Source organism: Modestobacter sp. VKM Ac-2985 (assembly GCF_026967925.1).
In the GTDB taxonomy this organism is placed as follows: domain Bacteria; phylum Actinomycetota; class Actinomycetes; order Mycobacteriales; family Geodermatophilaceae; genus Modestobacter.
Map to the genome: position 1 here is coordinate 127,070 of NZ_JAPVBI010000003.1, position 457,827 is coordinate 584,896.

Below are 457,827 nucleotides of genomic sequence, written 5' to 3' on the forward strand. Positions count from 1 at the left end.
GGGGAGGTCAGCCCTCCCCGCGCGACCCGGAGCCGGATCAGGCCTGCTCGGCCTGACGACGGCGGTAGGCGATCGCACCGGCACCGGCGGCACCGGCGGCGGCCAGGACGCCGACGCCGATCACGGCGGTGTTCTCGGTACCGGAGGTGCTGCCGGCACCGGTCTCGGCGCCACCGGCCGGCGTGGCACCCATCTGCGCCACCTCGAGCGCGCCACAGGCGGCGGGGGCGGTGGCCTCCATCGGCAGCGACGGGTCGAGGTCGCTCATGACGTCACCGTCGTAGGCACCCGAGCCGTCCTGGTCGATGCCGTGCACGACCAGGACGGCCGTGCCCGCCTCGAACGCCGCGTGGACGTCGTCGGTGACCTCGAAGGTCCGCTCGTAGCTGATCGTGCCGTCGTCCGCGGTCGGGAAGCGGTCGATGGCCAGGCCGCTGTCCGGGCTGGTGTCGCCGGTGGTGGTCAGCGAGGAACCGATGGCGCCGTAGTACTTGGCGGCCTCGGTGACGCTCACGAAGCCGTCGCCGTCCGCGTCGTCCTCGAGGTCGTTCGTGGGGCACTCGCCCAGGGCGCCGATGTGGAAGTGCTGGGCGTGCGGCGAACCAGCGAGCAGCCCGGACGCCTCGACCATGACCGTGGCCGTGTTGCCGTCCAGCGTGACCATGCCGGTGCCGCTGACGCCGGACTGGTTCACCGCGCCGAGGTCGGCCTGGTAGCTGTGGGCCCCGTCGTGGGCGAAGGCGGTGCTCATGGTGAGCAGCGGGAACGCTGCGGCGGCGATGGCGATGGCCGGGAGTGCGTGTGCCTTGCGCAAGGTGTGCTCCTCGTGATCGGAGTGCCGCACCCACCGTGAGGGGGGCGCAGCGGACGGCGGCTGACACCGCTCGTCCGGTCGGTCGGCGGGCGCACCTTTGCCCCCGCCGCGGAACAGGTCTGACGACCCCGGACAGCCGGCGGATCCCCCAGCGGGGATCTCCCCGCTGCCGCGCTGACCACCCGACATTCGGGAGGTGGTGCCGGATCGGTTCACCGGTCCCTCAGAAATTCCTGATCCCGGGCTGTGCAGCGGGTGGGAGTCCGGGCTTCTCACGCGCGAGGACAGGGCCGGACCAACCGGAAGAGCGGTCGCGGACGAAGAACGGGCATGACTGTTCTGCGTGCCCTCCCGATCGCCGGTCCGCGCCCCGGGCCGGTGCTGCTGGTCGGGTTGCTGACCGTGCTGCTGCTCGGCATCGGGGCGCCTCCCGCCCGGGCGCACGACGCGCTCCTGGGCAGCAGCCCGTCAGCCGGTGCCGCGGTGCCCACGGCCCCGTCCGCGGTGGAGCTGCAGTTCAGCGGGACGCCGCTGCCGCTGGGCACCGAGGTCCGGGTGCTCGGCCCGGACGGCGCCGTGGTCTCCACCGGCGCCGCCGAGATCCGGGACACGACCGTCACCCAGTCGCTGACCGCCGGGCTCGCCGCGGGGAGCTACACCGTGCAGTGGCGCAGCACCTCCTCCGACGGGCACCCGCTCACCGGGACCTGGGACTTCACCGTCGCCGCGGGGAGCACGCCGGCCCCGGAGGCAACGGCCACGGAGGCCGCAGGCACGGATGCAGCCGGCACGGACACAGCCGGCACGGACGCGGCGGCCCCGTCGGTGGCGGACGCGACGGCCGACCCGGCGCTCCCGGTCGGCTGGCTGGTCGGCGGCGTGCTGGCCCTCGGGGCGGCGGCGGCGCTGGTCCTCGGCCGGCTGCGCAGCCGGCGGTGACCAGCACCGTGGTCCGCCCGGACCAGGAGCTGAGCGGGCCGGAGCGGACCCGGTGGCGGGTGCCGGCGGCCACGGCCGCGGTGGTCGGCCTGCTCGCGGTCCTGGGCTGGGCGATCGCCGTGGGCAGCGGCCCGGCGGCTCCCGTCTCCTCCGGTCTCCGCGACGCCGGCCTGCTGGTGGAGTGGGGCGGGCCGGTGGCCACGCTGGCCGGCCGGATCGCCGCGATCGGCACGGTGGGCACCCTGTTGTTCGCCGCCGTCCTGCTGCCCGCACGCGCCGGGCAGCCGGCCCCACCGGCCGGGCGCGCCCTGGCGTCGGCGTCGGCATGGGCGCTGGCCTGGGCGGTGGCGACCCTGCTCGGCGGCCTGCTCACCGTCAGCCGGCTGGTGGGCGTGGCCCCGACCGCGCTGGACGGTTCCTCGGTCCGGGTGTTCCTCCTCGACACCGGCGCCGGCCGGGCCGTGCTCCTGGTCACCGCGATCACCGCAGGGCTCGCGGTGGCGGCCCGGACCGGCACCGGCCCCGGGGGTGCGCGGCTGCTGCTGGTCGGTGCGCTGACGGCACTGGTCGTCCCGGTGGTGCTCAGCGGGCACTCCTCCGCCGCCGAGGACCACCTGGTCGCGGTCACCACGCTCGCCGTGCACGTCGTCGCGGCGAGCCTGTGGGTGGGCGGGCTGGGCGCCCTGCTGCGGTACGGCCGGGCCACACCGGCGGCCGCCGGGCGGTACAGCGCGGTCGCGCTGGGGTGCTTCGGGGCCACCGCGGTCTCCGGGTTGCTGGCGGCCGGCGTGGTCCTGGGCGGTGCCGGAGCAGTGATCGCCGCCCTGGGCACCGGCTACGGCGTGCTGCTGCTCGGCAAGACGCTGGGGCTGACCGTCGTGGGCCTGCTGGGCTGGCAGCACCGGCGCCGCACCCTGCCGCAGCTGCGGGCCGGGCGGCCGGGCGCCTTCCGGCGGCTGGCCGTCGTGGAGACGGCCGTGCTGCTGGCGACGGTCGCTCTGGCGGTGGCGCTGGCCGCATCACCGCCCCCGGTGACGGCCGGAGTGGGGTCGGCCGCAGCCGCCCCGGCGGATCCCGCGGCGGCCGCGGACCCGATGGCCGGGCACGACCACGGCGAGCTCTCCGTCGGCGTCCTGGTCGACGAGGACCGCTTCCACGTGGCCGGCCCGGTCGCCGCCGGGTCGCGGGTGACCGTGCACAACGCCAGCGGTCAGCCCGTGACGATCACCGCGGACGACGGCTCGTTCGACGTCGACGTCCCCGCCGGCACGCTGCTGACCTTCCCGGCGCCCGACCAGCCGGGCGAGTACCGGTTCAGCAGCGCCCACTCAGCGACGTACGCCGACGTCCTCGTCGTCGAGTGACCCCGGCCCCGGCGTGAGCACCGGGGCCGGGGGTCCGTCACTCGTCCTCGGTGCGGTAGCCGAGGTTGGGTGAGAGCCAGCGCTCGGCCTCGGCCACGGTCCAGCCCTTGCGCCGGGCGTAGTCCTCGACCTGGTCGCGGCCGATCCGGCCCAGCACGAAGTACCGCGACTCCGGGTGGGCGAAGTACAGACCGCTGACCGCCGCCCCCGGCCACATCGCCATGCTCTCGGTGAGCTGGATGCCGGTGGCCGCCTCGACGTCGAGCAGCTCCCAGATCGTCTGCTTCTCGGTGTGCTCGGGACAGGCCGGGTAGCCCGGCGCGGGGCGGATCCCGGCGTACTTCTCCGCGAGCAGCCCGTCGGCGTCCAGGTGCTCGTCGGGGGCGTAGGCCCAGAACTCGGTGCGCACCCGTTCGTGCAGCCGCTCGGCGAACGCCTCGGCCAGCCGGTCGGCCAGCGACTCCAGCAGGATCGCGTTGTAGTCGTCGTTCGCCTTCTTGAACTCGGCCACCTTCTCCGCCGACCCCAGCCCGGCGGTGACGGCGAACGCGCCCACGTGGTCGCGCAGCCCGGTGGCCTTCGGCGCGACGAAGTCGGCCAGCGACTTGCGCGGCGACCCGTCCCGGCCCTCGGTCTGCTGCCGCAGCTGGTGCAGCGTCGCCCGGACGGCGGTCCGCGACTCGTCGGTGTAGACCTCGATGGAGTCGTCGTCCACCTGGCTGGCCGGGAACAGCCCGAACACGCCGCTGGCGCGCAGCCAGCGCTCGGCGATGACCTGGTCGAGCATCGCCTGCGCGTCCTCGTAGAGCCGGCGGGCCGCTTCACCGGTCGTCGGGTTGTGCAGGATGTCGGGGAACCGGCCGCGCATCTCCCAGGCGTTGAAGAACGGCTGCCAGTCGATGTACTCGCGCAGCTCGTCCAGCGGGTAGTCGGCAAAGCTCCGGACGAACTGGGTGGCCACCCCGTGCCGGTGGTCGCAGCTCGGCCCGGCGCAGACGTCCTTGGTCTGCTGCAGCAGCATCCGGGGGCGCGGCGGGTGGTGGGCGCTCCAGTCGATCGGGGTCGCCGCCGCGCGGGCGGTGGCCAGCGGGAGCAGCTTCCGGGTGTCGGTGCGGGCGGCGTGCCGTTCCCGCAGCGCGGCGTAGTCCGCGTCGGTCTGGGCGAGCAGGGCCGGGCGCTGCTCGTCCGACAGCAGGGCGGCGACCACCGGCACCGACCGGGAGGCGTCCTTCACCCAGATCACCGGGCCGGAGTACTTCTGCGCCACCTTCACCGCGGTGTGCGCGCGGGAGGTGGTGGCCCCGCCGATCAGCAGCGGGATGGTGAACCCCTGCCGCTCCATCTCGGTGGCCAGGTTGACCATCTCGTCCAGCGAGGGGGTGATCAGCCCGGAGAGCCCGATGACGTCGGCGCCCTCGGCCTTGGCGGCGTCGAGGATCCGCTGGCCCGGCACCATCACGCCCAGGTCGACGACGTCGTAGTTGTTGCACTGCAGGACGACGCCGACGATGTTCTTCCCGATGTCGTGGACGTCGCCCTTCACGGTGGCCATCACGACCTTGCCGTTGCTGCGCTCGACGTCGCCGGGCTGCTTCTCGGCCTCGATGAACGGGATCAGGTAGGCGACGGCCTTCTTCATCACCCGCGCCGACTTCACCACCTGGGGCAGGAACATCTTCCCCTGCCCGAACAGGTCGCCGACGACGTTCATGCCGGCCATCAGCGGCCCCTCGATCACCTCGATCGGCCGGCCGCCGCGGGCGCTGATCTCCGCGCGCAGCTCCTCGGTGTCGCCCTCGACGAACTCGTCCATCCCCTTCACCAGGGCGTGAGTGATCCGCTCCCCCACCGGCAGGGACCGCCACTCCTCGGTGGCGACCTCCTTGGCCGCCCCGTCGCCGGCGAAGTCGGCCGCGATCTCCAGCAGCCGCTCGGTCGAGTCCGGGCGGCGGTTGAGGACGACGTCCTCGATCCGCTCGCGCAGCAGCGCCGGCACCTCGTCGTAGACCTCCAGGGCACCGGCGTTGACGATCCCCATGTCCATGCCGGCGGCGATGGCGTGGAACAGGAAGACGGCGTGGATCGCCTCGCGCACCGGGTTGTTGCCGCGGAAGGAGAAGGAGACGTTCGAGACGCCGCCGGAGACCAGCGCGCCGGGCAGGCTCTGCTTGATCCACCGGGTCGCCTCGATGAAGTCGACCCCGTAGGTGGCGTGCTCCTCGATGCCGGTGGCCACGGCGAAGACGTTCGGGTCGAAGATGATGTCCTCGGCGGGGAACCCGACCTGCTCGGTGAGGACGTCGTAGGCCCGCCGGCAGATCTCCTTGCGGCGTTGCAGGCTGTCGGCCTGGCCGTCCTCGTCGAAGGCCATCACCACGACCGCGGCGCCGTACTTGCGGCACAGCCGGGCCTGGGTGACGAACTCCTCCTCGCCGTTCTTCAGCGAGATGGAGTTGACGATCGCCTTGCCCTGGACGCACTTGAGCCCGGCCTCGATGACCTCCCACTTCGAGGAGTCGATCATCGTGGGCACCCGGCAGATGTCGGGCTCGGTGGCGACCAGCTTGAGGAAGCGGTCCATCGCCGCGACCCCGTCGATCATGCCCTCGTCCATGTTGACGTCGATGACCTGCGCGCCGGCCTCGACCTGCTGGCGGGCGACGGCGAGGGCGGTCGGGTAGTCGCCGGCCTTGATCAGGTTGCGGAAGCGGGCCGAGCCGGTGATGTTGGTCCGCTCGCCGACGTTGACGAACAGGCTGTCCTCGGTGACGGTCAGCGGTTCCAGCCCGGACAGCCGCAGCGCCGGGGCGACCTCGACCGGCGTCCGCGGCGGCCGGCCGGCGACCGCGCCGGCGATGGCGGCGATGTGCGCGGGCGTGGTGCCGCAGCAGCCGCCGACCACGTTGACGAAGCCGCTCTCGGCGAACTCGCCGACGACCGCCGCGGTCTCCTCCGGCGACTCGTCGTACTCCCCGAAGGCGTTGGGCAGCCCGGCGTTGGGATAGCAGGAGACGAAGGTGTCCGCGATCCGGGAGATCTCGGCGATGTAGGGCCGCATCTCCGCGGCGCCCAGCGCGCAGTTCAGACCCACCAGCAGCGGCCTGACGTGCCGGACGGAGTGCCAGAAGGCCTCGGTCACCTGCCCGGAGAGGGTGCGCCCGGAGGCATCGGTGATCGTGCCGGAGATCATCACCGGCCAGCGGCGCCCGCGCTCCTCGAACAGCGTCTCCAGCGCGAACACCGCCGCCTTCGCGTTCAGCGTGTCGAAGATCGTCTCGATCAGCAGCACGTCCGAGCCGCCGTCGACCAGCCCGTTGGCCTGCTCCAGGTAGGCCTCGACGAGCTCGTCGTAGCTGACGTTGCGGGCGCCGGGGTCGTTGACGTCGGGTGAGATGGACGCCGTCCGGCTGGTGGGACCGAGCGCGCCGACGACGTACCGCGGCTTCTCCGGTGTGCTGACCGCGTCGCAGGCGGCGCGGGCCAGCCGGGCGGAGGCGACGTTGAGCTCGTACGCCAGGTCGGACATGCCGTAGTCGAGCAGCGAGATCCGGGTCGCGTTGAAGGTGTTCGTCTCGATGAGGTCGGCGCCGGCCTCGAGGTACTCCCGGTGGATGCCGCTGATGAGCTCCGGCGCGGTGATGCTGAGCAGGTCGTTGTTGCCCTGGACGTCGCTGGGCCAGTCGGCGAAGCGCTCACCCCGGTAGCCGGCCTCGTCCGGCCGGTCCCGCTGGATGGCCGTGCCCATCGCCCCGTCGAGCACCAGGATCCGCTGCGTGAGCAGGGCGGTCAGCGCGGACGTGGCGTCGGGGCGGACGTGCGGGGAGACAGGCACGGGCAGTCCTCGGTCGTCGATCGGGCACGGTCACGGAGGCGTCCGGCGCCAGGGCCCTGGCAACTCCGACGGGCGAGCGACCTCGTCGTCCTCGAACAGCGCTCCCATCGTCTCACTCCCCTCCCCTGCCCGCGTGCACCTCGGGGGCCCAGGCCGCCCCAGCCACCCCACGCGCGGCCGGGCCGGCTGGCGGGATCGACGTAGGCTCGAAGGGTGATCGATCCGAAGTCCGACGCTGACGACCTGCCCGAGCTGGACGACCCCGTGGTCGTGGTCGCGTTCGAGGGATGGAACGACGCCGGGGACGCCGCGACCGGCGCCGTGGAGCACCTGGAGCTGATCTGGGACGCCACCCCGCTCGCCGCGCTGGACCCCGAGGACTACTACGACTTCCAGGTCAACCGGCCGACCGTCTCCCTGGTCGACGGCGTCAGCCGCCGGGTCGAGTGGCCCACCACCCGCCTCTCGGTGGCCAAGCCGCCGGGCAGTGAGCGGCACGTCGTCCTCATCCGCGGCATCGAGCCGAACATGCGCTGGCGCAGCTTCTGCGACGAGCTGATCGAGCTGTGCCAGGAGCTGGGCGCCCAGACGGTGGTGGCGCTCGGGGCACTGCTGGCCGACACGCCGCACACCCGCCCCACCCCGGTGACCGGGTCGGCCTACGACGCCGAGTCGGCGCGCCAGTGGGGCGTGGAGACGTCCACCTACCAGGGGCCGACCGGCATCCTGGGCGTCTTCGCCGATGCCTGCGTGCAGGCCGGCCTGCCGGCGGTGAGCTTCTGGGCGGCCGTGCCGCACTACGTCTCCCAGCCGCCCGCCCCCCGGGCGACGATGGCGCTGCTGAACCGGGTCGAGGAGGTCCTCGAGGTCACCGTCCCGCTGGGCACCCTGCCCGAGCAGGCCGACGAGTGGGTGAAGACCGTCGACGAGATGGCCCAGGAGGACGAGGAGGTCGTGGAGTACGTGCGCTCGCTGGAGGAGCGGCAGACCGCGACCGACCTGTCCCAGGCCAACGGCGACCAGATCGCCCGCGAGTTCGAGCGGTACTTGCGCCGCCGCGGCGGCGCGAGCTGAGCTCGGCCCCGTCGCAGGGGCCCGCCGCGAGCCTGCGAGCGGTGGGGGGCGACGGGGTCCTTCAGCAGCCCGTTCTCGTGGTGGCCGTCCCGCTCAGGGGGTGACGAGCAGCGGGCGCATCCGGATGGTGGCCGTGTCGTCGAAGAGGCGGTCGTAGGTGGTGAGGGCGAACCGGTCGGTCATCCCGGTCACGTAGTCGACGACCTGGGTGAGCACGTCGGCCTCGGTGTCCCGGTAGCTGGCGGGGATCAGCTCCGGGTGGGCCAGGTGGTGGTCGACGAGCCGGCGGATCACCTCGATGGCCACGTGCTTCTGCCCGGCGGCCGTGTCGGACTCGTACACCCGGGCGAACATGAAGGCCCGCAGCTCCTGCATGGCCTCCAGCGCATCAGGGGCCATGACGACGGTGCCGGTGGTGTTGGCCGCAGAGAGGGTGCCCTCGACCACCGCCTCGATCATCGCCCCGACCATCGCGCTGCCCGGCGCGCCGAAGGTGCTGCGCGTGCGGGCCGGCAGGTCACCGGCCCGCAGGACACCGGCCCGCACGGCGTCCAGGGCGTCGTGGGACAGGTACCCGATCCGGTCGGCGTACCGCACGCACTCGGCCTCGCGGGTGGCCGGCGGCGGGCTGATCTTCCAGCTGTGCGCCCGGACGCCGTCCCGGACCTCCCAGGTGAGGTTGAGGTCCTCGAGCACCTCGACGATCCGCACCCCCTGTGCGGCGTGGTGCCAGCCGCCCGCCACGTAGGGCTCCAGCGCCTCCTCGCCGATGTGGCCGAAGGGCGAGTGGCCGACGTCGTGGGCCAGCGCGATCGCCTCGGCGAGGGGCTCGTTGAGCGACAGCGCCGCGGCCAGCGAGCGGGCGACCTGGGTGACCTGGAGGGTGTGGGTCAACCGGGTGACGAAGTGGTCGCCGTCGGGGTGCAGGAAGACCTGCGTCTTGTGCTTGAGCCGCCGGAACGCCTTGGCGTGCAGGATCCGGTCGCGGTCGCGCTCGTAGGCCGTCCGCAGCGCGTCCTCGGGCTCGGCCCGGGCCCGGCCGCGGGTCGCGACCGACCGGGCCGCGCCGGGGGCGAGCAGCTCCTCGGCACGTTCCCGGGTGTCCCGGTCGGCGAGCCGGAACCCGGGCGGCGGCCCGGTCACGGCGCCAGGGCCACGCCGAGCAGTGCGTCGACGAGGTCGCGGACGACGGCCGGGGACTGCTCGTCCCAGTCGTCGCTCGCCTGCGCGGCGGGCAGGCCCGGGCCGGAGGCGGCCTCGGCGAGGCTCGCGGCGGCCCAGCGGTCGACGGCGGCGATCGCGCCGGGGGTGTCGAGGTCGTCGGCCAGCCGCTCCCGGACGGCGGCCAGCACCGGCCCGGCCGGGGCGCCCACGGGCAGCTCGACGGCGCGCCGCCAGGTGACCAGCCGCCGCTGCGCCTGCGCCAGCAGGTCGGGGGTCCAGGCCCGGTCGGTGCGGTAGTGCCCGGACAGCAGGGCCAGCCGGATCGCCATCGGGTCGGTGCGGTCGCCGCGGAGCCGGGAGACGAAGACCAGGTTGCCCCGGCTCTTGCTCATCTTCTCCCCGTCCAGCCCGATCATCGCGGCGTGCACGTAGGCCCGGGCGAAGGGCTTGGTGCCGGTGAGCGCCTCGGCGTGGACGGCGGAGTACTCGTGGTGCGGGAAGACCAGGTCGCTGCCGCCGCCCTGGACGTCGAAGCCCATGCCGATCCTGTCGAGTGCGATGGCGGCGCACTCGACGTGCCAGCCCGGGCGGCCGGCGACGCCCCGCGGACCGGGCCAGGACGGCTCACCCTCGCGGGCGCCGCGCCACAGCAGCGGGTCAAGCGCCTGCCGCTTGCCCGCCCGGTCGGGGTCGCCGCCCCGCTCGGCGGACAGCCGGAGCATGGTCTCCTCGTCGTAGCCGGACTCGGAGCCGAACCCGGGCGCCTGCGCGATGTCGTGGTAGACGTCACCGGTGCCGTCGTCCAGCTGGTAGGCCAGGCCGGCGTCCCACAGGGTCTCCACGTGGGCGGCGATCCGCGGGATCGACTCGACGGCGCCGACGAAGTCCTCCGGCGGCAGGACCCGCAGCGCGGTCATGTCCTCGCGGAACAGCGCCGTCTCGCGCATGCCCAGGACGATCCAGTCCTCGCCGTCCCGGTCGGCCCGCTCGAACAGCGGGTCGTCGACGTCGGTGACGTTCTGCACGTAGTGCACGGCGTGCCGGGCATCGCGCCAGACCCGGTTGACCAGGTCGAAGGCCAGGTAGGTGGCGGCGTGGCCGAGGTGCGTGGCGTCGTAGGGCGTGATGCCGCAGACGTACATCCGGGCAGTGCGGCCCGGGGAGGTCTCGACCACCTCGCCGCGGGCGGTGTCGTACAGCCGCAGGGCGGGGCCGGACCCGGGCAGGGTGGGGAGCAGCGGGGCAGGCCAGGAGAGCACGGTGCGAGCCTAGATCCGGCCACCGACAGGGCGGCACGCCACCCGCCGTTCCCGGGCCGGCCGCCATGTCACGGCCAGGTGGTGGCGTGCCGCTCGAACTCCTCCCCGGTCTGGACGCCGACCACGCAGAACAGCAGCCCGGCCGGGTCCTTCATCTGCCAGAAGCCCCCCATGTCGACCATCCGGATCGCCCCGAGGGCCTCCAGCCGGGCCACCTCGGCGTGCACGTCGTCGGTCTCGATGTCCACGTGCCAGCGCGGCGGGGTGCCCACCCCGGTGCGCTGGACCTCCAGGTGGAAGCCGTCGGCGAAGGAACCGAGCGAGGACCAGGCGTCGTCGATGGTGTCGGGCTCGACCGGGTGCCCGGTGGCGGCCGACCAGAACCGCTGCCCCCGGTCGTGCAGGTGCGGCGGCAGGTCGATCAGCAGGATCGCGAGTCGGCTCCGATGAGGCACTCGCCCACCCTGGCACCCCGGTCCCGAGAAGTCAGCCGCTCAGCTGCCCGCGCAGCTCAGAACGGCGGCCAGGGCAGCGCGGGCCACTCCCCGCTGGGCTGGGGGTGCACACCGGTGCGGAGCAGCTCGGCCACCCGTTGCTGGGTGCGCCGCACCTCGCGCCGGGTGAGGTGCTCGTGCAGCTGGTCGCCCAGCTCGCCGCGCAGCTGGTCGTCCAGCTCGTGCAGGACGGTGACCGCCTCGGCGGTGAGCGGCTTGCCGGCCCAGCGCCACAGCAGGGTGCGCAGCTTGGGCTCGGCGGAGAAGCAGATGCCGTGGTCGACGCCGTACACGTGGCCACCGGGCATCGGGATGATGTGGCCGCCCTTGCGGTCGGCGTTGTTCACCACGGCGTCGAAGACGGCCATCCGGCGGAGCTCAGGGACGTCGAGCCGGACGAACTCGGTGAGCTCGACGGCGGGGTCGGCGTCCATCCACAGCTGGACCATGCCGGGGCCGAACGGGCCCTCGCGCAGCACGGTGGGCGGCACGATCGACCAGCCGGTCGCCTCCGACACCAGGTGCGCGCTGATCTCCCGGCCGGCGAGCGTGCCGTCGGGGAAGTCCCACAGCGGCCGCTCCCCCGCCACCGGCTTGTACACGCAGGTGGCGGCCAGCTCCTCGGTGCGGATCGCCCCGATGAGGGTGACGTTGCTGGCGTCGAGCAGCCGACCCTCCATGTCCAGCGCACCCTCACGGAGCAGGGTGGCGACCTCGTCGGTGCCGCTGGGTGGCCGGCGGTCGCCGTGGTCGAAGCCTGCGAGGTCCAGCTCGACGACGTCGCCGTCGTCCTCGTCGAACTCGTCGTCCAGCTCGTCGTCCAGCTCGAGGGGCTCGTCGGTCAGCGGGTGCTCCAGCCGGTCGTCGCGGGGATCAGGCGCCGTCATCGCTGCGCCGGTTCAGCGGCGGTAGCCGTTCTGCCGGGGGCAGACGTGACCGGCCGGGTCCAGCGGCAGCGAGCACAGCGGGCAGGAGGGCCGGCCGGCGGCGATGACCCGGCGGGCGCGGGCGACGAACGCCCGTGCCGCGACCGGGGTGATCGTCACGCGCAGGGCGTCGGGGCCCTCGTCGCTGTCGGAGAGGATCGCGTCCTCCTCGATCGGCTCCTCGCCGGCGGCGACGGCCTCGACGACGACGGCGTCCTCCTCGCCGTCCCAGGCCAGGCCCATCGCGGCGACGCGGAACTCCTCGTCGACGGGGGCGGTGAGCGGTTCGAGGTCGTCGACGTCGGCCTCGGGCGGGACGACGACGGCGGCACGGTTGGCCACCTCGTCGAGCAGCTCGCTCATGCGGTCGGCCAGCACCTGGACCTGCGACTTCTCCAGCGCCACGCTGATCGTGCGGCCGGCCTCGTCGGAGGCCTGCAGGTAGAAGGTGCGGTCGCCGGGCTGGCCCACCGTGCCGGCGACGAACCGGGAGGGACGGTCGAAGAGGAAGACCTGACGAGGCACGGAGATCAGGTTACGCGGCGCCGGAGCCCGCGCCGCCCCCGACGACCGCGTCGGAGGAGGGTTTGCGCCGGCCGCGCTTCTTCTTCGGCGGGATGAGGGCGGAGACGTCGCCGCCGGTGTCGTTCACCCGGACCAGGAAGGGCCGGGTGTCGGTGTACGTGACCACCGACAGGGACGCCGGGTCGACGACGATGCGCTGGAAGGAGTCCAGGTGCAGCCCGAGGGCGTCGGCCAGGATCGACTTGATCACGTCGCCGTGGCTGCAGACCAGCCAGACCGCGTCAGGGCCGAGCTTCGCGTTCCACTCCCGGACGGCGGCCACCGCCCGCGCCTGGGTCTGGGCGAGCCCCTCGCCCTCGGGGCCGGGGAAGACCGCAGCGGAGGGGTGCTGCTGCACGACCTTCCAGAGCGGGTCCTTGACCAGCTCCTTGATCGGGCGCCCGGTCCAGTCGCCGTACCGGGCCTCGCCGAACCGGTCGTCGGTCTGCACGTCCAGGGCGCGGCCCTCGGCGACCGTGCCGGCGGTCTGCTGGCAGCGCTCCAGCGGGCTGCTCACCACCGCGGCCAGCGGGACGGCGGACAGCCGCTGCGCGACCGCCTGCACCTGCGCCTGGCCGGCGTCGTCCAGCTGGACCCCGGGGGTCCAGCCGGCGAGCACGCCGGCGGTGTTGGCCGTCGTCCGGCCGTGTCGGAGCAGCACGACGGTGGTCACCGGACCGACTGTAGTGAGCTGCCCTTCATCAGGTCGGCTCGAGGACGCCGGTGCCGACCAGCGCCAGCACCAGCACGCCGAGTGCGATCCGGTAGACCACGAACGGGGCGAAGCTGCCGCGCTCCAGGTAGCGCAGCAGCCAGGCGATGACCGCGTACCCCATCCCGAAGGCGATGACCGTGGACAGGATCGTCGGGCCCCAGGAGAGCGCCTGGCCCTCGGTGTCGCCGGTCAGGGACTCGTAGGCCTGGAAGAACCCCGCGCCGAGCACGGCGGGGACGGCGAGCAGGAACGAGTACCGCGCGGCCGCGGCCCGGTTGTAGCCGAGGAACCGGCCTGCGGTGATGGTGCCGCCGGAGCGGGAGACGCCGGGGATGAGCGCCATCGCCTGGGCGAAGCCGAAGGTCAGGCCGTGCTTGACGGTCAGGTCGGGCAGGTCCCGCTCGGTGCTGCCCACCCGGTCGGCCCAGTAGAGGATGAGCGAGAAGACGATCAGGGCGACGGCGATGATCCGCAGGTCACGGAAGGTCGTCTCGATCGAGTCCTGGAACAGCAGCCCGAGGACGACGATCGGCAGGCTGCCGATGATGATCAGCCAGCCCATCCGGGCGTCGGGGTCGCTGCGGACCGAGCGGTCGAACAGCGCCCGGACCCAGGCGGTGATGATCCGCCCGATGTCGTGCCGGAAGTAGATGAGCACGGCGAGCTCCGTGCCGATCTGGGTGATCGCGGTGAACGCCGCCCCGGGGTCGCCCCAGCCGAACGCCTCGCCGACCACCCGCAGGTGGGCGCTGGAGGAGATCGGCAGGAACTCGGTGAGGCCCTGGACCACGCCGAGGACGAGAGCTTCGAACCAGCCCACGGTCAGCGCCTCCGCTGCTCGGCCGGGCGGTGGTCAGGGCAGGTCGAGGGCGCGCGCACGACAGGCACCCTAGGTGGCCGGGAGACCGGGGCCCGGCACCCCGGCACGAGACGTTCGTCGCTGCCGGGGACGTCGGTGGGCAACGGTAGGTTGACCCGTCGTGGAACAGCGGGCGCTCGGGCGCAGTGGGCTCGTCGTGTCCCGGCTGGGGCTGGGCACCCTCACGTGGGGCCGGGACACCGACGAGGACGAGGCCGCGATGCAGCTGACGGCGTTCGTCGACGCCGGCGGCACCCTGGTCGACACCGCCGACGTGTACGCCGACGGGGAGAGCGAGCGGACCCTCGGGCGCCTGCTGGCCGACGTCGTCCCGCGGGACGACGTGCTGGTCGCCACGAAGGCGGCGGGCCGCACCGGCCCCGGGCCGATGGGCCGCGGTGCCTCCCGCGGGCACCTGCTCTCGGCGCTGGACGCGTCCCTGGAGCGGCTGGGGATCGACCACGTCGACCTGTGGCAGCTGCACGCCTGGGACGACGCCACGCCCGTGGAGGAGACGCTGGCCGCCTGCGACCTGGCCGTCTCCTCCGGCCGCGCCCGCTACGTCGGGGTGAGCAACTTCTCCGGCTGGCAGACCGCCCAGGCGGCCACCTGGCAGCGCGCCTGGCCCGGACGCACCCCGATCGTGAGCACCCAGGTCGAGTACTCGCTGCTGCAGCGCGGCGTCGAGCGCGAGGTGCAGCCGGCCGCGGAGGCGCTGGGGCTGGGCATCCTCCCGTGGTCGCCGCTGGGCCGGGGGCTGCTCACCGGCAAGTACCGGCTCAGCACGCCCGCCGACTCCCGCGGCGCATCGGCGCAGTGGCAGGGGTTCATCGACGGGCTGCGCTCGGCGACCGCCGACCGGGTGGTGGAGGCGGTGATCACCGCGGCCGAGGGGCTGGGCACCACGCCGCTGGGCGTGGCGCTGGCCTGGCTGCGCGACCGGCCGTGCGTGGTGGCCCCGATCGTGGGCGCCCGGACCGCCCAGCAGCTGCAGGCCGCCCTCGACGCCGAGGGCGTCCGGCTGCCGCCGGCGATCACCACTGCCCTGGACGACGTGTCCGCACCGCACTTCTCCTATCCCGAACAGCGTCGGGAGCACTGACCGTGAGCACCCCTGCGCCCACCGGCGACCCCGTCTTCGCCGCCTTCTGCACCGCCGGCCTGTGGCCGGGCCTGGGGAAGCGGACGGCGGCGGACCTGCCGGCCGCCGGCATCACCGGCCCGGACGACGTCAGCGCCGACCGGCTGCTCAAGCTCCCCCGGGTGGGCCGGCAGCGCGCCGAGCGGCTGTTCAGCTCCTTCCTCGCCGCCCGGTCGACCTACGAGGTCGTCGAGCTGCTCGTCGGCGCCGGCCTGAACGCCCGGCTGGCCGTCAACTCCGCCGACGCGCTCGGCCCGGACGCCGCCCGCCGGCTCCGGGACGACCCCTGGGCGCTGCTCGGCCTGACCGGGGTGACGCTGGCCGAGGCCGACCGGCTGGCGATCGCCGTCCTCTCCGGCGCCGACCGGCAGGACACCCGCCGCGGCCGGGCCATCGTGGCGCTGACCTTGCGCACCGCCACCCGGGACGGGCACACCGTGCTCCCCGCGGACCTGGTGGTGGCGGCGCTGCGCGCCGAGGGCATCGCGGACCCGGCCGCCGCGGTGGTGGCCGCGGTGGAGTCCGGCGAGGTGCTGGAGCACGAACCGCCGCTGGTCGAGCCGGCCGACGACGCCGACGAGCTGCCCGAGCCGGACCCGGCACTGCGCACCCTGTCGCTGGCCCGGTACGGGATGGCGGAGGAGGCGGTGGCGGAGAACATCCACCGACTGGCGGCCACGAGCGGGCGGATCGCCGACCCGGCGTCGGTGCGGTCGGTGGCCACGGGCCTGGACCCGGCACAGCAGGCGGCCGTGGCCCAGGTGCTCGGCGCCGGCGTCTCGCTGCTGACCGGCGGGCCGGGCACCGGGAAGAGCCGGACGGTGGCCTCGCTGGTGAAGCTGCTGCAGGCCAAGGGCACCGAGGTCGCCCTGGCGGCGCCGACCGGACGGGCGGCGAAGCGGCTGGAGGAGCTGACCGACCACCCGGCGGTGACCGTGCACCGGCTGCTGGGCGCCCAGGGCATGACGGGCGGGTTCGCCCGCAACGAGGAGTGGCCGCTGGACGCCGACGTCGTCGTGGTCGACGAGGCCTCGATGCTGGACGTCGAGCTGACCGCAGCGCTGCTGGAGGCCTGCCCCGACGGCACCCACCTGCTGCTGGTCGGCGACCCGGCGCAGCTGCCGTCCATCGGACCGGGCCACGTCCTCGGCGACCTGATCGACTCCGGCGTGGTGCCGGTGACCGAGCTGACCACGCTGCACCGCCAGGCCGCCGGTGGGGCGATCGCCCGGCTGGCCACCGGCGTGCGCGGCGGCGAGCTGGTGCAGGTGGAGTCCCCGGACCGGGAGGTGGTCATCGTGCCGGCCACCGGCAGCGCGGAGGCGGCCAAGCGGGTGGTGCAGCTGGTCACCGACTCGATCCCCCGCGCGCTGGGCATCGACCCGTCGACGGTGCAGGTCGTCACCCCGGTGCACCGCGGGCCGGCCGGCACGATCGAGCTGAACAAGGCGCTGAAGGCGCAGCTCAACCCGGGCGAGGGCACGGTGTTCGGGTTCGACGTCGGCGACCGGGTGGTGGCCACCGCCAACCACCTGGAGCTGGAGCCGATCGGGTTCGCCAACGGCGAGGTCGGGGTGGTCACCGGCACCGGCGAGGGCTCGCTCACCGTCGACTTCAGCTCCGGCCCGGTCACGGTGATCGGCAAGGCGCTGGGCGACCTCCGGCACGGCTGGGCGATCACCGTGCACCGGGCCCAGGGCTCGGAGTGGCCCGGCGTCGTCGTGGTGCTGCCGCCGGAGGCCGGCGGGATGCTCTCCCGGCCGCTGGTCTACACCGCGCTCACCCGGGCCCAGCGGCACCTGTCGATCGTGCACGCCAGCGGCGCCGCCCTGGCCCGCGCGGTGCGAGAGGTCGACGTCCGGCCGCGCCGGACCCGGCTGGCGGCCCTGCTCGCCGAGCTGGCGGAGTGAGCCACCTGTCAGCCGGCGTGCGTTTGACGCGTTGATCTTGCGGGAAAACACGAGCCCATGGGCATCATCGGATTTCTCGTCTTCGGCCTGATCGTCGGTGCGCTGGCCCGGTTGATCAAGCCGGGCAAGCAGAACCTCAGCATCCTGGCCACCCTGGCCCTCGGTGTCGTCGGCTCCCTGATCGGTGGCGTCGTCGCCACCCTCCTCGGCACCGGTGACTTCATGGAGCTCAACATCATCGGCGCGATCGTCGCGATCATCGCGGCCGTGCTGCTGGTCGGTGTCGCCGAGGGCATGAGCGGCGGGCGGCGCAAGGTCCACTGACCTCGCTCGTCGGCATCACTCCCCCACCCCGGGCGCAGATCTGCGTGGTCAGCGCCCGGGGCAGCCGCGTCTCACGGCGCAGATCAGCCGGTGCACGGCCGGCCCGAGGTCGTCAGCGCCGGTGACCGGGTCGGCGAACGGGACGCGGACGTCCCGGTGGCCCGACCGCTGCTCGATCCGGAGCCGGAACCCGTACCGGTCGAGCCCGAGCGGGCGGACGACGTCGCCCTTCCCCACCCAGGCGGCCGGCACCCGGGAGCAGAGCAGGTCCAGCTCCTCGGGGTGCGCGACGTCCAGGTGCTGCAGCGCCTGCGCCTCCACCGCGACCAGCGGGTCGGGAACGGCGGCGAGGAAGTCGTCGGGGTCGATCTCGGTGACCGTGCCGCACTCCCCCAGCACGACCTCGGCCAGGTCCAGCCGCAGCAGGGTGGCGCTGCGCCCGACGTCCAGCAGCGCCCCCACCGGGGCGACGTCGGCGAAGGCCAGTGCGGCGTCCCGCTGGTCGGCCTCGAGCAACGGCGTGAGCCACCCCGACAGCCAGACCTGGGCGCGCACCGGTTCCCGCAGCGGCACCGGTGCGTGGTCGGTGACCATCAGCAGTGCTGCGAGGTCGCCGTCAGGGAAGGACTGCACCGCGCCGCACACCTCACCGTCGGTCGGCACCACCACGAGCACCTGGCCCGCGGCGGTGATCGCGTGCCCGAGCACGCGGCTCCCGTCGATGCCGGCGGCGCAGACCGCGGCGGACGGCCGGGCGGCCACCGTGCGCGCTCGTTCGGCTCCGGTGGGCCGGACGGCATCGGACGAGGGCCCCGGGGCGGCGGGGCGGGTCGATCGTGTCATGCGGCACTCCGGGTTCAGGACGACTCGACATCGCGGTAAGGTGAGCCTAACCGAACCCGGAGGACCGTGTGAACAGCTCTCGCCCCAAGGTCCGGCGCTCCCGCGCGCTGGGCATCCCGCTCACCCCCAAGGACGTCCGCTACTTCGAGCGGCGCCCCTACCCGCCCGGTGAGCACGGCCGCAAGCGCAAGAACACCAGCGACTACAAGACCCGGCTGCTGGAGAAGCAGCGGCTGCGCGCCCAGTACGACATCAGCGAGACCCAGCTGCGCTCGGCGTTCGACCGAGCCCGGCGCAGCGGCGGGAAGACCGGCGAGGAGCTGATCACCCACCAGCTCGAGGCCCGGCTGGACGCCACGGTGCTGCGCGCCGGCTTCGCGCGGACGATCTACCAGGCCCGGCAGACGGTCAGCCACCAGCACGTCACGGTGAACGGCAAGCGGGTCGACCGGCCCAGCTACCAGGTGCAGCCCTACGACGTCGTCGAGATCGCTGAGCGCAGCAAGGCCAAGCTCCCCTTCCAGGTCGCCGCCTCCGGCGCCCACGCCGCCGCCCCGGCCTACCTGCAGGTCCAGCTCTCCGAGCTCCGCTGCGTGGTCCTGCGCCGGCCGCAGCGCGCCGAGGTCCCGGTGGTCTGCGAGGAGCAGCTGGTCGTGGAGTACTACTCCCGCTGAGCCGGGCCGGGCCGGGGTCGTTCCGGCCCCGGCCGTCGGTCGGTGCCCACCGGAGGCGTTCGAGGTCAGTCGCGCTGCTCGTCCTCGTCGTCGGGGACGGCCGCCTGCTGCTCCAGGACGTCGTACTCATCGGCCTCGGGATCGGCGTCCCGCAGGCCCGTCGAGCTTCCCGGGGTTGCGCTGAGCTGCTGCTCGACGGCGTCGGCCTCCGGGACGTCGGCGCCCACCGGGGTCACCTCGTCGGCGAGTTCCGGGCCGGCCGGGGCGACGGTCCGCTGCTGCTCCAGGCGGTCGGCGTCGTTGGCTTCGGGGTCGGTCATGGGGGCTCCTCGCCGGTCGGGGGCCTGGCCGGGTGCCGGGCCGCGCCGTCCTCCCCTGCCCGCACTCCGCCGGTGCGACACCCGGTCCGGGTGGCGTCGTGGTGACCACCACATGACCCACCGGCGTCCGGCAGGCACAATCGACGAGGTGTCAGCACCCGGCGAGTACGAGTACGCCCCGCTGCGCATCCCGGCGGGCATCTCCCGCTCCGCGGCCGCGCAGCTGATGAGCATGCAGTCCGACACCGGCGGCTGGGAGCTCGCCCGGCTCCAGCTGCACGCCGACGGCACCCGCAAGGTGATCATGCGACGCCGGATGCGACTGTCCTACCTCCCCCGCCCCATGGTCTGAGGCCCCGTCAGGGGGTGAGGACGACCTTGCCGACGGTGCTGCGGTCGGCGATGGCGGCCATCGCCTGCGGGAGCTCGGTGAGCGGCAGCGACTGGCCGACCAGCGGGGCGATGGCGCCGTCGGCGAACAGGTCGCACAGCGCCTGGTGGACCATGCCGATCCGGGCCGGGTCGTGCTTGCGGTACAGGCCCCAGTGCAGCCCGACGATGCTGTAGTTCTTGACCAGCGCGTGGTTGACCGGGGCCTGCGGGATGGTGCCGCTGGTGAAGCCGACGACGACCAACCGCCCCTCGAAGGCGATGCACTTGCGCGACTTGTCGAACACCTCGCCGCCCACCGGGTCGTAGACCACGTCGGCCCCGTGCCCGCCGGTGATCTCCTTGACCAGCGGGACGAAGTCCTCGGCGGTGTAGTCGATGACGTGGTCGGCGCCGAGGGAACGGCAGACCTCGGTCTTGCGCTCCCCGCCGGCGGTGGCGATCACCTTCGCGCCGGCGGCCTTGCCGAGCTGGATCGCCGCCGTCCCCACGCCGCCGGCCCCGGCGTGCACCAGCAGCCACTCCCCCGCCTGCAGCGCCGCACGACGGTGCAGGCCGACGTAGCCGGTCTGGTAGGTGAGGTACAGCGAGGCGGCCTGCTCGTCCGACATCGCGTCGGGCACCGGCCAGGCGGCAGCGGCGTCCATCAGTGCGTACTCGGCGAAGGCTCCCGGCCCGCCGGACGGTGAGCCGAGCACCCGCTGGCCGGTCTCGACGATCTCCCCGCAGAGCTCGACGCCGGGGGTGAACGGCAGCGGCGGCCGCTCCTGGTACTGCCCCATCGCCATCAGCACGTCGGGGAAGTTCAGCCCCGCCGCCCGCACCTTGACCAGCACCTGGCCGTCGGCCGGCGTGGGCTGGTCGACCTCGTCGAGGGACATGACCTCGGCCGGGTTCCCGAGGGAGTGGACTCGCCATGCGCGCATGTCCGGCACCCTGCCAGAGCGGCGGTGACGCCGGTCACCCGGGGGCCGAGGACTGGTTGCACGAAACCGGGCGCCTCGTACTCTGGAACGGTTGGCGTCGAGAGGACGGCGTCGCCGGACACCGGAGGACGAACCACCGTGAGCTCGACCATCGACCCCGTCGCCGTGCGCACCCTGGGCCGGCTCGGCGCTGACCTGGCCGCAGGCAGCCCCTCCCACGACCTCGTCGAACGCCTCGTCGACGACCTGAACCGGCCGTTCGGGCTGGACTTCTCCATCCGGTACGAGCTCCCCCCGGCGGCCGACGAGCTTCGCCTGCACACCACCATCGGGGTGGCCGAGCAGCACCGACCGGACCTCGCGGTGGTCCCGCTCGGTGTCGCCGTCTGCGGGATGGTCGCCGAACACCGCCGTCCGGAGGCGCACGCCCGGGTGGACGCCGACCCCGACGAGCGGCTGGCCCTGGCCCGGGAGTTGGACGCCACCGCCTACGCCAGCTTCCCGCTGACCGCGGGACCGGCCGTGCTCGGCACCCTGTCGATGGGCTCCCGGACCCGCCCCGAGTTCGGCGCTGCGGAGCTGGCGGTCCTGGGAGCGGCCGCCGACCTGGTCACCGTGGCCGCGGCGCGCGAACTCGACCGCGCGGTCGTCGAGTCGGCCCTCGCCGCGCAGGCCGAGGCCGAGGAGCGCGTCGCCCACCTGGAGACGGCCCTGGTCACCAACCGCACCATCGCCACCGCCATCGGCGTGGTGATGACGCGCCATCGGGTGACCGAGCAGCAGGCCCACCGGTGGCTGGTCGAGGCCAGTCAGCGCACCAACCGCAAGCTCCGGGTGGTCGCCGAGCACATCGTGCACACCGGTTCGCTGGAGGTCTGACCCGGCTCAGCGCATCGAGGGCGGCCGCAGCGCGGTGGGGACGACGGCGGTCTCGCCGCTCGTGGTCCGGGCGGCCGGCACCCCCTTGAACCTGTACGGCACGGCCCCCACCCCCGGCTGGACGACGTAGGCCGCACCGGGCTCGGCGCCGGCCCAGGCTGCGACCATCGCCTCGGCGACCTCGCCGGCCGACAGCACCGGGAAGTCGGCGGCGGCGAACTCCTCACGCAGCGGGTCGATGATCGCGGTGTCGGCGAAGCCGGGGCAGATCGCGGAGATGGTGATGCCGTCGTCGACGAGACGGGAGGCCATCGACCGCACGAAAGCGACCGCCCCGCCCTTGGCGACGCTGTAGCCGGGGTCGGTGGCCATCGGCGACAGGCCGGCCAGCGAGGCGGTCACCACGATCGACCCGCCACCGGCACGACGCAGGGCCGGCAGCGCAGCCTCGGTGCCGTAGACGACGCCGAAGAGATCGACGTCGACCACCCTGAGGAACTCGTCGACGTCCAGGGCGTGCCGGGACTGCCCGGCGATGCCGGCGTTGAGGAAGACGGCGTCCAGCCGGCCGTGCTCTGCCTCCACCGCGGCGACCACGGCGGCGTTGGCCGCCCGGTCGGTGACGTCGAGGGCCGCGAAGTGCGCCCCCAGGCCCGCGGCGACCTCGCGGTTGGCCGGGCTGTCGAGGTCGGCGAGGACGACGGTCACCCCGCGCTCGCGGAGCAAGGTGGCGAGGGCGCGGCCGAAGCCGCCGGTCCCTCCGGTGACGAGGGCGACGTCGCCAGGGGCGGGAGAACCGGGCGTGGGAGTGGTGTCGGTCACGCCCGGCATCACATCACGCCTGGCGGAGGAACCGGTCGAGCACCCGGATGCCGAACTGCATCGAGTCGATGGAGATGCGCTCGTCGATGCCGTGGAACAGCGAGGCGAAGTCCAGCTCGGCGGGGAGCTTGAGCGGGGAGAACCCGAAACAGCGCATGCCCAGCGTCTCGAAGCTCTTGGCGTCGGTGCCGCCGCTCATGGTGAACGGGACGGCGCGGGCGCCCGGGTCCTCGGCCTGCAGCGCCTGGACCATCAGGTCGACCGAGGGGCCGTCGAACGTCGTCTCCACGGCCTGGTCGTAGGTGATCCACTCGCGGGTGACGCCCTCGCCGATCAGCTCGTCCAGCTGACCCTCGAACTCCGCCTCCTGGCCGTACAGGAAGCGGCCGTCGATGGTCGCGCTGGCGGTGCCGGGGATGACGTTGGTCTTGTAGCCGGCGTCGAGCATCGTGGGGTTGACCGTGTTGCGCAGGGCCGCGCCGATCATCCGGCTGATGCTGCCCAGCCGGGCCAGCGCCTCGTCGGGCTGGTCCGGGTCGATCTCCACCCCGTAGGCGTCGCTGACCGCGTCGAGGAACTCGCGCATCGGCGGGGTGAGCACGGTGGGGAGCCGGGTGGTGCCGATCCGGGCGACCGCCGCGGCCAGCCGGGTGACGGCGTTGTCGTCGTGCACGAAGGAGCCGTGCCCAGGGCGGCCCTGGGCCGTGAGCTTCATCCAGGCCAGGCCCTTCTCCGCGGTCTGCACGAGGTAGAGGCGCAGGTCGTCGCGGACGGTGATGCTGAAGCCGCCGACCTCGCTGATCGCCTCGGTGCAGCCCTCGAAGAGGTAGGCGTGGTGGTCGACCATGTAGTGGGCGCCCTTGCGGCCGCCGGCCTCCTCGTCGGCGACGAAGGCCAGCACGATGTCGCGGTCGGGCTTCACGCCGGTGCGGGCCCAGTCGCGCACCAGCGCCAGGGTCATCGCGTCCATGTCCTTCATGTCGACCGCGCCGCGGCCCCACACGTAGCCGTCACGCTGCTCACCGCTGAACGGGTGGACGCTCCACTCGGCCGGGTCGGCCGGGACGACGTCCAGGTGGCCGTGGACCAGCATCGCCGGGCGGTCCCGGTTCGTGCCCTCGATCCGGGCGACCAGGCTGGCGCGGCCCGGCTCGGACTCGTGGATGACGCTGTCGATCCCCACCTCGTCGAGCTTGGCGGCGACCCACTCGGCGGCCTTCCGCTCCCCCGCGCTGGTGGCGGAGTCGCCGGTGTTGGTGGTGTCGATGCGGATCAGGTCGGAGAGCAGGTCCGCGACCTCGGACTGGGCACCGGCCAGGGGCGTGGGCTGCGACATGCGGTCGATGGTGCCACCGGCCCCTGTCCCGACCCGGGAGCGGCCTCGGTTATGCTGGTCGAGGCGCTCCGCGGAGTGCCCACCTTGTCCGGGTGGCGGAATGGCAGACGCGCTAGCTTGAGGTGCTAGTGCCCTTTATCGGGCGTGGGGGTTCAAGTCCCCCCTCGGACACCGAGTTGAACCCCCACGGTCTTCAGGGCAGTGGGGGTTCTCCTGCTTCTGACGTCGGCACGTTGGCTCGACCCCTGAGGACTGGAGCCGGCCAGCTGGTCGACATCCTCAGCCGCCCGGCTGTTTCCGCATGGGTCTACGGTCCACCGAACCGGGGGCAGTCCCGGACACCGGTTTCGACCGCTGAAGTGCTTCCCGGTGCCCAGGGGTGCACCTCGCTGCTGACTAGTTGGCGTTGAGACCGAACCGCCGGGTGAGCAGCTTGGACTTCCAGTACGACTCGATCTGCTCGATGGTGTCGTCGGGGGTGTTGCCGTCGACGACCTCGAGCACCGACACCTGGTAGTGCCGGCGGCCGTGGCGGGCGACGGCCTTGAGCCGGACGTCGCCGCCGTCACCGCCGTTGGCGTACTCCAGCCAGCGGCCGAGCAGGCTGTCGGCACCCTTCGCCGAGCCGACGTACTGCTGTCCGGACTCGACGTCGACCAGCAGGTACACGCCCTTCACGGCGCGCAGGACCTGCTGCCAGCCGTGCGGGAGGGTGGGGATGTCGTCGACCCGTCGGACGAACTCGCGGAACCCGGGAAAACGGGGTTCGTACTGCTCGGCGATCTCGAGGACCGGCTTCGGCTGATTGGCGGCTCGCTGGACCCAGCTCCGAGTGCCGGCCCCCCAGTCGATGACGATCTTGTCGGTGTAGCCGCCGAGTTGCTCGAGCAGCCGCAGGTCGTAGCTCTGGTAGCCGGACACGTCGACGCCGGTCAGGGCCTCGACGCTGCCGGCCGGGCAAGTGTTGCTGCCGGCGACCTCGTAGAGGCCGACGAACACGGTTCTGCGGGCCTCGGTCACGATGAAGCTGGCGAGCAGGTCTCCCACGTCGAACAGGCTGCGCTGCTGGACGCTCTGGTACCGCTCGAACGTTGATCTGTCGTTGCGCCAGGCCTCGTAGAGCCGGCCGACCTTCACCCGGTTGTCCTGGTGTCGGACCAGACGGACCTTCGCCGGGTCGACACCCTCGAGGGACAGCAGGTCGTTGAACGTCAGCATCGGCATCCCCCGGGGTCAGCGCCTCGGCGACACGATCTCGAGACGCCCGGCCAGCTGCACGGTAGCTTCGATCCCCGGAGTGATCTCCGGGCAACCGCCGGGGTTCAGCCGCCTGGCACCAGCCTGATGACCGCTCCAGTCAGGCCGACGACGAATGGCCCGAGATCCTCGAAGTCGAACTCGAGGACCGGATTGAGGAGTCGTGGACCTTTCCCGTGGCCGCCGGCGGGCGTGTCACGGCGATGACAGAGCGCGCGAGCTGGAGCTTCGACGAGATCGTCGGCGCCTGTCCGGACGTTCCGCCCGGGTGATGGGTCGCTCCCGCCGTCGCCGGGTCGGTCGGGAGCGATCACCCGCAGCTCCTGCCGCCGATGCTGCTCGTGGTGCGCAACCACGCCGAGCCGGCCGCCCGGTGTGCCGTGCAGGAAGAGCAGCGGGACGCCGTCCCAGGCGCCGTACTCGGCTCAGCTGTAGCGGCGGCCGTCCCGGAGGGGCCGGACCGACAGCTCGTTCATGAGCGCAAGCTCACGCGGGCGTCGGCCAGCTCGCCGGTCATGGTCACTCCGAGCAGCTGCATGGTCCGCTCGTACTCGATGCGCAGGATCGTCAGTGCACGCTGCACGCCGGCCTCGCCGCCGGCCATCAGGCCGTAGAGGTAGCCGCGGCCGATGAATGCGGCCGTGGCCCCGAGGCCGACCGCGGCGGCGATGTCGGCTCCGCTGCGCACGCCGCCGTCGAGGAACACCGCCATCTCCTCGCCCACCGCGTCGCGCACGTGCGGCAGCAGGTCGAGCGGGGCCGGTGCGCGGTCGAGTTGCCGGCCACCGTGGTTGGAGACGACGAGGCCATCGACCCCGATGCCGGCCAGGCTCTGGGCGTCGACGACGTCCTGCACGCCCTTGACGAGGAGCTTGCCGCCCCAGGCGCTCCGGATCCACTCGATGTCGGCGAGCGTGACGCCCGGGTCGAACATCGTGTTGACGATGCCGGCCAGGTCGCCCGGAGCGCCTCCGACGGTGGCGAAGGCGAGAGGCTCGCTGGTGAGGAAGTCCGCCCACCACGCGGGACGGCCCACGGCCTGCAGGGCACTGCGCCACCGCAGCGACGGGGGCATGGTCAGGCCGTGCCGGACGTCGCGCAGCCGGGCGCCCGCGACCGGCACGTCCACGGTGAGCACGAGCACGTCCATGCCGGCGTCCCGGGCCAGCTGGAGACTGTCCCGGCTGCGGCCGCGGTCCCGGACGACGTAGAGCTGGAACCAGTTCCACCCCTCCGGGGCGGCTGCGGCCACGTCGGTGGCGGTCGTGGTCCCCATCGTCGACAGCGTGTAGGGGATCCCGGCCGCTGCAGCGGCGCGGGCGACGGCCGACTCGCCCCCGCGGTGCATCATCCGGGTGAAGCCCGTCGGGCCCAGCACGAGCGGGAGAGCGATGCTGCGCCCGAGCACGTCCGTGCTGGTGGACACGGTGCCGACGTCGCGGAGGACACGCGGTCGGAAGGTGACCCGGTCGAAGGCCTCGACGGACGCTCGAAGCGAGCGCTCGCTCTCGGCACCGCCATCGACGTAGTCGAAGACCATCCGGGGCGCGCGCCGGCGGGCGAGCAGCCGCAGATCGCCGATGTCGGCGGCCTGCGCGAGCCTCGTGGTGGTCGTCGGCAGGGTGGGGACGGGCGGGAGCATCGGGCGCAGCTCGCGCCACCGGGGGCGACGGCGCGGGCCGACTGTGCTGGTCATGAGAGGTCCTCGTGGTCCGGGCGCGGTGGGGACGGCGGTCGAGTGGGGGCAGCCTGCACGTGCTGGGACGACGGGCCGCCCGGCGTCAACCGCCGCTCTCTACCCCCAGGTACGCCTGCACGACGCGCTCGTCGGCGAGCAGCTCACCGGCCGGGCCGGAGTGCACGACCTCCCCGCTCTGCAGCACGTACCCGTGGTCGGCGGCGCGCAGCGCCCGGCGGGCGTTCTGTTCCACGAGCACGACCGTGGTCCCCGAGGCACGGATCTCCTCGATGACCCGGAAGACCTCGGCGACGATCTTGGGCGCCAGCCCCATCGACGGCTCGTCCATGAGCATCACCTTCGGCCCGGCGATCAGGGCGCGGGCGATGGCCAGCATCTGCTGTTCGCCACCGGACAGGGCACCGGCCGGGAGCGCTCGCCGTTCGGCCAGCACCGGGAACCGGTCGTACATGGCGTCGACGGAGCGCGCGCCGTCGCTCCCCGAGTGCCAGCCGCCCATCTGGAGGTTCTCCTCGACGGTGAGCGTGGCGAGGACCTGACGCCCCTCCGGCACCTGCACCAACCCGCGGCCCACCAGCTTGTGGGCCGGCGTCCGGGTGATGTCCTGGCCCTCGAAGGTGATCCGCCCGCCGGCCGGCCGCAGCATGCCGGAGACGGCGTTGATGACCGAGGACTTGCCCGCCCCGTTCGCCCCGACCAGCGTCACCAGCGAGCCCTGCTGCGCCTGGAACGAGACGTCCCGGACCGCCTCCACCCGTCCGTAGGTCACCCGCAGGTCCTCCACGGTGAGGATGGGGTCGCTCATGTCGCCTCCCTCGGGCCGGTGTCCGGTGTGTCCAGGGTGCCGGCGTCACCGGGCCGCAGGTTCACGACCGCATCCGGTGGCGCATCCTCGGCCGGGGTCGCATCCGCGCGGGTTCCCTCGGCGAGCAGGCCGCCGTCCACGTCGTCGTCGTCGGCCGAGCCCAGGTAGGCCTCGATGACCGCGGGATCGGCGGCGATCGCCTCCGGCGCGCCGCTGGCGATGACCTCGCCGAAGTTGAGGACGACGACCCGGCTGCAGGTCTGCAGGACCATGCCGACGTTGTGCTCGATGAACAGGATGGTCAGCCCGTCCTGCGCCAGCGACCGGATCAGCTCCGACAGCCGCGCCGCCTCGACGTGGTTCATCCCGGCGGCCGGCTCGTCCAGGATCAGCAGCGACGGATCGGAGGCCAGCGCGCGGGCGATCTCGAGCCTGCGCTGGTCGCCGTAGGACAGGGCCTCGGCGCGGGTGGCGGCGAGCGAGGTCAGCCCGACCCGCTCCAGGCAGCGGGACGCCTGCCGCAGCGCCGCCCGCTCGTCCCGGCGCGCCGACGGCAGCCAGAGCAGCCGCCGCAGGAAGGTCGGCCGGCTGACGAGGTGGGCGCCGACCAGCACGTTCTCCAGCGCCGACAGCCGGTTGAACAGCTTCGAGTGCTGGAACGTGCGGCTCACCCCCGCGGCGGCGATGCGGTGCACCGGCGTGCTGCCGATCGCCGTCCCGAGCACCGTCGCGCTGCCCGTGCTGGGCGGGACCAGGCCGCTGATCATGTTGACCAGCGTCGTCTTGCCGGCCCCGTTGGGGCCGATCAGGCCGACCACCTCACCGGCCCGGACGTCCAGGTCCACGTCACGGACGGCGTGCACCCCGCCGTACTCCTTGCCCAACCCGGCCAGGGTGACCACCGGTTCGCCGGCTGCCGGGTGACGACGACCGGCCAGGCCGGCGGCGTCGTCGTCGGCAGCGCCGGACGGCATGCGCGTCCGGCGCGGGATGAGGCTCGCCAGACCGCCCGGCAGGAACAGGATGACGGCCAGCAGCAGCAGGCCGGCGAGGAACGGCCGGATCCAGCCGGCCTCCACCCCGACCGCCCGCTGGACCTCCGGGACGATCGTCTGGAACCCGCTGCCCAGCAGCGGCCCCAGGAACATCGTGGAACCACCGACCACGGCGGTGACCAGACCCTCGACGGCCGCCAGGAAGTCGAAGTCGCTGGGAGCGATGAGCCGGACGTAGTAGGCGTAGAGGACGCCGTACAGCCCGGCGACCGCCCCTGCGGTGACGAAGGCGGCGAGCCGGTGGCGACCCACGTCGATGCCCATGGAGCGGGCGGCCAGCTCGTCCTCGCGGATGGCCTCCAGGGCGCGGCCGTACCGGGAACGGCCCATCCGCCAGAACCAGTAGGCCACCAGCGCGAGCGCGGTCCACGCCATGCCGACGGTGAGGACCCGGGGCACCCCGAGGCCCTGCGCGCCACCGGTCCACTCCTGGTTGAGCAGCACCACCCGCACCGCCTCGGCGAACCCGAGGGTGGCGATGGCCAGGAAGACCCCGCGCAGGTGCATGGTCGGCAGGCCGAGGACGACGGCGGCGAGCGCGCCGACCGACATGCCGATCACCACGGCGATCAGCAGCGCAGGGATCTCCCCGACGTCGGCCGCGCTGGGTGCCAGGTAGGCCCCGGAGAACGCCGCCAGCGAGGCGAAGCCGGCCTGGCCGAGGCTGAGCTGCCCGGCGATCAGGACGGCGTAGAAGGAGTAGGCGAAGATCGCGCCCAGCGCGATGAAGGTCAGGGTGGTGGCGTACTGGTCCAGCATCAGACCTCCCGGACCTTCCGCGCGCCGAGCAGCCCCTGCGGGCGCAGCAGCAGGATCACGAACAGCAGGCCGAAGGCGATGACGTCCCTCCAGGACGAGCCGATGTACTGGACGGCGAACACCTCGGCCAGGCCCAGCAGCAGCCCGCCGATGAGCGCGCCGGGCAGCGAGCCCATGCCGCCGACGATGATGACGGCCAGGCCCTTGAGCTCGATCGCCGAACCCATGCCCAGCTGGGCGGTGTTCACGTTGATGGCGAACAGCACTCCGGCGACCGCGCCGAGCGCCGAGGAGATCGCGAAGGTGATCGCCGTGACCCGATCGACGTCCACGCCGAGCACCCGCGCCGCCGTCGGGTTCTCCGCGACCGCGCGCATCCCCCGACCCAGCCGCGTCCGGGTGACCATGTACGTGAGGCCCACCATGAGGGCGAGGGAGATCGCGAGGATCACCACCTGCACGAGGGTCACCTGGGCGCCGGCGAGCTCGAACCGGGTGTCGGGGAACGAGCCCGGCGGGAAGCGGCGGGTGTCCGGACCGTAGCGCCACTGCAACAGCGCGACCAGCATGCCGGCGAGCGCGATGGAGGAGATCAGCCCGGCGAAGTGGGCGTCGGCCCGGCCCTTGAGCGGCCGGAACGCCACACGCTCGATGACCAGGCCCAGCACGGCGCCGAAGACGAACACGATCGGCAGGGCGGCCCAGAGCGACAGCCCACCCCGCTCGACCAGCTCGATGCCGACGAAGGCGGAAGCGGCGAAGACCGCGGGGTGCGCCAGGTTCAACCGGTCGAGGATGCCGAAGACCAGCGTGAAGCCGATGGCGAACAACGCGTAGATCGAACCGATGAAGATGCCGTTGAGGAGCTGCTGCACAGCGTTGCCTGTTCTCGTCGTGGGTGCCCGGGCACGGTAGCCGAGACGCGCGACCGGGGCCCCGGTCCGCGGACCGGGGCCCCGGCGGGGTCGCAGCGCGGCGCAGGCCGGTCAGCCGGCCGACGCCGCGTCCGGGTCATTCGAGGACGGCGAACTCGCCGTCCTGGACCACCTGCACGACGGCCGGGTGGTCGGCGTCCCGGTTCTCGTCGATGGAGAACTCACCGAGGACGGTGGGCAGGCCCTCGATCTGCCCCAGCGCCTCCTGGATGTCGTCCCGCTCCGCGGAGCAGTTGGCGCGCACGGCGTGGTCGACGAGCTTGAGCCCGGTGTAGGCCTGAGCGGCGAACTGGTCGGGCTGCGCGCCGTACTCGGCCTCGTAGGCCTCGAGGAACGCCTGGTTCTCGGGGTTGTCGGACGACGAGTTCCAGGCGGCGCCGACGACGACGCCCTCGGCCGCCTCGCCGGCGTCGGACATCAGCTGCGGGTTGTTGAACCCGTTGCCGCCGATGATCGGCACATCGATCCCGAGTTCACGGGCCTGGGTCACCAGCGGCACCGCGGCCTCGATCAGTGCGGAGACGACCAGCGCGTCCGGGTCGCTCTGCTGCGCCTGGGTGAGCAGGGCGCGGAAATCGGTGTCGGACTTGGAGAACGTGATCGTCTCGCTGACGTTCACGCCCTCCTCCTCGAGCGCGGCGGTGAACGCCTCGTACCCGGACTCGGTGAACGCGTCGTCGTTGCTGTACATGACGACGACGTCCTGGAGCCCGAACTGTTCGGTCGCCTGGGCGATCGTCTGCGGGATCACCGCTTGCTCGGTGAGGGAGTCGCGGAAGATGTAGTCACCGATCTCGGTGACGCCCGCGGCGGTGTTGGAGATGCCCAGCACCGGGACGCCGGCCTCCTGGGCGATCGGGTCGGCCTGGACGGCGGCGTTGGACAGCGTCGGCCCGATGATGAGACTCGCGCCGTCGGAGACGAACTGGTCGAACAGGGTGATGCCCTGCCGGGGATCGGTCTGGTCGTCCTCGATCGTGAGGTCGTAGGTGACGCCGTCCTGTTCGGCGAGCTCCGCGGCGGCCAGCTCCAGGCCACGCTGCTGGGACTCGCCGTAGCTGGCCGCTGCGCCGGTGAGGCTGAGCACCGCGCCGATGGGCACCTCGCCCTCGATGGTGCACGATTCGCCGCTGCCCTCGCCGGTCAGCCCCCCGGAGGCGGTGGAGTCCCCACCGCCGTCGCCGGAGGAGCAGGAGGCGAGGACGACGACCGCGGCGCCGGCCGCGGCAACGGTGTGAAGCTTGGTGCGCATGTCTCTCCCTTGTCGAGCACGACGACCACGTCGGCCCCGACGAGGCGACCGCGCGTCCCTCGGGGCGGCCGGGCATGCCCGTGCCGCCCGGACGTCGTGGGCCGACCGAGGCGGTCGGCCGGTTACCTGAGTCACAGTAGGCACTTGCTGCTCAGCCCTCGGCAGCGGCGGGCGAAGCGTGTGCAGAACGTGACCCACCAGGACCGTGGGACGTGGGCGCATCGCCGACTGCTGGTCCGCCCGCAGAGGTCGGTACCGCGTCGCCTGCTCCGTCCACGACGGTGGCGACGCTGACACGTTCAGATGCCCCGGGCGGGACGGCGATCCGCGTGATGCGCGAGGCCGCCCCACGACCTGCCGGAACGCTCTTGAGCTCGTGCACCCCTCGGTCACTCCCGACACCGAGGCCCACAGTTCCCGACCGTGATGCCTCGTCGCTTCCGGAGACGTCCACGAAGAGCACTCGTCCGCGGACGGACGAGCCTGTGGACAACGGTGCCAGGACGTCGGCGGCCGCTGCCACCGTGACGGCATGACACAGATCGTGCGCTCGACCGTGCCCACCGCCTCGGCTGCCGAACTGAGCCTCTGGTGGGCCGAGGTCATGTCCGAGGAACGACTCCCAGATCTCACGCTGGCCATGCTCTGGCTGGACTCCTCCGGCCACCGGCTCGGGCGCTGCCTGCGCCTCACCGGCGTGCGGAAGCCCGACGTGCAGGCCGCCGAAGCGGTGCTACGGGTCCACCGCGCCGTCACGGCGGACGGGGTCGCGGATGAGGGCCACCTGGCCTTCGCCCTCTGCCGGCCCGGTGGGGCCGACGTCACCGCGGCTGACGAGGAGTGGGCCGATGTCCTCGATGCGCTCTTCGCGGATCGCGATGAGGGCACCTGGAGCCTCCATCTGGCCGCGGGCGGCTGGATCACGCCGATCGTGCGCCCACCCGCCACGAGGTTCGACCCACATCGCGTGGCTCTGCGACCACCTGGCGAACTGCTTGACCGCGGCTGGCTGCTTGACCAGGATTCTGGTCATGACGACGCAGCCGCTCGCCACGGTCAAGGCCCGGTTCAGCCAGGTGATCGATGAGGTGGCCGGCACCCATGAGCGGGTCACCATCACCAGGAACGGCAGTCCGGTCGCCGTCATCCTCGCGGTCGAGGACTACGAGTCGTTGATGGAGACCCTCGAAGTGCTGTCCGACCCCCAGGCCCGGTCGGAGATCCGGCAGGCCGAGTCCGAGATGACGGCCGGCGAGGTCTACGACGAGGCCGAGGTGCGAGCCGCACTGGCAGCCCGCCGCCGGTGACCGGCCCCCGGGCCTACAGCGTCGTCCTCTCGGCCGCTGCGAAGCGGGCAGTCGAACGGGACCTCCCTGAACCGGTGGCCGTGGCGGTCGTCGACTTCCTGTACGGGTCGCTGGCCGCGGAGCCGTACCGCGTGGGCAAGCCGCTGCGCTTCGGACTGGAGGGGTACTGGTCTGCGCGCAGGGGCCAGTACCGGGTCATCTACTCCATCCACGACGAGGAGGTGCTGGTTCGAGTCGTGCGCATCTCGCACCGCGCCGACGCCTACGGCTGACTGGTTCCTCCTGCGGGGGCAAGCGTGTGCGGAAGCACCGTGTCGCCCCTCGGACACAGAGTCGAACTCCCACAGCGTGGCAGGCGTGTGGGGGTTCTGCTGCTCTCCCCAGCTGCACTCCCACCACGACCTCGACGCCCCCTGGCCGAGCCCTCGGCCTCGGAGAAGGCGGCGGCGCTCATGGGACGGGGGCATGCCGGCGGACCGCTGCCCGCGCGGCCACGCCGAACTGATCTCGACCCCCTCGGGTGCGCCGAGCCCACCGCCGGCGGTCTGCTGATCACAGGTGGGTCAAGGCCTCCGACAGGTCCACGACGTCGGCGTACTTGGCGTCCAGGTCAGCCAGGTTGTTCTCGTGAACCGCAGGCGTGCGGTCAGCGCACGCCTGCCGCACGACCTGGGGCCGGAAGCCGGAGTTGAGCGCGTCCATGGCGGTGGCCCGGACGCAGCCGGAGGTGGAGACGCCGGCGAGCACGACCGTGTCCACCCCGGCCGCGTACAGGGTCGGCGCCAGCGACGTCCCGAAGAAGGCAGACGCGTACTGCTTCACCACCACTGGTTCTCCCGGCACCGGGGCAAGGACCAGCTCGCCCCAGCCACCCGGGGCGCCCGCCGCGAAGACGGAGAGCGCGGGCACCTTGCGGACGAACAGCCCACCGTCGGCCAGGTCCGAGGCGTAGCGGACCACGGTCCAGACGACCGGGTGCCCGGCCGACCGGGCCGCGTCGACCAGGGACGTCACCGCTGCCACCGCCGACTCCGGCGACGGCAGCCCGAACGGTCCGTCCGGCTCGGTGTAGGCCCGCACCAGGTCGATGACGACGACGGCAGGCCTCGCCCCCCAGCCCACCCGGCCCGAGAACGAGCGGCCGTGCGGGCCGAGGGCTGGCTCCGGGACGCTCACGCCCACACGGGACGCTTCGGCGCGGGCAGCCCGGTCTCCTCCTGACATCGGGCGAGGAGCTCCTCGATCGGCGGGCCCATGTCGAAGACCGGGAGCTCGGCGGGCCGGTCGGCGCGCAGCTGGTCGCGGAGAGCCTCGGTCGCCTGGGCGTCCACCGTGCCGTCCTCGGCCACGCAGACGCCGTACCGCTCGGCCCCCTTCGGAGTCACCAGCCCGCGCCGCACCTCCAGGGCCACCAGCTCCTGATCGCGCTCGAGCGGGTCGCCCCACCCGCCGCCGCCCCAGGTGACGAAGTGGAGCACATCGCCGGGGCACACCGGGACGTCGTGGCACTTGCTGGGCAGCACCGAGCGGGTGCCGTCCGCGCGTTCGATCCACTTCGTGCCCCGGGCGCCGGGTCGCCCGCCGTTCACACCCCATGGATAGGTCAGCCAGCGGTCGTCGTGGATGGCGATCGTGCCCGGCTCCTCGAAGACGTAGGCGACGTCCACGCCGTTGCCGCCACGGTGCAGCCCGGGCCCGCCGGTGTCGGCGATCGTCTCCCACTTCTCGATCCGCAGCGGGTAGTAGGACTCCAGGTACTCGCACGGGATGTTGGTGAAGCTGGGCCACAGGGAGTGCCCGTCCGGCCCGTCGCCCATCGGCCGGCCGGGGATGCCGCCGAAGCCGATCGAGTACAGCTGGAACCACTCGCCCTTCCGCTCGCCGGCGGAGTAGTGGCCGGAGTACATGAAGTGCGGGGACGAGGAGAAGCCGGCCGCGTTCAGCAGCGCCGGGTTGGTCTGGCCGAGCAGCCCGCCGAAGAGGTCGAAGACCCGGCCGATGCCGTGGTTGCGCCCGTTGAGCGACGCCGGGTGCTCCGGCTTCCAGTACGAACCGTCGGGGATGGTGACGTCGACCAGCGGGTAGAAGCCGTCGTTCCAGAGGATCTGCGGATCCGCCACGGTGATCATGTAGATCCCGAAGAACATCCGGGTCAGGTTCTCGTTGATGTAGTAGTTGATCGGCCCGACCGCCTGCGGCGAGGAGCCGGTGAAGTCCAGGTGCACCTTGTCGCCGGTGCGGGTCAACGACAGCTTGAGCTCGTAGGGGCCGTTGCCGACGCCGTCGTCGCAGATGTAGTCGGTGAAGCTGAGCGTGCGCCCCTCCTCGAACACCATGGAGAGGAGCACCTTCATGGCGTCGTGGTTGCGCTGCAGCAGCGAGTCCAGCGCCGAGAGGTAGGAGTCGACGCCGAACCGTTCGCACATCTCGACGACACGGCGCGCGGCGGTGCGGCACGCGGCGACCAGCCCGTTGAGGTCGGCGCGGTTCCAGTCGGGCTTGCGGACCTGGTTGAGGATGATCCGCAGCGCGTCCTCGTTGCGCTCGCCCTTCTTGTAGAGCGCGAAGGGCGGGATGACGACGCCCTCCTCGTAGATGGTCAGCGCGTCGGTCGGCATGGACGACGGTGTCTTGCCGCCGACGTCGGACATGTGCCCGAACATCGCCGACCACCCGACGACCCGTCCCTGGTGGAAGATCGGGACGACGACCAGCCAGTCGTTGGCGTGGCTGATCGCGGCGCCGCAGGCGTACGGGTCCGACGTCAGCAGGACGTCGCCCTCCTCGATCGTGCCGTCGAAGCCGTCGAGGAAGTCGGGGATCGACAGGCCGAACTGGCCGACGACCATCTTCCCGTCGGGGTCGGCGATCAGCGGGAACTCGTCGTGCTGCTCGCGGATGCCCGGCGACAGCGCCGTCCGGAAGAGCACCTCGTCCATCTCGTAGCGGGCGTTGCGGAGACCGTTCTCGATGAGGTCGAGGGTGATCGGGTCGACGTCTCCCTTCTCGACGGTGCCGGTCGCGGTCTCGATGATCTGCGCCATGGGTCAGGCCTCCGGAGTGATCAGCAGGGAGCCCGAGGCGTGCACGGTCGCCACGTGGCCGGGCAGGACGAGAGTGGTGGAGTCCATCTCGGTGACGATCGCGGGACCCCGGACGATGTCGCCGGCCCGCAGCTTCGCGCGGTCGTAGACGCCGGCGGGCGCGTACTCCCCACCGACGTAGATCCGGTGGTCCTGCACGAGTGCGCCGGCCGGGTCGCCGTCCCCCTCGGGCAGCGTCATCGGGGCGACGTCGGGCTTCGGGCCCGTGACGGTGGCGCGAGCGTTGACGATCTCGTGGTCGACGGTGAGCAGGAAGCCGAACAGCCGGTCGTGCTCGGCGTCGAACCGCTCCCCCAGCGTCGCCAGGGCTGCGGCCGGCTCGGCGAGCCAGGACGGGTCGACGTCGACCGGGATCTCGAAGCCCTGGCCGTGGTAGCGGACGTCGACCTGGTAGCCGACGGTCTGCTCGTCGCGGGAGACCCCCTGCTCCTCCAGCCGCCGGCCGGCGTCGGCCGCCAGGTCACGGAGGATCGTGGCGAGGTCCTCGCCGGTCAGCTCGCCGACGCGGCGCAGCACGGTGCGCGCGGACTCGTCGCGGCGGCTGGTCGTGGCGTCGCCGAGGGCGCACAGCAGGCCGGGACCGGGCGGCACGATCACCGGCCAGGCGCCGGTCAGCCGGCCCAGCGCGTTGGCGTGCAGCGGGCCGGCGCCGCCGAAGGCGACCAGGGCGAAGTCGCGGGGGTCGAAGCCCTGCTGGACCGAGACCAGGCGCAGCCCCCCCAGCATGTTCTCGTTGACGATGTCGACGATCCCGGCGGCCGCGGCCTCCGGCGAGTCCAGCCCCATGGCCTCGGCGACCTTGCCGACGGCGGCCCGCGCGGCCTCGACGTCGAGGGTGATCTCGCCGCCGGCCAGGGTCGTGGGCAGGTGCCCGAGGACGACGTTGGCGTCGGTGACCGTGGGGTCGGTGCCGCCCGTGCCGTAGGCGGCCGGTCCCGGGTCGGCGCCGGCCGACTGCGGGCCGACGCGCAGCGCCCGGGTGAGCTCCGGCACGTGCGCGATGGAGCCCCCACCCGCGCCGACCGTGCGGACGTCGACGCTGGAGGACCGGACGACGAGGTCGCCGACCTTGGTCTCCCGGCCGATCCTCGGGCTCAGGCCCTGCACGAGCCCGACGTCGGTGGAGGTGCCGCCCATGTCGAAGGTGATCAGATCGCGGTAGCCGGCCTGCTCGGCCACCCAGACCGCGCCGGTGACGCCTCCGGCGGGCCCGGACAGCAGCAGGGTGACCGGGGAGTCGATGGCGTTCGCGGCCGAGGAGAGCCCGCCGTCGCTGCGCAGGATGGCCAGCTCCCCGGCGACGCCGCCTTCGGCCAGGTTGCCGGCCAGGCTCTGCACGTACCGCTTGACCTGTGGCTGGACGTAGCCGTTGGCGACCGTGGTGAGGGTGCGCTCGTACTCCCGCAGCTCGGGCAGCACGTCCGAGGACAGCGAGATCGGGATGCCGGGCAGCACCTCGGCGGCGATCTCGCCGATCCGCTTCTCGTGCGCCGGGTCGGCGAAGGAGTTGATCAGGGAGACGGCGAGGGCCTGCACGCCGTTGCCGCGCAGCTTCTCCAGCTGCGTGCGGACGTCGGCCTCGTCGAGCTCCCGCACGACGGCGCCGTCGCTGGCGATCCGCTCGTCGACCTCGACGGTGTTCTCCAGCGCCGCCAGCGGTTCGGGCTTGGGCCAGATGATCCAGCCGGCCAGCCCACCGGGGACGAAGGACCGGGCGATCTGCAGCACCTGCCGGAAGCCCTTGGTCGTCACCAGCCCGACGGTGGCGCCCTTGCCCTCGAGGATCGCGTTGGTGGCCACGGTCGTCCCGTGCAGGACCTGCGCCACCTCCGATAGCTCGATGCCCGCCTCCGCGCACACCTTGCCGATCCCGTGGAGGACGCCGACTGCCTGGTCGGCAGGGGTCGAGGCGGTCTTGGCCCGCCACGTGCTGCCGCTGCCCTCCTCCACCAACAGGACGTCGGTGAACGTGCCTCCGACGTCGACTCCGAGCCGGTAGCTCATGAGGCCTCCTCTTCGCTTCGGTCCTGCACGGTGGTGTGGGCGGACTGGGCGGTCTGGGCGGTGGCGGCACGGACCATGACGGCCCGGGCGTTGCAGATGTGTGCGGTCATCACCGCGCGGGCCCACCCGGCGTCGCCGGCCCGCAGCGCGGCGACGATCTCGACGTGGTGGGCGAGGCTGCGGCGCAGCGACTCGGCGTCGTAGGTGTGGAAGTTCCGGCGCACGATCGGCGGGTGGATGGCGGCGGCCAGCGCGGCGGCCAGGGTGGGGTGGCCGCCGAGTGCGACCAGCCGGTCGTGGAAGGCCCGGTTGAGCGGGACGAGGGCGTCGAGGTCCTGCCCCGGGCCGGGGCTGCCCACCTCGATCATCCGCTGTGCGAGCTCGGCCAGCTCGTCGATGTCGGCAGCCGTGGCGTTCGGCACGGCGAAGGCGGTGAGCTGGGGCTCCAGCGAGATGCGCAGGTCGAACACGCCCTCGAGCTCGGCAACGGTCCAGGTGGCCACCCGCGCCCCGCGGTTGGCGACCACCTCGACCAGCCCCTCGGCGGCGAGCCTGCTGAGTGCCTCGCGGACCGGTGTGCGGCTGACCCCCAGCCGATCGGCCAGCTCGACCTCCCCGAGCCGGGCGCCGGGGGTGAGATCGCCACCGAGGATGAGCTCGCGCAGCTCGGCGAGCGCCCGCTCGGCGGACGTGATCGATCGTGTCACCGGTCACATCCTCTCGACGATTGTGTGCAAACCTAGGGCCGCAGACTGCGGGGAGGCAACGCCTCCCCGTAAATTCCGTGTGACTGCATACAAGAGGGGGCCGACGTGGCGGAGCTGCTGGGAAACGGACGGACATCGCGGGCTCGCCTGCGCGAGCTCGTGGAGGGCCCGGAGCCGCTGCTCGCCCCCGGCGCCTACGACGCGCTGAGCGCCCGCCTGGTCGAGCAGGCCGGCTTCGACGTCGTGTACATGACCGGCTTCGGGACGACTGCGTCGCTGATCGGCCGCCCCGACGTGGGGCTGCTCAGCGGGGCGGAGATGGTCGACAACGCCCGGCGGATCGTGTCCGCCGTCGACGTGCCGGTGATCGCTGACGCCGACACCGGCTACGGCAACGCCCTCAACGTCGTCCGGACCGTGCAGCTCTACGAGCAGGCCGGCGTCGCGGGGATCCAGCTCGAGGACCAGGTGATGCCCAAGAAGTGCGGGCACATGAGCGGCAAGCTGCTGATCAGCACCGACGAGATGGCCGGCAAGATCCGGGCCGCCGTCGAGGCCCGGCGCGACCCCGACCTGCTGATCATCGCCCGCACCGACGCCGTCGCCGTCACCGGCACAGACGACGCCATCGCCCGGGCGCGGGCGTTCGCCGCGGCCGGCGCCGACGTGCTGTTCGTGGAGGCACCGACGTCGGAGGCCGACATCGAGCGGGTGGCCACCGAGCTGCGCGGCGTGGCCCCGCTGGTGTTCAACTGGGCCGAGGGCGGGAAGACGCCACCGCTGACGCTGGAGCGGATCACCGAGCTCGGGTTCTCCCTCGTGATCTACCCGATCGGCACCCTGCTGGCCGCCACCGCCGGCATCCGCTCGCTGCTGGCCAGCCTCAGGCGCGACGGGGTGCCGACGGCGGCCCTGGACGCGGTGCCGACCTTCGGCGAGTTCACCGACCTGATCGGCCTGCCCGAGGTGCAGCAGCTGGAGCAGCGCTTCTCCGGCCCCTGACCGTCGCCGGACAGGACCGGCCAGGGACATCGGTGACTTCCCGGCTGCTGATGAGCGGCGTCTGCGCCGCTGCACGAACGTGGGCTCGGCCGGTGTCGACGGTCCGTGAGCTCAGCCGGATCCGTCGAGATCCCGGTCCTCGAGAGTCACGGGAACGGTCCCGCCGCTTCCGCTCCACCACACCCGGTCGCCGACGACCACCGGTGCCCTCACGACGGGTACGTCGCTGATGACCGGTGCCTTCGCCTGGCTCACCACCGTGGTCACGTCGATGCCCCCAGGCTCGCCGAGCTCCTCGGGGAGCCGAACGGCGATGATGTCACCGTCGAGCGCCAGGTTCGTCCCGGCGGCGACGGCCACGTCGTGAGAGTCGAGATCGATCGGCGCGTCGGCCTGGTCCAGGGCCGGCACATGGCCGAGGACCTCGAGCGACTGTGGGTCGAACAGGGTGAGCCAGTCCTCGAGGAACTGGACAGTCCCGGTCTGCGACGAGGCGACCGTCGCCGGCCATGACATCAACCTGAAGGCGTCGGACGATCGGCCAACCGGTGCGTGACCGTCGTCCTCCGCCGGCTGACGACCGCATAGCCGACCACGAAGGCGATGACTGCGACGCCCATCCCCGCGAGCGTCCAGCGCAACCCGATGACGTCGGCGAGCAGGCCCAGCGGAAGTGCGGCGATGCCGAAGGCGCCGAAGCTGAGCATGACCAGGCCCTGCACCCGCCCGTGGTACTCCGTGTCCGACAGGGCGAGGAGCTGCGACTGGTTGGTGGTCTGGAAGGCGAGCATCGCCGCGCCGACGGCAAGGAGCACGGCCACCGCGACGTAGGCGTTGGGCGCGATCGCCAGCGAGCAGACGGCGATGCCGAAGACGGCGCCCGAGGCCACCAGGACCCGCGTCTGCCGGACCCATGAGCTGCGCCGCCCCAGGAGCAGACCGGCTGCGACCCCGCCGACCGCGGACGTCGCCGACAGGACCCCGTAGCCGACCGAGCCGAGGCCGAACAGATCGCTGGAGATGGTCGGCATGAAGGCCAGGTAGGGCATCCCCATCATCGTGACGCCGATGCCGCACCACACCAGGGCGCCGAGCTCGGGGTGCCGGCGGACGTAGTGCAGGCCATCGGCGAGTTCGCCCAGTGGGGACCGGCCGGAGGGCTCCCCGCGCCGCCCGACCGGGAGGGCGGCGGTGAGGAGCACCCCGACGATCGCCAGGACCGCGCTGAACAGGAAGACCGCCTCGACGCCCCAGGCCACCGAACCGATGACCACGCCGGCCAGCGCCGGACCGACCACCCGGTTCACCTCGGCATTGACCAGCAACAGCGAGACGGCCTGCGGCACCGACGCACGCGGGACCAGCTCGGCGAGGAAGGCCATCCGGGCGGGACCGAACAGGGCGAAACCCACGGCCTGCAGCACGCTCGCACCGAGCAGCATCCAGTAGGCGATGACGTCGAAGACGACGGCCAGCCCGATCCAGGCGCTCGACACCGCCAGCATGAGCACCGAGAGCTGCAGCACCAGCCGTTTGGGCAGCCGGTCGGCGGCCACGCCACCCCACGGGGTGGCCAGCAGCAGGGCCACGCCGAAGGCCAGCAGGATCCCGCCCAGCGCAGCGTTCGACCCGGTCAGCTCGTACGCCAGCCAGCCGCGGGCGATCGCCTGCGCCATGACGCCCAGGAAGACCGCGACGGCGTTGAGGTAGAGGACCAGGAAGCCGCCGATCCGCAGGATCGCCATCGCGCCGAGAGGCGAGGTCTCCGGTGGCACCGGGAGGGCTGTCTCCCCCGGGACCGGGACCGCCGGTACCGGTACCTCGGGTGGCGGGGCCGGCTCCGGTGCGGCCGGTGTCCGTCCCGGCTCATCGCAGCGTTCGTCGACGTGCCGGATGGCCTCTCCGCTCATGGTCCCCCTCGTCCGACGTCGAAGCGGGGAACCTGACCGTCCACCACCACGTCCCGAGCGAGCGGGCACCGTCACGACCCTGCCACATCAGGCGTCCGACGATGAGCAGGCACCGGGCACGGACGAGGGACGAGCACGAGGACCGTCCGCTCGATGCCTGGAGGGCCACGTCGCCTGGCATGCAGGCCAAGGCCTCGGACCCCACTGGCCCTCCCCATGGGCGATGGGTCAACTCAACGGGGAGGTGGCTCTCCGACCCCGCCTGCCTGGAACAGCGGGGAACGCTCGAACGGCTCGAGGACGAGCCCGATCCGGGCGGAGTGGTCCCGCGTCGTCAGCGACGGGCATGCGGGGAACTTCAGTGCGGACCGAGACCTCGAGATGACGTGGCTTTCGGATCCTCAAGGGGGAGAATGGGAGGGGTCCGAGCACCCCGGAGCGTCCCCTCCCACCGGAGCTCCCCATGGCACAGCGACTGCACCTCCCCCACCGCCAGAACACCACCTCCGCACAGTCCGAGGACCCGCCGCATCTCGGCGCCCGTGTGTACGCCGTGCAGCGCGCCGGCGCCGTTCTCGTGGCCCTGTTCCTCCTGCTCTTCGGCCTGCTGGGCTTCGCCAGCGACCAAGCGTTCTTCTCGACGCGTGGTCAATCGGTCCTGGGGATGTCCTCCAACGGCCTGCTGTCCACCCTCTCGGTGGTCGTCGCCGTCGTGCTCCTCGCCGCCGCCGTCCGCAGTGCACGCACCGCATCGACGGTGATGCTCATCCTCGGCCCGCTGTTCCTGCTGTCGGCATTGGTGAACGCGATCGTCATCGGGACCCGCTTCAACTGGCTGGCCTTCGAGATGAGCAACGTCGTCTTCTCCGTCGTCGTCGGACTGCCCATGCTGCTCTTCGGGGCCTACGGCCGGATCAGTGGCAACCTCCCGTCCGACAGCCCGTACGCCCACCCCTCGACCGACGATGCGGACGTCGTCGACGAACGCCCCAGGACCCCGGAGGAGGTCGCCGCCGAAGAGGCGATGCGCGAGGCCGAGATGGCCGTCGTCCAGCACGCCGCCACTCCGGAGCAGCACCGCCGCGTCGAAGCGATGGCCCGGGTGCACAACCGCCAGGATCGACGCCGGGTCTGGATGGAGCTCGACTCGGCGGGTCGGGACAGGGATCGCCGGGACGGGACGTCACCGGGTCCTGGGACGGCGCTCCCCCACCCGCGACCGGGCTGGCGCATGCCCTGGCGTCGAAGAGGTCCGGGCCCCGGCTGACGGATCCGTTCACTCGGGGGCAGGCGTGTGCGGAAGTGCCGAGTCCCCCTGGGACACCGCCGTGGTGACCATGCGTGCTGTCGAAGGCGCCGAGCACCAGGGTGGTGCCTCGGAGCAGGTCCAGCGCCACCGACCCGCGGACCCCGCGAGACCGCTCGTCCGATGCGTGAAGTCAGTGGCGGCGCACCTTTCCGCGGAGCAACCGGCACGCCTGACGGAAGATGTTGCGATGGAGGTGTTGAGCAGCCGCATCCTGCTGCGACCGACCGAGCCGGCGCGGTCACACGCGTTCTACGGCGACGTCCTCGGCCTGGCCGTGTACCGGGAGTTCGGCCCACCGGAGCATCGCGGCGTCGTCTACTTCCTCGGCAACGGCCTGCTGGAGGTCTCCGGTCACGCCGAGCAGCCACCTGCGGGACTGGGCCTCTGGTTGCAGGTACGGGACGTCGCCCGGGAACACGAGCGGCTGGCGGACGCCGGTGTCACGATCACGCGACCGCCTCGGACAGAGCCCTGGGGACTGGTCGAGATGTGGATCGAAGACCCCGACGGCGTCCGGATCGCCGTGGTCGAGGTCCCCGACGACCACCCGCTGCGCCGCGACCAGCGCTGAACCCAGATCAGGGCACACCGACCGGGCATGCCGGCCCACCACCGGCGGGATCGCCGAGGTGTCGCCCACCGAGCCAGCGTGGTCACCGGAGAGTTCGGCTCCACACGTCGGCTACTCGCCCAGCGTGTGCGCAGCCTCGGCGATGTCGCTCGCGGTGAGCGTCGACACGTCGGCACGGTCGAGCGCATCCACGCTCCGGCCCTTGTCCCGCGTCAGCCGCAGCGCCTGGCGGTTGAGGGCCTGCTCGAACAGCGTGCGAGCGAAGCGCGCGTTACCGGACTCCTGATCCGAGGTGAGGCCGCCGAGGGTGCGGCGGAGCGTCACCTCGGCGCCAGCCTCGAGCACGTACTCGTGCTGAGCCAGGACGTTGGTGAAGATCGCTTCGAGTTCCTCCGTCGAGTAGTCGGGGAACTCGATCTCGCGGGCGAACCGTGAGCGGAGGCCGGGGTTCGAGAGCAGGAACTGCTCCATCAGCCGGGGATAGCCGGCCACGATCACCACCAGGCGGTGGCGGTGGTCCTCCATGCGCTTGAGCAGGACCTCGATCGCCTCCGGCCCGAAGTCCAGCCGGCCGTCGCCCTCCGGGGACAGCGAGTACGCCTCGTCGATGAACAGGACGCCGTCGAGCGCCCGGCGGATCACGCGGTCGGTCTTGATCGCGGTCGCACCGACGTACTGCCCGACCAGGGCAGCCCGATCGACCTCCACCAGGTGGCCCTTCTGCAGCAAGCCGACCGCCCGGTACGTCTCGGCCAGGAGCCGCGCCACCGTGGTCTTGCCCGTACCTGGGTTCCCGAGGAAGACCAGGTGCTGGGACGTCGCCGCCTCGGGCAGGCCGTGCGCCTTGCGGCGCGCCTGCACCTGCAGGAAGGCGACGAGCGCCCGCACCTGCTCCTTCACCGCGTCGAGCCCGATGAGCCCATCGAGCTCCGCCTGGATCGCCACCAGCGGCCGAGCGGGTACGGGGCGGCCGCCGAAGAGGTCGCTCACCAGGCCGTCCACGCCCCGCAGACCGGACCGCGGGAGTTGATCTCCCAGCCGACCGACGGTCTCACGCAGGTCGTCGAGTGGCTTGCGGTTGGAAGCCATGCCGGCAGCCTATGGGCCGTGGAGGTAGCGAGCCCATCGCCAGTTCCCCGGACTGGGTCGTCGGTGGGGTCGGTCACGCGGGCCTGCGCGAACTCACGCCCCGCCGGCCGTCCTCACTCCACTGGGTCGCACCTCGGCTCGGTCACGCGTGCGTCGGGGTCGGCCGGGACCGGTCGGCGGCCAGGCGGACATGATCGACGACATCGCGCCGGACCACGTCGCGGCGGGCCTGCCGCGACGTGGCCCGTGCGATGTCGCGCCTGCTCAGCCGACCGGCACCGGCACCGGTGCGGGGCTCGCCGGAGCGGCCTCGACCTCACCCTCCACCCGCACCACGGGGAGCAGCCGGTCGAGCCACCCCGGCAGCCACCAGTTGGCCGTGCCCAGCAGCGCCATCGTCGCCGGCACGAGCACCATGCGCACCAGCGTCGCGTCGAGCGCGATCGCGACGGCGAGCCCCAGGCCGATCATCTTCACGAACGGTTCCGGGGTCGCGACGAACGACAGGAACACCGCCGTCATGATCAGCGCTCCGCAGGTGATGACGCGGGCGCTCGACGCCAGCCCGCGTGCGACCGCCTCGACGTTGTCCCCGGTGGCGTCGTAGGCCTCGCGGATGCGCGAGACGAGGAAGACCTCGTAGTCCATCGACAGGCCGAACAGCACGGCGAAGAAGATGGCCGGCAGCGGCGAGGCGATGAGGTAGGTGCCCTCGAGCCCGATCAGGCCGCCGAGCCAGCCCCACTGGAAGACCGCGACGACGACGCCGTAGGCCGCGCCGATCGACAGCAGGTTCATGACCACGGCCTTCAGGGCGACCGTGACGGACCGGAACACCACGACCAGCAGCAGGAACGACGCGGCCAGGACCGACCCCAGGAGCAGCGGCAGGGTCGAGCTGAGCGAGGTGTCCAGGTCGATCGCGAGGGCGGCCTGGCCGGTCACGTGCACGCCGTCGGGCGCGCCGGACCGGATCCGCTCCAGCGTCTGCGCGGTGGCCGGGTCCGCCGGCGCGGTGGTCGGCAGCGCCGTCAGCACCGCGGTGTCGCCGTCCGTGGAGAGCCTCGCCTCGGCGACCGAGCCGATGCCGGGATCGGCCCCGATGCGCTCGGCGAGCAGCGGGACGTCGTCCACGCCCAGGCCGGAGCCGGAGAGGTCGGCGACGACGAGCAGCGGCGTGTTCATGCCGGGCCCGAAGCCCTCGGCGAGCAGGTCGTGCGCCTGCCGGTGCGTGGCGCCCACCGGCGCGTCGCCGGCGTCGGGGAAGCCGGTCCTCATCGACAGCGCGGGCGCGGCCAGCGTCAGGAGCAGCACCGACGCCACGACCAGGTACGGCCAGGGCCGCGCGGAGATGCGGTGGGACAGCCGCCACCAGACGGTCGCCTCGACGGGGAGCGCAGGACGCCGCCGACCGACCACCCGACCGGCGTCGACGCGGTCGCCGAGCAGCGACAGCAGCGCGGGGAGCAGGGTGAGCGCCGTCGCCACGGCGAACAGCACGACGAGCGACGTCGCGAGCCCGATCGATGCGAGCACGCCCATGCCGGTCAGCACGAGGGCAGCCATGGCGAGCACCACGGTGACGCCGGCGAAGAACACCGCGGTGCCGGAGGTGCCCATCGCGGCGGACAGGGCCGTCGCGTTGTCCTGGCCGGCGATCCGGTTCTCGCGGTAGCGGGACACCAGGAACAGCGCGTAGTCGATGCCGACGCCGAGCCCGACCATCGCGGCGATCACGGGCCCGGAGGTGGAGACGTCCATCGCGCCGGCGAGCAGCGTGATGCCGCTGAGCCCGACCGCCACCGCGACCAGCGCCAGCGCGATCGGCACGAGCGCGGCCACCACCGTGCCGAAGGCGACGACGAGGACGACCAGCGCGACGAGGACGCCGACCGCCTCGGCGCCCGACGGCTCGGGCTCGCTGTTGAGGAACACCGCCTCACCGCCGACCTCAGCGGTGAGCCCGGCGTCGCGCGCCGAGGCGAGGGCCGCGGCGAGCGCCTCGGCCGGCTCTGGCCCGACCTCTCCGGACGGCGCGTCCAGCACGATGTCGGCGAAGCCGATCCGCCCGTCGGGCGAGACGGCGCCGCTCGCGAAGGGATCGGTCACCGCGGTGACGCGCTCCACCGCGCGCAGCTGGACGAGCGTCGCCTCGACGTCGTCCCGGAAGCCGGTGAGGAGCTCGCCCTCGGGCGCCGCGAACACCGCGACGGCGGAGCCGACGGCCGCCTCGGGGAAGCCCTGCTCGAGCAGCTCGGTGGCGGCGGCGCTGTCGCTGCCACGCACGGTCAGGTCGTCGAGGTAGGCGCCGCCGAGCGTGCCCGAGAGCGCGACGACGAGTGCGGCGAGCAGGGCCCAGGCGCCGATCGTCCGCTTCGGGCGGCGGGCGCTCGCGGTGCCGATCCGTCGGATCCAGCCGTTCATGGTCGCTCCAGGGAGTCGGGAGGAGTCGGTCACCTCGGACTGTCCGCGCGCGCCGCGCTGCCGTCGCCCGGCGCGGGACGGGTTCAACGCGGCGCTGTCTCCCCCTGGAGGAGGAGACCGGTGCCCGCCTCCGGACCGGCGACAGCAGCGCCGGGCGCGCCTACGTTCAGCGCATGCGACCCGGCCCGTTCATGCGCTGGCCGCGGGCGGCCGACGCCGTCCTCGCCGGGGTGCTGTTCGGGCTCACGCTGTTCTTCACGACCGGGCCGGACGACTCGTGGGTGCTGCGCGACCTCGGCGACGTCCCGCTCTGGGTCGTGCTGCTGTTCGCCGTCGGCAGCGGCGCGCTGTACTGGCGCCGCCACGCACCTGTCGTCGTCCTCGCCGTCGTCCTCGCCGCGTGGGCGCTGACCCTCGGCAGCGGCCACGCCGACCTCGGCGGCCATGCGCTCTTCGCGCTCTACGCCCTCGGGCGCTACGGGTCCGTCGAGCGGTGGGGCCACGTCGGGGTCGACGTCGCGCTCGTCGTGCTCGTGCTCGACGGGGTCACCGGCGACGTCCCGTGGAGCGGGGTCGGGTTCGGCGTCGTCATCTTCTTCGCCGTCTGGTACGTCGGACGTCGGCTGCGGCTCCGCGCCGAGCGCGCCCTGCTGGAGGAGCGCGAGCTGCGGGAGCGGGAGCGTCGCATCGTGACCGAGGAGCGGTCCCGCATCGCTCGCGAGCTGCACGACGTCGTCGCGCACCGGGTGAGCCTGATGACGGTCCAGGCCGGCGCGGCGAAGACCGTCGCGTCCGCCGACCCGGAGGCGGCGGCGCGCGCCATGGGCGCGGTCGAGGAGGCCGGCCGACAGGCGCTGGACGAGCTGCGTCACCTGCTCGGCGTGCTGCGTCCTTCGGCCGCACCCGGCGACACCGAGCCGCAACCGGGTCTGGCCGACCTCCCTGCGCTGGTGGCGCGGATGCGCGAAGCGGGTCTGGACGTCGACCTGGACATCGACGGCGTGACCCCCGGGCTGCCCGCGCGGGTGGAGCTGTCGGCGTACCGCATCGTGCAGGAGTCCCTGACGAACGTGGTGAAGCACGCGGGTCCCGGCGCGCGCACCGGCGTCCGGCTCACGACCGAGGGACGGGACCTCGTCGTCGAGGTGCGCGACGACGGCAGCGGGGCGACGTCGCTGCCCGGCGCCGGGCACGGCATCGTCGGCATGCGCGAGCGGGCGCAGCTGCTCGGCGGCTCCCTCGACGTCGGCCCGCGTCCGGACGGCGGGTTCGCCGCGCGGGCCCGCCTGCCGCTCGACGGTGGGGCGGCATGACGATCCGGGTGGCCGTCGTCGACGACCAGGCGCTCGTGCGTGGCGCGTTCGCGATGGTGCTGAACCACCAGCCGGACATCGACGTCGTCGCGGAGGCCGGGACCGGCGTCGAGGCGATCGACGTCGCCCGCCGGCACCGGCCCGACGTCGTGCTGATGGACATCCGCATGCCGGAGATGGACGGCCTGGAGGCCACGGCGCGGATCGTCGCCGAGCTCGGCGACGCGGTGCGGGTGCTCATCCTCACGACCTTCGAGCCGGACGAGTACGTCTACCGGGCGCTGCGCGCGGGAGCGAGCGGCTTCGTCCTCAAGGACCTGCCGCCCGACCAGCTCGTCGTCGCCGTCCGCACGGTCGCCGACGGCGGCGCGCTGCTCGCGCCGTCGATCACCCGGCGGCTGATCGAGCGGTTCGCGGCGCAGCGCGCGCCCGACACCGCCCTCGCCGGACGGCTGGAGAGCCTGACCGCCCGCGAGCGCGACGTCGTGACCGCCGTCGCGAGGGGGCGGAGCAACGCCGAGATCGCGCGCGAGCTGTACATCGGCGCGGCGACGGTGAAGTCGCACGTGTCGAGCGTGCTCACCAAGCTCGGCCTGCGCGACCGCGCCCAGGTGGTGGTGTTCGCCTACGAGGCGGGGCTCGTCGAGCCGGGCGCCTGAACGCCAGCACGGACAGTGCACGTGGAAGGGTCCTCATCGCGCCAGCGATGGGAGACGGATTCAGTGAGATCACCGGTGCCCGACTATCTGACGGAGATCCTGCACGCCTGCGGCGACGACGCGGGCGCCCTCGCGGACTACATCCCCGAGCTGGCGTCGGCCGACCCGGACCGGCTCGCCGTCTGCCTGTCCACGATCGACGGGACTCTCTACCGCGCCGGCGACAGCGACACCGAGTTCTCCATCCAGTCGATCTCGAAGCCGTTCGTCTACGCCCTGGCCTTGGCCGAGCACGGGCTGGACCACGTCCTGGACCGGATCGGCGTGGAACCCAGCGGCGAGGCGTTCAACGAGCTCTCGCTGGAGCGGGACTCGAGGCGGCCTCGCAATCCCATGATCAACGCCGGGGCGCTCGCGGCACACGCCCTGGTCGGCGACCCCGGGGACGACGTCGACACCCGAGTGGAGCGGGTCCGGCGACTGATGTCGGACTTCGCAGGCCGGGAACTGCACGTGGACCGCACGATCTACGAGTCGGAGATGTCGCAGGCCTACCGCAACCTGGCCATCGCCAACATGCTGCGCAGCTACGGCGTGATCTCCCAGCACCCGCGGGACGTGGTCCACGGGTACACCCAGCAGTGCGCCATCTCGGTGACCACGAGTGATCTGGCGACCATGGGGGCCACGCTGGCCGCGGGTGGTGTGCAGCCCACCACCGGCAAGCAGGTCGTGCCGGAGCAGGTGGCCCGACAGGTGCTGAGCGTGATGATGAGCTGCGGCATGTACGACGCTGCCGGGGACTGGATGACCACGGTCGGGTTCCCGGCGAAGAGCGGCGTCTCCGGCGGCATCCTGGGGGCGCTGCCCGGGCAGCTCGGGATGGCCGTCTTCTCGCCGAGGCTGGACTCCCACGGCACCAGCACGCGGGGCGTCCGGATCTGCACCCGCATGTCCGCCGACATGGGGCTGCACATCATGCAGGCCCCGGAGCCGGCACGGTCGACGGTTCGGCGGGACCGCACGCTCCGTGGGCCGGACGGCTCCCTCGCCCGCGTCTGCAGCCTGCAGGGCTCGCTGCAGTTCGGCAGCGTGGAACGGGTGCTGCGGACGGTGACCGACGGCATGCCCATCGCGGTGTTCGTCCTGGATCTCCGGCGGGTGTCGTCGGTGAACGACGTCGCTCGGCGGATGCTCGCGGAGATGCTCCGCCGTCTGCAGCTGGACGGTGCCGACGTGGCACTGCTCGATCCGGACCACGTCCTGCACCTGTCCGAGCAGGCGGTCGTGCGGCTCCCGGAACGATGGACATCACTGGCGGCGCTGGAGGGCTACGAACGGGTCTGACCCCGCCACCTCCTCCCCCGCCGCCTCCTCCTCCCCCCTGGCTGTCTTCCCCGGTGAGCCGTGTGCGTCACCACGCGCCGGATCCGCTGCCACGCGCGTCCGGCTCGCGATTTCCCTGACCGGCCCGGGAGCCGGCCCCCGACCGCTGGAACATCGGCATCGTCGACCGGTTGAGACAGGTGAACGCTCAACTTCATGCTGTCAGGAGAGGACCACCCATGACCACGGAACCGATCCGCACGCTGGGCATCCTCGGCGCCGGGAAGGTGGGCACCGTGCTGGCCCGGCTCGCGGTCGCGGCCGGGTACGACGTGCTCATCGCCGGCTCGGGCGACCCGGCGAAGATCGCCTTGACCGTCGAGGTGCTCGTGCCGGGAGCGACCGCCACCACGGCAGCTGCCGCCGCGCTCGAGGCCGATGTCGTCGTCCTGGCCCTGCCCCTGGGCAAGCACCGCACGCTGCCGGTCGATGCCCTGGACGGGAAGCTCGTCATCGACGCGATGAACTACTGGTGGGAGGTCGACGGGATCCGCGACGACCTCACCGATCCGCGGACCTCCACCAGCGAGGTCGTGCAGGCGTTCCTGCCGGGCGCCCGGGTGGTGAAGGCGTTCAACCACATGGGCTACCACGACCTCGAGGGCGGAGCCCTCCCGGTCGGCGCTCCAGGCCGGAAGGCGATCGCCATCGCCGGAGACGAGGCGACCGACCTCGATGTGGTCGCCCGGATCGTGTCCGACCTGGGCTTCGACCCGGTCGTCGCCGGCCCTCTCGCGCACGGCGTGCGCCTCGAACCGGGTACCGAGCCCTTCGGCGCCGACGTCGACGCCGAGGAACTGCGCGCGATGATCGACCGATTCGCCACCTCAGACCGCGGCCGGGAGGTCATCGCCGCCCGGAGGTGACGGCCTTCACCGAGCAGGGCCGGGAGTCCGACGGCGGGTCCCGGTGCCGGTCCGCTCCTGCGCCCAGACACCTCGACAGGCTGCCGCGCAGCGAGGCGCCCGGTCGGTGCCAGATGAACGGGGGCAGGTGCCGGGAGCCGGGGATGAGCTCGGGGTTGGACGTCGCGCACCCGGGTCGCTGGGGTGAGCGCGCGATCGATGCCCTGGACCCTGGAAAGGGTGGGGATCCTCCGCGACGATGGGGGCACGCCGGCCGCGGGCGGGACTCGATTGCGGAGGGGACGGGCGAGGGACCATGGACGAACTGGTACGCAGCGGGGTCCGCTGGGGCGCCACCCACGGAGCGATGCGGCTGGCGCTCCGGGCCCGGGCCCGGGGAGGCAACTCCGACGCCCAGGTGCTCGTCGCCCCGGCCCTGCGCACGGACCCGTACCCGCACTACGAACGGCTGCGGACGGCGACCCCGTTCACCGACGGCGCCCTGGCCCGGATCAGCGTCCACCACGACGTCTGCACCGACGTGCTGCGCAGCGAGGACTTCGGGCAGATCGGCGGGTTCCAGACCGAGAGGCTGCCGTCGGTGTTCCGGCTGGCGCTCCGGCTGGCCGGAGCACGACCGGGGGTGAGCCCCATCGACCCGCCGTCGATGGTCGCCGTCGACCCGCCCGCGCACACCCGCTACCGGCGGCTGGTCAGCCGGGCGTTCAGCGCCCGGGCCGTCGCGGGGTTGCGCGAGCGCACCCGGGAGATCGCCGACGAACTCCTCGACGGCCTCGAGGACGAGGCCGCGGCGCACGGCGGGCAGGTGGACCTCGTGGCCCGCTACGCCAGCCTCCTCCCGGTCACCGTCATCTCCGAGATGCTCGGCGTCCCGGTGGCGATGCGGGAGCAGTTCCTCGCCTGGGGCGACCGCGCCGCACCGGTCCTGGACCTGGGCCTGGACTGGTCGACCCACCGCGAGGTCGAGCGCAGCATCGTCGAGCTCGATGCCTGGTGGCGGGGGCACCTGCAGTCACTGCGCCGGGACCCAGGCACGGACATGCTCTCCAGCCTGGTCACCATGGTCGACGAGGACGGTGGCGGCCTCACCGAGACAGAGCTGCGGGCCACCGCCGCGTTGGTCGTCGGCGCCGGCTTCGAGACCACCGTCAACCTCATCGGCAACGGGGTCGCCCTCCTGTTCGCCCATCCCGACCAGCGCCGACGGCTCGCCGAGGACCCGTCGCTGTGGCCCAACGCGGTCGACGAGGTGCTCCGCTTCGATCCCCCCGTGCAGCGGACCGGCCGTCGGGCCAGGAGGCACACCACCGTCCACGGGGTCCCCGTCGCCGAGGGCGAGTGGCTGATCCTCCTGCTCGCCGCGGCCAACCGGGACCCGCGGGTGTTCCCCGACCCGCACGTCTTCGACGTCGCGCGCGCGAACGCCCGCGATCACCTCGCCTTCGCCAGCGGCATCCACTTCTGCCTCGGCGCCGCGCTCGCCCGGATGGAGGGCGAGGTCGCGCTGCAGGCACTGTTCGAGCGCTTCCCCAGCCTGCGGCCCGCGGGCTCCGGGCACCGCCGCGGCACCGTCGTCCTGCGTGGCCACGAGTCCCTGCCGGCGATCCTCGGCGGGCAGGCCTGAGGACGCCGGACCTTCAGGACCCGGTCCACCGCGCCGCTTCGTGTACCGGCCGACAGCGGATCGTGCTGGCCACGCCGAGCAGGCCCTCGTAGCCGTACGCCAAGACGGCGTCCTGTCCGACACCGCCCCCGGGTTCGGCCACTGTCGCCGCCATGCGTCATCGGGCACCGAGGCCGGGAAGCGATGATCCGGTGAGGACAGGGCTGCGCCGACTGCCGGCCCGGGCTCGACCGGCGACGTACCTGCTGGTCGCGCTGGCCACCTGTGCGGCCACCGCCTGTTCGGCCGGTGCCGCCGCGGACCCAGCCACCGGGCAAGAACCGCCCGCCCGTTCCCCGGCAGAGTCCGCGGCCACGCCCGCGACGGGCAGGACGAGCGTGGAGATCACCGCCGTGGGGGACATCGTCATGGGCTCGGCGCCCGAGTCGCTGCCGCCCGACGACGGTCGCCACCTGTTCGACGCGGTGGCCGACCGGCTCACCGGGGACGTCGTGCTGGCGAACCTGGACCAGGCGCTCACCGACCGGACGACGTCGACCAAGTGCGGTGCAGACAGCGCGCGCTGCTACGCCTTCCGGACCCCGCCGTCGTACGCGGAGACGTTGGGTGCCGCCGGGTTCACCGTCATCAACCTGGCCAACAACCACTCGCGGGACTTCGGTGAGGCAGGTCTGCGGGACACCCGAGCGGCGCTGACCGACGCGGGCCTGGAGCACACGGGCATGCCCGGGCAGATCACGATGCAGCAGGTGGGCGAGCTGCGCGTGGCCATCGTCGGCTTCGCCCCCTACGGCTGGACGCAGAGCCTGCTCGACATCCCCGCCGCCCGGCAGCTCGTCAGCCGGGCCGCCCAGGACGCCGACCTCGTCCTGGTCACGATCCACGCCGGCGGGGAGGGCCGGGACCAGAGCCACGTCCGCCCAGGCACCGAGATGTTCCTCGGCGAGGACCGCGGAGATCCCATGGCCTTCTCCCGCGCGGTCATCGACGCCGGGGCGGACGCGGTGCTGGGTGCCGGTCCCCACGTGCTGCGGGGGATGGAGTGGTACCGCGGTCGGCTGATCGCCTACAGCTTGGGCAACTTCACCGGCTACGAGACCCTCTCGAACAACGGCCCGGCGGGCATCGGCGGGGTGCTCACGCTGCGCCTGGCCCCGGACGGGACCTGGGACGCCGGGAACCTGGTCGGCACCGTGATGGTCGACCCGGGGGTGCCGGAGGTGGATCCCGCCCAGCAGGCGCTGGACCTGGTCCGCAGTCTCTCCCGCACCGACTTCGGCGAGTGTGGTGTCCGGCTCAGCCCGGCCGGTGAGCTCGGCGAGCCGACCTGCTGATGCTCCCGCCGTCGCGGACGGGAGGGTCGTCGGCATGCGCGGAGAAGGGGCTTCCGTCTCCCCTGCACAGCGGACCGCGGCTCAGCTGGACCAGGCACCGAGCTGACCTGGAGCGTGTGCACATGTGGCGGGTCGCCCCCTCGGACCCCGAGTGGCGAGTGGTCAGGTGGGGATCTGGTCGGCGTCGGTCGCCGTGAGGTAGGTCTGCAGGGTCACGTCGTCGAAGTGCAGGAGCTCCGGGGCAGGCCTGCGGTCGGCGCGGCGCGGGGTCAGGGAGACCGGCACCAGGGTGATCGTCTGCAACGCGTCGCCGGCGGCGAGGAGGCGCTGCAGGGCTCCGGTGATGGTGACGTAGGTGTCGAAGGACGTCAGCGGTGGCGCGAGCCGGAGGTCCTCGCCGGGGGCCGGGGCGTCGCAGTGCCCGTCGCCGCCGTAGCACCCGCCGTGGCCGAAGACGGTGTAGCGGCCGGCGTAGCGCTGCTCGGCCGTGCGCGGTGTGCTGGCCGTGGCGTCGGGGTCGTTGAGGAAGACCCGGACCTCGTAGGACGTGCTCGAGTGGTCGACGCCGGTGACGACCAGGTCGGCGCGGCTGAACGGCGCCGGGGGGACGTCGCCGGGGAAGACGAGGTCGACGACGCGGGTCTGGTCGTCCCGTCCGGTGCGTGCCTGCTCGAGGGTCGCCATCGCAGCCTCCTCAGCCGATGACCTGGGCGGCGTACTCGTAACCCAGGCTGGAGATGTCCAGGGTCTCGCGCACCGTCGTCGGGAACGGTGGCAGCGCGCGGTCGAGCACCCTGGCCGGTGGATCGCCGTTGCGCGGGGAGAGCTGCCAGAGGTACCACAGCCGGTCGATCATCGAGTGGTGCGCCCAGAAGACCGGGTCGAAGGCCGCAGTGGGCGCTGCGGACATCGCTCCCCCGACCCAGCCGTGGACGCCGTTGTGGATGCTCTCCAGGATCCGGCTGAAGTCGGTGAAGGTCGTGGCGCGCAGCGCCCGCTGCACGGTCGGGTCCCGCGGCAGTTCGTCGGGCTCCTCCGGGTCGCGCACCGTGACGGGGTCCGGGCCCTCGCTGATCGCACCGGGCAGGTTCTCCCGCACGAGTTCGAGATCGTCGGAGCCGAGCACGACCGGACCGGCGCTCAACGGGTTGGTCGAGCCGTCCGCGGTGGGTCGGAACGCGGTGGGCAGGCCCCGGTCGTGCGAGACCGCCGACGACCAGTCCCACCACGGGAGCGCCACCTCGACCGTGTCGTCACCACGTGCTCGGCGCAGGGCCGCGGTGAGCGCCCGTTCGACGTGGTATAGGTACGCCCGGTGCCACGGCAGGAAGAGCGCGGTCCCGTGTTCGCAGTAGACCGGGAGCGGCAGGCCGTGGATCCCGGCGAAGAAGCCGTGGCCGCGGTCGTCGTCGATCTCGTAGAACGCCTGGAACGCCTCGCGCAGGTCGGTCAGCTCGGCCGGCGTCAGGTTCTCCGCGTTCTTCCGCAGCCCCACGTGCACCCCTCCGCCGCGTCGCTCCCGCCCTGTGGTCATCGTGGCTGCTGGCGACCGGGGTGTCCATCACCTGCTGGGTTCCGACGGCACGGTCCTTGACCTTGCCCCAGGGGCCGGGCCCACGCTGTGCTGGTGACAGTCCCTACCCAGGCCAGGAGAACCGTGCACACCCATCTGAGCGCCGGTGAGTTCACCGCGCTGACCGGCTTGTCGGCCAAGGCGCTCCGGCTGTACGGGGAGCGAGGGGTCCTGTCCCCCGACGCCGTCGACCCGCAGACCAACTACCGCAGCTACTCCCCCGCGCAGTTGCGCCAGGGCATCACGGTGGACCTCCTCCGCCGCGCGGGCGTGCCGGTGACCGAGTTGATGCGCTGGGCCGACTACCCCTACGCCGAACGACGGCAGGAGCTGGTCCTGCGCCGAGCCATGGAGGACTTCTTCCTCGACGTCGCCGAGGAGATCAGCCGCTCCGATCCCGCACGCCTGTCTGCGCAGAGCACGTCGGCCGACCCCCTGCCCTGGGCGGGTGTCTCGTACGGGTTCCCGGTCCCCGGCCATTCCCAGGAGCGCATCGAGGTGTTCGGTGCACAAGCCGTCGTCCTGCCCGCGGTCGACGCCGCGTTCGAGGAAGCCCTGACCGACCTCGACCTGGACCCAGCGACGCACCGGTGGACCGCTGTCCCCGAGACGACCGGCCCGGCAGCTGCCCAGCAGACCGCCATGGTGATCGCCCGCCCGTGCTCCACCGACCTGTCGGCTGCCGGACGGCGGCACATCGCCGCGCACGTCCAGCAGCACGCCGGGGTCGAGGTCGCCGTCGTCACCGGCACCCTCCCCCGTCGGCTGGAGATCACCTTCCCAGTCGACGGCCTCGGCGAGCGCACCCCGGTCCAGGAGGTCGCTCACGACCATCAGCAGCTGCTCGCCTTCGCGCACCACTGCGCTCGCGAGGGACTGACCATGATCGGGAAGTCGGCACGTCAGGTCGTCGTCGGTACCTCGCTCTTCGCAACGGCTGCGCCACCGATCACCGTCTTCGACGCCCAGCCGAACGCCTGACGGCCGTCGGCAGCTGCCTACGAGGCGGGCGCGGCCGGCACCGTGGGAGCAGGCTCGTCGAACTGTTCGGCGGCCGGTGGTTCGTGCGTCGGCATCATCGGACCGTCACCGGCCGGGTCGAGCACGTCCTCCTCGAACCACGCGTACCGACCGGAGAGCAGCTGCTGGGCGGCCCGGTACTGGTCGTGGTCGTCGTTGTCCCACAGTTCCCCGAACAGCCGATCGGCCCGACGCCGGGCCTGACGGCAGAACAGGTCGGCCAGTTCCGCTGCCTCCTGCCGGCGGGCCGGCTGCTCGCTGCCGATGGTGTCCGCGTACGCGCAGGCGCACGAGATCGCGTACAGCTCGGCGCCGATGTCGACGATCCGGCCGAGCAGGTGGCCCTTCTGCTCGAGACGCGCCCGGTGGCGGCCCATCGCGTAGAAGGTCGAGCGGGCGAGCTTGCGAGAGTGCCGTTCGACGTAGCGCAGGTGCTCGGCCAGCGCGCCGAACTCGGCGTAGGAGCCGCGACGCTGACCGGCGCCCGTGGCCAGCGTCGGGAGCCACCGGGCGTAGAAGGCGCCCGCCTTCACCGCAGCCTTCGCTCGATCGGCCGGGCGGGACTCCCCGAGCACCAGGTCCCCCGCCACCTTCAGGTGCTCGTCCACGGCCTCGCGGGCGATCAGCAGGTGCATGATCTCCGTGGACCCCTCGAAGACCCGGTTGATGCGCATGTCCCGCAGCAGCTGCTCGGCCGGGACCGGTTTCTCGCCGCGCCGCGCGAGCGACTCGGCGGTCTCGTAGGCGCGACCGCCGCGGATCTGGACCATCTCGTCGACGGCGGTCCAGCCGAGCTCGGACGAGTACAGCTTGGCCAGAGCAGCTTCGATGCGGATGTCGTTGCGCTTGTCGTCGGCCAGGCGACTGGACACGTCGAGCACCGCCTCGAGGCCGAACGCCGTCCCCGCCAGCCAGGCGAGCTTCTGCGCGACCGGGTCGTGCTCACCGATCGGCCGCCCCCACTGCCTCCGCTCGGCCGACCACTCGCGGGCGATCTTCAGCGAGTACTTCACCGCCGAGGAACAGAACGCCGGCAGCGACAGGCGGCCGGTGTTGAGCGTGGTGAGGGCGATCCGCAGGCCCCTGCCCTCGCCGCCGATGACGTCCTCGGTGGGGACGAAGACGTCGTCGAAGCGGGTCACCGAGTTCTCGATGCCCCTGAGCCCCATGAACTCGTTGCGGTGCTCGACCGTGATGCCCGCGCGGTCACACGGGCAGAGGAACGCGGTGATGCCGCCCCGATGGCCGTTCGACCCCGGGACGACGGCCATGACCACGACCACGTCGGCGATGGCGCCGTTGGTCGCCCACAGCTTCGTGCCGTTGATCCGGTAGCCGGTGCCGTCGTCGGTCGGGACGGCAGTCGTGCTCATCCTCGCCGGGTCCGAGCCGACGTCCGGCTCGGTGAGCAGGAACGCCGAGATCTGGTCCCTGGCCAGCCTGGGTAGCCAGTGGCACTTCTGTTCCTCGGAGCCGAACAGCCGTAGCGGCTCGGGCAGGCCGATCGACTGGTGCGCCGACAGCAGCGTCGAGATCGACGAGTGCCATGTGCCGGCCATGGCCAGCGCCCGGTTGTAGTACACCTGGCTCAGCCCGAGGCCTCCATACTCCTCGGGGATCTTCATGCCGAGCGCACCCAGCTCCCCGAGGCCCCGGAGGACGTCGTCGGGGATCTTCGCCTCGCTCTCGATCCGCTGCCGTTCGACGCGCTCGGTGAGGAACGTGCGGAGGCGTTCGAGGAACGCCTCCCCCTTCTCCACCGCGGCCACGTCGAGCTCCGGTTGGGGGTGGACGAGGTCGAGCCGGAAGTCGCCGAGGAACAACTGCTTGCCGAACGACGGCTGGGTCCACTCGGTCTCGCGGCTGGACTCGGCGACCTGCTTTGACTGCTCGTACGACGGTTGCGACGCCATGCACCAGCATCACCCCTGCGCCGCCGTGAGACAACGCTTCTCGACGCCGTCGGTGACGGCAGCAGGGTGGCGGTGGCCGTGCCGCCGCACGGGCCCGAGCGGCGGGCTTAAGGTCGCTCGTGGACTTCGCCGACCTGAGCCGGCCGTTCGTCATCGCGCACCGCGGCGGGTCCCTGCAGGTGCCCGAGCACACGATGGAGGGCTACCGGGTCGCGGTGGGCCAGGGCTCGGCGGTCATCGAGCAGGACGTGTCGAGACTGGCCGACGGCGGTCTCGGTGTCATGCACGACGGCACCGTGGACCGGATGACCACCTCACGTGGCAACGTCGCCGACCACACCTCGGTGTCGTGGGGGCAGCTCGAGATCGACGCCTCGGTCATCCTCGGCGGAGGCTGGCCCGACGGGCTCCGCCCGCCGCTGTTCGAGGAGGTGCTCACCGAGTTCGGCAACCGCGTCCTCCTCTGCGCCGAGGCCAAGAGCAGCGATGCGATGGGGCCGATGATCGACGCGCTCGAGCGACACGGGGTCAGCCCGGGGTCCGTGCTGCTCCAGTCCTTCGCCCTCGACGACTGCCGGCTGGCGCGCTCGCGGGGGTGGGGCGTCATCTGGCTGGGCAGCACCGACGTCGCCCGGGCCGCCGCCGAGGGCATCGGCTGGATCGGTCCGTCCGCGGGTCGCACCACCGCGGCGGTCTGCAGGGCGGCACATGCGGCCGGGGTCGAGGTGGCGACCTACACGGTGAACCGCCGACACCAGCGGGACGCCGTCATCGCCGCCGGCGTGGACGCGATCTTCTCCGACGATCCCGTCTACATCGCCGGGGACGGACGCCGCCGCACCACGGATCTGTTCACGCATCAGACCTGGCTGCCCGGGATGCTCCCGGACACCAGCCGCGGCCGCTTCCACCCGGACGACTCGTCCTGGGGCTTCGACGTCTCCGACACCCTCCACTCCACGCTCATGGGCTTCCTCGCCCCGCCGGACCCCGAGACCTTCACGCTGAACCTCGACGTGCGGGTGGACCGGACGTGTCGCAGCAGCGGTGGGTTCGTCTTCCTGAGCACCGACGACCACCGGTACCGACCGTCCTCCGGCTCGTCGCCCGGCGCCGACGGCTACCGCGTCCTGCTGCGGGGAGACGGCGGCCTGGACGTCCATCGGGTCGTGGACGGCGCCGCCACCACGCTGGCGTCCTCGCCGGGAGCAACGGCGCCCACGCCGGGCGCGTACGTCCAGCTGCGGATCACCGTCACCGCCTCGGAGCTCACCTTCACCCGCGCGGACACCGTCGGCGAGATGGTGACGGTGGCGGACGCCACCTGCCGACCCGTGCCCGTCGTCCACCTCGGCAGCGCGTTCGCCGGGGTCCGGTTCAGGAACGTGGTGGTCACATGAGCGACCCGCAGGAACGCCCGGGCCACGGCCCCGCCGACCCGGACGGCTACCTCATCGAGCAGACGCCGGACGGCCACCGGTGGACCTGCCGCGCGGACGGCCGCACCGCAGGGCCGTTCCGCAGTCGCGAGGAAGCCGTCGTCTCCGCCGAGGCGGACGAGGGCGCCTGAGGCACCGGGAGGTCCGGGGCACCAACCCGTCACCCCGTGCTCAGCCCTTGCGGTGGGCGCCACGGCGTCTCGTCGTCGGCGCGGCCAGGACCTTCCTGCGGACGGCGCCGGCAGCCTCGGCGACGAGCTCCTCGAACGGGCCCCGGGCATGGGCGCGGCTCCAGAGGAGCGCGAAGGCCACCACGACCGCGACCTGCACCAGGAAGCCGGTCGGCCCACCGGGGACGGCGGGCGCGCTGAGCATCACCAGGTGCATGCAGTAGAGGGTCAGCGTCATGCTCCCTGCTGCGGCCAGGGGTCGCAGCAGCGTGGTCGTCATCCGCCCGAGCAGGATGCACGCCCCGAGCACCACCAGCGCGACGCCGATCGTGGACGCGAGGTCCAGGGACGTGCCGGAGTGCGGCGCTCTCGTGGCCAGCCACCAGCCGGTGTCCGTCGGGGTCGTCCCGTTCCACCCGGACGTCGTGACGTCGGCGTACTCCTGCGGCGTCCTCGACTGCAGGGCCACCTGCTCGAGCCGCGCGCGACCGCCGAAGGCATCGAGCAGCAGCCAGGACACGGCGACCGAGGCGGCGACCAGTGCGCCACCGACCAGGATCACCGCCCCCACGACCGCCCGGCTGGAGAGCGCGACGCGGCCGACGGCGAGCCCGACACACAGGTAGGCCAGCCACGCCAACGCCGGGTACTGGCCGGTGACGGTGAGCTCGACCAGCACCTGCAGTGGGTGGTCGAGCAGGTCGGTGACGGTCATGTTGGGGACGATCACCGGTTCCGTGCCGGCTCGGAGCAGATGGCTGAGGACGGGCACGGCGAGCACGATCACCGTCGCCAGCGCCACCAGGGCACGGTTGGACAGGGACAGCAGCGGGATGGCCAGCACGAACAGGACGGCGTAGTACGGGAGGATCACCGCGGCGTCGTCCGTCGGGACCAGGTGGCCGAGGGCCAGCCCCACCGCGCCGATGAGCAGGGCGCGGACCAGCAGCGCCGCCGCCTGGGCCCGCCACGTCCGTCCGGTCGGCCGACGCCGACGGCCACCGCTGGTGAAGGCGATGCCCACCCCGGCCAGCAGGGCGAACAGCGCCGCCGCCTTGCCGGCCGACAGGGTCCAGGCGAGGGACGCCGTCCCGTCCGCGTCGGTCGCGTCGAACTGGTGCACCGCGATCATCCCGACCAGGGCGAGGCCACGGGCAGCGTCGATGCCGACCAGCCGGGGCGTCGACCGCAGCGGCTCCGCGGTGCTCGACGGCGTCCCGGAGACATCGCCCGCCGGAACCGGGTCGCAGGCGTGCGGGAGCCCCGGGACGGCGCCGAGGGGCACCATCCCCACCGGCGCTGCGGTCACCGTCGCTCCCGGTCCCCGCGGCTGGGACGGCGCGGTCTCCCGATCGACGCTCATCGGGCTGGTCCCGCTGTCACGTGACGATGACATCCGCTCACTCTCCGTACGTGGCTGGGCCTCCCCGACCCGGTGCCCTGACCGAGTCGTCGTCCCGCACGAAGGGCGTTCGCAGCGCGGTCACCCGCCGGATGTCGGATCTCGCCGATTCACGTTCTGTCACCGCGCACCATCTCGACGTAGCGAGCATGCGCCGGGGCCGTCCAGTGCGGGCGACGACCCATCCGGAAGCGGCGGCCACGCCGAACCCCGCACGGTCGACCGATCCGAGGTCGGCCCGCACGCGCACACCGTGCCGCTCCGACCGGAGCTCGGCCGCGATGGACCTGGGAGATGGTGGGATGCGCAGGACATGGACGGTCCTCGGTGCACTGGTGCTCGTCCTCCTCGCGGCCGGGCCGGCGGCGGCCGGACCGCCGAGGCAGGTGTCGGGGCAGCTCACCGACGACAGCGTCGTGATCGGCGCTGCCGGTCGACAGGTCGTCCAGCAGGCGGTGGACCGGCTGGCGGCCGAACGCGACATCAGGCTGCACACCGTCCTCGTCTCCGACTTCGACGCCGTGCCGGCCGGTGAGTGGGCTCGACGGACCGCCGAGCTGTCCGGGCTCGGTGACTCGGACCTCCTCCTCGCGGTGGCCGTCGGAGGGGGCGCGTACGACTACGGGTGGTGGGTGGCCGAGGGGTCCCCGCTGCCCGTGGCCGACGTCGACGCCGTGCTGACCAGTGCGGTGGTCCCGGACCTGGCGGCGCGGGACTGGACCGCCGCGGTCGTCACGCTGGCCGAGCAGCTCCGGTCCCTCCCCGAGACGGTGGCGGGCCCGGAGACGCCGGCGGCCGGTTCCGAGACGGCGGCCGGTTCCGGGACCGCGACTGACTCCGGGACCGCGACCGATTCCGGGACCGCGACCGACTCCGACGCTGAGGCCGACTCCGACACGGCGACGGACACCACCATGGCGATGAGCGACGAGGCGCCGGGGAGCACCCTGCCGTGGTCGGGGACGACCACGCTGGTCGTGCTGGGCATCTTCGCGGTCGTGCTCGTGAGCGGTCACCTCCTCTCCCGTCGCAACGACTCGAGCAGTTCGACGCGCTAGCCGCGCGCACGCCTGGCGCTGCGCCTGGCGTGGCGGTGCAGGCGCAGGCGCAGGCGCAGGGCAAGTGGGCCATCAAGGTCAACCGCAGGACCGCCACGGACAAGGTCCCCCGCGGGCCGGTGTGCTGCCATGTGTGCAGGTGAACGGGCAGGCCGGGGAGCCGGCCACCGAACCGGCCCGGACGGCGTCAGCACCCGGACATCCGCCGAGGTCCGGGAGACGCCGGGAGACGGGGTGTCCGTGGAGCAGCTGAGGGGACCGCGCGGCACCGTCGTCCAGGGCTACCTGGGCGAGGCAACCGGGTCGGTGGCGCCGGACGCGGTCCTCCTGCACGGCCCGGCGCGGTGGGCGGGGCTGAGCGCACGCTCCTGGCTCCTGGGCCAGATCCCGGCCTGCGAGTTCCGGGACCGCGCCGACGTGGTGGTGACCCCGGTCCCCGCCACCCGCCGCCTCCCCGGCCACTGCCTGGGCGTGCTGCTGGAGGGCGCGGGGACGCTGCAGCAGTGCGGGCCGGACGGCGTGGACCGGACGGTGCTGCTGGGCCCGGACCGGGTGGTGCTCTACTCCCGCAGCCGGCCGTTCCGGCTGCGGGTCCGCGGCCCCTACCGCTACCTCGTCCTCGAGGTGACCCCCGCGGTGCTGGGCGTCAGCCAGGAGGTGCTGCGCACGGCCGCCGCCGCCGACGAACTGTCCGCCGCCCCCTCGGCCCGGGTGCTGGCCGGGCTGCTGGCCCAGCTCCCCGACCAGTTCGCCGGGCTGTCGGCCCAGCAGCGTCTGGTGACCGCGGACGCGGTGACCGGACTGCTGGCGGGGCACGTCCGGGCGGCCGCGGGAGCCGGCGGCCACCGCGACGAGCTGTTCGAGGCCCTCCTGCGGTGGATCGACGACCGGCTCGGCGACCCGGACCTCTCCCCCGGCACGATCGCCGCCGCACACCACATCTCCACCCGGCAGCTGCACAAGGTCTTCAGCCGGCACGCGCTCACCGTCGCCGGCCACGTGCGCGCCCGGCGGCTGGCCCTGGTGCGCCGTGACCTCGGGGACCCCGCCCGGCGGGGCGAGCCGGTCGCCGCGATCGCCCGCCGCTGGGGGATCGTCGACGCGTCCCACCTCAGCAAGGCGTTCCGGACCCGCTACGGCCTGAGCCCTCGGGAGCACCGCGAGCGGGCCGCCTGTGCCGTCGGTGACCTGAGCACGACGTCCGCTCGCTGAACCGGGCGCCGGTCCGGGGTCAGGGCCGCGCGTCCCCCGTCGGCAGGGGTGCCTGGCCGTGCTGCAGCGCCGTCCTGCGGAACGTCTGCGGAGCCTGCCCGAACGACCGGGCGAACGCCCGCGAGAACACGCTCGGGTCCCGGATGCCCCACCGGGCCGCGATGGCGGACACCGGGACGTCGACGTTCCGCGGGTGCAGCAGCTCCTCGCGGATCCGTTCGAGCCGCTTCGTCCGGACGTACCCGGTGACCGTCGTCCCGTGGTCGGCGAAGAGCTTCCGGATGTAGCGCGTCGACAGGAAGTGGGCGGCTGCCAGGGCCTCGGTCGTCAGCAGGTGGTCGGCCAGCCGGAGGTCCAGCCAGTCCGTGAGCTCACCGAACAGCATCGTGGACCGCTCCCCGACCGCCGCGCCCCGGGACTCGGCGACGATCGCGGACAGACACGCGAGCACGGCGTCACCCAGGTGCTGTCCGGCCGCCGGCGGTGGCGGCCGGTCCGCATCGACCATCGTCGCGAGCAGGGCGCCCAGTGCCGCAGCGCCGGCGAAGGCCGACAGGTCGCGGGCCACGAGCGCGTCGCGGTCGTCCCGGCGGATGCGCAGCGCCTGGTCGCGGACGTGCGCCACCAGGTAGCGGTGCGGCGTCTCGGAGTGCAGGGCGAACGGGGTCACCCCGTCGTACAGGGCGACCTGCCCGCTGACCAGCTCCACCGCCCGACGGTCCTGGGTGACCCGCATCGCGCCGGCGACGACGTAGCCGAAGACGAACCCGGGGTGCTCGACGACGACCGCCTCGACGGGTTCGGGCCGGTACGGCGCCACGTCGACGACGCTGCCCTCGAGCAGACAGCAGTCGACGTCCCGCATCCGCCACTGCCGCGCGACCCGGACGTCGGTGTCGCACTGCACGACGACGGCGTCGCGCCCTCGGTGGTCTCCGCGGCCGGTGTCGAGGTAGCCCTCGAGCACCCGCACCGGTCGTCGTCCTCGGCCCATGCTGTCGATGACCTCCAGCGGTCTTGACCCCGGCGGCACTGCCCTCGTCCGGGGCGGCACGGTCTGACCCCGGGGACGCTCCTCCCCCGTATGAACGTGGACACCTCGCAGCGCGAACCTAGCCGTTCGATCGGGATCGCAGTGGGCGCACGAGGCACATCGGCCAACTCGACGGATGAGAGCGATCCATGGACGAACACCAGATCACCCGCCGCAACGCGCTGAAGGTCGCCGCCAGCGTCGCCGCGGCAACGGGCTTCGCCGTCGCGAGCCCCACCGCGGCACACGCCGGTCCCCGGTCCCGCCGGGGAGCCGACACCGTGGTCCTGAACGGGAAGGTGCTGACCATGCACCGCCGGCGCGACTGCGCCGAGGCGGTGGCGATGAAGGACGGGCTCGTCGTCGCGGTCGGCAGCAACCGGGAGATCGGCAGGCTCGTGCGCCGCGGCACGAACGTGGTCGACGCCGGCGGGGGCACCGTCCTGCCGGGCATCAACGACGGCCACCTGCACTTCAACGGGTTCGGCTTCGAGGCCAGCAACTTCGGTTTCGCGGGCCCGAAGATCTACAGCTACGACGTCGCCAAGCCCACGGTCGCGGAGATCGCGGCGGTCATCGCCCAGGCCGTCGCCGAGGCCCCGACGCCGGACTCGTGGATCCGGGCCAGCGGCTGGGACGGCACCCGGCTGGACCGGCTCCCGACCCGCGACGTCCTCGATGCCGTGTCCGGCGACCACCCGGTCTCCATGTCCGACATCTCCCACCACGCGCTGGCCGCCAACTCCAAGGCCATGCAGCTGGCGGGCATCACCCGGGACACCCCCACGCCCTCCGGCGGCACCATCGAGAAGGACGCCGCCGGCGAGCCCACCGGCATCTTCCGCGAGTCCGCCAGCGGTCTCGTGGCCGCCGCCGTCCCCCCGTACACGCCGGCCGAGATCTCCGAGGCGATGGACTTCGCCGCCTCGGTCCTGCACTCGCTGGGCATCACCAGCCTCACGGACCCGGGCGTCAGCCTCGACCAGGTCGAGCTCTACCGCGGCAAGATCGAGGACGGCTCGCTGAAGCTGCGCTTCAACCTCATGCTCCGGGCGGGCCAGACGGCCGCCGCGCTCCAGGAGACGCTGAGCGGCCTCACGTCGACGCGCGACGTCGACCCGCGCATGCTGCGCGTCCGCGAGGTCAAGGTGATAGCCGACGGCGTGCCCACCGACGCCGCGACCTCGTGGCTGTACGAACCGTTCCTCGACGGGCGCAACGGCCACCTGCTCAGCGCCGGGGAGGACGACGCCGAGCGCCTGGAGTCCCTGCGGGCCATCATCGCGGTCGCCGCGGCGAACGGCTTCCAGGTCGGCACCCACGCCACCGGGGACGCGGCCATCGACGCGGTCGTCGCGGGGTACCTGGCCACGAGGACCAACGCGCTGCGCCACTACGTCATCCACGGCGACCTCACGCCGCTGGAGACGCTGGAGCTGATGGCCGCGAACGACATCGGGGTCAGCTTCAACCCGACGATCAAGCAGGTCTACAGCCGCTTCTTCGACTCCACGATCGGCCCTGAGCGCGTCGACTACCAGTGGCCCTTCCGGTCGGCTCTCGACGCCGGCGTGAAGGCGTCGAGTGCATCCGACGCTGCCGTGGTGACCCCCGACTGGCTCATCGGTGTCGCCGGCGCGGTCACCCGTCTCGGCTTCGACGGCAAGGTGGGCGGCATCGACCAGGCCATCACGATCGAGGAGGCGTTGCGCTCCTACACCTGCACCCCGGCCTGGCAGGACCACGCCGAGCGCTGGAAGGGGCAGCTGCGGCCCGGCTTCGCCGGCGACGTGACGGTCCTGGACGGCGACCTCCTCCAGGCGAGGACCGCCGAGGAGATCACCGGGCACCAGGTCATCGGCACGGTCCTCGGCGGCCAGGTGGTGTACGACGCCACCACGTCGACGGCGCCGGCCGCGCAGGCCGCCGCCGCGAAGGTCGCCGCCTACCGGCACCAGTCCTCGGTGGCGTGCAGCACGACGGGCGCCGGGTGCTGCTGCCGCGCCCACGAGCAGCTGATGTCGGGGCAGCACAGCGACCGCGCGTGATTTCCAGCCTCTCGTAGGGGCCGGCGGCGCCGCGCTCGGCACGGCGCCGCCTGCCCCTACCGCTGCTCCCGGGCGGCCACGCCCTCCGCCGGCGGCACGGACGGGTCCAACCGCTCGAGATCGGTCTCCAGCAGCTGGTAGACCTCCGGGCGACGGCTGCGCAGGACCGGCGCGTAGAGCAGGCCACCGACCACTGCGAGGACCAGCAGCCAGGGCAGGAGCCGCACGTAGAGCGCGTCGGAGCCGGCCAGCAGCGGGAAGTTGCCGAGCGCCAGGACGCACATCGCCAGCAGTCCCAGCATCCCCAGCCCGGGAGCCACGAACGTCGTCCACCAGCGCCCGTCCCGGCGACGGCGGAAGTGCACGACGATGGAGAAGGCGGCCAGCAGCTGCAGCACGAGGACGCACAGCGTGCCGAAACCGATCATGACGGGCACCAGGCTCGTGATCGGGTCGAGCCCCAGGACCGCGAAGAAGCCGGCCACCAGCAGGGCGAACACCAGGTCGGTCACCAGCGCGGTCTGCGGCACGCCGTTGGCCCGTGTCCTGGCCAGCCCACCCGGGAGGATGCCCACCCTGCCCAGGGAGTAGAGGTACCGAGCGGCCATGTTGTGGAAGGCCAGCAGGGCGGCGAACAGGCTCACGATCAGCAGGACCTGTGCCACCACGAGCATCGTGGCACCGAGGTGCTCCTCGAAGAGCACGAAGAGGAGGTCGCCGGTCTCGAGCCGGTCCAGCGCGACCTGTTGCGCGTCGCTCACCCCGGCGGCGCTCACGATGGCCCAGACCGTCAGGGCGTGGATGAGGCCGATGAGGACGATCGCGGTGTACGTCGCCCGCGGCACGGTCCGCTCCGGATCGCGTGACTCCTCGCTGAACAACGAGGTCGCCTCGAAGCCCAGGAACGCCGTCGCGGCCAGGAGCAGGGCGATGCCGACGGACCCGCCGAACATCACGTCGACGGTGAACACCTCCATGCTCAACCCGGTCTGCACCAGCACCGAGACGCAGAAGGCCAGCAGGGTGAGGGTCTCCAGCACGAGCGCGACGCCGAGCACCTTGGCGCTGATGTCGATGCCGCCCCGGGCCAGGAGGAAGGAGAGGACCATCAGGACGGCGCCGGCCAGGAACCAGTTGAGCTCCACGCCGACCAGGTCGGCGACGATGATCGAGGTGAAGAACCCGGTGGTGCCCACGGCGCCGGCGACGAAGAAGTTGTAGCCCATGGTGGCGATGAAGCCCGCGACCAGACCACCGGGCCTGCCGATGCCCTTGACGACGAAGGCGTAGAAGCCGCCGGCGTTGACCAGCTCGCGGGACATCTGTGCGTACCCGACGGCGAAGAGCAGCAGGATCGCCGCGACGGCGACCACGGCGAAGACGAGGCCGCTCCCGTTGCCGAGCGCGATCGCCAGCGCCATGACCACGATCGCCCCGGTGAGGGGCGCGACCGCGGCGAGCACGAGGAACACGACCCCGGGCACGCCGAGCTGGTCGGGAGCGAGCCGTGAGGTGGAGCCGGAGGTGGACGTGGCCATTCCGCTTCCCTTCTCCCCGGACCTCGACCTCGAGGTCCGGGGATGGTGTGGAGTGAGCGCCGCGGTGCGGGGACGTGCTCCCCAGCACCCGAGCGGGGACATCGGTCGAGCGTGCTGGTCCGCGCGGGGACGGACCTGGAGATGCGCGCACAGCTCTTGGCCGGCCGCGCCCGATCCCGGCCGCGCGAGGGCGCGGGCGGCGGCGCCGCGCTGCTCGAGGCTCCCCGGAGACGACCTGACCGACGGGGACGGGCGACCGGTCTCCCGGCTACTCCCGCCGGGCCGTGCCGATGACGTGCGGCGCCATGGGCAGGGGCACCCGGGTGTCGGGCATGCGGGAGCGCTCCATGCGCTCCACGGTGAAGCCGGCCGCGGTGATCTCCGCGGCGGTGTCGCGTCCGACGTGGCACCCGCCGGCGAGCAGCGGCCACACGGTGCGGTCGAGGGCGTCCTGCACCGCCGTGAACGGCGGCCGCTCGGCCCGGACGTGCTCCCAGAAGACCAGCCGCCCGCCGGGGCGCAGCACCCGGTGCAGCTCCGACAGCGCGCGCGACTGGTCGGCCACGCTGCAGAGGACCAGCGTGACGACGGCGGTGTCGAACTCGCCGTCGCCGGCAGGCAGCGCCTCCGCCATGCCGTCCACCACACGGACCGGCACCGGTGCTCGTCGGGCGGCCTGCTCTGCCAGTCCGCGCAGGTGGGGCTCCGGCTCGACGGCGACCACCTCGGTGACCGCGGGTGGGTAGTGGGTGAAGTTGGTGCCGGATCCCGCTCCCACTTCCAGCACCCGGCCGGCCGCGTCGGCGAGCACCCTCCTCCGGACCTCGGCCAGGCCGGACCGCTCCCCCACCGCGGCGAGCCGGCCGAAGACACGCGCGAAGACGGGGTGGTGGACGGCAGCGGGAACGGACGGCACGCCCCCAGGATCACCGGCCGCCCGGCGGTTGGGTGCGCCGGTCGTGACCGCGGCGCCCCGGGGGTCCGCCGACAGCCGCACGAACAGCACGCCGTCGGCTGACGGTTAGCGTGCGGCTGCGGTCCGCTCATCCTCTCCGGTCCCCCGCTCCCGGCACCCTGCCGACCGCAGCGAGCCGGCAGGCCGCCGCAGAGGGCCTCGGGACGATGGTCCGCGCTGGCCGGGTCCCTCCGACCCTCCTCGCGCGGACGCTGAGGTGGACGGTTCGGTGCCGAGGACACGGCGGCGCTGTGGTCCCGCCGCCTGATCCATGAGGGCGCAGCGCGGATGCCGGTGGACCGGCACGGGTGGGAAACAGCGTGGTGACCCGCCTCGGAGGGAGGTCGCCTCAACGCCGCTGCACCGCCGCATCCGCATCCTCGCCGCATCACCGGAAGCGGGGTCGCGATGTCCGGCTGGGGCGGGGACGTCGGTCAGCCGGACGTCTGGAGGACGGCGAACACCGCGCCCAAGGGGTCGGTCAGCACGGCGAAGCTCATGTCCTGGAGCGTCATCGGCGGCAACCGCACCGGTACCGCCCCACGCCATCGAGGCACCGGCGTCGGACTCGACGAGCCCGACGACCGCACCGGCCGGGTCGGTGACCACGGCGATCCGGTCACCGCCGGGACCCCGGATCATCGGCGTCTGCAGCCCGGTGGCGCCCAGCCGACGGGCACGGTCGCACACCTCGTCGACGTCGGTCACGCCGAAGGAGACCGCCCAGGCCGGCACGGTGTCGGTCGACTCGGGAGGGAGCGTCATCAGGCGTGCGACGGGACCTGGATCGATCGATCCGTCACGTAGCGGCCCAGGGCGAAAGGGAGGGTCGTTGGTCCCAGGACACGCGACCCTCCGACCGCGGCGGAGAGCGCGCGGCGACCGCAGTGTCGGGGAGGCACACCCTGAGCGAGGAGACCGACGTGGACGCGACCAAGACCTGGACCCTCCGGATCGACGTCGGTGAGCACGACGGACGCACCCGTGCCGTGGCCCACCTGCGGACCCGGGACACCGAGGACCTGGTCGGCGTGGGCTTCGCCCGCCTGGACCCCGCGGACCCCGACGTCCCGGAGATCGGCGACCAGATCGCCGTCGCCCGTGCTCTCAGCGACCTGGGCCACCGGGTGCTGCAGGTGGCCACCGACGACCTCGAGCAGGTCACGGGGCAGTCGGCGCACCTGGTGATGTGAGCGACGGACGAGTCGGTCCGTCCCGGACGACCTGACTGGAGGAAGGGCATGACCATGACCTCAGGCGTGGAGCGCAGCGGATGGGCGGAACTGACCAACCGGCTCAGCGCGGACCACGCGGGCCACGCGGGCCACGACGTGACCATCGAGGTGGTGGATGCCGAGGGCGGGGACAACCCGGTGGTGGTCCACCTGCCCTTCCACGGCATCACCTACGACCACCAGGACGACGTGCTGGTCATCTCGGTCGGGGGGCGACCGCCGCACCACCCGGTGGTGCTGCGTCACCTCGTCCACTCCCCGCAGGAGGTCCTCTTCGACCTCATCCCCCGGGGTGCTGCGCTGAAGATCACCGATGCGGCCGGGGCGACGACGCTGGTGAGCCTGCTGCGCAGCCCGGAGGGCCAGGGCGGTCGAGGCAGCTGACCCCCGTGGTGCTGGGGCCGGACGGGCGCGACAGGACCACCCGGCCGTCGGCTCACCCGTCGACCGGCCTACCGGCCCGCGAGGTCGAGGAGGTCGTCGAGGACCCGGTCCATCTGCACGACCAGGGAGAGGACCCGGTCCATCTGCACGACCAGGGACACGTGACCTTCGCCCTCCAGCAGGTGAGCACGGGCCCCGGCCACGTGCTCGGCCAGCCAGACGGCGTGCGCGAAGGGCACCATGCGGTCCTCCGTGCCCTGCCAGACGGACACCGGCACGGTGATCCGGCCGAGGTCGAAGCCCCACGGCCGGCTGTGGGTGAGGTCGTCGTCGCGCCAGCCGACGATGCCCTGGAGCCCGGCGCGCCGCGCCGAGGCGGCGAGGTACTCGGCGAGCTCTCCGGTCAGCGCCGCCTTGTCCACCTCCGGCAGCAGGTCGCCGAGGCCCAGGACGATCAGGTCGGCGGTCACCGAGAACACCGGTGTGCCGTGCTCCTCCAGGAAGGCCGTGAGGGCCGCACTGCCCTGACGGACGGCGGTGTACTCGGCGACGTTCTCCGGGGCCATCCCCGCGAGCAGGTCGAGCCCCGCGGCGTCCGGAGGTGCGATGCCCACCCCGCAGGTCGCCGCGCGACACCGGTCGGGGAGCACCGCTGCGCACGCCAGTGCCCGCGGTCCCCCGCCGGACCAGCCCAGCGTGATGAACGCGTCGTAGCCGAAGTGGTCCAGGACCGCCGCCGTGTCCAGGGCGTCGTCGGCGACGGTCGCGGTGGTCCCCGCGTCGCCCCGAGGTGTCGAGCGTCCGTAGCCCGGACGGGAACAGGCGATGGTCCGGAGACCGCGTGCGGCTGCCGGCCGCTCCAGGATCCCGTACGGGACGGCCGCCTGCGGCGTCCCGTGGTGGAACACCAGGGGGAACCCGTCGTCCGGCCCGGCGGTCAGGACCTCGAGCACCCGGCCGTCGGCCGTGGCCACCTGGTGGTTCTCGGAGCTGCTCATCAGTGCGGTCCTCTCTCGGATGCGGTGTCGCGAGGTGCGGGTCCGGACCGCCAGGTCACGGTGGACGCGGGCAGGAGGCGGTGGACGACCTCGACCAGCAGCGCACCACTCGCCCCGATCCCCACGCCGACGCCCACCGACGGCACCGTCACCTCCAGCAGGACGATCGACTGCGCGATCACCGGGACGGCGATGCACAGGAACGCGAGGCCGGTCATCGTGAGGAGCAGGCCGGCCTTCACGGTGGTGAGTGGGCGCGCCAGGATGCCCAGCGTCCACAGCGCCATCAGCAGGACCACGATCGTCGCCGTCGTCCGTGCGGCGGCCGTGTCGGCGTCAGGCTGCAGCCAGCGGGTGACCGCGTGGCCCGCGTAGGCAGCACACCCGATGAGGGCACCGGTGGGCAGGGAGAAGGTCAGCACCCGGCGAAGGAACCCGGGCAGGTAGCGCCGCCGGTTCGGGGCCAGCGCCAGGAAGAAGCCGGGTACCCCGATGGTGAGGGTCGAGATCAGGGTCAGCTGGATCGGGGCGAGCGGGTAGGCGCCCAGGGTCACGACGGTGATCAGCGCCAGCACCAGCGAGTACACGTTCTTGACCAGGAACAGGTTCGCGGCCCGCTCGATGTTGGCGATCACCCGCCGCCCCTCGGCCACCGCCTCCGGCAGGTGCGCGAACCGGCCGTCCAGGAGCACCAACTGCGCCACGGCCCGGGTGGCCGGCGATCCGTTGCCCATCGCCACGCCGATGTCGGCGTCCTTGAGGGCCAGCGCGTCATTGACGCCGTCCCCGGTCATCGCGACGACGTGCCCGCGCCGCTGCAGAGCCGCCACCATCGCCCGCTTCTGGTGCGGGGTCACCCGGCCGAAGACGCTGCAGTCCTCCACCACCTGGGCCAGCGCGTCGGCGTCCTCGGGGAGGGTGCGGGCGTCAACGGCATCGGTCGCGCCGGTCACACCGGGGACACCGACCGCGGCCGCCACGGCCCCCACGGTCCGTGGGTTGTCCCCGGAGATGACCTTGAGCGCCACGCCCTGGTCGGTGAAGTACCTGAGGACCTTGGCGGCGTCCTCCCGCAGGTGCTCGGCCAGCACCACCAGCGCAACCGGCACCAGGTCCGCCGGCAGCCGGACGTCATCGGCTGCTCCCGTCCAGGGCGCGGTCGACCGGGCGAGCAGCAGCACCCGGCGCCCCAGGGCCGCCAGGTCGTCGGCCCGGGTCCTCGCCACTGACTGGGCGACCGAGGCCGGGCTGGGCAGCACCATCTCCGGCGCCCCCAGCGCCCATGTCACCGCGTCCTCGGTTCGCACGGCGGACCACTTCCGCGCCGAGGAGAACGGCACGACGTCCAGCGGTCCGGGCCCCGACGACGGAAAGGCGGCCGCGAGTGCAGCGGCAGTCGCGTTGGCCGGGTCCGCGGCGGCCAGCATCGCCACCGCCGCGGGTGCCGCATAGGCAGCCGGGGTCAGCAGGACCAGCTCATCGAAACGCACGTCACCGTGGGTGAGCGTGCCAGTCTTGTCCAGGCAGACGACGTCCACGCGGGCCAGCCCCTCGACGGCGGGCAGCTCCTGCACCAGGGTCGAGCGGCGGGCCAGGGACACGGTGGCGACCATGAAGGCCAGCGTGGTGAGCAGCACCAGGCCCTCGGGGATCATCCCGACCAGCGCGGCGACCGTGCCGGTGACGGCGTCCTGCCAGCTCTCGTTGTCCGGCGTGCGGAACTGACTCCATAGCACGGCCGGCCCGATCACGAGCAGCATGAGCGAGATCCAGCGAAGCAGCCGGTTGGTCGCGGCGATGAGCTCCGAGTGCGTGGTGGTGAAGCGGCGCGCCTCGGTCGCGAGCCGAGCGGCGTAGGAGTCGTCCCCCACCGCTGTGGTCTGCACGAGTCCGCGTCCGGCGACGACGATCGACCCGGACAACACCGGGTCACCGCTCCCCTTGACCACCGGCTCGGACTCTCCGGTGAGCAGCGACTCGTCGACGGTCAGCCCCGTGCAGTCGCGCACGACGCCGTCGGCCGGCACCTGGTCACCGGCGACCAGGCAGAGCAGGTCGTCGAGCACCACCTCGGCCACCGCGAGATCGCGCTCGGTGGACTCGCGCACCACCCGCGCCCGCGGGGCGTTGAGCACGGCCAGCCGGTCCAGCGTCCGCTTCGCCCGCAACTCCTGGACGATGCCGATCGCCGAGTTGGCGATCACGACCCCGCCGAACAGCGCGTTCTGCCAGCGCCCGGTCAGGGCGACGAGAACGAACAACGCGACGAGCAGACCGTTGAAGAACGTGAACACGTTCGCCCGGACGATCTCGCCGATCGTGCGGCTCGTCCGCACGGTCGTGGCGTTCGTCTGCCCGGCCGCCACCCGGGCTGCGACGTCGTCGGCGCACAGGCCGGTCCGTGGCGTCCGCGGTCGTCCGGCCGGGTCGTCCGGCCCGCTGCGCTCCGAGGTGGCGACCGCACCCCCGCTCGTCGACCGCACCACCTTCACGTGCCTCAAGCTCCCAGCGGCCTGCCGCCCCAACCAGGGTCGGACGTCCCACGGAATCATGTTGCAGATACCCCCCGGGGTATCTACCATCGACTCGTGGACATCCCCCAGGGCGAGCTCGCGGACGTGGTCAAGCGCTTGCGGCGCATCGAGGGGCAGATCGGCGGCATCGTCCGGATGATCGAGGACGGGCGGGACTGCTCGGCCGTCGTGACCCAGCTGGCCGCGGCGTCGAAGGCCCTGAACAAAGCCGGCTTCGCCGTCGTCTCGACCGGGATGCGGCACTGCTCCACCACCGAGGACGGAGAGAAGCGCGAGCTCGACCTGCGCGAGCTCGAGCGCCTCTTCCTGTCACTGGCCTGACGTCGGCCAACCCCAGAGCCACCGTCGCCGACCCATCGATACCCCTACCCCGTACCGTAGGAGGACCACAGTGCAGATCGACGTGATCGAGACCTCGAGCCTCGGTGACCGCAGCTACCTGGTCACCGCGCAGGGAACCGCGGTGGTCATCGACCCACAGCGCGACATCGACCGGGTCGAAAGACTCGCCGCCGACCGGGGTGCACAGATCGCCCTGGTGCTGGAGACCCACCTGCACAACGACTACGTCACCGGGGGCCTGGAGCTGGCCCGCACCACGGGCGCTGAGTACGTGGTCCCGGCCGGGGACACCGTCTCCTACGAGCGGGTCCCGGCTGCCGACGGCGACGTGCTGACCGCCGGGCCCCTCCGCCTGCGGGTGCTGCACACCCCTGGCCACACCCACCACCACGTGAGCTACGTGCTGGCCGATTCCGGAGGGGCCGTCCAGGCGGTGTTCACCGGCGGCTCGCTGCTCTACGGTGCGACCGGCCGGACCGACCTGCTCGGGGACGCACACACCAGTGCGCTCACCCACGCCCAGTACCACTCGGTCCGCCGGCTGGCCGCCGAGCTGCCGGCCGGCACCCCGGTGTTCCCGACCCATGGCTTCGGCAGCTTCTGCTCCGCCACCCCGACCAGCGGGACCAGCTCCACCATCGGCGAGCAGGCCCGGGTGAACCCTGCGCTGACCCAGGACGAGCAGACCTTCGTCGACGAGCTCATCGCCGGCCTCGGCGCGTACCCGGCCTACTACGCACACATGGGACCGACGAACGCCGCGGGCCCCGCGCCGGTGGACCTCTCCGTACCCCGCACCATCGAGCCGGCCGAGCTGGCCCGGCGGCTCGCCGCCGGGGAATGGGTGGTCGACCTGCGGAACCGCACGGCGTTCGCGGCCGGCCACCTGCCCGGTGCGTTGTCCTTCGAGCTGTCCACGAACTTCCTCACGTACCTCGGCTGGCTCTACGACTGGGGGGCGCCGCTGACCCTGCTCGGCGAGTCCGTCGAGCAGATCACCGAAGCCCGCCGGGAACTGGTGCGGATCGGCATCGACCGCCTCGCCGGCGCCGCCACCGGCACCCCGGCGGAGCTGTCCGCAGGCGGCGCGCTCGAGTCCTACCCGGTCAGTGACTTCCCGGGACTGGCCGCAGCCCTGGCCGCCGGACCGGTGACCGTGCTGGACGCACGCCGAGACGACGAGCGGGCGAGCGGCGGGGTGCGCGGCTCGCTGCACGTGCCGGTCCACGAGCTGCTGAGCCGACTCGCCGAGGTGCCGGACGGCGAGGTGTGGGTCTACTGCGGGTCCGGCTACCGGGCGTCCATCGCCGCCTCCCTGCTGGCTCGCGCGGGTCGCCGGCCAGTGCTGGTCGACGGCGGCTACGCCGACCCCGAGACCGGTGCGGCCGCCGTCGGCCTGCACGCCGAGCCGGTCTCGACCTGAGCCCGGCTGCCGCCGGTGAGGACCCCCTGCCTCCCGGTGGCAGCCGGCCCGATCACCCACACCCCGACGAAGGAGAACTCCATGTGTCGAGCGACCACGTGCAGCACCTGTGGCAAGACCACCTGGGCCGGTTGCGGCCAGCACGTCGACCAGGTCATGGCCGGCGTGCCATCGGTCCAGCGGTGCCCGGGGCACCCACGGCCCGAACGGTCCGCCGGACGGCTCAGCCGGATCTTCGGCCGCCGGTGACCTGCCGCCCGGCGGACCGATGATCGCGGCCATCGGCCTGGGTCTGGTCATCGGGGCCCTCATCGGTCTGCTCGGCGGTGGCGGCTCGGTGCTGGCCGTCCCCGGCCTCGTCTACGCCGTCGGGCAACCGCTGCAGCAGGCGGTGGCCACCTCTCTGCTGGTCGTGGGCGTGACCGCGCTGGTGGCCCTGGCACCCCGGCTGCGGGCCGGGCAGATTGCCTGGCGGATCGGGGCGCTGTTCGGTGCGGCGGGCGCGGCGACCGCCTTCGCCGGTGCGGCGGTGAACCGGCTGCTGCCCGACGACGTCGTCCTGGCCCTGTTCGCGGCACTGATGGCGGCCGCCGGCGTACGCATGCTGCAGAACCGGCCGGACACCGGGTCGGCCTGCTCCACCGTCGGCGGCACGGTGAACTGGCGGCGGTGCCTGCCCCGGACGCTGGCCGGGGGCCTGGCCGTCGGCTTCCTCACCGGCCTGCTCGGGGTGGGCGGCGGCTTCCTGGTCATCCCGGTGCTCGTGATCGCCCTGGGGCTCCCGATGACCACGGCCATCGGTACGTCGCTGCTGATCGTGGCGGTCAACTCCGCCGCGGGTTTCGCCGCCCACGCCGGCGAGGTCGACCTCGACCTGCCGGTCACCCTCACCTTCACCGCGGTGGCCGTCGCCGCCACACTGCTGACGGCCCGGCTCGGCAGCCGGCTCGACACCGCGCGGCTCCGCCGCTGGTTCGCCGGGCTGGTCCTCCTGTTCGCCGGCGGGATCACCGTCCAGCTGGCCGCCGGGCTGATGGCCGGCTGAGCGGCCGGTTCAGCGTCCGGAGAGCTGGCGCATCCGCAGCAGGGAGACCAGCAGCGCGAGGACACCCAGACAGGCACCGATGATGCCGAGGACGAACACCACCCGCAGCACCGTCTCCCAGGTGTCGGATACGTCGAACGGGAAGACCTGCCAGATCCGCACCATCGCCGCCAGGCTGACCAGGGTGGTGACCAGGGATCCCGCCGCGGTCGGCCATGCCGGGCTGCGGAGCAGCAGGACGACGTTCACCACGATGCCCACGATGAGCGCGGCGTCCACGATGCCGAGCACCGACCGGGTGTCATCGGTGAGGAAGGTGAACTCCTGCCAGCCCGGCCAGAGGTGCAGCACCACCAGCCCCGCAGCGTTGACCAGCACGGCGACGAGGTAGCCGATCCGGTTCGTCCTCTCCTGCGCCAGCTGCGCCCGCCCTGCCTGTGTCACGGTGCCCCCTCGATGCAGCTGTCCAGGTCCTCCGCTGCAGACGCTAGGTGCGGCGCGGCGTGCACGACCGGGCCGGAGGTCGTTCGGGGCAGGGCCGAAGGTGCCCGAGCTGCTGGTCCGGTCAGCCGTGTGTCAGGAGGCTGATCGTCGGTCCGCCCCGCCGAGAGCGGGCAGCTCGTGCACCGGCGCCGCCGGGACGACGGCGAGCACCGCGGGGGGCTCCAGCGCCTCCAGTGCCGCCTCCAGCTCCGACTCCGTCCAGGACAGGTGGTTGTCCACTTGGAGGCGGTCCTAGCCGGTGAGCCGACGGCGGGAGCACGGCGTCGTGGAGAGGAGCTGGCCGAGGTCGCCGGCGAGATCGGGCCGACGCCGGCCGCGGTGCAGGACGACGGGCAGCTGCACGGACCTTGCCATGGCTCCTCCTGCCTGGGAGCGGGCTCGCGTGCCGGCCCCTCGGTCACCGTGGTCAGGGAGGCACACCGTGCCGTACCCGGGGGCCACTCCACCGGGGTCGAAGGACCCCGTTCCGGAACAGCAGCGGCCGACGAGCGTCAGGCGCCGACCGCGGCCAGCCACCAGCTGAGCTCGGCGTCGACGGCGCCGCTGGTGAACCCGGCGTGGCCGTCGGGCCGGACGGCGACGACCCCCCGGCCCGGGCTGCTGGCCAGCCGGTGCACGTGCACCAGCCGACCGACCACCGACGGGACGTGGTCGGGGGCATCGCGGTCGAGGAGCAGGTGGACCCCGGGCCGGGCGAGCAGTTCGTGCAGGCGCATGTCCCTGCCCTGGCACCTCACCGACGCGTCCGGCACCCGGTCCCCCGGGCGCAGCCGGCCGGACCGCGGGGTGCTCCCTGTCCGGGCCAGCGGGCTCCCCCGGTACCCGGTGTCCAGCTGGGCCAGCACGCGGAAGCCCCGTGCCACGAGCCGGCGCCGGGCGAGCACCCACGGCGCCAGCGGCGCGGCCAGTGGGGCCAGCGAGCCCCGCAGTGTCGCGGCCACCGGGTCGGTCGCCGACTCACCCCAGAAGAGCAGTCGGGTGAGCGCCAGCATCGCGGCGGCGACCGGACGGCGTTCGGCCTCGTAGGAGTCCAGCAGCACCTCCGGTGCGGTGCTGGTGGCGACCGCCGCGAGCCGCCAGCCCAGCGCGGTGGCGTCCTGGATGCCGGTGTTCATCCCCTGCCCGCCGGCCGGGGACCAGGCGTGCGCGGCGTCACCGGCGAGGAACAGCCGGCCGGCCCGGTAGGCCGTGGCCAACCGGTGCTGCAGGGCGATGCGGCTGGACCAGGCCACGTCGGTGACCCGGGCCGACAGCCCGGCCCCGTCGAGCAGATCCTGCAGTTCGCGGGTGGGCAGCGGCGGTCCACCGGTCCCCGGCGGGAGCCGGTCCGACGCAGCCCGGGTGGCGATCATCCGCCACGGCGCGCCCTCCCCCAGGGCGACGACCATCATCAGGCCGCCCCGGCCGACGACGACGTGCGCGGTTCCCGCGGCCAGGTCCCCCGCCAGGTCCACGTCCGCCAGCACGACTTCGGGGCGGGCGCGGGCGCCGGGCCAACCGATGCCGGCCACGGCCCGCACCGTGCTGTCGACCCCGTCGCACCCGGCGAGGGCCGCGCAGTGCACGACCTCGCTCCCGCCGTCCCGCCGCAGCACCGCGGCGACGCCGTCCGGCCCGTCCGCGACGGTCCCCAGCGGCGTCCCCCACTCCACCTGGACGCCGCGGTCGGCCAGGGCGGCGGCCAGCACCCGCTCGACCTGCTGCTGGCCCAGGAGGGTCAGGTGCGGGAAGGCGGTGTCCGGGACGGCGAGGTCACCCAGCCGGACCGGCACCGTCGACCGGCCCAGATGCAGCTCGACCGCAGGGCTGGTGTCGGCCCGGGCGAGCAGGTCGGCGGTGACCCCCAGCGGCCGGAGCACCTCCAGGGTCCGTGCGTGCACGATCATCGCCCGGGACGGGCGGCGCGGCTGGAGCCGGGCGTCCACCACCCGGACCCGGGCACCGTGGGCCGCGGCCTGCAGCGCGAGGGCCAGGCCGGTGGGCCCGGCGCCGACCACCAGCACGTCCACCGGCGGGCTCATCCCGCATCGACCAGTCGCCACCAGTCGGCGCGGCCACCCGGCGTGCCGGCCCCGAGCAGACCCGGGTCGGCCAGCACCTGGGCCCGGCGCAGTCCGGGGACGACACAGTGGTGGATCGAGCCCGGCACGCTCACCAGCGCCAGCACCCGCCACAGTGCGCGGGCGTAGGCCTCGGCCCGGTCGGGTCCGTCCCACTCGTACACCCCCCGGTAGACGTCGTGCTCGTCGGCGGCGACCCAGAACTTGGACACCAGACCGGGGAACCCGGCGAACAACGGGGTGTTCAGCAGGCTCTCGGCCCGGAACAGCGCGTGCGCCCGGGGCCCGTGGACGCCACGCAGCCGGAACTCCACGACCAGCAGGCACGGGTCGACCGGGGCGAGCCGGTCGACCCGCGTCTCCCGGTACACGGTGCCGGTCGTGCCGTCGGCGAACCGCAGGCGGAGGCCCACGTGCCGGCGGGGCAACCGGAGCCGGCGCTGGGCCAGCAGGACCCCGCAACGCAGCACGCAGCGGGCGACCGCGCGCCAGGCCTCAGCGGGTGGCAACGGCGGCCGTTCCTCCATGGCGTCCTCCTCCGGTGCGTGGGCCCTCTCCCCCACCGTGACCGGAGGGCGCGCCCTGGGCCGGTGCCGTGCGGCACCTCGTCCCGGGACCTCCGGCCCGGATGCGCCGGGTCAGAGCAGGCCACCGGCCCGCAGGTTGAGCGCGACCAGCGCCGTCAGCACCAGCAGCCCACCCGCGGTCGACAGGGCCAGCAGCACCCGGCTCAGGCTCCAGCGCTGGACGCTGATCCGTGGCCGTGGGAGCAGCAACGCGCGGAACTCCCCGACCAGGTCCCGGCCGCTCTCCCGGATCAGCCGCTGCAGCTGGCGCGGCACGGTCACCGAACCGGTCACCGCGAACGCCTCGGCGAGCTCGTCGGGTGAGAACAGGGCGGCGGCCCGGTCCAGGACGCGGTGCGGCCCGGCGACCACCCCGAGCGTGAGCAGCATGTTGGCCAGGTCGACCGACTGCCGCCAGCGCGAGGGACGCAGCTCCCCGAAGGAGACGTCGACCAGGAAGACCCGGGTGCCCTGTGCCAGCACGTTGGAGGGCTTGACGTCCCGATGTGCCGCGCCGACCGCCCACATCTGCCGGACCTGGCGCAGCGCATCGTCCACGACCGCGTCCGGGACGCCGGACTCGAGCACCTCGACGGCGTCCGGGACGAGTTCGGTGACCAGCAGGTACTCCTGGCCCGGCCGGACCTCCACGACACCGACCGGCTCGGGCACCTGCACCCCGCCGTCGCGCAGCAGCCGGCCCATGTAGTCCTCGTGCTCGACCAGCCTCCGCACCGAGGTGAACGGTGCCTCGTCCTCCAGCCGGCCGTAGAGCAGCACCCGGGCGAACTTGTACCAGCGGTCCGACCGCAGGTGGGTGGTCGAGTAGAGCTTGCCGAACAGGTACCGCGGCGGCCCGTGCACCAGCCGCAGCCGGCACGGGGTGGAGCCGGCCGACCCGTCCAGCCGGTAGGGGGTCAGCTCGTCGACGGCCACGCCCAGCTGGTCGCGGACTGCGGTGAGCACCCGGCGGGTGCGGTCGGCGTCCAGCGTGAGGTGTGCCTTCACCTCACGCCGGTAGGTGATCGGGAAGGCGTGCTCGGGCGCCAGCACCCGGGAGGCGAGCCCGGCAGCGCTGCCGCCCGCCACGGTGCTGAGCGCCGCGGCGGTGGCGGTGTCCAGCCCCAGCGCCACCCGGCCGGCCGCCATGAGCACCACGAGCCCGGCGGCCCCGGTCCACGCCCAGCGCCGGGCCCGGCCGGGCGGTACCAGGGCGGTGACGGTGGCGACCGAGACGGCGGCCAGCACCAGCAGCGGCCAGGCCGGGAGGACCAGGTCCTGCGGTGAACCGGTGAGGCCGGCGCGCACCGCCCTCGCCCACCGGGTGTCCTGGCCGGCCACGACGGCGATCGCCGAGACGACGCTGATGGTGCCCAGGTAGACGAGGAGGTGCCGCCACCGCTGGGCCCACACCAGCACGAGGGCGGCGGGCACCCAGATCACCCGGGGGCCGGCGGCCAGGACGACGTGGTCCACCGCCAGCCACGGCTGCCCGGGCCGACGCCCTTCGGGGGTCAGCAGGTCGCGGACCGTCCGGTCGAACGCCTGCACGGCCGGGAACCGGTCTGCCAGGGCGGTCAGCACCCACAGCGCGGCGACCGAGACCACCAGGACCGCCAGCCAGGACCACACCGCCCGGGGGATCCGTACCCGGTCCAGCCGGTCGGCTCCCGAGGGGCGTCGTGCGCCAGCACCCACGGGCCAGCCGGGGCGTCGCGCGTCGGCCGGCTCGACCAGCGCCCGCCACTCCACCGCCGCCACGCCCCCTCCTCCACCGTCCGGGCCGTCCCGCCGGGGCTCCGGTCGCCATCCTGCGGTCGGGCGCCCCGGAAGAGACGTGTCCCGGGCCCCCAGGCACCGGGACCTTCGTCCCGTCCTGGCTGGTCGTCCCGGACCGCCCCGCCCCGCCGTCCGTCCGGCCGGCCACCCCGGTCCGCAGGACCACGGGCCCGGTAACCGGGCCGGAAGACCCTGCTGACAATCGTCCGGGCGCGGTGGACTGGGGGCATGGACGTCCGCGTGCTCACCCGCCGCCGGCCGTCTTCCCTGGACACCCCACCTGCCACCACCCCGCCACCTGCACCTGCTCCTCTGCGGGCGCACCGGCACGCCGGGGACCTGGTGCGGGTCGGGCTCGGGCTCGCGGTGCTGGGGATCGGCTTCCTGATCGCCCGGCGGGGTGAGATCTCGCTGGTCGAACGCGACCTCTTCCGGCTCGTCAACGACCTGCCCACGCTCTTGATGCCGGTGGTCTGGCTGGTCATGCAGCTGGGCAACGTCGTCGCGGTGCCGACCCTGGCGGCGGTCGCCGCACTGGCCCGGCGGTTCCGGCTGGCCCGCGACCTGGCCGTCTCCGGCGCCCTGGCCTACCTGGTCGCGGACCAAGTGAAGGGCATCGTGCAACGCGAGCGGCCGATCGGGCTGCCGGTGGGCGACGTGCTCAACGAGCAGGTGACCGGCCTGGGCTTCATCTCCGGGCACTCCGCCGTGGCGGCCGCCCTGGCCACCGCGGCCGCTCCGCACCTCTCCCGGCGCTCCCGACGGGTGGTGTGGGTGCTGGCCTGGACGGTGGGGCTGGCCCGCATCCACGTCGGCGCGCACCTGCCGCTGGACGTCCTGGGTGGGCTCGCCGCCGGCTGGGCCATCGGCTCGCTGGTGCACTGGCTGTTCGGGGTTCCCCGCTGGGAGCCGCAGGTGGACCGGGTGGTGGCGCTGCTGTCCCGCTTCGGGCGCCCGGTGGACGACCTGCGTCCCGCCGGTGTGCGCGCGATGAGCTCCCATCCCTTCACCGGCCGGTCCGAGGGCCGCCCGGTCTTCGTGAAGGTGCTGGACCCCGACCGCTACGAACGGGACTGGCTGTACCGGGTGGCGCGCTGGGTGGCGGTCCGGGACGTCAAGGACGCCGATGCGCTGGCCCCGCTCGGGCAGCAGGCCGAGCACGAGGCGGTGGCCGCACTGACCGCTCGGCAGCGGGGCGTCCAGGTGCCGGCCGTGCTGCTGGCCCGCGGCGACGAGCGGGGGGCGGTGGTGGTGCAGGACCTGCTCCCCGGCCGGCCGCTGGACGAGCTCCCGCCCACCGAGCTGACCCCGGAGCTGCTACGCCGGGTGTGGGAGCAGGTGGCGCTGCTGCACCGGGCCCGGATCGCCCACCACGACCTGGTCGCCGCCAGCGTCCTGGTCGACCCGGACGGGCAGCCGTGGCTGCTGGACTTCGGCAACGCCCAGGTCGGTGCCGACGCCGACGCGCTGGCCGGTGACGTCGCCGAGCTGCTCGCCTCGCTGGCGGGCACCACGGACGTCGCGGTGCTGGTCCACGCCGCGGTGTCCGGCCTCGGCGCCGACGCGGTGGCCGGTGCACTGCCCGGTCTGACCTGGCTGTCCCTGTCGGCCGCGACCCGGGACCGGCTGCACCGGCAGGGCACCGGGCTGGCCGAGCTGCGGGCAGCCGTGCGCTCCCATCTCGGCCTGCCGGACCCCGACCGTCCCGGCGCCCTGCGGGTGAGCGCCCCGGCGCGGCTCGCGGCGGTCGGCTCGGCGGTCGTGGTCTTCGTCGGGTTGACCGCCATCGCGGGCCCGACGGGGGTGTTCGAGTCCGTCGAGCGCGGCGGGTGGCGGTGGCTGGGCGGGGCGCTGGCGTTCGCCCTGCTGGGCCGGGTCGCGGGGGCGGCCGCGGTGCTGGTCAGCGTGGAACGGCGGATCGCCCTCGGCCGGGCCTTCGGCGCCACCATGTCGACCGACTGCGCCAGCGTGCTGCGCGGCCGCCCCGGTGGCCGGCAGGTCGCCGCCCGTTTCCTCGAGGACGCCGGCGTGCTGACCGCGACTGCCGAGCAGGCGACCGTGCGGGTGGCCCGGGGTGCGGTGCTCGGGTCGGTGCTGGTCGCCGGCACCGCCCTGGTGCTCGGCCTGGTCCAGGGCCGGATGCCGGACTGGCGGGCGCCGGAGTCCTCGCTCCCGGTGGTGCTGGTCGGCGCCGGGGCGTTGCTGCTGGTGGCCGTCGGGCAGCTGCTGACCCGGCACGGCGTCCGGTCGGCGCCCGGGCCGCGCCTGCTGGCCAGCGGGGTGCCCCACCCATCCGACCGCGCCGCCGACGCGGTCCGCTGGGCCGCCCTGACGGGCTGGTCGGCGGCCGGCATCGCCTGGGAGGGAGCTGCGCTGGCCGCCGCGCTGCACGCGGTCGGCGCCGACGTGCCGCTGCTGGCCAGCACCATGCTGTACGCCGTGGTGCGGCTGCTCTGGGTCCTGGTCCCCGAGCTGTCCCTGCCGGGCGCCGGGGAGGTGCTCCTCCTCCTCCTCGCGCTCACCGCGCTCGGCGCCCCGCTGGCCGATGCCTGCGCCGCCGTCCTCCTCTACCGGCTGCTCACGTTCTGGTTGCCGGTCGGCGGCGGGGCGCTGCTGATCGGCGCCGTCCAACGGCACGGCCTCCGGTGACCAGCGGCCTCCGGCGGGCCCTCACCGGCCCGGCGGCGCGGGTGACGCTGAGCCTGCTGGTGGTCGTCGTCGTCTTCGCCGGCGTGCTCCCCCGCATCGGGGACTACTCGGCGGCCTGGTCCCTCGTGCAGGACCTGACCTGGCGGGAGACGACGCTGCTGCTGGCGGTGGCCCTGGTCAACCTGGTCTCCTACGCGCCGCTGTGGGCGATCGCGCTGCCCGGCCTCGGCTGGTGGCGGGCGGTCCTCACCGACCAGGCGTCCACCGCCATCAGCAACACGGTGCCGGCCGGGTTCGCCTTCGGCGTGGGGACGACGGCGGCGATGCACCACTCCTTCGGCCACCCACCCGCGGCCATCACCCGGGCCGTGGTCGTGACCGGCATCTGGAACAACTTCGTCAAGCTCGGGACGCCGGTCGTGGCGCTGGTGGCCCTGGCGCTCACCGGCGACGCGAACCGTGGGCTGGCGGTCGCCGCGGTGCTGGGCAGCGTCGTGCTGGTGCTGGCCATCGGCCTGTTGTCGGCCGTCCTGGTGCACCGCGGTGCCGCGATCAGGCTGTCCCGTGCTGCCGAACGGGTGGCCCAGCGGTGCTCGGGCCGGCTCCGGTACCCGGCGCCCCGCGGCTGGGTCGAACGGGTCGACCGGTTCCGGGCCGAGTCCAGGACGCTGCTGCAGCGGCGCTGGGCGGCCCTCACCCTCGCTGCGGTCGGCAGCCACGCCGCGCTGTTCCTGGTGCTGCTGACCACGCTGCGCTGTGTCGGCGGCACCGGCGCAGACGTCTCATGGGCCCGGGTGCTGGCCGTCTTCGCGCTGACCCGGCTGGTCACCCTGGTGCCGGTGACCCCGGGAGCGCTGGGGGTGGCCGAGCTCAGCTACGTCGCCGGCCTCACCGCGGTGGGCGTGGGCGCCGCCGCGGCGACCGGTGCCGTGCTGCTGTTCCGGTTCCTCACCTGGTTCCTGCCGATCCCCTCCGGCGTGGTCGCCTGGGCGCTGTGGCGGCAGGGGGTCGGCCTGCCGCACGGCCCCGCGAGCGAGCCGGCGTTGTCGACCCGGTGACGCCGCGCGTCCGCCGCCGGCGACGGGACGCCGCGACCGCCGCCGTGTCCCTGGCCGTGACCGCGGTGTGCTGCGGGGCGGTGGCGTCCGGTCGGGTCGGCGGGACCGAGCTGGCGGTGTTCCGGTTCGTCAACGGCTGGCCGGACGCCTGGCAGGCCCCGCTGTACGGCTTCCAGCTGCTGGGCGTGCTCGGCATGCCGCTGCTGGTCGCCGTGCCGGCAGCGGTGCTGCGCCGCTGGCGGCTGGTGCTCGCGCTGGCCGCCCTGGTGCCGGTGAAGCTGCTGGTCGAGCACGGCGTGCTCAAGGCCCTGGTCCAGCGGGAACGTCCGGGCACCACCATCCCGGGCGCAGTGCTGCGGGACGTGCCCTCGGCGGGGCTGTCGTTCCCCTCCGGGCACGCGGTCGTCGCCTTCGGCGTCGTCGTGCTGCTCGCGCCGTACCTGCGCCGGCGCTGGCAGGCCGTCGTCCTGGCGCTCGCGGTGCTCAACGGCGTCGCCCGGGTGTACCTGGGTGGTCACGCGCCGCTGGACGTCGTCGGTGGGGCGGCCGCCGGCGTGACGATCGGCGCCCTGCTCCAACTGGTGGTCGGCGTACCGGACACCGCCGGGGCGAGGTCAGGATCAGCCCGCGGCGATCGTGTGCAGGGCTGCCCGGAGCCGGTCCCGGGCCTCCGCGGCCATCGGCTGCAGCTCCGCCTGCCCGGTGACCCCCACCATCACCGCCGGCTCCAGCGTGGACACCAGCGTCCCGCCGTCCGGGAGTGACCGGACGACGACGTTGCAGGGCAGCAGCAGGCCGAGGTCTGGCTCGATCTGCAGCCCTTGGTGCGCCAGCCCCGGGTTGCAGGCACCCAGGACCAGCTGCGGCGGCAGCTCCACCCCCAGTTTGGCCTGCAGCGTGGCCGCGATGTCGATCTCGGTCAGCACCCCGAACCCCTGATCGGCGAGCGCGGCGCGGGTGCGCTCGACGGCGTCCGCGAACGGGACGTCCACCCGGACGCCCATCCCGAAACCCGTGGTGCGCATCGCACCGGCGTCCTCGGTCACCACTGCACCTCTGCCGAGCCGTCCTCCGCGGCAGCGGGGCGGACCAGCTCCCCGATCTCCAGCCGGGCCACCCGCAGGTCGCGGATGTCGGCACGCCGCACCGTCAGCCGACCGACGCGGACCAGGCCGATCGTCAGGGCACCCACGGTCAGCGCCCCCAGCGCGAACGAGCCGGCCGCCAACGCGCCCGCCGCCGCGGCGCCGGTGGCCACCCGCTGGGCCGCCACCCCCTGCACGGACGCCGATCCCGGGCACGGTGCACTCCTCGCCGTTCTCCTGGTCCTCATCGGTCCTCCTCCGTCGCCGTCGGACGCGAGGGCCCGCGCCCGGTTCGACCCTCCTGCGGATCCGGCCCTCCGCACACGGCCCTTGGTCCCTGCCCCGGCCGCCGATGGGCACGCCGGGGCGTCGGCCGGTGGCCGGACCCGGCCCCGCCGCTCAAGCGTGCAGGACGGCGGCGCCGCTGAACCGGCCGTCGGCCAGGTCCGCCAGCACGACCTGCGCCTGCGCCATCGGGTAGCCCACGGTCGTGGCGTGCACGCCGAGCCGCACCGCCAGCTGCAGGAACTCCTCGCCGTCCCGGCGGGTGTTCGCGGTGGCGCTGCGCAGCCGGCGCTCCTGGAACAGCGCGGTCGCGTAGTCGAGCGCCGGGACGGCCGACAGCCAGATCCCGGCCACCGCGAGGGTCCCGCCGCGGTCCAGCGCGCGCAGCGCGACCCGGACCAGCTCACTGGCCGGGGTGAAGAGCACGGCGCCGTCCAGCGGCTCCGGTGGCGCGTCCGCCGGGCGCTGCGCAGCGCCCGGTACCCGATGGTCCCCGCACAGAGCAGTGGCGCGGCCTGCTCGTCGGTCAGCGCCTCGGGCAGCCGGTAGGCGAACCGCTCGTCGACGAGGCAGCTGTCGGCGAACCCGCCGTCCAGGTCCCACCCGGTGAACTCCGGGTGCACGCAGAGGTTCGCCGCGCCGCGACGGCAGAACCGGCAGGTCGCTCGCGGCCGGGGCCGGGCTCGGCCCGCTCGACCCGGCGCAGCGGCCCGGCCTCCATCGGCCCGGGACGGTCGACCACCCATGCCTGCATGCCGGCTCCTCCTCCTGCGACGGACCGGGGCGATCAGTGCGCGGCGGCCAGCGTCGCCGTCCCCGGGTCCCGACGCGCCTCCGCGGGCGGGTGGACGACCATGACCGGGCACCGGGCGTGGACGACGCAGTGCAGCGCGGCGGACCCGAGCACCATCCCGGGCAGGCGGCTGCGGCTCCGGCTGCCCACCACGAGCAGCCCCGCGCCTGCCGCCCGCTGGACGAGTGCGTCCCCCGCCGGCCCCTCGACCGTGACCACGTGGGCGGAGACGGCCGGCTGGTCACCCAGCACCTCGGCGACCTCCTCCTCGGCCCTGCGCCGTGTCGCGTCCCGGAGTCCCTGGAACGACTGGGCCAGGACGACGTACATCTCGCTCCAGTGGTCCGGCAGCTGGAAGGCCGCCACGACCTCGACCTCGGCACCGGTCTGCGCAGCCGTCGCGACCGCCTCCACCAGCGCTGCCCGCGACGCCACGGAGCCGTCCACCCCGACCACCACCCGCGGACGGGTCTCCACCGCCTCCGGCCGGTGCACCACGACGACCGGGCAGCTGGCGTGCGTCGAGCAGTGCAGCGCGACCGACCCGAGCAGGGTGCTGCGCACGCCGCCCCGGCCCCGGCTGCCGACCACCAGCTGCCGGGCACCGTCGGCGATCTGGACGAGGTGCTCGGCAGCCGCGCCCGGGACGACGACGACCTCGACGGCGACCGAGGAGGTGCCGGGCACCGCCGCCACGGCCGGCTCACGCCGGACCGTGTCCACCAGTTCCCGCGTGCGTGCCTCGGTGTCGGACCGGAGCGCCTCGATCCGCCCCCGGTCCAGCAGGTACGGATCGGTCCAGTAGAAGTCGACGGGGAACGCCGAGACCACCTCCAGCGTCGCGCCGGTCCTCGCCGCGGACGCCAGCGCCCAGGCCAGCGCGGCCGTCGAGCCGGCCGACCCGTCGACGCCGACGACCACCCGCGGGTGCACCCCGGCTGCCGGGTCGGGTCCCGGTCGGTCGGTCAGCTCGGTCCCGTCGTCCACGACGGCCTCCTCCTGGTCGATGCCGGGCTGCGCCCGCCGGGTCGGGTGCCAGGGTGGCCGGGAGCCCGGCCCGGCGTGGACGTCCACAGGTCCCCGGCGACGGGGACGTAGGTCCCCCCGGGCCGGCTCACCTCGGCCCGCCGGACGGCGTCAGGCTCGGGTCGCCGCTCGGGGTGGGCCGGGTGCCGGCCGGGGCCGGCCCCGGTCCGGCCGGCGGTGCCGGAGGGCCACCGGGAGCCGGGGGCGCCGGCCGTGCCTGCGCCCGGTGCACCGCCAGCGCGATCAGCAGGACACCACCGGCCAGCAGCACCACCCCGGTCGCCAGCAGACCACCGGCCACCCAGGGCAGCGCCGGCGCTGTCGCCGCCAGGGCCAGGTCGACCGACATCCCGGCCGAGCCGTCGGTGGGCATGACGACCACGGTCCAGTCGCCGTCCGAGGGCACCCACTCCAGCACCTGGGTGCCGGTCCCCGCGGCCGACGCCGCCCAGATGCCGACCTCGCCCGGATCGCCGGCCGGTGGCCCGCCCGGCAGGTCACGCAACGCCGCTGGGTCCATCCGGTCGCCGGTCACCGGGTCGTCGTCCCAACCCCATCCCCAGCCCCAGCGGTCCGGCCCGGCGCCCAGTTCCTGCACCTGGGTCCGCCCGACCCCACCGAGGTACTCGGCGACCGCGGCACTCGGCGCGACGCCCACGAAGACCTCCTCGCCGTCCAGCGGCGTCGCCTCGAGCCGGACGCGCCCCAGCACCTCGTCGAGCACCCAGTCGGCGCCCTCGGTGTGCAGCTGGAGGTCCTCGCTCACCAGGGCGTGCCGGGCAGTGGACGCCTCGACCGTCGGGCTGGTCAGCCAGCCGCCGTCCCGCTGGGTGCGGTCGGCCCACAGCAGGGCCGCACCGGCCGTCAGCGGCCCGGTGGAGGCCAGGACCAGGACCGCACCGAGGACGAGCGCCACCACCTTCCCGCCGGTCCACCGGCTGTGCGCGGAGTCGTCCCCCATGCCGTGGGTGACCGGATCGGTCGCGGTCGAGCCGGTCGCGGCCGGCACCGGGCCGGACGGCACGGCGGTCGTCCCGACGTCTTGTCCCGTCCTGGCAGGGCCGGGCGGCGGGCCGAGGACCGGCGAGCCCGGGTCGGTGCCGCCCATGTCCAGCCGGAACGGCGGGTAGCGGTCGGTCATCAACGCGGCGTAGGCCGCCACCCGCAGGACCCAGCGGTCCATGCCCAGGACGAAGTCCCAGACCTGCCGCGGGTAGCGCCCGGTGAACAGCAGCACGACGGCGGCGACCAGCACCAGCAGACCGATCAGCCCGCCGAACGCCCAGCCGTCGTCGTTCCCGCCGTCGCGGGGCCAGGTGCTCAGCCACAGGCCGCCGCCGGCGAACACCGCGACGACCAGGTAGTGCGGCAGCGCCAGCAGCCACCACTTGACCAGCACCAGTCCCCGGGAGAGCCGCTCGGGGTGGGGCACGTGCAGCCGGGCCGGGTAGTCGGGGACGTCGGCGAGCGTGAACGGCGGGTACCGGTCGGTACCCAGCGCCGCGTAGCCGTAGTACTGCACCCGCCAGCTCCACCGCAGGACGCCGACGTTGAAGTCGAACAGCGCCCGCGGGTAGCGGCCGGTGACCAGGATGGCGACGAAGGCGATCACCGACACGACGAGGAACGCGGCCCACAGGAACACCAGGACGACGGCGTGCGGGATGAGCAGCAGCCACTTGACCAGCCACAGCCAGCGACTCACCGGTGTGTCCAGCGCTGCGTCGACGCGCACGGGGTACGGCGTGTGCTCTTCGGTCACCGCGGGCCTCCTCGGCCGCCCGCCTCGTCCGTGCGGTCGCGACGGCCGCCGGCGGGGTCGGGTCGAGCGTGTCGCCGGCCCCCGGCCGTGCGACACGGACCTTGGTCGCTGCCCAGCGGGGTCACAGGTCGACCGGTGACCAGTACCCGGAGGACCTTCCGCGCCGCGCCCGGGACGTCGGCCTCCTGCCTCCGGGACACGCCGCGGGCAGGCTCCTGCTCCAGGCACTGCACCGGGAGCGAGGAGCCCGAGATGCCCGATCAGCCGGGTGCCCCCCGTCGCGCGCCGCGCCCTGCCGCCCGGAGGTCCGGGCCGCTGGTGCGGCCGTCGGACCGGATCGAGTCGGCCTCCCGCTTCCTCGCCGCCGTCGTCCTCCTGCTGGCCCTGCCGGTCGCCCTGGCCGTCGGCACGGCCTTCGGGGCGGAGACCGCCGCCCGGGCACGGGAGCAAGCCGCGGTGCTGCACCAGCAGGAGGCGCGGCTCCTCGAGGACGCGCCGAGGACTGCGTCCAGGAGCGAGGTGCTCACGGTCCCCCTCCCCGCGACCTGGGCGGCACCGGACGGCACCGCCCGCGAGGGCGTGGTGCTCGCCCCACGCGATGCCCGGGCCGGCGACGTGGTCGGCATCTGGACGGACCGGGACGGGCTGCAGGCCCACGCGCCGCTCGGTGCCACCGACGTGGGCACCGTCGCGGCGATCACCGGCCTGTTCACCCTGCTGGGTGTGGCGCTGACCGCGGTCGGCGGCCACCTCCTGGTGTGCCGGTCGCTGTGGCGCCGCAGCGCCCGGGAGTGGGAGGAGGAGTGGCGCACGGTCGAGCCGCGGTGGTCCGGCCGCCGCTGAGCACCGTGCGCCGTGGAGCCGAGGGACAGAGGTCCCCGGACCGTGCAACCGCAGGTCCCTGGCGTCCCCCGGGGCCGTCGAGCACGGTCGGATCGACCCGGAGGTGCCGGGAGCACCGGAGGCCGGCCGGGCGACGCGCGGGCTCCCGCGGCCGGACGCGTTCATCCCGATCGAGGAGGCAGTCATGAGCAACCCCACCACCGGTCAGCCCGTCGTCGCAGGCGTGGACGGTTCCGACCGGTCCCTGCATGGCGTGCGGCTCGCCGCCGAGGAGGCCCGGCTCCGCGACGCGCCCCTGCGCCTGGTCCACGCCATGCCCTGGCCGCTGCGCGGCATCGTCACCCCGCCGCCGCCGGGCACGGACCTGCACGCGCTGCTCCGCGGCAGCGCGGAGGCCGTGCTGCAGGGCCCGGCGGCCGAGGCCGAGGCCGTCCTCGGCGCCGAGCGGGTCACCCGGTCCGTCGTGGAGGGGCCTCCGGCGGAGGCGCTCTGTGCTGCCTCCGCCGATGCCCAGCTGCTGGTCGTCGGCAGCCGGGGCGGCGGGGGCGTCACTGGTCTGGCCGTCGGTTCGACGGCCACCGGCGTGGTCGCCGCGGCCCAGTGCCCGGTGCTCGTGCTGCCCGACGACACCGGGGTGACGGTGAGCCGGCGCCGGTCGGTGGTGGTCGGGGTCGAGGGGCGTCCAGGGGACGACGAGGTGCTCGCGTTCGCGGTGACGGAGGCCGCCGTCCGGGACACCGACCTGATCGCCGTGCACGTCTGGCAGGACGTCCGCCTCGAGGCCGCCCACGAGGCGCTGAGCCCGCCGGTGGACTGGGGCGGGGTCCGGGCCGCCGAGGAACGGGTGCTCGCCGAGACGCTCGCCGGGTGGCGGGCCGAGGAACCGGACCTGGAGATCCGCGAGGTGGTGCTCCGCGACCGCACGGCGCGCGGTCTCCTCATGGTGGCGCTGACCGCGGAGCTGTTGGTCGTCGGGCACCGCCGCCGGCACCGGCTGGCGGCCTTCGGGTCCACGACGCACGGGGTGCTGCACCGGGCCGGGTGTCCGCTCGCGGTGGTCCCGGTGACCGCGGGACCGGAGCGCTGACCGTGTACGCCGAGGTGGGCAACTGGCTCGTCGTCCAGAACCGGCTGCTGGACCACCCCGTGCGAGCTGGACAGATCGTCGCGGTCCCGCACCCGGACGGGTCGCCGCCCTACGTGGTGCACTGGCTGGACGACGAGCGGACCAGTGTGGTGTTCCCGGGGGCGGACGCCGTCGTGACCAGCGCCCCGCCCCGCCGGGCGCCCGTGCCGACCGACACGTGACCGACGTCCCGTGACCATGGACACCACCGGTGCACTGGTCGGCTACGCCACGGCCGCCGGGTCGACCCGGGGCGTGGCCGAACGGATCGCTGCCCGGCTCCGCCGGTCCGCCGTGCCGGTGACCTGCCTGCCACTCGGTCCCGACGTGGCACCGGAGGACTTCGGTGCCTGGGTGCTGGGCAGCGCGGTGCACGGCATGGCGTGGCTGCCGTCGGCGCTCGACTTCCTCCAGCGCGCGGCCGAGGTCCCCGCACGGCCGTGCTGGGCGTTCAGCGTGGGAGGCATGGCGCCCGCGGGACCGCTCCGCCGGCGGATGGTCGCGCAGGAGCTGCGCCGGGTGCAGCGGGGGTTCCCGCCGCACCTCGTCGTCCGGGACCACCAGCTCTTCGTGGGCGTCGTGGACACCAGCCAGGTGAACGCGGCCGGCCGGGCCTGCTGGCGCGCGGTCGGGGGCCGCCCGGGTGACCAGCGCGACTGGCCGGCGATCGACCGCTGGGCGGCGGAGGTGGCCGCCGGTCTGCAGGCTCACCAGCGGACGGGCCCGGGCACGACCTGACGTCCCCGGGCCACGGGACCTCCGGCTCTCCCCCGGCGCCTCCCGGCGGACCAGGCTCGGCGGGGCCCAGCCGCCCAGGGCACTGATCGCGCACGCCGGTGTCGAGCAGGCCCTGGACCCGGCGCTCGCCGGAGAGACGGCTGGGTGGTCCGGGCGAGGGCGGGCAGCTCCGGAGGGCGTCCCCGGTGCCAACGTGGCCGGGTACCCGGACGGCGTCGTGCCCGTGCGGCACTTCGCCGGCCGGGAGCAGGCCCAGGTCACCCTCGGCCGGGAGGAGACCGACGGCACCGTGCTCGCCCTGCTCGCCACCGCCGGAGCCTCCCCGTTGGAGGACCTGGCCTGCGGCGAGGCGCTGAGCGCCGTGCTGCTCACCGCGACGCGCTGGGGCGTGGCCAGTGACCCGATCAGCCAGCCCCTGGAGGTGCCCGCGACCCGGGCGGAACTGCGCCGGGCGATCCTCGGTGGCGAGGGAGAGCCGCAGCTGCTGCTGCGGCTGGGGTGGGCCTCGATCAGCGCCGACCCCGTCCCGCGCACCGGACGCCGCCCGGTGGACGAGACCATCCGGTCACTCGACGCGCCGTGGGAGCCGCCCGCCCACCGCTGACCGTCCTCGACCGGGCCGGCGGGAGGGTCGACCGGGGAGGTGGTGCGGACGGTCCCGTCCCGCTGCGCCGCCTCGTGCAGCGCTCAGAACAGACGCCCGGCCCGGGACCCGACCAGGGCCACTGGTCCCGGGGCTCGACGTCCGGAGGACCTTCCGTCCGACCCGACATCGGCGCAGCCTCCCTCGGTGTGACCGCAGTGATCTCGGTGTCCGGTCTGGTGAAGACGTTCGGCCGCGCCCGCGCCCTCGACGGGTTGGACCTGGAGGTGCGGGCCGGAGAGGTGCACGGTTTCCTCGGTCCGAACGGGTCGGGGAAGTCCACGACCATCCGGGTCCTGCTGGGGATGCTGAGACCTGACGCCGGCCACGTCCAGCTGCTGGGCGGGGACCCCTGGCGGGACGCCGTCGCGCTGCACCGGCGGCTGGCCTACGTGCCCGGCGACGTCACGCTGTGGCCGACGATCAGCGGCGGTGAGGTCATCGACCTGCTCAGCCGGCTGCGCGGCGGCACCGACGCCCGACGGAGGGCCGAGCTGCTGGAGCGCTTCGACCTCGACCCACGGAAGAAGGCGCGGACCTACTCGAAGGGGAACCGGCAGAAGGTGGCCCTGGTCGCCGCTCTCGCCAGCGACGTGGAGCTCCTGGTCCTCGACGAACCCACCTCGGGCCTGGACCCGATCATGGAGGCCACCTTCCAGGCCTGCATCCACGAGGCCCGAGCCGAGGGGCGCACCGTGTTGCTGTCCAGCCACGTCCTGGCCGAGGCGGAGGCGCTGTGCGACCGGTTGTCGATCATCCGACTCGGCCGCACCGTGCAGAGCGGCACGCTCGGCGAGCTCCGCACGCTGACCCGCACGTCGGTCACCGCCGAGACCGTGCGCCCGGTGGACGGGCTGGCCGGCCTCCCCGGGGTGCACGGTCTCGTCCGGAGCGACGGCCGGGTGAGCTTCGACGTCGACGGTGAGCACCTCGACCTGGCGGTCCGGCGGCTGACCGAGGCCGGGTTGCGCAGCCTGGTCAGCGCCCCGCCGACGCTGGAGGAGCTGTTCCTGCGGCAGTACGGCGACGAGCTGACCGCCGACGACGGCGGTCGGGCGGGGAGCGGGCCGGCATGACCGGCACACTGGTCGGTGCTGGCGTCCTGTTCCGGTTCGCCCTGCGGAGGGACCGGCTCCGGCTGCCTGTCTGGCTGCTGGCCGGCGGAGCCCTGGTGGCCACCCAGTCCACGTCCAACCAGACCTTCTACCGCACGCCGGAGTCGCTGGCGGCCTACCGCGCGTCGGCCGGCAGCAACGCGGCGAGCATCGCCTTCTCCGGGCCGCCGGTGGGGCTGGACACCGTGGCCGGGACCGTCGCCTTCGAGATCTCCAGCACGCTGGTGCTGCTGACCGTCCTGATGGCCATGTTCACCACCGTGCGGCACACCCGCGCCGACGAGGAGAGCGGCCGGACCGAGCTCCTGAGGTCGACGCAGGTCGGGCGGCACGCACCCCTGGCGGCAGCCACGCTGCTCTCGGTGCTGGCCTGTGGCGCGATGGCGGTCGCGATCGCAGCCGGAGCCGCCCTGACCGGTCTGGCCGTCCCCGGATCGGTGCTGCTCGGCGCCGGCACGGCCTCGGTCGGGCTGGTCTTCGTCGGCGTCACCGCGGTCTGCGCCCAGCTGACCGGCGTCACCCGCGGCGTGTACGGCCTGGTGGGCGGGCTGCTCGGGGTCGCGTTCGTGGTCCGGGCGGTCGGGGACGTCACCGGCAACGGGCTGTCCTGGGCCTCACCGATCGGCTGGGCGCAGGCCACCCATCCGTGGTCGGCCGACCGCTGGTGGCCGCTGTTGCTGACGCTGGCCGCCACACCGCTCCTGCTGCTGACCGCACGCCGACTGCTCGACCGGCGCGACCTGGGCGCCGGTCTGCTGCAGCCACGACCCGGCGCGGCCACCGCCCCGCGGGCGCTGTCCAGCCCGCTCGGGCTGGCCTGGCGGCTGCACCGCGCCGCACTGCTGGCCTGGGCCATGGGGGTCGCCCTGCTCGGGTTCGTCTACGGCGGACTCGCTGAGTCGGTGGAGACCCTGATCGGCGACAACCCCGATGCCCAGGTCTTCCTCGGCGCCAGCTCCACCGCCGACCTGGTCGATGCCTACCTCGGCGTCACGTTCCGGGTGACCGCCCTGCTGGTGGCCGGCTACGCCGTCTCGGCGACCTGTCGGGCACGCGCCGAGGAGACCTCCGGGCGGGCAGAGCCGGTGCTCACCGCCGGGGTCAGCCGGACCCGCTGGCTGGGCAGCCACCTCACGGTGGCCCTCGCCGGTGCCACGACGCTGCTCGCGCTGGGCGGGCTGGCCACCGGGATCAGCCGTGCTCTGGTCACCGGGGACGCCGCGGACGTGCTCCGCCTGACCGGCGCTGCGCTGGCCCACGCCCCCGGGGTCTGGGTGGTGGCAGGGCTGGCCGCAGCGCTGATCGGCGCAGCGCCCTCCGCGGCAGTGCCGGCCGCCTGGTCCGTCTTCGGACTCCTGCTGGTGGTCACGATGTTCGCGGAGCCCTTCGACTGGCCGGGCTGGATCAGCGACCTGTCACCGTTCGCCCAGACTCCCGCCGTGCCGGCCGAGGCCTGGGCGGTGGCCCCGCTCCTCGTGCTGGGCACGCTGGCCGGGGTCCTGGTCGCCGTGGGCCTCGCCGCGTTCCGGCGGCGCGACATCGAGACGGCGTGAGGGTCACCGGCGCCGGCTGAACGGCCACCAGCGGCGCCGGGGGGCCGTTCCTGGGGCCGTCGCCCGACGACCTCCGGCGGGAGCCGCGGGCGGCGCCTCGCTCGGGGGCACTGCAGACGCGGTGTGGCCCCCGGAGTGGTGGGCCCCGGAGTGGTGGGCCTCGCGGGTACGGGACTCGGCGAGGTAGTGCTGCACCGCGCCGGGCGTCCCCCGGTGGCCGCGAGCCGCGACGTCGTGCCGGGCCTCCCACTCGGCGGCCACCTTCTCCGCCGGCGACATGGCCAGCGGATCGGGAGCCGGGTGCCGTCGCGGGTCCTGTGGGCCGGAGCCCTCCGATGCGGTCACGGTGTCCCCTCCTCGAGGGATGCGGGTGGCTGTGCCGTCCACGGTCGGCCGAGGACCGCCCCCGGGGCGAGGGCGGTACGGCTCGGGGATCGAGGACCAAAGCCCTCGCCCGGGAGGCGGCCCCCGCCCGCACGATCGACGTCAGGGCCGGTCCCGGCCACGTCTGCACCCAGGAGCACCGATGCGCACGCACTCCCCTTCCGTCGTGGCCGGGGTGGACGGCTCGGAGCCGGCTGCCGCCGCCGCCCGCGCCGCAGCTCTCGAGGCCGACCGCCGCAGGCTCCCCCTGCGCCTGGTCCGCGCGTTCCACTGGCCGGCCGGTGACCTGCCCGGACTGCCCGATGCCCACCAGGCGTGCGCCGCCGCCCGGCGCTCGGCGAACGCGGACCTGGAACGGCTGCGGCGCGGCCTCGTCTCCCACCTGCCCGAGTGGGCGATCAGCGTCGAGCTGCTCGACGGTCGACCGGAGACGGCGCTGTGCCGGACCACGCAGCCGGGCGACCTGCTCGTGGTCGGCGCGAGCGGCCTGACCTGGGGCGCCGGCGACGTGCTCGGGTCCGTGGCCGAGGCGGTCGCGGCCACGGCCAGCTGCCCGGTGCTGGTGCACCGCAGCCCGGACCCCCTCGGCCGCCGTCGCGCCGGTGTGGTGGTCGGCGTCGACGGGGCGGCCGGCACCCGCGAGGTGCTCGACGCGGCGGCGACCGAGGCGCAACTGCGCGGGGAACCGCTGCACGTCGTGCACGCCTGGCGCCAGCTGACGGAGGACGCCGTCCACCCGCTGCGCTGGAGGCTCGACGCCCAGGCCGGCACCGATGCCGGGTCCGCGGCGGTGGCGCCCCACGTGGCCGAGCTCCGGCGGCGTCACCCGGATCTCACGGTCGACACGGAGGTCCGGCGCGGGCGCGTCGGTCAGGTCCTCGTCGAGGCCACCGCGAGCACCTCGTTGCTCGTCGTGGGCCGCCGGGACATCGCCGACGGTGGCCCCGGCGCCACCGTCCACTCCGTCCTGCACCGGGTCGAGGTGCCCGTCCTCACCGTGCCGGTGCCGGCCCCCGCAGGTCGCCCGGCGGGGTCACCCGGCCGCTCGGTGGCGTCCGTGGCCGGCCCGCTCGGGGGCTGAGGCGATCCGGTGCGCGGACGTCGGTCGGGTCCTTCGTCCCCGGCCGGGAGGACCGGTGGCCCGCGCGGACGGGCGGCGTGGTGCGGAGGCTCGGGTCACGAGGAACCCACGGAGGCAGCGATGAACGGCTGGACGACACCCGGTCCGACGGCGGCGCTCGACGAGCGCATGCAGGCGCTGGAGGACGCTGCCGACGCCGCGATGCTCGCGCCCTCGGTGCACGGCAGTCAGCCCTGGACCCTCGTGCTGCACCGGGACCGGATCGAGCTCCGGGCCGACCGGTCCCGCCAGCTGCGCAGCCTGGACGCGCCCGGCCGTGAGCTCACGCTGAGCCTGGGGGCCGCGCTGCTCAACATCCGGGTGGCGCTCGCGGCCCGGGGCTGGGCCGTGGACGTGGCTCGCTTTCCCGAGCCGGCCGACCCGGACCGAGCTGCCGTGGTGCGGCCGGGTCCCGGAGCTCCCGAGACCGGCCTCCCGCAGCTGGCCGGTGCCGTGGAGGAGCGGCGGACCAACCGCCGCGGCTTCCTCGACGAGGAGGTCCCGGACGAACTGCTCGCCCACCTCGGCGCCGTCGCCGCGGCGGAGGACGCCGTCCTGGTGCCCGTGCTCTCCGACGAGCACCGCCGGCTCGTCGCCCGGCTCACCCGCGAGGCCGACGCCCTGCAGGCCGACGACCCCACCTGCATCGCCGACCGGGCACGCTGGCGGGCCACGCACAGCGCGCCCGGCAACCGCACGTCGGAGCCCGATCGGTTCACGGTCGACAGCGAGAGCGGGCAGGATCGGACCTTCGTGGTCCTGGCCACGAGGGCCGACGACCCGCTCGCCTGGCTGCGCGCCGGCGAGGCGCTGGAGCGGGTGCTGCTCACCGTGCACCGGCTGGGCTGGCGGGCCAGTCCGATGAGCCAGGTGATCGAGGTGCCGACCACCCGAGCCGCCCTCCGCTCGGCGCTGAGCTGGGAGGACCACCCCCAGGTGCTGGTGCGCCTCGGGTACGCCGCGGGCGCGATTGCGCCCCGGCGGCTGCGGCACGACGTCGTCCGCAACAGCCTCCGGCCGCCCGGGGCCGCCGTCCGGGACGGGGGACGGAGCCTAGCCCGGACGCCGGGCGGCGCCGGACCCCGACCGGTCTCCGACGGACGAGGAGGGACGACGTGGACATGACCAGCCGCTTCCCACCGATCGTCGTGGGCGTGGACGGGTCCGGCCCGGCCGCCGCCGCCGCCGGCGCCGCCGCCGAGGAGGCCCGCCGGCGGCTGCTCCCCCTGCGCCTGGTGCGGGTGCTCCCCGGCTCCCAGGCCAGCGAGCCAGGCCCCTCGCCCCGGCAACCGGTCCAGCTGGGTCCACGTCGCGCCGCCGTCACCGAGCTCACGGCGCTGCGCCGCTCCCTCGCCCACCACCTCCCGGGCGGCCGGATCGGTGCCGCGATCGCCACGGGCCCTCCGGTGTGGGTGCTCCTGCGCGAGGCGGCGTCAGCCGAGCTGCTCGTCCTGGGTGCCTCCGGTGCCGACCATCCCGGACCGCACGTCGGGGCGGTGACCAGCGCGGTGGCCCAGCGGTCCCCCTGCCCGGTGCTCGTGGTCCCCCCCGGGCCACCCGCGCCGGCTGCCGCGCCGGTGGTGGTCGTGGTGGACGGCGGGCCGGGTACCCAGCGGCTGCTGTCCGCAGCGGTCCTCCAGGCGTCCACCCGCAGCACCTGCCTCGACGTCGTCCCCTGGTCATGCGCCGCGGACGACGCGCCCCCGGACCTGACGACGCTGCTCCGGGACGTGGCCCGGACACACCCGGCCGTCTCTGTCCGGCTGCGCGATCCGGTGGGCCCGGACCCTGCGGCGCTGACCGGGGCCGCCCGCGGTGCCGCACTGCTCGTCGTGGGCCGCCGTGACCAGGAGGGGACGCCGGACTCCCCTGCCGTGCGGCCGGTGCTGGCGGCGGCACCGACGTCGGTGCTGGTCGTCCCCCTCGCCCCGACGACCGTGACCGGACCCGCGCCGATCCGCGCCCTGCACGTGCCGGTGGTGCAGTCCTGACCGCCGAGCCCGGACGGCGGGGCGACATGCCGAGGGGGAGCGCCGGACCCACGGGAGCGCGGGCCGGCAGGGCTGTTGCCCGGCGACCGGTGCTGCGATGCTCGCGGTCATGGACCCGCCACCCGGACCAGCGCGCGCGGCCGGCGACGACCGGGCCGACTCACCGCTGGCCGGCATGCGGTTGACCGAGCTGCTCGGCGAGGTCCAGGAACGGCTGCAGACGGTCGCCCGCACCCAGGAGCGCGTCCAAGACCTGCTGGACGCCTTCCTCAGCGTCTCCGCCGGCCTGGACCTGGACACCACGCTCCGCCAGATCGTCGACGCCGCGACCCGGCTGGTCGACGCCCAGTACGGCGCGCTCGGGGTCCTCGCCCCGGCGGGCGGGCTGGGCGCGTTCATCACGGTCGGCATCGACGACGAGCAGCGCGCCCGGATGGGCCACCTGCCCGAGGGGAAGGGGGTGCTGGGCCAGCTGATCACCGACCCGCACCCACTGCGCATCGCAGAGCTGAGCGGGCATCCCGCATCGGTCGGCTTCCCCCCGGGGCACCCCCCGATGCGAACCTTCCTCGGCGTGCCCGTGCTGGTCCGCGGCACGGTGTACGGCAACCTCTACATGACCGAGAAGCGCGGCGGCGGCCAGTTCACCGCCGAGGACGACGCCGTGCTGGTCGCCCTGGCCGGAGCCGCCGGCATCGCGATCGACAACGCCCGGCTCTACGAGGAGGGCGAGCTCCGGCGCCGGTGGCTGGCCGCGGTCGGGGACGTCCGGTCGATGCTGTTGAGCGGCATGGCCCCCGACGACGCTCTGGAACTCGTGGTGCGGCGCGTCGCCGACCTCACCGAGGCCGACGGCGCGTGGCTGGTGCGGGGTCCGCACCCGGCGGACGGCACCTACGAGGTCCGGGCCCAGACCGGGGACGGGCTGGTCGACATCACCGGCCGGCACTTGCACCCGAACGACGCACCGGCGCTGCTGGCCGTCGTCTCCTCCGGGACCGTGGCGACCCTCGACATGGCCGGCCTCCCCTACGACGGGCCGAACGGGCACGTGCCCTGGGGGCACACGATCGGGGTGCCATTGCGCGCGACCGACTCCCAGGCGGCTGTGGTGATCGCCGCCCGACGCGGCGGCGAGCCGCCCTTCGAGCCGGCGGTGGGCCCGCTGATCAGCGAGTTCGCCGACCAGGTGGCGCTCGCCCTGGACATGGCGGCCCGCCAGCAGGTCGCCCGGCGGCTGGACGTCTACGAGGACCGGGACCGGATCGCCCGCGACCTGCACGACCACGTCATCCAGCGGCTGTTCGCCGCCGGCCTCAGCCTGCAGGCCGCAGCCACCCGGGTGCCGGACGACCTCGTCGGGCAACGGCTGCGTCAGGTGGTCGACCAGCTCGACGAGACCGTCCGCGACATCCGCACCACCATCTTCGACCTGCACACCACCGACGGCGCCGACCACTCCGAGAGCCTGCGCCGGCAGGTGCTGGACGTCGTGACCGAGACCGCCGGCGAGCACCTGCGGTCGACCGTGCGGATGTCCGGCGCCGTCGACAGCCTCGTCACCGGTGACCTGGCCCTCGACGTCACCGCGGTCGTCCGCGAGGGGGTCAGCAACGCCGCCCGGCACGCCGGCGCCGGCACGTCACGGTCACCGTGGACGTCGCCGACGCCGTCATCGTCGAGGTCCGCGACGACGGCCGCGGCATCGACCCCACCGTGGCCCGCAGCGGCCTGCGCAACCTGGCCGAACGAGCCCGGCGGCGGGGCGGGGACTCGGTCGCCCAGCCGCTGCCTGAGGGCGGCACGCTGCTGCGCTGGCACGCCCCCCTGCCGATACGCGACGACTGACGAGGGGGCCGGAGCCCCGGGTGTCAGGCGCTGGTGGGGGACGGACCCGAGCCCCTCTGCTCGGTGGCCAGAATCGCCGCCTGGGTCCGCCGCTCCAGCCCCAGCTTCGCCAGCAGGTGGGACACGTAGTTCTTGATCGTCTTCTCGGCCAGGAACATCCGCTCGCCGATCTGCCGGTTGGTCAGCCCCTCCCCGATCAACTCCAGCACCGTGCGCTCCTGGTCACTGAGGGAGGCCAGCGGGCCTGCCGGCTCGGCCGCTCGGCGCATCCGTCTCAGCACCGCGGCGGTGGCCATGGGGTCGAGGAGGGAACCGCCGGCTGCCACGGTGCGCACCGCGCTGACCAGGTCCTGGCCCAGGATCTGCTTCAGCAGGTAGCCCGAGGCGCCGGCCATGATGGCGTCGAAGAGGGCCTCGTCGTCGCTGTAGCTGGTCAGCATGAGGACCTTGAGGTCCGGCATCTTGGAGCGGAGCTCCCGGCAGACGTCGACCCCGCTGCCATCGGGCAGCCGCACGTCCAGGACGGCGACGTCCGGCCGGAGGGCGGGCACCCGGGCCAGCGCGCCGGACGCGTCCTTCGCCTCGCCCACGACCGTGATGCCCGGGTCGGTCTCCAGCACGTCGGCGACACCGCGCCGGACGATCTCGTGGTCGTCGAGCAGGAACACCCGGATCGCCGGTCCGGCATCGTCGGTGGTGGTCACAGGCGCACCCGTCCTCCTGGCCGCGTGCGCGGCCGCGACGTCGCCCAGAGCCTGCTGGGCGTCCAGGACCGACAGTAGGTGCCGACCGGCACCACCGGATCGGGGTCGAAGGTCCCGACCCGGTGGTGCCACCGTCCCGCGGCCCCGGCACGGGACCTGGGTCCCGCGGCGAGAGGACGAGTGACCGCGGTGGAGCGGTGGTGCGCGACCGACGCTGGGACCGATGCCCGCGACTGGTGCCGGTGCCGCGTGCAGCCGGTGGAGGAGGACCGATGACGCACTCACCCGAGGGCTGGTGGCTGGACGAGGACGAGCACGGGGTGACCGCGCGGAGGGAGCACCGAGCGGTGGCGCACGTGGAGGTGGCGGACGAGGGGGCCACCGTCCAGCTGGTCTTCTGGCTCGACGAGGGGCTCCCCCGGCAGCTGGGGACCGCTCTCGCCCGGCGGGCCTTCGCGCGGCCCGCGCTGGGCACCCGACGGCCGGTGGCAGTGGCGCTCCCGCACCGGGAGACGGACCTGCTGCAGGAGGTGCGGGCCCACGTCGCCGAGGCGCACACGCACGTCGCGGGCACCACCTGCCTGGTCGACGGCCGGATGCGCTGAGTCCACCCGGGCGACCGGCGTAGACCGCTTGACCGCGGGGACGCAGCTCCGGTCAGCCGCGGCCCGAAGGGCGCCCGAGATGGCGACCAAGGTCCCTGCCCCGAACCGGCCCCCCGCGCGACGGTGGAGCCGCGCACACCCACCAGGAGGAGGAACGATGAGCACGCTGCAGCACCGCGACGAGGAGCCCACCGCCGTCATGTCCCCGTTCGCACGGCTCGACCGGGTCTTCGAGGAGTGGATGCGGACGATGCCGATGCGCCGCGCGTTCGGCATGACCTGGGAGCCGCAGGGCGAGGACGTGATCAGCGTCGACGAGTACCGCGCCAAGGGCTGAACCGATCCGCTGCGGTCCGGTCGGGCGACCGGGCGGACCGCGGCACACCGTGCACGCATCTCCCAGGAGTCCGCCATGACCAGCTCCCCTGCCTCCCGCCCGAGGATCGTCGTCGGTGTCGACGGGTCCCCCTCCTCCACCCAGGCGCTGCGCTGGGCGCTCAGCCAGGCGGCGCTCGCCGGCGGTGAGGTGCACGCCGTCAGCGTCTGGCACCTGCCCACGACGGCCGGGTGGGAGACCGTGCTGGACGCTGTCGACTGGGCGGGCAACGCCCGCCTCGCGCTGGACACCGCCCTGGCGGCCGCCGCGCCCGACGGCGCACCGCAGGTGAACCGGCACGTCGTCGAGGGTCATCCCGCCAGGGCGCTGGTCGAGGCGGCCGCCGACGCCGACCTGTTGGTGGTCGGCAACCGGGGGCGCGGCGCCTTTTCCGGGATGCTGCTGGGCTCGGTCGGGCTCCACGTGCTGGCCCACGCCCCGTGCCCGGTCGTCGTGGTGCACGGCGATCGGCTGCCCAGCGGGCACGAGACGGCCGCCGCGACCACGGCCGCCCGGTGAACGGGCGCTCGCGCCTGGGCCAGATCGGGCGTCGCCGTGGCGGGCACGCGCGACGATGGCAGGACCTGACCGCCGGCCAGCAGACCGCCGTCCTCGTGCTCGGCTCCGTGCAGCTCTCCCTCGCGGCGTCGGCGTGGGCGGACCTCGCCACCAGCCCCGCCGAGCAGGTCACCGGCAGCAAGCTGCGCTGGGCGCTGCTGATCGCCGTGAACTGGGTCGGTCCGCTCTCCTGGTTCCGCTGGGGTCGCCGCGACCGCCGGGCGGCCACCAGGTGAGGGACGCCCGGCAGGTGCCGGCCGCCGCCCGGCGCGTCCGGGAGGAGTGGGACCGGCTGTCCATCGGGAGGACGGCGACAGAGGGCTTCGACCCTGGGATGCTCGCCGGGCTCCCGGAACCGGCCCGCCGCTGGCTCGGTCATGCCATCGCTCCGGGCACGCCGCTGTGGGAGACCGTCGAGCTGCGCATGGAGGGGCAGATCCGGCTGGGCAGCTGGCGGCCGTTCAGCGCCCGGCAGGTGCTCACCCCGCCATCGGGGTTCATCTGGGCGGCGCGGGCGCGGGTCGCCGGCCTGCCGGTGACCGGCTACGACCGGTACAGCGGGGCCACCGGGGAGATGCGGTGGCGGTTGCTCGGTGTGCTCCCGGTGCTGTCCGCCAGCGGCCCGGACGTGTCCCGGAGCGCCGCCGGCCGGCTGGCGGGGGAAGCCGTCCTCCTGCCGACGGTCTTCCGGCACGCCGACTGGACAGCGGGTGACGAGCCCGACACGACGGTCATGTGCTGGCGACTGGCCGGATCGGACGAGCGCACCACGCTGCGCATCGGCGCCGACGGACGCCTGCTGGACGCCGTGCTGCAGCGCTGGGGCAACCCGGGCGGCGCCCCGTACGGCCGCCACCCCTTCGGCGTCGCCGTCGAGGCCGAGGCGACCTTCGGTGGCATCACCCTCCCGTCGGTGCTGCGCGCCGGCTGGTGGTGGGGCACCGACCGGGCCGCCGAGGGGGAGTTCTTCCGGGCCCGCATCACCTCCGCCACCTTCTCCTGACCTGTCGTGCGACCACTCCCCGGGGATCAAGGGCCCGACGGGTCCGCCCGCACCGGGGAGTCCGAGGCGGTGGCGAAGGACCCGGTTGCGCCGGCTCGGCCGGCCAGGCGTCGGGCAGCCCTACGTGACCAAGGGCTCTCCTCGGCACGGTCGTCGGTCCGGTCGTCCCGGGGTCGTTGTGCAGCATCGCCGGCAGCGCCCCCCGGCGAGGCTGGACGCGTCCCTTCCCGACCTCTCGTGAGGTGAGATCCGTGCACACCACCACTCGCAACATCGTCGCGACCGTGCTCGTCGCGTTGATCCTGGTGCCCTACATCGGCTACCTCGTCGCTGATGAGATGCCGTTCATCAAGGACCCCCGCGGCATGGCGGCCACCGGCCTGGTCCTCGGCATCGCCGCCGTGCTCGTCGCCGGCCGCGACGTGTTCGCGGCCGGACCACGTCACCGCGCGGCCCTGGCCAGCGGCGTGGTCGCCCTGGCGCTCGGCATCGCCGCGCTGTGGGCCGAGACCAACGAGACCCTCCTCGCGGCGTTCATGGCCGCCATCGTGGTGACCTGGGCCCTGGGCGAGCTCGCGGCCGGGCAGGCGGAGCACCGCGACCAGCAGGTCGTGGGCCGGTACAGCTGACGGGCCGGCCCACCTCCATCCACGCCGCCGGACGGCGGACCCGCGTGGCGGGCCACCGTCCGGCGGACACGGGCACCCGGGCCGCCGGAACCGCCGCCCGGGCTGTCGTCGCCCCCTCCGGAGCCTCGGGGCGACGCCTCCCCCGCCCCACCTCGAAACGGAGATCGCCATGGACGCCGCCGTCGTGCTCCCCGGACACGTCCCCGCCCGGATCGTCACCCGGTTCAGGGGCGACCGGCGATGAGGAGGACAGCGCTGCGCCGGTTGCCCGGCCTGGTGGCCGCCGTCGGCGCAGCCGTGGCGGCGACCGGCGTGCTCCGCCGTCCGACGGGAGAGCCCTTGCAGGTCGTGACGCCGCGGGGGCAGACCGTCCAGCTGGCCGGGGACGGGCTGTACCGCTTCGACACCGTCTTCACCGCGGCCGGCAACACCGGCGTCGACGCCGTCGTCCTCACCCTGGGTGTCCCGCTGCTGCTGGCCTCCTGGCTGCACCACCTGCGGGGCTCACCGCGCGGCAGCCTGCTGCTGACCGGTGCGCTGGGCCACCTGGCCTACGTCTCGGCCAACCAGGCGCTCGGGGTCGCCTACAACCCGCTGTACCTGGCCTATGTCGCACTGCTCTCCGCGAGCCTCGTCGGCTTCGCCGCCGCACTGGCCGCGACCGACCGGGCCGCCCTGCAGGCAGTTGCCGATGACGCCGGCCTGCCCCACCGGACCCTGTCCCGGTTCCTGATCACCTCGGCTGCCGTCACCGCCCTGGTGTGGCTGCAGCCCCTCGTCAGCGCGCTGCTCCAGGGAACGGCCCCAGCGCTGTTGGACGTCTACACGACGCCGGTGACGTACTCCCTGGACCTCGCGATCGTCGTCCCGGCTGCCGCCCTCGCGGGTCTCCTCGTCCGCCGTCGCGATCCGTTCGGGTACCTGATCGCAGCACCGTTGCTGGTCACCATCGTGATGCTGCTGCCCACGATCGCGCTCAGCACCCTGTTCCAGGCGCAGGCCGGGATCACCTTCACCGCCGCCGAGGTCATCGGGCCGATCGCCGGCTTCACCCTCCTCGGAGGCATCGGCGCCTGGCTGCTCGTCCGCCTCCTCCGCGCCGTCCCCGACGCGCCCGCCGGCCAGGAGGTGGCCGACCGTGTCCAGACGCCGGCCTGACGGACGGATCACCCCGGCGCTGCAGGGGGCCCTCGTCGCCGCCGTCGGGACCGGGTTCCTCGGCACGCGACTCCTGCACCTGCGGCGGAACTGGGGAGCCACGGCCGACGAGGTCCGCTCGACGCTGCCCGGCGACGACTTCGTCCCAGAGCCGGCGGAGCAGACCACGCTGGCGGTGTCGGTCGATGCCCCCGCCGAGCGCATCTGGGCGTGGTTGGTCCAGATCGGCCAGGACCGCGGCGGCATGTACAGCTACGACGTGCTGGAGAACCTGGTCGGCCTGGACATCCACAGCGCCCAGGAGATCCGGGACGAGTGGCAGCACCTGGCCGTCGGGGACCACGTCGTCGTGGTCCCCGAGGGCTTCGGCCCGATGCCGGACGGCTACTCGTTCACCGTCGCCCTGGCAGATCCCGGCCATGCACTGGTGCTCCGTCAGTCTCCGCCGGAGCACCCCTGGAACGGTGTCTGGTCCTTCCACGTCGCCCCTCGCCGTGACGGCGGATGCCGGCTCCTGTCCCGCATGCGCACCGAGGTCCAGCCGCAGTGGGGACGGCGGATCGCCACCCGGGTGCTGGAGCCGGTGACCCTGGTGATGACCCGCCGCATGCTCCAGGGGATCAAGGAGCGGGCCGAGCGCCCAGCTGCTGCACCCACTGCGTCGAGGGAGATGGCCCCGTGACCGGACTGACCCGGCACTCCCCGCCGCTGGCCGTCCAGGTGCGCGCCGAGGCGGCAGTGGCCGGCCAGCCGCTGACGGTCCGCCTCGCCGTCAGCCCCGCAGGACGGCGACCTTGAGCGCCCCCGAGGGCACTGGGTCGTCGAACAGGTCGTAGGCCCGCGGCACCTCGTCGCAGCCGAAGCGATGGGTGACCATGCGGCTCACGTCCAGCCGCCCGGCCCGCAGCATCGACAGCAGCAGCGGCGTCGACGTGGTGTCCACCAGGCCGGTCGTGATGGTGCTGTCCTTGATCCACAGCTCTTCCAGGTGCAGCGTCGTCGGCTTGCCGTGCACGCCGACGTTCGCGACCCGCCCGCCCGGCCGGACGACAGCGACCGCCATGTCGAACGTGGCCGGGATGCCCACCGCCTCGATCGTGACGTCGGCGCCCAGCCCACCGGTCCGTTCCCGGACCACCCCGGCCACGTCGTCGTCCGGTGGACCGCGGAGATCGGGGTCCTAGGTCCCGCGTCGCGTCGACGTTCGGGGCACTACGTCCCGGCACCGGACGACCGACTGCCTGGCCACGGCCACCCGGCGCAGGGCACGCTGGGGCCGGTCGACGGAGACGGGGGCCACGATGTGCGTCGGGCCGAACAGGGGTGCGCGGTGCTGCGCCCAGGGCGAAGGCCCCGGGTGACCGGCTGGCTGCTCCGGTACGAGGGGTGGGACCCCGAGGCGGAGGCGCTCCGCGAGACGCTCTGCGCACTGGGCAACGGCCGGTTCGCCACCCGCGCAGCGGCTCCCGAGCGACGGGCGGGGGGCGGCTGCTACCCCGGGACGTACGCCGCCGGGGTCTTCGACCGGCTGACCGACGTGATCGACGGGCACGAGGTGTCGAACGAGAGCATCGTCAACCTGCCGGACTGGCAGTCGCTGACCTTCCGCGCGGAGGACGGCCCGTGGCTGGACCTCTCCGCCGTGGCGGTGGAGGACTACGTGCAGGAGCTCGACCTCCGCCGCGGCGTGCTGACCCGCCGCTTCCTGATCGAGGACGACGAGGGGCGCCGCACCCGGATCGCCCAGCGGCGGCTGGTCTCCATGGCCGATCCCCGCCTCGCGGCACTGGACTGCACCCTCCTCGCCGAGAACTGGGCGGGCCGGCTCACCGTCCGCTCGGGCCTGGACGGTCGGGTGACCAACGACGGGGTGGCGCGCTACCGGGGGCTGGACGGCAGGCACCTGTCCGCGGTCGAGCCCGACGTCTGCGAGGAGACCGCCACGCTGACGGCGGAGACCCGGCAGTCGAGGACCCGGATCGGGATGGCCGCGCGGCACCGGGTGCTGGTGGAGGGGACGGTGCGGCCGACGGTCGCCGATCCGGTCCTGGAGAACGGCGTCGCCGCGGTCGACCTGGAGCTCGAGATGGAGCCCGGCCGTCCCGTCACGGTCGAGAAGCTCGCCGCTCTCTGTACGTCGCGCGACCCCGGCATCGGCGAGCCCGGCGAGGCAGCGGTCGACGAGATCGCCCGCGCCGGCACCTTCGGCGGCGTGCTGGCCCGGCACGAGCTCGCCTGGGACCACCTGTGGTTCCGCTGCGACGTGGAGATCGCCGGCTCCGCGCGCGCGTCGCTCGTCCTGCGGCTGCACGTGTTCCACCTCTTGCAGACCGTCTCCCCGCACAGCGTCGACCTCGACGTCGGCATCCCGGCTCGCGGGCTGCACGGTGAGGCCTATCGCGGACACGTCTTCTGGGACGAGATGTTCGTCCTGCCCTTCCTGAACCTGCGGCTGCCCGAGGTCGCCCGCGCCATGCTGCTGTACCGGTGGCGGCGGCTCCCTCAGGCCCGGGCCGCGGCACGGGCGGCCGGCCACCGCGGCGCGATGTTCCCGTGGCAGAGCGGATCGACCGGACGGGAGGAGTCACAGGCATGGCACCTGAACCCGCGGTCCGGCCGCTGGCTGCCCGACCACTCCCACCTGCAGCGGCACATCGGCCTGGCGATCGCCCACAACACCTGGCGCTACTACGAGGCCACCGGCGACGCCGACTTCCTCACCGAGCACGGCGCCGAGCTGCTCCTGTCGATCGCGGCGTTCTGGGGCGACCTGGCCACCTACGACCCGGTCGACGACCGGTTCGACATCTGTGGCGTGATGGGGCCCGATGAGTACCACGACGCCCTGCCGAGCCGCGACGAGCCGGGCCTGGACGACAACGCCTACACCAACGTCATGGCGGCCTGGACGCTCACGCGGGCGCTCGAGTGCCTCGACGAGCTCCCGCCGGGACGGCGGCACGAGCTGCTCGACACCCTCGACATCCGCCGCGCGGACCTCGAGCGCTGGCAGCACGTCAGCCGCAAGCTCCGGCTCTGCTGGACCGAGGACGGCGTCCTGCTGCAGTTCCGCGGCTACGAGTCGCTGGAGGAGTTCGACTGGGCCGGCTACCGCGACCGGTACGGGGACATCAGCCGACTCGACCGCATCCTGGAGGCCGAAGGCGACTCGACCAACCGCTACAAGCTCTCCAAGCAGGCCGACGTCCTCATGCTCTTCCAGCTGCTGACCGCCGACGAGCTGTACGACCTCCTCGACCGGCTGGGCTATCCGCACGACCGGCAGACGATCCCTCGCACGATCGCCTACCACCTCGAACGCACCAGCCACGGCTCGACGCTGTCGAAGGTCGTGCACGCCTGGGTGATGGCCCGGTCGGACCGGCGGAAGGCGTGGGTCTACTTCCTCGAGGCGCTCGAGAGCGACATCGCGGACGTGCAGGGAGGCACCACGGGCGAGGGCATCCACCTGGGTGCCATGGCCGGCACCGTCGACCTGCTGGAACGCGGGTTCACCGGCCTGGAGACGCGCGAGGACGTCCTCGGGTTCGACCCCTACCTGCCCGATGCGCTGCACCGCATGCGGTTCCGGCTGCGCTACCGGCGGCACACCGAGATCGAGGTCGTGATCGACCACCGGACGCTGACGGTCGGCGGAACGGCCAGCAGGGCCACCGTGCTGCCCGTCCGGGTCCGCGACAAGGAGTTCCGGCTCGACCCCCGGGGCAGCCTGGAGATCCCGCTCCGCCGGCGCCGCACGGACTGAGCCTGGCAGCGTCTCGACCACCTCCCCACCCACTCGACGCCCGCCACTCGCCCCAGGTCACCAGGACGAAGGCCACTGTCCCGTCCCCGGGCCGATGCCGAAGCTGGAGCGATGACCCGCTCCGACCAGGTCGTTCCCTCTGCCCCGGCGCATCACCAGATGCCCGTCCACGAGGTCGTCGTGCGGCTGGGCACCCACCCGGAGACCGGTCTCACCGACGCGGAGGCCGCCCGCCGGCTGGACACCACCGGTCCGAACCTGCTGCCTCGCACGGACCGACGCGGTCCCTGGCGGCGGGTGCTGGAGCAGTTCCGTCACCCGCTGATCTACGTCCTGCTCGTCGCTGCCGTGGCGACCCTGCTGCTCGGCGAGTACGTGGACGGCGCGGTGATCATCGCCGTGGTGCTGGTCAACGCGGCCATCGGGTTCGTGCAGGAGAGCCGCGCAGAGGTGGCGCTGGAGGCACTGACGTCGATGGTGCGCACGGAGTCGACGGTGGTGCGGGAGGGGCGCCGGCACCGTGTCCCGTCGGCGGACCTGGTGCCCGGGGACCACGTCCTGCTGGAGGCCGGCGACCGGGTGCCGGCCGACCTGCGGCTCGTCGTCTCGCAGGAGCTGCAGGTCGACGAGTCCGCACTGACCGGGGAGTCCTCACCAGCGGACAAGGCGCCGGCGGAGCTGCCGCCGGACACCGACCTCGGGGATCGCGCCAACATGGGGTACTCGACCGGCCTGGTGACCAGAGGCCAGGGACGTGGGGTCGTCGTCGCGACCGGTGGTGACACCGAGATCGGGCGCATCCACCGGCTCGTCGGCGAGGCGAACGTCCTGCAGACGCCGCTCACTCGGAAGATCGACCGGTTCAGCCGGATCCTGACGGTGGCCATCCTCGCGCTGGCCGGGCTGACCTTCCTGCTGGGCACCATCCGCGGCGAGCCGGTCGCGGACATGCTCACCGCTGCGGTCGCCCTGGCCGTCGGGGCGATCCCCGAGGGCCTGCCGGCCGTGGTGACCATCACCCTGGCCATCGGCGTGGCCAGGATGGCGCGTCGGCGCGCGGTCATCCGGCGACTGCCCGCGGTGGAGACGCTGGGCAGCACCACGGTGATCTGCACGGACAAGACCGGCACCCTCACCGCCAATGCGATGACGGTGACGACGGTCGTCGCCGGGGGCCGGGAGTGGTCGGTGAGCGGCACCGGCTACTCCCCTCAGGGTGCGCTGGACCCGGCGCCGGACAGTCCCGCGCTGCGCGAGTGCCTGGTGGCCGGGGTGTTGTGCAACGACACCCGGCTGACCGGACCGGCGGACGCACGAACGGTCGTCGGGGACCCGACCGAGGCGGCGCTCCTGGTCGTGGCGGAGAAGGCCGGCCTGGACGCCGGCGACCTGCACGAGCAGCTCCCGCGGTGCGACGCCGTCCCGTTCGACTCCGACCGCCGGTACATGGCCACCCGGCACCGGCACCCCGACGGCCGGGAGGTCGCCTACGTCAAGGGGGCCGTCGAGCGCATCCTGGCCATGAGCTCGGCCCAGCTGCAGGCCGACGGTTCGACCGTTCCCCTGGACCCTGCGGCCGTGCACGCGCGGACCGAGGAGATGACCGCCGATGCGCTGCGGGTGCTGGCGTTCGGCCGCGTCGACCTGCCGCCCGGCACCGCGTCGTTGACCCCGGAGCTGCTGGAGGACGTCGTCCTCCTGGGGCTCCAGGGCATGGTGGACCCGCCGCGGCCGGAGGCCATCGACGCCGTCGCCGCCTGCCGGTCGGCCGGCATCCAGGTCAAGATGATCACCGGCGACCACGCCGGCACGGCCCGCGCCATCGCAGAGCGCTTCGGCCTCGGAGAGGACGGGCACCCCGACGTCGTCACCGGTCGGGAACTCGCCGCGCTCCCGCCCGGGGACCTGCCTGCCCTGGCCCTGCGGACGGCGGTGTTCGCCCGCGTCGACCCGGAGCAGAAGCTGCGGCTGGTGGAGGTCCTGCAGGCGCAGGGGCACGTCGTGGCGATGACCGGGGACGGGGTCAACGACGCCCCCGCGCTGCGCCGGGCCGACATCGGTGTGGCCATGGGGCTCGGCGGCACCGAGGTGGCGAAGGAGGCCGCCGACATGGTTCTCACCGACGACGACTTCGCCACGATCGAGGCAGCCGTCGAAGAAGGTCGCGGGGTCTTCGACAACCTGCGGAAGTTCATCACCTTCATCCTGCCGACCAGCTTCGGCCAGGGCCTGGTGATCCTGGCCGCGGTCGCGCTGGGCACCACGCTGCCGATCCTGCCGGTGCAGATCCTGTGGGTGAACATGACGACCGCCGTGGCGCTCGGCCTCGCCCTGGCCTTCGAGCCGCTGGAGGAGGGGATCATGCGACGCCCGCCGGTCCCGCCGTCCCGGCCGTTGCTCACCGGGGAGCTGGCCGGCCGGATCGTGCTCGTCTCGACGCTCATGCTGGTCGGAGCGTTCACCCTCTTCGAGTGGACCCTCGCCCAGGGCGCAGAGCTCCCCGCCGCCCGCACCGTGGCGGTGAACGTCTTCGTCGTCGTCCAGGTCGCCTACCTGCTCACCTGCCGCTCGCTCGACCGTTCCGTGCTCTCCATCGGCCCGTTGCGCAACCGCTGGGTGCTGGCCGGGATGACCGCGATGCTGGGGCTCCAGCTGCTGTTCACCTACGCCCCCTGGATGAACACGCTGTTCCACAGCGCTCCGATCGACCCGGTGTGGTGGCTGTGGACCACCGGCGTCGGGGTCGTCGTGTTCCTGGTGATCGAGACGGAGAAGTGGGCCCGCCGGCGCGTCGGGACCCGGTAGTGCGACCGGTAGCGGGACGTCGCCGGAGCCGCCGCGGCACGACGGGAGGCCCGCCGGTGCAGCCAGGGTCCCGATCCGCACGACGACCGCTCCCGCGGCACGGCGGCCACCGGCACCCGGTACGGACGGCGCAGCCACCGCCACCGGCGGCCAGAGGTCCTCGGCCGGCGAGGTCCCTCGCCCCTGCCGTCTCCGGGGCGGCGAGCCGACCGTGGTGGCTGTGCCGGGTGCAGGGGGCGTCATGACCGACCGCCGGGGACGGCCGCGTCCGACGTGGCACCTCGGTGGCCACCGGAGGCACCCCTGCCTCGGGACCGGAGGCGTGGGCCTGGGGAGGTGCCGATGACCGCCGTCGAGGTGGAGCTGCTGCGCAAGGAGTACGGCCAGGTGGTGGCGGTGGACGACCTGTCGTTCACCATCGAGGAGGGCGAGGTCTTCGCACTGCTGGGTCCCAACGGTGCGGGGAAGACCACGACCGTCGAGATCCTGGAGGGCCACCGCCGGCGGACTGCCGGTCGGGTCCGCGTGCTGGGGCAGGACCCGCAGACCGGGGGACGGGAGTTCCGCGAGCGGATCGGGATCGTGCTCCAGGAAGCGGGGTTCGACGAGGAGTTCTCCGTCCGCGAGCTGATCAGGCTGCACCGTGGTCTCTACCCTCGCCGCCTCGGGGTCGACGAGGTGATCGACCAGGTCGGCCTCGCCGACAAGCGGGAGGCCCGCATCAAGACGCTGTCGGGCGGTCAACGCCGTCGGCTGGACCTCGCGCTCGGTCTGGTGGGGGCACCCGAGCTGCTGTTCCTCGACGAACCCACCACGGGCTTCGACCCCGCCGCTCGTCGTCGCGCCTGGGAGCTGCTGGAAGGGCTGCGCACCCTGGGCACGACCGTGCTGCTCACCACCCATTACATGGACGAGGCCGAACACCTCGCCGATCGGGTGGCGATCGTCGTCGCCGGCCGGCTGGTCGCCCTCGGCACGCCTGCCGAACTCGCTGCCGGGCAGCAGGCCGCCGTGGTCAGCTTCCGCCTGCCGGCGCAGGTGGCCGTCTCCGACCTGCCGCCGTTGGACGGCATCCCGGTCGCCGATGGTCTCGCCTGGGAACTGACCACGGCGCGACCCACCGCGGCACTGCACACGTTGACCGGTTGGGCGCTCGAGCGGGGACTGGAGGTGCCAGCGCTCTCGGTGCGCCACCCCTCCCTGGAGGACGTGTACCTGCACCTGGTGGGTGGACCGACGGGAGACGGCGAGTCGGCCGCCGTCGCTGCGTCGGCGGACGACTCGGTCCGTGACGGGCGATGAGCCGGCCCGCAGCCACCGGCAGCCGCGCCACGGGGCGACCGGGGACCGGCACGCTCCTGCTGGCCCAGCTCCGCTACACGGTGACCGACCTGTGGCGTTCGCGGGTGGTGCTCGTCTTCAGTCTCGTCCTGCCGCTGGTGTGGTTGCTCGTCATCGGCGCTGCCGCCGGCAACGACGTCCTGGACGAGGCGACCGGACTGCGCGTCATGCAGTTGGCGACGCCGAGCGCGATCGCCATGGGGGTGCTGTTCGCCTCCTACCCGCCGGTGGCCATCGGGCTGGCCGAGGCGCGCGAGCGCGGCGTCGCGAAGCGGTTCCGCGGCACACCTCTGCCTCCGTGGCTCTACGTGGCCGGCCGGATCGGCGGCGCAGTGGTGTTCGCATCTGCGGCGACCTCCCTCGCCGTCGCGGTCGGCGTCCTCGGCTTCGACGTGCAGATCATCGGCCGCACGGCACCGGCCACCGTCGTCACCGTGCTGCTGGGCATCGCCTGCTTCGCCGCTCTCGGGCTGGCGGTGGCAGCCCTCTCCCCCACGACGGCCGCTGCCCAGGCTGCTTCGGTCAGCACCGCCGTCGTCCTGGCGTTCGTCTCCGGCGTGTTCACCATCGGCGGTGAGCTGCCCTGGATGGCCACCGTGGGCAGGGTCTTCCCCCTCCGGCCCTTCGCCGAGGCCCTCCAGGACCAGTTCGACCCCTCCTCCCCCAGCGCCGGGTGGGACGTGGCCGGCTCTGCCGTCCTGCTCGTCTGGGGACTGATCGGGGCCCTGGTCGCCGCTCGTTTCCTCGCACCCGGCGAGCGGCGCAGCTCCTCCACCCGCCGGTCTGCCGCCCCGGGCAGCCCACCGGCCCCCGGCGCGACGGTCCCGCATCGGAGCGCAGGTCCCACGGCCGGGCGACGGCCGGGTGCAGTCCGCATGGTGCTCGACCAGGCGCTGGCCGCCGACCGGTCCACCTGGCGCGACGGTGGCTCCCTGTTCTTCGCCCTGGCCATGCCGGTCGGGCTGTACGCGCTGTTCGTCGCGATGGCGGGCGCCGACACCGTGGTCGACGGCGTGCCCTTCCCCACGCTGTTCGCCGCCAGCATGGCCGTCTGGGGCAGCGGGGTCACCGCCTTCCTCAACCTGCCCGAGTCGGTGGCCGCGGCCCGCGACCGCGGCGTCCTCAAACGGCTCCGGGGCACGCCGCTGGCCCCGTGGCAGTACCTGGCCGGCCGCACCGCGGCCGCGCTCTGGCTGTCCGTCGTCGTCGCGGCGCTGGTGCTCGTCATCGGCGCGGTCTCCTTCGACGTGCGCGTCCCGACGGCCGGCCTGCTCCTGGGCCTGCCGGTCCTGGCGGTCGGGACCCTCACCCTCGCCGCGTGCGGCTTCGTGCTGGCCGCGCTCCTCCCCGACGCCCGGTCGGTGGGTGCCGTCGGGCTGGTCGTGCTCCTGCCGCTGGCCTTCTTCTCCGACGTCTTCTTCCTCGGCGGACCGGAGTGGATGCGCAACGTGGGCGAGCTCTTCCCGCTGCTGCACTTCCAGAACGCGCTGACCCGGGCATGGGACCCGGCCGGCGCTGAGCTCGCGTGGAGCGATCTGGCGGTGCTCGTCGGCTGGGGCGTGGTGGCCGCCGCGGTCGCGATCCGGTCGTTCCGCTGGCAGCCACGGTCCGACGGGCGGTCATGACCGTCAGCTCGGATGGCTGCGCGGCGGCTGGGCGGTCTGAGCCCCGTCCCACGCGCGGCCCATCACGATCGGGGATGCGCGGAACGAGTACTCGTGGCGCACCGGGTGTCACGGTTCGGTGCTGCTGACGATCCCCCGTCCGGAGGACCCGTGCAGCATCAACGCCACCCCGCTGAGCAGTGACAGCGCGCCGGTGAGGACGAGCAGCGTCCCCAGCCCCAGGCTGGGGATGACCGCACCGGCGACGGCGGGTGCTGCGACCGAGATGACGGCTCCCACGACCAGACACCCGGTGAACGCCGTGCCTGCCCGGTCGGGCACCAGCTCGGCGGTCCAGACCGCGAGCACCGCCGACCCGGTCATGTACCCCACGCCGAAGACGCATGCCGAGACCGCCGTCGCGACCAGGGAGTCGCCGGCCAGCCCGAGCAGGGCCAGCGCAGCAGCCACCGCCACCAGGCACAGCGCCGCCACCCTGCTGCTGCCCAGTCGCTGCGCGACGGCCCCGGTCGCCACAGCGACCACGCCGGTGAGGCCGATGGCCGCGTAGAGGGCAGGGACGGCTGCCGCGGGGAGGCCGTCCCGCTGGAGGACGTCCGCGGCGTAGGTGAAGTAGATGACGATGGCCGCGAAGTAGACGAGGGAGTAGGCGGCCGGGACCCGCAGCTCTCTCACCAGGGACGAGGCGCCGCGCCGCCCGTCCGGGCGTGGCGCCGGCCTGGTGCTCGGGACCAGCCGGAGGTTCAGCACGGCCGCAGCCACGGCGGCGAGGGCGATGCCGCCCCAGACCAGGCGCCACGAGCCCAGTGCGGCGAGGGCGGCCAGACCCCCCAACGCGACCAGTCCGCCGCTGGTGCCGGTCGTGATGATCGCCAACGCCCGCGACTGCTGCCGCTGGCCCACCGTCCGCGTCACGATGTCGGAGTAGGGCGCCCAGACCCAGCCGCCCGCGCTGCCGGCCAGGACGGCACCGACGGCGAGCAACCAAGGGGACTGCGCGACCGTGACGATCACCGCCCCGAGCGCGCCGCAGACCCCGCCCACGGTCGTCGGGGCGCGGGCGCCGCGGCGAGTGGCGAGCGGCCCGGTGAGCAGCAGGCCCGCCAGGTAGCCGGCGAACGTGGCGCTGGCGACCAGGCCGAGCACCAGCTCGGACAACCCCAGCTCCCGCCGGATGTCGGGCAGTGTCAGGCCGTAGGCGTACCGGGCCATGCCGAAGGCGACCCCGACCACGGCCGCGCCGGCCAGGCCCACCCGAGCAGCTGGGGACAACGTCATGGACCCTCCTCGGATGCGGGATGCACGGGCGCCGCTTCCTGGCTCAGCGAGGTCGGCGTCGCACTGCGCTCAGCCTGACCGCTGCGGCGCGCTGCGGCCGTGGGCCTCCGGGGGGCACGTCACCTCTCCTCCGTGGCATCCGGCGTCCGGTCAGCTGCCCGGCTCGCTGGGCAGGGCCCCGCGGGCGACCGCCTGGACCAGCGTCTCGTGGTCCCGCTCCGTCTGGTCGGCGTACGCCCGGGCGAACCGGCACAGCGCCACGTCGACCTTGTCGGCCTTCCCCAGGTAACCGGCGATCATCGACGCGCCGCTGGTCCGGGCGTGCCCCTTGGCCAGCAGCCGGCCGCACACCCCCGCGTAGTCGCTCAGCGCGGCCGCGTCCAGGGAGTCGATCGCGATGGTGCCCTTCATGTTCCTGAACTGGCGGACGTAGTACTGCCGGGACCCGATCGTCGTCCAGCCCAGCAGCGGGTCGCTGACCGTCTGCAACGCCTGCTGGTACTCCACCACCCGCTGCCCCTGATGGGCGTGCCAGGCCGACTCGCCGTGCACGTGCTCGGCCACCACCGACCGGCGGGCCTGCTTCAGCTGCAGGAAGACCACGTCGTCGGGGCTGCTCCCCTCGCACAGCGCCACGTAGGCGCGCAGCCCCACGCTGCCCACCCCGACCACCTTGTGCGCGACGTCGACGAGCGTGTAGCCGCTGAGGACCCGTCGCCAGTGGGACGGCAGCGTCTCGACGTAGCCGTCCAGCCCGTCGGCCACCGCGGCGGTCTCGTCCGGGTCGAGCCGGGTGATCAGCGGGGGCTCCTCGACGATCCGCCGTCCCTCCTCCCGCTCCTCGGTGAACCGGGGCAGCGCCCGGTCGCTCACCCGTTTGCGGGCCCGCCGTGCGGCGCGCTCGATCTCCTTCTGCAGCGACTCCTCCCCCACCGTGGTGTGCAGCCCGGTGACGTCCAGCCGCTCGAACGACCGCGCCAGCAGCGGCTCCCCGGCCAGCCGGCGCACGTGCTCCCGGTAGCGGCGTCCCATGGACGCGACCGCGTCCTCGCACTGCTCCTCGGTGGCCGAGTTCTGCCGGCCGGCCACCCAGACGCTCGCCGCCAGCCGGCGGAGGTCCCACTCCCAGCCGCCCGGGTGCGCTTCGTCGAAGTCGTTGAGGTCGATGACCAGGTCGCGCTCCGGAGAGGCGTAGAAGCCGAAGTTGCCCAGGTGGGCGTCCCCGCAGATGACCGGCCGGATCCCGGTGGCCGGGAGACCGGCGAGGTCGGCGGCCATCACCACCGCCGTCCCGCGCAGGAAGCCGTAGGGGGAGGCGGCCATCCGGGCCACCCGCACGGGGACGAGCCGCTCCACGCGCCCGACGTGGGACGCCCGGATCTGGTCGACGACGTCGGGCCGGTCGACCGGCGCAGCCCACTGCCCGAGCGCGGACCGGGGCACCTGCTTGCGCAACGACCGCCCGAGGGCGTACCGCTCCGCGCGGGGTGTGGCGCGACGACGCAGCGAGCCGTAGCCCTCGCCGTCGGCTGCCGTGAGCACGACGTGCCCGTTCTCTCGTTCACCCGCCACGGGGCACCCCAGACAGTCGACGGACGGTTCTCGGCCTCGGTGCATCCTGCCTCCTGCACCCTGCGACCGCGCGGCCGTCCGGGCCCGGGGACCGCACGACCGGGCGGCCGATGGGAGCGCGATCGGACGAGCCGCTGCCATCATCGGCTGCGCGCCACGGCTCCGGCCGTGGGACCGAGGGGAGGCGCCGGTGGACGACGCCGTGTCGATCGACACGCTCGCCGCCGTGGCCGCCGTCGCCCTGCTCGCGGCGCTGCTGGTGGGGCTGCTGCCCCGGCTGCCCGTTCCGCAGGTGGTGCTGCTGCTGGCCGGCGGCGTCGTCCTCGGCCCGGACGTCCTGGGCCTCGGGTCGGCCGCGGACGTGCGGGTGCTCGCCGACGTCGGCCTGGGGTTCGTCTTCCTGCTGGCCGGCTACGAGATCGACCTGCGCCTGTTCCGCGAGGACGCCGGCCGACGTGCGCTCGCCTCGTGGGCGGTCTCCTTCGGTCTGGCCGCCGGCGTGGTGGCGGTGCTCCGTGCGGCGGGGCTCGTCGAGGCGCTCCTCCCGGTGGCGCTGGGGCTGACCACCACGGCGCTGGGGACGCTGCTGCCCGTGCTCCGGGAGGCCGGGCTGCTCCGCGGCCGCCTGGGCCGGCACCTGCTGGCGACCGGTGGCGTCGGTGAACTGCTGCCGGTGCTGGTCATCGCGGTCTTCCTGGGCAGCCAGGGACGGGGCGCAGCGCTCGTCTCCCTCCTCGGCGTCGCCGTCCTCGCGGTCGCGCTCGGGTTGCTGCGGCACGGGGTCCGGGAGGGCAGCCGGCTGGCCGACGTCATCCGGGCCGGTCAGCACGAGACCGCCCAGATCACCCTGCGCGCCACGCTGCTGCTGCTGCTCGTGCTGGTCGCGGTCACCGACCGGTTCCACCTGGACGCGGTCCTCGGTGCGTTCCTCGCCGGCCTGGTGCTCCGGCAGTGGGTGGGCACCGCCGCACCCGTCCTGGAGTCGAAGCTGGACGCCGTCGGCTACGGGTTCTTCGTGCCGCTGTTCTTCGTCTACTCGGGGATGGGCCTGGACCTGGCCGCGATCGCCCAGGCGCCGCTGCAGCTGCTGCTGTTCCTCGTCCTGATGCTGGTCGTCCGCGGGGGGCCGGTCCTGCTGGTCTACCGCGGGGTGCTCCCCCGCCGCGAGCGGTGGCAGACGGCCCTGGTCAGCGCCACCGCGCTGCCGGTCCTGGTCGCGCTCACCGAGATCGCCGTGCGCAGCGGCACGATGACCACCGAGGACGCCGCCGCCCTCGTCGGGGCCGGGGTGGTCACCGTGCTGGTGCTGCCGGCCCTGGCCGTGGTGCTGGGCCGCCGCCCGGTCGAGCCGGCCGGCGATCCGGTCAGCCCGGCCCGGTGACCCGCCCGTGACCTGGGAACCGGAGCTGCTGCCGGCGCTCACCGGGCGGCGCGAGCTCGTCGGGTGGCTGCTGCTCGGGTTCCTGGTGACCTTCCTGCTGGCCCGGTTCGTCACGCACGCGATCCGCAGCGGCCGGGGCCCCTTCCGCGACGCGGGCGTGGGCGGCGTGCACGTCCACCACGTGGTGTACGGGATCTTCCTGCTGCTGCTCACCGGGACGGTGGAGTTCGCCTATCGCCCGGACGGTGCGTGGGGCGACCTGCTCGCCGTCCTCTTCGGAGCCGGGGCGGCGCTCACCCTCGACGAGTTCGCGCTGTGGCTGCACCTGCAGGACGTGTACTGGTCGCGGGAGGGCCGCAGTTCGGTCGACGCCGTGCTGATCGCTGCCGTCGTCGGGGTGCTGCTCCTCATCGGCGCCAACCCGTTCGACGCCGACGAGTCGCGGGGTGAAGGCGTCCTGACGCTGACCGTCCTGGTCAACCTCTGTTTCGCCGTCGTCGCGATCCTGAAGGGCCGGGTGGTGCTGGGCGTCGTGGGCGTGTTCGTGCCGCTCGTCGCTGCCGTCGCGTCCGTGCGCCTGGCGCGACCGGCCAGCCCCTGGGCGCGCCGTCGGTACCGCCCGGGCAGCCGCCGCGCGGCCCGCGCGCGGCGCCGCTTCCCGCCCGGCCGGCGCAACCACTGGGACGCGCTGGTCGACCTCTTCGCCGCGGTGCCGCCCGTCCCGCCGTCCCCGGCCCGGGAAGGCAGGGCGCTCTGAGCCGAACGCCTGGGGCGCGACCCCAGGAACGGCGCCCACCGGGTGCGCGACCCGATCGGATCGGGCAACGCCGCCCGGTCAGCGCCAGACGGTCAGCGTCACGCCGAGACTGCCGTCGACGTCGGGGGGTGCGAAGCTCGCGAGGACGAGGGCACCGGCGTCGGTCGTCAGGCAGACGACCGCCCCGCGCGAGAGCTGGTCGGCGGTCACCAGGCGGTCGGACCTGGTCTGCAGCGCCGCCGTGCAGCCGGCCTCGTCGGTCTCCGCCGGGACGATCGCGTTCCGGACCCCGTTGAGGCTCACCACGCCGTTCCACACCAGGTCCGACCCGGTGAGCCCGCTGTCGCCCTGGATCCCGGCGTCGACGTCGAGGTGGTCCCCGGCCAGCAGCCGGACCGACGAGCTGTCCGCCGGGCGGCCGTCGGCCGGGCCGCCTGGTCCGGGCCGGAGGAGCTCTCGCCGGAGGACGCAGGTGCCGGGTCCGGGTCGCCGTCCCCGGCTCGGTCGGCCGCCGCGGTACCGCTGTCGGCCACCGCCTCGTCGCTGCCGTCCCGGTCCTGGCCGAGGAACAGCGCACCGGCCGCGACCAGCGCCGTGACGAGCGCCGCGAGGCCGGTCAGGACCCCCGGCAGCGTGGTCCAGAACGACGGCCGCCCCTCGGACATCCCGACCTCCCCGGACTGCCTCGGGCCGACCCGGCGTCACCGTCGCGGCGAGACTCGCAGCGGCAGCGTCACCGGAGCGTCACCGGAGCCCGGTGCGCCGTTCACGACGAGAGGTACCGGATCACCGCCAGCACCCGGCGGTGGTCGTCGTCGCTGAGCGCCAGGTCGAGCTGGTCGTAGATGTGCGACGTGTGCTGGACGACCGCCCGCTCGCTGATCGACAGGGTGCGGGCGATCGACGCGTTGGTCCGACCCTCCGACATCAGGGCCAGCACCTGCTGCTGGCGGGGGGTCAGCCGGTCGAGCGCATCGTGCTGCCCCCGGGCGCGGGCGACCATGAGGCTGATGACCTCGGGGTCGAGGACGGTGCCGCCGGCGGCGATGCGGTGCAGGTCGTCGGTGAACGTGTCGACGTCGGCGATCCGCTGCTTCAGCAAGTACCCGACGCCCGATGCGCGATCGCCCAGCAGCTCGACGGCGTAGGCCCGCTGGAGGTGCTGCGACAGCACGAGGACGGCGACCCCGGGGTGCGCCCGGCGGATCTCCAGCGCCGCCCGCAACCCCGCGTCCTGGTGGTCGGGAGGCATCCGGATGTCGGTGACGACGAGGTCGGGCACGTGCTCCCCTGTGGTGCGGACCAGCTCGTGGGCGTCACCGACCGCAGCGACGACGTCGAACCCGGCTGCCTGGAGCACGTGTGTGAGCCCGGTCCGCAGCAGCGCCTCGTCCTCACCGATCACGACCCGCACGGCAGCTCCACCCGCAGCTGGGTGCCTCCGCCGGCCGGGCTGTGGATGCTGAACCGGCCGCCGAGGGCGTCGACCCGATCGGCGAGCCCGTGCAGCCCGGCACCGGCCTGCTGGGTGGCACCGCCGACCCCGTCGTCGGTCACGCCGATGACCAGCCGCCGCGGCACGTGCTCGAGCGTCACGGTCAACGTCTCGGCCGCGGCGTGCTTGACCGCGTTGGTCAGCGCCTCGGCGACCACGAAGTAGGCCGTCCGCTCGACCGTCGCCGGCAGGCGCCCGTCGACCTCGGCCACCGCCAGCCGGGTGGGCAGCGGCATCCGGTCGACCAGGTCCTCGATCGCCGCGGTCAGGCCCCGCTCGACGAGGGCAGCCGGCATCAGGGCGTGGACGATCCCCCGGAGTTCCCGGGCGGCACCGTCGATGCCGAGCCGGAGGTGCGTCGCCGCCTCGGGGAGACGGGCCGCCTGCTCGACGCGGGCCAGCTGTTGTGCCTCCAGCGCCAGCAGGACGAGCTCCACCTGCAGACCGTCGTGCAGGTCCTGGGCGATCCGCTGCCGCGCCCGGTCGCCGGCGTCCACGAGCCGGGCGCGCGACCGCTGCAGGTCGGCATGGCTGGCCCGCAGCTCGGCGGTCAGCCGGTCGTGGTCGATGGCGAGGGCCGCCACCTGCCCCACCCGGCGGACCGACTCGGCGTCGTCCACGACCGTCGCGTCGTAGACGATCGCGCCGATCCGTCGCGACCCGAGCTCGATGTCGACCAGGGCGCGGTGCTCGCCCAGCGCCGAGGCGTCGACGGCGGCGCCGTCGCCGTCCAGGAGGGCGCGCCCGTCGCGCGATGCGTAGACGACCTGCAGGGATGCGTCCCCGAGGGTGCGGCCGAGGGCATCGGCGAGCAGCGCCGGGGTGGCGGCGGACGACGCCAGCCAGGCGCTGAGCTCCTGGACGTCGGACGTCCGCGCGAACCCGCCGCGCAGCATCGCCGCCGCGAAGGCGACGGGCACCCCGGCCAGCAGGACGATCTGCACCCCGACCACCTGGACGACCGAGAGCCCCGCGGGCGGACCGAGCAGCGGACCGAGCGGGGTCGCCAGGACGGCCAGCGTCCCGTAGCCGTACAGCGGCAGCAGGACCCCGCGGTGGCCGGGCTCGGCGGTGCGCAGCCGGTCGACTAGCACTCCCGCGGTCACCAGCATGACGAGCATCCCCGCGCCGCGCTGGAGCCAGGTGCCGGCCTGGAGCAGGTCCGCCCGCTGGCCGACGGCGAGCACGCCGTCCGGGCTGGCGCCGGGGTCGAAGAGGTAGCGCGGGGCCTCGAGGACGAGCGAGACCACGAAGGCCCCCACCACCGTCAGGCGGGAGGTGCGCGAGCGGAGGCGGCCGGACGGGAAGGCGTGCAGCAGCCACACCGCCACGGCGAGCGGGGTGGTGGCCAGCACGACACCCACCGCGACCAGGACCGGCGCCGCGGTGTTGGCGAGCGCGGCCGCGAACCACGACAGCCCCCCGATGACCATGATCGGTCCGGTCCGGTTGCCCGGCCTGCGCCGCCACGCCACCAGGCCTGCGGCCAGGTGGACGAGCCCCCCGGCCGGGAACGACGCGAGCAGCCACCACGGGGCCGCCCGCTGGTCGGCGAAGAGCGCCAGCTCGACGCCGGCGACCAGGGCACCGGACGTGCCGATCAGCGCGAGGCTCAGCGTCAGCGGCGACCGCACCTCTCCCCCAGGCGGCATCGGGCCAGCATGGCACCGGCGGGGCAGCCTCGGTGCGGCGTCGCACCGGCCACGACACCTGCGGGCACCCTGTACCCAGGTCCACGTGGGCGGGGGGCACCCAGGTCCATTGCCCGGCGGTCACGGCGTCGCCAGGGTCGCCTGCATGAAGCGCCGGGCGGCTGCCCTCCCCCTGCTCGTGTCGGCCGCCGTGCTGGTCGCGTCCACCTCGTCGGCCGGGTCCGCCGCCCGGCCGGGCGGCGAGCCGGGCATCCAGGCGCAGGTCGGTGAGCTCCCCGCGGCCGCCGCCGCGATCATGTCCCGGCCGGAGTACGACACGGCCCGGTGGCTGTACTCCGTCGCCGAGGCGGACACGGGGCGAGTCGTCCTGGCCGGCCGCGCCGGGGAGCTCGTCTTCACCGCGTCGACGGCGAAGCAGTTCACCGTCGGCACGGCCTACGCGACGCTGGGCACCGACGCCACGCTCACCACGCCGGTGTACGCGACGGCCGAGCCGGTGGGTGGCGTCGTCGCCGGGGACCTGGTGCTGGTGGCGTCCGGCGACCTCACCCTGGGCGGTCGCGGCGCCATGAGCGGCCGGGTGGACCACACGTTCACCGCCGACACGATCGACCACGTCTACGGCGACATCGCCCCGAACGCGGCCCTCGTCCCCGACGACCCGCTGGCCGGCCTGGACGACCTCGCCCGGCAGGTCGCCGCCACCGGCGTCACCGAGGTCGCCGGTGACGTGGTCGTCGACACCCGGCTGTGGGAGACCTTCGACGGCCAGGAGGGACCGGCCCCGTCGATCTACGTCAACGACAACATCCTGGACATCACCGTGACGGCGGCCGGGATCGGTCAGCCCGCCGTCCTCGACCTCCGGCCGCAGACCCGGGCCGTCACCGTGGAGTCGACGGTGACCACCACCGACGCGGCGACGCCGACGTCGCTCACCGTCGCCGCCGACCCGGGCGACCCCACCTCGGTCACGGTCGGCGGCACCATCGCGGCCGGTGAGTCCCAGCTGACCATCCACCGGGTCCCCGACGCCGCCTCCTGGGCACGCACCCTGTTGGTCGAGGCGCTCGGTCGCGCCGGGGTCACGGTCACCTCCCCCGCCGTCGGACCCAACGACCAGGCCGGGTTGCCGCCCGCCGGCTCGTACCCGGCCGGGCAGCGGGTGGCCGCCCTGACCTCCCCGCCGCTGTCGGCGCTCGGCCGGATGATCCTGGAGACCAGCTACAACACCGGGGCCAACGCCCTGATGTGCCTGCTCGCGGTGCACGGCGGGTCGACGGACTGCATCGACGGGCTGGCCGCGGTGCACCACCAGCTGGGCCTGGCCGGCGTCGACACCGACGACGTGGTGCTGTTCGACGGGCAGGGCGCCGACCCGGCGTCGACGACCCCCGAGCAGATGGTCACCTGGCTGAGGTGGGCGCAGACCCAGCCCTGGGGCGAGGAGCTCGCCGCCGGCCAGCCCGTCCTCGGGGTGAGCGGGACGCTGGCCAGCACCGGTCAGGACGGTCCCGCTTCGGGCCGGGTCGCGGCCAAGACGGGGACCAGCGTCGACGTCGACCCCACCACCGGCCGGATCTACTACAAGGTGCAGAGCCTCGCCGGGTACCTCACGACCGAGCGGGGTGAGCGGCTGGTGTTCTCGCTGTCCATGAGCGGGGCCACCTACGCCGACCTGCCGACCGGTCTGTACCAGGCGAACGAGGACGTGGCGGCCGTCGCCGCCGCGTTCCAGCAGGCGCTGTGACCCCGACGGTGCACCCCGGCACGCCCCCCGACACACACCACAGCCACCCGTCCACCCCGGACCGGACACCCCTCGGAAGGTCGACCATGACAGCTGCAGAGCGCTCGTGCGGGTCGCGTCGCCACCGGTCACCCGGTGCACTGGCCACCTCGATCGCGACGGCGACGGCGGTCGCGCTGCTGGTCGTGGCTCCCGCCCAGGCCCAGGCGTCACCGCACTGGGCGTGGTGGCAGGCGGAGGACCCGGCCTACGCCGCGGCGGTCCAGCCCGAACTCCGCCAGCTGATGCGGGACCTGGCGGTCACCGGCGCCGCCGTCCTCGTGCGGTCCCCCGAGCTCGGTGACTGGACCACCACGATGGGCACCCGGACCTGGCACGGCACCGAGCCGGTCACCCTCGCCGACCACGTCCGGATCGGCAGCATCACCAAGACCTGGACCGGGACGGTGGTCCTGCAGCTGGTCGACGAGGGCCGGCTCAGCCTCGACGACCCGGTGTCGACGTACCGGCCGGACGTGCCCAACGGGGACCACATCACCATCGCCCAGTTGCTGGACATGAGCAGCGGGCTGGCCAACTACACCACCGACCTGACGCTGAACGAGCAGCTGGACAGCAACCCCGGCCGGGTGTGGGACCCGGAGGAGCTGCTCGCCATCGGCCTGGCCATGCCGCCGGCCTTCCCCCCGGGCGGGGGCTTCCTCTACTCCAACACCAACTACGTCCTGCTGGGCCTGATCATCGAACAGCTCACCGGGGTCCCGGTGGAGCAGGCCGTCCAGGACCGGGTCCTCGACCCGTTGCGGCTGGACGAGACCTCCTTCCCGGCCCTGACCGACGCATCGATCCCCGAGCCGCACCCGCAGATGTACACGTTCGGCACCAACGTGGAGACCATCGACAGTCTCGTGCTCCCGCCGGAGGTCCAGGCCGCAGCCCGCGCCGGCACCCTCGAGCCGATGGACGTCACCGACACCAACCCCTCCTGGGCGTGGACCGCCGGCGCCGGGATCTCCACCGCCCGCGACCTCGCCGACCACGTGGAGGAACTGGTCGACGGCTGCCTGCTCAGCCCGCAGCTCCAGCAGCAGCGGCTCGACAGCGTCCAGCCGGTGGACCCCGACGATCCGGCCAGCGCCGGCTACGGGCTCGCCCTCGCCCGCTTCGGGCCCCTGTACGGACACACCGGCGAACTCCCCGGCACCAACTCCTTCATGGGCCACGACCCCGTCCGCGACATCACCGTCGTCACCTGGACCTCCACCGCCCCCGCACCCGACGGCACCGACCCCGCCGTCGAACTCGCCAAGGCGGTGGTCGACGAGCTCTACGCCGACTGACCGCCCTGCAGGTGGCGGACGACCTCCTCGAGCTGGCTGGTCGGCGACACGTCGAGGTACTCGCAGTCCTCGAGCGCCTCCGGGGCGTGCCCGGGTGCCCAGTAGAAGGCCTGCCCTGCCTCGTAGGTCGAGTCGCCGTCCGCGGTGTGCATGACCAGCCGGCCGGAGATCATGTACCCCCAGTGCGGGCAGGGGCAGAGGTCGCCCGGGAGGCCGGCCAGGCCCGGCCGGAGGTCTGCTCCGGCCGGCAGCCGGACCCAGGCGACGTTGTTCTCCCCGGCCCGGTCGGTCCGGAACTCCACACCTCCGCCCTCGATGGCCATGGGCAGGTCCGTTCGGTCGATGACGCGCATCTCGTCTCCTCGGTCCGGGTGCCGCGGCGGCACCGGGTCAGGGCTGGATGTTCTGGTTGAGGTGGAACAGGTTGTCCGGGTCGTAGCGCCGCTTCACCTCCCGCAGGCGCGCGTGGTTGGCGCCGTAGTTGGCACCGGCGCGCGGCTGGTCGTCGGCCGAGGCGAAGTTGACGTAGCCGCCCTCCTCGGAGTGCGGCGCGATCGCCGCGTGGTAGTCGCGGACCCAGGCGGTGTTGCGCTCGTTGTCCGCGGGATCGGGCCACATGCCGGCGATCACCGGCGCGAACGAGGCGTCGCGGTGCCCGAACGCCGTGGCGTCGGCCGCCACGTCGTGGACGGCCCCGTTGATCGGGTAGAGGTGCACGGTCGAGTTCACGGTGGGCACCTTCGGCCCGTGCTCCATGTGCGCGGCGATCGCGTCGTCGGTCAGTTCGCGGACGAAGGCGGCCTTCCAGTGGTGCTGCAGCCCCGCAGGCACCAGGCCGTCGAAGGCACTGTTCAGCGCGGCGTAGGGCATCGGGCCGACGTGCTCAGCCACCGGACGGGCGACCTGCCGGAGACCGTCGAGGACCTGCTCCCCCTCCGCCGCGGAGCCGGTCCAGCAGGACACGACGGCGACGAACGGCTCCCCCACCCGGTCCTCCGGCACGAACGGCAACGGCGGCGCGATCTGGAAGGCCGGGAAGCCGCCGTACTCCCGCGGCGCCGTCCGGATGAAGTCCCGGAAGTGGGCAAGGACCGCCGGCCCGTCGGCCAGCTCGAAGAACATCGGCCCGCCGAGGACGGTGGTCACCGGGTGCAACCGGAAGGTGAACCGGGTGACCACGCCGAAGTTCCCGCCACCGCCCTGGAGCGCCCAGAACAGGTCGGGGTGCTCCGAGGCGCTCGCGGTCACGACCGTCCCGTCAGCCGTCACCACCTCCGCCGAGAGCAGGTTGTCGCAGGAGAGCCCGTATCCGCGTGCCAGGTAGCCGATGCCGCCGCCGAGGGTCAGGCCGCCGACGCCGGTGGTGGAGACGATCCCGCCGGTCGTCGCCAGGCCGTGCGCGGCGGTGACGTCGTTGAACCGGCCCCAGGTGGCGCCGCCCCCGACGGTGGCCGTGCGCCTCTCGTCGTCGACGTCCACCGCCTGCATGCCCGACAGGTCCGCCACGACGGCGTCGTCCGCGGTGCCGAAGCCGGGCACACTGTGGCCTCCGCCGCGCACGGCCAACGGACTGCCGCTCTCGGCCGCGCAACGCACGGTCGCCACCACGTCGGCGGTGCCCACGCAGCGGACCACCACCGCGGGGTGCGCGTCGATCATCGCGTTGTAGACGTGCCGGGCCTCCTCGTAGGCCTCGTCCCCCGGCCGGACGACGCGTCCGTCCACCTGTGTCGTCAGGCTGTCGAGTGCTGGCACGGCCATGGCTCCCCCTCGGGGCTGGATGCCGGTGCGCCGCGGGATCGCGGTGTGCACCCGACGCTAGGAGCGGCGGGACGAGGCGCACATGACCAGATGTGCGTGACTGTGTCCGCCGGCCGACCATGGTCAGTTCTGGTCATCGACGCCGGGACCGGGCAGGGCTAGCGTCGGCTCCGTGTCCGGCTGGGCGCCACCACCGCTCCCGGCGCGCTGGTCCGCACCCGCGCGCCCGCCCTTCGTCGGCCGATGGGCCGAGCTCAGCGCCTTCGAGGAGGTCTGGTCGGCGGTCCGGGCCGGGAGCCGGCAGGTGGTCTTCGTGGGTGGGGAGCCGGGTGCCGGGAAGTCCCGGCTGCTGGCCGAGGTGGCGACGACGCTGCACGGACACGGGGCGGCCGTGCTGGTCGGCACGTGCGCGGCGGAGTTCGGGCCGCCCTACCAGCCCTTCGGCGCACCGCTCGAGGCGCTGCTGGGCACCCGGACCGAGCCCCGCCACGCCGAGCGGCTGTCGACCCTGGCCGGACGGGGCCCGCCGGGCGACGCCGACGCGCCCTCCCACGAACACCGGCGGACGCTGTACGACGCGGCGGTGGACGCGGTCTGCGACGTCACCGCCCGCCAGCCGCTGGTCCTGGCGCTGGAGGACCTCCACCTCGCCGGCCCGTCCGCGCTGCAGCTGCTCACCCACCTCGTCGAGCAGACCGCGGACTGCCCGATGCTCGTGCTCGCCACCCACCGCACGACGGCGCCGGACCGTTCCGCCGGCCTGGTCCGCACCGTTGCGCAGCTGCACCGGCTCGACGGCGTCCGTCGACTGGACCTGGCCGGCCTGGCCGCCGAGGACATCGCCGAGTACCTGGTGGCGGAAGGCCGGCTCTCCCCGCGCGCCGCACGGCGGGCCGCGACGGTGCTGCGGGACCAGACCGGTGGGAACCCGTTCTTCCTCCGTGAGCTGGTGCGCGACCACTCCACGCGAGGCGGCCTCCTCCCCGGCACGGCGGCGAGGAAGGCGCCGGCCTCGGTCCGCGACACGATCCTCGACCGGCTGGAGCAGCTGACGGCGCCCGAGCGCCAGACCGTCGAGCTGGCCGCCGTCGTGGGCGAGGACGTCGACGTCGCGACGGTGCTCGCGGCAGCCGAGTGGGGCCGGGAGACCACGCTGGCGGCACTGGACCAGGCCGTCGCGTTCGGACTGCTCGAGCCCGTGCCCCCGACGGACGACGTGCTCAGGTTCCCGCACGCGCTGTCCCGCCAGGCCGTGCTGGACCTGATGCCGGCCTCCCGCCGGCTCAACCTGCACGCGGAGGTCGCGCGTGCAGTCGAGTGCACGGCGCCCGGTTCCGAGCGGCGGACCCAGCAGCTGGCCTTCCACTATGCGCAGTCGCAGGCCCTCGGCCACGCCGGGAAAGCGGTGCAGTACCTCACCGCGGCCGCCCGTGCCGCTGCGCGGAGCCTGGCCCACGAGGACGCCGCTGGTTGGTTCGAACAGGCCGCCGGCCTCGTCGCCGACGGCCCCGAGCGCAGTCGGCTGGTGCTGGCGGCCGCCGACAGCCACCTCCTGGCCGGTGACTTCGCCCGCGCCCGGGCTCTCGCCGAACAGGTGGCCGCCGGGGAGGTGGACGCCGACGCACGGCTGAACGGTGCCGTCCTCTTCGAGGACGCCTCCTGGCGGCCCGGCCTGCCCGGGCACCGGGCGGTGCAGCTGCTGGCCGACGCCCTGGCCGGGATCGAGCCGGACCCGGCCGATCCCGGGTACGTCCGGGGCCTGGCCAGTCTGGGCCGGGCCCTGGCGTTCACCGGCGCCACGGAACAGGCCGGTTCCCTCGGCCGGCGCGCGATCGCGCTGGCCCGGGCCCTCGGGGACGACGGGCTGCTCGCCGACGCGCTGCAGGCCAGCCTCTGGAACGGGCTGCGCCCGCAGGATGCACCGGACAAGTTCGACCGCGCCGGGGAGCTGTCCCGGCTGGCCCACCGGACCGGGGCGATGGGGCACCTGGGCCCGGCGGCCTACTACCGGGGGGTCATCTCCTATCTGCAGGGTGAGCCGGTGGCCCTCGCAGAGGCCCATGACGACCTGATCCGGATGGCCCGGGCCACGGGGCAGACCTTCTTCGACTACATGGCCGGGTGCATGAGCTACGCGCGGCAGTTCGTCGCCGGGGACTTCGCCGCGGCACAGCGCACCTGCGACGTCCTGCTGGACCTGGGCACCTCGTTCGGCAGCGATGACACCGAGGGCCCGTGTGCGGTGCAGAGCTACATGGTCCGCAGGGAGAGCGGGACCGTCGAGCGGGTGCGTGCGCTGATCACCGGCGACGAGCGCCCGGAGGACCACTGGGCGCCCGGCCTGCTGGCCCTCTACACGGAGCTGGAGCTGGCCAGGCCTGCGGCGCGCCTGCTCGCCTGGCTGCTCGACGGCCGCCTGGCCCGGCACCAGGACTCCGCCCAGTGGCCCTGCGTCCTGGTCTACGCGACCGAGGCGGCGCTGTTCCTGGAGGACGAGGGGGCCGCGCGGACGCTGCGGCCGCTGCTGGCCGAGTACACCGGCACGAACCTCGTCGCCGGGCAGTTCGTCGCCGTGTTCGGCAGCGCCGACCGCTACCTCGGTGCCCTGGACTCGTTGCTGGGCGAGGCGGGAGCGGCGGACCTGCTGGCCTCCGCCCTGGGGATGGACGTCCGGATGGACGCGACCCTGCACGAGGTGCACACCCTCGTGGCGCTGGTGGAGCACGCGCGCCGGACCGCCGCGGACCCCCAGCAGCTGGCGGAGCTCACCGGACGGGCCCGGCAGCTGGCCGTACCGCTCGGACTCCGCCGGGCGCTGCGGCTCCTCGGCGGACCGGGGTCACCGGGACCGACGCGATGTCCCGGTGACCTGACACCGCGGGAGACCGAGGTGCTGCGACTGCTCGGCGAGGGCCTGCTCAACCGGGAGATCGCCCAGCGGCTGGTGATCAGCGAGAACACCGCCGCCAACCACGTGCGCAGCATCCTGGCGAAGACCCACTCCGGGAACCGGACGCAGGCAGCCATGTTCGCCGCCGCCCACGGGCTGCTCGACCAGCGGTGAGTGAGGCAACCGGGGCGGTCACAGCGGCGCGGTCGTGCCGTCGGGCCGCACCGTCGCCGCCATCTCGACGATCACGTCGGCCGGGAGCCCGGCGCGGACGGCGGCGCGTCGGATCGCCTCGGCCGAGGGGGCCTCGTAGAGGCAGTACGTCTTGCGCTTGTCGGCGGACAGGAAGGAGTACAGCCACTCGACGCCCTCATCGGCGTTGATCCGGTTGACGCCGTCCACCTCGTCGACGCTGAGTTCCAGGTCGTCGGCGTACCGGCGCTCGATCATGAAGACGGGCATCGGCCGACCCTTCGACGGGGGTGCGACCGTACCCGCCGCAGAGGCGGTGGGACCAGCCTGCGCCCGCCGTTCGTCTGGGGGGGCACGGCGGCTCACCGGCGGTTGGTGCGGCCCGAGAGGGCCCGGGCTCAGACGTCCGCGCGACGCCGTTCGGTCAGCCGCCGCCAGGCCGACCAGATCAGGCCGAGGACCAGGAGCAGGTAGAGCACGATGGTGATCGGGCTGCTCACCAGCACGGCCGGGTCGTTCTGCGAGTTGGCCATCGCATCGCGCAGCGAGTACTCCGCCAGCGGGCCGAGGATCACCGCGATCAGCACCGGGGCGATCGGGATGTCGTAGAGCCGCATCGCCAGCCCGAGCACGCCGATCGCCAGCATGATGACCAGGTCGATGATGCTGGCCCCGGCCGCGTACACACCGAAGGACGCGAAGACCGCGATGCCGGCGTACAGGTAGGACTTCGGCACCCGCAGCAGCTGCGCCCACAGCGGGGCGAACGGCAGGTTCAGCACCAGCAGCACGAGCATCGCCAGGAAGAATCCGGCGAGCAGCGCCCAGACGATGTCGCCACTGCGCTCGAACAGCAGCGGGCCGGGCTGCAGCCCGTACTGCTGGAAGGCGGCCAGGAGCAGCGCGGCGGTGGCCGACGTCGGCAGGCCGAGCGCGAGCAGGGCGCCCATCGCGGTGCCGGCGGTGGCGTTGCCGGCGGCCTCCGGGCCGGCGACGCCCTGGATGGCGCCGCGGCCGAACATCGGCTTGGGGCGCCGGCGGTCCAGCCGGCGCTCGGTGCCGTAGGCCAGGAAGGTCGGCACCTCCGCGCCGCCGGCCGGGATGACGCCGAACGGCACGCCGTACGCCGTCCCGCGCAGCCACGCCGGCAGGGCCGAGCGGAACTCGGCCCGGGACAGCCAGGGCCGCCCGCTGGGGAGCACCGTGTCCTGGTCACCGGGCCCGCCCGCCCGGGCGGCCTGGTGGAACACCTCACCCAGCGCCAGGAGCGCGACGGTGATGACGACGATCGGGATGCCGTCCAGCAGCGCCGGGTAGCCGAAGGAGAACCGCGCCGTCCCGGTCGGCTGGTCGATGCCGACCATGGCCAGCACCAGGCCGATGGCCAGCGCCGCGAGACCGCGGACCGCCGAGTCGGCGACGACGGCGGAGATCGCGATGAAGGCGAGGACGGCGAGCGCGAAGAACTCCGCCGGCCCGAATCTCGTCGCCAGATCGGCGAGGGCCGGTGCGAAGAAGACGACGAGCACGGAGGCGACCACGCCCCCGAGGAAGGCACCGATCGCGGCGGTGGCGAGGGCCTGCGCGGCCCGGCCGTCCAGCGCCATCCGGTGGCCCTCGAAGGTGCTCGCGATCGCCGTCGAGTTCCCCGGGGTGTTCATCAGGATCCCGGAGATCGAGTCGCCGAAGAGGCCACCGAAGTAGATGCCGGTGAACATGATCAGCGCGTTCGTCGGCTCCAGCACGAAGGTCAGCGGCAGCAGGAGGGCGACCGCCATCGCCGAGCCCAGGCCGGGGAGCACCCCGACCGCCGTCCCGAGCAGTGCACCGATCACCACGAACAGCAGCGCGGAGGGGGTGAGGATCGCCGCGAACCCGTCGAACAGGTTGGACAGCTGGTCCACGGCTCAGAACCCCCCGACGAAGCCGGCGGGGAGCGAGATCCCGAGCAGGCCGCTGAACACGATCTGGATGACAGACGCCAGCCCGAGCCCGGCCAGCAGGATCGTCACGTAGCTGCGGTTGCCCAGCGCCATCGCGATGGCGGTGAACAGCAGCGTGGCCGACAGGATCCAGCCGAGCCATGGCAGCACCGCGATGAACACGATCACCCCGCCCACCGCGACCGCGACGGCCGTGGCGTTGACCGCGTCGGGCTCGGCCGCGTCCGCGGCGTCCGGGGATCCGGTGGCCGCCGGCGTCCGGGCCCCGAACACCGGCTCGTACTCCGGCCGGGGCCGGAGGATGTCGACGGCGAGCAGGGCCGCGATCACGAAGCAGATCACCGCGACCGCCCAGGGCATCACGGTCGGGCCGAAGAGCCCGGCGTCCCCGACGACGTCCATCGTGGAGGTGCCGACCACCAGGAAGACGCCGAGCACGACGAGGAACGCCGGGATGACCAGCGCCCCCGCGGACAGGTGGGCGGGCCGCGGGCGACGCCGCGTCGTGCTGCCGGCCGCGGGCTGCCCGGCCTCGCTCACGACAGCTCCAGCTCGTCGAGGAGGGCGTCGATCCGGTCCTGCTCCTGGACGAGGAACTCCTCGAACTCCTCGCCGTAGAGCTCGCTGCGCACCCAGCGGTTCCGGTCGACCGCCTCGGCCCAGGACTCGGTCTGCACCATCTCGCGCGTGATCTGCTCGAGCTCGTCGCGCTCCTCGTCGGTGATCCCGTCGGGGGCGACGAGACCGCGCCAGTTGACCAGGTCGACCTCCGGCAGCCCGAGCTCCTCCATGGTGGGCGCGTCGACCCCCTCCAGGCGCTCGGGGGCCACGACGGCCAGCACCCGCAGCTGGCCGCTCTCGATCAGGTCGCGGAAGTCGTTGTACCCGCTGATCCCGACGCCGACGGTGCCGGCCGCGGTCGACAGCAGGCTGAGGGTGAGCTCCCCGCCACCGGGGTGCGCCGTGTACTGCACCTGCTCGACCGGGATCCCGCTGGCCTGGGCGATCTGCGCGGCCACCATGTGGTCGATCCCGCCGGCCGAGCCGCCGCCGATGGGGAGCGCGGCCGGGTCGGCGGCCCACGCCTGCAGGAAGTCGTCGAAGGTCTCGAACGGCGAGTCCGCCGGGACGGCGATGACCTCGAAGTCCTCGGCCAGGCGGGCGATCGGCGTGGTGTCCTGCAGGTCGATGTCGCCGCCGGCCTGGCTGATCCCGCCGAGCATCACCGTGCCGGTCACCATCATCGTGGTGCCCTCGCCGTCGAGGCCGACCAGTTGGCTGAGCCCGATGGTGCCGCCCGCCCCGGGGATGTTGACCACCTGGACGGTGTTCACGATCGAGTCGGTGCGCATGGCCTGCTGGGCCTCGCGGGCGACGAGGTCCCACCCGCCGCCGGCTCCGGCCGGGGCCACCAGGGTCAGGCTGGAGCGAGCGGCCTGCCCCTCCCCTGACCGGGCGGCATCGGTGAAGGCCGTCAGGGCGAGCGCGGCGACGACCACGCCGCCCAGCGTCGAGAGGATCCGCCTGCGTGGCATGACCAGAGACGGTAGCCCCCGCGGCGCCACCCCGTCCGGGCACTCGGCGGGCGCGCGGGAGCCGTTGCTCCGCCGCTCGGTCCGCGCGCCTAGGGTGGACACCGTCCGTGTGCGGCCTGACCGGGAGCGACATGACGATCTGCGTGGCCTTCTCCTCCAGTCCCGAGGGTGTCGCCGCCCTGGCGCTGGCGGTCCGGGAGTCCCGTCTGCGCCGGGCGCCGCTGGTGGCCCTCGCCACCGCGAAGCAGGAGCGCTTCGACGACGACCACGACCACGAGGGCGACGAGCACGCGCTGCACCGGGAGATCGAGCGGCGGCTGGCCGAGCTCCGGCTCGACGACGACCCCGAGACCCAGGTGCGCGTCATCGACGACGGCGGGGACGCCGCCGAGGCGATCATCGACCTGGCCGCGAGCGTGGACGCCGAACTCCTCGTCCTCGGCGTGAAGCGGCGCAGCCCGATGGGGAAGCTGCTCACCGGCAGCACCGCCCAGCGGATCATCCTGGACTCGCCGATCCCGGTGCTCGTCGCGCACGCGGCCCGCCCGGCGTAGGAGGGGCTCCGCACGACTCCCCGGACCCGGTGACCCGGGCCCTTCCGGTCGCCGACGGGCGGTGAACGGAGGACCGTGGTGCCTCATCGTCGCCCCGGGGCCGGACGGAGGTCGCATGGGACAGGTGCACCTGCTGGCCACGGGCGGCACCATCGCCAGCCGCCAGGGGCCGGACGGGCTCGCGGCGGTCACCCCCGCCGCCGAGCTGCTCGCCTCCGCCGACGCCCCGGCGGGCGTGTCCGTGACGACCAGCGACCTCGGCACCGTCGCCAGCTTCGCCCTCACGACGTCGGACCTGCAGGGCCTGGTGGCCGCGGCCCGCCGCTGTCTCGCGGACGGCGTCGACGGCGTCGTGGTCACCCACGGCACGGACACGATGGAGGAGTCGGCGTACCTCGCCGACCTGGTCCACGACGATCCGCGCCCGATCGTCTTCACCGGAGCGCAACGCCCGTTCGACAGCCCCGCCCCCGACGGTCCGCAGAACCTCGCCGACGCGCTGCGGGTCGCGGGCTCCCCCGCCGCCCGGCACCTCGGGGTCCTGGTGTGCTTCGACGGCCTCGCCTTCGCCGCCCGCGGGGTGCGCAAGGTCGACACCCTGCGCAGCGGTGCCTTCGGGGCTCCCGGGCGAGGGCCGGCGCTCCGGCTGGCCGGGGACGCAGTCCGGCCGCTGGCCCGGCCCGCCCGGCCCGCGCCGCTCCCGCTGGACCTGCGGGCGGAGCTGCCCCGGGTCGACGTCGTCGCGTGTCACCTCGGCGCGGACGCGGCCCTGCTGCACGCCGCGGTCGCCGCCGGCGCCACCGGGCTGGTCCTGCAGGCGCTCGGCGCCGGCAACGTCCCACCGGCGATCGCCGAGGCGACCGAGGACCTGGTCGCCCGCGGGGTCCCCGTCCTCGTCTGCTCCCGGGTGCCGTCCGGTCCCGTCGCACCGCTGTACGCGGCCGGAGGGGCCCGGCTGGCCCGAGGCGGGGCCGTGTTCGCCGGCGACCTGAGCCCGTGGCAGGGGCGGCTGCTGCTGGCTGCGGCCCTCGCCGTCGCTCCCGACGACGCACGGCGGGTGCTGGCCCAGCACCTCGCCGTCTGAGAGCACCGCCCCGGTCCCCAGGGCGGCCTACCCGAAGGAGCGCGACGACGATGAGCAAGGAGATCTTCGTGGCCTTCGGCGTCGACATCGACGCCGTCGGCGGCTGGCTCGGCTCGTACGGCGGGGAGGACTCCCCCGACGACATCTCCCGCGGTGTGTTCGCCGGTGAGGTGGGTGTCCCGCGCATCCTGGAGCTGTTCCGGCGGTACGGCCTGACCCAGACGTTCTTCTGGCCGGGGCACTCGATCGAGACGTTCCCGGAGCAGTTCGACGCCTGCGTCGCCGCCGGGCACGAGATCGGTGTGCACGGCTACAGCCACGAGAACCCGATCGCGATGAGCCGGGAGCAGGAGCAGGCGGTGCTCGACCGCTGCATCGCGCTGATCGAGGAGCGGACCGGGCGGCGTCCCACCGGCTACGTCGCCCCCTGGTGGGAGTTCAGCGGCGTCACCAACGAACTGCTGCTCGAACGCGGCATCAAGTACGACCACTCGCTGATGCACCGGGACTTCGAGCCCTACCACGTCCGGGTGGGCGACACCTGGACGAAGATCGACTACTCGGCGTCGGCGGAGAGCTGGATGGAGCCGCTGGTCCGCGGCGAGGAGACCGACCTGGTCGAGATCCCGGCCAACTGGTACCTCGACGACCTGCCGCCGATGATGTTCGTCAAGTCCAGCCCGAACAGCCACGGCTTCGTGAACCCGCGGGACATCGAGCAGATGTGGCGGGACCAGTTCGACTGGGTGCACCGCGAGATGGACCGCGCGGCCTTCACCATGACCATCCACCCGGACGTCTCCGGACGCCCGCAGGTGCTGCTCATGCTGGAACGGCTCATCGAGCACATCAACGGGCACGAGGGCGTCCGCTGGGCGACCTTCGACCAGATCGCCGACGACTTCCTGAGCCGCTCACCCCGTGGCGGTGGCTCGGCCAGCTGATCGGGGGCGGACCGGTCGGTGAGCGGGTCTCCCTCGCGCACCGACCGGCCGAGCGCCCGTCGCGGCAGCCGGTCAGGCGGACGGCGCGACGAAGACGCAGCTCCCGGCGTGGTCCTGCGGCTCCTGGCAGACGCGACCGGTGTGCAGGTCCGTCATGCCGCAGTGGCCGGCGTCCGCGGCAGAGGAGTCGATGCTCGCGTTGTGCACGTCCAGGCGCTCGGTGTCGGCCGGTTGCGGTGCTGAGCTGGTCATGGGTCCCTCGGATCAGGTGGGGAGGAGGTGGTCCTGGTCACCGGAGGCGCGACTCGCGACGAGACGAGGGCGGAGCCGACCGCGCGAGCATCCCGCACGGCGGGGCGCAGCGACAGGGTCGCCGGACCCTGTTCGAGATCTCCGGCTCGGCGGGCCGGCGCGGTGGCCGAGCACCCGCGACAGGACGGTCACGCGCGCGGCAGGAGACCCCGCCGCAGCTCGTCCATGGCCTGCTCCAGGCTCACCCGAGGCGTCCAGCCCCACGCCCGTGCGCGGTCGGTGATCAGCTGTCCCGTCCAGACCGGTTCGTCGGTCCACTCCGGCGCGATCCCCCACGCCTCGGTCACCGTGCCGAGGTAGTCGTGCCACGTCGCGGGCTCACCCGCGAGGACGACCGGGGTCGTGCCCCCGGCCACGGGGCCCCGATCCGGGTCGTCGGCGGTCGCGATGGCGCCCGTGGCGAGGTCCGCGATCACGGCCGCCAGGTCGTCCACGTGCACCCAGGCGAACGTCTTCGCCGGGTTCGCCCGGCGATCACCGTCGCGCATCGCCTGCGGTCGCAGCGTGTTCCACACCGACGTGTCGCCGGCGCCCATGATCGCCGGCGGGCGGACCAGCACGGTCGTGAGCCCGCCGACCTGCGCCAGCGCCGCGTCGGTGGCCCGCTTGGTGTCCGGGTAGTCGCCGCTCCCCTCGGGCAGGAGGGCGCCGTCCTCGGCCACGTCCCCGACGCCGGCCGAGCGGTCGTACACCCCGGCCGTGGACATGTGCACGAGCCGGGCGACGCCGGCGTCCCGCGCTGCCCGAGCGATCACGGGCGTGCCCTCGACGCCCACCCGGTGCTGGACCTCCCGGGGCGAGCCCATCGGGTGGACCGTCGTGACCACCGCGTCAGCGCCCTGGGTGACCTCGCGGGCGAGCTCCTCGTCGGTGGGGTCGCCGACGGATTCGGTGACCCCGTCGAGCACGGGCGCGCTGCCGGCCCGGCGGACGACCGCGCGCACCTGCGCCGACCGCGCGATGAGCGCCCGGCAGACAGCGGTGCCCACCAGTCCGTTGGCACCGGTCACCACGACGACGGGAGAGGAGGCGACCATGCCGCCCACCCTGCCAGCGACCGCACGACGGCGCTGTCCGGCTGCCCCCCGGTTCGCCCCCGGCTGGCGCGCTACCGTCGAGCATCAGGAGACTGATGGTCAGACCACCGCGAGGACAGCGGTCCGGCCCTTCCCCCCGAACCAGGAGGTCGTCGTGAGCAAGCCCGACAGTGCAGGACCGGCACCGGTCGCGACCGGGGTGGACGACGCGCTCCTGGCCGGCCTCCGGCGCTGGAACCTCGCGTTGACCGTGCTGCACGCCGCCCAGGCCGTCGCCGTCCTGCTGCTGGCCAGCAGCTTCGCCATCACCGTGACGACGTCCTTCCCGACCGGTCCGCCCGGCACGGCGGTGCCGGCGCCGGAACCCCTGGTCGACATCGGCGTGGGGGTGGCCATCGCGGTCTTCCTCGCCCTGGCCGCGGTGGACCACCTGCTGACCGGCACCGTGCTCCGCCGGCGCTACGAGGACGACCTGCGCGGCGGCATCAACCGGTTCCGCTGGTCGGAGTACTCGATCAGCTCGACCATCATGGTGCTGCTGATCTGCACCTACACCGGCATCACCGGGCTCAGCGCGCTGATCGGCATCGCCGGGGCGAACGTCGCGATGATCCTGTTCGGCTGGTTGCAGGAGCGGATGAACCCGCCCGGCCGCACCCGCACGACGATGCTGCCGTTCTGGTTCGGGTGCATCGCCGGGGCCGCGCCCTGGGTGGCGATCACCGCCAACATCGTCGGCGCCGCCCAGCTCCCGGGCTTCGTCATCGGGATCTTCGTGTCGCTGTTCGCCTTCTTCATGAGCTTCGCGGTCAACCAGTGGCTGCAGTACCGGGAGATCGGCCCGTGGCGCAGCTACGCGTACGGCGAGAAGGCCTACCTGGTGCTGAGCCTGGTCGCCAAGAGCGTGCTCGCCTGGCAGGTCTTCGCCGGCTCGCTGGCCACCTGACGCCGGCGTGTGCGGTCGGGTCCCGCATCCGCCGGGCGGACTCAGCGGCGGCGCCTCGGCTGCAGGACCTCCCCGGTCCGGACGAGGTGCTCGGCGACGTCGCGCAGCTTCCGGTTGGTCGCCTGCGAGACGTGGGCCAGGTACTGGAAGGCCTGGTCCGCGGTCAGCTGCTGCCGCTCCATGAGGATGCCCTTGGCCTGGTCGATGACGGACCGGGACCGGAGCGCCACGTCCAGGTTCTCCGCGATGTCGCGAGCGGTCTCGTGGGCGTGCATGTTGCTGATCGCGAGCGCCGCACTGCGGGTGAACCTGGCGGCGGCCGTCCGGGCGTCCTCGTCGAAGGCGCCCGCCTCGGTGGCGTAGACGTTCATCCCCCCGTGCAGCCCGTCCATCGGCAGGGGCAGCGACAAGGAGCTGAGGCTCCCTCGTTGCACTGCCCGGGCCGTGTGTCCCGGCCATCGGGTGTCGCTCCGGGCGTCGGTGATCTCGACGAGCTCGCCGCTGACAGCCGCGTGCAGGCAGGGTCCGTGGCCCCGCGCGTACTGGTCTCGTCGCTGGGGGCCAGTCCCCCGGCGTCGACACGCGCGGGGTGCCCAGCTGAGGTGCGCCGATGTCTGATGCACCCAGGCCGTCGGGACGCGCTCCCGAGACGGTCCGACGGTACCGCCGCGGGAGGTCACGTGCCGCCGCGCGATCCGCCGGCACTGCCCGGCGCCGCGACTCACCGAAGGCCGGCCGGGGAGGGGCCCGCGAGGTGAGGGCGGCCCCACCGGCAAGGCTCAACCGATGGAGCCTGACCCCGGGCCCGCTGTTCTGGAGCGTCGCTGGCTGTCCGCGACCGTACGCCTGGATCGGCCTGCCCGGGGACGTCTGGTGCGCCGAGGTCCACCGAGAGGTCCGGTCCCCCGCCGGGTGCCGGCGGTGATCAGCCGGTCATGAAGCCGCTCTCGTAGGCGGCGATGACCGCCTGCGTGCGGTCGCGCGCCCGGAGCTTGAGCAGCACGCTGCTGACGTGGGTCTTCACCGTCTCGCGGCTGAGGAACAGCTCGGTGGCGATCTCGGCGTTGGACAGCCCGCCCGCCACCAGCCGCAGCACGTCGGCCTCGCGACCGGTCAGCTCCGGCAGGGCGGCCGCCCCCCGTGCGCGGGACGGTGCGTGCGAGGCGATCAGCCGCCTGGTCAGGTCCGGGAGCACCAGTGACGTCCCCCGGGCGACGACCCGGATGGCGTCGACGAGCTCCTCGGGGTCCGACCGCTTCAGCGCGAACCCGCTCGCCCCCGCCTGCAGCGAGCGGAACAGGTAGTCGTCGTCCTCGAACGTGGTCAGGACCAGCACGCGGGGGCGCTGTGCGTCCCGGGCGACGAGCTCCGCGGTCGCCGCGATGCCGTCCATGTCGGGCATGCGGACGTCCATGAGGACGACGTCCGGGTCGGTGTCGGCGGCGACGGCCAGCGCCTCCCGACCGGTGCCGGCGTCGCCCACCACGATCATGTCCGGCTCGCTCTCCAGGATGACCCGCAGCCCGGACCGGACGAGCACGTCGTCGTCCACGAGCAGCAGCCGCACGGCGTTCACCCGGCGCCCGACAGCGGCAGGGTGACGCACAGCTCGAACCCGCCGGAGGGCGTGTGCTCGGCGCTGAGCGTCCCGCCGGCAGCGACCGCCCGCTCCCGGAGGCCCGCCAGCCCGCGTCCGCCGCCGGGCCCCGGGCGGCCGTCGAGCTGGACGACCCCCTCGTTGCACACCCGGACGACGAGGGCGCCCTCGCTGCGGACGACCTGGGCGACCGTCAACGGCGTGCCCGCGTGCCGCAGCACGTTCGTCGTCCCCTCCTGGACCACCCGGTAGGCCAGCTCCTGGAGCTCGGCCGGCACGTCGTCGACGTCGCCGTCGACCACGAGGGCGACGGGGAGGCCGCCGTCGCGGAGACCGGCGAGCAGGTCCTCGAGGTCGTCGAGCGACGGCGCGGCGAACGGGACCGGGTCCCGGCCCCCGTCCTCCGCCCGGAGCACGGTGAGCACCCGGTCGAGCTCCGCGAGCGCGGCCCGGGTGTTGGTCTCGATGTGCCCGAGCGCCTGCCGCGCGAAGTCCGGCTGCAGCGGCCGGTCGCCTGCCGGGGTCAGCGTCCGGCGGGCGGCGGTGGCCTGCAGCAGGCTGGCGGTCAGCGCGTGGCCGATGGTGTCGTGCAGGTCGCGGGCCAGCTTGGTCCGGTCGGCCAGCCGTCGGGTGCGCTGCTGCAGCGCGGCGATCCGCTGCTCGGGCGCGGTGCCGAGCAGCCGTGGCGCCACGGAGGCCGACAGCCGCACCAGCAGGTCGACCACGGCCAGGGTGAGCACGACGTCGGCGACCATCAGCGCGAGCAGCGGGAGTGCGTTGAGCGGGTTCCACTCGGGGTCCCAGCCGAGCGCGACGAAGAGGGCGGCACCGAAGAGGAGGGCGGCGGACGTGGCGACGCCGAAGAGCAGGCGTGCCCCCAGCCAGCCCAGGGCACGCCAGGTGTCGGGCGCGAGCACCAGCCGGCGGAGCTTGCGGACGACGCCACGCTGGTCGCGGACCCGCTCACCCTCGGGGATGTCGACCCCGAGCAGGCGGCGGGCCAGTCGGCGCTCCAGGCCGGCCAGCCCGCGGGTCACCGCGAGCACCAGCAGGACGAGCAGGATCCCGACGCCGTAGACGATGGCCACCACCGAACCGATGAGCCCCAGGTACAGCAACAGGTACAGCACACCCAGGGGCACGCTCGCCAGCGCGTAGAGGGCCCGGCCGCGCCACCCCGGGCGGGCGGCGAGCAGCAGCTCCCGCAGTCGGGTGGCGATCCCGGTCGCCGAGCGCGGGGAGGGCGTCGGGGGCACGGCTCGATCCTGGCCCACCGCCGCGCCCGGCGACTCCCCCTCCGGCGCCCCGCTCCCCTCCCCCACGCGGGGGAACCCGGTCGGCACCGCGGGGTGATCCGCCCGGGCCGGCCGCACCGACACGCTCCGTGTCATGACTGCACCCCTCCCGCGGCGGCGACGCCGGCACACCCCCGACGGGCCGCGACCATGATCCAGGTGCGTGGCCTCACCAAGGAGTACGGCACCAGGTCCAGGCTGCGTGGGGCCGGCGTGGTCCGGGCCGTCGACGACCTGACCTTCGACGTCCAGCCGGGCAAGGTGACCGGCTTCCTCGGCCCGAACGGCGCGGGCAAGTCGACGACGATGCGGATGGTCCTCGGCCTCGACCGGCCCACCGCCGGCTCCGCCCTGGTGACCGGCCGCCGGTTCGCCGAACTGGCCGAGCCGCTCCGGGTGGCCGGTGCGCTGCTCGACGCCGCCGCGGTGCACCCCGGCCGCAACGGCCGCGACCACCTGCGGGTCGCCGCCCGCACGCACGGCATCCCGCTGCGCCGGGTGGACGACGTCATCGACCAGGTGGGGCTCGGCCCGGCGGCGCGGCGGCGGGTGCGCGGCTACTCCCTGGGCATGCGCCAGCGGCTCGGCATCGCCACCGCGCTGATCGGGGACCCCGCCGTCCTGCTGTTCGACGAGCCGATGAACGGCCTGGACCTCGACGGCGTCCGGTGGGTCCGCCGGCTGGTGCGCGAGCTCGCCGACGAGGGCCGGACCGTCCTGCTGTCCAGCCACCTGATGAGCGAGATGGAGCAGACGGCCGACCACCTGGTGATCATCGGCCGCGGCCGGCTGATCGCCGACGCCTCGATGCAGGAGGTGATGCGCCGGGAGGACGCGCAGCGGCAGGTCCGGGTCCGGACCCCCGCCCCCGGCGAGCTCGCCGGCGCGCTGAAGCGCCGTCGGCTGCAGGTGCACCCCACCGACGACGGCGACCTGCTGGTCGAGGGCGCGACGGCCGAGACCGTCGGCGACGTCGCGCTCGCACTCGGCGTGGCGGTGCACCGGCTGACCGAGGAGCACTCCTCGCTCGAGCAGGTCTACCTCGACCTCACCGGTGACACCGTCCAGTACCGGGTCGCCCGTGCACCCGAGCCGGCCGAGCTGGTGCGGCGATGACCGCGGCGCAGGCCACCGACCGGACGACGGCGGCGGGCCCGGAGCCGGGGACGGCGACCCTCCTCGCCCGCACCGCCGCCGCCGAGTGGCTGCGGCTGCGCACGGTGCGGTCGACGTGGTGGTGCCTGCTCGCCGCGGCGGTGACCGTCGTGGGCATCGGGGCGACCGCGGCCTTCGACGAGGCGACCGGACCGGACACCCCGTCGGCGGCGCTGCCGGCCACCCTCGCCGGTGAGTTCGGGGTGCTGCTCGGCCAGTTCGGGCTGCTGGTGCTCGCCCTGGTCGCCGTCACGCAGGAGCACGCCAGCGGTTCGATCGGCCCGACCCTGCAGTGGACGCCGCGCCGCGGGGTGCTGCTGGCCGCCCGGGTCACCGTGCCGGTCGTGGTGGCCACGGTGGCCGGGGTGCTCCTCGCGCTGGTCACCGACGTCGCCGCCTGGCTCATCGCACCGCAGCTGACCCTCTCGGCCACCGAGCTGGCCGGCAGCCTGGGTCGGGTCGCGGCGGTGCTGGCCGCCGGCAGCGTGCTGGCCGTCGGGGTCGGCCTGCTGCTGCGCAGCACTGCGGGCGCGCTGGCCACGGTCTTCCTGCTCCAGCTGGTCCTGCCCGCCCTGCTGCCCGGGTTCGGCGTCGAGTGGATGGCCGACCTCGGTGAGCTGCTGCCGGGTACGGGGGCCGTCTGGACCCTGCTGGGCGAGCCGGACATGACGGCAGCCCAGGCGGCGGCGCTGCTGGTCGGCTGGTCCGCCACCGCCCTGGCGGCGGGCGGCTGGTCGCTGCTGCGCCGGGACGCCTCGTAGGTCGGGTCGGGTCAGGCGGGTGGGCCGTCGGCGTCGTCCGGGTCTTCCTCGGGCTCGAACGTGCCGCCGGCCTCCTCCGACAGACCCAGCTCCACGCCGGGCGCGTCCTCCTCCGGTGTCGGGCCGGCATCCGGCTGGCCGGCGTCGGGGCCCGGTGCATCGGGGTTGGTCACGGCGGTCCTCCTCCTGTCGTCCCGGCTGTCCGGCCGGCCGTCATCGGTCCCCGCGTCGGGGGGCCAGGCCGGGGTCGTCCGCGCCTGGTCGCTCCGGGCGGCCGAGGACGTCGTGCACCACGCCCGCGCTGCCCCCGCCACGCCGTTCCACCTCCGCGGCGGCCAGGATCAGGCCGCCCGGCAGGTACTCGATGCCGGTGGCCGCACCGAGCTCCTCCACGACGGTGAACTCGTGCCCGAGCGCCTCGAGCTCGGGCCCGTACGCCTCGATGAAGGCCGGTTCCGCGCTCACCGTGGTGGTGTTCCGCTGGCTCGCCCGGGGGGCGGCGATCGCCTCGGCGAGGTCCATGTCCCGGTCGATGCGGTTCACCAGGGTCTGCAGCACCGTGGTGATGATCGTGCTGCCGCCCGGCGAGCCGAGGCCGAGCACCGGTTCGCCGTCCTGCAGCACGATCGTCGGCGCCATGCTGCTGCGCGGCCGCTTGCCCGGGGCCGGCAGGTTCGGCTCGGGCTGGGTGGGATCGGCCGCCGCGAAGGTGAAGTCGGTGAGCTCGTTGTTGAGGATGAACCCGCGGCCGGGCACCGTGATCCCGCTGCCGCCGGTCTGCTCGATGGTCAGCGTGTAGCTGGCGATGTTCCCCTCGGCGTCGCCGACCGTGAGGTGCGTGGTGGACGGGCCCTCGGGGCCCTCCGCCACCGTGGGCTCCCCCTCCACCGGGCACGGGCCGTACTCGCCGTCCGGGTCCCCGGCGGTCGTCGGCTTGGCCAGGGCCACCGCCGGGTCGATCGCGCACGCCCGCTCACCGGCGAAGCCGTCGGAGAGCAGCTCGGCGAGCGGCACCTGGCTGTACGCCGGGTCGCCGACGTAGGCGTTGCGGTCGGCGAAGGCCAGCGCGCTGGCCTCGAGGTAGTGGTGCAGCACCGGCACGGCGGGCAGTGCGCCGAGCGGGTACCCCTCCAGGATGTTCAGCGCCTCCGCGACGGTCGAGCCGCCGCTGGACGGCGGGGCCATGCCGTAGACCTCGAGTCCCCGGTAGTCGATCCGGGTGGGCTCGCGCAGCGGGGCGTCGTACAGCGACAGGTCGACCGCCTCGAGCAGACCCGGGCGGACCTCGGCCGCGCCTGCCGCCTCGGGCGGGTCCTGGACGGTCTGCACGACCTCTTCGGCCAGCTCGCCGACGTAGAACGGGTCCACGCCCTCGTCGGCGAGGAGGCGGTAGGTCTCCGCCAGGTCGGGGTTGGTGAAGGTGGACCCCACCTCGGGCAGGGCGCCTCCCGGCAGGAACAGCTCGGCGGTCGGTTCGAAGCGGCGGAACTTCTCCTCGTTCTCCGCGGTCTGCTGCTGGAACGTCTCGTCGACGACGAAGCCCTTCTCCGCCAGCTGGATCGCGCCCTGCAGCGTGTCCGACAGCGACCAGGTGCCGAACTCCTCCAGCGCCGTCGCCCAGGTGCGCGGCGTCCCCGGCGTGCCCACCGACAGCCCGCTCTGCACCGCCTCGGCGAACGGGAGGGGTTCACCGGCCTCGTCGAGGAAGGCGTCGGCGCCCATCGCGAGCGGCGCGGTCTCCCGGCCGTCGATCGTGGTGACCGCCCCCGTGTCGGCGTCGTAGTAGAGGAAGAACCCGCCACCGCCGACCCCGGCCGAGTAGGGCTCGGTCACGCCCAGCGCGGCCGCCGTGGCGACGGCGGCGTCCGCGGCGTTGCCGCCGGCGGCCAGCACCTCCAGGCCCACCCGGGTGGCGTCGGGGTCGACGGTGGCGACCGCGCCGCCGGTACCGACCGCCAGTGCACGTTTCTCCGTCACGGGCTCGGGCGGAGCGGCGCTCGCCGGCCCCCCGGCCACGAGGGCGCCGGCGGTCAGCGCGGTCAGGGCGACCAGGGTGGTACGTGGACGCGACATGGAGACTCCTCGGGCGTCATCGATGCGCAGGGACACATCGGACACCTCCGGAGCTCCTCGCGCCACCCCATCGGCGAGCACCGGCCTCGGCTCCCGCGGGGCGCGCCGACGAGTGCTGCACTGCGGTGAGCGATGAGTTCCGCGCAGCCACCGAGTCGAGGAGCTGACAGCGACCGATGCGACAGGAGGCCCTCGTGCCCGTCACCACCCGGCAGGCCCTGTGGGCGGCCGCCCACGCCGAACGCGCCGCCCTGGCCGGCGACCTGGCCGAGCTGGACGAGGCGCAGTGGTCCGCGCCGTCACTGTGCGGGCGGTGGAGCGTCGAGGAGGTCGTGGCCCATCTGAGCGCAGCGGCCAGCACCGGGCGGGCGCGCTGGCTGATGAGCATGATCGGCGCGCGGTTCGACGCCGACGTGCACAACGACCGCCGCCTGGCCGAGCACCGCGGCGGCACGCCCGCCGAGACGCTGCAGCGCTTTCGCACGGTCGGTGACAGCACCACCGCCCCCAGCGGGCACACCGCCGCCTGGCTCGGCGAGGTCGTGGTCCACGCCCAGGACGTTCGCCGCCCGCTCGGTCTGCCCGGCCAGCCCCCGGTGCCCGTGGTCACCGAGGTCGCCCGCTTCTACGCCGCCCGGGACTTCGCCGTGAACAGCCGCACCGCCGCCGACGGCCTGCGGCTGCAGGCCGACGACGGGCCCTTCGCCGCGGGCGCGGGTCCCCTGGTCACCGGCACGACCCTGGCTCTGACGATGGCCATGGCCGGACGCGCGGCGTTCTGCGAGGAGCTGACCGGCCCCGGCGTGCCCGTGCTGCGCGACCGCTGCGCGCACTCCTGAGCCACCCGGGTGGCCGGACACGGGCGGCCGGCTGGGCCCTCATCCCCCGGCCGCCGCCCGCTGGCCGGCGTGTGGCCGGCCCGCCCGCCGGTCGAGCAGTGCGACCACGGCCATGTGCGGCACCGTGAGGCCCAGCAGGACGGCCAGGGCACCGGCGGTCCAGTCGGGCCGCTGGGCGCTGAGCACCAGCAACGCGATGCCGGTGAGGGCCACCCCGGTGGGAGCCGCGGCCGCGGCGGCGTAGCGGCGCAGCGGCGCCCCGAGCCGGCCGGCGGCGAGGTCGTCGGCGTTGCGCGGGTCGAGCACGAGCAGGCGGCCGATGTGCCGCACCGCGTGCCAGCCACCGAAGTAGACCCCGAACGCGGCAGCCGGCGGCGCGAGCGCGAAGAGCGCGGCCAGCACGCCGGCCTCGGCCGCCCACCCGGGCCGGCCCCGCGCCAGCGCGCCGAGCACCGTGCCGAGCAACGCCAGGCCGACGACCGCGAGCGCGACCTGCCGGACGCCAGGGGTCAGCAGGGCCGGCAGCTCCGGGGCCAGCGCCGCCAGCACCCGGTCCGCCTCGTCGGGCCACCGCGCGAGCGGGACCGCGACGGGGAGCCCGCCCAGGCCCACCACCGGTGCGACGTCCCGCAGGGCGGGCCGCCAGGGGGTTCCCGACCGCTCGGCCTCGAACGCCACCTCGCCCATGCCGAAGTGCACCGCGGAGACGGCGAACAGCAGCAGCAGGCTCACCACCGGCGCCACGAGGAGGGCGCCCAGCGCCACCAGGGCCGCGGCGGCATAGCCGGTGAGCACCCCGGGCCGCAGCATCCGCCCCGGGCGGCCGGCCACCCAGTCCGGGACCAGGTGGTCGACCGCCCCGTGCGGCAACCCGACCAGCACCCCGGCGGCCAGGATCCCCAGCGCCCACGCCGAGAGCTGCTCGGGCAGCAGCAGGGCCGCCGCGACGGCCGCGCCGACGACCCCGACCGACAGCCGGGTCGTCAGCGCGGTCACCCGCCGCGGCGCCTCTGCCGTCACGACGCCGTCCGGCGGATCAGGCGGCCCGGCCGGGAGCAGCCACCTCGGTGATGCCACCGCGGGGCATGGTGACGTCGGAGGCGACGGCCTCGTCGTGGCCCTCGTGCTTGCTCACCTTGCGGGCGATGACCGCCAGCAGGATCCCGTAGACCACCTTCGACGTGACGTCGGCGACGGTGTAGGTGATCTGCCGGGCGACCACGCCGTCGGCGGAGTCCCAGATCGCCGGCATCAGGTAGGCACCGGGGTAGAGCATCCAGGAGACCAGCAGCAGCCACCACACGGCCTTGACCAGCGGGCGCACCTCAGCCGGCAGCCGGCCGACGTTGCCGTACACGGTGCGGTACACCAGCGCCAGGATGACCAGGAAGAAGACCGTGCTGATCGACCCCCAGACCCAGAAGGGGGCGCTGCGCTCGACCTCGTAGAACTGGCCGACGTAGCCGGTGTAGACCATCCCCAGCCCGGCGACGGTGAACATGATCCAGCCGCGACGGAAGGCGGCGCCGGTCACCCCGAGCACGATCAGCATCTGCAGGAGCAGCACCGGGACGTCGATCGACCAGTTCATGTACCGGTAGCCGTTGGAGAACAACGCGTCCGTCTGGCTGAACGCCTCGCCGTCCCAGCGGAAGGCGCTCTCCCACTTCTGGGAGATGACCAGCAGCTCCAGGAACGCCGACACCATCACGACCGCGGACAGGGTCGAGGAGAGCTGGTACCTCGGCAGGGAGTTCTTGCTGGTGAGCACGAAGTACACCAGCCCGGCCGCCATCGCGGCGTAGCCGACGGTGAAGACGTGGGACACGATCGTGTACTGGAAGAAGTCGTAGGTGAAGGTGTTCTCGACGTTCACGCGGTCTCCTGTCGGATTGCGGCCTCGTGCCTCTGCTCGATCACGGACGAGCAGTTCTTCCCCCACCGGCAGCGCGGTGGATGCAGTGGTCGGCGCCCGAGCTGACCCGGACGCCGGGCCGACCGGCCGGACGCTCGAGAACGGTCACCACCCAGGGGGGTCCTCACCGGCCAGTCGCATAGGCAGGTGGTCCAGGTCGCCGTCGCGGTCGGGCAGTTCGGCGGCCAGCGCCTCGTCGAACCGCTCGGCGAGGTCCATCCCGGTTCCTTCTCGTCCCCTCGGGCGTGCTCACCACACTCGTCGGCGTCGACCGCCCCCGGGAGCGTGCCCGCACCCACCGGGGCGGCGGACCGAGGCCGCCGCATCTGGACCGGGCACCGCACGGGCTCGGTCTGCCGGCCGTTGCCGGGTCAGCCGTCGTCGCTGGGCACCCGGCACGGCCAGGGAACCGCTGGAGGCCGCCGGGACGTTGGTCCGGCAGCCGATCGTCGTCCGGACGACGGGCCCGTCGTCCCTTCGAGGAGCACCATGACCACCCCGCTGCCGACCAGCCCGGCCGGCGCACTCGACGTGCGGGCCGACGACGAGCTGTCGTGGCTGCTCTCGCTCGACAGCACGGTGCTCGCCGTCCTCGGTGGCGTGTTCGTGACCTTCCTGCTGATGGCCCTGCTCGCCGGGTGGCTCGTCGTCCGACGGGTGCGGCGCAGCCCCCTGGTGGCCCGGAGCCGGGAACTCGCCTCGCGCAGCCGCGAGCTCGGCGTGCAGGGAGCCACCGCGGTCGCTGCCCGCCGCCTGCCGCCGGGCCGGCGGCGCACGGCCGCGGAGCTCCAGCTCGAGGTCGCCCGCGCCCGCGACCGGCTTCGCCGGCAGGTGGCCGCCGCCCGGGCTGCCGGTGCCCACCTCGGCGACGTGCCGGACCTGCTCCCGTCCCTGGCGGCCGAGGGCAACCGGCTCGAGCAGCGCCTGCGGCAGCGGGCCATGGACCCCGAGCCGACCGGCCGGGACGACCCGGAACCGGAGGCGCGGGCGTACCTGGAGACGGTCGCCGACGTCTGCGACGCGGTGCTCCAGGCGGAGCGGGCCGTCGCGCCGACCGGCCGGACGACGGCGGACGTCGCCGAGGCGGTCACCGCGCTGCGGGCGCACACCGCCGCCTACCAGGAGCTCACCGCCCCGCCGGCGATGCCCCCGCTGCCCCCTGCGGCCGCTGCGCCGCTGCCCACCAGCGCCGACGTCCGTCCCCTAGGCCACTGAGGCGACGCGCAGCTGCCGGAGGGGGTGCTCGACCATCGCACCGGCACCGGTCAGGTCCCGACGGGGACGGGGCCGGGGCAGTCAGCGCCGCGCGCACGGAGGCCGGGGAACGTGCGCCCACGACCGGGGCCAGGCCCACCGTCCGGTGGCTCGCGGCCGCGTTCCGTGACGCCGCCAGCGCCTGCGGGGCCATGGCGACCACGACGGTGGAGAGCCCGGCGGGGTTCCGTGCCGCGTACGTGCCAGGAGATCAGGCCGGGCCGGCACGACGCCGACGTCCCCGGCAGTCCCGCAGTCCCGCGGTCCCGCCGGTCAGGGGCGGGTGCGGCCCTGCTCGGCGGCCCAGCGGTCCAGCGCCTGGACGGTCAGGACGTGCGGGAAGGTGAGCGCGACCAGGACGGCGAGCGCCGCGCTCACCGCGACCGCCGAGGCGTCCCCACCGGCGAGGACGACGACGGCCGCCAGGGTGACCAGGGTGGGCAGCGCCGCATGGGCGGCGAACCGCCGCACCGCCGACCAGGTCCCCTGCGTCGGGGACGTCGTGCGCAGCAGCGAGACCAGCCGCTCGGTGTGCCGCAGGGCGTGCCAGCCCGCGAACCACACCCCGAAGGCCACCAGCGGGGGCACCACGACGAACAGCGCGGCGACCCCGGCCAGCTCGGCCGCCTCGCGTCGCCGACCGGCCCCCACCTGGAGCCGGAGGGCGACCACCAGCACGACCAGGCAGCCCAGCCCCAGGGCGGCGCGGCCGGCGAGCGGCAGCGGCTCCTGCCAGCCAGGTGCGATGCGCCCCAGGACGTCGGCCGACGGCCCCGGCCACAGCACCAGCGGCACCGCTACCACCGCCAGGCCGTGCGCCGCCGTCGGCCACCAGTCCTGCCCCGGTCCGGGCACCTGCCGGCCGGCGTCCTCCGCGGAGACCACGACCTCGGCCCGGCCGAAGTGGACGGCCGAGGCGAGCAGGAAGACCACGACGGTGGCCGTCGGCGCCAGCAGCAGCGCGCCCACCGCCAGCCCGGCCACCGCCGTGTAGCCGGCGAGCACCCGGGCCAGCGCCGCGGCTGCTGGCCGCCGTCCGCTGGTCCAGAACGGCACCATGTGGTCGACCGCGCCGTGCGGGACGCCCAGCACGATGCCGGCCAGCGCGACGGCGGGCGCGACCTGGGCGAGCGCCTCGGGGACGAGCAGCTGGGCGCCGAGAGCACCGACGGCCAGGGCGGGACCGACCGCCCGGACCGGCCGGCGGGGCCCCCGGGGTGGTGCGCCGGCCCGGGAGGGGGGCCGGCGCACCACCGAGGAGCCCGGCATCAGCTGGTCCGGCTGGCCCGTGCGCCGTTCCCGGTCGGGGCCCCCGCCGTGGTCAGGACCTCGTCCCCGGCGTGCGCCCCGTCCCCTGCTGCGGTCGCGGGTACCGAGTGGTCGTCGTCGTAGGACGGATCGGCCAGCCGGCTCTTCACCCGGGCCACCTTGTAGATGGCCAGGCCGTAGGCGGCCTTGGCGAAGATGTCGGCGAGGGAGTAGCCGACCTGCTTGAGCACGAAGCCACCCTCACCGCCGAAGAAGTCCCCGCCCAGGATCGGGAACAGGTAGGCGATCGGGTAGACGCCCCAGAGCCCGACGAGGGCGAGCCGCAGCATCTTGATGGTGTGCACCACCTCCGGTGGCTGCCGGTCCAGCGACCGGGACAGCTCCACGAAGAGCACGTACAGCAGGTAGAGGAACGGGATCGTCGACAGCGTGCCCCACAGCAGCCGGGGGCCGACCTCGTTGGCCAGCTCGCCCGGGTAGCCCAGCGCGATCATCAGCGCCGATGCCGGGATCAGCTTGACGAGCAGCTTCTTCGCCGCCGCCCGCCCGAGGGCCATCACCGCGACCGTCTCGAAGAGGAGCAGCGGGACGGTGAGCAACCAGTCGACGTAGCGGTAGCCCTCGTTGAACTCGACGTTGGACAGCTGGTGCGGGGCGTCGATGGTCGCCCCGGCCGGGTAGCTCTCCTGGAAGTTGTTGAAGATCCGGAAGTAGTGGTACGCGGCGATCCCACAGACGATCGCGGAGACCACCACCGCATTGCGGTACTGGCGGATGACCTGCCGCTGGGAGACCAGCAGGTACAGCGAGGTGAACAGCAGACAGGCGATGGCGAGCGAGAACAGGTTGTAGACCGTGGAGTAGTTCGTCGCGGAGAGCGACGGGATGTTGACGGCAGCTGCCTGGACCATCGGGACCCCTTCGAGGGTGACCGCGCCCCGTCGGTCGGCGGGCCGCAACCGTTTCCGGTTGGGGCGGGTCTACGCCTTTCCGTTGTCCTGGTCGAGTTGCACAGGTTTCAGCGCGGTGTGGCGGCCAGCAGGTCGACGGCGTCGGCGAGGCTCTCGGACACCACCACCCGCCGGTCGAGGACGCCGTGGGCCCATCCGGGGCCGCCGGCGACCAGTGCGCGCGGGGCCCGGGAGGTGGGCAGCGCGTCGACCGGGAACTGCTGCCCGGTCTGCTCCGCGGACTGCGGCGGTCGCTGGCTCCAGATGAAGACCCCCGAGGCGCCGGTCCGGCGGACGGCGGACACCAGCGCGGACACCGGGAGCTGCCCCAGCACCTGCGCCGGCGTGCGACGCTCGGCGAGCGCGGCGGCGAGCACGTGCAACGGCAGCACGTGCCAGTCGCCGGGCGGGGAGGTCAGCAGCACGATCCGCCCCGGGTCGGGCTTGCGCTGGCAGGCCCGGTGGGCGCGCAGGGTCTCGGTGACCGCCTCGCTGAGCAGGTGCTCCACGTCGATGCCCGCCCCGGTCTGCTCCCACCGGAGCCCGGCCGCGACCAGGACCGGTCGCAGCACGGTGTCCCAGGTGGCGATGGTCCCCCGCTCCACCAACAGGTCTCCGAGGATCGCGTGCACGGCGCCCGCGTCCAGGCGGGCCGCGGCCCGGGCCAGCCCGCGGGCCTCCGGCGGCGCGTCGGGGAGTGCCAGCACGGTCCCACCGGCGCCGGCCCGGCGTCCGCCGACGGCCGGTGCGGCGGGCTGGTCGCCGTCCCGGGGCGAGGAGTCACCCGTGAGGACTCGGCGGGCGGCCTCGGCGGGGGCCACCCCGGAGGCCACGAGCCGCTGCATGAGGACCAGCCGGGTCATGTCCTCGTCGTCGTACCTGCGGTGCCCACCGGAGGTGCGCCCGCTGGGCGCCAGCCCGTAGCGACGACCCCAGCTGCGCAACGTCTCGGGTGCCACCCCGAGCCGGGCGGCCGCGGCACCCACGCCCAGCGGTGCTGTCGAACCGGTCGATCGCCCGTCGGCCACACCCCATCATGCGGGGCGTTCGCCGTCCGGGGCGGTGGACGCACTCTCTGCGGCAGCGCCGGGGCCGGGAGCCAGCACCTTCGCCAGCAGCACGGACAGCTGCCGCTGCTCCTCCCCCGTCAGGTGACCGAGCCGGTCGTCGGGGAAGCCGAAGGCACGCCGGACGGCGCGGTGCTCGCGTCTCCCGGCCGGGGTGATCGAGACCCGCTTGACCCGCCGGTCCGCCGGATCGGGCAGCCGGGTCACCAGCCCGCGGGCCTCCAGCCGGGCGACGAGCTGGGTGACGTTCGACGGGTCGCAGAGCAGCTCGACGGCGAGGTCGCCCATCGCCCTGGTGCCCTGGGTCAGCTCGCCGAGCAGGCAGGCCTGCGCAGCGCTCAACCCGACCGCCTGCGCCGCGCGGTCGTACGCCGCGTCGTAGGCGTACACGAAGTCCCACACCTGCTGCTGCAGCGTGCTCGCGTCGTCTGCCACGGCGCGAAGGTTACTTGATGGACTCAAGTAGCCGTGCCACCATGACGGCAAGAACTTGAGTGGCTCAATCAATCGGAGGAGGTCCCCATGGCGGTCGAACACGGCGGAACGACGACGACCCGCGTCCTGGTCACCGGGGTGCGCGGGAAGACCGGCGCCCCGCTGGCGGAGCTGCTCGTCGCCCGGCCGGGCGTCGAGGTGCTCGGCGGCAGCAGCAACCCGGAGACGGTGGACGTCGCCGGGGTCCGGCCGACCGAGTTCTCCTGGGACCGGCCGGCCGGCTGGTCGGCGGCGATCGGCGGCGTCGACGCGCTCTACCTCGTCCGGCCGGATCGCGCGGACGCGCCGGAGCTGATCGGAGCGCTCCTGGAGGTGACGCCACCCCGGGCGCACGTCGTCCTGCTGTCCGAGCAGGACGCCGACCACACCGGGCCGGCCGGGTGGGCGCCGCGGGCCGAACGCGCGGTGCGCACCGGCGGCCACAGCTGGACGGTGCTGCGCCCGAGCTGGTTCATGCAGGTGCTCACCGACCCACGCTTCTACCTCGACCAGCTCACCGGCACCGGTGAGCTGCCGTTCGCCAGTGGGGGCGCGAGCCTTGCGTGGATCGATGCCCGGGACATCGCCGCCGTGGCCGAGCGTGCGCTGCTCGAGGAGGGGCACGACGGTCAGGTGTACGAGCTCACCGGTCCGGCCGCGCTCTCGCTGTCCCGCACCGCGGAGCTGATCTCCCGGGCCACCGGGCGCCCCATGGCCCACCGGGAGATCACCGTCGCCGAGGCGCTGGCCGGGACCGAGGGCTTCGAGCGGGAGATCACCGCGGTGACGTTCGAGCGCGTGCAGGCCGGCAGCTTCGCCGTCGTGACCGACGCCGTCCAGCACGTGACCGGACGGCCGGCGCGGTCATTGGAGGCGTTCCTGGCCGACTACGGGCCGTCCCTGACGGTCCCGAGCTGACGCCGGCCGACCCACGTCCTCGGGTGACTGCGCGCCCGCGGACACGGACCAGCCCCCACGGTGTGACGCCGTGGGGGCTGGTGCGCGGTGCCCGCGGGCACCGCCTCCGACCGGCTCAGGCCGGTCGAGTGGGTCACTTCGTGCGACGGCTGCCGGTGAGGCGGCTGAGCAGCTTCTTGAGCAGGTTGGCCTTGATCAGTCCGGACACGATCCCCATGTCGGTTCCTCCTCCGGGTCGGTTGGACCAGGCCGTACCCAGCGACTGCGCAGTCCATGTACGAGCCGGCACAGCCGCGAGGTCAGGCGCGGACCCGGTTCCGCGGTCGCCGACCGCCGGCGAACCACCGTTCGACCCGGCGCCAGCGGTTGGGGGTCTTCTCGCGGTCCAGCACCTCGGACTCGGCGAGCGCCCGGTCGACCGGACCGAGCTCGGGCGGCTCGAAGGGCACCACCGATCGACCGGTCGGCCGGCGCAGCCGCTCGATGCCCTGCACCAGCGAGCCGGTGTCGGCGACAGCGGCGGCGACGTCGTCCGGCGTGCACCCGAGGTGCTCGGCGAGCAGCCGGTCACGGAAGGCGAGGATGGTCGCGGCCACCCGGTCGTCGCCCGGCCGGCCCTCCACCGCCTCGATCGCCAGGTCGCACTCGGTGTCCAGGCCCATCGACCGGTTGTTCACGTTGCTGGAGCCCAGGCGCAGCAGCCGGTCGTCGATGACGGCGACCTTGGCGTGCACGTAGATCGGCTCGCGCTGCTCGGTCACCGGGCAGTAGAGCCGGAACCGGTCGTGCACGTCGGCCTCGCGGACGATCTCCAGCACCCGGGCGCGCGCGGTGCCCATCGCCTTCTCCGACAGCCAGCCGTCGGCGGTCCACGGGTTGAGCACGACGACCTCCGGGCCGTCGGGCTCACGCAGCCGCTCGGCGATCGCCTCGGCGATCCGGCGGCTGGCGAAGTACTGGCTCTCCACGTAGATCGACCGGCGGGCCGCGGCGATGCCGGCCAGCCACAGCAGCTCGATCTCGTGCACCAGGTCCACGCCGTCGTGCTCGGGCCGCGTGCGGGCGATGGCGACGTCCACGTCGGTGAGGAGCGGCTCGACCTCCTCGGGCCAGCACGTCCGCTCCTCGGTCAGCGGCTCCAGGCGCTCCCCGGTGCCGCTCTCCCACCGGGTGCGGGCGAGCTCGGCGACGGCTCGGGCAGCGGGCCCGGTCAGCATGCTCGTCGCGTCGTGCCACGGTCCGGCCGGCCGCCCCTCGGCCCGGCCCGGCGCCGGGGAACGCCGGTGCGGGTTGACGTCGGAGTGGTCGGGGGTGTCCCACCGGTCCGCCGTGACGTCGATGCCGCCGGTGAAGGCCAGGCAGTCGTCGATGACCACGATCTTCTGGTGGTGTGCGCCGCCGACCGGGTGATGGGTGTCGATGGCGAGGGTGAGGCGGTCGGAGGTGCGCCGGTCCAGCAGCACGATGGGCTGCAGTCCCCGACCGAGCGCGCGGAGCATCCCGAGGTCCCACTGGAGGACGCCGATCTCCAGCTGCGGGTTCTGCGCCACCGCCCGTTCCAGCACGGCGCCGAGCCGGTCGTCCTTCGGCCGGCCGCCGGCGAGCGGGTCCAGCCGGATGCGCGGGTCGAAGTCCCAGCCGATGAACAGCACCCGCCGCTGCGCGCGCAGCACGGCACGCTTGAGGGTGGCGAAGTACTCGGCCGCGTCGACGAAGACGGCGAAGCGGTCGGCCCGCTCGATCCGCCAGCAGGTCTCCCCGGGGATCAACAGTCGTGCGCCCTCCACCGGCAGGCCGCCCTCGCTGCGGGAGGCCGGGAGTCCGGGGTCGGTGTCGGAGCCGGTCGTCGCCTGGCCGTCGTGCATCACGTCCGGAGTGTGCCCGTCTCCGTGGGTCGCACCAAGAACCGACTCCCTCGAACCGGGGACACGGCCGCGCAGCGCCGCCGTCCCCCAGCGACAGAACTCAGCTGCTGACCGGCCCGGCGGCTGGGAGGGTGCTCTCGACCGGACCCGACCGGCTGCGGCGGGACCGTGGACCACACCGGCAGAGGCAGGGAGGACGGATGGACGGGAACACCGACTCCACCGACGACGCGCGGTCGCTGCGTGCGGCGCTGCGCACGGAGCTCGTCGCCGCGATGAGGTCGCGCCGGGCCGACGCCGTCGCCGCGTTGCGCAGCGCCCTGGCGGCGATCGACAACGCCGAGGCCGTCGTCGCGCCGGGGACCGCGACCGGAGCCACGAACGCACACCTCGCCGGCACCCGGATCGGGGTCGGTTCCACCGAGGCGGACCGCCGCGCCCTGTCGATCGGCGACGTCCGCGCCCTCCTGCGCGCAGAGATCATGGACCGCCGGACCGAGGCCGACCGTTACGACGGCCTCGGGCAGCACGAGGCCGCCGGCCGGCTACGGCGCGAGGCCGAGGTGCTCGACCACCACGCCGACGGGTGACTGCACCGCTCCCTGTCGCCGCCCGGGTCAGCCTGCGGCGGGCCGGACGACCTCGGCGATCCGTCGTTCGGCGGTCGCGTCGAGCCCGGTGACTCGCCGGTGCCCCGCTGCCCGGCTGACCGGTCGTCAGCGGCGGGCGAGGACGGCCAGGGCCACCGCGCACCCCCACCCGGTCGCCACCACCGGGGTCTCGACCGGGTCGAACCCGCCGGGGCTGACCCGGAGGCGGGTGCAGCGCTCGCTCAGGTAGCCGAACGTCAGCCCGGCGCCGAGCCACCGGAGCACCCAGCGGGCCCGGTCGTCCGGCCCGCGGAGCAGCCGGGCGGTCGCCCAGACCTGCGGCCCGAGCAGGTACGGCGGTGCACTGAAGGCCGTGCCGAACCAGAGCCAGTCACGGACGACGTGGTCCGGGCTCCCGGTCAGGAACGGGACGTCGAAGTGCCGGCGCCGCCGCAGCGCGACGACGTGACCGGCCAGCTGGGCGGCCAACTGGGCCGCCGACACGGCGACGAGTGTGGAGCGGGGCACCATGCCACCGCACCGTAGGGCCCCGGCGGAATCAGGTCAGCTGGTTGATCCGGATCAGGTTGCCCGTCGGGTCGCGGAACGCGCAGTCGCGGACCCCGTAGTCCTGGTCCGTCGGCTCCTGCAGCACCTCGGCGCCACTGGCCGCGATCGTGCCGAAGGTGCCGTCGAGGTCGTCGGTGGCCAGGGTGATCGCGGCGTAGTTGCCCTTGGCGATCAGCTCGAGGACCGTGCGGCGCTCCTCGTCGGTGATGGTCGGGTCGACGGCCGGCGGGTGCAGGACGATGGAGGTCTGCGGCTGGTCGGGTGGGCCCACGGTGACCCAGCGCATGTCCTCGTAGCCGACGTCCTTGCGGACCTCGAAACCGAGGACGTCGCGGTAGAAGGCCACCGAGGCCTCCGGGTCGGTGTGCGGCAGGAACGCGTAGTGGATGGTCAGGTTCATGGCCCCGACGCTAGGGCCGGCACCGGCGCCCGGGCTTCTCGATTCCTGACCGGTCTGGTCGCCTGCTTGGCCAGGCACGGCGGGATCCCCGCGCTCCCCCGGGCGGCCTGCTCGCGGTAGACGCTCGGGGGCATCCCGACCAGTTCGGTGAAGCGGGTGCTGAAGGTGCCCAGCGACCCGCAGCCGACGGCGAAGCAGACGTCGGTCACGCTGAGGTCCCCGCGCCGCAGCAGCGTCATCGCGCGCTCGATCCGTCGGGTCATCAGGTAGGCGTACGGCGACTCCCCGTACGCCCGCTTGAACTCCCGGCTCAGGTGCCCGGCCGACACGTGCACCCCACGGGCGAGCGCGGCGACGTCCAGCGGCTGTGCGTACTCGCGGTCGATCCGGTCCCGCACCCGGCGCAGCAGCACCAGGTCGCTCAGGCGCTGCTCCGAGTCGGGTCCACCGGCCACGTGCGCGAGCGTAGGGAGGCACCCCGGTCGCACGACAGCCCTTCGCGCGCGGGAGTGCCCGGCCGGTGCGGTCACCGAGGCGCACGCTGGTAGAACCGACCGGTGAGCACCGAGGCGACACTGCTGCTCACCCTCGACCTCGTCGGCACGTTCGCCTTCGCGCTGAACGGTGCGCTGACCGCGCTGCGGGTGACCCGGCTCGACATCGTCGGCGTCATCACGCTGGGGATGACCACGGCCCTCGGCGGCGGGATCATCCGGGACGTCCTGCTCGGCGCCCTGCCGCCGGCGACGTTCAGCGACTGGCGATACCTGGCGGTGGCCGCCGGCGGCGGGCTGGTCGCCTTCGTCCTCGGGCCCGGGCTGGACCGGCTGAACACCCCGATCACGGTGCTCGACGCCGCGGGGCTGAGCCTGTTCGCGGTCACCGGCGCCAGCAAGGCCCTCGCCCTCGGCCTCGGCCCGACGCAGGCGGTGCTGCTCGGCGCGCTCACCGGGGTGGGCGGGGGAACACTGCGCGACGTCCTGATCGGCCAGGTCCCGTCGATCTTCCGCAGTGGCCTGTACGCGATCCCGGCGCTGATCGGCGCCACCGTCACCGTGGTGGCCCTCGAGCTCGACGTCTACGGGGCCGCTGCGGCCGTCGGCGCGGCGACCGTGTGCTTCACCGTCCGGATGCTCGGTGTCCGCTTCGGCTGGAACGCCCCGATGCCCCGGACACCGCGCGCCCGCCGGCCGGACGGCGCCTGACCGTCCGCCCGCAGGGGCGACCCGGCTCGGACCTCCCCGCGGAGGAAGTTGACCTGAACGTCACACAAGGGTCTTCCGCTGAAACGTGACGTGGGGCACGCTGTCCGGCACATCGCGCGGACGACCTCGTTGCCGCGCACCCGCATTCGTCAACATCCGTAGACGTTCCGAGGTGCAGCCATGACCACCACCCAGCTCCAGCTGACCCATCCCCTGGACCCCGTCCAGGCCGCGGAGATCGAGGAGGTCCGGCGGATCACCACCGCGGCCGGCCTGGTCGTCGACAGCACCCGCTTCGTCTACGTCGGCCTCCAGGAGCCGCCGAAGGCCGAGGTGCTGGCCCACCGCCCCGGGGAGCCGGTCACCCGGCGCTTCCGGGTCCTGCTGCTGGACCTGGCCTCGCAGGTCTCCCGGGACGTCGTGGTCGACGCCACCGCCGGTGAGGTCGTCACGGCGGTCGAGCTGGACACCGCCACCTCCGGTCAGCTCCCGGTGCTGGACGAGGAGTTCGAGCTCGTCGAGCAGCTGCTGTCCACCGACGAGCGGTGGCTGGCTGCCCTGGCCGCCCGCGACCTGGACGTCGCCCAGGTCCGGGTGGCCCCGCTGTCGGCCGGCGCGTACGAGGAGTACCCGGACGAGGCGGGGCGCCGCGTCCTGCGCGGGCTGGCCTTCTGGCAGGAGACGCCGACGGACTCCGCCTGGGCGCACCCGATCGACGGGCTGGTCGCCTACGTCGACACGATCAACCGGGTCGTCGACCAGGTCATCGACACCGGCGCCGTCCCGGTGCCCACCGGCTCGGGCAACTACGACGACCCGGCGGTCAGCGGCCCACCGCGGACCACCCAGAAGCCGATCGAGATCACCCAGCCCGAGGGGTCGAGCCTGTCCCTGGAGGGCAACGTGCTCAGCTGGGAGAAGTGGTCCCTGCGAGTCGGCTTCGACACCCGCGAGGGCCTCGTGCTGCACCAGATCGGGTTCGACGAGGGCGCCGGGGTCCGGCCGATCGTCTACCGCGCCTCGATCGCCGAGATGGTCGTCCCCTACGCCGACCCCAACCCGGTGCGCTCCTGGCAGAACTACTTCGACACCGGCGAGTACCTGGTCGGCCGCTACGCCAACGCCCTCGAGCTCGGCTGCGACTGCCTCGGCGACATCACCTACCTGGACGCGGTCATCGCCGACGAGCAGGGCAACCCCCGAACCCTGCCCAACGCGGTCTGCATCCACGAGGAGGACTACGGGATCCTCTGGAAGCACACCGACCTGTGGAGCGGCTCGCAGCAGACCCGCCGGCAGCGGCGGCTGGTGGTCTCCTTCTTCACCACCGTGGGCAACTACGACTACGGCTTCTACTGGTACCTCTACCTCGACGGCACCATCGAGTTCGAGGCCAAGGCCACCGGCGTCGTCTTCACCTCCGCCCACGCCGGCGACGAGTACCCCTACGCCTCGCAGATCGCGCCGGGGCTGGGCGCCCCGCTGCACCAGCACCTGTTCAGCGCCCGCCTGGACATGACGGTCGACGGCGTCGCCAACCGGGTCGACGAGGTCGAGGTCGTCCGGGTGCCGATGGGGCCGGAGAACCAGCGCGGCAACGCGTTCACCACCTCCTGCACCACCCTGGCCACCGAGTCCGCGGCCCAGCGCGACGCCTCCCCGGCCACCGACCGGGTCTGGCACGTCGTCAACCCCGAGCGGCTCAACCACGTCGGCCAGCCCGTCGGGTACGCCCTGTACCCGGAGGGGCTGCCGACCCTGCTGTCGGACCCGGGGTCCTCGATCGCCCGGCGGGCGGCCTTCGCCACCCGGCACCTGTGGGTGACCCGCTACGACCCCGCCGAGCGCTACTCGGCCGGGGACTTCGTCAACCAGCACAGCGGGGGCTCCGGGCTGCCCGAGTACGCCGCGGCCGACCGCGACATCGACGGCCAGGACCTGGTGGTGTGGCACACCTTCGGGCTCACCCACGTGCCCCGGCCGGAGGACTGGCCGATCATGCCGGTGGACTACACCGGGTTCCGGCTCAAGCCGTTCGGCTTCTTCGACCGGAACCCGACCCTCGACGTGCCGGCCTCGACCTCCGCGCACTGCGCGGGCGGCGCCGCCTCCTGCTCGACCACGGAGGCCTCCGGTGAGTGAGCGCCCGAACTCCGCGGCCGGCGCGACCGCGCTGACCTCCCCCGGCGAGCCGGCCGGTCGGGGCAGCGACGGCGAGCAGCTGAGGTCCGGCCGGCTCGGCGTCCTCGGCATCGTCTTCTTCGTCGTCGCCGCCGCGGCCCCGCTGGTCGGCATGACCGGTGCCGTGCCGGTGGCCATCGCGGCCGGCAACGGCGCCGGCGCCCCGGGCGCCTACGTCGCCGTCGGGGTCGTCCTCATGGTGTTCGCCTCCGCCTTCTCGGCGATGAGCCGGGTGGTGACCAACACCGGGGCGTTCTTCGCCTACGTCGGCCGCGGCCTGGGCCTGTCCGCCGGCGTCGGCTCGGCGTTCGTCTCGGTGTTCGCCTACCTGACCATCCAGCTGGCGGTCTACGGCTTCTTCGGCGGCCTGATGGCCGGGCAGATGGACGCCACCTTCGGCATCGACGCCCCCTGGTGGCTGTGGACGCTCGCCGCCTGGGCGCTGGTGCTCGCCCTCTCGGTGGTCAGCGTCGACGTCGGCGCCAAGGTCCTCGGCACGCTCATGGTGCTGGAGCTGCTCAGCCTGGCCGTCGTCGCCGTCGCCGTCATGCTCGAGGGCGGCGGCCCCGACGGGGCGAACCTCGTCGAGTCCTTCGCCCCGCAGAACGTCTTCGTCGGCGGCCTGGCCGGCTCGGCCGGGATCGCGCTGGCCTTCGCGTTCGCCTCCTACATCGGCTTCGAGGCCACCGCGATCTACGGCGAGGAGAGCAAGGACCCCGAGCGCACCGTGCCGCGGGCCACCTACGCCGCGGTGGGGCTGATCACCGTCATCTTCGCGGCGGCCTCCTGGGCCGTGGTGAGCGGACTGGGCACCGACGACGTCGTCGCCCGGGTGCTCGAGGAGTCCTCGGTCGACGGTGTGCCGCTGGCCGATCCCGCGGCGGTGCTGTTCTCCGTCGCCGCCACGTACGTCGGTGACTGGCTGGCCACGGTGATGAGCTGGCTGGTGCTCTCCAGCCTGTTCGCCGGGCTGCTGGCCTTCCAGAACTGCAGCGCCCGCTACTTCTTCTCCCTGGGCCGGGCCGCGGTCTTCCCCGGGGCGCTGCAGGACACCAACCGGCACGGCGCCCCCGGCATCGGGGCGATCGTGACCAGCGTCCTCACCGGAGCGGTCATCGTGGTCTTCGCCCTGGCCGGCCTGGACCCGGTGCTCAACCTCTTCTACTGGTCCTCCGGGATGGCGGTCATCTCCGTCGTGCTGGTGGAGATCCTCGTCTGCCTGGCCGTCCTGGTGCACTTCCGCGGGACGGCGCGCGGGGGCCACTGGTGGTCGACGCTGGCTGCACCGGTGCTGGCCGCCCTCGGCCTGGCCACCGGGCTCTACCTGCTGATCGGCCGGTTCGGCCTGCTGGCCGGCACCGTCCCCGAGGGCGTGGACCCGACCGTGACGGCCTGGCAGCTCAGCGCCACCGGCTGGACGCTGGTGCTGCTGCCCTTCGTGCTGTTCCTGGTCGGGCTGGTGGTCGGCACGGTGCTCTCGCGGAACGTCGACCAGCGACCGGCACTGCGCGACGTCGTGGGCTGAGCCGTGACCGCTCATCTGGTGGTCTGCGGCGCGGGCGCCGGGCTGGCGATGATCGGGCACTTCCCGCACCGGCCGCCGCTGTGGGTGCCGCACGCCCTGGGGCTGGTGGCGATGGTGGTGGCCTGGCTGCCCGCCGCCCGCCCGCTGGGCGAGCCGCTGGCGCTGCTCGCGCTGGCGGCGCTGCTGGCCTGGCAGCTGTGCCACGCCCGGACGCCGGCCGCCCGCTGGTCCGGGGCGGTCGACACCGCGGCGATGGCCGCGCTCATCGCGCTCGCCGGTGTCGGCCCGACGGCGGCGGGCGGTGTCCACGGCGCCCACCACACCGGCACCGAGGGCACGCTCCCCTACGCCGTCGCCGTCCTGGTGGTCTGGCTCGCCGTGCGGCACGTCACCCGCGAGGGCGGGCCGCACGACCACCGCGCCGACCGGGACGACGCCGTCCCGGAACGCGCAGGCCGGGCGCTGGGGGCACTGCGGTTCACCGGGGGGCTGGTGATGCTGTCGGGGATGACCGCGATGCTCGTCTGAGCACCCCCGTCTGCCGAGGAGCCCCGTGCCCAAGATCGTCGACCACGCCGCCCGCCGCACCGAGATCATCGAGGCGGTGTGGTCGCTGATCGTCCGCAAGGGCTTCATCGCGGTCACCATGCGCGAGCTGGCCGCGGAGGCGGGGTACGCCAACGGTGCGCTGGCCCGCTACTTCCCGGACAAGGACGCCGTGCTCCGGGCGGCGTTCCAGCGGGCCTTCGACGCGACGAACGAGCGGGCCCGCGCCGCGATCGGCGACCGCGGCGGGCTCACCGCGTTCCGGCTGCTGTGCCTGGAGATCATGCCGCTGGACGAGGTCCGGCTCGCCGAGGCCCGGGTGGTCATCGGCTTCTGGGACTACGCCGCCGGCCAGCCGGAGCTCGTGGAGTTCTACGACAGCGCCATGGAGACCTGGCGCGCGGAGATGCGGATGTACCTGGGCCAGGCCCAGGTCGGCGGCGAACTCGCACCGGGCCGCCCGCACGACCGGATCGTCGACGCGGTGCTCGCCCTGACCATGGGGATGCAGATCAACGCCTGCTTCTCCCCCCGCCACAACACCCCCGAACGCCAGACGGCCGTCCTGGAGGACTTCCTCACCACCATCGGCCGCCCGGCGTCCTCCTGAGCCGCCACGACCCCGGCACCCCACGCGGGGGGCCGGGGAGGTGGTGTCCGGCGCGTCAGTCGAAGACGATGACGCCGCGGATGTTCTTCCCGGCGTGCATGTCCTCATAGGCCTCGGCGACCTGGTCCAGCGTGTACTCCCGGGTGACCAGCTCGTCGAGCTTGAGCTGACCGGCCTGGTACATCCGCAGCAGCGCCGGGATGTCGTGCCGCGGGTTGGACTCGCCGAACAGCGACCCCTGCAGCCGCTTCTGCATGAGCGTGAGGTCGCCGAGGGCGATCGGGGCGCCGGTGGCGGTGACGTCACCGAGCCCGGTCAGCACGACGGTGCCGGCCTTGCGGACCGCGGCCAGGGCCTGCGCCACGTGCTCGCCCTGCACCACCCCGACGGTGATGATGACGGCGTCGGCGCCCTGCCCGTTGGTGATCGACCGGGCGTGCTCGGTCGCCTCCTCGATGCCGGCGAAGGCGTGCGTGGCGCCGAACTCCGCCGCCTTCTCCCGCTTGAACGGTGCCGGGTCGACGGCGATGACCGTGCTGGCCCCGGCGTGCACCGCCCCCTGCAGCGCGTTGGCCCCGATGCCGCCGATGCCCATCACGATCACCGTCGCCCCGGGCTTGATGTTGGCCGAGCGGACCGCGGACCCCCAGCCGGTGGGCACCCCGCAGCCCACCAGTGCGGCGGCCTTGAGCGGGACGTCCTTGCTGATCTTCACCACGGAGTCGACCGAGGCGGTCGTGTACTCGCTGAAGGTGGAGATGCCGCACTGCTGACCGACCGGGTTGCCGTCCTCGCTCATCCGGAAGCTGGTCGGGTCGTCGGCCCGGGCACCGGTGAGCAGGGAGGCCCCGAGGTCGCAGAGGTTGCTCTGCCCCTGGGCGCACGGCTCGCAGTGCCCGCAGGCGGGCAGGAACGAGAAGACCACGTGGTCGCCGACCTCGTAGCCGGGGGTGTTCGGCCCGACGGCGGTGACCACGCCGGCGCCCTCGTGCCCGCCGACGTAGGGGTAGATCGCGACCGGCACGTCCCCGGTGGCGACGTGGTCGTCGGAGTGGCACAGGCCCGAGGCGGCGAGCTTGACCGTCACCTCGCCCTGGCGCGGGTCGTCGAGCTCGACGGTGGCCGTCTCGTAGGTGCCGGGGGCCTTGCGGACGAGCGAGACGCGGGTGGTGACGGGCACGGGTGCTCCTCTCCGAGCAGGGACGGTGCGGAGCGGGCCCGGGGCCTCCCGGGCGCCGGTCACTCCTCCCCGGTGGTTCCCGACCGATCGGTCAGGAATGCCCGCAGCCTACGGGGCGGGAGTGGTGCACGTCACTCCCACGACTGCGCTGCCGGCTCAGCCCGTCGGTGGACGGCCGAAGATCGCCAGCAGCTCGTCCACCTCGTGCGTCTCCGTCGCGGGGTGCCGGAACGGCTGGTGCGGCTGCACGGCGTAGTGGGTGCGCCGCCCGACCCGCGTCCGCAGGACGTAGCCGTCGTCCTCCAGGTCGCGGAGGATCGCCAGCGCAGCGCGGGTCGAGATGCCCACCTGCGTGGCGATCTCCGCGACCCGGAGGTCGGGAGCGCTCGCGACGGCCAGCAGGACGTGCCCGTGGTTGGTCAGGAACGTCCACCGCCGCGCACCGGTCATCGCTGCTCGCTCTCCTCCCCCGCCGTCCCGACCCGCTGCGGCGGCCGCTGCCAGGTCGGCTCCAGCGCCGCCGTCTCCTCGGCCGAGGCGACCCGGAAGGGAGCTGCGGCGCCCGCGGCCACCGGCGCCCGGCCCTGGCCGCGCGTCGCCCGCAGGCTGGCCACGACCGAGACCCCGATGATCGTGGCGACGACGGCCAGCGAGATCGTCGTCGGCACGTAGAACAGGTCGACCTTCAGCATCATCTTGATGCCGACCCAGACCAGCACCAGCGCCAGCCCGGCCTTCAGGTACACGAACCGGTGGATCAGGTCGGCGAGCAGGAAGTACATCGCACGCAGCCCGAGGACGGCGAAGGCGTTGGCGGTGAACACCAGGAACGGCTCGTCGGTGACCGCGAAGATCGCCGGGATCGAGTCGATCGCGAAGACCACGTCGGTGGCCTCGATGACCACGAGCACGGCGAGCAGGGGCGTGGCGACGAGCCGCCCGGCGACCCGCACCACCAACCGCTGGCCGTGGTAGGCGTCGGTCATGGGCACGAACCGGCGGAAGACGCGCAGCGCCCGGGACCGCTCCGGGTCCATGTCCTCGTTGCGGTGCCGGGCCATCCGCACCCCGGTGACCAGCAGCAACGCGGCGAACAGGTACAGCACCCAGCTGAAGTTGGCGATGAGCACCGACCCGGCGGCGATGAACACCCCGCGGAACACCAGGGCCCCGAGGACGCCGAGGAACAGCACCCGGTGCTGGTACTCCCGCGGCACGGCGAACCAGCTCAGCACGATCGCCCAGACGAACACGTTGTCCACGGCGAGGGACTTCTCGATCAGGTAGCCGGCGAAGTACTGCTGGCCGTACTCGCTGCCGGCCTGCCACCAGACGACGGCGCCGAACGCGACGCCGAGCGCCACCCACACCACCGACCAGCCGGCCGCCTCCCGCACGCCGATCACGTGCGCGTGCCGGTGGGCGAACAGGTCCACGGCGAGCATGACGAGGATGACCGCCAGCACGGCCAGCCAGATCCACAGGGGGACGTTCACAGGGCACCTCCCGGTCAGGTTGCGACCGGAGGTCTCCCCTGCTCCCGGACACCCGCCCGGGAACCCCAGCCCGCCGGGCCTCGAGGGCCGTACTGACGACGAACTGGCGTGGGGTACTCCCCTCCACGACGAGGACCAGTGAAGCAGGCTTCACCTGTTGCGGCAAGGCCGGTCAGCTGCCGGCGTCCGCCAGCGCCGGCTGCGGCACGGCCGCCTCGTCCCCCGGGTGGACGACCATCACCGGGCAGGGGCCGTGCACCACGCAGTGCAGGGCGACCGAGCCGAGCAGCATCCCCGACAGCCGGCTGCGGCTCCGGCTGCCGACCACCAGGAGTGCCGCGCCGGCCGCGCGCTGGACGAGCGCGTCCCCCGCCGGGCCCTGCACGGTCAGGATGGAGAGGGGCAGCCGCGGCTCCGGGCCGAGCACCTCGGTGACCATCTCCTGCGCCTGGCGCGCTGCCGCGTCGCGGAGGTCGGTCGCCGACTCCATCTGCAGCACGGCGCCGTAGCTCCAGTAGGTCGGCATCCGCCAGGCCGCGACGCCCTCGACCTCGGCGCCCAGCTCGGCCGCCATGGCGGCGGCGTGCACCAGGGCGGCCCGGGACGGCGCCGACCCGTCCAGCCCCACCACCACGCGGGCGGGGCCCGCCGGCTCCTGCGGGTGGACGACGACGACCGGGCACGACGCGTGCGCAGAGCAGTGCAGCGCCACCGACCCGAGCAACGTGCTGCGCACGGCGCCCCGGCCGCGGCTGCCGACGACGAGCAGGTCCGCCCCCTCGGCCACCAGGAGCAGGTGCTCGGCCGGCGAGCCCGGGACGACGATCACCTCGACGGGTACGTCGGCGTCGGTCGAGGTGTGCTGTCGGGCCTCCTCGACGAGGGCGCGCGTCCGGGCGTCGGCGTCCGCCCGCAGGGTGTCGACCCGGGTCGGGTCGGCCACCTGGGCGTCGGCCCACCACAGGTCCACCGGGAACGCGGACACGACCTGCAACACCGCACCCCGGCGCCGGGCCGTCGCCAGCGCCCAGGTCAGCGCCTCCCGCGCCCCCGCCGACCCGTCGACGCCGACCACCACCCGCGGCCGGCGACCGCCCCCGACCTGCTCCGTTGCCTGCTCCACCGCGGCCTCCTCGTCGTCCGGTCCGGCGGTCCTGCCGGGCTCGACCCGACGATCACCCGGTGCCGGCGGAAGTGGGGACGGGCGCACGTCCCCGGCTGCGGGGCACAAGGTCCCGGCCGGCACCCGCACCGGACCCTGCCGCGACCCCGGTGGCAGCTCTACCGTCGGGGGTGCTGCCGACGACGAGGAGGGGCCGTGCAGGTCAGAGACGTGATGACGCGCGAGGTGGTCACCGTGGGGCCGGACACCTCGGCCAAGTACGCCGCCGAGGTCATGGCCGACCGGGGGTTCGCCGCCCTGCCGGTGGTCGACGGGGACGGTGTGCTGATCGGCATCGTCGCCGAGGCCGACGTGCTGCGCGACCGGCTGCCCGCCGATCCCCGGCTGCACCTGCGCCGGACGCCGGTGCCCGAGGCGCCACCTGCCCTGCTCGTCCGCGGCGTGATGACCACGTCGGTCCGCACCGTGCCGGCGACCGCCGACGTGGCCGACGTCGCCCGGCTGTTCGTGGACGCCCGGCTGCGCAGCGCCCCCGTGCTGGGCGGGGAGCGGCTGGTCGGCATCATCAGCCGCCGGGACCTGCTGCGCACCCTGGTCCGCCCCGACGGGGAGATCCGGGCCGACCTGCTCCGCCTGGTGGAGGGCTACACCTCCGAGCCCGGCGGCTGGGAGGTGCAGGTGTCCGACGGCGTCGCGACCGTCCACCGGTCCGGCGTCGTCACCGTCGACCCCGGGGAACGGGAGGCCCTGGACTCCGCGGTGTCCACGCTCGCCCGGACCGTCCCCGGCGTCGTGGCCGTACGCGTGCTCACCGACGTGCCCGGCTCCCCGGGCAGCGCCACCCCGGAGTGACCCGGGACAGCCTGCCGGCGCCGGGGCCGAAGGTCCCGGGCAGGCAGGACCCGGGACCCCGGCGCCCAGCGCCCCGGTGCACCGACGCTGACGGGAGCACACCGGTCAGGTCGCGAGCCGAGAGGGACGACGATGAGCACACCCCCACCGCGGTTGCTGGTGACCGCCGCCAGCCGACACGGCTCCACCGCCGAGATCGCCGGCGCGGTCGCCCGTGACCTGCAGGAGTCCGCGGCCGGTCGGCGCTGCGGGCTCACCGCGGTCGCCGTCCCGGTGGAGCGCGACCCCGACCCGTCCGGCTACGACGCGGTCGTGCTGGGCAGCGGGGTCTACGCCGGCCGGTGGCTGGAGTCCGCCCGGCACTACGCCGCCGCGCACGCCACGGCGCTGCGGGGCCGGCCGGTCTGGTTGCTGAGCAGCGGGCCCATCGGCGCACCGCCCTTCCCGCCGGACGAGCCGCACGACGCCGACCCGATCCGGTCGTCCCTGCGTGCCCGGGGGCACCGGGTCTTCCCGGGGCGGCTGGACCCGCACCTCCTGGGGATCGGCGAGCGGGCGATGGTCAGGGCCATGCGCGCCCCGGTCGGCGACTTCCGGGACTGGGCGGCCGTGCGGGCGTGGGCCGAGGAGATCGCCGAGGAGCTGGCCGCCCGGTCGCCCGCCCCGTCCGCCCCCCGGCCCTGACCCGCGTCCGGTCAGGAGCGGCGGGCCGGCCGCTCCTGACCGGACGCGGTCCGCTCCGCCTGGACGGCCGCGTCGGGCGCGACCACCACCGGGACGGCGGCCTCGTGCGCCAGCCGCGCGGCGACGCTGCCCATCAAGCGGCGGGAGAACCCCCGCCCGCGACGGCCGAGCACGAGGACGTCGGCGGCCTCGGCGGAGGCGACCTCCTGCAGCACCCGCGCGGGCTGCCCGCAGCCGATCTCGAGCACAGCCCCCTCGGGCAGCCAGCCCGCCCGGTCCGCGAGCAGGTCGTGGGCGGCCCGGCGCCGGGGGTCGTCGGGGAACTCGCCCTCGTCCGGGTCCAGCACGCTCACCAGGACGAACGTCGCCCCGCCGCCGGCGAACAGCCGCCCGGCCGCCCGTACCGCCTGGTCGGACTCGGTGGAGCCGTCCACCCCGACGACGACGGTCAGCCGGTCCGGGTCACCGTCCGGGCGCCCGCCGCCGCCACGCTCCAGCACCGCGACGTCCCGGCGGGCACGCTCGGCCGCGATCGGGATGAACAGCGGGCCCAGGACGGCGCCCATCACGTACCACCCCCCGGCGCGGTACCCCTGCCGGGCGAGCAGCACCACCACGGCGGCGAGGCCGGTGAGGACCCAGAGTGCGATGACGACGGCGACGTAGGCGACGGTGTCCACGAGTGCTCCGTTCGGCGTGCAGTGGGTGCCCGGTGCGGCGCTCCGGGCGCGGCTCGCTCCGGACGGCGGCGACGGCCGCCCGCACCTCCCACGGTCGCCGCGCCGGGCACCCGGCGCAGGAGGCCCTCGTCCTGCCGGTCCGGGACGTTGGTCCCTGCCCGGCGGTGCTGCGTACCGTGATCGTCGACGGCACAGCACCCCACCGTCGAAGCGGCGCACGCCAGGAGAGCCGCCGTCGTCACCGAGCGACGGGGCCCTGCCCGAGGGCGATCGAGGTCGCCCGGGTCGCACCGGCCGAGACCGTCGCCGTCGCTCACCACCCACCAGTCCTGGCGCCGCAAGGCGGCTGGGTCACTCGGCGGGGACGTCGGGCGGGATCCGCTTCGGCCCGGCCTCGGCCGGCCGCGGCCGGTCCTGTGGGTGCAGCCGGACGGCGATGAGAGCCACGTCGTCGTCTGGTGTGCCCGGGAGCATGCGGGCGAGGACCGTGTCGCACAGCTCGTCGAGGTCTGAGCCGGCGAGTTCGACCAGGACTGCCCGCAGCTGTGCGGTGCCGGTGTCGAGGTCCTGGTCTCGACGCTCGACCAGCCCGTCGGTGTACAGCAGGAGGACGCTGTCCCGCCCGACCTCGACCTGCGACTCCCGTCGCGCGGTGGACGGGTCGACGCCCAGCATCAGGTCAGCGCGGTCGTGGGCCAGGGTCTCCACGCGCCCGTCTGGATGGATCACCATCGGTGGCGGATGCCCGGCGTTGGACCAGCGCACCCGGGTCGTGCCGGCTCCCCGTTCCTGGTCCGTCTGCTCCAGCCTGGCGACCGCAGCGGTGGCCAGGATGTGTGACTGCAGGGTCTCCATCACCTGGTCGGCCTGGCTCAGCACCGTGGCAGGTCCGTCGTGGTCATGGGCGCCCAGGGTGCGCACGATGGTGCGCAGCTGCCCCATCGCCGCCGCCGCCTCAGTGTCGTGGCCGGCGACGTCCCCGATGGCGAGCACCACCGCCCCGTCGGGTTGGAGGAACGCGTCATAGAAGTCCCCACCGACCTGCGCGGCCTGGGAAGCCGGCACGTAACGCACCACGATCTGCCCGTGGTCGGGCTGCGGGGGTGCGGTGAGCAGGGACCGCTGCAGTCCCTCGGCCACGTCACGCTGCTGCCGGTACAGCCGGGCGTTGTCCAGCACCAGACCGGCGCGGTCGGCGATGTTCCGCGCGGTGACCAGGTCCTCGGGGGCGAACGCGCCACGGGCGGTGCCGTTGGCCAGGGTGAGCAGCCCCACCGGGCCGTCGCGCCCGGGCAACGGCAGGACGGCGACGGCCTCGGGGGCCAGGTCGGCGAGCAGGTCACGCACCGGGCCGGCAGTGATCATCGGCAGCACCTGCGCGGTCGCACCGGAGTCGACGAGCTGCATCTGCCCGCTGGTCAGCGCGCGGACGAGGACGGAGTCGTCATCCAGCGAGCTCGACCACGCCTCGGCGTAGGCGGAGGTGGTGTCCCGACGATCGGGGTCGGTGTGCCAGCACGCCGCCGTGCGCATCCCGCGACGGGAGCCGGCGGCCCGGTCGTCCTCGCTGCTGGTCACGATGCACCAGTCGGCGACCGCTGGGACGACCAGTTGCGCCAGCCGCTGCGCGGCGTCGTCGCCGTCCAGGGTCGCCGACAGGTCCTCGGTGATGCGGGACAGCAGCTGCTCCCGGGCAGCCACCTGCTCGGCCTGCTGCTGGGCCACCACGCGGGAGGTGATGTCGACGAAGTGCAGCACCAGGCCCGACGGGCTGGGCACCGCTCTCACCTCCACCCAGATGTTCAGCGGTCTGGGGTAGTGGGCATCGAAGACGACCGGCTGTCCGGTGGCCGCGGCGGTCCGGTAGTTCCGGTCGAAGACGCTCCCCACCCCGGCGGGGAACACCTCCCACATGTTCTGACCGAGCATCTGCCGCCGCGGGAGGCCGAGGATGCGCTCGGCCTCACGATTGACGTGGGTCATCACCCAGTCGGTGTCCAGTGCGATGAACCCGACAGCCATCTCGTCCACGATCTGCGCCGCCCGCTCCTGCGGCTCGCGGGTCGAGGTGCTGTCGTGCACCACGCCGACCAGCCGCCGACCCGACTCCCCGTCGTCACCGACCACCTCGCCGCGGGCGGCGACCCACCGGTGCGAGCCGTCGGCCAGGGCGATGCGGTACTCCGCTTCGTACGTGCCGCCGGCCTCGACGGCGTGCCGCACCCGGGCGACGACGTCGTCGACGTCGTCGGGGTGGACGTGGGCGTAGACGTCATCCGGGCGACCGGAGAACGAGGCCCGGTCCATCCCCGACAGCTCCAGCAGGCGGTCGTCGACGGTCAGTGCACCGGAACCCAGGTCCAAGGCGAAGGTGCCCACCTGTCCGGCGTCCAGAGCCAGCGTCCACACCGACCGGTCGGCGTCCTGCTCCGCCCGGAGCTCCCGCGCCTCGGCCGCGGCCACCGCGGTGCGGTGCTGGGCCTGGCGCAGCTGCAGCTCCGAGCTGCACGCCCCGGCCAGGTCGGTGAGCACCGCCAGGTCCTCATCCGTCCAGGTACGTGGCTCGCTGTCGATGGCGCACAACGACCCCACGACCACACCGTCGGCGTCGGTCAGCGGGATCCCGGCGTAGGCGATGACGTGGAGGTCGGGGATCGCCAGGTTGTCCGCGACCAGCGGGTCGATGCGAGCGTCGGCGATCACCAGCGGCTCGCCCGATCGGACCACGTGCTGGCAGAACGAGTGGCTCAGCGGAGTGCATCGCGTCGATTGCCACGGTTCGGGCAGCCCGATCGCTCCGGGGAACACCTGCTCGTGCGCCGACACCATCGTGACCAGCGAGACCGGCACGCCCAGCTGCCGGCGGACCAGCCGGGCGAACCGCTCGAACGCCGGATCAGATGCCGCAGGCAGGGAGGAGGTCAGAGGCAGCGAGCCGGTCACGCGTCCCCTTCGCGGGCGGACACCCATCAGCCGACGTCCCGTTCACTTGGCTGTGACGTTACCGGCACGATCAAGCCGCTGGACCGTCGGTCAGCAGGGGACTGGCCGAGGGCTCCGTGGTCCTGGGTGGCGGCCGTTTGCGCTTTCGGCCTCATGGACGGCGGTGCTGGGCCCGCCGTCCATGACCTCAGGCGGCGGTGTCCACGGTCACGTAGGCCCACACGTGCTTGCGGTCTGCCGTGACCGACCAGCCGTAGTCACCGCACAGTCGAGAGATGAGGTGCAGGCCGAGGCCACCGAAGGCCGGGTCCCGGTCCACCGCCGGGGTCGGCGCATGGTCAGGCGCGGCGTCGGTGACGTCGATCAGCCAGCCGTTGCCTGCGGCAGTGACCGCTGCCTGAACCGGCGGCTGCCCGTGTCTGAAGCCATTGGACGCGAGTTCCTCGTAGGCCAGCAGCAGGCACTCGACGTCCTCGGCGATGTCACCCGGTGGCACGCCCGCGCCCAGGACATTGGCTCGAAGGTCCATCCGCGAGCGGGTCAGGTCGGCGACCTGGTGCAGGTCCCAGGCCCACGGCGGTAGTTGATCTCGGAGAGGATCCGGGAGTGCTCGTTCCGACCAGACCGGTGCATCCATGTGTCCACGCGCTCCAGATCCCACGACGTGGTGGGAGTTCATCCGACGAGAGAGCCAGTCCAAGCTCCCCGAGCCGTAGGCTTGACTCATCGGCTGCTCGCCGTCGGTAGCTGCGACGTTACGCCTTTCTGCTCTGGGTGGCCCGCCGCATCGGATCGACCACCGGTCACTCGGACCCATCCAGAACGCCGACGCGGTCCCCGACTCCATGAGAGGGCAGAACCGTGCCGGCGCATCCGGCATGCCGACCTCCGTACCGCGTCGCGGAGTCCAGCCCGGGCCACCAGCAGTCCAGCCGTCGCCGACAGGCTGAGGAAGGACACCGCAGCCAGGTCGAAGTCCACCGCCGGCGCTCTCATCCGCGAGTCGGGCCGGACGGCGGCGGGCGCGCTGCCGCCCGCACCCCCAGGCTCCCCGCCCCAGGGCCCGGGCACAGGGGGCACTCGTCCTGCCTGCCTGGGACGTTGGCCCCTGCCCGGCGGCGCTGCGGGCCGTGATCGTCGACCCCACAACGCCCCACCGTCGAAACGGAGAACGCCATGAAGGCCGCCGTCGTCACCGAGCTCGGTGCCCCCCTCCAGGTGCAGGACGTGCCCGTCCCGCAGCCGGGGCCGGGGCAGGTGCTGGTCCGGATGGAGGCCAGCGGGCTCTGCCACACCGACATCCACGCCGCCCGCGGGGACTGGCCGGTCAAGCCCACTCCCCCGTTCATCCCCGGGCACGAGGGCATCGGCGTCGTGGAGGAGGTCGGCGCGGGCGTGACCTCTCGGGCCATCGGTGACCGCGTCGCGATCGCCTGGCTGGGGTCGGCCTGCGGGCACTGCCGGCACTGCATCGGCGGCTGGGAGACCCTGTGCGAGTCCCAGCAGAACTCCGGCTACTCCGTCGACGGGGCGCTGGCCGAGTACGCCGTCGTCGCCGCCGACTTCGCCACCCCCGTCCCCGAGGGTGTCTCCAGCCTCGACGCCGCGCCGTTGACCTGCGCCGGCGTCACCACCTACAAGGCGATCAAGGTCGCCGGCGTCGCGCCGGCCGAGACCGTCGCCGTCTTCGGCATCGGCGGACTCGGACACCTGGCCCTGCAGTACGCCCGGATCGCCGGCGGCTTCGTCATCGCCGTCGACGTCCAGGACGACAAGCTGCAGATGGCCCGCGAGCTCGGCGCCGACGAGGTCGTCAACGCCGCCACCACCGACCCCGTCGCCGCGATCCAGGCCCTCGGCGGCGCCGACGTCGCCGTCGCCCTCGCCGCCGCACCGGCCTCCTTCGACCAGGCCTATCGGTCGCTGCGGCGCGGCGGCCGGCTGGTCTGCGTGGCCCTGCCGGCCGACGGCACCATGCAGCTGCCCATCTTCGACACCGTGCTCGCCGGCAAGTCCGTCATCGGCTCCATCGTCGGCACCCGCAACGACCTCGCCGACGTCTTCGCCCTGCACGCCGCCGGCCGCACGACGGTCGTCACCGCCGACCGCAAGCTCGACGACGTCAACGAGGCGATGGCCGACGTGCTCTCCGGGCACGTCCCCGCCCGCATCGTCTTCCAGTTCTGACCCGCGGCTCCCCCGCCGGGCGCCGTCGGGCGCCGGTCAGTCGCTCAGCAGTCGGCGCACGGATGCCCGGACCGACCACCGGGCCACCCGCAGTGGGACGGCGGCCGCCGCGACCGCCAGGTGGGCACCCCACCGCAGCAGGTCGCCGTACTCGGCCGGGGGCGCGTGCCGGGTCGGCGCAGGCGGGGGTGCCGGGGACGACGCGGGGGCGGCAGCGGGCGCCGGGGCAGCCGGCCGTTCGGGGACGAGCAGGTCGAACGCCGTCCGCCGCCGCGGGTCCCGGAGGGAGGCGAACGACGGGATCGTCGGCGCGTCCGGCGACTCCTCCTCGACCGGCTCGGGCAGGGGCTGGACCTGCTCCTGCGCGGCGCGGCCGGAGCCGGTGGACGGTTCGGGCACGACGGCGCGGATCGCGGCGATCGACCCGGGACCCAGTCCGGCGATCCCGGCCAGCTCCGACCGCGTGAGCGCCGCCAGGTCGGCGACGCTGTCGACCCCCGCCCGGTTGAGCGCGGTCACCGCCCGGGGAGGCAGGCCCAGCTCGCGGACGGTGCTCCCGGGCACATCGCGCGATGACCTGTTCGACATGGGCCCAACGTATCGCCCACACCTCCCGAGGGCGGCGGCACGGCAGGCGGGACCCCGCCACAGCGGGGGTTCGTCTCCGGATCGCCGTCCGGGCGGTGTCCTGTCACCCTGTCCCGGTGACCCGGGTCGAGCGCGAGACCGTCCAGCGGACCGCGAGCGTGCGGTCCTACGCCGGCCACTCCGTGCACGCCGCACCGGGGGTGCACGAGTACGCGGTGACCCTGGTGCAGGCCGCCCTCCCGCAGGGCGGCCGGGTGCTGGAGGTCGGGGCCGGGTGCGGCGCGCTGGCGCTGCGGCTGAGGGACGCCGGCTTCGACGTGGTGCCGACCGACCTCGAGCCGCCGCACGACTGGATCACCCGGCTGGACCTGGACCACCCCGAGCTGACCGAGGAGACCCGGGGTCCCTTCGACATCGTCGTCTGCGTCGAGACGCTGGAGCACGTGGAGAACCCGCGGCAGGTGCTCCGGTCGATCCGGTCGATGCTGCGGGTCGGGGACCGGCTGCTGGTCAGCACCCCGAACGTCACGCACCCGCACTCGCTGCTGAAGACGGTGCTGCGGGGCGCGCCGGTGTTCTTCGGGCCCGGGCACTACTACCAGCCCGGACACATCACCCTGCTCCCCGACTGGATGCTGACCGAGCACGTCCGGCAGGCCGGGTTCGACCAGCTGGAGGTCCGGACCGCCGGCTCGATGGAGTACCACGGGCTCCGCCGCCTGGCCCACCGGGTGGAGCTGGCCCTCCTCCGGCTCGTCGGACTCCGGGCGCACCCCGCGGACGGCGAGGGCGTCTGCGTGTTCGTCACCGCGGTCGCCGTCTGACGTCCCGGGGGGTCGGCCGGGCGCCGGCTGGCTGCTGTCCCAGGCCCGTGGCGCACCCGGACGCAGACCCGTAACACCGCCGACCTCCGGGTGAGACGCCCGGCCGCGATCCTCGGCCGGTGACCCTCACCGACCTCGGCTCCGAGAACCCGCTCCAGGCCTTCGACGGCCTCCTGGGCGCCGGGCGGGTGATCCCCGGCGGGACGGAGGCCAGCGCCTACCTGCGCGACTTCTCCTGGTACTCCCCCGTCCTGGAGAACGCGCTCGCCGACACCACGGTGGACGCGGTCCTCCGGCCGACGTCGGTCGAGGAGCTGCGCGCCTGCGTGGCCACCGCCGCCCGGCTCGGCGTGCCAGTGACCGTCCGCGGCGCCGGCACCGGCAACTACGGGCAGTCGCTGCCGCTGCAGCGCGGGGTGGTCATCGACGTCCGCGACGTCGCCGGCGTCCTGGAGGTCGCCCCCGGCCGGGTCTCCGTGCTCCCCGGCACGGTGGTGAAGGACGCCGAGGACGCCGCGCTGGCCACCGGGCAGGAGCTGGCGGTCATGCCCAGCACCTACCGGATCTCCACCACCTCCGGGTTCGTCTCCGGCGGCTCGGGCGGCATCGGCGCCGCCGCGAACGGTGACCTGTGGGACGACAACATCCTGGCGGTCGAGCTGCTCACCGTGGAGGAGGAGCCACGCACGGTGCGGCTCGAGGGCGACGACGTCCGGCCGGTGCTGCACACCTACGGCACGATCGGCGTGCTCACCCGCGTGGAGATGCGCCTGGTCCCCGCACACGACTACACGCCGGTGATCGTCGCCTTCCGGGACTTCCCGACCCTGGCCGCCTTCGCCTTCGACCTGGTCGCCGGTGACCTGCACGTCCGGCTCTGCTCGGTGCACGAGGCGGCCGGTGCGGCGATGCTGACCCCGATCGCCTCGCTCTACGAGGCCGGTGAGGACGTCGCCCTGCTCTGGGTGGACAGCGGCGACGTCCCCGCCCTCCGGGACCGGGTGGCCGCAGCGGGCGGTCGGGCGATCGACTGGACCGCCAAGCCGCACATCAGCCAGTTCCCGTTCAGCCACACCATCCTGTGGGCCCGCAAGGCCGAGCCGACGTCGTCCTGGCTGCAGTGCGAGTACGCCAGCGACCGGGCCGGGTTCCTGACCCAGGTCGCCGCGCTGCGCGACCGGTACCCCGGGGTGTTCCTCCAGCACGTGGAGTTCGCGACCTCCGCCGGGCGCACCCGGCCGCTGGGCATCACCCCGCTGGTCGGCCTCGGCGACCACGAGGAGTCGCTGGAGGAGCTGATCACGTTCTGCCGTGACCTCGGGCTGATCGTGATGAACCCGCACAGCTACGTGGTGGAGGAGGGCGGCTTCGTCGGGGACACCGCACAGGTGGTGGCGCTGAAGACCTCCTGCGACCCGTTCGGCCTGCTCAACCCGGGCAAGCTCGGCGACAGCTTCTTCACCTCCCGGGGGCTCACCCCGCCGAGCACCCGGGCGGCCGCGACGCGCCGCGGCCGGTGAGGCCCGGGTCGGCGCACCCACGGGGGGTGCGCCGGCCCGCTCAGGCTGCCGGCGGGGTGGGGTCGAACCGCGCCACCTCGGCCAGCGCCTCCCCCAGGTAGGCCAGCATCCCCTCGACCCGCTCGGCCCCGGCTTCGGCGGTGGCCCCGCTGGCGTCCCCGATCACCCCGGCCGGGCCGAAGTCGTCGGAGGACCAGCCGAAGGAGACCGAGCCGCCGAACCGGACGTGCCGGTAGCCGGCCAGGTGTTCGGGCACCCAGCGGCCGGCCTGCGTCATGTCCACCAGGTCCGGTCGCAGGTGCAGCATCACCGACGTCTCGTCGAAGCCACCGTGCACGCCCATCCCGAGCTCGCCGGCCGGGCTCTGCCCGCCCTGGTCGGCCGGTAGCCGCGGGTGCACGGTGAAGGTGCGCAGCCCGGTCTCCAGCCGGATGTCCCGGGCGGCGACCTGCAGCAGCGCGGAGTTGCCGCCGTGGCCGTTGAGGAACACCAGCCGGCGGGCCGGCGTCATGGCGACGCTGCGGCCCAGGTCGTGCAGCACCGCGGTGAGGGTGGCCGCCGACAGCCAGAAGGTGCCGGCCGACCAGGCGTGCTCGTTGGACTTGGTGTACGCCAGCGGCGGCAGCAGCCACAGGTCGAGCTCGTCGCCGAACCGCGCCACCGCGCGCTCGGCCAGCGACGCGGCGGTGATCAGGTCGGTGGCGACGGGCAGGTGCGGGCCGTGCTGCTCGATCGCGCCGACGGGCAGCACGAGCACGCTGTCCGGGCCGAGGGAGTCGCGGAGGACGGGGGCGGTGAGCTCGGTGAGCAGGCGGACGGTCACGGCCGCACGGTAGGGACGCCGCGTTGCCGCCGTGTGTCGCAGCGGCGACGGCCGGAACCTGACCGGAACACCGGCCTGCCAGGGTCGGCCCGTGCTGAGCGTGCGAGGAGCAGTGGCGGTCGTGACCGGCGCCGGGGACGAGGTCCCCGCCGACGTGGTGTGCGGGGACGACGGTCGGGTCACCTCGTTGGAGGCCGCCGCGGACGCCGAGGTGCTCGACGCGTCGGGCTGCGTCGTCACCCCCGGCCTGGTCAACGCCCACCACCACCTGCTGCAGACCGCGTTCCGCACGCTGCCGGGCACCCGCGGCGTCCCGATGGCGCAGTGGCTGCCGACCATGGCCGCCGGTTACGCCGCCGTCGGGGTGGACGACGAGCTGGTCCACGCGGCGGCCGCGGCCGGGCTCGCCGAGGCGCTGCTGTGCGGGGTGACCACCGTCGCCGACCACCACCTCACCTGGCCCGCGCGCACCGACGACGGGGTGGGCCTGGCCTCCGCTGCGGCGACCGCCGCCCGTGAGCTGGGCGCTCGCCTGGTCTTCGTCCGCGGCAGCGCCCGGGACGACCCGGAGACCGCGGCCGCCTCCGCCGCAGCGATCGCCGCCGCGCTCGTGCCGCACGGCGGGGTGACCGACGACGGGGTGCTGCAGGTCGCCGTCGGCCCCGCGGGCGTGCACAGCGACGGGGAGCGGACCTTCGCCCTGCTGGCGGAGGTGGCGGCGGCGCACGGGCTGCGGCGGCGCACCCAGGCCAACGAGCAGGTCGACGTGGTGGTCGCCCAGGAGCGCCACGGCCGCCGCCCGCTCCAACTGCTCGACGAGTGGGGCTGGCTGGCGCCGGACGTGACCCTGGCCCACCTCTGCGGCATCACCGACACCGAGGTCACCCGGCTGGCCGCCGCCGGGGTGACCGCCACCCACGCGCCGGGCTGCGACCTCCCGATGGGCTGGGGCGTGGCGCCGATGACGGCGCTGGCCGACGCCGGGGTGCCGGTCGGGCTGGGCACCAGCGGCGGTGGGTCCAACGACGCCGGCCACCTGCTGGCCGACGCCCGGCTGGCGCTGCAGGTGGCGCCGCTGGCCGGCCGCCCGGTCAGCGCCCGCGAGGTGCTGGGGTGGGCCACCCGCGGCTCCGCCGACGGGCTGGGCCGGGCCGACCTCGGCCGGCTGGCCGTCGGCGCCCGCGCCGACCTGGTCTGCTGGGACGTCACCGGGGTCGCCGACGCCGGGGTGGCCGACCCGGTGGCCGGGCTGCTGTGGGCCTCCCCCGGCCGGCGGCCCCGGCACGTGGTCGTCGGCGGCCGGGTGGTGGTGCGCGACGGGGTGCTGCAGACCGTGCCCGAGGACGACGTCAGCGCCCGGCTGCGGGACCTGCTCACCGCCCGGCGGCCCCGGTGAGCGGGCCGCTGTCCGGCGCCGTGTTGGACCACGTCGGCACTGAGGAGCCCGACATCGACGCCCGGGTGGCGTTCCTCGTCGACGTCCTCGGCTTCCGGGTGCTGCGCTGGGGCACCCACGTGCTCACCGGCCTGCGGATCGCGATGGTCGCCGATCCGCAGGGCACCAAGCTGGAGCTGATGGAGGTCACCGAGCGGACCGGGGAGCTGGACCACGTGGCCTACCGGGTCCCCGACGTGGACGCCGCGCACGCCGTCCTGCTGGCCGCCGGCTGCACCGAGCTGCGGGCGCCGTTCGAGATCCCGGCGGCGCAGGCCCGCTCGTCGCTGCTGCACGAGGCGGCCGGGCACCAGCTCCAGCTGATCGCCTACCGCCCCGGCTCCCCGGACCTCGCCGTCCCCACCTGTCCCTGACGGCGCCACCACCCTCCAACCACCACAATGGCCATCCCGGTGGCTGGCTCGGCGGAACACGGGCGTCACGACCCGGCAACGTCCGGCAGGGATCGTCCGCCCGTGACCCGTCTGCTCGTGCACAACGCCGTCCTGCTCACCCTCGACCCCGACCGTCCCGACCCCTTCCGCGGCTGGTTCACCGTCGGCGACGACGGCCGGCTCACCGCCGTCGAGCCCGGCGACCCGCCGGTGGAGCTGCTCGCCGGGCTGACCGGGGACCAGGTACTGGACGGCGGCGGGGCGCTGGTCGGCCCCGGCTTCGTCTCCGCGCACAGCCACCTGTTCACGTCCGGCTTCCGCGGGATCGCCAAGGACGAGTCGCTGTACGGCTGGCTGGAGCAGATGCTCGGCTACACCGCCGCGGCGACCACCGAGGACGTCTACTGGATGACCCGGCACGGCGCCCAGGACTTCCTGCGCAACGGGATCACCACCGCCTTCGACTTCACCGACACCGGGCTGACCTTCGAGAAGGAGTCCGCCGGCGTCTCCCGGTACGGCACCGAGCTGCCCGACACCGCCTACCAGCACGCCCAGCTGCGCGGGAAGGTCGACGCCGGCCTGCGGCACGTGCACAGCGTGATGCTGGCCCAGGGGGACGTCGCGCCGGCCCTCGCCCTGGCCCAGCTGGACGAGGTGGTGGCTGCGGCCTCGACGGTCGACCCGTCGCTGCACCTCGGCGTCGCGCTCAGCGGCACCGTGCAGTGGGCCGACGCCCCCGCGGCCGCCGCGCTGGAGGTGGCGGCGATGCGCCGGCACGGGCTGCTCAACCAGCCGCACTTCCTGGAGACGCCGTACGAGGTCGAGCTGCAGCGGTCCAAGTTCGCCTGGTACGCCGACGCCGGCGCGCTGGGGCCGGACCTGGTGTTCGGGCACTTCATCCAGACCAGCGACGAGATCATCGCCGCGGCGGCCGCCGCCGGCTGCGGGATGAGCTGGCAGCCGATGAGCAACGGCCGGCTGGCCTCCGGGGTGGCGCGCATCCCGCGGATCCGGGAGCTCGGGATGCGGGTCGGGATGGGGCTGGACGACCAGTCGTGCACCGACGTCAGCGACCCGTTCGCCAACCTGCGCACCGGGCTGGCGCTGATCCGGGCCACCCACCAGGACCCCGCCGCGCTCCCGGTGCGGGACGTGCTGGAGCTGCACACCCGCGGCTCGGCCGAGGTGCTCGGGATCGACGACCGGGTGGGCACGCTGCGGGTGGGCCGCTACGCGGACTTCCTGGTGGTCGACCCACGGGACCCGGACACCGGGCCGGTCTGGGACACCTACGGCACCTACGTGCTCGCCTGCTCGCTGCGCAACCTCAAGCAGGTCTGGGTCGGTGGCCGGCTGGTCGCCGAGGGCACCCGGCTGGCCGACCCGGACGCCGGAGAGGTGTCCGACCAGCTGCACGAGCGGATGGCCCGGCTGCGTCACGAGGTCGACGGCCCCGCCTCCTGACCCCGGACGCGCGCCGGCGCCGGCAGCCTCGAGGAGGCTGCCGGCGCCGGGCCCGTCGTCAGGAGCCGATCGACGTGTCGATGAACTCGTTGGTCGCGATGTCCTCGGGGGTGAGGCCCTCGGCCGGCGGGGTGCCCTGCTCGGTGAAGATCGGCGTGGTCTGCTCGATCAGCGTCTGCAGCCGCTCGGTGTCGAAGTTGCCGTGCGTGTCGTCCGGGCCGTTGCCGACCAGCTCCAGCTCGGCCATCGTCTGCACGCCGTACTCGGCCACCTCCATCGAGTACTGCCAGCCGGTGTCGTACTGCTCGACCAGCTCGACGATCAGCTCGTTGGCCGTCGCGGGGTCGGCGACGTAGTCCAGGTCGGCCTGCTGCATGACCGGGATGAGCTCGGTGAAACAGCCCGACAGGTCCTCCAGCTGGTCCGCGCGCGCCGACAGCGAGGAGGCGTAGACCTCGAAGCCGGCGTCGTGGATCAGCTGGTACTCCACCGGCTTGCCCCAGGCATCGACCTCGTCCTCGTAGATGAACGGCTCGGCGCTGGCGTAGCCCTGCTGGGCGTCCTCGCCACCGGCGGCGACGAAGGCCGCCGGGGTGCCGTCGTAGCTGCCGTCCAGCTGCTCCTCGCTGAGGATGCCCGCGCCGGTCAGGTAGTCCATGTACGCGGAACCCTCGAAGTACCGGACGGTCGCACCGGCCTCCCCGAGGTCGGCGATGCTGGTGACGTCGGGGTACGCCTCCGGGTCCCACATGATCATCTGCGGGGAGATGTCCAGCTGGGCCAGCACGCCGACGGTCGGCTGGGTGTCCGAGAGCTGGATCGCCTCGTCGGTGTCGACGTAGCCGAGGGTGATCGCGTCGTCGGAGTACATCTGCGCGCTGACCGCCTGGAAGCCGATCGCCGGCCCACCCGAACGGATCTCGACATTGACACCGGTGCTGTCGCCGGCGCTGTCCACCAGCGTGCCGCTGACCGACTTGGCGCCGGCGTCGATCTCGGGGTCCTCCCCGAGCAGCTGGTAGATGCCGCCGTGCTCGGCCTCGGGGTTCCAGTCCGTCTGGATGACCACCGTGTCCGGGCAGCCGGCGGCGGCCAGGTCGGTGCTCCCGACCTCCCCGGCCGGGGCCGCGCCGGCGGAGTCCTCGCTCTCGCCGCCGCAGGCGGTCAGTCCGAGGGCGGCGATGCTGATGGCCGCGAGGCCGATCGTGGTCCGGGTCCTGCGCACGCGATCTCCTAGGTCAGAGCGGACGACGTCCCGGGTCGGGGCGTCGCAGGTCACGGCGCCGCGGGGAGGCGGCGTCGACGGGTGGGGGTGTGGGGAGGCGGCCGGCCTCAGCCGGCGTCGCGCGCCTGGTCGTACCAGCGGCCGACGGCGAGCTTCCCGAGCCAGCCGAACAGCAGGAAGACGGCGATGCCCAGGCCCGCGGCGACCAGGATCGAGGCGAACAGCTCCGCGCCCTGCAGCCGGGAGCGGAAGTTGTCCAGCACGATGCCCAGCCCCGGGGTGCCCTGCTTGAAGAAGATGTCGCCGACGATCGCGCCGACCACCGAGAGCCCGGCGGAGATCCGGAACCCGGCGAACACCGCCGGCATCGCGGCCGGGAACTGCAGCTTGACCAGCCGGGTGAACCGGCCGGCGCCGTGCAGGTCGAACAGCTCGTGCATGCCCCGGTCGACCGACTGCAGGCCGAAGAGCGTGTTGGAGACGATCGGGAACAGCGCGATCAGCACGCAGACGATGACCCGGGAGAGGAACCCGAAGCCGAACCAGAAGCCGATCAGCGGCACCAGCGCCAGGATCGGGATGCACTGCAGGGCGACCGCGTAGGGGAACAGCGACCGCTCGGCGGCCTTGGCCTGGCTCATCAGCACCGCCCAGGCAATGCCGATGGCGATCGCGATCGCCAGCCCGGTGAAGGACACGACGACCGTGTTCCACAGCGCCTCGCCGATCCGCGCCATGGTGGGGCCGTCGAGGAACGCCTCGGTGACCACGTCCTGCGGGGGCGGCATGAGGAAGCGGCGATCGGGGTCGAGCACCAGGTAGGTGATCGCGTACCAGATGCCGAGCAGCACGAGGAGGACCCCGACCGGCAGCAGCGCGTTGGCCAGGGACGTGCGGCGGCGGCGGACCAGCGGCGCGGCGCCACCCCCGGACAGCACCCCCTCGGACGACGTCGCCGGGGGCGTCTGCACGGTGCTGCTCACGCCGGTCTCCTCGGTGCTGGTCGGGCGGTGGTCGACGGCGGTCACGAGTGGCCTGCCCGCAGCGCGTGCGAGACCTGGCCGGCGAGCGCGGCGAACTCCGGGGTGAACCGGAGCTCCGGGGTGCGGTCGGGCCCGAACGGCACGTCGAAGGAGTCGACGATGTGGCCGGGCCGGCCGCTCATCACCAGCACCCGGGTGGACAGGTAGACCGCCTCGCTCACCGAGTGGGTGATGAACAGCGCCCCGAAGCCCTTGCTGGTGAAGAGCCGGATCAGCTCGTCGTTGAGGCGCTCGCGGGTGATCTCGTCCAGGGCGCCGAACGGCTCGTCGAAGAGGAAGAGGTCGGGGTCCAGGGTGAGCGAGCGGGCCAGGGAGGCGCGCATCTTCATCCCGCCGGACAGTGCCCGGGGCAGCTTCTTCTCGTGGCCCTTCAGGCCGACCAGGTCGATGGCGTCCCGGGAGGCCTGGTTGGTGGCGGTCGAGCTCATCCCGTGCAGCTCGGCGAGCAGCTGCACGTTCTTCAGCACCGTCCGCCAGGGCAGCAGGGTGGCGTCCTGGAAGACGTAGCCGATCCGCTCGGCGTCCATCTGCACCGTGCCCGAGGTCGCCGGGGACAGCCCTGAGGCGATCCGCAGCAGCGTGCTCTTGCCGCAGCCGGACGGGCCGACGACCGTGACGAACTCGCCGCGCCGGACGTCGAGGTCGACCCCTTCCAGGGCGACCGTGCCGTCGGGGAAGGCCTTCGCGACGTCACGGAAGTGCAGCACCCGGGTGCCGGCAGTGGGGCCGCCGGTGGCCGGGGCACGGGTGGCCGCGGCACCGATCGACGGGGCGCTGGTCGACAAGGCGCTCAAGGGGCTGCTCCGGAGGGCTCGGGGGCGGCCTGACGGCCGGCCCGGGGTGCGACCAGGCCACCCTCCGTGCCCCGTGTTTCCGGCGCGTGTGCCGGTCGTGAACGGCGCCCTCCGTCGGTCACGAGTTGGCCACACCGGCGGCCACCAGACCCGGCAGGGAGCGCACCACCCGGGTCGTGGCGAGCACCCGGTCACCGGAGACGGCCACCCGCGCGGTGCCCGCGCCGGCGACGGCGGCGTCCAGGCTCTCCGCGGCGATGGCGACGAACTCGGCCGCCGACCCCTCGGCCACCCGCGGCACCGGCAGCCCCATGCAGGCCCGGGCACCGGCGCTGACGGCGTGCCAGGCCTCGCGGGTGGACAGGTGCCCGGCGGTGACCAGCAACGAGGCCGCCTCGCAGGCGTCGGCCCGGCCCATCGGGTTGAACGGGTCGCGGAGGTTGTCCCCGCCCGCGCCGAGGACAGCCCCGGCGTCGAGCAGCTCCCGGACGGCGGTCAGCCCGCGGGGCCGGGCGACATCGACGTCCCGGCCCTGCAGGTAGAGGTTCGTCTGCGGCAGGGCGACGACCCCGACCCCCGCCCGGGCCACCTCGGCCGCGGTGGACCGCGCGACCTCCAGCGGGTGGATGCCGAGGCTCACACAGTGGCCCGCGGTCACCCCCGCGCCGAACCCGGTGGCCGACACCCGTCGCGCCAGGGCGAGCAGCCCCTGCGCGGTCGGGTCCAGCGTCTCGTCGGTGTGCAGGTCCAGCGGCAGCCCGGCGCGGACGGCGGCGTCGAAGGAGAGCGCCAGCCCGGCGTCCCGGTCCGGCCACAGGTGCGGCACGCCGCCGATGACGTCCACCCCCAGCTCCACCGCCTCGGCGAGCAGCCGGGCGTTGCCCTGCACCTCCTCGGCCGACCAGGGGGCGGAGACCAGCGCGACCACCTGCAGGTCGACCAGGCCGGCGAGCGCGTCCCGCACCTCGAGCAGGGCCCGCACGTGCCGGGTGCCGGTGTGCGCGCCCAGGTCGACGTGGGTGCGGATCGCCGTCGTCCCGTGGGCCAGGTACTCGTGCGCGGCGCGGGTGGCCCGCTCGACCAGGTCCGCGTGGCTGAACCCGGCGGCGATCTCCCGGATCGCGACGATCGCGCCCGCGAGGTCACCGGTCCGGTTCGGCGCCCGGTGGCTGGTCAGCGCCTTGTCCAGGTGGGCGTGCGGCTCCGCGGGCGCCGGCAGCAGCAGGTGGCCGGTCAGGTCCAGGACGTCGTCGGTGGGCCGGGGCGGCAGGGAGGGCGCGACGGCGGCGACGGCGGACCCGTCGATCCGGACGTCGACCAGCCGCCCGTCGACGTCGGTCACCGACTGGAGCAGGAGCGTCATGCGCCGCAGGCTGGCGGGCGCGTGTTCCCGTCCCGTTTCCGCGACGTTCCGAGCCGCCGCCCACGGTCAGAGGTCAGAGGTCAGAGGTCAGAGGTCCAGCACGATCCGCGGGCCGGCCGCCCGGGAGACGCAGACCATCATCACCGTGTCCTCGGCCTGCTCGTCGGGGGTGAGCACGGAGTCCCGGTGCTCGACCGGGCCCTCCAGCACCGGGGTCTCGCAGGTGCCGCAGGTGCCCACCCGGCACGAGGAAAGGACGACCGCGCCCGCGGCGGTGACCGCCTCCAGCACGGACTCCCCCGGCGCCACGGTCACCGTCTCCCCGGTCAGCGCCAGCTCGACCTCGAAGGGGTCCGGCCAGACCGGCTCGCCGAACTCCTTGGCCTCGAACCGCTCCACGTGCAGGGCCTGCGCCGGCCAGCCGGCCAGCGCCGCCTCCACCGCGTCGATGAGCCGGCCCGGGCCGCAGACGTGCACGGAGGTGTCGGTGCGCGGCCCGCCCAGCAGCTGCGTCACGTCCAGCCGGGCCCCCTCGTCGGCGGCGTGCACCCGCACCCGGTCCGGGTGCGCGGTGAGCAGCTCGGTCAGGAACGCCATGGTGGTGCGGGAGCGCCCGGCGTAGTCCAGCGTCCAGTCCGCCCCCGCGGCGTCGGCCGCGGCCACCATCGCGCGCAGCGGCGTGATCCCGATGCCGCCGGCGACGAACCGGTAGCGGGTGCCGGGGGTCACCTCGAAGGCGAAGTGGTTCCGCGGCCCGCGGACACGCAGCCGCTGCCCCACCTCCACCCGGTCGTGCAGCGCCACCGACCCGCCACCGCCGGCCGGCTCGCGGAGCACCGCCACCCGCCACCGGGAGCGGTCGGCCAGGTCGCCGCAGAGCGAGTACTGCCGCTCCAGGCCCGGGCCGAGCAGGACGTCGACGTGCGAGCCGGGCGTCCAGGCCGGCAGGTCGCGGTCGTTGTGCGCGACCAGGTCCAGCGCCAGCACGCCCTCGGCGAGGACGGTCCGGGCGGCGACGACGAGGTCGCGTTCGACGGCGGAGAAGAGGCTCACCCGGCGGATTGTGCACAGCCCGCCCCGGCTCCCCCGCACGCCCCTCGTCGCGTGACACGAGACGACCCGAGGAGGTCACACGGCCGTAACCGGCGGCGATTACCAACGCAGGGGTGACCGTCTCCCTCTCCCCGCCCAGCGCCGCCGTCCTCGCCGAGCTGGAGGCCGAGCTGGTCTCGCTGCTGGGCGCCCGCGCCGTCACCAGCGAGCTGCGCGCCCGCGAGCGGGCCTCGGTCGACGGCGCACGGATGAGCCCGATCATCAGCGAGCTGCTGCCCCTGGGCATGGCCGACCTGGTCGCCACCCCGACCACCGCCGAGGACATCGGGACGGTCGTCGCGGCCGCCGTCCGGCACGGCGTGCCGATCACCCCCCGCGGCAAGGGCACCGGCAACTACGGCCAGGCGATCCCGCTCGCCGGCGGCCTGGTGCTGGACACCTCCCGCGCCCGCGCCGTGGTCGAGGTCGGCGAGGGGTGGGTCACCGCCGAGGCCGGGACGCCGATGGTCACGCTGGAGCGCGCGGCCGCCGCCACCGGGCAGCAGCTGTGGATGTACCCCTCGACGGCCCAGTCCTCGCTCGGTGGCTTCCTGGCCGGCGGGTCCGGCGGCACCGGGACGATCGCCCACGGCAGCAACGACATGGGGTTCGTGCTCGCCCTCGACGTCGTCCTGGGCACCGGCTCGGCCGAGCTGGTGCACGTGGCGGGCGAGGAGGCGCAGCCCTTCGTGCACAACTACGGGACGGCGGGGGTCATCGCCCGGGCCACGGTGCGGCTGGAGCCGCTCCAGGAGTGGCGAGGCGTGTTCGCCAGCTTCCCCGACTTCCCCGGTGCGCTGTCGGTGCTGCGCGAGCTGGGGCGGCTCGACCCGCTCCCCCGGCTGGTCTCCGCCGACACCCCGGAGATCACCGCCACGCTGCCGGCCGATCCCGCCTTCCCCGAGGGCCGGGCCAGCCTGCGGGTGGTCGCCGACGAGCGGAGCGTCGAGGCGGCGCGCGCGCTGATCGAGGGGGCCGGCGGCCGGGTCGAGGACGTCCGCGAGGGCCCGCAGGTCGTGCTGGGGCTCAGCATGCTCAGCTACAACCACCCCATCGAGTGGCTGCAGAAGAGCGCGCCCGGCGTCTGGTTCCACGTCGAGGTCTCCGGCGACGCGCTCGTCGAGCGGATCGAGGAGGTGCACGCGGTCTACGAGGGCGGGCAGCTGCACATCGAGGCCGGGCACACGGTGCCGATCGGCATGCTCGCCGGGGTCTACCGGAGCCCGGAGCAGGTGCGGGCCGGCATCGCCGCGCTCAACGCGCTCGGCGTCGGGGTGCACGACCCGCACCAGTGGAACGTGGACTTCGAGCTGCAGCGCACCGTGGAGACCGCCCGGCGCACCGACCCCGGCGGCCTGCTGAACCCGGGCAAGCTCAACCCCGACTACGACGGCCCGACCAAGGGCGCCATCCGGTGAGCCACCCCGCCGCCGGGGAGCTGTTCGACCTGCACGCCGACGGTGAGCCGCCGGCCGACCCGTTCGTGCTGGCCGGGCAGTGGCTGCCCGCCGACGACGACCCCGACCGGCCGCGGGTCACCCTCGCCACCACCGGCGAGGACGGCTCCCCCAACGCCCGGACCGTGCTGCTGAGCGCGTTCGACGAGTCCGGCTTCGCCTTCCACACCGCCTCGACCAGCCGGAAGGTCGCCGAGCTGGCCGCCGACCCCCGCGCCGGCATGGTGCTGCTGTGGCCGGACCACTCCCGCCAGCTGCTGGTCCGCGGCGACGTCGTGCCCGACGGCGCCGACCAGCTCGCCGCCGCCTGGGCGGCCCGGTCGGCGTACCTCCGCCGGCTCGCCCGGTGCAACACCGACGAGCTCGCCCGGCTGCCGCTGGCCGAGCGCCGGGCGGGCTGGACGGCCACCGCGGACCAGCCTCCCGGCCAGGCCGCCTCCTGGGTGGGGTACCGGCTGCAGCCGCGCGAGATCACCTTCTGGGCCGCCGCGCCGGACACCGCCAGCCGCCGGCTGCAGTACACCCGGGACGGCGACGGCTGGCGCTGGTCCCACCGGGCCGGCTGAGGCACCCGGGCGTGCCCCGGGCCGGGCGGTAGCGTCCCGGGGATGCCGGCGGCGACGCTCCAGCGGGACCCTGCGCGGCGGAGGCTCGACGCGCTCACCTTCGGGCTGTTCACCGTCGCCCTGGGCACGAACATCCCCACGCCGCTGCTGCTGGTCTACCGGCGCACCCTGGGCCTCTCCGACGCCGACGTCACCGCCGTCTTCGGCTGCTACGCGATCGGCCTCATCGCGGCGCTGACGCTGTCCGGGCCGGCCTCGGACCGCTTCGGCCGACGGGCCCTGGTGCTGCCGTTCGCCGTGCTCGCCGGACTGGTCTCGCTGCTGTTCCTGCCGGCCGTGGACCACCTGCCGCTGCTGTACGCCGGGCGGCTGCTGCAGGGCGTCGTCTCCGGAGTGGTGTTCTCGGTGGCCAACGCCTGGCTGCAGGAGCTGGCCGGGCCGGACGGCCAGCAGTCGGCGGCCACCCGGGGCGCGGTGTCGACGTCGCTGGGCTTCGCGGTCGCCCCGGCGATGAGCGGGCTGCTCGCCCAGTACGGCCCGGCCCCGACGACGCTTCCGTACCTGGTGCACGTCGCCGTCCTGGTGGTCGGGTTGGGCGCGCTCGTCACCGTGCCGGAGACGGTGCAGGCCCGGCAGGGCGGCCCGCTGCTGACGCTGGGGCTGCCCCCGGAGGCCCGCCGCCCGTTCTGGGCGGTGCTCGCGCCCACCGCCGTCGGGGTGTTCGCCTTCCCCACGATCGCCGCGACCCTGCTGCCGCTGCTCGTGGTCCCCGGCGGGGTCGGTGTCGCCTACGCCGGGCTGGTCGCCGGGCTGGCGCTGGGCGCGAGTGCGGTCGCCGCCCGGCTCGGCCGGCGCGCGGAACGGGGTGCCGCACCGCTGGGCATGGTGCTCGCCGCGGTCGGGCACGCCCTCGGGGTCGCGGCGATCGTCACCGAGTCCGAGGCGCTGCTGCTGCCCGCGGCGGCCCTGCTCGGCGGCGCGGGCGGGCTCTGCCTCACCGCCGGGCTGACGCTCACCGCCCGGCTGGCTCCCCCGCACGCGCGGGGGGCGATGAACAGCGCCTTCTACGCCTTCGCCTACGCCGGGTTCGGCACCCCGCTGCTGCTGGCCTGGCTCGGCTCCACCTTCGGCACGGTCCCGGCGATGACCGCGTTCCTCGCCGTCCCGGTCGCGCTGGCCGGCTGGCTGTGGCTGGAGCTCCGGCGCCGCGGCTGACGGGCCCTTGCCTCCCCACCGTGTGGCCCACGACACTCCCGGGATGGCGTACGCACCGCTCATGATCGGCACGGGTCCCCGCAAGGTCCTGGCCCTGCACGGCTGGTTCGGCTCCGCGACCGGGTGGGGCCCGTTCGCCGACCTCCTCGACGGGGACCGGTACAGCGTCCTCTTCCTCGACTACCGCGGCTACGGCGCCCGGCGCGATGAGGCCGGTGAGCACACCCTCGCCGAGATCTCCACCGACGCCCTCGCCGCCGTCGACGCCCAGGGCTGGTCGTCCTTCGCCGTCCTGGGGCACTCGATGGGCGGCAGCGCGATGCAGCGCGTGCTCGTCGACGCCGGCGGCCGGGTCGAGGGGCTGGTCGGGGTGAGTCCGGTCCCCTCCACCGGCGTCCCGCTCGACGAGCAGGCCGAGCCGCTGTTCCGTGGCGCCGCGACCGACCGGGGGAACCGCCACGCGATCCTCGACCTGACCACCGGCGGCCGTCTCAGCCGCACCTGGCTGGAGCGGATGGTGCAGTTCTCCCTCGACCAGTCCGACCCGGCGGCCTTCGGCGCGTACCTGGACGCCTGGGCGGGCACCGACTTCTCCGCCGAGGTGCAGGGCAACCCGGTCCCGGTCCGGGTGGTGGTGGGCGAGCACGACCCGGCGCTGAGCGCCGCGGTGATGGAGCAGACCTTCCTGCAGCAGTACCCGAACGCCTCGCTGGAGGTGCTGCCCAACGCCGGCCACTACGCGATGTTCGAGACGCCCGTGGCGCTGCTGACCACCGTGGAGCGCTTCCTGGACGACCTGTGAGCCCGGTGGCCGACACCTCCGCGCTCCTGGACCCGGCCACCTACGAGACGGGCCCACCGCTGGCGGAGCTGGCCCGGCTGCGGGCCGCGGGCCCGGTCGCGTGGGTCGACGAGCTGGACGGTCCCGGCTGCTGGCTGGTCCTGCGGCACGCCGAGGTCGAGCAGGTGCTGAAGGACCCCGCCACCTTCTCCTCCTGGCTCGGGGCCACCCAGGTCCGCGACGCCGGCGACCTGCCCTGGGTCCGCCAGATGATGCTCAACATGGACCCGCCGGACCACTCCCGGCTGCGCCGCCTGCTGACGCGGTCGTTCACCCCGCGCGCGGTGGCCGCGCTGACCGCCTCGATCGAGGCGACCGCAGCCGCGCTCGTCGACCGCATGATCGCCGGCGCCGGTGAGGGCCGGTGCGACTTCGCCACGGACGTCGCCGCCGACCTGCCGCTGGTCACCCTGGCCGACGTGCTCGGCGTCCCGGTCGAGGACCGCTGGCTGATGTTCGACTGGTCGAACCGGGTGATCGGCTGGCAGGACCCGGACTACGCCTCCTCCGCCGTCTTCGACGGCGGCAGCGGCACGGCGATGGCCCGGCAGGCGGTGGCGCTCCGCCCGGTGCCCGACGCCGAGGGGCGGCTGCCCGACCCGCGCACCCGCGCCGGCATGCCGGACCTCTACGCCTATGCGCGGCTGCTGGCCGAGGAGAAGCGCCGCGCGCCCGGCCGGGACGTCATGTCGGTCCTGCTGGCCCAGACCGACGGGGACGACGCACCCGTCAGTGACGCCGAGTTCGAGAACATGTTCTGGCTGTTCGCGGTGGCCGGCAACGAGACGCTGCGCAACGGGCTGCCCGGCGGGCTCATCGCGCTGCTGTCCCACCCGGAGGCGCTGGCCCGGCTGCGCGCCGACCCCGGACTGCTGCTTGGCGCGGTCGAGGAGATGCTGCGCTGGTGGACGCCGGTGATGGTCTTCCGGCGGACGGCGACCTGCGACGTCACGGTCGGCGACACCCGGGTGCGGGCCGGGGACAAGGTGGTCGTCTCCTTCACCTCGGCCAACCGGGACGAGCGGGTGTTCGCCGACCCGGACCGCTTCGACGTCCGCCGGGCGCCCAACCCGCAGCTGTCCTTCGGCCACGGGCCGCACTTCTGCCTGGGCGCCCAGCTGGCCCGGGTGCAGATGCGGTCGCTGTTCGCCGAACTGCTGCGCCGCACCAGCGTGCTGGAGCTCGACGGGCCGCCCGCGCTGCTCCGGTCGAGCTTCCAACGTGGGGTCAAGCGTCTGCCGCTGCACTGGGTCGCCGGCTGAACCGGGCATGCTCGTGGACGCCGGGTGTCACATCTGCGCCCGCGGCGGTGCTGTAGGGGCATGGACCTCGTTCGGTACGGAGCCCCGGCGGCGGTACGGCTGCCGATGCCGGGGCGCACAGCGGGTCGGGTCGAGAGGGAGGACAGGACCGTGGCGGGTGCCGTGTCCGGTGCCGTGCGGTCCGACCTCGGCGAGGTGTTCCGCCGCGACTACCCGCAGGTCGTGGCGGTGGCCGCCCGGGTGCTCGGCTCGCGGGACGAGGCCGAGGACGTCGCCCAGGAGGTCTTCCTGGCCTTCGGCCGGTCCACCGTGCCGGCCGCCGAGGCGCCCGGCTGGCTGTCCGTCGCCGCCGTGCACACCGCGCTGAACCTGATCCGCTCCGGGCGCCGCCGCGCGTCCCGGGAGGAGACCGTCCACCGCCTCAGCGAGGTCACCACCCCCGACGTCGCCGAGGCGGTGCTCACCCGCGAGGACCGCAGCCGGGTCCGGGCCGCCCTCGGCGAGCTGCCCCGCACGCAGGCCGTCGCCCTCGTGCTCCGGCACAGCGGCCTCAGCTACGCCGAGGTCGCCGCGGCCCTCGACATGTCCCCCGGCAGCGTCGGCACCACCGTCCGACGCGCCGAATCCGCACTGCGCAAGGAGCTGACCCGTCATGCGTCATCCGACTGAAGGCACGCTGCGCCGCCTGCTCGACGAGCCGGCCGGCGTCCCCGACCCCGACCGCGCGCACGTCGCCGGCTGCTCGCAGTGCCTGGCCACCCTGGCCGACAGCCGCCGGGACGCCGACCTGGTCGGCGCCGCGCTGGCGACCGAGGGCACCTCCGATGTCGACGCCGGCTGGCGGCGGCTGACCGCCGCCCTGCCCACGGCCACCCCCGCCGCCCGTCCCGAGCGGGTCCGGCCGAGCCGGTCCCGCGGGTTCCGCCGGCCCGCCGCCGCCGTCCTCGCGTTCGGCGTCGTCCTGGCCGGCGCCGGGACGGCGGCCGCCACCGACTGGCTGCAGGTCTTCCGCACCGAGGAGGTCGCCCCGCTCAGCCTGTCCACCAGCGACCTGGTCGCGCTGCCGGACCTGAGCGCGTACGGCGACGTCGAGCTCACCGGCGACCCGGACGTGCACGACGTCCCCGACGCGGCCACCGCCGCCGAGGAGTCCGGGCTGGACGTGCCGGAGGTGGCCGACCTGCCCCGCGGGGTCACCGGCGAGCCGACGATCTCGGTGGGCGGCCAGCTCAGCGCCACCTTCACCTACTCGGCCGACCGGGCCGCGCAGGCCGCCGCCGCGGCCGGCGAGACGCTGCCCCCGCCGCCGCCGGGGCTGGACGGCAGCTCGGTGCGGCTGGTCGCCGGCCCGGGCGTGGCCCAGGTCTGGTCCTCGGAGAGCGGGCTCCCCGCGCTCGTCGTGGGCCGCGCCGTCGCGCCGTCGGCGTACTCCTCCGGCGTCCCGTTCGAGACGGTGCGCGACCACCTGCTGTCGCTGCCCGGCCTGCCCGACGACGTCGCGGCGCAGCTGCGGAGCTTCACCGCCGACGGCTCGACCCTGCCGATCCCCGTCCCCGCCGACCTGGTCACCAGCTCGACGGCGGACGTCGACGGCGCCGAGGCCACCGTGCTGACCAGCCGGGACGGCGCGATGGCGGCCGTGGTGTGGGTGTCCGACGGCGTGGTGACCGCCGTGGGCGGCTCGCTGGACCCCGACGAGCTGCTGTCGGTCGCCCGGGACCTGGGCTGAGCATGAGCACCGTGGACAGCGGTGCCGGGGTGCAGGACGCCGCCGACCTGGTGGCCGGCCTGCCCCCGGCACCGGCGGCCTGGTGCACCGGGCTGCGCAAGCGGTACCGCAAGCACCTGGCCGTCGAGGACGTGTCGCTGCAGGTGGGCCGGGGCGAGATCGTCGGGCTGCTCGGGCCCAACGGCGCGGGCAAGACCACCGTGATCAAGATGCTGCTCGGGCTGGTCCGCCCGGACGCCGGCGAGGCGATGCTGCTCGGGCAGCGCTCCGCCGACCCGGCCGCCCGCGCCCGGGTCGGCTACCTGCCCGAGCTCTTCCGCTACCAGCCCTGGCTGACCGCGGCCGAGGTGCTGGCCCTGCACGCCCGGCTCTCCGGCGCCGGCGTGCCCGCCGCCGAGCAGCGCGACTGCCTGGCGCTGGTCGGCCTGTCCGGCCGGGGCGACGACCGGGTGGGCGGGTTCTCCAAGGGCATGCAGCAGCGGCTGGGGCTAGCGGTCGCGCTGGTGGGCCGGCCGGAGTTCGTGGTGCTGGACGAGCCGACCAGCGCCCTGGACCCGCTGGGCCGCGCCGACGTGCGGGACATCGTGCTGGAGCTGCGGTCCCGCGGGGTCGCGGTGCTGCTCAACTCGCACCTGATCGGTGAGGTCGAGCGGGTCTGCGACCGGGTCGTCGTCCTCGACCGCGGCCGGGTCGCCGCCGCCGGCACCCTCGCCGAGCTGCTCGGCCAGCGGGAGGTCCGGCTGCACCTGACCGACCTCTCCCCCGCCGCCCAGCAGCGGCTGGCCGCACTGGGGCGGGTCGACCGGGAGGGCGAGTGGTCCACCGTCGCCCTGACCGACGACGACGGGACGGCGGTGCCCGACCTGGTGCGCGACCTGGTCGACCTCGGGGTGCGGGTGCACGCGGTCGAGCCGGTGCGGATCAGCCTGGAGGAGCGCCTGCTCGGCATCCTGCGGGACGGCGCCGCGAGCCGTGCGGCGGGCCCGTCGTGACCACAGCCCGGACGGTGCTCACCATCGCCGCACTGACCCTGCGCGAGGCCTCCCGCCGGCGGGTGCTGTTCGCGCTCGTCGCCCTCACCGCCGGGCTGCTGGCGCTGAGCAGCTGGGGCTTCTCCCGGCTGGCGGCCGAGTCGCTGACCAGCGGCGAGGCCCGGCTGACCGCCTCGATCCTGCTCAACCTGGTCATGTTCGGCTACAGCCTGGTCGCCGCGCTGGGCACGGCCTTCCTCGCCGGACCCACGCTGTCCGGGGAGACGGAGTCGGGCATCGCGCTGTCCATGCTGGCCCGGCCGATCCGCCGCTCGGCGTTCCTGCTGGGCAAGTGGCTGGGGCTGGTGGCGTTCGGCAGCGGCTTCGTGGTGCTGGCCGGGCTGGCGCAGGTCCTCGTCGTCCGGGTGACGGTCGACTACTGGCCGCCGGCCCCGGCGACCGCGCTGGGCCTGCTCGCCGCCCAGACGATCGTGCTGCTGACCCTCACCGTGCTGCTGGCCACCGTCATCTCACCGATGGCGTCGGGTGTCGTGGCGGTCGGCCTGTTCTGCACCACCTGGGTGGCCGGGGTGGTCGGCGCGATCGGCGAGGCCCTGGGCAACGACGCCGTCGGCCGGGTCGGCAGCGTCTCGCGGGTGCTGCTGCCCACCGACGGGCTGTGGCGTGGGGCGATGAACGCCTTCCAGGACCCGTCGGCGATCGTCCAGTTCGGCGGGGCGGAGCAGGGCGCCGGGGCCTTCCCGTTCCTCAGCACGGCGCCGCTCACCCTCACCTACCTGGGCTGGGCGGTGCTGTGGGTGGCGATGGTGTGGGCGCTGGCCGCGATGTCCTTCGTCCGCCGCGACCTCTGATGGCCGACCCCGGCGCGGTCGTGCTGCAGTTGCCGTTCCGGGGCACCTGGCGGGTGGAGAACAGCCCGGCGCGGCGGGTGCCGAGTCACGGCACGCACCTGTTCGCCACCACGTACGCCATCGACTTCACCGCCGTGCGGGGACGGCGGACGGCGACCACCCGGGACTGGCGGTCGCTGCTGGGCACCGAGCCGGTGGACCGGTTCGTCGCCTTCGGGCAGCCGGTGCTGGCCCCGGCGGCCGGGCGGGTGGTGTCGGTGCACGACGGCGAGCCGGACGGCGTGGCGCGCCGCTCGCAGGCCGCCCGGGTGCCCTACGCCCTGACCCAGGCGAGCCGGGCCCGCGGCGGCGCCGGCGCCCTGGCCGGCAACCACGTCGTGCTCGAGCTCGAGCCCGGGGGCGCCCACGTCGTGCTGGCCCACCTGCGCGAGGGGTCGCTCCAGGTGCGCCCCGGCGACCCGGTGACGGTCGGCCAGCAGCTGGCCGAGTGCGGCAACTCGGGCAACTCCACCCAGCCGCACGTGCACGTCCAGGCGATGGACGCCGCCGACCCGTTCACCGCACGCGGGCTGCCGCTGGCCTTCCGCGACCACCGGGCATGGCCCCGCGACGGGGGCCCGCCGGTCGTCGTCCCGCTGGGCGTCCCCGCGGAGGGTGCGGTCGTCGAGCCGGTGTGACGCCGCGTCACCAGCTGCCGCCGCCCCCTCCCCCGGCCGCGCCGCCCACGTAGGTCGAGCCGGTCCCGCTGCCCGCGCTCGCCGGCGGGGAGAGCGCCGGGTTGTCCGGGGCGGAGAACGCCAGCAGCGCCGGCCACACGCCGACGTACCCGGCACCGTGCGCGGGCACGTACCAGGACGGGGTGGTGTCGGGGCCGTCCGCCTGCACCCCGGTGGTCCACTCCGCCGCCACCCCCAGGGCCACCGCGTGCGGCAGGTACCGGACCCGGAGGTCGGTGCGCGCCGCACCGGCGAGGTCGGCCATCTGGTCCGCGTCGGCGGACCACGGCCCGTCGGAGGCGGCGAGCTGCTCGCGGAACGCGGCCGCCCGCTCGTGCACTCCGGCGCCCTCCGGGGTACGCTGCGGCATCCGCCCGGCCAGCCCCAGCAGGACCAGCCCGGCGAGCACGACGCCGGTGCCGGCCAGCGCCCAGGTGCTGGTGACGGCCAGGACGACGGTCAGGACGACGCCGGCGACGAGGACCCCGGTGGCGATCCCGTACCAGCGACGCCGGACCGCGGCGGGGTCGGCGCGGAACCAGCCCCGCTCCACCACGTCCCGGTACATCGCCGCGCAGGCCCGGCTCTCCACGGCCGCGAACCGCGACTGCAGGTCCGACAGCAGCACGACCTCGCCGTCGGAGAAGACGTCGTCGAGCAGCTGCTGCTCGTACGGCCGCAGCCCCCGCGGGTCCGCCGGCGTGCGGACCAGCCGCCAGTCCGACGGGACCGTCTCGTCCTGCTCGTCGGTGGCCGACCCGTCGTCCGGCTCGGTGTCGTCCGGCTCGGCGTCGTCCGGGTCGGTCTCCTCGATCCGCAGCTGCCCGCGGACGGCCAGGTCCAGCAGGGTGGCGACGACCTCGTGCCGCTGGGCGCGGCCGTCGAGCACCGTGCCCAGCTGGGCCGGGCGGGCGTCCTGCGGCGGGGTGAGCTGCGGCGCCCGCGGACCCGATCCGGCCGGGCTGCTCCGCCGGGCCCGCAGCAGCGGCGGGACGACGAGGAGCAACAGCCCCCCGACGGCCAGCCCCGCGGTCGCCGGGCTGAGGCGGAACGCCTGCGCCGGGCTGAACGTCTCCTCGAGCACCGGCTCCGCGCCGGCGAAGGTGCCCGCCGGGTAGGTGGCGCTGACCGTCACCCCCTCCCCCGGGTCGAGCCCGCCGGCCTCTGCGCGCACCGCACCGACGGCCTCGACGTCCATGGGGCAGGCGATCAGGGCGTCGTCCGTGCCGACCACGCAGTCCCCCGCGACCGGCGCCGCGCCCGCCGGGCCGGTCAGCCGGACGTCGACCTGCTCGATCGGCACCTCCCAGCCGGTCCCGATCGCGTTCCAGGCCACCCGGTCGCCGGCGTCCCCCGGGTCGGCGACCCCCTCGACCCGGTAGCCGATCACGTAGGTGTGCTCGCCGGTGACCTCGGTGTCCGGGTCGCCGACCCGGACGGTCAGCACGCCGTCCTCACTCGTGACCTCGGTGTCCGCGGGCGCACCCGTGGGGCTCTCCACGACGACGTCGCTGATCGGGTAGAGCCGGTCGCGGGTCTGCTCGAAGGGCGCCCGCTCGGGGATCAGCCGCTCGATGCCGTGCCGCTCGGAGTCGCCGAAGTCGTAGGAGATCGTCTCCTCGACCTCCAGCGAGCCGTCGGCGCCGGCCACCAGGTCGACGTCGTAGGAGCGGATGGCCTCGGCCTGGCCGTCGTCCGTGCACCCCGCCAACACCAGTGCCCCGACGCCGAGACCGACCAGCCCCACGACCGCCCGCCGTCCGTCCGCTCCCACGTCGCACCCTCCTCGCGTCTGGACCATCTGGTGGACCGTGCCGCAGCTGACCGTCGAACCGGTCGGCCTGCGACGACTGGCCGCTCCTGCAATCAGACGTAGCCTCGGTGGGGTGAGTCTCGCACCGGCACCGACCCTCAGCCTGGACGACCGCTTCGCCCGCGAGCTGCCGGAGCTGGCCGTCGCCTGGCAGGCCGACGACGCCCCGGATCCCCGGCTGCTCGCGCTCAACGAGCCGCTGGCCACCGAGCTCGGGCTGGACCCCGCCGCGCTCCGGACCGCCGAGGGGCTGCGCCTGCTGGTCGGGACCGCCGTCCCTGCCGGGGCCAACCCCGTGGCCCAGGCCTACGCCGGGCACCAGTTCGGCGGCTTCGTCCCGCGGCTGGGCGACGGCCGGGCCCTGCTGCTCGGCGAGCTGACCGACGTGGCGGGCCGGCTGCGCGACCTGCACCTCAAGGGCTCCGGGCGGACCCCGTTCGCCCGCGGCGGCGACGGGCTGGCCGCGGTCGGCCCGATGCTGCGCGAGCACGTGATCAGCGAGGCGATGCACGCCCTCGGCATCCCCACCACGCGCTCCCTGGCCGTGGTCGCGACCGGGCGCTCGGTGCGCCGGGAGACGCTGTTGCCCGGCGCCGTCCTGGCCCGGGTGGCGAGCAGCCACCTGCGGGTGGGCAGCTTCCAGTACGCCCGGGTCACCGGCGACACCGAGCTGCTCCGCCGGCTCGCCGACCACGCGATCAGCCGGCACCACCCGGACGCCGCGCAGGCCGAGAACCCGTACCTGGCGCTCTTCGCCGCGGTGGTCACCGCCCAGGCCGAGCTGGTGGCCCGGTGGATGCAGGTCGGGTTCGTGCACGGGGTGATGAACACCGACAACGTCACCATCTCCGGCGAGACGATCGACTACGGGCCGTGCGCCTTCCTGGAGGCCCACGACCCGGCCACGGTGTACAGCTCGATCGACGCCGGCGGGCGCTACGCCTACGGCAACCAGCCGATCGTGGCCGAGTGGGACCTCGCCCGGCTCGCCGAGGCCCTGCTCCCGCTCATCGCCGAGGACCAGGAGCGCGCGATCGAGCTCGCGGTGGCGGCTCTGGGCGAGTTCCGGCCGCAGTACGACGCGGCCTGGTCGGCCGGGATGCGGGCCAAGCTGGGCCTGCCCGACGGGTTGGACGACGCGGTGGCCGCGCCGCTGGTCGAGGAGTACCTCACCCTGCTCCAGGCCGGCCACGTCGACCACACCCTCGGGTTCCGCCGACTCAGCGCCGCCGCCCGCGGGGACGTCGAGCCGGTCCGCAACCTGTTCCTCGACCTGGCATCGTTCGACGCCTGGTCCGAGCGGTGGCGCGCGCTCGCGCCGGACGCCGACGCCATGGACCGGGTGAACCCGCTCCACATCCCGCGCAACCACCTCGTCGAGGAGGCCCTCACCGCGGCGACCGAGGGCGACCTGGCCCCGCTGGCGCCCCTGCTCGACGCCGTCACCCACCCCTACGAGGAGCGCCCGGACCTGGAGCGCTACGCCACCCCCGCCCCCGCCGACTTCGGCGCCACCTACCAGACCTTCTGCGGCACCTGACCCGCCCTCGACCACCAAAATGGCCATTTCGGTGGTCAGGGGTCGGTCGTCAGGCGGGCCAGATCGACGACGGCGGCGACCAGTTGGTCGCCGTCCAGCAGGGTGGCGTCGTTGTGGTCGGCGCCGGGCACCTCGACCGTGCGGTGCAGCTGCGCGGCGGCAGCGGCCACCGCTCTGCTCTGCTCCGGCGGCACGATCGAGTCGGCGGTGCCGAGGACGACGGTGGTGGGCACCTCGACCCGGGAGACGAGCTCGGCCACCGGGTAGCGGTCCCGCAGGAGCAGCCGGACCGGCAGGAACGGGTAGTGCTCGCTGCCGACGGCGGCCAGGTCGACGAACGGTGAGCGCAGCACCAGCCCGGCCGGCGGGTGCGCGACGGCCAGCTCGGTGACGACGCCGGCGCCCAGGCTCTCCCCGTAGTAGAGGAGCCGCTCGGCGGGGACCCCGGCGCCGGTCAGCAGCCAGTCGCGCGCCGCGCGGACGTCCAGCGCCAGACCGGCCTCACTCGGGCTGCCCGGGTTGCCGCCGTACCCGCGGTAGTCGAACAGCAGCACTCCCAGCCCGGCGTCTGAGAGCGCACGGGCCAGCGGTGCCCGCACCCCGCGGTGACCGCCGTTGCCGTTGGCCACCAGCACGGTCGGTGCGTCGGCCGCCGGGCCGGGCACGAACCAGGCGCCGAGGACCAGCCCGTCGGCGGTGGTGAGCTCGACGTCCCGGCCACCGGGCAGGACCTGAGCGGCGGCCGGCACCGGGCCGTCATCGGGCAGGTACACCAGCCGGCGCTGGAACGTCCAGAGCAGGCCGACCACCACGACCAGCACGATCGCACCGATCAGGGCGGCCCGGAGCACCGACCGCAGCACCACCCCATGGTGGCGCGCCGCGGTCGGCCGGGCCAGCACCCCTAGCGGTAGTTGACGTGCGGGTGGTCGAAGTGGTTCGCCGTCACGCTGCCCCGGTCCTCCATCTGCTTCCAGGAGCCGCCGGGCGAGGAGAGCATCCGCTGCTCCCAGATGATGTAGTCGACGCCGAGCGCGGCCCAGTTGGCCACGTGGTAGGCGACGATCGCGTCACCGAGGGCGTTGTCGGACATCACCATGTAGTCCACCGCCAGCCCCGACGGGTGACCGTGCGGGTCGGCGGCGCTGGCCCGGGTACCGCCCAGCGTGATCGAGCCGGCACCGGGCACGTTGCTGACCACGGCGTTCGCGGCGGCCTGCGCCTGGGGCTTGATCGGTCCGGCGGAGTTGTTGATCTTCGCGATCGCGGACACCGCCGTACCGGCGGCCGTGGCAGCCGCGGCTGGGGGCTTGGCCGCAGGGCTCGTGCGGGCCGCGGCGGGGGCCGGCGCGGCGGCGGATGCCTGCGCCTCGGCCTTCGCGGCGGCCTCGGCGGCGACGCGAGCTGCCTCCGCCTCCGCGGCGGCCGCTGCCTCGGCCGCGACGCGGGCGGCCTCGGCCTCGGCGGCCTGCTGGTCGAGCACGGCCTGGTCGGCGGCGGCCTGGGCCTGCTGGGCGGCGGTCTGCTCGGCCTCCCGGGTGGCCCGGCTGGCCGCGAGCTCCTCGAGCGGCCGCAGGTCGTCGGCTCCGTCGACGGCGCCGGACTCAGCGGCGAGCCCCAGCTGCTCGGCGACGCTGACCGGCTCCGACGCCGTCGGGTCGGCCTGAGCGGCCGGACCGGCGCCCACGACGACGTTGACCAGGACGGCACCGGCCGCCGCGACGGCGAGGTAGAGCCCGGGCCGGCGGACACCGGCCGGCGGACGCCGGCGGCTGGTGGAGCTGGAGGTGGTGGTGCGGGCGCGCATGGGCAGGAGTGCTCCGAACAGGTGTCTTCCGATGGCCGCCTACCAGGTCAGCTGACGGGTTCGGGCGGGAAGCAGCCCTACCCGGCCCGGACTCCTCGTCCGGGCGCGGGATTCACCCCAGTGGTTCGGTGGGTCCCCGGCTCGCCCCGGAGGGCGACTCGGCGGCGTCCGGTCGGGCTCCCCGGGTGGGGACGTGGCGACCGACTGGACGTCGAACAACCTAATGGCGTTATGTAGTCGTGACAATCCGTCGCCCGCATTTCATGGGGTGACGGTGGTCGCGTCACTCTCCGGACACACCCGTCCCATCCGTCACCACCGCCGGTGTCCGGTCAGCGCACCGACAGCTCGACGACGGACCGGCTCCCGCCCCCGGCCGCGGTGGCCGCCCAGGCCTCCTGGACCCGCGCCAGCGGGAGGACGGCGTGCTCCACCCGGAGCTGCCCGGCCGCGGCGTGCCGCAGCACCGCGGTCAGCGCAGCGGCCCGCTGCTCGCCGGTGAGCGCGTTGTTGGTGTAGCCGAGCACGTCGATGCTCCGGCTGCGCAGCACGGCGGAGGAGAACTCGGCGGCGTCCCCGGCCGCGCCACCCAGGTTGACCAGCCGACCGCCGGGCGCCAGCACCGAGCACGCGGCCGCCGCCACGGCGCCGAACACCGGGTCGACGACGAGGTCGACGTCCGAGCCGACCGTCTGCCGGATCCGCCCGGCCAGGTCGCCGCCGTCCCCGGTGAGGACGACGTCCTCGGCGCCGGCGCGGCGGGCTCGGTCGGCCGCGGCGGGCGAGCGGCAGACGCCGACCACCCGCCCGGCCCCCAGCGCGCGGGCAGCACCGAGCGCGGCCTGGCCGACCGCACCCCCGGCACCGAGCACCAGCACCCGCTCCCCCGGCTGCAACCGGCCGCGCCAGGTCAACGCCATCCAGCCGGCGACCGCCGACAGCCCCAGCGCTGCCACGACCGGGTCGGGCAGGTCCCCGGCGAGCGGGACGACGTCGGCGTCCGGCACGGCGCAGAGCTCGCCCAGACTGCCGTCGCCCGGGCTCATCCCCGCCGAGGTGGCGAACCAGACCCGGGTGCCGGGCGCCAGCGCCGCCGACGACACCACGACCCCCACCCCCTGCACGCCGGGCACGTAGGGGACGGCCGGGCGGCCGAAGTACGACGTCCCGGAGGCGCAGAGCAGGTCCAGCGGCACGACCGGGGCGGCGGTCACCCGGACCAGGGTCCGGCCCTCGCCGGGCACCGGGTCCGGGTGTTCCGCGAGGGCCGGTGTCTCCCCCGGCTGGGTCAGGACGGCGGCGCGCACCGGCTCAGGTCGCGATGTCGGGGTAGGGCATGGAGATGTGTTCCATCGCCTTGCCGTAGGCGCGCTGGTACTCCATCGGCCCGTGGTCGCGCTCGAACAGCGCGATGAACAGGGTGAGCGTCAGGAACGGGTGCGCCCCCATCTGGAACAGGGCCACGTGGTCGTGCTCGGCCAGCGCGCGGCGCTCGTCGTCGGTGAAGGCCAGCCAGGTGGTCTTCTCCGCGGGGATGCAGTTGAGGACGGTGTTGGCCATCTCGGCCTCCCACCAGGTGACCGTGCCTGCGGGGTCCTCCCGGTAGCGCTCGGTCAGCTCGGGGTCGCGGTCGACGGTGAACAGGAACTTGTCCAGCAGGTACTTGCTCATGCCGACACCCCGCTGCCGCTCGGGACCCCGTTGGGGTACCAGGTGAAGTACGCCTCCATGGTGTGGAACAGGTCCAGGGTGTCGACGTGGTCGGCCTTCGCGCCCTCGCCGGCCACGCCCATCATCAGCATGAAGTCCATGAACCCGTGGGTGGCGTTGCCCGGGTGGTGCAGGGACTCCAGGGACACCTCGGCCAGGCATCCCTCGATGTCACCGGAGGCGATCCACTCGACGGCCTTGCGGTCGAACTCCGGGTCCGGCCCGTGCTCGCCGAACTGGCGCGGCCCGCCCAGCTCCAGGGACAGGTGCCCGGTGCCGATCACCGCCACCCGCTTGTCGCTCTCCCAGGACTCGACCATCTCCCGGATCGCCCGGCCCAGCTGCACGAACCGCTTCGGCTGCGGCAGCGGCGGGGCGAAGATGTTCGTGTAGACCGGCACGATCGGCAGGTCCGCCTGCGGGCGCAGCGTGATGATCGGGCAGGTGATGCTGTGGTCGATCCGCAGCTCGTTGCTGAACGCCAGGTCGAAGTCCCGGTCCAGCCCGTCGCGCAGCAGGTGGGCCGCCAGGTCCTCCTCACCGCGCAGCGTCATCTTCGGCAGCCCGAACTCGCGCTCCTCGTTGTGGAAGTTCGCGTCGAAGAACGGCGCCTTCCCGATGAGGAACTGCGGCATGTTGTCCAGCCAGAGCTGGTGGAAGTGGTCGCTGCCGACCATCACCAGGACGTCGGGCTCCGCGCGGGTCAGCGTCTCGCGGAACGCCTCGATCTTCGCCACCCACTCGTCGGCGAACGGCGGCCGGTCAGCACCGGTGGCCGTGCTCGCCCGGTAGTAGAAGGGGTGGTGGGTGGACGCGATCACCGCGGCCAGTTCAGCCATGACTGTCTCCGTTGAGGTCAGGGACGTACGGGTCGGGGGCGACGGACCGGTTGTTGAGGTCCACGGACAGGAAGACGTCGTTGGCCACCGGGTGCCGCAGCTCCTCGGCCAGCTGACCGATCAGCCCGGCGGTGCGGGCCAGCAGGGCGAAGCCGCGCAGCAGCTCCAACGGCAGGCCCAGGTCGGCCAGCGCGGCACCGCACACCCCGGCACCGTTGAGCGGCAGGGTCTTGCCGAGCACCTGGGGGTGCACCCGGCCGATCGCGGCGAACAGCGACAGGTGCGGGCCGAACAGCCCCTCCTCGGTCGCGATCTCGAACAGCCGGGGGGTGCGCGGGTCGCCGTCCTTGTGCACGTGGTGGCCGAGCCCGGGCACGAAGCGCCGCGCCGCCCGCTGGGCGGTCACCGTCTCCAGGGCCAGGGCGTCCCAGCCGGCGTCGTCGGTCGGCAGCTCGCCGTCCACGCCGGTCAGCACGTCGTCCAGGAAGCGGCCGGAGTCCTCGGTGACGCCGAGGAACCGGGAGCCACCGCCGAGCAGGCCGGCGGCGAGCGCCCCCTGCACCGAGTCCGGAGCCGACAGGTAGGTGAGCCGGGTGACGATCGCGGTCGGCGTGAAGCCGTGGTCGGCGAGCGCGGCCAGCACCGCCTCGAAGACCCGGGTCTCCCCCGGCGTGGGCCGCCGCTGGGTGGCCAGCCAGAAGGCCAGCTCGCCGAAGCCGACGGTGCCCATGACGTCGCGGGCCAGGTCGGTGCCCAGCAGCGTGATCGACTCGCGGCTGGAGGCGCCCAGCGCGGTCGGGTACTCGGGGGTGGTCACGCGTCCTCCTCGGTGGCCAGCCACCGTCGCAGCTCGGCACCGTGCTCGTCCAGGGCCGGCGGCGGCAGCCGGTAGTCGGCCGGCGTCTCGGAGAAGGTGATCGGGTGGCGGACGGAGGGGACTCCCGCCTCGCCCTCCCCCACGGTCACCACCGGGTCCAGGCCGATCGACTCGGCGAAGGCCACCCCCTGGTCGACGGTGTTGATCGGCCCGCAGGGCACGCCCGCGGCGATGATGTCGTCGAACCAGTCCCGCTTGGACCGGGTGCTGAGCCGCTCGACCAGCAGCGGGCGCAGCTCGTCCCGGTTGGCCGTGCGGTCTTCGTTGCGGGCGAACCGCGGGTCGTCGGCGAGCTCGGGCACGCCGAGCACCTCGACCAGCCGGCGGAACTGGCCGTTGTTGCCGGCGGTGATGATCAGGTCGCCGTCGGCGCACGGGAGCGGCTCGTAGGGGAACAGGCTGGGGTGGCTGTTGCCCATCCGGAACGGGACGACGCCACCGGCGACGACGGCGCTGGCGTGGTTGACCAGCCCGGACAGCGCGGAGGACAGCAGGTTGACCTCGATGTGCTGGCCGCGGCCGGTCTCGTGCCGCACGTTCAGTGCCGACAGCACGCCGATGGTGGCGTGCATCCCGGCCATCACGTCGAAGACGGAGATGCCGGCCCGGAACGGCTCGCCCTCGGGATCGCCGGTGAGGCTCATCAGGCCGGAGATCGCCTGCACGATCAGGTCGTACCCGGGCAGCGGTGCACCGGCCGGGCCACTGCCGAAGCCGGTGATCGAGGCGTAGACGACGCGGGGGTTGGTGGCGCTGACGCTGGCGTAGTCCAGGCCGAAGCGGCCCAGGCCGCCGGTCTTGAAGTTCTCGATGACGATGTCGGCGCGCCGGGCCAGTTCCTGGGCCGCGGCGGCGTCGGCGGGGTCCTTGAGGTCCAGGGCGATGGAGCGCTTGTTGCGGTTCACGCCCAGGTAGTAGGTGGAGACCCCCTCGCGCACCGGCGGCTGCCAGCTGCGGGTGTCATCGCCCGCGGGGCTCTCGACCTTCACCACCTCAGCGCCCATGTCGGCCAGCAGCATGGTGGCGTAGGGCCCGGCCAGGACCCGGGAGAAGTCGGCCACCAGGAGGCCGGACAGCGGTCCCCGGCCCGGAGCGGAACCGGGCAGTCGTGGGTGTTCGGTCATCGGGTGTGCCCCTCGAGCGGTGCGTCGCCGTCAAGCGGACGGGCGTCCGGAACTGCATCGAGTCTCACCACCACGCGGCGTCACTGTCAACTAGAGAGCACTGGTTCGATGCTCGCCTTGACATGTGGCCGCGATCACCCCGAGAGTGGGACGGTCGCCAGGCTGACCGTTCTGCGGACACTCGTTCGCAGCAGCCTCGGCGGCGGCCTGGAGGAAGACGATGTCCCAGCCCGACACCGACGTCGCGGGGCAGGCGACCGACCGCCCGGTCGTGCTGCGCAACGGCACCGTGCTGACCATGGACGACGCGCACACCGTGCTGCCCGAGGCCGACGTGCTCGTCGTGGACGGGAAGATCGCCGCCGTCGGCCAGCAGCTGGAGGTGCCGGCCGGCACCCGGGAGATCGATGCGCGCGGTGGCGTCGTGATGCCCGGGATGATCGACACCCACCGGCACATGTGGCAGACCGCGATGCGCGGCTACGGCGCGGACTGGACGCTGACCCAGTACTTCGTCTGGTACTACCTCGAGCACGGCAAGGCGTTCCGTCCCGAGGACGTGTACGCCGGCAACCTGCTCTCCGCCTGGGACGCCGTCGAGGCCGGTGTCACCACCACCGTCGACTGGTCGCACGGGTTGCAGACCGTCGACCACGCCGAGGCCGCCGCCGACGCCCTGCTCGCCGTCCCCGGCCGGTTCCTGCTGGCCTACGGCAACATCCAGGCCGGCCCCTGGGAGTGGGCCACCGACCCGGCCGTCCAGGCGTTCCTCAAGCGCAGGCAGGAGGAGGGCAAGCTCGGCCTGCAGCTGGCCTTCGACGTCACCGGCGACCCCGCGTTCCCGGAGAAGCCCGCCTTCGAGGTGGCGCGTGAACTCGGCCTGCCGGTCACCACGCACGCCGGCGTCTGGGGGGCCACCGGCGACGACGGCATCCGGCTGATGCACGAGAACGGCTTCATGACGCCGGAGACGGTCTACGTGCACGCCGCCACGCTGACCACCGACTCCTACCACCGGATCGCCGCGACCGGCGGCTCCATCTCGGTGTCCACGGAGTCCGAGCAGAGCGCCGGGCAGGGCTACCCGCCCACCTGGCAGGTCCGCCGGCACGGCATCCCCGTCTCGCTGTCGATGGACACCAGCGTCTGGTGGAGCAGCGACCTGTTCTCCGCGATGCGCAGCACGCTGGGCGCCGACCGGTCGCGGGAGCACCTGGAGGCACACTCCCGGGGGCAGACGGTCACCCAGGTGCACCTGCGGGCCGAGCAGGTCGTCGACTGGGCCACCCGGGGCGGTGCGCAGGCGCTGGGCCGGGACGACCTGGGCAGCCTGGAGCCGGGCAAGCAGGGCGACGTCGTGCTGATCAAGAACGACCGGTCGCCGGTCTCCTTCCCGCTGCTGAACCCCTACGGGCACGTGGCCTTCCAGGCCCAGCGCGGCGACGTGCACACCGTGCTCGTCGGCGGCCGGGTGGTGAAGCACGAGCACGAACTGGTCGGCGCCGACCTGGCCGCGGTGCGGCGGACCGTCGACGCGACGGTCGAGCACCTGCAGTCGACCCTCGGCCCGGAGGCGTGGGCAGCCGGCATGAACCCGGCGCTGCCGGACGACGACGTGCTGGACAACCCGTACACCTACACCGAGTACAAGTCCCACTCCACCCACGGGGCACGGGGCGACGTGTTCGGTGAGCCCTCGCTGGACCAGCACACCTCACACTGATCTCCCGCGTCCCCGCGCCGGGCCCGCTGTCGGGTCGGGCGCGGGGACGCTGCGGGGTCATCGCCGGACCACACGGGCACGGACGCAGGACGAGGGGGGATGCGCAGTGGCAGGACGGGGCACGGGGCCGGACTTCGTGGAGGCGTTGGCACGCGGGCTGGACGTGCTGGCCTGCTTCGACGCCGACCACCCGGTCATGACGCTCAGCGACGTCGCCGCCGCAGCCGGGCTGGCCCGGCCGACCGCGCGCCGGCTGCTGCTGACCCTGGAGGAGCTCGGGTTCGTCCGCTCGTCCACCGGCGCCTTCCGGCTCACCCCGAAGGTGCTCACCCTCGGCATGGCCTACGTCGGGGCACTGGGCCTGTGGGAGATCGCCCGCCCACACCTGGAGGCCCTGGTCGCCCGGACCGGTGAGTCCTCCTCGATGGCCCAGCTCGACGGCTCGGACATCGTGTACGTCGCCCGGGTGGCCGTGCCGAAGCTGATCACCCTGCGGGTGGAGATCGGCACGCGGTTCCCCGCCGTGCAGACCTCGCAGGGCAAGGTGCTGCTCGCCGCCCTCTCCCCCGCCGAGCTGGACGCCACGCTGGCCCAGCCGAGCCGCGCCGGGCTCCCGGCCTACATCGGCCGCTCCGCCGACCAGCTGCAGGCCGAGCTGACCGAGGTCCGCGCCCGCGGCTGGGCGCTGGCCGACGAGGAGCTGGCCCCCGGCGTCCGCTCGGTCGCCGTGCCGGTGCGGGACGGGACCGGCGCGGTGCGCGCCGCGATGAACGTGACCGTGCACGCCGCGGAGACCTCGACCGAGCAGCTGCTCACCGAGCACCTCCCCCGGCTGCTGCGCACCGCCGGGGACGTCAGCGCCGAGTGGGCGCTGTGGCAGACCCGGCCGCACGTCGAGGTCGCCCGCCGGTCGGACGGCTCGACCGCCGCCGGCTGACCCCGATCCGCCGCCGGGCGCCGCTCAGCTCGGGCCGGCCGCCGGCGGCCAGGTCTTGGCCACCATGGTGAGCACGTCGTAGGTGGCCACCGGCTGCCCGTCCCCGTCGACGACGACCGCGTCCCAGCGCACCTCGCCGTGGTCGGCGCCACCGCGCGGGGTGATCTGCTTGGCGGTGAGGGTGACCGTCAGCTCCGCGCCGGGCTTGACCGGGGTGAGGAACCGCAGGGCGTCGACGCCGTAGTTGGCCAGCACCGGGCCGGGGTCGGGGTCGACGAACAGGCCGGCGGCCCAGGAGACGATCAGGTAGCCGTGCGCGACCCGGCCGCCGAACAGCGGGTTGGCCGCCGCCGCCGCCTCGTCCATGTGGGCGTAGAAGGTGTCGCCGGTGAACTCGGCGAAGTGCTCGATGTCGGCGAGGGTGACCGCCCGGGGCCCGGCGGTCACCGAGTCCCCGATCCGCAGCTCGGCCAGCGACTTGCGGAAGGGGTGGACGTCGTCCTCGCGCCGCTGGGCGCCGGTGACCCAGCGCCCGCCGATCGTGGTGAGCATGTCGGGCGAACCCTGCACGGCGGTGCGCTGCATGTGGTGCAGCACCCCGCGGATGCCGCCGAGCTCCTCCCCACCGCCGGCCCGGCCCGGGCCACCGTGCACCAGCACGGGCAGCGGTGAGCCGTGCCCGGTGTTCTCCTGCGCGTCGTCCCGGTCCAGCACCAGGATGCGACCGTGCGAGTGCGCCGCACCCCGCACGAAGGCGCGGGCGAACCCCTGGTCGTGGGTGACCACCGAGCCGACCAGGCTGCCCTGCCCGCGGGCGGCCAGTTCGACCGCCTGCTCGACGCCGTCGTAGGGCAGCACCGTGCTCACCGGCCCGAACGCCTCGACGTCGTGCGGCTCACCGGCGGAGAGGTCGTCGCAGCGCAGCAGCATCGGGGGCAGGAAGGCGCCCCGGTCCCGGTCGGCGCCGACGACGGAGAAGTCGTCCGGGTCCCCGGCGACCAGGTCGGCGACCCCGCGCAGCGCCTTCACCGCACGGAGCACCTCCTGCCGCTGGTCCAGGCTGGCCAGCGGGCCCATCGTGACGCCCTCGGCACCCGGCGCACCGACCACGACGTCGGCCAGCTTCGCGCGGGTCGCCTCGACGACGTGGTCGGCCAGCTCGCGCGGGACCAGCGCCCGGCGGATGGCGGTGCACTTCTGGCCCGCCTTGACGGTCATCTCGGTGACCAGCTGGTCGACGAACAGACCGAACTCGGGGGTGTCCGGGCCGGCGTCGGGGCCGAGCACCGCGCAGTTGAGCGAGTCGGCCTCGGCGTTGAACCGCACGGAGTTCGCCACCACCGCCGGGTGGCTGCGCAACTTGCGGGCGGTGGACGCCGAGCCGGTGAAGGAGACCAGGTCCTGCCCGGCCAGCCCGTCGAGGACGCCGGCAGCGCTGCCGGCCAGCAGCTGCACGCTGCCCTCCGGCAGCAGGCCGCTGTCCACGATCGAGCGGACGACGGCTTCGGTCAGGTAGGCGGTCTGGCTGCCCGGCTTCACCACCGTCGGCACGCCGGCGATGAAGGCGGGTGCGAACTTCTCCAGGAAGCCCCAGACCGGGAAGTTGAAGGCGTTGACCTGCACCGCGACCCCACGCAGCGGGGTGTACAGGTGCTGGCCGAGGAAGGTGCCGCCCCGGCCCAGCGGCTCGGGGGCGCCGTCCAGGACCACGGTGTCGTCGGGCAGCTCCCGGCGGGCCTTGCTGGCGTAGGACAGCAGCGTGCCGAAGCCGCCGTCGACGTCCACGGCGGTGTCCCGGTCGGTGCAGCCGGTGCGCCGGGACAGCGCGTAGAACGCGTCCTTCTCCGCCATCAGCCGCAGGCCGAGCTGCTTGAGCAGCGCCGCGCGCTGGTGGAAGGTCAGCTCGCGCAGCGCGGGGCCGCCGACCGAGCGGGCGTGGTCGAGCATCGCCGGCACGTCCAGCCCGGTGCTGGACACCCGGACGACGGTCTCCCCGGTGGCGGCGTCGGCGATCGGCGTCCCCTCGTCGGGGGCGGTGTACCAGCGGCCGGCGACGTAGCTCGGCAGCATCGGTGCGGTCATCGGAGCACCTCCGGAGGGACGGGTGCGGCTGTCGTGCGCGAGCCGCTGGGGGGTGTCGTGCGCAGGCCGCTGAAGGTGGTGGTGACGAGGGCGTCGGCCAGCGCGTCGGCGTCCAGCCCGCGGCCGGGCCGGTACCACTCGGTGAGGGAGTTGACGGTGCCGAACAGCAGCCGGCTGGTCACCGCGGGGTCGACGTCGGGCCGCACGTCGCCCTGCTCCTCGGCCGCGCGGACCAGGTCGGTGACGATCCGGTCGAACTCGCGGCGCCGCTCCAGCGCCTCGGACTCGACCGCGGAGTTGCCGCGCACCCGCAGCAGCAGGGTCACGAACGGCAGGTGGGTGGTGAGCACCCGCACCGACCCGCGGACGACGTGCTCCAGCCGGTCGATGGCGGGGCCGTCGAGCGCCCCCGGTTCGTCCAGCACGGCGAACAGCGCGTTGAGCGCGCGGTCCAGGGCGAGCCGGAGCAGCTCCACCTTGCTCGGCACGTGGTGGTAGATCGCCGACTTGGTGACGCCGAGCCGGGCCGCCAGCTCGTCCATGCTCGTCGCCTCGTACCCGCGCTCGATGAACACGGCCACCGCGGTGTCCAACAACGAGTCCAGCGAGTGCCCGGGTCTCCCCCGCCGCGCCGGCGCGACCGTCATGGCCGTTCCTCTGCAGAACGGCTCGCTCCCGCGGGGCGCTCCGCTCCTCGCTCGTCCCTCGCTGCGATGCTCACGCCCCGCTCCTCTCACGGCGGTCCGTGAGCCGCTGCAGCTTGCCGACCGAGCGGGCCAGCGTCTCGGGGTCGACGACGGACACCTCCACGGTGATCCCGATGGTGTCCTTGACCGCAGTGCCGACCTCGCGGGCCGCGGCGTCGCGGCGGTCGGCCGGGCAGTCGGGCCGGGCCTCCACGTGCACGGTCAGGTGGTCCATCCGGCCGCGGCTGGTCAGCTCGAGGGAGAAGTGCGGCGAGAGCCCCGGCGTCCGGAGCACCACCTCCTCGATCTGCGTCGGGAAGACGTTGACCCCGCGCAGGATGATCATGTCGTCGGTCCGGCCGGTCACCTTCTCCATCCGGCGCATGCCCGGCCGGGCGGTGCCCGGGAGCAGCCGGGTGAGGTCGCGGGTGCGGTAGCGGACGACCGGCATCGCCTGCTTGGTCAGCGAGGTGAACACCAGCTCGCCCTGCTCGCCCTCGGGGAGCACCGCGCCGGTGTCCGGGTCGATGACCTCCGGGTAGAAGTGGTCCTCCCAGATGTGCAGGCCGTCCTTGGTCTCCACGCACTCCTGGGCGATGCCGGGGCCCATGACCTCCGACAGCCCGTAGATGTCGATCGCCTCGATGTCCAGGCGCTCCTCCATCTCCCGGCGCATCTCCTCGGTCCACGGCTCGGCGCCGAAGATGCCGATCTCCAGCGAGCAGGCGCGCGGGTCCAGGCCCTGCTTCTCGAACTCGTCGATGATCGTGAGCAGGTAGGACGGCGTCACCATGATCACCCGCGGCTGGAAGTCCTGGATCAGCTGCACCTGGCGCGGGGTCATGCCGCCGGAGACCGGGATGACCGTGCAGCCGAGCTTCTCCGCGCCGTAGTGCGCCCCGAGCCCGCCGGTGAACAGGCCGTAGCCGTAGGCGTTGTGCAGCTTGTCGCCCGGGCGGCCGCCGGCCGCGCGGATGGACCGGGCCATGACGGTGGCCCAGGTGTCGATGTCGGCCTCGGTGTAGCCGACGACGGTCGGCCGCCCGGTGGTGCCGGAGGAGGCGTGCACCCGGCGGACCTGCTCCTGCGGGACGGCGAACATCCCGAACGGGTAGTTCTCCCGCAGGTCGGCCTTGCTCGTGGTCGGGAAGCGCGCCAGGTCGGCCAGCTCCCGGCAGTCGTCGGGGTGCACGCCGGCGGCGTCGAACGCCGCCCGGTAGTGCGGGACGTTCGCGTAGACGTGCTGCAGGGTCCACTGCAGGCGCTCCAGCTGCAGCGCGCGCAGCTCGTCGACGCCCATCCGCTCTGCCGGGTCGAGCTGCGCCGGGTCGGGCGCCGAGCCCAGCCGGCGGGCGTTCTCGTCCGTGCCCGTGGTCCCGGTCGCTGTGGTCATGCGCTGTGTCCTCCGCGGTCGCCGAGCGTCGTTGCCGGCCGGCCGGCCGGGCGCACGGGGCACCTCAATACCGTCCAGGTGGTCAGTAACCAACTCCTCACCGGGACGGCTGTCAACCCGCCCCGCGCCGTCCGGCCCCGCTTCCCCGCCCCGCTCCCCCGCCCCGCTTTGCACGCCCCGCTCCCCCGCCCCGCTTTGCACGCCCCGCTCCCCCGCCCCGCTTTGCACGCCCAGTGCACGCAGTGCTCGTGCTGCAGCACGAGCACTGCGCACGGAAGGCGTGCAATGTCCGCGGCAGCGGCAGCGGCAGCGGCAGCGGCAGCACGCCCGCGGCTACCGCAGTCCGGTGGGGACGGCTTGTGCCGCGCCGGGTGAGGGTGGACACTGAATACCGACCGCATGGTCAGTAAATGATCGCCCGACGAGGGGACGTCATGTCTGCGCCGACGCTGGACCGCCCTGTTCCTGACGAGACCGCGCTGCAGCAGCAGTTCGACGCCACGATCGCGGCCGACCACCGCATCGAGCCGCGCGACTGGATGCCCGAGGGCTACCGCAAGGGCCTGATCCGGCAGATCGCGCAGCACGCGCACTCGGAGATCATCGGGATGCAGCCCGAGGGCGACTGGCTGCTCGCCGCCCCCAGCCTGCGGCGCAAGGCGATCCTGCTGGCCAAGGTGCAGGACGAGGCCGGCCACGGGCTGTACCTCTACTCGGCCGCGGAGACCCTCGGGGCCGACCGGGCCGACCTCACCGACAAGCTCATCGAGCGCAAGCAGAAGTACAGCTCGATCTTCAACTACCCGACGCTCACCTACGCCGACGTCGGCGTCATCGGCTGGCTGGTCGACGGCGCGGCGATCTGCAACCAGGTGCCGCTGTGCCGGTCGAGCTACGGCCCCTACGCCCGGGCGATGATCCGGGTCTGCAAGGAGGAGTCCTTCCACCAGCGGCAGGGCTACGAGCTGCTGATGACGATGATGCGCGGCACCGACGCCCAGCGGGCGATGGTGCAGGACGCCGTCGACCGCTGGTGGTGGCCCTCGCTGATGATGTTCGGCCCGCCGGACGACGACAGCCCCAACTCGGCCCAGTCGATGGCCTGGGGCGTGAAGCGGCACACCAACGACGAGTTGCGCCAGCGCTTCGTCGACATGAGCGTGCCGCAGGCCGAGGTGCTGGGCGTGACGCTGCCCGACCCCGAGCTCGCGCCGGACCCCGAGACCGGCCGCTACCGCTTCGGCCCGATCGACTGGTCGGAGTTCAAGCAGGTGCTGGCCGGCAACGGGCCGTGCAACGACGAGCGGATCGCCCGCCGCCGCGCCGCCCGCGACGACAACGCCTGGGTCACCGAGGCCGCGACCGCGTACGCGGACAAGCACGCGGCCGTGGGCGCCTGATGACCGACCAGGACGGCGGCGCGACGATGGGCGACGTGACCGCCGAGGGCGGGCACGGCGCCGTCCCCACCGGGCCCGGGGTGCCGGTCACCGACCAGCCGGCGGTCAGCAAGCGGGACTGGCCGCTGTACGAGGTGTTCGTCCGCGGCAAGCGCGGCCTGAACCACGTGCACGTGGGCTCGCTGCACGCCCCCGACGACGAGATGGCCGTGCACGCCGCCCGCGACCTCTACACCCGGCGCAACGAGGGCGTGAGCATCTGGGTCGTGCGGGCCAGTGACATCACCGCCTCCAGCCCCGACGAGAAGGACCCGCTGTTCGCCCCCAGCGGCGACAAGGTCTACCGGCACCCGACGTTCTACGACATCCCGGACAACGTCCCCCACATGTAAAGGACCCCCTCGCCCCCCACTCGCCTCGTTCCTCGGCGAGCGGGCCCCTGCGAGGGGGCCGATGGCCGTGCACTCCGTGCCCGGAAGAGAGGTTCCGTCGTGGCCCATGAAGAGACTGTGTACGAGGCGTTGGACCATGCGCACGGGGGCGAGGGGCAGTGGGCGTTCGGCACCGGCTTCGACGAGCCGCTGGCCGGGGTCGACACCACCGTGCCCGAGGGCATCGACCCCGCAGACCTGGGCGCCTACTGCCTGATGCTCGGCGACGACGCGCTGGTGCTGTGCCAGCGGCTCACCCAGTGGGTGACCAACGCCCCCGAGCTGGAGGAGGAGGTCGCCCTCGCCAACTGCGGGCTGGACCTGCTCGGCCAGGCCCGGCTGCTGCTGGCCCGGGCAGGGTCGGTCGGCGTGCTGGGCCGCAGCCGCGAGCGGGCGACGGCGAGCATCCCCGACGAGGACGCGCTGGCCTACTTCCGCGATCCCGACGAGTTCCGCCACTCCGGGCTGGTCGAGGCCCCCAACGGCGACTTCGGGCAGACCGTCGTCCGGCTGCTGGCCGCCTCGGCCTGGCGGGTGGCCCTGTTCGCCCGGCTGCGGGAGTCCCGGGACCCGGTGCTCGCCGCGATCGCGGCCAAGGGCGTGCCCGAGCTGACCTACCACCGCGACCACGCCGCCCGCTGGGTGCTCCGGCTCGGCGACGGGACGCCGGAGTCGCACCGTCGCACGCAGGCCGGGGTCGACGCCGTCTGGCCGCTGCTCGCCGACCTGTTCACCGCCACCGACGTCGAGACCCGGCTGACCGCTGCCGGGGTGGCCGTCGACCCGGCCGAGCTCCTCGACGAGGTGCGCGACGTGCTCACCCTGGTGCTGGAGCGGGCGACCCTGACCGTGCCCGAGTGGCCCGCCCCGCAGCCCAGCCGCGGCCGGGCGGGTGACCACGGCCCGGAGTCCGCCGTCCTGATCGCCGAGCTCCAGGCCACCGCCCGCGAACACCCGGCCGCCACCTGGTGAGTGCAGAAATGGCCATTTCTGTCGACGGCACCGACGCGCGGGCGGTGGCGGAGACGGTCACCGACCCCGAGCTGCCGATGCTGACGCTGGCCGACCTCGGGGTGCTGCGCGACGTCCGGGACGAGGACGGCACGGTCGTCGTGGAGATCACCCCCACCTACTCCGGCTGCCCGGCGATGGGCGTGATGCGCGCCGACCTGGTGCACGCGCTGCACCGGGCCGGGTTCGCCGACGTCGACGTCCGGACGGTCCTCTCCCCCGCCTGGAGCACCGACTGGATCAGCGCGGAGGGCCGCCGCAAGCTGGCCGCCGGCGGGATCGCACCGCCCGGGGACGCGCCGGTGCGCCGCTCCGGTCCGGTGCCCCTGCAGCTCGGCCCGTCCCGGCGGACGGCGACCTGCCCGCAGTGCGGGTCGCCGGACACCGAGGAGATCAGCGAGTTCAGCGGGACCGCGTGCAAGGCGATGCGCCGCTGCCGGGTCTGCCGCGAGCCCTTCGAGCACCTCAAGGAGATCTGATGACGGCGAGCACCCGGCGCAGGCCGCAGTTCCACCCGCTGCGGGTCGCGAAGGTCGAGCGGCTCACCGACGACGCCGTGGCGGTGACCTTCGACGTCCCGCCCGAACTGGCCGAGGACTACTCCTTCCGCCCCGGCCAGGCGCTGACCCTGCGCCGGGTGGACGGCGACCGGGACGAGCGGCGCTCGTACTCCATCTGCGCCCCGGTCGGCGAAGCTCCCCGGGTCGGGGTCCGCGAGGTGCCCGGCGGCTTCTTCTCCGCCTACCTGGTCAACGAGGTGCGGCCGGGCGACGAGATCGAGGTGCTCCCCCCGTCGGGCACGTTCACCGCCGACCTCTCGGTGCCCGGTGACCACGTCTTCGTCGTCGCCGGCTCCGGGGTCACCCCCGTGCTCTCGCTGGCCGCCACCGTCCTGCGGGACGGCGAGTCGACGGTCACCGTCTTCTACGGCAACCGCCGCACCAACACGGTGATGTTCGCTGACGAGCTCGCCGACCTGAAGGACCGCTACGGCACCCGGTTGCAGCTGGTGCACGTGCTGTCCCGCGAGCCGCGGGACGCCGACCTGACCAGCGGCCGGCTGGACGGCGACCGGCTGCGCACCCTGGTCGACGCCCTCACCGACGCCCCGCACGTGGACCACTGGTGGCTGTGCGGCCCGCACGGCATGGTCACCGACGCCCGGGAGCTGCTCACCGAGCTCGGCGTGCCGGCCGAGCGGGTGCACCAGGAGCTGTTCTACGTCGACGACCTGCCCCCGGAGCCGGTCCGCGGCGACGACCAGACCGTCGAGGGCCCCAGCAGCTCGGTGACGATCGTGCTGGACGGCCGCACCACCACGCTGACGCTGCCGCGCGGGGTGCCGGTGCTGGACTCGGCGCAGCAGGTGCGCGGCGACCTGCCGTTCGCCTGCAAGGGCGGGGTGTGCGGCACCTGCCGGGCCCGGGTGACCGACGGCGAGGTGGAGATGCGCCGCAACTACGCACTCGACCCCGGCGAGGTCGACGCCGGGTACGTGCTGACCTGCCAGTCGCTCCCGCTGACCGACGGGGTCACCGTCGACTACGACGCCTGAGACGGCCGGCTGCGGACGGGGAGAGCCCGTCCGCAGCCAGCCGCACTGCCTCAGTTGGAGAGCATGAACACCGTGGTGCTCTGGTACTCCTCGCCCGGCACCAGCACCGTCGAGGGGAAGTCGGGCTGGTTCGGGGAGTCCGGGAAGTGCTGGGTCTCCAGCGCCACCCCGTCGCCCTGCCGGTAGACGCTCCCGCCGGTGCCGACGAGCGTCCCGTCGAGGAAGTTGCCGGAGTAGAACTGCAGCCCCGGCTCGGTGGTGGCGATCGTCAGGGTCCGGCCGCTCTCCGGGTCGTGCAGCACGGCCGCCTTCTCCAGCGCGTCCTCGCTGTCCGAGCCCTCGCGCGCGCCGTCGTCCTCCCGGTCCAGCACCCAGTTGTGGTCGTAGCCCTGGCCGTAGAGCAGCTGCTGGTCGGCGACCCGGATGCGCTCCCCGATCGGGGTGGACTCGCGGAAGTCGAACGGCGTGCCCTCGACCGGCGCGATCTCCCCGGTCGGGATGAGGGTCTCGTCGACCGGCGTGTAGGCGTCGGCGTCGATCATCAGCTCGTGGTCGTAGATGGTGCCCGAGCCCTCACCCGCGAGGTTCCAGTAGGTGTGCTGGGTGAGGTTGACGACGGTCGGCGCGTCGGTGGTCGCCTCGTAGCGGACGGCGAGGCGGTTGTGCCGGTCGATCGCGTACGTGACCGCGGTGGTGAGGGTGCCGGGGAAGCCCTGATCGCCGTCCGGGCTGACCAGCTCCAGCCGCAGCGCAGCGACGTGCCGGTTGCCGACCGGGGTCGCCGTCCACACCCGGTCGTCGAACCCGTCCGGCCCGCCGTGCAGCGTGTTCGGGCCGTCGTTGAGCGGGAGCTGGTAGGTCTCGTCCTCCAGCTCGAAGCTCCCGCCGGCGATCCGGTTGCCGTAGCGGCCGATCAGCGACCCGAAGTACGGGTCGGTGTCGGCGGCGTAGCCGGCCACGTCGGGGAACCCGAGGACGACGTTCTCCACCTCCCCCTGTGCGTCGGGCACCTCGAGGGTCTGGATGACGCCGCCGTAGGTGAGCACCCGGACGGTCATGTCGCCGTTCTTCAGCGTCCAGCGTTCGACCGGCGTGCCGTCGGGCGCGGCGCCGAACGGCTCGACGGTCGTGCTCGCGGAGCCGCGGTCGGGGCCGCCGCCCCGCCCGGGCCGGTCCTCGGTCGCCGCGGCCGGCGCCGCCGCGGTGCCGACGAGGAGCCCGGTGCTGAGCGTGGCCACCAGGGGCCAGTGGCGCCGTCGGCGCCGTCGGGTCGCTGCTGCGGCCGGCCGGGCGGAGGAGGGCGGGGTGGCGTGTCCAGGCATGGCGGGACTCCGGTGTCCGTGGTGGTCCACCGGCGTCATCGCACGGTGGTGCGGGCCCACCCCGCCGACACCATGGACGGCGAACAGGGTGTGCCCTCGATCACTCCGGTGGAACGGGGCCGACCGTAGGGACGCGGGTGGAGAGGTGTCAATGGGACGTCGGGAAGCGGGGTCCGCCCGAGGTCACCACACCGAGCGCGAGATCCAGGTCTGGATCGCGACCGGGCTGGGCATGGTGCTCTGCGACCCGGGCGAGCCGAGCCCGGGGACCCGAGCCCCTCCCGGCGGCCCGGCGTGGACGTGGTCCACGAGCACGCCGCGGTGGGGGCTCCCGTCCTGGGAGGAGAGACCCATGGCCGACGAGCCCGACGCCGGGCACTCGGACGACCCCGGCCTGCGGCAGCGGATGGCCAACGGTGGTTGGCAGCTGTACGTCGCGGAGTTCCTGGTGCTGCTGGTGATCTTCGGCTGGATGTTCGTCACGGTGTACCTCGGCGGCGGTGGGGGCTTCTGGTGAGCCGGCGCGACGGTTCGCCCCGGTGGAACGGGGTAGGCACCCGCCGTGCGTGAGATGGACCCCAAGGACCCCAGCACCCTCTACGCCGAGGGCCCGGTGGCCGACGAGCCGCCCGACGACGACGTCCCCGAGTCCTCCCCCGTCCGCGACTCCGGCGGCACCGGGCCGGGGCCCGACGACCTCGACCGGCTCCTCTGACCGGACGGCCCGCCGACGGCAGCGGCCGGGGTGCGGGACACTGGGGCGTGACCGAGGCACCCGTCGCACTGGCGACCACGAACTGGGCAGGCAACCACACCTATCGCGCGACGCAGCTGCACCGGCCGGAGTCGCTGGCCCAGCTGCAGGAGACGATCGCGAACGCCCGGCAGGTGCGGGTGCTGGGCTCGCGGCACTCGTTCACCGCCATCGGCGACAGCGTCGAGCTGGTCTCGCTGGAGGCGATGACCTCCGAGCGGGTCGAGGTGGGCGGCGATCGGCGCACGATCACCGTCGATGCGGGCCTCCGGTACGGAGAGCTCTGCACCGCCCTGCAGCGCGAGGGCCTGGCGCTGCACAACCTGGCCTCGCTGCCGCACATCTCCATCGCCGGTGCGGTGGCCACGGCCACCCACGGCTCCGGGACGGCGAACGGGAACCTGGCGACGGCGGTCGCCGCGCTGGAGCTGGTGACCTCCGACGGGGAGCTGGTCCGGTGCGCGCGCGGTGACGCCGACTTCGACGGCATGGTGGTCGGGCTCGGCGCGCTCGGGGCGGTCACCCGGGTCACCCTGGACGTCGAGCCCGCCTTCGACGTCCAGCAGCGGGTGTTCGAGCGACTGGCCTGGACGTCCCTCTACGACAACCTGGACGAGGTGTTGTCCGGTGGCTACAGCGTCAGCCTCTTCACGCTGCTGGGCGCCGACGTCGACATGGTCTGGGTGAAGTCCCGCACCGACTCCCCCGGTGCGGCCGCCGGTGACCTGTTCGGCGCCGTCGCGGCCACCGCCGAGCGCCACCCGCTGCCCGGCATCGACCCCGCGCCGGCCACCGCGCAGCTGGGCAGCGCCGGGCTCTGGTCGGACCGGCTGCCGCACTTCCGGATGGGCTTCACCCCCAGCAACGGCAACGAGATCCAGTCCGAGTACCTGGTGCCGCGCACCGCGGGGGTGCAGGCGCTGGAGGTGCTGCGTGCGCTGGGCGACCGGATCCGCCCGCTGCTGCAGATCTGCGAGATCCGTACGATCGCCGCTGACCAGCTGTGGATGAGCACCGCCCACGGCGAGGACACCCTCGGCCTGCACTTCACCTGGCTGCCCGCCCAGGCCGAGGTCGAGGAGCTGCTGGTCGAGCTGGAGGCCCGGCTGCTGCCGCTGGGCGCCCGCCCGCACTGGGGCAAGCTGTTCCTCGCCGACGCGGCCACCCTCGCCCCCCGGTACCCGCGCCATGCGGACTTCGTCGCCCTGGTCGACCGGCTCGACCCGCGCGGCGCCTTTCGCAACGACTGGCTCCAGCGGCACGTCCTCGACGTGGGCTGACCGCTCAGGCGTCGGTGATCGCGTAGCTCCTCATCTTGCGGTAGAGGGAGCTGCGGGCCATCCCGAGCGCGGCCGCGGCCTGCACCCGGTTGCCCTGGCACGCCTCCAGCGCGGTGACGATCGCGTCCCGCTCGGCCTGCTCGAGCGGGGTCAAGGTGTGGCTGCTGCCGCCCGTCCGGCACCAGGCCGGCAGGTCGTCGGGGTGGAGCTCACCCACCGGCCGCCGCTGCAGGGCGGCGGCCAGCGCCTCCCGCAGCTGGACGAGGTTCCCCGGCCAGGGGTGGCGTTCGACGAGCCGGCTCGCCGCGGGGTGCAGGCGCACCCCGCGGTCGGGCGCCAGCTCGGCGAGCAGCCGCGCGACGACGTCCGGCAGGTCGTCGGTGCGGTGGCGCAGGGGTGGCAGCCGGACCGCCTGCGTGAACTCCCGCAGCACGGCCTGGAACGGCAGGTCCGCACCGGTGCGCGCGTCGTCCAGCGTCGCTGCGACGACGTACCGGCCCCGGGCCAGGGAGGCGAGGAGGGCGGGGAGCCGTTCGGCCGTGTCCGGACCGATCCGGTCGAGGTGTCGGAGGACGACGAGGGTGGGCGCGGCCCCGGGGACGGCGGTGGGCACGCCGTCCCCGACCACCTGGTCCACCTCCCCCACCACCACCGCTCCGGCCGGGTGCAGGCGGCCGAAGAGCTCGGTGACGAGTGTGCGCCGGCCCGTCCCCGGTTCCCCCAGGACGAGCAGTCGGTCGCCGCGGTCGAGACCGGCCCCGACCTGTGCGCACGCCGCCCGCCACCCCGGGGACCGGCCGCCGGGAGCAGGGACAGGCGGCGCGGGGCCGTCCGTGCCGGGGACCGGCCGGGCGCGGCCCGCCGGGGACGCGACGGCCGACTGCGGCCGGCTGGGCTCGTCGTCCAGCAGCAGCACGATGCCGGCGACCTCGCCGCCCACCAGGATGCGCGTCGCGCGCAGCCGGACGGTGCGGCCGGAGTCCAGCGTGACGGAGTCCGTGACCCGGTCCTGCCGGCTCATCAGGAACAGGGCGTGCTGGTGGAGCGTCATCTGCTCGGCGGCCGAGTAGAGCTGCTGGGCCCGCCGGTTCACCGTCAGCGAGTCGCCCACGGCCATGACGGCCTGCCGGGGCCGGGCGTCGGCACGGAGGAACGTCTCGAACAGCGCCCGCGTGGCCTGGCTGCGGTCCAGCAGCAGGTTGCGGCCGATGTCGACCGCGGCGCGCCGGACGAGCGTGTGCATGAGCGGCGTCCAGGTCTCGGCGAGCGAGCTGACGTCGAGCACCCCCTCGACCCGGCCGCTCACCGGGTCGACGATCGGGGCCCCGGTGCAGGCGAACCGCACGAACGCCTCGGTGAAGTGCTCCGCCCCGACGACGCTGACCGATGCCCCCGTCTCGAAGACGGTCCCGATCCCGTTGGTGCCCACGCCACCCTCGCCGAAGTCGAACCCGGCGTTGAAGTCGACGCGGTCGAGCTGGCGGCCGACCGCGGTCGAGCAGTCCAGCCGGTGCACGATGCGCGCATGCGCGTCGGACAGGGCGATCGCGACCGGCACGTCGACCATCTCGGCGGCCAGCCGGTCGATCACCGGACGTGCGCTGCGGGCGAGGCGGGAGTCCAGGTCCACGTCCTCGTGGTAGCTGATCCGGTACGCGGCGGCGTCGACGCCGGCCGAGCGGCTGCGCCGCCAGGAGGCCGCGACCAGGTCGCGGACCCCGGTCGCCCCGGGCACGCCCCGCTCGAGGAACTCGGCCCGGGCATCGGCCACCTGCCGGAGCTCGTCCCACCCCTGGTGCACGGCCACCTCCACGGTGTCCCCCGTCGGCCGCGCACTGTCCCAATCTGGGACGGTCCGCCGCGCCCGAGAGCCCCGACGATGTGATCACGAAAGTGATCTGGACCACATCGAAGGGTAGGGCATCAGATGACCGTGCAGGCAGCCGCGGACACCGGCACCGACCGCGTGTCCGCGACCCGTGAGCTCGACGCCCTGATCATCGGCGCCGGGGTCGCCGGTCTCTACCAGCTCCACCAGCTGCGCGAGCAGGGGCTGCAGGTCCGGGCCTACGACGCCGCCGACGACGTCGGCGGCACCTGGTTCTGGAACCGCTACCCCGGTGCGCGGTTCGACTCCGAGGCCTACATCTACCAGTACCTCTTCGACGAGGACCTGTACAAGGACTGGAGCTGGAGCCAGCGGTTCCCCGACCAGCCCGAGATCGAGCGGTGGATGCACTACGTCACCGACCGGCTGGACCTGCGCCGGGACATCGAGTTCGGCGCCACGGTCACCGCCGCCCGGTTCGACGAGGAACGCGGCCGGTGGACGGTCACCACCGACCGCGGCGAGACGATCGACACCCGGTTCCTCGTCACCTGCGCCGGGATGCTGTCGGCACCGCTGGCCGAGGTCTTCCCGGGGCAGGACACCTTCCGGGGCACCGTCGTGCACACCTCGCGCTGGCCGGCCGAGGGCATCGAGCTCGAGGGCAAGCGCGTCGGGGTGGTCGGCATCGGCGCCACCGGGATCCAGGTGATCCAGACGATCGCCGGCCACGTCGGGCACCTCACCGTCTTCGCCCGCACCCCGCAGTACGTGCTGCCGATGAAGAACCCGCGCTTCGGCCCGGACGACGTCGCCGGGTACAAGGAACGCTTCCCCGAGCTGCGCGAGACCCTCCCCCGCACCTTCACCGGCTTCGAGTACGAGTGGGCGCACACCTGGGCCGAGCTCACCCCCGAGCAGCGACGGGAGGAGCTGGAGGAGATCCACGCCAACGGCTCGCTGAAGCTGTGGCTCGCCTCGTTCGCGGAGATGTTCTTCGACGCCGAGGTCAACGAGGAGATCTCGGCGTTCGTCCGGGACAAGATGCGCGAGCGGCTGCGGGACCCGCAGCTGTGCGACGTCCTCATCCCCACCGACTACGGCTTCGGCACCCACCGGGTCCCGCTGGAGACCGACTACCTCGAGGTCTACCACCGCCCGGACGTCGAGCTGGTCGGCGTGCGCGACAACCCGATCTCCCGCGTCGTCCCCGAGGGACTGGTGCTGGCCGACGGGACGGTGCACGAGCTGGACGTGCTGATCCTGGCCACCGGCTTCGACGCCGGGACCGGGGCGCTGACCCGGATCGACATCCGCGGGCGCGGCGGCCGTTCCCTGACCGAGGACTGGGGCCGGGACATCCGCACCACGATGGGGTTGATGGTCCACGGGTACCCGAACCTGCTGACCACCGCCGTCCCGCTGGCGCCCTCGGCGGCGCTGTGCAACATGACCACCTGCCTGCAGCAGCAGACGGAGTGGATCAGCGACCTGATCGCCCACCTGCGGGCCGCCGAGAAGACGGTCATCGAGCCGACGAAGGCCGTCGAGGACGCCTGGGTCGAGCACCACGACGAGACGGCCGGCGTCAACCTCATCTCCCGGACGTCGTCCTGGTACCTCGGGGCGAACGTGCCGGGCAAGCCCCGCCGCGTCCTGTCCTACACCGGCGGCGTCGGCGCCTACCGGGACAAGTGCGCCGAGGCGGCCTCGTCCGGCTACCCCGGCTTCGACATCCGCTGATCCACCCCGCACGCACCCCACCCACCTGGAGGACTGCCATGACCCACCCGTTCAGCGCCGACGCCGACGCGATCCTCGACCGCGCCACCCGGGCGGATGCCCCCGTCGCCGGGGTCGTCGCGATGGTCACCGACCGCTCGGAGACCGTCTACTCCGGCGCGGCTGGCGCGCGCCGGCTCGGTGGCGACCAGCCGATGACGCCGGACACCGTCTTCGCCATGTTCTCGACCACCAAGGCCATCACCGCCACGGCGGCGCTGCAGCTGGTCGAGGAGGGGCGGCTGGACCTGGACGCCCCGGCCCGCACCCACGCCCCCGCGATCGGTGAGCTGAAGGTGCTCGACGGCTTCGACGACGACGGCACCCCCCGACTGCGCGACCCGCGGCGGGAGGTGACCACCCGCATGCTGCTGACCCACACCGGCGGCTTCGGGTACGACTTCTTCAACGAGCACTACAACCGGCTGGCCCAGGAGCAGGGGCAGCCCAGCGTCATCACCGCCACGAAGGCCGCGCTGACCACCCCGCTGCTGTTCGAGCCGGGCGAGCGCTGGGAGTACGGCAGCAACCTGGACTGGGTCGGGCAGGTGGTGGAGGGGATCACCGGGGAGCGTCTCGGCGAGGTGTTCGCCGAGCGGGTGTTCCAGCCCCTGGGGATGACCGACACGTCCTTCGTGCTGGACGACCGGTTGCGCAGCCGGCTGGCCTCGATGCACGCCCGCGGCGCGGACGGGTCACTGACGCCGATGGACTTCGAGCTGCCCTCGCCGCCGGAGGTGGACATGGGCGGGCACGGCCTCTACGGCACGGTCGGTGACTACCTGCGCTTCCTCCGGATGTGGCTCAACGACGGCCGGGGTGAGCACGGCGTCGTCCTCCGGCCCGAGACGGTCCAGATGGCGGTGCAGAACCACCTCGGCGACCTCAAGGTCACCGGTCTCCCCGGGGTGATCCCCTCGCTGTCCAACGACGCGGAGTTCTTCCCCGGGATGCCGAAGTCCTGGTCGCTGCCGTTCATGATCAACGACGAGCAGGCGCCGACGGGGCGGCCTGCCGGCGCACTCAGCTGGGCCGGGTTGGCCAACCTCTTCTACTGGGTCGACCGCCAGAACGGGGTCGCCGGCTTCTGGGCGACGCAGATCCTGCCGTTCGGCGATGCCACGTCCTTCGGCAGCTACCTGGAGTTCGAGACGGCCTGCTACACCTCGCTCGCCGGCCGGGACCGGCAGCCGGAGGTCGCCGGCGCCGGGCAGTGACCGCCGGGCCCGGGCGACCCTCGGGGCGCCCGGGCCTCAGGGCACGAGGTCGGGCACGATGTGCTGGCTCTCCTTGGGCGGCCGGAGGTAGTCCTCCTCCACCGGTGGCCGGGGCGGGAGCTCCGGCGCCGGCGGGGTGAGGTCCTCGTACGGGACCTGGCTCAGCAGGTGGGCCATCACGTTGAGCCGGGCGCGCTTCTTCACCTCGGCCTCGACGACCCACCAGGGCGCCTCGGGGATGTCGGTGGCGGCGAACATCTCGTCCTTGGCCCGGGAGAAGTCGACCCAGCGGTTGCGCGCCTCCAGGTCCATCGGGCTGAGCTTCCAGCGTTTGGTCGGGTCCTTCAGCCGGGCCTGGAACCGGGCCTCCTGCTCGGTGTCGCTGACGGAGAACCAGTACTTCACGAGCGTGATGCCGCTGCGCACGAGCATCCGCTCGAACTCCGGGCACGAGCGCAGGAACTCCTCGTGCTCCTCGTCGGTGCAGAACCCCATGACCCGCTCGACGCCGGCGCGGTTGTACCAGGACCGGTCGAACAGGACCATCTCCCCCGGGCCGGGCAGGTGTGCGACGTAGCGCTGGAAGTACCACTGCCCCTTCTCGCGGTCGGTCGGCGTGGGCAGGGCGACGACGTGCGCGTGCCGGGGGTTGAGGCTCTCGGTGATCCGCTGGATCGCCCCGCCCTTGCCTGCGGCGTCGCGGCCCTCGAAGAGGACGACGACCCGCAGGCCCCGTGCGCGGACGTGCTCCTGTTGCTTCACCAGCTCCGCCTGCAGGCGGGCCAGTTCCTTCTCGTAGTACTTCTTGTCGACCTTGCCGGTGGACTGCGGGGTCTCCTCGACGGACGACGTCGGACCCGGGGTGGTGGCCACGTGACGAGCATCATGGCGCGGCCCGCCGGCGGCAAGCGGTGCAGTGCCGGCTGCGGGGCCCCGTGGCCCCCGCAGCCGGCGGATCGGTTCCGCGGCCGGAGGCTCAGTTCCCGCTGGAGAAGGCCGAGTCGAAGGCCGCGGACGGCGGGTCGAACGCCAGGCGACGCACGAACTCCAGCGCCTCGGGCGCGCCGACCAGCCGGTCCATCCCGGCGTCCTCCCACTCCACCGAGATCGGCCCGGCGTAGCCGATGGTGTTGAGCATCCGGAAGCAGGCCTCCCACGGGACGTCGCCGTGCCCGGTGGAGACGAAGTCCCAGCCGCGGCGCGGGTCGGCCCAGGGCAGGTGCGACCCCATCCGGCCGTTCCGCCCGTTGCCGACCTGCTTCTTCGCGTCCTTGCAGTCGACGTGGTAGATCCGGTCCTTGAAGTCCCAGAGGAAGCCGACCGGGTCCAGGTCCTGCCAGACGAAGTGGCTGGGGTCCCAGTTCAGCCCGAACGCCTCCCGGTGGCCGATGGCCTCCAGGGCGCGCACCGTCGTCCAGTAGTCGTAGGCGATCTCCGACGGGTGCACCTCGTGCGCGAACCGCACCCCGACCTCGTCGAACACGTCGAGGACCGGGTTCCAGCGGGCGGCGAAGTCGGCGTAGCCGTCGTCGATCATCGACTCGGGCACCGGCGGGAACATCGCCACGGTCTTCCAGATCTTCGACCCGGTGAACCCGACGACGACGTCGACGCCCAGCGCCCGGGCGGCCCGCGCGGTCGCCTTCATCTCCTCCGCGGCCCGCTGCCGCACGCCCTCGGGGTCGCCGTCCCCCCACACCCGGGCGTTGACCATGCCGCGGTGCCGCTCGTCGATGGGGTCGTCGCAGACGGCCTGGCCGTTGAGGTGGTTGGAGATGGCGAACACCGACAGGCCGTGCCGGTCGAGCAGCTCGAGCCGCTCCTTGACGTAGGCCGGGTCCTCGGCGGCCCGGACGACGTCGAGGTGGTCACCCCAGCAGGCGATCTCCAGGCCGTCGTAGCCCCACCCGGAGGCCAGCCGGCACACCTCCTCGAACGGCAGGTCGGCCCACTGGCCGGTGAACAACGTGACGGGACGGGGCACGGTTCGCTCCTCAGATCTCGGTGAAGGCGGAGTTGTCGGCGGCGCTGCGCTCCACGGCGGCCAGCACCCGCTGCACCTGCAGGCCGTCGGCGAACGACGGCGTGGGCTGCTCGCCGGCGGCCAGTGCGGTGACCAGGTCGACGACCTGGTGGGTGAAGCCGTGCTCGTAGCCCAGCCCGTGACCGGCCGGCCACCAGGCCCCGACGTAGGGGTGCTCGGGCTCGGTGACGATGATCCGGCGGAACCCGGCGGTCTCGGCCGGTTCGCCGCCGTCGAAGAAGTGCAGGACGTTCATGTCCTCGAAGTCGAAGGCCAGGCTGCCGGCCGAGCCGTTCACCTCGATCCGGATCGCGTTCTTCCGGCCGAGCGCGAAGCGGGTGGCCTCGAAGGTGCCCAGCGCTCCCCCGGTGAAGCGGCCCAGGAAGACGGCGGCGTCGTCGACGGTGACCTCGCCCATCCCCTCGCCGCCGACCCCGCCGAGCCGGCCGGTGCTGGCCGGCAACGGCCGCTTGCCGATGAAGGTCTCCAGCAGCGCGCTGACGCCGGTGAGCGTCTGACCGGTGATGAACTGGGTGAGGTCGACGACGTGCGCCCCGATGTCGCCCAGCGCGCCGGACCCCGCCTTGTCCTTCTCCAGCCGCCAGGACATCGGCGACGCGGGGTCGGTGAGCCAGTCCTGCAGGTACTGGGCCCGGACGTGCCGGATCTGGCCCAGCCGCCCTTCGGCGATCAGCTGCCGGGCGAGGGTGATGGCCGGCACCCGCCGGTAGGTGAAGCCGACCATCGCCCGCACGCCGGAGCCGGCGGCGCGTTCCGCCGCCTCGGCCATGGCCTCGGCCTCGGCGACGGAGTTGGCCAGCGGCTTCTCGCACAGCACGTGCTTGCCGGCCGCCAGCGCCGCGATCGCCATCTCGGCGTGGGTGTGCCCGGGGGTGCAGATGTCGACGAGGTCGACGTCGTCCCGCTCGAGCACGCGGCGCCAGTCGGTCTCGGTGTCGGCCCAGCCGTACCGGGCGGCCGCGGCGGCGACCCCGTCGGGGTCCCGGCCGGCCAGCACGGTCAGCTCCGGGGTGAGGGGCAGGTCGAAGAAGCGCGGCGCGGTGCGCCAGGCGTGGGAGTGTGCCGCGCCCATGAAGGCGTGGCCGATCAGGCCGACGCGCAGCGCCGGCCGGGCAGGGTGGGTCATCACATGCTCCAGGAGTGGGACCGGTGCCGCCGGTGACCGGTCGTGGTCACCGGCGGCATTCCGTCGGGAGGATCAGGACTCGAACGCGTCGTCGATGTACTGGTCGACGTTCTCTTCCGTGACCACCGGCGCGTTGAGCACGATCTCCCGCGGCACCTCCTGGGACACCAGGTCGGACATGCTCTTGCCCTGGGCGATCAGCCGGGCCAGCGCGATGCCGTCGGCAGCCTGGGTCGCCGGGTAGATGACGGTGGCCTCCAGCACCGAGTCACCGGACTGGATGTCCCGCATGGCGTTGGCCGAGCCGGCCCCGCCGACCATGAAGAACTCGTCGCGGCCGGCGTTGTTGATGGCGGCCAGCACGCCGACACCCTGGTCGTCGTCGTGGTTCCACAGCGCGTCGATCTGCGGGGCGGCCTGCAGCAGGTTGGCCGCTGCCTCCTCACCGGACTCGACGGTGAACTCAGCGGCCACCCGGTTGTCGACGTCCAGGCCGCAGTCGGACAGTGCGTCGGCGAAGCCCTGGCTGCGCTCCTGGGTGAGCGGGAGCGAGTCGATGCCGGCGATCTCGGCGACGACGGCGTCGGGCTGGTCGCCCAGCCGCGAGCAGATGTACGTGCCGGCGGAGACGCCCATGCCGTAGTTGTCGCCGAGGATGGTGGCCCGGGCGGCGAACGGGCTGGAGAACTCCCGGTCGACGTTGATCACCGGGATGCCGGCCTCCATCGCCCGCAGCGCCACCGGGGTGAGCGCAGCGCCGTCGAAGGGGAGCAGCACGATCGCGTCGACGCCCTCGTTGATGAACGTCTCGACCTGGGCGATCTGGGCGCCGACCTCGTTGGTGCCCTCGGCGACGATCAGGTCGATGTCCTCGTGGCGGTCGGCCTCGGCCTGTGCGGCGTTGCTGATGCCGGCCATCCAGCCGTGGTCGGCGGCGGGTGCGGAGAAGCCGATCCGCACCGTCTCCCCGGTCTCGTCGTTGGAGCTGGCGACGACGTCGCCACCGCCCTCGTCGGACCCGGAGACCTCCGGGGTGTTGCTGGTGCAGCCGGCCACCAGGGCGCCGGCTCCGACCACGCAGACGGCGGTGGTCAGCAGGCGACCGTACGGACGCTGCCTCGTTGCAGACATGTTCTCTCCTCGTGGATCGCCGCCCTGGCTGCGCTGCCAGGAGCCGGGGTGGTGCGCCGGCAGGCCGGGTGGCCGGCCGGAGGTCAGGGCCTCGCGGACTCAGGCCGGCGGGCGACCGCCGGAGTCGCCGGGGCGGGCGCCGGCCGGCCCACCGGGGGTGGCCGACCCACCGGGCTGGGCACCGGTCGGGTTCCCGGGGGCAGCGGCGCCGCTGGGGCCGCCGCGGGCCTTCTTCCGCGGCCGGGCACCGCCGAGGGCCAGCCGCTGCTGCAGCAGGACGGCGATCACGATGATCACGCCGCGGGCCACCTCCTGCGCCGAGCTGGACAAGTTGTTCAGCGTGAAGACGTTGGCCAGCGTGGTGAAGATCAGCACGCCGAGCACGGTGCCGACGATGGTGCCGCGGCCACCGACCAGCAGCGTCCCGCCGATGACGACGGCGGCGATCGCGTCCAGCTCCAGGAGCGTGCCGTGGGTGGAGCTGCCGGTCGTCGTCCGGGCCATCAGCAAGACCGCGGCGATGCCGCAGGTGACCCCGGACAGCACGTACAGCCACACGGTGTGCCGCTGCACCCGGATGCCGGCCAGCCGGGCGGCCTCGGCGTTCCCGCCGACGGCGAAGGTGCGGCGGCCGAAGGTCGTGCGGTTGAGCAGCACCCAGCCGGCCGCGGCGACCAGCGCGAAGACGATCACGAGCATCGGGATGCCGAGGACGTCGCCGCCGAAGAACTCGATGAAGTCGCGGTCCTGGACGATCTGGGTGCGCCGGTTGGCGATGATCTCCGCCAGGCCCCGGGCGGCCGCGAGCATCGCCAGGGTGGCGATGAAGGCGACCAGTTTCCCGTACGCGATGACGATCCCGTTGACCAGTCCGGCGCCGGCACCGACCAGGACGGCGGTGGCCACCATGACGATCCAGTGGAAGTCCTCGGCCATCGCCTGGGTCGCCAGCGTCGTCGCCCAGACGGAGGAGAGCGCGACCAGCGCCCCCACCGACAGGTCGATCCCGCCGCCGATGATCACGAACGTCATCCCGACGCTGACCACGCCGATGACGGCGGCCGCCCGCAGGATCGTCACCGCGTTGTCCACGTCGACGAAGCGGCCGGGCGCGGTGATGGCACCGACGATGCAGAGCACCAGCAGGGCCACGACCAGTCCGAGGTTGCGGCCCAGCGGTCCGGCGAGCAGGCCCGGGCCCTTGGCACCGTCGTCGGCTGTGCCGCTGGTGCTGCCGGCCGGCGGTGTCGCAGTCGTGGTCTCGCTCATGCCACATCCCCTTCGCGTGCGGCGCCGGAGGTGGCGGCCGCTCCTTCCATGACCAGGTCGAGCACCTTGTGCTCGTCGAGCTCCTCGGCGGGGCCGCGGGCGATGATCGCGCCGTCGGCCACCACCAGCACGTGGTCGGCCAGGCCGAGCACCTCCGGGATCTCGCTGGAGACGACGACGACGGCGACCCCGCGGTCGGCGAGCGCCCGGATCAGGGCGTAGATCTCCGAGCGCGCCCCGACGTCGACGCCCCGGGTGGGCTCGTCGAGCAGGAGCACCTTGCAGTCGCGGAGCAGCCAGCGGGCCAGCACGACCTTCTGCTGGTTCCCGCCGGACAGCGTGCGGACCTCGCGCTCGACGTCGACCGGCCGCAGGTCGAGCGCCTCGGCCTGGTCCCGGGCGGCCTGCTTCTCCGCTTCCCCGGACAGCAGTCCTCCGCGGGCGAACCGGGCCAGGCTGGACAGCGTGATGTTGCGGTAGATCGGCTCGGTCAGCAGCAGGCCCTGGCTCTTGCGCTCCTCGGGCGCCAGCCCGACCCCCGCGTCGACGGCGGCCGCGACGTTGCCCGCCCGCAGCTTCCGTCCGGCGACCTGGACCGTGCCGGTGGTGGCCCGCCGGGCGCCGTAGACGGTCTCGAGGATCTCCGACCGGCCGGAGCCGACGAGCCCGGCCAGGCCGAGCACCTCCCCCGGCCGGACGGCGAAGGAGACGTCGCTGAAGGTGCCGGCCAGCGAGAGGTCCTCGACCTGGAGCACCGGCTCGGCGGCCTGGCCGGGGAACTCGCGGCGCTCCGGGAAGACGTACTCGATCGTCCGGCCGGTCATCAGGGTGATGACCTCCCGGGTGGAGGTGTCCCCCGCGGGCAGGCCGGTGGCGACCGTGCGGCCGTCCTTGAGCACCGTGATCCGGTCGCCCACCTCGCGGATCTCCTCCAGCCGGTGGGAGATGTAGACGACGGCGACGCCGGAGTCGGTGAGGTCGCGGATGACCTGGAAGAGGTGCTCGACCTCCTCGCTGTCGAGCACCGCGGAGGGTTCGTCCATGACGATCAGCCGGGCGTCCTGGGACAGCGCCCGGGCCATGCTGACCATCTGCTGGGCCGCCGCCGACAGCGAGCCGACCTCGGCGGTGGGCCGGATCTCCGGGTGTCCCAGGCGGGACAGCAGCTCCCCGGCGGCCCGGTTCGCCTGCGCCGGCCGGGTGATCCCCAGGTGAGACCGCTCCCGGCCCAGGAAGACGTTGTCCGCGACGGTCAGCCCGGCGACCAGGTCGAGCTCCTGGTAGATGGTGGCGATGCCCAGGGACATCGCGGCCTGCGGGTCGCCGAGGGTGACCGGGGCGCCGTCCCAGCTGATCCGGCCCTCGTCGGGCTGGTGCGCGCCGGCGAGGACCTTGATCAGGGTGGACTTCCCCGCGCCGTTCTGGCCGAGCAGGCAGTGCACCTCGCCGGCCCGGACGTCGAGGTCGACGCCGTCGAGGGCCCGGACGCCGGGGAACTGCTTGACGATGCCGTGCATCTCCAGCAGCGGCGTCGACGGAGACGCGGTCACGCGCGCTCTCCGCGCCGGGCGGGCAGGACGCCGGACATGCCACCAACTCCAGACTTATGCTCAGCACTGAACAGAAGTACGTCAGGCGGGACACTATGTCCGCCGTCACAGCTGGGTCAAGAAGCCGCTCCAGCGTTACCAAACCGCAACGACGGCAGGGCAGCCCGCGAGCCCGTCGGCGTCCGGGTGGTCCGTGCCGTCCGGCTCAGCCCGGGGCCGGCGGGGTCCAGCCGCGTGCCCCTGCGGCTCAACCCTCCGTCGTCCGGGTCGACCCGGGTGCGACGCGCCTACGACGTCAGCGGGCGGTGGGCGCCTCGGCGGAGCCGGTGTGCTGCGCCACCTGGTAAGCCGAGTCCTCCTCCAGGAAGCCCTCGATCGCCATCAGCGCGGCACCCAGCCGCCCGGACAGGTCGGGGGCGGCGCTCACCGAGATGTCCAGCGTGCGGGCGGCCAGCGGCAGCGAGCGCCCGTAGACGGCCTCCCGGATGCCGGCCAGCAGCGGCGGCCCGGCCTGCGCCACGCCACCGGTCATCACGATCCGGTGCGGGTTGAAGAAGTTCACCAGGCTGGCCAGCACGGTGCCGATGGTCCGGCCGGCGTTGCGGACCAGTTCCAGTGCCGGCCCGTCTCCGTGGGCGGCCAGCTGCACCAGCTCACGGGTCGTCGTCACCGGCAGCCCGGCCGCCAGCGCGTCGCGGAGCAGGGCACCGCCACCGGCGATCGCCTCGAGGCAGTTCTCGTTGCCGCACCGGCAGAGCACCGGCCGGCCGTGCGGGGGCGGGACGGAGATGTGCCCGATGTCGCCGGCGCTGCCCTGGGCGCCGCGGTACACCTGCCCGTCGACGACGATGCCGCAGCCGATGCCGGTACCGACCTTGATCACCAGCACGTCCTCGGTCGACCCGGCGATGCCCATCTCGCCCAGCGCCATCACGTTCACGTCGTTGTCGGCGAAGACCGGGCAGTCGTACCGGCCGAAGGCGCTCGGGATCGGGTGGTCGTGCCAGCCCGGCATGATCGGCGGGTGGACCGGCCGGCCGGTCGAGAACTCCACGGGCCCGGGCACGCCGACGCCGACGGCGCAGACGTCGGCCGGGGTCAGGCCCGCCTCGGCCAGCACCTGCTGGGCCAGCCGGTCGACCTCGGCCAGCACCGGACCGGGGCCGTCGGCGATGTCGATGGGGTGGCCCACCGTGGCCAGGACCTCCGCGGACAGGTCGGTGACCGCGACGTCGACGCTGGTCACGCCCAGGTCGACGGCGAGCACGCAACCGGCCTGGCTGTTGAAGCGCAGCAGTGTGGGCGGGCGCCCGCCGGTGCTCCAGCCGCGGCCGCCCTCCTCGAGCAGGTTGGCGGCGATCAGCTGGTCGACCCGGGCGCTGACCGTGTTGCGGGACGAGCCGGTCAGCGCGACGAGCTCGGCGCGGCTCCGCGCCCGGCCGGTGCGCACGTGGTGCAGCAGCGCGCTGGCCGAGGCGGAGGTGGAAGCCACGCCGCCATGGTGGCACGCGCCACGGCGACCGGAGGCGCGCGCCCGGCCCTCCCCGTGCCGCCGGATCAGGCCACCGTCCGCACCGCCTCCAGCTGCTGGGTGAAGTGGGCCGCGAGCGCGTCGGCGACCCGCGCCACGCACAGCTCCCCGATGGCGGTGGACAGCCCGTGCGGGTCGCCCATGATCCCGACGTCGGAGATGGCCCCGATGCCGCCGGTGAACAACCGCTGGAGCAGGTCGTCGTCCACCGGCCCGGTGTACCCCGGGACCAGGCGCTCGGTGCGCACCTGCCCGGGCCGGAGGAGGGCGTAGACGGAGGACTCCGCGACGTCGGCGTGACCGCCGACCCCCTCCGGGTCCCCACCGGCGTCGGCGACGGCGGACCGCCAGATGTCGACCAGGCCGAGGAGGTCGGAGTAGACGACCACCCGGCAGTCCGGCCCCACGGCGGCGTCCAGCCGCTCGGCCATCTCGGCCAGTGGCGCGAAGTTCCCACCGTGGGCGGAGAAGCAGAGGATCGACCGGAAGCCGTGCGCGGCGAGGCTCTGGCAGTAGTCGGTGTAGACGGCCTCGAAGGTCTCCGGGCGCAGACTGATCGTGCCGGCGAAGCCCATGTGGTGCGGCGAGACGCCCACCCGGATGGTCGGGGCGACCAGCGCCGTCCCCAGCCGCTGGGCCAGCTCCACCGCCAGCCGGTCGGCGTGCACCGCGTCCACGTCCAGCGGCAGGTGGGGGCCGTGCTGCTCCACCGCCCCACAGGGCACGATGACGTCGCACCGCCCGTCCGCGAGCGCGGCCTGCACCTCTTCGTAGGTCATCGTCTCGAGCAGCACGTCGTCTCCTGTGGGTCGTGGTCGGGGCTCGGGCTCACGTGGTGATGCGGACGACGGCCTCGATCTCCACCGCGATGTCGAACGGGAGCTCGGCCATGCCGACCGCGGACCGGGCACCCCGGCCGGCGTCGCCGAGCACGTCGACGAAGAGGTCCGAGCAGCCGTCGATCACGGCGGGGGTGCGGTTGAAGCCGGGCCGGCAGTTGACCATGCCGAAGAGCTTGACCACCTGACGCACCCGACCGAGGTCCCCGAGCTCGGCGCGGACCGCGGCGAGCAGCTGCAGCCCGGTGAGCCGGGCTGCCTCCCGGGCGGTCTCCAGGTCCAGGCCGCCGTCGCCGACCTTGCCGGTGATCAGCGTGCCGTCGGGTCGGACCGGGCCCATCCCGGAGAGGAACAGCAGGTCCCCGGCGGCCATGACCGGCAGGTAGTTGCCGCCCGGCCCCATCGGGGTGGGCAGCTCCAGGCCCAGGTCGCGGAGCCGTGCGTCGACGTCCATGGGCGCATCCTGTCCTGTCCGAGCGTGGAACGGGAGTGCTGCCGCCGACCGGACTGGGAACATGACCGGGTGCTGCTCGCCGACGTCCTCGCCGCGTCCACCGCGGTCACGGCCACCCGGTCCCGCACCGCCAAGGCCGCGGCCATCGCCATGCTGCTGCGGGCGGCGGACCCCGAGGAGGTCGTGCCGGTCACCGGATGGCTGGCCGGGGAGCCGCGCCAGGGGCGGCTCGGGGTCGGCTGGCGCACCCTGTCCCGGCTGGGCGGGGGTGCCGCGGACGCGCCGACGCTGACCGTCCCGGGGGTCGACGCGGCGCTGACCGAGCTGGCCGGGACGGCGGGGGCCGGGTCGGCGGCGCGGCGCGACGCCGTCCTCGGCGGGCTGCTGGCCGCGGCCACCCCGGAGGAGCACCACTTCCTGGTCCGGCTGCTCACCGGCGAGCTCCGCCAGGGTGCACTGGAGGGCGTCGTGCTGGACGCGGTCGCCGCTGCGGCCGAGGTGCCGGCCGCCGTCGTCCGCCGGGCCTTCATGCTGTCCGGCCGGCTGCCGGAGACCGCCGCGTTGGCGCTGACCGGTGGGGTGGCGGCGCTGGCGGCGGTGCGGCTGGAGGTGGGCCGCCCGGTGCGGCCGATGCTGGCCAGTCCCGGGTCCTCGCTGGACGCGGCGCTCGCCGACCTCGGCGCGGAGGTGACCGTCGAGTTCAAGCTCGACGGCGCCCGCATCCAGGTGCACCGGGACGGCGACGTCGTCCGGGTGTGGACCCGTTCGCTGCGGGAGGTGACCGACGGCGTGCCGGAGCTGGTGGAGCGGATCCGGGCGCTGCCGTGCGAGACCGCGGTGCTGGACGGGGAGACCCTCGCGCTGGACGACGACGGCCGGCCGCGCGCCTTCCAGGACACGATGAGCCGCTTCGGCAGCGACAGCGCGGACGCCGGCGTGCTGCTCAGCCCGTTCTTCTTCGACGCGCTGCACCTGGACGGCCGGGACCTGCTGGACGAGCCGTTGGCGGTGCGGCTGGACGCGCTGGCCGGGCTGCTGGCCGACGACGCGCACGCGGCGCTGCGGATGCCCGGCGTGCGCCGGCCCACCCCGGAGGAGGCGGCCGGCGTTCTCGACGGCGCGCTGACCGCCGGGCACGAGGGGGTGGTGGTGAAGGCACTGGACGCGCCGTACGCCGCCGGGCGCCGCGGCAAGGCGTGGCAGAAGGTGAAGCCGGTGCACACCCTGGACCTGGTGGTGCTCGGCGCGGAGTGGGGGTACGGCCGGCGCGCGGGTTCGCTCTCCAACATCCACCTCGGCGCCCGCGACCCCGACGGCGGTGAGCCGGTGATGGTCGGCAAGACGTTCAAGGGGATGACCGACGAGCTGCTGGCCTGGCAGACCCGGACGTTCCCGGGGCACGCCGCCGAGCAGCCGGAGTGGGGTGTGCTGCTGCGCCCGGAGCTGGTGGTGGAGATCGCCGTGGACGGCGCCCAGCGCAGCACCCGCTACCCCGGCGGGGTCGCGCTGCGGTTCGCCCGGGTGCTGCGCTACCGCCCGGACAAGTCCCCGGCCGAGGCCGACACCATCGACGCGGTGCGTGCCCTGCTCGCCGGCGGGCCGGCGGCCGACTGACCGGGTCGGTCAGCGGCGGTGCCAGTGGGCGGCGCCGGCGGCGGCCAGCCCGAGGACGGTCATCGACAGCCCGACGCTCCGGTCGGCCACGTCCCCGCCGCGCCGGCCCACCAGGACGGCGGCTCCGTCCAGCGCGGTGAGCAGCAGGGTGACCTCCGTGGTGCGCCGGGCCTGGGGCACGGGGGTGACCAGCAACGCCGCGCCCATCGCGATGTTCCGGGCGGCGATCAACCGGACCAGCAGCGGGAGGGCGACGTCGTTGCTGCTGGCGCGCTGGTCGACCCCCAGCACCCGGGTCATCGCCCGGGGTGCGAACAGGGCGCCGGTGCCCAACCAGATCGACAGCGTCCCGATGCTCTTGCGGGTCACGTCCCAGTTCAACGTCATGCCCGGCTGGTGCCCGGCTGCCCGGCCCGCCAACCGGTCGCCACCAGGACGAGCACGAACGCCAGGTACGGCAGCGTGGCCGTGCTGGCCACGAAGTCGCTGACGGTGGCGACGGCGAAGGCTCCGACGTCGGGTGAGTCCAGTGGCCCCAGCACCCGGTCGAAGCCCAGCGCCGCCACGGAGGCCGGCAGGGTCAGCAGCGCGGACACCGCTCCCCCGGTGACCACCCCGGCCAGCACCGTCCCGGGCGCTCGCCGCACGGCCCGCACCGCGAGCGCGACCCCGCGCCGCAGCGCACCGGAGGGGGTGAGCCGCCCGCCGTCGAGCAGGCCGGCGACCGCCCCGGTCACCCACAGCTGGGCGACCAGGCCGGTCAGGAACCCGACGACGTCGACGGCCAGTGCGGTCCAGAGCCGGGGGTCGTCCCAGACCAGGACGTGCCGCAGCACGTCGGGGACGGCGTTGACCGCGGCGGCGGCCGCGGCGGCGAGGAAGGCGGCCGGGGCGTGCCGGCGCAGCAGCCGGACCGCCGTGCCGAGGGTGCCGCCCGTCCCCTGCGCTGGCGCCCCCTCGCTCACGACCGGGTGGCGACGAGCGCCGTCCAGCAGCCGGCCAGCCGGGTCTCCTGGGAAGTGACCGTCAGCCCGGCGGCGCGGCACGCCTCGGCCATGGCCGCCGGGGTCGGGCGGTCGCCGTCGGCCGGGTGGGCGGAGACCGCGCGGAGCACCCGGCTGTCGATGAACCGGGCGGTCATCTCGCAGGAGTAGAGCCGGCCGCCGGGGCGCAGCACCCGCGCCGCCTCGGCCACCACCGCCCGCCAGTCGTCGGTGTGGTGCAGCACGTGCCAGCCGAACACCGCGTCGTAGGAGGCGTCCGCTGCGCTCAGCCGGGTCGCGTCGCCCTCGCTGACCTGCACCCGGTCGCCGAGGTCGCGCACCGCGGCACGGCAGTCCGCCACGCTGGCGGGGAACAGCTCGACCCCGTCGGCGTGCGCGGCCTGGAAGGTGTCCAGCGCCGACCGCAGGCCGGTGCCGCGACGGCCGGTGCCCAGCTCCAGCACCCGGCCGTCGGGCACCGGCCCGCCGAGCCGGAGCAGCAGCCGGGCCTCGATGCGGGCCTGGACGAGCGCCCGCAGCCGGGCGTCGACCCACAGCCGGGTGCCGTCGACGAACGTGGGTGGGACGCCGGGTGCCCGGTCGCCGCGTGAGGTGGCCGGGCCGGACGAGGAGTGCTCGGGGAGGTCAGGCACGCCAGCCGGTGTGCCCGCCGGGAACCGGGCGAAACGGGACGGCGTCCACGGACGGTGCCACCGGTGGTGGTGGCGGTCAGCTCGCGGGGGTGCTGGCGTGCCGGCGCCGGCCTCCGCGCGCCGTCGAGCCCGGGTCCGCCAGGAGGAGGAGCGCCCCGATGCCGACGGGCAGCCACAGGCTGACCAGCCGGTAGACCAGCACGGCCGGCACCGCCTCGCTGGCCGGCAGGCCGGCGACGGCGATCAGCGCGGAGGCCAGTGCCGCCTCCACGACCCCGATGCCACCGGGGGTCAGCCGCGCCGAGGAGGCCAGTGCGCCGGCGGCCCAGGCGAGCAGCAGGCCCTGCCACGGGATCGGCGCACCCACGGCCACCAGGGCCAGGGCCAGGGCAGCGACGTCCAGCACCCAGTTGGCCAACGCGAACAGGCCGGCGGCGGTCGCGGTACCGAAGGACAGCCGGAAGGCGCCCAGTGAGGTCAGCAGCTCGTCGATCCGCCGCGCGACGTCCCGTCCGCGCAGCGACCGGACCCACCGGGCCAGCAGGGTGACGACGCGCGTGGCGAGCCGGACGACGACGGTGCGCGACCGCTCGTGCCGGAGCACCAGCACGAGGCACAGCACCGGCACGACGCCGGCCGCGGTGGCGAAGAAGGCGCCGAGCGCCCCCCACAGCGACCCGGTCGCCGCGGACCCCACAGCCAGGACGACCGCCAACGTGGCCGTGGCTGCGATCCCGGAGACCGCCAGCGCCCAGCCCACCAGCGCAGGGCTGTTGCCGAGCGCGTGCAGCCGGCGGTAGGTGTACGCCGCGCTCGCCGGGGCTCCGGCCACCGGCACCGTCGAGGCGATGGTGTTGCCCGCGTAGATGGTGGTCGTGGCGTGGCGCAGCGGGACGGTGCCACCGCCCGCGCGCACCAGCACGAGCTGCTGCAGGACCAGGAAGTGCAGGGAGAGGAACTGGGTCAGAGCGGCGAGGGCGACCCACGACCACGCGATGCCGACCAGGCCGTCCCACCACTCGGCGATCCGGTCGTGGAAGACGACGATCCCGACACCGACCGCGACGAGCAGGACGGCCCGCAGCACGATGTTCCGCACCCGCCGGCGAGCGCTCCGGCGACCGGTCGGAGACGCCCCGGAGGCCGGGCCCTGCGCCTGCGGCGCCCCCGTCACTCCTCCTCCGCTCACACACACATGGTCGTCGTCCCCACACATCCGGCACACATCAGGGGTCGGCGAGCGGTCGGGCACCTCCAGATGGTGTGCGCTGGCGGCGGGTTCCGTGACCGGGACCCGCCACCAGCGCACAGTGCTCAGGAGCGGGCGGCCGGGGTCAGGCGGAGGCGACCTTCGGGGCGACCTCTGTGCCGAGGAGCTCGATGCCGCGGAGCAGGTCGGCGTGCGCGAGCCGGGGGTTGGTCATCTGCAAGGAGATCCGGTCGACGCCGCCGAGCTGCCCGGAGATCCGGACGAGCTTCTCCGCCACGGTGTCCGGGTCGCCCATGAAGAAGGCGCCGTTCGGCCCGCTCGTGGCGTCGAACTGGGCCCGGGACGGCTGGGAGAAGCCGCGCTCGCGGGAGATCTTGGCGAACATCTCGTGCCACCCCGGGTAGATGGTGTCCGCGGCCACCTGGTCGCTGTCGGCGACGAAGCCGAACACGTGCAGCCCCACCTGGAGCTTCTCGGGGGCGTGCCCGGCCTGCGCACCGGCGCGGCGGTAGAGGTCGATGAGCGGCGCGAACTGGCGGGGCTCGCCGCCGATGATCGCCACCATGAGCGGCAGGCCCAGCAGGCCGGCCCGGGCGAAGGACTCCGGGCTGCCGCCGACGCCGACCCAGACCGGCAGCGGGTCCTGCAGTGGCCGCGGGTAGACGCCCTGGCCGGTCAGCGCCGGGCGGTGCCGGCCGGACCAGGTCACCTGCTCGGAGTCGCGGATCTTCAGCAGCAGGTCGAGCTTCTCGCTGAACAGCGTGTCGTAGTCGCCCAGCGAGAGCCCGAACAGCGGGAAGGCCTCGGTGAACGAACCGCGCCCGACGACCAGGTCGATCCGGCCCTTGGCGATCAGGTCGAGGGTGGCGAACTGCTGGAACACCCGCACCGGGTCGGCGGCGCTGAGCACGGTCACCGCGCTGCCCAGCCGGATCCGTGAGGTCCGCGCCGCGGCCGCGGCGAGGATGATCGCCGGCGCCGAGTCGTAGTACTCGCTGCGGTGGTGCTCACCGATGCCGAAGGAGTACAGCCCCACGCGATCGGCGAGCTCGATCTCCTCCAGCAGGTCAGCCATCCGCTCCTCGGGCCCGACGAGGCGCTCGGTGGTGGGGTCGGTCACTGCCGAGACGAAGCTGTCGACGCCGAGGTGCATGGGGTCCTCCAGAGGATGTCGCGGACGACGAGGGGCCGGCGTCCGTCAAGCGCTCAACCACTTGCCGACCGAGATCGTTCCCGGCCGGTCTCCGCGGCGCCACCCGACCGGGTAGACACGGCACATGACCGACCCCGTCGACGCCCGGCTCCCCCGCCCGGCGGACCCCGCCCACCTGGACGAGCTGCGGGCGGCCACCGACCGCGCGGCCGCCACCGCCGAACCACTCTCCTCCGCGCACGCCGGCGCCCCCGAGGAACTGCTGGCCCGGGCCGAGCAGGCGATCGAGTCGGTGTCGGCGGACCTGCTGGCGCTCAGCCACGACCTGCACGCCCACCCCGAGGAGGGGTACTCCGAACACCGATCGGCCCGGGCGGTGGCCGACCTGCTGGCTCGCTCCGGGATCGAGGCGGAGGTCGGCGCCTTCGGCCTGGAGACGGCGCTGCGGGCCAGCATCGGCAGCGGCGGTCCGACGGTGGCGGTGCTGGCCGAGTACGACGCGCTGCCCGGCATCGGCCACGGCTGCGGCCACAACGTCATCTGCGCGTCTGCCGTGGGGGCCTTCCTCGGGCTGGCCGCCGTGCTGGCCGACGGCGGGGTCGAGGGGACCGTGCTGCTGCTGGGCACCCCGGCCGAGGAGGGCGGCGGCGGCAAGGAGCTGATGGCCCGCGCCGGCGCCTTCGACGGCGTCGACGCCGTGGTGATGCTGCACCCGTTCTCCTACGACGCCGCGGTGCAGCCGTTCCTCGGCCGCCGCCAGCTGCGGGTGGTGTACACCGGCATCGCCGCGCACGCCTCGGCCCAGCCGTTCATGGGCCGCAACGCGCTGGACGCCGTGGTGGCCGGCTACACCGGCGTGGCGATGCTGCGCCAGCACGTCCCGGACACCGACCGGGTGCACGGGGTGATCACCGACGGCGGGCAGCGGCCCAACGTCGTCCCGGAGACCGCCGAGGCGCTGTACTACGTGCGCTCCGCGATGCCGGAGACGCTGGCCGACCTGAGCCGCCGGATGGAGGCGGTCATGGCCGGCGCGGCGGCGATGACCGGTTGCGGGTACGAGCTGTTCTGGGACGAGCTGCCGGCCTACCTGCCGATCCGGGCCAACCTGGAGCTAGCCGCCCGGTGGACCCGCCACCAGGCCCGCCGCGGCCGCACCGCCCTCCCGCCCGGGGTGACCCCGGCGTCGCTGGCCGGGTCGACCGACCTGGGCAACGTCAGCGTCCGGGTGCCCTCGATCCACCCGATGATCGCCATCGCCGGGCCGGAGACGTCGATGCACACGACCGGCTTCGCCGCGGCCGCCGCCTCCCCGGCCGGTGACCGGGCCGTGCTCGACGGCGCGGTCGGCCTGGCGCTCACCGCGCTGGACGCGCTGGTCGACCCGGCCGTGCTCGCCGCGGCCCGGGCCGAGTTCGAGGCGGCCGGCGGCGTCCTGGAGCTGGCCGACCTGCTGGGCTGACGGGACCTTCGACCCGTGCGCCCGGTGGCCCGGTCCGCACACGATCGCAACCAGTGCCGGACCCCCGGCGTTCACCCGCGACCGACAGTGTGGAGCCCATGACCCAGCAGGCGACGACGGCGGACTACCCCGACGAGGAGCTCGACCTGGACCTGCGGTGGTGGGCCGCGGCCAACTACCTCACCGTGGGCCAGATCTACCTGCGGGACAACGCGCTGCTCGGCCGGCCGCTCGAGCACACCGACGTCAAGCCGCGGCTGCTCGGTCACTGGGGCACCAGCCCCGGCCTGTCGGCGCTGTACGTGCAGCTCAACCGGCTGATCCGACGCACCGGCACGCCCTGCCTCTACATCGCCGGCCCGGGGCACGGCGGCCCGGCGCTCGTGGCCGCCACCTACCTGGAGGGCAGCTACAGCGAGATCTACCCGCAGGTGAGCGGCGACGCCGCGGGGGTGCACCGGCTGTTCCGGCAGTTCTCCACCCCCGGCGGCATCCCCAGCCACGTGAGCGTGCAGACCCCGGGCAGCATCCACGAGGGTGGCGAGCTCGGCTACGCCCTGGTGCACGCCGCCGGCGCGGCCTTCGACTCCCCCGACCTGCTGGTCGCCTGCGTGGTCGGTGACGGGGAGGCGGAGACCGGCCCGCTGTCGGGCTCCTGGAAGATCCCGGCCTTCCTGGACGCCCGCCGGGACGGCGCCGTCCTGCCGGTGCTGCACCTGAACGGGTACAAGATCAACAGTCCGACGGTGTGGGGCCGGTCGTCGGACGAGGAGGTCGCCGACTACCTGAGCAGCCAGGGCTGGGCGCCGGTGTTCGTCGCCGGCGACGACCCGCGCCAGGTGTTCCGGGACCTGGAGGCCGCGGTGCGCACCTCGCACGACCGGATCCGGGAGATCCAGGCCGCCGCCCGCGGCGGGGCCGAGGACCTGCGCCCGGGCTGGCCGGCGATCGTGCTGCGCACGCCCAAGGGCTGGACCGGCCCGGCGCAGGTCGACGGCGTGCAGATCGAGGGCACCTTCCGCGCGCACCAGGTGCCGCTGTCGGGGGTGCAGACCGACGGCGCGCACCTGGCCCTGCTGGAGGACTGGCTGCGCTCCTACTCCCCCGAGACCCTCTTCACCGCCGAGGGCGCGCTGGTGCCCGAGCTGGCGGCGCTGGCCCCCGAGGGCGACCTGCGGATGGGCGCGACGCCGTACGCGAACGGCGGGCTCCGGCGCACCCCGCTGGACCTGCCCCCGCTGGAGTCCTACGCCGTCGACGTCCCTGCACCGGCCACCACCTACGCCCAGACCACCCACCCGCTCGGTGAGCTGCTGCGCGACGTCTACGCCCGCACCACCACCGAGGACGGCGGCGGGACCTTCCGGCTGTTCTGTCCCGACGAGACGGCCAGCAACCGGCTCCAGTCGGTGTTCGAGGTGACCGACCGCTGCCTGCAGGCCGAGGTGCTGCCCACCGACGACCACCTCTCCCCGCACGGCCGGGTCATGGAGGTGCTGTCGGAGCACCTGTGCCAGGGCTGGCTGGAGGGCTACCTGCTGTCCGGCCGGCACGGCCTCTTCGCCACCTACGAGGCCTTCGCCATGGTGAGCGCCTCGATGGTGATCCAGCACGTGAAGTGGCTGCAGCACGCCGCCACGCTGCCCTGGCGGGCGCCGGTCTCCTCGCTCACGATCCTGCTGACGAGCACCTGCTGGCGCAACGACCACAACGGCTTCAGCCACCAGGGCCCCGGCCTGCTGGACACGGTGATCCCGCTGTCACCACGGGTGGTGCGGGTCTGGCTGCCGCCGGACGCGAACACCCTGCTCTCGGTCGCCGAGCACTGCCTGCAGAGCACCGACCACGTCAACCTGCTGATCGCCGACAAGCAGCCGCACCTGCAGTACCTGACGCTGGAGCAGGCGCACGCGCACGCGGCGGCCGGGGCGTCGGTGTGGGACTGGGCCGGCACCGAGGACGACGGGCAGGCGGAGCCGGACGTCGTCCTCGCCGCGGCCGGCGACGTCCCGACGATGGAGACCCTGGCCGCCGCCGAACTGCTGCGGGAGTGGGTGCCCGCGCTGCGGGTCCGGATGGTGAACGTGATCGACCTGATGGGCCTGCTGCCCCCGGACGACCACCCGCACGGGTTCTCCGAGAAGCACTTCGACCAGCTGTTCACCGGTGACACCGACGTCGTCTTCGCCTTCCACGGCTACCCCCGGGCGGTGCACCAGCTGCTGCACGGCCGCCCCGACCCGGGCCGCTTCCACGTGCGCGGCTTCGAGGAGCAGGGGACGACGACCACCCCCTTCGACATGGTGGTGCTCAACCGGATGAGCCGGTACCACCTGGTGATCGAGGCGCTGCGGCGCTCCCGGCGGGCACCGGAGCGGGGCGCGGAGCTGGTCCGGTTCTGCCGCGAGCAGCTCGACCGGCACCACGGGTACGTCCGCGAGCACCTGGAGGACATGCCGGAGGTCCGGGACTGGACCTGGGGGGCGGGGCGCCCGTGACCGCCGCCGTCCTGGCGGTCAACCCCGGCTCCCGCTCGCTGAAGGCCGCCGTGCACGACGCGGCCGGGCAGCGGCTGCTCGACGTGCACGTCACCCGGCCGGTCGACGACGCCCGCACCGCGGTCGCCGAGCTGGCCGACCGGGTGGCCGCCGAGGGCATCGAGCTCGTCGCCGTCGCCCACCGGGTGGTGCACGGCGGCCCGGACCACGTCCGCCCGGCGCTGGTGGACGACGAGCTGCTCGCCTCGCTGCGGGCGCTTGCGCCGTTCGCCCCGCTGCACCTCCCCGGGGACGTCGCGGAGATCGAGGCCGCCCGGGCGCAGTGGCCCGGCCTGCCGCAGGTCGCCTGCTTCGACACCGCGTTCCACGCCGACCTGCCCGAGGAGGCCCGGCGGCTGCCGCTGCCGGCCGAGGTCGACGCCCTCGGGGTGCGGCGCTACGGCTTCCACGGGCTCAACCTCCAGCACGTGGTCGACACGGTGCCCGAGCTGGGGCGGGCCGTCGTCGCCCACCTCGGCGGCGGCTGCAGCGTCACCGCGGTGGCGGAGGGGCGCTCGCTGGCGACCACGATGAGCTTCTCCCCCACCGGCGGGATCCCGTCGGCGAGCCGCAGCGGCGACCTGGACCCCGACGCACTGCTGTTCCTGGCCGACCGGGGCTGGTCGGTCGAGCAGCTCCGCGACCTGGTCGACCACCGCTCGGGGCTGGCCGGGATCGCCGGCTCCACCGACGTCCGGGAGATCACCGCCCGGGCGGAGGACGGGGACGCCGACAGCCGGCTGGCCCTCGACGTCCTCAGCCGATCGGTGGCGGTCGCCGTCGCCGGCTGCACCGCGGTGCTGGGCGGCCTGGACACCCTCGTCTTCACCGGCGGCGTGGGCGAGCACTCGGCGACGGTGCGGGCCGCGGTCGCTGCCCGGCTGGCCCACCTCGGCGTCGTCCTGGACGCCGCGGCCTCCGCCCCGGGCGACCTGTCCGGTGCCGGGGCCACGGTGCGCACGCTGGTCGTCCCCGCCGACGAGGAGATCGTGCTGGACCGGCAGGCCCGCCGGGTGCTCCGCGACCTCAGCCGCTGACCTCCGACGGGGCGTCGCGCAGCTCCCGGTAGAGCCGGGCCAGGTCGGGCAGCTGGTGGTGGGCGTTGAGCCCGCTGGGGTTGGGCGCCACCCAGGTGGTGACCCCGCCGATCCGCTCGGGCTGGCGGCCCAGCGTGGCCCGCGGCCGGTCGAACGCCAGCCGCCAGGCGGTGACCCCGAGGACGGCGAGCACCCGCGGCCGGTACCGGGCCACCAGGGCCTCGAGCTGCGCTGCGCCGGCGCGCAGCTCGGCCGGGTCGAGCTCGGCCGCCGTCCGGGTCGGCCGGTCGACGACGTTGGTCACCCCGATCCCGCAGCCCAGCAGCTCCGGGCCGTCGGCCGGACCCAGCCGGCGCGGGGTGAGGCCGGCCAGGTGCAGGGCGGGCCAGAACCGGTTGCCCGGCCGGGCGAAGTGCTGACCGGTCTCCGCCGAGCGCAGCGACGGGTTGATCCCGCAGAACAGCACGTCCAGCCCCGGGGCGATCAGGTCGGGCACCGGCTTGGGCCGGCCGGCACCGGTCTCGGGCTCGGTCATGGCGTCCAGTGTCCCGCCCCCAGGTGTGCGGGCACGCCGGCCACGGGCCAGGCTGTCCCGGGCACATCGACCGAAGGACAGAGGAGAACCATGGCGCGGGCAGCAGTCACCGGCAGCAGCGGCAAGCTCGGCCGGGCGGTGGTCACCCACCTGCGCGAGCACGGCTGGGACGTCCTCGCCCTGGACCGGACGCCCAGCCCCCGGTCCGACGTGGAGTCCGCGGTCGTCGACCTCACCGACGCCGGCCAGACGATCGAGGCGCTGGCCGGGTTCGACGAGCACCGCACCCCGATCGACGCACTGGTGCACCTGGCCGCCGTCCCGGCCCCGGGCCTGATGCCGAACGCGGCCACCTTCGCCAACAACGTGACCGCCTCGTACAACGTCTACAGCGCCGCGCTGCGGGCCGGCGTCCGGAAGATCGTCTGGGCCTCCAGCGAGACGGTGCTCGGGCTGCCCTTCGACGAGGACCCGCCCTACGTCCCGGTCGACGAGGAGTACGCGCCCCGGCCGACGACCACGTACTCGCTGGTCAAGACGCTGGAGGAGGAGCTGGCCCGGCAGCTGTGCCGCTGGCACCCGGACCTGTCGATGACCGGGCTGCGGTTCAGCAACGTGATGTACCCCGAGGACTACGCCGCGTTCGCCGGCTACGACGCCGACCCGGCCCTGCGGCGCTGGAACCTGTGGGGCTACATCGACGCCCGCGACGGCGCCCAGGCGGTCCGGCGCGGCCTGGAGCACGGCGAGCCCGGGGCCGACGTGTTCATCGTCGCCAACGCCGACACGGTCTCCGCCCGGCCGAACGCCGAGCTGCTGGCGGCCCAGTTCCCGGACGTCCCGCAGCGCCGGGACGTCGGCACGCACGACACCCTGCTGTCGATCGACAAGGCCCGCCGGGTGCTCGGGTTCGCCCCCGAGCACTCCTGGCGCGACTCCGTGGGCCGGTGATCACCCGGCTCCTCCTGTTCGGCGCCACCGGCGACCTGGCCGGCCGCTTCCTGCTGCCCGCCCTGGCCGGGGTGCTCGCGGCCGGGCGGCTCCCGGCGGAGCTGCAGCTGGTCGGCGCCGCCGAGCAGGACTGGGACGGCGCCCGGTTCGCCGAGCACGTCGCCACCCGGCTGCAGGAGCACGCCGGCGACCTGCCCGCAGCTGCCCGGCAGGCACTGGTGGACGCCGCCCGCTACCGCCGGGTGGACCTGACCGAGCCGGGCTCCGTGGCGACCGCGGTCTCCGCCTTCACCGGCAGCGGCCCGGTCGCCGCCTACCTGGCCCTGCCGCCCGTGCTGTTCCCCGCGACCGTCCGCGCGCTGGGCGCAGCCGGGCTCCCGCGGGGCAGCCGGATCGCGGTGGAGAAGCCCTTCGGCCGGGACCTGGCCGACGCGCAGGCGCTGAACGCGCTGCTGGCGCAGGCGACCGGCGACGACGGGCAGGCCGCCTTCCGGGTCGACCACTTCCTCGGCATGCCGGCCGTGGCCGAGCTGCTCGCGCTCCGCCGGCCGGGCGGCGCCCTGGCCGGGCGGTGGAGCGGCGAGCACCTCGCCCGGGTCGACGTCGCCTGGGAGGAGACGCTGGACGTCGGCGGCCGGGCCGGCTTCTACGACCGGACCGGCGCGGTGCGCGACGTGCTGCAGAACCACCTGGTCCAAGTGCTGACCGTGCTGGCGATGGAGCTGCCGGAGACGCGCGCCGAGGACGACCTGCACCGGGCCCGGCTGGACCTGCTCCGGTCGGTGCAGGTGCCCGAGGTGGCGGCCACCCGCCGGGCGCACTACACCGCCGGCCCGGCCACGCGGGGCTACGTGGAGGAGGACGGCGTCGACCCGGCCCGGTGCACCGAGACCTTCGCCGAGCTGGGGTTCGTGGTCGACACGCCCCGTTGGGCCGGCACCCGGTTCGTGCTGCGGACCGGCAAGGCGCTGGCGGCCGACCGCAAGCGGGTGGCGCTGCACCTGCGCGCGCCCGCACCCGGCGCCCTCCCCCCGGGGGTCACCCGGGTCGCCGACGACCGGCTGGAGATCCCCCTCGACGGCGCCGAGCAGGACACCGCCGGGGTCGCGGTGCACGCACCGGGTGAGCGCAGCGCCTACAGCGCGGTGCTCACCGACCTGCTGTCCGGCAGCAGCCGGACCGCGGTCAGCGCGGCGGAGGCCGAGGAGGCCTGGCGGTTCGTCGACCCGGTGCTGCAGGCCTGGGCCGCCGGCGAGCCCCCGCTGCTGAGCTACCCCGCCGGCTCCGCCGGGCCGCCCGGAGACCGCTGACCACGACTCACCGCCGGAGCTCGGGCGGTGAGTCGGTGGGGCTCCACCGAGTCGCCCACCGCCCGGTCCACCTGGTGATCCACGACTGGCATCGACCGTGCGGAGCGACCAGACTCGCCGTCGAGTCCGTGGCCCTCCGGCTACCGGCGGTGAGCACCGGCAGGCAGCACCGGCGCTGAGGGGCGCACCGAACGCCGACCAGGAGGAGGACCGAGCGAGTGGACATCCCCGCGATGCGGGCGAGCTTCGCCAAGGCGGCCGCCCACGGAGACCAGGTCCCGCTGTGGTTCTACTCCCACCTGTTCCTGACCCACCCGGAGACGCGGGAGATGTTCCCGGTGTCCATGGCCACCCAGCGGGACCGGCTGTTCGCCGCCCTGGGTGAGGTGATGTCCCGGGTCGACGACCTCGACGCCCTGGTGCCGATCCTGCAGCAGCTCGGGCGGGACCACCGCAAGTTCGGCGCGCTCGCCGCCCACTACCCCGCGGTCGGGGCCAGCCTGCTCGCCACCCTCGAGCACTTCGACGAGGAGTGGGACGACGAGCTGGCCGCCTCCTGGACCGAGGCGTACGGCCTGATCGCCGACGTGATGATCGGCGCGGCCGACGAGGCCGCCGACCAGCCCGCCTGGTGGGAGGCCGAGGTCGTCGCGCACGAGCGCCGCACGCTGGACGTCGCCGTCCTGCAGGTGCGCCCGCGGACGCCCCTGGGGTACCTGCCGGGGCAGGCGGTCTCCCTGGAGATCGACCAGCGCCCGCGGCTGTGGCGGTGGTACTCCCCCGCCAACGCCCCCCGACCCGACGGCGTGCTGGAGCTGCACGTCAAGGCCCGGGACGGCGGCCCGGTCAGCTCCGCGCTGGTCCGGCTGACCCAGGTGGGCGACGTCATGCGGCTCGGGCCACCGGTCGGGCACCTGAGCCTGGACACCGACTCCGACCGCGACCTGCTGCTGGTCGCCGGCGGCACCGGGCTGGCACCGCTCAAGGCCCTCATCGACCAGGTCGCCCGGCACGGACCGGCCCGGCGGGTCGACCTCTTCGTCGGCGCCCGGACCGAGGACGCGTTCTACGACCGGGCCGACCTGCGCCGGCTGGAGCAGGAGCACCCGTGGCTGACCGTGACGCCGGCGGTGTCCCAGGAGAAGGGCTCGGCCTCCGAGCACGGGGACATCGGTGACGTCGTCCTGCGGCACGGCCCCTGGAACAGCCGGGACGTGTACGTCGCCGGGAACCCGGCCATGATCGAGGACACCGTGACCCGTCTGATCCACTCCGGGGTCCCCATGGCGCGCATCCGCACCGAGGTGTTCGCCCCCAGCCGACCGAGCCCGACTCTCGACGGGAAGGTGACCGAATGACCACCAGCGACACCGGCTCCGGCTACGAGGCAGGGCCGCCCACGGCCGACGACCTCCGCGCCGTCCACTTCACCCCGGCGAGCATGCTGCACCCCGGCTACACCGACCGGGAGGTCGACGCCGTCCTGGCCCGGGCGGCCGACGGGCTGGCCCAGCTCAGCGACGAGAACGGCCGGCTCGCGCGGGAGAACGTCCAGCTCGCCGAGGAGAACGCCCGCCTCCGGGCGCAGGTCCAGGAGCTGCAGGAGCAGGTGGACGCCGTGGCGGCCCGCCCCTCCCCCAGCGACCAGGCCGTCGGCATCCTGGCCACCGCCCAGCTGACCGCCGACGAGTACGTCGCCGAGGCGGAGGACTTCAGCCGGCAGATGACCAGCGAGGCGCGCGCCCAGTACGAGGAGCAGCTCACCGCCGCACGGGAGAAGGCCGGCGCGATCATCCAGGCGGCCCAGGAGGCCGGCGCCGCCATCCGGGGCAACGGCATCCCGGTGGTCAGCGGTGCCCAGCCGGAGTCCGAGGAGCTGCAGGAGCAGGTCGCCTACCTGAAGGCCTTCAGCCAGGCCTGCCGGGTGCAGCTCCGCTCCTACCTCGAGGCGCTGCTCAGCGACGTGGAGACCGAGTGGGGACGGGCCCATCCGGGCGCGCTGCCCACGCCGCCGCGCGGCAACCGGCCCCAGCAGCTGGAGCGCGGCCGGCCGGACGTGGCCTTCGCCGCCAACGCGACCGCCGACGACACCGAGCCGGCCGGGGCCGTCCCGGCATCCCGCCCCTCCTCCTGAGCTGATCGACGCCCCGCTGCCCGGCCGGCCGCGGGGCGTCGATCAGACGAGGCCGTGGGCGTGGACGGCCTCGGCGACCTGCAGGAAGCCGGCCACGTTCGAGCCGAGCACCAGGTCGCCGGGGGCGCCGTGCTCCTCGGCCGTCTCGTGGCAGCGGGCGTGGATCCCCCGCATGATCTCCTCCAGCCGCTGCTCGCTGTGCTCGAAGGTCCAGCGGTCGCGGGAGGCGTTCTGCTGCATCTCCAGCGCGGAGGTGGCCACCCCGCCGGCGTTGGCCGCCTTGCCCGGCGCGAACGCCACCCCGGCGTCGCGGAGCACCCGGACGGCGCCCGGCGTGGTGGGCATGTTCGCCCCCTCGACGACGTAGCCGCACCCGTGGCCGGCCAGTGCCGTGGCCGCGTCGGCGTCCAGCTCGTTCTGCGTGGCGCTGGGGACCGCGACGTCGCACGGGACGTCCCAGACGCTGCCGCCCGCGACGAAGCGAGCCGAGGACACCCGGTCGGCGTAGCCGCTGATCCGCGCCCGCTCGACCTCCTTGACCTGCTTGAGCACCTCGAGGTCGATGCCGCGTTCGTCGACCACGTAGCCGCTGGAGTCCGAGCAGGCCACCACCGTGCCGCCGAGCTGGTGCACCTTCTCGATCGCGTAGACGGCGACGTTGCCCGAGCCGGAGACGGTCACCCGCTTGCCGTCGAAGGAGTCACCGCGCACCTCCATCATCGCCGCGGCGAAGAAGGCCGCTCCGTAGCCGGTCGCCTCGGTGCGCACCTGCGCACCGCCCCAGCCCAGGCCCTTCCCGGTCAGGGTGCCGGACTCGTACCGGTTGGTGATCCGCTTGTACTGGCCGAACAGGTAGCCGATCTCCCGCCCGCCGACCCCGATGTCACCGGCCGGGACGTCGGTGTACTCGCCCAGGTGCCGGTAGAGCTCGGTCATGAAGGACTGGCAGAAGCGCATCACCTCGGCGTCGGACCGCCCCTTGGGGTCGAAGTCCGAACCGCCCTTGCCGCCGCCGATCGGCATGCCGGTGAGCGCGTTCTTGAAGACCTGCTCGAAGCCCAGGAACTTCACGATGCCCAGGTTGACCGACGGGTGGAAGCGCAGCCCGCCCTTGTAGGGCCCCAGCGCCGAGTTGAACTCCACCCGGAACCCCCGGTTGATCCACACCTCGCCGCGGTCGTCCTGCCACGGCACCCGGAAGATGACCTGCCGTTCCGGCTCGCAGATCCGCTCGATCGTCTTCATCTCGGTGTACTCGCGGTGCCGGGCCAGGACGACCGCCAGTGAGTCCAGCACCTCCCGCACCGCCTGGTGGAACTCGGTCTCCCCTGGGTTCCGTCGCAGGACGTCCTGGTAGATCTGCTCGACCACCTCTGACACGTCGGTGCGCATGCGCGGCTCCCGTCGTCGCTGTCGGGTCCCCAGCTCACCACTGCCCGGCGCACCCCGCAGGTCGGGCCGGGCGTGCCCGGGCCGGCCTCAGGCGCCGCGGGCCAGCCGCAGCTGCTCGGCCAGGGCGGTGGCGAGCACGGTGGTGTCCATCGCCGCGGTGACGATCGTCGCCCCCGCCGCCGCGTGGACCGCCGCGCCGGCCCCGTCGAACGCGTGCACGCCCACCGGCATCCCGGCGGCCCGGGCCCGGGTGAGGACGGCGGACAGCACCTCCTGCAGCCGCTCGCCGTCCCCGGCCAGCCCGAGGGACGCGGCCAGGTCGACCGGTCCGACGTAGACCCCGTCGAGGCCGTCGACGGCCAGGACGGCGTCCAGCTCCGCCAGCGCCTCGGCCGTCTCCAGGACCACGAGCACCAGCGGCTGGTCCGCCCCGCCGGACAGCCGGCCGGCCGACCGGTTGCCGCGCGGCGCGTAGCGGCAGGCGGCGACGACCTCCCGGACGTGGTCGGCGCCGAACACGGTCGGCACCAGGACGCCGTGGGCGCCCAGGTCCAGCGGCCGGCCGACGTCGGTGGCGTGCGCGCTGCGGGTGCGCACCAGCGGCACCGCGCCGGCCAGGGTGACCGCCGCCGTCACCCCGGGCAGTTCTGCCTCGGCGAGCGCGCCGTGCTGCAGGTCCAGCACGACGTAGTCCGCGCCGGTGCCGGCCAGCAGCTCCGCGGTCACCGCGCCCGGCAGCTGGCTCCAGATCCCGTGACAGGCCTCCCCGGCCGCCCATCGCGCCCGCAGGGCACCGACGCCACCCGGGCTCACCGGCCCGCCACCACCCGCACGCTCACCAGCACCCGACCAGTCTGCCGTCTCGCCGCGCGCACAGCGGCCCCTGCGGGTGCCAGGATCCCTGGGTCGCCGCTGCCGTCGTCGGACCCCGTCGCCGTGCAGCCCGTGCCCTGACCGCCGATCCCGGCGTGGCCCCCGCCACCCGGCCTTCCCGAGAGCGAGCACTGATGACCAGGACCCCACGGACCGGGACCGAGCCCGCATCCAGCCCAGCCGGCCGGTCGGGCGGCCTCTCCACGCTGATGCGGCCGGTCAACGCCGTCGTCGAGCGGTACATCCCCAGCGCACTCGTCTTCGCCGTGGTGCTGACCTTCGTCGTCGCCGCGCTCGCGCTGCTGCTGACCGACGCCGGCCCGATCGACGTCCTGGACGGCTGGGGCGACGGGTTGTCGGGGCTGCTGGCCTTCATGACCCAGATGGCGCTGATCCTGCTGCTGGGGCACACGCTGGCGAACACCGGCCCGGTGCGGCGGCTGCTCACCCGGCTGGCCGCCGTGCCCCGGACGGCGCTGCAGGCCTACCTCTACGTCTTCGTGATCGCGGCCCTCGCCTCGCTGATCACCTGGGGTCTGGGCCTGGTCGTCGGCGCGCTGCTGGCCCGCGAGCTCGCCGTCCAGGGGCGGGAGCGGGGACAGCGCCTGCACTTCCCGCTGCTGGTGGCCGCCGGGTACTCCGGCTACGTCATCTGGCACATGGGCTACTCGGGCTCCGGCCCGCTCACCGCCGCGACCGAGGACTCCTTCCTCGCCGAGACCCTCGGCGGCACCATCCCGATCAGCGAGACCATCTTCACCTGGTGGAACATCACCGCGGCCGTGGCCACGATCCTGGTCGTCGGCCTCGCGCTGGCCGCGGTCGCACCTCGCGGTGACGACCGGGTGATCGAGCTGCCGGCCGACGTGCGCGACGCCGAGGGGGTGGCGCTGGACGACGAGGTGGTCACCCCAGCCGACCGGGTCGACGGCAGCCGGCTGGTCACCACCCTGGTCGGGCTGGCGCTGGTCGCCTACCTGGTGCACCACTACGTCGACGGCGGCACCGCCACCCTGGACATCGTCAACTGGACGTTCCTGGCGCTGATCTTCCTGCTCGTCCGCAACCCGTTCGAGCTGATCGCGCTGGTGAAGAACGCCGCCGCCAACGTCGGGGAGATCCTGCTCCAGTTCCCGCTGTACGCCGGGATCATGGGGATCATGTCGACGACCGGCCTGATCGCCGTCTTCTCCGACGCCGTCGTCGACATCGCCACCCCGGCGACGTTCGGCCTGCTCGCCTTCCTCTCCGCCGGCGTCGTCAACTTCTTCGTCCCCTCCGGCGGTGGACAGTTCGCCGTCCAGGGGCCGGTCATGCTCGACGCCGCGCAGAGCCTGGGGGTCGACCCGGCGGTCGCGATCATGGCGATCGCCTACGGCGACCAGTGGACGAACATGATCCAGCCGTTCTGGGCCCTGCCGGTGCTGGCGATCGCCGGGCTGAAGATGCGCGACATCCTCGGGTACACGACGGTCACGCTGATCGCCTCCGGCCTGGTCTTCGGCACGGTGACGCTGCTGCTCGGGGTGTTCGGCTGAGGGCGGGCGGGCCGGTCAGCTCCAGGGCGACCGGCCCTTCCGCGCCCGGTTGGTGGCGTCCAGCCGGGTGAGGGCCTGCGCCCCGCGGGCGACGTCACCGGCCAGTCGGACGACGGGGTCGACCACGCCGTCCAGCCAGGTGTCGGTGCGCGGGCGGGCTCGTGGGGACTCCGGCCGGGAGCTCCGGCCCAGGGCGCGGAACACCAGCACCCCGAGGGCCAGGAACAGGAACAGCTCCACCGGGCTCCCCCCGTCTCCCGTACCAGCGCCTCGGACGAGGTGCCGTGTCCCCACGATGCTCCCACCGACGCCGGGGTGCCAGCGGCAGGAACGCCACCGACCGCCGGAGGACTGCCAGCCCGTCAGACCCGGGTGCAGGCCAGCGGCGGGGGCTCCTCGAACACCAGGAGCGTGCGGGTGCTCAGCACCCCGGGCATGCCCTGGATCTCGTCGAGCACCAGCCGCCGCAGGTCGGCGTTGTCCCGCGCCCGTACCAGCAGGATGACGTCGAACTCGCCCCCGACCAGGCCGATGTGCGCGATGCCCGGCATGGCGCGCAGCCGTTCCCGGACGTGCCGCCAGTCGGCCTGCCGCGTGTTCAGCGTGACGTAGGCCGACGTGCCCAGCCCGGCCGCGACCGGGTCCACGTCGGCGCAGAAGCCACGGATCACCCCGGAGGTGCGCAGCCGCTCGACTCGGGCGTAGGCGTTGGCGCGGGAGATGTGCAGCTTCTCGGCCAGCGCCCGCATGGGCATCCGGCCGTCGGCGGTCAGCTCGTCGAGGATGCGGCGGTCGATGTCGTCCAGGCCACTGGCCACGTGTCTTCTCCTCCGTGCGTTTCGCTGTCCCGCGCTGGACACCTGGCTCGATGCGGACCGGCTCGGCGCGACAAGATCTCACATCCGGCCAGGTCCTGGCGTGCAGATGACGCCTCCACGACGATCCCACCATGACACGTGACCTGGATCTCCTCCTGCCGTCACCTCACCCCGTCGAGCTGATCGACCCGACCGGTCGGACCGTGGCCGAGGCGACGCGCGAGCTGCCGGACGACGCCGCGCTGCTGCGCGCCTTCGCCGGGCTGACCACCGCCCGCCGGATCAACGACCAGGCCTCCGCCCTCGCCCGCCAGGGCCGGCTCGCCGTCTACCCCTCCTCGCACGGGCAGGAGGCGTGCCAGGTGGCCGCCGCCCAGGTGCTCACCGACGACGACTGGCTCTTCCCCACCTACCGGGACACCGCGGCCGTGGTGCTGCGCGGCGTCGACGTGGCCGAGGCGTTCCTGCCGCTGCAGGGCGCCTGGCACTCCGGCTACGACCCGCACGAACACAGGACCGCTCCCCAGGCGACCCCGCTGGCGACCCAGCTGCTGCACGCGGTGGGTGTGGCCCATGCCGCCCGGCTGCGGGGCGAGCCGACCGTCGCGCTCGCGCTGTGCGGTGACGGCGCCACCAGCGAGGGCGACTTCCACGAGGCGCTGAACTTCGCCGCGGTGTTCCGGGCGCCGGTGGTGTTCCTGGTGCAGAACAACCAGTACGCCATCTCGGTCCCGCTGGCCCGGCAGTCGGTCGCCCCGTCGCTGGCGCACAAGGGCATCGGCTACGGGGTCCCGGGCGAGCGGGTGGACGGCAACGACGTGGCCGCGCTGCTCGCCGTGCTGGGCACCGCCATGGCGCGGGCCCGGGCCGGCGAGGGCCCGCAGCTCGTCGAGGCGCACACCTACCGGATGCAGCCGCACACCAACGCCGACGACTCCCGGCGCTACCGCCAGGACGACGAGGTGGCGGGCTGGGCGGAGCGCGACCCGCTGGCCCGGCTGGAGACCTGGCTGCGCCAGCACGACCTGCTCGACGACGCCCGGCTGGCCGCGGTCACCGCCGACGCCGACCAGCTCGCCGCGCGGATGCGCACCGAGCTGGCCGGGGACGCCACCCCGGAGCCCGCCGAGCTGTTCGCGCACGTGTACGCCACCCCGACACCCCAGCTGGTGGAGCAGGCCGCCGTCGTGGCCGACGAGCTGAGCCGAGAGGACGCGCACCGATGACCAGCACTGCGACGACGGGGCACGAGAAGCTCACCATGGCGCAGGCGCTGAACCGCGCCCTGCGGGAGTCGATGGCCGCCGACGACTCGGTGGTCGTCTTCGGGGAGGACGTCGGCGCGCTGGGCGGCGTCTTCCGGATCACCGACGGGCTCACCGCCGAGTTCGGCGACACCCGCTGCTTCGACACGCCGCTGGCCGAGTCCGGGATCGTCGGCATGGCCGTCGGGATGGCGATGAACGGCATGCGGCCGGTGGTCGAGATGCAGTTCGACGCCTTCGCCTACCCGGCGTTCGAGCAGATCACCAGCCACGTGGCGAAGATGCGCAACCGGACCCGGGGCACGGTGTCCCTGCCGATGGTCATCCGGATCCCCTACGCCGGCGGGATCGGCGGGGTCGAGCACCACTGCGACTCCTCCGAGGCCTACTACGCGCACACCCCCGGCCTGCACGTCGTCACCCCGGCCAACGCCGCGGACGCCCATCGGCTGCTGCGCGCGGCGATCGCCTCGCCGGACCCGGTCGTCTTCATGGAGCCCAAGAAGCTCTACTGGACCAAGGAGGAGGTCGACCTCGGCGCCGAGCTGCCCGGCATCGGGCGGGCGATGATCCGCCGCGAGGGCACCGACGCCACGCTGATCGCCTATGGCCCGTCCGTCCCGGTCGCCCTGGAGGCCGCCGAGGTCGCCGCCCAGGAAGGGCGCAGCCTGCAGGTGGTCGACCTGCGGTCGATCGTGCCGTTCGACGACGAGACGGTCTGTGCCGCGGTGCGCTCCACCGGGCGGGCCGTGGTGGTCGCCGAGGCCCCCGGCTTCGCCAGCGTGGCCTCCGAGATCGTCGCCCGGGTCACCGAGCGGTGCTTCCACTCCCTCGCCGCACCGGTCCGCCGGGCCGTCGGCTTCGACATCCCCTTCCCCGCCCCCAAGCTCGAACACGTGCAGCTGCCCGGGGTCGACCGGGTGCTCGACGCCGTCGACGACCTGCAGTGGGACCTGTCGTGAGCGAGGAGACCTTCCTGCTCCCCGACCTGGGCGAGGGCCTCACCGACGTCGAGGTGGTCCGCTGGCTGGTGGCCGAGGGCGACGTCGTCGCCGTCGACCAGATCGTGGTGGAGGTCGAGACGGCGAAGTCGGTGGTCGACGTCCCCACCCCGTTCGCCGGGCGGGTGGCCACGCTGCACGCCGCCGAGGGCGAGACCGTGCTGACCGGCCGGCCGCTGATCACCGTGGCCGCGGCGGAGTCCGCGCCCGCGCCGGTCGCCGCACCGGTCCAGCCGGACGCCGCCGACTCCCCCGAGGCCGAGGCCTACCGGGAGGAGGAGCAGGCCGGCTCGGGGAACGTGCTGATCGGCTACGGCACGACGGCCAGCACGGGCTCGGGACGGCGGCGCCGCCCCCGGTCGTCCGGGCTGCCCGTCGCCGCACCAGCGGCCGCCGCCCCGGCGCCCGACCCGGCTCCGGACCCCGTCGCCGTCGCTGCTGAGGAGTCCGGCGGTCCCCGTGGGGTGCCGCAGGTCGTCTCCCCGCTGGTCCGCAAGTTGGCGCGGGAGAAGGGGGTGGACCTGCACGAGCTGGCCGCGGCCAACGGCGGCGGGGTGATCACCCGGGCCCACGTCGAGCTGGCCTCTGCCGAGCCGGCCGCTCCCGAGGTCGAGCCGCCGGCCACCTCCCCGGCGGCTCCGTCCGGCGACGGCGAACGCCGGATCCCGCTCAACGGCTTCCGCCGGGCCGTCTCGGCCGCGCTGTCCCGCAGCCGGTCGGAGATCCCCGAGGCGACCGTCTGGGTCGACGTGGACGCCACCCCGCTGGTCGAGCTGCGGGAGAGCGCGCGCACCGCGACCGACCCCGGGCCGGGGCTGCTGGCCTACCTCGCCCGGTTCACCGTCGCCGCGCTGCGCCAGTACCCGGTGCTCAACTCCCGGCTGGACACCGAGCGCCAGGAGATCGTGGAGCACGACCGGGTCAACCTGGGCCTGGCCGTGCAGAGCGACCGCGGGCTCGTCGTCCCGGCGGTGCTGGGGGCCGACACGATGACCACCGAGCAGCTGGACCGGGAGATCCGCGCGCTCACCGCCCGGGCGCGCGAGGGGAAGGCGAGCGCGGAGGAGCTGGCCGCCGGCACCTTCACGCTGAACAACTACGGCGGCTTCCGGGTCGACGGCAGCGCGGCGATCATCAACCACCCGCAGGTGGCGATCCTGGGCTTCGGCCGCATCCTCGACCGGCCGTGGGTGGTCGACGGGGAGATCGTCGTCCGGAAGATCACCCAGATGTCGTTCGTCTTCGACCACCGGGTCTGCGACGGCGGCACCGCGTCGGGGTTCATCCGGGCGGTGGCCGACGCGATCGAGGACCCGGCGTCGGCCATCCCCCGGCTGTGACCGGCCGACCGCTGCCCACCCGGCCGGCGGGGACCCCCGGGTCCCTGCCGGCCCCGGCGCCCGAGGAGGGCCCCGTGCCCGACACCCCCGTGCTCACCGTCCCCGTGGGGGCGACCGCGACGCTGGACGTCGTCGTCACCCCCGAGCTCACCGTGCACTTCGACGAACTGGGCCCGGTGCACCCGGTCTACGCGACCTACAGCATGGCCAAGCACTTCGAGGAGGCCGGCCGCAAGCTGCTGCTGCAGCACCTCGAACCCGGCTCGGCGGGGATCGGCCGGTCGGTGGCGGTCGAGCACCTGGGGCCCAGCTGGGTCGGCGACACCGTCACGGTGGTGGCCCGCTGCACGGAGGTCTCGGGCAACCGGCTGACCTGCGCCTGCACGGCGACCGACGCCCAGGGCCGGGAGCTCGGCCGCGGGACGACGGTGCAGGTGGTGCTGCCCGAGGAGCTGCTGGAGCAGCGGATCGGCCCGGCCGCGCGGGCGGCCCGCGGCTGAGCTCCCCGGGGTCAGCGGCGGCGCAGCACCGAGCGGTCGAGCTGCGCGACGTCGGTGACCCCGAGCAGCTGCAGCGCCCGGCGCAGCTCGGCGGCCAGCAGGTCGACCGCCCGCTCGACGCCGGCCTGACCCGCGACGGCCAGCCCGTACAGCTGCGGCCGGCCCAGCAGCACCGCGCGGGCGCCCAGGGCCAACGCCGTGGCGATGTCGGTGCCCCGCCGGAAGCCGGAGTCGACGAGCACCTCGAGGTCGTCGCCGACGGCGTCCACCACCTCGGTCAGCGCGGTGAGCGTCGCCCCCACGTGGTCCAGCTGGCGCCCCCCGTGGTTGGACACCACGACGGCGTCCACCCCGGCCTCCGCGGCCCGCCGGGCGTCAGCGGCGGTCAGCACGCCCTTGACCACGAACGGCCCGCCCCACGCCTCGACCATCCAGCCGATGTCGTCCCAGGTCACGGTCGGGTCGAACTGCCGGCCCACGAACTCCATCACCGCCTGCGGCCCGCCGGCCACGTGCCGCACGTTGGCGAAGGTGACCGCCTCCGAGCGCAGCAGCCCCCACCACCAGTGCGGCCGCCGGGCACCGTCGGCGAGCGTGCGCAGCCCGAGCTCCGGCGGGATGGTCAGCCCGTTGCGCAGGTCGCGCTCCCGAGCACCCGGCACCGGGGTGTCCACCGTCAGCACCAGCGCGCGGTACCCGGCCTCCCGGGCCCGGCTGATCAGCTCCGTGCACAGCCCGCGGTCCCGCCACACGTAGAGCTGGAACCACTGCGGCGCGCTGCCCGCGGCGGCGGTGCCGGCTGCGGCGATGTCCTCCAGCGACGTCGTCCCCAGGGTGGCGGCGGTGTAGGGGATGCCGCGGGCGGCGGCCGCCCGGGCCACCGCCAGCTCGCCGTCCGGGTGGACCATCCGGGTGAACCCGGTCGGGCCCAGCACCAGCGGCAGGGCCGAGCGGGCACCGAGCACCTCGGTCCCGAGCTCGACCTCCCCGACGTCGCGGAGCACCGAGGGCACCAGTTCCCACTCGTCGAAGGCGGTGCGGTTGCGGCGCATCGTGACCTCGTCCTCGGCGGCGCCGTCGACGTAGTCGAAGACCGCCCGCGGCAGCCGCCGACGGGCCGTCGTCCGCAGGTCCGCGACCGTGTGGCAGCGGGCCAGCCGACGCCGGTCGCCGTCCGGCTCCGGTCGCTGCACCCGCAGCAGCGCCACCATCTCCGCCGGGGTCACCGCCGGTCGGCCGCCCGCGTCGCGCCGGTGGCGGGTGCTGCCTCGGTCGTCGCGTCGGCGTCCGCGGCGAAGCCGCCGCCGAGGAAGCCGCCGGACACCCGCGGGTCGGTCGACAGGGCGGCCGGGTCGCCCTCCAGGACCACCCGTCCGCGGTCCATCACCGAGACCCGGTCGGCGACGGCGAAGGCGGCCCGGGCGTTCTGCTCCACGACCACGAGGGTCAGCCCGTCGTCGCGCAGCTGGCCGAGGGCGGAGAAGATCTCCCCCACCAGCCGCGGCGCCAGCCCGACGCTCGGCTCGTCCAGCACGAGCACCCGCGGCTGGGCCATCAGCCCGCGGGCGATCGCCAACATCTGCTGCTCGCCGCCGGAGAGCGTGCCGGCCGCCTGCTCCAGTCGCGGCTCCAGTCGCGGGAACAGCGCCATCGCCCGGTCGCGGGCCTCCTTCCGGGCGGCCGCCGGCCCCCGCCGCCGGGTGTAGCCACCCAGCACCAGGTTGTCGGCGACGCTCAGCGACGGGAACACCAGCCGGTTCTCCGGCACGTGCGCCAGCCCGGTGCGGGCCAGCTTCTCCGGCCCGTACCCGGTCACGTCGGTGCCGGCCAGGTGCACCGTCCCGGAGGTGACCGGCAGCAGCCCGGACAGCGCCCGCAGCAGCGTCGACTTGCCCGCACCGTTCGCGCCGATCACGGCGACCAGCTCGCCCTCCCCCGCGGTCAGGTCGATGCCGTGCAGCACGGCCAGCCGGCCGTACCCGGCGTGCAGTCCCCGGACCTCCAGGCTCATGACCGTCCCTCCTCGGGGACCGGGCGGGCCGGTCCGTCCGTGACCGGCCGGCTCACGGGGTGCCTGCCTCGGCGGCCGCGGTCGCGGCCTCGTCCTCCGGCTCGACGCCCAGGTAGGCCGCGATCACCGCCGGGTCGTGCCGCACCTCGTCCGGTGTGCCCAGCGCGATCCGGACGCCGTCCTCCAGCACGGCCACCCGGTCGGCGAGCGCGAGCACCGCCTCCACGTCGTGCTCGACCAGGACGATCGCCATGCCGCCGGCGCGCAGCCGGCGCAGCAACCGGGCCAGCTCGCGCCGCTCGGTCCCCGACAGGCCGGCCATCGGCTCGTCCAGCAGCAGCAGGTCGGGGTCCAGGGCCAGGGCCCGGGCGATCTCGACCAGCCGCTGCCGGCCGAAGGGCAGGTCGACCGCCAGCCGGTCGGCGTCCTCCCCCAGCCCGAGCAGCTCCAGCAGCTCGCGTGCGGACTCCTCGACGGCGCGCTCCTCGCGCCGGGCCGGCAGCACCAGCGCGGCCCCCAGCATCCCGGAACGGCTGCGCAGGTGGCGGCCGACCATCACGTTCCCCAGCACCGTCGCCGAGGCGAAGATCTGCAGGTTCTGGAACGTGCGGGTGGCCCCGGCCCGGGCGAACACGTGCGGCTTGCGCCCCTCCACCCGGGTGCCGGCCATCGTGACCTCGCCCGCGGTCGGGGGCACCGCCCCGCTGATCATGTTGAAGGCGGTGGTCTTGCCGGCGCCGTTGGGCCCGATCAGCGCCACGATCTCCCCGGCCGCCACCGTGAGGTCGAAGTCGTCGACGGCGGTGACCCCGCCGAAGCGCTTGGTCAGCCCGCGAACCTCCAGCAACGGCGTGCCCGGGGCCGGCCGGCCCTCCCGAGCGAGCAGCGGGACGTCGTCGGCCACCGGCTCCAGCCTCGCCTCCCCCTCGTCCTCGGGGACCGGTGCAGAGGTGTCGCCGGCCATCCGTCGGCGAGCCCCGGTCCACAGCTGGTGCAGACCACCGGGCAGGAAGATCATGATCGTGGTCAGCAGGATGCCGAAGCCGATCAACTGCACCTCGCCGACCGCGCCGGGCAGCAGCTCCGGGATCAGCCGGCGCAGCCCGTCGTCCAGCCCCTCGACGGCGAAGGCCCCGACGACCGCGCCGTAGACGCTGCCGACCCCGCCGAGCACCGCCATCAGCAGGAACTTCACCGACAGCGGGAAGTTGGCCGCGTTCGGGTTGATCACCCCGAGCCAGTGCGCGAACGCCGTCCCGGCGACGCTGGCGTAGGCGGCCGACAGCACGAAGACCTGCACCCGCAGCCGGAAGGTGTCCACGCCGAGGGACTCGGCGGCGACCTCGGAGTCGTTGACGGCGCCGAGCGCCCGGCCGATCCGGCTCTCCACGATGTTGCGGGCCAGCCACAGCCCGAGCAGCACGACCGGGACCAGCAGCAGGTAGTACTCGGTCGGCGAGTTGTACGTGCGGTTGTTCAACTCCGGCTTGGTGATGCCGAAGATGCCCGAGGTGGCGCCGAGGAAGTCGGACTCGGTGGCCAGCACGGTGACGATGATCCCGAAGCCGAGGGTGGCCAGGGCCAGGTAGTGGCCACGCAGCCGCAGCAGCGGGAGCCCGACCAGCAGCGCCGCCGTCATCGTCACCGCCACCGCCAGCACCGACGCCGGCAGCCCGCTCCACTCGTACCGGGTGACCAGCACGGCCTGCGTGTAGGCGCCGATCGCGAAGAAGCCGGCCTGGCCGAGGCTGACCTGGCCGGCCAGCCCCATGAGCAGCGAGAGCCCGAGCGCGGCCAGGGCGTAGATGAGCGCGTAGACCCCGACGTTGATCACGCTGGAGGAGGCCACCAGGGGCAGCGCCAGCATGAGCAGCGCGACGACGGCGATGCCGATGACGTCGCCGCGCCGGCTGCGGCGGCGGTGTGCCCCGATGCGGGGCAGTCGACGGGTCACGGGTCAGACCCTCGCTTCCGCGGTACGCCCGAAGATCCCGGCGGGCCGGGCGACGAGCACGATGATGAGGAGCAGGAAGGCCACCGCGTCCCGCAGGCCGGTGCTGATGTAGCCGGCGGTGAGCGTCTCGAGCACGCCCAGCAGGAGCCCGCCGAGCACGGCGCCCCGCACCGAGATCAACCCGCCCAGCGTGGCCGCGACGAAGCCCTTGAGCCCGAGGGTGAGCCCGGACTCCCAGGAGGTGAAGTAGATCGGGCTGGCCAGCACGCCGGCGATCGCCCCGACGGTCCCGGCGATCAGGAAGCTGAGCAACGAGGCCTTGGTCAGCGAGATGCCGACGAGCCGGGCGGCCACCGGCTGCTCGGCGCAGGCGCGCAGCGACTTGCCGGCCAGGGTCCGCTCGTAGAACCAGTAGACCGCCAGCGAGACCACCCCGGCGATCAGCAGGATCCACAGCTCCTGGTAGCGGATGCTCACCCCGCCGAGGGAGAACGAACCCGGGGTCAGCGGCGTCAGCCCCTCCGCGTTCGGGCCGTACACCAGCAGCATCAGGGCCTTGAGCCCGGTGGAGACGCCCAGGGTGAGGATCAGCGACACCAGGGTCGTCATCCGCTTGACCGGGAAGATGACCAGCCGCTCCATGATCACGGCCACCAGGGCGACCGACAGGACGGCGAGCACCACCGCGGCGAGCAGCGGGAGCCCGCTGCCCACCGCGGAGATGGCCACCAGCCCGGCCAGGGCGGCGAACTCGCCCTGGGCCAGGTTGATGACCCCGCTGACGGTGAAGATGGCGACGAAGCCGATGGCGACGAGCGCGTAGACGGCGCCCTGGCTGAGCCCGGCGAACAGCAGCTGCAGCAGGTCGGTCACCGACCCACCCCGCGCCCGTCCATCGGCCGGCCCGAGCTGGACAGCCCCTCGCGGGACGAGGCGACGACGCTCACGACGGCCGTCAGTCGGCCTGGTCCGGGACCAGCTGCCACTGGCCGTCCTCCACCGTGACCAGGACCAGCGCCTCCTTGGTCAGACCCGAGTGGTCCTCCGGGGTCATCGTGAAGGTGCCGCTGATACCGGTGAAGTCGGTGACGCCCTCCAGGTGCTCGCGGATCGCCTGCGGGTCGGTGCCCACCTCCCGCAGCGCGTCGACGGCCAGCTGCCAGCCGTCGTAGGCGTGCCCGGAGAAGGTGGACGGCCCGGCGCCGAACTCGGCGGTGTAGGCGTCGATGAACTCGGTGATGATCTCCTTCTGCGGGTCGTCGTCGGGCAGCTGCTCGGCGACGACGAGGCGGCCCAGCGGCGCGACCATGCCGGCGGCGGCCTCCCCCGAGGTGTCCAGGAAGACCTGGTTGCCGATGCCGTGGCTCTGCATGACCGGGGTCTCGATGCCCAGCTGGTCGTAGGCGCGCTGTGCCAGGCCGGCGGCCGGCGGGATGCCCCAGATGACGTTCACGTCGGCGCCGGCATTGCGAAGGTTCACCATCTGCGCGGTGAAGTCGGTGGCGTCCGGGGCGAACTTCTCCGTCGCGACGACCGAGAGGCCCTGCTCCGCGCCGACCTCGTCGAACATCTCCTGCACACCCTCGCCGAAGCCGGAGGCGTCGCGGGCCAGGCCGATGGTGCTCCAGCCCTGCTCGGCCATGTAGTCGATCATGCGCTCGATCACGACCCGGTCGTTCTGGGCGGTCTTGAACACCCACTCCGAGCCGTCGACGATCGCCTGGTTCGCGGCGAGGGAGATCATCGGCGTCTCGCTGGACTCCGCGATCGGCCGCATCGCCAGGCTCGGGCCGGTGCGGCTGGCACCCAGGACGATGTCGACCTCGTCCTCGTTCACCAGCTTGTTCATCGCCTTGGCGGCGCCGTCCTCGGTCGACTGGTTGTCCTCGATGATCAGCTCGACCTCACGGCCGTCGATGCCGCCCTCCTCCTCCAACTGCGCGGCGAGCAGCTCGAGCGCCTGGCGTTCCGGCACGCCCAGCGACGCCCCGGCCCCGGTGATGTCGAGGACCGCACCGATCGTGATCGGGCCCGTCTCGTCGGCACTGGCGCCACTGCCACCGCCGCCCTCCTCGGACTCGGCGCAGGCCGCCAGGCTGAGGGTCATCGCCGCCAGCAGTGCGGCGGTACGCGTCGTCGCGGTCCTTCGTCCCATGAGGTCTCCTTTGACCGCAGCTCGAAGATCGAGCGCTCCGTTCGAAGTCCGCCAGAGGCTAGCCACCTTGTGGTCCCGATCACAAGCACCGAGGCGGCGAGGACCCCCGCCGCCAGGAGAGGACCAAGGACCCCGGCCGGGATCGGCTCGGCGCCGGACGATGGGGACCGACGGCAGGCTCGCAGACCGGCCTCAGCTCAGACCCCGAGGAGGCCCGGTGGACACCCTGGACGACGACCGCGACGTACAGGCCCTGGACGAGGCCGAGTGCCTGCGCCTGCTGGACACGGCCCCGATCGGCAGGATCGCCTTCACCGAGGGCGCGCTGCCCGCCGTCCAACCGGTCACCTTCATCCGGCGCGACCGGGAGATCTACGTCCCCACCCACCGGGGCAGCGCGGTCGCCGCAGCCAGCCGGGGCGCTGTGGTGGCGTTCGAGGTCGACCAGGTCGACGTCCGCGCCCGCACCGGGTGGAACGTCACCGTCGTGGGCCCGTCCCGGCTGATCACCGACCCGGTCGAGATCGGCCGTCTCGACCGCCTCGGGATCGGCCCCTGGGGCCCCTCGGGTGCGCACTGCTACGTCGGGGTCCAGGTCCGGTTGGTGCGCGGCCGGTCGATCCGACCCCACCCGTCGACGACGACGGGCCTGTCCTCGGCCGGGGCGGGGCTGCCAAGCTGAGCGGGATGAGCGAGGACACGACGACACCGCGGTCCCCGGACGCACCGCGCGGCAACGACGCCACCTCCCCACTGGCGGCGATGCGGCTCACCGAGCTGCTCGAGGAGGTGCAGGACCGGCTGTCCACGGTGGCCCGCACCCAGGCCCGGGTGCAGGACCTCCTGGACGCCTTCCTCAGCGTCTCCGCCGGCCTGGACCTGGACACCACCCTCCGCCAGATCGTCGAGGCCGCTGCCCGGCTGGTCGACGCCGAGTACGGCGCCCTCGGCGTGCTGCGGCCGGAGGGCGGGCTGGGCCAGTTCATCACCGTCGGCATCGACGAGGAGACGCGCGCCGGGATGGGCCACCTGCCCGAGGGGAAGGGCGTGCTGGGCCAGCTGATCACCGACCCGCACGCGCTGCGCATCGCCGACCTCGGCGACCACCCGTCCTCGGTGGGCCTCCCACCCGGGCACCCTCCGATGCGCACCTTCCTCGGCGTGCCCGTGCTGGTCCGCGGCACGGTGTTCGGCAACCTCTACATGACCGAGAAGCACGGCGGCGGCCACTTCACCCACGAGGACCAGGCGGTGCTGCTGGCCCTGGCCGGCGCCGCCGGCATCGCCATCGACAACGCCCGGCTCTACGCGGAGGGCGAGGTCCGGCGGCGCTGGCTGACCGCGGTCGCCGACATCCGCTCCACCCTGCTGGGCGGGCTGGCGCCGGAGCAGGCGGTGCAACTGGTCGTCGACCGGGTCGCCGACCTCACCGCGGCCGACGGCGCCTGGCTGGTGTCCGGGCCCGACCCGGCGGACAGCAGCTACGAGGTGCAGGCCCAGTCCGGCGCGGAGCTCCCCGACGTCATCGGGCACCGCCTGCACCTCGCGGAGGTCCCCACCCGGCAGCCGACCGGCCTGCGCACGCTCAGCCCCGTGGACATGGCCGGCGTTCCGCTCACCGGTCCCGATGCCGCCCCCTGGGGCCCCGGGATCGGCGTGCCGTTGCCGAGCACGGACGCCCAGGCCGCGGTGGTGATCGCCGCCCGCCGCGGCGGCAGCCCGGGCTTCGACCCCACCATCGGGCCGCTGATCGGCGAGTTCGCCGACCAGGTGGCGCTCGCCCTGGACATGGCGGCCCGCCAGCAGGTCGCCCGGCGGCTGGACGTCTACGAGGACCGGGACCGGATCGCCCGCGACCTGCACGACCACGTCATCCAGCGGCTGTTCGCCGCCGGCCTCAGCCTGCAGGCCGCCGCCACCCGGGTGCCGGACGACGTCGTCGGGCAACGGCTGCGCCAGGTCGTCACCCAGCTCGACGAGACCGTCCGCGACATCCGCACCACCATCTTCGACCTGCACACCACCGACGGCGCCGACCACGCCAACAGCCTCCGCCGCCAGGTGCTGGACATCGCGACCGAGACCGCCGGCGAGCACCTGGAGTCCACCGTGCGGATGTCCGGGGCCGTCGACAGCCTCGTCACCGGCGACCTGGCGCTCGACGTCGCCGCCGTCGTCCGCGAGGGGGTCAGCAACGCCGCCCGGCACGCCGGCGCCCGGCACGTCACCGTCACCCTGGACGTCGCCGACACCGTCATCGTCGAGGTCCGCGACGACGGCCGCGGCATCGACCCCACCGTGGCCTGCAGCGGCCTGCGCAACCTGGCAGAACGAGCCCGGCGGCGGGGCGGGGAGTCGGTGGTCCAGCCACTCCCCGAGGGCGGCACGCTGCTCCGCTGGCACGCCCCGCTGCCCTGACCGTCACGACACCTGGCGCACCCCGGGTCAGCCCTGGGACGCCGCCGGGCCGGGGCGCCGGAGCTCGGTGGCCAGGATCGCGGCCTGGGTCCGCCGCTCCAGCCCCAGCTTGGCCAGCAGGTGGGACACGTAGTTCTTGATCGTCTTCTCGGCCAGGAACATCCGCTCGCCGATCTGCCGGTTGGTCAGCCCCTCCCCGATCAGCTCCAGCACCGTGCGCTCCTGGTCGCTGAGCTTGGCCAGCGGGCCGCTGGGCTCGGCGGCCCGGCGCATCCGCTGCATGACCGCGGCCGCCGCGGCCGGGTCGAGCAGCGACCCACCTCCAGCCACCGTGCGCACGGCGCTGACCAGGTCCTGGCCGAGGATCTGCTTCAGCAGGTAGCCCGAGGCGCCGGCCATGATCGCCTCGAACAGCGCCTCGTCGTCGCTGTAGCTGGTCAGCATCACGGCCTTCAGGTCCGGCAGCCGGGACCGCAGTTCCCGGCAGACCGAGACGCCGTCACCGTCGGGCAGCCGCACGTCCAGGACGGCGACGTCCGGGCGCAGCGCCGGCACCCGGGCCAGCGCCTCGGCGGCGTTCTTCGCCTCACCGACGACCGTGATCCCCGGGTCGGTCTCCAGCACGTCCGCGACACCGCGCCGGACGATCTCGTGGTCGTCGAGCAGGAACACCCGGATGGGGCCGGACGCAGCGTCCGTGGTCACGCGGTACCTCGTGCTCTCCGCCGGTCTGGCGACGCGGCTGTGTCGTCGTTGCCGGCGCGCTCCGAGGCACGCCACACAGAGCGAATCTAGGCGGCCGAGCCGGTGACCGGTGCAGGACCAAGGTCCCGCAGGCCAGGGAGCGGACGACGCACCGGGACCAGCTCCCTGGGCTCAGCGGCCGGGCACTCCGCCGGTGCGATCGAGAGGGTCATCGCCGGCTCACGCGTCGGCCAGCGGTGCACCGGCGGCCACCAGCTGGACGTCGGTGGACGTGGGGGGCGCGACCTCCCGGACGGCCGCCGTCCGGGCGTGGCCGCGCTGCTCGCGGTGTGCGTACAGCTCCTGCCGGCTGGGCAGGGGGTGCCCGCCCCGACAGCACAGCGTGCCGACCTCGCCGACGAGCACCGGGCGCGGGCGTCCGGCCACCTCGAACCGGCCGGCGCGCTCGATGAGCCGGGTGTCGCACTCGGGGCAATGGAGGTTGTGCAAGGACAGGATCCACACGGAGACCATGCGCACACCCTGAGTGACGACACCGGGTCAGCGGTAGGCCGTGGACCGCGTGTCAGCGAACCGTCACAGGATCGCAAAACGGGATCATCGAGAGAGTCCCAGCAACGGCGCTCAGGCCGCCCGGTCCCCCGTCGCGCCGGTCTCCGCGCCGGCGACCCCGTCGAGGGCGGTCCACTGACCGATCTTGCTGCGTGGGATGACGCTGAGCGTGCCGTCGGTCTCCAGCACCACCGCAGCGATGTCGGCCAGGTCGCCGGAGCCGGTCGCGCGGACGGCCTGCCGGATCTCGTCCAGCGTCATCCGCTGATCCGCCAGCGCCTGCGGCAGCGGCTGACCCTCGCGGAACAGCAGCGTCGGCCGCGACGTCACGACGTTGCGCGCCCCGGACCAGTGCACCGAGACCCAGGCGACCAGCGCCTGGAGGCCGGCCAGCAGGGCCAGTGCCACCGCCCCCTCGGCCCAGGAGACGTCCGAGCTCATCAGGATGGTGGCCAGGGTCGAGCCGAGCGCCACCGTGACGACCAGGTCGTAGGCGTTCAGCTTGGCCAGCGTCCGCTTCCCCGACAACCGGAGGACGACGACGACGGTGACGTAGGCCGCGGCCCCCACCGCCAGGATCCGGCCCAGGTCCGCCCACGAGTCCCACCACATGACGCTCTCCTCTGTTCTGCTCGCCGGCTCGCCCGCTCCCCTCCTGCCGCCGGGCCAGCAGGAACGCACCAGCTGCGTCCGGTCGGTCCCGCTCCCCCTAGCCACGTCACTCCGGCCGGAAACGCACCGGGCGACGCCGGGCGGGTCAGCCCACCTCGGCGGGCCAGCTCCCGGCCAGCGCCTGGCGGACCTTCTGCCGCCACGCCCGGGTCTCGGACTCGGTGATCGCGGTGGAGGCCAGCGCCTGGTCGGCGACCGCGTCGACGTAGCCGCACACCAGGTCGTCGACGGAGCGTCCCTGCGCACGCCAGGCGAACTCCCGCAGCAGCCCCGCCAGCCGGCGGAGCACGGTGGGCTGCCCCTCGGCGAACTGCAGCGGCTCCTCGATCGTCAGCTGCAGCAGCTCCGGCAGCTCCCAGGGCGGCACGACCAGCCGGACCCGCTGCTCCTCGTCGCGGCAGGTGCGGGGCGCCAGGGGGGACTCGGCGAACCGCCCGAGCATCGCGGAGGCGTGCGAGAGGGCGTGCACCGCCGTCGTCGGGTCGTTGGTGCCCGGGGACAGCGCGCGGACGCAGATGTCGACGACCTTGCGCAGCCCGTAGGCGAGGTCCCGGTCCGGGGTCCGCTCGTAGTGCAGCTGGAAGCTCGAGTCCAGCGCCGCCTCCAGCGTCTCGGGGTCCGGGGTGCCACCGGGCGCCAGCGACCGGGCGTGGGCCACCGGCGTCCCCTCGACGACGGAGTCACCGATCCGCACGGCCAGGGTGACGACCACGCCGGCGTCGCGCGCCGCGGAGACGGCCGCCCCCTCGTCCACCCCGACGAGGAAGCCGCTGGACCGGGCCACCAGCGGCACCGGCGGGCCGGCACCAAGGTGCCCCACCGTGTCGCGAGCCGCACCGTCGGGCTCGTCGAGCTCCCGCGCGACGGTCTGAGTGGCCTCGTCGTGCACGTCCCGCAGCATCGTCTCCACCCGGAGCAGCCGGGAGAGGTGGCCCAGGAAGAGGACCAGCGCCAGCACGCTGCCGAGCGTCAGCAGGTAGGCGACCGTGATCGACAGCCGCGGCACGAAGGCGGTCTCGTCCTCGGTGGCGCTCTCGGTGCGCACCGTCCGCAGCACGGTGAGCGCGTAGACGAAGGTGAGCACGAGCTGGGCCAGCGTCAGCTGCACCGTGCGGTCGGTGGAGAAGGTCTGGAGCAGCCGGGGCGTGAACTGGCTGCTGCTCAGCTGCAGCGCGACGACGGTGAGCGAGAAGGTCACGCCGGTCACCGAGATCAGCGAGCCGGCGATCGCGGCCAGCAGGTCGCGCGCCGCGGACGCCCCGCCGCCGAAGGCGAAGGTCAACGGGTGCTCGCGGGTGGCCCAGTGCTGGTCCAGCTCCGGCAGCAGGACGCCGAGGGCGATGGCCAGCAGCACGCCCAGCGTCGGGATCGGCCACAGGGTGCCCCGGACCATGCCGACCAGCCGGCTCAGCAGCCCACCGCGAGGGGAGTCGGGATTCGACATGCCGGGAGTGTCGCCCACCGGCCTGTGCCGCGGCGCAGCGGCGGGCCGGTCAGCCCTCAGTCGGGTGAGCCGGGTCCTCCAGCTGCATGACCCGCCACAGACCGGTGCGGTGCAGGAGGTCCTCGGTGCGCCGGTTCACCCCGCGCAGGACGACGGCGCCGCCGCGGGCCCGGCAGGTGCGGTGTGCCCACAGGAAGCTGGCCACCGCGGTGCTGGAGAGCTGCCGGACGTCGGTGAGGTCCACGACCAGTCGGCGCGCGCCGGACAGCAGCGCGTCGTGCAGCAGCCAGCGCAGGTCCGCCAGCCCGTCGGCCAGCAGGTCGTCGGACAGCCGCACGACCACCTGCCCGTCCCGTCCGGGGCGGGCCGGGACCGCCGATGTCACGGGGGCGGCCTGGGCGGCCTCCGTGCCCGTCGGTGGACGGTGGACGGCGGTGACGGTCATCAGCAGTGCTCCCCGCGGCTCTGCGTGGTCGGGTGGACTCCTCCGAGGATGGGTGCCGCACCTTGCGATCCCCCGCTGGTTGGTTTGCGATCCTGTGACGGCTGCCCGGCCGACGCGGGTCGCGGACGGGAGATGGCAGCATGGGCCGCGTGTCGCCGCGTCTGCTGCTGGTCGAGGACGACGACCACATCCGCATGCCCCTGCGCTGGGCCCTCGAGGACGAGGGCTACGAGGTCGCCGAGGCGGCCAGCGGTGAGGACGCCTGCCGGCAGGTCGCGATCGCCGCCCCGGACCTGATGATCGTGGATCTGATGCTCGGGGCGATGGACGGCTACGCGGTGATCCGCGAGGTGCGGCGCGCCAACGACCTGCCGATCGTCGTGGTCAGCGCCCGGGCCGACACGCACGACATCGTGGCCGCGCTCGAGGCCGGCGCCGACGACTACGTGACCAAGCCGTTCCAGGTCAAGGAGATCACCGCCCGGCTGCGCGCCCTGCGTCGCCGGATCGGCGCGAGCTCGGGCGCCGACGAGCGACCGCAGGAGCTCGTCCTCGACGGCGACCCGGCGGCGCCGCTGGTGCTCCGCCCGGACCGGGGCACGGTGCACCGCGGCACCGAGCAGCTGCACCTGACGCTGACGGAGTTCCGGCTGCTGTGCGAGCTCGCCGCCTCGCCCGGCCGGGTGCTCAGCCGGCAGGCGCTGCTGGAGCGGGTGTGGGAGCACGGCTTCTTCGGCGACGAGCGGCTCGTGGACGTGCACGTGCGGCGGCTGCGCACCAAGGTCGAGCGGGACCCGGGCGCACCGACGCTGGTGGTGACCGTGCGGGGCCTGGGTTACCGGCTGGACCCGCAGTGAGGCTGGCGCTCGCGCCGAGGCGGCTGCGGGCGCGCATCGTGCTCGCCTTCGCCGTCGGCGCGCTGCTCGTCTCCGCCGTCCTGGTGGCCACCACGTTCGCGCTCGCCCGCAACTACCTGCTGGACCAGCGGGAGCGGGCCGTGACCCTGCGCGCGTTCGCCGATGCGAACGTGCTGGCCAGCCGGTTGTCGACGGCAGGAACCGAGGTCAGTGACGAACTCGACGACCTCTCCCCCTCCGGCGGCGCCGACGTCGTGGTGCGCAGCGACGGCGCCTGGTACTCCTCCCGGCTGGACGTCGGCGCCCGCGACGTCCCGGGTGCGCTGCAGGAACTGGTGGCCTCCGGGACGGCCGGCACCGCCCGGGTCAGCACCCCGAGCGGCCCGCACCTGGTGGTCGGCATCCCGATCGCCGCGGCCGGCGTCGAGTTCTACGAGGTCGCCCCGCTGGTCGAGCTGCAGACCGCGCTGCGCACGCTGGCCGCGGTGCTCGGCGCCGGCGCGCTGACGGCCACCGCGGCCGGCGCGGTCTTCGGGGGCTGGGCGAGCCGGCGCGTCGTCCAGCCCCTGGAGCAGGTGGCCGGGGCGGCGACCCGGATCGCCGGGGGCGAGCTGGACATCCGGCTGCCCCCCACCGAGGACCCCGACCTGCTCGCGATCGTCGCCAGCTTCAACAGCATGGTCGACGCGCTGGCGTCCCGGATCGAACGGGACACCCGGTTCGTCGGGGACGTCAGCCACGAGCTGCGCAGCCCGCTGACCAGCCTGGTCACCAGCGTCGAGGTGCTCGGCGCCCGGCGAGAGGAGCTCTCACCCCGCGGTCAGCAGGCGCTGACCCTGATCCAGGAGGAGCTCGGCCGGTTCCGCCGGATGCTCGACGACCTGCTGGAACTCGCCCGGGTGGACGGTGACCCCGTGTCGGCGTCGGCTGAGCCGGTCTCGCTGGCCGCGCTGGTCCGCGAGGTCCTGGCGCACCGCGGCGGGCCGGAGGTGGTGCTCTCCGCCGACCCCGACGAGGAGACGGTCGTGCAGGGCGACAAGAACCGGCTGGAGCGGGCCGTGACCAATCTGCTGGACAACGCCGACCGGCACGGCGGCGGCGCGGCGGCGGTACGGGTGGAACGCCGCGAGGGCTCGGTGGTCGTGATGGTCGACGACGCCGGGCCGGGCGTCCCCCTCGTCGAGCGGGAGCGGGTGTTCGAACGGTTCGCCCGGGGCCCGCGGGCAGCCCGCGGATCGCTGCCCGGCGCCGGCCTCGGGCTGGCGATCGTGGAGGAGACCGCGACCGGGCACGGCGGCGGTGCCTGGTGCGCCGAGAGCCCGTTCGGCGGGGCCCGCTTCACCCTCTCCCTCCCGGGCGCACCGCGGTGACCGGCCGCTCCCCAACCCGCTGGGCCGGTCCACTGCTGCTGGCCGGGGCGCTCGTCGGCTGCGGCATCCCGACAGGGGGTGCGCCAGACCCGATCCCCACTTCTCAGGTCCCCTACGACCTCGCCTCCCCCAGTCCGACCGCTTCCGGCGTTCCCTCCACCTCCGCCCTGGTGGACGAGCCCCGGGTGTACCTGGTGGCCGAGGACGGCGCCGTCGTCCCCCGCGGCCGGTCCCTCGACGCCGGGGCGCTGAGCGACCGGCTCGACCAGCTGCTCGACGAGCTGGCGACCGGGCCGACGAGGAGCGAGCTGACCGACCGCCTGTCCACCGCACTGCGGCCGGAGACGTCGCTGGTGGTCGACGAGCTGTCCGGCGAGACGGTGACGATCGACCTGGGCGGCGACGCCGAGGCGCCGGCGGGCCAGGAGAGCCGCCGGGCCGTCGCGCAGATCGTGCTGACCGCCACCAGCCTGCCGGAGGTCGAGGAGGTGCTGCTCACCCGGGACGGGCAACCCGTCGACGCGCCGCTGCCCTCGGGTGAGCTGACGTCACAGCCCCTGTCGGCCGCTGACTACGAGCCCTTGCTGCTGCCCACGGCGTCGCCGACGTCCTGAGCGGCCCATGACACCCCGGCCGCCGACCTCCTCGGCGAGGGAGGCGGGCTCCAGCGGCCCCTCACCCCCGTCGCGGGCCCGGCCCGGCAACCGCCCGTCGTCGCAGGGTGTGTGAGGGTGGCGGTTATGCACCTGCTGCTGGAGTACACGCTGGCCGAGGACTACCTCGAGCGCCGGGCGGCGCTGCGGGCCGACCACCTGGCGCTGGCCCAGGAGGCCCACGACCGCGGTGAGCTGCTGCTGGCCGGCGCGCTGCCGGACCCGTTCGACCGGGCGGTGCTGGTCTGGACGGCGCCCCAGGAGGCGGTCGAGCGGTTCGTCGCGGCCGACCCGTACGTCGTGCACGGGCTGGTGACCGGGTGGACCATCCGGCCCTGGAACGTGGTCGTCGGGGGCTGACCCCGGTCAGGGCAGCTGCGCCGTCGTCGTCACCCGGGCCGACCCGGGCCGTTCACGGCGTCCTCACGGAACGGTCACAGGGACGCCGGGCGACGGCTGCCTCGCCGCGACACGGTCAGCCGTCCTGCTCCGCCGCCCGTCCCAGGGAGAGCCCCCGTGCGCCGACCGTCCCGCCGTGCCGCCCTGACCCTCACCGCCGTTGGTCTGCTGACCGCCGTCGCCGTCCCGGCGTTCGCGTTCGCCGGCCCCACCTCCCCCGTGCCGCAGGGCAACGGGAACCAGCAGGCCGAACTCGTCGGCCGTTCCGTGCTGCCGTCGGCCACCTTCGGGGAGCAGGTCCCCTCCGGTGCGCTGGCCGGCCCCGCGAACGGCGTGACCACGCCGTTCGCCGCCCAGCCGATCCAGGGCTTCTCCGGCCTGCTGGCCGACGGCGACGACTGGCTGGTGCTGGAGGACAACGGCTTCGGCACGAAGGCCAACAGCGCCGACTTCCTGCTGCGCGTGGTCCGGCTGCACATCGACACGAACACCCAGCAGACCACCGTGCTCGACGGCGGGTTCGGCCTCTCCGACCCCGATCGCGAGCTGCCGTTCCCGCTGACCCGCAGCGACCGCCGCCTCACCGGCGCCGACCTGGACCCGGAGTCGTTCCAGCGGATGCCCGACGGCACCTTCTGGATCGGCGAGGAGTTCGGCCCCAGCCTGGTGCACGTGGACGCGCGCGGCCGGGTGCTCGCCGCGCCGGTGCTGCCCGACGGCGTCCGCTCCCCGGAGTCGTGGGACCTGGACGGTGCCGCCCCGACGCTCGGCGGCAGCAAGGGCTTCGAGGGCATGGCGCTCGGCGTCGACGGCCACACCGTCTACCCGATGCTGGAGGGCGCGGTCGCCGGTGACGACCCGGCCACCCGCCGGATCTACTCCTTCGACACCAACCGCGGGACGTACACCGGGCTGAAGGCGAAGGTGCGGTTCGAGGTGCCGGGCAACGCCCTCGGCGACATGGTCGCGCTGGACCAGAACCGCTTCCTCATCGTGGAGCGGGACAACGCGCAGGGCCCGGCCTCGCAGCTCAAGGCCGTCTACCTGGTCGACACCCGGGACATCGACCGGGACGGCTACGCCGACAAGCGGCTGCTGGCCAACCTGATGGCCATCCCGGACCCGCAGGGCGTCGGCGGCACCGCCGGCGGGTTCTTCACGTTCCCGTTCGTCACCATCGAGCAGATCGCCGTCCTCGACGACCACCACATCATCGTCGGCAACGACAACAACTACCCGGGCTCGGCCGGGCGCACCCCGGGCGTGCCCGACGACAACGAGCACGTCGTGATCCAGGTGGACGAGGACCTGCAGGTCGACCCGGCCCTGGCCGCGATCGCCCGGCGCGGCAGCCGCTGACCCCCGCGCCGTCCGGTCCCGGTGTCCCGGGGCCGGACGGCGCCGGTTCACCCCGCCGGCAGGACCTTGCCCGGGTTCATCAGCCCGGCCGGGTCGAGCAGGGTCTTCACCCCGCGCATCAGCTCCAGCTCCAGCGGGTCCTCGTAGTCGGTGAGGAAGTCGCGCTTGGCCACCCCGATGCCGTGCTCGGCGCTGATGCTGCCGGCGAAGGACGCCGTCGAGTCGTAGACCACCCGGGCCAGCTCGTCGGCCCGGGCGCGGAAGGCCTCGTCGTCGGAGCCCACCGGCTTGCTCAGGTTGTAGTGCAGGTTGCCGTCGCCGACGTGCCCGTAGGCGACCACCCGGATGCCCGGGAGCGCGGCGGCCAGTGCCCGGTCGGTCTGCTCGACGAAGGCCGGGATCCGGCTGACCGGCACGGTGACGTCGTGCTTGAGGCTCGGGCCCTCGGAGTTCTGCGCCTCAGAGATCCCCTCCCGCAGCGCCCACAGCGCCGCGACCTGCGCCGAGCCCGAGGCGATGACCGCGTCGTGGACGAGCTCCCGGTCGAACGCCTCCCCCAGCGCGGTCTCCACGACCTCGGCCAGGCCGGCGTCGGGCAGGGTGTCGCTCAGCTCCACCAGCGCGTACCAGGGGTGCGGCTGCCCGAACGGGTCGCGGACCCCGGCCGCGTGTGCGAGCACGAAGTCCACGCTCTGCCGGCTCATCAGTTCGAACCCGGTCAGCCGGTCCCCGGCCAGGGCCCGCACGACCTCGATCAGCTCGACCGCCGCGGCCGGGTCCGGCAGCGCCACCCAGGCGGTGGCCCGGCTGCGGACGGCGGGGAAGAGCTTCAGCACGGCGGCGGTGATGACCCCGAGGGTGCCCTCCGCGCCGACGAACAGGTGCTTGAGGTCGTAGCCGGTGTTGTCCTTGCGCAGGCCGCGCAGCCCGTGCCAGACCCGGCCGCCGGGCAGCACGACCTCCAGGCCGAGCACGAGGTCGCGCATCGTCCCGTAGCGCAGCACGGCCGTGCCGCCGGCGTTGGTGGCCAGGTTGCCGCCGATCGTGGCGCTGCCCTCCGCGCCCAGCGACAGTGGGAACAGCCGGCCCGCGGCGGCCGCGGCCTCCTGCACCGACTGCAGGACGGCGCCGGCCTCCACGGTGATCGTCTGGTTGGCCGGGTCGAGCTCCCGCACCCGCCGCATCCGGCTGAGCGAGAGCACCACCTGCCGGCCGGTGGAGTCGGGCACCGCCCCGCCGCACAGGCCGGTGTTGCCGCCCTGCGGCACGACGGCGACCCCGGCGTCCCGGCACAGCCGGACCACCGCGGCCACCTCCTCGGTGCTGCCCGGTCGCACCACGGCGGCCGCCGCTCCGCTGTAGGCGCCCCGCCAGTCGGTGAGGTAGCTGCGCAGCTGGTCGGCGTCGGTGACCAGCCCGGCCGGCCCGACGGCGGCGCGCAGCGCGGGGAGCAGGGCGTCGGTGGCGGTCACGCCGGGCCGCCTGTCGGGGTCAGCTGCAGCACCGCACGGGCGTGGTCCACGGTGGCGGCGAGCCGTGCGGCGTCCCAGCCGCGGACGGTGGCCTCGGAGGGGGCCAGGTCGTCCAGCCGGGGCGCCCACCCGGCCATCCGGCCCGGGAAGCTGGCCGCCAGCACGTCGACCATCGTGGCCGCGGCGGTCGAGGCGCCCGGCGAGGCGCCGAGCAGCGCGGCCAGTGAACCGCCGGCGGAGGTGAGCAGCTCGGTGCCGAAGCCGACCATGCTGCCCCGGCCGTCGGCGGTCTTCAGCACCTGCACCCGCTGGCCGGCGGTGATCAGCTCCCAGTCCTCGGCGCGCACCGACGGCACGAACTCCGCCAGCGCCGCGACCTTGTCCTCACCGGTCTGCCGCAGCTGGCGCACCAGGTAGGCCATCAGGCTGCGGTTGTCGCGGGCGGCGGCCAGCAGGGTCGGGAGGTTGCCCCGCCGCACCGACCGCACCAGGTCGGTGAGCCGGCCCTGGGTCAGGAACCGCGGGGAGAAGGCGGCGAACGGGCCGAACACCAGGTGCTCGCGGCCCTCCACGACCCGGCGGTCCAGGTGCGGCACCGAGATCGGCGGTGCACCGGGCGCCGCGTGGCCGTAGAGCTTGGCGGCGTGCGCGGCCACCAGCTCGGGGCGGTCGGTGCGCAGGAACTGGCCGCTGATCGGGAAGACGCCGTGGCTGCGCACCTCGGGCACCCGGGCCGACTGCAGCAGCGGCAGCGTGCCCCCACCGGCGCCCACGAAGACGTAGGGCGTGCTCAGCTGCCGCCGGGCGCCGGTGCCGCGGTCCCGGACGTCGACGTGCCACCGCCCGCCGTGCCGGCGCAGCGCGCGCACCTCCTGCCCGAACCGAACGTCGGCGCCGCGGCCGGCGAGCACGTCCAGCAGCCGGCGGGTGAGCACCCCGAAGTCGACGTCGGTGCCCTGCGCCGAGCGGGTGGCCGCCACCGGCTCACCGGCCGGGCGCCGGTCGAACACCAGCGGCAGCCACCGGGCGAGCACCGCGGGGTCGTCGGAGAACTCCTGACCGGCGAAGAGCGGGTGGTCCCGCAGCGCCTCCCAGCGGGCGCGCAGGTAGGCCACCCCGTCGGCGCCCCGGCCGAAGCCCATGTGCGGCACCGAGCGGATGAAGTCCCCCGGCGCGCCCAGCAGCCCGCGCTCGACCAGCTGCGCCCACAGCTGCAGCGAGGTGAGGAACTGCTCGCCGATCTGCACCGCGCTGGTCACGTCCACCGTGCCGTCGGGCCGGCGGGGCGTGTAGTTGAACTCGCAGAGCCCGGCGTGCCCGGTGCCGGCGTTGTTCCAGGCGCTGGAGCTCTCCAGCCCGGCGGCGTCCAGCCGCTCGACGACGCTGATCGTCCAGTCCGGTTCCAGCTCGCTGAGCAGCACCCCCAGCGTCGCGCTCATCACCCCGCCGCCGATCAGGACGACGTCCCGCTCCTCCGCCGTGCTCGTCATGCCCGCTCCCCTCGTCCGTGTCCCGCCGTCTCCGCCGTTCCCCTCAGCCCAGGACCACCGCGACCCCCACCAGCACCGGGACCGACAGCACCGTGGTCAGCAGGACGACGTCGCGGGCCAGCCCGGTGCCGCGGTCGTAGGCGGTGGCGTAGACGAACACGTTCTGCGCGGTGGGCAGGGCGGAGGTGAGGGTGACCGCGAGCAACGGCACCCCGGACAGGTCCACCACCCACCGGCCCACCAGGTAGGCCGCCGCCGGCTGGGCGAGGGTCTTGAGCACGACCGCCAGCCAGACCTGGCCGCGCCCGTCGCCGGTGGCCGGGCGGGGCGCACCGCGCAGGCCGGAGCCGAAGGCGAGCAGCGCGGCCGGGACCGCGAGCGCCGCGAGCAGCTCGACCGGCCGCAGCACCACCGACGGCAGCCGCAGCCCGGTCTCGGCCAGCAGCAGCCCGAGCACGCAGCCGAGCACCACCGGGGTGCGCACCGGCTGGGTGATCACCCGCCAGCGCGAGGGGGCCGCCTCGGTGGCCCCGCGGGACCCGGCCAGCACCGACAGCCCGACCGGGGCCATCACCAGCACCTGGAACAGCAGCACCGGGGCGACGTAGGAGGCGTCGCCCAGCACGTAGACCGCGATCGGTATGCCCAGGTTGCCCGCGTTGACGTAGCCGGACGCCAGCGCGCCGGTGGTCAGCTGCGCCGGGGCCAGCCGCCACCACCACCGGGCCAGCCCGGTGTAGAGCAGCGCGACGAGCAGGGCGCTGCCGCCGGTGGCCACCAGCGCGGAGGTCAGCAGCGTGGCCGGGTCGGCGTCGGCCAGGGTGAGCAGCAGCAGCGCCGGGGTGGCCACGTAGTAGGACAGCCGGGAGAGCACCCCGGTCGCGCCCGCCCCCAGGACGCCGGTGCGCGCGGTGACCCAGCCGACGCCGATGACCGCGGCGAGGGCGGCGAACCCGCCCAGCACCGCGGTCACCGGGCGGCGGCCGTCACCGGGTCGCGGCCGACACCGCGGTCACCCACTGCGCCACCGCGGTCTCCGGGGCCTGGGGCAGGAAGAGGCTGGGCTCGGTGAGCTCCAGCTCCAGCACCACCGGGCGGCCGGCGTCGTCGGTGACCAGGTCGATCCGGGCGTACAGCGGCGGTTCGGTGCCCGGGACCGAGCTCGGGACGAGGTCCGGGACGGCGTCGAGGACCGCCTGGGCGACCGCCCGCTGCGCCGGGGTCGGGTCGACCGCGCGCAGGTCACCGCGGCTGTCCCGGTCCTGGCGCACGCCCTCCCCGCGCTGCAGCAGCGGCCCCTTGCGCACGGCGTGGGTGAACCGGCCGCCGAGGAAGAGCATCGCGGTCTCCCCGGCGTCGTCCACGCTGGCCAGGTAGGGCTGCACCATCGCCGTCCGGCCGGCGGCGGTGAGCTCGGCGACGTGCCCGAGCGCCGCCGCCGGGTCGGTCCAGCGGGCGGTGTCCCGGGAGCCGGCCGAGATCGACGGCTTGACCACCCACTCCCCCGCGTCGGGCAGCTGCCCGGCCTCGGTGGGGCCCCAGACGGTGGGCACCACGGGGAGGCCGGCGCCGGCCAGGTCGCGCAGGTGGGTCTTGTCGGTGTTCCAGGCCAGCACCGGCGCCGGGTTCCGCAGCCGGGGCACCGACTCCGCCCAGCCGAGGAACTCGGCGCGGCGCCAGGCGTAGTCCCAGCAGGACCGGACGACGGCCAGGTCGAGCCCGGCCCAGTCGACGTCCGGGTCGTCCCAGCGCACCAGGTCGACGGCCAGCCCGGCGTCCCGCAGCGCCGACGCCGCGATCGGCAGGTCCGGGTCGACCCGCAGCCCCCGCTCGCTGCTGACCAGCGCGACCCGGGCGCTCACGCCGGCAGCTGCAGGACGCCGTCCACCCGGCGCGGGATGCCGGTGAAGCCGTCGGTGAGCTCGGCGGGGAGCACCTCGGCCGGGGCGCCCTGCCAGGTGACCGGGCGCAGGAACCGGCGGATCGCCGAGGTGCCGACCGAGGTGTGCTGGGAGTTCGTCGACGGCCAGGGGCCACCGTGGTGCTGGGCCCAGGAGACGGCGACCCCGGTCGGGTAGGCGTCGTAGACGATCCGGCCGGCCCGGGTGCGCAGCTCCTGGGAGACGGTCAGCGGCAGCTGCGTCTCCCCCGCCCCGCGGAGCACCGTGGCGGTGAGCGAGGAGGGCATCTTCCCCAGCGCGGCGAAGAGCTCCGGCTCGCCGTCGTACCGGACCACCACGGTCACCGGTCCGAAGACCTCCTCGGTGACCTGCTCGGGCAGCTGCGCGGCCGAGGTGGTGAGCAGCAGCGGCGTCGCGGCGAACCCGGTGCCGTCGACCTCGGTGCCGCGGGCGACGGCGGTGACGCCGGGTGCACCGGCGATGGCGGCGGACAGCTTCCCGAAGGACGCCGCGATCCCCTCGTTGAGCAGCACCTGGGGGCTGCTGCCGCGGACCGCCTCGGCCATCGCGTCCACGACCTGGTCGCCCTCGGCGCCGGCGGGCACCAGCACCAGGCCGGGCTTGGTGCAGAACTGCCCGGCGCCCAGGGTGAAGGAGCCGACCAGTTCCGTGCCCAGCTGGGTGGCGCGCTCGGCGGCGGCCTGCGGGGTGACCACGACGGGGTTGAGGCTGCTCAGCTCGCCGAAGAACGGGATCGGGTCGGGCCGCTGCTCGATGATCTGCAGCAGCGCGCGGCCGCCGTTCACCGACCCGGTGAAGCCGACCGCGCGGATCGCCGGGTGGGCGACCAGGTCGGCGCCGGCCTGCAGGCCGTGCACCAGGCCGAGGGTCCCCTCGGGGGCGCCGGCCGCGCGGGCCGCCTCGACCAGCACCTCGAACACCAGCTGCGAGGTGGCCGGGTGCGAGCCGTGCGCCTTCACGACGACCGGGCAGCCGGCGGCCAGCGCGGAGGCGGTGTCCCCGCCGGGCACGGAGAACGCCAGCGGGAAGTTGCTGGCCCCGAAGACCGCGACCGGGCCGATCGGCAGCAGCATCCGGCGCAGGTCCGGGCGCGGGCCCATCGGGGTGTCGCCGGGGTGGTCGATCGTCGCCTCGAGGTAGCTGCCCTCGGCGAGCACCTCGGCGAACAGCCGCAGCTGGTAGGCGGTGCGGGTCAGCTCACCGTTCAGCCGGGTGGTGCCCAGGGCGGTCTCCCGGTCGGCGACGGCGACGACGTCCTCCCGTCGGGCCTCCAGGGCGTCGGCCAGGGCGCGCAGCAGCGCCGCCCGGCCGTCGCGGCCGAGCTCTTCGAGCCCGGACGCGGCGGCCAGCGCCGCCTCGCAGAGCCGGGCGACCTCGGCCGTGCTGGTCTCCGGGGCGACGACCTCGGCCGTCTCTCCGGTGCGCGGGTCGATGCTGACGACGTCGCTCATGTCGGGACTCCTCTTCGTGGACGGGTTCAGCGGGGCGCGTCGACGTGGACGCGGTCCACGGTCCAGGCGCGCGCCTGCTCGGTCAGGGTGACACCGAGACCGGGGCGGTCGGACAGGTGCATCCGGCCGTCGCGGGTCTCCAGCCGCTCGTTGAACAGCGGGTGCAGCCAGTCGAAGTGCTCGACCCACGGCTCGTGCGGGTAGGCCGCGGCCAGGTGGACGTGGATCTCCATGGCGAAGTGCGGTGCGATCTGCAGGTTCGCCTCGTCGGCGAGCGCGGACAGCTTGAGGAACTGGGTGATGCCGCCGATCCGCGGGGCGTCGGGCTGCAGGATGTCGACCGAGCCGGCCCGGATGAGCTCGCGGTGCTCGGCGACGGAGGTGAGCATCTCGCCGGTGGCGATCGCGGTGTCCAGCGAGCGGGCCAGCTGGGCGTGACCCTCGGCGTCGTAGGCGTCCAGCGGCTCCTCGATCCAGACCAGGTCGAACTCCTCCAGCCGGCGGCTGACCCGCATGGCTGTGGGCCGGTCCCACTGCTGGTTGGCGTCGACCATGAAGGGGACGCCGTCCCCGAGGTGCTCGCGGACGGCGCGCACCCGGCGCAGGTCCTCCGCGGAGTCGGGCAGGCCGACCTTGATCTTGATGCCGCCGACGCCGCTCTCCAGCGTGCGGGTGGCGTTCTCGTTGACCTGCTCGATCGTCTCGTGCAGGAAGCCGCCCGAGGTGTTGTAGCAGCGCACCGAGTCCCGGTGGGCCCCCAGCAGCTTGGCCAGCGGCAGCCCGGCGCGCTTGGCCTTGAGGTCCCACAGCGCGACGTCGAAGGCCGCGATCGCCTGGGTGGAGGCACCGCTGCGGCCCACCGAGGCACCGGCCCAGACCAGCTTGGTCCACAGCCGGGCGATGTCGCTGGGGTCCTCCCCGATCAGGTCCGGGGCGATCTCCCGGGCGTGCGCGAACTGCGCCGGCCCACCAGCCCGCTTGGAGTAGCTGAAGCCGACGCCCTCGAGCCCGGCCTCGGTGCGGATCTCGGCGAAGAGGAAGGCCACCTCGGTCATCGGCCGCTGCCGGCCGGTGAACACCTTGGCGTCGCTGATCGGGTTGGGCAGCGGCAGCGTGACCGAGGAGAGCGTGACCTCCGAGATCCGGTCGAGCACGGCGGGGGCCGGCGTCGGGGCGAGAGCGGTCGTGGTCATCGGGAGCTCCAAGGGGGGTCAGCGGACCAGGCAGGGGCGCTTGGGGTCGAAGCGCCACTCGGGGACGAGGTACTGCATGGCGACCGCGTCGTCCCGGGCGCCGAGGCCGTGCTCGCGGTAGAGCTCGTGCGCCGCGGCCAGGGCGTCCCGGTCCAGCTCGACGCCGAGCCCGGGCGCGGTGGGGACGGCGATCTGCCCGTCCCGGATCTGCAGCGGCGACCGGGTGAGCGCCTGACCGTCCTGCCAGATCCAGTGGGTGTCCAGCGCGGTGATCTCCCCCGGTGCGGCAGCGCCGACCTGGGTGAACATCGCCAGCGAGATGTCGAAGTGGTTGTTGGAGTGCGAGCCCCAGGTCAGGCCGAAGTCGGCGCACAGCTGGGCCACCCGCACCGACCCGCGCATGGTCCAGAAGTGCGGGTCGGCCAGCGGGATGTCCACGGCGTGCGACCGGACGGCGTGGGCCATCTGCCGCCAGTCGGTGGCGATCATGTTGGTGGCCGTCGGCAGCCCCGTGGTCTGCCGGAACTCCGCCATGACCTCCCGCCCGGAGAAGCCGCCCTCGGCCCCGACCGGGTCCTCGGCGTAGGCGAGCACCCCGTGCAGGTCGCCGAGCAGCCGGACGGCGTCGGCGAGCAGCCAGCCCCCGTTGGGGTCCAGCGTGATCCGGGCGTCGGGGAAGCGCTGCGCCAGCGCCCGGACGGCGGCGACCTCCTGCTCGCCGGCGAGCACCCCGCCCTTCAGCTTGAAGTCGGCGAAGCCGTAGCGGGCCTGGGCCGCCTCGGCCAGGGCGACGACCGACTCGGGGGTGAGCGCGGGCTCCCGGCGCAGCCGCTCCCAGTCGTCGGCGGGGGCAGCCTCGGCGACGTAGGGCAGGTCGGTCGCCGTCCGGTCCCCGACGTAGAACAGGTAGCCCAGCATCGGCACGGCGTCGCGCTGCTGCCCCTCGCCCAGCAGCTCGGCGACCGGCACCCCGAGGTGCTGCCCGAGCAGGTCCAGCAATGCGGACTCCAGCCCGGTCACCGCGTGGATCGTCGTCCGGAGGTCGAAGGTCTGCAGACCGCGGCCGCCGGCGTCCCGGTCGGCGAAGGTGTCCGCGACCGAGCGCAGCAGCCGGCCGAAGGCGGCCACCGGCTGCCCGACGAGCAGCGGGCCGGCGTCGGCGACCGTCCGGCGGATCTCCTCGCCGCCGGGCACCTCGCCGACGCCCTCGCGGCCCGCGCTGTCGGTGACGATCACGATGTTGCGGGTGAAGAACGGGCCGTGCGCGCCGCTGAGGTTCAGCAGCATGCTGTCGTGCCCCGCGACGGGCACCACCTCGACGCGGGCGACGGTCGGCACCTCCACGCGGGCGACAGAGGGCGCAGTGCCGGTCATCGGGTTCCTCTCAGCAGACGGCGGGCAGCGGGTCCAGGAGACCTGGTTCAGGAGATCTTGGAGACCAACGTGGTCAGCTCGCCGAGCTCGGCCTCGGTCAGGTCGGTGAGCGGCGGGCGCACCCGGCCGCCGTCCCGGCCCACCGCGGTGAGACCGGCCTTCACGATCGAGACCGCGTAGCCGCGGGCCCGGTCGCGGACGTCGAGGTACGGGAGGACGAAGTCGTTGAGCATCCCGTACACCGCCACCCGGTCCTGGGCGCGGACGGCCGCGTAGAACCGGAGCGCGAACTCGGGCACGAAGTTGTACAGCGCCGAGGAGTACGTGCTCACCCCCAGCTGAAGCAGCGGGAGCGCGAACGTCTCGGCGGTGGGGAGGCCACCGACGTAGATGAGCCGGTCGCCGACCTTGGCGTAGGTGCGGGTCATCTGCTCGATGTCGCCGACGCCGTCCTTGAGCCCGATCAGGTTGGGGTTCCGGTCGGCGAGCTCGGCGACGGCGCCGTCGGTGAGCACGGCGTTGGCCCGGCTGTAGACCACCACGCCGAGGTCGGTGGCCCGGCAGACGGCGCTGACGTGCTCGACCAGGCCGGCCTGGCTGGCCTCGGTGAGGTAGGGCGGGAAGAGCAGCAGGCCGTCGGCGCCGGCGGCCTGGGCGGCCTGGGCCTGGGCCACGGACACGGCGGTCCCGCCGGTGGCCGGGGCGATGACGGGCACCCGGCCGGCGATCTCGTCGACGGCGACCCGGACGACGCGGTCGATCTCGGCGGGGGTGAGCGAGAAGCCCTCCCCGGTGCCGCCGGCGGCGAAGAGGCCGGCCACGTCGAAGCTCGACTGCCAGGCCAGGTGCTCGCGGTAGCGGGGTTCGTCGAACTGCAGCTCGGCGTCGAAGTGGGTGACCGGGAACGACAGCAGGCCGGACTTCAGCCGGTCGGCGAGAGCATCCGGGGGCAGCAACGTCACAGCTCGTGTCCTTGGGGTCGACGGGTCCGCGCACTGGTCGACCGGAGGTCGTGGGCGGTGGTCGACGTCACCCTAGGAACGGCCCGCGATGCCTGTCCAAGAGCAGTTCCGCATCACTCGATGCACGCAGGGCATCATGAAAGCGCTTGCCCGTCCGCCAGTACGGCCAGCGCCCGCCACAGCGCCGGGTTCTTCGACTCCCGTGCCCAGAGCAGGTGCAGCTCCACCGGCTCGGGCACCGGGGTCTCCAGGCGCACCAGCCCGACCCCTGCGATGGTCAGCCCGGCGGCCGACTCCGGGACGAAGGCGACCCCCCGGCCGGCGGCGACGAGCCAGAGCATGGTGAGCACCTGGCTGACGGTGTGCACCGCGTTCTCCGAGGCCATCGGCACGAACCCGACCACCAGGTCGTAGAAGTACCGCGCCTGGGTCGGCGAGTGCATCACCACCGGCTCACCGGCCAGGTCGGCCGCCACCACCGGCCGGTCCAGTGCCAGCAGCCGGTGCCCGAGCGGGGCGGCGACCAGCAGGGACTCGCGGTGCAGCAGCCGGGAACCGAACCGCTCGGCGTCGAACGGCGGCCGGGCCAGTCCGAGGTCGATCTCCTCCGCCAGCAGGCCGGCCACCTGCTCCCGGGTCACCATCTCGGCGAGGTCGACGTCCACGTCGGGCAGCGCGGCGCCGAGGTCGTCGAGCAGCCGGCCGAGCACGCCGTAGGCGGACGCCGCGGTGAAGCCGATCCGGAGCACGCCACTGGACCCGGAGGAGACCCGGCGCGCCAGCTCCGGCGCCCCGTCGGCGAGGGTGAGCAGCCGGCGCGCCTCGACCAGGAAGACCTCGCCGGCAGCGGTGAGCTCGACCCGCCGGTTGTCCCGCTCGAGCAGCTGGGCACCGACCACCCGCTCCAGCTTCTGGATCTGCCGGCTGAGCGGGGGCTGGGTCATCGAGAGCCGCTCGGCCGCGCGACCGAAGTGCAGCTCCTCGGCGACGGCGACGAAACCACGGAGTTGCTCCAGGGTGAACGCCATGCAGTCAAGGTATCAATCAATGCCGCAATGGATTTGGACAGGCATGAGCGGCCGTTCCTACGCTTCGGTCATCCCGCGTTCGTGACGGCACTCACAGCGCCCCCGGCCGGACCGACGGCTTCTCGAAGAGGAGAACCACCATGACCACGAACCACCGCGCCCGTCGCTGGGCACTGTCCGGAGCCGGACTCACCCTGGCGCTCTCCCTCGCCGCCTGCGGCGGGAACGTCGGCGGCGGCGGGTCGGACTCCGGGGAGGAGTTCCCCGGCGGCGACCCGATCACCATCCTGGTGGGCCAGGACCCCGGCGGCAGCACCGACCTGATCGCCCGCGCGGCCGCCGACGGCCTCTCCGACGAGCTCGGCGTCCCGGTCACCGTGGAGAACCAGCCCGGCGCCAACGGCGCCCTGGCCGCGCAGTCGCTGGCCGGCGAGGAGCCGGACGGCCACACGCTCATGGTCTACAACGGCAGCCTGGCCTACATCACGCCGCTCGCGGTGGACGAGGGCGCGGTGCCCGACATCGCCGACTTCGACATCGTCACCGGCCTCTCCCTCGACGACTACGTCCTGGTGACCGCGCCCAGCTCGGGCCTCGCCACGGTCGAGGACCTGGCCGCCGCCGGTCGCGCGATCACCTTCGGCACCACCGGCGTGGGCACCGGCAGCCAGCTGTCCCAGGAGCTGCTCTTCGCCCAGGCCGACATCGACGCCACCGCCGTCCCGTTCGACGGCGGGTCGCCCACGCTGACCGCCGTGCTCGGCGGGCAGGTGGACGTCGGCTCCGTCCAGCTCGGTGAGGCCATCGAGCAGATCGAGTCCGGCGCCCTCACCCCGATCGTGACCTTCGCCGAGGAGCGTCCGAGCTACCTGCCCGACACCCCCACCGCGGTCGAGGCCGGCTACGACGTGCCGGTGCAGCAGTCGCGCGCCGTGTTCGCCCCGCAGGGCCTGCCGGACGACGTCATGCAGACGCTGCGCGACGGCTTCGAGGCCGCGTTCGGGACGGAGGGCTACCAGCAGCTCAACGAGGACAACCTGCTCACCCCCCTCGAGGTCGACGGTGAGGAGATCCGGGAGCGGTGGACCGAGAACCTGGACAACTACCGTGCCGTGGTCGAGGAGTACGGCATCAACCTCGGTGGAGATGCGTGATCCTCGGAACCCCGATGGTCATCGGGACGCGTCCGGCGTCCCGATGACCCCGAGCAGGAGCGAGGAGCAGTCGTGAGCTCTGCGCACAACGGGTCGCACACCCCGGCGAGCCCCGGCAGCCACACGGCCGCCGGGGCCAGCCCCCCGGGGGACGTGACGCCCCGACCGACCGACACCGCCCCGGCGACGACCGACACCCCCGAGACGCTGCACGGCCTCGAGGACCTGGCGCAGGAGGTCGAGGAGGAGGCGGAGCACCGCCCGCCACCGGCCGGCCCGGCCACCAACATGGTGGTGGCCGCACTCGTCGTCGTCCTGGGGGCGGCCACCGTCGTCGGCGCCCTGGCGCTCGGCGCTGGCACCGCCCGCACCCCGGGGCCGGGCCTCTGGCCGCTGCTCCTCGGCCTCCTGCTGGTCGTGCTGGGCATCGGCCTGGTGGCCACCGCCCGCAGGACCACCGACACCGAGCAGTTCACGAGGTCCTCCTGGCTGGTCCTCGCCGGGCTGGCCACGATGCTGGTCTTCGTCGCCCTCATCGGCACGATCGGCTTCGAGATCCCCGCCGCGCTGCTGGCCTTCGTCTGGCTGCGCTTCCTCGGCGGCGAGAGCTGGCGGACCTCGGCGATCGTGAGCATCGCCGTGGTGGTCGCGTTCTACCTCGTCTTCGTGGCGGCCCTCTCGGTCCCCATCCCGCACCTCTTCTGAGGAGAGTCCGTTGGACCTCGCCCCGGTGCTCGACGGTTTCACCGTCGTCCTGGAACCGACCAATCTGCTCTACTGCCTGATCGGCGTCGTCGTCGGCATGCTGGTCGGCGTGCTGCCGGGCCTCGGGCCGGCCGCCACGATCGCGATCCTGCTGCCGATCACCATCGGCATCGAGCCGGTGACCGCGATCATCATGCTGGCCGGCATCTTCTACGGCGCCCAGTACGGCGGCACGATCACCTCCGTCCTGCTCAAGCTGCCGGGCGAGGCGTCGTCGGTGGTCACCGTCTTCGACGGCTACGCCATGGCCCGCCAGGGCAGGGCGGGGACCGCGCTGGGGATCGCGGCGATCGGCTCGTTCGTCGGCGGCACGGTCTCGATCGTCGCGCTGTCCTTCCTCGCCCCCGTCGTGGCCGGCTTCGCCCTGGACTTCGGACCGCCGGAGTACACGGCCCTGGCGCTGCTCGGCATCCTGCTGGTCGCCACCGTCAGCAGCGGAGACCGGCTCAAGGCGGTCGTCGCGGCCTGCATCGGGCTGCTGCTCGCCACGGTCGGACGCGACGGCTTCACCGCCACCGAGCGGTTCACCTTCGACAACCTGAACCTGGCCGACGGCCTGGACTTCGTGCCGATCGCGATGGGCCTGTTCGGCCTCGGCGAGATCCTCTACAACCTGGAGGAGCGGCACAAGGCCATCCAGGCGCCGACCAAGGTCGCCAACGTCTGGCCCTCCCGCCAGGACCTGCGCCAGTCCTCGGGCGCGATCGGCCGCGGATCGGTGATCGGCTTCGTCCTCGGCATCCTCCCCGGGGGTGGCGCGACCCTCTCCTCGCTCGCCGCCTACGGGGTGGAGAAGCGGCGCTCCAAGACCCCGGAGCGCTTCGGCAAGGGCGCGGTCGAGGGCGTGGCCGGGCCCGAGACGGCGAACAACGCCGCCGCGACGTCGTCCTTCATCCCGCTGCTCACGCTGGGCATCCCGGCCAACGCGACCATGGCGGTGATCTTCGGCGCCCTGCTGGTGGTGGGGGTGACCCCCGGCCCGCAGTTGGTCAGCGAGGAGCCGGAGCTGTTCTGGGGCGTCGTCAACTCCATGTACATCGGCAACATCCTGTTGCTGATCATGAGCATCCCGCTGGTCGGGCTGTTCGTGAAGATCCTGCGGGTGCGGCCGGCCATCCTCGCGCCGATCACCGTGCTGATCACGCTGATCGGCGTCTACACGGTCAACAACAACGTCTTCGACATCATGCTGGTCATCGTCTTCGGCGTGATCGGCTACCTGATGAAGAAGGGCGGCTTCGACCCCGGCCCGCTGTTGCTGGCCTTCGTGCTGGGTGCTCTGCTGGAGGACGGGCTGCGCCGCTCGCTGCTGATCTTCGACGGTGACGCGACCGGCTTCTTCACCCGTCCCATCTCGGGCACCCTGCTCGTCGTGTTCCTGGTCGTGGCGATCTACCCTCTCGTCTCGGCGCTGCGGGACCGTCGCCGGCAGGACCCGGCCCAGGACACCTCCGACCCGAACACCAAGGAGCTCGTGTGACCGTCCTCGTCGGCTTCGTCCCCACGCCCGAGGGCGAGGCGGCCTTCACGGCCGGCCTCGCCGAGGCCCGCCGCCGGCAGGAGGGGCTGCTGGTGCTCAACACCCCGCGGGGCGGAGCTCCCGTCAGCGCCGATGTCGCACCACCGGAGCTGGTCCGGTCGCTGACCTCCCGCGCCGAGGCCGACGGCGTCGCCCTGGAGCTGCGGCAGACCCCGCACACCGGCGACCTGGCCGACGAGCTGCTCCGGGTGGCCGAGTCCGTCGACGCCTCGGTCATCGTGATCGGCCTGCGCCGCCGCTCCCCCGTCGGCAAGCTGCTGATGGGCAGCAGCGCCCAGCGGATCCTGCTGGACGCCGACCGGCCGGTGCTCGCGGTCAAGCCGCAGTCCAGCGCCGGCTGAGCCACCCCGGACGGCACGAGGCCCGCCAGGAGATCTCCTGGCGGGCCTCGTGCTGCGTGCGGGGACCGTCGGTCAGGCGGCGGCCTGGAGCGCCCGGCGGACCTTCGGGCCACCGGTGGTCATCTTGTAGAGCTTGACGACCTGGGCCGGGGCGTTGGCCGGGGTGGTCTGGGCCAGCCAGCCGTTGGGCAGCGAGAGCCGGATGACCTTGTGCCAGGCCGACCCGACCTGGCGCGGCAGCGAGGCGGAGTGGTACCGCAGCCCGTAGCGGGCGAACAGGTCGCGGATCTGCGGGGCGATCTCGGCGTACCGATTGCTCGGCAGGTCCGGGAACAGGTGGTGCTCGACCTGGTGGGACAGGTTCCCGGTCATGATGTGCATGGCCTTGCTGCCGGAGATGTTGGCCGAGCCGAGCATCTGGCGCAGGTACCACTCACCGCGGGTCTCCCCGTCGATCGACTTCTTCTCGAAGGTCTCCACGCCCTCCGGGAAGTGCCCGCACATGATCACCGAGTGCGACCACACGTTGCGCACCACGTTGGCGGTGAAGTTGGCCGCCAGGGTGGGCAGGAACGACGGACCCGACAGCGCCGGGTGGACGACGTAGTCCTTGGTCATCTGCTTGCCGATCTTCTTCAGCACCTGCTTGCCACGGGCGCGGAAGCCCGGGTCGGCGCGCCGCTCCTTGGTGGCCAGGTTCTTGCCCAGCTCCAGGTCGTAGGCGGCGATCCCGTACTCGAAGAAGCAGGCGTTGACGAAGTTCCACACCGGCTGGAGCAGGTACAGCGGCACCCACCTCTGGTCCTCGTCGACGCGCATGATGCCGTAGCCGAGGTCGTTGTCCTTGCCGATCACGTTCGTGTACGTGTGGTGCAGGACGTTGTGCGAGTGCTTCCACTGCTCCGACGGGCTGGCCATGTCCCACTCCCACGTCGTGGAGTGGATCTTCGGGTCGCGCATCCAGTCCCACTGCCCGTGCAGGATGTTGTGCCCGATCTCCATGTTCTCCAGGATCTTGGCGACCGAGAGCCCGGCGGTGCCCAGCACCCAGGCCGGCGGGAACCTGGAGAACAGCAGCACGGCCCGGCTGGCCAGCTCCATCTTGCGCTGCACGTCGATGACCCGGCGGATGTAGGCCGCGTCGTCCTCACCCCGGCTGTCCACCACGGTCTGCCGGATCGCGTCGAGCTCGCGGCCGATGGCCTCGATGTCGGCCTCGGAGAGGTGGGCGATCGGGTTGTCGGGCTTCTTCTGCAGGACGGTCATGTGCAGCTCCTCAGCTGGTGGGACAGCAGTTCTGGATCAGTGGTCGATGTCGCAGGCGTCAACAGCGGCGCTGACGCAGGTCTGGATCAGCACGCCGTCCCCGGGGGCGGCGGTGGTCAGCTCCCCGTTGCGCAGGTCGCGGACGGCGCCCTCGCGCAGCGGCAGCACGCAGCCGTAGCAGATGCCCATCCGGCAGCCGCTGGGCATGAGCAGCCCGGCCTCCTCGGCGGCGTCCAGGATCGGGGTCGCACCGTCGACCTCCAGCACCCGGTCGGACTTCGCGAACGTGACGGTGCCGCCCTCGCCGGTGACCAGCACCCGGGGGCGGAAGCGCTCGGTGTAGAGCCGGTCGGAGATGCCCTGGGCGGCCCAGTGCTCCTCCAGCGCCTCGAGCAGGCCGACCGGGCCGCAGGCCCAGGTGGCCCGCTCGGTCAGGTCGGGCACCAGGTCGGCGATCGCCGCGGCGTCCAGCAGCCCGGCGGCCTGGGTGTGGTGCTCGACCAGCCGGATCCGGCCGGCCGCCGCCAGCTCGCGCAGCTCGGCACCGAAGATCACGTCCTCGACGGTGGGTGCGGAGTGGACCAGGACGACGTCGCACCCGGCGTCCTCGCCCAGGTTGCGCAGGATGCCCATGACCGGCGTGATGCCGGAGCCCGCCGTCACGAACAGCGCCTTGGCCGGCCGCTGATCCGGGAGCACGAAGTCACCGGTGGCCTGGTCCAGCTGCACGACGGTGCCGGGCTGGACGCGGTGCACCAGGTGGTTGCTGACCTTGCCGTCGGGGATCGCCTTGACGGTGATGGTGAAGCGACCGTCGGCGCGGCCGAGCACCGAGGTGATCGAGTACGCGCGCCACAGCCGCACCCCGTCGATGTCGATGCCGATCCGGACGTACTGGCCCGGGGTGTGCGGGAGCCAGTCGCGGCCGGGGCGGATCACGATGCTGGCCGCGTCGCGGGTCTCGCGGTGCACCGCCTCGATCCGGCCGCGCAGCGCGGCGCCGGAGCGCAGCGGGTCGACCAGGTCCAGGTAGTCGGCGGGCAGCAGTGGCGTGGTGACCAGCTCGGCCACCTTGAGCACCCGGTCGCGCAGCGTGGTCAGCACGGGGCGAACCGGCGACGGACGCGGAACGGTGGCGGTCATGCACTGAGTCTTACCCGCACGAGGGGCGAAGAACTGTGCTGGCGACGTGAATCGGGCGGTAGGTTCTGTTCCCCGCGAACAAAGAGGAGGTGTGGACGATGAGCGACCGGGTCACCTTCCCGCCGTCGGTCGTCACCGCGATGCGGGCCCAGCTCCCCGCCGTCGCCGAGCAGACCGTGGCCAGCATCGTCGTCGAGGTGCCCAGCTACGCCGACGCCTTCTCCGGGGAGATGGGCCGGGCGATCTCCAACGCCGTCCAGCTCGCCCTCGGCGGCTTCCTCGAGCTGGCCACCACCGCCGGGGGCGCCGATGCGAGCCGGCCGATCGGCCCGGCGCTGGAGGGCGCCTACTCCCTGGGCCGGGGCGAGGCGCGCAGCGGCCGGTCGATGGACGCCCTGCTGGCCGCCTACCGGGTCGGCGCCCGGGTGTCCTGGCGGCACATGAGCGACACCGCCGTGGGCGCCGGCCTCTCGGTGGGGTCGCTGGCCCGCTTCGCCGAGCTGGTGTTCGCCTACATCGACCAGCTGTCCGCGGCCAGCGTGGCCGGGCACACCGACGAGCTGGAGACCACCGGCCGGGTCCGCCGGCACCACCGCGAACGGCTGGGCGCGCTGCTGCTGGCCGGCCGCCCGCTGCACGACCTCACCCCCGCCGCGGAGCGGGCCGGCTGGCCCCCGCCGCGGACCCTCACCGCCGTGCTGCTGCCGGAGGTGCGGGCGCGCGGCGCCGTCGCACTGCTGGACCCCCGCACTCTCCAGCTGGACGACGACCCGCCGGGCCTGGACCCGGCGCTGGAGCTCAGCGTGCTGCTGGTGCCCGACGCCGGCGAGGGTGCCCGGGCCGCCCTGCTGCGCGCTCTGGAGGGGCGGACGGCGGTGGTCGGGCCGGCCCGGCCCTGGTCCGCGGTCGCCGGCTCCTACGCCCGCGCGCTGCGCGCCCTGCGACTCGGCCTGCGCGCCACCGGGTCGGCGCCGCTGGACACCGAGCAGCGGTTGCCCGAGCTGGTGCTGCGGGCCGACGAGGACGCGCTGGCCGACCTGCGGGCCGCGGCGCTGGCACCGCTGGACGGGCTGACCCCGGCCACCCGGGAGAAGCTGGCGGAGACCCTGCGCTCCTGGCTGCTGCACCACGGCCGGCGCGAGCAGGTCGCCGCCGAGCTGTTCGTGCACCCGCAGACCGTGCGGTACCGGATGGGGCAGCTGCGCGACCTGTACGGCGACCGGCTCGAGGACCCGCAGACGGTGCTCCAGCTCACCATCGCCCTCGGGGCCCTCGGGGCCCTCGGGACGCAGGACGGGGCCGGGGGGACCTGAGCGCGCCCCGGCCGGCGCGCTGGGCAGCGGTCAGCGAGCGGGCGCGGACGGTGGCCTCGGCCCGGTGCACCCGCTCACCGGCCCGCCTGGGCCGCCGCCGCGGCCAGGACGGCAGCGGCGGCCGACGTCCCGCCGCTGACCACCGCCGACCGTCGGTACGCCGGCGACCCGACCGCGACCGCCACCATGCTGAGCGCGTGCAGGGCGTCGACGGTCACGCCGGTGAGCTCCACCCCGCGGGTGGGCCGGACGAGCACCGCGACGTGCTGGACCACCAGCCGGGCGCCGAGCACCTGCGTCACCCAGGTCGGTGGCTCGCGCCGGCCGGCGCAGACGGCGCGGTTGACCTCCGCGGGCCGGAGCAGCAGCGCAGCTCCCCAGCCGGCGAACACCGTGGAGACCAGCCGCGGCAGCACCCGGCGGCGGGTCCTCCTCCGGTGCGCGGTCCCGCTCACCGCCGGTTCCGCAGGGTCACGGGCCCGTCCGGTGCGGCGGCGCCGAGCCCGGCGCTGGCACCGATGACGCCGACGGCCTCGCTCATGAGCGCCCCTCTCGTGCGATACGTGCGTCCCGGCAGTGGCGGTCTCGGGCACCGTGGTCCCCGCCCCGCTACCCGCCGCCCGGTACGCCAACCACCTCGGCGACCGTCCGTCGCCGTCGCCATGGCCACCCGGCCGGCGCAGGGGCGATGCACCGCGGCGCGGAACGGGTACGGGCAGCGGGTCCGTCGACGGCAGCACGACCGAGGAGGACCGATGTCCGCGACCACCGAACCGTTCGCCGACCGTGTCGAGGCCGGCCGGGCCCTGGCGGCCCGCCTCGTCGACCATGCCGATCCCGCTCTCGTGGTGCTCGGCCTGCCGCGTGGCGGGGTGGTGGTCGCCAGGGAGGTCGCCCGTGCCCTCGGCGGGGCCCTCGACGTCGTCGTGGTCCGCAAGATCGGGGTGCCCGGGCAACCGGAGCTCGCGATGGGCGCCATCGCCGCGGTCGACTCCGACGTCGAGACCGTGCACGACCGGCGCGTCCTGGCCCACGTCGACGTCGACGTCGACGAGGAGACCTTCGCCCGGGCGCGGGAACAGGAGGTCGTCGAACTGCGCCGCCGGGAGGCCGCCTACCGGCAGGGCCGCCCGGTCACCCCGCTGGCCGGCCGGCCGGTGCTCGTGGTGGACGACGGCCTGGCCACCGGGTCCACCATGCGGGCGGCCCTCACGGCGGTCCGCCGACAGGGACCGAGCCGGCTCACCGTCGCCGTCCCGGTCGCCTCGCCGCAGGTGTGCGGGCAGCTGGCCAGCGAGGTCGACGAGGTCGTCTGCCTCTGGGCACCCGAGGCGTTCTCCGCCGTCGGCCAGGGGTACCGGGACTTCCGCCCGACCACCGACGACGAGGTCCGGGCCGCGCTGGCCGGCTGACGCTGCGGGCCTCGTCGGGTCCGGGTCAGCCGTCGGCCTGGCCGGGCCGCCGGGACAGTGCGACCAGGCCCCGGAGGCAGTCCTCGCGCAACGGCTGGGGAAAGCCCTCGGCGAGCCGGTAGTACACCACCCGGCCGTCCTTGCGGCTGGTGACGAACCCGGCGGTGCGGAGCAGCCGCAGGGCGTAGCCGACGGCGTCCTCGGTCGCCTCCAGCGCCACCGCCAGGTCGCCGACGCAGAGCTCGTCGACGACGTCGAGCGCGTAGAGCACCCGGGCCCGCGTCCCGTCGGCCAGCAGGCTCAGCATCGCCGAGAGGCTGGCCGCGTCCTCGCGCGTGGGCACCCGTGCCCTCGCCGCAGCCACGCGAACCGGGTCGACCGGATGGGGATGATCTGCCACGGTCGGCGGGGTTACCCGGACGACCTCACGGGTATGCGCGGCTCCGGTCAGACCACGGCCTCAGGCGACGCGGACGACAGGAGGGACCTGGTGTCGGCCTACCTGAGCCTCGCCGCGATGCTCGGCCTCGCCGTGGGCGGTGTGCTGCTGGCGTACCTGCTGCACCGCCGGACGGCGGTGGCGCCAGGGGCCCTGACCAGCCTGCCCTTCCTCTCCGGCTGGCGACCCGACGAGCACGCACTGTCCCGGTTCGAGGCGCGGTACTACCCGATGACGCTGCTGTTCCTCGCCTTCGACGTGGAGATGCTCTACATGTACCCGTGGGCGACCGTCGTCGCCTCGATCGGGACCTCGGCGATCGTCGAGATGTTCGTGCTGCTCGGTGTGCTGATGACCGGCGTGCTGTGGGCCTGGCGCGAGGGTGCGCTGCGGTGGACCTGAGGTCGCTGGCCGCGCGCCGCACCACGGTCCTCGCAGTCGAGGTGCCCGGCTGGAGCCGCACCCGCTGCGCGCTCGAGCAGCACGTGCGCACCCGGGGCTGGCGGCTGGCCGGTTCCCCCGCCGACGCCGACCTGCTGGTCGTGTGCGGCCGCCCCGGTGCCCGGCTGACCGCCGCGGTCGAGCACGTCTGGGGTCAGCTGCCCGGCCCCCGCGCCCGGGCGGAGGTGACCACGGCCGACGCTGTGCCGGCCGCCCTCGACCGGGCCGCGGCCGAGCTCGCCGACGGCGCGGCCCAGCGGCGGGACGCCGACGCCCGGCCGGCCGACCCCGACCCCGGCACCACCGCCACCGGCGACGACGGCGACGGCGACGGCGACATGGACATGGACATGGACGACGACGCCGGGGACATGGACCACGGCGACATGGACCACGGCGACATGGACATGCCGATGCCGGGCGGGATCGGCCTGGCCGGCGGCGGTGGCGACGACCAGCTCGCCGACCCCGACGCCCTCGACCTCGACGTGCTGCACGTCCCCCTCGGCCCGGTGCTCCCGCACTGGCCGGCCGGACTGCTGCTGCACACCACCCTCCAGGGCGACCTCGTCGTCGCCGCCCGGGCCGAGGTGCTGCTGCCGGCCGACGGCTCCCCCACCGACCCGCCGGTGCACGGCACCCCCGCCGGCCGCTGGGACGCGGTGGCCACCCTGCTCGCCCTGGCCGGCTGGGACGACGCCGCGGTCCGGGCCGCGCGGGTCCGCGACGAGCTGCTGGCCGGCGGGCAGCCGCCCGAGGCCGACCGGCTGGCCCGCCGGATCACCCGCTCCCGGCTGCTCCGCTTCTCGCTGCGCGGGCTGGGCCGGCTGCCCGAGGGCGATGCGCACGACCGGCTGCAGCACTGGCTGACCGGCACCGAGCAGCGCCGGTCGACCGAGCTGTCCGCGGTGGCCGACCTGGTCACCGGGCTGGACCTGGCCGGCGTCCGGCTGGTGGTCGCCTCGCTGGACCTGGACACCGCCGACCGGGTGACCGTGCCGGCGGAGGCGGGCTCGTGACCGTCACCGAGGTGTCGGCCGGCTGGGTGCCGCTCGCGGCCGCGCTGCTGCTCGCCGTCGCGGCCGCCGCGGCGAGCCTGGACGGCGCGCTGGCCGCTCGGTCCGCCGGGCAGCCGCTCGGCGGTGGTCTGCTCACCCCGGTGGCCGAGACGGCACGGTTGTTCGGTCAGCGCCGCCGGACCACCGTGGCCGCGGACCTCCCGTTGCAGCGGATCGGCATCGCCGGGCTGCTCACCGCGGCGCTGCTGATGGTCGCCGTCGTCCCGTTCGGCCGGTGGACCGTCGCCGACCTGACGGTGGGCGTCGTGTGGTTCAACGCGATGGACGTGCTGGTGTGGGCGGCGGTCTGGCTGGCCGGCTGGGGCCCGAACAGCGCGCACGCCCTGGTCGGCGGGTACCGGTTCCTGGCCCAGGCGCTGTCCTACGAGCTGCCGCTGATGTTCGCGCTGACCGCACCGGCGGTCGCCGCCGGCAGCCTCCGGCTGGGCGACGTGGTGGCCGCGCAGTCCGGGCTGTGGTTCGTCGTCTGGATGCCGGTGGCGTTCGTCGTCTTCTGCGCGGCGGTCGCCGGGTTCTCCGTCTGGGGGCCGCTGGGCGCGCCCGCCGGGGCGACGACGGCCGGCGGGGTGCTCGTCGAGGCGGCCGGGGTCGACCGCTGGCTGCTGTCGGTCGGCCGGTACGCCCTGCTCACCGCCGGGGCCGCCTTCGGGGCGACCGCCTTCCTCGGCGGGGGGCACGGGCCGCTGCTGCCGGCGTGGCTGTGGCTGCTGGTCAAGACCGCCGCGCTGCTGGCGGTGCTCGTCGCGCTGCGCCGCCGGCTCCCGGTGGTCCGTCCGGAGCAGCTGGCCGCCCCGGCCTGGCTGGTCGTGCTGCCGCTGGTGCTGCTGCAGGTGCTGGTCGTGTCCGTCGTCGTCGTGGTCCAGGCCTGAGGAGGGGGACACCGTGCTCACCGGGATCGTGTTCTGGGTGCTCGCCGTGGTGGCGGTCGCCGCCGGCGTCGCCGTCTTCCGGGTCGACTCGATGGCCCGGGCCACCTACGCGCTGGCCGCCTCGTTCATCGCCGTCGGACTCGCGCTGCTGCTGGTCGACCTGGAGTTCCTCGGCGTCATCACCGTGCTGATGATGACCATGGAGATGGCCGTGATGGGCATCTACATGATCATGTTCATGGGGATGAACCCCGCGCTGATGCCGATGAGCATGGTGCACGGCAAGCGCCCGGCCCTGGCGGTCTCGATCGGCACGTTCGTCGTCCTGGCCGCCGGGGCGCTGCTGGTGCCGTGGCCCACCCGCCGGGGCGCACCCGCCGCCGACCTGGTCACCTCGCTGGGCGAGGCGATCATGGAGTCGAAGATGCTGGTGATGATGACCGTCTCGCCGGTCCTCTTCGCCACGATCGTCGCCGCCCTCGTCCTCGCGCTGCCGCGGGGTCGCTACGACCGGCTCGGGGACGACCTGCGCGCGGGGAAGGCCCCGCGATGACCCTGCAGACGATGCTGCTGGTGGCGGCCGCGCTGTTCAGCGTGGGCCTCTACGGGGCCATCTCCCAGCAGGTCGTGGTCATGGTGATGATGGGCCTGGAGCTGATGCTCAACGGCGTCATCCTGGCCGCCGCGGCCTTCTGGTGGTTCCTCTCCCCCACCCCCGACGGCCAGGTGCTGCTGCTCGTGGTCATCACCGCGATGACGGTGGAGATGGCGATGGGCTTCGCCGTGGCCACCCTGCTGCACCGCTCCCGGCAGTCGGACATGACCGACATGGCCACGGACCTGTCCCGGTGACCGGGCTGCTGTGGGCCTGCGCCACGGTGCCGGCGGCCGTCGGCGCCGGGCTGTGCGTCTCCGGGCGGCGCGCGGACCGGGTGGCGCCGGCCCTCGGGATCGTCACGGCGGGCGTCGTCCTGGCGCTGTCGGTCGCCGTGGCGCTGGGCCGGCCGGCCACCTCAGCACCCTTCCTGCCCGGCGCGGAGTTCGGGCTCGCGGTCGACGCCCTGGCGGCCGTCGTGCTGCCCGCGGTCGCCGCCGTCACCCTGCTCGTGCTGGTCTTCTCCGCTGCCGACGTCGCCGGTGCCCGGGCCCGCTACACCGGCCTGCTGCTGCTGTTCGCCGCGGCCGTGGTGGTCACCGTCTGCGCCACCACGCTGCCGGCGTTGCTGTTCGCCTGGGAGGTGATGGGCGCGACGTCGTACGCGCTGATCGGCTTCCGCTGGCAGGAGCCGCACCGGGTCGGCGCCGGGCTGACCGCCTTCCTCACCACCCGCACCGCCGACCTCGGGATGTACCTGGCCGCCGGGGCAGCCCTGGCCGGTGGATCGGGGCTGGCGCTGGCCGACCTGCCCGGGCTGCCGGCGCCCTGGCGGGACGTCGCCGCCGCCGGGCTGCTCGTCGCCGCGCTCGGCAAGGCCGCCCAGCTGCCGTTCACCGCCTGGCTCTCCGCCGCGATGCAGGGCCCCAGCCCGGTCAGCGCGCTGCTGCACTCCGCGGCGATGGTCGCGATGGGCGGCTACCTGCTGCTGCGGGTCTCCCCGCTGCTGGGCGCGACCAGCTGGGCCGGGCCGACGGCGGCCTGGGTGGGTGCGCTGACCGCGCTGCTGCTCGGGGCGGTGGCGCTCGCCCAGCGCGACCTCAAGCAGCTGCTGGCCGCCTCGACCGCGGCGCAGCTCGGCTTCGTGGTGCTGGGCGCCGGGGTCGCAGCCGTGGCCGGCGGCACGGCGCACCTGGTCGCGCACGCGGCCACCAAGGCACTGCTCTTCCTCGCCGCCGGGGCCTGGCTGACCGCGCTGGGCACCAAGCAGCTGCCGGCGCTGCGCGGCGCCGCCCGGCGCTGGCCGCTGGTCGGCGTCTGTGCTGCGGTGGGGGCACTGGCCCTGGCCGGGGTGGCGCCGCTGTCGCTGTGGGCGACCAAGGACGCCGTCCTGGCCGGGGCCCACGAGGAGTCCCTGGCTCTCTACCTGGTCGGGCTGGCCGCCGCCGCGCTGTCGGCGGGCTACGCCGGCAAGGTGCTGTGGCTGGTCTGGCAGCGGCTGCCCGCGGACGCCGAGGCGGGCTACGACACCGAGGAGGAGGGCACCCGTCAGGTGCGGGTGCTGCAGCAGGCGCCGCTGGTCGTGCTGGCCGCCGGCGCCGCCGTCCTCGGCCTGCTGGCCCTCCCCCCGGTCGGCGAGACGCTGCGCCGGTTCCTCGGCGAGACCGGCGCGCCCACCCCCTCTTGGGCAGAAATGGCCATTTCTGCCCTCCTGGCGGTCGCCGGGGTGCTGCTGATGGCCTCCGTCCGGGTCCGGGACCGCTCGTGGGGACGCGTGGGCAGCTGGCTCGAGGGCTGGCTGGGGCTGGCCCGGGCGACCGACCTGGTCGTCGTCCGGCCGGTGCTGCGCACGGCCGAGGCGCTGGCCCGCTTCGACGACCGGGTGCTGGCCCGTGCCGTCACCGGCGCCGGCCGGGGGGCGCTGCGGACGGCGCGCGCCGCGGCCCGCTTCGACGACGCGGTCCTCGACCGGGCGGTCGCCGGCGCGGCCACCGCCGGGGTGCGGCTGGCCGACGCCACCGGCCGGGCCGACCTGGCCGGGCCGGACGCCGCGGTGCGGTCGCTGGCCGCCGGCACCCGCTGGCTGGGGGGCTGGGCCCGGCGCACCCAGACCGGCCAGCTGCACCAGTACTACGTCTCGGCCGCCGTGGTGCTCGCCGCCGCGCTGGCCCTCCTGCTGGCAGTGAGGTAGCTCCGTGCTCAGTTCGATCATCTTCCTGCCCCTGGTCGCCGCGGCCCTGCTGGCCGTGCCCCGGGTGCCCGACCGGGTCGCCCGCTGGACCTGGATCGCGGTCACCGCCGCCGACCTCGCGCTGGTCGGCGTGCTGATCGCCCGGTACGAGACGCCTGCCGACGGCGGCCTCGCGTTCGAGGAGCGGGCCCGCTGGATCCCGTCGGTCAACAGCAGCTGGCACGTCGGGGTCGACGGGCTGTCGGTGCCGCTGCTGGCGCTGACCGCGGTGGTCTTCTGCGCCTGCGCGGTCTACGGGCTGCGCGAGGACCGGCGCCCACGGCAGCACGCCGCCCTCTTCCTGGCGCTGCAGGCCACCTGCATGGGGCTGTTCGCCGCCCAGGACCTCATCGTCTTCTTCCTCTTCTTCGACCTGTCGATCGTCGGGATGTACGCCGCGATCGCCGGCTGGGGGCACGGGCGGGACGCCGGCCGTTCGGCCCTGCAGTTCTTCCTCTACACGTTCCTGGGCAGCCTGGCGCTGCTGCTGGGCTTCATCGGCCTCTACCTGGCCGCCGACCCGCACACCTTCGACATCCCGGAGCTGATCGCCGCCGCACCGCTGCAGGACAACCCGGTCGCCGGCGGGTTCGTGCTGGCCGCGCTGCTCGTCGGTCTGGCCGTCAAGACGCCGACGATCCCCTTCCACACCTGGCTGCCCCCCGCGCACACCGACGCCTCGGCGATCGGCTCGGCCGTGCTGGCCGCGGTGCTGCTGAAGATGGGCACCTACGGCTTCGTCCGGATCGCCATGCCCGCCATGCCGGACGCCTGGCGCGGGGCCGCCTGGGTGGTGCTCGCCGTCGGGATCGCCTCGGTGCTCTACGGCGCGCTGGTCGCCCTGGCCCAGACCGACGTCAAGCGGATGATCGCCTACACCTCGATCAACCACATGGGCTACGTGGTGCTCGCCGTCGGCGCGGCGGGCCTGCTCGGCGGCGGGACGGCGGCCCGCGAGCTGGCCGTCACCGGTGCGGTCACCCAGATGGTCAGCCACGGCCTGCTCACCGGGGCGCTGTTCCTGCTGGCCGGGGTGCTGCACGACCGCACCGGCAGCTACGCGATGCGCGACTACGGCGGCCTGGCCCGCACGGCGCCGGTGTGGTCGGGGTTGTTCGCGGTGGCGGCGTTCGGCTCGCTGGGGATCCCGGCGTTCAGCGGCTTCATCGCCGAGTTCCAGGTCTTCGCCGGGAGCATCGGCACCACCGCCTGGGCGGCGATCGCGCTGCCCGGGATCCTGATCACCGCGGCCCTGTTCCTGCGGGCGCTGCAGCTGCTGGTCACCGGGCTGCCCGGCGGCCGGTCGATCGGCTTCTCCGACGTGCGGGCGGTCGAGGCGGTGCCGGTGACCGGGCTGCTGCTGCTGTCCCTGGCGATCGGCGTCCTGCCCTGGCTGTTGCTGGACCTGATCACCCCCGCGTCCGCCGTCCTCGTCGACCTGGTGGGCAGGTGATGGAGCCGTCGCCGATGGTGATGGACCAGTCGCTGCTGGCCCTGCTCCCCGAGCTCAGCCTCCTCGCGGGCGCGGTGGCCACCCTGCTGGCCGGCTCCTTCCTGCCCCGGCAGCGGCAGTGGGTCGCCCGGCTGATCGCGGTCGCCGCCCTCCTCACCGCCGCCGTCTCCGCCGCCCTCGCCTTCCCGAGCCACCAAGATGGCCGTTCTGGTGGTGGAGACGCGGAGACGGTGTTCGGGGCGTTCGTGCTCGACACCGCGACCGGGGTCAGCCGGCTGGTGGTCGTCGCGGCGGTGCTGCTGGTGATCGGCCTGGGGGTCGACGAACTGGCCGGGACGGCGCGGGAGAGCGAGACCTACACGCTGCTGCTGCTCGGCGGGCTGGGTGCGATCGTGCTGGCCGCCACCGACGACCTGCTGGTGCTCGCCGTCGCCTTCCTGCTGGCCAGCATCCCGGTGTACGCCCTGGTCGGGATGGTCCGCAGCCCCGGCGCGGCCGAGGCGGCGCTGAAGACCTACCTGCTGGGTGCGCTGTCGGGGATCTTCCTGCTGCTCGGGGCCACGGTGCTGTCGGGCATCGCCGGGGGCACCGCCTACGTCGACCTGGCCACCGGGCTCGCCGGGGCGCCGGCCGCCGCGGTGGCCGTCGGGGCGCTGGCCGTGCTGGCCGGGCTGCTGTTCGAGGCCGGTGGGGTCCCGCTGCACCAGTGGGTGCCCGACGCCACCCAGGGCGCCGGCACCGCGGCGGCGGCGTTCCTCACCACCGTGCCGAAGGTCGGCGCGCTGGTCGCCGCCGCGCGACTGGTCGACGTGCTGCCGGGCGCCCTGTCCTGGCCGCTGCTGGTGGGCCTGCTCGCCGCCGCCACCATGACGCTGGCCAACCTGGCGGCGCTGGCCCAGACCGACGCCCGCCGGCTGCTGGGCTGGTCGACGGTCAGCCAGGTCGGCTACCTGCTGATGCCGGTCGCCGTCGTGGCCAGCACCTCGGCCGCCATCCCGGCGCTGCTGGTCTACCTGGCCGGCTATGCGGTCACCAACCTGACCGCCTTCGCGGTGCTCGCCGCGGTGCCCGGCGCCCGGTCGCTCACCGACTTCCGCGGCCTCGCCCGGCAGCGGCCCTGGCTGGCGGCCGCGCTGGGGATCAGCCTGCTCAGCCTGGTCGGCACCCCGCCGACAGCGGTCTTCCTGGGCAAGCTGACCGTCTTCACCGCCGCCTGGGACGGCGGGCTCGCCTGGCTGGTCGTGGTCGCTGCGCTGAACACCCTGGTCAGCCTCTTCTACTACCTGCGCTGGCTGGTCGAGGCGTTCCGGCCCGGCGAACCCGCACCCACGGCCGGCTGGGCGCACGGGGCAGCGCTGGCCGGGGCGCTCGGGGTGCTGGCGGTCGGGCTCGGTGCCGGCCTGGTGACCGCGCTGACCGGCGACGGCACGCTCGGCTGAACCGGCGGAGCCGTCCACCCGCCCGGCCATCGACGACGGCGCAGGGTGGGTGGACGGCGCACGGCCGGGTAGTGGCCGACATGACGCCGTTCGATCGAGCCGAGGTCGGCAGCGCGGCGTCCGCTCATCCGCAGGAGGCACCATGAAGGCAGTCGTGTGGCACGGCGTCGGCGACATCCGGCTCGACGACGTCCCGGACCCGACCATCCAAGACCCCACCGACGCGATCATCGAGGTGACCGCGAGCGGCATCTGCGGCACCGACCTGCACTTCGTCCGGGGCACGATGGCCGGCATGGTCCCGGGCACGATCCTCGGCCACGAGGCGGTGGGCGTCGTCCGGGAGACCGGCCCCGGCGTGCGGAACCTGCGCCCCGGTGACCGGGTGGTCATCCCCTCGACCGTCGGCTGCGGTCACTGCTCCTACTGCCGGGCCGGCTACTACGCCCAGTGCGACAACGCCAACCCCAACGGCGCCGCGGCCGGCACGTGCTTCTTCGGCGGTCCGCAGACCACCGGACCGGTCGACGGCCTGCAGGCCCAGTACGCCCGGATCCCCTACGCCAACGTCGGCCCGGTGTGGCTGCCCGAGGAGGTCAGCGACGACGCCGCGATCATGCTGTCGGACATCTACCCGACCGCCTGGTTCGGCGCCCGGCTCGCCGACGTGTCCCAGGGCGACACCGTGCTGGTGCTGGGGGCCGGGCCGGTGGGTCAGTTCGCCGTGACCAGCGCCTTCCAGCAGGGCGCCGGCCGGGTGCTCGTCGTCGACGGCATCGCCAGCCGGCTCGACCAGGCCCGCGGCCGGGGCGCGGAGGCGATCGACTTCAACACCGAGGACCCCGTCGAGGTGGTCAAGGAGCTCACCGGCGGGATCGGGGTGGACCGGGTGATCGACGCCGTGGGCGTGGACGCCCAGCGGCCTGAGTCCGGTCCGGCCGCGGAGTCGGCCGACCAGCAGGCGCAGCAGTTCGAATCCGAGCGCCAGCAGGTCGCTCCGGACCAGAACCCGCACGGGCAGACCTACGTCGCCGGCGACGCGCCGAGCCAGTCGCTGCAGTGGGCCGTGGAGGCAGTGGCCAAGGCCGGCAGCATCGGCATCATCGGCGTCTACCCGCCGCAGCTGAACTCCTTCCCCATCGGCGCCGCGATGAACAAGAACCTGAGCGTGAAGATGGGCAACTGCAACCACCGGCGCTACATCCCGCACCTGCTCGACCTGGTGCGCACCGGCGCCATCGACCCGTCCACGGTGCTCACCCAGGTGCAGGACATGCCCACCGTCCTGCAGGCCTACGAGACCTTCGACCACCGCGAGAGCGGCTGGACGAAGGCGGTCATCGCCCCCTGAACCGACGGCGCCGTCGGCTGCCCTGCGAGGCAGGCGACGGCGCCACCCTCCTCAGGACGGCGAGGGCACGACGAGCACCTGCCCGACACCGATCACGGTGCTGGTCAGCCCGTTGGCGGCCACCAGCTCGGCGACCGTCGTCCCCCGGTCGAGCGCGATCTGCCCGAGCGTGTCCCCCGGGACGACGGCGTGGGTCGCCGGCGCCACCACGGGTGCCGGCTCAGGCGTCGGTTGCGGCGCCGGCGCGGCGGCCTGCGGACCGGGGACGGCCAGCACCTGACCGACCATGATCACCGTGCTGGTCAGGCCGTTGGCGGCCACCAGGCCGTCCACCGTCGTCCCCTGGTCCAGCGCGATCTGCCCGAGCGTGTCCCCGGGCACCACCGTGTGGCTGCCGGTCACCGCCGGCGCCGGTGCCACCGGCTCCGGGACCGGGGTCGGCGCGCAGAGGGTGGCGAGCGCCCCCGGATCGGCCAGGCCCTCGACGACCTCGGCGCAGCTGCGGTGGTCGACCCGGGAGGCCACCCCGGTCCACCACGAGGTCTGGCCCAGCGCCCCGCTCCAGGACTGCGACAGGTGCACGTGCCCGGTGTGCGGGTCGGCCCCGGTGTAGGGCAGCCAGCCGGCGGATGCGTTGTCGGCCGACCAGATCCGGCGGTCCCAGACGACGTACATGACCCCGAGCCGCCGGGCCTGGTAGGCCGACTCCCCACTCGGGCCGTCGGCGGTCAGCCAGCCGAGGAAGCGGTCGGCGGCAGCGCGCTCCTCGGGGACGTCGGCCCGCAGCATCCAGTCCCAGGCACGCCCCTCCTTGTGCTCGCTGGTGCCGCCGACCGCGCAGTCGCGGCTGATGCCGCCGTTGGTCCCGGCGGCGTAGGCGGCGAGGACCAGTGCGGCGAGGTCGGCGGTGCCGGGCTTGGCCGCCGGGTCGCAGACCGTCTGGCCGACGTAGGGCGCCGGCTGCTCGACGGCCGGTGGTGCGGCCACGGGCGCGGCGGGCGCGGCGCCGTCCGCCCGCGCTGCCGGGACGAACACCCCGCAGACGCCGACCACGGCGAGCACGGTGGCGCGGGCGACCACGACGGGACGACGGGTGGCCGGACGGCGGCCGGCCGGGTGCCGACGCACCCACCGGGACGAGGGGGGCGCGACGACTCCGGGCAACGGGACTCCAAGGCAGGGGGACGGCGTCGGGCCCATCCCAGGGGGCGCCGCACATCGCCGTCCATGCCGCCGCCGGTCGGTGGCGCACGACCCGGCGCGGCGCACACGGTCCGCGACCGCAGCCGGCGACCGGTCGACTGCCGGGTGTGACGTGGCGCACCCAACGGCCGCTCAGCCCATCCGGGCCGCGTGGTCGTGGGTGTGCCGGTGATCCGGGTCGTGCTCGGAGCGCTCGTCCTGGTCCTCGGCCTGGGCGCGATCGATCCGGCGGTCGTGCCGCCAGTCGAACGCCCCGATGACCAGGGCCGCGAGCGAGGAGACCACGGCGACGGACAGCGCCGCCGCGGCGGCCAGCGGGTACTGCTGGTCCGTGGCGCCGAGCACGAGGTAGTACAGCGCCGGCAGCGCCGCGGTGCCGATCGCGCCGCCGAACCGCTGGAAGGTCTGCAGGGCGCCACCGGCCGAGCCGGCCATCGCCACCGGCACGTTCCGCAGCGCGAGCGTGATGTTCGGCGAGATGACGAAGCCACCGCCGATGCCGGCCAGCAGCAGGGTCGGGACGATCGCCCAGCCGGTGGCCCCCGCCGGCACGGTGGCGATCACGATCGCCGTGGCGGACAGCCCGAGGACGACGCCGCTGAGGCCGGCGACGGTCAGCGCCCGGCCGAACCGCTCGACCAGCCGGCCGGCGACGACCGCCGCGGTCGCCGACCCCACCGCGAACGGCGTGACGGCCAGCCCGGACTGCAGCGGCGACCAGCCCAGCCCGGTCTGGAAGTACAGCGCGAAGGTCAGCCAGATGCCGCTGAACCCCAGGAAGTACACCGTGCCCAGCGCCACCCCGGGCCCGTAGCCGCGGGTGGCGGTGACCAGCCGCGGGTCGAAGACCGGGTCCTTGCCGGCCCGGACGACGCGCTGTTCCCAGCCGACGAACGCGACGAGCAGCGCGACCCCGACCGGGAAGCACCACCACAGCCGCGACAGGCCGCCGGACTCCGCCTGCACCAGCGGCAGCAGCAGCGCGAACGCCCCGCCACCGAGCAGCAGCATCCCCGGGACGTCGATCCGGCCGTGTTCCTCCCCCGGCGGGCGACCCGGGATGAGCCGGACGGCCAGCACGAACGCCAGCACGCCGATGGGCACGTTGACGTAGAAGATCCACCGCCAGCCGCCCGGGCCGGACGCGAGCGCCAGGATCACCCCGCCCAGCACCGGCCCGACGGCGGTGGAGATCCCGACGGTCGCCCCGAAGAAGCCGAACGCCCGGCCCCGCTCGGCGCCCCGGAAGAGCTGCTGGATCAGCGCGGAGTTCTGCGGGGCCAGGCAGCCGGCCGCGAGACCCTGGGCGAGCCGGGCCGCGACGAGCAGCTCGATCGACGGCGCCGCACCCGCGGCCGCGCTGCACAGCACGAAGGCGACCAGGCCGATGAGGAACATCCGGCGGCGGCCGTAGGCGTCACCGAGCCGCCCGGCCGGCACCAACGCCAGGCCGAAGGCCAGCGCGTAGCCGGAGACCACCCACTGCACCGTCGCCGGCGTGGCACCCAGGTCCGACCGCAGGGACGGCAGGGCGACCGAGACGATGCTGACGTCCAGCAGCGTCATGAAGCCCACGACGAGCGTCACCCAGAGGGCGTGCCACCGCCGCGGATCGGCGCCCTCGGGAGCATCAGGCTCGGTGGGCGCGGGTTGAGCAGGCAGGAGGTCCTCCCGGGACGGTGGGGTCGGCGGCCGCTGTCCTGCCGCAGCGTCGCCGACCCGCGGGATCGGTCACGGCAGGGCGGTCAGCAGCTTGTCCAGGGTGACCGGCAGGTGCCGGACGCGCACGCCGGTGGCGGCGTGGACGGCGTTGACCACCGCCGCCGCGGTGCCCACGATGCCGATCTCGCCGATCCCCTTGCTGCCCATGGCGTTCACGTACGGGTCGTGCTCGTCGATCCAGTGCGCCTCGATCGCACCGACGTCGGCGTTGACCGTGATGTGGTACTCGGCCAGGTCGTGGTTGGCCACCTGCGCCAGCCGCGGGTCCCAGGCGCTGTTCTCGTGCAGCGCCATCGACAGCCCCATGGTCATCCCGCCGATCAGCTGCGAGCGGGCCGTCCGCGGGTTGATCACCCGGCCGACACCGAAGACGCCGAGCAGCCGCGGCACCCGGATCTCCCCGGTGTCGGCGTTGACCCGGGCCTCGACGAACTGGGCCCCGAAGGCGTACGGGGAGTGGGTGTCGTCCTGCCCGGCCTGGTCGACGTCCCCGCTGGCCTCGTCGCCGTCCCGCGGATCGGCGCCGAACTTCGTCCGGAACTCGCGGGCGGCGACGACGAGCGCGGAACCCCAGGTGTTGGTGCCGGAGGAGCCGCCGGCCACCGAGGCGACCGGGTAGCGGGTGTCGCCGATCCGGACGTCGACGTCGGCGACGTCGACGCCCAGGGCGTCGGCGGTGATCTGCGGCAGGATCGTCCAGGCGCCGGTGCCGAGGTCCGCGGCACCGATCTCGGCGACGTACCGGCCGTCCTCGAACCGCACGTTCGCGGTCGAGGTGGCCTGCCGCATCGTCGGGTAGACCGAGGAGGCGACGCCGGTGCCGACCAGCCAGTCACCGTCCCGGTGCGCCCGCGGGCCGGACCAGCCGAACCGCTCCGCACCCTCGCGCAGGCACCGCACCAGGTTGCGGCTGGACCACGGCTTCCCCGTCTCCGGGTCGACGTCCGGTTCGTTGCGGACCCGCAGCTCGATCGGGTCGATGCCGAGTTCCTCGGCCAGCTCGTCCATCGCCACCTCGGGGCCGAACATGCCCGGGCACTCCCCCGGCGCGCGCATCCACGACGGGATCGGCACGTCCAGGGCGGCGAGCCGGTGGGTGGACCGCCGGTTCGGCGAGGCGTACATCATCCGGGTGGGCACGCCGGTCTGCTCGGCGAACTCCTTGACCTTCGAGGTCTGCTCGACCACGTCGATGGCGATCGCGGACAGCCGGCCGCGGGAGTCGGCGGCCAGCTGCATCCGCTGGATCGTCGGGGTGCGGTAGCCGGCCAGGAAGAACATCTGCTGGCGGGTGAGCGCCAGCTTCACCGGCCGGCCGGGCAGCGCCCGGGCGGCCAGCGCGGTGAGCATCACGTTCGCGTGCGGCAGCCCCTTCGAGCCGAACCCGCCGCCGACGTAGGGGCAGATCACCCGCACCTGCTCCTGCTCCAGCCCGAACACCTGGCACACCGCGGCCCGGTCGGGGTGCACGCCCTGGGTGGAGTCCCACAGGGTCAGGAACCCGTCGCCGGCCGACTCCCACAGCGCCGTCGTGGCGTGCGGCTCGAGCGGGTTGTTGTGGTACATCGCCGTGGAGTACGTGCGCTCCAGGGTGACCTCGGCGGCGGCCATGGCCGCGGCGACGTCGCCCTCGGCGGTGTCCGTCTCGTGCCCGGCGTTCACCTGCTCCGGGGCGTACAGGTCCGGGCGGTCGGCGGACAGCTCCGCGTCGTGCGGCAGCTCCTCGTAGCGGACCGTGATGCCGTCGGCCACCTCCCGGGCCAGCTCGGAGGTCTCGGCGACCACCACCCCGATCAGCTGCCCGCGGAAGCCGACGTCCTGCCCCTGGAGGACGGCGTACTCGGCGTCGTCCGTGGCGGCGAGCCGTTCGGCGTTGAACGGGGTGAGCACGGCCAGCACCCCGTCCAGCGCCTCGGCCGCGGCGGTGTCCATCGCGGTGACCCGGCCCCGGGCGATCGTGGCCTGCACCGGATGGGCGTACGCCGGGTGCTCGACGGGGGTCTCGTAGGCGTAGGTGGCGGTGCCGCGGACCTTGAGCTCGCCGTCCCGGCGCACCAGGTCCGCACCGATGGCGCGCGGCTCCAGCAGGTCGGTCATGACTGCTCCTCCGGGAGGAGGCCGCGCACGGTGGCGAGCACCGTGCGGGCCACGAGCGGGATCTTGAAGCCGTTGCCGCTGTCGATCCCCGGCTGCGGCTGGGCGGCCGCCAGCTCGGCGGTGATCGCGGCCCGGACGGCGTCCTCGGTGAGCTGCTGGCCGCGGAGCACCTCCTCGGCCCGGGTGGCCCGCCACGGCTTGTGGGCGACCCCGCCCAGGGCCAGCCGCAGCTCGCCGTCCGGGGTGACGACGGCGGCCACCGAGACCAGCGCGAAGGCGTAGGAGGCCCGGTCGCGGACCTTGCGGTAGGCCGACCGGGTGCCGGCCGGCAGCACGGGCAGGTCGATGGCGGTGATCAGCTCGCCGTGCTGGAGCACGGTGTCCCGGGACGGGTCGTCGCCGGGCAGCCGGTGCAGCTCGGTGAAGGGGATGGTGCGCTCACCGTCCGGGCCGAGCACCTGCACCTGCGCGTCGAGGGCGGCCAGCGCCACCGCCATGTCGGAGGGGTGGGTGGCGATGCAGGTCTCGGGCGCATGCGGGTCCGGCAGCGCGGCCGGCGTCCCGAGGACGGCGTGGTAGCGGGTGTAGCCCCCGACCGCGCTGCACCCGCTGCCCGGCTCCCGCTTGTTGCACGGGGTGGTCACGTCGGAGAAGTACACGCAGCGGGTGCGCTGGAGCGGGTTGCCGCCGGTGGTCGCCATGTTGCGCAGCTGCCCGGTCGCCCCGGCCAGCAGCGCCTGGGCCAGCACGGGGTACCGCTCCCGGACGCGCGGGTCGGCGGCGACCTGGCTGTTGGTCGTGGCCGCCCCCAGCCGCAGCCCACCGTCCGGGAGGCCGGTCACCTCCCGGGAGGTCAGCGTGCGGACGTCGACCACCAGGTCGGGCCGGGCCACACCGAGCCGGAGGTGGTCGACCAGGTTGGTGCCCCCGGCCAGGAAGACCGCGTTCGGCTCGGCGACCACGTCCCGCACGGCCTCGACGACGTCCCCGGGCCGGGCGTAGGCGAACGGCTTCACCGGGCACCGCCGGCCTGCTGCACCGCGGGGGTGATGTTCACGTAGGCGGCGCAGCGGCAGAGGTTGCCGCTCATCCGCTCGGCCACCTCGTCGTGGCTCATCTCCGGCCGCCCGGTGAGGTCCTCGGTGACGTGGCTGGGCCAGCCGCGCTCGAACTCCTCGAGCACCCCGACCGCCGAGCAGACCTGCCCCGGGGTGCAGTAGCCGCACTGGAACGCGTCGGAGTCCAGGAACGCCTGCTGCACGGGGTGCAGCTCCCCGGCCGGGGCCAGCCCGTCGGCCGTGGTGATCTCCGCCCCGTCGTGCGCCACCGCCAGGGCGAGGCAGGTCAGCGCGCGATCGCCGTCCAGCAGCACGGTGCAGGCGCCGCACTGCCCGTGGTCGCAGCCCTTCTTCGGGCTGGTGTTCCCCAGCCGCTCGCGCAGCGCGTCCAGCAGGGAGGTGCGGGTGTCGACGGTGAGGCGGTGCGCCTCACCGTCGACCCGCAGGGTGATCTCGGCGTCCATGGAGCCGCTGGTGCCCGGCCGTCCCGGCCCGGCAAACCCACCTGCCCGCGCGCCGGGCGGTGGGGACCGCCAGGTGAACGCTGCACCGACGGCGCGTGGCGGCCTTGATCACCAACGGCGTCCTGCAGTACGAAGACGACATCGACCACGAGCCAGCGGGAGGGGTCACCGACCCCGCACCCCGCACCGCAGCCCTGTCCAGGTACCCCGTCCCCAGCCCACGGCAGCCCGTCGGCGCGTGGGGTGGTGCCGGGGTGCGCGCCCGGGCCCGGGCCTGGACCGGCAAGCTGCTGGCGCGCCGCATCCAGAAGCGGGGCATCGACCTCTCCAGCCTGACCTTCATCCCCGAGCGGACCAAGGTGCCACTCCAGCGGCACGGCATCGACCCCGTCCCCCGGCTGGCCCAGCTGCGGGAGACCGACCCCGTGCACCGGCTGAGACTGCCGTTCGCCTTCTCCGTGTACCTGGTCACCGGCACCGAGCAGGTCCGGGCGGTGCTGGCCGACCGGGACAGCTGGAGCAACGACATCCGGCACCTGCTGCCGGGCGCCGGCCCGAGCAGCGCCGACGAGGTCGGCGGCCTGGGCTTCACCGACCCGCCGCTGCACACCCGACTGCGCAAGATCATCACGCCGGAGTTCACGATGCGCCGGCTGGCCCGGCTCGAGCCGATGATCTCCACGATCGTGGCGCAGCGGCTCGACGCGCTGGCCGCCGCCGGGTCCCCGGCGGACCTGGCGAGGCTGGTCTCCTTCCCGGTGCCGTTCCAGACCATCTGCGCGCTGCTCGGCCTGGAGCTGGAGGACCGGGACGCCTTCGCCCGGCTCGGCGTCCAGCGCTTCGACGCCACGGCGGGCGCCGCGGCTGCCTTCGGCGCCGTCTCGGCACAGCGCGAGTTCCTCTTCGACGCCGTCGCCCGGCAGCGCGTGGAGCCCGGCCCCGGGCTGATCGGCCAGATCATCCGGGACGAGGGCGACCGGATCTCCGACGTCGACCTCGCCGGGCTGGCCGACGGCGTCTTCACCGGCGGCTACGAGACCACCGCCGGGATGATCTCGCTCAGCACGATGGTGCTGCTGCGGGACCCGGCGCACGCCGCGCTGGTGCGCGACGGCTCCCGGGCCGACGTCGACCGGGTGGTCGAGGAGCTGCTGCGCCACCTGTCGGTGGTGCAGATGGCGTTCCCCCGGTTCGCCAAGCACGACCTGGACCTGTTCGGCGTCCCTCTGGAGGCCGGGGACGTCGTGCTGGCCTCGCTCAGCGGCGCGAACCGTGACCCGCGGTCGGCCGGGGCCGAGCCGGAGGTCTTCGACCCCCGCCGGCAGCCGACCTCCGGCCACCTGGCGTTCGGCCACGGCATCCACCGCTGCATCGGTGCCGAGCTGGCCCGGATGGAGCTGCGGGTCGTGCTGCCGGCGCTGCTCCGCCGCTTCCCCGACCTGGCGCTGGCCGTGCCGCAGCAGGAGCTGTCCTTCCGCGAGCTCTCCTTCGTCTACGGCCTGGACGAGCTGCCCGTCCGCTTCTGAGCACGCCCTGGGACGCTGTGTGAGCTGTGCCGCGGGTGAACGCCGGACGGCATACCGATGTCCTCGTCGGGTAGTGCCCAACGGAACGCCGGCGACACACATGGAAGAGTCGGCCCTTCTCGAGGACTGGACCCCGCCCATGAGTGGAAACGCCACGCACCGCTTCAGCAACACCAGCATCCTGACGGTGCAGACGGCCGATGCCTCCCAGGTCGTCACCTCCGACGCCATCGACGAGCGGCTCGCCGACACCTACAAGCGGGTCGGGCTGCGCCCCGGCCTGCTCGAACGGCTGGCCGGCATCCACGAGCGCCGGTGGTGGGAGGACGGCGTCACCTTCACCGACGGCGCCGCCATGGCCGGCGCCAAGGCGATCAGCGAGAGCGGCGTCGACCCGGCCGGCATCGGCCTGATGATCAACACCTCGGTCAGCCGCCGGCACCTGGAGCCCTCGACGGCCGTCGCCGTCCACCACGCCCTCGGTCTCCCCCGCTCGGCGCAGAACTTCGACGTCACCAACGCCTGCCTCGGCTTCGTCAACGGCATGGAGCTGGCCGCGGCGATGATCGACTCCGGCATGATCGAGCACGCCGTGATCGTCAACGGCGAGGACGCCCAGACCGTGCAGGACCGCACCATCGACCGGCTCAACCAGCCCGACACCACCGCCCGGGACGTGATCGCCCAGTTCGCGACGCTGACCCTGGGCTCCGGCGCCGTCGCCATGGTCCTCGGCCGGTCCGACCAGCACCCGGAGGGACACCGGCTGGTCGGTTCGGTCAGCCGGGCCGGCACCGAGCACCACGACCTGTGCGTCGGTGACAACGACATGATGCGCACCGACCTCAAGGGCCTGCTGGAGGCCGGCCTGGACCTGTCGATGGACATGTGGGAGGAGGCCGCCACCGACTTCGACTGGCAGCGCGGCATGGACCGCTACGTGATCCACCAGGTGTCCAAGGTGCACACCGCCGCGATGTGCGAGCGCTTCGGCATCGACGAGTCCCGCGTGCCGAAGACCTTCCCGACGCGCGGCAACCTGGGGCCGGCCTCGGTGCCCTACACCCTGGCCAGCGCGCAGCACGAACTGGTCGACGGCGACCGGGTCCTGCTGATGGGCATCGGCTCGGGCCTCAACGCCTCCTGCCTCGAGATCGCCTGGTGAGCGTGCCGACCGACCTCCCCGCCGGCCTCCCCGGACTCGACCCCGCCTGGTCCCGCCGGATCACCGTGGCCGACGCCACCGGCACCAAGCACGAGTGGCACCTGCTGGACAACGGCGTCCCCGACCCGGTGGGCACGTTGCTCTGCGTGCACGGCAACCCCACCTGGTCCTACCTCTGGCGCCGGCTGGTCGCCGCCGCCCCGCCCGGGTGGCGGGTGATCGCCCCCGACCACCTGGGCATGGGCTTCTCGGAGCGGCTCCCCGGGCCCCGGCCGCTGGCGCAGCGGGTCGCCGACCTCGGTGACCTGACCGCCGCGCTGGGCGTCACCGGCCCGGTGATCACCGTCGGGCACGACTGGGGCGGGGTCCTCTCGCTGGGCTGGGCGCTGGCGCACCAGGAGCAGCTGCGCGGCGTCGTCCTGGGCAACACCGCCGTCGCCATGCCCGAGGGCGACCTCGGCCCGGCGCTGATCCGGCTGGCGCACGCCCCCGGGGTCCGGTCGGTGGCCACGGTGGGCACGCCGCTGTTCGTCCGGGCGACGACGGCGTTGTCCTCCCCGAAGCTGCCGGCCGACGTCCGGGACGCCTTCGCCGCGCCCTACCGGACGGCGGCCCGCCGGCGGTCCGTCGGGGACTTCGTCGCCGACATCCCGTTCTCCCCCGGCCACCCCTCCCGGGCCGCGCAGGAGGCGATCGCCGAGGGCATCCGCTCCCTCGACGTCCCGGCGCTGCTGCTCTGGGGCCCCCGCGACCCGGTCTTCGGCGAGCGCTACCTGGCCGACCTGCGCGAGCGGCTCCCCCACGCCCAGCTGCACCGCTACGAGGGCGCCTCGCACCTGGTGCCCGAGGACGCCCCGCAGTACGCCGACGCGGTCGCCCAGTGGGTCACCGACCTGTCGACCAGCCGCGCCACCACCGGCCGGCCGGGCGCAGCAGCCGCGCCGCAGCGGCACCTGGGGTCGGCGCTGGCCGCCCGGGCCGGCGACGACTCCCCCGCCGTGGTCGAGGTCGGGGGCGGCACGGTCAGCTGGGCACAGCTGCACCGCCGGGTCGAGCACCTGGCCGCCGGGCTGGCCGGCGCCGGCATCCGCCCCGGCCAGCGGGTCGCCCTGCTGGTCGAGCCGTCGGCCGACCTCACCGCCGCGGTCTACGCCGTCTGGCGGGCCGGTGGCGTGATCGTGGTGGCCGACAAGGGCCTGGGCCTGCGCGGCATGCGCCGCGCGCTGCGCAGCGCGGGGGTCGACGCGGTCATCGGCGGCGCCCCCGGCCTGGCGGCCGCCCGGGCCATGCGCCTGCCCGGCACCCGGATCGCCGCCGGCCGGCTGCCCGCCGGGGCGGCGCGCGCCCTGGGGGCCGCGCACACGCTCGACGAGCTGGAGCGAGTCGGCAGCACCGCGCCGCCGCCGGCGGAGACCGCGGGGGACGCCGACTGCGCTGTCCTCTTCACCTCCGGGGCGACCGGGCCAGCCAAGGGCGTCGTCTACACCCGGCGCCAGGCGCAGGCCCAGCTGGACCTGGTCGGTGCCACCTACGAGCTCTCCCCCGACGACCGGCTGGTCGCCGCCTTCGCGCCGTTCGCCCTGCTCGGTCCCGCGCTGGGCATCGGTTCGGCCGTGCCCGACGTCGACGTGACCGAGCCCGGCTCGCTCACCGCCGCCGCGCTGGCCGACGCCACGGCCGCGATCGGTGGCACCGTCGTCTTCGCCTCACCGGCCGCGCTGCGCCGGGTCGTCGCCACCGCCGGTGAGCTGACCGGGCCGCAGCGGACGGCGCTGGGCCGGGTGCGCCTGCTCATGTCGGCCGGGGCGCCGGTGCCGCTGCCGCTGCTCCGGGCGCTGCGTCAGGTGCTGCCCGCGGCCGCCGCGCACACCCCGTACGGGATGACCGAGGCGCTGCCGGTCACCGACGTCTGCGCGACCGAGATCGAGGCCGCCGGGCCCGGGAACGGGGTCTGCGTCGGCCGTCCGCTGCCCGGCGTCGAGGTGCGGGTCAGCCCCCTGTCGGCCACCGGGGCGGCCGACGGCGAGCTCACCGACACCGTCGGCACGACCGGCGAGATCGCCGTCCGGGCCGCCCACGTCAAGGACCGCTACGACGCGCTGTGGGCCACCGAGCGCGCCGCGTCCCGCGACCCGGGCTGGCACCGGACCGGCGACGTCGGGCACCTGGACGCCGAGGGCCGGCTGTGGATCGAGGGCCGGCTGCCGCACGCGGTCACCACCGCCGCCGGGGTGGTGACGCCGGTCGGCGTCGAGCAGCGGGTGGAGCTGCTGGAGACGGTGACCTCCGCCGCCGTGGTCGGTGTGGGGCCGGCCGGCGCCCAGGTCGTGGTGGTCGTCGTCGTCCCGGCCGACGGTGCGCGCCGCCGGGCCGGGTTCGAGCTCGCCGACCCCGCCCTGGCCGAGGCCGTCCGCGCGGCGGCCGGGACCGAGGTCGCCGCCGTCCTGGTCACCGGCCGGCTGCCGGTCGACATCCGGCACCAGTCGAAGATCGACCGGCGGGAGGTGGCCCGGCAGGCGACCCGCACGCTCGCCGGCGCGCGGGCGCGCACCCGATGAGGGTGCTGGTCACCGGGGCCAGCGGCATGCTCGGCCGGGCCATGGTGCAGGGCCTGCTGGACCGTGGCGAGGAGGTGACCGTGCTGCAGCGCCGGCCGGCCGGGCTGCCCTGCCGGGAGGTGCGCGGGGACGTCGCCGACCCGGCCGTGGTGGCCCGCGCGGTGGCCGGGCAGGACGCCGTGGTGCACCTGGCCGCCAAGGTCGACGTCACCGGCCGGTGGGCGGAGTACGCGCGGGCGAACATCGAGGGCACCCGCACCGTGGTCGACGCCTGCCGGCAGGCGGCGGTGGGCCGGCTGGTGCACGTCTCCTCGCCGTCGGTGGCGCACGGCGGCTCGGCCCTGGTCGGGGTGGGCGCGCAACCGGCCGACCCGGCGCGGGCCCGCGGCCACTACTCCCGCTCCAAGGCCGTCGCCGAGCAGCTGGCACTGGCCGCGGACGACGCCGCCCTCGCCGTCCTGGTCGTGCGTCCGCACCTGGTCTGGGGGCCTGGGGACACCCAGCTGGTCGAGCGGATCGTCGAGCGGGCCCGGGCCGGGCGGCTGCCGGTGATCGGCTCGGGTGCAGCGCTGATCGACACCACCTACGTGGACAACGCCGCCGACGCGCTGCTGGCCGCGGTCGACGCCTGCGGGCCGGTGCACGGGGAGGCGCTGGTGGTCTCCAACGGCGAGCCCCGGCCGGTCGCCGAGGTCCTCGACCGGTTGTGCCGCGCCGCCGGGGTGCCCGGGCCTCGGCGCCGGGTGCCCTTCGGAGCGGCGTGGGCCGCCGGGGGCCTGGTCGAGGCGTTCTGGACGGCGACGCAACGGCGGAGCACTCCCCCACTCACCCGGTTCCTCGCCGAGCAGCTGGCGACCGCGCACTGGTTCGACCAGCGCCGGACCCGCGAGGCGCTGCACTGGACCCCGCAGGTGTCGCTGGACGAGGGCTTCGCCCGGCTCACCCAGGCCTACGCGGCGACCTGAGCCGGGGATGCGGGCGGTGCAGCGCGACGGGGTGGGCGAGGACGCGGCCTTCGCGCGGTTCGTCGCCGAGCGCCGTCCGGGTCTGCTGCGCACCGCGCTGCTGCTGACCGGCGACCGCGCCACCGCCGAGGAGCTGGTGCAGCGGGCGCTCACCCGCACCCGGCGCGGCTGGCCCACGGGTGACCCGCTGACCACCGCCCGCCGGGCCCTGGTCACCGGCGCCACCAGCCGGGGCCGGCGCGCCGAACAGGTCATCGAGCAGCTGCCCGACCCGCTCGCGTCGGCGGTGGACGACGAGCTGGCCCGGGCGCTCCGCGACCTCCCCCCGCGCACCCGGGCCGCGACGGTGCTCCGCGTCGCCGAGGGCCTGGACGCGGCTGCGGCCGCCGCGCTGCTCGGCCGCCCGGTGGCGGAGGTCGAGGCGGCGGCCGCCGCGGGCGCCGCGCAGCTGCGGCCGGCCGCGCGTCCGGACCCCTTCCGGCGCGAGCAGCCGGCGACGGAGGACCAACGGCTGCGCGACGGGCTGGGCCGGCTGGCCGGGGCACCGGTCCGGTGGCGGCTGGACGCTGCGCAGGCCGTCGCCGACGTCGGGCACCGCCGGACCGGGCGGCGGCGACGGGTGCTCGCCGCAGCGGCGGTCGCCGCCGTCGTCCTCTTCGGTGCCGTCGGCGCGCTGACCCGGCCGGCGGCGGAGCCCCCCGCGGCGGCGACCCCGGCCACCCCCGCCGTGGACGCCGGGCCGTCGGTCCGCGCCGCCCCCGTGCTCACCGGCCCGACCCGCGGCTCCCTCGCCGACGACCCCGCGTTCCTCGCCGCCGTGCAGCAGGCCGACTGGGGTGGGCTGGTGGCGCCGCCGGCTGCCGACCGGACCGTCGTCTTCGCCGGGGACACGCCCTCCGGGCGGGCGGCGCTGGTCGTCGGCACGGTCGACGAGGACTTCCGCGGCACCTGGCTGATCGGGCCGGCCGGGGCCCCGGCAGAGGCGCTCGTGCCGCACCTGCCACCGGGACTGGCCCGCGGCCGGCCGGTCACCCTGCTGCTGGGCGGGCCGGGCCCGGCGTCGTTGGTGGTGGTCGCCGGACGGGGCGACACGATCGAGGTCTCCGACCGGCTGATGGTCGGCCCCCGCGGAACCGTCGCCCGCAGCTACACGGCGGTCGACGCCACCGACGGCGTGGCCGTCGTCCCGGCCACCACCACCGAGGACGGTCCGGCGCTGAGCGTCCGGGTCACCCGAGAGGGGCGGCTCGTGCACCGGTCGGCCGTCGACTGGCCGGGTGACCGGCCCGGTCGCACCACCCCGCTCCCGGTGCTCGTCCCGGTGCGCCCGGTCCTCCAGGAGCCCGACGCGCGGGTGGTCGCCGCCGCGCTGGTCGGGCTGGCGGTGCCGCTGGGGGTCGGGCCCGCCGGGCTGCAGCCGGAGCTGCTGTGGTCGGGCACCCTGCCGCTGAGCCGGGGCCCGGGCACCGTCGCCGTCGCCGTCGTCGTCGGCCGCAGCCCCGGCGGTGCGCTGGTCGTCACCACCTGGGCCGGGGGCGGCGGCGGGGTTCTCGCCTGCGGCACCGTCACCCCGGCCGGCAGCACCCCGGTGGCGTCCCTGACCGTGGCCCGGACGTGCACGGTCGACCTGCCGGGGCTCGAGCAGTCCGCTGACGGCAGCTGGCTGGTCGTCACCGCGCCACCGGAGGCGACCGCCGTCGAGGTGCTCGGCGCCACCGGCCGGACGCTGGCCCGGCTGCCGCTGGCCGGGGGCGGCACGGTCGTCCCCCTCCCGGAGGGGACCCGGGACGTGCGGACCCTGGACGCCGCCGGCCAACCGCTGAGGGAGGTCCCGGTGGCGCCGATGGCCGGTGAGCCGTTCGGCGACTTCGGGTCCGGGCCGCAGGGCTGAGCGGCTCACGCCGGCACCGACGGCGGTGTGCGTTCGACCTTCCCGCTCCGTAACGCGTCGCGACGACGACGGAAACACCGCGTACATAACTTCGCTCGGCAGTGGGCCGCCGTCCCGCCGCACCGCCGCCGTCGAAGGAGCACCCTGCGCATGAGCACCCCCGCACCTCGTCAGCTCGTCGTCGTCGGCGGCGGGATGGTCGCCCACCGGCTGGTCGAGGCGCTCGTCGACCGGGGTGGGGTGGCCGACGGCGGCTGGCAGGTGACCGTGCTCGCCGAGGAGCCGCGGGCCCCCTACGACCGGGTCGCCCTGACCTCGTACTTCTCCGGCCGGGACCCGCAGGACCTCGCGCTCGGCGACCCGGCGCTCTGGGACACCCCGGGCGTGCAGCTTCGCCGGGGCGAGCAGGTGACCGAGGTCGACCGCGCGGCCCGGGTGGTGCGGACCGCGGGCGGCCGGGAGCACGGCTACGACGCGCTCGTGCTGGCCACCGGGTCGTCACCGTTCGTCCCCCCGGTCGAGGGGAAGGACCTCCCGGGCTGCTTCGTCTACCGCACGATCGACGACGTCGCCGCACTGCGCCAGTACGTGACCGAGGTCGACACCCGGCGCAAGGACGGCGCCCACCCTCGCCCGGTCACCGGCGCCGTCGTCGGCGGTGGGCTGCTCGGGCTGGAGGCCGCCGGCGCGCTGACCGCCCTGGGCGTGCAGACCCACGTCGTCGAGTTCGCCCCCCGGCTGATGCCGCTGCAGGTCGACGAGGGCGGCGGCGAGGCGCTGCAGCGACTGGTCGGCGCGCTCGGCGTCCAGGTGCACGCGGGCACCGCGACGGCCAAGCTCACCGCCGGCCGCGACGGCCGGGTGGCCCGGATGCACGCCGCCGAGGGCTCGGCGGCGGGGCTGACCCACCTGGACGTCGACGTCGTCGTGTTCGCCGCGGGTGTGCGCCCGCGCGACGAGCTGGCCCGCGCGTCCGAGCTCCCGGTCGGCCCCCGTGGCGGCGTGGTCGTGGACCCCAGCTGCCGCACCGAGGACCCGGCCGTCTGGGCGATCGGCGAGGTGGCCTGCCTCGACGGGCGCACCTGGGGCCTGGTCGCCCCCGGGTACACGATGGCCGAGATCGTCGCCGACCAGCTGCTCGGCGGCGCCGCGGAGTTCCCCGGCGCGGACCTGTCCACCAAGCTGAAGCTGCTCGGGGTCGACGTCGCCAGCTTCGGCGATGCGTTCGGCACCTCCCCTGGCGCGCTGTCGGTCGTCTACGGCGACCCGGTCGCCGGGGTCTACAAGAAGCTGGTGCTCTCCGACGACGCGCGCACCCTGCTCGGCGGCATCCTCGTCGGGGACGCGAGCGCCTACGCCGGGCTGCGGCCCCTCGTCGGCCGGGAGCTCGGCGGTGACCCGGCCGCCTGGCTGCTGCCCGAGGGCGCCGAGGGCGGGCCCGCGTCGGCCGAGCTGCCCGACGACGCCGCGGTCTGCTCGTGCAACAACGTCACCGCCGGGTCGATCCGGGACGCCGTCCGCTGCGACGGGTGCGCCGACCTGGGCGCGGTGAAGGCGTGCACCAAGGCCGGCACGAGCTGCGGCTCCTGCCTGCCGCTGGTGAAGAAGCTGGTGACCACCGAGCTGGCCGCCGCCGGGGTGAGCGTCAGCTCGGCGCTGTGCGAGCACTTCGACGTCAGCCGGGCGCAGCTGTTCGACGTCGTCCGGGTCACCGGGATCACCAGCTTCAGCGAGCTGGTCGACCGGCACGGCCGCGGCCGCGGCTGCGACATCTGCAAGCCGGTCGTCGCCTCCATCCTGGCCAGCCTGGACTCCCGGCACGTGCTGGACGGCGAGCGGGCGACGCTGCAGGACACCAACGACCACGTGATGGCCAACATCCAGAAGGACGGCACCTACTCGGTGGTGCCGCGGATCCCCGGCGGCGAGGTGACGCCGGAGGGGCTGATCGCGATCGGCGAGGTGGCCCGCGACTTCGGGCTCTACACCAAGATCACCGGTGGTCAGCGGATCGACCTGTTCGGCGCCCGGATGGAGCTGCTGCCGGCGATCTGGGAGCGGCTGGTGGCGGCCGGCTTCGAGTCCGGGCACGCGTACGGCAAGTCGCTGCGCACGGTGAAGTCCTGCGTGGGCTCGACCTGGTGCCGGTACGGCGTGCAGGACTCGGTGGCCCTGGCGATCGCCCTGGAGCTGCGCTACCGCGGGCTGCGCTCTCCGCACAAGATCAAGCTCGGGGTGTCCGGCTGCGCGCGGGAGTGCGCCGAGGCCCGCGGCAAGGACGTCGGGGTCATCGCCACCGACAACGGCTGGAACCTCTACGTCGGCGGCAACGGCGGCTTCACCCCGCGGCACGCGAAGCTGCTGGCCGAGGACCTGGACACCGAGACGCTGGTGCGCACCATCGACCGCTTCCTCGTCTACTACGTGCGCACCGCCGACCGGCTGCAGCGCACCGCGCCGTGGCTGGAGGAGATCGAGGGCGGGCTGGACCACGTGCGCGCCGTCGTCCTGGAGGACAGCCTGGGCATCGCCGCCGACCTGGACGCGGCGATGGCCGACCACGTCGAGGGCTACACCGACGAGTGGCGCGCCACCCTGGAGGACCCGGAGAAGCTGCGCCGGTTCGCCTCCTTCGTGAACGCCCCCGACTCCCCCGACCCGTCGCTGTCCTACGTCGTGGAGCGGGGTCAGCCCCGGCCGAGCACCGCGGCGGAACGGACGGCCGGCGAGGCCACCGGCGCCGTCCTGGTGGCTGGCCCCCGACTGGAGGTGTTCTCCCGATGACCGCGACCCTGCCCCCCGAGACCACGGCACAGACCGGCTGGACGGCCGTCTGCCGGTACACCGATCTGCAGCCCGAGCGCGGGGTGGCCGCCCTGGTCGGTGACCAGCAGATCGCCGTGTTCCGGCTCTTCGACGGTTCGCTGCACGCCGTCGGACACCGCGACCCGGTGAGCGGTGCGCACGTGATCGCCCGGGGCCTCGTCGGCACCCGCGGCGACGCGCCGACGGTGGCCTCGCCGATGTACAAGCAGGTGTTCGACCTGCGCACCGGGGTCTGCCTGGACGCACCCGACGACTCGGCGGTGCGCCTGCCGGTCCACCCGGTGCGGCTGCGCGACGGCTGGGTGGAGATCGGCTCGGGCGGCTGAGCCGCGCCCTGCCCGGGACCGATGAGTCCAGCGCTGCTCGGCGGTCCTGTCTCCGGTAGAGCAGGCGACCGGGACGGGAGAAGAGCATGCGCAGAGTCGTGGCCCAGATGGCGGTGTCGCTCGACGGGTACTTCGAGGGCCCGGACGGCGACATCAGCTGGCACCGCGTCGACGAGGAGCTGCACGCCCACTTCAACGAGCAGCTCGCGACGATGGGCGCCTTCCTCTGCGGCCGGGTGACCTACCAGCTGATGGAGCAGTACTGGCCGGCCGCGGACCAGGACCCCACCAGCTCGCCCACCGAGGCGGAGTTCGCCGGCATCTGGCGGGAGATGCCCAAGGTGGTCTACTCGAGCAGCCTGACCGCCCCGGGTCCGAACGCCACCCTGGTGCGCGACGTCGTGCCCGACCAGGTGCGGGCACTGCAGGCGCAGCCCGGGGGCGACATGGTCCTGGGCGGGGCGCTGTTGGGCGCGGCCTTCCGGCAGCACGACCTCATCGACGAGTACCGGATCTACGTGAACCCGGTGCTGCTGGGGGCCGGGCGCCAGCTCTTCGGTCCTGGCGAGAAGCCCAGGGACCTGCGCCTGGTCGAGACCCGCACCTTCGGCAACGGCGTCGTCCTGCTGCGGCACGAACGGCCTCGCTGACCGCAGGCAGCGCGGGGTCGATCGGGCCGTAGGCTCCCCCGGTGCCAGAGCCGGTCCCCTCGCCGCGGACGCCGCGGGGCGGGGTACCGGCCGCCCGGCAGGCGCTGGCGCTGCTCCAGGCGCTGGCCCGCTCCCCCGGTGCCGTCCCGGCCGCCGCCCTGGCCCGCGACCTCGGGCTGCCGCGGTCGACGACGTACCACCTGCTCGCCGAACTGGTCGACGCCGGCTTCGTCGTCCACCTGCCCGAGGAACGCCGCTACGGGCTCGGCGTGAGCGCCTTCGAGATCGGCAGCGCCTACTCCCGTCAGGAGCCGCTGGCCCGGCTGGCCCGCCCGGTGCTGGCCCGGCTGGTCGACGCGGTCGGCCAGTCCGCGCACCTCGCGGTCCTGCACGGCCGGGAGGTGCTCTACGTGGTCGAGCAGCGTGCGCCGGGCCGGCCGCCGCTGGTGACCGACGTGGGCGTCCGGCTGCCGGCCCAGCTGACCGCCAGTGGCCGGGCGCTGCTGGCCGGTCTGCCGCCGGCTCAGGTGCGGGCACTGTTCCCCGACGCGACCGCCTTCGTCGACCGGCACGACCTGGGTCCCCGCCGGCTCTCGGAGCTGCGCCGGCTGCTGGGCGAGGTACGCCGGGCCGGGTACGCCGACGAGGACGGCGAGGTCACGCCGGGGTTCGCCTCGGTCGCCGCGGCGGTGCACGACCACGCCGGCCGGCCGGCGGCGGCGGTCGCGGTCACCTTCCCCACCGAGGACGTCGCCGCCCCGGGGCGGACGGAGCTGGCACAGCGGGTGGCCCGAGCGGCCGCCGAGCTGACCCGCCGGATCAGCGGCCGCCGCCCCGACTGAAACGTCTGGGATACCGGACAGCACCCGGCTCGCGGACCTGGATCCGTTGCCGCAGGCCAGGTCAGATGGACCCATGAGCACAGCGCTGGACACCCAGCAGGTCGTGGTCGGCAGCGGACCGGTCTCCTTCGACGACGTCGTCCGCGTCGCCCGGGACGGCTGTGGCGTGCGGCTGTCCGAGGAGGCGCTGGCCGGGATCGCCGCCACCCGGGCGGTCGTCGAGCGGCTGGCCGACGACGACCGCCCGCACTACGGCGTCTCCACCGGGTTCGGCGCACTGGCCACCCGGCACATCCCGGTCGCCCAGCGGGCCCAGCTGCAGCGCAGCCTGATCCGCTCGCACGCCGCCGGCTCCGGCCCGGAGGTGGAGCGCGAGGTGGTCCGGGCGCTGATGCTGCTGCGGCTGTCGACGCTGGCGACCGGGCGCACCGGCGTCCGTCCGGAGACGGCCCGCGGCTATGCGGCGATGCTGGACGCCGGGATCACCCCGACCGTGCACGAGTACGGCTCGCTGGGGTGCTCCGGTGACCTCGCGCCCCTGTCGTCGATCGCGCTGGCGCTGATGGGCGAAGGGACCGTCCGGGACGCCGCCGGGGTGCTGCGCCCGGCCGCCGAGGCGCTGGTCGACGCCGGACTCTCCCCGGTGCAGTTGGCGGAGAAGGAGGGCCTGGCGCTGGTCAACGGCACCGACGGGATGCTCGGCATGCTGGTGCTCGCGCTGGCCGACCTGCGCCGGCTGCTGAGCACCGCCGACGTCGCCGCGGCGATGAGCGTGGAGGCGCTGCTGGGCAGCGACGCGGTGTTCGCCGCCGACCTGCAGGGGCTGCGCCCGCACCCCGGGCAGGCCGACTCCGCGGCCAACCTGCGGGCATTGCTGGCCGGCAGCGGGGTGATGGCCAGCCACCGCGGCCCGGAGTGCACCCGCGTGCAGGACGCCTACTCACTGCGCTGCGCCCCGCAGGTGCACGGCGCGGCCCGGGACACCGCCGCGCACGCCGCCACGGTCGCCGAGCGGGAGCTGGCCGCGGCGATCGACAACCCGGTGGTGACGGTCGACGGACGGGTGGAGTCCAACGGCAACTTCCACGGCGCCCCGGTCGGCTACGTGCTGGACTTCCTGGCGATCGCTGTCGCCGACGTGGCCAGCATGAGCGAGCGGCGCACCGACCGGATGCTGGACGCCGCCCGCAGCAACGGGCTCCCGCCGTTCCTGGCCGCCGACGCCGGGGTCGACTCCGGCCACATGATCGCCCAGTACACCGCCGCCGGGATCGTCAGCGAGCTGAAGCGCCTCGCGGTGCCGGCCAGCGTCGACTCGATCCCCTCCTCGGCGATGCAGGAGGACCACGTGTCGATGGGCTGGCACGCCGCCCGCAAGCTGCGCCGGGCCCTGGACGGGCTGACCCGAGTGCTGGCCATCGAGGTGCTCACCGCGGCCCGGGCGCTGGACCTGCGCGCCCCGCTGCAGCCGGCCGCGGCCACCGGCGCTGTGCGGGACGCCCTCCGAGCCGCCGGGGTGCCCGGCCCGGGCCCGGACCGGCACCTCGCCCCAGAGATCGAGGTCGCCGTGCAGCTGCTCGCTGGCGGCGACGTGATCGACGCAACCGGCCTGCCGCTGCTCTGAGCCGGAAGCCGCTCGGTGATGAGAGAGGTCAGACCTCGTGATGACCGGGTGCTCTGCACGGCACCATCCGCTCTGAAGGCGGCCTATGGGACACCGTCGCCTGTCCCCCGTCGTTCACCCGGTGGTGGAGCACGTTTGATCACGACAGCCTTGATCCCTAGCGTTCCTGCCGTGTCGGCGGAAAGCACTAAGACTCGTTGGCCTGCATGGCTACTCTGGCTGCTGACGATCCAAGCCCTCGGGCAGATCGTGCTGGCTCTTGGCGACTCCTCCTGGTTCAGACTGCTTCTCGCGGGGGCATCCGTCGCTCTTGCTGCCTCGTACCTGTGGCTGCATATGCGCGAGCGACGCAACGGCCCAACCTCCAGCACGAGGCGGTGACTGTCCCTTAGTGGGCCGCTCAGGGACACCGCCCACAAGGTGGCCCACGGGATAGTCGCGCCTACCCCTCCGCGACTAGCGTCGTCCGTCGTGACCGACAGCCTGTGCCCTGACTGCGGGCACGTGTGGACGTATCACCCCGGAGTCTTGCTCTCGGTCACTCACTGCGTCGACTGCATCATCGAAGAGGACCACGGTGATCGGGACGACGCCGACATGTGCTCCCGCGTACCGCCCGACCTAGAGCACGTCCCGGTCGAAGACTCATTGGTCGCCCACTACAGGCGTCGGCGTTGGCGGGGCGACAGGGTGCTGGTCGAGGACCACACCGGCGGACGATGGGCCCTACTCCGCCCGCGAGCCGCCGGTCCCCACGAGGTTAATCGACTTCTGCAGGAGGTTCGCGCGGACTTGGCGACCATGCCGATAACTCAGTTCAGAGAGAAGTACCGACAGCTCATGGACTGACTGTCTCAAAGTGGGCCGCTCAGTCACACGTTGGCCACTGTCCGCGCTACATCGGAAGGGCGGACGTCGGCGACCCAGGTAATGGCGAGCCGGAAAGTCCAGCCGGGCTGGGTCAGGTGGCGGAGGCAAGGCGGCCAGATGGCCTAGCGTCGGGGCGATGAGCCGTTATGGAGCGCGGGCCGTGGCCGTCGACTTCGGGTTCAACGCCGCGTTGGTGTTGCTGGGGGCGCTCATCGTCTGGCTGACGGGGTGGTCGCGGTTCGGGGTGTACGTGGTCGTGCTCTCCGCTGGCTGGTCGCTGCGGGCGGCTGCGGAACACTGGCTGAGGCGTCGGCGGGCCCAGGCACCGGACCGATCACCGACCTCACCGATTGAGCTCCGCTAGTCGGCGAGCAGTTGGTCGCGGACCTCGCGGCGGAGCACCTTGCCGATCTGGGAGCGTGGCAGGTCCTCGACCGCCACGATCCGTCGCGGCACCTTGTAGCCGGCCAGCGACGCGCGGATCGACTCCCGGACGGCGTCCAGGTCCAGCTCCCCCTCCAGCACGACCGCGGCGACGACGTCCTCCCCGTTCGTGCCGGGCAGGCCGACGACGGCGGCGTCGGTGATGCCGTCGACCGCCTTCAGCACCTCCTCGACCTCGGAGGGGTAGACGTTGAAGCCGCCGGTGATGATCAGCTCCTTGATCCGGTCGACGATCCGGACGAACCCGTCGTCGTCGACCTCGACCACGTCGCCGGTGCGCAGCCAGCCACCGGGCAGCAGGACGGCAGCGGTCTCCTCCGGCCGGTTCCAGTAGCCGGAGAACACCTGCGGCCCCTGGACCAGCAGTTCCCCGCGCTCCCCCGGCGCCCGGTCGACGGTCGGGTCCTCCGGGTCGACCACCCGCATCCGGGTCGACGGGAACGGCAGCCCGACGGTGCCGGGGCGCCGCGTCGGACCCACCGGGTTGCCGATCACGATCGGTGAGGCCTCGGTCATCCCGTAGCCCTCCACGACCAGCCCGCCGGTCACCCGCTCCCACAGCTGGGCGGTCTTCAGCGGCAGCGGCATCGCCCCGGAGATCGCCACCCGGGTGCCCGACAGGTCCACGCCCCGCTCCTCGGCCGCAGCCGCCAGCCGCTGGTACATCGGCGGCACCCCGGGGAAGAACGTCGGCGGCCGCTTCTTCGCCGCGGCCAGCACCTGGTCGACGTCGAAGCGCGGGAACAGCACCAGCACCGCACCCAGCCGCACGGCCGCGGCGAGGCAGAGCAGCACGCCGTAGGCGTGGAACATCGGGAGGACGCCGTAGAGGACCTCCTCCCCTGCCCGCAGCTGAGGCACCCAGGCGAGGGACTGGGTGACGTTGGCGACCAGGTTCCGGTGGGTGAGGACGGCGGCCTTCGGGCTGCCGGTGGTGCCGCCGGTGTACTGCAGCAGCGCCACGTCCTCGTGCGCCGGACCCGGGTGCGCCTCGTCCAGCGGGGGCGCCTCGGCCACCACGGCGTCCCAGGACGTCGTCCCGGGAGCCGGCTTCGTCATCGCCGCCCGGGTGGCCCGGGCCTTGGGCACCGGCAGCCGCAGCGCCAGCCGCTTCACCAGCGGCAGCGCCCGGCTCAGGTCGACCGCCAGCACCTCGCGCAGCTCCGGGACGTCCAGCTCCTGCACCACGGGGGCGACGACGTTCCAGACCACCGCGACAGCGGCCCCGTGGTCGCGGAACTGGGAGCCGAGCTCCTCGGGGGTGTACAGCGGGTTGTGCTCGACGACCACCGCACCCAGCCGGAGGACGGCGTTGAACGCGACCACGTGCTGCGGGCAGTTGGGCAGCACCAGGGCCACCCGGTCACCGGGCCGCACCCCCAGGTCGCGCAGCACCGTCGCGGCACGGGCGACGGCGTCCCGGAGCTCGGCATAGCTGGTCGTCGCGCCGAAGAACTCCAGCGCCGGCCGGTCGGGGAACCGCTGAGCCGCCGAGGTCAGCAGGTCCGGGATGGTGTCCCGCGGGACCTCCACCTCGGCCGGGACGCCCTCGGCGTAGCTCCGGGTCCAGGCCGGTGCCTCCGGCGTGCTGCGGTCCGGCTCGGTGACCATCTGTTCCCCCGTTCGCGACGGCGCACCCGGGGTCGGCGGAGGGCCGTCCGTCCCGCTGACCGCCGCGGGTGCCCGGCGGTCAGCGGGAGGGTGTCAGAGCGGCTGGACGGAGTCGGCCTGCATGCCGCGGTCGCCGGCGCTGGCGGTGTACTCGACCCGCTGACCCTCGTCCAGGCTGCGGTAGCCACCGTCGTCGGCGATGGCGGAGAAGTGCACGAAGACGTCGTCCCCGCCCTCGTCGGGCTCGATGAACCCGAAGCCCTTCTCGGAGTTGAAGAAGCGCACGGTGCCCTGGGCGCCGGCACCGCCGCCGCGGGGGGCCCGCGGAGCGCGCGCACTGCGGTCGTCCCGGCGCGGCCGGTCGTCCCGCCGGTCGTCACGCCGGTCGTCGTACCGGGCCGGCGGGCGCCCGCCGCCCAGCGGGCGGACCGAGTCGGCCTGCATGCCGCGCTGGCCGGGGCTGGCGGTGTACTCGACCCGCTGGCCCTCGTCCAGGCTGCGGTAGCCACCGTCGTCCTCGATGGCGGAGAAGTGGACGAAGATGTCGTCCCCGCCCTCGTCGGGCTCGATGAACCCGAAGCCCTTCTCGGCGTTGAAGAACCGCACGGTGCCCTCGGAGCCGCCACGCCCACCGCGCGGGGCGGGCACGTCCTGGCGACCGCGCTCCTCGCGCTGGGGCGCCCGGCCGCCGCCGAGCGGCTGGACCGAATCGGCCTGCATGCCGCGCTGGCCGGGGCTGGCGGTGTACTCGACCCGCTGACCCTCGTCCAGGCTGCGGTAGCCACCGTCGTCGGCGATCGCGGAGAAGTGCACGAACACGTCGTCCCCGCCCTCGTCGGGCTCGATGAACCCGAAGCCCTTCTCGGCGTTGAACCAGCGGACCGTGCCCTCCGAGCCGCCGCCACCACTGCGGGGGGCCCGCGGGGCGCGCACCTGCCGTGGGTCGTCGCGGTGACCGCGCTCCTCACGGGCGGGCCGGCCACCGCCGCCGCCGCCGAGGGGCTGGATGGAGTCGGCCTGCATGCCCCGGTCGCCGGAGCTGGCGGTGTACTCGACCCGCTGCCCCTCGTCCAGGCTGCGGAAGCCGCCGTCGTCTGCGATCGCGGAGAAGTGCGCGAACACGTCCTGCCCACCGTCGTCGGGCTCGATGAACCCGAAGCCCTTCTCGGCGTTGAACCACTTGACCGTGCCCTGCGGCATCCTCTAGCTCCTGCACATCTCGTCGTCCCAGCTGGTACCTACCTGTACCAGGGTCCTCCAGCCTGCCCGCTCTGACGACCCGGCCTCCTCACCGGGGGTCAACCGCGACGGTCGGCGATGAACCGGAACCGGTCGCGGGTGGCGGTGACCTCGGCGGCGTCGACGTCGGCGAGCACGATCGTCTCCACCCCCGAGGCGGTGGCCAGCAGCTCGCCCACGGGGGAGATGATCCGGCTGTCCCCGGCGTGCTCGGTGCCGTCGCCGGCCGTGCCGACCCGGTTGCAGCCGACCACGTAGGCCTGGTTCTCGATCGCCCGGGCCTGCAGCAGCGCCGACCAGTGGTGCCGGCGCGGGCTGGGCCAGTTCGCCGGCACCAGGTAGACGTCGGTGTCCGGGGCGGCGGCCCAGAACACGTCGGCGAAGCGCAGGTCGTAGCAGATGAACGGGGTGATCCGCAGGCCGCCGACGTCGACGGTGACCGGGCCGGTGCCGGAGCGGAACCGGGTCCGCTCGTCGGCGAAGGGGTGCAGCTTCCGGTACCGGTGGGTGGTGCCGTCCGGGCCGGCGAGCACGAACGTGTTGTAGGGCAGCTCGCCCTCGACGTCGGTCTCCGGGCAGGTGCCGGCCACCCAGACGCCGTGCTCGGCGGCCTGCGCGGCGAGGAACTCCGACGACGGCCCACCCTCCGGTTCACCGATCCCGGGCGTCATCGAGAAGCCGGTGGAGAAGGTCTCGGTGAGCAGCACCAGCTCCGCCCCGGCGCCCACCGCGCGGGCGACCTGCGGGGCCAGCCGCGCGAAGTTCGCCGCCCGGTCCTCCCAGACGATGTCGTGCTGCACCGCCGCGATCCTCATCTGAGCTCCCTCAACCGCTGGGCCGCCTCGGCCAGCACCTCATCCCGCTTGCAGAACGCGAACCGCACCAGGTGCCGCCCCAGCTCCGCGTGCTCCGGTGAGTAGAAGACCACGGTCGGGACGGCGACCACCCCGGCGCGCCCGGGCAGCGACCGGCAGAACGCGACGCCGTCGCCGTCGGGCTGCCGCGGGCGGACGTCGACGGTGGCGAAGTAGGTGGCCTCCGGGCTCACCACCGGCAGCCCTGCGTCGGCCAGCCCGGCCACCAGGAGGTCGCGGCGGCGCTGCAGGTCGGCGGCGACGCGGGTGAAGTACTCGTCGGGCAACCGCAGCCCCGCGGCGATCGCCGGCTGGAACGGGCCGCCGTTGACGAAGGTGAGGTACTGCTTCGCGGTGCGGGCCGCCGCCACCAGGGGCGCCGGGCCGCAGACCCAGCCGGTCTTCCAGCCGGTGGTGTTGAACGTCTTGCCGCCGCTGCTGACCACCAGGGTGCGCTCGGCCATGCCGGGCAGGGTGGCGATCGAGACGTGCTCGGCGCCGGCGAAGACCAGGTGCTCGTAGACCTCGTCGGTGAGCACCGTCAGGTCCGCGGCGCCGGCCACCTCGGCCAGCACCGCCAGTTCGGCGCGGGTGAACACCTTGCCGGTCGGGTTGTGCGGGGTGTTGAGCAGCAGCAGCCGCGCCCGCGGGGTGACCGCGGCGCGCAGCTCGGCCTCGTCGAAGGTCCAGGGGCCCGTGGCGACCTCGCCGGCGACCGAGGACGGCGGGCGGAGCGGCACCGGGCGCAGCACCCCGCCGGCCATCGCCACCGCCGCGGCGTAGCTGTCGTACATCGGCTCGAACAGCACCACCTCGTCGCCGGGCTCGAGCAGCCCGAGCAGTGCGGCGGTCAGCGCCTCGGTCGCCCCGGCGGTGACCAGCACCTCGTCGACCGGGTCGTAGGTCAGGCCGCGGAACCGCTGCTGGTGCTCGGCGATCGCGGCCCGCAGGTCGGGCTGGCCGGGGCCCGGCGGGTACTGGTCGTGCGCGGTGCCGATCGCGGCCCGAGCGACGTCGAGCACCTCGGCCGGGCCCGGCTCGTCCGGGAAGCCCTGGCCCAGGTTGATCGCGCCGGTGGCGACGGCCAGCGCGCTCATCTCGGCGAAGACCGTCGTCCCGAAGCCCTGCAGCCGGGAGGCGAGGTGCGGTGTCCGGGTCACCGGCTCATCCTGCCGTGCTCACCCTGTTGGGGCGTCCGTCCGCCGCAGCACCTCGGCCAGCGGGGTGGCCGGGCGGCCCAGCAGGTCGGGGACGTCGCTGCTGACCGTGGCCATCTCGCCCGCCGCGATCGCGGTGTACGTGGAGACCCAGGCGTCCACCAGCCACTCGGGTGCCTCGAACTGGGCCCGGGAGGCGTGGGCCTCCGCCACGGTCTCCTGGTGGTGGCGCACCGGCCGGCCGGTGACGGAGGTGATCGTCTCGGCGATCTCGTCGAGGGTCAGCGCCGCCGGTCCGGTGAGGTGGTAGACCGCCCCGGCGTGCGGCACCGGGTCCTGCAGCACGAGGGCGGCGACGGCGGCGATGTCGTCCAGCGCCACCACCGACGCCCGGCCGTCATCGGCGGGTCCGCGGATCACGCCGTCCGCACCGACCATCCCCGGCATGTCCTCGGCGTAGAGCCCGTCCCGCAGGAACGTCGTGACCAGCCCCAGGGACCGGGCGTGCTCCTCGGTGGCCCAGTGGTCGCGGGCCAGCAGGAAGGTCGCGTCCGGCGCGGCGCCGAGGAAGGAGAGGTAGACCAGGTGACCGACCCCGGCGTCGGCCGCCGCGTCGAGGAAGCTGCGGTGCTGCTCGACCCGGTCGGCGGACTCGCTGCCGGAGACCATGAAGACCGTGCCGACGCCGGCCAGCGCCTCGCGGACGGCCGCCCGGTCGCCGTAGGGCGCGGTCGCGACGGTGCTGCCGGGCAGCTGCGGCGCACGGGCCGGGTCGCGGACCAGCAGGCGCTGGCTCACCTCGGCGTCGGCGAGCAGCCGGGCGACCCGGCCGCCGAGCCGTCCGGTCGACCCGGTCACGGCGAGGGGCGGGAGCTGAGGATCGGTCACCAACCGATCCTCGCCGAGCGCCACCGATGCCGCTCGCTCTGGGGAAGGAGCGTCCTCAGCCGCCGGTGCCGCGCCAGCGACGGCGGAGCGTGTGCGCGGCCGCCTTGGGCCGACGGTCCCGGGTGAAGACGCCCTTCCGGTTCCCGTCGACCCGGCTGGTGCCCGGGCCGGTGGCGAAGTCGGCGAAGTTCCAGACGTGCTCGCCGATGACGGCGTCGATCCGGTCGAACACCCGGTGGTACATCTCCAGGAACTCGACCTGGTACTCCTCGCTCCACGGCATCGGGGTGACCTGGTGCAGGCCGGCGATCGTGTCGGCGCCGTACTCGGTGACGATGATCGGCTTGCCCTCGGTCGCCCAGCCGGTCAGCTCGGCCTCCAGCGCCTCCTCGGCCGCGACCAGGTCCCCGGCGTGCCGGTACCAGCCGTAGTAGCGGTTGAGCATGACCACGTCGGCGTAACGGTGCAGCCGGTCCTTGCCGTACGCGGAGAACATCATGTTGGCGAAGCCCACCGGCCGGGTCGGGTCCAGCTCCCGGGTCAGGTCGAACAGCGGCTCGAAGTACGCGCAGGCCTCGTCGGTGTCGGACTCCGGTTCGTTGGCGATGCTCCAGAGGACGACGCTCGGGTGGTTGCGGTCGCGGGCCACCAGCTCCCGGATCGCCTGGGCGTGGGCGGCGTGGCCGGCCTCGCCGATCGTCTCCGCGGAGAAGGTGGGCACCTTGGGACGGCCGAGCGCGAACGCGGCCAGGGTCATGTTCTGCCCGACCGCCGCGGTCTCGTCGATGACCACGATCCCGTGCCGGTCGGCGAAGTCGAGCACCTCCTCGGCGTACGGGTAGTGCGCCGTGCGGAAGCTGTTGGCGCCGATCCACCGCATCAGCGCGGCGTCGTGCACCAGGAAGACGTCGTCGTGGCCCTTGCCGCGCACCGGCAGGTCCTCGTGCTTGCCGAACCCGGTGAAGGAGAACGGCTCGCCGTTGATCAGGAACTGCTGGCCCCGGACCTCCACGGTGCGCACGCCGACGGGCAGCACGTAGCTGTCCACCACGTCGGGCCCGTCAACCAGGGCGAGCTCCAGGTCGTACAGGTAGCCCTCGCCCGGTCGCCACGGGTGCACGCCGGCCACCTGCAGGACGCCGTCGGCGCCCTCGGCGGTGGCCACCTCGATGCCCTCGGCGTCCCGCAGGACCGCCCGGACGCCGAGCCCGTCGGCGTCCATCGCGCCGACCCGGTACCCCACCGTGCCGGCGTCCCCGGCCAGGCCGGTGACCACGGTGACGTCGTCCAGGTGGGCGTGCGGAGTGCAGTGCAACCAGACCGAGCGGTGCAACCCGGCGTAGTTGAAGAAGTCGTGGAAGTAGACCTGCGTGCGTCCCCGCGGGGTGTCCTCGACCTCGCCCGGTGGCACCGACTCCCAGGTGAGCTCGTTGTTGACGACCACGGTCACCCGGGCCGGCTCCCCGGGGCGGACATGCGCGGTGACGTCGGCCTCGAAGGGGGTGTAGCCGCCCTCGTGCCGGGCGACCTCCACGTCGTCCACCCAGACGACGGCCCGGTGGGTGGCCGCGTCGAACCGGAGGACGACGCGCTGCCCGGCCCAGCCCCGCGGTACCCGGACGGTGGTCTGGTACCAGGCGTCACCGACGTGGTCGCGCACCGTCGCGTCGGCGAACACGTCGTTGTAGCTGGCCGGTACCGGCACCTCGCGGGTCTCCTGCAGCCGCCCGCGCCACCAGCCGGCCTGCCGCCCGACGCCGTCCGGGTCGAGGCGGAACTGCCAGAGCCCGTCCAGGCTCTTCCGCTCACGGGTGGGGCTGTCCTGGGGGCGGAGCATGCCTGCGAGTAGGTCACAGCGGGGCGGGTGGAGCAATCCGTTGCCGCGGGTTGTCGCGCGGTGAGCACACCCGGTGCCGTGGACGAGGAGCGAGAGGCCGGGGCGACGATCTACGACGTCGCGCGGGCGGCCGAGGTCGTGGCGTCCACGGTCTCCTGCACGTTCTCCCGCCCGGGGCTCGTCAACGCGGACACCGCCGAGCGCGTCCGGCAGGTCGCCGAGGAGCTCGGCTACCGGACCACCCCGCAGGCCCGTGCCCTGGCGACCACCGGACCGGAATGTCGCCGGACGACTGCCGGCCGCCGCGGTGGCGGTGCTCGCCGGCTGGGTGGCCCACGTACGGGGCTCCTCGCCCCTCCGGGACGCCCCGGGCCGACGAGCTGACGGCGCTGGCCGAGGGCACGCCCGCCGATGCCGTCCCCCGACGGCGCATCGTTCATCGAGCGCATGTTTGCAGTCTCTGCATATTTTCTGGCATGCTGCCGCCGTGACGACCGGGCTGCGCGAACGCAAGAAGCAGGCCACCCGCGCGGCGTTGCACGAGGCGGCGCTGAGGCTGGTCGCCGAACACGGGCTGGACCAGGTGTCGGTCGACGACATCGCCGCCGACGCCGAGGTCTCCCCCCGCACCTTCTTCAACTACTTCCCGTCCAAGGACGACGCGGTCATCGGCCTGGACCCGGAGCACCCGCTCCGCCTGGCCGAGGCACTGTCCGCCCGGCCGACGACCGAGACGCCCGTCCAGGCGCTGCGCGCGGTGCACGCGGCCGAGGCCGCGCGGATGGCCGCAGAGACCGAGCTGTGGCCGCTGCGACTGCAGGTCGTCGACGCGCACCCGGCGCTGGCCGCCCGGCTCACCGCCTCGTTCGCCCGGAGCGAGCAGCTGCTGGCCGAGTGGCTCGCCGCCCGCACCGGCACCCGGGCCGAGCTCGACGTCCAGCCCTCCCTGCTCGCCGCCGTCCAGGGCTCGGTGATGCGCAGCGCGCTGCACCGCTGGCGCGCCGGTGGCTACGCCACATCGCTGCCCGCCCTCGTCGCCGAAGGCTGGGACCAGGTCGAGGCGGGCTTCCCCGCCCCGCGCCACTGACCCGACCGAACATCCCCCCGCACCACCTCTGAGGAGCTCCATGTCCAGCGCGCCCACCGCCGCGCCGCCCATCGTCCTGACCCGCCGGAGGATCAACACCATCTTCGGCGCGCTGCTGGCCGGCATGCTGATGGCGGCGCTGGACCAGACGATCATCTCCACCGCGATGCCGACGATCGTCGGTGAGCTCGGCGGTGTCTCGCACATGGCCTGGATGACCACCGCCTACCTGCTGGCGACCACCCTGGTCATGCCGGTCTACGGCAAGTTCGGTGACCTGTTCGGCCGGCGCACGCTGTTCCTGGTGGCGATCGGGCTGTTCACCGCCGCGAGCCTGGGGGCCGCGCTGGCGCCGGACTTCGGCTGGCTGGTGTTCTGGCGGGGCGTGCAGGGCCTCGGCGGCGGCGGGCTGATGATCCTGTCCCAGGCGATCATCGCCGACATCGTCCCGGCCCGGGAGCGGGCGAAGTACATGGGCCCGATCGGTGCGTTGTTCGGGCTGTCCGCCGTCGCCGGGCCGCTGGTCGGCGGGTTCTTCACCGACTCGGCGGCACTGGGCTGGCGCTGGTGCTTCTGGGTCAACGTGCCGATCGGGCTGGCTGCCTTCGCCGTCGGCTGGGCCGCGCTCACCCTGCCGCGCAAGCGGAACACCACACCGCTGGACCTCGCCGGCATCCTCACCCTGTCGGTCGCCACCACGTCGCTGGTGCTCGCCACCGACATCGGCGGCAGCGAGGGCTGGGGCTCCTGGCAGGTGCTGGCGCTGCTGACCCTGCTCGCCGGCTCGATCGCGGCGTTCGTGCTGGTGGAGCGGCGGGCGGTGGAACCGATCGTCCCGTTGTCGCTGTTCGGCAACCCCACCTTCGTGGTGGCCACCGCGCTGGGCATGGCCGTCGGCCTGGGCATGTTCTCCGCGATCGCCTTCATGCCCACCTACCTGCAGATGAGCTCGGGCCTGTCGGCGGCGAACTCCGGGCTGCTGATGCTGCCGATGACCGCCGGGATCATCCTGACCATCCAGAGCTCGGCCGCGGTCATCATGCGCACCGGCCGCTACAAGGTGTTCACCGTCGCCGGGGTCGCGCTGATCCTGGCGGCGATGCTGTGGATGACCACGCTGGCCGGGGACACCGCGCTGTGGACCGTCGGCGCGATGTTCTTCCTGCTCGGCGCGGGGCTCGGGCTGATCATGCAGAACGTCGTCCTCGCCGCGCAGAACGCCGTCCCCGCCGCGCAGATCGGCACCGCCACCTCGACGAACAACTACTTCCGCGAGGTGGGTGCGGTGCTCGGCGTCGCCGTCTTCGGCACCCTCTTCACCAGCCGCCTGGGCGACCGGCTCGGCGAGGCCCTGGCCGCCAACCCCGAGCAGGCGCTGCAGGCCGGGATCACCTCCCCGGACACGCTGGTGCCGACGGCGGTCGAGGCCGCGGGTGAGCCGCTGCGCACCGCGATCGTGGACGCCTACGCCGACGCCCTGGCCCCGGTGTTCTGGTACCTGGTGCCGATCCTGGTGCTCGCGCTGCTGCTGGCCCTGGCGCTGCGCGAGGTGCCGCTGTCCGACGTCGCCGGGATGGTCGCCCGCGGCGAGGCCGTGTCGTCGGAGGCGGACCTAGCGGCACTGCGCGCGGACCCGGGCGTCGACGAGCCTGTGCTGGTCGAGCCGGTCGGGGACGAGCGGGACGACGACGCGAACGTCCGTGCGTAGCGGACGGCGCCCGGGACCATCGCCCGGGCGCCGTCCCGTCAGGGCGTCAGCAGCGCCTTGACCGCGCGCCGCTCGTCCATCGCGCGGTAGCCCTCGGCGGCCTGGTCCAGCGGCAGGGTCAGGTCGAACACCCGGCCCGGGTCGATCGCCCCGGACCACACCCGGTCGATGAGGTCGGGCAGGAAGCGGCGCACCGGGGCGGGGCCGCCGTGCAGCCGCACCATCGTGGAGAACAGCTGCCGTCCGGTGATCTCCACGCCGTGCGGGACGCCGACGAACCCGACGCCGCCACCGGGTCGGGTGGAACGGATGGCCTGGTCCATCGACTCGCCGGTGCCCACGCACTCCAGGACGGCGTCGGCCCCCACCCCGTCGGTGAGGTCCCGGATCCGCGCCACCCCCTCGTCGCCGCGCTCGGTCACGATGTCGGTGGCACCGAACCCGGTGGCCAGCCGCTGCCGCGGTTCGTGCCGGCTCATGGCGATGATCCGCTCGGCCCCCAGCTGGGCGGCCGACAGCACGCCGAGCAGTCCGACGGCGCCGTCCCCCACCACCGCGACGGTCATCCCCGGCTGCACCCCGGCGGCGACGGCGGCGAACCAACCGGTGGCCATGACGTCGGAGAGGGTGAGCAGGCTGGGCAGCAGCTCCGCCGACGGCACCTCGGGCGTCGCGACCAGCGTGCCGTCGGCGTGCGGCACGCGCAGCAGCTCGGCCTGGGCGCCGGTGATGCCCACCCGGTGCGCGCACGCACTCTGGTACCCGGCCCGGCAGTGCGGGCAGGTCCCGTCCGAGGCGATGAACGGCACGATGACGAACTGGCCGGGGCGGACCGTCGTGACGTCGTCCCCGACCGCCTCGACGACCCCGACGTACTCGTGGCCGATCGGCGTCGGCTCGGTGACCTCGTTGATGCCGCGGTAGGGCCACAGGTCCGAGCCGCACACGCAGGTGGCGGAGGCCCGGACCACGGCGTCGGTGGGCTCCACGACCCGCGGGTCCTCGAGCTGCTCGACGCGGACGTCACCGGGGGCGTGCAGGACTGCTCCGCGCATGGGGGCGGTGTTCCTCTCGGACTGCGGGGCTTGGACCCGCTCTCCTTGCCCGTCCCCGCAGCGACGAACCGCCCTCAGCCCACGCGGTCGACCAGCAGATCGGCGACGGCGCGCATCCCTGCCGCGTTCGGGTGGTACGGGGCGACCCCGCCGCCCAGCAGGTCGCCGAACACCCAGCCGGTGACCCACGGCTCGGCCGAGCCGACGGCGTGGTCGCGGGAGGCGGCCGAGGCCGCCACCAGGTCGGCACCGGTGACGCGGGCGGCCGCCGCGGTCGCCGCCTCGAGCCGCCGGCCGACGTCGGCGCACAGCAGGCGGTGCTCCTCGCTCATCGGGAAGGCGGGGGTGGCCTGCTCCGGCACCACGGTGAGGTAGTCGACCAGCACGACCCTGGCCCGGGGCGCCCGCCGGCGGACCTCCCCGACCAGCCGGCCCAGCCGGTCCGGCAGGACCGCCAGCGCCGCGTGCACCGCGGCCGGGTCGATCGGGGTGCCGAAGAACGCCCGGGCCGGGAGCGGCGTGCCCTCCGGGTCAGCCTGGAAGGAGCAACGCAGCAGGGTGAGCAGGTACTCGACGTCGTTGCCGCCGACGGTCACGGTCACCACGTCGACGTCCGGGCCGACCGCCTCGACCTGCGGCGGCACGGCGCCACCGGCGAGCAGCGCCTGCGGCCGGGTGAGGACGTCGTCGATCGTCGCCCCGCCCGAGCTGACGTCGACCAGGTCGTACCCGAGCCGCTCGGCGGCCAGCTGCGCGTAGTTGCGGCCCGACCGCGCGCACTCGGGTACCAGGATCGGGACGATGCCGGGGCCAGCGGCGAAGGAGCTGCCCAGGGCGACGTAGCGGGTCACCGGGCGGCCCGGGCCGCCGCCATGAGCCGCTCGAGCTCCGCGGCGGGGATCGCCCCACCGAAGTCCGCGACGAACCGGCGCATCGGCATCGAGCCGATCATCTGCAGCATCCCGGCGTGCATCTCCGCGGCCCCCTCGGGCATCGTCGCCAGGAAGCCCTCCAGCAGCTGCGGGCCGGCGACCGGGTGCTCGAACCACTCGGCGACCGAGGACTGCAGGGTCAGCTCCCGCACGACGACGTCCCCGGCGAGGTCGATCGTCCGCTCGTCGACGATGTCGGTGGCGCTGCGGCCGATCTGCACGGTGTGCTCCCCCGGTGCGACGACCCAGGCGTGCTCCCGGACGTCCCAGTAGGCGAACGCCCGGCGGTCCAGCTCGAACGCCACCGTCGTGGACTCCCCCGCCGCCAGCGAGACCTTGGTGAAGGCGCGCAGCTCGCGGGCGGGCCGCCGCACCGGTCCGGCGGTGGTCGCGACGTAGACCTGCACGACGTGCCGGCCGGCCCGCGTGCCGGTGTTCGTCACCGTGAGGGTCACCGTGGCGGCGTCGTCGCCGACGGTCCGCACCTCCAGGCCGCTGGTCTCGAACGTCGTGTAGCTCAGCCCGTGGCCGAACGGGTACCGCACCGGGCGGTCGACGGTGACGAACTGGCGGTAGCCGACCATCACGCCCTCGCCGTAGCGGACGTGGCCCTGCTCGCCGGGGAAGTCGAGGAAGCTGGGGGTGTCCGCGAGCCGCAGCGGGATGGTCTCGGCCAGCCGCCCCGACGGGTCGGCGGCACCGGTGAGCAGGTCGGCCAGCGCGCTGCCGCCGGCCTGGCCGAGCAGGAAGCCGGCGAGCACGGCGTCGACGTCGTCGTGCCAGCCCTCCAGGGACACCACGCCCCCGGAGGAGAGAACGACCACCGTGCGGGCGCTGACCGCGGCCACCGCACGGATCAGCTCCACCTGGGCCGCGGGCAGGTCGAGGTGCGTGCGGTCGAAGCCCTCGGACTCGTCGCCCTCGGCCAGCCCGGCGAACACGACGGTGACGTCGGCGTCCCGGGCCAGGCCCACGGCCTCCGCCCGCAGCGCGGTGGTGTCGCCGGAGCCGTCGAGGGTGAAGCCCGGGGCGAACTCCACGGCGTGCACGGCCTGCAACGCGGTGAGGGCGTCGTCGACGCGGGTGGCGTTGACGTGCGAGCTGCCGCCGCCCTGGAATCGCGGGGTGCGGGCGAACTCGCCGACCACGGCCACCCGCTGCCCGGGTGCCAGCGGCAGCGCACCGCCGTTCTTGAGCAGCACCGCGCAGCCGGCAGCGAGCTCGCGGGCCAGCGCGTGGTGGGCGTCGGCGTCGAACCCGTCGGTCGGCTCGGTCACGTACCCGGCCAGCGCCGCCACCCGGCGGACGCTGCGGTCGACGACGGCCTCGTCCAGCCGGCCGCTGCGCACGGCGTCCACGACCAGGGCGTTGCCGGCGCCGTGGTCACCGGGCATCTGCAGGTCCAGGCCCGCTTCGAGGGCGGCGACCCGGTCGTCGACCGCGCCCCAGTCGGAGACGACGGCCCCGGTGAAGCCCCACTCCTCGCGCAGCACCTCGGTGAGCAGCCAGTGGTGCTGCGAGGCGTAGACCCCGTTCACCTTGTTGTAGGCGCACATCACCGTGGCCGGCTGGGCCTCGGTGACCACCCGCTCGAAGGCCGGCAGGTAGATCTCGCGCAGCGTGCGCTCGTCGACGTCCGCGCTGACCTGCATGCGCTGCGTCTCCTGGTTGTTGGCCGCGAAGTGCTTCACCGACGCGCCGACGCCCGCACCCTGCTGGCCGCGGACGTGCGCGGCGCCGAGCACCCCGGCCAGCAGCGGGTCCTCGGAGTAGTACTCGAAGTTGCGCCCGCACAGCGGCGACCGCTTGATGTTCACCCCCGGCCCGAGGACGACGGGCACGCCGAGCGCACGGGCTTCGACCCCGATCGCCGCCCCGATCCGCTCCGCGGTCTCCGGGTCCCAGCTGGACCCCACGGCGACGGCCGGCGGGAAGCAGGTGGCCGGCACGCTCTCGAGGAGGCCGATCTGGTCGAGGTCGCCCACCTGCCGGCGCACGCCGTGCGGGCCGTCGGTGAGCACCACCGAGGCCAGCCCCGCCTCCTCCACCGGCGGGGTCGACCAGAAGTCCTGGCCGGACAGCAGCAGCGCCTTGCGCTCGAGGGGCAGGTCGGTGGGGTCGATCGGCGTGGTGGAGGTCACCCGACGATCCTGCCGACCACAGGCTGGACATGTCGCCGTGGATGCCAACCAGTGGGAGTCAGTGCAGGGCGGTGTCGGCCGGGCCGGTGGCCCAGCGCCGGAAGCGGACGACGAGGCCGGCCCGGGTGGGGGCACAGCAGTACGGCCCGGCCTGCACCTGGGCGTCCGGCGGGAACCAGGCGACCCGGACCAGCCGGAACGGCTCGTCGTCCACCTGCGCCCGGACGGTCACCGCGTCGCCGGCCCGGCTGGCCCGGACGGTGACCCGGCGGCCGGCCCAGTCGGGCACCGGCGCCACCGACCAGTCCGAGTGGCCGAGGGTGACGACGGCACCGAGCTGCGGCGACCCGTCGGAGAACTCGACGCCGGCCTTGACCCAGGTCTCCGCACCGGCCCGCAGCATCAGCCCGGCCTGGTCGAACTGCTGGTCGAAGTCGGCCTCGAAGGTCACCTCGACCGCACCGTCCAGCGGGGCGAGCAGGGCGTGCGCGTCGTCGTGGACGAAGCCGTAGGAGGTGTGCCGCCAGGCGTCGCTGCCCTTCGCGGCGGTGACCAGCAGGTCGGTGCCGCCCTCGGTGGCCGCGACCGGCGGCGTCGTCCACGTGCCGGTGGACCACCGTCGCAGCTGCTGCGCGTCATCGGTCATGTCGCCACGGTAGGCGGTGTGCAGACGGGGCGATCTGCAGTCGACTCAGCTGTCCACAGCTGACGTCTGCGCTGGTCCGGTGCGAGTCCGAGCCGTATTATCGAACACGTGTTCGAGTCCGCCAGCGCCTCCGCCCAGCCCCTCACCGGCTGGTCCGAGGAGGCGTTCGCGCCGCTGCGCACGAGCCTGGAGAACGGCCAGCTGCTGCTCGAGCTGCTGCGGGACGAGCAGCAGGCCATCGGGTACGCGCAAGCCTGGCGGGCCCGGTGGCTCGTCGACTTCTGCCGCTCCCGCCCCGCCACCGACGACCGGCCCGACACCGAGGTGGGCGCCGCCGCAGCAGCCACGCGCGCTGCGCGCCCTGCGGTGCTGTCCACCGTCAGCGAGTGGGCGGTCGACGAGGTCGCCACCGCCCTGTCCATCACTGCGGCGAGGGCACAGACCTGGATGGTGCAGTCGCTGCAGCTGGTCGACCTGCTGCCGGCCACCCTGCTGGCACTCGAACACGGTCATCTCACCTGGGAGCACGCCACCGTCCTGGGCGACGTGCTCGCCCACCTCGACGACCAGCTGCGCGCCGAGGCCGAGGCGCGCCTGCTCGCCCGGCTCGGGCACAAGACCCCCACCCAGCTCCGCGCTGCCGCCCACCGGGTGGTGCAGCGCCTCGACGGCCAGGCCATCAGTCGCCGGGTGGAAGCCGCGTTGCGCGAACGCGGCGTCGCGGTGCACCCCACCGGCGACGGGTTGGGCACGCTGTCGGTCACGAACCTCCCGCTGCCCGTCCTCCGCGCGGTCGAGGACGCACTCCGGCAGTACGCCGACGCGGCGTCGTCCCCCGATGACTGCCGCACCCGCCAGCAGCGCATGGTCGACTGCCTCGTCGACCTGATCCTGCGCCCCGGCGACCACGGGCTCGCGCCGGTACAGGCACAGCTGACCGTCCTCGCAACCGTGCGCACGCTGCTCGGCGGAGACGACCCGGGGGAGATCAGCGGGGACGTGGTCCCCGCCGAGATGGTCCGCGCGCTCGCCCGGGCCCTCGGCCTGCTCCCGGACGGCCATGCAGCCGCAGAACCAGGCTCCAACGGCCGCGAGGACGCGGATGCGGAAGAGGACGTGGAAGAGGACGCGGAAGAGGTCCTGACCGGAGCCGGGGAGGGCGGGGCCGGAGCCGGAGCCGGCGACGAGGGCCGAGCCGGGGACCTGACCGACCTCCTGGCCACTCGCAGCCTGTCCGGCACCTCCCTGGCGCACCGGTCACAGATCGCCCTGGTCGATGAGCTCACCGGCCAACTGCTCGCCCTCACCGACGCGACCGGCCTCCGGGCCGGCCGATCGCTCGGACCCCCGCCACCCATCAGGTCCTACAGACCGACCAACGCACTCCGCAGACACGTTCAGCTCCGCGACCGCCGCTGCCGTTTCCCTGGCTGCCGCCGACCCGGCCAGCGCTGCGACCTGCACCACGTCGTGCGCTTCCCTGAAGGCGCGACCTCTGCCGAGAACCTCTGTTGCCTGTGCCGGCACCACCACCGGCTCGTCCACCAAGCACCCGGCTGGGAGTTGCACGCCCTCCCGCGCGGCGCACTGCGGTTCACCACCCCCACCGGCCAGGTCCTCACCACCTGGCCGTCCGGGTTCAACGACGATGCCGACCGACCACACCAACCGGGCCGGACCGGGGCACCGCGCGGCGCGCCTCCCGGGGACGACCCGCCGCCCTTCTGATCGGCGCCGCCCATCTGGTCGACTCAGCGGCCGGAGTCACCGGGACGCCGAGCCGCACCCGAGATCTCCCGGCCCGGGCTCGCCGCCGACACCGGTCTGCCTGCCACCGGCAACCTGCCCTCCGGTCATGCGCCGTCGGCTGCACGGTGTTCGTGCAGCCGGAGCTTGGCGAGCAGGTCGGCGACGAGCAGCCGGACGTCGACGTCGGTGTACACGCGCCGAGCCGCACCTCCAGGCGCGGACGCGGTCTCCGTCCACGCACTGGAGGCATCGCTGAGCGCCGTCAGCAGCAACGGCGGGGTGTCGCCCAGCGGCCAGGTCTCGCCCTGCTCCACGAAGTCGGGGATCGGCAGCTCGACGTACCGCTGCCACAGCCACGCTCCCACCCGGCCTGCCCCGCCCAGGTCCTGCTCCAGTTCGGCGACGGAGTACTCGCACCGCCGGTAGGTCTCCAGCGGGAACTGGGAGACGGCGAGGTCGGTGCGGGCCAGCACCTCCCGGGCTGCCCCCGCGTCGGTCTCCCGGTTGTACTCGAAGGCGTCCGCGTCCAGTGCCCCGCCGACCCAGACCAGCGTCAGCTGCGACGCGATCTCCGGCGCCTGCCGCAGCGCCTGCGCGACGTTGGTGAGCGGCCCGGCGCAGACGAGCAGCAGCGGCAACGGGTCGTCCCGCCGGGCCTCGGCGACGATGAGGTCCGCCGCGGCCGAACCGGTGTCGCCTGCGTCCAGGGGCACGTCGCAGCCGGCGGCGACCACCGGCCGGGGGCCGGCGACCAGGTCGACCAGCTGCTGGGCGAACCGGGCGCCTCGCTCCGCGGTGCCCTCGGGTGGCCCGAACACCGCGTTCAGGTGCGAGCTGGTCACCGCGTCCACCCGGTTGGCGGGGCTGAGCAGGTGGTGGGCCAGCGCGACCAGCCCGTCGGGGTCACCGGCCCAGTCGTTGTCGACGACGACGCGGCAGCGTTGGGTGATGCGCAGGGACACGTTGCTCCTCAGGGGTCAGGCGGCCGGGTCGTCGGCAGCGGCGTAGCGGAACGAGCGGACGACGACCGACCCGGAGGAGCACCAGACGCCGACCATGCGGCCGGTCATCCCACCGGCCACCTCCGTGGAGACGTAGCGGCCGTCGATCCGGCCGAGCTCGGTGAACCCCCCGTCGGCGTCCACGACCCCGGCGACCAGTTGGTCCGGGCCGAGTGCGGTGGAGGAGAAGTGCCCTTCCGACGGGACGGCGCGGACCTCGAGCACGACGTCCCCGGCCGGGACGGCCACCTCCCCGAGCAGCTGCCGGAGCGGGCCGACCTGCGCGACCGCCCGCACGACGTCCCCGGCGACCTGGAGATCGAGGCGGTGGCGGGGGTCCATCCGCACGGACAGGCCACCGACACCGTCGCCGTCCGCGGCCACGACCGCACGCGCCCGGCAGTACAGGTGCTCCTGCCGGCGGCCGGCGAAGGCCGCGTCGTCCGAGGCCGGGTCGGCGGCCGCGGCGGTGAGCCGCCAGCCACCCTCGCCCCGGGTGAGCACCTCGCCGGGGAACCTGCGCGGCGACGCCCAGGAGACGGGCAGCGCGGCGCCGGCCAGCTCCTCGACCTCGACCGGGCCGGCGGGCGGGGTCAGCCACTCCCCCAGCCGGAGCCAGCCGTCGTCGCCCCAGTGCACCTCGGCGGCGAAGGTCTCCCGGCCCAGGACGTGGAACTGCGGGCTGGCGCCGCGCGGCCGCACGCCGTGGAAGACGATCGCCCAGCTGCGGTCGGGGCGCTGCACCAGGTCGGCGTGGCCGGTGTTCTGCACCGGGTGCTCGACGCCCCGGTGGGTCAGCAGCGGGTTGTGCGGGCACGGCTCCCACGGCCCCTGCGGCGACGGGCCGCGGGCGATGGTGACCGCGTGCCCGCGCTCGGTGCCGCCCTCGGCGATCAGCAGGTACCAGTGCTCCCCGACCCGGTACAGGTGCGGGCCCTCCGGGAACCGGCCGCCGGTTCCCTGCCACACGTGCCGCCGCTCGGTCAGCGCCCACCCGGTGACCGGGTCGACGGCCTGCTGCACGACCCCGGCCGGCCCATCGGCGCCGAAGCCAGCGTAGGTGACCAGCAGCGTGCCGTCGTCGTCCCAGGCGAGGTCGGGGTCGATGCCGCGGACCTCGTCCATCCGGACCGGCTCCGACCACTCGCCCAGCGGGTCCTCCGCGGTGACCAGCGTCTGCCAGCCGCCGTCGGCCAGGTTGGTGGTGACCATCCAGAACCGGCCGTCGTGGTGGCGGATCGTGCAGGCGGTGATGCCGCCCGAACCGGGGGCCGCCGAGACGTCGAGCTGCGACGGCCGGGCCAGCACGTGCCCGACCTGCTCCCAGGAGACCAGGTCGGTGGAGCGGTACAGCGGCACGCCGGGGGCGTACTCGAAGCTCGAGTGCACCATCCAGTACGTGTCGCCGACCCGGCAGACGCTGGGGTCGGGGTGGAAGCCGGGGACGACGGGCGCCGGGGTCACGGGCACAGGCGTCACTGGTGGGCATCCGGGTCGAAGAAGAGCGCGGGCTTCTCCACCGGCGCCGGGACGGTGACCGTCCGGGTGAACGAGTGCCGCCCGGCCGCCACCTCGACCGGCGCGCTGCCGTCGGGCAGCGACACCTCGGCGGTCGTGTTCGGCGGGACGGTCAGCTCCAGGGTCAGCTCGGCGCCGTCGAGGGCCCAGGAGACCGCCGCCGTCCCGTACGGGGTCTCGTGGGTGGCCGCCGCGGAGGTGAGGCCGGGGCCGGGGCGGGGGGCGACCCGCAGCCGCCGGTAGCCGGGTTCGGCCGGGGCCAGGCCGGCCACGGTGCGGTGCAGCCAGTCGGCCACCGCGCCGAAGGCGTAGTGGTTGAACGAGGTCATGTCCCCGGGGTTGATCGACCCGTCGGGGAGCATGGAGTCCCAGCGCTCCCAGATCGTCGTCGCGCCCATCGTCACCGGGTACAGCCACGACGGGTCCTCCCGCTGCAGCAGGAGCTCGTAGGCCGTCGCCAGCTCCCCGGCGTTCGTCAGCGCATCGGTGACCAAGGGGGTGCCGAGGAAGCCGCTGGCGATGTGGAAGCCGTCCTTGAGCACCTGCTCGGCCAGCAGCCGGCCGGCGTGCGCCCGCTGGTCGGCGGTGAGCAGGTCGAACTCCAGGGCCAGGGCGTAGGCGGTCTGCGAGGGGTAGGCGACCCGGCCGTTCGGGGAGACGTACTCGGCGCGGAACCGCTCGGTCGCCCGCTCGGCGAGGTCGGCGAACCGGGTGCCGTCCCGGCCCAGCACCGCCGCGACCTGCGCGACCGTGCGCGCGGACCGGGCGAGGTAGGCGGTGGCGACGCACTGCCACGGGGTGCGCGCCGCGGCGGGGTTGTCCGGCGGCGCCGCGGAGTCGAGCCAGTCGCCGAAGGAGAACCCGCCCTCCGGGAAGTCCAGGTCGGCGCCCGCCCGCGCGGCGAAGACGTCGATCCAGGCGGTCATGGAGCCCCACTGGTCGGCGAGCAGCCCGGCGTCCCCGGTGCGCTGGTACAGCACCCACGGGACGACGACGGCCGCGTCGCCCCAGCCCACCTCCGCCTGCTGCGGGAAGGGCAGCAGCGGCAGGAACGGCACGTACATCGGGACGATGCCGTCGTGGTCCACCAGCTGCTCGACCGCGAGGTCGGCCAGCCAGGAGCGGAGCATGCCGGTGGTGTCGTAGAGGAAGGAGGCGGACGGCGCGAAGACCTGGAGGTCGCCGGTCCAGCCCAGCCGCTCGTCGCGCTGCGGGCAGTCGGTGGGGACGTCGAGGAAGTTCCCCCGCATCCCCCACACGACGTTCTCGTGCAGCCGCTCCACGTCCGGGTCGGAGCACGCGAAGGTGCCGGTCCGGCGCAGGTCGGTGTGCACGACGACGGCCTCGAGGTCACCCGGCGTCAGCTCCCCCGGCCAGCCGCTGACCTCGGCGTACCGGAAGCCGTGGAAGGTGAACCGCGGCTCCCATGTGCGCGGGCCCTGCCCGTCCAGGACGACGACGTCGGTGGCGTCGGCCCCGCGCAGCGGGCGGGTGCCCAGCTCGCCGTGCTCGAGGACCTCCGCGTGGCGGACGGTGACCTCGGTGCCGGCCGGTGCGTCCGGCAGCGACAGGCGCAGCCGACCGACCAGGTTCTGACCGAAGTCGACGAGCGTCTTCCCCGACGGCGAGGTGCTGATCTCCCTCACCGGCAGGACCTCGGTGCGGCGCACCGGCGGGCCGGTCGGGGCGACGAGGGTGGCGACGTCCAGGTCCCCGGTCTCCACCGGCGTCCAGGCGCTGTCGTCGAAGGCCGGCCGCGACCAGCCGGACAGCTCTCGGCGGGCGTCGAAGGTCTCGCCGGCGTAGAGCCCGGCCCGGGTGAGCGGGCTGGACGCCGAGCGCCAGGACCCGTCGGTGGTCACGACGGTGCGGCTGCCGTCGGGGTGCTCGACCTCGAGCTGGACGAAGGCGCCGGTCCGGTCTCCGTAGAAGGCCCGCTTCCCGGTGAAGCCCAGCGGGCCCGCGAACCAGCCCTGCGCGAGGTGCACGCCGAGCGCGTTGGGGCCCTCGGTCAGCAGCGCCGTCACGTCGTGGGTCTGGTAGCGCAGCCGGTGGCGATAGCTGGTCCAGCCGGGGGCCAGCACGTGGTCGCCGACGACCGAGCCGTTGAGCTCGGCCTCGTAGACGCCCTGCGCGGTGGCGTACAGCCGGGCCCGGGTGACCGGCCGGTCCAGCACGAACTCCCGGCGCAGCAGCGCGGCCGGCTCGTCGCCGGCGTCTGCCGGGAGGGCCGGGTGGACGAGCGTCGCCCACCAGTCGACCGGGGCGAGCAGCCCTGTCTCGACCACGACGTCCTCGCTCCACGCCGACGGCTCACCCGCCCCCTGGCCCCACACCCGGACGCGGACCGAACGCCGCTCCCGGCTGGTCAGCGGCGGCGCACCCCAGGGCACCAGCACCGAGGCGTCGGACTCCACCCGGCCCGACGACCAGACCGGGCCGTCCTCGGGTGCGATCTCCAGCTCGTACGCGGCCTGCCGCCAGCCGTCGAGATCGGTCCGGGACACCCAGGACAGCCGCGGTCGGGTCTCTCCGATGCCCATCGGCTCGCGGTGGTGCTCGACGGTGACGGGCAGGACGGTCAGGTCGCTCATGCCAGCGCCTCCGCCAGGTGGTGCACGGACAGCTCGACGATGCCGTCGACCTCGTCGCACCCGAGCCAGATGTGCCCGGCGCCCTCCACCGGCACCAGCCGGGAGTCCACGCCGACCGCGGTGAGGGCGGCGTGCAGCTGCTCGCTCTGGGCGTAGGGCACCAGCCAGTCCGCGGTGCCGTGCACCAGCAGGAACGGCGGGGCGTCCGCCGTGACGTGGTTGACCGGGCTGGCGTCCGTCCGGGCCTGCTCGTCCAGGCCGTCGAGGAGCTGGTCCTCCGGCGGCACCTGCATCTCCACCGGCAGCAGCGCAGCGACCTCCGGCGGCGGTGCCTGGCGGGGCATGGTGTCCAGGTCGGCCACGCCGTACCAGTCGACGACGACGTCGACCGCGCTGGACGGGCCGGTGACCCCGTGATGGCCCTCCAGGTCGGCGCGGTGCGCGGTGAGCCCGAGCAGCGCGGCCAGGTGCCCGCCGGCCGACTCGCCCATCGCGCCGATCCGGGTGGTGTCGACCCCGAGGACGTCGGCGTGCGCGCGCAGGTAGCGGACGGCGGCCTTCGCGTCGTGCAGCTGGGCCGGGAACGCAGCCTCGTGCGCGTGCCGGTAGTCGATGGTCGCGACCGCGAGGCCGGCGTCGAGGAAGGCGTCGAACAGCGACCCCGGGCGCAGCGTCTCGGGCAGGTACCGCCGGTCGCCCATCATCCAGCCGCCTCCGTGCACGTAGACCACCAGCGGCGCCGGCGCCGGGGTGTCGGGCACCCAGAGGTCCAGTTGCAGCGGCCGGTAGCCGAACGCGACCGCGTAGGTCAGGCCGGAGAAGTGCCGGGCGCCGTCCGCCCGGCGGACCGGCTCGTGCGGCGTCAGGAAGTGTGCGGGCCCGGCCCACTCGGGGGTCTCGGTGGTGGTCATCGGGCGCTCTCCATCGTCGTCGTGAACGTGTGCGTGCCGGGGCCTGCGGGTTGGGTGGTGCCGTCGGGGAGGACGACGGTCGCCTCGGTGCCGGGGGGCACCAGCACGTCGAGGGAGAAGACGCCGTCCGTGGCCCGCCAGGCCGCCTCGATCCGGCCGTAGGGCGACTCGTGCGCCGCCTCTGCGCTGGTCAGGCCGCCACCCGGGCGGGGCTGCACCCGGAACCGGCGGTAGGCGGGCTCGACCAGCTCGATGCCTGCGGTGTACCGGTGCAGGAAGGAGACGACCGCGCCCTTGCTGTAGTGGTTGAGCGACTCGTGCGGCACGCCCTCGGCGCTCACCCCGTCCCAGCGCTCCCACACCGTGGTCGCCCCGCGGTCGATCATCGTCAACCAGGACGGCTCGGTGTCGGTGAGCAGCAACTCGTAGGCGACGTCGAGGTGCCCGGCGTCGGCGAGCACCGGCAGCAGGTACGGGGTGGCCAGGAACCCGGTGCCCAGGTGGGTGTCGGCCTTGCGGACCAGCTCGACCAACCGCTCGGCGACGTCCGCCCGCCGCTCCGCGGGGACGAGGTCGAAGGCGAGCGCACGCACGTGGTCGGCCTGCGTGTCGCAGGTCAGCCGACCCTCCTCGTCCAGGTACTCCGCCTGCCAGGCGGCGCGTACCGCGGCGGCCAGCCCGGCGTACCGGTCGGCGTCCGCCGTCCGGCCGAGGACGGCGGCGATCCGGCTCAGCAACCCGGCGCTGTGCGCGAAGTACGCCGTGGCCACCTCGCCCTTGTCGGCCGCCACGAACGCGCCGAAGTCGCCGACGTCCTCCCCTGGCACCAGCCACTCGCCCCAGTGGAAGCCGGTGTCCCAGAGGAACCGCTCGTGCGGCCCCGGGACGGGACGGGAGGCGGCCCGCGCCGGGTGCCGCTGCTCGCGGGCCATCCGTTCCACCCGGTCCAGCCAGCCGACCATCGTCGGCCACAGCTCGGCGAGCACCTGCTCGTCGCCGTAGGCGCGGTACAGCTCCCAGGGCACGATGACCGCGGCGTCGCCCCAGCCGGCCGAGCCGTTCAGCGCCGCGACCGGCCCCTCCCGCCCCTCGCTGCGGGAGGCCGGGCTGATGTTGGCGATCGTGCCGTCGGGCCACTGGTCGGCGGCGACGTCGCGCAGCCACTTGGTGGAGAACCCGGCGACGTCGTAGAGGAACGCGGCGGTGGGGACGTAGAGCTGCCAGTCCCCGGTCCAGCCGGCGCGCTCGCGGTGCGGGCAGTCGGTGGGGACGTCGCAGGCGTTGCCGCGCAGGCTCCAGACGGCGGCCTCGTGGAAGCGGGTCACCCGCTCGTCGCTGCAGGAGAACCAGCCTGTGCGGCGCAGGTCGGTGTGCACGACGACACCGCGGACGTCGTCGGCGGTGAGCTCGCCGGGGTGGCCCTCGATCCGCACGTACCGGAAGCCGTGCGTCGTCCGCCGGGGCTCGAACACCTCCCCCGGCACGCCGGCGGAGACCACCTGGTCGACCTGCCCGGCCGGCAGTGGCTCGGGCAGGAACGGCACGGCCGGGCGGAGGTGGTCGGTGGTGACGTCGCCGTCGGGGGCGAGCCACTCGCCGTGTGTCAGCGTGAGGGTGGTGTTCGCCGGGCCGAGGTCGGTGAGCCGCACCCAGCCGTTGACGTTCTGGCCGAGGTCGACGACGTGCGCCCCACTCGGCAGCCGGGTGACCGACACCGGGGTGAGCTCCTCGACCCGGCGCACCGGCGGGGCCGGTGAGTCGACGAGGCCCGCGTAGCCGTGGTGGACGACGCCCACCGGCGCCCAGCCGGCGTCGTCGAAGCCCGGGACGTCCCAGCCGCGCGGCAGCCGCCGCAGGTCGACCCGCTCGCCGGCGATCAGGTCGGCGGCCACCACGTGCCCCTCGGCGCTGCGCCAGCCCGCCCCGGAGCCGACGACCGTGACGCTGCCGTCGGCGTGGACCAGGTGCAGCTGCGCGAGCAGCGCCAGCCGGTCGCCCCACTGGTCAGCGGCGCGCAGGATGCCGATCTGGCCGCGGAACCAGCCGTCGGCCAGCACGACGGCCAGCGCGTTGCGGCCCGGCCGGACGGCGGCGGTGACGTCGAGGGTCTGCACCTGCAACCGGACGTCGTACTGCGTGAAGCCCGGGGTCAGCTCGGCGTCACCGGCGCGCTCGCCGTTGAGGAACGCCTCGTACAGCCCCTGGGCGGTGGCGTGCAGCCGGGCGGCGACCACCGGCCGGTCGACGTCGAACTCGTACCGCAGCAGCGCGGCCGGCCGCTCCCCCGGTGGCCCGGCGGGCATCTCCCCCGGTTCCACCCAGGACGCCTGCCAGTCCTCGGCCCAGAGCAACCCGGTCTCGAACCACGCCGGCTCCGATGCGGCGCTCTCACCCAGGTCGGTGCGGACCGCCACCCGCCACTGCACCCGCTGGGACGACGCCAGCGGCGGGCCGGCGTAGGGCATCAGCAGGGTCCGGTCGCCGTCCACCCAGCCGGTGTCCCAGCCGTTGTCGGTGGTGACCCGGGCGGCCAGCTGCTCGCGGGCGCCGGCCGGCAGCTGCCAGGACAACCGTGGCGTGGTGGTTCGGATGCCCAGCGGTTCGTCCAGGTGCTCGACGCGCAGGGCGTGCGGTGCCGCGGTCATGGTGCCTCTCGGGGTGGTGGAACGGAGCGCCGGCCCCGGCTTCAGAGCGCGGGCACCCGCTCGGCGTGGTGGCAGGCCGTGGAGCTCTGGTCGATGAGCCGCAGCGGCGGGCGCTGCTCGACGCAGACGTCGGTCGACAGTGGGCAGCGCGGCACGAACGGGCAGCCGGTCGCCCCCGGCGACGCCGCGCTGGCCATGCCGAAGCCGGCCGCCTCCCGGGCGTTGCGCCGAGCAGCCTGCTCGGCCGGTCGGGGCACCGGCGCAGCGGCGGTCAGCGCCAGGGTGTACGGGTGCCTCGGAGTCAGGCCCACTGCGTCGGCCGGGCCCGACTCCATCACCTGGCCGCGGTAGAGCACCACCGTCCGCTGCGACAGGAACCGCACCACACCCAGGTCGTGCGCGATGAACAGCAGCGACAGGCCGCGCTGGTCGCGCAGGTCGGCGAGCAGATTGAGCACCTGCGCCTGGGTCGAGAGGTCCAGTGCCGAGACCGGCTCGTCCAGCACGATCACCTTCGGGTCGCACACGAGCGCCCGGGCGATGGCGATGCGCTGCCGTTGCCCGCCGGAGAACTGCGTCGGGTAGCGGTCGACGGCGTCCCCGGGCAACCCCACGGACTCCAGCCCGGACCGGGCCTTCTGCACGGCCTCGGCGCCGCTCACGCCCATCAACCGCAGCGGCTCGACCAGGGTCTGGCCGATCGTCCGGGTCGGGTTGAGCGAGGAGTACGGGTCCTGGAAGACCACCCGCAGATCGGCCACCCGGCGGCTGCGCTCCCGCAGCGACATGCCGGTGATGTCCTGCCCGTGCACCCGGACCGTGCCGGCGGACGGCGGCTGGAGGCCCAGCACCGCCTTGCCGATCGTGGACTTGCCCGACCCCGACTCCCCGACCAGGCCGAGCGTCTCGCCGGGGGCGATGTCGAAGCTGACGCGGTCGACGGCCGGCGGGCTGCTGCGCGCCTTCCGCCCGCGCCCGTAGCGGACGACCAGGTCCCGCACCTCGAGCGCGGGAGTCGACAGGACGGACGACGCGGCAGTCGCTCCGGCAGGGGCGGTCATCGGGAGACTCCAACGGTCGGTGCGGGCTGGGTCGCGGCCGGGGCGGTCTCGTGGCCGGCCGGTCCCGTGGTCGGCGCGGACGTCCAGGTGACGTCCGCCCGGGAGAGCTCCTCGACCCGCGTGCACAGCACCGAGCCCGATCCGTGGGCCGGCACCGACGGGAACGGCTGGGTGCACTGCTCCTGCGCGAAGAGGCAGCGGCTGGCGAACCGGCAACCGGTCGGCCACTCACCGGGCGGGGGGACGGTGCCGTCGATGGAGGCCAGCCGGGTGGGTACCGGCTCGCCATCGGCCACGTGTGGGTTGGCCGCGAGCAGCGCCTGCGTGTACGGGTGCGCCGGCTCGTCCAGGACCGCGGCGGCTGTGCCGTCCTCGACCACCGTGCCGGCGTACATCACGGCGACGTCGTCGCAGATGTCGGCCACCACGCCCAGGTCGTGGCTGACGATGACCACCGACAACCCGGTGTCCCGCACCAGCGCGCGCAGCAGGCTGAGGATCTCGGCCTGCACCGTGACGTCGAGGGCGGTGGTCGGCTCGTCGGCGATGAGCAGCCGCGGCTCACCGGTGAGCGCCAGCGCGATGCACACCCGCTGGGCCATGCCGCCGGAGAGCTGGTGCGGGTAGCTCTTCAACACCCGTTCGCCGTCGACGATGCCCACCTGGCGGAGCAGCTGGGCGGCGATCTGCCGTGCCTCCCGCCGGCCGACGCCGCGGAATCGGCGGATCGGCTGGGTCAGCTGGTAGACGACGGAGAACATCGGGTCCAGCGCGACCATCGGCTCCTGGGAGATCATCGCGATCTCCCGGCCGCGGACGGCGGAGAGGTCCTCCTGGGACAGGCCCACCAGCTCGCGGCCCTGCCAGCGGATCGAGCCACCGGAGACCGAGACGCCGTCCGGCAGCAGGCCCATCAGAGACCGGGCGGTCATGGTCTTGCCACAGCCGGACTCGCCGACCAGCCCGAGCACCCGACCCGGTTGCAGGGCGAAGGACACCCCGGTGACCAGAGCTGGCCCGTCGTCCACGGAGATGTGCAGGTCGCGCACGTCGAGCACCGCACCGGGGTCGGCGGGGCGTGCACCCGCCGTCGCCGTGGCGCCGACCCGGGCCGGCGGCCGCCGGCGGCGGACGGTCGTGCGGGCCACGGACCCCCGGCTGGCGATGGCGTCGGCGAGTTCGTTGGCAGCGACGACGGTGAGCGCGAGGACGACCCCGGTGGGCACCAGCAGCCATGGGTTGCTGAACACGTAGGAGGAGGCGTCCTGGATCATGAAACCCCAGCTGGGCTGCGGCTCGGCCGGACCGAAGCCCAGGAAGGCGAGGCCCGCGACGATGAGCAGGCTGATGCCGTAGAGCTGGGCGGCCTGGACGGCGACCACCGTGCCCATGGACGGCAGCACGTGCACGAGGTTCACCCGCAGCGAGCTCAGCCCGTTGACCCGGGCGGCATCGACGTAGAGCCGCTGGCGGACCGACTTCGCCACGCCGAGCATCACCCGGTAGACCGCGGCGGAGATCATCACCCCGAGGACCGCCATGACGATGAAGATCCGGACGCCGATCGCGCCGATCACCGCCAGCAGCAGGATCGTCGACGGGAGCGCGAGGAGCACCTCGGCGAGTCGGCTGGAGACCCGCTCGACCCGGGGACCGCGTTCGGCGGCGATCAGCGCCATGGTCAGGCCGATGCCGAACGCGACCAGCACGGTGATCCCGGCGCCGAGCAGCGGCTCCGCGCCGGCGCTGAAGATCCGGCTGAGCAGGTCGCGGCCCAGCGGGTCGGTGCCCAGCCAGTGGTCGGCCGAGGGCAGGGCCAGCCGGTTCGACAGGTCCTGCTCCGCAACGCCGTACGGGATCCACCACGGCGCGGTCAGCGACGCGAGGACGACGAAGGCGAGCCAGACGGCGCCGAACAGGCCACCGGGGCGGCGCAGGAAGTAGGGCAGCCGGCGCCCCGGGCGGCTCGGTCGGCCCGCGTCGAGGTCGGTGTTCGCGGCAGCGTCGAGCGGGAGGGCGCTCATGCGGTACGCACCTTCGGGTCGAGGACGGCGACGACGAGGTCGAGCAGCAGGTTGATGACGACGACGACGACGGTGGCGACGACGACCACGCCCACCAACGCCGGGAAGTCGCTGGAGGCGGCCGCGGCCTGGCCGGCCTGCCCCAGACCGGGCAGGGCGAAGAGGTTCTCGATGATCACCGAGCCGCCGAACAGGGCGATGAACTGGATGCCGAGCACCGACACCACCGGCACGCTGGCGAACCGCAGCGCGTGCACGTAGCGGACCCGCCACTCGGGGGTGCCCATCGCACGCAGCGTGCGGATGTGCTCCTGGGCCAGCGCCTCGCGCATGCCCGCGTTGGCGGTGCGCGCGATGATCGCCGCCCCACCGATGGTGAGGGCCAGCACCGGCAGGGTCAGGCTCCGGAACCACCCGGCGGGGTCGGCCGCGAAGGCGACGTACCCGGTGGCCGGCAGCAGGCCGGCCTGGATGGCCAGGAGGTACACCAGGATGATGCCGACCCAGAAGACCGGCAGGGAGAGAGCCACCCCGGCGCCCGTGGTGATCAGCTGTCCGACGCGCCCGCCCCGGACAGCAGCGGTGACCCCGAGCGCGACGCCGATGATCCCGGAGAGGATCGTGGCGAACAGGGCGATGAAGGCAGTGACGGGCACCCGGTCGGCCAGGTCGGCGGCGATGGACCCGCCGTTGACCAGCGACGTCCCCAGGTCGCCCTGGAGGAACCCACCGAGGTAGTCGAAGAACTGGACGTACAGCGGGTCGTTCCACCCCAGCGCCTCGTTCTCCGCGGCGATCCGCTCCGGCGTGCCGCCGGGTCCCAGTCGCACGGCGCCGGGCGAGGTGTCGGTGGCATGCACCAGCAGGAAGCTGATCAGCACAGCGGCCAGCACGGTGCCGACCGCCATGGCCAGCCGCCGGGCGACGTAGGCGAGCATCTCGGGAGTCCTTTGTCGAGGGCGAGGATGTGGACGTCTGCCCGCGGGGGATCCGCGGTGCAGTGGGTCGGCGGCCGCATGACCGCGGCCGCCGACCCGTGCCGGCCGAGTCAGACGGCCGGTTCGACGTCGGACAGGACGAGGTAGTTGTTCGCACCGGCGAACGGGGGCTCCGCCACCTTGTCGGCGTTGTAGCCGTAGTACGTGAAGTCCTCGTAGACCGGGAAGAACCAGCCGTTCTCGACGAGCGCCCGGTTGAGCTCCTGCCGGGCCTGGTCCTGGGCCTCGCCGGTGGACCCCAGCGCTGCCCCCAGGGCCTGGTCGATCTCCGGCTCCTGCGCGCCCTGCATGTTCATGAAGCCGCCGTAGACGACGCCGGCGATGAAGCCCTCCGGGTTGGCACCGACGGCGAACGGGCCCCACAGGACCGGATCGGTGCGCACGGCGGCGAAGACCTGGTCCGTCGACGTCGCTGCGACGAAGTTCAGCGTGATGCCGACCTCGGCGAGCTGCTGCTGGATGGCGACCAGGTCCTCCTCGGGCTGGCCGAGCCGGGTGATGTCCAGCTCGAAGCCGTCGGGGTAGCCGGCCTCGGCCAGCAGCTCACGTGCGCGCTCCGGGTCGTAGCCGAACTCCTCGTCCAGCGCCGGGTCGAAGCCGGCCGACTCCTCGGGGAACAGCTGGACGGTCGGCCGCGCCCCCGGGTGGAGGTCGTTCACCAGCGACTCACGGTCGATCGCGTGGAGAAGCGCGAGCCGGGCCGCTTCCTCCCCGAACGCGGGGTTGGTCTGGCCGAGCTTGTCGGTGACCGGGAAGCCGACGATCGTGCCGCCCTGGCTCACGATGCTCTGCTGCGACTCCACCAGGTTGATGGCGTTGTCCTTGAGCTGGCCGGCGATGTCCACCTGGCCGGAGACGAGCGCGTTCGCCAGCGCCTGCGGATCGGTGATGATCCGGTAGTCGAGCCCGTCGTAGGCCCACGCGTCGGCGTTCCAGTGCTCGGCGTTCTTCTCGAGCGTGTAGGTGCTGGCCCGGGTGGTGGCGGCCTCGTCGAGCTCGTAGGCGCCCGATCCGTCGGGGTCGGTCTCCAGTGAGGCCGGGTCGGCGATGCCGGTCGGCCCGACGATGATGCCGGTCGTGCCGTCGAGGTTCGCCGCCGGCGTCGCCTGCGGCTGGGCCCAGGTGATCACGACGGTCTGCTCGTCCTGGACCGTGACGTCGGTGATGGCGGCCGCCTGCCCCTCCGCGAGAGCGCCGTACGCCTCGAGGTCGGGGTCGCTGCGCCGGTCGAGATTGGCCTTGACCAGTTCGGCGGTGAGCGCCGACCCGTCGTCGAAGGTGACGCCGTCCCGCAGGATGAGCGTGGTCTGCGTGTTCTCCTCGTTGTTGGTGGACTCAGCCACCAGGCTCGGCTCGATGCTGCCGTCCGAGGCGGTCACGAACAGCGCGTCGTACAGCGGCGCGAAGAACTCGAACTGCCGATCGGAGTACAGCAGCGGGTCGTAGCCGGTGGGCGCGGGATCGGAGTCCAGTCCGATCGCCAGCGTGTCGCTGGGGCTCTGACTGCTCGTGCCGCCGCCACCTTCGCCACCGCCGCAGGCGGCGAGGGAGGTGAGCGCACCGGCGGCCAGGACGGCGACGCCGGTCCGCGTCAGGGAGGGTCGGGGAACGACCAGGGGGTCACGAGTCCGGAACAGCTTCATACCGGTCTGGCTCCTTCGCTTCATTACGGAGGGGTCATGTCGGCCGGGGACTCGGCCGCGCCGGGGGACCGGCTTGGCAGCAACAGTGCGATGGGCCTCGCCGTGACGTCAGGCACAATGCCGGTCAATGGAACACAACTGTGGCCTGCGCCTCACCGACGAGACCCAGGAGCCTCGTGCATGACCGATGACGTCTCCCCCGGCACGCGGATCCGCGGCCGACGCCCTCCGCAGGGCGATCCCGTCGTCGACCGGGCCCTCGCCCTGCTCGGCGCCTTCGACAGCAACCGCCCGTACCTGACCCTCAGCGAGCTCAGCCGGCGCACGGGCATCCCGGCCAGCTCGGCGCTGCGACTGGCCGGCCGGCTGCTGGAGTGGGGGGCGCTGGAGCGCGGCGCCGACGGCCGCTTCTCCATCGGCATGCGACTGTGGGAGGTGGCGTCGCTCACCCCCCGCAGCCACGAGCTGCGCCGGGTGGCCCTCCCGTTCATGGGCGACCTGGAGGAGGTGACCCGGCAGCACGTGCTCCTCGCCGTCCTGGACGGCGAGGAGGCGGTGATGGTGGAGCGGCTCTCGTCCCACGGGGCCGTGGCCGCCCTCTACCGGCCCGGCGGGCGGATGCCCCTGCACTCCACCGGGGTCGGCCTGGTGCTCCTCGCCTTCGCGGAGTCCGGGTTCCAGGAGCACGTCCTCGGGGAGCCGCTGATGCACCTGCCGGAGAAGATCCCGGTGTCGGCCGCGGCGCTGCGGCGCACGCTGGCGGAGATCCGGCGGGACGGGCTGGCCACCTTCCGCCGGGGCGCCCCGGAGCCGATCGTCTCCGTCGCCGCCCCGGTGCACGACGCCCAGGGCACCGTCGTCGCCGCGCTGTCGGTGCTCGTGCCCGCGGAGAACGCCGAGCCACGGCTCCTCGGGCCGGCAGTCCGCACGGCCGCACGGGGCATCTCCCGTGGGCTCGGTGCCTGGCGGGCACCCGGGACCCCCTGATCCAACTCGCCTGCCATTGACCGGCAGCGGTGCTGATCACGGTGAGCGGCGTCACGCATGCTCGCCGGCGTCGATCGACGAGGAGCGACGCGCCGTGCCCGTGTGGCACGGCCGCCCGACACCGCTGGAGGCCCACCGCATGACCCAGTTCCCGGACGGTTTCCTGTGGGGCACCGCCACCGCCGCACACCAGGTCGAGGGCGGCAACGTCAACAACGACCACTGGGAGATGGAGCACGCCCCGCACTCGCCCTTCGTCGAGTCCAGCGGCGACGCGTGCGACTCCTGGAACCGGTGGGAGGCCGACCTCGACCTGGTCGCCGGGGCCGGGCTGGACACCTACCGGTTCAGCCTCGAGTGGAGCCGGATCGAGCCGGAGGAGGGCGAACTCTCCCGGGCCGCGCTGGACCACTACCGGCGCATCGTCGACGGCTGCCGTGACCGCGGGCTGACCCCGATCGTCACGCTCGTCCACTTCACGATGCCGCGCTGGATGATGCACGACGGCGGCTGGACCGGGCCGAAGGCCGGCGACCGGGTCGCCCGGTTCACGGAGCTGGCGCTGCCGGCGGTCGAGCACGCCGAGTACGTGCTCACGCTCAACGAGCCGAACCTGATGGCGGTCCAGCCGGTGATCGGCGCGATGGCCCGGCGCGGCGAGCCGATCCACGGCCTGCCGGTGCCCGACCAGGGTGTCGCCGAGGCGCTGCTCGGGCTGCACGGCCGGAGCACGGAGGTGCTGCGGGGAGCCGGCGCGCCACCGTCCGGCATGTCCCTGGTCGGCCTGGAGTACCTCGACGACGGCGGTGGCCAGGAGCACCTGCAGGCCGCGCGCGCGGCGATGATGGACCAGTTCCTGCAGGCCGCGGCGGGCGACGACCTCGTGGGGCTGCAGGTCTACACCGCCCAGCGGTTCGGCGCCGACGGGCTGATCGCCCCGCCGGCCGAGCGGCAGACGCTGGCCCACGGCATGGAGCGCCGGCCGGAGGCCCTCGGCGCCGCGATCCGGCACGCGTCCTCGGTGCTGCCGGAGACCCCGCTGCTGGTCACCGAGAACGGCATCGCCACCGCCGACGACGCCGACCGGATCGCCTTCACCACCGACGCGCTGCGCGGCCTGGCCGAGGCGATCGCCGCGGGCGCCGACGTCCGGGGCTACGTGCACTGGAGCCTGCTGGACAACTTCGAGTGGATGCTCGGCTTCGCACCCACCTTCGGCCTGGTCGCCGTCGACCGGGAGACCTTCGCGCGCACGCCCAAGCCCAGCCTGGCCTGGCTGGGCGACGTCGCGAAGCGCAACGGGCTCGCCTGATCCACCTGCCGCCCAATGGCACCTCCCTGGGCGCCGGTGACCCCGGTCACCGAGGCTCAGGACCGTCAACGCCGACACCGACCCGGGAGCACCCCATGAGCTTCGAGTACCTGATCGACCCCGCGAAGGGCCCGCAGTGGCAGGGCGTCCTGCCCGGCAAGCCGCAGCCCTACGTGCTCCGCCGCGGCGAGGGCGAGCACGCCAAGCTGTTCGGTGACCTGTTCACCGTGCTGCTGTCCGGCGATGAGACCGGCGGCCAGTTCGGCATCGTCACCGCGGACTCCCCCGCCGGCGACGTGATCCCCACCCACTCGCACAACGAGACGCACGAGACGTTCTACGTGCTCGAGGGCAAGGTCCGGCTGTTCTTCCAGGACGCCGAGGGCGGCAAGCAGTCGCAGCTGCTCACCCCGGGCGACTTCGGCTACGTGCCGGCCGGGTTCGCGCACGCGTACCAGATCGTCGAGCACGCCCGGATGATGGGCACGCTCTCCGGCGGGTTCGAGCGGTTCTTCCAGCACATGGGCACCCCGACGGACTCCACGGCCGCCGACCAGCCGCCGTTCATCCCGGACTTCCCGCGCATGCAGGCCGCCGCCCAGCAGCACAACATGCAGTTCAAGCCCGACTTCGAGTGGCCCGAGCCCACGGCCTGACCCGCGCCGACCACCGCCCCGTTCCCGGCGCCGAGAGCACAGCTGCCCTCGGCGCCGGGAGCGCGCCCCGAGGAGACCCGTGCCCACGCCCGCCCTGCCGCTCCCCCCGCCCGCCCACGAGGCGCCGCTGCCCCCGGCCCGTACCGGCGCCGGCGGCGTCCGGGTGCTGTCCGGCGTGCCGTTCGCGGCGCTGCCCGGCGCCCGGCCGCTGGAGCTGGACCTCTACCTGCCGGCCGGGGACGGACCACATCCGGTCGCGCTGTTCCTGCACGGCGGCGGGTGGCGGCTGGGCAGCCGGCACACCGCCGGCCCGATGTACCGGGACGCCGCCCCCACCCCGTTCGAGCAGGTGGCCGCCGCCGGCATCGCGGTCGCCAGCCTCGACTACCGGCTCTCCGGCGAGGCGGTGTGGCCGGCGCAGCTGCACGACGCGAAGGCCGCCGTCCGGTGGCTGCGCTCCCGCGCCGCCGAGCTGGGGGTGGACGCCGACCGGATCGCCTCCTGGGGCGAGTCGGCCGGCGGTCACCTCGCCGAGCTGCTCGGGCTCGTGACGGACCCAGCCCTCGAGGGCGACGTGGGCGTCACCGGTCCGTCGTCCATGGTGTCCGCCGTGGCCGCCTGGTACGCACCCAGCGACATCGCGGCGGTGGCGACCGACATCGGCAACGACCCGGCGGACCCGGCCAGCCGGGAGGCGCAGCTCCTCGGCGCCCCGGTGTCCGCGGCCGCCGACCTGGCCGCCCACGCCAGCCCGATCACGCACGTCTCCCCTGCCGCGCCACCGGTCCTGCTGCTGCACGGCCGGGCCGACCGGTTCGTCGCGACCGCACAGAGCCAGCGCCTGCACGCCGCCCTGACCGCCGCGGGGACGGACGTCGAGCTGCACACCTACGACGGCGCCGACCACATGTGGCTCGGCGCACCGGCCGCGGCCACCGACGCACTCGACCGCACGATCACCTTCCTGCGGCGCCACCTGATCGAAGGAGACCGAGCATGAGGACAGTCGGCATCCGCCGGGACGGCGGCGAGGTGCAGGTCGCCGCACTGTCCGACGACGGCACCTCGGTCACCGTCGTCGCCGGGCTGGACGACTTCTGGGCCGACGCCGCCGGGCACCTGTCCCGCGAGCCCGGCGGGGAGACGCTCGCCGCCGCCGACGTCGAGTTCGTGCCCGCGGTGCTGCCCGGGGCCCGGGTGGTCTGCATCGGGCTGAACTACCTCAAGCACGTCGCGGAGGGGAGCTTCCGCGACCAGGAGGTCCCGCCGTACCCGACGCTCTTCGCCCGCTGGACCCAGTCGCTGACCGTGGACGGCGCCGAGGTGCCCGTGCCCGCCGACGAGGCCGGGCTGGACTGGGAGGGCGAGGTGATGGCCTACGTCGGGAACACGCTGGTCGACGCCACCCCCGACGAGGCGCTGGCCGCCGTCGTCGGCTACTCGACGTTCAACGACCTGACCTCCCGGCGGGCGCAGAAGCTCACCAGCCAGTGGATCCTCGGCAAGAACGGCGACCGCTCCGGCCCGCTCGGGCCGCTCGTCCCCGCAGCCGAGGTCGGCGACCTGCGCGAGGGCCTGCGGGTGCTGACCCGGGTCAACGGCGAGACCGTCCAGGACGGGCGCACCGACGAGATGGTCTACACCGTCGGCGACACCCTCTCCCTCATCTCCCGCACCTTCACCCTGCGGCCCGGCGACCTGCTCGCCACCGGCACCCCGTCCGGTGTCGGCTACGCCCGCACGCCACCGTGGCTGCTGCAGCCAGGGGACGTCGTGGAGGTCGAGGTCGACCGGCTCGGCGTGCTGACCAACACCGTCGTGGGCAGCGAGGCCCGCCGTGTCCGGTGACTTCCGGCAGTACCTCTTCCCGCCCGACCACCCTCGGCTGGCCGAGGTCCGCGGCCTGGACCCCCACGCCTACCGGGAGCACGCCCGCACCCCGGGCACCTTCACCGGCGGGCTGGTCGAGGGCTGGACGCCGCTGTACCTGCAGGAGTTCCGCGGGGTCACCTCCGACGGCACGCTGCGCGAGGGCCTGTACCCGCTGACCCCGGCCGAGCCGGGCGAGGAGGCGCCGGTCGCGGCCATGGTGACGGCGGCGGAGGAGCTGCTCGCCGCGCTGGACGACGACGGCCGGGCGAGGGTCGCCTTCCCGGTGGACGCACCGGAGTGGCAGACCTGGGCCAACCCCGAGTTCATGCAGTTCGACACCGGCCTGCGGCTGGAGTTCCAGCCCCCGGAGGTGCGGGAGAAGGCGCTGGCGCTGGTCCGTGCGTCCCTGTCCCCCGGGGGGTTCGAGCTCGCCCACGCGATGATGCTGATCAACGGCTTCCTCGGTGAGGTCGTCGGCCTGGAGAGCGTGCTCAACGAGTTCAGCTACAACATCGCCCTCTACGGCACCCCCGACCTGCGGGCGCCCTGGGGCTGGCAGCTGTTCGGGCACCACTGCGCCCTCAACTGCCTGGTCGTCGAGGGCCGGATGCAGCTCTCCCCGGTCTTCCTCGGCGCCGAGCCCAACGAGATCGACGCCGGCCCGCACGCCGGTACCGAGTCCTTCACCGAGCGGATCGCCGCCGGCCTGGCGGTGATGGCCGCCCTCCCCGAGGAGCAGCGGCGGGCGGCCACCGTCTACGCGCAGATGGTCGACCCGGCCATGCCGCCGGGCCGGGTGCACCCCGGCGACGAGCGGCACCTGGCCGGCGCCTTCCAGGACAACCGGGTGATCCCGGTCGAGGGCGTCCCGGTCGCGGAGATGCCCCCCGAAGCGCAGCGGCTGGTGCTGGCGATCGCCGAGCAGTTCCTCGGCCTGCTCCCCGAGGGCCCCCGGCGGGCCCGGCTGCGCGAGGTCACCGAGCAGCTGGACGAGACCTGGTTCAGCTGGATCGGCGGCTGCGAGCCCGGCGACGTCTTCTACTACCGCGTGCAGTCGCCGGTGCTGATCGCCGAGCTCGACCACCACTGCGGGGTCTTCCTCGACTACCGGACGCCGCAGCCCTTCCACGTGCACACCGTGCTGCGCACCCCGCACGGCAACGACTACGGCCGGGCCTGGGTCCGCCAGTGGCAGGCCACGCAGGGGTCCTGAAGACGGATCCGTCTCGCTCTGCCGGTCAATGGCATCGGGCTACGGCGGCGTGACGCCCGCCACCGATGCTGGGCGGGCGTCGATCGGCCCGGATGCCCGTCGCCCCTCCCCCTTCACAGCCACTGGGCACCGCTGCCCAGGACAGGAGATCCCATGACCGCCGTGCCAGCCCGCGTCCCGGTGTTGATCGCCGGCGGGGGGCCCAGTGGCCTGGCTGCCGCGCTGGAGCTCGGTCGGCGCGGCATCGAGGTGCTCGTCGTCGAGCCGCGCGCCGCCCTCGACCAGCTCCGCCCGCGCGCCAAGACCACCAGCGTGCGCACCATGGAGCACCTGCGCCGCTGGGGGCTGGCCGACCGGCTGCGCGCGCTGGCACCGCTGCCGGTCGAGCACGCGCAGGACGTCGTCTTCTGCACCGGCCTGTTCGGGCACGAGATCACCCGCTTCCCCGAGGCGTTCGGCCTCACCACCGACCGGCGTGACGACTTCGCCGAGCCCGGCCAGCAGGCCCCGCAGCCGCTGGTCGAGCAGCTGCTGCGGGACGCCGTCGCCGAGCTGCCCTCGGTCACCGTCCTCATCGGCTGGCGCGTCACCGAGGTCACCGACGGCCCCACCGAGGCAGCCGCGGTCCTGGCGGGCCCGGACGGCGAGCGCCACCAGGTCACCGCCGACTGGCTGCTGGGCTGCGACGGCAGCAGCGGGGTCACCCGGCGAGCGATCGGGGCGCGGTACGCCGGCTCCTCGGGGACCCTGCCGAACGTGAGCATCGCCTTTCGTTCACCGCAGCTGGAGGAGCAGGAGCTGTGCGCGCTCGGCGTCCACTACTGGGTGATCGGCGCGGAGCGCGGCGGCCTGATGGGCCGGCTGGACCTCGACGGCACCTGGTGGGCGATCGTCCAGGGCGTCGACGCGACGACCGAGCAGGTCGACCCGGTACAGCTGGTGCAGACACTCGTCGGTGCGGAGGTCGACGTCGAGGTGCTCGCCACCGACCCCTGGTCGGCGCGGATGCTGCTGGTCGACCGGTACCGCGGCCAGCGGGTGTTCCTGGTCGGGGACGCCGCCCACCTCAACCCCCCGTGGGGCGGGCACGGCTTCAACACCTGCGTCGGTGATGCGGTGAACCTGGGCTGGAAGCTCGCCGCCGTGCTGCGCGGCTGGGCACCGGAGTGCCTGCTGGACAGCTACCAGGCCGAACGCCGGCCGGTGGCCGAGCGGACCATCGCCGCGGCCGGGGCGCAGGAAGCCTTCCTGGCGCCGTCCTTCGCCACCGGCGACCTGGACGCCGAGACCGCCGAGGGGGTCGCCCTCCGGGCCGCGGTCGCCCAGGCGCTGCAGGTCAAGGACCCGGAGTTCCACAGCCTCGGGCTGGTGCTCGGCTACGACTACCCGGACTCGCCGGTCGTCGTCCCCGACGGCCTCCCGGTGCCCGCACCCGAGCTGGTCGAGTTCCGGCCGTCGGCCCACCCGGGCGCGCGGCTGCCGCACAGCTGGCTGCCGGACGGGCGCTCGCTGTACGACCTGCTCGGCGAGGAGTTCACCCTGCTCCGGCTCGACCGCTCGGCGGCCACCGAGGCGCTCGCCGTGGCGGCCGCGCGGCGCAACGTCCCGTTCCGGGTGGTGGACCTCGCCCACGTGCCCGGCCTCCGGGAGCGCTACGGGGCGGACCTGCTGCTGGTCCGCCCCGACCAGCACGTCGCCTGGCGTGGTTCGGAGCCGGGGGACGCCGAGGCGCTGCTCGCCCGGGTCGTGGGCGCCGGGGAGCTGGCCGACCTCCTCCCCTAGCGTGACCGCATGACCTCTGCGCCTCCCACCTCGCCGTTCATCGCCCGGCCGGAGCTCCTCGACGCCGACCCGCTGGCCCCGACCGGGCGGCCGGTCGGGTGGGGCGTGGTGGCCACCGGCGCGATCGCCGCCACCGTCACCGCCGACCTGGCGCTGCTGCCCGACGCCGTCCTGCAGGCGGTCAGCTCCCGACAGCCGGCGCGGGCCCGGGCCTTCGCCGAGCAGCTCGGCTTCGCGTCCTGGTACGCCGACGACGAGGTGCGGTCCGGGCTGGACGCCCTGCTGGCCGACCCGGCCGTCGAGGTCGTCTACGTCGCCACCCCGCACGCCCAGCACGCCGCCGTCGTCCGCGCCGCGCTGACCGCCGGGAAGTCCGTGCTCTGCGAGAAGCCGATGACGGTCAACGCCCGGGAGGCCCAGGAGCTCGTCGACCTGGCCCGGGAGCGCGGGCTGTTCCTGATGGAGGCGGTCTGGACCCGGTTCCTGCCGGCGTACCAGCGCGCGCTGCAGATCGCCGCCTCCGGGGAGATCGGCACCGTGCACTGGGTCGCCGCGGAGGTCGGGTTCCCCGCACCGCTGGACCTCACCGCCCGGATCTGGGCGCTCGCGGACGGCGGCGGTGCGCTGCTGGACCTGGCCGTCTACCCGCTGCTGTGGGCCTGGGGCACCCTCGGGCTGCCCGACTCGGTGCGCGCCGCCGGCACCGTCACCCCCGAGGGCGTCGACGCGCAGAACGCGCTCACGCTCACCTACGCCTCCGGCGCCCAGGCGCAGCTGACGACGTCCCTGCTGGCCCGCTCACCGCACACCGCGCTGATCTGCGGCAGCGACGGCTGGGTCCGCACCGACGGCGGCCACTCGGTCTACCGGCCCACCCGGCTGGACGTGCAGGTCGGCGAGGGCGCCGTCCGCACCGAGGAGTTCGGGCTGATCGGCTCGGGCTACGTGCACGAGCTGCGGGAGGTCACCCGCTGCCTCCAGCAGGGGCTGACCGAGAGCCCGGTGATGCCGCTGGAGGACTCGCTGGCCACGATGCGGCTGCTGGACGGGGTCCGCGAGCAGCTCGGGGTCGTCTACCCGAACGACCGCTGAGCCGGCACGACCGAGGCCACGTCGACGGCGGCCGGTGGTTCGAGCCGGGCGCACCGCTGCTCGATCTCGGCCGCCACCGCCGGGACGACGGCGGCCGGCACCGGCCGCGCCAGCCACCAGCCCTGGGCGAGGTCGCAGCCCCAGGCGGCGAGCTGGTGCCACTGCTCGACGGTCTCCACGCCCTCGGCGACCACGCTCAGGCCGAGGGCGTGGCCGAGGTCGATGGTGCTGCGCACGATCGCCCGGGCCGCGGGCTCGGTGTCCAGGCCGGCCACGAAGCTGCGGTCGACCTTGAGCACGTCCACCGGCAGCCGGGACAGGTGGGCCAGCGAGGCGTGCCCGGTGCCGAAGTCGTCGACGGACAGCCGGACGCCGAGCAGCCGCAGCTGCCCGAGCACGGTCATCGCGCGTTCGGGGTCCTCCATGGCCGCGGTCTCGGTGATCTCCAGCTCCAGGTCCTCGGGCGCCACCCGCTCGGCCCGCAGCGCCGCGCTCACCCGCGCGGGCAGCTGCGGGTCGTGCAGCAGCCGGGCGGAGAGGTTCACCGCCACGGTCAGCCGCCGGCCCGCCTCGCGCCAGCCGCGGGCGTCGGCCAGCGCACGGCGGAGCACCAGGTCGGTGAGCGGGGCGATCAGGCCGGTCTGCTCGGCGAGCACGATGAACCGGTCGGGCATCAGCAGGCCCAGCTGCGGGTGCGGCCAGCGGACCAGCGCCTCCACCCCGACGACCCGGCCGTCGGTCAGGCAGACCTTCGGCTGGTGGTGCACCTCCAGCGTGCCCTCGCGGATGGCGCGGCGCAGGTCGCCGTGCAGGGCCAGCTGTCCCGGGTCGAAGGTGTCCAGGTCCGGGGAGTAGACGACCAGCCCGGCCGACTGCCGCTTCGCCGTGCTGCGGGCCACGTCGGCCCGGCGGACCAGGTCGGCGCCGCCCGGTGCGAGACCGCGGGCCAGTCCGGCGCTCAGGTCGACCTCCAGCTCCAGCTCGCCCACCGTGAAGGGCCGGCGGAGCGCCGCGACGACGTGGGTGGCCAGCGCCGTGGAGGCGTCGGGCACCAGCAGCGCGAACACGTCGCCGCCGGTCCGGGCGGCCACCCCGCCCGCGGGCAGCACCGCGCGGATCCGGTCGGCCAGCGCGACCAGCAGGCCGCTGCCCACCTCGTGGCCGAGCGTGTCGTTGACGGCGGTGAACCGGTCGACGTCCAGCAGCAGCACGACCACGTCGTCCGCGGCCGTGCCGGACCGCTCCAGCCGGTGCAGTGCGGTCAGGAAGGCCGCGAAGGTGGCCAGCCCGGTCAGCGGGTCCCGGTCGGCCTGGTCCCGCAGCAGCACCTCCAGCCGGCGGTGCTCGGCGGCCTCGGTCTTCAGCTGGCGCCCGCGGCGGGCGCCGAAGCCCATCATCAGCAGGTGGGAGGCGGCGAGCAGGAAGACCACGTGGTCCACCGGGGCGCCCGTCGCCAGCGACCAGCCGGCGATCCGCTGCGGCAGGTCCCAGACGACACCGGCGGCCAGGCAACCGAGCGTGAGGGCGACGACCACGCCGGCGTCCCGGAGCACCTCCCGACGCAGCTCCCCGGGCACGCCCTCGCCGGTCGGCGGCAGCGGGCCGGTCGCTGCCGCCCCGGTCAGCCAGCTCTGCGCCATCGCTCCTCCTCCCGCTGCACGGACCACCCGATCCCGGTGCATCGACAGGTCCGCCCCGGTCGTTGAGGAGTGGGCGCACAGACCACCCGATCAGGCGAGGGACGCCGGGTGCCCCACCCCGGGGCCGCCGCTACCGTGTGACAGTGATCACCGTCTGCGGCGAGCTCGTCATCGACCTGATCCCCTCCGGGGGCCAACCCCCCGACGACCGGACCTCGGGTGCGCCGCCGCAGTACACCGCCTTCCCCGGGGGCAACGCGCTCAACGTCGCCGTGGCGGCCGCGCGGCTCGGCGCGGCCACGCACCTGATGTCCCGCGTCGGCCCCGGCCCGTTCGGTGCACTGCTGCGCGAGCACGCGGCCGGCAACGGCGTGGCCACCGACGCCATGCTGTCCGCTCCCGAGCCGGTCAGCCTGGCCGTGGTCGAGCTGGCCGAGCAGGGGTCGGCGAACTACTCGTTCCACACCGTGGGCGCCGCCGACTGGCAGTGGACGCCCGCCGAGCTGGCGGCGGCCTGGCCGGCCGACACCCGGATCGTGCACGTCGGGTCGATCTCCAGCTGGACTCCGCCGGGCTCGGCGGCGATCGCCGACCTGGTCCGCCGGGTCCGCGCCGAGGGCACCGCACTGGTCAGCTTCGACCCCAACGTGCGCCCGACCCTCGTCGCCGACCCCGACGCCGTGCGCGCCCAGGTGACCGAGCTGCGCCGGGTCGCCGACATCGTCAAGGTGAGCGCGGAGGACCTGGCGTGGCTCGAGCCCGGCGCGGACCTGGACGACGCCGCCACCCGGTGGGCCGCCGAGGGCCCCGCCCTGGTGGTCGTCACCGACGGCGGTGACACCCTGCGGGCGGCCCGCCCCGGCGGCACGGTGCTGCGGGTGCAGCCCCCGTCGGTGACCGTGGTCGACACCGTGGGCGCCGGTGACAGCTTGGCCGCCGGGCTGTTCGCCGGGCTCGCCCGCACGGGCGTGCTCACCTCCGCCCAGCTGCGCGACCTGCCCGAGGCGGAGCTGACCGCCCTGCTGGGCGACGCGGCGCTGGTCGCCGCCCTCGCCTGCACCCGCGCCGGGGCCGACCCGCCGTCCCTCGCCGAGCTGGAGGCCGCACGCGGCTGAGGACGGGACGCACAGAGCCCCCGCTCACCGGTCGGTGAACGGGGGCTCTGCGCCGGCCAGGCCTTGATCAGCGGCGGACGTCGATGGTGACCGTCGTCGTGCTGCTCACCGGTGCCCCCAGGCTGTCGGTCATCGACATCGTGCAGTCGAACGTCGCCTGCCCGACCTGCGTGGGGCGGGCCCGCAGGGTGAAGTTCCCGTTCTGGCCCGCCGGGTAGTCGCGGTTGCCCACCTGCCGGGCCGACCCGGGCGCCAGGTCCAGCGCCAGTGCCGGGCCTGCGGTCTGGGTGCACGAGTACTCGAAGGAGCTGCCCAGCAGCGCACCCTGGCCCCGGTTGCCGAACTGGACCACCAGCTGGACGGTCTGCCGGGCGTTCGCCCGGACGACCGGCCCGTTGTTGATCTGCTGGTACAGCTCGGTCTCCGTCGCCGGCGGGGTGACCACCACGTCGAAGGTGCTCGCGTTCGACGTGTTGCCCGCGCTGTCGGTGGCCGTGCAGCTCACCTCGGTGGTGCCGATCGGGAACACCGCCCCGGGCGCAGGGGTGCAGTCGGCCGTCACGGCCCCGTCCCGGGTGTCCCCGGCCTCCGGCAGCGCGTACGTCACCTCGGCCCCGGCGGGGCTGGTGGAGTCGGAGGCGACGTCGTCGGTGCCGGCGATCCGCGGCGGGAGCTCGTCGGCCGGACGCGGTGCCAGCTGCGCCGGGTCGACGATGCCCCAGTAGGCGGGCATGACCTGCAGGTCGTCGTCGAAGGGCAGCGGCGACTCCCACGGCCGGGCCGCCGGCCAGGTGCGCAGCCAGCTGCGGCCGTTGCTGATCCCCCAGAAGGTGACCGCCTCGATCGAGTCCGAGTGCCCCCGCAGCATCTGGAACAGGTCCCGGTAGTAGTACCCGAGCTCGGTCTCCGCCGCGTCCTGGTCGGCCATCGCCGGCGAGTGCTGCGGCACGGTGCCGTTGCTGACGTCGGCCCCGTTGTTCTCCTTCGAGTTGCTGACGTCCAGCTCGGTGATCGCCTGGAGCAGCGGCGTCCCGGTCCGGGCGCTGAGCTCCTCCACGGCGGTCAGCGAGTCGTCCAGCCACTCCACCGGGCGGGCGAAGTCGACGTGCGCCTGGTGACCGACCCCGTCGATCGGCACGCCGCGCTCGACCAGGCTGGCGACCAGGTCCAGGTAGTCGACCCGCTTGGTCGGCATCTCGGTGTTGTAGTCGTTGATGAACAGCGCGGTGTCCGGGAAGTACCGGTCGGCCAGCCGGAACGCCTCGTCCACGAAGCCCTCGCCGAGGACCTGGAACCAGCGGCTGTCGCGCATGTCGTGCGGGTTGGCGTTGTCGCCGTCGGCGATGACCTCGTTGACGACGTCCATCGCCCAGATCGGTGAGTCCCCGTCGGGGTACCGGGCGTCGACGTGGTCGGCGATCGCCTTGATGTGCGCCTCCATCCGGGCGCGCAGCAGGGCCTGGTCGGCCGGGCTGTCGGTCAGCGGGCGGTCGCCGTCGCGGAAGAACCAGTCGGGGGTCTGGCTGTGCCAGACCAGCACGTGCCCGTAGACGTCGGTGCCGGTGGCGTCGGCGAAGTCCAGCAGCGCGTCGAGGTCGTCGAAGGTGAAGGTGCCCTCGGTCGGCTGGATCTCGCCGGGCTTGCCGTCGTTCTCCGGGGTGATCGCGTCGAAGTGCCGCTGCACCAGCTCGGCAGGCCGGCCCACGGTCTCCCGCTGGTCGACGGCCACGCCCACGTGCTCGAACCCGTCGGCGCCGAGCACGTCGGCGAGCCCGGGGACGTCCTGGAGCGGGGTCTCGGCGAACCCGGCGAGGGCGAAGTCGTCGATCAGGAAGTCGACGCCGGCGTCGCCCTCGACGTAGAGCTGTGCCTGGTCGAGGGCCGCGCCGAGGGTGTACGTGCCGCGCAGCTCGGTCCACTCGTCGGCGGTGACCACCGCGCTCGCGCCGGCCACGTTGTCGTAGTTGGTCGCCGTCCCCCGGTTGCGCTGGATCGAGACGTTGAGGGAGGCCGGTGCCTGACCCGGGGCGAGCTTCGCCCACACCGAGACCTGGACGGTCTCCCCCAGCGCCAGGCCGTCGGTGACGTCGATGGCCGGGCCGTGCCAGCCCTGCGTCCGGCCGGTGGCCAGCAGGCTGGTGCTGCCGCCGTGGGCGTCGGTGGTGGTGGCGGCCAGCTGTGCCGCGCCGCGGGGGACCCAGCCGCCGAGGCCGTCCTCGAAGTCGGTGGCCAGGTCGGCGCGGGTGCCCGGCTCGACCGGCCCCGAGGCCTCGCCGGTGATCGTCACGTCGTCGACGAAGAACGCCTGGGTCGGGTCGGGGCTCTCCAGGTAGAGCTCCAGGCCGCTGTTGGCGGTGCCGAACTCGTAGGTGCCGCTCACCCTGGTCCAGGCGCTGTCGGAGACGGCGACCTGCCAGGCGACGGTGTCGTAGGCGGTCGAGCCCCCGGTGGGCGTCCGCGCCGCGCTCATCGTCACGACGTCGGTCTCCGGCTCCGGCGTGGTGTCGGCGAGGCGCACCCACGCCTCGACCTCCCAGCTGCCGGCCGGCAGCAGCGCGGCGGCGTCCAGCGCCGGGCCGTGCCAGGTGTCGGTGCGCCCGGTGACCGCCAGGCTCTGCGCACCGCTGCGCGCCTGGGCGGTGCTGGGTGCGACCTGCGCCGTCCCGCGGCCGGACCAGCCTCCGGTGTCCTGCTCGAAGTCGGCCGTGTGCACGGTCGCGGGCGCGGCAGCCGCTGTCGGCGCCGCCACCACCCCCGCCGTGGCGACCATGCCGAGCATCGCTGCCCCGGCTCCCAGACGTCGTCGTCCCATGTGTCCCGTTCTCCTCGGGTCGGTGCGCGAGCAGCGCTGCTGCGTGACCTGGCCAGTTCCGAGAACTTCCGGTACTGGCCCGAGAGAGTGAACCTCACCACAGGAGCACCGGTCAACGGCGTCCCATCGGGTGGGACACCACCGGCAGGTGGGGCACGCGGGAGCGACCTAGGCTGACCCGGTGATCCTCATCGTGGTGAAGTGGCCGGTCCGTCCCGAGTTCGACGAGCGCTGGCCCGAGCTCGTCCGGGAGTTCACCGAGGCGGTGCGCGCCGAGCCGGGCAACGTCTTCTTCGAGTGGTCCCGCAGCGCGGAGGAGCCGCACACCTGGGTGCTCGTGGAGGGGTTCCGCGATGCCGAGGCCGGTGCAGTGCACACCTCCTCCGACCACTTCCGGAAGGCGATCTCGGAGATGCCCGACTGGGTGTCGGCGACGCCGTCGATCATGTACGTCGACTCCCCCGACCTGACCGGCTGGGGACCGATGGGTGAGGTCCAGCCCCGCGGCTGACCCGCCCCGGATCGATGTGCGATGTTCTGCCGCATGGTGAACGTCCTGTCGATCCAGTCCCACGTCGCCTACGGCCACGCCGGCAACGCCTCGGCGGTGTTCCCGCTGCAGCGACTGGGCGTGGAGGTCTGGCCGGTGCACACCGTCCAGTTCTCCAACCACACCGGCTACGGGGCCTGGACCGGCCGGGTGTTCGACGGCCAGGCCGTCGACGAGGTCGTGCAGGGCATCGAGGACCGCGGGGTGCTGGGCAGCTGCGACGCCGTCCTCTCGGGCTACCTGGGGTCGGCCGACATCGGGCACGCCGTGCTCGGCTCGGTGGCCAAGGTGCGCAACGCCAACCCGGCGGCCGTCTGGTGCTGCGACCCGGTGATCGGCGACGTCGGGCGCGGGGTGTTCGTCCGGCCCGGGATCCCGGAGTTCATGCGCGAGGTCGCCGTCCCGGCCGCCGACATCGTCACCCCCAACCACTACGAGCTGGACCTGCTCTCCCAGACCGAGACCCGGTCGCTGGGCTCGGTCAAGGACGCGGTGGCCGCCGTCCAGGCGCTCGGCCCGCGCGTGGTGCTGACCACCTCGCTGGTCGCCGAGGACACCCCGGCCGACGCCGTGGACCTGCTGGCGTCGGAGGGCGGCCGGCACTTCCTGGTCCGCACGCCGCGCCTGGACCTGTCGGTGAACGGTGCCGGCGACGCGATCGCCGCGCTGTTCCTCGCCCACTGGTTGAGCACCCGGTCCGCCGGCGAGGCGCTGGCCCGGGCCGCGGCCTCGGTCTTCGGCCTGCTGCAGCGCACCGCCGACGCCGGCTCGCGCGAGATCCTGCTGGTCGCCGCCCAGGACGAGTACGTCACCCCCACCCGCACCTTCGACGTGACCGAGGTCTGACCATGAGCGACTTCCCTGCCCTGACCGAGCTCGCCGCCCAGGAGGAGGAGCTGCAGCTGCGCGGCTTCACCAACGACGACGCCTGGGCGCTGGGCTCCGCACTCGTCGCCCGGGCCCGCGCCGAGCAGCTGCCGGTGGCGATCGAGATCTCCCGGCACTCCCACCAGCTGTTCCACGCCGCGCTGACCGGGGCCACGCCCGACAACGACACCTGGATCGCGCGCAAGGCCGCCACCGTGCACCGGTTCGGGCACAGCTCCCTCTACGTCGGCCAGCGCTCCCGCGAGGCCGGGACGACGTTCGAGGAGCAGTTCGGCCTGGACCCGCAGCGGTACGTGGCGCACGGCGGGGGCTTCCCGCTGCTGGTGCGCGGCGTCGGCCCGGTGGGCGTGGTCGTGGTCTCCGGACTGCCGCAGGTGGAGGACCACGCGATGGTCGTCGCCGCGCTGCGCGAGCTGGTCGCCCAGCAGCGGGGCTGACCGCCGCACTCCCGGGGTGCCCGGCCCCCACCCGGGGGCCGGGCGGGACCTCAGTTCTTGCCGTGCGTGAGCTTCTCCATGCCGGAGGCGGTGTCCTCGGCCGCCTTCTTGGCGGCCCGCTTCTCCTTGATGCTCGAGCCGGACTTCTTCGATGCGTTCTTGTCGACCATGACCACTCCTCATCGCAGAACCGGTCGGCTCCAGGGGCCGGACGGTACGCCGCGTCCGCCCCGCTGAGGTGGTCCTCCTGCCGGGCCGCGCGCCGAGGCGGCCCGGCAGGCGCGCCCAGGCTCTCGACCGGCGTAGCGTCGCGCGCACGGTCACCTCGCCGGTCCCGGACAGCCGTCCAGGACGGCGATCCCCATCCGGGGCACCACCGCCGAGCCGTCGGCGGAGTCAGGCCCTCGCCATGACCGCTCCCGCGTACCTCCCGCACTCGGCCCCCGCGCTGCCCTCCCCCGTCGACCGCGCCGGGGACGAAGCCGGCTGCCCGGCCTGCGCCCACTCGATGGACGCCCACGACCCGATCGGCGTCCGGTTCTGCCGGGCGACCGCGGCGGGGACGCTGGACCGCGGCTGCGTCTGCCGCCTCGGCTGACCGACCCCGCCGATCCACCCGCAGCGAGGCTCCCGTGCCCGACCACCGCCCCACGCTGCCCCTGCTCGCCGAGGCGCGGCGGGACCTGACCGCTGACTGCAGTCGCTGTAACGGGCTCTGCTGCGTCGCGCCGGCGTTCGCCGCGTCGGCCGACTTCGCGATCGACAAGCCGGCCGGCACGCCCTGCCCGAACCTGCAGCCGGACTCCCGCTGCGGCGTGCACGACCAGCTGCGCGACCGCGGGTTCCCCGGCTGCGTCGTCTTCGACTGCTTCGGTGCCGGGCAGCGGGTCACCCAGCAGACGCGTCCCGGCCGGGACTGGCGCACCGATGCGGCGACCGCAGCGGCGGTGTTCGCGGTCTTCCCGGTGATGCGGCAGCTGACCGAGCTGCTCTGGCATCTCACCGAAGCAGGCACCCTGCTGCCGGCCGGACCGCTGGCGACCGAGGTCGCGGCTGCCCACGCCCGCGCCGAGGAGCTCACCCGGGCACCCGCCGACGAGCTGACCGGCCTGGACGTCGGCGGGTTGCGGCGGGAGGTCGGCGAGCTGCTGGGCCAGGTCAGCGACGCCGTCCGCGCCGACGTCCCCGGCCGCGCGCGGGACCGCCGGGGCGCGGACCTGATGGGCGCCGACCTGCGTGGCGCGGACCTGCACGGGGCCAGCCTGCGCGGCGCCTACCTGATCGGCGCGGACCTGCGCGGCGCCGACCTCCGCCGCACGGACCTCCTGGGCACCGACCTGCGGGCCGCCGACCTGCGGAGCGCCGACCTCACCGGCGCGCTCTTCCTCACCCAGCCGCAGCTGACCGCCGCCGGAGGGGACGCGGGGACGTCGTTGCCCGAGTCGCTGGCCCGGCCCGCGCACTGGTCGACCTCCACCACAGCTGCACGCACCGACCGCGGCCGCCGTCGCCCCCGTCGTCGCTGAGCCGCTGCCCGCCCGGCACGATCTGCGCATGGTCTACAGCGCGGAGAGCACCCGCTACGACTCGATGACCTACCGGCGCACCGGCGCCAGCGGCCTGGACCTGCCGGCGGTGAGCCTCGGTCTCTGGCACAACTTCGGCGACGACGTCCCCTTCGACCGCCAGCGGGACGTCCTGCGGCGCGCCTTCGACCTGGGGATCACCCACTTCGACCTGGCCAACAACTACGGACCGCCCTACGGCAGCGCGGAGACCAACTTCGGCCGGCACCTGGCCGACGACTTCCGTCCGTACCGCGACGAGCTGGTCCTCTCCACCAAGGCCGGTTACGACATGTGGCCGGGCCCGTACGGGCAGGGCGGCGGCTCCCGCAAGTACGTGCTGTCCAGCTTGGACCAGTCACTGCAACGAATGGGCGTCGAGTACGTCGACGTCTTCTACAGCCACCGACCCGACCCGACCACGCCGCTGGCGGAGACGATGGGCGCGCTGCACACGGCCGTGCAGTCGGGGAAGGCGCTCTATGCCGGCATCTCCTCCTACTCACCGGAGATGACGGCGCAGGCGGCGGAGATCCTGGCCGACCTGGGCACGCCGCTGCTGATCCACCAGCCCTCCTACTCGATGCTCAACCGCTGGATCGAGACCGAGGGGCTGCTGGACACCCTCGCCGACGTGGGGGCCGGCTGCATCGCCTTCTCCCCGCTGGCCCAGGGGATGCTCACCGCCAAGTACCTGGACGGTGTGCCGGAGGGCTCGCGGGCCGGCCAGGGCAAGTCGCTGGACCCCGGGATGATCACGCCGGAGTACGTCACGCACGTGCGGGCGCTGAACGAGCTGGCCCAGGCCCGCGGCCAGAGCCTGCCGCAGCTGGCGCTGTCCTGGGCACTGCGCGACCCGCGGGTGACCTCGGTGCTGATCGGGGCGAGCAGCGTGCGGCAGCTGGAGCAGAACGTCGCCGCGCTGGAGAACCTGGAGTTCTCCGCCGAGGAGCTGACCGCGATCGACCAGCACGCCGTCGACGCCGGCATCGACCTGTGGCAGGCCGCCCGGGAGGGTGCGATGTGACCCCCTCCGCGTCGACCGGCCGGGCGGTTCAGCCCGGCTGGTCGGCCGAGGGCGCTCCGGCGCTGTGGCAGGCAGCGCAGGTGCCGAAGATCTCCAGCGTGTGCGTGACGTCGACGAAGCCGTGCTCCCCGGCCACGCGGTCGGCCCAGCGCTCGACGGCCGGACCCTCGACCTCCTCGGTGCGACCGCAGGCGCGGCACACCAGGTGGTGGTGGTGCCGGGCGCTGCACCGGCGGTAGATCGCCTCGCCGGCGTCGGTGCGGATCGAGTCGAGCTCGCCGTCGTCGACCAGCGCCTGGACGGCCCGGTAGACCGTCGACAGCCCGATCGAGTCACCGGCGGCGCGCATCCGGGCATGCACCTCCTGCGCGCTGTGGAAGCCCTCGAGCTCGTCGAAGACGGCGTTGACGGCGGTGCGCTGGCGGGTGTTGCGGATCATCTGGTCGTCTCCTCGTCGAGGCGGCGCGCGTGGTGGTGCGGAGGAGCCCCGCGTTCTTCGCATGAGGATAGGAGCATGTGAGAACTGTTGTCGACTGCGAGGCCCCCGCCGGCTCACTCGTAGGGCTCGGCCGGCGCCTCCACCGCCGCCACCGACGCCGCGTCGATCGTCGGCTCCGGGTACCCGACCGCCGGGTCGACCTGCGGCGGGACGTGGGTGCCGACCACCTCCACCCAGTCGTCGGGCTCGAACTCCGCGGGCCCGCCCGGCACGGCCACCCGGATCGCCGTGGCGTCGGCGGCGCAGCAGTTGATGTCGAAGCGGGTGACGTACCAGCCCCCGGCCGCCCGCGGTGAGACGAAGCCGACCAGCCGGACCCGGCGCCCGTCCAGCGCGCTGGTGTCCTGCGCCTGGGACCACACGTAGTAGGAGAACAGCGTCATCGTCGCGTGGTCGGCGCCCGGGTCATCGGCTCCGATGCCCGCCGCCGGCGGCTCGTCGGGCACCGCCACCGGCGCCGCGACCTGCCGGCTGGCGGTGTAGGAGCCGAGTGCGGGCGGGGCCACGACCAGGAGGACCGCCACCGGCGCCGCCAGCAGCCACCCGACCGCCGGGCCACGGTGGCCGTGCCCGGCGTCACCGTGCGTCTCACCCCGGCCCCCGCGCAGGCCGCTGAACGCCAGCAGCACCACGACCACCCCGGCCCCGAGCAGCAGCGGCCGGAAGCCGGCCCGCACGTAGTCCAGGTACCGGTCACTGCCGGCCACGAACAGCACGACGACGCCCAGCAGCAGGAGGAGCACGTGCTGGGTCGTCCGGTCCGGGCGGCCGCTCACAGCAGGACCGCCCCCACCGCGCTGGCGAGCAGCACCGCGACGCCGAACGTCACCGGTGCGAACCGGAGTGCGAAGCCACGGCCGAAGGTGCCGGCCTGGAGGGCGATCAGCTTCACGTCGACGGCCGGGCCGACGACCAGGAAGGCCAGCCGGGCGGTGAGCGAGAAGGAGGTGAGGCTGGCCGCCACGAAGGCGTCGGCCTCCGAGCAGATCGCCAGCAGCACCGCCAGCGCGGCCAGCACCAGCACGGCGAGCACCGGGGACGCCGCGACCTGCTCCAGCCAGCTCCGCGGCACCAGCACCCCCAGCGTCGCGGCAGCCGCACCGCCGACGACCAGGAAGCCGCCGGCGTGCACCAGGTCGTGCGTCATGGCCGCCCGGAAGCCGGCGAAGCGGGTGAGACCCGGCGCTGCGGCCGGCAGCCGGGCGAGCTGGATCCACTCGGTGCGGCCCAGCAACGTCCACAGCCAGCCCATCACCAGCGCGACGCCGAGGGAGGCCAGGAAACGGGCGGCGACCATCTCGGGGTCCCCCGGGAAGGCCACGGCCGTGGCCACCAGGACCACCGGGTTGATCGCCGGCGCCGCCAGCAGGAAGGCCAGCGCCGCCGCCGGGGTCACCCCGCGCCGCACCAGGCTGCCGGCGACCGGGACCGAGGCGCACTCGCAGCCGGGCAGCACCACCCCGGCCATCCCGGCCACCGGCACGGCCAGCGCAGGTCGGCGGGGCAGTGCCCGGGCGAAGAAGGACGGCGGCACCAACGTGCTGATCGCCGCGGACAGCGCCACCCCGAGCACCAGGAAGGGCAGTGCCTGCAGGCAGACGGCGACGAAGACGGTGCTCCAGGCCAGCACGACCGGCTGCTGCAGGACGGCGGGGGCGAGGAAGTGCAGCAGCACGAGGACGGCGACCAGCCCGCCGAGCAGGTCGGTGCTGCGCACGCCGGCCCGGGCGAGCACGCCCGCCCCGTCGACCCCGCCGTCAGCGACCGTGCGCTCATGGACCACGCTCTCGTCGACCCCGCCGTCGTCGACCCGCACCTCGGCGATGACCGACTCCCTCCGCGCCTCGAACATGAGTCCCGTTACCGTGGGCGGAGCCACGATCTCATGCAGGACCCCCCACGCAGACCCTCAGAGGAGCACCTCCATGAGCGAGACGAAGAAGAACCGCGGTGCCACCGCCGGCCGGGTGCTGCGCAAGGCCGCCGGGACGGTGGCGACCGGGGTCGTCGGCGTCGCCGTCGTCCGCGCCGCCGAGCGCGGCGAGTCCGGCAGCCTGCCCCGCCGGCTGGCGGTCGGGGCGACGAAGTGGGGCATCCGCGGCGCCCGCCGCGCCGAGGTCGGCGTGGAGAAGGCCCGGCTCGCCGCCGGCGACGTGCGCTCCCAGGCCTACGCCGACCTCGGTGAGCAGGCGCCCCCGCCGGCCGACCGCTCCGGCGGCCACGACCACCAGCACTGACCGTGGAGACGGCGACCGGCACCGCCCGGCTGGTCAGTGACGCCGGCGGCCGGCTGCGGCTCGCCGTCCCCGCGCTGACCGGCGCACCCGCACGCGCGGTGGCGCTGGAGGACCTGCTGGACGCGGTGCCCGGCGTCCGCGCCGCGCACGCCTACCCGGTCACCGGGCACGTGCTCGTGTGGCTGCACCCCGACGCCGACGCGCGGGCCGAGGTTCTCCGGGTGGCCGCCTCCGCGGTCGCGCTGCCGGCCGCCGCCGAGGTCTCCCGCCCGCCGCGCTCGGCCGACGTCGCCAACGGCGAGGTGGTGCGGATCGCCGTCGGCGGGGCCGCCCTGGCGCTGCTCGGGGTGCGCCGGTACGGCTTCGGCCGACCGCCGGTGCTCTCCGGCCGCAGCCGGCTGGTCGCCACCGCGCTGACCATCTTCACCGGGTACCCGTTCGTGAAGGGCGCCGCCGGCGCACTCGCGGGCAAGCGCAGCGCCGGGACCGACGCGCTGGTCACCGCAGCCACCATCGCCAGCCTGCTGCTGCGGGAGAACGTGGTCGCGCTCACCGTGCTGTGGCTGCTGAACATCGGTGAGTGGCTGCAGTCGGTCACCCTGCGCCGCACCCGTCGCGCGATCTCCGCGCTGCTGGCCGGCACCGAGACCACCGCGTGGGTGATCGTCCCCGGTGAGCACGGCGAGCCCGACGTCGAGCGCCAGGTCGACCTGGCCCGGCTGCGGGTCGGCGACCTCGTCGTGGTGCACGACCAGGCGACGCTGCCGGTCGACGGCGTGGTCGTCGAGGGCACCGGGGTGGTCGACCAGGCCGCGATCACCGGCGAGCCGCTGCCGGTCTCGGTCACCCCCGGGGCGACGGTGCACGCCGGGTCGGTGAACCTGCGCGGCCGGCTGGTCGTGCGCGCCTCGGCCACCGGCTCGGACACCGCGATCGGGCGGATCATCGCCCGGGTCGAGCAGGCCACCGACGACCGGGCGCCGATCCAGACCGTGGGCGAGAACTTCTCCCGTCGCTTCGTGCCCGCCTCCTTCGCGCTCGCCGGCCTCACCTGGCTGGTCACCCGGGACGTGCGCCGGGCGATGACCATGCTGCTCATCGCCTGCCCCTGCGCGGTCGGGCTGGCCACGCCGACGGCGGTCAGTGCGGCGATCGGCAACGGCGCCTCCCGCGGCCTGCTGATCAAGGGCGGGGCGCACCTGGAGGCGGCCGGCCGGGTGGACGCCGTGGTCTTCGACAAGACCGGCACGCTGACCATCGGGCGTCCGGTGGTCACCAACGTCGTCTCCTTCTCCGACGACTGGACGCCGGAGCGGGTGCTCGGCTACGCCGCCAGCTCCGAGGTGCACTCCCGCCACCCGCTGGCCCAGGCGGTGATCCGCTCCACCGAGGAGCGGCACGTGTTCATCCCGCCGCACGAGGAGTGCGAGGTGCTGCTCGGGCTGGGCATGCGCACCCAGGCCGACGGTCGGGTGCTGCTGCTGGGCAGCGAGCCGCTGATGGCCAGCGAGGGCGTGGCCGTCGGGGAGGACGCGCAGAGCTGGCTCGACCGGCTGCGCACCGCGGCGGAGACCCCGTTGCTGCTGGCGGTCGACGGCGAGCTGGTCGGCCTGGTCAGCCTGCGGGACGAGGTGCGGCCGGAGTCCCGCGAGGTGCTGGAGACGCTGCGGGCCACCGGGGTGCGCCGGATCGTGATGCTCACCGGCGACCACGAGAGCACGGCCGCCGCCGTCGCCGCCGAGCTGGGGGTCACCGAGTGGCGGGCCGAGGTGCTGCCCGAGCACAAGCAGGACGTCGTCGCGGCGCTGCAGGCCGAGGGGCACACCGTGGCGATGGTCGGCGACGGCACCAACGACGCCCCGGCGCTCGCCGCGGCCGACATCGGCATCGCGATGGGGGTCTCCGGCACCGACGTCGCGGTCGAGACCGCCGACGTGGCGCTGGTCGGGGACGACCTGCGCCACCTGCTGGACCTGCGCGAGCTGGGCCGGCAGACGCTGGGCGTGGTGCGGCAGAACTACGGGATGTCGATCGCGGTGAACGGGATCGGTCTGGTCGTCGCCGGTGGCGGTGCCCTCTCCCCCGTGCTCGCCGCCGTGCTGCACAACGCGTCGTCGGTGGCGGTGGCGGTCAACTCCGCCCGGCTGGTCCGGCACCGCGGCAGCCGGCCGGACGGCGATGGTCGACCTCCCGCCCGCTGACCCGCCGTCGGGTCAGCGGGGCTCGGGCACCCGGTCGTCGACCGGGTGCCCGGCGTGGGAGAGCGCCTGGCGCAGCAGCGCACCCACGTGCGGATCGGCCAGCTGGTAGTAGACGAAGGTGCCCTCGCGCCGGTTGGTGACCAGGCCGGCCAGCCGGAGCTTGGACAGGTGCTGGCTGACCGCGGTGGGCGAGGTGCCGGCCAGCTCGGCCAGGCAGGCGACCGACGTCTCGCCCTGCATCAGCGCCCACAGGACGTTGAGCCGGGTGGGGTCACCCAGCATGCGCAACGCCTCCGCGGCCCGCCGCACCGCGTCGCCGGACGGCATGGAGAAGCCGTCGATGCCGGTGTGTGCCATCCCTGCACCTTAGGCCGGACGTCGACTTGCGTGCCTGCGCATCTGCGCAGATAGGGTGCCACGGTGACCCTGACGCAGGCCCCGCAGCAGGCCGTCCCAGCTCCTGCCCGGCCGCCGCGACTGCCCGGCTGGGCAGCGGTGCCGGAGGTGCGCTGGGCCGCCGCGGCGCTGGCGTTCTTCCTCGCCGGGGGCCTGGTGCAGCTGCTGGACGGGCCGCAGCCCCTGGCCTGGGCGCTCTACCTCTGCTGCTACGCCACCGGTGGCTGGGAGCCGGCCTGGGCCGGGCTCACCGCGCTGCGCGAACGCACCCTGGACGTCGACCTGCTCATGGTGCTGGCCGCGATCGGCGCGCTCGCCCTGGGCCAGGTCTTCGACGGCGCGCTGCTCATCGTCATCTTCGCCACGTCCGGGGCGCTGGAGACGGTGGCCACCCGCCGCACCGCCGACGCCGTCCGCGGGCTCACCGACCTCGCCCCCGAGCAGGCCACCGTGCTGGCCGGCGGGCAGGAGCGGGTGGTGCCCGCCGCTGACCTGGCCGTCGGCGACGTGGTGCTGGTCCGGCCGGGTGAACGGGTGCCGGCGGACGGGACCGTGCTCGACGGCGGCTCGGACGTCGACCAGGCCTCCATCACCGGCGAGCCGCTGCCGGTGGACAAGGCGCCCGGCGACGAGGTCTGGGCCGGGACGTCGAACGGCACGGGCGTGCTGACCGTGCGGGTCGACCGGCCGGCGGCCGAGGCGGTCGTCGCCCGGATCGCGGCCCTGGTCGAGGAGGCCAGCGCCACCAAGGCCGGCACGCAGCTGTTCATCGAGAAGGTGGAGCAGCGCTACTCGATGGGCGTGGTGGTCAGCACGCTGGCCGTGTTCGGCCTCCCCCAGCTGTTCGGGGAGCCGCTGCAGGAGGCGCTGCTGCGCGCGATGACCTTCATGATCGTCGCGTCGCCGTGTGCGGTGGTGCTGTCGACCATGCCGCCGCTGCTCTCGGCGATCGCCAACGCCAGCCGGCACGGGGTGCTGATCCGCTCCGCCGTGGTGCTCGAGCAGCTGGGCGCCACCACGGTGGTGGCGCTGGACAAGACCGGCACCCTCACCGACGGCACGCCCGCGGTGGTCGCCGTCCGGCCGCTGCCGGGGACCACCGGCGACGAGCTGCTCGCCCTGGCCGCCGCCGCCGAGGGGCCCAGCGAGCACCCGATCGGCCGCGCGGTCGTCACCGCCGCCCGGGTCGCTGGGCTCTCGCCGGCCCCGGCCACCGACTTCCGGGCCGCCGTCGGGTCGGGGGTGCAGGCCACGGTCGAGGGGCGCGCGGTCAGCGTCGCCGCGCCGGCGCCCGGGCAGGAGGCGGTCGCCGAGCTGGTGGCGCAGGAGCAGGCGGCCGGCCGGACCGCCGTCGTCGTCAGCGTGGACGGCCGCCCGGCCGGCGTCCTCGCGCTCGCCGACCGGCTGCGCCCGGAGGCCGCCGATGCCGTCGCCGCGCTGCGCCGGCAGACCCGTGCGGAACCGGTGCTGCTCACCGGGGACAACGCCGGCGCCGCCCGCGCGCTGGCGATCCAGGCCGGGCTGGGCGACGTGCGGGCCGGCCTGCTGCCGGCGGACAAGGCCGCCGCGGTCAGCGAGCTGCAGCGGGCCGGGCACCGGGTCACGCTGATCGGCGACGGCGTCAACGACGCCCCGGCCCTGGCCACCGCCGACGTCGGCGTGGCGATGGGCGGCATCGGGTCGGACCTGGCGCTGCAGAGCGCCGATGCCGTCGTCGTCCGGGACGACCTGGCGGCGCTGCCCACGGTGATCGCGCTGGCCCGCCGGGCCCGCCGGCTGGTGGTGCAGAACCTGGTGATCGCCGGCACGGTGATCGTGGCCCTGGTGACCTGGGACCTGATCGGCACGCTGCCGCTGGCGCTGGGCGTGGCCGGGCACGAGGGGTCGACCGTGCTGGTCGCGCTGAACGGGCTGCGACTGCTGCGCTCCTCGGCCTGGCGGACCGCCGCCCGCGAGGCCGCGCACGACCCCTCCGGCGGATCCCCCGCGGGTCAACGGCCGGTGCGGACCAGCCCGGCGGCGACCCCGAGCAGCACCAGCCCCGCCGCGGGCACCGCCACCAGCCAGGGCGCCCGCTCCAGGTAGCCCACCCCGTCGGCGAGGCTGCGCCCCCACTCCGGTGACTCCGCACCGGCCCCGAGGCCGAGGAAGGACAGCCCGGCCAGCGCCAGCGCGGTGTGCGGCACGCGCAGCAGGGCGTGCCGGCCGACCGGCGGCAGGACCGCCGGGAGCAGGTGGTGCCGCACCAGGTGCCCGCGACCTGCCCCGCTGGTGCGGGCCGCGAGGTGGAAGCCCGAGGCGCGCACCTCGGCGGCCAGGGTCCGGGTGTGCACTGCCAGCGGGATCCAGGCGACCAGGCTGACCGCGACGGCCGCGCCGACCAGGCTGGGCCCGGCGACGGCGGCGACCGCGATGCCCACCACCACCGCCGGCAGCGCGTTCAGCACGTCGGCCAGCCCGGCCCGCCCCCGGCCGAGCAGTCCGGCGGCGACGCCGGTGACCAGGACCACCGCGCTGATCAGCAGGGCCAGCCCCACCGAGGGCAGGGCACCGGCGCCGAACCGGGCGAGCACGTCGCGGCCGAGCGCGTCCGCGCCCAGCGGGTGTTCCCACGACGGCGCGGCGAGCCGGTCGCCGAGGTCCTGGGCGGTGGGGTCGCGCAGCACGCCGGCGAGGACCACCAGCGCCAGCACGGCGAGCAGCCCGGCCGCCCACCGGCCGGCGCGGGGCACCGGGGGCGGGAGCTCCGGCGACAGCCCGCCGTCGGAGCCCGCCGGCCCGAGCAGCGCCCGGTGCACCAGCACCCCGGCCCCGCCGGCCACCAGACCGAGCAGCACCAGCAGCGCGACGGCAGCCTGCACGACCGGCAGGTCCTGGGCCAGCGCACCGGCCAGCGCGACCCGGCCGAGCCCGGGCACGTCGAACACCGCCTCGATCACGGCGCCGGCCCCGAGCAGGCCGACCAGGAGCAGCAGCACCTGCGGGACGACGACGGTCAGCGCCCGCCGGGCCACCGCCCCCTGCACCGCCGAGCGGGAGACACCGGCCGCCCGCCAGCTGCGCACCCAGGCCTCCCCCGCGGTCTCCCGGACGGCGCCGGCCAGCACCCGCCCGAGCAGCCCGCCGGCCGGCAGCGCGAGGGCCAGGACGGGCAGCACGAGGTGTTCCGGTCCGGTGAACCCCGACGTCGGCAGCAGCCCCCAGCCCACGGCCACCACCGCGACCCCGACGACGGCCAGCACGAACTCCGGCAGCGCGGCGAGCGCGGCGGCGAGGACCCCGGCCGCACCGCCGCCGTCGGCGCGGCCGTCGGCGGCCCGGCGCACGACGGGCAGCGCGAGGAGCACGGCGAGCACCACCGCCACCGCCGCGGCCGTCCCGGCGAGGGTCGCGGAGACACCCAGCGCCGGCGGGACGACCTCGCCGACCGGCTGCCCGCTGACCCAGGAGGTGCCGAGGTCGCCGGTGACCGCGCGCCCGAGCCAGGACAGCGTCCCGCGGACCGGGTCGGCGGGGAGGTCCAGCTGCTCGCGCAGTGCGGCGAGGACGGCCGGGTCGGGCTCGCGTTCCACCTCCCGGGCCCGCAGCACGGTCCGCGCCGGGTCGTCCCCGGACAGCCAGGGCAGCGCCCCGACGAGGAGGCCGGCGCCGGCGACCGCGCCCAGTCCGGTCAGCACGGGGCGGAGCAGGTGCGACCGGAGCCGTCCGGGAGTGCGCCGCGGCCGGGCCGCCGACACCGGCCGCACCCGGCCGGCGGCGGTCACCCCTCGACCGTCGTCTCGGTGCCGAGCAGCAGCCGGTCGAACGGGTCGACGACCAGACCGCTGACCGACGGGGCGTACCCGGTGTGGGTGCGCTCGTGCAGCACCGGCAGCACGGCGCCGGTGGAGAGCACCTGCGCCTCGACCTGCAGCATCGCCGCCCGGCGCTCCTCGGGGTCGGCCCGGGTCGCGGCCGCGGCGACGGCGGCGTCCACCGCCGGGTCGCAGAGCCGGGCCAGGTTGTAGCTGCCCGCGCAGGTCAGGTCGGCGGCCAGGTAGCCGACCGGGTCGCCGGTGTCACCCAGGTACAGCCGGCTGGCGAGCACCGCGTCGTAGGCGCCGGCGAGCAGGTCGGTCTCCAGGGTGGCGTACTCGGCCACCACGACCTCCACCGTGAACCCGGCCTGCCGCAGCTGCTCGGCGAGCACCGCGGCCGCCTCGGGCAGCTCCGGCCGGTCGGAGTAGGTGGCCAGCCGGATGCTCGCACCGGCCGGGTCGGTGGCCGGGGGCAGGGTGACCGCCGGCCGGTCCAGGCCCCCGGCGGTGTCGTCGTCGACCAGCCCCTCGGCGACGTCGGCCCGGCCCTCGTACACGCCGTCCACCACCGGCTGCGGGTCGATCGCCGCGGCCACGGCCGCGCGCAGGCCCGGGTCGGCGAACGGCCCGTCCGCGGTGTCCAGGGAGAGGGAGACCAGCCGCGGCAGCGGGACGGAGAGCACCTCGGTGTCGGTGAGGGTCGGCAGCTGGGCGATGGGCAGGTTGACCGCCACGTCCAGCTCACCGGCCCGCAGCCCGGCGGTGCGCGCGGCTGCGTCGGCGGGGAAGGTGACGTCCACGCCCGCGAGCTCCGGCGCGCCCGCCCAGTGGTCGGCGTCCGCGGTCAGGGTGGCGCCCGACGTGCCGCGCAGCTCGGTCAGCTCGAACGGCCCGGTGCCGGTGCCCACCGGGTCCGGCGCCGCCGGGTCGGCGTAGGCCGCGGGGGCCAGGAGCACCAGCCCGGGGGCCGCCAGCCGGTGCACCAGCAGCGGGTCGGGCTCGGCCACCTGGACCTCGACCGTGTCCTCGTCCACCGCGCGGGCGGTGAGCCCCAGGCCGTCGATCGACCGGGGGGCCGGCACCGCAGCGGCCGCCGCCGCCAGGGCGCCGACGACCGCCTCGGCGTCCAGCGGCGTCCCGTCGTGGAACGGCACGTCCGCGCGGAGGTCGAGGGTCACGGTGCGGTCGTCGACCCGGCTCCAGCTCTCGGCCAGCAGCGGGGCGGGCTCCCCGGCCTCGTCCAGCCGCACCAGCGTCTCCCCCACGCCCATCCGGGTGAGCAGCACCGCGTCGTCGGAGAACGGCGAGAGCGCGGCGACCGGGGGGAAGGCCAGCGCCAGTGCCAGTCGCTGCCCGCCGTCGGCCGACTCCTCCGCAGCCGGGGCGAAGCAGCCGGCGAGCAGGAGGGGCAGGGCGAGCAGAGCACCTGCGGGGCGGGACATGGGCCCTCTTCTCGGTGGGTGGGTCACGGGTGCGCCGGTTCCTCGGCGGGGACGGCGGGCGCCGGTGGCCCCGCAGCCGGGGTGCGGGCGATCCGCCGGGTGAGCAGCGCGAGGCCGACGGCCGAGGCCGCCGGCAGCGCGGCGAGCACCAGCCACGGGACGGCGGCGGCCGGCTGCGGCCGGTCGGCGAGGTCGAGCAGCGCGCCCACCCCGGTGCTCCCGACCAGCACCGCGGCGCCCCCGGCGGAGGCGAGGAAGCCGAAGTGGGCGCCCAGCCGCCGTTCCCCGGCCAGCCGGGGCACCAGGTCCTGGGCGAGGGGCACGGCGACCATCTGGCCGGTGTAGAGCAGCAGCACCATGCCGACCGCCGGCGCCAGCGCCCAGATCCCGGCGGGCGGGGCGAGCGGGGCGCAGACCGCGACCAGCAGGAACGACGCGCTCATCAGCGCGAACCCGAACGGCAGCGCCCGCTGCACCCCGGCCCGCCGGGCGCGGGCGGTGACCCGCAGCTGGAACAGCAGCACCGACACCGCAGCCAGCACGAACAGCCAGCCCAGTGCCCCCTGGCCGCCGGTCGCCCGGGAGAGCTCGACGGGCAGCGCCAGGTAGAGCTGGTTGTAACTGAGCAGGTAGGTGCAGTAGCAGGCGGTGAAGGCCAGGAAGGTGCGGTTGCGCAGCACGTGCCCCCACCCGGCGAGCACGCTCTCCTCACCACTGCCCTCGGTGCGCAGGTCGCGCGGCAGCCAGCGCAGGTGCGCGGCGAGCACGACGCCGAAGACGCCGGCGGAGACCCAGCAGGTGACGCTGAACGGCACGGTGAGCAGGACGGCGCCGAGCGCCGGCCCGGTGACCGAGCCGAGCTTGCTGGCGATGGCGTCCAGCCCGAAGACCTCGGCCCGGGTGACGACGCCGGCGGCCTCCAGCCGGTGGCCCTGGTCGGCCAGCGCCGACTCCACCGCCGGGGAGAACAACGCCGCCGCGAAGCCGACCAGCACCGTGCCGGCGAGCACCGCGGGCAACGAGGTGGCGACGGCGAGCACGCCGAACCCGGCGATCCGGATCAGGCAGCCGACCACGACGACGGGTTTGACGCCGAACCGGTCGGCCAGCCCGCCACCGAGGAAGAACAGCCCCTGCTGGCTGAAGGTGCGCACCCCGAGCACCAGGCCGACCAGCCCACCGGCCAGCGCCAGGTCCTCGGTCAGGTGCACCGCCAGGAACGGCACCACCAGGTAGAAGCCGATGTTGAACGCCAGCTGGGACAGCAGCAGCAGCCGGGGCACGGCCGGCAGCCGCCGGAACAGCACGAACGGCTCCCAGGTGACGAGCCCGGTCATGCCAGCACCAGCCGCGGGACGGCGGCCACCAGCGCGTGCGCCTCGCGGCTGGCCGGCTCGGTGAGCACGCGGGCCACCGGCCCGGCCTCCACCACCCGGCCGCCGGCCAGCACCACGACCTCGGAGCAGAGCGCGGCGACGACGCCCAGGTCGTGCGACACGACCAGCAGCGCGACGCCCTCGGCGTCGCTGACCGCCCGCAGCAGCTCCACCACCTGCAGCCGGACGGCGGCGTCCAGTGCGCTGACCGGCTCGTCGGCGATCAGCACCTCCGGGCGCGGGGCGAGCGCGCGGGCCAGCGCGATCCGCTGCCGCTGGCCGCCGGACAACTCGTGCGGCAGCCGGCCGGCGGCGTCGGGGTCCAGCCCGACGGCGAGCAGCAGCTCGGCGACGCGGGCCCGGTGGTCGCCGGGCACGTGCAGGCAGCGCAGCGGCTCGGCGACGGCCTGGCCGACGCGCATCCGCGGGTTGAGCGAGCGGCCGGGGTCCTGGGGCACCACCTGCACGGCGCGGCGGAACCAGTGCAGCGCACTCGGCCGGCCCGGCTGCACCGGCCGGCCGCGGTAGGTGACCTCCCCGGCGTCGGGCCGCTCGAGCCCGAGCAGCAGCCGGGTGAGGGTCGACTTGCCGGCGCCGGACTCCCCCACCACCGCCAGCCGCTGACCCGCGGTCAGGCGGAGGTCGACCCCGTCGAGCGCCGGCGCGGCGGCTCCCCGGTACGACCGGGTCAGCCCGCGGGCGAGCAGCAGCTCGGCGCTCACCGGGCCCCCACCAGGGCCGGCGGGCTCAGTGCGGCGGTGGCCTCGACCAGCGCGCGCACCGCGGGGTGCGCGTGCCCGGCCAGCACCTCGCGCAGCGGCCCGTCGGCGAGCAGCTCGCCCTCCTCCAGCACCAGCACCCGGTCGCAGGTGGTGGCCGCGGCAGCGAGGTCGTGGGTGACCAGCAGCAGCCCCGCGCCGCGCTCGCGGGTGGCCCGGCCGAGCACGGCGAGCACGCCGTGCTGCGCGGTCGCGTCCAGCGCGGAGGTCGGCTCGTCGGCGACCAGCAGCTGCGGGCCGGCGGCCAGGGCCAGGGCGAGTGCGGCCCGTTGCCGCTGCCCGCCCGACAGCTGGACCGGGAAGCGCCGTGCGCTGCCGACCGGCAGCCGCATCTCGGCCAGCAGCTCGGCGGCCCGGGCGGCAGCCACCCGTCGTCGCGCCCCCGCCCGGCGCAGCGGCGCGGCGACCTGCCGCCCCACCCGGACCTGCGGGTTCAACGACGTGCCCGGGTCCTGCGGCACCAGCGCGGTGACCGGGCCACGCAGCGGCCGGAGGTCCCGTTCCGCGGCCCCCACCACCTCGGTGCCGTCGACCCGGACGCTGCCGGTGACGACGGCGTCCGGCGGCAGGAGCCCGAGCAGCGCCAGGGTGGTCAGCGTCTTGCCCGAGCCGGAGGCGCCGACGAGGGCGACCCGCTCGCCGGCAGCGAGGTCGAAGGAGACCCCGGCGACGGCCGGGTGCCCGCCGAACCCGACGGTGAGCTCCCGGACGCGCAGGAGAGGTGGGACGTCGTTCACCAGGCGTCCGCGGTCATCACCGTCAGCACGTCGACGTCGCGCTGGCCGGCGAACGGGTCGCGGCCGTGCAGGCAGCGGTAGTTGTCGACGACCAGCACCTCGCCGGCCTCCAGCCGGAAGTGCGGCACGACGTCGACCGCCGTGGCCAGCACGTCGGCCCACAGGTCCAGCTGCGCGTCGTGCTCGGCGGCACGCGGCTCGCGCGGCACCGGGACGGCGGTCTCGCTGGCCCGCACCACCCGGCGGCCGGCCCGGGTGTGCTCGACGAGCCGGCGGACCAGCGGGGTGCGCGGCACCTCGTGCGGCGCGGAGGCCCAGCCGCCGAAGTAGTCGACGTCGGTGCCGGTGAGGAAGGCGTGCAGCTCCGGGCACCCGGTGGCCAGCGCGTCGACGAGGGCGTACCCGTCGACCAGGAAGGAGTCCCCGCCCTCGGGCGCGGGCCGGACGCAGCGCTGCAGCAGCCCGTCCTCGTCCGGGTCGCGCAGGTTCACCGTGCGGCCGTGCACGTCGACCACGACGTGGGCGCCGTCGCTGTGCAGCCCCAGCAGCTCGCCGGACTGCTGACGCAGCGGGCGGACGGCGAACAGCTGACGCAGCCGGTCGCCGTAGACCTGGGCCGCCACGACCGGCAGCGCCTCGGGGCCGCGGCTCGGCTCGGCGACGACGACCGCGCCGTCCCGGGCCAGCAGCTCCCGGGCCTCCTCGGGTGTGCTCGCCGACTGCGGGAGCACCCCGGTGCTGCGGAGCAGGTCGGCCAGCTCGGGGCGGACGGCGCCCACCCGGCGGCCGGAGGGCGTGCGTGCGGCCAAGGGGTCCTCCTGCGTGTGGATCGGGACAGCGGCACGGGGTCGATCCGGCCGGGCGGCGAGCGGGGTCGCGCGCCGAGAACCGTATTGCAACCCGTTCGCAGCAATGCGACCGGCCCGGGACGGGCGGCTGACGAGTGCACTGCCCCGCCGGGTAGATTGCCGACAATGGTTATCAGTCCACCGAGGCCGCAGGTCCAGTCCGCAGCCCTCGTCCTCGACGACCTCACGGTCGCCCTCGGCGGGCGGCAGCTCGTGCGTGGGATGCGCCTCGAGATCGCGGCGACCGAGCGGGTGGCCCTGATCGGCGCGTCGGGTTCGGGCAAGACGCTGACCGCCGACGCGGTGCTGGGCACCCTGCCGCCGGGCGCCAGGGTGCTGGGCAGCGTGCGGGTGGCCGGGGTCGACGTCACCCGGCTGCCGCCCGCCCGCCGGCCCGTGGCCGCCCGGGTCGCGGCGGTGGGCCAGGACCCTGCCGCCGCCCTCAACCCGCTGGTCCCGGTGGGAGCACAGCTGGCCCTGCCGTTGCGCAACCACCGGCGACTGCGCGGCGCCGCGCTCGCGGACGAGCGCGCCCGGCTGCTCGAGGCAGTCGGGCTGACCGACGCCCAGCGGGTGCTGCGCAGCTCCCCCGGCGAGCTGTCCGGCGGCCAGCGGCAGCGGGTCTGCATCGCCATGGCCCTCGCCTCCCGCGCGGGGCTGCTGGTCGCCGACGAGCCCACGACCGCGCTCGACCTCGTCACCCAGGCCCAGGTCGTCGCCGTGCTGCGCGAGTCCACCCGGGACACGGCCCTGCTGTTCATCACGCACGACCTCGCGGTGGCCGCCGCGCTCTGCGACCGCGCCGTCGTGCTGCACGACGGCGTCGTGGTGGAGGACGCCCCGATCACCCGGCTGCTGACCGACCCGCAGCACGAGCAGAGCGCTGCCCTGGTCCGCGCCGCCCGCGCCGGCGCGCTGCCGGCCCACGCCGGCGCCGCGTCGTGAGCGGCGCAGCCCGGGGCGTGACCGACGACGCGATCGAGGACCCGGTCCTCGCCGCCACCGGCGTCCAGCGGCGCTACCCGCTGTCCCGTGGCTGGTCGTGGGGCCGCCGGGACGTCGTTGCGGCCCTGCGGGGGGTCGACCTCCAGGTGGCGGCCGGCGAACGGGTCGGGCTGGTCGGCACCTCCGGCTCCGGCAAGTCGACCCTGCTGCGCTGCCTGCTCGGGCTGGAGCGCCCCGATCGGGGCACGGTGAGCCTCGCCGGCCGCACCGTCCAGCCGGGGTCGACGGCCTCGCTGCGCTGGTACCGCCGGCTGGTCCAGTACGTGCCGCAGGACCCGGCCGGGTCGCTGGACCCCCGCTCGACGGTCCGCGAGCTGGTCACGGTGCCGCTGCGGCACCTGCACGTGCCCGGCGACCACGCCGCCGCCGTGACGACGGCACTGACCCGGGTGGGCTTGGACCCGGAGCTCACCGACCGCCGCCCCGGCGAGCTCTCCGGAGGCCAGGCGCAGCGCGTCGCGCTGGCCCGCGCCCTGGCCCCGGGCCCGGTCCTGCTGCTCGCCGACGAGCCGGTCAGCGGGCTGGACCTGCCGGTGCGCGACCAGGTGGTCCAGGTGCTCGCCGACCTCTCCGCGCGCGAGGGCCTGGGCCTGCTCCTGGTCTCCCACGACCTCGCCGTCGTCGCCCGGCTCTGCGACCGCACCGTCGTGCTCGCCGACGGGCTCGTCGTCGAGGAGGGGCCGACCACCGACCTCCTCACCCGCCCCGCCCACCCGCGCACCCGGGACCTGCTCGCCGCCGTCCCCACCCTCCCCGCCTGACCCGCGCCCCACCCCACCCCACCGCACCGCACCGCACCGCACCCACAGAGAACGGAACGATGTCCTCCTCCCGCGCCCCCCGCCTGCTCGTGCTCGGCGCCACCGTCGCCCTGCTGACCACCGGCTGCTTCAGCAGCTCACCCGACGACGGCGGCAGCAGCGACCCGGCCGCCGAGGGCCGGATCTCGCTGGCCATGCTGCAGCCGCCGCGCTCGGGCTTGAACCCGCTGACCGACGACGCCTTCAAGCTCTCCCGCTGGAGCACCGCCGAGACCCTGGTCGTGCTGGACGCCGACGGCGACGCCCAACCGGCGCTGGCCACCGAGTGGACCCAGACCGACGACCTCACCTGGCGCTTCACCGTCCGCGAGGGGGTCGAGTTCCACGACGGCACGGAGCTGACCGCCGAGCAGGCCGCCGCCGCGCTGACCGCCGCGAACGAGGCCTCGCCGCGGCCGCGCATCCTGGACGGCGTCGAGCTGACCGCGACCGCCGACGGTCCCGACGTCGTGGTCACCACCGGCGAGCCCGACCCACTGGTGCCGCAGCGGATGTCCAGCCCGCAGCTGGCGGTGCTCGCCGCGGCCGCGTACGGGGCGGACGGCCGGGTCGACCCGGTCGGCACCGGCACGGGTCCCTTCGAGCTGGTCGCCGTGGACGGCACCTCCGGCGCCACCCTCGACCGCTTCGACGGCTACTGGGGCGACCCGGCGGCCGCCGCCGGCATCGACGTGGCGTTCGTGCCCGACGGCACCGCCCGGGCCGCGGCCCTGCGCACCGGCACGGCGGACGTCGTCGAGGCGGTGCCGGTCTCCCAGGCCGGACTGGTCGAGGAGGAGCTCGTGCACGAGGTGCCGATGCCGCGCACCAACACCCTGTACCTGAACACCGCCTCCGGGCCGTTCGCCGACCCGGCCGTGCGGGTCGCCGCCCGCGCCGCGGTCGAGCGGGCCACCATCGTGGAGACCGTCTACGAGGGCCGCGCCGACATCGCCGAGGGCCTGCTCGGCCCGGCGATCCCCTGGGCCGCCGACCTGCGGGCGGACCAGGCGGACCCGTCGGCACCCGCCGTGCCGGCCGGCACCACGATCACCCTGGGCACCTTCACCGACCGGGCCGAGCTGCCCGAGGTCGCCGTGCTGCTGGAGCAGCAGCTGGAGGCGGTGGGCTTCACCGTGGAGCAGGACGTGCGGGAGTACGCCTTCATCGAGGCCGACGCCCTGGCCGGGGCCTTCGACGCGTTCATCCTGTCCCGCGCGACGGTGCTGGACTCCGGTGACCCGGTCGCCTACATGTACAGCGACTTCGCCTGCGAGGGCTCCTTCAACATCGCCCAGCTGTGCGACCCGGCGGTGGACGCCGCCCTGGAGACGGCCGCGGCCGCCACCCCCGGCCCGGAGCGCCAGCAGGCGGTCATCGCGGCCGAGCAGGCCATCCTGGACACCGGCGCCGCGGTGCCGATGCTGCACGAGCGCGTCATCCAGGGCGAGGCCGCCGGCGTCTCCGGTGCCGTGCGCGACCCGCGCGAGCGGGCGCTGATCACCGCCGGCACCACCGTCGGCGAGGACTGAGCCGTGCCACGGCGGGGATGGGTGACCGCTGCCTCCCGGGCGGTCACCGTCCTCGGCGTGGTGGCGCTGATCGGGGTGCTGCCCTGGCTGTCCGGGCGCAGCCCGGAGCTGTCGATCCTGCGGGCGCGCTCGGCCGAGCAGGAGGCCACCCCGGAGGCCCTGGCTGCGATCCGGGCCGAGCTCGGTCTGGACGCCGGACCGCTCGGGCTGCTCGGGCACTGGGTGTCCGGGCTGCTCCGCGGGGACCTGGGCACCTCCTGGATCTCCGGCGGACCGGTGGGCCCGGGCCTGGTCGAGGCCCTGGGCGTGTCGGTCACGCTGATGGGCGCCGCCCTGCTGGTCGCCCTCGGCACGGCGGCGCTGCTGTGCTGGCCGCCGCTGCACCGGGTCGCCCGGGGCCAGCGGGGCCGCACCGGCGGCGCGGCCGGGGCCGCGCTCACGGCGCTGCCGGAGTTCCTGCTGGCCTCGGTGCTGCTGCTGGTCGGCGCGGTGTGGCTGGGCTGGTTCGAGCCCTACGGCTGGACCGGCCCCTCCTCGGTGGTGCTGCCGGCCCTGGCGATGGGCCTGCCCGGTGGCGGGCTGATCGGCCGGCTGGTCGCCGACGGGCTCACCGTCACCGGCACCGAGCGCTGGGTGGCCACCTGGCAGGTCGCCGGCGCGTCGCCCGGGCAGCTGGGCCGCGCCCTGCTGCGCCGCACCCTGCCCGCGCTGACCACCCAGGTGGCGCTGGTGCTCGTCGGCCTCACCGGCGGGGCGGTGGCCGTCGAGCAGGTGTTCGCCATCCCCGGACTGGGGCGTGCGGTGCTCGGCGCCGCCGAGGCGCAGGACCTGCCGGCCCTGCAGGCCGGGATGCTGCTGCTCCTCGGGATCTCGGCGCTGTTCGGCGGGCTGGCCGCGCTGACCCGGGCACTGCTGCTGGGCCGGGCGCTGCGCAGCGGGAGCGTGCCGGTGCCGGCCCGGACCAGCCCGTCCCGGCGACGCGACCGGCTGCTCCCGGGCGGGGCGGCCGCGCTCCTCGTGGTCGTGGTGGCCGCCGGGCTCGGCCGCGACCCGCTCGCCTCCGCCCACCCACGGCTGGCCGCCCCCAGTGCCGCACTGCCCTTCGGCGCCGACGCCAGCGGGCGGGACCTGCTCGCCCGGGTGGCGCACGGCGCGGTGCAGACCGTCGGCACGGCCGCGCTGGTCGTGCTGGTCACGCTGGTCGTCGGCGTCCTGGTGGGGCTGCTGCCCCGGGCGTCGGTCGGGCCGGTGGAGGTCGCCAACGCCGCACCCCCGGTCATCGTCGGCGTCCTGGTCGCCGCTGCCCTGGGCACCTCGCAGGCCGGCGCGGCGCTGGCCGTCGCGCTGGTCGCCTGGGCACCGATCGCCGCGTACGTGGCGGCCGCGTCGGCGGAGGTCCGGCGCCAGCGGCACGTCACCGTGCTGCCGGTGCTCGGGGTGGGGCCGGCGGCGGTCACCTGGCGGTACGTCGTGCCGACCGTGCTGCCCGCCGCCGCCCGCAACGCGGTGCTGCGACTGCCCGGCATCGCGCTGGCCCTGGCAGCGCTGGGCTTCCTGGGCCTGGGCGCCACCCCGCCGGCACCGGAGTGGGGGCTGCTGCTGGCCGAGGGCATGCCCTACGTCGAGCGGGCGCCCTGGGCGGTGCTCGCCCCGACCGGGGCCCTGGTCACCGCCTCGGTGCTCGCCGTCTCGCTGTCCGGGCTCAGCCGCCGCCCGCGCCGGCCGGCTGGGCCGGTCGCGGTCCCGCCGGGGACGACGGCCCCGTCCCCGGCGCAGCCCGCGGCGGTCGGATGACCGCGGCCCCGTCCTGCGCCCTCGTGGGTTTTTTGACAACGATTCTCATTACACGGATGATCGGGCCATGCAGTCACCGTCCCGACGACGTCCCACCCGCTCACTGTCCGCGCTCTCCCTCGCCTGCGCGGGGGCGGTCACGCTGGCCGCTTGCTCCGGGACGGCCGACGCCGACGCGGCGGGTGCCGGCGACGACGGGATGACGGTCGTGGCGGCCTTCTACCCCCTAGCCTGGCTGAGCGAGCAGGTGGCGGGAGACCTGGCCGACGTCACCTCCCTCACCCCGGACGGCGCCGAGCCGCACGACCACGAGCTCACCCCGCGCGACGTCGCCGCGACGACCGAGGCCGACGTGGTGGTCTTCCTGCCGACACTGCAACCCGCCGTGGACGCCGCCGTCGAGCAGCAGGCAGCAGACCGGGCCTTCGACGCCGGCGGGCCGGCCGACCTGTCCCTCACCTACGAGGCGCACGACCACGAGCACTCCGACGGCGAGCACGCCGACGAGGACGCGCACGCCGACGAGCCGGTGACCGACCCGCACTTCTGGCACGACCCGATGCGGATGGCCGCCGTCGGCGACGCGCTGGCCGAGCACCTGGCCGGCGTGGACGAGGCCAACGCCGAGCAGTACACCGCCAACGCCGCGGAGCTGCGCGCCGAGCTCGAGGAGCTGGACGGGGAGTTCCGCGCCGGCCTGGCCGACTGCGCCACCCGGGAGCTGGTGACCAGCCACTCCGCCTTCGGCTACCTCGCCGACTCCTACGACCTCGAGCAGTTCGGCATCAGCGGTCTGGCGCCGGACGCCGAGCCCTCCACCGACGCGCTGACCGAGGCGACCGGGTTCGTCCGCGAGCACGACGTGCGCACCATCTACTTCGAGACGCTGGTCAGCCCCGCCGTCGCCGAGACGGTGGCCCGGGAGACCGGCGCCCGGACCCGGCAGCTGGATCCCATCGAGGGGCTGACCGACCAGTCGGCAGGCGGCGACTACCCGGCGCTCATGCGGGCGAACCTGGCCAGTCTGCGGACGGGGCAGCAGTGCTCCTGAGCACCCGGCCCCGCCGGGCGCCGGCCGCCGTCCCGGTCGCCTGCGACAGCGCGCTGACGGTGCGGGGCGGCGCTTTCGGTCACGGCCGGGACGCCGCGATCACCGGCGTCGACCTGGCCGTGCGCCCCGGAGAGGTGGTCGCGGTCCGCGGGCCCAACGGGGCCGGCAAGTCGACGCTGGTCCGCGGTGTGCTGGGTCTGTGCGAGGTGCAGGCCGGCGAGGTGCGGCTGTTCGACGTGCCGCGCGCGCGGTTCCGGGACTGGCACCGGGTCGGCTACGTCCCCCAGCGGCACACCGTGGCCGGCAGCGTCCCGGTGACCGTGCGCGAGCTGGTCTCCTCCGGCCGGCTGGGCCGGCTGCGGGCCTGGCAGCGCTTCGGCGAGGCCGACCGGTGTGCCGTCGACTGCGCGCTGGAGAGCGCCGGGCTGGCCGGCTTCGACCGCCGGCTGCTCGCCGAGCTCTCCGGCGGCCAGCAGCGCCGGGCGCTGCTGGCCCGCGCGCTGGCCGGGGACCCGGAGCTGCTGCTGCTGGACGAGCCGACGGCGGGGGTCGACGCGGCCAGCCAGCGGGTGGTCGCCGGCACGCTGGCCGGGCTGGCCGCGACCGGCGCCGCCGTGGTCGTGGTGCTGCACGAGCCGGGCCCGCTGGCGGACGTGGTGACCAGGACGGTGACGCTGCCGGGGGCCGGCGCCCGGTGCTGAGCTACGAGTTCATGCGGCTGGCCCTCGCGGCCGCCCTGCTCGTCGGCCTCACCGCACCCACCGTCGGGGTCTACCTGGTGCAGCGCCGGCTGTCGCTGATCGGCGACGGCCTGGGGCACGTGGCGCTGCTGGGGGTGGCGGTCGGCCTGGTCACCCGGTCCGCGCCGGTGCTCACCGCGCTGCTGGCCACGGTGGCCGGTGCGGTGGCGGTGGAGGTGCTGCGCGCCCGCCGGTCGGCCAGCGCCGACGTCGCGCTGGCCATCATGTTCTACGGCGGGCTGGCCGGTGGCGTCGTCGTGGTCACCCGGGCGCCGGCCGGCACCCCGATCACGCTGGACAGCTACCTGTTCGGCGCGCTCACCACCACGACCCGGGGCGACCTGGTGCTCTTCGCCGTGATGGCCGTCGTCGTGCTGGCGGTGACGATCGGGCTGGGCCGGTCGCTGTTCACCGTCGCGCTGGACGAGGAGCACGCCCGGGCCAGCGGGCTGCCCGTGCTGGGGCTGAACCTGCTGCTGGCCGTGGTCACCGCAGTCACCGTGACGCTGTCCATGCGGGTGCTCGGCCTGCTGCTGATCAGCGGGCTGATGGTGCTGCCCGCCGGCTGCGCGCAGCTGGTGGCCCGCAGCTTCCGGAGCAGCCTGGTGATCGCCGCGCTGATCGGGGTCACCGTGTCCGTCGGCGGCACCGCGGTCTCCTTCTACGCCGACACCCCGTCGGGCGGGACCATCGTGCTGATGGCGGTCGCCGCCTACGCCGTGCTCAGCATCGCCCGGATGGCCCGCCGCGGCAGCCCCCGGTCCGGGCCGGACGTCGTCCCGGCCCCGGTGCGGCCCGTGGGCCGGCCGGGCGGGGTGCCCCTCCCCCGCTGACCGGCGGCGCCCGGTCGGTCCCGGGCGCCGCCGGCAGGTCAGCGGACGGCCAGCAGCACCCGGTCGTCGTGGTCCTGCCAGATGGTGCCCACCTCGGAGAAGCCACCCTCCAGCAACGCCGCCTCGTGCATGCGCACCCCGGTCAGCCGGGTGCCGGGCGCGTGGTCGTCCGGGCCGCGCTCGGCGGCGTTGCGCCGCTCCCGCTCGGCGACGGCCTCGGTCAGCTCGGGCGCGGACAGCGCGGCGGCCCACCAGGCGTCCCAGTCCGGGACGCCGTCGGCGCCGAACGCCTGCTCGGCCCGGCGTCGCTCCGCCGCCTCGGACAGCCGGCTCAGCAGGACCTGGCCCGGGTCGTACGCCATGTTGTCCGCGTTGGCCAGCACGCCGCCGGCAGGCAGCAGCGTGGCGACCCGGCGGTAGGTGGCGGCGAGCTGGGCGGCGGACAGCCAGTGCAGTGCGGTGGAGCTGACCACGGCGTCCACTGCGGTCACCGGCAGCCGCTGCGGCCACGCCGGGTCGCGGAGGTCGGCGTCGACCCACTGCAGCCGCCCGTCGGCGTCACCCAGCGCGGCGGCGCCGACGGCGACCAGCACCGGGTCCATGTCCACGGCGACCACGCGCGCGGCCGGGAAGCGCTCCAGGGCCCGGGCGCCGAAGGAACCGGGGCCGCAGGCCAGGTCGAGCACCGTGCCACCGGCGGCGAGCCGGTCCCCGACCAGCTCCTCGAGCGCGTCCAGGGCGGCGGTGAACCGTTCCTCGCGGTGGCGCAGGTAGCCGCTCTGCTGGCGGTCCCAGTTGTGCAGCAACCGGCGCCAGTCGGTGGTGGTGAGCTGATCGGTCACGGGTGGATCTCCTCCACAAGTGGGGGTGCTGCGACGTCCCGGCCGGGGCGCGCAGGGTCAGGGGTGGGGCGTCCGGGGGGTCCCGGGCGCCGCCGCGCCAGGACGGCGGGCGTGGCGCCCCGGTCGACGACCGCGCCGTGGTGCAGCACGAGCAGCTCGTCGGTGAGCGCGGCGACGGCGGCCAGGTCGTGGGAGATGACGACCAGGGCGACGCCCTCGGCCCGCACGGACCGCAGCAGCTCGAGCACCCCGGCGCGGACGACGGCGTCCAGCGAGCTGACCGGTTCGTCCAGGACGATCAGGTCCGGCGCCGCGGCCAGGGCGCGGGCGATCACCACCCGTTGCTGCTGGCCCCCGGACAGCTGCCAGGGCCGGCGGCCGGCGAGCTCCGGGTCCAGCCCGACCCGGGTGAGCAGCGCCGGGGGGCCACCGAGGGGCACCGGGCGGCCGCGCCGACGGGCCAGCAGGAGGGCCTCGCGCAGCGCCGCGCCGACCGGCTGACGCAGGTCGAGTGCGGAGGCCGGGTCCTGGAACACCAGCTGGGCGTGCCCGGTGCCCGCTGCCCGGGTCGACCCGGCGAGCTCGACGGTGCCCGCGGTCGGGCACTGCAGCCCGGTGAGCACCCGGGCGAGGGTGGTCTTGCCACTGCCGGACTCCCCCACCACGCCCAGTCCGCCGCCGCGCGGCAGCGTGAACGACACCCCCGTCAGCGCGGGCGGGAGCGCCGACCGGCTCCACCGCCCGGCCGGGTACCTCACCCCGACGTCCCGGGCCAGGAGCAGCGGTGCACCCCCGGGAGGTGGTGCCGGGGCAGCGGCCGGTTCCACGGCGGCGTCGCGCAACGCCCCGGTCACCGGGTGCGCAGGTGCGTCGAGCACCTGGGCCACCGGCCCGGACTCCACCACCTGCCCGGCGTCCAGGACGGTGACGGTGTCCGCGTGCCGGCCCACCAGTCCGAGGTCGTGGCTGATCAGCAGCACAGCGGTGCCGTGCTCGTCGCGGGCCCGGGCCAGCAGCGCCAGCACCTGCCCGGCGGTGGCGGCGTCCAGCGCGCTGGTGGGTTCGTCGGCGACGAGCAGCTGCGGCCCGCCCGCGAGCGCCGCGGCGACCAGCACCCGCTGCCGCATGCCGCCGGAGAGCTCGGCGGGCCGGGCGCGCAGGACCCGGTCCACGTCGGGCAGACCGGCCCAGACCAGCAGCTCCCGGGCCACCGCGGTGGCCGCCCGCCGATCGAGCCCGCGGTGCAGCCGAGCGGCCTCGGCGACCTGGGGTCCGATCCGGCGCAGCGGGTCCAGCGCGGTGCCGACGTCCTGGGGCACCAGCGCCACCCGTGCGCCGCGCACCCGGCGCAGGTCGCGCTCGGTCGCACCGACCAGCTCCTGCCCGGCCAGCCGCACCGAGCCACCGGCGACCGCGCCGGCCGCCTCCGGCAGCAGGCCCAGGACGGCGGCGGCGGTCAGCGACTTGCCGGAGCCGCTGCCGCCCACGAGCGCGACCACCTCGCCCCGGCCGACATCGAGGTCCACGCCGTCGACCACCCGGCGGCGCTCGTGCGGCCCGGCCAGCTCCACGGTCAGCCCCCGCACCGACAGCAGCGCCTCGGTGGGACGCCCGGCGGGCGCGGGGCGGGCGCGGTGTCCAGGCGCGCGCACGGCCGGGCGGCCGTGCGTGGTCCACGCCTGCGCCTGCCTGGCCAGCACGAGCACGAGCAGGACCAGCAACGCGAGCGCCAGCATCGGCAGCAGGAACAGCCGCGGGTCGGTGGCCAGGTGGGGGCGGGCCTCGACGATCATCGCCCCCCACTCCGGGGTCGGCGGGCGCACGCCCAGCCCGAGGAAGCTCAGCGTCGAGACGCCGAGCACCAGACCGGCGACGTCCGTGCCGGCCAGCACCAGCACCGGCCCGGCGACCGCCGGCAACAGGTGGACGCCCAGCACCCGGCCGGGTCGGGCACCCAGCAGGGTCAGCGCCTGGACGACCGGGGCACGCCGGCGCAGCAGCACCTCCATCCGCACCAGCCGGGCGTAGGACGCCCAGCTGCCGGCGGCCAGCGCCAGCACCAGCCCGCCGGCACCGCCGCCGAGGACGCCGGCGAGCACCACCCCGACCAGCAGCGCCGGCACCGCGACGACGACGTCGCTGGTCCGCAGCACCAGCGAGTCCACCCAGCCGCCGCGCCACCCCGCGAGCAGCCCCAGCGCCAGGCCGAGGGGCAGCGCGATCGCCACGGTCAGCAGCACGATGCCGAGCGAGGTCCGGCCGGCGACCAGCAACCGGGTCAGCTCGTCGCGGCCCAGGTGGTCGGTGCCCAGCAAGTGCGCGGCCGAGGGGCCGGCCCGGACGGCGGTGAGGTCGGTGGCGGTCGGTGACCAGGGGCTGAGCAGCGGCCCGGCCAGCACGGCGAGCACCAGCAGCCCGAGCAGCCCGAGAGCGGCGCGTGCCGTCACGGTCACGTGCGCACCCCGGCCCGGGCGTCGACGAGCGCCGCCAGCGAACCGGCCAGGCCGCGGACGGAGACGGTGCCGACGGCGATGATCAGCACCGCCGCCTGCAGCGGGTACCAGTCGCGGAACTGCAGCGCCCGCACCAGGTAGTCGCCCAGTCCCGGCCAGCCGAACGCCGTCTCGGCGACCAGGGTGGCGGCCAGCGCGGTGCCCACGACGTCGCCGATCACCACCAGCAGCGGCGCGGCCGCGTTCGGCAGGGCGGTGGCCAGCAGCACCCGGGCCGGGGACAGCCCGCGCGCCCGGGCGGTGGTGGCGAAGGGCTCGCGCAGCGTGCTGCGCAGCCGGGCCTCGGTGACCTGGGCGAGGACGGCGGCCAGCGGCAGCCCGATGACCGCGGCCGGCAGCACCAGGGAGGGCCAGCCGGCGATGCCCTGGGTGGGCAGCAGCCGCCACTGCAGGGCGAACAGCAGCACACCGAGCTGGGCGAGGGCGAAGGCCGGCACCGACAGCAGGGCGAGCGAGCCGAGCTGGATCGGCAGCCGGACCACCCGGCGCCGGGTCAGCGCGGCCACGGCACCGGCGGTCAGGCCGCCCACCACGGCGACGACCGCGCCGGTCGTGGCGAGGGTGACCGTCGGCCCGAGCCGGGCGGCCACCTCACCGGCGACGTCCTGACCGGTGCGCGCCGAGGCACCGAGCTCGCCCCGGAACAGCCCTTCGAGCGCGTGCAGGTAGCGGACCGGCGCCGGGAGGTCCAGGCCGAGCTCGGCCCGCACCCGGGCCACCGCCTCGGCGGAGACCACCCCGTCGCGGGCGAGGACGATCGCGGTGGCGGCGTCCCCGGCGGCCACGGACAGCAGCCCGAAGGTCAGCAGCGACACGACGAGCAGGACGGCGACGCCCTCCCCGGCGCGACGGCCGGCCGCCCGGCCGGCCGCCGCGACCCAGGAGCCCCGCACCGGTCAGCCGGAGACGGTGACGTCGCTCAGCGGCAGGTCGTACTCGGTCGCCCCGAGCTCGAACCCCTCGACGGTGTCGCGGATCGCCCACTGCCGCGGCAGCTGCACCAGCGGCACCGCCGCGGTCTGCTCCTCCAGCGTCGTCCAGGTCGCGTCGAAGGCGGCCTGGCGGCTCTCCTCGTCCGGCGCGGCCAGCGCCGCCGGGATCTGCGCGTCGAGCTCGGGCGAGGCGAACAGGTGCCCCTCCTGCACGCTGCGGAAGTTGGCCGTCAGCGTGCTGTACGGGTCGTAGGGCGCCCCGTAGGTGTTGTAGAAGCGCAGGTCGAAGTCCCGGGCGGAGACGGTGGTGCCGTAGGCGGTGCTGTCCAGCGGGGTGATCGTCACCTCGAAGCCCACGTCGCCCAGCTGGTCGGCGACGGCCTGGCTCAGCGACGTCGCCTGGGGCAGCAGCCCGGGGTCGAGGACGAGGTCCAGCTCCAGCGGGACGCCGTCCTTGCTGCGCACGCCGTCCCCGGTCCACCCGGCCTGCTCCAGCAGCTCCTCGGCGGCGGCCGGGTCGGCGGCGGTGGCGGCCTCGGGGTCGGGTCCGTAGGGCACGTTGGCCGGGAAGACGGTCGTGGCCGCCGTGGCACGCCCCTCGAACAGGCCCTCGGCGATGCCCGGGCGGTCCACCGCCAGGTCCATCACCCGCCGGACCGCCGGGTCGGCGAGCGCCGGGTTGCCCGTGTCGGCGTTGACGGTGAGCAGCAGGTTGGTCGTGGACTCGGTCGTGAGCACCTCGATCCCGTCGGCCTGCTCCAGCGCTGCGGCCTCCTCCAGCGCGAGGGGGGCGGTGTACTCCCCGCCGATCACGTCGACCTCGCCGGCCTGCAGCGCGGCCACCCGGGCGGCGGCGTCCGGGATGACGGCGAACTCGACCCGGTCGAGCGAGGGGGTGCCGCCCCACCAGTCGTCGTTGCGCACGAGCACGATCTGCTGCTCGTCCAGCGACTCGACCCGGTACGGCCCGGTGCCCACCGGCTCGCCCGCGGCCTCCGGGCTGGTGAAGCGCACCGGCCGGGTGAGGGCCAGCTCGTTGAGGGCGGAGTGGTACGGCTGGCTGAGCCGCCAGGTGATCGTCGCCTCGTCGGTGGCCTCGATCGACTCGGTGACCCCGGTCAGCCCGAGGAAGCTGTTGTCCGGGTCCTCGACCCAGCGCAGCAGGTCGGTGCGGGCCACCTCGGCGTCGAACGGCGTGCCGTCGGTGAAGGTGACGCCCTCGCGGAGGGCGAAGGTCATGGTCAGGCCGTCCGGGCTGACCTCGAAGGACTCGGCCAGCGCCGGGGCGAAGGACCCGTCGGCGGTGTAGCGCACCAGCGGCTCGAAGACCTGGTCCAGCACGGTGAAGGAGGAGGTCGTGTAGTCCTGCACGGAGAGCGAGGCCTCCGGATCGGCCAGCGCGATCCGGAGCACCTGCTCGCCCGGTGTGTCGGCGGCGGCGCCGTCGTCGGACAGGCCGCACGCGGACAGCGCGAGCACCAGTGCCCCGGCGGCGAGGGTGACCAGGGGGCGGGACGCGGACATGGGAGTGCCTTCTCTCGGGGGGTGGCGCAGGGTGCGGGGTGATCGGCGGGACGTCGTGCCGCGGACGGTCAGCGCTTGGCTGCCCGTGCGTCGCGTCGGCGCTCCGCGCGGTTGCGTCGGTCGGGCAGGCCGGCGGCCGGCGGGGTGGCCTGGCCGGCGGCGGGCGTGGTGCTGCAGCCGCTCGGGGAACAGCAGTCGGACACGGGGTCTCCTCGGGTCGGGACGCTCCTCGACGGAGCCGGGACGTGGCACACCACCGCGCAGGACCGTGCTCAGCGGCCCTTCGACGGGTACGGCAGCAGGGCCATCTCGCGGGCGTTCTTGATCGCCTGCGTCACCTGCCGGTGCTGCTTCGGGGTCAGGCCGGTGACCCGGCGGGCGCGGATCTTGCCGCGGTCGGAGATGAACGTGCGCAGCTGGGTGACGTCCTTCCAGTCGACCGGGCCGTCCAGCTCGCGCTTCTTCCGAGGGCGCGGCGGGCGCGGCGCGGGGGTCACCAGCTGGACTTCCGGATGCCTGGCAGCTCGCCGGCGTGGGCCATCTCCCGGAAGCGGATCCGGGAGATGCCGAACTTCCGCAGGTGGCCGCGCGGGCGGCCGTCGGCGACGTCGCGGTTGCGCAGCCGGGTCGGGCTGGCGTCGCGCGGGAGCCGCTGCAGCGCGGCCTGCGCCGCGGCCCGCTCGTCCGGCGTGGTCGCCGTGCGGGCGGTCTCCTTCAGCTGGGCGCGGCGCTCGGCGTGCCGGGTGACGACCTCGCGGCGCTGCCGGTCCTTGGCGATCATGGACTTCTTGGCCATCTCAGCGCTCCTCGCGGAAGTCGACGTGCTTCCGGATCCTCGGGTCGTACTTCTTCAGCACGAGCCGGTCCGGGTCGTTGCGGCGGTTCTTCCGGGTCACGTACGTGTAGCCGGTGCCGGCGGTCGACTTCAGCTTGATGATCGGGCGGACGTCGTTGCCGCGGGCCATCAGCCGTTCCCCCGCCCGGCGCCCAGCCGACGGCGCGCGACCGGGTCGGTGGCCCGGATCCGGGCCACGACGGCCTCGATGCCCCGGACGTCGACGGTCTTGATGCCCTTGGTGGAGACGGTGAGCCGGATCCACCGGTTCTCGCTGGCCAGGAAGAAGCGCTTGGACTGCAGGTTCGGGTCGAAGCGGCGGTTGGTGCGGCGGTGCGAGTGGCTCACGGACTTGCCGAAGCTCGGCGTGCGTCCGGTCACCTCGCAGTAGGTGGCCATGCTGGTGCGCCTCCAGGGGTCGACGGGCGGGAGCAGTGCAGACACTAGATGAACACGATTCCCGTTTGCAGCTAGGGTGGCGGCGTGACCTCCCGCCGCACCCCCCTGGTGCTCGTCACCGGCCTGGACCGGGACCTGACCGCGCAGGCCGCCACCCCCCTGCTGGACCGGCCCGGCACCGTCGTGGTCCACCACGACGTCCGGGGACTCGGTCAGGGCGTCGTCGTCCGCACCCTGCGCGAGCAGCGGGCCACCGGGGTCGTCGAGTCCACCGCCGCGATCGAGCTCGCCCACGGCTGCCTGTCCTGCACGCTCCGGCTCGACCTGCTGCCCCTGCTGCGCACCCTGGCCCGCCGGGACGACGTCAGCCGGATCGTGCTGCAGCTGGACCCCGCACTCGAGCCCCAGCACCTGTGCTGGGCCTTCGAGGAGGTCGTCCTGGACGAGGACACCGCGGAGGACCAGGAGCCGGAGACCGCCGGCGACTGGGTGGAGGTGGCCGGCGTGCTCGTGGCCGTCGACGCCGCCGGCTGGCTCGACGCCGCCACCGGCGAGGAGACGATGGACGACCACGGCCTCGCGGCGACCGTGGACGACGAGCGGACGCTGGCCCAGGTGGCCGTCGGCCAGGTGACCGCCGCCGACGCGGTGCTGCTCGCCGGCGAGCCGGACGACGGCTGGGCCGCGGCCCGGCTCACCGCCGTGCTCGACCGCCTGCTGCCCGGCGCGCCGCGGGCCCAGCTGGGCCGCAACCACCCCGACGAGCTGCTGACCGCGCTGCCGCCGACCGCCAAGCGCGGCCGGATGCCCACCCCGCACGACGCCCTGCTCGCCGGCCAGCCCCCGCTGGACGCCGTCGCCGACGTGGAGCTGGTGCGCTTCTCCGCCACCCGGCCCTTCTCCCCCGAGCGGCTGCACGAGGCGATCGACGTGCTGATGACCGGCGTGGTCTGCAGCCGCGGCCGGCTCTGGCTGGCCAGCCAGCCCGACCGGGCGATCTGGCTGGAGTCCGCCGGCGGGGGGCTGCGGGTCGGCGACGCCGGACCGTGGCTGGCCACCCTGGGGGACGACGCCGAGCTGTGGAGCCAGGTCGACCCGGAGCGCACCGCCGCCGCCGCGCTGCGCTGGGACCCGCTGTACGGCGACCGGGACGTCGAGCTGGTCGTGCTCACCCACCGGCAGCCGGCCGAGCTGATCACCGCGGCGCTCACCGCCGCCCTGCTGACCGACGAGGAGCTGGCCGCCGGTGAGGACACCTGGCGCGCCCTGCCCGACCCGTTCGGCGAGTGGCACGCCGACCCCTGCGAGGCCGCCGGCCCCGCGGACGAGACAGACCTGCACACCAGCAGCACCGACCGAGAGGACCACTCCCGATGAGAGCCGGCATCCACCCCGAGTACCGCACCGTGGTGTTCCGCGACACCGCCAGCGGCGCCACCTACCGCACCCGTTCCACGATCCGCACCGAGGCGACCATCGAGCTCGACGGCGAGACGCTGCCGGTGGTCAACGTGGAGATCAGCGCCGCCTCGCACCCGTTCTGGACCGGCAACCAGCGGGTGCTGGACACCGCCGGCCGGGTCGAGCGGTTCAACCAGCGCTACGGCAGCGCAGCCCGGCCGGCACGGAAGCGAGGCTGAGGACATGGCCGTCCCGAAGCGGAAGACGTCCCGGTCCAACACCCGCTCGCGCCGGTCGCAGTGGAAGGCGGCCCCGGTGCCGCTGGTGCCGGTCACCGTGGACGGCGTCGTCCGGCTGGTGCCGCAGAAGCTGCGGAAGGCCGCCGAGCGGGGCCTGCTGCCGTGAGCCGCCGCCCGGTGCCGGGCGGGGACGCCGGTGGGCCGCTGATCGCGCTGTGCGTCGGCCACCGCTGCGCGGCGCTGCGCCGGCTGGCCGGCACCGCGGACGGCGTCGACCGGGTGGCCGAGGCCGTGCGGCACACCTCCGGCGCGGTGCTGGTCACCGCCGGCTGCCTGGGCCGCTGCGACCGGGCGGCGCTGGCCGGGCTGGCCCACCGGTCGGCCGGCACCGGCCGGCCGGGCCCGGCGCTCTGGGTGTCGGAGGTGCAGACCCCCGAGCGGACCGCCGGCCTGGTCGCCTGGGTCACCGGCGGCGGGCCCGGGGTCGCGGGCACGGCCACCGACCTGCCGGAGTGCCTGCGGACCGCGGTCGCCGGCATCGGGCCCGCACCCCGCCTCGCCTGACCGCCCCAGCCCCCGGCGATCCGGAGGGGCCGACGTCGCGACGTCGGCCCCTCCGGTGGGTCACTCGTTCGCCGAGCCCGCCGAGTCCCCGGCACGCTGCTCGCTGCTGGGGGCACCGATCCAGACGGTCTTGCCGTTCATGAACGCGCGCATCCCCAGCTCGGTGAGCTCGCGGCCGTAGCCGCTCTGCTTCACCCCGCCGAAGGGCAGCTCCGGGTAGCTCGTCGTCATCCCGTTGACGAACGCCATGCCCGACTCGATGTCCCGGATGAACTGCGCCCGCTCCCCCTCGTCCTCGCTCCACAGGTTGGAGCCGAGCCCGTAGGGGTGGCTGTTGGCGATCTCGATCGCCTCGTCCAGGCTGTCGACGGTGAACAGCGCGGCCACCGGCCCGAAGACCTCCTCGGCGTACAGGGTCATCTCCGGGGTGATCCCGGTGAGCAGCGTCGGCTCGTAGAACCAGCCCGGCCGGTCCGGGCGGGTGCCGCCGACGACGACGGTGGCGCCCTTGCTGCGGGCGTCCTCCACGTGGTCGTGCACGTCCTGCAGGCCGGACTCCGTGGCCAGCGGGCCGACCTCGGTGTCGGGGTCCATCGGGTCGCCGACGGTCAGCGCCCCGATCTTCTCGGCGAAGAGCCGGGTGAACTCCTCGGCGACGTCGCGGTGCACGAAGAACCGCTTGGCCGAGATGCAGCTCTGCCCGTTGTTCTGGTTGCGGCTGGTGACCGCCACCCCCGCCGCGGCCGCCAGGTCGGCCGAGGGCATCACGATGAACGGGTCGGACCCGCCCAGCTCCAGCACCGTGGGCTTGAGCGCGTCACCGGCGATCGAGGCGACCGACTGTCCGGCCGGAGCGCTGCCGGTGAGGGTCGCGGCGACCACCCGGTCGTCGCGCAGCACCCGCTCGATCGTGCCCGAGCCGATCAGCAGGGTCTGGAAGACGTCGCCCGGGAAGCCGGCCCTGCGGAACAGCTCCTCCAGGTACAGCGCCGTCTGCGGCACGTTGCTGGCGTGCTTGAGCAGGCCGACGTTGCCGGCCATCAGCGCCGGGGCGGCGAACCGCATCGCCTGCCAGAGCGGGAAGTTCCACGGCATGACCGCCAGCACCACGCCCAGCGGCTGCCAGGCGACGTAGGCCTGCTGCGCACCGACCGCCTCGGCGTCCTTCGGCTCCGGCTCCAGCAGCGCCGGGCCGTGCTCGGCGTACCAGCGCAGCGCCTTCGCGCACTTGCCGACCTCGGCCTTCGCCGAGGACAGCGTCTTGCCCATCTCGGTGGTCATCAGCTCGGCGACGCCGTCGGTGTCGGCGTCCAGCACGTCGGCCGCGGCCCGCAACCAGCGCACCCGGTCCTCGACCGAGGTGCGCCGGTAGCTGCGGTACGCGGCGGCTGCGCGACCGATCTTCTCCTCGAGCGCGTCGTCGGAGAGCGGCTCGTAGGTCTTCAGCGTCTCCCCGGTGGTGGGGTTGATCGTGGCGATCGCCATGGGGGTCTCCCGTCGTCGTGCTGGTCGCGGGTCGGTGCCGGACGGCGGCGCTCGTGGAAGGCGCTCCGGCGGTCCGGCAGAGCTCGCCTGCCTCGTGCACGTGCCCGCCCCCTCCGGAGGGGAAACGGCCGAGCGGGGGACGCCGGCCGTTCACGCAGGCACCGCCAACTCGTCGCCCGGTGCAACCACAGTGCCCGCATGTCCCTCGAAGCACCCCTGTCCCGCCGCACCGTCCTGAAGGGCGGCGCGGTCACCGCCGCCGCCCTGACCTTCGGTGGGCTCACGAGCGAGGCCGCCCGCGCGGCCGTGGCCGAGACCGCCCGCTCCGGCGTCTTCGGCTTCGGCGTCGCCAGCGGTGACCCGACGGCCACCGAGCTGCTCATCTGGACCCGGGTGACGCCCACCCCGGAGTCCCTCCCCGGCAGCCGCCGCGGGCCCGCCGTCCCGGTCCGCTGGGAGGTCGCCGCCGACGAGGCGTTCACCCGCGTCGTGCGCAGCGGGAACGTCGTCGCCGACGTCAGCCGCGACCACACCGTCAAGGTCGTGGTGAACCGGCTGACCCCCTACACCCGCTACTGGTACCGGTTCACCTGCGCCGGCCAGACCTCCCCGGTCGGCCGCACGCAGACCGCACCGGACGAGCCCGGCCGGACCCACGCGCTGCGGATGGCGTTCGTCTCCTGCAGCAACTGGACCGGCGGGTACTTCACCGCCTACCGCGGGATCGCCGCCCGCGACGACCTGGACTTCGTGCTGCACCTGGGCGACTACCTCTACGAGTACGGCAACGCCCCGCGGGTGGCGGGCGTGGCCGGCTCCGGCGACCGGTACGGGCCGAACGCGCTGATCGGCATCCGGGACCACGAGCCGGTCCACGAGATGGTGTCGCTGGAGGACTACCGGATCCGGCACGCGCTGTACAAGACCGACCCGGACCTGCAGCGGGCGCACCAGCAGCACCCGTGGATCGTCATCTTCGACGACCACGAGATCACCAACGACGCCTACGACTTCGGCGCGGAGAACCACGAGCGGGACGACGACCCGGCCACCCCCTACACCGAGCCGGGCAAGCCCGACGGCATCAAGCCCGAGGGCGACTTCCTGTTCCGCCGGGCCAAGGCGTTCCAGGCCTACCTGGAGTGGATGCCGATCCGCGAGCCCGCGATGTGGCAGCCGCGCCCGAGCAAGGGCCGGCAGTTCTTCCGTCGCTTCAGCTTCGGCGACCTGGCCGAGCTGTCGGTCATCGACACCCGGCAGAACCGCAGCGAGCAGGTCCCCGGCACGGTCGACGGCGCGCTCAACCCGGCGCTGACCGACCCGCGGCGGCACCTGCCCGAGCCGCCGCAGCTGGACTGGCTGACGACGGGCATCCGCACCGGGCGCACCGACTGGCACCTGGTGGGCAACCAGACGGTCTTCGCCCGGGTGTTCGCCGTCCCGCGGCCGGGCACCGTGCCCGGCTCGGTGTTCAACACCGACCAGTGGGACGGCTACCAGGCCGACCAGCGCGCGGTGCTCGACGCGATGGCCGCCGCCGGCACCGACCCGGTGGTGCTCACCGGCGACATCCACTCCTCCTGGGCCAACGACCTCCCGACCGACCTCGGCGGCTACCCCGGCGACGGCAACTCCGTCGGTGTCGAGTTCGTCTGCCCGTCGGTGACCAGCAACGGGTTCAAGGAGGCCGTCGGCTCCGCGGCCGCCGCGACCGCGACCACCGCCGCGTTCCAGGCCGCCAACCCCTGGGTGCGCTACCTGGAGGGCATCGGCCACGGCTTCGTCGTGCTGGACGTGACCCCGGAGCGGGTGCAGGCGGACTTCTGGTTCATCCGCAGCAACGGCGACAAGGGCCTGGCCGTCGACCCGCGGCTGGACCCGCAGGCGACGGTCGGCTACGAGACCTCGTTCGCCACGGTGAAGGGCTCGCGCAAGGTCAGCGGCCCGACGGCCGAGCTGGGGGCGCGCTCCGACACGCCCCGGACGGCCTGAGCACCGGCCGGCGGACCCGACCCCGCGGGTCCGCCGGCCTCCCCGGGCGGGACCACGGTCCCGCCCGTAGCGTCGTCCGGGTGGGCCGGACGGGCCCGCCACGACGAGGTCGGAGGACGATGGACACCGGTCGCATCCGCAGTGCAGCACTGGCCCGCAAGGTGGTGCCGGCCGACGAGGCGGCCGCGCTCATCCGACCCGGGGACACGCTCGGGATGAGCGGGTTCACCGGCGCCGGGCACCCGAAGGCGGTCCCGGGGCTGCTGGCCCAGCGGATCACCGCCGCGCACGCCGCCGGCGAGCCCTTCCAGGTCGACCTGTGGACCGGGGCCTCCACCGCCCCCGAGCTGGACGGCGCGCTCGCCGCCGCCGACGGCATCGGCCTGCGGCTGCCGTACCAGTCCGACCCGGTCGCCCGGCAGAAGATCAACGCCGGGGAGATCGACTACGTCGACGTCCACCTGTCCCACGTGGCCCAGCTGGCCTGGGAGGGGTTCCTCGGCCCGCTGGACGTCGCCGTCGTGGAGGTCAGCGGGATCACCGAGGACGGGCAGCTGATCCCCTCCTCCTCGGTCGGCAACAACAAGACCTGGCTGGACCTCGCCGAGAAGGTGGTGCTGGAGGTCAACAGCTGGCAGCCGGCCGGGCTGGACGGCATGCACGACGTCTACTACGGGACGGCGCTGCCCCCGAACCGCCGGCCGGTGCAGCTGACCCGGCCCGGCGACCGGATCGGGGTGCCGCACCTGCGGGTCGACCCGGACAAGGTCGTCGCCGTCGTCGAGACCCACTCCCCGGACCGGAACACCCCGTTCAGCGAGCCGGACGACACCGCGCGGGCCATCGCCGGGCACCTGATCGAGTACCTCGAGCACCAGGTCACGGTGGGCCGGCTGCCGGCCGAGCTGCTGCCGCTGCAGTCCGGCGTCGGGAACGTGGCCAACGCCGTCCTGTCCGGGCTGCAGGAGTCGCGGTTCGAGCAGCTGACCGCCTACACCGAGGTGATCCAGGACGGCATGCTCGACCTGCTGCGCTCGGGCACGCTCGCCTCCACCTCGGCGACGGCGTTCTCGCTGAGCCCCACCGCGATCGCGGACTTCAACGCGCACGTGGCCGAGTTCCGGGACCGGATCGTGCTGCGGCCGCAGGAGATCAGCAACCACCCGGAGATCGTCCGCCGGCTGGGGGTGCTGGCGATGAACGGGATGATCGAGGCCGACCTGTACGGCAACGTGAACTCCACGCACCTGATGGGGAGCCGCATCCAGAACGGGATCGGCGGCTCGGGCGACTTCGCCCGCAACGCCTACGTCTCCTTCTTCCTCACCCCGTCGACGGCCAAGGGCGGCGCGATCTCCTCGATCGTGCCGATGGTGTCCCACGTCGACCACACCGAGCACGACGTGTCGGTCGTCGTCACCGAGCACGGGCTGGCCGACCTGCGCGGCCTGCCGCCGCGCAAGCGGGCGCAGCTCGTCATCGACAACTGCGCTGCTCCGGAGTACCGGCCGCTGCTGGCCGACTACTACGACCGGGCGGAGCGCGGCGCGTACGGCCGGCACACCCCGCACCTGCTGGCCGAGGCGCTGAGCTGGCACACCCGCTACCTGGAGACCGGCAGCATGCTGCCCGGCTGACGCCTCGACCGCGCCGGGTCACGAACGCTGGGGTCGTGGTCGGGCATGCCGCCCCCCTGCCCTGCGCGGGTCAGCCGGGGAACACGTCCTGCTGGGACCACAGCAGCTCGCCGCCGTCGTCCTCGGTGTCGTCGTCCGGGTCGGCCCCGGGGGCGAGCTCCCGACCGATGACCAGCACCGACCGGCCCGTCGCCCGCAGCCCCGGCGTCTCCCCCACGGCGTCCCAGCCGTCGGCGTCGGCCAGCTGGGACAGCGCCCGGCCCAGGTCCGTCACGTCGGCGGCCGCCGCGGCGGCGTCGCCGTCGGGCCGCGAACGCAGGTACGCCCGGCGGCCGGCGGCCAGCACCGCGGCCTCGTCGGTGACCCGCAGGTCGTGCCGCTGCAGGACCGAGACGTCGGTCGTCCCGGAGGCGGTGGTCCCGCCGTCCGCTGCATCACCGACCGCTGCGTCCTCGACCTGCGACTCGTCGTCCTCGGCGTAGCCGTGCAGGACGCCGAACGGGAAGTCGTTGCCGGTGAGGTCGAACTGCGCGTCGGCGTAGGCCAGCACCGCCGGGAGCAACCGGTCGCTGGCAGCGAACACCTCGGGCATGCCGGCGTCCCCGGTCACCGCCGTCACCGCCTCGGCGTGCGCGGTCACCGCCGCGGTCAGCTCGGCCGCGGCGGCGCGCAGCCGCTCGGCCCCGGCTGGGGTGAACTGGGTGAGGTCGTCGTCAGCCACCCCGCGACCGTACGGCCCGGCCGCGCACCGAGACCGGGCTGGTCGCTGCCTCACGCCCGGCCAGACCGCCACCCGCCCGATCTCGACGCCGTCCGTGGGGCGGCGCCCCGTGTCAGCCGAAGAGCTCGCTGATCAGGGACTTCTTCTTCCGCGGCTTGCCGTACGAACCGTGCGCCGAGCCGGAGCTGCTGGCGCGCACCTGGCCCAGCACCTCGCTGACCACGGCGCCCAGCGAGGCCGGCTGGGAACTCGACGGCGACGACTGCGGGTGCTGCGCCGGGGCGTGCGAGAAGGGCTGCTGCGCCGAGGGCCGAGCCGCGGACGGCGCGGCCGCAGCCGGGCCGTCGTGCCAGGCGTTCTCCGCGTCGACCAGGCGCTCCAGCTCACCTCGGTCGAGGAAGATGCCCCGGCAGTCGGTGCACTGGTCGACGTGGACGCCGTTGCGCTCGTACGTGCGCATCGTCCCCTGACACTTCGGGCAGACCAGGTCCATGGCCCGCCAACGGGGCCCGCGGACCAGGAGTTCCCGGACCGGTCAGCGCTGCTCGTCCCGCTTGGCGGCGGGTGGCCGGCCCGCCTGTTCGCAGCGCTCCCGGGACCGGGTCTCCGAGAGGTAGTGCTGCACCGTCGCGAAGCTCGCCCGGGAGCCGCGGGCGGCGACGTCGTGGCGGGCCTCCCACTCGGCGATCGCCTTCTCCGCCGGGGTCATGGTGAGCGGGTCGGGATGCGGCCGGCGGGCGCGGTCGGCAGAGCTGCTCATGGCACTGTCCTTCCGAGAGGATGCGTGCCCTCCCATGGTCACCCCGGACGGCGCCCGTGAGAAGACCCCCGTGCGCGCCGTCGTCACCCGTGCCCGAGGGCGGCGATCGTAGCCCGGACCTCGGCCGCGGTGCCCGGCGCCACCGGCAGGTGCGGCAGCAGCGCCGGCACCTCCTCGGGCAGCAGCCCCTCGCCCAGCAGCACGTCGAGCAGGCGGTCGGCGGCGGGCACCGGAACCGGCACCGGGAGCCCGGCGGAACTGATCGCCGCCTCGGCCAGGAAGAGCGCGCCCGCCAGCTCGTCGGCGGCCGGTCCGGCCTCCGGGACGGCGGCCGGCGCCGCCGCCCGGGTGACCGCCTCCGCGGCGCGGACCAGCGACAGCGGCAAGCCCTCGGCCTCCACCTCGACCAGCGGCGCCGTGCCCAGCGCCGCCAGCACCAGGTGCTCGGCCTCGATCCGCAGCGGCGCCTCCCACTCCCCCACCCGGACGACCTCGACCAGGTCCTCGTCGTCCTCGCCGAGCTCGTCGAGGAGCTCGGCCCAGTCGGCGGGACGGGTCTCCCGGGCGCGCTCGGCCGCGGCGACGCAGGTGGCGAGCACGAACGGCTCGACGACCTCCCGGTCGAAGTGCTCGGCGTAGAGGGTGCCGTCGGCGGTGACCGCGTTGAGCGCGTCCTGGAAGCTGCCGGGCCGGGCGTCCCCCAGCTCGAGGCGGCCGTCCTCCTCGCCGCTGAGCGCCCGGCCGGTCACCGCCCGGGCGCCGAGGGTCAGCCCGGTCGCCGTCACGCGGCCGCGGACCCGCAGGTGGTGGTCGTGGTCGGAGAGACCGACCGACCAGGCGCAGGCCTCCGCGATCAGCGCACCGACGCGTTCGCGGAGCACCTCCCGGCTGAGGAGGGCCATCAGGTCCGGACCGAAGTCGCTGTCGAACACCCCTCCACCATGCCCTCCCGCGGCCGGTCGGGGTGACCCGGAGGGCCTGTGACGTCGGCCCTCCGCGTTGACCGAGCGCACTCCGGGCGGTCGGCTTAGCGTGCAGCTACCCCAGCCCCGGCTGCCTCGGAGGACCCATGCGCGTTCCCGCCCTTCCCCTGCGCCGGAGGGCCGCGGTGACCGCCGCGTTCGCCGCCGCCCTGCTGGTCCCGGCCAGCGCCGTCGCCGCCCCGGCGGACCAGGGCCGAGCCGGCCCCGGTGTCGCCGACGCGGCCGGCTCCGGGACCCTGCCGATCCGCGGCCTGGACCTCGACGCGTCGACCATCCCCGAGCTGCAGGAGCGGATGGACGCCGGCGAACTGACCGCCGTCCAGCTCACCGGGGCCTACCTGGCACGGATCGCCGCCGTCAACGACGACCTCGGCGCCGTGCTCAGCCTCAACCCCGAGGCACTGCGCGACGCCGCGGACAGCGACCGGACGCGGCAGCGGAACCAGCCGCGCGGGCCGCTCGAGGGCATCCCGGTGCTGCTGAAGGACAACGTGGACACCGAGCAGCTGCCGACCACGGCGGGCTCCCGGGCGATGCTGGACAGCCGCCCGGACGACGCCGAGATCACCCGGCGGCTCCGGGACGCCGGCGCGATCGTCCTGGGCAAGGCCAATCTCTCCGAGTGGGCCAACCTGCGCGGCAGCGCCTCCTCCAGCGGCTGGAGCGGCGTCGGCGGCCAGACCGCCAACCCCTACGTGCTGGACCGCAACCCGTGCGGTTCGTCCTCGGGCTCCGCGGTCGGCGTCGCCGCCTCACTGGCCCAGGTGGCGATCGGCACCGAGACCGACGGCTCGATCGTCTGCCCGGCCGGGGCCAACGGCGTGATCGGCGTCAAGCCGACCCTCGGCCTGGTCAGCCGCAGCGGCATCGTCCCGATCTCCGCCGAGCAGGACACCGCCGGCCCGATGGCCCGGCACGCCGTCGACGCGGCGCTGGTGCTGGAGGTGCTGGCCGGCTCCGACGACGCCGACGCCGCCACCGCCGAGATCCCCGCCGACCTGGACACCGGCTTCGCCGACCTGGACCTCGACGCGCTGGAGGGTGCCCGGATCGGTGTCTGGACGCTCACCCCCGAACAGTCGGCGGCCGTCGACGACCGGACCGAGGAGGTGTTCGCCGCGGCGGTGAAGCAGATCGAGGCCGCCGGCGCGACCGCCGTCCCGGTGCAGCTGGCCTACCAGGACGAGATCGGCGCCGGCGAGCTGCCGGCCCTGCTGGCGGAGTTCAAGCGCGACCTGAACGCCTACCTGGCGGCCACGCCCGGCGACCACCCGGCCGACCTCGCCGGCATCATCGAGTTCAACGAGCAGGACCCGGTGGAGCTGGCCTACTTCGGCCAGGAGCTGCTCGAGCAGGCGCAGGCGGCCACCGTGCCCGAGGAGGACCCGGCGATCCAGGAGACCCGGGACCGGATCCGGACGCTGGCCCGCGCCTCGATCGACGAGGTGCTCGCCCAGGGCGCCGGCCCGGAGGACGACCTGGCCGCGATCGTCGGGCTGACCAACACCCCGGCCTGGCAGACCCGGTACGAGTACCTGGACGGCCAGGCAGACGCGTTCGTCTACAGCACCTCCGGCCCGGCCGCGGTAGCCGGCTACCCGAACGTCACCGTCCCGGCGGGCTTCGCCGGCCCGCGGGACTCGCTGCCGGTGGGCGTCTCGTTCTTCGGGACCCGCTGGGACGACGCCCGGGTGCTGGACATCGCCGCGGACTTCGAGGACCAGGCCGCGGCGCGCGAGGCGCCGGGCTACCTGCCCACGGTGGGTGCGGACCCGCAGCCGGACAACCCCGAGCCCGCCACCTGAGCAGGGGAGCTGCCCGCCGCGCTGGTCAGCCCAGCAGCGCGGCGCGCAGCTCCTCGGCGTCGGTACGGACCTGGGCGAGCAGCGGGGCGACGTCGCGCTCCCGCAGCTGGCCGCAGCTGACCCGCTCGATCGGGGTCTCCTCGTGCTCGCCGTCGGTGAGCCGGCCGGCGACCTCGAGGGCGGAGCGCAGCAGGGCGCCGGCGAAGGAGGCCTCGTCGTCCACCTGCTGGAGTGGCAGGAGCATGCCCGCCGGGAAGCCCCACTGCTCCAGCGCCACCGACGTCAGCCGCAGGGCCGAGATGCCGTACCGCTGCACCTCCGCCGTCCGCCGGGAGACCGCCGACCGGTGGGCGGTCCACAGCTCGGCGTAGCCCTCGGCGTCGTTGTGGTGCAGCAGCGCGACGCCCATCTGGGCCAGCAGCCCGAGGCACAGCGCGTCCTGCGGGCGCTCGGCGAACCGCGGCGCGAGCGTGGACGCGGCCAGCGCCAGGGTGGTGCTGACCTCCCAGAAGTCCTCGGGCAGCCGCGACTCGTCGTCCAGGTCGGTCAGCGCGACCGTCGCCATCGTGCGCACCGTGCCGAAGCCGACGACGGTGACCGCGAACTGCAGCGAGGTCACCCGCCCGCGCATCCCGTAGAAGGCGGAGTTGGCGAGCTTCATCACCCGGCCGGCCAGCGCGACGTCGGCGCCGAGCAACCGGGACAGCTCCGCGGCGCTGGACCGGTCGGAGTTCGTCTCGGCGACGACCTGCGCGGCGACCGGCCGCTGCGCGGCCATGCTGTCGATGCTGCCCAGCACCCGCTCCAGGTCGAAGACCGGGGCGACGGTCAGGGACGGTGCGGCGGACGGGGTCACATCAGCTCCAGGTCGGGGTGCCGGACGGGTCCGGTGGCGGTCTTCGCGTCGGAGCACCAGGCGTCGGCGAACCAGGTGGCGGTGTCCGGGCCGGACAGCGGCGCGGCGAGGCCGAACCCCTGCAGGTGGGTGGCGCCGAGCCGGGCCAGCTCGTCGGCCTGCTGCTGGGTCTCCACGCCCTCGGCCACGGTCTCCAGGCCGAGGCTCTGGGCCAGCGCGATGACCGCGGTGGCGATCTCGGGGTGCCCGTCGGCCAGCTCGGCGACGAACGACCGGTCGACCTTGAGGCAGTCGACCGGCAGGTGCCGCAGGTAGGCCAGCGAGGAGTAGCCGGTGCCGAAGTCGTCGATGGAGACCTGCACCCCGAGGTCGCGCAGCTGCAGGAGGACGGCGCGGGCCGCGGCGGGGTCGGCCATCAGGGCCGACTCGGTGATCTCGATGGAGAGCCGGCACGGCTGCAGCCCGTGGCGCACCAGCGCCGACCGCACGTGGCCGTGCAGGTTGGCGTCCAGCTGCAGGGCAGAGACGTTGACGTTGGCCCGCTGCGGTGCCGCCGATCCCAGCCGCTCGTCCCACTCGGCCAGCTGCCGGCAGGTCTCGTCGAGCACCAGCAGGCCGAGCGCGGACACCAGTCCGCTCTCCTCGGCCAGCGGGACGAACGTGCTGGGTGAGATGGCCCCGCGCTCGGGGTGCTGCCACCGGGCCAGTGACTCCACCGCGACCGCGCTCCGCTCGGTGGTGCTGAAGATCGGCTGGTACATCAGGGTGATCTCCCGGTGGTCGATCGCCTCGCGGAGATCGGCGACGAGCCGCAGCTTGTCCCGGGCCTGGGCCCGCGCCTCGGAGTCGAGCACGGTGATCCGGCCCTTGCCGGCGGCCTTCGCCTGGTACATGGCGGTGTCGCAGTCGCGGATCAGCTCCTCGGCGGCGGCGTGCTCGACGGTCTGCACCGTGATCCCCACGCTGGCCCGGGGGTGCAGCACGACGCCGGCGAGGGTGATCGGCCGGTGCAGGGCCTCTCCGATCCGCTCGGCGAGGGCCACCGCGCCGTCCTCGGTCACCTGCTGGCACACGACGACGAACTCGTCGCCACCGAACCGGGCCACCAGGTCACCCGGACGCACCGTCGAGCGCAGCCGGTCGGCCACCTCGACCAGCAGTGCGTCGCCCACGGTGTGCCCGAGCGAGTCGTTGACCACCTTGAAGTTGTCCAGGTCCAGGAAGATGCACGCGAGGCCACCGGCCCCCGGGTGGAAGCGTTCGGCCACGTGCTCGGCCAGCAGCGTGCGGTTCGGCAGCCCGGTGAGCGGGTCGTGGTTGGCCTGGTGCGCCAGCTGCGCCTCGAAGGCCAGCCGGTCGGTGATGTCCTCGATGGTGCCGATGAAGCCCGCGCCCACACTCGGGGTGAAGACGTGGGCGAAGCGGATGACGGTGCTGCGCTCGCTGCCGTCCTGCCGGACCAGCCGCGCCTGCGTCGTGCGGTCACCACCCTCGAGCACCGCGATGGCCTGCTCGATCACCGTCTCGAGGTCGTCGGGGTGCACGGCGTCCAGCCAGCCGGTGCCCAGCAGCTGTTCGGCCTGCAGGTCGACCAGGGCGCAGAACGCGTCGTTGACGTGCGCCAGCCGCATGCCCTGCTCGGACAGCAGCGTGGGCACCGGTGAGCGTTCGGTGAGGATCGCGAAGCGTCGCTCGGAGGCGTCGGCGGTCGCCCGCAGCGCGCGCTCGGTCTCGTTGGCCGTGGAGGTCACCCGGACCGTCCAGCGCCGTCCGGCCGGCGGCGGGACCGGGACGGCGGAGACCACGCAGTCCAGCAGGGCACCGCTTGCGCACCGGACCGGCAACGTCATGTGCACCGTCCGCTCGCGGCGGAGCAGCAGTTTCAGCTCCCCGCCCCCGAGCGAGGGCAGCAGCTGCTCGACGGCCACCGCACGCAGGTCCTCGGGGTCGTAGCCGAGCATCGTCGCGGCCCGCTCGTTGCTCCACCCGACCCGCAGCACACCGCCCACCTGCTCGACCACGAGCACGGCCGCGGCGTCGCTGACGGTCACCCCGTGGAAGACGGCGGCGACGACCTCGGGGGACGCGTGGGGCTCGCTCACCGTCCGGGTCCGTGCCGACATGCCGCCCCTCCTCCCGCCGTCCAGCCGCACGCCTCGGCGCAGCCTGTCCACAGCGTCGTCCTGCCGGGGTCGGTGCTCCAGCCGATCGGGGGGACTTCCCTCCTTCGGGCGGGGTGGGTCCCCGGCGGCCACGGCGGGTGACCCCGGCGCCGCCGCCGACCCCGAGTTACTGCCGGGTAGCGGATGTGGGATGTTCGACACCCCACGTCGAGACGGCAGGGTTGCCGTCAGGAATGAGGACCCATGCGCTTGCACCTGTCGCCGGAGGACCGGGCCTTCCGGGACGAGATGCGCACCTTCTTCAGCACCGCGGTGCCGCAGTCGATCCGGGACGCGGTCGCTGCCCACCGGGAGCTGACCAAGGAGCAGTTCATCGAGGCCCAGCGCGCGCTCAACGCCGCCGGTCTCGCCGTGCCGCACTGGCCGGTGGAGTGGGGCGGCCGGGACTGGACGCCGCTGCAGCGCCACATCTGGCGCGAGGAGATGCAGCTGGCCGGGGTCCCCGAGCCGCTCGCCTTCAACACCAGCATGATCGGCCCGGTCATCGCGACCTTCGGCTCGCAGGAGCAGAAGGAGCGCTTCCTGCCCGCCACCGCCAACCTTGACATCTGGTGGTGCCAGGGCTTCTCCGAGCCCGACGCCGGCTCGGACCTGGCGTCGCTGCGGACGACCGCGGTGCGTGACGGCGACGACTGGGTGGTCAACGGCCAGAAGACCTGGACGACGCTGGGCCAGCACGCCGACTGGATCTTCTGCCTGGTCCGCACCGACCCCACCGCCGAGAAGCGGCAGCGGGGCATCTCGCTGCTCCTGTTCCCGATGGACGCCCCCGGGGTGACCCTGCGGCCGATCGAGCTGCTCGACGGCGGCTTCGAGGTCAACGAGGTCTTCTTCGAGGACGTCCGGGTCCCGGCGGAGAACCTGGTGGGCGAGGAGAACCACGGCTGGGACTACGCCAAGTTCCTGCTCGGCAACGAGCGGGTCGGCATCGCCCGCATCGGCTCGACCAAGCGGATGCTGATCGAGGCCAAGGAGCACGCCCGCGGGATCACGGTCAACGGCGCCCCGCTGTCGGAGGACCCGTACATGACCGCCCGGATCGCTGAGCTGGAGAACGAGCTGCTGGCCCTGGAGCTCACTGCCCTGCGGGTGGTGGCCAACTCCGCCGGCGGTCGCCCGCACCCGGCCTCCTCGGTGCTCAAGCTGCGTGGCTCGGAGCTGCAGCAGGCCGCCACCGAGCTGCTGGTGGACATCGCCGGCCCGATGTCGGTGGCCTCCTTCGCCGACGAGGACTCCGACGTGCCGGAGTGGGCGCAGGTGGCCACCCCGTCGTACCTGAACTACCGCAAGGTCTCCATCTACGGGGGCTCGAACGAAGTGCAGCGCACCATCATCGCCGGCTCGATCCTGGGGTTGTGATCTGACCATGGAGTTCAGCTACGACGACGAGCAGAACGGCCTCCGGGAGGCAGTGAGCGCACTGCTGTCCCGGGCGTACGGCGACAGCGAGCAGCGCCGGCGGGTGGTCGGCACCGACCCCGGCTTCGACGAGAAGACCTGGGGTCAGCTGGCCGAGATGGGGCTGCTCGGGCTCCCGTTCGCAGAGGCCGACGGTGGGATGGGCGCAGGTCCGGTGGAGGTGTCCATCGTGGCCGAGGAGATCGGCCGGGTGCTGGCGCCCGAGCCGTTCGTGGAGGCCGTCGTCCTCGCCGGTGGACTGGTGGCCGACCTCGGCACCGACGCCCAGCGCGCCGAGGTGCTCGGTGCGCTGGCCGAGGGCACGCTGCTGCCGGCCTTCGCGCACACCGAGGTCGGCTCTCGCTGGCAGGCGTCCGCCCAGTCGGTCACCGCGACCGAGGACGGCGGCGCGTGGCGGCTGTCCGGGGTGAAGGAGCCGGTGCCGAACGGCGCCCGCGCCGACCTGCTGGTGGTCAGCGCGCTCGTGGGCGACGCGACCCGGCTGTTCCTGGTGCCGGGCGACGCCGAGGGGCTCACCCGCACCGGTCACCGCAACCACGACGGCACCCGGTCGGCGAAGCTCACCTTCGCCGGCACCCCGGCCCAGCCGCTGGGCGCGGGCACCGGCGACCAGGCACCGGCCATCGAGAAGGCGCAGGCCCGGGCCCGGATCGCCTACGGGCACGAGGCGCTGGGGGCCATGGAGACGGCGCTGACCACGACGGCGGAGTACCTCAAGGCCCGCAAGCAGTTCGGGGTGTCGCTGAACAAGTTCCAGTCGCTGACCTTCCGGGCGGCCGACATGTACGTCTCCCTGGAGCTGGCCCGCAGCACCGTCATGTGGGCGACGCTGGTCGTCGACGCCGACGGCGACGTGGTCGCCGCGGCCGACCGGGCCCGGTTGCAGGCCAGCCGGGCATCGCGGCACATCGGCAAGGAGGCGATCCAGCTGCACGGCGGGATCGCGGTCACCGCCGAGTACAAGGTGGGCCACTACACCAGCCGGCTCACCGCGATCGACCACCTCCTCGGTGACGGCGACTGGGCCCTGGCCCGGCTGGCCGGGTCGGTCACCGAGCACCAGACGGTCGACGCCCTCCAGTAGTAGAAAGACTGTCTGCCCCCCACCGCTCGCGAGCTCGCGGCGGGCCCCTGCAGAGGGCCGACAGCGCCCCCCGGCCCACCCGGCCGGGGGGCGCTGCCGCGTCCGGAGCGGGGAATGCGCCCGGGTGCCGTACGGTTCCACGAGCCAGTAGTTGCGCTCTCAACCAGTGCGGCTCAGACGAGAGGGAGCACGAGATGCAGTTCGGGATCTTCACCGTCGGCGACGTCACCCCCGACCCGACCACCGGCCGGGCCCCCACCGAGGCCGAGCGGGTGAAGTCGCTCATCACGATCGCGCTCAAGGCCGAGGAGGTGGGGCTCGACGTCTTCGCCCAGGGCCAGCACCACAACCCGCCGTTCGTGGTCTCCTCCCCCACCACCACGCTGGGCTACATCGCGGCCAAGACCGAGAAGCTGGTCCTGTCGACGTCCACGACGCTGATCACCACCACCGACCCGGTGAAGATCGCCGAGGACTTCGCGACCCTGCAGCACGTCGCCGACGGCCGCGTCGACCTGATGATGGGCCGGGGCAACACCGGCCCGGTGTACCCCTGGTTCGGTCGTGACATCCGGGACGGCATCCCGCTGGCCGTGGAGAACTACCAGCTGCTGCGCCGGCTGTGGCGCGAGGACGTCGTGAACTGGGAGGGCCAGTTCCGCACCCCGCTGCAGGGCTTCACCTCCACCCCGCGCCCGCTGGACGGCGTCCCGCCGTTCGTCTGGCACGGCTCGATCCGCAGCCCGCAGATCGCCGAGCAGGCCGCGTACTACGGCGATGGCTTCTTCCACAACCACATCTTCTGGCCGCCGGAGCACACCGAGCGGATGGTCGAGTTCTACCGCCGCCGGTTCGAGCACTACGGCCACGGCAGCGCCGACCAGGCGATCGTCGGGCTGGGCGGCCAGGTGTTCATGCGGAAGAACAGCCAGGACGCCGTCCGGGAGTTCCGTCCCTACTTCGACAAGGCACCCGTGTACGGCGGCGGCCCGTCGCTGGAGGAGTTCACCTCGCAGACCCCGCTGACCGTGGGCTCCCCGGAGCAGGTGATCGAGCGGACCCTCGGCTTCCGCGACTACGTCGGTGACTACCAGCGGCAGCTGTTCCTCATCGACCACGCCGGGCTGCCGCTGAAGACGGTGCTCGAGCAGCTGGACATCCTCGGCGAGGAGGTCGTGCCGGTGCTCCGGCGGGAGTTCGCCGCCCTCAAGCCGGCGCACGTGCCGGACGCGCCGACCCACGCCAGCCTGGTCGCCGCCGCCGGCGGCGGGCACGACAGCACCGTGCAGGCCGCCGACGACGTCACCGGCCGCACGGTCGAGGTGGCGCAGGCATGACCACCCGCACCCTCGCGGTCGTCAGCGCCGGGCTGAGCGACCCCAGCTCGACCCGGCTGCTGGCCGACCGGCTCACCGTCGCCACGGGCGAGGCGCTGCGCGCCCGCGGGGAGGATGCGACCGTCGAGGTGGTGGAGCTCCGCGGGCACGCCCGCGACCTGGCCGACAACCTGACCAGCGGCTTCGCCAACGGGTCGCTGCAGACGGCGATCGACACGGTCGTCGGCGCCGATGCGCTGATCGCGGTCACCCCGGTGTTCTCCGCCTCCTACAGCGGCCTGTTCAAGACGTTCTTCGACGTGCTGGACAAGGAGTCGCTGACCGGGAAGCCCGTGCTGCTGGGCGCCACCGCCGGGACGCCGCGGCACTCGCTGGTCGTCGAGCACGCGATGCGCCCGCTGTTCGCCTACCTGCGGGCGGTCGCCGTCCCCACCGGCGTCTTCGCCGCCGCGGAGGACTGGGCCGGCGGCGGCGTCGACCGGTCGCTGGCCGGCCGCATCGACCGCGCAGCCGGCGAACTCGCCGGGCTGGTCAGCGGCCGTCCCGCGGCCACCCGTCCGGCGGACCCCTTCGCCGACCCGACCACCTCGTTCGAGGAGCTGCTGAAGGGCCGCTGACGCCATCGGGCAGGATCCGGGGATGACCCCGCCGACGTGGTTCACCCAGGCCCTCGCCCAGCAGCCGGAACACCGGGACGTCGGCGTCGCCGGGTCCCGGGTGCACTACCGGGCCTGGGGGCCGGCCGGGGCGCCGGGCGTGGTGCTGGTGCACGGCGGTGCCGCCCACTCCGGCTGGTGGGACCACGTCGCCCCCCTGCTGACCGGCCGCCGGGTGGTCGCCCTGGACCTGACCGGGCACGGCGACAGCGACCGGCGCGAGGACTACGACCCGCTGCTGTGGGCGCGCGAGGTGGTGGCCGTCGCCGCCGACGCGGGCCTCGACCGGCCGGTCGTCGTCGGCCACAGCATGGGCGGCTGGGTGGCGGTCACCGTGGGCGTCGAGCACCCGGGTGACATCGGCTCGGTCGTCGTCATCGACTCCCCGCTCAACGACCGGCCGCCGGACGAGCGGCGGCTGCGGGAGCGTCGCCGGCCACACCGGGTGTACCCGGACCCGGACGAGGCCCGAGCCCGCTTCCGCACCCTGCCGCCGCAGGACGTCCTGCTCCCCTTCGTCCGCGAGCACGTGGCCGCCGGCTCGCTGCACGCGGTCGAGGGCGGCTGGACGTGGAAGTTCGACCCGGACTTCTTCGGCACCCGGCTGCGGCTGCGCGACCTGCTGCCCGGGGTCGCCGTCCCGCTGACCTTCCTGCGCTGCGAACACGGGCTGGTCAGCCCGGAGATGGCCACCGAGATGGTCGGGCTGACCCGGGCCGGGATGCCCGTGGTGGACCTGCCCGACAGCGGGCACCACCCGATGCTGGACCAGCCGCTCGCCCTGGTCACCGCGCTGCGCACGGTGCTCGCGCTGGGCGGTGACCGACCCCGCTGAGCCGTCGGGCGAGCTCCGCGAGGTGGGTCAGAGGCAGCGGTACAGCGCCTGCCAGAACGTGTCCAGACCGTCGCCCGGCCCGGCCATGCCGCGCGCGGTGAGCAGCACCGCGACGAGGTCCCGGTCCGGATCGGCGTAGGCGGTCGTGCCCGTCCCGCCGTCCCAGCCGAACCGACCGGGCTGCGCCCACGGCTCCCCCGGCTCGACCTGCACGCCGACCTGCAGGCCCCAGGAGCAGCCGGTGCCCAGGAAGTCGGCGGCCTCCACCCGCTGTGCCGTGGTCAGCGCTCCGGTGGTCATGGCGGCCACCGATCCCGGGCCGAGCAGCGGCCCGCCACCGTCGGCGAGCGCGCCGAAGAAGGCGAGCACGTCGGGTGCGCTGGAGACCAGCCCGGCCGCCAGCCCCTCGAAGACCGGTGGCACGGACGACCGCCCGTCGGCCGGGTCGAGGAGCTCGAACCCGTCACCGGCCGGCAGGTACGCCGGGCCGAGCCGCGCGGGGTCGGTCGCCCAGAAGCCGGTGTCGGCCAGGCCCAACGGACCGGTGACCCGCGCGCGCAGCAGGTCGCGCAGCGGGCACCCGGCGACCCGGCTCAGCAGCACCGAGAGCGCCTCGGTGCTGAGCTGGTACAGCCAGCTGGCCCCCGGCTGCCCGGCCAGCGGCAGCTCGCCCAACCGGGCCAGGTACTCCTCCGGCGTCAGCTCCGGCGGCAGCGGACCCGGTCCGAGGCCGGCCCGGTACAGAGCCTGGTCCAGCGGCGAGCCGTCCCACAGCCCACCGAAGCCGGGCGTGCTGGCGAGCAGGTGGCGGACGGTGATCGGGCGGTCAGCGGGCACCGTGTCCGTGAGTGCACCGGCCCGGTCGGCCAGCACCCGCAGTTCGGCCAGCTCCGGGAGCCACCGCCCGACCGGGTCGTCGAGGTCCAGCAGCCCGTCCTCGACCAGCGACAGCGTCAGCACCCCGGCGAAGGGCTTGGACAGCGACGCCAGCCGGAACAGCGAGTCCGGACGCACCCGGGTGAGGCCCCCCAGCTCGAGGGAGCCACCGGTGTGCACCTCGACCTCGCCGTGGTGGCGCACGGCGGCGGCGTAGCCGGGCAGCCGGCCGCTCTCCACCTGTGCCTGCAGTGCCGACCACACGGTGACGAACCGGGACAGCTGGGTCATGCCGGCCTCCTGCGTCCGAGGGACGGCGCACCCGGCGTCCGAGGGACGGTGCGCTCGGCAGGGAGGACTCCGGCGGCCGGTGGAAGTCATCGCACCGGCCCCCGGACCGTCAGGCCGTCGTGCCCTTGCCCGAGGACCGCTGGGCCGCCGGGGCGTCGGCACCGTCCTCGCCGAGGTGTCGCTCGAAGTGCGGCGGGACGACGAGGTCGGCCGGGCTGAGCTGGTCGACCGAACGATGGCCGAGGCCGACCAGCGCCGAGCCGAGCCCGTCACGCAGCAGGTCGAGGACGTTGCCGACCCCGGCCTCGCCGTTGGCCGCCAGGCCCCAGAGGTAGGCCCGGCCGATCATGACCGCCCGGGCGCCCAGCGCGAGGGCCTTGGCGACGTCGCCGCCGCGCCGGATGCCGCCGTCCATCAGGACCTCAACCTGGTCACCGACCGCCTCGACGACCGCGGGCAGCGCGCGGATCGCCGCCGGGGTGCCGTCGAGGTTGTTGCCGCCGTGGTTGGAGACCGAGATGGCGGTGACCCCGGCGTCGACCGCACGCTTGGCGTCGTCGACCCGCATGACGCCCTTGAGCATGAACGGCTGGTCGCCCCACAGCTCGCGCAGCCACGCGACGTCCTCCCAGGTGGGCATGGGCGACTGCATCCACTGCCCGTAGGCCTCGAAGAAGGTGGGGGGCTTCTCGCCAGGGGTGCCGACCATGTTCGGCACCGTGAGGTCGGGCAGCTTCTTCGTCTTGGCGAAGTCCCACAGCCAGCGGGGCTTCAACGCCACCTGGGGTGCGTACCGGCGCACCGCCTCGAGGTCGATCCGCTCCGGGATGAACGGGCTGCCCCAGTCACGCCCGTAGGAGAACGACCAGTCGAGAGTGGCGATGAGCCCCGCGGCCCCGGCCCGGCGGGCGCGCTCGACCTTGGCCGCCATCACGTCCCGGTCACCGACCCAGTACAGCTGGAAGAAGGTCTTGGGGTTGGCCGCGATGACCTCCTCCATCGGCTTGCTGGCCATCGAGGACAACCCCATCGCGGTGCCTCGAGAGGCGGCTGCCCGGGCGACGGCGACCTCGCCGTCAGGATCGACCGCCTGGACCCCGGTGGGGCTGATCAGCACCGGCAGGGAGATGTCCTGCCCCATGACGCGGGTGGCCATCTGCTTGTCGTTGCTCAGCCCGGCGGTGTGCGGTGCGAAGCCAAGCTCGGCGAAGGCGGCGAGGTTGTCGTCCGCGGTGAGCCCCCGTTCGGAGCCTGCGACCAGCGCCCCGTAGACGCCCTTGGGCAGCCGCTTCTGCGCGCGCCGCTGCGCTTCCGCCACCGACTCGAACCACGCGTTCGCCACCTGCGGACCCCCTGCTGATCGGTCGGTCGGACCGACACCGTCGTCGGCCCGGGGCGCCGTCGCAGGGACCGGCCGTTCCGGCGTCGTCCCGCGTGGCACTGAGTGCCACCCTAGCGGCAGGGCGTGTCCTGGGACACAGCCGGACCGGTCAGGCGTCCTTGATCGCCGAGACGTCGAACTCCACCTGGATCCGGTCGCTGACCAGCACGCCACCGGTGTCCAGCATCGCGTTCCAGGTCAGGTCCCACTCGCTGCGCTTGATCGCCAGCGCACCCTCGAAGCCCACCCGCGTGTTGCCGAACGGGTCCAGCGCCGAGCCGGTGAGGGTGAAGTCGATCGACACCGGCCGGGTGACCGCCTTGATCGTGAGGTCGCCGGTGACGCGGTAGACGTCCCGGTCGACCTGCTCGACCGCGGTGGAGACGAAGACCATCTCGGGGTGCTGCTCGACGTCCAGGAAGTCGGCCGAGCGCAGGTGCGCGTCGCGGTCCGGCGTCCCCGTGTCGATGCTGGCGGTGGCGATCCGCAGCCGGACGCTGCTGGCGGCCGGCGTGGCGGTGTCCAGGTGGGCGGTGCCGGAGAACTCGGTGAAGGCGCCCCGCACGGTGGTCACCATGGCGTGCCGGGCCCGGACCCCGATCCGGGTGTGCGTGACGTCGACGGTGTAGTCACCCGTCACGTCGGCCAGGGCGCTGGTGGCGGCGTCGAAGTCCGTCGCGGCGCCCTCGGGTGCGCGGTGCTTGCCCACGGGTCAGCGCTCCTCGTCTCGGTGGTCCAACCCCTCGATCCTCCCCGATGGTCCCCCGCCGGTGCACAGGAGGGCCTCCTGCCCGGTTCGCGGACACCGGCGCGGACGCAGCGAGGCCCGGGTCCAGCCGGACCCGGGCCTCGCTGCGCACCGCCGCCGGTGGGTCAGTACCAGCCGGTGGCCTGCGAGTGCGCCCACGCGGCGCACGGCGAGCCGTAGCGGTTGTCGATGTAGATCAGCCCCGCGTCGATCTGCCGGTAGCCGTCCGACGTCTTGGCGATCCCGGTGCTCTTCCAGGTGGAGTCCAGGAACTGCGGGATGCCGTACGCGGTGCTGTTCGGGTTCTGCGCGTTCGGGTTCCAGCCGCTCTCCTTGCCCCACAGGCGCTCCAGGCAGGAGAACTGCGCCTGGTCGCCGCCGAGCTTGCCCAGGGCGTAGTCCTGGAACGAACCCGAACCGGACGAGGCGGCCGGAGCCGGCGCTGCCGGCGCCCTGGGGGCGCTGGCCGGGGCGGGCGTGGTCGCCGCGCGGGCGGCGGCCCGCTCGGCGGCCGCGGCCTCTGCCTCTGCCTCTGCCTGCGCCTCGGCGGCGGCCTGGGCCTCGGCGGCGATCCGCGCCTCTTCAGCGGCCTGTGCCTCGGCGGCAGCCTGGGCTGCCGCGGCTGCCTGGGCGTCGAGCACGGCCTGGTCGGCGGCGGCCTGCGCCTGCGCGGCGGCGGCCTGAGCGGCCTCGCGCTCGCTGCGGTTGGCGGCCAACTGGCCGAGCCGGTCGGCCAGCGGGCCGTCGACCAGGGCGGGCCCGGTCTGCTGCGCGCTCAGGTCGAGCTGGGCGGCGACGCTCGCCGGTTCGACGGCGGCCTCGGCCCGGGCGTCGGGCTCGCCGGCGACGAGGACGTTGACCAAGATCGCCCCGGCCGCGGCGACGCCCAGGTACAGCGTGGGCCGGCGGAGGCCGCCCGGGGGCTGACGACGGGGCCGCCGGCCGACCGGGGCGCCGGTCGAGTGCACGGGGAGCACCTCGGTGGCGGGCAGCTGCTCGTCGGACGAGGACGCGGTGGTGCGACGGGACATGAAGAGAGGGGCTCCGTGGGTCTTCCGTGGCCGCCTACCGAGTCAGCTGACGGGTTCGGGCGGGAAGTCGCCCTACCCAGCCGGGCGGGCGCCCGGGCGGGATTCACCCCAGTGGTGCGGTGGGTCCCCGGTTCGCTGCGTGCAGCGACTCGGCGGCATCCGGTGCGGGCTCCCCGGGTGGGGACGAGACGTCCGACCGGACCCGGCCACGGTAGAGGCCGCCACCTGGCCGTGACAATGCCCCGAGTCGCATTTCGTCGCCATGTGCCACGTCTCCCATCCACCGGCGGGGCGGGGCAGCAGCAGTGGGACGGCTGGTGCAGGTGGGTCTCAGGGGAGCCGCCAGACCGTCGTCCGGCGCACCGCTCCCCCGGCGGCGTCCGGCACGTCGTACTCCGCCTGGGCCACCAGCCCCTCCTTCGGGACGTAGGCCCGTCCGGGGTCCCCCAGCAGGACGGTGGCCCCCTGCAGCCAGGCCGCGCCCAGGAAGGGCAGCACCCGGGCGGTCATCTCCCGGTCGTAGCAGACGTCGCCGGCCAAGACGACGTCGATCTCCGGGAGCTCCTCGTCGAGGACGTCCCCGACGACCTCGATCCCGGCGACCCCGTTGACCTCGGCGTTCAGCCCGACCGCGGTGTGCGAGTACGGGTCGACGTCGCTGGCCAGCACGCTGCTCGCCCCGGCCAGCAGGGCGGCGACGGCCACCAGCCCACTGCCGGCCCCCAGGTCCAGCACCCGGCGGCCGGCGACGAGCTCCGGGTGGTCGAGCACGTGCCGGGCCAGCGCCTGGCCGCCGGGCCAGGCCGCGGCCCAGAACGGCGGGTCCTCGCCGGCTCCGCCGCCCTCGGTCTCCATCGCCTCCCAGAGCGCGACGACGTCGTCGGCGACGTGCAGCTGCACCTCCGGGACGAGCGGCGGGCGGTCCAGCCGGGTGTGCGCCCGCAGGAACGCCGGTGGCACGGGGTGCTGGACCGCCACGCCGGTCAGGCCTTGTTCTGGCTGCGCACGACGGTGACCGGGCACGGGGCGTGCCGGGTGACCTGGTCGCTCACCGAGCCGAGGAGCAGCCCGGCGAAGCCGCCCCGCCCGCGGGCCCCGACCACCAGGAGGTCGGCGTGCTGCGCGGCCTCGATCAGCGACCGCACCGGCGCGGCGTGCACCACGTGGCAGGTGACCTGGCCGGCCCGCTCGGCGCCCAGCGCAGCCCGGACGTCGGCCTCCAGGTCGGCCTGCACCGCCTGCTCGTACTCACCGATCGGCGGGACGTAGCCGAGCTCCCAGCTGGGCGGCTGGGGGGCGGTGGCGATCCGCCAGCCGCGGACGACGTGCAGCGGCCAGGAGGCGCGCTCGGCCAGCGTCGCCGCCCACTGCAGGGCCTCCTGCGCGCAGTCCGAGCCGTCGTGACCGACGACGACGCCACCCTCGACGGCGGCACGGGTCGACACCTGCCCCTCGACCCCGGCCAGTTCGGTGGCCGCCTCGTCCCGCTCGGCAGCGAGTGCTGCGTTCCCCGACCGGTCTGCTGGCTGCTGCGTCAACGCCGTCCTCCTGTGCTCGTGTGCTCGTGCTCCGCCGGTACCCGGCACCGGAGAGCCTCCCCCACCCGGCCGGTCGACGGCAGAGTCGGAGGGCCCGTTCCCACGTGTCGCCCGACCCGAGGGCTTCGGATCGCGCCGGAGGCCGCTCTGCTCTTCACTGATCATGAGCCGGCGCACGCCGGCAGGAGCGACTGGATCGAGGAGGAACGGCAGCCATGGAGCACTTCACCATCGCCACCGTCGCCGAGGAGAGCGCCGACTTCCGTCGGGTGCTGTGGACCGGCGAGCACACCCAGCTGGTGATCATGACGATCCCGCCGGGTGGGGAGATCGGCGAGGAGGTGCACGAGGAGATCGACCAGATCCTCACCTTCGTCAGCGGCACCGGCCAGGCCGTCGTCGGCGGGCAGAAGAAGAACGTCGCCCAGGGTGACCTCGTCGTCGTCCCCGCCGGCAAGAAGCACAACTTCCTCAACACCGGGGTGAACCCGCTGGTGCTCTACACGGTCTACGGCCCGCCGGAGCACGCCGACAAGGCGGTGCACAAGACCAAGGAGGAGGCCGACGAGCTCGAGGAGGCCGGCAAGGACGAGCCGCCGACCAGCTGAGGCCCGGCCGTGCCGGTCAGGCAGGGTGGACGGCGTGACGACGCAGCCGGGCATCTTCGCCCTCGGCACCCCTGAGCACTGCTATCTGGAGCTCGACCTCGAGCCCGGCTGCTCCGCCGAGGACCTGGTCCGCGGGGTGGCCGGGCTCACCGGTCCGCTGTCCTCCACCGGTGGGGTGAACCTGGTGGTCGGCTTCCGGCCGGAGCTGTGGGCCGCCGTCGCCCCGGACGACGCCCCGGCGGACGCCGCGAGCTGGACCGAGGACCTCGTCGGCGCCGGCCGTTACCGGATGCCGGCGACCCAGCACGACGCCTGGATCTGGGTCGCCGGGGGCCACCGCACCGCGGTCTTCGACAACGCGCGCGCCGTACTGGCCGCCCTGGCCGGCGTCGCCCGGGTGGCCGCCGAGGTCACCGGCTGGCTGTACCGGCACGACCGTGACCTGACCGGCTTCATCGACGGCACCGAGAACCCCTCGCTGCTGACCGCCGCCGGGGTGGCGGCCGTGCCGGCCGGTGAGCCGGGCGCGGGGGCGAGCATCGTGCTGTACCAGGTGTGGCGGCACGACAGCGGGGCGTGGGAGTCCCTGGGCCAGCACGGCCAGGAGATGATGATCGGCCGGACCAAGCCCGACAGCGTCGAACTGCCCGCCGACGTGATGCTGCCGAGCGCGCACGTCGCCCGCACCACCGTCGAGGTGGACGGCGCGGAGCAGCAGATCTTCCGGCGCAACGTCGCCTACGGCGGGGTCACCGACCACGGGACGGCGTTCGTCGGGTTCGCCCGCGACCAGTGGCGGCTCACCGAGATGCTCCGCCGGATGGCCGGGGCGACCGACGGGGTCCGGGACGGGCTGACCGGCTTCCTGACCCCACTCAGCGGGGCGTACTACACCTGCCCGTCGATCGACGCCCTCGCCCGGTTCGCGCCTCCCGGCGAGGAGTGACGGCCACGGTGACGCGGGAGCCGGCACCGCCGGAGCCGGAGGGTGGTGACCCAGCGTGCTGGCTCGACCAGGTCTGCCCGGCATGCGGCCGGCTGACCGAGCGGCTGCCCTCGGGCCACTGCGCCGCCTGCGGGGAGCCCTGGGACTGAGCGTCCCCGAGGGGCACACCGGCCGTGGGAGCAGGTGAGCGAACGGGTCCCTGCCGGGTCTGGGCAGGGTGGCGCCGAGGACCTGTCCACCACTGCCGGCCGCCGGGTGCTGGCCGCCGAGCGAGTCAGGCGGCGGAGCTCCGGGCGACCTGGCTGCCGTACCAGCTGGTGAGCAGGTGCGCGCGGACCGAGGCGGGCAGCGCACCCCAGCGGAGCAGTGCCGCCCGGGCCGGGAGCGCGCTCGCCGCAGCCAGCTGGCCGAGCTCGCGGACCCGTTCCGGTCGCGGGCTGTGCGGTTTGCGATCGTGCAGCCCGGCGGCGAGCTGACTGTCGAAGGCCGCGAGGATGTCGGCCTGGTGCGCCGGGTCGAACCACTGAGGGCTCCGCGGCGAGCTCGCTGCGAGGTGATGACGGATCACGACGTGCTTATCGGCCCGTTGTGTGCTCCCTGTGACTCGACCAGGGGCACTGGATCCCCGGAGCTGCCGTTCTTCCTCTCTGGCCACTCGTGCCACGCACGCACCAAGGCCCCGTCCAGGCGCCCGTTCTGTGAGCAGCAGGACCCGTCAGGCGATCTCCTCGCGCGCGCAGTGGACGCAGACGGCCGACCGCCCCTCCTCCGTGGCGGCCGCAGGCCACGACCTCACGGCGACCGCAAGGCATGGGTCTCAGAACGGCGGCGGGTCGTGCGGGTCGGGTGGGCTCACGCCGCCGGTCAGCTGGCCGGCGCGGGACAGCCGGGGGCGCGGTGGTCGGAGGCCCGGTGGTCGGAGGTCGGGCGCGCGGTGGCTGGACGTGCGGAGGCCGGGTGGGCTGGACGTGCGGAGAGCGGGTGGTCGGGTGGTCCGGGTGACGCCGGAGGGGGTGGTGACCGACAGGGCGCCGTCGGCGGTCATGACGAACCGCCATCGGCGGGCGTGGGTCTTCAGCCGGTGGTGTCGCCGGCACAGGCAGCACAGGTTGGTGCAGTCGGTGGCCCCGCCGTCGCGGTGGGCGCAGACGTGGTCCAGGTCGGTGCGCGCCGCCGGCCGACGGCAGCCCGGATGCCGGCAGGTGCGGTCCCGGGCACGCACGTACCGCTGCTGGGCCGGGGTCGGGGTGTAGCGGTCGATCGGCGGTGGCCGGTCCAGCACCCCGCACCCGCAGTCCCGGTCGGGGTGCTCGGGGCAGCCGCGGCGGGCCAGCCGCTCCAGCTCCGGGCGGGTCACCGTCGCCCGCAGCGCCCCGGTGACCGGGTCGACCAGGTCGATGCCCAGCGTGCCGCCGGTCGGGGCCTGCAGCCCGCCGGGGCAGATCGCATCCAGCTGGACCAACAGCTCCCGCAGCTGCCCGGCGGTGATCGGCGCCCCGTCCACCGTCGCAGCATCCCGGTCATCGCACGGCGGCAGCCCGCCCTCGCCCGGCGCATGACCTCCATCCGGCCCGTGACCCTCCCCCGGCGCCTGGTGGCCTTCCTCGGGCGTGACGTGACCCTCACCCGACGGGGTCGGGCCGTCGAACGCGCCGGTGTGCACCGCCGGCAGCGGCGCCAGGACCCTGAGATGGGCGGTCACCGGCTCCCGGGTGGTGTCCCACGGGCGCAGGATCAGATCGGCCATCACCTGGGCGCGCAGCTGCCCGATCGGACGCCCGTCCCCGTCGGCCTTGGCCATCCGCGCATAGCCGTCCACCGTCTCCCGGCAGGCTGCAGCGACCGGCATCGGCAGGTCCGCCACCAACTGACCCATCCCATCCGCGGTGGCCCGGGTCGTCACATCAGCACACCGCTCGGCCTTCTTACGCCGCCGATCCGCCGCCGCATCGTCCAACGCGATCAACGCCGCCGCCGCCCGCTCCTGCAACCGCACCGGCGTCTCCCCCGCCACCGCCCACCCCAGCGCCTGAGCCTCCACCTCGGCCACGACCGCCGGCTCGACCCCACCCCCAGCATCGACCGACTGACCACCCAACGCCTTCGCGATCGCCGTTGCCCGAGGTGGGTCGATCAGCGAATCAGCCAACGCCGCCCAGGTCGCCGGCAACTCACGCACCCACACCAGCGACCGCTCCGCCAACAGCGTCGCCGCCGTCCGGGAGATGCCCTTCAGCAGTGCCAGCTCATCGGCGAGGAACTCACCCACCCCCACCGGCACCCGATCCGGCAGCCACCCCTCCACCCCATGCCCCGGCTGCTCTTCGGTCAGGTCCCACTCCACCGGGCGACGCCGCGCCAACTCGGCCACCACCACCGCCTCGTAGGCGGCCAGCTGTGCACCGATGTCCACCACCGCGCGCAGCTCCCCCGCCAGACCGGCATCGGACAACCCTGCCGGCGCCACCACCTCCGACAACCGCGTCCGACGCCGCGTCACCCCAGCAGGCACCGGATCCAGCTCAGCAGGGAGCCCCGGATCGGCCAGTGACACCGTCACCGCGACCCCGAACCCGCCCGTCTCGAACACACCCCGAACCTACGGAGAGGGTCTGACAGTTCTGGGCTGATGAGACGCCTCCTGGAGCACCCCGAGAACCGGAATCGGTGTCCTCCCGAGTCGACAACTCGTCGAGTCGACATCCCGACTCGGCGAGACAGCGAAACAAGATCGGACGACCCGCACGCGCCGCCGGTCGGCTGGTCAGAGCCCGCCGGCCACCCGCAGCACCGCGCCCGAGACGTAGCCGGCCTCCGGCCCCAGCAGCCAGGCGATCGCCGGCGCGATCTCGTCCGGTTCCCCGGGGCGACCCATCGGCACCCGGGCCGTCACCCGCTCCAGCCGACCGGCGTCGCCCGCGCCGGCGTGGATGTCGGTGCGGACCAGCCCCGGCGCCACCGCGTTGACCCGGACCCCGTCGTCCGCGAGCTCCTTCGCCAGCCCCATGGTCAGCGCATCGACCCCCGCCTTCGCCGCCGCGTAGTGCACGTACTCGTGCGCCGAGCCCAGCGTCGCCGCACTGGAGGAGACGGTGACGATCGCCCCACCCGGCCCACCCCGCCGCCGGGACATGACCTGCGCCGCCCGGCGGACGCACAGGACGACGCCCAGCAGGTTCACGTCGATCACCCGTCGGACGACGTCCACGGGAGTGTCGGCCAGGTCGCCGAGGTGCGCGGTCAGACCGGCGTTGGCGACGAGCCCGGTCACCGGGCCCAGGTCGGCCGCTGCGGCGAAGAGCGCGTCGACGTCCTCGGGGTCGACGACGTCGGCGCGCACGGCGACCGCCCGCACGCCGAGGTCGCGCGCGGCGGTCACCACGGCCGCTGCCTCACCGCGGCCCGACAGGTACCCGACGACCAGATCGTGGCCCTGCCGGGCGAGGTGGACGGCGGTGGCCGCACCGATGCCGCGGCTGCCGCCGGTCACCACCGTGACCGGGCGGGACGGAGCAGACGGCGCGGGCGGCGGGGTGGACACGCGGTGATCCTGCCGCGCCGCAGGCCGGGACTGTCACCCCCGCCCGGCAGACTGGACGACGTGGACAACAGCCCCGAGGCCGCCCTCCGGCGACTGCACCCGCTGCTGGTCGAGGTGCGCGACGCACTGCTCGGCGGCCTGAGCGTCAGCCGGGAGATCCACGCGGCGCACGGCTGGCAGCCGGCCGCCGACCGGCACCTGGACCACCAGCTGGTCCGCCGGGAGGCGATGGAGCGGCTGCGCCCCTACGCCGAGCACGACGACCACCCCTTCGGCACCCAGCTGGAGCTGCTCGACCCCGGCAACGAGAACCTCGGGCTGCCGATGAGCGGGCTGATCCTGCGCACCCCCACCGAGGTGCTGCGGGTGTGGCACTCCGACGACGGGGAGCTGCCGGCCGCCGACACCCAGGGCCTTCGTGACTTCTACCGGCAGGCACCGGTCGCCCAGCAGCGCCTGCAGCTGGCGATCGACGGCGCTCCCGACCTGCGCCGTCGCGACCACCTGGCGCTGCTGTGGGCCGACGCGCGCACCCTCGACCGGGAGCCGGACCTGGTCCGTTTCGACCTCGTCCGTCCACGCGACTGGGCCGGGCGCCGGGTGGAGGTCGACTGGCGGGTGGGCCTGCTCGACCTGCTCGGCCGGCGCGCAGCCTGACCACCCGGCGTCGGGCACCGGGAACGCCACCCCGCGGCACCCCCACGGAGACCGGCGCACCCCCGGCCCCCACAATGTCCCGGTGCACAGAGGCAGGAACGTAGACCCCGGAATCGCGCGCTCGTGGCTGCTGGTCAACGGCGCCCGCACGGAACTGTTCGACGAGGCGCACGAATCGCGCGCCGACCAGATCGTGCTGGACATCGAGGACGCGGTCGACCCGGCCCGCAAGCCCGATGCCCGGGCCGACGTCGTCGAGTGGCTCTCCGTCCCCGGCAACCGGGCCTGGGTGCGGATCAACGACCACGCGACCCCGTTCTGGACCGACGACGTCGCCGCGCTCGCCGGGCTCCCCGGCCTGGCCGGCGTGATGCTCGCCAAGACCGAGGCCGCCGAGCACGTCACGGAGACCTACGACCGGCTGGGCGGCGCCACCCCGGTGCTGGCCCTGGTCGAGTCGGCGCTGGGCATCGAGGAGGCCGTGCGGATCGCCTCGGCCCGTGGCGCCTTCCGGCTCGCCTTCGGCAGCGGTGACTACCGGCGCGACACCGGCACCAGCGCCGACGACCTGGCGATGGCCTACCCGCGCTCCCGCCTGGTCATCGCCAGCCGCGTCGGTGGCCTGCCGGGCCCGATCGACGGCCCCACGGTCAGCGCCAGCCACCCGATCCTGCGCGAGCAGTCGGCGCTGACGGTCTCCCTCGGCCTCACCGGCAAGCTCTGCCTGCAGCTGGACCAGCTGCCGGTGATCAACGAGGTCATCAGCCCGGCTCCGTCGGACGTCGCCTGGGCCCGGGACTTCCTGGCCGACTTCGACGCCCGCGGCCAGGTCATCCGCGACGGCAGCGACCTGCCCCGCCTCGGCCGGGCCCGCAAGATCGAGAAGCTGGCCACCGCGTTCGGCGTCGAGCCCTCCTGATCCGACTGCCGCAGACGGCCCCCTCCCGCACCGGGAGGGGGCCGTTCGCGTCTCAGGCCTCCCGGACGGCGACGACCACGGTGGCCGCCAGGTCGTCGTCCTCGACCACCCGGGCGGTCAGCCCCGCGGCGGCGCACGCAGCCCGGGTCGCCGGGGCCTGCTGCCGGCCCGTCTCGATGAGCAGCGCGCCGCCGGGTGCCAGCCAGTCCGACGCCGCCGCCACCACCCGGCGCTGCACGTCCAGCCCGTCGACGCCGCCGTCCAGCGCGATCCGCGCCTCGTGGTCGCGGGCCTCGGGGGGCATGAGCCCGATCGCGTCGGTCGGCACGTAGGGCGCGTTCGCCACCAGCACGTCGACCCGGCCGCGCAACGACACCGGCAGGGCGTCGTACAGGTCGCCGACGTAGACCGACCCGGACACGTTGCGCCGGGCGCAGCGGACGGCGACCGGGTCGAGGTCGGCCGCGTGCAGCTCGACCGAGGGGACGGCGACCGCCACCGCCGCCCCCACCGCACCGACCCCGCAGCACAGGTCCAGGACGACCGCCCCCGGCACCGCCCGGGCCACCGCCTCCCGCACCAGCAGCCGGGTGCGCTGCCGGGGCACGAACACCCCCGGCTCGACCACGAACCTCAGCCCGCAGAACTCCGCCCAGCCCAGCACCTGCTCCAGCGGCTCGCCCGCCACCCGCCGCGCGACGAGGCCGTCGAGCTGGGAAGCGGACGCGGCGGCCCCCACCAGCAGCACCGCCTCGTCCTCGGCGAACACGCACCCCGCCGCGCGCAGCCGGGCGACGACAGCAGGATCCGGCGCGGTGGACATCGGCGGCCAGTGTGCCGCCTGGCTGACGGAACACGATCGCCCCGATACGGTGCCGCCAGCGACGGCGGACCGGGAGGGGTGGGCGTGGACCAGCGGCAGGACGGCTTCCCGGCGTTCGTCGCCGAGCACGAGCATCAGCTGCGCGGCACCGCGCTCCTCCTCACCGCCGACCCGGTGGAGGCCGACGACCTGCTGGTGGCGGCCCTGGCGCGGACGCACCGGCGCTGGCGGCGGCTCGGCTCGCCGGCGGCCGCGCTGACCGACGCCCGGGAGGCGCTGCTGTCGGCCGCCCTCGGCCACACGCGGCTCCCGGCGGCCGGTCGGGGCAGCGCGCTGGTCGCGGGACCTCAGCACGAGCCCGACCGGCGGTGGCTGCGGGCGCTCGCCGAGCTGGACGCGCGCACCCGGGCGGTGGCCGTGCTCCGGCTGCACGAGGGCGAGGACGAGGACGCCGTCGCGATGCTGCTGGGCTGCTCACCCGCCGAGGTCGGGGCCGCCCTCGCCGACGCCCTGGTCACCCTGAGCCCCCTCCTCGTGGACGAGCCCGCACCGCCGACGGAGCCGGCCGACCCGGTCGTCGACCCGCAGCCGGCGCCGGCGGTCCCGGGCCGGCCAGGGCCCCCCGTCCCCACCACGGACCCCACCGACCCGTACGCGATCTACCGCCGCCCGGGGACCCCGGCCCCGCGACCGGGCCTGCGGCCACCACCCCCGCCGTCGCCCGCCGCGTCGGCCGCAACGGCGCCCGCCTCGTCGGCCGGACCGGCCCGGTCCGCAGCCCCGACGGCCGGCTCGGTGCCCGGGCCGGCCGCCGCCCGGCCGCACCCGGACGACGACCCGTACGCGATCTACCGGAGGCCGACATGACCGCGGACGCCGGTCAGGCCGTCGCGGAGCGGTTGCGCCGGCTCGCCGAGGGCGCACACCCGGTGGACGACGGCCGCACGGCGGCCCGCGCCGTCGCGCTGGACCGGCACCGCCGGCGCCGGGGAGCCGGCTGGGGCGCCGGCGTCCTGGCCGTCGTGCTGCTGGTCTCCGGCGCCTCGTTCGCCCGCACGGCGGTGACCGCGGCACCGGCGGCGGGGACCCCGGTCCCGGCTCCGATCACGAGCGCGTACGCCGCGCCGACCCCGGGGCTGGTCGAGGCGCCCGTCCGCGGCTCGCTCGCCGACGACGAGGAGTTCCTGACCGCGATGGCGGGCGCCGACTGGACCGACCCGACCGCGCCGGACGGCCAGTTGGTCGACTGGGGCGGACCGTCGCCGGACCCGGGCACCCAGCGGGTGGTGTACGCCGCCGACGTCCCCGGGGGTCACCGGTGGGCGGTGGTGGTCGCCCGCTCCGGCCCGAGCTGGATGTGGGCGTGGTTCGCCGGGCCGCGCGGCGCGGAGCCGGCGGAGATGAGCCTGACCATCGGCTCGGTGCCGCTCATGTCGCAGGAGCAGCTGGTGCTGATGGACGGCTCGGAGGCGACCGGCCCGCTGGTGGTGCTGGGCGAGCCCGGCGTGGAGGCCGAGTACTCCCCCGCCCTCGAACGCATGCCCGGCGGCGACCTGGTGCGGGGCTACGACCTGCTGCCGATGATCGACGGGGTGCCGCTCGGCGTGGTCGTCACCCCGGTCCTCTGGAGCGCCGGGGAGGTGCGGACCAGCAACGGGTCGGCACAGCAGCCGCTGTTCCCGATGTTCGCGCGCCAGCCACCGTCGTGGCCGGTCTACCCGGCCGGACCGGTCGACGATGCCCTCGTCGCGCCCTGTCTGGAGACGATCGGTCTGCTCGTGGAGCTTGAGGACGACGGCTACCTGAGCTACGAGGACACGAGCTACCAGGAGTCGAGCAGCGCAGAGCTGGCGGCCCGGGAGCACCAGATCGCCGCCTGCTTCCGGGCCGCCGGACAGTGAGTGCTCAGAGCTGCCGGTAGGCGGCGTCCGGGACGTCGGTGACGAACATGTGCCCCGGCGCGTGGGTGATCGCGAACGGCGGCCGGGATGCCATCAGCGCCGCCTGCGGCGTCACCCCGCACGCCCAGAACACCGGGACGTCGCCGTCCGCGAGCTCCACCGGGTCGCCGAAGTCGGGCCGGGCCAGGTCCGCGATGCCCAGCGCGGCCGGTGACCCGACGTGCACCGGTGCCCCGTGCACCTGCGGCATCCGCGCGGTCACCTGCACCGCGGTGGCCACCAGGTGCCCGGGCACCGGGCGCATCGACACCACCAGCGGCCCGGACAGCCGCCCGGCCGGACGGCACGCCCGGTCCGTGCGGTACATCGACACGTTCCGCCCCTGCTCGATGTTGCGCACCGGCACCCCGGCGTCCAGCAGGGCGGTCTCGAAGCTGAAGCTGCAACCGATCAGGAACGCCACCAGGTCCTCGCGCCAGAGGTCGGTCACGTCGGTGGGCTCGTCGACCAGGCCGCCGTCCCGCCAGACCCGGTAGCGCGGCAGGTCGGTGCGCAGGTCGGCGCCCGGGGCCAGCGGGGTCTCCCAGGAGCCCGCGTCGGTCACGTCCAGCAGCGGCACCGGCTGCGGGTTGCGCTGGCCGAACAGCAGCATGTCCCAGGCCCAGTCCCGGGGCAGGACGACGAGGTTCGCCTGGGTGTGCCCGGGTGCCCAGCCCGACGACGGCACGGCGAGCCCGCCACGGAACGCGGCGCGGGCGGCCGCGGGGTCGGCGGCGGGGACGATCGTGGTCACGGTCAGCTCCTCGGGTGTGCCCGATGGGCGGCCAGCAGCTCGGCCTCCGAGTCGTGCAGGTAGGCCTCCAGCTCCTTGGCCGCCTGCTCGACCTCACCGGCGGTCAGCAGGTCCAGCAGGGCACGGTTGCGGCTGACGTAGGGCTCGTGCAGCCGCTGCGGCACGGCGATGGCGTGGAAGGCGAGCCGCAGTTCGGCGAGCAGCCGGGCCGTCGTCTCGTCGATCCGGCGGCTCCCGGCCAGCGCCACGAGCTGCTGGTGGAAGCGCATGTTGGCGGTGCCGGCCGCACCCCAGTCGCCGCGCCGGGCGGCGTCCTCGCCGGCGGCGACGGCGGCGTGCAGCGGCCGCAGCCGGACGGCGTCCAGCCCCTCCAGCCGGCGGACGACGTCGCACTCGATCGTCCGCCGCAGCCGGTAGAGGTCGACCAGGTCGTCCTCGTCCAGCTCGGGCACGAAGACCCCGCGGTGCAGCCGGTGCACCAGCAGGCCCTCGTGGGTGAGCAGCCGGAACGCCTCGCGCAGCGTGTTCCGGCTGACGTGCAGGACCTCGACCAGCTGCTCCTCCGACAGCCGGGTGCCCGGCGGCAGGTCGCCCTCGATCACCCGGGAGCGGAGCAGCTCGGCGACCCGTTCGGCAGTGCTGGACCGGTCGAAGCTGCGCACCTCGTGCGCCACGGTGCGCAGCCAGGTGGTGTCGGCGGACTCGGGCATGCCGTCATCCTGCCGTCTCCGGATGTGTCCGCGCAGTTAAATGTCGTCCGATCCCCTTGAGGGATTGTTCAACAACTCTCTAGGTTCGTCCGCCAAGGGCGCCAACCGACCACGGCAGGTGCCGTCCACCCGACCTGGGAGCAGCCATGGCCTCCACCCCTGCCGAGCCGTCCACCGCGCCCCCCGGGCGGCTGGCCTCGAGCACCCGCTCCACCCTGCTCGGCGCGATGTTCCTGATGGCCACCTCGGCCATCGGCCCCGGCTTCATCACCCAGACGACCACCTTCACCGTGCAGCTGGGCGCGGCGTTCGCCTTCGCGATCGTCATCTCGATCTTGATCGACATCGCGCTGCAGCTGAACGTCTGGCGGGTCATCGGCGTCAGCGGCCGGCGCGCGCAGGAGCTGGGCAACCTGGTCGCCCCGGGCCTGGGCTGGGTGATGGCCGCCTTCCTGCTGATCGGCGGGCTGGTGTTCAACATCGGCAACGTCAGCGGCGCGGGCCTGGGCACCAACGCCATGCTCGGGCTCGACCCCAAGCTCGGCGGGGCGCTGTCGGCGCTGATCGCCATCGGCATCTTCCTGAGCAAGCGCGCCGGGGTGGCGGTCGACCGGATCGTCGTCGTCCTCGGGCTGGTGATGATCGTGCTGACCACCTACGTCGCGATCACCTCCGGCCCACCGGTGGGCGAGGCGCTGCGCAACGTCGTGCTGCCCGAGGACATCGACGTCCTGGCGATCACCACGCTGGTCGGCGGCACGATCGGCGGCTACATCGTCTACGCCGGCGCCCACCGGCTGCTCGACTCGGGCATCTCCGGCCCCGGCCGGGTCCGGGACATCACCCGCGGCTCCGTCACCGGCATCCTGATCACCGCCGTGATGCGGGTCGTGCTCTTCCTGGCGATCCTCGGCGTGGTCACCGGCGGCGCGGCGCTCGACCCGACCAACCAGGCGGCGTCCGCCTTCGAGCAGGCCGCCGGCGAGGTGGGCCTGCGGGTGTTCGGCATCGTGTTGTGGGCCGCGGCGATCACCAGCGTCATCGGTGCCTCCTACACCTCGGTGTCCTTCGTGACCTCCCGGACGACGACCTCCGACCGCACCCGCACCCTGTTGGTCGTCGGCTTCATCGCGTTCACCTCGCTGGTCTACGTGCTGATCGGCACCGCACCCACGACGCTGCTGGTCTTCGCCGGGGCGTTCAACGGGCTGCTGCTGCCGATCGGGATCGCCGTCCTGCTCTGGGTGGCCACCCGACGCACCGACCTGCTCAACGGCTACCGCTACCCGCGCTGGCTGCTGGTCATCGGCTGGGTCGCCTGGCTGATCACGCTGTACCTGGCGATCAACTCGATCCGTCCGGTCATCGACCTGTTCGCGTGAGGGAGGCTGTCGACATGACCCGTGTGGACCTGAACTCCGACCTCGGCGAGGGCTTCGGCCAGTGGACGCTCGGCGACGACGACGCGCTCCTGGGCGTGGTCACCAGCGCCAACGTCGCCTGCGGCTTCCACGCCAGTGACGCCTCGATCATGCGGCGGGTCTGCGCGAAGGCCGTCGAGTCCGGCGTGGCGATCGGCGCCCAGGTCGGCTACCGCGACCTGCCGGGCTTCGGCCGGCGGTTCATCGACGTGGAGCCCGAGGCGCTGACCGCCGACGTCGCCTACCAGATCGGCGCGCTGGAGGGCTTCGCCCGGATCGCCGGCGACCGGGTGCGCTACGTCAAGCCGCACGGCGCGCTCTACAACGCGATCGTGCACCACGAGGAGCAGGCGGCTGCGGTGGTCGCGGCCGTCGTCGCCTACGACCGGACGCTGCCGGTGCTCGGCCTGCCCGGGTCGGTGTGGCTGCGGCTGGCCGCCGAGGCGGGGCTGACCGTGGTGCACGAGGCGTTCGCCGACCGCGCCTACACCCCGGCGGGCACCCTGGTGTCCCGCCGGCTCCCGGGCGCGGTGCTGCACGACCCGGCCGAGATCGCCGCCCGGTGCGTGGCCATGGCCACCGGCGAGCCGATCACCGACGTCGAGGGTGGCGAGCTGACCCTGCAGCCCGGGTCGATCTGCGTGCACGGCGACACCCCGGGTGCCGTGGAGATCGCCCGGCAGGTGCGTGCGGCGCTGACCACGGCGGGGGTCGAGCTGGCCCCCTTCACCGGCTGATGCGGCTGCTCCCCAGCGGGAGCGCCGCCCTGCTCGTCGAGCTGGACGGGCTGGACGACGTGCTGGCGCTGTACGCCGCGCTCAGCGCCCACCCGCCGCACGGGGTGGTCGACGTCGTCCCGGCCGCCCGCACGGTGCTGCTGATGACCGACCCTGCGGTCACCACCCTGGCCGCGGTCGCCGACGCCGTGCGGGCGACGACCCCGCGCCCGGACGTGCAGGCACTCGGCGACCGGATCGAGCTGCCGGTGCACTACGACGGCGCCGACCTGAGCGACGCCGCCGAGCTGCTCGGCCTCACCCCGGCCGGGCTGGTCGAGCGGCACACCGGCGCCGAGTGGACGGTGGCCTTCTGTGGCTTCGCCCCCGGCTTCGGCTACCTCACCGAGCCCGGCGGGCAGTGGGACGTGCCCCGCCGGGCCACCCCGCGCACCAAGGTGCCCCCCGGTTCGGTGGCGCTGGCCGGGGAGTTCAGCGGTGTCTACCCGCGCGAGTCACCCGGCGGCTGGCAGCTGATCGGCCGCACCGACGTCGCCGTGTTCGACCTCGGCCGCGAGCCGGCCGCGCTGCTCCGACCGGGCACCCGGGTGCGATTCGTGGCGGTCTCCCAGGGAGAGGTGTCCCGATGAGCCTGACCGTGCTGGCCACCGGGCCACTGACCACCGTGCAGGACCTCGGCCGCCCCGGTCAGGCCGCCCTGGGCATCGGCCGCTCCGGCGTCTGCGACCGGGCCTCGGCCGCGCTGGCCAACCGGCTGGTCGGCAACCGCGCCGACGCCGCGGTGCTCGAGGTGACCTTCGGCGGGCTCGCCGTCCGCGCCGAGGCCGACCTGCTCGTGGTGACCGCCGGGGCGCGCTGCCCCGGCGCCCCGCACGCCGCCCCGACGGTGCTGCGCCGGGGACAGGAGCTGCGGCTCGGTCCCCCGGCCAGCGGGCTGCGCACCTACCTGGCGGTCCGCGGCGGCATCGCCGTCCCGCCGGTGCTGGGCTCGCGGGCCACCGACGTCCTGGCCGGTCTCGGCCCTGCGGTGGTCGCCGCCGGCGACGGGCTGCCGGTCGGCGAGCCGGTGGACCCGGCCCCCGGGGTCGACCTGGCCCCGGTGCCCGAGCCGGTCGCCGGTGAGCTCACCGTCGGTGTGCTGCCCGGCCCGCGGGCCGACTGGTTCGGCGACGCCGGCTGGGCGGCGCTCACCGGGCAGGCCTGGGCGGTCACCAGCGAGAGCAACCGGGTCGGCCTGCGGCTGGACGGCACGCCGCTGGACCGGCTGCGCGCCGGGGAGCTGCCCAGCGAGGGGATGGTCCGCGGGGCGCTGCAGGTGCCGCCGTCCGGGCTGCCGGTGCTGTTCCTCGCCGACCACCCGGTGACCGGCGGCTACCCGGTGATCGGGTACGTGACCGACGCCGACGTCGACCGGTGCGCGCAGCTCCGGCCCGGCCAGGCCCTGCGGCTGCGCCCGGGCAGCCTGCCATGACGGTCACCGAGCTCGGCCGGGCGAGCGGCCCGCACGGCGAGGTCGTCCTGCGCCGGCGCACCGTCGAGGACGGCAGCACGCACCTCGAGCTGATCGTGGACGGCGTCTTCGCGATGGACGACGTGGACACCTCCACCGAGCGGGCGCTGGCGACCGAGGCGCTGGCCCGCTGCACCGGCGACCGGCTCCGGGTGCTGGTCGGCGGGCTGGGCCTGGGCTGGACCGCCGCCACCGCCCTGGCCGACCCCCGGGTGGCCGCGGTCGACGTGGCGGAGCTGCAGGGTGCGTTGGTGCGGTGGGCCGGCCGCGGCCTGCTGCCCGCGCTGGGCGGCGCCGACCGGCGGCTGAGGCTGCACGTGACCGACGTGGCCGACCACCTCGCCGGCTCCCCCGGCCGCTACGACGCGGTGCTGCTGGACGTCGACAACGGCCCGGCGTTCCTGGTGCACCGGACGAACGCGCCGCTGTACGAGGAGGCCGGGCTGGCCACCGCGGTCGCCGCGCTGCGGCCCGGTGGCGTGCTGGCCGTCTGGGCGAGCGATCCCGTGCCGGAGCTGGCCGACCGGCTCGGCGGGCTGCCCGGCGCGGCCGACGTCGAGCACCTGGTGCTGCCGGTGCAGCGTGACGGCCGGCGCTTCGACCACGCGATCACCGTCGCCCGCCGGGCCGGCTCGAGCTGACCGGTCACCGGTCCTGGCGCGGCGCCTCAGCGTAGGCGGACCGGCCGCGCAGCCGGGCGTTCACCGCGGTGACCAGGGGCACCATGACGACGCCGTCCCGGGCCATCCGGGCGCGCAGGTGCCGCCGGTGCCTCACCACCCCGTACAGGCCGATGGCCCAGAAGGCGTACTGCACGGCGAAGGCCGCCCGGAACGCGTCCAGCGAGTAGTCGGTGGAGCTGCCGGGGGTCATCGCGTCGAGCACGAAGCCGATCGCCAGCACGGTGCACAGCGAGGCGAAGAAGCCGCCGACGTTGACCACCCCGGTCGCACTGCCCGACCGCTCGACCGGGTTCTCGGTGCGGGCGTAGTCGAAGCCGATCATCGAACCCGGCCCGTTGGTGCCCAGCACGACGACCAGCACGACGAGCAGCCACATCGGCGACCGGCCCGGCCACAGCAGCACGACGGTCCAGATGGCAGCGGTGACGGTGAGGATGCCGAAGACCAGGTTGGACCGGCGCAGCGGCCAGCGCCCGACCAGCCGGCCCAGCAGCGGGCCGAACGCCATCCCGACCAGGACCAGGAGGGTCAACAGCCCGGCCGCCGCCCCGGGCGTCAACCCCTGCCCGAGGGTCAGGAACGGGTAGCCCCAGAGCAGCACGAACACCGTGCCGGAGAACTGGGTGACCAGGTGGGTGTACAGCCCGATCCGGGTGCCCGGCTCCCGCCAGGCAGCGGCCAGGTTCGCCCGGACGGCGGCCATCCCGGGCGCCGTCGGGGCGGGGGTGCCGGGCGGGGCGTCGCGCAGGGCGACCACCACCAGGACGCCGACCAGCACGCTGACGGCGGCGGCGCCCAGGAAGGTGGGCGTCCAGCCGGCGGTGTGCAGCAGCGCGACCAGTGGGTAGGCGGCCACGATCTGGCCGACCTGGCCGAGGATCCCGGTGAGCTGGGTGACCACCGGGACGGTGCGTCCGGGGAACCACAGCGGCACCAGCCGGAGCACGCTGATGAAGGTCATCGCGTCCCCGGCACCGACGAGCACCCGGGCGGCGATCGCGGTGGGCACGTCGCTGGCCAGCGCCAGCACCAGCTGCCCGACCGCCATGGTCGCTGCGCCGGCGACGATCATCCGCCGCGAGCCGAACCGGTCCAGCAGGACGCCGACCGGCACCTGCAGGCCCGCGTAGACGGTCAGCTGCAGCACCAGGAACAGCGAGATCGCCGAGGCCCCGGCAGAGAACCGCTCCTGCGCCTCGACCCCGGCGACCCCGAGCGAGGCGCGGTGGAAGATCGCGACCGCGTAGGCCAGCAGGCCGATCAGCCAGATCACGTAGGCGCGGGAGGGCGTCCGGATCGCTGACTCAGTCACGTACAGGGACGACGCCGTCCCACCCGCCACGCTTCCCGAACCGGGCTGTGCACTTCCTCACCCGGCCAGGATGGCCCACCCGTGCGCCGGGAGCGAGACGGCCGCGCGGTCGGTGCCCGGCTGCTCCACGGCACCCGCTCCGGCCAGCAGCTCCCCCGCCCCGCCGGCCGGCAGCGTCGCCTCGCCGTCCGCCAGGTTCAGCGCCACCACCAGCCGCTGCCCGTCGCCGGCCACGGCATAGCTGAGCTGCCGGTTGTCCCGGTGCAGCGGCGTGACCCGGGCGGTGTGCAGCCAGCGGTGCCGCCGGCGCAGCCCGATCAGCTCCTGGTGCAGCCGGCGGGTGGGCTCGCCGAAGGGCGCCAGCTCCTCCGGCGAGTCGGGGAACGGCGGCCGGACGGCGTCGTCCCCGCCGGCCCGGTCCTCCTTGACCCCGGTGAAGGCCTGCTCGTCGCCGGCGTAGACCGACGGCGTGCCGCCCACGGTGAACAGCACCGCCAGCGCGTGCGGCAGGTGGCGGACGTCGTCGAGCCGGCTGGCGATCCGGGTGACGTCGTGGTTGCCGACGAAGGTCAGCGGCACGAACGTGTCCAGGAACCCGTCGTGCCGGCCGAGCGCGTGCGCCAGCTCGTGCAGGTTGCCGTCGTTGAGCGAGCTCCAGATCGCCTTCCACAGCTCGTACTGGGTGACTGCGTCCATCGTCGACTCCCGCACCACCTGCGCGTAGTCGCCGTGGATCACCTCACCGACCAGGTAGGCGTCCGGGTGCTGCTCGCGCACCCGGGGCAGCACGGTCGCCCAGAACGAGGACGGGACGGCGTAGGCGGCGTCCAGTCGCCAGCCGTCGGCGCCGCGGTCCAGCCAGTGCGTCATCACCTCGGTCACCCAGTCGGCGACCACGGGGGCGGAGTGGTCGAGGGCGACCAGCTGGCCGTGGCCCTCGAAGGTGTCGTACTCCGGGACGACGCCGGGCTGCCAGCCGTCCGGCCAGCGCAGCCGGAACCAGGCCGCCGAGGGCGCGTCGGGCCCCCGGTCGACGACCGCCTGGAACGCCGGGTGCTCGCGGCCGACGTGGTTGAACACCCCGTCCAGGAGCACCCGCAGGCCGCGCGCGTGGGCAGCGTCCACCAGCTCGTCGAAGTCGTCGTCGTCGCCCAGCCGCGGGTCGATCCGACCGTGGTCGACGGTGTCGTAGCCGTGCGTGCTCGAGGCGAACACCGGGCCCAGGGCCAGGCCGTTGGCGCCTAGCTCTACCGCGTAGTCCAGCCAGGCGGTGAGCCGGTCCAGCCGGTGCGTCACGACGTCGGTCGCCTCTCGTTCGGCGCCCACGAACCCCAACGGGTAGACGTGCCACCACACCGCATCCTGCACCCAGCTCGGCATCCCGCTCCTTCGTCGTCGACCTCCACCAGCACCGGCGACGCTACCCAGCGGCCGGCACCGGTACGCCGCTGGGCGGAAGAGGGACCCCCTCTCCTGTGCAGGACGCAACTAGCGTCGCCGGCGTGAGCGCTCCTCCTGTGTCGCCGGCCCGGCCTGCCCTCGTGCCGGTGCTGGTCTACCTCGCCATGCTCGTCGCGGTCATCAGCAGCCTCGGGGCGCCGCTGGTCCCGGCGATCGCCGCGGCCAACGACGTCTCGATCACCAGCGCGCAGTGGTCGCTCACCATCACGCTGGTGGTCGGCGCGGTGGCCACGCCGGTGATCGGGCGGCTGGGCGACGGCCGGCACCGGCGCACGGTGGTGCTCGTCGTCCTCACCGTGGTGCTGCTGGGCAACGTGCTCGCCGCGCTGCCGCTGGGCCTGGGCTGGCTGATCGCCGGCCGTGGGCTGCAGGGGGTCGGTCTGGGGCTGACCCCGCTCGCGATCGCCACCGCCCGCACCGCACTGACCGGGGAACGGTCCCGGTCCACGGTCGCGGCGCTGTCGGTGACCGTCGCCGCCGGTGTCGGTCTGGGGTACCCGCTGACCGGGGCGATCGCCGAGCTCGGCGGCGTGCACGCCGCCTTCTGGTTCGGCGCCGGCGCCAGCGTGCTGGCGCTGGCCGCCGCGGCCCTGGTGTACCCGCCCTCGCCCGACGTGCCGCCCCGCCGGCTCGACGTCGCCGGCGCCGTGCTGCTCGGGATCGCGCTGTCCACCGGGCTGCTGGCCCTCGGCGAGGCCGGCACCTGGGGCTGGACCTCGCCCTCGGTGCTCGGGCTGGCCGCCGTCGCCGTCCTCGCCCTGGTCGCCTGGGTGGTGTGGCAGCTGCGCGCGGAGGCCCCGCTGGTGGACCTGCGACTGGCCCGCGGCCGGGTCCCGGCGACCGCGCACGGCGCCGCCCTGCTCGTCGGCCTGGCCAACTACCTGCTGCTGTCCTCGGTGCCCCGGCTGGCGCAGACCCCGGAGTCCACCGGCTACGGCTTCGGCACCTCGATCGTGGTGGCCGGGCTGGTCCTGCTGCCGTTCTCGGTCGCCAGCTTCCTGGCCAGCCGGGTCGGCCGGCCGCTGGACCGTGCCGCCGGGCCGCGGGTGGTCCTGCCGGCCGGCGCCCTCGTCCTGCTGCTGGGCACGGTGCTGTTCGGCCTGGTGCGCGAGGAGCTGTGGCAGCTGTTCGTCGCGATGGCGGTCGCCGGGTTCGGCGTGGGCCTCACCTTCGCGGCACTGCCCGGGCTCATCGTCGGCGCCGTGCCGGCCGGGGAGACCGGCAGTGCGATGAGCCTGAACCAGGTGCTGCGCTACGTCGGGTTCGCCCTCGGCAGCGCGCTGAGCGCGACGGTGCTGGAGGCGCTCACCCCGGCCGGTGCCGACACCCCGCCGTCCAGCGGCTACACCGCGCTCGCCGCGATCGGCTGCGGGGCGTGCCTCGCGCTGGCGGTGCTGACCGCCTTCCTGCCCGGCCGGGCCCGCGCTGCCGACCCGGTCCCCGCGTCCGTCCCTGCCGCCGCCGCGACCGAGTGAGCAGTTCCGGTCGCCGACACGCGTGGACACGCCGTGGACGGCGACCGGAACTGCACTCGGCGTCAGGCCGGCTGCAGCTCCTCCTCCACCGCCGGCTCCGACTGCCCGGCACCTGCGCGCTTCGCCGCCCGCCGCTCGCGGCGGGTCTCCAGCGAGGTGTAGAGCACCGGCACCAGCAGCAGGGTCAGCACCGTGGAGCTGATCAGCCCGCCGATCACGACCAGGGCCAGCGGCTGGGAGATGAACACCCCGCCGCCGGTGAGCCCGAACGCCATCGGGGTCAACGCCAGCACCGTGGCCGCCGCCGTCATCACGATCGGCCGCAGCCGCTGGCGGGCCCCCTCGCTGACCGCCTCGGCCAGCGGGCGGCCGCGCTCGCGGTACTGGTTGACCAGGTCGATCAGCACGATCGCGTTGGTCACCACGATGCCGATCAGCATGAGCACGCCGATCAGCGCCGGGACGCCCAGCGGGGTACCGGTGACCAGCAGCATCAGCAGCGCGCCGGTCGCGGCGAACGGCACGGAGACGAGCAGGATGAACGGCTGGGCCAGGCTGCGGAAGGTCGCCACCATCACCAGGTAGACGATCACCACCGCGATCACCAGCGCCAGGCCCAGGTCGGCGAAGGCCTCGCCCTGGTCGGCGGCGACACCGCCGATCGACACCTCGGCGCCGGCCGGCAGCTCCAGGTCGTCGATCGCCGCCTGCAGCTCGGTGGTGAGCGCACCGAGGTCGGTGCCGGCCGGGGTCGCCGACACGGTGGCGCTCCGCTCGCCGTCGACCCGGCTGATCGAGCTCGGTGCCTGCTCCTCCTCGACGGTCGCCAGCTGGGTGAGCGGCACCAGGCCCCCGGCCGTCGGCAGCACGACCGAGCGGAGCTGCTCGACGGTCTCCGGGGCCTGCACCGGGTCCAGGTAGACCGGGGTGCTCGCGTCGTCGACGTCGATCTCCCCCAGCGGGACGGCGTTGGTCAGCCCGGCCAGGGTGCGGGTCACCTGCGCCTGGGTCAGCCCGGCCTCCGCCGCCGCGACCGGGTCGACGTCGACCCGGACCACCGGCAGCCCGGCCGACAGGTCGTTGGTGACGTCGGTGGCCCCGGGGACCTCGGACACGGCCTGCTGCACCTGGTCGGCCGCGTCGGCCAGCACGTCGGCGTCCGCCGCCTGGACCAGCACGTCGACCGTGGAGCTGCCGAACCCGGAGCCGGCCGCGGCCACCGTCACGTCACCGACGTCGGCGAGGTCCCCGGCGAC

The 457,827-nt window shown here is 74.4% G+C and carries 423 protein-coding genes, 1 tRNA gene, 1 pseudogene and 2 riboswitches (1 of these 427 running past the window's edge); of the genes and pseudogenes, 210 read left to right on the forward strand and 215 right to left on the reverse strand.

Annotated features, from left to right (window positions below; translation table 11 throughout):
* Positions 1–37: 37 nt before the first annotated feature.
* Positions 38–814 (reverse strand): hypothetical protein, encoded by a 777-nt coding sequence (locus tag O2V61_RS16655; RefSeq protein ID WP_269184383.1) that lies wholly within the window; start codon positions 812–814, stop codon positions 38–40.
* Positions 815–1,144: 330 nt separating this feature from the next.
* On the opposite strand from O2V61_RS16655, the gene O2V61_RS16660 reads away from it, so the two are divergent.
* Positions 1,145–1,753 (forward strand): copper resistance CopC family protein, encoded by a 609-nt coding sequence (locus O2V61_RS16660; RefSeq protein ID WP_269184384.1) that lies wholly within the window; start codon positions 1,145–1,147, stop codon positions 1,751–1,753.
* Positions 1,750–3,117 carry a CopD family protein gene (locus tag O2V61_RS16665; RefSeq protein WP_269184385.1) on the forward strand — a complete coding sequence of 456 codons (1,368 nt, stop codon included), beginning with the start codon at positions 1,750–1,752 and terminating at the stop codon, positions 3,115–3,117. Before O2V61_RS16660 ends, O2V61_RS16665 begins: the two co-directional genes overlap by 4 nt.
* A 37-nt stretch (positions 3,118–3,154) precedes the next feature.
* Here O2V61_RS16665 and metH read toward each other — a convergent pair whose 3' ends face one another.
* Positions 3,155–6,949: a methionine synthase gene (gene metH / locus O2V61_RS16670; RefSeq protein WP_269184386.1), complete on the reverse strand. Its 3,795-nt coding sequence runs from the start codon at positions 6,947–6,949 to the stop codon at positions 3,155–3,157.
* Between the two features lie 213 nt (positions 6,950–7,162).
* On the opposite strand from metH, the gene O2V61_RS16675 reads away from it, so the two are divergent.
* A complete protein-coding gene (locus O2V61_RS16675) occupies positions 7,163–8,023 on the forward strand; it encodes a PAC2 family protein (protein WP_269184387.1) in 861 nt (286 codons plus the stop codon).
* Positions 8,024–8,116: 93 nt separating this feature from the next.
* Here the strand turns inward: O2V61_RS16675 and O2V61_RS16680 are convergent, their stop codons facing one another.
* From O2V61_RS16680 to O2V61_RS16710, 7 genes are all read right to left on the reverse strand, one after another.
* Complete coding sequence (locus tag O2V61_RS16680) at positions 8,117–9,166, reverse strand: HD domain-containing protein (protein WP_269184388.1); 1,050 nt, start codon at positions 9,164–9,166, stop codon at positions 8,117–8,119.
* Positions 9,163–10,446 carry a cysteine--1-D-myo-inosityl 2-amino-2-deoxy-alpha-D-glucopyranoside ligase gene (mshC, locus tag O2V61_RS16685; protein WP_269184389.1) on the reverse strand — a complete coding sequence of 428 codons (1,284 nt, stop codon included), beginning with the start codon at positions 10,444–10,446 and terminating at the stop codon, positions 9,163–9,165. Before mshC ends, O2V61_RS16680 begins: the two co-directional genes overlap by 4 nt.
* A gap of 68 nt (positions 10,447–10,514) precedes the next feature.
* Entirely contained in the window at positions 10,515–10,901 is a 387-nt protein-coding gene (locus O2V61_RS16690; protein ID WP_269184390.1) for a VOC family protein, read from the reverse strand.
* A 56-nt stretch (positions 10,902–10,957) separates the two neighbouring features.
* Positions 10,958–11,827, reverse strand: coding sequence for an SCO1664 family protein (locus O2V61_RS16695; protein WP_269184391.1), 870 nt, complete (start codon positions 11,825–11,827; stop codon positions 10,958–10,960).
* Between the two features lie 12 nt (positions 11,828–11,839).
* Positions 11,840–12,391 (reverse strand): DUF3090 family protein, encoded by a 552-nt coding sequence (locus tag O2V61_RS16700; protein WP_269184392.1) that lies wholly within the window; start codon positions 12,389–12,391, stop codon positions 11,840–11,842.
* Positions 12,392–12,401: 10 nt separating this feature from the next.
* Positions 12,402–13,103, reverse strand: a complete 702-nt coding sequence (locus O2V61_RS16705; RefSeq protein ID WP_269184393.1) for a histidine phosphatase family protein — start codon at positions 13,101–13,103, stop codon at positions 12,402–12,404.
* Between the two features lie 28 nt (positions 13,104–13,131).
* The gene (locus O2V61_RS16710) at positions 13,132–13,965 is read right to left on the reverse strand and encodes an undecaprenyl-diphosphate phosphatase (RefSeq protein WP_269184394.1); all 834 of its coding nucleotides are present in this window, start codon (positions 13,963–13,965) and stop codon (positions 13,132–13,134) included.
* A gap of 160 nt (positions 13,966–14,125) precedes the next feature.
* Here O2V61_RS16710 and O2V61_RS16715 point away from each other — a divergent pair, with 160 nt between their 5' ends.
* The 3 genes from O2V61_RS16715 to O2V61_RS16725 are packed head-to-tail and all read left to right on the forward strand — an operon-like array spanning position 14,126 to position 17,379.
* Positions 14,126–15,106, forward strand: coding sequence for an aldo/keto reductase (locus O2V61_RS16715; RefSeq protein WP_269184395.1), 981 nt, complete (start codon positions 14,126–14,128; stop codon positions 15,104–15,106).
* Positions 15,107–15,108: 2 nt separating this feature from the next.
* The gene (locus O2V61_RS16720; RefSeq protein ID WP_269184396.1) at positions 15,109–17,055 is read left to right on the forward strand and encodes an AAA family ATPase; all 1,947 of its coding nucleotides are present in this window, start codon (positions 15,109–15,111) and stop codon (positions 17,053–17,055) included.
* A 57-nt stretch (positions 17,056–17,112) separates the two neighbouring features.
* A complete protein-coding gene (locus O2V61_RS16725; protein WP_269184397.1) occupies positions 17,113–17,379 on the forward strand; it encodes a GlsB/YeaQ/YmgE family stress response membrane protein in 267 nt (88 codons plus the stop codon).
* Between the two features lie 48 nt (positions 17,380–17,427).
* Here the strand turns inward: O2V61_RS16725 and O2V61_RS16730 are convergent, their stop codons facing one another.
* Entirely contained in the window at positions 17,428–18,222 is a 795-nt protein-coding gene (locus tag O2V61_RS16730) for a DUF2470 domain-containing protein (RefSeq protein ID WP_269184398.1), read from the reverse strand.
* 68 nt (positions 18,223–18,290) lie between these two features.
* Here O2V61_RS16730 and rpsD point away from each other — a divergent pair, with 68 nt between their 5' ends.
* Positions 18,291–18,896 carry a 30S ribosomal protein S4 gene (gene rpsD, locus O2V61_RS16735; protein ID WP_269184399.1) on the forward strand — a complete coding sequence of 202 codons (606 nt, stop codon included), beginning with the start codon at positions 18,291–18,293 and terminating at the stop codon, positions 18,894–18,896.
* 65 nt (positions 18,897–18,961) lie between these two features.
* Here rpsD and O2V61_RS16740 read toward each other — a convergent pair whose 3' ends face one another.
* Positions 18,962–19,216 (reverse strand): hypothetical protein, encoded by a 255-nt coding sequence (locus O2V61_RS16740; protein ID WP_269184400.1) that lies wholly within the window; start codon positions 19,214–19,216, stop codon positions 18,962–18,964.
* A 148-nt stretch (positions 19,217–19,364) separates the two neighbouring features.
* Between O2V61_RS16740 and O2V61_RS16745 the strand changes: the two genes are divergently transcribed.
* Positions 19,365–19,568, forward strand: coding sequence for a DUF5703 family protein (locus O2V61_RS16745; protein WP_036332716.1), 204 nt, complete (start codon positions 19,365–19,367; stop codon positions 19,566–19,568).
* Between the two features lie 7 nt (positions 19,569–19,575).
* Here O2V61_RS16745 and O2V61_RS16750 read toward each other — a convergent pair whose 3' ends face one another.
* Complete coding sequence (locus O2V61_RS16750; RefSeq protein ID WP_269184401.1) at positions 19,576–20,532, reverse strand: NADPH:quinone oxidoreductase family protein; 957 nt, start codon at positions 20,530–20,532, stop codon at positions 19,576–19,578.
* Positions 20,533–20,670: 138 nt separating this feature from the next.
* Here O2V61_RS16750 and O2V61_RS16755 point away from each other — a divergent pair, with 138 nt between their 5' ends.
* Positions 20,671–21,411, forward strand: a complete 741-nt coding sequence (locus O2V61_RS16755; RefSeq protein ID WP_269184402.1) for a GAF and ANTAR domain-containing protein — start codon at positions 20,671–20,673, stop codon at positions 21,409–21,411.
* 6 nt (positions 21,412–21,417) lie between these two features.
* On the opposite strand, the gene O2V61_RS16760 is transcribed toward O2V61_RS16755, so the two are convergent.
* Positions 21,418–22,233, reverse strand: a complete 816-nt coding sequence (locus O2V61_RS16760) for an SDR family oxidoreductase (RefSeq protein ID WP_269184403.1) — start codon at positions 22,231–22,233, stop codon at positions 21,418–21,420.
* Positions 22,234–22,246: 13 nt separating this feature from the next.
* Entirely contained in the window at positions 22,247–23,569 is a 1,323-nt protein-coding gene (locus O2V61_RS16765) for a M20/M25/M40 family metallo-hydrolase (protein WP_269184404.1), read from the reverse strand.
* A gap of 86 nt (positions 23,570–23,655) precedes the next feature.
* Here O2V61_RS16765 and O2V61_RS16770 point away from each other — a divergent pair.
* A tRNA-Leu gene (locus O2V61_RS16770) sits at positions 23,656–23,740 on the forward strand.
* A 225-nt stretch (positions 23,741–23,965) separates the two neighbouring features.
* On the opposite strand, the gene O2V61_RS16775 is transcribed toward O2V61_RS16770, so the two are convergent.
* The 6 genes from O2V61_RS16775 to O2V61_RS16800 all read right to left on the reverse strand — a co-directional run bounded on the left by O2V61_RS16775 (position 23,966) and on the right by O2V61_RS16800 (position 31,331).
* Positions 23,966–24,787 carry a GIY-YIG nuclease family protein gene (locus tag O2V61_RS16775; protein ID WP_269184405.1) on the reverse strand — a complete coding sequence of 274 codons (822 nt, stop codon included), beginning with the start codon at positions 24,785–24,787 and terminating at the stop codon, positions 23,966–23,968.
* Positions 24,788–25,298: 511 nt separating this feature from the next.
* Positions 25,299–26,522, reverse strand: a complete 1,224-nt coding sequence (locus tag O2V61_RS16780; protein ID WP_269184406.1) for an alpha-hydroxy acid oxidase — start codon at positions 26,520–26,522, stop codon at positions 25,299–25,301.
* Between the two features lie 85 nt (positions 26,523–26,607).
* Positions 26,608–27,330 carry an ABC transporter ATP-binding protein gene (locus O2V61_RS16785; RefSeq protein WP_269184407.1) on the reverse strand — a complete coding sequence of 241 codons (723 nt, stop codon included), beginning with the start codon at positions 27,328–27,330 and terminating at the stop codon, positions 26,608–26,610.
* Complete coding sequence (locus O2V61_RS16790; protein ID WP_269184408.1) at positions 27,327–29,144, reverse strand: branched-chain amino acid ABC transporter ATP-binding protein/permease; 1,818 nt, start codon at positions 29,142–29,144, stop codon at positions 27,327–27,329. The genes O2V61_RS16785 and O2V61_RS16790 overlap by 4 nt, the downstream gene beginning before the upstream one ends.
* Positions 29,144–30,019, reverse strand: a complete 876-nt coding sequence (locus O2V61_RS16795; protein ID WP_269184409.1) for a branched-chain amino acid ABC transporter permease — start codon at positions 30,017–30,019, stop codon at positions 29,144–29,146. The genes O2V61_RS16790 and O2V61_RS16795 overlap by 1 nt, the downstream gene beginning before the upstream one ends.
* Before the next feature lie 136 nt (positions 30,020–30,155).
* Positions 30,156–31,331 (reverse strand): ABC transporter substrate-binding protein, encoded by a 1,176-nt coding sequence (locus O2V61_RS16800; RefSeq protein WP_269184410.1) that lies wholly within the window; start codon positions 31,329–31,331, stop codon positions 30,156–30,158.
* A 532-nt stretch (positions 31,332–31,863) separates the two neighbouring features.
* On the opposite strand from O2V61_RS16800, the gene O2V61_RS16805 reads away from it, so the two are divergent.
* Genes O2V61_RS16805 through O2V61_RS16815 form a run of 3 tightly spaced genes read left to right on the forward strand, consistent with a single transcriptional unit; the run spans position 31,864 to position 32,910 of the window.
* Positions 31,864–32,418, forward strand: coding sequence for a hypothetical protein (locus O2V61_RS16805; RefSeq protein WP_269184411.1), 555 nt, complete (start codon positions 31,864–31,866; stop codon positions 32,416–32,418).
* Positions 32,363–32,638 (forward strand): type II toxin-antitoxin system Phd/YefM family antitoxin, encoded by a 276-nt coding sequence (locus O2V61_RS16810; protein ID WP_269184412.1) that lies wholly within the window; start codon positions 32,363–32,365, stop codon positions 32,636–32,638. Before O2V61_RS16805 ends, O2V61_RS16810 begins: the two co-directional genes overlap by 56 nt.
* Positions 32,635–32,910 carry a type II toxin-antitoxin system RelE family toxin gene (locus O2V61_RS16815; RefSeq protein WP_269184413.1) on the forward strand — a complete coding sequence of 92 codons (276 nt, stop codon included), beginning with the start codon at positions 32,635–32,637 and terminating at the stop codon, positions 32,908–32,910. The genes O2V61_RS16810 and O2V61_RS16815 overlap by 4 nt, the downstream gene beginning before the upstream one ends.
* Before the next feature lie 280 nt (positions 32,911–33,190).
* Here the strand turns inward: O2V61_RS16815 and O2V61_RS16820 are convergent, their stop codons facing one another.
* From O2V61_RS16820 to O2V61_RS16835, 4 genes are read right to left on the reverse strand one after another with little or no spacing between them, the layout of a single operon-like run.
* Entirely contained in the window at positions 33,191–33,814 is a 624-nt protein-coding gene (locus tag O2V61_RS16820) for an isochorismatase family protein (RefSeq protein ID WP_269184414.1), read from the reverse strand.
* Positions 33,811–35,682 carry a hydantoinase B/oxoprolinase family protein gene (locus tag O2V61_RS16825; protein ID WP_269184415.1) on the reverse strand — a complete coding sequence of 624 codons (1,872 nt, stop codon included), beginning with the start codon at positions 35,680–35,682 and terminating at the stop codon, positions 33,811–33,813. The genes O2V61_RS16820 and O2V61_RS16825 overlap by 4 nt, the downstream gene beginning before the upstream one ends.
* A 3-nt stretch (positions 35,683–35,685) precedes the next feature.
* Positions 35,686–37,746: a hydantoinase/oxoprolinase family protein gene (locus tag O2V61_RS16830; RefSeq protein WP_269184416.1), complete on the reverse strand. Its 2,061-nt coding sequence runs from the start codon at positions 37,744–37,746 to the stop codon at positions 35,686–35,688.
* A complete protein-coding gene (locus O2V61_RS16835; protein ID WP_269184417.1) occupies positions 37,743–38,453 on the reverse strand; it encodes a GntR family transcriptional regulator in 711 nt (236 codons plus the stop codon). The genes O2V61_RS16830 and O2V61_RS16835 overlap by 4 nt, the downstream gene beginning before the upstream one ends.
* A 105-nt stretch (positions 38,454–38,558) precedes the next feature.
* Between O2V61_RS16835 and O2V61_RS16840 the strand changes: the two genes are divergently transcribed.
* On the forward strand, positions 38,559–39,455 hold the full coding sequence (locus O2V61_RS16840; RefSeq protein WP_269184418.1) for an isocitrate lyase/PEP mutase family protein: 897 nt from the start codon (positions 38,559–38,561) through the stop codon (positions 39,453–39,455).
* 111 nt (positions 39,456–39,566) lie between these two features.
* Here O2V61_RS16840 and O2V61_RS16845 read toward each other — a convergent pair whose 3' ends face one another.
* Entirely contained in the window at positions 39,567–39,971 is a 405-nt protein-coding gene (locus O2V61_RS16845) for a hypothetical protein (RefSeq protein ID WP_269184419.1), read from the reverse strand.
* Positions 39,971–41,200: an MFS transporter gene (locus tag O2V61_RS16850; protein WP_269184420.1), complete on the reverse strand. Its 1,230-nt coding sequence runs from the start codon at positions 41,198–41,200 to the stop codon at positions 39,971–39,973. Before O2V61_RS16850 ends, O2V61_RS16845 begins: the two co-directional genes overlap by 1 nt.
* A gap of 628 nt (positions 41,201–41,828) precedes the next feature.
* On the opposite strand from O2V61_RS16850, the gene O2V61_RS16855 reads away from it, so the two are divergent.
* Both O2V61_RS16855 and O2V61_RS16860 read left to right on the forward strand, forming a co-directional pair.
* Complete coding sequence (locus O2V61_RS16855) at positions 41,829–42,632, forward strand: DUF4383 domain-containing protein (protein ID WP_269184421.1); 804 nt, start codon at positions 41,829–41,831, stop codon at positions 42,630–42,632.
* Between the two features lie 229 nt (positions 42,633–42,861).
* The gene (locus O2V61_RS16860; protein ID WP_269184422.1) at positions 42,862–43,245 is read left to right on the forward strand and encodes a VOC family protein; all 384 of its coding nucleotides are present in this window, start codon (positions 42,862–42,864) and stop codon (positions 43,243–43,245) included.
* A 111-nt stretch (positions 43,246–43,356) separates the two neighbouring features.
* Here the strand turns inward: O2V61_RS16860 and O2V61_RS16865 are convergent, their stop codons facing one another.
* Both O2V61_RS16865 and O2V61_RS16870 read right to left on the reverse strand, forming a co-directional pair.
* Positions 43,357–44,334: an AAA family ATPase gene (locus O2V61_RS16865; protein WP_269184423.1), complete on the reverse strand. Its 978-nt coding sequence runs from the start codon at positions 44,332–44,334 to the stop codon at positions 43,357–43,359.
* A gap of 264 nt (positions 44,335–44,598) precedes the next feature.
* Complete coding sequence (locus O2V61_RS16870) at positions 44,599–46,758, reverse strand: MMPL family transporter (protein ID WP_269184424.1); 2,160 nt, start codon at positions 46,756–46,758, stop codon at positions 44,599–44,601.
* Between the two features lie 173 nt (positions 46,759–46,931).
* On the opposite strand from O2V61_RS16870, the gene O2V61_RS16875 reads away from it, so the two are divergent.
* From O2V61_RS16875 to O2V61_RS16900, 6 genes are all read left to right on the forward strand, one after another.
* Positions 46,932–48,071 carry a sensor histidine kinase gene (locus O2V61_RS16875; RefSeq protein ID WP_269184425.1) on the forward strand — a complete coding sequence of 380 codons (1,140 nt, stop codon included), beginning with the start codon at positions 46,932–46,934 and terminating at the stop codon, positions 48,069–48,071.
* Positions 48,068–48,730: a response regulator gene (locus tag O2V61_RS16880; protein WP_269184426.1), complete on the forward strand. Its 663-nt coding sequence runs from the start codon at positions 48,068–48,070 to the stop codon at positions 48,728–48,730. The genes O2V61_RS16875 and O2V61_RS16880 overlap by 4 nt, the downstream gene beginning before the upstream one ends.
* A gap of 75 nt (positions 48,731–48,805) precedes the next feature.
* Positions 48,806–50,077, forward strand: a complete 1,272-nt coding sequence (locus O2V61_RS16885; protein ID WP_269184427.1) for a glutaminase — start codon at positions 48,806–48,808, stop codon at positions 50,075–50,077.
* A 218-nt stretch (positions 50,078–50,295) separates the two neighbouring features.
* Entirely contained in the window at positions 50,296–50,982 is a 687-nt protein-coding gene (locus O2V61_RS16890) for an NADPH-dependent F420 reductase (RefSeq protein ID WP_269184428.1), read from the forward strand.
* A gap of 295 nt (positions 50,983–51,277) precedes the next feature.
* Entirely contained in the window at positions 51,278–52,606 is a 1,329-nt protein-coding gene (locus tag O2V61_RS16895) for a cytochrome P450 (protein WP_269184429.1), read from the forward strand.
* Positions 52,607–52,983: 377 nt separating this feature from the next.
* The gene (locus O2V61_RS16900) at positions 52,984–53,940 is read left to right on the forward strand and encodes a CapA family protein (RefSeq protein WP_269184430.1); all 957 of its coding nucleotides are present in this window, start codon (positions 52,984–52,986) and stop codon (positions 53,938–53,940) included.
* Positions 53,941–54,102: 162 nt separating this feature from the next.
* Here O2V61_RS16900 and O2V61_RS16905 read toward each other — a convergent pair whose 3' ends face one another.
* Together O2V61_RS16905 and O2V61_RS16910 are read right to left on the reverse strand one after the other, a co-directional pair.
* Positions 54,103–54,624: a hypothetical protein gene (locus O2V61_RS16905; protein ID WP_269184431.1), complete on the reverse strand. Its 522-nt coding sequence runs from the start codon at positions 54,622–54,624 to the stop codon at positions 54,103–54,105.
* A gap of 10 nt (positions 54,625–54,634) precedes the next feature.
* On the reverse strand, positions 54,635–55,474 hold the full coding sequence (locus tag O2V61_RS16910; protein ID WP_269184432.1) for a tyrosinase family protein: 840 nt from the start codon (positions 55,472–55,474) through the stop codon (positions 54,635–54,637).
* 123 nt (positions 55,475–55,597) lie between these two features.
* Between O2V61_RS16910 and O2V61_RS16915 the strand changes: the two genes are divergently transcribed.
* Positions 55,598–56,494 (forward strand): MerR family transcriptional regulator, encoded by an 897-nt coding sequence (locus O2V61_RS16915; protein ID WP_269184433.1) that lies wholly within the window; start codon positions 55,598–55,600, stop codon positions 56,492–56,494.
* A gap of 17 nt (positions 56,495–56,511) precedes the next feature.
* Here O2V61_RS16915 and O2V61_RS16920 read toward each other — a convergent pair whose 3' ends face one another.
* On the reverse strand, positions 56,512–58,446 hold the full coding sequence (locus tag O2V61_RS16920; protein WP_269184434.1) for an acyl-CoA dehydrogenase family protein: 1,935 nt from the start codon (positions 58,444–58,446) through the stop codon (positions 56,512–56,514).
* 119 nt (positions 58,447–58,565) lie between these two features.
* Here O2V61_RS16920 and O2V61_RS16925 point away from each other — a divergent pair, with 119 nt between their 5' ends.
* Together O2V61_RS16925 and O2V61_RS16930 are read left to right on the forward strand one after the other, a co-directional pair.
* Positions 58,566–59,846 carry a glycerophosphodiester phosphodiesterase gene (locus O2V61_RS16925; RefSeq protein ID WP_269184435.1) on the forward strand — a complete coding sequence of 427 codons (1,281 nt, stop codon included), beginning with the start codon at positions 58,566–58,568 and terminating at the stop codon, positions 59,844–59,846.
* Positions 59,843–60,016 (forward strand): hypothetical protein, encoded by a 174-nt coding sequence (locus O2V61_RS16930; RefSeq protein ID WP_269184436.1) that lies wholly within the window; start codon positions 59,843–59,845, stop codon positions 60,014–60,016. Before O2V61_RS16925 ends, O2V61_RS16930 begins: the two co-directional genes overlap by 4 nt.
* A 40-nt stretch (positions 60,017–60,056) precedes the next feature.
* Here the strand turns inward: O2V61_RS16930 and O2V61_RS16935 are convergent, their stop codons facing one another.
* Positions 60,057–61,364 carry an acyltransferase family protein gene (locus O2V61_RS16935; RefSeq protein WP_269184437.1) on the reverse strand — a complete coding sequence of 436 codons (1,308 nt, stop codon included), beginning with the start codon at positions 61,362–61,364 and terminating at the stop codon, positions 60,057–60,059.
* A 395-nt stretch (positions 61,365–61,759) separates the two neighbouring features.
* Here O2V61_RS16935 and O2V61_RS16940 point away from each other — a divergent pair, with 395 nt between their 5' ends.
* Both O2V61_RS16940 and O2V61_RS16945 read left to right on the forward strand, forming a co-directional pair.
* The gene (locus O2V61_RS16940) at positions 61,760–62,515 is read left to right on the forward strand and encodes a TPM domain-containing protein (protein WP_269184438.1); all 756 of its coding nucleotides are present in this window, start codon (positions 61,760–61,762) and stop codon (positions 62,513–62,515) included.
* Positions 62,516–62,749: 234 nt separating this feature from the next.
* Positions 62,750–63,727, forward strand: coding sequence for a helix-turn-helix domain-containing protein (locus tag O2V61_RS16945; protein WP_269184439.1), 978 nt, complete (start codon positions 62,750–62,752; stop codon positions 63,725–63,727).
* Positions 63,728–63,746: 19 nt separating this feature from the next.
* Here O2V61_RS16945 and O2V61_RS16950 read toward each other — a convergent pair whose 3' ends face one another.
* Positions 63,747–64,700 (reverse strand): helix-turn-helix transcriptional regulator, encoded by a 954-nt coding sequence (locus O2V61_RS16950; protein WP_269184440.1) that lies wholly within the window; start codon positions 64,698–64,700, stop codon positions 63,747–63,749.
* A gap of 209 nt (positions 64,701–64,909) precedes the next feature.
* On the opposite strand from O2V61_RS16950, the gene O2V61_RS16955 reads away from it, so the two are divergent.
* On the forward strand, positions 64,910–66,808 hold the full coding sequence (locus O2V61_RS16955; RefSeq protein WP_269184441.1) for an amidohydrolase: 1,899 nt from the start codon (positions 64,910–64,912) through the stop codon (positions 66,806–66,808).
* Positions 66,809–66,864: 56 nt separating this feature from the next.
* On the opposite strand, the gene O2V61_RS16960 is transcribed toward O2V61_RS16955, so the two are convergent.
* Together O2V61_RS16960 and O2V61_RS16965 are read right to left on the reverse strand one after the other, a co-directional pair.
* The gene (locus O2V61_RS16960; protein ID WP_269184442.1) at positions 66,865–68,346 is read right to left on the reverse strand and encodes an APC family permease; all 1,482 of its coding nucleotides are present in this window, start codon (positions 68,344–68,346) and stop codon (positions 66,865–66,867) included.
* A gap of 268 nt (positions 68,347–68,614) precedes the next feature.
* Complete coding sequence (locus O2V61_RS16965) at positions 68,615–69,262, reverse strand: class I SAM-dependent methyltransferase (protein ID WP_269184443.1); 648 nt, start codon at positions 69,260–69,262, stop codon at positions 68,615–68,617.
* A gap of 962 nt (positions 69,263–70,224) precedes the next feature.
* On the opposite strand from O2V61_RS16965, the gene O2V61_RS16970 reads away from it, so the two are divergent.
* Both O2V61_RS16970 and O2V61_RS16975 read left to right on the forward strand, forming a co-directional pair.
* Positions 70,225–70,494, forward strand: coding sequence for a DUF1876 domain-containing protein (locus tag O2V61_RS16970; protein WP_269184444.1), 270 nt, complete (start codon positions 70,225–70,227; stop codon positions 70,492–70,494).
* 48 nt (positions 70,495–70,542) lie between these two features.
* Complete coding sequence (locus O2V61_RS16975; protein ID WP_269184445.1) at positions 70,543–70,920, forward strand: DUF5335 family protein; 378 nt, start codon at positions 70,543–70,545, stop codon at positions 70,918–70,920.
* A gap of 68 nt (positions 70,921–70,988) precedes the next feature.
* Here O2V61_RS16975 and O2V61_RS16980 read toward each other — a convergent pair whose 3' ends face one another.
* Positions 70,989–71,918 (reverse strand): alpha/beta fold hydrolase, encoded by a 930-nt coding sequence (locus O2V61_RS16980; RefSeq protein WP_269184446.1) that lies wholly within the window; start codon positions 71,916–71,918, stop codon positions 70,989–70,991.
* On the reverse strand, positions 71,918–74,410 hold the full coding sequence (locus O2V61_RS16985) for an HAD-IC family P-type ATPase (protein WP_269184447.1): 2,493 nt from the start codon (positions 74,408–74,410) through the stop codon (positions 71,918–71,920). The genes O2V61_RS16980 and O2V61_RS16985 overlap by 1 nt, the downstream gene beginning before the upstream one ends.
* 96 nt (positions 74,411–74,506) lie before the next feature.
* Between O2V61_RS16985 and O2V61_RS16990 the strand changes: the two genes are divergently transcribed.
* The 3 genes from O2V61_RS16990 (at position 74,507) to O2V61_RS17000 (ending at position 77,262) form a co-directional block, all read left to right on the forward strand.
* Positions 74,507–74,773, forward strand: coding sequence for a metal-sensitive transcriptional regulator (locus O2V61_RS16990; protein ID WP_269184448.1), 267 nt, complete (start codon positions 74,507–74,509; stop codon positions 74,771–74,773).
* A gap of 70 nt (positions 74,774–74,843) precedes the next feature.
* Positions 74,844–76,217, forward strand: a complete 1,374-nt coding sequence (locus O2V61_RS16995) for an MBL fold metallo-hydrolase (protein WP_269184449.1) — start codon at positions 74,844–74,846, stop codon at positions 76,215–76,217.
* Between the two features lie 268 nt (positions 76,218–76,485).
* On the forward strand, positions 76,486–77,262 hold the full coding sequence (locus O2V61_RS17000) for a sulfite exporter TauE/SafE family protein (protein WP_269184450.1): 777 nt from the start codon (positions 76,486–76,488) through the stop codon (positions 77,260–77,262).
* 9 nt (positions 77,263–77,271) lie between these two features.
* Here the strand turns inward: O2V61_RS17000 and O2V61_RS17005 are convergent, their stop codons facing one another.
* From O2V61_RS17005 to O2V61_RS17030, 6 genes are all read right to left on the reverse strand, one after another.
* Positions 77,272–77,706 carry a hypothetical protein gene (locus O2V61_RS17005; protein ID WP_269184451.1) on the reverse strand — a complete coding sequence of 145 codons (435 nt, stop codon included), beginning with the start codon at positions 77,704–77,706 and terminating at the stop codon, positions 77,272–77,274.
* Positions 77,707–77,838: 132 nt separating this feature from the next.
* The gene (locus tag O2V61_RS17010) at positions 77,839–77,985 is read right to left on the reverse strand and encodes a hypothetical protein (protein ID WP_269184452.1); all 147 of its coding nucleotides are present in this window, start codon (positions 77,983–77,985) and stop codon (positions 77,839–77,841) included.
* Between the two features lie 12 nt (positions 77,986–77,997).
* Entirely contained in the window at positions 77,998–78,120 is a 123-nt protein-coding gene (locus O2V61_RS17015; RefSeq protein WP_269184453.1) for a hypothetical protein, read from the reverse strand.
* 137 nt (positions 78,121–78,257) lie between these two features.
* On the reverse strand, positions 78,258–79,787 hold the full coding sequence (locus O2V61_RS17020) for an FAD-dependent monooxygenase (protein ID WP_269184454.1): 1,530 nt from the start codon (positions 79,785–79,787) through the stop codon (positions 78,258–78,260).
* Entirely contained in the window at positions 79,784–80,353 is a 570-nt protein-coding gene (locus O2V61_RS17025) for a hypothetical protein (RefSeq protein WP_269184455.1), read from the reverse strand. Before O2V61_RS17025 ends, O2V61_RS17020 begins: the two co-directional genes overlap by 4 nt.
* Before the next feature lie 111 nt (positions 80,354–80,464).
* A complete protein-coding gene (locus tag O2V61_RS17030) occupies positions 80,465–82,153 on the reverse strand; it encodes a hypothetical protein (RefSeq protein WP_269184456.1) in 1,689 nt (562 codons plus the stop codon).
* A 246-nt stretch (positions 82,154–82,399) separates the two neighbouring features.
* Here O2V61_RS17030 and O2V61_RS17035 point away from each other — a divergent pair, with 246 nt between their 5' ends.
* From O2V61_RS17035 to O2V61_RS17045, 3 genes and pseudogenes are all read left to right on the forward strand, one after another.
* Positions 82,400–84,820, forward strand: coding sequence for a phosphatase PAP2 family protein (locus tag O2V61_RS17035; RefSeq protein ID WP_269184457.1), 2,421 nt, complete (start codon positions 82,400–82,402; stop codon positions 84,818–84,820).
* Positions 84,817–85,878, forward strand: coding sequence for a lysylphosphatidylglycerol synthase transmembrane domain-containing protein (locus O2V61_RS17040; protein ID WP_269184458.1), 1,062 nt, complete (start codon positions 84,817–84,819; stop codon positions 85,876–85,878). Before O2V61_RS17035 ends, O2V61_RS17040 begins: the two co-directional genes overlap by 4 nt.
* A gap of 194 nt (positions 85,879–86,072) precedes the next feature.
* Positions 86,073–86,441 (forward strand): annotated as a pseudogene (locus O2V61_RS17045) (phosphatase PAP2 family protein); the annotation flags it as partial.
* Positions 86,442–86,498: 57 nt separating this feature from the next.
* Here O2V61_RS17045 and O2V61_RS17050 read toward each other — a convergent pair.
* The 5 genes from O2V61_RS17050 to O2V61_RS17070 all read right to left on the reverse strand — a co-directional run bounded on the left by O2V61_RS17050 (position 86,499) and on the right by O2V61_RS17070 (position 90,829).
* Positions 86,499–86,924 carry a DUF302 domain-containing protein gene (locus O2V61_RS17050; RefSeq protein ID WP_269184459.1) on the reverse strand — a complete coding sequence of 142 codons (426 nt, stop codon included), beginning with the start codon at positions 86,922–86,924 and terminating at the stop codon, positions 86,499–86,501.
* Positions 86,921–87,211: a hypothetical protein gene (locus O2V61_RS17055; RefSeq protein WP_269184460.1), complete on the reverse strand. Its 291-nt coding sequence runs from the start codon at positions 87,209–87,211 to the stop codon at positions 86,921–86,923. Before O2V61_RS17055 ends, O2V61_RS17050 begins: the two co-directional genes overlap by 4 nt.
* A gap of 151 nt (positions 87,212–87,362) precedes the next feature.
* Positions 87,363–87,674, reverse strand: a complete 312-nt coding sequence (locus O2V61_RS17060) for a hypothetical protein (RefSeq protein WP_269184461.1) — start codon at positions 87,672–87,674, stop codon at positions 87,363–87,365.
* Between the two features lie 361 nt (positions 87,675–88,035).
* Entirely contained in the window at positions 88,036–89,028 is a 993-nt protein-coding gene (locus O2V61_RS17065; protein ID WP_269184462.1) for a universal stress protein, read from the reverse strand.
* 127 nt (positions 89,029–89,155) lie between these two features.
* Positions 89,156–90,829, reverse strand: coding sequence for a DUF4389 domain-containing protein (locus O2V61_RS17070; protein ID WP_269184463.1), 1,674 nt, complete (start codon positions 90,827–90,829; stop codon positions 89,156–89,158).
* Between the two features lie 252 nt (positions 90,830–91,081).
* Here O2V61_RS17070 and O2V61_RS17075 point away from each other — a divergent pair, with 252 nt between their 5' ends.
* The 7 genes from O2V61_RS17075 (at position 91,082) to O2V61_RS17105 (ending at position 96,847) form a co-directional block, all read left to right on the forward strand.
* Entirely contained in the window at positions 91,082–91,672 is a 591-nt protein-coding gene (locus tag O2V61_RS17075; protein ID WP_269184464.1) for an Rv1733c family protein, read from the forward strand.
* Between the two features lie 184 nt (positions 91,673–91,856).
* On the forward strand, positions 91,857–92,759 hold the full coding sequence (locus O2V61_RS17080) for a universal stress protein (RefSeq protein WP_269184465.1): 903 nt from the start codon (positions 91,857–91,859) through the stop codon (positions 92,757–92,759).
* Between the two features lie 2 nt (positions 92,760–92,761).
* Positions 92,762–92,980, forward strand: a complete 219-nt coding sequence (locus tag O2V61_RS17085; RefSeq protein WP_269184466.1) for a DUF1918 domain-containing protein — start codon at positions 92,762–92,764, stop codon at positions 92,978–92,980.
* Between the two features lie 16 nt (positions 92,981–92,996).
* Positions 92,997–93,536: a flavodoxin domain-containing protein gene (locus O2V61_RS17090; protein WP_269185378.1), complete on the forward strand. Its 540-nt coding sequence runs from the start codon at positions 92,997–92,999 to the stop codon at positions 93,534–93,536.
* A 193-nt stretch (positions 93,537–93,729) separates the two neighbouring features.
* The gene (locus tag O2V61_RS17095) at positions 93,730–94,140 is read left to right on the forward strand and encodes a hypothetical protein (protein WP_269184467.1); all 411 of its coding nucleotides are present in this window, start codon (positions 93,730–93,732) and stop codon (positions 94,138–94,140) included.
* Between the two features lie 188 nt (positions 94,141–94,328).
* Entirely contained in the window at positions 94,329–95,255 is a 927-nt protein-coding gene (locus O2V61_RS17100; protein ID WP_269184468.1) for an ABC transporter ATP-binding protein, read from the forward strand.
* Positions 95,252–96,847, forward strand: coding sequence for an ABC transporter permease (locus O2V61_RS17105; RefSeq protein ID WP_269184469.1), 1,596 nt, complete (start codon positions 95,252–95,254; stop codon positions 96,845–96,847). Before O2V61_RS17100 ends, O2V61_RS17105 begins: the two co-directional genes overlap by 4 nt.
* Positions 96,848–96,850: 3 nt before the next feature.
* Here the strand turns inward: O2V61_RS17105 and O2V61_RS17110 are convergent, their stop codons facing one another.
* Positions 96,851–97,192 (reverse strand): hypothetical protein, encoded by a 342-nt coding sequence (locus O2V61_RS17110; RefSeq protein WP_269184470.1) that lies wholly within the window; start codon positions 97,190–97,192, stop codon positions 96,851–96,853.
* 181 nt (positions 97,193–97,373) lie between these two features.
* On the opposite strand from O2V61_RS17110, the gene O2V61_RS17115 reads away from it, so the two are divergent.
* The 4 genes from O2V61_RS17115 (at position 97,374) to O2V61_RS17130 (ending at position 102,326) form a co-directional block, all read left to right on the forward strand.
* The gene (locus O2V61_RS17115; protein WP_269184471.1) at positions 97,374–98,312 is read left to right on the forward strand and encodes a universal stress protein; all 939 of its coding nucleotides are present in this window, start codon (positions 97,374–97,376) and stop codon (positions 98,310–98,312) included.
* A gap of 120 nt (positions 98,313–98,432) precedes the next feature.
* Complete coding sequence (locus O2V61_RS17120) at positions 98,433–99,476, forward strand: Acg family FMN-binding oxidoreductase (RefSeq protein ID WP_269184472.1); 1,044 nt, start codon at positions 98,433–98,435, stop codon at positions 99,474–99,476.
* On the forward strand, positions 99,473–100,342 hold the full coding sequence (locus tag O2V61_RS17125; protein WP_269184473.1) for a universal stress protein: 870 nt from the start codon (positions 99,473–99,475) through the stop codon (positions 100,340–100,342). Before O2V61_RS17120 ends, O2V61_RS17125 begins: the two co-directional genes overlap by 4 nt.
* A 109-nt stretch (positions 100,343–100,451) precedes the next feature.
* Positions 100,452–102,326, forward strand: a complete 1,875-nt coding sequence (locus O2V61_RS17130) for a GAF domain-containing sensor histidine kinase (RefSeq protein ID WP_269184474.1) — start codon at positions 100,452–100,454, stop codon at positions 102,324–102,326.
* Here O2V61_RS17130 and O2V61_RS17135 read toward each other — a convergent pair.
* A complete protein-coding gene (locus O2V61_RS17135) occupies positions 102,214–102,894 on the reverse strand; it encodes a response regulator (RefSeq protein ID WP_269184475.1) in 681 nt (226 codons plus the stop codon). The two genes, O2V61_RS17130 and O2V61_RS17135, sit on opposite strands and share 113 nt — an antisense overlap.
* A 272-nt stretch (positions 102,895–103,166) precedes the next feature.
* Here O2V61_RS17135 and O2V61_RS17140 point away from each other — a divergent pair, with 272 nt between their 5' ends.
* The 8 genes from O2V61_RS17140 to O2V61_RS17175 all read left to right on the forward strand — a co-directional run bounded on the left by O2V61_RS17140 (position 103,167) and on the right by O2V61_RS17175 (position 107,905).
* Entirely contained in the window at positions 103,167–103,499 is a 333-nt protein-coding gene (locus tag O2V61_RS17140) for a hypothetical protein (RefSeq protein ID WP_269184476.1), read from the forward strand.
* A gap of 157 nt (positions 103,500–103,656) precedes the next feature.
* On the forward strand, positions 103,657–103,836 hold the full coding sequence (locus O2V61_RS17145) for a hypothetical protein (protein ID WP_269184477.1): 180 nt from the start codon (positions 103,657–103,659) through the stop codon (positions 103,834–103,836).
* Positions 103,837–103,911: 75 nt separating this feature from the next.
* Positions 103,912–104,394 (forward strand): universal stress protein, encoded by a 483-nt coding sequence (locus O2V61_RS17150; RefSeq protein WP_269184478.1) that lies wholly within the window; start codon positions 103,912–103,914, stop codon positions 104,392–104,394.
* The gene (locus O2V61_RS17155) at positions 104,391–104,669 is read left to right on the forward strand and encodes a PLDc N-terminal domain-containing protein (RefSeq protein WP_269184479.1); all 279 of its coding nucleotides are present in this window, start codon (positions 104,391–104,393) and stop codon (positions 104,667–104,669) included. The genes O2V61_RS17150 and O2V61_RS17155 overlap by 4 nt, the downstream gene beginning before the upstream one ends.
* Positions 104,670–104,683: 14 nt before the next feature.
* Positions 104,684–105,436: a DUF6544 family protein gene (locus tag O2V61_RS17160; RefSeq protein WP_269184480.1), complete on the forward strand. Its 753-nt coding sequence runs from the start codon at positions 104,684–104,686 to the stop codon at positions 105,434–105,436.
* Positions 105,437–105,687: 251 nt separating this feature from the next.
* A complete protein-coding gene (locus O2V61_RS17165; protein WP_269184481.1) occupies positions 105,688–106,065 on the forward strand; it encodes a hypothetical protein in 378 nt (125 codons plus the stop codon).
* A 240-nt stretch (positions 106,066–106,305) separates the two neighbouring features.
* Positions 106,306–107,223, forward strand: coding sequence for a hypothetical protein (locus tag O2V61_RS17170; RefSeq protein WP_269184482.1), 918 nt, complete (start codon positions 106,306–106,308; stop codon positions 107,221–107,223).
* On the forward strand, positions 107,204–107,905 hold the full coding sequence (locus O2V61_RS17175; protein WP_269184483.1) for a hypothetical protein: 702 nt from the start codon (positions 107,204–107,206) through the stop codon (positions 107,903–107,905). The genes O2V61_RS17170 and O2V61_RS17175 overlap by 20 nt, the downstream gene beginning before the upstream one ends.
* Positions 107,906–107,995: 90 nt before the next feature.
* On the opposite strand, the gene O2V61_RS17180 is transcribed toward O2V61_RS17175, so the two are convergent.
* Positions 107,996–108,370 (reverse strand): zinc-binding dehydrogenase, encoded by a 375-nt coding sequence (locus O2V61_RS17180; RefSeq protein WP_269184484.1) that lies wholly within the window; start codon positions 108,368–108,370, stop codon positions 107,996–107,998.
* Positions 108,371–108,580: 210 nt separating this feature from the next.
* Between O2V61_RS17180 and O2V61_RS17185 the strand changes: the two genes are divergently transcribed.
* The 4 genes from O2V61_RS17185 (at position 108,581) to O2V61_RS17200 (ending at position 116,760) form a co-directional block, all read left to right on the forward strand.
* Positions 108,581–110,989, forward strand: coding sequence for a glycoside hydrolase family 65 protein (locus O2V61_RS17185; protein ID WP_269184485.1), 2,409 nt, complete (start codon positions 108,581–108,583; stop codon positions 110,987–110,989).
* Positions 110,990–111,148: 159 nt separating this feature from the next.
* Entirely contained in the window at positions 111,149–113,794 is a 2,646-nt protein-coding gene (locus O2V61_RS17190) for a cation-translocating P-type ATPase (protein WP_269184486.1), read from the forward strand.
* 342 nt (positions 113,795–114,136) lie between these two features.
* Complete coding sequence (locus tag O2V61_RS17195) at positions 114,137–115,096, forward strand: ABC transporter ATP-binding protein (protein ID WP_269184487.1); 960 nt, start codon at positions 114,137–114,139, stop codon at positions 115,094–115,096.
* Positions 115,093–116,760: an ABC transporter permease gene (locus O2V61_RS17200; RefSeq protein ID WP_269184488.1), complete on the forward strand. Its 1,668-nt coding sequence runs from the start codon at positions 115,093–115,095 to the stop codon at positions 116,758–116,760. The genes O2V61_RS17195 and O2V61_RS17200 overlap by 4 nt, the downstream gene beginning before the upstream one ends.
* A gap of 108 nt (positions 116,761–116,868) precedes the next feature.
* On the opposite strand, the gene O2V61_RS17205 is transcribed toward O2V61_RS17200, so the two are convergent.
* Both O2V61_RS17205 and O2V61_RS17210 read right to left on the reverse strand, forming a co-directional pair.
* Complete coding sequence (locus tag O2V61_RS17205) at positions 116,869–118,038, reverse strand: MFS transporter (RefSeq protein ID WP_269184489.1); 1,170 nt, start codon at positions 118,036–118,038, stop codon at positions 116,869–116,871.
* Positions 118,039–118,188: 150 nt separating this feature from the next.
* Complete coding sequence (locus tag O2V61_RS17210) at positions 118,189–119,610, reverse strand: DUF2252 domain-containing protein (protein WP_269184490.1); 1,422 nt, start codon at positions 119,608–119,610, stop codon at positions 118,189–118,191.
* Between the two features lie 190 nt (positions 119,611–119,800).
* Here O2V61_RS17210 and O2V61_RS17215 point away from each other — a divergent pair, with 190 nt between their 5' ends.
* Both O2V61_RS17215 and O2V61_RS17220 read left to right on the forward strand, forming a co-directional pair.
* Complete coding sequence (locus O2V61_RS17215) at positions 119,801–120,991, forward strand: cation:proton antiporter (protein WP_269184491.1); 1,191 nt, start codon at positions 119,801–119,803, stop codon at positions 120,989–120,991.
* Between the two features lie 7 nt (positions 120,992–120,998).
* On the forward strand, positions 120,999–121,748 hold the full coding sequence (locus O2V61_RS17220; RefSeq protein ID WP_269184492.1) for a hypothetical protein: 750 nt from the start codon (positions 120,999–121,001) through the stop codon (positions 121,746–121,748).
* A 78-nt stretch (positions 121,749–121,826) separates the two neighbouring features.
* Here the strand turns inward: O2V61_RS17220 and O2V61_RS17225 are convergent, their stop codons facing one another.
* From O2V61_RS17225 to O2V61_RS17240, 4 genes are all read right to left on the reverse strand, one after another.
* Positions 121,827–122,051 (reverse strand): hypothetical protein, encoded by a 225-nt coding sequence (locus tag O2V61_RS17225; RefSeq protein ID WP_269184493.1) that lies wholly within the window; start codon positions 122,049–122,051, stop codon positions 121,827–121,829.
* Positions 122,048–122,413: a hypothetical protein gene (locus tag O2V61_RS17230; protein WP_269184494.1), complete on the reverse strand. Its 366-nt coding sequence runs from the start codon at positions 122,411–122,413 to the stop codon at positions 122,048–122,050. Before O2V61_RS17230 ends, O2V61_RS17225 begins: the two co-directional genes overlap by 4 nt.
* 101 nt (positions 122,414–122,514) lie before the next feature.
* Positions 122,515–123,162, reverse strand: a complete 648-nt coding sequence (locus O2V61_RS17235) for a response regulator transcription factor (RefSeq protein ID WP_269184495.1) — start codon at positions 123,160–123,162, stop codon at positions 122,515–122,517.
* Entirely contained in the window at positions 123,150–124,895 is a 1,746-nt protein-coding gene (locus tag O2V61_RS17240; protein WP_269184496.1) for a sensor histidine kinase, read from the reverse strand. The genes O2V61_RS17235 and O2V61_RS17240 overlap by 13 nt, the downstream gene beginning before the upstream one ends.
* A gap of 145 nt (positions 124,896–125,040) precedes the next feature.
* Here O2V61_RS17240 and dacB point away from each other — a divergent pair, with 145 nt between their 5' ends.
* Together dacB and O2V61_RS17250 are read left to right on the forward strand one after the other, a co-directional pair.
* Complete coding sequence (gene dacB / locus O2V61_RS17245) at positions 125,041–126,645, forward strand: D-alanyl-D-alanine carboxypeptidase/D-alanyl-D-alanine endopeptidase (protein WP_269184497.1); 1,605 nt, start codon at positions 125,041–125,043, stop codon at positions 126,643–126,645.
* A gap of 86 nt (positions 126,646–126,731) precedes the next feature.
* Positions 126,732–127,985, forward strand: a complete 1,254-nt coding sequence (locus tag O2V61_RS17250; protein WP_269184498.1) for a serine hydrolase domain-containing protein — start codon at positions 126,732–126,734, stop codon at positions 127,983–127,985.
* Here the strand turns inward: O2V61_RS17250 and O2V61_RS17255 are convergent.
* Together O2V61_RS17255 and O2V61_RS17260 are read right to left on the reverse strand one after the other, a co-directional pair.
* Positions 127,973–128,338 carry a hypothetical protein gene (locus O2V61_RS17255; protein ID WP_269184499.1) on the reverse strand — a complete coding sequence of 122 codons (366 nt, stop codon included), beginning with the start codon at positions 128,336–128,338 and terminating at the stop codon, positions 127,973–127,975. The two genes, O2V61_RS17250 and O2V61_RS17255, sit on opposite strands and share 13 nt — an antisense overlap.
* Positions 128,339–128,375: 37 nt before the next feature.
* Positions 128,376–129,746 (reverse strand): FAD-binding oxidoreductase, encoded by a 1,371-nt coding sequence (locus tag O2V61_RS17260; RefSeq protein ID WP_269184500.1) that lies wholly within the window; start codon positions 129,744–129,746, stop codon positions 128,376–128,378.
* Between the two features lie 172 nt (positions 129,747–129,918).
* Here O2V61_RS17260 and O2V61_RS17265 point away from each other — a divergent pair, with 172 nt between their 5' ends.
* A complete protein-coding gene (locus O2V61_RS17265) occupies positions 129,919–132,810 on the forward strand; it encodes a helix-turn-helix transcriptional regulator (RefSeq protein WP_269184501.1) in 2,892 nt (963 codons plus the stop codon).
* 18 nt (positions 132,811–132,828) lie between these two features.
* On the opposite strand, the gene O2V61_RS17270 is transcribed toward O2V61_RS17265, so the two are convergent.
* From O2V61_RS17270 to O2V61_RS17285, 4 genes are all read right to left on the reverse strand, one after another.
* Positions 132,829–133,098, reverse strand: a complete 270-nt coding sequence (locus O2V61_RS17270; RefSeq protein ID WP_269184502.1) for a DUF4242 domain-containing protein — start codon at positions 133,096–133,098, stop codon at positions 132,829–132,831.
* A 128-nt stretch (positions 133,099–133,226) separates the two neighbouring features.
* Complete coding sequence (locus O2V61_RS17275; protein ID WP_269184503.1) at positions 133,227–134,732, reverse strand: tripartite tricarboxylate transporter permease; 1,506 nt, start codon at positions 134,730–134,732, stop codon at positions 133,227–133,229.
* 3 nt (positions 134,733–134,735) lie between these two features.
* Positions 134,736–135,311: a tripartite tricarboxylate transporter TctB family protein gene (locus O2V61_RS17280; RefSeq protein WP_269184504.1), complete on the reverse strand. Its 576-nt coding sequence runs from the start codon at positions 135,309–135,311 to the stop codon at positions 134,736–134,738.
* Positions 135,308–136,306 (reverse strand): Bug family tripartite tricarboxylate transporter substrate binding protein, encoded by a 999-nt coding sequence (locus tag O2V61_RS17285; protein ID WP_269184505.1) that lies wholly within the window; start codon positions 136,304–136,306, stop codon positions 135,308–135,310. Before O2V61_RS17285 ends, O2V61_RS17280 begins: the two co-directional genes overlap by 4 nt.
* 131 nt (positions 136,307–136,437) lie before the next feature.
* Between O2V61_RS17285 and O2V61_RS17290 the strand changes: the two genes are divergently transcribed.
* From O2V61_RS17290 to O2V61_RS17300, 3 genes are all read left to right on the forward strand, one after another.
* Entirely contained in the window at positions 136,438–136,860 is a 423-nt protein-coding gene (locus O2V61_RS17290; RefSeq protein WP_269184506.1) for a universal stress protein, read from the forward strand.
* A 115-nt stretch (positions 136,861–136,975) separates the two neighbouring features.
* Positions 136,976–137,944, forward strand: coding sequence for an asparaginase (locus O2V61_RS17295; protein ID WP_269184507.1), 969 nt, complete (start codon positions 136,976–136,978; stop codon positions 137,942–137,944).
* A 50-nt stretch (positions 137,945–137,994) separates the two neighbouring features.
* Positions 137,995–138,888: a polysaccharide deacetylase family protein gene (locus O2V61_RS17300; protein ID WP_269184508.1), complete on the forward strand. Its 894-nt coding sequence runs from the start codon at positions 137,995–137,997 to the stop codon at positions 138,886–138,888.
* Between the two features lie 72 nt (positions 138,889–138,960).
* On the opposite strand, the gene O2V61_RS17305 is transcribed toward O2V61_RS17300, so the two are convergent.
* Both O2V61_RS17305 and O2V61_RS17310 read right to left on the reverse strand, forming a co-directional pair.
* Positions 138,961–139,140, reverse strand: coding sequence for a hypothetical protein (locus tag O2V61_RS17305; RefSeq protein ID WP_269184509.1), 180 nt, complete (start codon positions 139,138–139,140; stop codon positions 138,961–138,963).
* A gap of 188 nt (positions 139,141–139,328) precedes the next feature.
* Positions 139,329–140,237 carry an NAD-dependent epimerase/dehydratase family protein gene (locus tag O2V61_RS17310; protein WP_269184510.1) on the reverse strand — a complete coding sequence of 303 codons (909 nt, stop codon included), beginning with the start codon at positions 140,235–140,237 and terminating at the stop codon, positions 139,329–139,331.
* A 154-nt stretch (positions 140,238–140,391) separates the two neighbouring features.
* Between O2V61_RS17310 and heR the strand changes: the two genes are divergently transcribed.
* Positions 140,392–141,183, forward strand: a complete 792-nt coding sequence (gene heR, locus O2V61_RS17315) for a heliorhodopsin HeR (protein ID WP_269184511.1) — start codon at positions 140,392–140,394, stop codon at positions 141,181–141,183.
* A gap of 41 nt (positions 141,184–141,224) precedes the next feature.
* Here the strand turns inward: heR and O2V61_RS17320 are convergent, their stop codons facing one another.
* From O2V61_RS17320 to O2V61_RS17330, 3 genes are all read right to left on the reverse strand, one after another.
* The gene (locus tag O2V61_RS17320) at positions 141,225–141,953 is read right to left on the reverse strand and encodes an ANTAR domain-containing response regulator (RefSeq protein WP_331254234.1); all 729 of its coding nucleotides are present in this window, start codon (positions 141,951–141,953) and stop codon (positions 141,225–141,227) included.
* A 155-nt stretch (positions 141,954–142,108) separates the two neighbouring features.
* On the reverse strand, positions 142,109–142,750 hold the full coding sequence (locus tag O2V61_RS17325; protein WP_331254235.1) for a response regulator transcription factor: 642 nt from the start codon (positions 142,748–142,750) through the stop codon (positions 142,109–142,111).
* 5 nt (positions 142,751–142,755) lie between these two features.
* A complete protein-coding gene (locus tag O2V61_RS17330; RefSeq protein WP_269184514.1) occupies positions 142,756–144,036 on the reverse strand; it encodes a sensor histidine kinase in 1,281 nt (426 codons plus the stop codon).
* 189 nt (positions 144,037–144,225) lie between these two features.
* Between O2V61_RS17330 and O2V61_RS17335 the strand changes: the two genes are divergently transcribed.
* Both O2V61_RS17335 and O2V61_RS17340 read left to right on the forward strand, forming a co-directional pair.
* The gene (locus O2V61_RS17335; RefSeq protein ID WP_269184515.1) at positions 144,226–145,191 is read left to right on the forward strand and encodes an ABC transporter ATP-binding protein; all 966 of its coding nucleotides are present in this window, start codon (positions 144,226–144,228) and stop codon (positions 145,189–145,191) included.
* Positions 145,188–145,991, forward strand: coding sequence for a hypothetical protein (locus O2V61_RS17340; protein WP_269184516.1), 804 nt, complete (start codon positions 145,188–145,190; stop codon positions 145,989–145,991). Before O2V61_RS17335 ends, O2V61_RS17340 begins: the two co-directional genes overlap by 4 nt.
* Positions 145,992–146,002: 11 nt before the next feature.
* Here the strand turns inward: O2V61_RS17340 and O2V61_RS17345 are convergent, their stop codons facing one another.
* Positions 146,003–146,164, reverse strand: a complete 162-nt coding sequence (locus O2V61_RS17345) for a hypothetical protein (RefSeq protein WP_269184517.1) — start codon at positions 146,162–146,164, stop codon at positions 146,003–146,005.
* A gap of 40 nt (positions 146,165–146,204) precedes the next feature.
* On the reverse strand, positions 146,205–148,064 hold the full coding sequence (ggt, locus tag O2V61_RS17350; RefSeq protein WP_269184518.1) for a gamma-glutamyltransferase: 1,860 nt from the start codon (positions 148,062–148,064) through the stop codon (positions 146,205–146,207).
* Between the two features lie 194 nt (positions 148,065–148,258).
* On the opposite strand from ggt, the gene O2V61_RS17355 reads away from it, so the two are divergent.
* On the forward strand, positions 148,259–148,903 hold the full coding sequence (locus O2V61_RS17355) for a maleylpyruvate isomerase family mycothiol-dependent enzyme (protein WP_269184519.1): 645 nt from the start codon (positions 148,259–148,261) through the stop codon (positions 148,901–148,903).
* 39 nt (positions 148,904–148,942) lie between these two features.
* Here O2V61_RS17355 and O2V61_RS17360 read toward each other — a convergent pair whose 3' ends face one another.
* Positions 148,943–149,980 carry a Brp/Blh family beta-carotene 15,15'-dioxygenase gene (locus O2V61_RS17360; RefSeq protein WP_269184520.1) on the reverse strand — a complete coding sequence of 346 codons (1,038 nt, stop codon included), beginning with the start codon at positions 149,978–149,980 and terminating at the stop codon, positions 148,943–148,945.
* Positions 149,940–150,779, reverse strand: a complete 840-nt coding sequence (locus O2V61_RS17365; protein WP_269184521.1) for a bacteriorhodopsin — start codon at positions 150,777–150,779, stop codon at positions 149,940–149,942. Before O2V61_RS17365 ends, O2V61_RS17360 begins: the two co-directional genes overlap by 41 nt.
* A 528-nt stretch (positions 150,780–151,307) precedes the next feature.
* On the opposite strand from O2V61_RS17365, the gene O2V61_RS17370 reads away from it, so the two are divergent.
* On the forward strand, positions 151,308–152,033 hold the full coding sequence (locus O2V61_RS17370) for a hypothetical protein (RefSeq protein WP_269184522.1): 726 nt from the start codon (positions 151,308–151,310) through the stop codon (positions 152,031–152,033).
* Between the two features lie 312 nt (positions 152,034–152,345).
* Here the strand turns inward: O2V61_RS17370 and O2V61_RS17375 are convergent, their stop codons facing one another.
* From O2V61_RS17375 to O2V61_RS17390, 4 genes are all read right to left on the reverse strand, one after another.
* Positions 152,346–153,341: a Brp/Blh family beta-carotene 15,15'-dioxygenase gene (locus O2V61_RS17375; RefSeq protein WP_269184523.1), complete on the reverse strand. Its 996-nt coding sequence runs from the start codon at positions 153,339–153,341 to the stop codon at positions 152,346–152,348.
* The gene (locus O2V61_RS17380; RefSeq protein WP_269184524.1) at positions 153,341–154,252 is read right to left on the reverse strand and encodes a bacteriorhodopsin-like; all 912 of its coding nucleotides are present in this window, start codon (positions 154,250–154,252) and stop codon (positions 153,341–153,343) included. Before O2V61_RS17380 ends, O2V61_RS17375 begins: the two co-directional genes overlap by 1 nt.
* A 107-nt stretch (positions 154,253–154,359) precedes the next feature.
* The gene (locus O2V61_RS17385) at positions 154,360–155,277 is read right to left on the reverse strand and encodes a MerR family transcriptional regulator (protein WP_269184525.1); all 918 of its coding nucleotides are present in this window, start codon (positions 155,275–155,277) and stop codon (positions 154,360–154,362) included.
* Positions 155,278–155,325: 48 nt separating this feature from the next.
* On the reverse strand, positions 155,326–155,793 hold the full coding sequence (locus O2V61_RS17390) for a MarR family winged helix-turn-helix transcriptional regulator (RefSeq protein ID WP_269184526.1): 468 nt from the start codon (positions 155,791–155,793) through the stop codon (positions 155,326–155,328).
* 87 nt (positions 155,794–155,880) lie between these two features.
* On the opposite strand from O2V61_RS17390, the gene O2V61_RS17395 reads away from it, so the two are divergent.
* The gene (locus O2V61_RS17395; RefSeq protein WP_269184527.1) at positions 155,881–156,750 is read left to right on the forward strand and encodes a nucleoside-diphosphate sugar epimerase; all 870 of its coding nucleotides are present in this window, start codon (positions 155,881–155,883) and stop codon (positions 156,748–156,750) included.
* 299 nt (positions 156,751–157,049) lie between these two features.
* On the opposite strand, the gene O2V61_RS17400 is transcribed toward O2V61_RS17395, so the two are convergent.
* The gene (locus tag O2V61_RS17400; protein ID WP_269185379.1) at positions 157,050–158,615 is read right to left on the reverse strand and encodes a phospholipase D-like domain-containing protein; all 1,566 of its coding nucleotides are present in this window, start codon (positions 158,613–158,615) and stop codon (positions 157,050–157,052) included.
* A gap of 200 nt (positions 158,616–158,815) precedes the next feature.
* On the opposite strand from O2V61_RS17400, the gene O2V61_RS17405 reads away from it, so the two are divergent.
* Positions 158,816–159,205 (forward strand): hypothetical protein, encoded by a 390-nt coding sequence (locus O2V61_RS17405; protein ID WP_269184528.1) that lies wholly within the window; start codon positions 158,816–158,818, stop codon positions 159,203–159,205.
* Positions 159,206–159,331: 126 nt separating this feature from the next.
* Here the strand turns inward: O2V61_RS17405 and O2V61_RS17410 are convergent, their stop codons facing one another.
* The 3 genes from O2V61_RS17410 to O2V61_RS17420 are packed head-to-tail and all read right to left on the reverse strand — an operon-like array spanning position 159,332 to position 160,630.
* The gene (locus tag O2V61_RS17410) at positions 159,332–159,736 is read right to left on the reverse strand and encodes a hypothetical protein (RefSeq protein ID WP_269184529.1); all 405 of its coding nucleotides are present in this window, start codon (positions 159,734–159,736) and stop codon (positions 159,332–159,334) included.
* 28 nt (positions 159,737–159,764) lie between these two features.
* Entirely contained in the window at positions 159,765–160,175 is a 411-nt protein-coding gene (locus O2V61_RS17415; protein WP_269184530.1) for a VOC family protein, read from the reverse strand.
* Positions 160,172–160,630: a helix-turn-helix transcriptional regulator gene (locus tag O2V61_RS17420; protein WP_269184531.1), complete on the reverse strand. Its 459-nt coding sequence runs from the start codon at positions 160,628–160,630 to the stop codon at positions 160,172–160,174. The genes O2V61_RS17415 and O2V61_RS17420 overlap by 4 nt, the downstream gene beginning before the upstream one ends.
* Before the next feature lie 102 nt (positions 160,631–160,732).
* Between O2V61_RS17420 and O2V61_RS17425 the strand changes: the two genes are divergently transcribed.
* The 5 genes from O2V61_RS17425 (at position 160,733) to O2V61_RS17445 (ending at position 166,242) form a co-directional block, all read left to right on the forward strand.
* A complete protein-coding gene (locus tag O2V61_RS17425; protein ID WP_269184532.1) occupies positions 160,733–161,380 on the forward strand; it encodes a trimeric intracellular cation channel family protein in 648 nt (215 codons plus the stop codon).
* Positions 161,381–161,560: 180 nt separating this feature from the next.
* Positions 161,561–163,522 carry a primary-amine oxidase gene (locus O2V61_RS17430; protein ID WP_269184533.1) on the forward strand — a complete coding sequence of 654 codons (1,962 nt, stop codon included), beginning with the start codon at positions 161,561–161,563 and terminating at the stop codon, positions 163,520–163,522.
* Positions 163,515–165,086: an APC family permease gene (locus O2V61_RS17435; protein ID WP_269184534.1), complete on the forward strand. Its 1,572-nt coding sequence runs from the start codon at positions 163,515–163,517 to the stop codon at positions 165,084–165,086. The genes O2V61_RS17430 and O2V61_RS17435 overlap by 8 nt, the downstream gene beginning before the upstream one ends.
* 3 nt (positions 165,087–165,089) lie before the next feature.
* Positions 165,090–165,614, forward strand: coding sequence for a hypothetical protein (locus O2V61_RS17440; RefSeq protein WP_269184535.1), 525 nt, complete (start codon positions 165,090–165,092; stop codon positions 165,612–165,614).
* A 25-nt stretch (positions 165,615–165,639) separates the two neighbouring features.
* Complete coding sequence (locus O2V61_RS17445) at positions 165,640–166,242, forward strand: TetR/AcrR family transcriptional regulator (protein ID WP_269184536.1); 603 nt, start codon at positions 165,640–165,642, stop codon at positions 166,240–166,242.
* Between the two features lie 55 nt (positions 166,243–166,297).
* On the opposite strand, the gene O2V61_RS17450 is transcribed toward O2V61_RS17445, so the two are convergent.
* The 4 genes from O2V61_RS17450 to O2V61_RS17465 form a co-directional block, all read right to left on the reverse strand.
* Positions 166,298–167,422 (reverse strand): NDMA-dependent alcohol dehydrogenase, encoded by a 1,125-nt coding sequence (locus O2V61_RS17450; protein WP_269184537.1) that lies wholly within the window; start codon positions 167,420–167,422, stop codon positions 166,298–166,300.
* A 156-nt stretch (positions 167,423–167,578) separates the two neighbouring features.
* Positions 167,579–167,872, reverse strand: coding sequence for a helix-turn-helix transcriptional regulator (locus O2V61_RS17455; protein ID WP_269184538.1), 294 nt, complete (start codon positions 167,870–167,872; stop codon positions 167,579–167,581).
* Positions 167,869–168,918: a TerC family protein gene (locus O2V61_RS17460; RefSeq protein ID WP_269184539.1), complete on the reverse strand. Its 1,050-nt coding sequence runs from the start codon at positions 168,916–168,918 to the stop codon at positions 167,869–167,871. The genes O2V61_RS17455 and O2V61_RS17460 overlap by 4 nt, the downstream gene beginning before the upstream one ends.
* A 172-nt stretch (positions 168,919–169,090) precedes the next feature.
* Positions 169,091–170,041: a universal stress protein gene (locus tag O2V61_RS17465; protein ID WP_269184540.1), complete on the reverse strand. Its 951-nt coding sequence runs from the start codon at positions 170,039–170,041 to the stop codon at positions 169,091–169,093.
* Between the two features lie 195 nt (positions 170,042–170,236).
* Here O2V61_RS17465 and O2V61_RS17470 point away from each other — a divergent pair, with 195 nt between their 5' ends.
* Together O2V61_RS17470 and O2V61_RS17475 are read left to right on the forward strand one after the other, a co-directional pair.
* Positions 170,237–170,893, forward strand: a complete 657-nt coding sequence (locus O2V61_RS17470; RefSeq protein ID WP_269184541.1) for a CBS domain-containing protein — start codon at positions 170,237–170,239, stop codon at positions 170,891–170,893.
* Between the two features lie 132 nt (positions 170,894–171,025).
* Complete coding sequence (locus O2V61_RS17475; protein WP_269184542.1) at positions 171,026–171,577, forward strand: flavodoxin domain-containing protein; 552 nt, start codon at positions 171,026–171,028, stop codon at positions 171,575–171,577.
* An 11-nt stretch (positions 171,578–171,588) separates the two neighbouring features.
* Here the strand turns inward: O2V61_RS17475 and O2V61_RS17480 are convergent, their stop codons facing one another.
* The 3 genes from O2V61_RS17480 to O2V61_RS17490 form a co-directional block, all read right to left on the reverse strand.
* Positions 171,589–172,257, reverse strand: a complete 669-nt coding sequence (locus tag O2V61_RS17480) for a universal stress protein (RefSeq protein WP_269184543.1) — start codon at positions 172,255–172,257, stop codon at positions 171,589–171,591.
* Positions 172,258–172,608: 351 nt separating this feature from the next.
* Positions 172,609–175,200, reverse strand: a complete 2,592-nt coding sequence (locus O2V61_RS17485; RefSeq protein WP_269184544.1) for a SpoIIE family protein phosphatase — start codon at positions 175,198–175,200, stop codon at positions 172,609–172,611.
* A 187-nt stretch (positions 175,201–175,387) separates the two neighbouring features.
* On the reverse strand, positions 175,388–175,729 hold the full coding sequence (locus O2V61_RS17490) for an ATP-binding protein (RefSeq protein ID WP_269184545.1): 342 nt from the start codon (positions 175,727–175,729) through the stop codon (positions 175,388–175,390).
* A gap of 647 nt (positions 175,730–176,376) precedes the next feature.
* On the opposite strand from O2V61_RS17490, the gene adhP reads away from it, so the two are divergent.
* On the forward strand, positions 176,377–177,387 hold the full coding sequence (gene adhP, locus O2V61_RS17495) for an alcohol dehydrogenase AdhP (RefSeq protein WP_269184546.1): 1,011 nt from the start codon (positions 176,377–176,379) through the stop codon (positions 177,385–177,387).
* 36 nt (positions 177,388–177,423) lie between these two features.
* Here the strand turns inward: adhP and O2V61_RS17500 are convergent, their stop codons facing one another.
* Positions 177,424–177,975 carry a DNA-directed RNA polymerase subunit alpha C-terminal domain-containing protein gene (locus O2V61_RS17500; RefSeq protein WP_269184547.1) on the reverse strand — a complete coding sequence of 184 codons (552 nt, stop codon included), beginning with the start codon at positions 177,973–177,975 and terminating at the stop codon, positions 177,424–177,426.
* Positions 177,976–178,091: 116 nt separating this feature from the next.
* Between O2V61_RS17500 and O2V61_RS17505 the strand changes: the two genes are divergently transcribed.
* On the forward strand, positions 178,092–178,799 hold the full coding sequence (locus tag O2V61_RS17505) for a class I SAM-dependent methyltransferase (protein ID WP_269184548.1): 708 nt from the start codon (positions 178,092–178,094) through the stop codon (positions 178,797–178,799).
* 119 nt (positions 178,800–178,918) lie between these two features.
* Positions 178,919–180,319: an FAD-binding oxidoreductase gene (locus tag O2V61_RS17510; RefSeq protein WP_269184549.1), complete on the forward strand. Its 1,401-nt coding sequence runs from the start codon at positions 178,919–178,921 to the stop codon at positions 180,317–180,319.
* 40 nt (positions 180,320–180,359) lie between these two features.
* Here O2V61_RS17510 and O2V61_RS17515 read toward each other — a convergent pair whose 3' ends face one another.
* A complete protein-coding gene (locus O2V61_RS17515; RefSeq protein ID WP_269184550.1) occupies positions 180,360–181,142 on the reverse strand; it encodes a creatininase family protein in 783 nt (260 codons plus the stop codon).
* A 112-nt stretch (positions 181,143–181,254) separates the two neighbouring features.
* On the opposite strand from O2V61_RS17515, the gene O2V61_RS17520 reads away from it, so the two are divergent.
* The 3 genes from O2V61_RS17520 (at position 181,255) to O2V61_RS17530 (ending at position 184,439) form a co-directional block, all read left to right on the forward strand.
* Complete coding sequence (locus O2V61_RS17520) at positions 181,255–182,538, forward strand: amidohydrolase family protein (protein WP_269184551.1); 1,284 nt, start codon at positions 181,255–181,257, stop codon at positions 182,536–182,538.
* Positions 182,535–182,951 (forward strand): VOC family protein, encoded by a 417-nt coding sequence (locus tag O2V61_RS17525; RefSeq protein ID WP_269184552.1) that lies wholly within the window; start codon positions 182,535–182,537, stop codon positions 182,949–182,951. Before O2V61_RS17520 ends, O2V61_RS17525 begins: the two co-directional genes overlap by 4 nt.
* A gap of 102 nt (positions 182,952–183,053) precedes the next feature.
* Entirely contained in the window at positions 183,054–184,439 is a 1,386-nt protein-coding gene (locus O2V61_RS17530; protein WP_269184553.1) for an amidohydrolase family protein, read from the forward strand.
* 58 nt (positions 184,440–184,497) lie between these two features.
* On the opposite strand, the gene O2V61_RS17535 is transcribed toward O2V61_RS17530, so the two are convergent.
* The 5 genes from O2V61_RS17535 to O2V61_RS17555 all read right to left on the reverse strand — a co-directional run bounded on the left by O2V61_RS17535 (position 184,498) and on the right by O2V61_RS17555 (position 189,917).
* Complete coding sequence (locus O2V61_RS17535; RefSeq protein WP_269184554.1) at positions 184,498–185,664, reverse strand: ABC transporter substrate-binding protein; 1,167 nt, start codon at positions 185,662–185,664, stop codon at positions 184,498–184,500.
* A gap of 107 nt (positions 185,665–185,771) precedes the next feature.
* A complete protein-coding gene (locus O2V61_RS17540) occupies positions 185,772–186,647 on the reverse strand; it encodes an ABC transporter permease (protein WP_269184555.1) in 876 nt (291 codons plus the stop codon).
* Between the two features lie 41 nt (positions 186,648–186,688).
* Complete coding sequence (locus tag O2V61_RS17545) at positions 186,689–187,501, reverse strand: ABC transporter ATP-binding protein (protein ID WP_269184556.1); 813 nt, start codon at positions 187,499–187,501, stop codon at positions 186,689–186,691.
* A gap of 118 nt (positions 187,502–187,619) precedes the next feature.
* Positions 187,620–188,864 (reverse strand): amidohydrolase family protein, encoded by a 1,245-nt coding sequence (locus O2V61_RS17550; RefSeq protein ID WP_269184557.1) that lies wholly within the window; start codon positions 188,862–188,864, stop codon positions 187,620–187,622.
* Between the two features lie 87 nt (positions 188,865–188,951).
* Positions 188,952–189,917, reverse strand: a complete 966-nt coding sequence (locus O2V61_RS17555) for a PDR/VanB family oxidoreductase (protein WP_269184558.1) — start codon at positions 189,915–189,917, stop codon at positions 188,952–188,954.
* Between the two features lie 113 nt (positions 189,918–190,030).
* Between O2V61_RS17555 and O2V61_RS17560 the strand changes: the two genes are divergently transcribed.
* From O2V61_RS17560 to O2V61_RS17605, 10 genes are all read left to right on the forward strand, one after another.
* The gene (locus O2V61_RS17560; protein ID WP_269184559.1) at positions 190,031–191,374 is read left to right on the forward strand and encodes an FAD-binding oxidoreductase; all 1,344 of its coding nucleotides are present in this window, start codon (positions 190,031–190,033) and stop codon (positions 191,372–191,374) included.
* Entirely contained in the window at positions 191,371–191,979 is a 609-nt protein-coding gene (locus O2V61_RS17565) for a pyridoxamine 5'-phosphate oxidase family protein (RefSeq protein ID WP_269184560.1), read from the forward strand. Before O2V61_RS17560 ends, O2V61_RS17565 begins: the two co-directional genes overlap by 4 nt.
* A 42-nt stretch (positions 191,980–192,021) precedes the next feature.
* Positions 192,022–193,194, forward strand: coding sequence for an MFS transporter (locus O2V61_RS17570; RefSeq protein ID WP_269184561.1), 1,173 nt, complete (start codon positions 192,022–192,024; stop codon positions 193,192–193,194).
* A gap of 43 nt (positions 193,195–193,237) precedes the next feature.
* Positions 193,238–193,996, forward strand: a complete 759-nt coding sequence (locus tag O2V61_RS17575; protein ID WP_269184562.1) for an alpha/beta fold hydrolase — start codon at positions 193,238–193,240, stop codon at positions 193,994–193,996.
* A gap of 5 nt (positions 193,997–194,001) precedes the next feature.
* Positions 194,002–195,297, forward strand: a complete 1,296-nt coding sequence (locus tag O2V61_RS17580; protein ID WP_269184563.1) for a cytochrome P450 — start codon at positions 194,002–194,004, stop codon at positions 195,295–195,297.
* Between the two features lie 150 nt (positions 195,298–195,447).
* Positions 195,448–195,966, forward strand: coding sequence for a sigma-70 family RNA polymerase sigma factor (locus O2V61_RS17585; RefSeq protein ID WP_269184564.1), 519 nt, complete (start codon positions 195,448–195,450; stop codon positions 195,964–195,966).
* Positions 195,950–197,026 carry a hypothetical protein gene (locus tag O2V61_RS17590; RefSeq protein ID WP_269184565.1) on the forward strand — a complete coding sequence of 359 codons (1,077 nt, stop codon included), beginning with the start codon at positions 195,950–195,952 and terminating at the stop codon, positions 197,024–197,026. Before O2V61_RS17585 ends, O2V61_RS17590 begins: the two co-directional genes overlap by 17 nt.
* A gap of 2 nt (positions 197,027–197,028) precedes the next feature.
* The gene (locus O2V61_RS17595; protein ID WP_269184566.1) at positions 197,029–198,018 is read left to right on the forward strand and encodes an ABC transporter ATP-binding protein; all 990 of its coding nucleotides are present in this window, start codon (positions 197,029–197,031) and stop codon (positions 198,016–198,018) included.
* Positions 198,015–198,869, forward strand: a complete 855-nt coding sequence (locus O2V61_RS17600) for an ABC transporter permease subunit (protein WP_269184567.1) — start codon at positions 198,015–198,017, stop codon at positions 198,867–198,869. Before O2V61_RS17595 ends, O2V61_RS17600 begins: the two co-directional genes overlap by 4 nt.
* On the forward strand, positions 198,869–199,546 hold the full coding sequence (locus tag O2V61_RS17605) for a M23 family metallopeptidase (RefSeq protein ID WP_269184568.1): 678 nt from the start codon (positions 198,869–198,871) through the stop codon (positions 199,544–199,546). The genes O2V61_RS17600 and O2V61_RS17605 overlap by 1 nt, the downstream gene beginning before the upstream one ends.
* Before the next feature lie 7 nt (positions 199,547–199,553).
* Here the strand turns inward: O2V61_RS17605 and O2V61_RS17610 are convergent, their stop codons facing one another.
* Positions 199,554–201,359 carry a DUF2207 domain-containing protein gene (locus O2V61_RS17610; RefSeq protein ID WP_269184569.1) on the reverse strand — a complete coding sequence of 602 codons (1,806 nt, stop codon included), beginning with the start codon at positions 201,357–201,359 and terminating at the stop codon, positions 199,554–199,556.
* 112 nt (positions 201,360–201,471) lie between these two features.
* Here O2V61_RS17610 and O2V61_RS17615 point away from each other — a divergent pair, with 112 nt between their 5' ends.
* On the forward strand, positions 201,472–202,938 hold the full coding sequence (locus tag O2V61_RS17615) for a protein adenylyltransferase SelO (protein WP_269184570.1): 1,467 nt from the start codon (positions 201,472–201,474) through the stop codon (positions 202,936–202,938).
* Between the two features lie 35 nt (positions 202,939–202,973).
* Here O2V61_RS17615 and O2V61_RS17620 read toward each other — a convergent pair whose 3' ends face one another.
* The 7 genes from O2V61_RS17620 to O2V61_RS17650 all read right to left on the reverse strand — a co-directional run bounded on the left by O2V61_RS17620 (position 202,974) and on the right by O2V61_RS17650 (position 209,295).
* A complete protein-coding gene (locus tag O2V61_RS17620) occupies positions 202,974–203,801 on the reverse strand; it encodes an alpha/beta hydrolase (protein WP_269184571.1) in 828 nt (275 codons plus the stop codon).
* 41 nt (positions 203,802–203,842) lie between these two features.
* Complete coding sequence (locus O2V61_RS17625; protein ID WP_269184572.1) at positions 203,843–204,745, reverse strand: hypothetical protein; 903 nt, start codon at positions 204,743–204,745, stop codon at positions 203,843–203,845.
* A 21-nt stretch (positions 204,746–204,766) separates the two neighbouring features.
* Positions 204,767–204,919, reverse strand: a riboswitch (cyclic di-AMP (ydaO/yuaA leader).
* 158 nt (positions 204,920–205,077) lie between these two features.
* Positions 205,078–206,052, reverse strand: a complete 975-nt coding sequence (locus O2V61_RS17630; protein ID WP_269184573.1) for a quinone oxidoreductase family protein — start codon at positions 206,050–206,052, stop codon at positions 205,078–205,080.
* Between the two features lie 4 nt (positions 206,053–206,056).
* A complete protein-coding gene (locus tag O2V61_RS17635) occupies positions 206,057–206,416 on the reverse strand; it encodes a hypothetical protein (RefSeq protein WP_269184574.1) in 360 nt (119 codons plus the stop codon).
* Positions 206,413–207,294, reverse strand: coding sequence for an extradiol ring-cleavage dioxygenase (locus O2V61_RS17640; RefSeq protein ID WP_269184575.1), 882 nt, complete (start codon positions 207,292–207,294; stop codon positions 206,413–206,415). Before O2V61_RS17640 ends, O2V61_RS17635 begins: the two co-directional genes overlap by 4 nt.
* Positions 207,287–208,111, reverse strand: a complete 825-nt coding sequence (locus tag O2V61_RS17645; RefSeq protein ID WP_269184576.1) for a citryl-CoA lyase — start codon at positions 208,109–208,111, stop codon at positions 207,287–207,289. Before O2V61_RS17645 ends, O2V61_RS17640 begins: the two co-directional genes overlap by 8 nt.
* Positions 208,108–209,295, reverse strand: coding sequence for a CaiB/BaiF CoA transferase family protein (locus O2V61_RS17650; RefSeq protein WP_269184577.1), 1,188 nt, complete (start codon positions 209,293–209,295; stop codon positions 208,108–208,110). Before O2V61_RS17650 ends, O2V61_RS17645 begins: the two co-directional genes overlap by 4 nt.
* Positions 209,296–209,515: 220 nt before the next feature.
* Between O2V61_RS17650 and O2V61_RS17655 the strand changes: the two genes are divergently transcribed.
* On the forward strand, positions 209,516–211,018 hold the full coding sequence (locus tag O2V61_RS17655; RefSeq protein WP_269184578.1) for an amidohydrolase family protein: 1,503 nt from the start codon (positions 209,516–209,518) through the stop codon (positions 211,016–211,018).
* 106 nt (positions 211,019–211,124) lie between these two features.
* Positions 211,125–211,955 carry an IclR family transcriptional regulator domain-containing protein gene (locus O2V61_RS17660; RefSeq protein ID WP_269184579.1) on the forward strand — a complete coding sequence of 277 codons (831 nt, stop codon included), beginning with the start codon at positions 211,125–211,127 and terminating at the stop codon, positions 211,953–211,955.
* Between the two features lie 24 nt (positions 211,956–211,979).
* On the opposite strand, the gene paaZ is transcribed toward O2V61_RS17660, so the two are convergent.
* From paaZ to paaK, 3 genes are all read right to left on the reverse strand, one after another.
* Positions 211,980–214,037, reverse strand: coding sequence for a phenylacetic acid degradation bifunctional protein PaaZ (gene paaZ, locus O2V61_RS17665; protein WP_269184580.1), 2,058 nt, complete (start codon positions 214,035–214,037; stop codon positions 211,980–211,982).
* A complete protein-coding gene (locus tag O2V61_RS17670) occupies positions 214,034–214,684 on the reverse strand; it encodes a TetR/AcrR family transcriptional regulator (RefSeq protein WP_269184581.1) in 651 nt (216 codons plus the stop codon). Before O2V61_RS17670 ends, paaZ begins: the two co-directional genes overlap by 4 nt.
* Before the next feature lie 70 nt (positions 214,685–214,754).
* Positions 214,755–216,116, reverse strand: coding sequence for a phenylacetate--CoA ligase PaaK (paaK, locus tag O2V61_RS17675; RefSeq protein ID WP_269184582.1), 1,362 nt, complete (start codon positions 216,114–216,116; stop codon positions 214,755–214,757).
* Positions 216,117–216,550: 434 nt separating this feature from the next.
* Between paaK and paaA the strand changes: the two genes are divergently transcribed.
* From paaA to paaE, 5 genes are all read left to right on the forward strand, one after another.
* Positions 216,551–217,516: a 1,2-phenylacetyl-CoA epoxidase subunit PaaA gene (gene paaA / locus O2V61_RS17680; RefSeq protein WP_269184583.1), complete on the forward strand. Its 966-nt coding sequence runs from the start codon at positions 216,551–216,553 to the stop codon at positions 217,514–217,516.
* Positions 217,516–217,908, forward strand: a complete 393-nt coding sequence (gene paaB / locus O2V61_RS17685; protein WP_442929181.1) for a 1,2-phenylacetyl-CoA epoxidase subunit PaaB — start codon at positions 217,516–217,518, stop codon at positions 217,906–217,908. The genes paaA and paaB overlap by 1 nt, the downstream gene beginning before the upstream one ends.
* A 99-nt stretch (positions 217,909–218,007) precedes the next feature.
* The gene (gene paaC / locus O2V61_RS17690) at positions 218,008–218,919 is read left to right on the forward strand and encodes a 1,2-phenylacetyl-CoA epoxidase subunit PaaC (protein WP_269184584.1); all 912 of its coding nucleotides are present in this window, start codon (positions 218,008–218,010) and stop codon (positions 218,917–218,919) included.
* A gap of 8 nt (positions 218,920–218,927) precedes the next feature.
* Entirely contained in the window at positions 218,928–219,437 is a 510-nt protein-coding gene (gene paaD, locus O2V61_RS17695; protein WP_269184585.1) for a 1,2-phenylacetyl-CoA epoxidase subunit PaaD, read from the forward strand.
* Positions 219,437–220,513: a 1,2-phenylacetyl-CoA epoxidase subunit PaaE gene (gene paaE / locus O2V61_RS17700; protein ID WP_269184586.1), complete on the forward strand. Its 1,077-nt coding sequence runs from the start codon at positions 219,437–219,439 to the stop codon at positions 220,511–220,513. The genes paaD and paaE overlap by 1 nt, the downstream gene beginning before the upstream one ends.
* Positions 220,514–220,563: 50 nt before the next feature.
* Here the strand turns inward: paaE and O2V61_RS17705 are convergent, their stop codons facing one another.
* Positions 220,564–221,751 (reverse strand): aldose epimerase family protein, encoded by a 1,188-nt coding sequence (locus tag O2V61_RS17705; RefSeq protein ID WP_269184587.1) that lies wholly within the window; start codon positions 221,749–221,751, stop codon positions 220,564–220,566.
* Between the two features lie 436 nt (positions 221,752–222,187).
* On the opposite strand from O2V61_RS17705, the gene O2V61_RS17710 reads away from it, so the two are divergent.
* The 3 genes from O2V61_RS17710 to O2V61_RS17720 are packed head-to-tail and all read left to right on the forward strand — an operon-like array spanning position 222,188 to position 223,869.
* Complete coding sequence (locus O2V61_RS17710) at positions 222,188–222,352, forward strand: hypothetical protein (RefSeq protein WP_269184588.1); 165 nt, start codon at positions 222,188–222,190, stop codon at positions 222,350–222,352.
* Between the two features lie 45 nt (positions 222,353–222,397).
* Positions 222,398–222,550 carry a hypothetical protein gene (locus tag O2V61_RS17715; protein WP_164699637.1) on the forward strand — a complete coding sequence of 51 codons (153 nt, stop codon included), beginning with the start codon at positions 222,398–222,400 and terminating at the stop codon, positions 222,548–222,550.
* 47 nt (positions 222,551–222,597) lie between these two features.
* Entirely contained in the window at positions 222,598–223,869 is a 1,272-nt protein-coding gene (locus O2V61_RS17720) for a D-arabinono-1,4-lactone oxidase (protein WP_269184589.1), read from the forward strand.
* A gap of 4 nt (positions 223,870–223,873) precedes the next feature.
* Here the strand turns inward: O2V61_RS17720 and O2V61_RS17725 are convergent, their stop codons facing one another.
* The gene (locus O2V61_RS17725) at positions 223,874–225,670 is read right to left on the reverse strand and encodes a sigma-54-dependent Fis family transcriptional regulator (protein WP_269184590.1); all 1,797 of its coding nucleotides are present in this window, start codon (positions 225,668–225,670) and stop codon (positions 223,874–223,876) included.
* A 126-nt stretch (positions 225,671–225,796) separates the two neighbouring features.
* Between O2V61_RS17725 and O2V61_RS17730 the strand changes: the two genes are divergently transcribed.
* Positions 225,797–227,440 carry a flavin-containing monooxygenase gene (locus O2V61_RS17730; RefSeq protein ID WP_269184591.1) on the forward strand — a complete coding sequence of 548 codons (1,644 nt, stop codon included), beginning with the start codon at positions 225,797–225,799 and terminating at the stop codon, positions 227,438–227,440.
* A 38-nt stretch (positions 227,441–227,478) separates the two neighbouring features.
* Entirely contained in the window at positions 227,479–228,696 is a 1,218-nt protein-coding gene (locus O2V61_RS17735) for a serine hydrolase domain-containing protein (protein ID WP_269184592.1), read from the forward strand.
* A gap of 36 nt (positions 228,697–228,732) precedes the next feature.
* Here O2V61_RS17735 and ppk2 read toward each other — a convergent pair whose 3' ends face one another.
* From ppk2 to O2V61_RS17780, 9 genes are all read right to left on the reverse strand, one after another.
* The gene (ppk2, locus tag O2V61_RS17740) at positions 228,733–229,569 is read right to left on the reverse strand and encodes a polyphosphate kinase 2 (protein ID WP_269184593.1); all 837 of its coding nucleotides are present in this window, start codon (positions 229,567–229,569) and stop codon (positions 228,733–228,735) included.
* Between the two features lie 103 nt (positions 229,570–229,672).
* Positions 229,673–230,680, reverse strand: coding sequence for a sugar phosphate isomerase/epimerase family protein (locus O2V61_RS17745; protein ID WP_269184594.1), 1,008 nt, complete (start codon positions 230,678–230,680; stop codon positions 229,673–229,675).
* 10 nt (positions 230,681–230,690) lie between these two features.
* The gene (locus O2V61_RS17750) at positions 230,691–231,866 is read right to left on the reverse strand and encodes a Gfo/Idh/MocA family protein (RefSeq protein WP_269184595.1); all 1,176 of its coding nucleotides are present in this window, start codon (positions 231,864–231,866) and stop codon (positions 230,691–230,693) included.
* 72 nt (positions 231,867–231,938) lie between these two features.
* Complete coding sequence (locus tag O2V61_RS17755) at positions 231,939–232,997, reverse strand: substrate-binding domain-containing protein (RefSeq protein WP_269184596.1); 1,059 nt, start codon at positions 232,995–232,997, stop codon at positions 231,939–231,941.
* 99 nt (positions 232,998–233,096) lie between these two features.
* Positions 233,097–234,266, reverse strand: coding sequence for an ABC transporter permease (locus tag O2V61_RS17760; protein WP_269184597.1), 1,170 nt, complete (start codon positions 234,264–234,266; stop codon positions 233,097–233,099).
* Complete coding sequence (locus tag O2V61_RS17765) at positions 234,263–235,816, reverse strand: sugar ABC transporter ATP-binding protein (RefSeq protein ID WP_269184598.1); 1,554 nt, start codon at positions 235,814–235,816, stop codon at positions 234,263–234,265. Before O2V61_RS17765 ends, O2V61_RS17760 begins: the two co-directional genes overlap by 4 nt.
* A 295-nt stretch (positions 235,817–236,111) precedes the next feature.
* Positions 236,112–237,308 (reverse strand): ROK family protein, encoded by a 1,197-nt coding sequence (locus O2V61_RS17770; protein ID WP_269184599.1) that lies wholly within the window; start codon positions 237,306–237,308, stop codon positions 236,112–236,114.
* A 65-nt stretch (positions 237,309–237,373) separates the two neighbouring features.
* A complete protein-coding gene (locus O2V61_RS17775) occupies positions 237,374–238,141 on the reverse strand; it encodes a creatininase family protein (protein ID WP_269184600.1) in 768 nt (255 codons plus the stop codon).
* Positions 238,142–238,175: 34 nt separating this feature from the next.
* Positions 238,176–238,640, reverse strand: a complete 465-nt coding sequence (locus tag O2V61_RS17780; RefSeq protein WP_269184601.1) for a RidA family protein — start codon at positions 238,638–238,640, stop codon at positions 238,176–238,178.
* Positions 238,641–238,709: 69 nt separating this feature from the next.
* On the opposite strand from O2V61_RS17780, the gene O2V61_RS17785 reads away from it, so the two are divergent.
* Positions 238,710–240,254, forward strand: a complete 1,545-nt coding sequence (locus O2V61_RS17785; protein WP_269184602.1) for an ATP-dependent DNA ligase — start codon at positions 238,710–238,712, stop codon at positions 240,252–240,254.
* A 9-nt stretch (positions 240,255–240,263) separates the two neighbouring features.
* Here the strand turns inward: O2V61_RS17785 and O2V61_RS17790 are convergent, their stop codons facing one another.
* The 5 genes from O2V61_RS17790 to O2V61_RS17810 all read right to left on the reverse strand — a co-directional run bounded on the left by O2V61_RS17790 (position 240,264) and on the right by O2V61_RS17810 (position 244,253).
* Positions 240,264–240,641, reverse strand: coding sequence for a DUF4267 domain-containing protein (locus tag O2V61_RS17790; RefSeq protein WP_269184603.1), 378 nt, complete (start codon positions 240,639–240,641; stop codon positions 240,264–240,266).
* Positions 240,638–241,219, reverse strand: a complete 582-nt coding sequence (locus O2V61_RS17795) for a hypothetical protein (protein ID WP_269184604.1) — start codon at positions 241,217–241,219, stop codon at positions 240,638–240,640. The genes O2V61_RS17790 and O2V61_RS17795 overlap by 4 nt, the downstream gene beginning before the upstream one ends.
* Positions 241,216–241,890, reverse strand: a complete 675-nt coding sequence (locus tag O2V61_RS17800; protein ID WP_269184605.1) for a class I SAM-dependent methyltransferase — start codon at positions 241,888–241,890, stop codon at positions 241,216–241,218. Before O2V61_RS17800 ends, O2V61_RS17795 begins: the two co-directional genes overlap by 4 nt.
* Positions 241,891–241,966: 76 nt before the next feature.
* Complete coding sequence (locus tag O2V61_RS17805; protein WP_269184606.1) at positions 241,967–242,989, reverse strand: lysylphosphatidylglycerol synthase transmembrane domain-containing protein; 1,023 nt, start codon at positions 242,987–242,989, stop codon at positions 241,967–241,969.
* Positions 242,990–243,224: 235 nt separating this feature from the next.
* Positions 243,225–244,253: an Atu2307/SP_0267 family LLM class monooxygenase gene (locus tag O2V61_RS17810; RefSeq protein ID WP_269184607.1), complete on the reverse strand. Its 1,029-nt coding sequence runs from the start codon at positions 244,251–244,253 to the stop codon at positions 243,225–243,227.
* A gap of 124 nt (positions 244,254–244,377) precedes the next feature.
* On the opposite strand from O2V61_RS17810, the gene O2V61_RS17815 reads away from it, so the two are divergent.
* The 3 genes from O2V61_RS17815 (at position 244,378) to O2V61_RS17830 (ending at position 249,289) form a co-directional block, all read left to right on the forward strand.
* Positions 244,378–245,715: a M20 family metallopeptidase gene (locus tag O2V61_RS17815; protein WP_269184608.1), complete on the forward strand. Its 1,338-nt coding sequence runs from the start codon at positions 244,378–244,380 to the stop codon at positions 245,713–245,715.
* 98 nt (positions 245,716–245,813) lie between these two features.
* Positions 245,814–248,213, forward strand: a complete 2,400-nt coding sequence (locus O2V61_RS17820; RefSeq protein WP_269184609.1) for a phosphoketolase family protein — start codon at positions 245,814–245,816, stop codon at positions 248,211–248,213.
* On the forward strand, positions 248,210–249,289 hold the full coding sequence (locus O2V61_RS17830) for an acetate/propionate family kinase (protein ID WP_442929182.1): 1,080 nt from the start codon (positions 248,210–248,212) through the stop codon (positions 249,287–249,289). The genes O2V61_RS17820 and O2V61_RS17830 overlap by 4 nt, the downstream gene beginning before the upstream one ends.
* On the opposite strand, the gene mug is transcribed toward O2V61_RS17830, so the two are convergent.
* Positions 249,279–249,824 (reverse strand): G/U mismatch-specific DNA glycosylase, encoded by a 546-nt coding sequence (gene mug, locus O2V61_RS17835; RefSeq protein WP_269184610.1) that lies wholly within the window; start codon positions 249,822–249,824, stop codon positions 249,279–249,281. The two genes, O2V61_RS17830 and mug, sit on opposite strands and share 11 nt — an antisense overlap.
* 90 nt (positions 249,825–249,914) lie before the next feature.
* Here mug and O2V61_RS17840 point away from each other — a divergent pair, with 90 nt between their 5' ends.
* The 4 genes from O2V61_RS17840 to O2V61_RS17855 all read left to right on the forward strand — a co-directional run bounded on the left by O2V61_RS17840 (position 249,915) and on the right by O2V61_RS17855 (position 254,219).
* The gene (locus tag O2V61_RS17840) at positions 249,915–250,775 is read left to right on the forward strand and encodes an NAD-dependent epimerase/dehydratase family protein (RefSeq protein ID WP_269184611.1); all 861 of its coding nucleotides are present in this window, start codon (positions 249,915–249,917) and stop codon (positions 250,773–250,775) included.
* The gene (locus tag O2V61_RS17845; protein ID WP_269184612.1) at positions 250,772–252,085 is read left to right on the forward strand and encodes a glucose-6-phosphate dehydrogenase; all 1,314 of its coding nucleotides are present in this window, start codon (positions 250,772–250,774) and stop codon (positions 252,083–252,085) included. The genes O2V61_RS17840 and O2V61_RS17845 overlap by 4 nt, the downstream gene beginning before the upstream one ends.
* Positions 252,086–252,303: 218 nt before the next feature.
* Positions 252,304–253,443, forward strand: a complete 1,140-nt coding sequence (locus O2V61_RS17850) for a globin domain-containing protein (protein ID WP_269184613.1) — start codon at positions 252,304–252,306, stop codon at positions 253,441–253,443.
* On the forward strand, positions 253,440–254,219 hold the full coding sequence (locus tag O2V61_RS17855; protein ID WP_269184614.1) for a DivIVA domain-containing protein: 780 nt from the start codon (positions 253,440–253,442) through the stop codon (positions 254,217–254,219). The genes O2V61_RS17850 and O2V61_RS17855 overlap by 4 nt, the downstream gene beginning before the upstream one ends.
* A 42-nt stretch (positions 254,220–254,261) precedes the next feature.
* On the opposite strand, the gene gdhA is transcribed toward O2V61_RS17855, so the two are convergent.
* Positions 254,262–255,611 (reverse strand): NADP-specific glutamate dehydrogenase, encoded by a 1,350-nt coding sequence (gdhA, locus tag O2V61_RS17860; protein WP_269184615.1) that lies wholly within the window; start codon positions 255,609–255,611, stop codon positions 254,262–254,264.
* An 87-nt stretch (positions 255,612–255,698) separates the two neighbouring features.
* Entirely contained in the window at positions 255,699–256,424 is a 726-nt protein-coding gene (locus tag O2V61_RS17865) for an HpcH/HpaI aldolase family protein (RefSeq protein ID WP_269184616.1), read from the reverse strand.
* Between the two features lie 194 nt (positions 256,425–256,618).
* Between O2V61_RS17865 and O2V61_RS17870 the strand changes: the two genes are divergently transcribed.
* Entirely contained in the window at positions 256,619–258,022 is a 1,404-nt protein-coding gene (locus O2V61_RS17870) for a short-chain fatty acid transporter (RefSeq protein ID WP_269184617.1), read from the forward strand.
* Positions 258,023–258,037: 15 nt separating this feature from the next.
* On the opposite strand, the gene O2V61_RS17875 is transcribed toward O2V61_RS17870, so the two are convergent.
* Positions 258,038–258,262 carry a hypothetical protein gene (locus tag O2V61_RS17875; RefSeq protein ID WP_269184618.1) on the reverse strand — a complete coding sequence of 75 codons (225 nt, stop codon included), beginning with the start codon at positions 258,260–258,262 and terminating at the stop codon, positions 258,038–258,040.
* 122 nt (positions 258,263–258,384) lie between these two features.
* Positions 258,385–258,840: an Lrp/AsnC family transcriptional regulator gene (locus O2V61_RS17880; protein WP_269184619.1), complete on the reverse strand. Its 456-nt coding sequence runs from the start codon at positions 258,838–258,840 to the stop codon at positions 258,385–258,387.
* 131 nt (positions 258,841–258,971) lie between these two features.
* Between O2V61_RS17880 and pdhA the strand changes: the two genes are divergently transcribed.
* The 4 genes from pdhA (at position 258,972) to O2V61_RS17900 (ending at position 262,946) form a co-directional block, all read left to right on the forward strand.
* The gene (gene pdhA / locus O2V61_RS17885; RefSeq protein WP_269184620.1) at positions 258,972–260,066 is read left to right on the forward strand and encodes a pyruvate dehydrogenase (acetyl-transferring) E1 component subunit alpha; all 1,095 of its coding nucleotides are present in this window, start codon (positions 258,972–258,974) and stop codon (positions 260,064–260,066) included.
* The gene (locus O2V61_RS17890; protein WP_269184621.1) at positions 260,063–261,067 is read left to right on the forward strand and encodes an alpha-ketoacid dehydrogenase subunit beta; all 1,005 of its coding nucleotides are present in this window, start codon (positions 260,063–260,065) and stop codon (positions 261,065–261,067) included. The genes pdhA and O2V61_RS17890 overlap by 4 nt, the downstream gene beginning before the upstream one ends.
* A complete protein-coding gene (locus O2V61_RS17895; RefSeq protein WP_269184622.1) occupies positions 261,064–262,446 on the forward strand; it encodes a dihydrolipoamide acetyltransferase family protein in 1,383 nt (460 codons plus the stop codon). The genes O2V61_RS17890 and O2V61_RS17895 overlap by 4 nt, the downstream gene beginning before the upstream one ends.
* Before the next feature lie 74 nt (positions 262,447–262,520).
* Positions 262,521–262,946, forward strand: coding sequence for a thioesterase family protein (locus O2V61_RS17900; RefSeq protein ID WP_269184623.1), 426 nt, complete (start codon positions 262,521–262,523; stop codon positions 262,944–262,946).
* An 11-nt stretch (positions 262,947–262,957) separates the two neighbouring features.
* On the opposite strand, the gene O2V61_RS17905 is transcribed toward O2V61_RS17900, so the two are convergent.
* The 5 genes from O2V61_RS17905 to O2V61_RS17925 all read right to left on the reverse strand — a co-directional run bounded on the left by O2V61_RS17905 (position 262,958) and on the right by O2V61_RS17925 (position 269,066).
* Entirely contained in the window at positions 262,958–264,172 is a 1,215-nt protein-coding gene (locus O2V61_RS17905; RefSeq protein ID WP_269184624.1) for an alpha-hydroxy acid oxidase, read from the reverse strand.
* On the reverse strand, positions 264,169–264,957 hold the full coding sequence (locus O2V61_RS17910; protein WP_269184625.1) for an ABC transporter ATP-binding protein: 789 nt from the start codon (positions 264,955–264,957) through the stop codon (positions 264,169–264,171). Before O2V61_RS17910 ends, O2V61_RS17905 begins: the two co-directional genes overlap by 4 nt.
* Positions 264,958–265,009: 52 nt before the next feature.
* The gene (locus O2V61_RS17915) at positions 265,010–266,911 is read right to left on the reverse strand and encodes a branched-chain amino acid ABC transporter ATP-binding protein/permease (protein WP_269184626.1); all 1,902 of its coding nucleotides are present in this window, start codon (positions 266,909–266,911) and stop codon (positions 265,010–265,012) included.
* Between the two features lie 3 nt (positions 266,912–266,914).
* Positions 266,915–267,784 carry a branched-chain amino acid ABC transporter permease gene (locus O2V61_RS17920; RefSeq protein ID WP_269184627.1) on the reverse strand — a complete coding sequence of 290 codons (870 nt, stop codon included), beginning with the start codon at positions 267,782–267,784 and terminating at the stop codon, positions 266,915–266,917.
* A gap of 82 nt (positions 267,785–267,866) precedes the next feature.
* Positions 267,867–269,066 carry an ABC transporter substrate-binding protein gene (locus O2V61_RS17925; RefSeq protein WP_269184628.1) on the reverse strand — a complete coding sequence of 400 codons (1,200 nt, stop codon included), beginning with the start codon at positions 269,064–269,066 and terminating at the stop codon, positions 267,867–267,869.
* A gap of 217 nt (positions 269,067–269,283) precedes the next feature.
* Here O2V61_RS17925 and O2V61_RS17930 point away from each other — a divergent pair, with 217 nt between their 5' ends.
* Both O2V61_RS17930 and O2V61_RS17935 read left to right on the forward strand, forming a co-directional pair.
* On the forward strand, positions 269,284–269,748 hold the full coding sequence (locus tag O2V61_RS17930) for a pyridoxamine 5'-phosphate oxidase family protein (protein WP_269184629.1): 465 nt from the start codon (positions 269,284–269,286) through the stop codon (positions 269,746–269,748).
* Positions 269,749–269,753: 5 nt separating this feature from the next.
* Positions 269,754–271,484 (forward strand): GAF domain-containing sensor histidine kinase, encoded by a 1,731-nt coding sequence (locus O2V61_RS17935; RefSeq protein ID WP_269184630.1) that lies wholly within the window; start codon positions 269,754–269,756, stop codon positions 271,482–271,484.
* A 27-nt stretch (positions 271,485–271,511) separates the two neighbouring features.
* On the opposite strand, the gene O2V61_RS17940 is transcribed toward O2V61_RS17935, so the two are convergent.
* The 5 genes from O2V61_RS17940 to O2V61_RS17960 form a co-directional block, all read right to left on the reverse strand.
* Positions 271,512–272,189 carry a response regulator gene (locus tag O2V61_RS17940; RefSeq protein WP_269184631.1) on the reverse strand — a complete coding sequence of 226 codons (678 nt, stop codon included), beginning with the start codon at positions 272,187–272,189 and terminating at the stop codon, positions 271,512–271,514.
* Between the two features lie 219 nt (positions 272,190–272,408).
* The gene (locus O2V61_RS17945) at positions 272,409–272,702 is read right to left on the reverse strand and encodes a hypothetical protein (protein WP_269184632.1); all 294 of its coding nucleotides are present in this window, start codon (positions 272,700–272,702) and stop codon (positions 272,409–272,411) included.
* Positions 272,703–272,813: 111 nt separating this feature from the next.
* Positions 272,814–273,353 (reverse strand): DUF421 domain-containing protein, encoded by a 540-nt coding sequence (locus O2V61_RS17950; RefSeq protein ID WP_269184633.1) that lies wholly within the window; start codon positions 273,351–273,353, stop codon positions 272,814–272,816.
* A gap of 145 nt (positions 273,354–273,498) precedes the next feature.
* Complete coding sequence (locus O2V61_RS17955) at positions 273,499–274,857, reverse strand: DUF2254 domain-containing protein (protein ID WP_269184634.1); 1,359 nt, start codon at positions 274,855–274,857, stop codon at positions 273,499–273,501.
* A 49-nt stretch (positions 274,858–274,906) separates the two neighbouring features.
* The gene (locus O2V61_RS17960) at positions 274,907–275,302 is read right to left on the reverse strand and encodes an STAS domain-containing protein (protein WP_269184635.1); all 396 of its coding nucleotides are present in this window, start codon (positions 275,300–275,302) and stop codon (positions 274,907–274,909) included.
* A gap of 140 nt (positions 275,303–275,442) precedes the next feature.
* Here O2V61_RS17960 and O2V61_RS17965 point away from each other — a divergent pair, with 140 nt between their 5' ends.
* The 5 genes from O2V61_RS17965 to O2V61_RS17985 all read left to right on the forward strand — a co-directional run bounded on the left by O2V61_RS17965 (position 275,443) and on the right by O2V61_RS17985 (position 279,940).
* Entirely contained in the window at positions 275,443–276,159 is a 717-nt protein-coding gene (locus O2V61_RS17965) for a response regulator transcription factor (protein WP_269167251.1), read from the forward strand.
* Positions 276,156–277,529 (forward strand): sensor histidine kinase, encoded by a 1,374-nt coding sequence (locus O2V61_RS17970; RefSeq protein WP_269184636.1) that lies wholly within the window; start codon positions 276,156–276,158, stop codon positions 277,527–277,529. The genes O2V61_RS17965 and O2V61_RS17970 overlap by 4 nt, the downstream gene beginning before the upstream one ends.
* A 170-nt stretch (positions 277,530–277,699) precedes the next feature.
* Positions 277,700–278,143, forward strand: coding sequence for a GerMN domain-containing protein (locus O2V61_RS17975; RefSeq protein WP_269184637.1), 444 nt, complete (start codon positions 277,700–277,702; stop codon positions 278,141–278,143).
* 126 nt (positions 278,144–278,269) lie between these two features.
* Positions 278,270–278,542 (forward strand): YciI-like protein, encoded by a 273-nt coding sequence (locus O2V61_RS17980; protein ID WP_269184638.1) that lies wholly within the window; start codon positions 278,270–278,272, stop codon positions 278,540–278,542.
* A 156-nt stretch (positions 278,543–278,698) separates the two neighbouring features.
* The gene (locus O2V61_RS17985; protein WP_269184639.1) at positions 278,699–279,940 is read left to right on the forward strand and encodes an esterase-like activity of phytase family protein; all 1,242 of its coding nucleotides are present in this window, start codon (positions 278,699–278,701) and stop codon (positions 279,938–279,940) included.
* Positions 279,941–279,987: 47 nt separating this feature from the next.
* On the opposite strand, the gene O2V61_RS17990 is transcribed toward O2V61_RS17985, so the two are convergent.
* The 9 genes from O2V61_RS17990 to O2V61_RS18030 form a co-directional block, all read right to left on the reverse strand.
* Positions 279,988–281,412: an FAD-binding oxidoreductase gene (locus O2V61_RS17990; protein ID WP_269184640.1), complete on the reverse strand. Its 1,425-nt coding sequence runs from the start codon at positions 281,410–281,412 to the stop codon at positions 279,988–279,990.
* Positions 281,409–282,902, reverse strand: a complete 1,494-nt coding sequence (gene mqo / locus O2V61_RS17995) for a malate dehydrogenase (quinone) (protein ID WP_269184641.1) — start codon at positions 282,900–282,902, stop codon at positions 281,409–281,411. The genes O2V61_RS17990 and mqo overlap by 4 nt, the downstream gene beginning before the upstream one ends.
* Before the next feature lie 43 nt (positions 282,903–282,945).
* Complete coding sequence (locus O2V61_RS18000) at positions 282,946–283,875, reverse strand: AEC family transporter (RefSeq protein ID WP_269184642.1); 930 nt, start codon at positions 283,873–283,875, stop codon at positions 282,946–282,948.
* A gap of 13 nt (positions 283,876–283,888) precedes the next feature.
* A complete protein-coding gene (locus tag O2V61_RS18005) occupies positions 283,889–284,764 on the reverse strand; it encodes an ATP-grasp domain-containing protein (RefSeq protein WP_269184643.1) in 876 nt (291 codons plus the stop codon).
* Positions 284,761–286,275 carry an aldehyde dehydrogenase (NADP(+)) gene (locus tag O2V61_RS18010; protein ID WP_269184644.1) on the reverse strand — a complete coding sequence of 505 codons (1,515 nt, stop codon included), beginning with the start codon at positions 286,273–286,275 and terminating at the stop codon, positions 284,761–284,763. Before O2V61_RS18010 ends, O2V61_RS18005 begins: the two co-directional genes overlap by 4 nt.
* 26 nt (positions 286,276–286,301) lie before the next feature.
* Positions 286,302–287,468 carry an L-talarate/galactarate dehydratase gene (locus O2V61_RS18015; protein WP_269184645.1) on the reverse strand — a complete coding sequence of 389 codons (1,167 nt, stop codon included), beginning with the start codon at positions 287,466–287,468 and terminating at the stop codon, positions 286,302–286,304.
* A gap of 18 nt (positions 287,469–287,486) precedes the next feature.
* Complete coding sequence (locus O2V61_RS18020) at positions 287,487–288,842, reverse strand: enolase C-terminal domain-like protein (RefSeq protein ID WP_269184646.1); 1,356 nt, start codon at positions 288,840–288,842, stop codon at positions 287,487–287,489.
* 47 nt (positions 288,843–288,889) lie between these two features.
* On the reverse strand, positions 288,890–289,804 hold the full coding sequence (gene kdgD / locus O2V61_RS18025) for a 5-dehydro-4-deoxyglucarate dehydratase (protein WP_269184647.1): 915 nt from the start codon (positions 289,802–289,804) through the stop codon (positions 288,890–288,892).
* A 134-nt stretch (positions 289,805–289,938) separates the two neighbouring features.
* Positions 289,939–290,832 carry a LysR family transcriptional regulator gene (locus tag O2V61_RS18030; protein WP_269184648.1) on the reverse strand — a complete coding sequence of 298 codons (894 nt, stop codon included), beginning with the start codon at positions 290,830–290,832 and terminating at the stop codon, positions 289,939–289,941.
* Positions 290,833–290,972: 140 nt separating this feature from the next.
* Between O2V61_RS18030 and O2V61_RS18035 the strand changes: the two genes are divergently transcribed.
* The 4 genes from O2V61_RS18035 (at position 290,973) to O2V61_RS18050 (ending at position 294,632) form a co-directional block, all read left to right on the forward strand.
* Positions 290,973–291,986 (forward strand): Bug family tripartite tricarboxylate transporter substrate binding protein, encoded by a 1,014-nt coding sequence (locus O2V61_RS18035; RefSeq protein ID WP_269184649.1) that lies wholly within the window; start codon positions 290,973–290,975, stop codon positions 291,984–291,986.
* Between the two features lie 72 nt (positions 291,987–292,058).
* Positions 292,059–292,691 (forward strand): tripartite tricarboxylate transporter TctB family protein, encoded by a 633-nt coding sequence (locus tag O2V61_RS18040; protein ID WP_269184650.1) that lies wholly within the window; start codon positions 292,059–292,061, stop codon positions 292,689–292,691.
* A 10-nt stretch (positions 292,692–292,701) separates the two neighbouring features.
* A complete protein-coding gene (locus O2V61_RS18045) occupies positions 292,702–294,231 on the forward strand; it encodes a tripartite tricarboxylate transporter permease (RefSeq protein ID WP_269184651.1) in 1,530 nt (509 codons plus the stop codon).
* A complete protein-coding gene (locus O2V61_RS18050) occupies positions 294,228–294,632 on the forward strand; it encodes a universal stress protein (protein ID WP_269184652.1) in 405 nt (134 codons plus the stop codon). Before O2V61_RS18045 ends, O2V61_RS18050 begins: the two co-directional genes overlap by 4 nt.
* Before the next feature lie 72 nt (positions 294,633–294,704).
* Here O2V61_RS18050 and O2V61_RS18055 read toward each other — a convergent pair whose 3' ends face one another.
* The gene (locus O2V61_RS18055) at positions 294,705–295,898 is read right to left on the reverse strand and encodes a fatty acid desaturase family protein (protein ID WP_269184653.1); all 1,194 of its coding nucleotides are present in this window, start codon (positions 295,896–295,898) and stop codon (positions 294,705–294,707) included.
* 36 nt (positions 295,899–295,934) lie between these two features.
* On the reverse strand, positions 295,935–297,041 hold the full coding sequence (locus O2V61_RS18060) for a ferredoxin reductase (RefSeq protein ID WP_269184654.1): 1,107 nt from the start codon (positions 297,039–297,041) through the stop codon (positions 295,935–295,937).
* A gap of 98 nt (positions 297,042–297,139) precedes the next feature.
* Here O2V61_RS18060 and O2V61_RS18065 point away from each other — a divergent pair, with 98 nt between their 5' ends.
* Positions 297,140–298,354 (forward strand): PucR family transcriptional regulator, encoded by a 1,215-nt coding sequence (locus O2V61_RS18065; RefSeq protein ID WP_269184655.1) that lies wholly within the window; start codon positions 297,140–297,142, stop codon positions 298,352–298,354.
* A 74-nt stretch (positions 298,355–298,428) separates the two neighbouring features.
* Here the strand turns inward: O2V61_RS18065 and O2V61_RS18070 are convergent, their stop codons facing one another.
* Complete coding sequence (locus O2V61_RS18070; protein WP_269184656.1) at positions 298,429–298,809, reverse strand: hypothetical protein; 381 nt, start codon at positions 298,807–298,809, stop codon at positions 298,429–298,431.
* 300 nt (positions 298,810–299,109) lie between these two features.
* On the opposite strand from O2V61_RS18070, the gene O2V61_RS18075 reads away from it, so the two are divergent.
* Entirely contained in the window at positions 299,110–299,766 is a 657-nt protein-coding gene (locus tag O2V61_RS18075; RefSeq protein ID WP_269184657.1) for a phosphoribosyltransferase, read from the forward strand.
* 25 nt (positions 299,767–299,791) lie between these two features.
* Here O2V61_RS18075 and O2V61_RS18080 read toward each other — a convergent pair whose 3' ends face one another.
* A complete protein-coding gene (locus O2V61_RS18080) occupies positions 299,792–300,109 on the reverse strand; it encodes an ArsR/SmtB family transcription factor (RefSeq protein ID WP_269184658.1) in 318 nt (105 codons plus the stop codon).
* A gap of 147 nt (positions 300,110–300,256) precedes the next feature.
* On the opposite strand from O2V61_RS18080, the gene O2V61_RS18085 reads away from it, so the two are divergent.
* The 9 genes from O2V61_RS18085 to O2V61_RS18125 all read left to right on the forward strand — a co-directional run bounded on the left by O2V61_RS18085 (position 300,257) and on the right by O2V61_RS18125 (position 309,662).
* Positions 300,257–300,607 carry an NADH-quinone oxidoreductase subunit A gene (locus O2V61_RS18085; RefSeq protein ID WP_269158221.1) on the forward strand — a complete coding sequence of 117 codons (351 nt, stop codon included), beginning with the start codon at positions 300,257–300,259 and terminating at the stop codon, positions 300,605–300,607.
* Positions 300,598–301,665, forward strand: coding sequence for a hypothetical protein (locus O2V61_RS18090; protein WP_269184659.1), 1,068 nt, complete (start codon positions 300,598–300,600; stop codon positions 301,663–301,665). Before O2V61_RS18085 ends, O2V61_RS18090 begins: the two co-directional genes overlap by 10 nt.
* Positions 301,662–302,594, forward strand: coding sequence for an NADH-quinone oxidoreductase subunit H (locus O2V61_RS18095; RefSeq protein ID WP_269184660.1), 933 nt, complete (start codon positions 301,662–301,664; stop codon positions 302,592–302,594). The genes O2V61_RS18090 and O2V61_RS18095 overlap by 4 nt, the downstream gene beginning before the upstream one ends.
* A 13-nt stretch (positions 302,595–302,607) precedes the next feature.
* On the forward strand, positions 302,608–303,147 hold the full coding sequence (locus O2V61_RS18100; protein ID WP_269184661.1) for an NADH-quinone oxidoreductase subunit J: 540 nt from the start codon (positions 302,608–302,610) through the stop codon (positions 303,145–303,147).
* Complete coding sequence (gene nuoK / locus O2V61_RS18105) at positions 303,144–303,446, forward strand: NADH-quinone oxidoreductase subunit NuoK (protein WP_036334437.1); 303 nt, start codon at positions 303,144–303,146, stop codon at positions 303,444–303,446. Before O2V61_RS18100 ends, nuoK begins: the two co-directional genes overlap by 4 nt.
* Positions 303,443–305,380 (forward strand): proton-conducting transporter transmembrane domain-containing protein, encoded by a 1,938-nt coding sequence (locus O2V61_RS18110; RefSeq protein ID WP_269184662.1) that lies wholly within the window; start codon positions 303,443–303,445, stop codon positions 305,378–305,380. Before nuoK ends, O2V61_RS18110 begins: the two co-directional genes overlap by 4 nt.
* A 4-nt stretch (positions 305,381–305,384) precedes the next feature.
* A complete protein-coding gene (locus O2V61_RS18115; protein ID WP_269184663.1) occupies positions 305,385–306,872 on the forward strand; it encodes a complex I subunit 4 family protein in 1,488 nt (495 codons plus the stop codon).
* The gene (locus O2V61_RS18120; protein ID WP_269184664.1) at positions 306,872–308,311 is read left to right on the forward strand and encodes an NADH-quinone oxidoreductase subunit N; all 1,440 of its coding nucleotides are present in this window, start codon (positions 306,872–306,874) and stop codon (positions 308,309–308,311) included. The genes O2V61_RS18115 and O2V61_RS18120 overlap by 1 nt, the downstream gene beginning before the upstream one ends.
* Positions 308,312–308,453: 142 nt before the next feature.
* Positions 308,454–309,662 carry a zinc-dependent alcohol dehydrogenase gene (locus tag O2V61_RS18125; RefSeq protein ID WP_269184665.1) on the forward strand — a complete coding sequence of 403 codons (1,209 nt, stop codon included), beginning with the start codon at positions 308,454–308,456 and terminating at the stop codon, positions 309,660–309,662.
* Positions 309,663–309,713: 51 nt separating this feature from the next.
* Here the strand turns inward: O2V61_RS18125 and O2V61_RS18130 are convergent, their stop codons facing one another.
* The 5 genes from O2V61_RS18130 to O2V61_RS18150 form a co-directional block, all read right to left on the reverse strand.
* Complete coding sequence (locus O2V61_RS18130) at positions 309,714–310,826, reverse strand: LysM peptidoglycan-binding domain-containing protein (RefSeq protein WP_269184666.1); 1,113 nt, start codon at positions 310,824–310,826, stop codon at positions 309,714–309,716.
* A 171-nt stretch (positions 310,827–310,997) separates the two neighbouring features.
* Positions 310,998–312,452: an MFS transporter gene (locus O2V61_RS18135; RefSeq protein ID WP_269184667.1), complete on the reverse strand. Its 1,455-nt coding sequence runs from the start codon at positions 312,450–312,452 to the stop codon at positions 310,998–311,000.
* Between the two features lie 144 nt (positions 312,453–312,596).
* Positions 312,597–314,684: a xanthine dehydrogenase family protein molybdopterin-binding subunit gene (locus tag O2V61_RS18140; protein ID WP_269184668.1), complete on the reverse strand. Its 2,088-nt coding sequence runs from the start codon at positions 314,682–314,684 to the stop codon at positions 312,597–312,599.
* A complete protein-coding gene (locus O2V61_RS18145) occupies positions 314,681–315,700 on the reverse strand; it encodes an FAD binding domain-containing protein (RefSeq protein ID WP_269184669.1) in 1,020 nt (339 codons plus the stop codon). The genes O2V61_RS18140 and O2V61_RS18145 overlap by 4 nt, the downstream gene beginning before the upstream one ends.
* Positions 315,697–316,206 (reverse strand): 2Fe-2S iron-sulfur cluster-binding protein, encoded by a 510-nt coding sequence (locus O2V61_RS18150; RefSeq protein ID WP_269184670.1) that lies wholly within the window; start codon positions 316,204–316,206, stop codon positions 315,697–315,699. Before O2V61_RS18150 ends, O2V61_RS18145 begins: the two co-directional genes overlap by 4 nt.
* Before the next feature lie 95 nt (positions 316,207–316,301).
* Between O2V61_RS18150 and O2V61_RS18155 the strand changes: the two genes are divergently transcribed.
* The 12 genes from O2V61_RS18155 to O2V61_RS18210 all read left to right on the forward strand — a co-directional run bounded on the left by O2V61_RS18155 (position 316,302) and on the right by O2V61_RS18210 (position 331,813).
* Positions 316,302–317,732 carry a cytochrome P450 gene (locus O2V61_RS18155; RefSeq protein ID WP_269184671.1) on the forward strand — a complete coding sequence of 477 codons (1,431 nt, stop codon included), beginning with the start codon at positions 316,302–316,304 and terminating at the stop codon, positions 317,730–317,732.
* A gap of 139 nt (positions 317,733–317,871) precedes the next feature.
* A complete protein-coding gene (locus O2V61_RS18160) occupies positions 317,872–318,897 on the forward strand; it encodes a 3-oxoacyl-ACP synthase III (protein ID WP_269184672.1) in 1,026 nt (341 codons plus the stop codon).
* Positions 318,894–321,455 carry an alpha/beta fold hydrolase gene (locus O2V61_RS18165; RefSeq protein ID WP_269184673.1) on the forward strand — a complete coding sequence of 854 codons (2,562 nt, stop codon included), beginning with the start codon at positions 318,894–318,896 and terminating at the stop codon, positions 321,453–321,455. Before O2V61_RS18160 ends, O2V61_RS18165 begins: the two co-directional genes overlap by 4 nt.
* Positions 321,452–322,420: an NAD-dependent epimerase/dehydratase family protein gene (locus O2V61_RS18170; RefSeq protein WP_269184674.1), complete on the forward strand. Its 969-nt coding sequence runs from the start codon at positions 321,452–321,454 to the stop codon at positions 322,418–322,420. The genes O2V61_RS18165 and O2V61_RS18170 overlap by 4 nt, the downstream gene beginning before the upstream one ends.
* Positions 322,421–322,436: 16 nt before the next feature.
* Positions 322,437–324,311, forward strand: a complete 1,875-nt coding sequence (locus O2V61_RS18175) for a hypothetical protein (protein WP_269184675.1) — start codon at positions 322,437–322,439, stop codon at positions 324,309–324,311.
* A 150-nt stretch (positions 324,312–324,461) separates the two neighbouring features.
* On the forward strand, positions 324,462–327,095 hold the full coding sequence (gene nirB / locus O2V61_RS18180) for a nitrite reductase large subunit NirB (RefSeq protein ID WP_269184676.1): 2,634 nt from the start codon (positions 324,462–324,464) through the stop codon (positions 327,093–327,095).
* Positions 327,092–327,463, forward strand: coding sequence for a nitrite reductase small subunit NirD (gene nirD, locus O2V61_RS18185; protein WP_269184677.1), 372 nt, complete (start codon positions 327,092–327,094; stop codon positions 327,461–327,463). Before nirB ends, nirD begins: the two co-directional genes overlap by 4 nt.
* An 86-nt stretch (positions 327,464–327,549) precedes the next feature.
* Positions 327,550–328,113 carry a dihydrofolate reductase family protein gene (locus O2V61_RS18190; RefSeq protein ID WP_269184678.1) on the forward strand — a complete coding sequence of 188 codons (564 nt, stop codon included), beginning with the start codon at positions 327,550–327,552 and terminating at the stop codon, positions 328,111–328,113.
* A 41-nt stretch (positions 328,114–328,154) separates the two neighbouring features.
* A complete protein-coding gene (locus tag O2V61_RS18195) occupies positions 328,155–328,955 on the forward strand; it encodes an IclR family transcriptional regulator (RefSeq protein ID WP_269184679.1) in 801 nt (266 codons plus the stop codon).
* Between the two features lie 73 nt (positions 328,956–329,028).
* The gene (hutH, locus tag O2V61_RS18200) at positions 329,029–330,579 is read left to right on the forward strand and encodes a histidine ammonia-lyase (RefSeq protein WP_269184680.1); all 1,551 of its coding nucleotides are present in this window, start codon (positions 329,029–329,031) and stop codon (positions 330,577–330,579) included.
* Positions 330,580–331,050: 471 nt separating this feature from the next.
* Positions 331,051–331,428: a hypothetical protein gene (locus O2V61_RS18205; RefSeq protein WP_269184681.1), complete on the forward strand. Its 378-nt coding sequence runs from the start codon at positions 331,051–331,053 to the stop codon at positions 331,426–331,428.
* A 157-nt stretch (positions 331,429–331,585) separates the two neighbouring features.
* Positions 331,586–331,813 carry a hypothetical protein gene (locus O2V61_RS18210; RefSeq protein ID WP_269184682.1) on the forward strand — a complete coding sequence of 76 codons (228 nt, stop codon included), beginning with the start codon at positions 331,586–331,588 and terminating at the stop codon, positions 331,811–331,813.
* Here the strand turns inward: O2V61_RS18210 and O2V61_RS18215 are convergent.
* The 6 genes from O2V61_RS18215 to uidA all read right to left on the reverse strand — a co-directional run bounded on the left by O2V61_RS18215 (position 331,810) and on the right by uidA (position 339,479).
* The gene (locus O2V61_RS18215) at positions 331,810–333,504 is read right to left on the reverse strand and encodes a long-chain-fatty-acid--CoA ligase (protein ID WP_269184683.1); all 1,695 of its coding nucleotides are present in this window, start codon (positions 333,502–333,504) and stop codon (positions 331,810–331,812) included. The two genes, O2V61_RS18210 and O2V61_RS18215, sit on opposite strands and share 4 nt — an antisense overlap.
* Positions 333,505–333,597: 93 nt before the next feature.
* Positions 333,598–334,704 (reverse strand): cold-shock protein, encoded by a 1,107-nt coding sequence (locus O2V61_RS22445; RefSeq protein WP_442929183.1) that lies wholly within the window; start codon positions 334,702–334,704, stop codon positions 333,598–333,600.
* Positions 334,705–334,802: 98 nt separating this feature from the next.
* Positions 334,803–335,558 (reverse strand): nitrilase-related carbon-nitrogen hydrolase, encoded by a 756-nt coding sequence (locus O2V61_RS18240; protein ID WP_269184684.1) that lies wholly within the window; start codon positions 335,556–335,558, stop codon positions 334,803–334,805.
* The gene (locus O2V61_RS18245; RefSeq protein WP_269184685.1) at positions 335,555–336,757 is read right to left on the reverse strand and encodes a pyridoxal phosphate-dependent aminotransferase; all 1,203 of its coding nucleotides are present in this window, start codon (positions 336,755–336,757) and stop codon (positions 335,555–335,557) included. Before O2V61_RS18245 ends, O2V61_RS18240 begins: the two co-directional genes overlap by 4 nt.
* Before the next feature lie 18 nt (positions 336,758–336,775).
* The gene (locus tag O2V61_RS18250; protein WP_269184686.1) at positions 336,776–337,642 is read right to left on the reverse strand and encodes an SDR family oxidoreductase; all 867 of its coding nucleotides are present in this window, start codon (positions 337,640–337,642) and stop codon (positions 336,776–336,778) included.
* Positions 337,643–337,697: 55 nt separating this feature from the next.
* The gene (gene uidA, locus O2V61_RS18255; protein WP_269184687.1) at positions 337,698–339,479 is read right to left on the reverse strand and encodes a beta-glucuronidase; all 1,782 of its coding nucleotides are present in this window, start codon (positions 339,477–339,479) and stop codon (positions 337,698–337,700) included.
* A gap of 60 nt (positions 339,480–339,539) precedes the next feature.
* On the opposite strand from uidA, the gene O2V61_RS18260 reads away from it, so the two are divergent.
* The 3 genes from O2V61_RS18260 (at position 339,540) to O2V61_RS18270 (ending at position 342,274) form a co-directional block, all read left to right on the forward strand.
* A complete protein-coding gene (locus tag O2V61_RS18260; RefSeq protein ID WP_269184688.1) occupies positions 339,540–339,863 on the forward strand; it encodes a LacI family DNA-binding transcriptional regulator in 324 nt (107 codons plus the stop codon).
* Between the two features lie 103 nt (positions 339,864–339,966).
* Positions 339,967–340,566 (forward strand): TetR family transcriptional regulator, encoded by a 600-nt coding sequence (locus O2V61_RS18265; RefSeq protein ID WP_269184689.1) that lies wholly within the window; start codon positions 339,967–339,969, stop codon positions 340,564–340,566.
* A gap of 40 nt (positions 340,567–340,606) precedes the next feature.
* Complete coding sequence (locus O2V61_RS18270; RefSeq protein WP_269184690.1) at positions 340,607–342,274, forward strand: MDR family MFS transporter; 1,668 nt, start codon at positions 340,607–340,609, stop codon at positions 342,272–342,274.
* A gap of 38 nt (positions 342,275–342,312) precedes the next feature.
* Here the strand turns inward: O2V61_RS18270 and O2V61_RS18275 are convergent, their stop codons facing one another.
* The 4 genes from O2V61_RS18275 to O2V61_RS18290 all read right to left on the reverse strand — a co-directional run bounded on the left by O2V61_RS18275 (position 342,313) and on the right by O2V61_RS18290 (position 347,048).
* Positions 342,313–343,329 carry a zinc-dependent alcohol dehydrogenase family protein gene (locus O2V61_RS18275; protein ID WP_269184691.1) on the reverse strand — a complete coding sequence of 339 codons (1,017 nt, stop codon included), beginning with the start codon at positions 343,327–343,329 and terminating at the stop codon, positions 342,313–342,315.
* A 74-nt stretch (positions 343,330–343,403) separates the two neighbouring features.
* Positions 343,404–344,180: a GDSL-type esterase/lipase family protein gene (locus tag O2V61_RS18280; protein ID WP_269184692.1), complete on the reverse strand. Its 777-nt coding sequence runs from the start codon at positions 344,178–344,180 to the stop codon at positions 343,404–343,406.
* Entirely contained in the window at positions 344,177–346,402 is a 2,226-nt protein-coding gene (locus tag O2V61_RS18285; protein ID WP_269184693.1) for a glycoside hydrolase family 3 C-terminal domain-containing protein, read from the reverse strand. The genes O2V61_RS18280 and O2V61_RS18285 overlap by 4 nt, the downstream gene beginning before the upstream one ends.
* A gap of 58 nt (positions 346,403–346,460) precedes the next feature.
* Positions 346,461–347,048: a DUF1349 domain-containing protein gene (locus O2V61_RS18290; RefSeq protein WP_269184694.1), complete on the reverse strand. Its 588-nt coding sequence runs from the start codon at positions 347,046–347,048 to the stop codon at positions 346,461–346,463.
* A 108-nt stretch (positions 347,049–347,156) separates the two neighbouring features.
* On the opposite strand from O2V61_RS18290, the gene O2V61_RS18295 reads away from it, so the two are divergent.
* Positions 347,157–348,776, forward strand: coding sequence for an HNH endonuclease signature motif containing protein (locus tag O2V61_RS18295; protein WP_269184695.1), 1,620 nt, complete (start codon positions 347,157–347,159; stop codon positions 348,774–348,776).
* 125 nt (positions 348,777–348,901) lie between these two features.
* Here the strand turns inward: O2V61_RS18295 and O2V61_RS18300 are convergent, their stop codons facing one another.
* From O2V61_RS18300 to O2V61_RS18340, 9 genes are all read right to left on the reverse strand, one after another.
* The gene (locus O2V61_RS18300; RefSeq protein ID WP_269184696.1) at positions 348,902–349,759 is read right to left on the reverse strand and encodes a nucleoside hydrolase; all 858 of its coding nucleotides are present in this window, start codon (positions 349,757–349,759) and stop codon (positions 348,902–348,904) included.
* 15 nt (positions 349,760–349,774) lie between these two features.
* On the reverse strand, positions 349,775–351,262 hold the full coding sequence (locus O2V61_RS18305) for a glycoside hydrolase family 43 protein (RefSeq protein ID WP_269184697.1): 1,488 nt from the start codon (positions 351,260–351,262) through the stop codon (positions 349,775–349,777).
* A gap of 11 nt (positions 351,263–351,273) precedes the next feature.
* Positions 351,274–353,910: a glycoside hydrolase family 78 protein gene (locus O2V61_RS18310; protein WP_269184698.1), complete on the reverse strand. Its 2,637-nt coding sequence runs from the start codon at positions 353,908–353,910 to the stop codon at positions 351,274–351,276.
* Complete coding sequence (locus O2V61_RS18315; protein WP_269184699.1) at positions 353,907–354,821, reverse strand: alpha/beta hydrolase; 915 nt, start codon at positions 354,819–354,821, stop codon at positions 353,907–353,909. The genes O2V61_RS18310 and O2V61_RS18315 overlap by 4 nt, the downstream gene beginning before the upstream one ends.
* The gene (locus O2V61_RS18320; RefSeq protein WP_269184700.1) at positions 354,818–357,466 is read right to left on the reverse strand and encodes a family 78 glycoside hydrolase catalytic domain; all 2,649 of its coding nucleotides are present in this window, start codon (positions 357,464–357,466) and stop codon (positions 354,818–354,820) included. The genes O2V61_RS18315 and O2V61_RS18320 overlap by 4 nt, the downstream gene beginning before the upstream one ends.
* Before the next feature lie 41 nt (positions 357,467–357,507).
* Positions 357,508–358,527 (reverse strand): oligopeptide/dipeptide ABC transporter ATP-binding protein, encoded by a 1,020-nt coding sequence (locus O2V61_RS18325; protein WP_269184701.1) that lies wholly within the window; start codon positions 358,525–358,527, stop codon positions 357,508–357,510.
* Positions 358,524–360,551: a dipeptide/oligopeptide/nickel ABC transporter permease/ATP-binding protein gene (locus tag O2V61_RS18330; RefSeq protein WP_269184702.1), complete on the reverse strand. Its 2,028-nt coding sequence runs from the start codon at positions 360,549–360,551 to the stop codon at positions 358,524–358,526. The genes O2V61_RS18325 and O2V61_RS18330 overlap by 4 nt, the downstream gene beginning before the upstream one ends.
* Entirely contained in the window at positions 360,548–361,489 is a 942-nt protein-coding gene (locus O2V61_RS18335) for an ABC transporter permease (protein WP_269184703.1), read from the reverse strand. Before O2V61_RS18335 ends, O2V61_RS18330 begins: the two co-directional genes overlap by 4 nt.
* Before the next feature lie 110 nt (positions 361,490–361,599).
* A complete protein-coding gene (locus O2V61_RS18340) occupies positions 361,600–363,192 on the reverse strand; it encodes an ABC transporter substrate-binding protein (RefSeq protein WP_269184704.1) in 1,593 nt (530 codons plus the stop codon).
* A 180-nt stretch (positions 363,193–363,372) separates the two neighbouring features.
* Between O2V61_RS18340 and O2V61_RS18345 the strand changes: the two genes are divergently transcribed.
* The 8 genes from O2V61_RS18345 (at position 363,373) to O2V61_RS18380 (ending at position 372,106) form a co-directional block, all read left to right on the forward strand.
* Positions 363,373–364,179 (forward strand): IclR family transcriptional regulator, encoded by an 807-nt coding sequence (locus O2V61_RS18345; protein ID WP_269184705.1) that lies wholly within the window; start codon positions 363,373–363,375, stop codon positions 364,177–364,179.
* Between the two features lie 139 nt (positions 364,180–364,318).
* Positions 364,319–365,491, forward strand: a complete 1,173-nt coding sequence (locus O2V61_RS18350; protein ID WP_269184706.1) for a glycoside hydrolase family 1 protein — start codon at positions 364,319–364,321, stop codon at positions 365,489–365,491.
* A gap of 95 nt (positions 365,492–365,586) precedes the next feature.
* Positions 365,587–366,147 (forward strand): quercetin 2,3-dioxygenase, encoded by a 561-nt coding sequence (locus O2V61_RS18355; RefSeq protein WP_269184707.1) that lies wholly within the window; start codon positions 365,587–365,589, stop codon positions 366,145–366,147.
* A 79-nt stretch (positions 366,148–366,226) separates the two neighbouring features.
* Positions 366,227–367,147 (forward strand): alpha/beta hydrolase, encoded by a 921-nt coding sequence (locus O2V61_RS18360; RefSeq protein ID WP_269184708.1) that lies wholly within the window; start codon positions 366,227–366,229, stop codon positions 367,145–367,147.
* Positions 367,144–367,995: a fumarylacetoacetate hydrolase family protein gene (locus O2V61_RS18365; protein WP_269184709.1), complete on the forward strand. Its 852-nt coding sequence runs from the start codon at positions 367,144–367,146 to the stop codon at positions 367,993–367,995. Before O2V61_RS18360 ends, O2V61_RS18365 begins: the two co-directional genes overlap by 4 nt.
* Entirely contained in the window at positions 367,985–369,232 is a 1,248-nt protein-coding gene (locus O2V61_RS18370) for a DUF3500 domain-containing protein (RefSeq protein WP_269184710.1), read from the forward strand. Before O2V61_RS18365 ends, O2V61_RS18370 begins: the two co-directional genes overlap by 11 nt.
* A 153-nt stretch (positions 369,233–369,385) precedes the next feature.
* Complete coding sequence (locus tag O2V61_RS18375; RefSeq protein ID WP_269184711.1) at positions 369,386–371,014, forward strand: FAD-dependent monooxygenase; 1,629 nt, start codon at positions 369,386–369,388, stop codon at positions 371,012–371,014.
* A gap of 9 nt (positions 371,015–371,023) precedes the next feature.
* Positions 371,024–372,106 (forward strand): Gfo/Idh/MocA family protein, encoded by a 1,083-nt coding sequence (locus O2V61_RS18380; protein ID WP_269184712.1) that lies wholly within the window; start codon positions 371,024–371,026, stop codon positions 372,104–372,106.
* Here O2V61_RS18380 and O2V61_RS18385 read toward each other — a convergent pair.
* Positions 372,088–373,746, reverse strand: a complete 1,659-nt coding sequence (locus O2V61_RS18385) for a putative bifunctional diguanylate cyclase/phosphodiesterase (RefSeq protein WP_269184713.1) — start codon at positions 373,744–373,746, stop codon at positions 372,088–372,090. The genes O2V61_RS18380 and O2V61_RS18385 overlap by 19 nt on opposite strands.
* Before the next feature lie 143 nt (positions 373,747–373,889).
* Here O2V61_RS18385 and O2V61_RS18390 point away from each other — a divergent pair, with 143 nt between their 5' ends.
* Complete coding sequence (locus O2V61_RS18390) at positions 373,890–374,861, forward strand: carbohydrate kinase family protein (protein WP_269184714.1); 972 nt, start codon at positions 373,890–373,892, stop codon at positions 374,859–374,861.
* Positions 374,862–374,928: 67 nt separating this feature from the next.
* Here the strand turns inward: O2V61_RS18390 and O2V61_RS18395 are convergent, their stop codons facing one another.
* A complete protein-coding gene (locus O2V61_RS18395) occupies positions 374,929–377,673 on the reverse strand; it encodes an endo-1,4-beta-xylanase (RefSeq protein ID WP_269184715.1) in 2,745 nt (914 codons plus the stop codon).
* A gap of 181 nt (positions 377,674–377,854) precedes the next feature.
* Between O2V61_RS18395 and O2V61_RS18400 the strand changes: the two genes are divergently transcribed.
* The 6 genes from O2V61_RS18400 (at position 377,855) to mgrA (ending at position 382,140) form a co-directional block, all read left to right on the forward strand.
* Positions 377,855–378,184: a putative quinol monooxygenase gene (locus tag O2V61_RS18400; RefSeq protein ID WP_269184716.1), complete on the forward strand. Its 330-nt coding sequence runs from the start codon at positions 377,855–377,857 to the stop codon at positions 378,182–378,184.
* Between the two features lie 33 nt (positions 378,185–378,217).
* Complete coding sequence (gene pdxY / locus O2V61_RS18405; RefSeq protein WP_269184717.1) at positions 378,218–379,069, forward strand: pyridoxal kinase PdxY; 852 nt, start codon at positions 378,218–378,220, stop codon at positions 379,067–379,069.
* A 2-nt stretch (positions 379,070–379,071) separates the two neighbouring features.
* Positions 379,072–379,548, forward strand: coding sequence for a heme-degrading domain-containing protein (locus tag O2V61_RS18410; RefSeq protein WP_269184718.1), 477 nt, complete (start codon positions 379,072–379,074; stop codon positions 379,546–379,548).
* Between the two features lie 409 nt (positions 379,549–379,957).
* Positions 379,958–380,146 (forward strand): RGCVC family protein, encoded by a 189-nt coding sequence (locus tag O2V61_RS18415; RefSeq protein WP_269184719.1) that lies wholly within the window; start codon positions 379,958–379,960, stop codon positions 380,144–380,146.
* Between the two features lie 34 nt (positions 380,147–380,180).
* On the forward strand, positions 380,181–381,074 hold the full coding sequence (locus O2V61_RS18420) for a pentapeptide repeat-containing protein (RefSeq protein WP_269184720.1): 894 nt from the start codon (positions 380,181–380,183) through the stop codon (positions 381,072–381,074).
* Between the two features lie 28 nt (positions 381,075–381,102).
* Entirely contained in the window at positions 381,103–382,140 is a 1,038-nt protein-coding gene (gene mgrA / locus O2V61_RS18425) for an L-glyceraldehyde 3-phosphate reductase (protein WP_269184721.1), read from the forward strand.
* Between the two features lie 28 nt (positions 382,141–382,168).
* Here the strand turns inward: mgrA and O2V61_RS18430 are convergent, their stop codons facing one another.
* From O2V61_RS18430 to O2V61_RS18440, 3 genes are all read right to left on the reverse strand, one after another.
* Positions 382,169–382,579, reverse strand: a complete 411-nt coding sequence (locus tag O2V61_RS18430; protein ID WP_269184722.1) for a Fur family transcriptional regulator — start codon at positions 382,577–382,579, stop codon at positions 382,169–382,171.
* A gap of 113 nt (positions 382,580–382,692) precedes the next feature.
* Positions 382,693–383,415: a TIGR03943 family putative permease subunit gene (locus O2V61_RS18435; RefSeq protein WP_269184723.1), complete on the reverse strand. Its 723-nt coding sequence runs from the start codon at positions 383,413–383,415 to the stop codon at positions 382,693–382,695.
* Entirely contained in the window at positions 383,412–384,491 is a 1,080-nt protein-coding gene (locus O2V61_RS18440; RefSeq protein WP_269184724.1) for a permease, read from the reverse strand. The genes O2V61_RS18435 and O2V61_RS18440 overlap by 4 nt, the downstream gene beginning before the upstream one ends.
* A gap of 73 nt (positions 384,492–384,564) precedes the next feature.
* Here O2V61_RS18440 and O2V61_RS18445 point away from each other — a divergent pair, with 73 nt between their 5' ends.
* A complete protein-coding gene (locus O2V61_RS18445; RefSeq protein ID WP_269184725.1) occupies positions 384,565–384,876 on the forward strand; it encodes a DUF1490 family protein in 312 nt (103 codons plus the stop codon).
* A 2-nt stretch (positions 384,877–384,878) separates the two neighbouring features.
* Positions 384,879–387,077 (forward strand): heavy metal translocating P-type ATPase, encoded by a 2,199-nt coding sequence (locus tag O2V61_RS18450; RefSeq protein ID WP_269184726.1) that lies wholly within the window; start codon positions 384,879–384,881, stop codon positions 387,075–387,077.
* 12 nt (positions 387,078–387,089) lie between these two features.
* On the opposite strand, the gene O2V61_RS18455 is transcribed toward O2V61_RS18450, so the two are convergent.
* On the reverse strand, positions 387,090–387,434 hold the full coding sequence (locus O2V61_RS18455) for an ArsR/SmtB family transcription factor (RefSeq protein WP_164702289.1): 345 nt from the start codon (positions 387,432–387,434) through the stop codon (positions 387,090–387,092).
* Between the two features lie 63 nt (positions 387,435–387,497).
* On the opposite strand from O2V61_RS18455, the gene O2V61_RS18460 reads away from it, so the two are divergent.
* Entirely contained in the window at positions 387,498–389,558 is a 2,061-nt protein-coding gene (locus O2V61_RS18460) for a heavy metal translocating P-type ATPase (protein ID WP_269184727.1), read from the forward strand.
* On the opposite strand, the gene O2V61_RS18465 is transcribed toward O2V61_RS18460, so the two are convergent.
* Genes O2V61_RS18465 through O2V61_RS18490 form a run of 6 tightly spaced genes read right to left on the reverse strand, consistent with a single transcriptional unit; the run spans position 389,465 to position 396,413 of the window.
* The gene (locus tag O2V61_RS18465) at positions 389,465–391,237 is read right to left on the reverse strand and encodes an ABC transporter permease subunit (protein WP_269184728.1); all 1,773 of its coding nucleotides are present in this window, start codon (positions 391,235–391,237) and stop codon (positions 389,465–389,467) included. The two genes, O2V61_RS18460 and O2V61_RS18465, sit on opposite strands and share 94 nt — an antisense overlap.
* Positions 391,234–392,712, reverse strand: coding sequence for an ABC transporter substrate-binding protein (locus tag O2V61_RS18470; protein ID WP_269184729.1), 1,479 nt, complete (start codon positions 392,710–392,712; stop codon positions 391,234–391,236). The genes O2V61_RS18465 and O2V61_RS18470 overlap by 4 nt, the downstream gene beginning before the upstream one ends.
* Positions 392,713–392,735: 23 nt before the next feature.
* Positions 392,736–394,049 carry an MFS transporter gene (locus tag O2V61_RS18475; RefSeq protein ID WP_269184730.1) on the reverse strand — a complete coding sequence of 438 codons (1,314 nt, stop codon included), beginning with the start codon at positions 394,047–394,049 and terminating at the stop codon, positions 392,736–392,738.
* Complete coding sequence (locus O2V61_RS18480; protein ID WP_269184731.1) at positions 394,046–394,810, reverse strand: ABC transporter ATP-binding protein; 765 nt, start codon at positions 394,808–394,810, stop codon at positions 394,046–394,048. The genes O2V61_RS18475 and O2V61_RS18480 overlap by 4 nt, the downstream gene beginning before the upstream one ends.
* Complete coding sequence (locus O2V61_RS18485; RefSeq protein WP_269184732.1) at positions 394,807–395,604, reverse strand: ATP-binding cassette domain-containing protein; 798 nt, start codon at positions 395,602–395,604, stop codon at positions 394,807–394,809. Before O2V61_RS18485 ends, O2V61_RS18480 begins: the two co-directional genes overlap by 4 nt.
* Positions 395,601–396,413, reverse strand: coding sequence for a TauD/TfdA family dioxygenase (locus tag O2V61_RS18490; protein ID WP_269184733.1), 813 nt, complete (start codon positions 396,411–396,413; stop codon positions 395,601–395,603). Before O2V61_RS18490 ends, O2V61_RS18485 begins: the two co-directional genes overlap by 4 nt.
* Before the next feature lie 165 nt (positions 396,414–396,578).
* Between O2V61_RS18490 and O2V61_RS18495 the strand changes: the two genes are divergently transcribed.
* From O2V61_RS18495 to O2V61_RS18525, 7 genes are all read left to right on the forward strand, one after another.
* The gene (locus O2V61_RS18495) at positions 396,579–397,397 is read left to right on the forward strand and encodes an ATP-binding cassette domain-containing protein (RefSeq protein WP_269184734.1); all 819 of its coding nucleotides are present in this window, start codon (positions 396,579–396,581) and stop codon (positions 397,395–397,397) included.
* A 17-nt stretch (positions 397,398–397,414) separates the two neighbouring features.
* Positions 397,415–398,218, forward strand: coding sequence for an ABC transporter ATP-binding protein (locus tag O2V61_RS18500; RefSeq protein ID WP_269184735.1), 804 nt, complete (start codon positions 397,415–397,417; stop codon positions 398,216–398,218).
* Between the two features lie 59 nt (positions 398,219–398,277).
* Positions 398,278–399,789, forward strand: coding sequence for an ABC transporter substrate-binding protein (locus tag O2V61_RS18505; RefSeq protein ID WP_269184736.1), 1,512 nt, complete (start codon positions 398,278–398,280; stop codon positions 399,787–399,789).
* A 21-nt stretch (positions 399,790–399,810) separates the two neighbouring features.
* Positions 399,811–401,583, forward strand: coding sequence for an ABC transporter permease subunit (locus O2V61_RS18510; RefSeq protein WP_269184737.1), 1,773 nt, complete (start codon positions 399,811–399,813; stop codon positions 401,581–401,583).
* A gap of 67 nt (positions 401,584–401,650) precedes the next feature.
* Positions 401,651–402,634 (forward strand): metal ABC transporter substrate-binding protein, encoded by a 984-nt coding sequence (locus tag O2V61_RS18515; RefSeq protein ID WP_269184738.1) that lies wholly within the window; start codon positions 401,651–401,653, stop codon positions 402,632–402,634.
* Complete coding sequence (locus tag O2V61_RS18520; RefSeq protein ID WP_269184739.1) at positions 402,625–403,335, forward strand: metal ABC transporter ATP-binding protein; 711 nt, start codon at positions 402,625–402,627, stop codon at positions 403,333–403,335. The genes O2V61_RS18515 and O2V61_RS18520 overlap by 10 nt, the downstream gene beginning before the upstream one ends.
* Entirely contained in the window at positions 403,329–404,207 is an 879-nt protein-coding gene (locus tag O2V61_RS18525) for a metal ABC transporter permease (RefSeq protein WP_269184740.1), read from the forward strand. Before O2V61_RS18520 ends, O2V61_RS18525 begins: the two co-directional genes overlap by 7 nt.
* A gap of 38 nt (positions 404,208–404,245) precedes the next feature.
* On the opposite strand, the gene O2V61_RS18530 is transcribed toward O2V61_RS18525, so the two are convergent.
* The 8 genes from O2V61_RS18530 to rpmB all read right to left on the reverse strand — a co-directional run bounded on the left by O2V61_RS18530 (position 404,246) and on the right by rpmB (position 411,252).
* Entirely contained in the window at positions 404,246–405,049 is an 804-nt protein-coding gene (locus O2V61_RS18530) for a class I SAM-dependent methyltransferase (RefSeq protein ID WP_269184741.1), read from the reverse strand.
* Positions 405,046–407,502 carry an ABC transporter ATP-binding protein/permease gene (locus tag O2V61_RS18535; RefSeq protein ID WP_269184742.1) on the reverse strand — a complete coding sequence of 819 codons (2,457 nt, stop codon included), beginning with the start codon at positions 407,500–407,502 and terminating at the stop codon, positions 405,046–405,048. Before O2V61_RS18535 ends, O2V61_RS18530 begins: the two co-directional genes overlap by 4 nt.
* Entirely contained in the window at positions 407,499–408,455 is a 957-nt protein-coding gene (locus O2V61_RS18540) for an ABC transporter permease (RefSeq protein WP_269184743.1), read from the reverse strand. The genes O2V61_RS18535 and O2V61_RS18540 overlap by 4 nt, the downstream gene beginning before the upstream one ends.
* A 3-nt stretch (positions 408,456–408,458) precedes the next feature.
* Positions 408,459–410,018, reverse strand: coding sequence for an ABC transporter substrate-binding protein (locus O2V61_RS18545; protein WP_269184744.1), 1,560 nt, complete (start codon positions 410,016–410,018; stop codon positions 408,459–408,461).
* Between the two features lie 272 nt (positions 410,019–410,290).
* Positions 410,291–410,515 carry a 30S ribosomal protein S18 gene (rpsR, locus tag O2V61_RS18550; protein WP_269184745.1) on the reverse strand — a complete coding sequence of 75 codons (225 nt, stop codon included), beginning with the start codon at positions 410,513–410,515 and terminating at the stop codon, positions 410,291–410,293.
* The gene (gene rpsN / locus O2V61_RS18555; protein ID WP_269184746.1) at positions 410,512–410,814 is read right to left on the reverse strand and encodes a 30S ribosomal protein S14; all 303 of its coding nucleotides are present in this window, start codon (positions 410,812–410,814) and stop codon (positions 410,512–410,514) included. The genes rpsR and rpsN overlap by 4 nt, the downstream gene beginning before the upstream one ends.
* A gap of 1 nt (position 410,815) precedes the next feature.
* Entirely contained in the window at positions 410,816–410,983 is a 168-nt protein-coding gene (rpmG, locus tag O2V61_RS18560) for a 50S ribosomal protein L33 (RefSeq protein ID WP_269184747.1), read from the reverse strand.
* The gene (gene rpmB, locus O2V61_RS18565; RefSeq protein ID WP_269184748.1) at positions 410,983–411,252 is read right to left on the reverse strand and encodes a 50S ribosomal protein L28; all 270 of its coding nucleotides are present in this window, start codon (positions 411,250–411,252) and stop codon (positions 410,983–410,985) included. Before rpmB ends, rpmG begins: the two co-directional genes overlap by 1 nt.
* 84 nt (positions 411,253–411,336) lie before the next feature.
* Here rpmB and mrf point away from each other — a divergent pair, with 84 nt between their 5' ends.
* Genes mrf through O2V61_RS18585 form a run of 4 tightly spaced genes read left to right on the forward strand, consistent with a single transcriptional unit; the run spans position 411,337 to position 413,456 of the window.
* Positions 411,337–412,629, forward strand: coding sequence for a ribosome hibernation factor-recruiting GTPase MRF (gene mrf / locus O2V61_RS18570; RefSeq protein ID WP_269184749.1), 1,293 nt, complete (start codon positions 411,337–411,339; stop codon positions 412,627–412,629).
* Positions 412,626–412,892: a type B 50S ribosomal protein L31 gene (locus tag O2V61_RS18575; protein ID WP_269184750.1), complete on the forward strand. Its 267-nt coding sequence runs from the start codon at positions 412,626–412,628 to the stop codon at positions 412,890–412,892. The genes mrf and O2V61_RS18575 overlap by 4 nt, the downstream gene beginning before the upstream one ends.
* Positions 412,893–412,896: 4 nt before the next feature.
* Positions 412,897–413,058 carry a 50S ribosomal protein L32 gene (gene rpmF / locus O2V61_RS18580; RefSeq protein ID WP_269184751.1) on the forward strand — a complete coding sequence of 54 codons (162 nt, stop codon included), beginning with the start codon at positions 412,897–412,899 and terminating at the stop codon, positions 413,056–413,058.
* Entirely contained in the window at positions 413,055–413,456 is a 402-nt protein-coding gene (locus O2V61_RS18585; RefSeq protein WP_269184752.1) for a hypothetical protein, read from the forward strand. Before rpmF ends, O2V61_RS18585 begins: the two co-directional genes overlap by 4 nt.
* A 60-nt stretch (positions 413,457–413,516) precedes the next feature.
* Here the strand turns inward: O2V61_RS18585 and O2V61_RS18590 are convergent, their stop codons facing one another.
* Positions 413,517–414,941, reverse strand: a complete 1,425-nt coding sequence (locus O2V61_RS18590; RefSeq protein WP_269184753.1) for an NADP-dependent succinic semialdehyde dehydrogenase — start codon at positions 414,939–414,941, stop codon at positions 413,517–413,519.
* A 198-nt stretch (positions 414,942–415,139) separates the two neighbouring features.
* Here O2V61_RS18590 and O2V61_RS18595 point away from each other — a divergent pair, with 198 nt between their 5' ends.
* A complete protein-coding gene (locus tag O2V61_RS18595; RefSeq protein WP_269184754.1) occupies positions 415,140–416,933 on the forward strand; it encodes an alkaline phosphatase D family protein in 1,794 nt (597 codons plus the stop codon).
* A gap of 119 nt (positions 416,934–417,052) precedes the next feature.
* Positions 417,053–418,570: an acetyl-CoA hydrolase/transferase family protein gene (locus O2V61_RS18600; protein ID WP_269184755.1), complete on the forward strand. Its 1,518-nt coding sequence runs from the start codon at positions 417,053–417,055 to the stop codon at positions 418,568–418,570.
* A gap of 70 nt (positions 418,571–418,640) precedes the next feature.
* On the opposite strand, the gene O2V61_RS18605 is transcribed toward O2V61_RS18600, so the two are convergent.
* The 4 genes from O2V61_RS18605 to O2V61_RS18620 form a co-directional block, all read right to left on the reverse strand.
* On the reverse strand, positions 418,641–419,291 hold the full coding sequence (locus O2V61_RS18605) for a hypothetical protein (RefSeq protein WP_269184756.1): 651 nt from the start codon (positions 419,289–419,291) through the stop codon (positions 418,641–418,643).
* A gap of 112 nt (positions 419,292–419,403) precedes the next feature.
* Complete coding sequence (locus tag O2V61_RS18610) at positions 419,404–419,784, reverse strand: TFIIB-type zinc ribbon-containing protein (protein WP_269184757.1); 381 nt, start codon at positions 419,782–419,784, stop codon at positions 419,404–419,406.
* A gap of 42 nt (positions 419,785–419,826) precedes the next feature.
* On the reverse strand, positions 419,827–420,051 hold the full coding sequence (locus tag O2V61_RS18615) for a hypothetical protein (protein ID WP_269184758.1): 225 nt from the start codon (positions 420,049–420,051) through the stop codon (positions 419,827–419,829).
* 83 nt (positions 420,052–420,134) lie between these two features.
* Entirely contained in the window at positions 420,135–420,983 is an 849-nt protein-coding gene (locus O2V61_RS18620) for a hypothetical protein (protein ID WP_269184759.1), read from the reverse strand.
* A gap of 176 nt (positions 420,984–421,159) precedes the next feature.
* Between O2V61_RS18620 and O2V61_RS18625 the strand changes: the two genes are divergently transcribed.
* Entirely contained in the window at positions 421,160–422,839 is a 1,680-nt protein-coding gene (locus O2V61_RS18625; RefSeq protein WP_269184760.1) for an amidase, read from the forward strand.
* Positions 422,840–422,864: 25 nt separating this feature from the next.
* Here the strand turns inward: O2V61_RS18625 and O2V61_RS18630 are convergent, their stop codons facing one another.
* Positions 422,865–423,695 (reverse strand): HDOD domain-containing protein, encoded by an 831-nt coding sequence (locus O2V61_RS18630; RefSeq protein ID WP_269184761.1) that lies wholly within the window; start codon positions 423,693–423,695, stop codon positions 422,865–422,867.
* Positions 423,692–425,818: a putative bifunctional diguanylate cyclase/phosphodiesterase gene (locus O2V61_RS18635; protein ID WP_269184762.1), complete on the reverse strand. Its 2,127-nt coding sequence runs from the start codon at positions 425,816–425,818 to the stop codon at positions 423,692–423,694. The genes O2V61_RS18630 and O2V61_RS18635 overlap by 4 nt, the downstream gene beginning before the upstream one ends.
* A gap of 243 nt (positions 425,819–426,061) precedes the next feature.
* Between O2V61_RS18635 and O2V61_RS18640 the strand changes: the two genes are divergently transcribed.
* The 5 genes from O2V61_RS18640 to O2V61_RS18660 all read left to right on the forward strand — a co-directional run bounded on the left by O2V61_RS18640 (position 426,062) and on the right by O2V61_RS18660 (position 431,209).
* Positions 426,062–427,237, forward strand: a complete 1,176-nt coding sequence (locus O2V61_RS18640) for an acyl-CoA dehydrogenase family protein (RefSeq protein WP_269184763.1) — start codon at positions 426,062–426,064, stop codon at positions 427,235–427,237.
* Positions 427,238–427,244: 7 nt separating this feature from the next.
* Positions 427,245–428,381, forward strand: coding sequence for an acyl-CoA dehydrogenase family protein (locus O2V61_RS18645; protein WP_269184764.1), 1,137 nt, complete (start codon positions 427,245–427,247; stop codon positions 428,379–428,381).
* 194 nt (positions 428,382–428,575) lie between these two features.
* Entirely contained in the window at positions 428,576–429,718 is a 1,143-nt protein-coding gene (locus tag O2V61_RS18650) for an LLM class flavin-dependent oxidoreductase (RefSeq protein ID WP_269184765.1), read from the forward strand.
* Complete coding sequence (locus O2V61_RS18655) at positions 429,715–430,335, forward strand: FMN reductase (RefSeq protein WP_269184766.1); 621 nt, start codon at positions 429,715–429,717, stop codon at positions 430,333–430,335. Before O2V61_RS18650 ends, O2V61_RS18655 begins: the two co-directional genes overlap by 4 nt.
* A 22-nt stretch (positions 430,336–430,357) precedes the next feature.
* Positions 430,358–431,209 (forward strand): alpha/beta fold hydrolase, encoded by an 852-nt coding sequence (locus tag O2V61_RS18660; RefSeq protein ID WP_269184767.1) that lies wholly within the window; start codon positions 430,358–430,360, stop codon positions 431,207–431,209.
* Positions 431,210–431,236: 27 nt separating this feature from the next.
* On the opposite strand, the gene O2V61_RS18665 is transcribed toward O2V61_RS18660, so the two are convergent.
* The 6 genes from O2V61_RS18665 to O2V61_RS18690 form a co-directional block, all read right to left on the reverse strand.
* Positions 431,237–432,376, reverse strand: coding sequence for a serine hydrolase domain-containing protein (locus O2V61_RS18665; RefSeq protein ID WP_269184768.1), 1,140 nt, complete (start codon positions 432,374–432,376; stop codon positions 431,237–431,239).
* 109 nt (positions 432,377–432,485) lie between these two features.
* Positions 432,486–433,718: a pre-mycofactocin synthase MftD gene (mftD, locus tag O2V61_RS18670; RefSeq protein WP_269184769.1), complete on the reverse strand. Its 1,233-nt coding sequence runs from the start codon at positions 433,716–433,718 to the stop codon at positions 432,486–432,488.
* A gap of 148 nt (positions 433,719–433,866) precedes the next feature.
* Positions 433,867–434,466: a YceI family protein gene (locus tag O2V61_RS18675; protein ID WP_269184770.1), complete on the reverse strand. Its 600-nt coding sequence runs from the start codon at positions 434,464–434,466 to the stop codon at positions 433,867–433,869.
* A 164-nt stretch (positions 434,467–434,630) separates the two neighbouring features.
* Positions 434,631–435,536: a transglycosylase SLT domain-containing protein gene (locus tag O2V61_RS18680; protein ID WP_269184771.1), complete on the reverse strand. Its 906-nt coding sequence runs from the start codon at positions 435,534–435,536 to the stop codon at positions 434,631–434,633.
* Positions 435,537–435,552: 16 nt separating this feature from the next.
* Positions 435,553–435,701: riboswitch (cyclic di-AMP (ydaO/yuaA leader) on the reverse strand.
* 165 nt (positions 435,702–435,866) lie between these two features.
* Positions 435,867–436,514, reverse strand: a complete 648-nt coding sequence (locus tag O2V61_RS18685) for a class I SAM-dependent methyltransferase (RefSeq protein ID WP_269184772.1) — start codon at positions 436,512–436,514, stop codon at positions 435,867–435,869.
* A 5-nt stretch (positions 436,515–436,519) separates the two neighbouring features.
* Positions 436,520–437,074, reverse strand: coding sequence for a universal stress protein (locus O2V61_RS18690; RefSeq protein ID WP_269184773.1), 555 nt, complete (start codon positions 437,072–437,074; stop codon positions 436,520–436,522).
* Positions 437,075–437,289: 215 nt separating this feature from the next.
* Here O2V61_RS18690 and O2V61_RS18695 point away from each other — a divergent pair, with 215 nt between their 5' ends.
* Positions 437,290–437,682: a cupin domain-containing protein gene (locus O2V61_RS18695; protein ID WP_269184774.1), complete on the forward strand. Its 393-nt coding sequence runs from the start codon at positions 437,290–437,292 to the stop codon at positions 437,680–437,682.
* A 34-nt stretch (positions 437,683–437,716) separates the two neighbouring features.
* A complete protein-coding gene (locus tag O2V61_RS18700; RefSeq protein ID WP_269184775.1) occupies positions 437,717–438,628 on the forward strand; it encodes a Dyp-type peroxidase in 912 nt (303 codons plus the stop codon).
* A gap of 274 nt (positions 438,629–438,902) precedes the next feature.
* Here the strand turns inward: O2V61_RS18700 and O2V61_RS18705 are convergent, their stop codons facing one another.
* The 3 genes from O2V61_RS18705 to O2V61_RS18715 form a co-directional block, all read right to left on the reverse strand.
* Entirely contained in the window at positions 438,903–439,196 is a 294-nt protein-coding gene (locus O2V61_RS18705; RefSeq protein WP_269173291.1) for a hypothetical protein, read from the reverse strand.
* Positions 439,197–439,445: 249 nt separating this feature from the next.
* The gene (locus O2V61_RS18710; RefSeq protein ID WP_269184776.1) at positions 439,446–441,080 is read right to left on the reverse strand and encodes an HNH endonuclease signature motif containing protein; all 1,635 of its coding nucleotides are present in this window, start codon (positions 441,078–441,080) and stop codon (positions 439,446–439,448) included.
* A gap of 312 nt (positions 441,081–441,392) precedes the next feature.
* Positions 441,393–442,169 carry an SDR family oxidoreductase gene (locus tag O2V61_RS18715; protein ID WP_269184777.1) on the reverse strand — a complete coding sequence of 259 codons (777 nt, stop codon included), beginning with the start codon at positions 442,167–442,169 and terminating at the stop codon, positions 441,393–441,395.
* A gap of 60 nt (positions 442,170–442,229) precedes the next feature.
* Here O2V61_RS18715 and O2V61_RS18720 point away from each other — a divergent pair, with 60 nt between their 5' ends.
* Complete coding sequence (locus tag O2V61_RS18720; protein ID WP_269184778.1) at positions 442,230–442,826, forward strand: hypothetical protein; 597 nt, start codon at positions 442,230–442,232, stop codon at positions 442,824–442,826.
* A gap of 82 nt (positions 442,827–442,908) precedes the next feature.
* Positions 442,909–443,745 carry an HpcH/HpaI aldolase/citrate lyase family protein gene (locus O2V61_RS18725; RefSeq protein ID WP_269160852.1) on the forward strand — a complete coding sequence of 279 codons (837 nt, stop codon included), beginning with the start codon at positions 442,909–442,911 and terminating at the stop codon, positions 443,743–443,745.
* 52 nt (positions 443,746–443,797) lie between these two features.
* Here the strand turns inward: O2V61_RS18725 and O2V61_RS18730 are convergent, their stop codons facing one another.
* Positions 443,798–444,568: a putative protein N(5)-glutamine methyltransferase gene (locus tag O2V61_RS18730; protein ID WP_269184779.1), complete on the reverse strand. Its 771-nt coding sequence runs from the start codon at positions 444,566–444,568 to the stop codon at positions 443,798–443,800.
* Positions 444,569–444,652: 84 nt separating this feature from the next.
* Here O2V61_RS18730 and O2V61_RS18735 point away from each other — a divergent pair, with 84 nt between their 5' ends.
* Together O2V61_RS18735 and O2V61_RS18740 are read left to right on the forward strand one after the other, a co-directional pair.
* On the forward strand, positions 444,653–445,435 hold the full coding sequence (locus tag O2V61_RS18735) for a hypothetical protein (RefSeq protein ID WP_269184780.1): 783 nt from the start codon (positions 444,653–444,655) through the stop codon (positions 445,433–445,435).
* On the forward strand, positions 445,432–446,469 hold the full coding sequence (locus O2V61_RS18740) for a hypothetical protein (RefSeq protein WP_269184781.1): 1,038 nt from the start codon (positions 445,432–445,434) through the stop codon (positions 446,467–446,469). Before O2V61_RS18735 ends, O2V61_RS18740 begins: the two co-directional genes overlap by 4 nt.
* A 4-nt stretch (positions 446,470–446,473) precedes the next feature.
* Here the strand turns inward: O2V61_RS18740 and O2V61_RS18745 are convergent, their stop codons facing one another.
* Together O2V61_RS18745 and O2V61_RS18750 are read right to left on the reverse strand one after the other, a co-directional pair.
* Positions 446,474–447,262 carry a putative hydro-lyase gene (locus O2V61_RS18745; RefSeq protein ID WP_269184782.1) on the reverse strand — a complete coding sequence of 263 codons (789 nt, stop codon included), beginning with the start codon at positions 447,260–447,262 and terminating at the stop codon, positions 446,474–446,476.
* Between the two features lie 2 nt (positions 447,263–447,264).
* Entirely contained in the window at positions 447,265–447,972 is a 708-nt protein-coding gene (locus O2V61_RS18750) for a GntR family transcriptional regulator (RefSeq protein ID WP_269184783.1), read from the reverse strand.
* 146 nt (positions 447,973–448,118) lie between these two features.
* On the opposite strand from O2V61_RS18750, the gene O2V61_RS18755 reads away from it, so the two are divergent.
* Genes O2V61_RS18755 through O2V61_RS18775 form a run of 5 tightly spaced genes read left to right on the forward strand, consistent with a single transcriptional unit; the run spans position 448,119 to position 452,281 of the window.
* Entirely contained in the window at positions 448,119–449,354 is a 1,236-nt protein-coding gene (locus O2V61_RS18755; RefSeq protein ID WP_269184784.1) for an NRAMP family divalent metal transporter, read from the forward strand.
* 14 nt (positions 449,355–449,368) lie between these two features.
* Positions 449,369–450,130 (forward strand): LamB/YcsF family protein, encoded by a 762-nt coding sequence (locus tag O2V61_RS18760; protein WP_269184785.1) that lies wholly within the window; start codon positions 449,369–449,371, stop codon positions 450,128–450,130.
* On the forward strand, positions 450,130–450,759 hold the full coding sequence (locus O2V61_RS18765; protein WP_269184786.1) for a 5-oxoprolinase subunit B family protein: 630 nt from the start codon (positions 450,130–450,132) through the stop codon (positions 450,757–450,759). The genes O2V61_RS18760 and O2V61_RS18765 overlap by 1 nt, the downstream gene beginning before the upstream one ends.
* Positions 450,756–451,601: a biotin-dependent carboxyltransferase family protein gene (locus O2V61_RS18770; protein ID WP_269184787.1), complete on the forward strand. Its 846-nt coding sequence runs from the start codon at positions 450,756–450,758 to the stop codon at positions 451,599–451,601. Before O2V61_RS18765 ends, O2V61_RS18770 begins: the two co-directional genes overlap by 4 nt.
* A complete protein-coding gene (locus O2V61_RS18775) occupies positions 451,598–452,281 on the forward strand; it encodes a spermidine synthase (protein ID WP_269184788.1) in 684 nt (227 codons plus the stop codon). Before O2V61_RS18770 ends, O2V61_RS18775 begins: the two co-directional genes overlap by 4 nt.
* Before the next feature lie 4 nt (positions 452,282–452,285).
* On the opposite strand, the gene O2V61_RS18780 is transcribed toward O2V61_RS18775, so the two are convergent.
* A complete protein-coding gene (locus O2V61_RS18780; protein ID WP_269184789.1) occupies positions 452,286–453,635 on the reverse strand; it encodes an MFS transporter in 1,350 nt (449 codons plus the stop codon).
* A 57-nt stretch (positions 453,636–453,692) separates the two neighbouring features.
* Positions 453,693–455,015, reverse strand: a complete 1,323-nt coding sequence (locus tag O2V61_RS18785) for an alpha-amylase family glycosyl hydrolase (protein ID WP_269184790.1) — start codon at positions 455,013–455,015, stop codon at positions 453,693–453,695.
* A 122-nt stretch (positions 455,016–455,137) separates the two neighbouring features.
* On the opposite strand from O2V61_RS18785, the gene O2V61_RS18790 reads away from it, so the two are divergent.
* Positions 455,138–456,571, forward strand: a complete 1,434-nt coding sequence (locus O2V61_RS18790; RefSeq protein WP_269184791.1) for an MFS transporter — start codon at positions 455,138–455,140, stop codon at positions 456,569–456,571.
* Positions 456,572–456,633: 62 nt separating this feature from the next.
* Here the strand turns inward: O2V61_RS18790 and O2V61_RS18795 are convergent, their stop codons facing one another.
* A protein-coding gene (locus tag O2V61_RS18795; protein ID WP_269184792.1) for an efflux RND transporter permease subunit crosses the window boundary here: on the reverse strand, positions 456,634–457,827 show its end. Its footprint extends 1,932 nt past the window's final position; 1,194 of the gene's 3,126 nt are visible here — the last part of the coding sequence; the start codon falls outside the window, past its right edge; its stop codon occupies positions 456,634–456,636.

Excerpts from the sequence above, each read along its gene's own strand:
- O2V61_RS16660 (WP_269184384.1), top strand. The coding sequence starts at position 1,145 with ATGACTGTTCTGCGTGCCCTCCCGATCGCCGGTCCGCGCCCCGGGCCG.
- O2V61_RS16695 (WP_269184391.1), bottom strand. The coding sequence starts at position 11,827 with ATGACGGCGCCTGATCCCCGCGACGACCGGCTGGAGCACCCGCTGACC.
- O2V61_RS16725 (WP_269184397.1), top strand. The coding sequence starts at position 17,113 with ATGGGCATCATCGGATTTCTCGTCTTCGGCCTGATCGTCGGTGCGCTG.
- O2V61_RS16730 (WP_269184398.1), bottom strand. The coding sequence starts at position 18,222 with ATGACACGATCGACCCGCCCCGCCGCCCCGGGGCCCTCGTCCGATGCC.
- O2V61_RS16740 (WP_269184400.1), bottom strand. The coding sequence starts at position 19,216 with ATGACCGACCCCGAAGCCAACGACGCCGACCGCCTGGAGCAGCAGCGG.
- O2V61_RS16750 (WP_269184401.1), bottom strand. The coding sequence starts at position 20,532 with ATGCGCGCATGGCGAGTCCACTCCCTCGGGAACCCGGCCGAGGTCATG.
- O2V61_RS16765 (WP_269184404.1), bottom strand. The coding sequence starts at position 23,569 with ATGTCGCAGCCCACGCCCCTGGCCGGTGCCCAGTCCGAGGTCGCGGAC.
- O2V61_RS16775 (WP_269184405.1), bottom strand. The coding sequence starts at position 24,787 with ATGCTGACGTTCAACGACCTGCTGTCCCTCGAGGGTGTCGACCCGGCG.
- O2V61_RS16780 (WP_269184406.1), bottom strand. The coding sequence starts at position 26,522 with ATGACCAGCACAGTCGGCCCGCGCCGTCGCCCCCGGTGGCGCGAGCTG.
- O2V61_RS16785 (WP_269184407.1), bottom strand. The coding sequence starts at position 27,330 with ATGAGCGACCCCATCCTCACCGTGGAGGACCTGCGGGTGACCTACGGA.
- O2V61_RS16790 (WP_269184408.1), bottom strand. The coding sequence starts at position 29,144 with ATGCTGGACCAGTACGCCACCACCCTGACCTTCATCGCGCTGGGCGCG.
- O2V61_RS16800 (WP_269184410.1), bottom strand. The coding sequence starts at position 31,331 with ATGCGCACCAAGCTTCACACCGTTGCCGCGGCCGGCGCCGCGGTCGTC.
- O2V61_RS16805 (WP_269184411.1), top strand. The coding sequence starts at position 31,864 with ATGACACAGATCGTGCGCTCGACCGTGCCCACCGCCTCGGCTGCCGAA.
- O2V61_RS16810 (WP_269184412.1), top strand. The coding sequence starts at position 32,363 with ATGACGACGCAGCCGCTCGCCACGGTCAAGGCCCGGTTCAGCCAGGTG.
- O2V61_RS16825 (WP_269184415.1), bottom strand. The coding sequence starts at position 35,682 with ATGGCGCAGATCATCGAGACCGCGACCGGCACCGTCGAGAAGGGAGAC.
- O2V61_RS16830 (WP_269184416.1), bottom strand. The coding sequence starts at position 37,746 with ATGAGCTACCGGCTCGGAGTCGACGTCGGAGGCACGTTCACCGACGTC.
- O2V61_RS16845 (WP_269184419.1), bottom strand. The coding sequence starts at position 39,971 with ATGTCATGGCCGGCGACGGTCGCCTCGTCGCAGACCGGGACTGTCCAG.
- O2V61_RS16850 (WP_269184420.1), bottom strand. The coding sequence starts at position 41,200 with ATGGCGATCCTGCGGATCGGCGGCTTCCTGGTCCTCTACCTCAACGCC.
- O2V61_RS16855 (WP_269184421.1), top strand. The coding sequence starts at position 41,829 with ATGGCACAGCGACTGCACCTCCCCCACCGCCAGAACACCACCTCCGCA.
- O2V61_RS16860 (WP_269184422.1), top strand. The coding sequence starts at position 42,862 with ATGGAGGTGTTGAGCAGCCGCATCCTGCTGCGACCGACCGAGCCGGCG.
- O2V61_RS16865 (WP_269184423.1), bottom strand. The coding sequence starts at position 44,334 with ATGGCTTCCAACCGCAAGCCACTCGACGACCTGCGTGAGACCGTCGGT.
- O2V61_RS16870 (WP_269184424.1), bottom strand. The coding sequence starts at position 46,758 with ATGAACGGCTGGATCCGACGGATCGGCACCGCGAGCGCCCGCCGCCCG.
- O2V61_RS16875 (WP_269184425.1), top strand. The coding sequence starts at position 46,932 with ATGCGACCCGGCCCGTTCATGCGCTGGCCGCGGGCGGCCGACGCCGTC.
- O2V61_RS16880 (WP_269184426.1), top strand. The coding sequence starts at position 48,068 with ATGACGATCCGGGTGGCCGTCGTCGACGACCAGGCGCTCGTGCGTGGC.
- O2V61_RS16890 (WP_269184428.1), top strand. The coding sequence starts at position 50,296 with ATGACCACGGAACCGATCCGCACGCTGGGCATCCTCGGCGCCGGGAAG.
- O2V61_RS16895 (WP_269184429.1), top strand. The coding sequence starts at position 51,278 with ATGGACGAACTGGTACGCAGCGGGGTCCGCTGGGGCGCCACCCACGGA.
- O2V61_RS16905 (WP_269184431.1), bottom strand. The coding sequence starts at position 54,624 with ATGGCGACCCTCGAGCAGGCACGCACCGGACGGGACGACCAGACCCGC.
- O2V61_RS16910 (WP_269184432.1), bottom strand. The coding sequence starts at position 55,474 with ATGACCACAGGGCGGGAGCGACGCGGCGGAGGGGTGCACGTGGGGCTG.
- O2V61_RS16920 (WP_269184434.1), bottom strand. The coding sequence starts at position 58,446 with ATGGCGTCGCAACCGTCGTACGAGCAGTCAAAGCAGGTCGCCGAGTCC.
- O2V61_RS16930 (WP_269184436.1), top strand. The coding sequence starts at position 59,843 with ATGAGCGACCCGCAGGAACGCCCGGGCCACGGCCCCGCCGACCCGGAC.
- O2V61_RS16940 (WP_269184438.1), top strand. The coding sequence starts at position 61,760 with ATGCGCAGGACATGGACGGTCCTCGGTGCACTGGTGCTCGTCCTCCTC.
- O2V61_RS16955 (WP_269184441.1), top strand. The coding sequence starts at position 64,910 with ATGGACGAACACCAGATCACCCGCCGCAACGCGCTGAAGGTCGCCGCC.
- O2V61_RS16960 (WP_269184442.1), bottom strand. The coding sequence starts at position 68,346 with ATGGCCACGTCCACCTCCGGCTCCACCTCACGGCTCGCTCCCGACCAG.
- O2V61_RS16975 (WP_269184445.1), top strand. The coding sequence starts at position 70,543 with ATGACCATGACCTCAGGCGTGGAGCGCAGCGGATGGGCGGAACTGACC.
- O2V61_RS16980 (WP_269184446.1), bottom strand. The coding sequence starts at position 71,918 with ATGAGCAGCTCCGAGAACCACCAGGTGGCCACGGCCGACGGCCGGGTG.
- O2V61_RS17000 (WP_269184450.1), top strand. The coding sequence starts at position 76,486 with ATGATCGCGGCCATCGGCCTGGGTCTGGTCATCGGGGCCCTCATCGGT.
- O2V61_RS17015 (WP_269184453.1), bottom strand. The coding sequence starts at position 78,120 with ATGGCAAGGTCCGTGCAGCTGCCCGTCGTCCTGCACCGCGGCCGGCGT.
- O2V61_RS17020 (WP_269184454.1), bottom strand. The coding sequence starts at position 79,787 with ATGAGCCCGCCGGTGGACGTGCTGGTGGTCGGCGCCGGGCCCACCGGC.
- O2V61_RS17025 (WP_269184455.1), bottom strand. The coding sequence starts at position 80,353 with ATGGAGGAACGGCCGCCGTTGCCACCCGCTGAGGCCTGGCGCGCGGTC.
- O2V61_RS17035 (WP_269184457.1), top strand. The coding sequence starts at position 82,400 with ATGGACGTCCGCGTGCTCACCCGCCGCCGGCCGTCTTCCCTGGACACC.
- O2V61_RS17055 (WP_269184460.1), bottom strand. The coding sequence starts at position 87,211 with ATGAGGACCAGGAGAACGGCGAGGAGTGCACCGTGCCCGGGATCGGCG.
- O2V61_RS17075 (WP_269184464.1), top strand. The coding sequence starts at position 91,082 with ATGCCCGATCAGCCGGGTGCCCCCCGTCGCGCGCCGCGCCCTGCCGCC.
- O2V61_RS17080 (WP_269184465.1), top strand. The coding sequence starts at position 91,857 with ATGAGCAACCCCACCACCGGTCAGCCCGTCGTCGCAGGCGTGGACGGT.
- O2V61_RS17090 (WP_269185378.1), top strand. The coding sequence starts at position 92,997 with ATGGACACCACCGGTGCACTGGTCGGCTACGCCACGGCCGCCGGGTCG.
- O2V61_RS17105 (WP_269184469.1), top strand. The coding sequence starts at position 95,252 with ATGACCGGCACACTGGTCGGTGCTGGCGTCCTGTTCCGGTTCGCCCTG.
- O2V61_RS17115 (WP_269184471.1), top strand. The coding sequence starts at position 97,374 with ATGCGCACGCACTCCCCTTCCGTCGTGGCCGGGGTGGACGGCTCGGAG.
- O2V61_RS17120 (WP_269184472.1), top strand. The coding sequence starts at position 98,433 with ATGAACGGCTGGACGACACCCGGTCCGACGGCGGCGCTCGACGAGCGC.
- O2V61_RS17125 (WP_269184473.1), top strand. The coding sequence starts at position 99,473 with ATGACCAGCCGCTTCCCACCGATCGTCGTGGGCGTGGACGGGTCCGGC.
- O2V61_RS17130 (WP_269184474.1), top strand. The coding sequence starts at position 100,452 with ATGGACCCGCCACCCGGACCAGCGCGCGCGGCCGGCGACGACCGGGCC.
- O2V61_RS17140 (WP_269184476.1), top strand. The coding sequence starts at position 103,167 with ATGACGCACTCACCCGAGGGCTGGTGGCTGGACGAGGACGAGCACGGG.
- O2V61_RS17145 (WP_269184477.1), top strand. The coding sequence starts at position 103,657 with ATGAGCACGCTGCAGCACCGCGACGAGGAGCCCACCGCCGTCATGTCC.
- O2V61_RS17150 (WP_269184478.1), top strand. The coding sequence starts at position 103,912 with ATGACCAGCTCCCCTGCCTCCCGCCCGAGGATCGTCGTCGGTGTCGAC.
- O2V61_RS17170 (WP_269184482.1), top strand. The coding sequence starts at position 106,306 with ATGAGGAGGACAGCGCTGCGCCGGTTGCCCGGCCTGGTGGCCGCCGTC.
- O2V61_RS17190 (WP_269184486.1), top strand. The coding sequence starts at position 111,149 with ATGCCCGTCCACGAGGTCGTCGTGCGGCTGGGCACCCACCCGGAGACC.
- O2V61_RS17195 (WP_269184487.1), top strand. The coding sequence starts at position 114,137 with ATGACCGCCGTCGAGGTGGAGCTGCTGCGCAAGGAGTACGGCCAGGTG.
- O2V61_RS17200 (WP_269184488.1), top strand. The coding sequence starts at position 115,093 with ATGAGCCGGCCCGCAGCCACCGGCAGCCGCGCCACGGGGCGACCGGGG.
- O2V61_RS17205 (WP_269184489.1), bottom strand. The coding sequence starts at position 118,038 with ATGACGTTGTCCCCAGCTGCTCGGGTGGGCCTGGCCGGCGCGGCCGTG.
- O2V61_RS17230 (WP_269184494.1), bottom strand. The coding sequence starts at position 122,413 with ATGTCCGAGGGGCGGCCGTCGTTCTGGACCACGCTGCCGGGGGTCCTG.
- O2V61_RS17240 (WP_269184496.1), bottom strand. The coding sequence starts at position 124,895 with ATGCCGCCTGGGGGAGAGGTGCGGTCGCCGCTGACGCTGAGCCTCGCG.
- dacB (WP_269184497.1), top strand. The coding sequence starts at position 125,041 with ATGAAGCGCCGGGCGGCTGCCCTCCCCCTGCTCGTGTCGGCCGCCGTG.
- O2V61_RS17250 (WP_269184498.1), top strand. The coding sequence starts at position 126,732 with ATGACAGCTGCAGAGCGCTCGTGCGGGTCGCGTCGCCACCGGTCACCC.
- O2V61_RS17255 (WP_269184499.1), bottom strand. The coding sequence starts at position 128,338 with ATGCGCGTCATCGACCGAACGGACCTGCCCATGGCCATCGAGGGCGGA.
- O2V61_RS17260 (WP_269184500.1), bottom strand. The coding sequence starts at position 129,746 with ATGGCCGTGCCAGCACTCGACAGCCTGACGACACAGGTGGACGGACGC.
- O2V61_RS17270 (WP_269184502.1), bottom strand. The coding sequence starts at position 133,098 with ATGCCCGTCTTCATGATCGAGCGCCGGTACGCCGACGACCTGGAACTC.
- O2V61_RS17285 (WP_269184505.1), bottom strand. The coding sequence starts at position 136,306 with ATGCCACGCAGGCGGATCCTCTCGACGCTGGGCGGCGTGGTCGTCGCC.
- O2V61_RS17290 (WP_269184506.1), top strand. The coding sequence starts at position 136,438 with ATGACGATCTGCGTGGCCTTCTCCTCCAGTCCCGAGGGTGTCGCCGCC.
- O2V61_RS17295 (WP_269184507.1), top strand. The coding sequence starts at position 136,976 with ATGGGACAGGTGCACCTGCTGGCCACGGGCGGCACCATCGCCAGCCGC.
- O2V61_RS17300 (WP_269184508.1), top strand. The coding sequence starts at position 137,995 with ATGAGCAAGGAGATCTTCGTGGCCTTCGGCGTCGACATCGACGCCGTC.
- O2V61_RS17305 (WP_269184509.1), bottom strand. The coding sequence starts at position 139,140 with ATGACCAGCTCAGCACCGCAACCGGCCGACACCGAGCGCCTGGACGTG.
- O2V61_RS17310 (WP_269184510.1), bottom strand. The coding sequence starts at position 140,237 with ATGGTCGCCTCCTCTCCCGTCGTCGTGGTGACCGGTGCCAACGGACTG.
- O2V61_RS17335 (WP_269184515.1), top strand. The coding sequence starts at position 144,226 with ATGATCCAGGTGCGTGGCCTCACCAAGGAGTACGGCACCAGGTCCAGG.
- O2V61_RS17340 (WP_269184516.1), top strand. The coding sequence starts at position 145,188 with ATGACCGCGGCGCAGGCCACCGACCGGACGACGGCGGCGGGCCCGGAG.
- ggt (WP_269184518.1), bottom strand. The coding sequence starts at position 148,064 with ATGTCGCGTCCACGTACCACCCTGGTCGCCCTGACCGCGCTGACCGCC.
- O2V61_RS17370 (WP_269184522.1), top strand. The coding sequence starts at position 151,308 with ATGACCACCCCGCTGCCGACCAGCCCGGCCGGCGCACTCGACGTGCGG.
- O2V61_RS17375 (WP_269184523.1), bottom strand. The coding sequence starts at position 153,341 with ATGCCGGGCTCCTCGGTGGTGCGCCGGCCCCCCTCCCGGGCCGGCGCA.
- O2V61_RS17380 (WP_269184524.1), bottom strand. The coding sequence starts at position 154,252 with ATGGTCCAGGCAGCTGCCGTCAACATCCCGTCGCTCTCCGCGACGAAC.
- O2V61_RS17395 (WP_269184527.1), top strand. The coding sequence starts at position 155,881 with ATGGCGGTCGAACACGGCGGAACGACGACGACCCGCGTCCTGGTCACC.
- O2V61_RS17400 (WP_269185379.1), bottom strand. The coding sequence starts at position 158,615 with ATGCACGACGGCCAGGCGACGACCGGCTCCGACACCGACCCCGGACTC.
- O2V61_RS17405 (WP_269184528.1), top strand. The coding sequence starts at position 158,816 with ATGGACGGGAACACCGACTCCACCGACGACGCGCGGTCGCTGCGTGCG.
- O2V61_RS17410 (WP_269184529.1), bottom strand. The coding sequence starts at position 159,736 with ATGGTGCCCCGCTCCACACTCGTCGCCGTGTCGGCGGCCCAGTTGGCC.
- O2V61_RS17415 (WP_269184530.1), bottom strand. The coding sequence starts at position 160,175 with ATGAACCTGACCATCCACTACGCGTTCCTGCCGCACACCGACCCGGAG.
- O2V61_RS17430 (WP_269184533.1), top strand. The coding sequence starts at position 161,561 with ATGACCACCACCCAGCTCCAGCTGACCCATCCCCTGGACCCCGTCCAG.
- O2V61_RS17455 (WP_269184538.1), bottom strand. The coding sequence starts at position 167,872 with ATGACCGGTGCGCGGCGGTGGACGTTCCTGACCAACCACGGGCACGTC.
- O2V61_RS17475 (WP_269184542.1), top strand. The coding sequence starts at position 171,026 with ATGAGCACACCCCCACCGCGGTTGCTGGTGACCGCCGCCAGCCGACAC.
- O2V61_RS17490 (WP_269184545.1), bottom strand. The coding sequence starts at position 175,729 with ATGGACCTTCGAGCCAATGTCCTGGGCGCGGGCGTGCCACCGGGTGAC.
- adhP (WP_269184546.1), top strand. The coding sequence starts at position 176,377 with ATGAAGGCCGCCGTCGTCACCGAGCTCGGTGCCCCCCTCCAGGTGCAG.
- O2V61_RS17500 (WP_269184547.1), bottom strand. The coding sequence starts at position 177,975 with ATGTCGAACAGGTCATCGCGCGATGTGCCCGGGAGCACCGTCCGCGAG.
- O2V61_RS17550 (WP_269184557.1), bottom strand. The coding sequence starts at position 188,864 with ATGACGCTCCTGCTCCAGTCGGTGACCGACGTCGACGGGCGGCTGGTC.
- O2V61_RS17570 (WP_269184561.1), top strand. The coding sequence starts at position 192,022 with ATGCCGGCGGCGACGCTCCAGCGGGACCCTGCGCGGCGGAGGCTCGAC.
- O2V61_RS17575 (WP_269184562.1), top strand. The coding sequence starts at position 193,238 with ATGGCGTACGCACCGCTCATGATCGGCACGGGTCCCCGCAAGGTCCTG.
- O2V61_RS17590 (WP_269184565.1), top strand. The coding sequence starts at position 195,950 with ATGCGTCATCCGACTGAAGGCACGCTGCGCCGCCTGCTCGACGAGCCG.
- O2V61_RS17595 (WP_269184566.1), top strand. The coding sequence starts at position 197,029 with ATGAGCACCGTGGACAGCGGTGCCGGGGTGCAGGACGCCGCCGACCTG.
- O2V61_RS17605 (WP_269184568.1), top strand. The coding sequence starts at position 198,869 with ATGGCCGACCCCGGCGCGGTCGTGCTGCAGTTGCCGTTCCGGGGCACC.
- O2V61_RS17625 (WP_269184572.1), bottom strand. The coding sequence starts at position 204,745 with ATGCGCGCCCGCACCACCACCTCCAGCTCCACCAGCCGCCGGCGTCCG.
- O2V61_RS17635 (WP_269184574.1), bottom strand. The coding sequence starts at position 206,416 with ATGAGCAAGTACCTGCTGGACAAGTTCCTGTTCACCGTCGACCGCGAC.
- O2V61_RS17640 (WP_269184575.1), bottom strand. The coding sequence starts at position 207,294 with ATGGCTGAACTGGCCGCGGTGATCGCGTCCACCCACCACCCCTTCTAC.
- O2V61_RS17650 (WP_269184577.1), bottom strand. The coding sequence starts at position 209,295 with ATGACCGAACACCCACGACTGCCCGGTTCCGCTCCGGGCCGGGGACCG.
- O2V61_RS17655 (WP_269184578.1), top strand. The coding sequence starts at position 209,516 with ATGTCCCAGCCCGACACCGACGTCGCGGGGCAGGCGACCGACCGCCCG.
- paaZ (WP_269184580.1), bottom strand. The coding sequence starts at position 214,037 with ATGACCGCACCGATGCTGCCGAGCTACGTCGCCGGCCGCTGGTACACC.
- O2V61_RS17670 (WP_269184581.1), bottom strand. The coding sequence starts at position 214,684 with ATGACGGTCGCGCCGGCGCGGCGGGGGAGACCCGGGCACTCGCTGGAC.
- paaK (WP_269184582.1), bottom strand. The coding sequence starts at position 216,116 with ATGACCACAGCGACCGGGACCACGGGCACGGACGAGAACGCCCGCCGG.
- paaA (WP_269184583.1), top strand. The coding sequence starts at position 216,551 with ATGTCTGCGCCGACGCTGGACCGCCCTGTTCCTGACGAGACCGCGCTG.
- paaB (WP_442929181.1), top strand. The coding sequence starts at position 217,516 with ATGACCGACCAGGACGGCGGCGCGACGATGGGCGACGTGACCGCCGAG.
- paaD (WP_269184585.1), top strand. The coding sequence starts at position 218,928 with ATGGCCATTTCTGTCGACGGCACCGACGCGCGGGCGGTGGCGGAGACG.
- paaE (WP_269184586.1), top strand. The coding sequence starts at position 219,437 with ATGACGGCGAGCACCCGGCGCAGGCCGCAGTTCCACCCGCTGCGGGTC.
- O2V61_RS17710 (WP_269184588.1), top strand. The coding sequence starts at position 222,188 with ATGGCCGACGAGCCCGACGCCGGGCACTCGGACGACCCCGGCCTGCGG.
- O2V61_RS17730 (WP_269184591.1), top strand. The coding sequence starts at position 225,797 with ATGACCGTGCAGGCAGCCGCGGACACCGGCACCGACCGCGTGTCCGCG.
- O2V61_RS17735 (WP_269184592.1), top strand. The coding sequence starts at position 227,479 with ATGACCCACCCGTTCAGCGCCGACGCCGACGCGATCCTCGACCGCGCC.
- O2V61_RS17750 (WP_269184595.1), bottom strand. The coding sequence starts at position 231,866 with ATGACCCACCCTGCCCGGCCGGCGCTGCGCGTCGGCCTGATCGGCCAC.
- O2V61_RS17755 (WP_269184596.1), bottom strand. The coding sequence starts at position 232,997 with ATGTCTGCAACGAGGCAGCGTCCGTACGGTCGCCTGCTGACCACCGCC.
- O2V61_RS17760 (WP_269184597.1), bottom strand. The coding sequence starts at position 234,266 with ATGAGCGAGACCACGACTGCGACACCGCCGGCCGGCAGCACCAGCGGC.
- O2V61_RS17780 (WP_269184601.1), bottom strand. The coding sequence starts at position 238,640 with ATGGACGTCGACGCACGGCTCCGCGACCTGGGCCTGGAGCTGCCCACC.
- O2V61_RS17790 (WP_269184603.1), bottom strand. The coding sequence starts at position 240,641 with ATGACGTTGAACTGGGACGTGACCCGCAAGAGCATCGGGACGCTGTCG.
- O2V61_RS17810 (WP_269184607.1), bottom strand. The coding sequence starts at position 244,253 with ATGCACCTCGGCGTCGACAGCTTCGTCTCGGCAGTGACCGACCCCACC.
- O2V61_RS17815 (WP_269184608.1), top strand. The coding sequence starts at position 244,378 with ATGACCGACCCCGTCGACGCCCGGCTCCCCCGCCCGGCGGACCCCGCC.
- O2V61_RS17820 (WP_269184609.1), top strand. The coding sequence starts at position 245,814 with ATGACCCAGCAGGCGACGACGGCGGACTACCCCGACGAGGAGCTCGAC.
- mug (WP_269184610.1), bottom strand. The coding sequence starts at position 249,824 with ATGACCGAGCCCGAGACCGGTGCCGGCCGGCCCAAGCCGGTGCCCGAC.
- O2V61_RS17840 (WP_269184611.1), top strand. The coding sequence starts at position 249,915 with ATGGCGCGGGCAGCAGTCACCGGCAGCAGCGGCAAGCTCGGCCGGGCG.
- O2V61_RS17855 (WP_269184614.1), top strand. The coding sequence starts at position 253,440 with ATGACCACCAGCGACACCGGCTCCGGCTACGAGGCAGGGCCGCCCACG.
- gdhA (WP_269184615.1), bottom strand. The coding sequence starts at position 255,611 with ATGCGCACCGACGTGTCAGAGGTGGTCGAGCAGATCTACCAGGACGTC.
- O2V61_RS17870 (WP_269184617.1), top strand. The coding sequence starts at position 256,619 with ATGACCAGGACCCCACGGACCGGGACCGAGCCCGCATCCAGCCCAGCC.
- pdhA (WP_269184620.1), top strand. The coding sequence starts at position 258,972 with ATGACACGTGACCTGGATCTCCTCCTGCCGTCACCTCACCCCGTCGAG.
- O2V61_RS17890 (WP_269184621.1), top strand. The coding sequence starts at position 260,063 with ATGACCAGCACTGCGACGACGGGGCACGAGAAGCTCACCATGGCGCAG.
- O2V61_RS17910 (WP_269184625.1), bottom strand. The coding sequence starts at position 264,957 with ATGAGCCTGGAGGTCCGGGGACTGCACGCCGGGTACGGCCGGCTGGCC.
- O2V61_RS17925 (WP_269184628.1), bottom strand. The coding sequence starts at position 269,066 with ATGGGACGAAGGACCGCGACGACGCGTACCGCCGCACTGCTGGCGGCG.
- O2V61_RS17935 (WP_269184630.1), top strand. The coding sequence starts at position 269,754 with ATGAGCGAGGACACGACGACACCGCGGTCCCCGGACGCACCGCGCGGC.
- O2V61_RS17945 (WP_269184632.1), bottom strand. The coding sequence starts at position 272,702 with ATGGTCTCCGTGTGGATCCTGTCCTTGCACAACCTCCATTGCCCCGAG.
- O2V61_RS17950 (WP_269184633.1), bottom strand. The coding sequence starts at position 273,353 with ATGTGGTGGGACTCGTGGGCGGACCTGGGCCGGATCCTGGCGGTGGGG.
- O2V61_RS17955 (WP_269184634.1), bottom strand. The coding sequence starts at position 274,857 with ATGTCGAATCCCGACTCCCCTCGCGGTGGGCTGCTGAGCCGGCTGGTC.
- O2V61_RS17960 (WP_269184635.1), bottom strand. The coding sequence starts at position 275,302 with ATGACCGTCACCGCCGTCCACCGTCCACCGACGGGCACGGAGGCCGCC.
- O2V61_RS17965 (WP_269167251.1), top strand. The coding sequence starts at position 275,443 with ATGGGCCGCGTGTCGCCGCGTCTGCTGCTGGTCGAGGACGACGACCAC.
- O2V61_RS17980 (WP_269184638.1), top strand. The coding sequence starts at position 278,270 with ATGCACCTGCTGCTGGAGTACACGCTGGCCGAGGACTACCTCGAGCGC.
- mqo (WP_269184641.1), bottom strand. The coding sequence starts at position 282,902 with ATGACGAGCACGGCGGAGGAGCGGGACGTCGTCCTGATCGGCGGCGGG.
- O2V61_RS18010 (WP_269184644.1), bottom strand. The coding sequence starts at position 286,275 with ATGAGCGACGTCGTCAGCATCGACCCGCGCACCGGAGAGACGGCCGAG.
- O2V61_RS18015 (WP_269184645.1), bottom strand. The coding sequence starts at position 287,468 with ATGACCACGACCGCTCTCGCCCCGACGCCGGCCCCCGCCGTGCTCGAC.
- O2V61_RS18020 (WP_269184646.1), bottom strand. The coding sequence starts at position 288,842 with ATGACCGGCACTGCGCCCTCTGTCGCCCGCGTGGAGGTGCCGACCGTC.
- O2V61_RS18030 (WP_269184648.1), bottom strand. The coding sequence starts at position 290,832 with ATGGCGTTCACCCTGGAGCAACTCCGTGGTTTCGTCGCCGTCGCCGAG.
- O2V61_RS18035 (WP_269184649.1), top strand. The coding sequence starts at position 290,973 with ATGACCACGAACCACCGCGCCCGTCGCTGGGCACTGTCCGGAGCCGGA.
- O2V61_RS18055 (WP_269184653.1), bottom strand. The coding sequence starts at position 295,898 with ATGACCGTCCTGCAGAAGAAGCCCGACAACCCGATCGCCCACCTCTCC.
- O2V61_RS18060 (WP_269184654.1), bottom strand. The coding sequence starts at position 297,041 with ATGACCGCCACCGTTCCGCGTCCGTCGCCGGTTCGCCCCGTGCTGACC.
- O2V61_RS18065 (WP_269184655.1), top strand. The coding sequence starts at position 297,140 with ATGAGCGACCGGGTCACCTTCCCGCCGTCGGTCGTCACCGCGATGCGG.
- O2V61_RS18075 (WP_269184657.1), top strand. The coding sequence starts at position 299,110 with ATGTCCGCGACCACCGAACCGTTCGCCGACCGTGTCGAGGCCGGCCGG.
- nuoK (WP_036334437.1), top strand. The coding sequence starts at position 303,144 with ATGACCCTGCAGACGATGCTGCTGGTGGCGGCCGCGCTGTTCAGCGTG.
- O2V61_RS18120 (WP_269184664.1), top strand. The coding sequence starts at position 306,872 with ATGGAGCCGTCGCCGATGGTGATGGACCAGTCGCTGCTGGCCCTGCTC.
- O2V61_RS18125 (WP_269184665.1), top strand. The coding sequence starts at position 308,454 with ATGAAGGCAGTCGTGTGGCACGGCGTCGGCGACATCCGGCTCGACGAC.
- O2V61_RS18140 (WP_269184668.1), bottom strand. The coding sequence starts at position 314,684 with ATGACCGACCTGCTGGAGCCGCGCGCCATCGGTGCGGACCTGGTGCGC.
- O2V61_RS18150 (WP_269184670.1), bottom strand. The coding sequence starts at position 316,206 with ATGGACGCCGAGATCACCCTGCGGGTCGACGGTGAGGCGCACCGCCTC.
- O2V61_RS18160 (WP_269184672.1), top strand. The coding sequence starts at position 317,872 with ATGAGTGGAAACGCCACGCACCGCTTCAGCAACACCAGCATCCTGACG.
- O2V61_RS18170 (WP_269184674.1), top strand. The coding sequence starts at position 321,452 with ATGAGGGTGCTGGTCACCGGGGCCAGCGGCATGCTCGGCCGGGCCATG.
- nirB (WP_269184676.1), top strand. The coding sequence starts at position 324,462 with ATGAGCACCCCCGCACCTCGTCAGCTCGTCGTCGTCGGCGGCGGGATG.
- nirD (WP_269184677.1), top strand. The coding sequence starts at position 327,092 with ATGACCGCGACCCTGCCCCCCGAGACCACGGCACAGACCGGCTGGACG.
- O2V61_RS18190 (WP_269184678.1), top strand. The coding sequence starts at position 327,550 with ATGCGCAGAGTCGTGGCCCAGATGGCGGTGTCGCTCGACGGGTACTTC.
- hutH (WP_269184680.1), top strand. The coding sequence starts at position 329,029 with ATGAGCACAGCGCTGGACACCCAGCAGGTCGTGGTCGGCAGCGGACCG.
- O2V61_RS18210 (WP_269184682.1), top strand. The coding sequence starts at position 331,586 with ATGAGCCGTTATGGAGCGCGGGCCGTGGCCGTCGACTTCGGGTTCAAC.
- O2V61_RS18215 (WP_269184683.1), bottom strand. The coding sequence starts at position 333,504 with ATGGTCACCGAGCCGGACCGCAGCACGCCGGAGGCACCGGCCTGGACC.
- O2V61_RS22445 (WP_442929183.1), bottom strand. The coding sequence starts at position 334,704 with ATGCCGCAGGGCACGGTCAAGTGGTTCAACGCCGAGAAGGGCTTCGGG.
- O2V61_RS18240 (WP_269184684.1), bottom strand. The coding sequence starts at position 335,558 with ATGAGGATCGCGGCGGTGCAGCACGACATCGTCTGGGAGGACCGGGCG.
- uidA (WP_269184687.1), bottom strand. The coding sequence starts at position 339,479 with ATGCTCCGCCCCCAGGACAGCCCCACCCGTGAGCGGAAGAGCCTGGAC.
- O2V61_RS18270 (WP_269184690.1), top strand. The coding sequence starts at position 340,607 with ATGTCCAGCGCGCCCACCGCCGCGCCGCCCATCGTCCTGACCCGCCGG.
- O2V61_RS18275 (WP_269184691.1), bottom strand. The coding sequence starts at position 343,329 with ATGCGCGGAGCAGTCCTGCACGCCCCCGGTGACGTCCGCGTCGAGCAG.
- O2V61_RS18290 (WP_269184694.1), bottom strand. The coding sequence starts at position 347,048 with ATGACCGATGACGCGCAGCAGCTGCGACGGTGGTCCACCGGCACGTGG.
- O2V61_RS18310 (WP_269184698.1), bottom strand. The coding sequence starts at position 353,910 with ATGAGCGACCTGACCGTCCTGCCCGTCACCGTCGAGCACCACCGCGAG.
- O2V61_RS18315 (WP_269184699.1), bottom strand. The coding sequence starts at position 354,821 with ATGACCACCACCGAGACCCCCGAGTGGGCCGGGCCCGCACACTTCCTG.
- O2V61_RS18320 (WP_269184700.1), bottom strand. The coding sequence starts at position 357,466 with ATGACCGCGGCACCGCACGCCCTGCGCGTCGAGCACCTGGACGAACCG.
- O2V61_RS18325 (WP_269184701.1), bottom strand. The coding sequence starts at position 358,527 with ATGACCGCCCCTGCCGGAGCGACTGCCGCGTCGTCCGTCCTGTCGACT.
- O2V61_RS18330 (WP_269184702.1), bottom strand. The coding sequence starts at position 360,551 with ATGAGCGCCCTCCCGCTCGACGCTGCCGCGAACACCGACCTCGACGCG.
- O2V61_RS18335 (WP_269184703.1), bottom strand. The coding sequence starts at position 361,489 with ATGCTCGCCTACGTCGCCCGGCGGCTGGCCATGGCGGTCGGCACCGTG.
- O2V61_RS18340 (WP_269184704.1), bottom strand. The coding sequence starts at position 363,192 with ATGAAGCTGTTCCGGACTCGTGACCCCCTGGTCGTTCCCCGACCCTCC.
- O2V61_RS18345 (WP_269184705.1), top strand. The coding sequence starts at position 363,373 with ATGACCGATGACGTCTCCCCCGGCACGCGGATCCGCGGCCGACGCCCT.
- O2V61_RS18350 (WP_269184706.1), top strand. The coding sequence starts at position 364,319 with ATGACCCAGTTCCCGGACGGTTTCCTGTGGGGCACCGCCACCGCCGCA.
- O2V61_RS18355 (WP_269184707.1), top strand. The coding sequence starts at position 365,587 with ATGAGCTTCGAGTACCTGATCGACCCCGCGAAGGGCCCGCAGTGGCAG.
- O2V61_RS18365 (WP_269184709.1), top strand. The coding sequence starts at position 367,144 with ATGAGGACAGTCGGCATCCGCCGGGACGGCGGCGAGGTGCAGGTCGCC.
- O2V61_RS18375 (WP_269184711.1), top strand. The coding sequence starts at position 369,386 with ATGACCGCCGTGCCAGCCCGCGTCCCGGTGTTGATCGCCGGCGGGGGG.
- O2V61_RS18380 (WP_269184712.1), top strand. The coding sequence starts at position 371,024 with ATGACCTCTGCGCCTCCCACCTCGCCGTTCATCGCCCGGCCGGAGCTC.
- O2V61_RS18385 (WP_269184713.1), bottom strand. The coding sequence starts at position 373,746 with ATGGCGCAGAGCTGGCTGACCGGGGCGGCAGCGACCGGCCCGCTGCCG.
- O2V61_RS18395 (WP_269184715.1), bottom strand. The coding sequence starts at position 377,673 with ATGGGACGACGACGTCTGGGAGCCGGGGCAGCGATGCTCGGCATGGTC.
- pdxY (WP_269184717.1), top strand. The coding sequence starts at position 378,218 with ATGGTGAACGTCCTGTCGATCCAGTCCCACGTCGCCTACGGCCACGCC.
- O2V61_RS18410 (WP_269184718.1), top strand. The coding sequence starts at position 379,072 with ATGAGCGACTTCCCTGCCCTGACCGAGCTCGCCGCCCAGGAGGAGGAG.
- O2V61_RS18415 (WP_269184719.1), top strand. The coding sequence starts at position 379,958 with ATGACCGCTCCCGCGTACCTCCCGCACTCGGCCCCCGCGCTGCCCTCC.
- mgrA (WP_269184721.1), top strand. The coding sequence starts at position 381,103 with ATGGTCTACAGCGCGGAGAGCACCCGCTACGACTCGATGACCTACCGG.
- O2V61_RS18430 (WP_269184722.1), bottom strand. The coding sequence starts at position 382,579 with ATGATCCGCAACACCCGCCAGCGCACCGCCGTCAACGCCGTCTTCGAC.
- O2V61_RS18440 (WP_269184724.1), bottom strand. The coding sequence starts at position 384,491 with ATGTTCGAGGCGCGGAGGGAGTCGGTCATCGCCGAGGTGCGGGTCGAC.
- O2V61_RS18445 (WP_269184725.1), top strand. The coding sequence starts at position 384,565 with ATGAGCGAGACGAAGAAGAACCGCGGTGCCACCGCCGGCCGGGTGCTG.
- O2V61_RS18455 (WP_164702289.1), bottom strand. The coding sequence starts at position 387,434 with ATGGCACACACCGGCATCGACGGCTTCTCCATGCCGTCCGGCGACGCG.
- O2V61_RS18470 (WP_269184729.1), bottom strand. The coding sequence starts at position 392,712 with ATGTCCCGCCCCGCAGGTGCTCTGCTCGCCCTGCCCCTCCTGCTCGCC.
- O2V61_RS18475 (WP_269184730.1), bottom strand. The coding sequence starts at position 394,049 with ATGACCGGGCTCGTCACCTGGGAGCCGTTCGTGCTGTTCCGGCGGCTG.
- O2V61_RS18495 (WP_269184734.1), top strand. The coding sequence starts at position 396,579 with ATGGTTATCAGTCCACCGAGGCCGCAGGTCCAGTCCGCAGCCCTCGTC.
- O2V61_RS18505 (WP_269184736.1), top strand. The coding sequence starts at position 398,278 with ATGTCCTCCTCCCGCGCCCCCCGCCTGCTCGTGCTCGGCGCCACCGTC.
- O2V61_RS18515 (WP_269184738.1), top strand. The coding sequence starts at position 401,651 with ATGCAGTCACCGTCCCGACGACGTCCCACCCGCTCACTGTCCGCGCTC.
- O2V61_RS18545 (WP_269184744.1), bottom strand. The coding sequence starts at position 410,018 with ATGTCCGCGTCCCGCCCCCTGGTCACCCTCGCCGCCGGGGCACTGGTG.
- rpsN (WP_269184746.1), bottom strand. The coding sequence starts at position 410,814 with ATGGCCAAGAAGTCCATGATCGCCAAGGACCGGCAGCGCCGCGAGGTC.
- rpmG (WP_269184747.1), bottom strand. The coding sequence starts at position 410,983 with ATGGCCCGCGGCAACGACGTCCGCCCGATCATCAAGCTGAAGTCGACC.
- rpmB (WP_269184748.1), bottom strand. The coding sequence starts at position 411,252 with ATGGCCACCTACTGCGAGGTGACCGGACGCACGCCGAGCTTCGGCAAG.
- O2V61_RS18575 (WP_269184750.1), top strand. The coding sequence starts at position 412,626 with ATGAGAGCCGGCATCCACCCCGAGTACCGCACCGTGGTGTTCCGCGAC.
- rpmF (WP_269184751.1), top strand. The coding sequence starts at position 412,897 with ATGGCCGTCCCGAAGCGGAAGACGTCCCGGTCCAACACCCGCTCGCGC.
- O2V61_RS18590 (WP_269184753.1), bottom strand. The coding sequence starts at position 414,941 with ATGGCGATCGCCACGATCAACCCCACCACCGGGGAGACGCTGAAGACC.
- O2V61_RS18595 (WP_269184754.1), top strand. The coding sequence starts at position 415,140 with ATGTCCCTCGAAGCACCCCTGTCCCGCCGCACCGTCCTGAAGGGCGGC.
- O2V61_RS18600 (WP_269184755.1), top strand. The coding sequence starts at position 417,053 with ATGGACACCGGTCGCATCCGCAGTGCAGCACTGGCCCGCAAGGTGGTG.
- O2V61_RS18610 (WP_269184757.1), bottom strand. The coding sequence starts at position 419,784 with ATGGACCTGGTCTGCCCGAAGTGTCAGGGGACGATGCGCACGTACGAG.
- O2V61_RS18615 (WP_269184758.1), bottom strand. The coding sequence starts at position 420,051 with ATGAGCAGCTCTGCCGACCGCGCCCGCCGGCCGCATCCCGACCCGCTC.
- O2V61_RS18635 (WP_269184762.1), bottom strand. The coding sequence starts at position 425,818 with ATGTCGGCACGGACCCGGACGGTGAGCGAGCCCCACGCGTCCCCCGAG.
- O2V61_RS18640 (WP_269184763.1), top strand. The coding sequence starts at position 426,062 with ATGCGCTTGCACCTGTCGCCGGAGGACCGGGCCTTCCGGGACGAGATG.
- O2V61_RS18645 (WP_269184764.1), top strand. The coding sequence starts at position 427,245 with ATGGAGTTCAGCTACGACGACGAGCAGAACGGCCTCCGGGAGGCAGTG.
- O2V61_RS18650 (WP_269184765.1), top strand. The coding sequence starts at position 428,576 with ATGCAGTTCGGGATCTTCACCGTCGGCGACGTCACCCCCGACCCGACC.
- O2V61_RS18655 (WP_269184766.1), top strand. The coding sequence starts at position 429,715 with ATGACCACCCGCACCCTCGCGGTCGTCAGCGCCGGGCTGAGCGACCCC.
- O2V61_RS18660 (WP_269184767.1), top strand. The coding sequence starts at position 430,358 with ATGACCCCGCCGACGTGGTTCACCCAGGCCCTCGCCCAGCAGCCGGAA.
- O2V61_RS18665 (WP_269184768.1), bottom strand. The coding sequence starts at position 432,376 with ATGACCCAGCTGTCCCGGTTCGTCACCGTGTGGTCGGCACTGCAGGCA.
- O2V61_RS18680 (WP_269184771.1), bottom strand. The coding sequence starts at position 435,536 with ATGTCCCGTCGCACCACCGCGTCCTCGTCCGACGAGCAGCTGCCCGCC.
- O2V61_RS18695 (WP_269184774.1), top strand. The coding sequence starts at position 437,290 with ATGGAGCACTTCACCATCGCCACCGTCGCCGAGGAGAGCGCCGACTTC.
- O2V61_RS18730 (WP_269184779.1), bottom strand. The coding sequence starts at position 444,568 with ATGTCCACCGCGCCGGATCCTGCTGTCGTCGCCCGGCTGCGCGCGGCG.
- O2V61_RS18740 (WP_269184781.1), top strand. The coding sequence starts at position 445,432 with ATGACCGCGGACGCCGGTCAGGCCGTCGCGGAGCGGTTGCGCCGGCTC.
- O2V61_RS18750 (WP_269184783.1), bottom strand. The coding sequence starts at position 447,972 with ATGCCCGAGTCCGCCGACACCACCTGGCTGCGCACCGTGGCGCACGAG.
- O2V61_RS18755 (WP_269184784.1), top strand. The coding sequence starts at position 448,119 with ATGGCCTCCACCCCTGCCGAGCCGTCCACCGCGCCCCCCGGGCGGCTG.
- O2V61_RS18760 (WP_269184785.1), top strand. The coding sequence starts at position 449,369 with ATGACCCGTGTGGACCTGAACTCCGACCTCGGCGAGGGCTTCGGCCAG.
- O2V61_RS18765 (WP_269184786.1), top strand. The coding sequence starts at position 450,130 with ATGCGGCTGCTCCCCAGCGGGAGCGCCGCCCTGCTCGTCGAGCTGGAC.
- O2V61_RS18770 (WP_269184787.1), top strand. The coding sequence starts at position 450,756 with ATGAGCCTGACCGTGCTGGCCACCGGGCCACTGACCACCGTGCAGGAC.
- O2V61_RS18775 (WP_269184788.1), top strand. The coding sequence starts at position 451,598 with ATGACGGTCACCGAGCTCGGCCGGGCGAGCGGCCCGCACGGCGAGGTC.
- O2V61_RS18785 (WP_269184790.1), bottom strand. The coding sequence starts at position 455,015 with ATGCCGAGCTGGGTGCAGGATGCGGTGTGGTGGCACGTCTACCCGTTG.